At 46.0% G+C, this 461,373-nt stretch carries 345 protein-coding genes, 9 tRNA genes, 24 pseudogenes and 1 riboswitch (1 of these 379 cut by a window edge); of the genes and pseudogenes, 128 read left to right on the top strand and 250 right to left on the bottom strand.

The features are described from left to right. The 4 genes from IPJ02_05115 to IPJ02_05130 all read left to right on the top strand — a co-directional run. Positions 1 to 275, top strand: the 3' portion of a protein-coding gene (locus IPJ02_05115; GenBank protein MBK7374949.1) for an ABC transporter permease. The gene continues 940 nt to the left of window position 1, outside the view; only the last 275 of its 1,215 coding nucleotides appear in the window; its start codon lies off the left edge, out of view; the stop codon is at positions 273 to 275. A 10-nt stretch (positions 276 to 285) separates the two neighbouring features. After that, positions 286 to 1,008, top strand: coding sequence for an ABC transporter ATP-binding protein (locus IPJ02_05120; protein ID MBK7374950.1), 723 nt, complete (start codon positions 286 to 288; stop codon positions 1,006 to 1,008). Continuing rightward, complete coding sequence (locus IPJ02_05125) at positions 1,005 to 2,159, top strand: hypothetical protein (GenBank protein MBK7374951.1); 1,155 nt, start codon at positions 1,005 to 1,007, stop codon at positions 2,157 to 2,159. Before IPJ02_05120 ends, IPJ02_05125 begins: the two co-directional genes overlap by 4 nt. A 187-nt stretch (positions 2,160 to 2,346) precedes the next feature. Further along, positions 2,347 to 3,378: an LLM class flavin-dependent oxidoreductase gene (locus IPJ02_05130; protein MBK7374952.1), complete on the top strand. Its 1,032-nt coding sequence runs from the start codon at positions 2,347 to 2,349 to the stop codon at positions 3,376 to 3,378. A 48-nt stretch (positions 3,379 to 3,426) separates the two neighbouring features. Here IPJ02_05130 and IPJ02_05135 read toward each other — a convergent pair whose 3' ends face one another. The 3 genes from IPJ02_05135 to IPJ02_05145 form a co-directional block, all read right to left on the bottom strand. Continuing rightward, on the bottom strand, positions 3,427 to 4,647 hold the full coding sequence (locus IPJ02_05135) for a hypothetical protein (protein MBK7374953.1): 1,221 nt from the start codon (positions 4,645 to 4,647) through the stop codon (positions 3,427 to 3,429). A 75-nt stretch (positions 4,648 to 4,722) separates the two neighbouring features. Next, positions 4,723 to 6,045: a hypothetical protein gene (locus IPJ02_05140; protein MBK7374954.1), complete on the bottom strand. Its 1,323-nt coding sequence runs from the start codon at positions 6,043 to 6,045 to the stop codon at positions 4,723 to 4,725. Between the two features lie 166 nt (positions 6,046 to 6,211). After that, complete coding sequence (locus IPJ02_05145) at positions 6,212 to 7,378, bottom strand: hypothetical protein (GenBank protein ID MBK7374955.1); 1,167 nt, start codon at positions 7,376 to 7,378, stop codon at positions 6,212 to 6,214. A 284-nt stretch (positions 7,379 to 7,662) separates the two neighbouring features. On the opposite strand from IPJ02_05145, the gene IPJ02_05150 reads away from it, so the two are divergent. Together IPJ02_05150 and IPJ02_05155 are read left to right on the top strand one after the other, a co-directional pair. Further along, positions 7,663 to 8,112: a GNAT family N-acetyltransferase gene (locus IPJ02_05150; protein ID MBK7374956.1), complete on the top strand. Its 450-nt coding sequence runs from the start codon at positions 7,663 to 7,665 to the stop codon at positions 8,110 to 8,112. A 99-nt stretch (positions 8,113 to 8,211) separates the two neighbouring features. Further along, a complete protein-coding gene (locus IPJ02_05155) occupies positions 8,212 to 9,186 on the top strand; it encodes a hypothetical protein (GenBank protein MBK7374957.1) in 975 nt (324 codons plus the stop codon). A 94-nt stretch (positions 9,187 to 9,280) separates the two neighbouring features. On the opposite strand, the gene IPJ02_05160 is transcribed toward IPJ02_05155, so the two are convergent. After that, complete coding sequence (locus IPJ02_05160; protein ID MBK7374958.1) at positions 9,281 to 10,345, bottom strand: branched-chain amino acid aminotransferase; 1,065 nt, start codon at positions 10,343 to 10,345, stop codon at positions 9,281 to 9,283. Positions 10,346 to 10,355: 10 nt separating this feature from the next. Next, a complete protein-coding gene (locus IPJ02_05165) occupies positions 10,356 to 10,883 on the bottom strand; it encodes a GNAT family N-acetyltransferase (protein MBK7374959.1) in 528 nt (175 codons plus the stop codon). Between the two features lie 199 nt (positions 10,884 to 11,082). Here IPJ02_05165 and IPJ02_05170 point away from each other — a divergent pair, with 199 nt between their 5' ends. Then, on the top strand, positions 11,083 to 12,519 hold the full coding sequence (locus IPJ02_05170; protein MBK7374960.1) for a PLP-dependent aminotransferase family protein: 1,437 nt from the start codon (positions 11,083 to 11,085) through the stop codon (positions 12,517 to 12,519). 222 nt (positions 12,520 to 12,741) lie between these two features. On the opposite strand, the gene IPJ02_05175 is transcribed toward IPJ02_05170, so the two are convergent. From IPJ02_05175 to IPJ02_05280, 22 genes are all read right to left on the bottom strand, one after another. Next, complete coding sequence (locus tag IPJ02_05175; protein ID MBK7374961.1) at positions 12,742 to 14,100, bottom strand: MFS transporter; 1,359 nt, start codon at positions 14,098 to 14,100, stop codon at positions 12,742 to 12,744. A 16-nt stretch (positions 14,101 to 14,116) separates the two neighbouring features. Further along, positions 14,117 to 14,779, bottom strand: coding sequence for a bifunctional 4-hydroxy-2-oxoglutarate aldolase/2-dehydro-3-deoxy-phosphogluconate aldolase (locus IPJ02_05180; protein MBK7374962.1), 663 nt, complete (start codon positions 14,777 to 14,779; stop codon positions 14,117 to 14,119). Between the two features lie 41 nt (positions 14,780 to 14,820). Further along, the gene (locus tag IPJ02_05185; protein MBK7374963.1) at positions 14,821 to 15,273 is read right to left on the bottom strand and encodes a YhcH/YjgK/YiaL family protein; all 453 of its coding nucleotides are present in this window, start codon (positions 15,271 to 15,273) and stop codon (positions 14,821 to 14,823) included. Positions 15,274 to 15,284: 11 nt separating this feature from the next. Next, positions 15,285 to 16,310 carry a sugar kinase gene (locus tag IPJ02_05190; protein ID MBK7374964.1) on the bottom strand — a complete coding sequence of 342 codons (1,026 nt, stop codon included), beginning with the start codon at positions 16,308 to 16,310 and terminating at the stop codon, positions 15,285 to 15,287. Between the two features lie 21 nt (positions 16,311 to 16,331). Continuing rightward, positions 16,332 to 17,732 carry a glucuronate isomerase gene (gene uxaC / locus IPJ02_05195; GenBank protein MBK7374965.1) on the bottom strand — a complete coding sequence of 467 codons (1,401 nt, stop codon included), beginning with the start codon at positions 17,730 to 17,732 and terminating at the stop codon, positions 16,332 to 16,334. A 104-nt stretch (positions 17,733 to 17,836) separates the two neighbouring features. Then, on the bottom strand, positions 17,837 to 19,483 hold the full coding sequence (locus IPJ02_05200; GenBank protein MBK7374966.1) for an altronate dehydratase: 1,647 nt from the start codon (positions 19,481 to 19,483) through the stop codon (positions 17,837 to 17,839). A 3-nt stretch (positions 19,484 to 19,486) separates the two neighbouring features. Next, positions 19,487 to 21,004, bottom strand: a complete 1,518-nt coding sequence (locus IPJ02_05205; protein ID MBK7374967.1) for a tagaturonate reductase — start codon at positions 21,002 to 21,004, stop codon at positions 19,487 to 19,489. 19 nt (positions 21,005 to 21,023) lie between these two features. Further along, positions 21,024 to 23,057, bottom strand: coding sequence for a pectate lyase (gene pelA / locus IPJ02_05210; GenBank protein ID MBK7374968.1), 2,034 nt, complete (start codon positions 23,055 to 23,057; stop codon positions 21,024 to 21,026). Further along, complete coding sequence (locus IPJ02_05215) at positions 23,057 to 24,964, bottom strand: glycoside hydrolase family 88 protein (GenBank protein ID MBK7374969.1); 1,908 nt, start codon at positions 24,962 to 24,964, stop codon at positions 23,057 to 23,059. The genes pelA and IPJ02_05215 overlap by 1 nt, the downstream gene beginning before the upstream one ends. Positions 24,965 to 25,093: 129 nt before the next feature. Continuing rightward, positions 25,094 to 27,490, bottom strand: a complete 2,397-nt coding sequence (locus IPJ02_05220) for a right-handed parallel beta-helix repeat-containing protein (GenBank protein MBK7374970.1) — start codon at positions 27,488 to 27,490, stop codon at positions 25,094 to 25,096. A 185-nt stretch (positions 27,491 to 27,675) separates the two neighbouring features. Continuing rightward, the gene (gene kduI, locus IPJ02_05225; protein MBK7374971.1) at positions 27,676 to 28,506 is read right to left on the bottom strand and encodes a 5-dehydro-4-deoxy-D-glucuronate isomerase; all 831 of its coding nucleotides are present in this window, start codon (positions 28,504 to 28,506) and stop codon (positions 27,676 to 27,678) included. Positions 28,507 to 28,721: 215 nt separating this feature from the next. Beyond that, complete coding sequence (locus IPJ02_05230) at positions 28,722 to 29,486, bottom strand: SDR family oxidoreductase (protein MBK7374972.1); 765 nt, start codon at positions 29,484 to 29,486, stop codon at positions 28,722 to 28,724. Between the two features lie 138 nt (positions 29,487 to 29,624). Beyond that, complete coding sequence (locus IPJ02_05235; GenBank protein MBK7374973.1) at positions 29,625 to 30,056, bottom strand: nuclear transport factor 2 family protein; 432 nt, start codon at positions 30,054 to 30,056, stop codon at positions 29,625 to 29,627. 10 nt (positions 30,057 to 30,066) lie between these two features. Beyond that, positions 30,067 to 31,461 (bottom strand): Gfo/Idh/MocA family oxidoreductase, encoded by a 1,395-nt coding sequence (locus IPJ02_05240; GenBank protein MBK7374974.1) that lies wholly within the window; start codon positions 31,459 to 31,461, stop codon positions 30,067 to 30,069. A 192-nt stretch (positions 31,462 to 31,653) separates the two neighbouring features. Further along, positions 31,654 to 33,273, bottom strand: coding sequence for a glycoside hydrolase 43 family protein (locus IPJ02_05245; protein ID MBK7374975.1), 1,620 nt, complete (start codon positions 33,271 to 33,273; stop codon positions 31,654 to 31,656). Beyond that, a complete protein-coding gene (locus IPJ02_05250; GenBank protein MBK7374976.1) occupies positions 33,273 to 34,316 on the bottom strand; it encodes a Gfo/Idh/MocA family oxidoreductase in 1,044 nt (347 codons plus the stop codon). The genes IPJ02_05245 and IPJ02_05250 overlap by 1 nt, the downstream gene beginning before the upstream one ends. After that, positions 34,309 to 35,307, bottom strand: a complete 999-nt coding sequence (locus tag IPJ02_05255; protein MBK7374977.1) for a pectin esterase — start codon at positions 35,305 to 35,307, stop codon at positions 34,309 to 34,311. The genes IPJ02_05250 and IPJ02_05255 overlap by 8 nt, the downstream gene beginning before the upstream one ends. A 7-nt stretch (positions 35,308 to 35,314) precedes the next feature. Further along, complete coding sequence (locus IPJ02_05260; protein ID MBK7374978.1) at positions 35,315 to 36,295, bottom strand: alpha/beta hydrolase; 981 nt, start codon at positions 36,293 to 36,295, stop codon at positions 35,315 to 35,317. After that, entirely contained in the window at positions 36,292 to 37,056 is a 765-nt protein-coding gene (locus IPJ02_05265; protein MBK7374979.1) for a rhamnogalacturonan acetylesterase, read from the bottom strand. The genes IPJ02_05260 and IPJ02_05265 overlap by 4 nt, the downstream gene beginning before the upstream one ends. Positions 37,057 to 37,066: 10 nt before the next feature. Then, a complete protein-coding gene (locus IPJ02_05270) occupies positions 37,067 to 38,446 on the bottom strand; it encodes a pectate lyase (protein MBK7374980.1) in 1,380 nt (459 codons plus the stop codon). Positions 38,447 to 38,574: 128 nt separating this feature from the next. Further along, positions 38,575 to 40,392, bottom strand: a complete 1,818-nt coding sequence (locus tag IPJ02_05275; GenBank protein MBK7374981.1) for a RagB/SusD family nutrient uptake outer membrane protein — start codon at positions 40,390 to 40,392, stop codon at positions 38,575 to 38,577. 19 nt (positions 40,393 to 40,411) lie between these two features. Then, on the bottom strand, positions 40,412 to 43,606 hold the full coding sequence (locus IPJ02_05280; protein ID MBK7374982.1) for a TonB-dependent receptor: 3,195 nt from the start codon (positions 43,604 to 43,606) through the stop codon (positions 40,412 to 40,414). Between the two features lie 272 nt (positions 43,607 to 43,878). Between IPJ02_05280 and IPJ02_05285 the strand changes: the two genes are divergently transcribed. Beyond that, positions 43,879 to 44,946 carry a LacI family DNA-binding transcriptional regulator gene (locus IPJ02_05285; protein MBK7374983.1) on the top strand — a complete coding sequence of 356 codons (1,068 nt, stop codon included), beginning with the start codon at positions 43,879 to 43,881 and terminating at the stop codon, positions 44,944 to 44,946. Between the two features lie 14 nt (positions 44,947 to 44,960). Here IPJ02_05285 and IPJ02_05290 read toward each other — a convergent pair whose 3' ends face one another. The 28 genes and pseudogenes from IPJ02_05290 to IPJ02_05425 form a co-directional block, all read right to left on the bottom strand. Beyond that, positions 44,961 to 46,445, bottom strand: a complete 1,485-nt coding sequence (locus IPJ02_05290) for an MBOAT family protein (GenBank protein MBK7374984.1) — start codon at positions 46,443 to 46,445, stop codon at positions 44,961 to 44,963. A 30-nt stretch (positions 46,446 to 46,475) separates the two neighbouring features. Continuing rightward, the gene (locus tag IPJ02_05295; protein MBK7374985.1) at positions 46,476 to 47,519 is read right to left on the bottom strand and encodes a hypothetical protein; all 1,044 of its coding nucleotides are present in this window, start codon (positions 47,517 to 47,519) and stop codon (positions 46,476 to 46,478) included. A 199-nt stretch (positions 47,520 to 47,718) separates the two neighbouring features. Next, a pseudogene (locus IPJ02_05300) lies at positions 47,719 to 49,966 on the bottom strand (glycoside hydrolase family 3 C-terminal domain-containing protein). Between the two features lie 101 nt (positions 49,967 to 50,067). Then, positions 50,068 to 52,371 (bottom strand): beta-glucosidase BglX, encoded by a 2,304-nt coding sequence (gene bglX, locus IPJ02_05305; GenBank protein ID MBK7374986.1) that lies wholly within the window; start codon positions 52,369 to 52,371, stop codon positions 50,068 to 50,070. A 12-nt stretch (positions 52,372 to 52,383) separates the two neighbouring features. Beyond that, a complete protein-coding gene (locus IPJ02_05310) occupies positions 52,384 to 53,043 on the bottom strand; it encodes a G-D-S-L family lipolytic protein (protein ID MBK7374987.1) in 660 nt (219 codons plus the stop codon). Beyond that, the gene (locus IPJ02_05315; GenBank protein MBK7374988.1) at positions 53,044 to 54,786 is read right to left on the bottom strand and encodes a family 43 glycosylhydrolase; all 1,743 of its coding nucleotides are present in this window, start codon (positions 54,784 to 54,786) and stop codon (positions 53,044 to 53,046) included. After that, positions 54,783 to 55,625 (bottom strand): endonuclease/exonuclease/phosphatase family protein, encoded by an 843-nt coding sequence (locus IPJ02_05320; GenBank protein ID MBK7374989.1) that lies wholly within the window; start codon positions 55,623 to 55,625, stop codon positions 54,783 to 54,785. Before IPJ02_05320 ends, IPJ02_05315 begins: the two co-directional genes overlap by 4 nt. 2 nt (positions 55,626 to 55,627) lie before the next feature. Further along, positions 55,628 to 57,001 (bottom strand): beta-glucosidase, encoded by a 1,374-nt coding sequence (locus IPJ02_05325; GenBank protein ID MBK7374990.1) that lies wholly within the window; start codon positions 56,999 to 57,001, stop codon positions 55,628 to 55,630. A 13-nt stretch (positions 57,002 to 57,014) separates the two neighbouring features. Further along, positions 57,015 to 58,697: an Ig-like domain-containing protein gene (locus IPJ02_05330; protein MBK7374991.1), complete on the bottom strand. Its 1,683-nt coding sequence runs from the start codon at positions 58,695 to 58,697 to the stop codon at positions 57,015 to 57,017. 14 nt (positions 58,698 to 58,711) lie between these two features. After that, a complete protein-coding gene (locus IPJ02_05335) occupies positions 58,712 to 60,169 on the bottom strand; it encodes a glycoside hydrolase family 30 protein (protein MBK7374992.1) in 1,458 nt (485 codons plus the stop codon). Positions 60,170 to 60,179: 10 nt separating this feature from the next. After that, on the bottom strand, positions 60,180 to 61,604 hold the full coding sequence (locus IPJ02_05340) for a glucosylceramidase (protein ID MBK7374993.1): 1,425 nt from the start codon (positions 61,602 to 61,604) through the stop codon (positions 60,180 to 60,182). Between the two features lie 27 nt (positions 61,605 to 61,631). Continuing rightward, positions 61,632 to 62,954 (bottom strand): vanadium-dependent haloperoxidase, encoded by a 1,323-nt coding sequence (locus IPJ02_05345; GenBank protein ID MBK7374994.1) that lies wholly within the window; start codon positions 62,952 to 62,954, stop codon positions 61,632 to 61,634. 50 nt (positions 62,955 to 63,004) lie between these two features. Further along, positions 63,005 to 66,307 (bottom strand): VCBS repeat-containing protein, encoded by a 3,303-nt coding sequence (locus tag IPJ02_05350; GenBank protein MBK7374995.1) that lies wholly within the window; start codon positions 66,305 to 66,307, stop codon positions 63,005 to 63,007. 98 nt (positions 66,308 to 66,405) lie between these two features. Continuing rightward, complete coding sequence (locus tag IPJ02_05355) at positions 66,406 to 67,236, bottom strand: LamG domain-containing protein (protein ID MBK7374996.1); 831 nt, start codon at positions 67,234 to 67,236, stop codon at positions 66,406 to 66,408. 29 nt (positions 67,237 to 67,265) lie between these two features. Then, positions 67,266 to 68,783 (bottom strand): RagB/SusD family nutrient uptake outer membrane protein, encoded by a 1,518-nt coding sequence (locus IPJ02_05360; protein MBK7374997.1) that lies wholly within the window; start codon positions 68,781 to 68,783, stop codon positions 67,266 to 67,268. A gap of 24 nt (positions 68,784 to 68,807) precedes the next feature. Continuing rightward, positions 68,808 to 72,170 (bottom strand): TonB-dependent receptor, encoded by a 3,363-nt coding sequence (locus IPJ02_05365; GenBank protein ID MBK7374998.1) that lies wholly within the window; start codon positions 72,168 to 72,170, stop codon positions 68,808 to 68,810. 167 nt (positions 72,171 to 72,337) lie between these two features. Then, a complete protein-coding gene (locus IPJ02_05370) occupies positions 72,338 to 73,477 on the bottom strand; it encodes a FecR family protein (protein MBK7374999.1) in 1,140 nt (379 codons plus the stop codon). A gap of 65 nt (positions 73,478 to 73,542) precedes the next feature. Next, entirely contained in the window at positions 73,543 to 74,055 is a 513-nt protein-coding gene (locus IPJ02_05375; GenBank protein MBK7375000.1) for a sigma-70 family RNA polymerase sigma factor, read from the bottom strand. 192 nt (positions 74,056 to 74,247) lie between these two features. Continuing rightward, the gene (locus IPJ02_05380) at positions 74,248 to 75,678 is read right to left on the bottom strand and encodes a TolC family protein (GenBank protein MBK7375001.1); all 1,431 of its coding nucleotides are present in this window, start codon (positions 75,676 to 75,678) and stop codon (positions 74,248 to 74,250) included. A 21-nt stretch (positions 75,679 to 75,699) separates the two neighbouring features. Further along, positions 75,700 to 76,365, bottom strand: a complete 666-nt coding sequence (locus tag IPJ02_05385) for an ABC transporter ATP-binding protein (protein ID MBK7375002.1) — start codon at positions 76,363 to 76,365, stop codon at positions 75,700 to 75,702. A gap of 7 nt (positions 76,366 to 76,372) precedes the next feature. Further along, a complete protein-coding gene (locus IPJ02_05390) occupies positions 76,373 to 78,793 on the bottom strand; it encodes an ABC transporter permease (GenBank protein ID MBK7375003.1) in 2,421 nt (806 codons plus the stop codon). Positions 78,794 to 78,804: 11 nt separating this feature from the next. Next, complete coding sequence (locus IPJ02_05395) at positions 78,805 to 81,216, bottom strand: ABC transporter permease (protein MBK7375004.1); 2,412 nt, start codon at positions 81,214 to 81,216, stop codon at positions 78,805 to 78,807. Between the two features lie 10 nt (positions 81,217 to 81,226). Next, on the bottom strand, positions 81,227 to 83,683 hold the full coding sequence (locus tag IPJ02_05400) for an ABC transporter permease (protein ID MBK7375005.1): 2,457 nt from the start codon (positions 83,681 to 83,683) through the stop codon (positions 81,227 to 81,229). A gap of 10 nt (positions 83,684 to 83,693) precedes the next feature. Further along, positions 83,694 to 86,133, bottom strand: a pseudogene (locus tag IPJ02_05405) (ABC transporter permease). Between the two features lie 48 nt (positions 86,134 to 86,181). Continuing rightward, on the bottom strand, positions 86,182 to 86,859 hold the full coding sequence (locus IPJ02_05410; GenBank protein MBK7375006.1) for an ABC transporter ATP-binding protein: 678 nt from the start codon (positions 86,857 to 86,859) through the stop codon (positions 86,182 to 86,184). Between the two features lie 32 nt (positions 86,860 to 86,891). Next, entirely contained in the window at positions 86,892 to 87,101 is a 210-nt protein-coding gene (locus tag IPJ02_05415) for a hypothetical protein (GenBank protein MBK7375007.1), read from the bottom strand. A gap of 27 nt (positions 87,102 to 87,128) precedes the next feature. Further along, positions 87,129 to 88,385 (bottom strand): efflux RND transporter periplasmic adaptor subunit, encoded by a 1,257-nt coding sequence (locus IPJ02_05420; protein ID MBK7375008.1) that lies wholly within the window; start codon positions 88,383 to 88,385, stop codon positions 87,129 to 87,131. A 185-nt stretch (positions 88,386 to 88,570) separates the two neighbouring features. Continuing rightward, positions 88,571 to 88,756, bottom strand: coding sequence for a hypothetical protein (locus IPJ02_05425; GenBank protein MBK7375009.1), 186 nt, complete (start codon positions 88,754 to 88,756; stop codon positions 88,571 to 88,573). A gap of 241 nt (positions 88,757 to 88,997) precedes the next feature. Between IPJ02_05425 and IPJ02_05430 the strand changes: the two genes are divergently transcribed. Together IPJ02_05430 and IPJ02_05435 are read left to right on the top strand one after the other, a co-directional pair. Next, a complete protein-coding gene (locus IPJ02_05430; GenBank protein ID MBK7375010.1) occupies positions 88,998 to 90,353 on the top strand; it encodes a sigma-54-dependent Fis family transcriptional regulator in 1,356 nt (451 codons plus the stop codon). Positions 90,354 to 90,455: 102 nt separating this feature from the next. After that, positions 90,456 to 91,799 carry an ATP-binding protein gene (locus tag IPJ02_05435; protein ID MBK7375011.1) on the top strand — a complete coding sequence of 448 codons (1,344 nt, stop codon included), beginning with the start codon at positions 90,456 to 90,458 and terminating at the stop codon, positions 91,797 to 91,799. Positions 91,800 to 91,864: 65 nt separating this feature from the next. On the opposite strand, the gene IPJ02_05440 is transcribed toward IPJ02_05435, so the two are convergent. From IPJ02_05440 to IPJ02_05525, 18 genes and pseudogenes are all read right to left on the bottom strand, one after another. Then, the gene (locus tag IPJ02_05440; GenBank protein ID MBK7375012.1) at positions 91,865 to 92,374 is read right to left on the bottom strand and encodes a nuclear transport factor 2 family protein; all 510 of its coding nucleotides are present in this window, start codon (positions 92,372 to 92,374) and stop codon (positions 91,865 to 91,867) included. Further along, complete coding sequence (locus tag IPJ02_05445; protein ID MBK7375013.1) at positions 92,364 to 93,050, bottom strand: hypothetical protein; 687 nt, start codon at positions 93,048 to 93,050, stop codon at positions 92,364 to 92,366. Before IPJ02_05445 ends, IPJ02_05440 begins: the two co-directional genes overlap by 11 nt. Positions 93,051 to 93,371: 321 nt before the next feature. After that, positions 93,372 to 93,686, bottom strand: coding sequence for a tyrosine-type recombinase/integrase (locus IPJ02_05450; protein MBK7375014.1), 315 nt, complete (start codon positions 93,684 to 93,686; stop codon positions 93,372 to 93,374). Positions 93,687 to 93,772: 86 nt separating this feature from the next. Continuing rightward, positions 93,773 to 93,970 carry a hypothetical protein gene (locus IPJ02_05455; protein ID MBK7375015.1) on the bottom strand — a complete coding sequence of 66 codons (198 nt, stop codon included), beginning with the start codon at positions 93,968 to 93,970 and terminating at the stop codon, positions 93,773 to 93,775. Positions 93,971 to 94,009: 39 nt separating this feature from the next. Then, positions 94,010 to 96,595, bottom strand: a complete 2,586-nt coding sequence (locus IPJ02_05460; GenBank protein MBK7375016.1) for a family 20 glycosylhydrolase — start codon at positions 96,593 to 96,595, stop codon at positions 94,010 to 94,012. A 21-nt stretch (positions 96,596 to 96,616) separates the two neighbouring features. Beyond that, positions 96,617 to 98,638 (bottom strand): beta-galactosidase, encoded by a 2,022-nt coding sequence (locus tag IPJ02_05465; GenBank protein MBK7375017.1) that lies wholly within the window; start codon positions 98,636 to 98,638, stop codon positions 96,617 to 96,619. A gap of 13 nt (positions 98,639 to 98,651) precedes the next feature. Continuing rightward, entirely contained in the window at positions 98,652 to 100,943 is a 2,292-nt protein-coding gene (locus IPJ02_05470) for a family 20 glycosylhydrolase (GenBank protein MBK7375018.1), read from the bottom strand. Between the two features lie 53 nt (positions 100,944 to 100,996). Further along, the gene (gene nagB, locus IPJ02_05475) at positions 100,997 to 102,919 is read right to left on the bottom strand and encodes a glucosamine-6-phosphate deaminase (protein ID MBK7375019.1); all 1,923 of its coding nucleotides are present in this window, start codon (positions 102,917 to 102,919) and stop codon (positions 100,997 to 100,999) included. Positions 102,920 to 103,028: 109 nt separating this feature from the next. Further along, positions 103,029 to 104,570: a sialate O-acetylesterase gene (locus IPJ02_05480; GenBank protein ID MBK7375020.1), complete on the bottom strand. Its 1,542-nt coding sequence runs from the start codon at positions 104,568 to 104,570 to the stop codon at positions 103,029 to 103,031. Between the two features lie 2 nt (positions 104,571 to 104,572). Beyond that, positions 104,573 to 106,023 (bottom strand): annotated as a pseudogene (locus tag IPJ02_05485) (arylsulfatase). 22 nt (positions 106,024 to 106,045) lie between these two features. After that, complete coding sequence (locus tag IPJ02_05490) at positions 106,046 to 107,227, bottom strand: AGE family epimerase/isomerase (protein ID MBK7375021.1); 1,182 nt, start codon at positions 107,225 to 107,227, stop codon at positions 106,046 to 106,048. Positions 107,228 to 107,251: 24 nt separating this feature from the next. Then, complete coding sequence (locus IPJ02_05495) at positions 107,252 to 108,427, bottom strand: exo-alpha-sialidase (protein MBK7375022.1); 1,176 nt, start codon at positions 108,425 to 108,427, stop codon at positions 107,252 to 107,254. Positions 108,428 to 108,543: 116 nt separating this feature from the next. After that, positions 108,544 to 109,959, bottom strand: a complete 1,416-nt coding sequence (locus IPJ02_05500; GenBank protein MBK7375023.1) for an exo-alpha-sialidase — start codon at positions 109,957 to 109,959, stop codon at positions 108,544 to 108,546. 71 nt (positions 109,960 to 110,030) lie between these two features. Next, positions 110,031 to 111,259 (bottom strand): annotated as a pseudogene (locus tag IPJ02_05505) (MFS transporter). Then, positions 111,256 to 112,206, bottom strand: a complete 951-nt coding sequence (locus IPJ02_05510; GenBank protein ID MBK7375024.1) for a galactose oxidase — start codon at positions 112,204 to 112,206, stop codon at positions 111,256 to 111,258. Before IPJ02_05510 ends, IPJ02_05505 begins: the two are co-directional and overlap by 4 nt. Before the next feature lie 224 nt (positions 112,207 to 112,430). Continuing rightward, positions 112,431 to 113,369, bottom strand: coding sequence for a dihydrodipicolinate synthase family protein (locus IPJ02_05515; protein MBK7375025.1), 939 nt, complete (start codon positions 113,367 to 113,369; stop codon positions 112,431 to 112,433). Between the two features lie 139 nt (positions 113,370 to 113,508). After that, the gene (gene nanU / locus IPJ02_05520) at positions 113,509 to 115,047 is read right to left on the bottom strand and encodes a SusD family outer membrane lipoprotein NanU (protein MBK7375026.1); all 1,539 of its coding nucleotides are present in this window, start codon (positions 115,045 to 115,047) and stop codon (positions 113,509 to 113,511) included. 18 nt (positions 115,048 to 115,065) lie between these two features. Then, a complete protein-coding gene (locus IPJ02_05525) occupies positions 115,066 to 118,365 on the bottom strand; it encodes a SusC/RagA family TonB-linked outer membrane protein (GenBank protein MBK7375027.1) in 3,300 nt (1,099 codons plus the stop codon). Positions 118,366 to 118,553: 188 nt separating this feature from the next. On the opposite strand from IPJ02_05525, the gene IPJ02_05530 reads away from it, so the two are divergent. Next, positions 118,554 to 119,255, top strand: coding sequence for a FadR family transcriptional regulator (locus IPJ02_05530; GenBank protein ID MBK7375028.1), 702 nt, complete (start codon positions 118,554 to 118,556; stop codon positions 119,253 to 119,255). A 1,256-nt stretch (positions 119,256 to 120,511) separates the two neighbouring features. Here IPJ02_05530 and IPJ02_05535 read toward each other — a convergent pair. From IPJ02_05535 to IPJ02_05555, 5 genes are all read right to left on the bottom strand, one after another. Beyond that, positions 120,512 to 120,585, bottom strand: a tRNA-Met gene (locus IPJ02_05535). A gap of 507 nt (positions 120,586 to 121,092) precedes the next feature. Continuing rightward, the gene (locus IPJ02_05540; GenBank protein ID MBK7375029.1) at positions 121,093 to 123,171 is read right to left on the bottom strand and encodes a tungsten formylmethanofuran dehydrogenase; all 2,079 of its coding nucleotides are present in this window, start codon (positions 123,169 to 123,171) and stop codon (positions 121,093 to 121,095) included. 129 nt (positions 123,172 to 123,300) lie between these two features. After that, positions 123,301 to 123,912: a fumarylacetoacetate hydrolase family protein gene (locus tag IPJ02_05545; GenBank protein ID MBK7375030.1), complete on the bottom strand. Its 612-nt coding sequence runs from the start codon at positions 123,910 to 123,912 to the stop codon at positions 123,301 to 123,303. A 96-nt stretch (positions 123,913 to 124,008) separates the two neighbouring features. Further along, positions 124,009 to 124,587: an aminoacyl-tRNA hydrolase gene (locus IPJ02_05550; GenBank protein ID MBK7375031.1), complete on the bottom strand. Its 579-nt coding sequence runs from the start codon at positions 124,585 to 124,587 to the stop codon at positions 124,009 to 124,011. A 120-nt stretch (positions 124,588 to 124,707) separates the two neighbouring features. After that, the gene (locus IPJ02_05555) at positions 124,708 to 127,185 is read right to left on the bottom strand and encodes a DNA translocase FtsK (protein MBK7375032.1); all 2,478 of its coding nucleotides are present in this window, start codon (positions 127,183 to 127,185) and stop codon (positions 124,708 to 124,710) included. A gap of 109 nt (positions 127,186 to 127,294) precedes the next feature. Here IPJ02_05555 and IPJ02_05560 point away from each other — a divergent pair, with 109 nt between their 5' ends. Continuing rightward, a complete protein-coding gene (locus IPJ02_05560; GenBank protein ID MBK7375033.1) occupies positions 127,295 to 129,178 on the top strand; it encodes a hypothetical protein in 1,884 nt (627 codons plus the stop codon). Here IPJ02_05560 and IPJ02_05565 read toward each other — a convergent pair. From IPJ02_05565 to IPJ02_05575, 3 genes are all read right to left on the bottom strand, one after another. Then, positions 129,175 to 129,561 (bottom strand): DUF423 domain-containing protein, encoded by a 387-nt coding sequence (locus tag IPJ02_05565; protein ID MBK7375034.1) that lies wholly within the window; start codon positions 129,559 to 129,561, stop codon positions 129,175 to 129,177. The two genes, IPJ02_05560 and IPJ02_05565, sit on opposite strands and share 4 nt — an antisense overlap. 27 nt (positions 129,562 to 129,588) lie before the next feature. Beyond that, positions 129,589 to 130,125, bottom strand: a complete 537-nt coding sequence (locus tag IPJ02_05570; GenBank protein MBK7375035.1) for a shikimate kinase — start codon at positions 130,123 to 130,125, stop codon at positions 129,589 to 129,591. A gap of 178 nt (positions 130,126 to 130,303) precedes the next feature. Continuing rightward, complete coding sequence (locus IPJ02_05575) at positions 130,304 to 130,945, bottom strand: carboxypeptidase-like regulatory domain-containing protein (GenBank protein MBK7375036.1); 642 nt, start codon at positions 130,943 to 130,945, stop codon at positions 130,304 to 130,306. Between the two features lie 131 nt (positions 130,946 to 131,076). Between IPJ02_05575 and IPJ02_05580 the strand changes: the two genes are divergently transcribed. The 8 genes and pseudogenes from IPJ02_05580 (at position 131,077) to IPJ02_05615 (ending at position 145,172) form a co-directional block, all read left to right on the top strand. Further along, positions 131,077 to 132,171, top strand: a complete 1,095-nt coding sequence (locus IPJ02_05580; protein MBK7375037.1) for an Mrp/NBP35 family ATP-binding protein — start codon at positions 131,077 to 131,079, stop codon at positions 132,169 to 132,171. Between the two features lie 42 nt (positions 132,172 to 132,213). Further along, positions 132,214 to 133,419, top strand: a complete 1,206-nt coding sequence (lysA, locus tag IPJ02_05585) for a diaminopimelate decarboxylase (protein MBK7375038.1) — start codon at positions 132,214 to 132,216, stop codon at positions 133,417 to 133,419. A 105-nt stretch (positions 133,420 to 133,524) separates the two neighbouring features. Next, positions 133,525 to 133,917: a hypothetical protein gene (locus tag IPJ02_05590; GenBank protein MBK7375039.1), complete on the top strand. Its 393-nt coding sequence runs from the start codon at positions 133,525 to 133,527 to the stop codon at positions 133,915 to 133,917. 169 nt (positions 133,918 to 134,086) lie between these two features. After that, positions 134,087 to 139,684 (top strand): hypothetical protein, encoded by a 5,598-nt coding sequence (locus IPJ02_05595; protein MBK7375040.1) that lies wholly within the window; start codon positions 134,087 to 134,089, stop codon positions 139,682 to 139,684. A gap of 191 nt (positions 139,685 to 139,875) precedes the next feature. Beyond that, a pseudogene (gene pbpC, locus IPJ02_05600) lies at positions 139,876 to 142,201 on the top strand (penicillin-binding protein 1C). A gap of 189 nt (positions 142,202 to 142,390) precedes the next feature. Continuing rightward, a complete protein-coding gene (locus tag IPJ02_05605) occupies positions 142,391 to 144,019 on the top strand; it encodes a peptidase C1A papain (GenBank protein ID MBK7375041.1) in 1,629 nt (542 codons plus the stop codon). A 143-nt stretch (positions 144,020 to 144,162) separates the two neighbouring features. Beyond that, the gene (locus IPJ02_05610) at positions 144,163 to 144,654 is read left to right on the top strand and encodes a thioredoxin family protein (GenBank protein ID MBK7375042.1); all 492 of its coding nucleotides are present in this window, start codon (positions 144,163 to 144,165) and stop codon (positions 144,652 to 144,654) included. A 23-nt stretch (positions 144,655 to 144,677) separates the two neighbouring features. Then, a complete protein-coding gene (locus tag IPJ02_05615) occupies positions 144,678 to 145,172 on the top strand; it encodes a DUF4442 domain-containing protein (protein ID MBK7375043.1) in 495 nt (164 codons plus the stop codon). A gap of 73 nt (positions 145,173 to 145,245) precedes the next feature. Here the strand turns inward: IPJ02_05615 and IPJ02_05620 are convergent, their stop codons facing one another. After that, positions 145,246 to 148,347, bottom strand: coding sequence for a tail fiber domain-containing protein (locus tag IPJ02_05620; protein ID MBK7375044.1), 3,102 nt, complete (start codon positions 148,345 to 148,347; stop codon positions 145,246 to 145,248). Between the two features lie 69 nt (positions 148,348 to 148,416). After that, complete coding sequence (locus tag IPJ02_05625) at positions 148,417 to 148,764, bottom strand: hypothetical protein (GenBank protein MBK7375045.1); 348 nt, start codon at positions 148,762 to 148,764, stop codon at positions 148,417 to 148,419. A gap of 205 nt (positions 148,765 to 148,969) precedes the next feature. Here IPJ02_05625 and IPJ02_05630 point away from each other — a divergent pair, with 205 nt between their 5' ends. From IPJ02_05630 to IPJ02_05690, 13 genes and pseudogenes are all read left to right on the top strand, one after another. Then, on the top strand, positions 148,970 to 149,656 hold the full coding sequence (locus tag IPJ02_05630; GenBank protein MBK7375046.1) for a hypothetical protein: 687 nt from the start codon (positions 148,970 to 148,972) through the stop codon (positions 149,654 to 149,656). After that, on the top strand, positions 149,613 to 152,081 hold the full coding sequence (locus IPJ02_05635) for a histidine kinase (protein ID MBK7375047.1): 2,469 nt from the start codon (positions 149,613 to 149,615) through the stop codon (positions 152,079 to 152,081). Before IPJ02_05630 ends, IPJ02_05635 begins: the two co-directional genes overlap by 44 nt. Continuing rightward, complete coding sequence (locus IPJ02_05640) at positions 152,078 to 152,845, top strand: response regulator transcription factor (GenBank protein MBK7375048.1); 768 nt, start codon at positions 152,078 to 152,080, stop codon at positions 152,843 to 152,845. The genes IPJ02_05635 and IPJ02_05640 overlap by 4 nt, the downstream gene beginning before the upstream one ends. A 215-nt stretch (positions 152,846 to 153,060) precedes the next feature. Then, entirely contained in the window at positions 153,061 to 155,409 is a 2,349-nt protein-coding gene (locus IPJ02_05645) for an NADP-dependent malic enzyme (protein ID MBK7375049.1), read from the top strand. A gap of 123 nt (positions 155,410 to 155,532) precedes the next feature. Next, positions 155,533 to 156,276, top strand: a complete 744-nt coding sequence (locus tag IPJ02_05650; GenBank protein MBK7375050.1) for an ABC transporter permease — start codon at positions 155,533 to 155,535, stop codon at positions 156,274 to 156,276. Positions 156,277 to 156,569: 293 nt separating this feature from the next. Then, on the top strand, positions 156,570 to 157,310 hold the full coding sequence (locus IPJ02_05655) for an ATP-binding cassette domain-containing protein (protein ID MBK7375051.1): 741 nt from the start codon (positions 156,570 to 156,572) through the stop codon (positions 157,308 to 157,310). 122 nt (positions 157,311 to 157,432) lie between these two features. Beyond that, positions 157,433 to 158,308 (top strand): succinate--CoA ligase subunit alpha, encoded by an 876-nt coding sequence (gene sucD, locus IPJ02_05660; GenBank protein ID MBK7375052.1) that lies wholly within the window; start codon positions 157,433 to 157,435, stop codon positions 158,306 to 158,308. 337 nt (positions 158,309 to 158,645) lie between these two features. Beyond that, positions 158,646 to 160,715, top strand: a pseudogene (locus IPJ02_05665) (alpha-2-macroglobulin). A gap of 1,707 nt (positions 160,716 to 162,422) precedes the next feature. Then, positions 162,423 to 164,967: pseudogene (locus IPJ02_05670) on the top strand (hypothetical protein). A gap of 165 nt (positions 164,968 to 165,132) precedes the next feature. Continuing rightward, complete coding sequence (locus tag IPJ02_05675; GenBank protein ID MBK7375053.1) at positions 165,133 to 165,486, top strand: hypothetical protein; 354 nt, start codon at positions 165,133 to 165,135, stop codon at positions 165,484 to 165,486. A gap of 41 nt (positions 165,487 to 165,527) precedes the next feature. Further along, on the top strand, positions 165,528 to 167,354 hold the full coding sequence (aspS, locus tag IPJ02_05680) for an aspartate--tRNA ligase (protein MBK7375054.1): 1,827 nt from the start codon (positions 165,528 to 165,530) through the stop codon (positions 167,352 to 167,354). A gap of 9 nt (positions 167,355 to 167,363) precedes the next feature. Then, positions 167,364 to 167,879: a hypothetical protein gene (locus IPJ02_05685; protein MBK7375055.1), complete on the top strand. Its 516-nt coding sequence runs from the start codon at positions 167,364 to 167,366 to the stop codon at positions 167,877 to 167,879. Positions 167,880 to 167,934: 55 nt separating this feature from the next. Continuing rightward, positions 167,935 to 169,200: a replication-associated recombination protein A gene (locus tag IPJ02_05690; GenBank protein MBK7375056.1), complete on the top strand. Its 1,266-nt coding sequence runs from the start codon at positions 167,935 to 167,937 to the stop codon at positions 169,198 to 169,200. A gap of 138 nt (positions 169,201 to 169,338) precedes the next feature. Here IPJ02_05690 and IPJ02_05695 read toward each other — a convergent pair whose 3' ends face one another. The 3 genes from IPJ02_05695 to IPJ02_05705 are packed head-to-tail and all read right to left on the bottom strand — an operon-like array spanning position 169,339 to position 171,077. Next, positions 169,339 to 169,671: a hypothetical protein gene (locus tag IPJ02_05695; protein MBK7375057.1), complete on the bottom strand. Its 333-nt coding sequence runs from the start codon at positions 169,669 to 169,671 to the stop codon at positions 169,339 to 169,341. 13 nt (positions 169,672 to 169,684) lie between these two features. Further along, positions 169,685 to 170,182: a hypothetical protein gene (locus IPJ02_05700; protein ID MBK7375058.1), complete on the bottom strand. Its 498-nt coding sequence runs from the start codon at positions 170,180 to 170,182 to the stop codon at positions 169,685 to 169,687. A gap of 22 nt (positions 170,183 to 170,204) precedes the next feature. Then, positions 170,205 to 171,077 carry a glycosyltransferase family 4 protein gene (locus IPJ02_05705; protein ID MBK7375059.1) on the bottom strand — a complete coding sequence of 291 codons (873 nt, stop codon included), beginning with the start codon at positions 171,075 to 171,077 and terminating at the stop codon, positions 170,205 to 170,207. Positions 171,078 to 171,489: 412 nt separating this feature from the next. On the opposite strand from IPJ02_05705, the gene IPJ02_05710 reads away from it, so the two are divergent. From IPJ02_05710 to IPJ02_05735, 6 genes are all read left to right on the top strand, one after another. After that, positions 171,490 to 172,551 carry a glycosyltransferase family 4 protein gene (locus IPJ02_05710; protein ID MBK7375060.1) on the top strand — a complete coding sequence of 354 codons (1,062 nt, stop codon included), beginning with the start codon at positions 171,490 to 171,492 and terminating at the stop codon, positions 172,549 to 172,551. 14 nt (positions 172,552 to 172,565) lie between these two features. Beyond that, on the top strand, positions 172,566 to 174,416 hold the full coding sequence (locus tag IPJ02_05715; protein MBK7375061.1) for an ABC transporter ATP-binding protein: 1,851 nt from the start codon (positions 172,566 to 172,568) through the stop codon (positions 174,414 to 174,416). A 76-nt stretch (positions 174,417 to 174,492) separates the two neighbouring features. Then, positions 174,493 to 175,368 (top strand): alpha/beta hydrolase, encoded by an 876-nt coding sequence (locus IPJ02_05720; GenBank protein MBK7375062.1) that lies wholly within the window; start codon positions 174,493 to 174,495, stop codon positions 175,366 to 175,368. Between the two features lie 71 nt (positions 175,369 to 175,439). After that, the gene (locus IPJ02_05725; GenBank protein ID MBK7375063.1) at positions 175,440 to 176,708 is read left to right on the top strand and encodes a hypothetical protein; all 1,269 of its coding nucleotides are present in this window, start codon (positions 175,440 to 175,442) and stop codon (positions 176,706 to 176,708) included. A gap of 8 nt (positions 176,709 to 176,716) precedes the next feature. After that, positions 176,717 to 177,166, top strand: a complete 450-nt coding sequence (locus IPJ02_05730; GenBank protein MBK7375064.1) for a GNAT family N-acetyltransferase — start codon at positions 176,717 to 176,719, stop codon at positions 177,164 to 177,166. A 147-nt stretch (positions 177,167 to 177,313) separates the two neighbouring features. Next, a complete protein-coding gene (locus IPJ02_05735; protein ID MBK7375065.1) occupies positions 177,314 to 178,309 on the top strand; it encodes a hypothetical protein in 996 nt (331 codons plus the stop codon). 287 nt (positions 178,310 to 178,596) lie between these two features. On the opposite strand, the gene uvrA (IPJ02_05740) is transcribed toward IPJ02_05735, so the two are convergent. Then, positions 178,597 to 181,464: an excinuclease ABC subunit UvrA gene (gene uvrA, locus IPJ02_05740; protein MBK7375066.1), complete on the bottom strand. Its 2,868-nt coding sequence runs from the start codon at positions 181,462 to 181,464 to the stop codon at positions 178,597 to 178,599. 91 nt (positions 181,465 to 181,555) lie between these two features. On the opposite strand from uvrA (IPJ02_05740), the gene IPJ02_05745 reads away from it, so the two are divergent. The 4 genes from IPJ02_05745 (at position 181,556) to IPJ02_05760 (ending at position 185,852) form a co-directional block, all read left to right on the top strand. Then, positions 181,556 to 182,104 (top strand): hypothetical protein, encoded by a 549-nt coding sequence (locus IPJ02_05745; protein ID MBK7375067.1) that lies wholly within the window; start codon positions 181,556 to 181,558, stop codon positions 182,102 to 182,104. A gap of 138 nt (positions 182,105 to 182,242) precedes the next feature. After that, positions 182,243 to 182,364, top strand: a riboswitch (SAM riboswitch). A 194-nt stretch (positions 182,365 to 182,558) separates the two neighbouring features. Next, positions 182,559 to 183,740, top strand: coding sequence for a PLP-dependent transferase (locus IPJ02_05750; GenBank protein MBK7375068.1), 1,182 nt, complete (start codon positions 182,559 to 182,561; stop codon positions 183,738 to 183,740). 120 nt (positions 183,741 to 183,860) lie between these two features. Continuing rightward, positions 183,861 to 185,120 carry a homoserine dehydrogenase gene (locus IPJ02_05755; GenBank protein ID MBK7375069.1) on the top strand — a complete coding sequence of 420 codons (1,260 nt, stop codon included), beginning with the start codon at positions 183,861 to 183,863 and terminating at the stop codon, positions 185,118 to 185,120. A 126-nt stretch (positions 185,121 to 185,246) separates the two neighbouring features. Next, positions 185,247 to 185,852, top strand: a complete 606-nt coding sequence (locus tag IPJ02_05760; GenBank protein MBK7375070.1) for a trimeric intracellular cation channel family protein — start codon at positions 185,247 to 185,249, stop codon at positions 185,850 to 185,852. A gap of 14 nt (positions 185,853 to 185,866) precedes the next feature. Here the strand turns inward: IPJ02_05760 and IPJ02_05765 are convergent, their stop codons facing one another. From IPJ02_05765 to IPJ02_05865, 21 genes and pseudogenes are all read right to left on the bottom strand, one after another. Next, entirely contained in the window at positions 185,867 to 186,292 is a 426-nt protein-coding gene (locus IPJ02_05765; GenBank protein ID MBK7375071.1) for a CBS domain-containing protein, read from the bottom strand. A gap of 165 nt (positions 186,293 to 186,457) precedes the next feature. Further along, positions 186,458 to 188,005 (bottom strand): phosphatase PAP2 family protein, encoded by a 1,548-nt coding sequence (locus tag IPJ02_05770; GenBank protein MBK7375072.1) that lies wholly within the window; start codon positions 188,003 to 188,005, stop codon positions 186,458 to 186,460. A 5-nt stretch (positions 188,006 to 188,010) separates the two neighbouring features. Beyond that, entirely contained in the window at positions 188,011 to 188,961 is a 951-nt protein-coding gene (locus IPJ02_05775) for a hypothetical protein (protein ID MBK7375073.1), read from the bottom strand. A 156-nt stretch (positions 188,962 to 189,117) separates the two neighbouring features. Further along, entirely contained in the window at positions 189,118 to 190,386 is a 1,269-nt protein-coding gene (preA, locus tag IPJ02_05780) for an NAD-dependent dihydropyrimidine dehydrogenase subunit PreA (protein MBK7375074.1), read from the bottom strand. A gap of 34 nt (positions 190,387 to 190,420) precedes the next feature. Beyond that, the gene (locus IPJ02_05785; protein ID MBK7375075.1) at positions 190,421 to 190,780 is read right to left on the bottom strand and encodes a four helix bundle protein; all 360 of its coding nucleotides are present in this window, start codon (positions 190,778 to 190,780) and stop codon (positions 190,421 to 190,423) included. A gap of 21 nt (positions 190,781 to 190,801) precedes the next feature. Further along, positions 190,802 to 192,175, bottom strand: coding sequence for an NAD(P)-dependent oxidoreductase (locus IPJ02_05790; protein MBK7375076.1), 1,374 nt, complete (start codon positions 192,173 to 192,175; stop codon positions 190,802 to 190,804). A gap of 69 nt (positions 192,176 to 192,244) precedes the next feature. Further along, positions 192,245 to 193,111, bottom strand: coding sequence for an acyltransferase (locus tag IPJ02_05795; protein MBK7375077.1), 867 nt, complete (start codon positions 193,109 to 193,111; stop codon positions 192,245 to 192,247). 110 nt (positions 193,112 to 193,221) lie between these two features. Continuing rightward, entirely contained in the window at positions 193,222 to 194,604 is a 1,383-nt protein-coding gene (gene hydA, locus IPJ02_05800) for a dihydropyrimidinase (protein MBK7375078.1), read from the bottom strand. A gap of 2 nt (positions 194,605 to 194,606) precedes the next feature. Continuing rightward, positions 194,607 to 196,127 (bottom strand): NCS1 family nucleobase:cation symporter-1, encoded by a 1,521-nt coding sequence (locus IPJ02_05805; GenBank protein MBK7375079.1) that lies wholly within the window; start codon positions 196,125 to 196,127, stop codon positions 194,607 to 194,609. Positions 196,128 to 196,154: 27 nt separating this feature from the next. Further along, positions 196,155 to 197,524: pseudogene (locus IPJ02_05810) on the bottom strand (aminotransferase class III-fold pyridoxal phosphate-dependent enzyme). Positions 197,525 to 197,613: 89 nt separating this feature from the next. Then, positions 197,614 to 199,067, bottom strand: a pseudogene (locus tag IPJ02_05815) (CoA-acylating methylmalonate-semialdehyde dehydrogenase). 128 nt (positions 199,068 to 199,195) lie between these two features. Continuing rightward, a tRNA-Pro gene (locus IPJ02_05820) sits at positions 199,196 to 199,270 on the bottom strand. 42 nt (positions 199,271 to 199,312) lie between these two features. Continuing rightward, a tRNA-Ser gene (locus IPJ02_05825) sits at positions 199,313 to 199,389 on the bottom strand. A gap of 41 nt (positions 199,390 to 199,430) precedes the next feature. Then, positions 199,431 to 199,507 (bottom strand) — tRNA-Ser (locus IPJ02_05830). A gap of 42 nt (positions 199,508 to 199,549) precedes the next feature. After that, positions 199,550 to 199,626: transfer RNA gene (locus tag IPJ02_05835), tRNA-Ser, on the bottom strand. Between the two features lie 42 nt (positions 199,627 to 199,668). Continuing rightward, a tRNA-Ser gene (locus tag IPJ02_05840) sits at positions 199,669 to 199,745 on the bottom strand. Between the two features lie 43 nt (positions 199,746 to 199,788). After that, positions 199,789 to 199,865, bottom strand: a tRNA-Ser gene (locus IPJ02_05845). A gap of 688 nt (positions 199,866 to 200,553) precedes the next feature. Further along, positions 200,554 to 200,642 (bottom strand) — tRNA-Ser (locus IPJ02_05850). Between the two features lie 231 nt (positions 200,643 to 200,873). Beyond that, entirely contained in the window at positions 200,874 to 202,307 is a 1,434-nt protein-coding gene (dnaA, locus tag IPJ02_05855; GenBank protein ID MBK7375080.1) for a chromosomal replication initiator protein DnaA, read from the bottom strand. A gap of 141 nt (positions 202,308 to 202,448) precedes the next feature. Beyond that, positions 202,449 to 203,382, bottom strand: a pseudogene (locus tag IPJ02_05860) (metallophosphatase). Then, positions 203,372 to 203,986 carry a 5'-nucleotidase C-terminal domain-containing protein gene (locus tag IPJ02_05865; protein ID MBK7375081.1) on the bottom strand — a complete coding sequence of 205 codons (615 nt, stop codon included), beginning with the start codon at positions 203,984 to 203,986 and terminating at the stop codon, positions 203,372 to 203,374. Before IPJ02_05865 ends, IPJ02_05860 begins: the two are co-directional and overlap by 11 nt. Positions 203,987 to 204,240: 254 nt before the next feature. Between IPJ02_05865 and IPJ02_05870 the strand changes: the two genes are divergently transcribed. The 4 genes from IPJ02_05870 to IPJ02_05885 all read left to right on the top strand — a co-directional run bounded on the left by IPJ02_05870 (position 204,241) and on the right by IPJ02_05885 (position 208,623). Continuing rightward, positions 204,241 to 204,627, top strand: coding sequence for a DUF3127 domain-containing protein (locus IPJ02_05870; protein MBK7375082.1), 387 nt, complete (start codon positions 204,241 to 204,243; stop codon positions 204,625 to 204,627). 95 nt (positions 204,628 to 204,722) lie between these two features. After that, on the top strand, positions 204,723 to 206,381 hold the full coding sequence (locus IPJ02_05875; GenBank protein ID MBK7375083.1) for an NAD(P)/FAD-dependent oxidoreductase: 1,659 nt from the start codon (positions 204,723 to 204,725) through the stop codon (positions 206,379 to 206,381). 12 nt (positions 206,382 to 206,393) lie between these two features. Then, on the top strand, positions 206,394 to 207,326 hold the full coding sequence (locus IPJ02_05880; GenBank protein ID MBK7375084.1) for an ATP-binding cassette domain-containing protein: 933 nt from the start codon (positions 206,394 to 206,396) through the stop codon (positions 207,324 to 207,326). A gap of 22 nt (positions 207,327 to 207,348) precedes the next feature. Then, positions 207,349 to 208,623 (top strand): ABC transporter permease, encoded by a 1,275-nt coding sequence (locus tag IPJ02_05885; GenBank protein ID MBK7375085.1) that lies wholly within the window; start codon positions 207,349 to 207,351, stop codon positions 208,621 to 208,623. Positions 208,624 to 208,673: 50 nt separating this feature from the next. Here IPJ02_05885 and IPJ02_05890 read toward each other — a convergent pair whose 3' ends face one another. From IPJ02_05890 to IPJ02_05905, 4 genes and pseudogenes are all read right to left on the bottom strand, one after another. Further along, positions 208,674 to 209,726, bottom strand: coding sequence for a hypothetical protein (locus IPJ02_05890; GenBank protein ID MBK7375086.1), 1,053 nt, complete (start codon positions 209,724 to 209,726; stop codon positions 208,674 to 208,676). Positions 209,727 to 209,752: 26 nt separating this feature from the next. Continuing rightward, positions 209,753 to 212,173, bottom strand: a complete 2,421-nt coding sequence (locus tag IPJ02_05895) for an SLBB domain-containing protein (protein ID MBK7375087.1) — start codon at positions 212,171 to 212,173, stop codon at positions 209,753 to 209,755. Positions 212,174 to 212,227: 54 nt separating this feature from the next. Continuing rightward, positions 212,228 to 213,166 carry a nitronate monooxygenase gene (locus tag IPJ02_05900; protein ID MBK7375088.1) on the bottom strand — a complete coding sequence of 313 codons (939 nt, stop codon included), beginning with the start codon at positions 213,164 to 213,166 and terminating at the stop codon, positions 212,228 to 212,230. 150 nt (positions 213,167 to 213,316) lie between these two features. Continuing rightward, positions 213,317 to 214,322, bottom strand: a pseudogene (locus tag IPJ02_05905) (NTP transferase domain-containing protein). Between the two features lie 174 nt (positions 214,323 to 214,496). Between IPJ02_05905 and IPJ02_05910 the strand changes: the two are divergent. From IPJ02_05910 to IPJ02_05955, 10 genes are all read left to right on the top strand, one after another. Further along, entirely contained in the window at positions 214,497 to 215,774 is a 1,278-nt protein-coding gene (locus IPJ02_05910; GenBank protein ID MBK7375089.1) for a serine hydroxymethyltransferase, read from the top strand. 309 nt (positions 215,775 to 216,083) lie between these two features. Beyond that, positions 216,084 to 219,737, top strand: a complete 3,654-nt coding sequence (locus tag IPJ02_05915) for a hypothetical protein (GenBank protein MBK7375090.1) — start codon at positions 216,084 to 216,086, stop codon at positions 219,735 to 219,737. Continuing rightward, positions 219,722 to 220,021: a tail fiber domain-containing protein gene (locus tag IPJ02_05920; GenBank protein ID MBK7375091.1), complete on the top strand. Its 300-nt coding sequence runs from the start codon at positions 219,722 to 219,724 to the stop codon at positions 220,019 to 220,021. Before IPJ02_05915 ends, IPJ02_05920 begins: the two co-directional genes overlap by 16 nt. A 31-nt stretch (positions 220,022 to 220,052) precedes the next feature. Beyond that, positions 220,053 to 221,591, top strand: a complete 1,539-nt coding sequence (locus IPJ02_05925) for a T9SS type A sorting domain-containing protein (protein ID MBK7375092.1) — start codon at positions 220,053 to 220,055, stop codon at positions 221,589 to 221,591. A gap of 29 nt (positions 221,592 to 221,620) precedes the next feature. Then, positions 221,621 to 221,986, top strand: a complete 366-nt coding sequence (locus tag IPJ02_05930) for a hypothetical protein (protein MBK7375093.1) — start codon at positions 221,621 to 221,623, stop codon at positions 221,984 to 221,986. A 107-nt stretch (positions 221,987 to 222,093) separates the two neighbouring features. Then, positions 222,094 to 223,179: a hypothetical protein gene (locus tag IPJ02_05935; GenBank protein ID MBK7375094.1), complete on the top strand. Its 1,086-nt coding sequence runs from the start codon at positions 222,094 to 222,096 to the stop codon at positions 223,177 to 223,179. 107 nt (positions 223,180 to 223,286) lie between these two features. Continuing rightward, entirely contained in the window at positions 223,287 to 223,577 is a 291-nt protein-coding gene (locus IPJ02_05940) for a hypothetical protein (protein MBK7375095.1), read from the top strand. Continuing rightward, entirely contained in the window at positions 223,577 to 225,604 is a 2,028-nt protein-coding gene (locus IPJ02_05945; protein MBK7375096.1) for a tail fiber domain-containing protein, read from the top strand. The genes IPJ02_05940 and IPJ02_05945 overlap by 1 nt, the downstream gene beginning before the upstream one ends. A gap of 28 nt (positions 225,605 to 225,632) precedes the next feature. Next, on the top strand, positions 225,633 to 225,977 hold the full coding sequence (locus IPJ02_05950; GenBank protein ID MBK7375097.1) for a hypothetical protein: 345 nt from the start codon (positions 225,633 to 225,635) through the stop codon (positions 225,975 to 225,977). 114 nt (positions 225,978 to 226,091) lie between these two features. Beyond that, on the top strand, positions 226,092 to 226,502 hold the full coding sequence (locus IPJ02_05955; protein MBK7375098.1) for a DUF4293 family protein: 411 nt from the start codon (positions 226,092 to 226,094) through the stop codon (positions 226,500 to 226,502). A 79-nt stretch (positions 226,503 to 226,581) separates the two neighbouring features. On the opposite strand, the gene IPJ02_05960 is transcribed toward IPJ02_05955, so the two are convergent. Next, the gene (locus tag IPJ02_05960) at positions 226,582 to 231,972 is read right to left on the bottom strand and encodes an autotransporter-associated beta strand repeat-containing protein (GenBank protein ID MBK7375099.1); all 5,391 of its coding nucleotides are present in this window, start codon (positions 231,970 to 231,972) and stop codon (positions 226,582 to 226,584) included. Positions 231,973 to 232,255: 283 nt separating this feature from the next. Further along, a pseudogene (gene uvrA / locus IPJ02_05965) lies at positions 232,256 to 235,077 on the bottom strand (excinuclease ABC subunit UvrA). Between the two features lie 287 nt (positions 235,078 to 235,364). Here uvrA (IPJ02_05965) and IPJ02_05970 point away from each other — a divergent pair. Next, a complete protein-coding gene (locus tag IPJ02_05970) occupies positions 235,365 to 235,946 on the top strand; it encodes a sigma-70 family RNA polymerase sigma factor (protein ID MBK7375100.1) in 582 nt (193 codons plus the stop codon). A gap of 48 nt (positions 235,947 to 235,994) precedes the next feature. On the opposite strand, the gene IPJ02_05975 is transcribed toward IPJ02_05970, so the two are convergent. From IPJ02_05975 to IPJ02_05995, 5 genes are all read right to left on the bottom strand, one after another. Next, positions 235,995 to 237,944, bottom strand: a complete 1,950-nt coding sequence (locus tag IPJ02_05975; protein ID MBK7375101.1) for a thioredoxin family protein — start codon at positions 237,942 to 237,944, stop codon at positions 235,995 to 235,997. Between the two features lie 59 nt (positions 237,945 to 238,003). Beyond that, complete coding sequence (locus IPJ02_05980; GenBank protein MBK7375102.1) at positions 238,004 to 238,459, bottom strand: hypothetical protein; 456 nt, start codon at positions 238,457 to 238,459, stop codon at positions 238,004 to 238,006. An 80-nt stretch (positions 238,460 to 238,539) separates the two neighbouring features. Further along, positions 238,540 to 239,226, bottom strand: coding sequence for a phosphoribosylformylglycinamidine synthase subunit PurQ (purQ, locus tag IPJ02_05985; GenBank protein MBK7375103.1), 687 nt, complete (start codon positions 239,224 to 239,226; stop codon positions 238,540 to 238,542). A gap of 62 nt (positions 239,227 to 239,288) precedes the next feature. Beyond that, a complete protein-coding gene (locus tag IPJ02_05990) occupies positions 239,289 to 240,266 on the bottom strand; it encodes a hypothetical protein (GenBank protein ID MBK7375104.1) in 978 nt (325 codons plus the stop codon). Between the two features lie 102 nt (positions 240,267 to 240,368). Then, positions 240,369 to 241,874, bottom strand: a complete 1,506-nt coding sequence (locus tag IPJ02_05995) for a hypothetical protein (GenBank protein MBK7375105.1) — start codon at positions 241,872 to 241,874, stop codon at positions 240,369 to 240,371. A gap of 113 nt (positions 241,875 to 241,987) precedes the next feature. Here IPJ02_05995 and IPJ02_06000 point away from each other — a divergent pair, with 113 nt between their 5' ends. Then, positions 241,988 to 242,944: a TIGR01777 family protein gene (locus tag IPJ02_06000; GenBank protein MBK7375106.1), complete on the top strand. Its 957-nt coding sequence runs from the start codon at positions 241,988 to 241,990 to the stop codon at positions 242,942 to 242,944. On the opposite strand, the gene IPJ02_06005 is transcribed toward IPJ02_06000, so the two are convergent. The 5 genes from IPJ02_06005 to IPJ02_06025 form a co-directional block, all read right to left on the bottom strand. Further along, the gene (locus IPJ02_06005; GenBank protein ID MBK7375107.1) at positions 242,914 to 243,720 is read right to left on the bottom strand and encodes an ABC transporter permease; all 807 of its coding nucleotides are present in this window, start codon (positions 243,718 to 243,720) and stop codon (positions 242,914 to 242,916) included. The two genes, IPJ02_06000 and IPJ02_06005, sit on opposite strands and share 31 nt — an antisense overlap. Before the next feature lie 20 nt (positions 243,721 to 243,740). After that, positions 243,741 to 244,661, bottom strand: coding sequence for an ABC transporter ATP-binding protein (locus IPJ02_06010; GenBank protein ID MBK7375108.1), 921 nt, complete (start codon positions 244,659 to 244,661; stop codon positions 243,741 to 243,743). A 41-nt stretch (positions 244,662 to 244,702) separates the two neighbouring features. Next, positions 244,703 to 245,380, bottom strand: coding sequence for a peptidase M10 (locus IPJ02_06015; protein MBK7375109.1), 678 nt, complete (start codon positions 245,378 to 245,380; stop codon positions 244,703 to 244,705). A 15-nt stretch (positions 245,381 to 245,395) separates the two neighbouring features. Beyond that, entirely contained in the window at positions 245,396 to 247,828 is a 2,433-nt protein-coding gene (locus IPJ02_06020; GenBank protein MBK7375110.1) for a 3-hydroxyacyl-CoA dehydrogenase/enoyl-CoA hydratase family protein, read from the bottom strand. Positions 247,829 to 248,029: 201 nt separating this feature from the next. Further along, the gene (locus IPJ02_06025; GenBank protein MBK7375111.1) at positions 248,030 to 248,791 is read right to left on the bottom strand and encodes a hypothetical protein; all 762 of its coding nucleotides are present in this window, start codon (positions 248,789 to 248,791) and stop codon (positions 248,030 to 248,032) included. 51 nt (positions 248,792 to 248,842) lie between these two features. Between IPJ02_06025 and IPJ02_06030 the strand changes: the two genes are divergently transcribed. The 3 genes from IPJ02_06030 to IPJ02_06040 all read left to right on the top strand — a co-directional run bounded on the left by IPJ02_06030 (position 248,843) and on the right by IPJ02_06040 (position 250,776). Continuing rightward, positions 248,843 to 249,733, top strand: a complete 891-nt coding sequence (locus IPJ02_06030; protein MBK7375112.1) for a hypothetical protein — start codon at positions 248,843 to 248,845, stop codon at positions 249,731 to 249,733. Positions 249,734 to 249,814: 81 nt separating this feature from the next. Next, positions 249,815 to 250,384 (top strand): sulfatase-like hydrolase/transferase, encoded by a 570-nt coding sequence (locus IPJ02_06035; protein MBK7375113.1) that lies wholly within the window; start codon positions 249,815 to 249,817, stop codon positions 250,382 to 250,384. Then, on the top strand, positions 250,324 to 250,776 hold the full coding sequence (locus IPJ02_06040; GenBank protein MBK7375114.1) for a hypothetical protein: 453 nt from the start codon (positions 250,324 to 250,326) through the stop codon (positions 250,774 to 250,776). The genes IPJ02_06035 and IPJ02_06040 overlap by 61 nt, the downstream gene beginning before the upstream one ends. Before the next feature lie 9 nt (positions 250,777 to 250,785). Here IPJ02_06040 and IPJ02_06045 read toward each other — a convergent pair whose 3' ends face one another. The 4 genes and pseudogenes from IPJ02_06045 to ppsA all read right to left on the bottom strand — a co-directional run bounded on the left by IPJ02_06045 (position 250,786) and on the right by ppsA (position 257,021). Beyond that, positions 250,786 to 251,856, bottom strand: coding sequence for a WG repeat-containing protein (locus IPJ02_06045; protein ID MBK7375115.1), 1,071 nt, complete (start codon positions 251,854 to 251,856; stop codon positions 250,786 to 250,788). Between the two features lie 40 nt (positions 251,857 to 251,896). After that, positions 251,897 to 252,545 (bottom strand): annotated as a pseudogene (metG, locus tag IPJ02_06050) (methionine--tRNA ligase subunit beta). 489 nt (positions 252,546 to 253,034) lie between these two features. Then, a pseudogene (gene metG, locus IPJ02_06055) lies at positions 253,035 to 254,462 on the bottom strand (methionine--tRNA ligase). Between the two features lie 134 nt (positions 254,463 to 254,596). Next, a pseudogene (gene ppsA, locus IPJ02_06060) lies at positions 254,597 to 257,021 on the bottom strand (phosphoenolpyruvate synthase). Positions 257,022 to 257,269: 248 nt separating this feature from the next. Here ppsA and IPJ02_06065 point away from each other — a divergent pair. Beyond that, the gene (locus tag IPJ02_06065) at positions 257,270 to 258,289 is read left to right on the top strand and encodes an LD-carboxypeptidase (GenBank protein MBK7375116.1); all 1,020 of its coding nucleotides are present in this window, start codon (positions 257,270 to 257,272) and stop codon (positions 258,287 to 258,289) included. A gap of 123 nt (positions 258,290 to 258,412) precedes the next feature. On the opposite strand, the gene IPJ02_06070 is transcribed toward IPJ02_06065, so the two are convergent. Beyond that, on the bottom strand, positions 258,413 to 260,782 hold the full coding sequence (locus IPJ02_06070; GenBank protein ID MBK7375117.1) for a gliding motility-associated C-terminal domain-containing protein: 2,370 nt from the start codon (positions 260,780 to 260,782) through the stop codon (positions 258,413 to 258,415). A gap of 844 nt (positions 260,783 to 261,626) precedes the next feature. Between IPJ02_06070 and IPJ02_06075 the strand changes: the two genes are divergently transcribed. Beyond that, positions 261,627 to 262,529: an LD-carboxypeptidase gene (locus IPJ02_06075; protein MBK7375118.1), complete on the top strand. Its 903-nt coding sequence runs from the start codon at positions 261,627 to 261,629 to the stop codon at positions 262,527 to 262,529. A gap of 165 nt (positions 262,530 to 262,694) precedes the next feature. Here IPJ02_06075 and IPJ02_06080 read toward each other — a convergent pair whose 3' ends face one another. Continuing rightward, entirely contained in the window at positions 262,695 to 262,850 is a 156-nt protein-coding gene (locus IPJ02_06080) for a hypothetical protein (GenBank protein MBK7375119.1), read from the bottom strand. 11 nt (positions 262,851 to 262,861) lie between these two features. Then, positions 262,862 to 264,375, bottom strand: a pseudogene (locus IPJ02_06085) (catalase). An 89-nt stretch (positions 264,376 to 264,464) separates the two neighbouring features. Here IPJ02_06085 and IPJ02_06090 point away from each other — a divergent pair. Beyond that, positions 264,465 to 265,400, top strand: a complete 936-nt coding sequence (locus IPJ02_06090) for a LysR family transcriptional regulator (GenBank protein ID MBK7375120.1) — start codon at positions 264,465 to 264,467, stop codon at positions 265,398 to 265,400. 2 nt (positions 265,401 to 265,402) lie between these two features. On the opposite strand, the gene IPJ02_06095 is transcribed toward IPJ02_06090, so the two are convergent. Then, positions 265,403 to 266,206 carry an alpha/beta fold hydrolase gene (locus IPJ02_06095; protein MBK7375121.1) on the bottom strand — a complete coding sequence of 268 codons (804 nt, stop codon included), beginning with the start codon at positions 266,204 to 266,206 and terminating at the stop codon, positions 265,403 to 265,405. A 167-nt stretch (positions 266,207 to 266,373) separates the two neighbouring features. Between IPJ02_06095 and IPJ02_06100 the strand changes: the two genes are divergently transcribed. Further along, positions 266,374 to 266,757 carry a four helix bundle protein gene (locus IPJ02_06100; protein ID MBK7375122.1) on the top strand — a complete coding sequence of 128 codons (384 nt, stop codon included), beginning with the start codon at positions 266,374 to 266,376 and terminating at the stop codon, positions 266,755 to 266,757. A 78-nt stretch (positions 266,758 to 266,835) separates the two neighbouring features. On the opposite strand, the gene IPJ02_06105 is transcribed toward IPJ02_06100, so the two are convergent. From IPJ02_06105 to IPJ02_06150, 10 genes are all read right to left on the bottom strand, one after another. After that, positions 266,836 to 267,624, bottom strand: a complete 789-nt coding sequence (locus tag IPJ02_06105) for an alpha/beta fold hydrolase (protein MBK7375123.1) — start codon at positions 267,622 to 267,624, stop codon at positions 266,836 to 266,838. 103 nt (positions 267,625 to 267,727) lie between these two features. Then, a complete protein-coding gene (locus IPJ02_06110) occupies positions 267,728 to 268,030 on the bottom strand; it encodes a rhodanese-like domain-containing protein (GenBank protein ID MBK7375124.1) in 303 nt (100 codons plus the stop codon). Between the two features lie 23 nt (positions 268,031 to 268,053). Further along, positions 268,054 to 270,015 (bottom strand): KUP/HAK/KT family potassium transporter, encoded by a 1,962-nt coding sequence (locus IPJ02_06115; GenBank protein ID MBK7375125.1) that lies wholly within the window; start codon positions 270,013 to 270,015, stop codon positions 268,054 to 268,056. Positions 270,016 to 270,175: 160 nt separating this feature from the next. Continuing rightward, complete coding sequence (locus IPJ02_06120) at positions 270,176 to 272,182, bottom strand: glycoside hydrolase family 127 protein (GenBank protein MBK7375126.1); 2,007 nt, start codon at positions 272,180 to 272,182, stop codon at positions 270,176 to 270,178. Positions 272,183 to 272,268: 86 nt separating this feature from the next. Then, entirely contained in the window at positions 272,269 to 272,430 is a 162-nt protein-coding gene (locus tag IPJ02_06125; GenBank protein MBK7375127.1) for a GIY-YIG nuclease family protein, read from the bottom strand. A 16-nt stretch (positions 272,431 to 272,446) separates the two neighbouring features. Then, positions 272,447 to 272,520 (bottom strand) — tRNA-Ala (locus IPJ02_06130). A gap of 442 nt (positions 272,521 to 272,962) precedes the next feature. Further along, complete coding sequence (locus IPJ02_06135; GenBank protein MBK7375128.1) at positions 272,963 to 273,724, bottom strand: hypothetical protein; 762 nt, start codon at positions 273,722 to 273,724, stop codon at positions 272,963 to 272,965. 78 nt (positions 273,725 to 273,802) lie between these two features. Then, complete coding sequence (locus IPJ02_06140; GenBank protein ID MBK7375129.1) at positions 273,803 to 275,128, bottom strand: citrate (Si)-synthase, eukaryotic; 1,326 nt, start codon at positions 275,126 to 275,128, stop codon at positions 273,803 to 273,805. 188 nt (positions 275,129 to 275,316) lie between these two features. Then, a complete protein-coding gene (locus tag IPJ02_06145; protein MBK7375130.1) occupies positions 275,317 to 276,411 on the bottom strand; it encodes an LptF/LptG family permease in 1,095 nt (364 codons plus the stop codon). A gap of 136 nt (positions 276,412 to 276,547) precedes the next feature. Further along, positions 276,548 to 277,798 (bottom strand): NAD(P)/FAD-dependent oxidoreductase, encoded by a 1,251-nt coding sequence (locus tag IPJ02_06150; GenBank protein MBK7375131.1) that lies wholly within the window; start codon positions 277,796 to 277,798, stop codon positions 276,548 to 276,550. 49 nt (positions 277,799 to 277,847) lie between these two features. Between IPJ02_06150 and IPJ02_06155 the strand changes: the two genes are divergently transcribed. Then, positions 277,848 to 278,438 carry a hypothetical protein gene (locus IPJ02_06155; GenBank protein MBK7375132.1) on the top strand — a complete coding sequence of 197 codons (591 nt, stop codon included), beginning with the start codon at positions 277,848 to 277,850 and terminating at the stop codon, positions 278,436 to 278,438. On the opposite strand, the gene map is transcribed toward IPJ02_06155, so the two are convergent. The 24 genes and pseudogenes from map to IPJ02_06275 form a co-directional block, all read right to left on the bottom strand. After that, the gene (gene map / locus IPJ02_06160) at positions 278,418 to 279,239 is read right to left on the bottom strand and encodes a type I methionyl aminopeptidase (GenBank protein ID MBK7375133.1); all 822 of its coding nucleotides are present in this window, start codon (positions 279,237 to 279,239) and stop codon (positions 278,418 to 278,420) included. The genes IPJ02_06155 and map overlap by 21 nt on opposite strands. Before the next feature lie 127 nt (positions 279,240 to 279,366). Then, positions 279,367 to 280,697 (bottom strand): annotated as a pseudogene (gene secY, locus IPJ02_06165) (preprotein translocase subunit SecY). Positions 280,698 to 280,775: 78 nt separating this feature from the next. After that, the gene (gene rplO, locus IPJ02_06170) at positions 280,776 to 281,225 is read right to left on the bottom strand and encodes a 50S ribosomal protein L15 (GenBank protein ID MBK7375134.1); all 450 of its coding nucleotides are present in this window, start codon (positions 281,223 to 281,225) and stop codon (positions 280,776 to 280,778) included. Positions 281,226 to 281,338: 113 nt separating this feature from the next. After that, the gene (rpmD, locus tag IPJ02_06175) at positions 281,339 to 281,521 is read right to left on the bottom strand and encodes a 50S ribosomal protein L30 (GenBank protein MBK7375135.1); all 183 of its coding nucleotides are present in this window, start codon (positions 281,519 to 281,521) and stop codon (positions 281,339 to 281,341) included. Between the two features lie 86 nt (positions 281,522 to 281,607). Next, the gene (gene rpsE / locus IPJ02_06180; protein ID MBK7375136.1) at positions 281,608 to 282,126 is read right to left on the bottom strand and encodes a 30S ribosomal protein S5; all 519 of its coding nucleotides are present in this window, start codon (positions 282,124 to 282,126) and stop codon (positions 281,608 to 281,610) included. Between the two features lie 29 nt (positions 282,127 to 282,155). After that, entirely contained in the window at positions 282,156 to 282,509 is a 354-nt protein-coding gene (gene rplR, locus IPJ02_06185) for a 50S ribosomal protein L18 (GenBank protein ID MBK7375137.1), read from the bottom strand. 115 nt (positions 282,510 to 282,624) lie between these two features. Continuing rightward, positions 282,625 to 283,179 carry a 50S ribosomal protein L6 gene (rplF, locus tag IPJ02_06190; GenBank protein ID MBK7375138.1) on the bottom strand — a complete coding sequence of 185 codons (555 nt, stop codon included), beginning with the start codon at positions 283,177 to 283,179 and terminating at the stop codon, positions 282,625 to 282,627. A gap of 79 nt (positions 283,180 to 283,258) precedes the next feature. Further along, positions 283,259 to 283,657 (bottom strand): 30S ribosomal protein S8, encoded by a 399-nt coding sequence (rpsH, locus tag IPJ02_06195; GenBank protein MBK7375139.1) that lies wholly within the window; start codon positions 283,655 to 283,657, stop codon positions 283,259 to 283,261. 99 nt (positions 283,658 to 283,756) lie between these two features. Beyond that, positions 283,757 to 284,026, bottom strand: a complete 270-nt coding sequence (rpsN, locus tag IPJ02_06200; protein ID MBK7375140.1) for a 30S ribosomal protein S14 — start codon at positions 284,024 to 284,026, stop codon at positions 283,757 to 283,759. Between the two features lie 70 nt (positions 284,027 to 284,096). Then, the gene (gene rplE, locus IPJ02_06205) at positions 284,097 to 284,663 is read right to left on the bottom strand and encodes a 50S ribosomal protein L5 (GenBank protein MBK7375141.1); all 567 of its coding nucleotides are present in this window, start codon (positions 284,661 to 284,663) and stop codon (positions 284,097 to 284,099) included. Further along, complete coding sequence (rplX, locus tag IPJ02_06210; protein MBK7375142.1) at positions 284,663 to 285,001, bottom strand: 50S ribosomal protein L24; 339 nt, start codon at positions 284,999 to 285,001, stop codon at positions 284,663 to 284,665. Before rplX ends, rplE begins: the two co-directional genes overlap by 1 nt. A 46-nt stretch (positions 285,002 to 285,047) precedes the next feature. Further along, positions 285,048 to 285,416 carry a 50S ribosomal protein L14 gene (gene rplN / locus IPJ02_06215; protein ID MBK7375143.1) on the bottom strand — a complete coding sequence of 123 codons (369 nt, stop codon included), beginning with the start codon at positions 285,414 to 285,416 and terminating at the stop codon, positions 285,048 to 285,050. 87 nt (positions 285,417 to 285,503) lie between these two features. After that, on the bottom strand, positions 285,504 to 285,758 hold the full coding sequence (rpsQ, locus tag IPJ02_06220) for a 30S ribosomal protein S17 (protein MBK7375144.1): 255 nt from the start codon (positions 285,756 to 285,758) through the stop codon (positions 285,504 to 285,506). A 24-nt stretch (positions 285,759 to 285,782) separates the two neighbouring features. Next, positions 285,783 to 285,992, bottom strand: a complete 210-nt coding sequence (gene rpmC, locus IPJ02_06225; GenBank protein ID MBK7375145.1) for a 50S ribosomal protein L29 — start codon at positions 285,990 to 285,992, stop codon at positions 285,783 to 285,785. Between the two features lie 87 nt (positions 285,993 to 286,079). Then, positions 286,080 to 286,469 carry a 50S ribosomal protein L16 gene (gene rplP, locus IPJ02_06230; GenBank protein ID MBK7375146.1) on the bottom strand — a complete coding sequence of 130 codons (390 nt, stop codon included), beginning with the start codon at positions 286,467 to 286,469 and terminating at the stop codon, positions 286,080 to 286,082. A 45-nt stretch (positions 286,470 to 286,514) separates the two neighbouring features. Beyond that, positions 286,515 to 287,291, bottom strand: a complete 777-nt coding sequence (gene rpsC / locus IPJ02_06235; protein MBK7375147.1) for a 30S ribosomal protein S3 — start codon at positions 287,289 to 287,291, stop codon at positions 286,515 to 286,517. 24 nt (positions 287,292 to 287,315) lie between these two features. Then, complete coding sequence (gene rplV / locus IPJ02_06240) at positions 287,316 to 287,663, bottom strand: 50S ribosomal protein L22 (protein MBK7375148.1); 348 nt, start codon at positions 287,661 to 287,663, stop codon at positions 287,316 to 287,318. A gap of 79 nt (positions 287,664 to 287,742) precedes the next feature. Then, complete coding sequence (gene rpsS, locus IPJ02_06245; GenBank protein ID MBK7375149.1) at positions 287,743 to 288,015, bottom strand: 30S ribosomal protein S19; 273 nt, start codon at positions 288,013 to 288,015, stop codon at positions 287,743 to 287,745. 60 nt (positions 288,016 to 288,075) lie between these two features. Next, positions 288,076 to 288,918, bottom strand: coding sequence for a 50S ribosomal protein L2 (rplB, locus tag IPJ02_06250; GenBank protein MBK7375150.1), 843 nt, complete (start codon positions 288,916 to 288,918; stop codon positions 288,076 to 288,078). Between the two features lie 161 nt (positions 288,919 to 289,079). Further along, the gene (rplW, locus tag IPJ02_06255) at positions 289,080 to 289,382 is read right to left on the bottom strand and encodes a 50S ribosomal protein L23 (protein MBK7375151.1); all 303 of its coding nucleotides are present in this window, start codon (positions 289,380 to 289,382) and stop codon (positions 289,080 to 289,082) included. A gap of 33 nt (positions 289,383 to 289,415) precedes the next feature. Beyond that, positions 289,416 to 290,048 carry a 50S ribosomal protein L4 gene (gene rplD, locus IPJ02_06260; protein MBK7375152.1) on the bottom strand — a complete coding sequence of 211 codons (633 nt, stop codon included), beginning with the start codon at positions 290,046 to 290,048 and terminating at the stop codon, positions 289,416 to 289,418. Between the two features lie 38 nt (positions 290,049 to 290,086). After that, positions 290,087 to 290,703, bottom strand: a pseudogene (gene rplC, locus IPJ02_06265) (50S ribosomal protein L3). Positions 290,704 to 290,826: 123 nt separating this feature from the next. Next, positions 290,827 to 291,132 carry a 30S ribosomal protein S10 gene (rpsJ, locus tag IPJ02_06270; GenBank protein MBK7375153.1) on the bottom strand — a complete coding sequence of 102 codons (306 nt, stop codon included), beginning with the start codon at positions 291,130 to 291,132 and terminating at the stop codon, positions 290,827 to 290,829. A 159-nt stretch (positions 291,133 to 291,291) separates the two neighbouring features. Continuing rightward, a complete protein-coding gene (locus IPJ02_06275; protein MBK7375154.1) occupies positions 291,292 to 291,993 on the bottom strand; it encodes a DUF2807 domain-containing protein in 702 nt (233 codons plus the stop codon). 96 nt (positions 291,994 to 292,089) lie between these two features. On the opposite strand from IPJ02_06275, the gene guaA reads away from it, so the two are divergent. Both guaA and IPJ02_06285 read left to right on the top strand, forming a co-directional pair. Then, positions 292,090 to 293,625 (top strand): glutamine-hydrolyzing GMP synthase, encoded by a 1,536-nt coding sequence (gene guaA, locus IPJ02_06280; protein MBK7375155.1) that lies wholly within the window; start codon positions 292,090 to 292,092, stop codon positions 293,623 to 293,625. A gap of 47 nt (positions 293,626 to 293,672) precedes the next feature. Continuing rightward, positions 293,673 to 294,866: an ABC transporter substrate-binding protein gene (locus tag IPJ02_06285; protein ID MBK7375156.1), complete on the top strand. Its 1,194-nt coding sequence runs from the start codon at positions 293,673 to 293,675 to the stop codon at positions 294,864 to 294,866. Positions 294,867 to 294,901: 35 nt separating this feature from the next. Here the strand turns inward: IPJ02_06285 and IPJ02_06290 are convergent, their stop codons facing one another. The 3 genes from IPJ02_06290 to IPJ02_06300 all read right to left on the bottom strand — a co-directional run bounded on the left by IPJ02_06290 (position 294,902) and on the right by IPJ02_06300 (position 299,247). Continuing rightward, positions 294,902 to 295,399, bottom strand: coding sequence for a hypothetical protein (locus IPJ02_06290; protein MBK7375157.1), 498 nt, complete (start codon positions 295,397 to 295,399; stop codon positions 294,902 to 294,904). Between the two features lie 79 nt (positions 295,400 to 295,478). Further along, on the bottom strand, positions 295,479 to 297,956 hold the full coding sequence (locus tag IPJ02_06295) for a carbohydrate binding family 9 domain-containing protein (GenBank protein MBK7375158.1): 2,478 nt from the start codon (positions 297,954 to 297,956) through the stop codon (positions 295,479 to 295,481). A gap of 61 nt (positions 297,957 to 298,017) precedes the next feature. Next, on the bottom strand, positions 298,018 to 299,247 hold the full coding sequence (locus IPJ02_06300) for a proline dehydrogenase family protein (protein ID MBK7375159.1): 1,230 nt from the start codon (positions 299,245 to 299,247) through the stop codon (positions 298,018 to 298,020). A 207-nt stretch (positions 299,248 to 299,454) separates the two neighbouring features. Between IPJ02_06300 and IPJ02_06305 the strand changes: the two genes are divergently transcribed. Beyond that, positions 299,455 to 299,967 carry an acyl-CoA thioesterase gene (locus IPJ02_06305; GenBank protein MBK7375160.1) on the top strand — a complete coding sequence of 171 codons (513 nt, stop codon included), beginning with the start codon at positions 299,455 to 299,457 and terminating at the stop codon, positions 299,965 to 299,967. A gap of 14 nt (positions 299,968 to 299,981) precedes the next feature. Here the strand turns inward: IPJ02_06305 and IPJ02_06310 are convergent, their stop codons facing one another. Beyond that, positions 299,982 to 300,734 (bottom strand): 1-acyl-sn-glycerol-3-phosphate acyltransferase, encoded by a 753-nt coding sequence (locus IPJ02_06310; protein MBK7375161.1) that lies wholly within the window; start codon positions 300,732 to 300,734, stop codon positions 299,982 to 299,984. Positions 300,735 to 300,865: 131 nt separating this feature from the next. On the opposite strand from IPJ02_06310, the gene hxpB reads away from it, so the two are divergent. The 6 genes from hxpB to rpsA all read left to right on the top strand — a co-directional run bounded on the left by hxpB (position 300,866) and on the right by rpsA (position 310,321). Further along, positions 300,866 to 301,528, top strand: coding sequence for a hexitol phosphatase HxpB (gene hxpB / locus IPJ02_06315; protein MBK7375162.1), 663 nt, complete (start codon positions 300,866 to 300,868; stop codon positions 301,526 to 301,528). Between the two features lie 171 nt (positions 301,529 to 301,699). Further along, entirely contained in the window at positions 301,700 to 301,975 is a 276-nt protein-coding gene (locus tag IPJ02_06320) for a hypothetical protein (GenBank protein MBK7375163.1), read from the top strand. Between the two features lie 330 nt (positions 301,976 to 302,305). After that, complete coding sequence (locus IPJ02_06325; GenBank protein ID MBK7375164.1) at positions 302,306 to 304,696, top strand: choice-of-anchor J domain-containing protein; 2,391 nt, start codon at positions 302,306 to 302,308, stop codon at positions 304,694 to 304,696. Continuing rightward, positions 304,603 to 307,506 (top strand): proprotein convertase P-domain-containing protein, encoded by a 2,904-nt coding sequence (locus IPJ02_06330; GenBank protein MBK7375165.1) that lies wholly within the window; start codon positions 304,603 to 304,605, stop codon positions 307,504 to 307,506. Before IPJ02_06325 ends, IPJ02_06330 begins: the two co-directional genes overlap by 94 nt. 80 nt (positions 307,507 to 307,586) lie before the next feature. Further along, positions 307,587 to 308,273: an alpha/beta fold hydrolase gene (locus tag IPJ02_06335; GenBank protein MBK7375166.1), complete on the top strand. Its 687-nt coding sequence runs from the start codon at positions 307,587 to 307,589 to the stop codon at positions 308,271 to 308,273. 125 nt (positions 308,274 to 308,398) lie between these two features. Further along, positions 308,399 to 310,321 carry a 30S ribosomal protein S1 gene (gene rpsA / locus IPJ02_06340; GenBank protein MBK7375167.1) on the top strand — a complete coding sequence of 641 codons (1,923 nt, stop codon included), beginning with the start codon at positions 308,399 to 308,401 and terminating at the stop codon, positions 310,319 to 310,321. Between the two features lie 77 nt (positions 310,322 to 310,398). Here the strand turns inward: rpsA and IPJ02_06345 are convergent, their stop codons facing one another. Together IPJ02_06345 and tgt are read right to left on the bottom strand one after the other, a co-directional pair. Beyond that, complete coding sequence (locus IPJ02_06345; protein ID MBK7375168.1) at positions 310,399 to 311,109, bottom strand: OmpA family protein; 711 nt, start codon at positions 311,107 to 311,109, stop codon at positions 310,399 to 310,401. Positions 311,110 to 311,217: 108 nt separating this feature from the next. Further along, entirely contained in the window at positions 311,218 to 312,357 is a 1,140-nt protein-coding gene (gene tgt / locus IPJ02_06350; protein MBK7375169.1) for a tRNA guanosine(34) transglycosylase Tgt, read from the bottom strand. A 112-nt stretch (positions 312,358 to 312,469) separates the two neighbouring features. Here tgt and IPJ02_06355 point away from each other — a divergent pair, with 112 nt between their 5' ends. The 3 genes from IPJ02_06355 to IPJ02_06365 are packed head-to-tail and all read left to right on the top strand — an operon-like array spanning position 312,470 to position 314,924. Beyond that, the gene (locus IPJ02_06355) at positions 312,470 to 313,591 is read left to right on the top strand and encodes a glycosyltransferase (GenBank protein MBK7375170.1); all 1,122 of its coding nucleotides are present in this window, start codon (positions 312,470 to 312,472) and stop codon (positions 313,589 to 313,591) included. Next, positions 313,582 to 314,217 carry a 16S rRNA (guanine(527)-N(7))-methyltransferase RsmG gene (gene rsmG, locus IPJ02_06360; protein MBK7375171.1) on the top strand — a complete coding sequence of 212 codons (636 nt, stop codon included), beginning with the start codon at positions 313,582 to 313,584 and terminating at the stop codon, positions 314,215 to 314,217. Before IPJ02_06355 ends, rsmG begins: the two co-directional genes overlap by 10 nt. A 59-nt stretch (positions 314,218 to 314,276) precedes the next feature. Beyond that, positions 314,277 to 314,924, top strand: a complete 648-nt coding sequence (locus IPJ02_06365; protein MBK7375172.1) for a response regulator transcription factor — start codon at positions 314,277 to 314,279, stop codon at positions 314,922 to 314,924. Positions 314,925 to 314,981: 57 nt separating this feature from the next. On the opposite strand, the gene IPJ02_06370 is transcribed toward IPJ02_06365, so the two are convergent. Next, positions 314,982 to 315,503, bottom strand: a complete 522-nt coding sequence (locus IPJ02_06370; GenBank protein MBK7375173.1) for a GNAT family N-acetyltransferase — start codon at positions 315,501 to 315,503, stop codon at positions 314,982 to 314,984. Positions 315,504 to 315,512: 9 nt separating this feature from the next. Continuing rightward, positions 315,513 to 317,348: a M1 family metallopeptidase gene (locus tag IPJ02_06375; protein MBK7375174.1), complete on the bottom strand. Its 1,836-nt coding sequence runs from the start codon at positions 317,346 to 317,348 to the stop codon at positions 315,513 to 315,515. A 135-nt stretch (positions 317,349 to 317,483) separates the two neighbouring features. Between IPJ02_06375 and IPJ02_06380 the strand changes: the two genes are divergently transcribed. Continuing rightward, complete coding sequence (locus tag IPJ02_06380; GenBank protein ID MBK7375175.1) at positions 317,484 to 318,170, top strand: nitroreductase family protein; 687 nt, start codon at positions 317,484 to 317,486, stop codon at positions 318,168 to 318,170. On the opposite strand, the gene rsmI is transcribed toward IPJ02_06380, so the two are convergent. The 4 genes and pseudogenes from rsmI to IPJ02_06400 all read right to left on the bottom strand — a co-directional run bounded on the left by rsmI (position 318,171) and on the right by IPJ02_06400 (position 321,328). After that, a complete protein-coding gene (gene rsmI / locus IPJ02_06385) occupies positions 318,171 to 318,836 on the bottom strand; it encodes a 16S rRNA (cytidine(1402)-2'-O)-methyltransferase (GenBank protein MBK7375176.1) in 666 nt (221 codons plus the stop codon). A gap of 122 nt (positions 318,837 to 318,958) precedes the next feature. Continuing rightward, complete coding sequence (gene purS / locus IPJ02_06390; GenBank protein MBK7375177.1) at positions 318,959 to 319,204, bottom strand: phosphoribosylformylglycinamidine synthase subunit PurS; 246 nt, start codon at positions 319,202 to 319,204, stop codon at positions 318,959 to 318,961. Beyond that, the gene (locus IPJ02_06395; protein ID MBK7375178.1) at positions 319,201 to 319,965 is read right to left on the bottom strand and encodes a CDP-alcohol phosphatidyltransferase family protein; all 765 of its coding nucleotides are present in this window, start codon (positions 319,963 to 319,965) and stop codon (positions 319,201 to 319,203) included. Before IPJ02_06395 ends, purS begins: the two co-directional genes overlap by 4 nt. Positions 319,966 to 320,039: 74 nt before the next feature. Continuing rightward, positions 320,040 to 321,328, bottom strand: a pseudogene (locus IPJ02_06400) (aminopeptidase P N-terminal domain-containing protein). A gap of 346 nt (positions 321,329 to 321,674) precedes the next feature. Here IPJ02_06400 and pckA point away from each other — a divergent pair. Beyond that, the gene (gene pckA, locus IPJ02_06405) at positions 321,675 to 323,279 is read left to right on the top strand and encodes a phosphoenolpyruvate carboxykinase (ATP) (protein ID MBK7375179.1); all 1,605 of its coding nucleotides are present in this window, start codon (positions 321,675 to 321,677) and stop codon (positions 323,277 to 323,279) included. Between the two features lie 79 nt (positions 323,280 to 323,358). On the opposite strand, the gene IPJ02_06410 is transcribed toward pckA, so the two are convergent. From IPJ02_06410 to IPJ02_06445, 8 genes are all read right to left on the bottom strand, one after another. Then, a complete protein-coding gene (locus tag IPJ02_06410; protein MBK7375180.1) occupies positions 323,359 to 324,012 on the bottom strand; it encodes a CoA transferase subunit B in 654 nt (217 codons plus the stop codon). 83 nt (positions 324,013 to 324,095) lie between these two features. Further along, on the bottom strand, positions 324,096 to 324,794 hold the full coding sequence (locus tag IPJ02_06415) for a CoA transferase subunit A (GenBank protein ID MBK7375181.1): 699 nt from the start codon (positions 324,792 to 324,794) through the stop codon (positions 324,096 to 324,098). Between the two features lies 1 nt (position 324,795). After that, positions 324,796 to 325,158 (bottom strand): DUF4296 domain-containing protein, encoded by a 363-nt coding sequence (locus IPJ02_06420; GenBank protein MBK7375182.1) that lies wholly within the window; start codon positions 325,156 to 325,158, stop codon positions 324,796 to 324,798. Continuing rightward, positions 325,155 to 326,075, bottom strand: coding sequence for a DUF4835 family protein (locus IPJ02_06425; protein MBK7375183.1), 921 nt, complete (start codon positions 326,073 to 326,075; stop codon positions 325,155 to 325,157). The genes IPJ02_06420 and IPJ02_06425 overlap by 4 nt, the downstream gene beginning before the upstream one ends. Continuing rightward, the gene (gene coaBC, locus IPJ02_06430) at positions 326,062 to 327,261 is read right to left on the bottom strand and encodes a bifunctional phosphopantothenoylcysteine decarboxylase/phosphopantothenate--cysteine ligase CoaBC (protein ID MBK7375184.1); all 1,200 of its coding nucleotides are present in this window, start codon (positions 327,259 to 327,261) and stop codon (positions 326,062 to 326,064) included. The genes IPJ02_06425 and coaBC overlap by 14 nt, the downstream gene beginning before the upstream one ends. A gap of 80 nt (positions 327,262 to 327,341) precedes the next feature. Then, entirely contained in the window at positions 327,342 to 327,683 is a 342-nt protein-coding gene (locus IPJ02_06435; GenBank protein MBK7375185.1) for a DNA-directed RNA polymerase subunit omega, read from the bottom strand. Continuing rightward, positions 327,652 to 328,482, bottom strand: coding sequence for an outer membrane protein assembly factor BamD (bamD, locus tag IPJ02_06440; GenBank protein MBK7375186.1), 831 nt, complete (start codon positions 328,480 to 328,482; stop codon positions 327,652 to 327,654). Before bamD ends, IPJ02_06435 begins: the two co-directional genes overlap by 32 nt. A gap of 162 nt (positions 328,483 to 328,644) precedes the next feature. Continuing rightward, complete coding sequence (locus IPJ02_06445; GenBank protein MBK7375187.1) at positions 328,645 to 330,270, bottom strand: hypothetical protein; 1,626 nt, start codon at positions 330,268 to 330,270, stop codon at positions 328,645 to 328,647. Positions 330,271 to 330,554: 284 nt separating this feature from the next. Here IPJ02_06445 and IPJ02_06450 point away from each other — a divergent pair, with 284 nt between their 5' ends. The 4 genes from IPJ02_06450 (at position 330,555) to IPJ02_06465 (ending at position 334,142) form a co-directional block, all read left to right on the top strand. Continuing rightward, the gene (locus IPJ02_06450; GenBank protein ID MBK7375188.1) at positions 330,555 to 331,517 is read left to right on the top strand and encodes a polyprenyl synthetase family protein; all 963 of its coding nucleotides are present in this window, start codon (positions 330,555 to 330,557) and stop codon (positions 331,515 to 331,517) included. A 3-nt stretch (positions 331,518 to 331,520) separates the two neighbouring features. Next, on the top strand, positions 331,521 to 333,218 hold the full coding sequence (recJ, locus tag IPJ02_06455; GenBank protein MBK7375189.1) for a single-stranded-DNA-specific exonuclease RecJ: 1,698 nt from the start codon (positions 331,521 to 331,523) through the stop codon (positions 333,216 to 333,218). After that, positions 333,218 to 333,931 carry a class I SAM-dependent methyltransferase gene (locus tag IPJ02_06460; GenBank protein MBK7375190.1) on the top strand — a complete coding sequence of 238 codons (714 nt, stop codon included), beginning with the start codon at positions 333,218 to 333,220 and terminating at the stop codon, positions 333,929 to 333,931. The genes recJ and IPJ02_06460 overlap by 1 nt, the downstream gene beginning before the upstream one ends. A 73-nt stretch (positions 333,932 to 334,004) precedes the next feature. Continuing rightward, positions 334,005 to 334,142 carry a hypothetical protein gene (locus IPJ02_06465; GenBank protein ID MBK7375191.1) on the top strand — a complete coding sequence of 46 codons (138 nt, stop codon included), beginning with the start codon at positions 334,005 to 334,007 and terminating at the stop codon, positions 334,140 to 334,142. Positions 334,143 to 334,232: 90 nt separating this feature from the next. On the opposite strand, the pseudogene htpG reads toward IPJ02_06465, so the two are convergent. From htpG to IPJ02_06485, 4 genes and pseudogenes are all read right to left on the bottom strand, one after another. Continuing rightward, positions 334,233 to 336,091: pseudogene (htpG, locus tag IPJ02_06470) on the bottom strand (molecular chaperone HtpG). A 146-nt stretch (positions 336,092 to 336,237) separates the two neighbouring features. Further along, positions 336,238 to 338,979: a lamin tail domain-containing protein gene (locus IPJ02_06475; protein ID MBK7375192.1), complete on the bottom strand. Its 2,742-nt coding sequence runs from the start codon at positions 338,977 to 338,979 to the stop codon at positions 336,238 to 336,240. 92 nt (positions 338,980 to 339,071) lie between these two features. Next, the gene (locus tag IPJ02_06480; protein ID MBK7375193.1) at positions 339,072 to 340,427 is read right to left on the bottom strand and encodes a choice-of-anchor J domain-containing protein; all 1,356 of its coding nucleotides are present in this window, start codon (positions 340,425 to 340,427) and stop codon (positions 339,072 to 339,074) included. A 44-nt stretch (positions 340,428 to 340,471) separates the two neighbouring features. Beyond that, positions 340,472 to 343,054 (bottom strand): TonB-dependent receptor, encoded by a 2,583-nt coding sequence (locus tag IPJ02_06485; GenBank protein MBK7375194.1) that lies wholly within the window; start codon positions 343,052 to 343,054, stop codon positions 340,472 to 340,474. Between the two features lie 142 nt (positions 343,055 to 343,196). Here IPJ02_06485 and IPJ02_06490 point away from each other — a divergent pair, with 142 nt between their 5' ends. Then, entirely contained in the window at positions 343,197 to 344,252 is a 1,056-nt protein-coding gene (locus IPJ02_06490; protein ID MBK7375195.1) for an endonuclease/exonuclease/phosphatase, read from the top strand. A 6-nt stretch (positions 344,253 to 344,258) separates the two neighbouring features. On the opposite strand, the gene IPJ02_06495 is transcribed toward IPJ02_06490, so the two are convergent. The 5 genes from IPJ02_06495 to IPJ02_06515 form a co-directional block, all read right to left on the bottom strand. Beyond that, a complete protein-coding gene (locus IPJ02_06495; GenBank protein MBK7375196.1) occupies positions 344,259 to 344,999 on the bottom strand; it encodes a ribonuclease H-like domain-containing protein in 741 nt (246 codons plus the stop codon). 123 nt (positions 345,000 to 345,122) lie between these two features. Beyond that, positions 345,123 to 347,270, bottom strand: coding sequence for an elongation factor G (gene fusA, locus IPJ02_06500; GenBank protein MBK7375197.1), 2,148 nt, complete (start codon positions 347,268 to 347,270; stop codon positions 345,123 to 345,125). A 346-nt stretch (positions 347,271 to 347,616) separates the two neighbouring features. Further along, positions 347,617 to 348,084, bottom strand: coding sequence for a 30S ribosomal protein S7 (rpsG, locus tag IPJ02_06505; GenBank protein ID MBK7375198.1), 468 nt, complete (start codon positions 348,082 to 348,084; stop codon positions 347,617 to 347,619). 59 nt (positions 348,085 to 348,143) lie between these two features. Beyond that, entirely contained in the window at positions 348,144 to 348,524 is a 381-nt protein-coding gene (locus IPJ02_06510; protein MBK7375199.1) for a 30S ribosomal protein S12, read from the bottom strand. 148 nt (positions 348,525 to 348,672) lie between these two features. After that, positions 348,673 to 349,737: a branched-chain amino acid aminotransferase gene (locus IPJ02_06515; protein MBK7375200.1), complete on the bottom strand. Its 1,065-nt coding sequence runs from the start codon at positions 349,735 to 349,737 to the stop codon at positions 348,673 to 348,675. Positions 349,738 to 349,791: 54 nt separating this feature from the next. Between IPJ02_06515 and IPJ02_06520 the strand changes: the two genes are divergently transcribed. The 3 genes from IPJ02_06520 to IPJ02_06530 are packed head-to-tail and all read left to right on the top strand — an operon-like array spanning position 349,792 to position 351,327. Then, complete coding sequence (locus IPJ02_06520) at positions 349,792 to 350,295, top strand: hypothetical protein (GenBank protein MBK7375201.1); 504 nt, start codon at positions 349,792 to 349,794, stop codon at positions 350,293 to 350,295. 10 nt (positions 350,296 to 350,305) lie between these two features. Further along, a complete protein-coding gene (rdgB, locus tag IPJ02_06525; GenBank protein MBK7375202.1) occupies positions 350,306 to 350,881 on the top strand; it encodes an RdgB/HAM1 family non-canonical purine NTP pyrophosphatase in 576 nt (191 codons plus the stop codon). Positions 350,882 to 350,898: 17 nt separating this feature from the next. After that, a complete protein-coding gene (locus IPJ02_06530) occupies positions 350,899 to 351,327 on the top strand; it encodes a thioesterase family protein (GenBank protein MBK7375203.1) in 429 nt (142 codons plus the stop codon). 4 nt (positions 351,328 to 351,331) lie between these two features. On the opposite strand, the gene aroE is transcribed toward IPJ02_06530, so the two are convergent. The 3 genes from aroE to IPJ02_06545 form a co-directional block, all read right to left on the bottom strand. After that, entirely contained in the window at positions 351,332 to 352,069 is a 738-nt protein-coding gene (aroE, locus tag IPJ02_06535; GenBank protein MBK7375204.1) for a shikimate dehydrogenase, read from the bottom strand. Further along, positions 352,069 to 352,839, bottom strand: a complete 771-nt coding sequence (locus IPJ02_06540; GenBank protein ID MBK7375205.1) for a phosphosulfolactate synthase — start codon at positions 352,837 to 352,839, stop codon at positions 352,069 to 352,071. Before IPJ02_06540 ends, aroE begins: the two co-directional genes overlap by 1 nt. A 75-nt stretch (positions 352,840 to 352,914) precedes the next feature. Beyond that, complete coding sequence (locus tag IPJ02_06545) at positions 352,915 to 354,336, bottom strand: tetratricopeptide repeat protein (protein MBK7375206.1); 1,422 nt, start codon at positions 354,334 to 354,336, stop codon at positions 352,915 to 352,917. Between the two features lie 177 nt (positions 354,337 to 354,513). On the opposite strand from IPJ02_06545, the gene IPJ02_06550 reads away from it, so the two are divergent. Further along, positions 354,514 to 354,846, top strand: a complete 333-nt coding sequence (locus IPJ02_06550; protein ID MBK7375207.1) for a hypothetical protein — start codon at positions 354,514 to 354,516, stop codon at positions 354,844 to 354,846. A gap of 33 nt (positions 354,847 to 354,879) precedes the next feature. Here IPJ02_06550 and IPJ02_06555 read toward each other — a convergent pair whose 3' ends face one another. The 4 genes and pseudogenes from IPJ02_06555 to IPJ02_06570 form a co-directional block, all read right to left on the bottom strand. Next, a complete protein-coding gene (locus IPJ02_06555) occupies positions 354,880 to 355,404 on the bottom strand; it encodes a DUF4412 domain-containing protein (protein MBK7375208.1) in 525 nt (174 codons plus the stop codon). A 247-nt stretch (positions 355,405 to 355,651) separates the two neighbouring features. Next, on the bottom strand, positions 355,652 to 357,511 hold the full coding sequence (gene yidC / locus IPJ02_06560; protein ID MBK7375209.1) for a membrane protein insertase YidC: 1,860 nt from the start codon (positions 357,509 to 357,511) through the stop codon (positions 355,652 to 355,654). Between the two features lie 114 nt (positions 357,512 to 357,625). Further along, positions 357,626 to 358,249 carry a 50S ribosomal protein L25 gene (locus tag IPJ02_06565; protein MBK7375210.1) on the bottom strand — a complete coding sequence of 208 codons (624 nt, stop codon included), beginning with the start codon at positions 358,247 to 358,249 and terminating at the stop codon, positions 357,626 to 357,628. Between the two features lie 118 nt (positions 358,250 to 358,367). Next, positions 358,368 to 359,320, bottom strand: a pseudogene (locus IPJ02_06570) (ribose-phosphate pyrophosphokinase). A 77-nt stretch (positions 359,321 to 359,397) separates the two neighbouring features. Here IPJ02_06570 and radC point away from each other — a divergent pair. Then, positions 359,398 to 360,099: a DNA repair protein RadC gene (gene radC / locus IPJ02_06575; GenBank protein MBK7375211.1), complete on the top strand. Its 702-nt coding sequence runs from the start codon at positions 359,398 to 359,400 to the stop codon at positions 360,097 to 360,099. Positions 360,100 to 360,360: 261 nt separating this feature from the next. Then, positions 360,361 to 360,672 carry a four helix bundle protein gene (locus IPJ02_06580; GenBank protein MBK7375212.1) on the top strand — a complete coding sequence of 104 codons (312 nt, stop codon included), beginning with the start codon at positions 360,361 to 360,363 and terminating at the stop codon, positions 360,670 to 360,672. 30 nt (positions 360,673 to 360,702) lie between these two features. On the opposite strand, the gene IPJ02_06585 is transcribed toward IPJ02_06580, so the two are convergent. The 7 genes from IPJ02_06585 to IPJ02_06615 form a co-directional block, all read right to left on the bottom strand. Continuing rightward, the gene (locus IPJ02_06585; protein ID MBK7375213.1) at positions 360,703 to 361,017 is read right to left on the bottom strand and encodes a DUF3467 domain-containing protein; all 315 of its coding nucleotides are present in this window, start codon (positions 361,015 to 361,017) and stop codon (positions 360,703 to 360,705) included. A 77-nt stretch (positions 361,018 to 361,094) separates the two neighbouring features. Then, entirely contained in the window at positions 361,095 to 362,135 is a 1,041-nt protein-coding gene (locus IPJ02_06590; protein MBK7375214.1) for a hypothetical protein, read from the bottom strand. Positions 362,136 to 362,214: 79 nt separating this feature from the next. Further along, a complete protein-coding gene (locus IPJ02_06595) occupies positions 362,215 to 363,756 on the bottom strand; it encodes a SusD/RagB family nutrient-binding outer membrane lipoprotein (protein MBK7375215.1) in 1,542 nt (513 codons plus the stop codon). A gap of 27 nt (positions 363,757 to 363,783) precedes the next feature. Then, a complete protein-coding gene (locus tag IPJ02_06600) occupies positions 363,784 to 367,011 on the bottom strand; it encodes a SusC/RagA family TonB-linked outer membrane protein (GenBank protein ID MBK7375216.1) in 3,228 nt (1,075 codons plus the stop codon). A gap of 734 nt (positions 367,012 to 367,745) precedes the next feature. Further along, positions 367,746 to 368,495, bottom strand: coding sequence for a hypothetical protein (locus tag IPJ02_06605; protein MBK7375217.1), 750 nt, complete (start codon positions 368,493 to 368,495; stop codon positions 367,746 to 367,748). Between the two features lie 14 nt (positions 368,496 to 368,509). Then, positions 368,510 to 369,106, bottom strand: a complete 597-nt coding sequence (locus IPJ02_06610; GenBank protein ID MBK7375218.1) for a helix-hairpin-helix domain-containing protein — start codon at positions 369,104 to 369,106, stop codon at positions 368,510 to 368,512. After that, positions 369,103 to 369,927, bottom strand: coding sequence for a hypothetical protein (locus IPJ02_06615; protein MBK7375219.1), 825 nt, complete (start codon positions 369,925 to 369,927; stop codon positions 369,103 to 369,105). Before IPJ02_06615 ends, IPJ02_06610 begins: the two co-directional genes overlap by 4 nt. Before the next feature lie 94 nt (positions 369,928 to 370,021). Here IPJ02_06615 and IPJ02_06620 point away from each other — a divergent pair. From IPJ02_06620 to dprA, 4 genes and pseudogenes are all read left to right on the top strand, one after another. Next, positions 370,022 to 370,899: pseudogene (locus IPJ02_06620) on the top strand (bifunctional 5,10-methylene-tetrahydrofolate dehydrogenase/5,10-methylene-tetrahydrofolate cyclohydrolase). A 72-nt stretch (positions 370,900 to 370,971) separates the two neighbouring features. After that, positions 370,972 to 371,553 carry a radical SAM protein gene (locus IPJ02_06625; protein ID MBK7375220.1) on the top strand — a complete coding sequence of 194 codons (582 nt, stop codon included), beginning with the start codon at positions 370,972 to 370,974 and terminating at the stop codon, positions 371,551 to 371,553. A gap of 77 nt (positions 371,554 to 371,630) precedes the next feature. After that, entirely contained in the window at positions 371,631 to 373,565 is a 1,935-nt protein-coding gene (locus tag IPJ02_06630) for an OmpA family protein (GenBank protein ID MBK7375221.1), read from the top strand. 44 nt (positions 373,566 to 373,609) lie between these two features. After that, a complete protein-coding gene (gene dprA, locus IPJ02_06635; protein MBK7375222.1) occupies positions 373,610 to 374,713 on the top strand; it encodes a DNA-protecting protein DprA in 1,104 nt (367 codons plus the stop codon). 5 nt (positions 374,714 to 374,718) lie between these two features. Here the strand turns inward: dprA and IPJ02_06640 are convergent, their stop codons facing one another. Next, a complete protein-coding gene (locus IPJ02_06640; protein ID MBK7375223.1) occupies positions 374,719 to 375,831 on the bottom strand; it encodes a hypothetical protein in 1,113 nt (370 codons plus the stop codon). Positions 375,832 to 375,945: 114 nt separating this feature from the next. Here IPJ02_06640 and guaB point away from each other — a divergent pair, with 114 nt between their 5' ends. The 10 genes from guaB to IPJ02_06690 all read left to right on the top strand — a co-directional run bounded on the left by guaB (position 375,946) and on the right by IPJ02_06690 (position 387,502). Further along, on the top strand, positions 375,946 to 377,439 hold the full coding sequence (guaB, locus tag IPJ02_06645) for an IMP dehydrogenase (protein MBK7375224.1): 1,494 nt from the start codon (positions 375,946 to 375,948) through the stop codon (positions 377,437 to 377,439). 78 nt (positions 377,440 to 377,517) lie between these two features. After that, on the top strand, positions 377,518 to 377,661 hold the full coding sequence (locus tag IPJ02_06650) for a hypothetical protein (protein ID MBK7375225.1): 144 nt from the start codon (positions 377,518 to 377,520) through the stop codon (positions 377,659 to 377,661). Positions 377,662 to 377,772: 111 nt separating this feature from the next. After that, entirely contained in the window at positions 377,773 to 379,035 is a 1,263-nt protein-coding gene (locus IPJ02_06655) for a DUF4105 domain-containing protein (GenBank protein ID MBK7375226.1), read from the top strand. A 129-nt stretch (positions 379,036 to 379,164) separates the two neighbouring features. Then, entirely contained in the window at positions 379,165 to 379,542 is a 378-nt protein-coding gene (locus IPJ02_06660) for an alpha/beta fold hydrolase (GenBank protein ID MBK7375227.1), read from the top strand. A gap of 46 nt (positions 379,543 to 379,588) precedes the next feature. Further along, entirely contained in the window at positions 379,589 to 379,810 is a 222-nt protein-coding gene (locus IPJ02_06665; protein ID MBK7375228.1) for an alpha/beta hydrolase, read from the top strand. A gap of 143 nt (positions 379,811 to 379,953) precedes the next feature. Further along, positions 379,954 to 380,637, top strand: coding sequence for a hypothetical protein (locus IPJ02_06670; protein MBK7375229.1), 684 nt, complete (start codon positions 379,954 to 379,956; stop codon positions 380,635 to 380,637). Then, a complete protein-coding gene (locus IPJ02_06675; protein MBK7375230.1) occupies positions 380,612 to 382,489 on the top strand; it encodes a PKD domain-containing protein in 1,878 nt (625 codons plus the stop codon). Before IPJ02_06670 ends, IPJ02_06675 begins: the two co-directional genes overlap by 26 nt. 103 nt (positions 382,490 to 382,592) lie before the next feature. Further along, the gene (locus tag IPJ02_06680; protein MBK7375231.1) at positions 382,593 to 385,907 is read left to right on the top strand and encodes a PKD domain-containing protein; all 3,315 of its coding nucleotides are present in this window, start codon (positions 382,593 to 382,595) and stop codon (positions 385,905 to 385,907) included. A gap of 216 nt (positions 385,908 to 386,123) precedes the next feature. Further along, a complete protein-coding gene (locus tag IPJ02_06685) occupies positions 386,124 to 386,885 on the top strand; it encodes an SDR family NAD(P)-dependent oxidoreductase (GenBank protein ID MBK7375232.1) in 762 nt (253 codons plus the stop codon). 143 nt (positions 386,886 to 387,028) lie between these two features. Next, complete coding sequence (locus tag IPJ02_06690; protein MBK7375233.1) at positions 387,029 to 387,502, top strand: hypothetical protein; 474 nt, start codon at positions 387,029 to 387,031, stop codon at positions 387,500 to 387,502. Positions 387,503 to 387,803: 301 nt separating this feature from the next. Here IPJ02_06690 and sprA read toward each other — a convergent pair whose 3' ends face one another. Both sprA and ruvA read right to left on the bottom strand, forming a co-directional pair. Then, positions 387,804 to 395,126 carry a cell surface protein SprA gene (sprA, locus tag IPJ02_06695; protein ID MBK7375234.1) on the bottom strand — a complete coding sequence of 2,441 codons (7,323 nt, stop codon included), beginning with the start codon at positions 395,124 to 395,126 and terminating at the stop codon, positions 387,804 to 387,806. Positions 395,127 to 395,154: 28 nt separating this feature from the next. Further along, on the bottom strand, positions 395,155 to 395,739 hold the full coding sequence (gene ruvA, locus IPJ02_06700; protein MBK7375235.1) for a Holliday junction branch migration protein RuvA: 585 nt from the start codon (positions 395,737 to 395,739) through the stop codon (positions 395,155 to 395,157). Positions 395,740 to 395,871: 132 nt separating this feature from the next. Here ruvA and IPJ02_06705 point away from each other — a divergent pair, with 132 nt between their 5' ends. The 3 genes from IPJ02_06705 to IPJ02_06715 all read left to right on the top strand — a co-directional run bounded on the left by IPJ02_06705 (position 395,872) and on the right by IPJ02_06715 (position 399,394). Continuing rightward, positions 395,872 to 396,867: a ketoacyl-ACP synthase III gene (locus tag IPJ02_06705; GenBank protein ID MBK7375236.1), complete on the top strand. Its 996-nt coding sequence runs from the start codon at positions 395,872 to 395,874 to the stop codon at positions 396,865 to 396,867. 113 nt (positions 396,868 to 396,980) lie between these two features. Then, positions 396,981 to 398,810, top strand: coding sequence for a S8 family serine peptidase (locus IPJ02_06710; GenBank protein MBK7375237.1), 1,830 nt, complete (start codon positions 396,981 to 396,983; stop codon positions 398,808 to 398,810). 77 nt (positions 398,811 to 398,887) lie between these two features. Next, a complete protein-coding gene (locus IPJ02_06715) occupies positions 398,888 to 399,394 on the top strand; it encodes a T9SS type A sorting domain-containing protein (GenBank protein ID MBK7375238.1) in 507 nt (168 codons plus the stop codon). A 6-nt stretch (positions 399,395 to 399,400) separates the two neighbouring features. Here IPJ02_06715 and IPJ02_06720 read toward each other — a convergent pair whose 3' ends face one another. The 3 genes from IPJ02_06720 to IPJ02_06730 all read right to left on the bottom strand — a co-directional run bounded on the left by IPJ02_06720 (position 399,401) and on the right by IPJ02_06730 (position 402,927). Further along, positions 399,401 to 400,570, bottom strand: a complete 1,170-nt coding sequence (locus IPJ02_06720; protein MBK7375239.1) for an Fmu (Sun) domain-containing protein — start codon at positions 400,568 to 400,570, stop codon at positions 399,401 to 399,403. A gap of 60 nt (positions 400,571 to 400,630) precedes the next feature. After that, entirely contained in the window at positions 400,631 to 401,893 is a 1,263-nt protein-coding gene (odhB, locus tag IPJ02_06725) for a 2-oxoglutarate dehydrogenase complex dihydrolipoyllysine-residue succinyltransferase (protein MBK7375240.1), read from the bottom strand. A 164-nt stretch (positions 401,894 to 402,057) separates the two neighbouring features. After that, positions 402,058 to 402,927, bottom strand: a complete 870-nt coding sequence (locus tag IPJ02_06730; protein ID MBK7375241.1) for an RNA polymerase sigma factor RpoD/SigA — start codon at positions 402,925 to 402,927, stop codon at positions 402,058 to 402,060. Positions 402,928 to 403,196: 269 nt separating this feature from the next. Here IPJ02_06730 and IPJ02_06735 point away from each other — a divergent pair, with 269 nt between their 5' ends. Continuing rightward, a complete protein-coding gene (locus IPJ02_06735; protein MBK7375242.1) occupies positions 403,197 to 403,577 on the top strand; it encodes an ATPase in 381 nt (126 codons plus the stop codon). Here the strand turns inward: IPJ02_06735 and IPJ02_06740 are convergent. Continuing rightward, complete coding sequence (locus IPJ02_06740; protein MBK7375243.1) at positions 403,559 to 404,182, bottom strand: hypothetical protein; 624 nt, start codon at positions 404,180 to 404,182, stop codon at positions 403,559 to 403,561. The two genes, IPJ02_06735 and IPJ02_06740, sit on opposite strands and share 19 nt — an antisense overlap. 50 nt (positions 404,183 to 404,232) lie before the next feature. Here IPJ02_06740 and IPJ02_06745 point away from each other — a divergent pair, with 50 nt between their 5' ends. From IPJ02_06745 to IPJ02_06755, 3 genes are all read left to right on the top strand, one after another. Then, positions 404,233 to 405,672 carry an LptF/LptG family permease gene (locus IPJ02_06745; protein MBK7375244.1) on the top strand — a complete coding sequence of 480 codons (1,440 nt, stop codon included), beginning with the start codon at positions 404,233 to 404,235 and terminating at the stop codon, positions 405,670 to 405,672. A 10-nt stretch (positions 405,673 to 405,682) separates the two neighbouring features. Beyond that, entirely contained in the window at positions 405,683 to 406,444 is a 762-nt protein-coding gene (locus IPJ02_06750) for a superoxide dismutase (protein ID MBK7375245.1), read from the top strand. A gap of 97 nt (positions 406,445 to 406,541) precedes the next feature. Next, entirely contained in the window at positions 406,542 to 407,075 is a 534-nt protein-coding gene (locus IPJ02_06755; GenBank protein MBK7375246.1) for a hypothetical protein, read from the top strand. A gap of 186 nt (positions 407,076 to 407,261) precedes the next feature. Here the strand turns inward: IPJ02_06755 and IPJ02_06760 are convergent, their stop codons facing one another. Further along, positions 407,262 to 407,471, bottom strand: coding sequence for a hypothetical protein (locus IPJ02_06760; protein MBK7375247.1), 210 nt, complete (start codon positions 407,469 to 407,471; stop codon positions 407,262 to 407,264). A 169-nt stretch (positions 407,472 to 407,640) separates the two neighbouring features. On the opposite strand from IPJ02_06760, the gene IPJ02_06765 reads away from it, so the two are divergent. From IPJ02_06765 to IPJ02_06785, 5 genes are all read left to right on the top strand, one after another. Beyond that, complete coding sequence (locus IPJ02_06765) at positions 407,641 to 409,011, top strand: dipeptidase (GenBank protein MBK7375248.1); 1,371 nt, start codon at positions 407,641 to 407,643, stop codon at positions 409,009 to 409,011. A gap of 69 nt (positions 409,012 to 409,080) precedes the next feature. Beyond that, on the top strand, positions 409,081 to 409,704 hold the full coding sequence (locus IPJ02_06770; protein ID MBK7375249.1) for a hypothetical protein: 624 nt from the start codon (positions 409,081 to 409,083) through the stop codon (positions 409,702 to 409,704). 15 nt (positions 409,705 to 409,719) lie between these two features. Beyond that, positions 409,720 to 410,466 (top strand): DNA alkylation repair protein, encoded by a 747-nt coding sequence (locus IPJ02_06775; GenBank protein ID MBK7375250.1) that lies wholly within the window; start codon positions 409,720 to 409,722, stop codon positions 410,464 to 410,466. Positions 410,467 to 410,544: 78 nt separating this feature from the next. Continuing rightward, positions 410,545 to 411,144 (top strand): hypothetical protein, encoded by a 600-nt coding sequence (locus IPJ02_06780; protein ID MBK7375251.1) that lies wholly within the window; start codon positions 410,545 to 410,547, stop codon positions 411,142 to 411,144. Positions 411,145 to 411,786: 642 nt separating this feature from the next. Next, positions 411,787 to 412,092, top strand: a complete 306-nt coding sequence (locus IPJ02_06785) for a hypothetical protein (GenBank protein ID MBK7375252.1) — start codon at positions 411,787 to 411,789, stop codon at positions 412,090 to 412,092. Between the two features lie 162 nt (positions 412,093 to 412,254). Here IPJ02_06785 and ftsZ read toward each other — a convergent pair whose 3' ends face one another. The 14 genes and pseudogenes from ftsZ to IPJ02_06855 all read right to left on the bottom strand — a co-directional run bounded on the left by ftsZ (position 412,255) and on the right by IPJ02_06855 (position 431,304). Beyond that, positions 412,255 to 414,165: a cell division protein FtsZ gene (gene ftsZ, locus IPJ02_06790; GenBank protein MBK7375253.1), complete on the bottom strand. Its 1,911-nt coding sequence runs from the start codon at positions 414,163 to 414,165 to the stop codon at positions 412,255 to 412,257. Between the two features lie 256 nt (positions 414,166 to 414,421). Next, positions 414,422 to 415,792, bottom strand: a complete 1,371-nt coding sequence (gene ftsA, locus IPJ02_06795) for a cell division protein FtsA (GenBank protein MBK7375254.1) — start codon at positions 415,790 to 415,792, stop codon at positions 414,422 to 414,424. A gap of 133 nt (positions 415,793 to 415,925) precedes the next feature. Next, positions 415,926 to 417,071 carry a hypothetical protein gene (locus tag IPJ02_06800; protein ID MBK7375255.1) on the bottom strand — a complete coding sequence of 382 codons (1,146 nt, stop codon included), beginning with the start codon at positions 417,069 to 417,071 and terminating at the stop codon, positions 415,926 to 415,928. Beyond that, positions 417,061 to 418,470, bottom strand: coding sequence for a UDP-N-acetylmuramate--L-alanine ligase (locus IPJ02_06805; GenBank protein ID MBK7375256.1), 1,410 nt, complete (start codon positions 418,468 to 418,470; stop codon positions 417,061 to 417,063). Before IPJ02_06805 ends, IPJ02_06800 begins: the two co-directional genes overlap by 11 nt. Positions 418,471 to 418,473: 3 nt before the next feature. Further along, positions 418,474 to 419,613: an undecaprenyldiphospho-muramoylpentapeptide beta-N-acetylglucosaminyltransferase gene (gene murG / locus IPJ02_06810; GenBank protein ID MBK7375257.1), complete on the bottom strand. Its 1,140-nt coding sequence runs from the start codon at positions 419,611 to 419,613 to the stop codon at positions 418,474 to 418,476. Between the two features lie 63 nt (positions 419,614 to 419,676). After that, positions 419,677 to 420,882, bottom strand: coding sequence for an FtsW/RodA/SpoVE family cell cycle protein (locus IPJ02_06815; GenBank protein ID MBK7375258.1), 1,206 nt, complete (start codon positions 420,880 to 420,882; stop codon positions 419,677 to 419,679). Between the two features lie 169 nt (positions 420,883 to 421,051). Then, positions 421,052 to 422,391: pseudogene (gene murD / locus IPJ02_06820) on the bottom strand (UDP-N-acetylmuramoyl-L-alanine--D-glutamate ligase). A gap of 172 nt (positions 422,392 to 422,563) precedes the next feature. Beyond that, positions 422,564 to 423,880, bottom strand: a complete 1,317-nt coding sequence (locus IPJ02_06825; GenBank protein ID MBK7375259.1) for a phospho-N-acetylmuramoyl-pentapeptide-transferase — start codon at positions 423,878 to 423,880, stop codon at positions 422,564 to 422,566. 49 nt (positions 423,881 to 423,929) lie between these two features. Next, a complete protein-coding gene (locus IPJ02_06830; GenBank protein ID MBK7375260.1) occupies positions 423,930 to 425,393 on the bottom strand; it encodes a UDP-N-acetylmuramoyl-L-alanyl-D-glutamate--2,6-diaminopimelate ligase in 1,464 nt (487 codons plus the stop codon). Positions 425,394 to 425,400: 7 nt separating this feature from the next. After that, a complete protein-coding gene (locus IPJ02_06835; protein ID MBK7375261.1) occupies positions 425,401 to 427,521 on the bottom strand; it encodes a transpeptidase family protein in 2,121 nt (706 codons plus the stop codon). Positions 427,522 to 427,559: 38 nt separating this feature from the next. Continuing rightward, entirely contained in the window at positions 427,560 to 427,895 is a 336-nt protein-coding gene (locus IPJ02_06840; GenBank protein MBK7375262.1) for a hypothetical protein, read from the bottom strand. 42 nt (positions 427,896 to 427,937) lie between these two features. After that, complete coding sequence (rsmH, locus tag IPJ02_06845; protein MBK7375263.1) at positions 427,938 to 428,888, bottom strand: 16S rRNA (cytosine(1402)-N(4))-methyltransferase RsmH; 951 nt, start codon at positions 428,886 to 428,888, stop codon at positions 427,938 to 427,940. 5 nt (positions 428,889 to 428,893) lie between these two features. Next, positions 428,894 to 429,361 (bottom strand): division/cell wall cluster transcriptional repressor MraZ, encoded by a 468-nt coding sequence (mraZ, locus tag IPJ02_06850; GenBank protein MBK7375264.1) that lies wholly within the window; start codon positions 429,359 to 429,361, stop codon positions 428,894 to 428,896. Positions 429,362 to 429,984: 623 nt separating this feature from the next. Beyond that, positions 429,985 to 431,304, bottom strand: a complete 1,320-nt coding sequence (locus IPJ02_06855; GenBank protein ID MBK7375265.1) for a HAMP domain-containing histidine kinase — start codon at positions 431,302 to 431,304, stop codon at positions 429,985 to 429,987. 141 nt (positions 431,305 to 431,445) lie between these two features. Here IPJ02_06855 and IPJ02_06860 point away from each other — a divergent pair, with 141 nt between their 5' ends. Both IPJ02_06860 and IPJ02_06865 read left to right on the top strand, forming a co-directional pair. After that, on the top strand, positions 431,446 to 431,997 hold the full coding sequence (locus tag IPJ02_06860; GenBank protein MBK7375266.1) for a YqgE/AlgH family protein: 552 nt from the start codon (positions 431,446 to 431,448) through the stop codon (positions 431,995 to 431,997). Positions 431,998 to 432,050: 53 nt separating this feature from the next. Further along, a complete protein-coding gene (locus tag IPJ02_06865; protein MBK7375267.1) occupies positions 432,051 to 433,013 on the top strand; it encodes a 1-acyl-sn-glycerol-3-phosphate acyltransferase in 963 nt (320 codons plus the stop codon). A gap of 63 nt (positions 433,014 to 433,076) precedes the next feature. On the opposite strand, the gene atpC is transcribed toward IPJ02_06865, so the two are convergent. The 3 genes from atpC to IPJ02_06880 form a co-directional block, all read right to left on the bottom strand. Continuing rightward, entirely contained in the window at positions 433,077 to 433,328 is a 252-nt protein-coding gene (gene atpC, locus IPJ02_06870) for an ATP synthase F1 subunit epsilon (GenBank protein ID MBK7375268.1), read from the bottom strand. Positions 433,329 to 433,365: 37 nt separating this feature from the next. Then, complete coding sequence (locus tag IPJ02_06875) at positions 433,366 to 433,722, bottom strand: four helix bundle protein (protein MBK7375269.1); 357 nt, start codon at positions 433,720 to 433,722, stop codon at positions 433,366 to 433,368. Between the two features lie 112 nt (positions 433,723 to 433,834). After that, entirely contained in the window at positions 433,835 to 435,340 is a 1,506-nt protein-coding gene (locus IPJ02_06880) for a F0F1 ATP synthase subunit beta (protein ID MBK7375270.1), read from the bottom strand. Between the two features lie 195 nt (positions 435,341 to 435,535). Here IPJ02_06880 and IPJ02_06885 point away from each other — a divergent pair, with 195 nt between their 5' ends. Next, entirely contained in the window at positions 435,536 to 436,672 is a 1,137-nt protein-coding gene (locus tag IPJ02_06885) for an endonuclease/exonuclease/phosphatase family protein (GenBank protein MBK7375271.1), read from the top strand. Here IPJ02_06885 and IPJ02_06890 read toward each other — a convergent pair. The 3 genes from IPJ02_06890 to IPJ02_06900 form a co-directional block, all read right to left on the bottom strand. Continuing rightward, on the bottom strand, positions 436,669 to 437,376 hold the full coding sequence (locus IPJ02_06890) for an aquaporin family protein (protein ID MBK7375272.1): 708 nt from the start codon (positions 437,374 to 437,376) through the stop codon (positions 436,669 to 436,671). The two genes, IPJ02_06885 and IPJ02_06890, sit on opposite strands and share 4 nt — an antisense overlap. A 58-nt stretch (positions 437,377 to 437,434) precedes the next feature. Further along, a complete protein-coding gene (gene glpK, locus IPJ02_06895; protein ID MBK7375273.1) occupies positions 437,435 to 438,931 on the bottom strand; it encodes a glycerol kinase GlpK in 1,497 nt (498 codons plus the stop codon). Between the two features lie 121 nt (positions 438,932 to 439,052). Continuing rightward, positions 439,053 to 439,922: a hypothetical protein gene (locus IPJ02_06900; GenBank protein MBK7375274.1), complete on the bottom strand. Its 870-nt coding sequence runs from the start codon at positions 439,920 to 439,922 to the stop codon at positions 439,053 to 439,055. A 235-nt stretch (positions 439,923 to 440,157) separates the two neighbouring features. Between IPJ02_06900 and IPJ02_06905 the strand changes: the two genes are divergently transcribed. Together IPJ02_06905 and IPJ02_06910 are read left to right on the top strand one after the other, a co-directional pair. After that, entirely contained in the window at positions 440,158 to 440,451 is a 294-nt protein-coding gene (locus tag IPJ02_06905; GenBank protein ID MBK7375275.1) for a hypothetical protein, read from the top strand. Between the two features lie 87 nt (positions 440,452 to 440,538). Next, positions 440,539 to 442,977 carry a TonB-dependent receptor gene (locus IPJ02_06910; GenBank protein ID MBK7375276.1) on the top strand — a complete coding sequence of 813 codons (2,439 nt, stop codon included), beginning with the start codon at positions 440,539 to 440,541 and terminating at the stop codon, positions 442,975 to 442,977. A gap of 50 nt (positions 442,978 to 443,027) precedes the next feature. Here IPJ02_06910 and IPJ02_06915 read toward each other — a convergent pair whose 3' ends face one another. After that, entirely contained in the window at positions 443,028 to 444,101 is a 1,074-nt protein-coding gene (locus tag IPJ02_06915; protein ID MBK7375277.1) for a PepSY domain-containing protein, read from the bottom strand. A 60-nt stretch (positions 444,102 to 444,161) separates the two neighbouring features. On the opposite strand from IPJ02_06915, the gene IPJ02_06920 reads away from it, so the two are divergent. From IPJ02_06920 to IPJ02_06930, 3 genes are read left to right on the top strand one after another with little or no spacing between them, the layout of a single operon-like run. After that, entirely contained in the window at positions 444,162 to 444,788 is a 627-nt protein-coding gene (locus IPJ02_06920; protein ID MBK7375278.1) for a phosphatase PAP2 family protein, read from the top strand. After that, positions 444,785 to 445,636 carry a phosphatase PAP2 family protein gene (locus IPJ02_06925; GenBank protein ID MBK7375279.1) on the top strand — a complete coding sequence of 284 codons (852 nt, stop codon included), beginning with the start codon at positions 444,785 to 444,787 and terminating at the stop codon, positions 445,634 to 445,636. The genes IPJ02_06920 and IPJ02_06925 overlap by 4 nt, the downstream gene beginning before the upstream one ends. 33 nt (positions 445,637 to 445,669) lie before the next feature. Then, on the top strand, positions 445,670 to 446,113 hold the full coding sequence (locus IPJ02_06930; GenBank protein MBK7375280.1) for a DUF2721 domain-containing protein: 444 nt from the start codon (positions 445,670 to 445,672) through the stop codon (positions 446,111 to 446,113). On the opposite strand, the gene IPJ02_06935 is transcribed toward IPJ02_06930, so the two are convergent. The 8 genes and pseudogenes from IPJ02_06935 to IPJ02_06970 all read right to left on the bottom strand — a co-directional run bounded on the left by IPJ02_06935 (position 446,110) and on the right by IPJ02_06970 (position 454,503). Further along, on the bottom strand, positions 446,110 to 446,541 hold the full coding sequence (locus IPJ02_06935) for a DUF983 domain-containing protein (protein ID MBK7375281.1): 432 nt from the start codon (positions 446,539 to 446,541) through the stop codon (positions 446,110 to 446,112). The genes IPJ02_06930 and IPJ02_06935 overlap by 4 nt on opposite strands. A 50-nt stretch (positions 446,542 to 446,591) precedes the next feature. After that, the gene (locus tag IPJ02_06940) at positions 446,592 to 446,846 is read right to left on the bottom strand and encodes a SemiSWEET transporter (GenBank protein MBK7375282.1); all 255 of its coding nucleotides are present in this window, start codon (positions 446,844 to 446,846) and stop codon (positions 446,592 to 446,594) included. A 4-nt stretch (positions 446,847 to 446,850) separates the two neighbouring features. Next, complete coding sequence (locus tag IPJ02_06945; protein ID MBK7375283.1) at positions 446,851 to 448,653, bottom strand: ABC transporter ATP-binding protein; 1,803 nt, start codon at positions 448,651 to 448,653, stop codon at positions 446,851 to 446,853. A gap of 199 nt (positions 448,654 to 448,852) precedes the next feature. Then, on the bottom strand, positions 448,853 to 449,404 hold the full coding sequence (locus IPJ02_06950; protein ID MBK7375284.1) for an ORF6N domain-containing protein: 552 nt from the start codon (positions 449,402 to 449,404) through the stop codon (positions 448,853 to 448,855). 70 nt (positions 449,405 to 449,474) lie between these two features. Further along, complete coding sequence (locus IPJ02_06955) at positions 449,475 to 451,019, bottom strand: YifB family Mg chelatase-like AAA ATPase (GenBank protein MBK7375285.1); 1,545 nt, start codon at positions 451,017 to 451,019, stop codon at positions 449,475 to 449,477. Positions 451,020 to 451,329: 310 nt separating this feature from the next. After that, on the bottom strand, positions 451,330 to 451,641 hold the full coding sequence (locus IPJ02_06960) for a GIY-YIG nuclease family protein (GenBank protein ID MBK7375286.1): 312 nt from the start codon (positions 451,639 to 451,641) through the stop codon (positions 451,330 to 451,332). A gap of 197 nt (positions 451,642 to 451,838) precedes the next feature. Further along, a pseudogene (locus tag IPJ02_06965) lies at positions 451,839 to 453,154 on the bottom strand (DNA mismatch repair protein MutS). 8 nt (positions 453,155 to 453,162) lie between these two features. Next, positions 453,163 to 454,503 (bottom strand): dihydroorotase, encoded by a 1,341-nt coding sequence (locus IPJ02_06970; GenBank protein ID MBK7375287.1) that lies wholly within the window; start codon positions 454,501 to 454,503, stop codon positions 453,163 to 453,165. A gap of 39 nt (positions 454,504 to 454,542) precedes the next feature. Here IPJ02_06970 and IPJ02_06975 point away from each other — a divergent pair, with 39 nt between their 5' ends. Then, the gene (locus tag IPJ02_06975) at positions 454,543 to 456,264 is read left to right on the top strand and encodes a hypothetical protein (protein MBK7375288.1); all 1,722 of its coding nucleotides are present in this window, start codon (positions 454,543 to 454,545) and stop codon (positions 456,262 to 456,264) included. A 13-nt stretch (positions 456,265 to 456,277) separates the two neighbouring features. Here IPJ02_06975 and IPJ02_06980 read toward each other — a convergent pair whose 3' ends face one another. Next, complete coding sequence (locus IPJ02_06980) at positions 456,278 to 457,009, bottom strand: PorT family protein (protein MBK7375289.1); 732 nt, start codon at positions 457,007 to 457,009, stop codon at positions 456,278 to 456,280. Beyond that, entirely contained in the window at positions 456,982 to 457,725 is a 744-nt protein-coding gene (ubiE, locus tag IPJ02_06985) for a bifunctional demethylmenaquinone methyltransferase/2-methoxy-6-polyprenyl-1,4-benzoquinol methylase UbiE (protein MBK7375290.1), read from the bottom strand. Before ubiE ends, IPJ02_06980 begins: the two co-directional genes overlap by 28 nt. A gap of 212 nt (positions 457,726 to 457,937) precedes the next feature. Between ubiE and IPJ02_06990 the strand changes: the two genes are divergently transcribed. Then, positions 457,938 to 458,606: a YihA family ribosome biogenesis GTP-binding protein gene (locus IPJ02_06990; GenBank protein MBK7375291.1), complete on the top strand. Its 669-nt coding sequence runs from the start codon at positions 457,938 to 457,940 to the stop codon at positions 458,604 to 458,606. Positions 458,607 to 458,688: 82 nt separating this feature from the next. Here IPJ02_06990 and IPJ02_06995 read toward each other — a convergent pair whose 3' ends face one another. Both IPJ02_06995 and IPJ02_07000 read right to left on the bottom strand, forming a co-directional pair. Further along, entirely contained in the window at positions 458,689 to 459,162 is a 474-nt protein-coding gene (locus IPJ02_06995; GenBank protein ID MBK7375292.1) for a ribonuclease H-like YkuK family protein, read from the bottom strand. Positions 459,163 to 459,761: 599 nt separating this feature from the next. After that, on the bottom strand, positions 459,762 to 461,345 hold the full coding sequence (locus IPJ02_07000) for a T9SS type A sorting domain-containing protein (GenBank protein MBK7375293.1): 1,584 nt from the start codon (positions 461,343 to 461,345) through the stop codon (positions 459,762 to 459,764). Positions 461,346 to 461,373: the final 28 nt, after the last annotated feature.

Here is a 461,373-nt window from a genome sequence, read left to right on the forward strand (position 1 = left end):
TGGAAACATTTTTTCTGACGCTGGCAGGAACCCCGCTGGGGATCTTAGCCGGATGGCTGGCATGCGGTTATTTCAATACGCATGGACTCGACCTGTCGGGCATGGGACGTGAAATGATGAGCAGCTTTGGTTTTGGCACCGTGATCTACCCGGAGTTCCCGGCAGATAAACTGGTCGGCGTGATGCTGATCGTAGCAGGCACAGCGCTTGTTTCCTGTATTTTCCCGGCCATAAAAGCACTGAAACTGCAGCCGGTGGAAGCTTTAAAAAGATAAAACCTGATCTATGCACACAGTCATTGACGCACATAATGTAAGCAGGGTTTACAATCCAAAAACGATCCCGGTGTATGCGGTCAACAACGTACACCTGCACCTGGAGAAAGGTGAATTCACTGCACTGGTAGGTCCATCCGGCTCCGGCAAGACCACCCTGCTGAACATGATCGGCGGGCTGGACAAACCGGATGAAGGGAACATCTTCATCAATGGACTTGACATCACGAAACTTTCTGCCAATGAGCTGATCGATTTCCGGCTGAAGAACATCGGCTTTGTATTTCAATCTTTCAACCTGATCCCGGTCTTAACGGCAAAAGAAAATGTGGAGTTCATCATGCAGTTACAGAAGACCGCTAAAACTGAACGGGATAAAAGGGTGAAAGCGCTGTTCACGCAGATCGGCCTGGAAGATAAATTCAATGAACGGCCTTCAAAACTTTCCGGCGGCCAGCAACAACGGATTGCCGTGGCCAGGGCGCTGGCATCCAAGCCGCAATTCGTGCTGGCGGATGAGCCTACTGCCAACCTTGATTCCAGGTCGGCATCCAACCTGCTCGACATCATGGACAAGCTCAACCGGGAAGAGAACATCACGTTCCTTTTTTCCACCCACGACCAACGCGTCATCGACCGGGCAAGAAGGGTGATCACCCTGGTGGATGGAAGAATTGTGAATGATACGGCATCCGTTTCCACCAAACACGAAGATACCGGTACAGTAAAATGAAAAAGCTGCTGCTGATATTTTTTATTTCACCGGTTGCATTTGCTGCCCGGGCGCAGGACAGCACCGCTTTACCAAAAAAGCTGACCATCAGCGGATATATCAAGGACCTGCAGACGCTTTCGTTTGATAAGAATTTTAAAGAACTCGTTTCCGTCAACCTTGTTCACAACCGCATCAACCTGAAATGGAAGCCTTCGCCGGTGTTCACTGCCGTGGCAGAATTCCGTAACCGCCTGTACTGGGGCGAACAGGTTAAACGCACGCCCGGCTTTGCATCCCTGCTGAGAAATAACAATGAATTACTGGACATGCAGAAAGCATGGATAAAAAACAGGTCCCTGGTATTTCATACCAATACGGAACGGTTATATGTTGATTACCGGGATGATGCATTCAATGTTCGTGTCGGCCGCCAGCGTATCAACTGGGGAATTGCCACTACCTGGAACCCCAACGACATTTTCAATACCTATAACTTCCTCGACTTTGACTATGAAGAAAGGCCCGGCGTGGATGGCGCTGAAGCCCGGTATATCTTTAAAAATGCTGCTACTGCAGAACTGGCATATATCAATACCGGTAAAAAGAAAGGGAATGTTGCTGCAGCAAAGTATGCATTCAACAAATGGAATTATGACCTGCAATTCATAACCGGCTGGTATCATGATCATCTCACATTGGGAACCGGTTGGGCGGGATCGATCAAAGACGCCGGCTTTAAGGGAGAGGTCCAGTACTTCTTCCGTAACAACGACTCGGCCGGTCACCTGAACATAACGCTCGAAACGGATTACATGTTTAAGCAAGGCTGGTATGTGAATGCCGGGGTATTATTCAACAGTTACGGTTTATACAAGCCTGTACAGAACTGGGATACCATCAACCTGAAACTTTCACCGGAAAACCTGATGCCTACCAAATGGAATTTGCTGGTAACTACCGCCAAAGAGATCACCCCGTTACTATCAGCCAACATAAGTGTGTTATATGCGCCAGGCACCAGGCTGCTCATCCTGTTTCCCTCACTTCAATATAATATGGCCACCAATCTCGACCTGAACCTGGTATGGCAATCCTTCTTTGCTGAACTGAATGATCATTTCGGGGCAGTAAGCAATAATTGTTACCTGCGGATAAAATGGAGCTTTTAGGCAGTGCCCTGTTTTGAATGATTGTCATGCTGAGGAACAGCCTGTCCCGATTCATCGGGAAGGTTACCTGAGATGCTTCGTTCCTCAGCATGACAGGTCACAAAATATTCAAAACAGGGCACTACCTCCTGTGGCAGCAGCGAAGATCGCTGAAAGCGTACCCGTATCTTTGCAGAAAAAATATTTTATGGAGTTAGGCATAAGCATGTTTGGCGATATGCACATCAATGAAAAGGGGGAGGCACAACCGGCACAACAAAGGCTGCAGGAACTTATTGAAGAAATAAAACTGATGGATGAACTGGGACTTGATTTTTTCGGCATCGGCGAACATCACCGGCCGGATTATGCCGTATCAACACCCGAGATCATCCTGGCAGCAGCGGCAACCGTTACAAAAAATATCAGGCTTGGCAGCGCCGTCTCAGTATTAAGTTCGGCAGACCCGGTTAAACTGTACCAAAGCTTTGCCACCATTGATTTGATCTCCAATGGCAGGGCAGAGTTAATGGCAGGCCGCGGCAGTTTTACAGAATCGTTTCCTTTGTTTGGTTACAACCTGGCTGATTATGATGACCTGTTTGAAGAGAAATTAAACCTGCTGCTGAAGATCAATAATGAACAAAGGATCACCTGGAAAGGCAGGTTCAGGCCGGCATTGGCCAACCAGGAAATACTGCCCCGTGCAGTAAACGATCATCTCAATATCTGGATCGCTGTAGGCGGCACCCCGGAATCAGTTCAGAGAGCAGGCAAGGCAGGGCTGCCGGTAATATTCGCCATTATCGGCGGTAACCCCGTACAATTCAAACCACTGTTCGATTATTACAGGGAAGTGTACCGGAGCTTTGATCACGATATGAATGCCTTACAGGTAGGCGTGCACATGCATGCTTTTTTTGGGGATAAGAGTCAGCAAACTGCTGATGCATATTACCCGCTGTATGCTGCACAGATGAACCGGGTGGGCCGGTCACGTGGCTGGCCGCCTTACCAGCGTCAGCAATTTGACCTTGGCAGGACTCCACAGGGCGCTTTGATCATTGGAGATGCCAATGAAGCGATCGACCGGATATTACAATTACAGGAACTGTTTGGGCTGAACCGTTTCTCTGCACACATGGATGTAGGCGGGCCTTCGCATGGGTCGCTGATGAGATCAATAGAGATATTCGGAACCCGGATCGCTCCCAAAGTGAGAGAAGCTTTGAAGAAATGATCTTCATCCCCTGGCCGGTGAGACACCGGCCGGAACGATCAACCAACCTTACTCATACATCGACGCCATGAGTTTGATCACCGGGTTGAACGGGTCAAGCATTTTTGCTGTTTCATAACTGCTTTTTGCATCTTTTGTAAAACCCATGGCTTTCTGTACAGAGGCCTTCTGCAGGTAAAGCCTTGCTGCCAGTTCCGGTTCGGGCCCCATGGCAAGGCCAATGGTAATATTTTCCATCGACATAGTATACAGCTTCTCTGCTTCAAAAATTGCTGCCCGCATCAGGTAAGCTTCGGGCAGGATGGGTTTGTATTTAATGGCGCTGTCGAGACAGTCATACTGCCCCTGCAGGTCCTTTGCCGACTGGTAATACTTAGCCCTGTTCAGCCATATCCATCCCACGTAAGGCGCCTGGTCTACAGCAATTTTTGTATACAGGTTTGCCATGCCGGTATTGTTGAGTGTGAGGTAAAGCACACCCAGTTCACTATTGATGCCTGCATGCTTCGGGTAAAGCTGCTGTGCTTTTTTGAGCAGTTCCAGTTTCTTTTCATGATTGGTTTGTACCTGTGCTTCATAAAAAACACGTTCAGCCATTTGCCCGTCGTCGGCCTCATTGAAGACCAGGTTGGCATAGCCGCTTTTGTTTGATGCTTCATTCCAGCCACGTTCTATGGCCAGGTAACGCTGTGGCCTTTTTGGATGCGTGGGCGGTCCCTGGTTCTCATCCAGAAAACTGAACATGGCTTTTGCTTCTTCCCGGGTGGCGCCCAGCTTTTGTAAAATGAACCCGGCGAAAGCATCGGCTTCCAGCTCTTTATCGGGCCGGCTGCCATAGCCGCTCAACGTATGCCCGTTAAGATGATGGCCCAGTTCATGCGCCACCACTCCCACCACAAACCATTTGTTGGTGGTTTTTTCATATTCCTGCAGGAAGAACCGGTCAAACACAATATAGCGGTCACTGCCCACTTCATTGTCGAGGCAAACAGCGCTGCAGTTATTGGAGCCGGGAAAGGAATAGAGTTTGATCTTGTTCTGCAGGCCAACAATGCCCAGTATCTTCTTTACCATGTCATTCATCCATTTCATCTCGGTCTCTTTACTCACATTGCTGGCCGAAGGCGGAACATAATCGCCCGTAGTGGTGAAAAAATTACAGGCAAAACTGCGGGGAGCATGGTAGGCAAAGTCTTTTTTGAATTTTAGCTGGGCTTTGCTGTTGGTCAGGCAAAGACAAAGCAATGCAACGATAAAAATATTTTTCATACAGTTCCGTTTGGGAACGGAAAGTACAAATTATAGATGATGTGGTGAAAGAATGACACGCATTTGTTTTCATTCCTAATCCTTTTTCACAAACGATGCCCGGTATTGTATCTTACCCTGCCGGATGAGGAAATTATACATACCGTTTGGCAAATGGCCGATGCTGAGCAGGCCAACGCCATCCACCTGTTTATGCACCAGCATCAGTCTTCCGTCGGTTGTATATATGTTGATCTCAAAAGGCTGTGTATCGTCCCCGGCAAAACTAAAACGCAGGTTGCCGTCACGCACAGGGTTGGGCGCAATCTGCAGTTGACCGGTACTGCTGCCCATCAGCACGGCAATGATATGGCTGTAATAAGATCGGCCGGCATTCATTTCTTTTACCCGGTAATACCGGTTGCCCCGTTGCAGGCCCGGGTCGTTGTATGTGTAGGTGGATGTATGGAGACCTGTTCCGTTCACGGTGCCAATAGCGCTGAAATGGATACCGTCTGAACTTCGTTCCACTACATATTGTGTATTGATTTTTTCCCCGGCTACTTTCCAGGTAAGCATTACCGCATTGCTTTGTTTTGCTGCATGAAAGGAAAGCCATTTAACTGCCACCACGCCCCCCACAAATAACGGGGTTTCCCATACGCCCCGGCCATAGGTGGCAACCCTTAATTTACTGGCGCTGTATTGTATCTCCAGTTCATTCACTGCCACCACTGGCAGGTTGCCTGTATAGTTTTGCCAGGCGCTCATGGTATCGTTCCTGTAATACACGCCTGTGTTCATTCCTACATAGATCCCCTGTACGGCATTGTTCTCGATCACCACCGACCGTGCAGCTACGGCAGGCAAACCGGTTGAGATGGAAGTGAAACTTGCCCCGGCATTGGTGGATACCTGTACATTAGCGGATGAACTGGTGGTGCTGATATATATCTTATCGGGAATGCTGCGGTGTACACAGATATCGCTGATGGTACCCGGTGCTGTACGGGTAGCCCAACTGGCTCCCCCATCGGTGGATACATACAACGTGGAGCCCCTTGCTGCATACAAATAATTGGGATTGGAAGGGGCTACGGCAATATCATTCAATGCGGCGGTAATGGTGGCGCCTGAAAGCAGCGTCCAGGCAGTTCCGCTGTTGGTGGAACGGTAAAATCCTGTCCAGCCCCCGTAAATGGTTGTTTCTGTTGTGGGGTGACCCGCCAATGGTGTTATCCAGTTACCGGCAGAGGGTTTGGATAAACCGGAATAACTGTTACCGCCGTTGGTTGACCGGTACAGGGATCCGTTTTGCGAAGTGCCCCAAAGATTATTTGCATTGGTTGGACTTGCCAGTCCCTCCATACCATCGGCGCCCAACCAATCAACCCAGTTGCCTGCGGGTTTGCGTGCCACACTGCCATTATCCTGCGCACCCCGGTAATTATATTGGCATCAACCGGTGAACAGGCAATGCGGTAAAACTGCCGGATGCCCAGGCCGGTTGAGATATTCGTCCAGTTATCGGCACGGTCAGTACTCTTAAAGATGCCGCCGTCGCTGTTGCTGTAAAGGGCTTTGTTTATCCAGCGTAATCCATGCACGTCGGCATGGTTATACCCTGTACCATTGGGATAACTCCATACGGTTTGTGCAACAAAACTACTACCCCGTTCGTTGACCGCCATACAATGATGCCGGCAATATATACTTCGCTGGCATCGGTTGGTGATGCACAAAGGGCCATATCATAACTTGCCTGTCCGCCTGCATCTGTACCGGCCGGGGAATAACCAAAATAGGTGGTGCCCGAAGCCGGACTGCCTACTACGGTTGTAATAAAACTTAATCCGGCATCGGTTGACCGGTACAGCCTGCCAAACTCACTGCCGTTTGCCTGTACGATATAAACATAATTGGGATCAGCAGTAGTAACCGTCACCAGGCTGCGGCCGGTATTGGTAATGCCCTGCGCCACACCAACCACGGTCCAGTTAACGCCGTTATTGGTTGACCGGATAACCGAACTGCTTCCGGAAGCATACATGATATTAACATCATCGGGTTTGAATTCTATATCTTCTGTCTGTGTTGCATAAACCTGTGTCCAGTTTGTGCCGCCGTTGATGGAACGGTGAATGCCCGAGGATGAACAAACAAATACAATATTCGGATCAGCGGGATGGACCAGTATCTTTCTCACGGTGCCGCTGGGCCCGGAACCCAGGTTTGTCCATGAAAATCCTGCATTGGTACTCTTCATCAGGTTACCCGAAGCATTGCCGGCATAAACCGTATTGATGTTGGAAGGATCAATGGTAACGGAATACATGTTCATCCAGGTTGCATTAAAATCCTGCAGGGGAACCCAGCTGTTACCGCTGTTCGTACTTTTCCATATTCCGCCGCCGGGCGAAGTGACATAAATAATGGTGGTATCGGAAGGATCGATCGCCACATCGGTAAGCCGGCCGGTGCCGGGGTTCCAGCCGGATGTATAGGTCCAGCCCCAGGGACCCAGTTCTGTCCATATCACTTCGGTTATTGCATTTTCAGGAGTGGTTTGCTTCCATGTTTCCCATTCGGTTCCGGGGTCAACATAATACCCGTTTGCATCCATGTGAAAACGCCGTTCGTATAACCAGCGCTGGAAATGATTGTACCCGGTGCTTCGGTCTGTTCCGGCCGTATCAAAATAACGCCGGGCAATTTCGGCGGCTTCTTCCACCTTCAGGTCGTTCCGCTCCATTAATTTGAAAATAAAATCCTGCGCACTGCTTTGAGACAGGTAAGGATCAATATCGTTACAGCGATCTTTCTCATCGGGATCATACGGGAAACCGCTTTATTACAGGTTTAAAAATAGTTTTTTTTATGCACCCATCCTATAGTAAGAATACGCCCACAACTGGTTTGGTTTTAATTTTTCCAGGGCGTGACCAGGAGTTTTGAAAATGTCGAGGAAATATTCAGTTAAATGGGTGCTTGCCAATAACAAACAAAACACGCAACTTTGTTACACATAATAATACGATGACCGAATTAATAAGAACTGATTCCGATAACCCGGACTTTATTGAACTGGTAAAACAGCTTGATACCGATCTTGCCGAACGGGATGGTGATGAACACGCATTCTATGCCCGGTTTAACAAAATAGCCAAGATAAAGCATGCAGTGGTTGCTTATGAGGATGGTAAGCCTGCCGGCTGCGGCGCCATCAAAGAATTCGGCCCCGGCACCATGGAAGTAAAGCGCATGTACACCCTGCCCGGAAGCCGGGGAAAAGGAATGGCCGGCAAAGTGCTGGGGGAACTGGAAAGATGGGCAAAGGAACTGGGCTGCAGTAAATGTGTGTTGGAAACCGGATTGCGCCAGCCGGAAGCCATTGCATTATACAATAAGAGCGGGTATTCTGTCATACCAAACTACGGGCAATATGCCGGCAAGTACAACAGTTTGTGTTTTGAAAAATCAGTTTAACAGACCCGGAGACCGTTGGGGAAGAAATTGTTAATTCCACAATAACGCCTTGCAAATGACGGTTGCATCTGATATTAATTAGGTAAATTTAATATCGCTATGCCAGGTACTAAACGATATCTTATTATCCTGTTCCTATCCCTGCAGGCATTGCATGCGCAATCCCAGGATATTACGGGTACATGGGAAGGGAAACTAGGAAATGACCAGTTCCTGCAACTCAATATTATCCAGAATGGTGACAAGATCTGCGGTTATACCTGGGACTTTGTAAAGGCAGATCAGCGAAGTTATTGCAAAGCCTATTTTGAAGGACGTTATGATAAAAGGCAGGATAAGTGGCTTATTGAAGGGAGCTCATTCATAGAGAACAGCGGGACCCATACATTGATGAAGCTTAGTTTAACCAGCCGTTTCTTTAAGCGGGGTGCTGTACTGGAAGGGCTGTGTATTAACCCGCCCTCCGTATTTTCATTTTTCTTCCGGGATGAGAATACTCCCTTTTTTCAAAAAAATGATGACGATACCGTTTACCTGAGAAAAGTTGCTGCCCGGCCGGCCCAGGTGCTGCCGGGTATGAATGACTGCTACCTGAAAAAGTACCAGACATTCAATAACAGCAAACAGCCGGACACGACGGCTACGGGGAAGAAAGATACGATTGCAGTGATCCCTCCCCCCGTTGTTATTCCCAAAGACACGGTAACAAAAACACCCAACCCCTTCAGCAAAAGAAAAAATACCGAGCAGAGCCATATTGAAGTGAATGTGAAGAGCATCACCCTGAATGTATACGACAATGCCATTGTGGATGGCGATACGGTAAGTATCTTTTACAACGGAAAACTGCTGCTAAGCCACCAGCGTCTTTCAGAAAAACCCATTGTGATAAACCTGGAACTGGACGAACGGCAGACAAGGCATGAGATCATCCTCTTTGCTGAGAACCTGGGCGGCATACCCCCCAACACGGCGCTGATCGTTGTGCTTGCCGGCGACAAACGATATGAATTATTCTCCAGCGCCAGCCTGGAAGAGAATGCGGTGCTGGTGTTCGACTATGTACCTAAATAAAGATCTGTGTTCCCATGTGGCAAAATGGTCTGAACCACCTGGAAACACAGATACCTTGTTCTCACACGGAGTACCTGCTATTTAAGAACCAACTTTATAACATATAATTCCATCCATGCACATCCGTACTTACACCGAGACGGATATTTTCCAAACCTGCTTTTAATTTAAACTGCAGTTTGTTTGCATCGTATTGCGGAAGGCTGTAATCGATCCCATTGATGTGAATGGTTTTGATGGGTGCCACAACTGCTGCGGTACCTGCACCAAAAGCCTCGGTAATGGTTCCTTTTTTAAACGCATCTTCCAGTTCGGCAACGGCTACAGGCCGCTCTTCCGTTTTAAAGCCCAGATCCTGTGCAAGCGTAAGCAAAGAATCTCTTGTTACACCATCCAATATAGAATCGGATAAGGGTGCTGTTACCAGTTTACCATCAATGACAAACATCACGTTCATCATGCCTGATTCCTCGATGTATTTATGTTCAATACCATCCGTCCATAACACCTGGTCATATCCTTCAAGCCTTGCCTGTTGGGTGGGCAGGAAAGCAGCACCGTAATTACCACCGCATTTTGCAAAACCTGTTCCGCCCTTTGCAGCCCGGATGTATTGTGTTTCCACTTTCACCTTTATCGGATCGGCATATAAAGAAGGTACCGGGCCGGTGAATATCACGAAGCGGTATTCATCAGATACTTTTACGCCAAACCTTGCCTCGCTGGCAAACACAAATGGGCGCAGGTAAAGGGCATGGCCGGGTTTTGACGGAACCCAGTCCTTGTCCAATTCAACCAGCCGTCTCAACCCTTCCACAAAAATATCTTTAGGTACCACTGCCATGCACATCCGTTGCAACGATCTTACAAAGCGGTCGTAATGCTTGTCCATCCGGAATATATTGATGCTTCCATCGTGCATGCGGAAGGCCTTCATGCCTTCAAAAACGGTTTGCCCATAATGCAGGGCCAATGCCGAAGGGCTCATGGAGAGGTTGGCATAGGGAACGATCTGCGGATCTTTCCATTCGCCGTGGGCATAATCACAAACCAGCATGTGGTCGGATATGTATTTACCAAATTCCAGGTTGTCAAAATCCACTTCCTTAAGGCGGGAGTTGGTTGTTTTACGAATCATAATGTCTGCTGTTGTTTCCATATAGAAAGGTTTAAATGGTTGAAATGGTTGAAATGGTTGAAGGGTTGATGGGTTGAAGGGTCGATCCTGCTGTTCCGGAAATTTCGATCTTCATTTTTACATCGGATCGTTTGTATTCAGTATCCCCAACCGGAACATGCCTGAACCCGATCTTTTCATATAGCCTGATCGCCCCGGTAAGAATGCTGTTTGAATAAAGGATCACCGTTTCTGCTCCCAGCTCCTTTGCTTTTCTAAAACTGGCAAGGCTCAATGCTTCGGCAATTCCCCTGCGCCGGAATCTTTCATCCACCGCCATCTTGGTGAATTCAAACGTACGGTCATCCACTTTACGTAGTGCAACCGTTCCGGCGATCTCGCCATCCCAGCTTGCCATTAAAACAGCACCGCCGGGTTCAAGCAGTGCCTCACCGGGGTTTGTCAGCACAAACGCATCCACCGGTTCCATCACAAAGTATTTTTCTATCCAGTGCCGGTTTAACCTTTCAAAACAGGGCTGATGCTCCGGCCGGTAGTCAATTATTTTTATACCATTCATCTTTCACGTGTTAAAACTAATACCTGTACAAAAAACATAAGGTCGCAAACCCTATAAACCAATTAACCAATTAACCAATTAACTATTTAACCAATTAACCAATCGCGGGTTTTTAAATTGACCCAACAAAATTTGCTCATTTTTTTTATTTAAAACAGATTCAGATTTTGTATTTTTGACTATATCAGATTTTAAAGCAATGAAAACAACCTTCAATTCAGATGACCATTTGTACATACAGGTGGCCGATGGCCTGGAAAAAATGATCTCCGAAGAAGTACTAAAGATCGGCGACAAACTCCCTTCGGTGCGGCTGCTGAGCGATAAGTACGGGATCAGCATGGGCACGGCATTCCAGGCCTATTACCACCTGGAAGGAAGGGGATTGATCGAGTCGAGACCCAAGTCGGGTTACTATGTACGGTTCAACCATAACCGGTTCCCGGATCTGCCCAACCTGGTAACACCCGATGCCGTATCGCATGATGTGAGTGTGAAGGAAATGATCGCCTCTATCTATACCGATATTGCAGCTACCGGCATCACCAATTTTGCACTGGCGGTTCCCGATGCTTCTTTGTTGCCCGGCGCCAAACTGAATAAGTCGGTGATGTATGCCTTGCGCAACACAAAGGACCACTGCATGGATTATGAACATACCCAGGGCAATGTGGAGCTGCGCAAACAGATCACCAAACTTGCCTTTAACTGGGGAGGCAATGTAAAACCCGACGAGGTAATTGTCACTTCAGGTTGTTTAGAAGCGATCAGTTTATGTTTAAAAGCAGTAACATCCCCCGGTGATACTGTTGCCATCGAAAGTCCAACGTACTTTGGTATTTACCAGGCCATTGAAAGCCTGGGATTAAAAGTGGTGGAGATATCAACCGATCCCATCAACGGGGTTGACCTGGATCATCTTCAGAAAGCAATTAAGAAATTCCCGATCAAAGCCTGCGTATTCATTCCCAACTTCAATAACCCGCTGGGCAGTTGCATGCCGGATGAGAACAAGAAGAAACTGGTGGAACTCATCACCAAACACAATATCCCGCTGATCGAAGATGATATTTATGGGGAACTGTATTTCGGAAAGACAAGGCCGAAGAACTGCAAGTATTACGATACAAAAGGTTTGGTGATGTATTGTTCCTCCCTTTCCAAATCACTCAGCCCGGGCTACCGCATTGGCTGGGTGATACCCGGTAAATTCTTTGAACAGGTAAAACAACTGAAGCGGATACAGAACATCAGCGGCCCTACCCTTACCCAGGCTGCCATTGCACATTATTTAAAGAACGGCCGTTACGAATTTCATTTAAAGAACCTCCGCCGGGCCCTGCACATACAAAGCCTGCGGTATGTACAGGCCATCATCAAATATTTTCCACCCGCTACAAAGGTTTCGAGGCCGCATGGGGGATTCATCCTATGGCTGGAGCTGAATAAGAAAGTGAATGCATTTAAGTTGCGGACCGAAGCCATGAAGCATCATATCTCCATTGTACCGGGTAAGATATTCTCTTCGGGCAACAACTATGGCCACTGCATCCGCATCTGTTTTGGAAAACCCTGGAACGATGATATGGATTATGGGCTGATGATGCTGGGAAAGCTCATCAAAAAAATGATCTGAGAAAATTACAGGTCTGTAAAGGGTTCGCCGTGGCGTGGTCTATTACCAGCCACCAAAGAAAGTACGGTCGCTTACGTCTCTTGCCCAGGTTCCAGTTAAGGCTTAGCGGTAAAAAAAGATAGTTTTGGGATGTTGACCCGTTATTCAGGTAATTAGAATGTCTTACCGGTTCCGGCTGGTCAAAGACCACGCCGGGGCGTCCAAAAAAATGATCTGATAAAATTACAGGTCCGTAATGGGTTTGTATTTAGGCACCAGGCTTTTCATCACCACCCAGGCAATCAAATAAGCCACGGCGCAAACCGCAAACATAATAGTGTACCCTGTCTGGATATGTCCCAGTGCTTTGTAATGATCGAACAAGGCTCCGCCGGATTTTGAGATGAGTACGCCGCCCAGTCCGCCTGCCATGCCACCAATGCCCACCACAGAACCCACGGCTTTTTTGGGAAACATATCGGATACAGTGGTAAAGATATTCGCACTCCATGCCTGGTGTGCCGATGCCCCGATACCGATGAGTATTACAGGGATCCAGAAACTGATGTATCCAAGGGGTTGTGCGGCCAATACGACCAATGGGAATAGTGCAATGAGCAGCATGGCTTTCATGCGGCCATCATAAGCCGTATATCCTTTGCGTATAAAATAAGTAGGGAACCATCCCCCGCCAATACTGCCGAACATGGTCATACTATACAGTACAGCCAGGGGCAGCATGATCTCTGTTTTCACCATTCCATATTGTGCTTCCAGGTATTTAGGCAACCAGAATAAAAAGAACCACCAAACGCCATCCGTCATGAACTTACCAAACACAAAGGCCCAGGTTTGTTTATACCCCAGCAGTTTGAACCAGTTCACTTTTTCCTTTTGTTCGGTAACGGCAACGGCCTCATCTGCATCTGAATGAATGTAGTCGAATTCCGCTTTGGATAACCGCTTTTGTTTTTCAGGCTTATCATAAAATATCCACCAGAAGATCACCCATATAAAACCGATCGCGCCGATCAATATGAAGGCTGTCTGCCATCCCCAGTTCACTGCTATCCAGGGAACAGTAAGCGGCGCAAGTATGGCACCAACATTGGCGCCGGAGTTAAAGATCCCCGTGGCAAATGACCTTTCCTTTTTTGGAAAATACTCGGCTGTTGCTTTGATGGCAGCCGGAAAGTTGCCCGCTTCGCCAAATGCCAGTACTGCCCGGGAGATCATGAAACCTAAAATGGATACTGGTATCACCAGGCCGATGGATGCAAACAGGCCAGAGAAAACGCTGCCGATCTCAATGGCATACGCATGCATCACCGCCGCCAGCGACCAGATGATGATGGCCCAGGTAAAGCCTTTTTTTGTTCCAAGCTTATCAATGAACCGCCCGGCAAACAACATGGATATGGCATAGGCAAACTGGAATACGGATGTGATATTGGCATAGTCGGTATTACTCCAGTCAAATTCTTTTGAAAGATCGGGCGCCAGTAAACTCAATACCTGCCGGTCGAGGTAGTTGACCGTGGTTGCAAAAAATAAAAGGGCGCAGATCGTCCAGCGGTATTTCCCGGTTTTTTCCATATTCATATAGCCTGTTTAAGATTTATTTCCTGCAATCGCTGATGATGGCCATCACCTTCTTTGTTTCTTCTATGAGAAGATCATATTGTTTATTGGCCATTACTTCCTTACTTACTAATTTGCTGCCCATCCCTACCGCACAAACACCCGCCTTGAACCAACCGGCTATATTTTCCCTGGTGGTATCCACGCCGCCTGTGGGCATAAACAGCAGTTTTGGAAAGATATCTTTTATCCCGCTTAAAAAAGACGGGCCCAGCATATTGCCCGGGAAGAGTTTAATGAACTTCAACCCGGCATTTTCAGCAGCTATAATTTCTGAGGGGGTCATACAGCCGGGTGCATAGAAAATATCATTCGCTACAGCATAGTCTGCCACTTCCTTTACAAACCCCGGACTAACCAGGAAGTCTGCACCCGCATTTACATAACCGGTTGCATGCTCCATATTCTTGATGGTGCCAACACCGAGTAACATGCCCGGCATTTCAGCATTCCGTACCGTAACCATTTTTTTGAAATTGTTCAGCGCTGCATCGCCGCGGTTGGTATACTCCACTGCCAGGATGCCTGCGCTGTGCAGGGCCCTGAGTGTTTCAATACTCACCGTTTCGTCGGCATTGAAATATAAAGGAAGAATTCCCTGCTTTATGATCGCATCTGTTATTTGCTGTGTTTTGCTCATGTCATTTATTTAAACCCCGGCATGGATGCAGGGGCAAGTCATTAAATCTTTACTTTGATCACCAGTTTTTTTATTTCTGCATCACCGATCATCGGTGCATGCACATCTTCGGGAAAGAAAATGGCGAATTGTCCATCTGTTAATTGAAAATACATGTCGGGACTTTCGGTATATAACTGTACATCCTTTTCGGGGTTATATCCTCCATTCTCCCTGCTGCATTTTTCGCGGGGCTTCCAGCCGATCTGTTCAACGCCATGGATGCAAAGCTGTATGTCGATGTGATTATTATGACATTCGAATTTTGCCACAGACGCTTCAGCTGTCATTCCCACCTTAGCAGAGAAAATTGCTTTCAGGTCATCGCCATCAATTTCGTATTTACCCATCTCAATACTATCCAGGTCAGCAGACCGGATATATTCAAATGCCTTAGCGAATAATGGATGGGTGCTGTAATATTTAGATGCGTTCTGTATAGTGTCTATGATCATGGTCTTTTATTTTAACGTTGAACCCTTCCACTGCCATCCCCTTTCACCAGGTCTTTTACATCACTTAATGTAGCGTGATTTAAATCACCGGGAATGGTATGTTTTAAAGCACTTGCCGCCACGCCAAATTCAGCAGCCTCGGGCATGGGCATGCCGGTTACAAGGCCGTAAATAAAGCCGCTTGCAAAGGAATCACCGCTTCCCACCCGGTCAACGATCCTCACTTCATATTTTTTGGTATGATAGAATTCCTTCCCGTCATATACCAGTGCACTCCAGCCATTGTCACTTGCGCTGTGGCTTTCACGCAGCGAAGAAGCGATGTATTTAAATCCGAATTTGTCTTTCATTTGTTTAAAAACGTCTTTGAAACCATCCAGGTTCAATTCCCCCTTGGTTACATCCGTATCTTTTGCTTTAAAGCCAAGGGTTGTATCCGCATCTTCTTCGTTGCCGATACAAACATCCACATACTGGCAGAGCCTGCTCATCACTTCTCTTGCCTTTTCCTTACTCCAGAGTTTTTTCCGGTAGTTGAGATCAATGCTGGTAGTGATGCCTTTTGCTTTAGCCGCTTTCAGCGCCGCTTCGGTCAATGCAGCGGCTTTATCACTCAATGCAGGTGTAATACCCGTGGTATGAAACCAGGCAGCGCCTTCCAGAATTTTGTCAAAATCAAATTCAGCAATATCCACATCTGCAATGGAAGCGCCCGCCCGGTCATACACCACCTGCGAGGCACGCATGGATGCACCTGTTTCTAAGAAATAGATGCCGAGCCTGTCACCGCCCCGGGCAATGAATTGGGTATCCACGCCGTACCGCCTCAAATGATTGATGGCTGACTGCCCAATGGGATTATTCGGGACCTTTGTTACAAAAGTTCCATGGAGCCCATAGTTACATAAAGCAGCGGCTACATTGGCCTCTCCGCCACCGTAGGTTATATCAAATGTATCGGCCTGTACAAAACGTTTAAAATCGGGCGTTGACAAACGCAACATGATCTCCCCGAGGGTTACAACTTTCTTGCTCATTTATTACTTGATTTTTATTGTTTAAAATTTAAAGTAGTTATTCGCATTGTGATAACAGATGTCTTCAATTATTTTTCCCACCTGTGCAATATCATCCGGCAATTCACCACTCTCCATTTCTTCTCCAAACAGGTTGCAAAGTATGCGCCTGAAATATTCGTGGCGTGGATAACTCATAAAACTCCGGCTGTCGGTAAGCATGCCAACAAATTTACTCAGCAGCCCCATGTTGGATAAGGCATTGATCTGTTTGATCATCCCGTCCTTCTGGTCGAGGAACCACCAGGCAGAACCAAACTGTATCTTGCCGGCCACCGAACCATCATTAAAGTTACCGATCATGGTAGCCATTAATTCATTATCGGCCGGGTTCAGGTTATACAGGATCGTCTTGGCCAGCTGGTCGGTCTCATCCAGTTTGTTTAAAAATTTTGACAGCGCCTTTGCCTGGCTGAAATCCCCGATGGAATCCCATCCCGTATCAGCGCCCAGTTGTTTCAGCATACGGGCATTGTTGTTTCGCAATGCACCCAAATGATATTGTTGCACCCATCCCTTCTCATGGTCCCATTTAGCAAATTCAACCAGCATCGCTGATCTGAATCTGAGGTTCTCAGAATACGTTATTTCTTTACCGCCCCTTAGTTTATCAAAGATGTTCTTTATTTCTGCATCGGTATAATCCTCTGCATATACCTGTTCCAGCCCGTGATCGGAAACAGAACAGCCATTGGCAGCAAAAAAGTCATGACGTTTCTTTAAAGCATCCAGGTAATCAGCATAAGAAGAAACAGAAACACCGGATACCTGCTGTACTTTATCTACATATGCATTGAACACTGCAACATCATCCACGTTCATGGCTTTATCGGGGCGATAGGCCGGCAATATCTTTATCTCAAATGCATCAGCCTTTATCTTTTGATGATGCTCCAATGAATCGGTCGGGTCGTCGGTTGTACAGAGCACTTTCACATTCATTTTACGCAGCAGGTTACGGACCGAATATCCGGCTGTTTGTAATTTAGCCGATGCTTCATCGTAAATGGCTTTGGCACTGCCGGCATTCAATATCGTATCTATTCCAAAATAGCGCTGCAGCTCCAGGTGTGTCCAGTGATAAAGGGGGTTGCGCATCGTATAGGGAACGGTAGCCGCCCATTTTTCAAACTTCTCGTAATCCGTTGCATTACCTGTACAATACTTTTCATTGATCCCGTTGGTACGCATGGCCCGCCACTTATAATGATCCCCGTACAGCCATATTTTTGTCAGGTTCTCAAAACTGACGTCATTGGCGATCTGGTCAGGAGGCAAATGATTGTGATAATCAATGATGGGCTGCAGCCTGGCAAAATCATTATATAATTGCTGAGCCGTTTTATTCTGAAGCAGGAAATTTTCGTCTAAGAATTTTTTCATCTTCTGTTTTTTTACCGCCAAGACGCTAAGTTTTGTAAAGCACCTGTATTTACTTTGCGTCTCCGTGTCTTAGCGGTTAATCTTTAGTTCTGTTTGGTCAATAATTACAAAGAAACCCCTCTCTTCCATGGAATAAAATCGTCTTGATTTAATAACACCGCTTTGGGTATCACTTCCCCGCTGGCGGCTTTGATGCAATATTCCAGGATATCTTCTCCCATCTGCTCGATCGTTTTGTCTCCTTCTATCACGGGCCCGCAATCAATATCGATGATGTCATTCATTCGTTTGGTAAGGTTACTGTTTGTGGAAACCTTGATCGTTGGGCAAACCGGGTTGCCGGTTGGTGTGCCCAGCCCGGTGGTGAATAAGATCAACGTGGCGCCACTGGCTGCTTTGCCGGTTGTTGCTTCCACATCATTACCCGGTGTACAAACCAGGTTCAAGCCAGGTTTAGTAGCAGGCTCTGTATAATCCAGCACATCCACTACCGGCGATGTACCCCCTTTTTTTGCTGCACCTGCACTTTTTATCGCATCGGTTATCAACCCATCTTTAATATTGCCCGGGGAAGGGTTCATGTGAAAACCCGATCCCACTTTCAACGCAGATTCATTATAACTGGTCATCAGGCTGATGAATTTCCTGGCAGCTGCTTCCTCTTTTGTACGGTCAATCAAGTTCTGCTCCACGCCACACAGTTCAGGAAATTCTGCCAGCAATATCCTCCCACCCAGGGCAACCACCAGGTCGCTGCAATAACCAACGGCCGGGTTTGCCGAGATACCGCTGAACCCATCGCTGCCGCCGCATTTTACCCCGATGCATAATTTGCTGAGTGGCGCCGGTCTTCTTTCCTGTTTATTTATTTCGATCAGGCCGCTGAAGGTTTTCTGAATGGCTTCGGCGATCAGTTGTTCTTCGCTTTGGGATTGCTGCTGTTCAAAAATATATAATGGCTTTTCGAAGTTTGGATTTAATTGCTTCAGGTCATTTACAAGATCCTGTACCTGCAGGTTCTGGCATCCCAGGCTCAATACGGTAACGCCCCCCACATTGGGATGATTGGCATATGCAGCCAGCAGTTTTCCCAGCACAGCAGCATCCTGCCGTATACCGCCACACCCTCCCTGGTGATTTAAAAATTTGATGCCATCCACATTTTTAAAATACCTCACCCCGGCCCTCTCCAAAGGAGAGGGAGGAGCCAGGTTCACAGATGAAATATCCTGTCCATTATTATAAGCCTCCAGTAATTTTTTTGTGTATTGCTTGTATTTATCTGTAACGGCATATCCCAATTCATTCTGCAAGGCTTCCCTTATCACATCCAGGTTGCGGTTCTCACAGAACACGGTGGGGATGAAGAGCCAGTAATTAGCCGTGCCCACTTCGCCGTTATTCCGGTGATAACCATTAAAGGTCCGGCCGGCAAATTTTGAAACATCCGGGGCCGTCCACTCATAATTCACTTTCCGGTAAGCAAAAGGTTCTGCTGCATGTTTCAGGTTACTGGTGGAAATGATGCCGCCTTTGGGAATATCCATTTGTGCTTTACCCACCAGTACGCCATACATGATCACAGAATCGCCTTTGGCAAGATCCGTGGTAACAAATTTATGTTTGGCAGGAATGTCGTTCTGCAGGATGAATTCTTCTGCATTAAAATTCAGGTTCTCCCCCTTCGACAGGTTTGTCAAAGCCACCAGTACATTATCCCCGGGGTGAACCTTTATTAATCTCTGCTTCATCGGTTATGCTATATTTTTTTTTGATTGCAGCGTATCCATTACCGCTGCCATACCCAGTTCTTCAATCGCATTTAATTTTTCCTGCACGGCTTCTGCGAACCCGGGCAGGGAAGACAGGTCCTGTCCCCAGAGAGCAGTATCCCGTAAAACGGAAACAGCCATCGATCTGGGTTTGGCGCTTTGCCATTTTTTGAAAAAGTAAAATGCCTTATCGTCCTGTATGGGATAGAAATTACCCCGGAGCCTGCCGTAATAATTTCCACCCTCTTCCTTTACCGCTTTCATAAAGTAAATATAAGCCGCAAATCCCGTTGCCATATTCCAGGGCACCGCATTGAACAATGAATAATAATTCAGCAATACCGGAACAACCCTCATCCGCATCTTGGATGAATACTGCATGGTTATGTTCAGCCACGGGTGGTTGATATACGGGTTACGGAACCGGTCGAGGCAATTGACAGAAAATTCATTTGTCTGCCCGGAAGTGGCCGGATACGGTATGGCCGGAGCAATCTCAGCCTGCATCAATGTGCTGATGAAATGCTGCACCTGCAGGTCATCCATGGCATTTTTGACCGTATCAATACCGGAAAGGAATGCCACGCCGCTGCTTAGCGTGTGTGTACCATTCAGCAGGCGTAATTTCAGTTCCCGGAACAGGTTGATGTCTTTGGCGATCACCACGCCCTTATCCGCCTGGGCAAAGGAAAGAACATCGGCTACTTCCTCGTCGCCTTCAATGGCCCAGAGCCGGTATACTTCACTCATGATAAGCAGTTCATCTGAATAGCCGAGCTTATTCTCAATTGCTTTCTTAAGATCTGCTTCCGGTTTCCCGGGAACGATCCGGTCAACGAGTGAATTACAAAACCGGTTCGCCTTCTCCAGCCAGTCAATAAAACTTCCGTCAAGGCCATTGAGATGTGCAAGTTCTATTACGATCGATTCCAGTTTCTTACCATTGTCAATGATCAGTTCGGTTGGCACGATCAACATGCCCGACTGCCTGCTTCCCTGGAAGGCTTTGTAGCGTTCGTATAAAAAAGCCAGCAACTTGCCGGGATAAGAGACCGGCGGGTGCCGGCGAATATCATCCTGTACCAGTTGTATGCCTACCTCGGTCGTATTGGAAATGATGATCTTCAATTGCGGGTTATGGGCACATTCCAATACTTTGTTCCATTCTGATCTTGCAGAAAGTACCCGGCTGATGGAAGCATTAATGATATCCTCCTCATATTTTTTTCCGTTTTCCACTCCACGCATACATACCGTATACAAGCCATCCTGTTTTTCAAACGCACTTGCATCCCCGCCATCGGTTGATTTGACCACCACGATCCTGCCATTGAATATCCCCTGCTTGTTAGCCTTGTCGATAAAATAATCGGGCAATCCGCGAAGCAACACCCCTGTTCCGAACTGCAGTACCTTCTCCGGCAGGTCAAACAGCGCTGCATCGGGAACCGGAGCATCCGTTGCACTTATATTCTTCAGGTTATATTTTGAGAGTAACATAATTAATATCGATCTCCTTTTAGTTCTTATTCAGTTTCCGCAGCCAGGCGGGGTATTCCGTTGCCAGCAACTTTGCCGCCCATGCTCCATACCAGGCATAACCTGTGCGCCGCTCATTCTCTACCTCGGTAATGGATCTTTTCCGTTCACTGTCACGCCCCGTGAAAAAAGGTTCATTCGTATTCATGTCGTAAAACCTGGCCCACAACAGGCCGGCGCTATCCGGTTGCAAAACCCTGTCGCGGCCGCTTTTTTCATTGGGTGCTTCTACATCCACATACTTATAACCGGTGATCTTCACTTTATTGAACCATTCCACCGCAGCATTTACCGCCTCAACAATGGCCGGTGATGGTTTTTCGATACGCATCAGGAAACGGACAATGCCAACGGATTCCATGCCACTAAGCGAAACCAGTTCAAATTTCCTTGCCATTTCCGGTTCCAATGTTTTGGCATTATACTGGGCACACCAGGCAGTCAGTTTCCCGTTTTGCTTCCATTGTGTTTTTAAGATACACTGAACGCCTTTTACAATGGCATCAACGCATTTATCAGCATACGCTGCATCAACAACGTCCATGTCGTTTACCTTATAAACAATATCGTATAATACATTCAGTACATTCATCATCGCATTATCGTTATACGTGACCTGGCTTCTATAACCGCTGAGATCCGGGTAGAACTGCGGCCAGCCACCATTGGCATATTGTGCCTTTAATAAATAATCAACGCCCCGTTGTGCAGCTTCCAGGAACCGTTTATCGCCTGTATTTTTAAACGCTTTGGCCAGGTACCTGATCTCTTTTGTGGTGGCGCCGTTGTCAATGCTGGCGTCAATGCCTTCACTATATCCTGCCTTCAACTCCTTCAGTTCATCCGTTGCCAACGTTCTTTTGTAATTAACCGCGGCCGCTTTGAATTGTTTTGGCCAGCCGCCGTTGCTGCGCTGGTAAAGCAGCATATTCTCCGCAACCGAATCCCGGATGATCCTTTCCCCAACAGCTTCATCCGTAATCCGTGGATCCATTTTAATTTCTTCCCCGGTTGGATCCCATTTATGATCATATACCCAGGGCACATTAAAATCATTGATGCCAAAACCGGCAGGCAGGTTATTTTTGTGCCAGGCATAATCGCCTCCTTCTTTCTTACAATTATAATAATACACTCTCCTGCCCCAAAGAATGGTATTATTGGTTGGCACCAGGTAAATATCGGCGTCTGCCATATTTTTTGCAAAACTGCAGTTGAGCAGGTAAAACTGTGCATCCCGGTGGTAACGTCCCAGTTTAAAATCATCATCACCCATGAATTTACAATTGACCAGGACAGTTTTTGATCTTTCATACCTGCTTCCGTCGTGCCAGATGGCAGCGTTCTTATCCCGGCAGATGAATGTGCAATTTTCGGCCAGCGCCCAACCCCGTGGACAATAAAAGTCAACCCCACCCTCCATGATACAGTCTTTGAAATAGAACATGCCGTTATCGGTGTTCCAGGGACTTACGGTATCGCCGCCATAGGCACGGAAGATGCAGTTCTTAACGATCAGCCTGGTCGTATTGAACGAACGTAAAGCCATCTGGTGCCCGTATGGCCTTATGGTCTTTGTTTTCCCGCTGTCGCTGGCACAGGCAATTGACCTTTCTTTCGTATTATCTTTTCCATAACTGTTGATGAAAGATAAATTCTCCAGGGAAATGTCACTCCCTTTCAGATTGAGGGTGGCTGTTCCATAATCGTCTTTATTATCGCAACGCCATTCATCCCTGGCCTGGGCAATGGTTACGATCGTTTTTTCAGGATCCTCCCCTTTCAACGTGATGAAGTCCTTATCAATGAATATTTTTTCCTTGTAGATTCCGTTCTTTATCAGAATAACACGCTGCTCTTTTGCAGCTGCCGGCAAACTGTTGATGGCTTCCTGTATAGACCTGAAATCCCCTGATCCATCCGGTGCAACGGTAATTTGTTTTTGAGCAAATACGGTTGTACCGGCAAAAAGAATTGCGGCGGCTACAAATAATATTTTTCCGTTGATCTTCATTATTTTTTTGCCTGGGTTAATAACCATTTCACCAGTTCATTGGCTGCCGGAAAATTCTGGTATTCAGCAGGTATCTTCCTTCCATCCAGGTATTCGTTGTACAGCCATGGATCACCCACCGCAAACACGGTTCCCTTACCGAACCGGGCCGTAGCCATGATCACATCTCCCTCCTGGCTTATTAATGCCTGTGCCGGTCTTTTAACCGCCAGGGTGCTTAATTCTTTCAGGTACATTTTTTTTGTCTTGCTGAAAACAGGATTTGCTGTTCTGTTATAAACGGCCCCCGTTTCAAACTCGCTGCCCTGAACCATATTACGGCTCTTATTGGTAAAGCGGATGCCGAATTTTTCCGGCAGCATATTAAAATGTTCCAGGTCGCAGTTGGAAGTATCATTGGCCATGATCAGTAAAACGCCCCCTTGTTTTACCCAATTGGCTATTTCCGTAGCCGATCTTTCATTCATATAGTTCGGGGTCTTCGTATCCTTTATTCCATCGGGGTCAACCAGGATGTAAACAGAAGCTCCTTTTAAATCAGCAACGGTTGGTGCAACATCCAATTCGCCTAATGTTGCTCCATAGGTTTGCCAGATATTTCCAAACAGGCTGAAGCCTCCATTCTCCGTATCATCCCAGGTATAATGTCTTCGGACATTTACACCATACCCGTTCTTCCTCCATTCATTGTTGAAATAATTATCCATCACCACTTTTTTCCCCATGCCGGGTTTTGGCATTGCAGCCATTTCCATCTCCACACTGCATAAAATAAAAGCGCCCATTCCTTTTGGATCATTCACTACAACCGGTTCACGCATGTAATATTCAAAACTGCCGTCACGATACGGTTTGCCACCCAGGCCGGAAACACTCACAGTCCCTTTTAAATTGGTTTGCCCATTGGCGTCCACTTCAATGAATTCTTTCAGGATGCCGGCATATCCTCTTTTCGCATTCTTAGAATAGGATGCCGGGATATATCCTTTGCGCACTGCTTTAGCAATGGTATACACCAGCATACAGGAGGCAGATGCTTCTTTATAATTCTTTTCCCGGTTGGGCAGATCAAGGATGTCGTACCATAAACCCGATCCTGCATCCTGTACGTTGGCTACGGCGGTCACAAAACGGTTCAGTATTTTAATGATCGAATCCCTGCCCGGGTGATTGGCCGGAAAATGATCCAGCACATCCACCATGGCCATGCCATACCAGCCCATGGCCCTGCCCCAGAAATGCGGAGAGCAGCCTGTTTCCTTATTGGCCCATTGCTGTTCTTTGCTTTCATCCCATCCATGATACAGCAAACCTGTCTTTGCATCACGGGTATGCCGCTCAATATTGATGAACTGCCGGGCAATATCATCAAACACCGTATCCTGCTTTGCCCATTTGGCGTACTCAGCATAAAAAGGCTGGCCCATGTACAACCCATCCAGCCATACCTGCCAGGGGTATATTTTCTTATGCCAGAACCCGCCTTCCTTTGTCCGCGGATGATCATTGAACTGGCTGCGGATATGATCGATCGCTTTTTTATATTTCTCCTTACCGGTGATATTGTATAACATCATCACCAGTTTGCCATTGTTGGTATGATCGATATTGAACTCATCCCGCCTATAATCTTTTATAGTTCCGTCCTCCCGTACATAATAATCCATGCTGTGCTGGATGTACCTGAAGTATGCCGCATCCCCATACAATTTCCAGATACCCCCGATCCCTTTCAGGATCACACCCTGGTCGTAGCTCCACCGGGCAGGATTGCCCGGTTTCACGGCAAACGAATCGGGCCAGGTACGCATGGCGGTCTGTGCCATTTGCTGTGAGTATGGTATTTGCTGCGCATTGGTTGCTGCAGCAACGATCAGTAACACACTTATGAAATACAGTTTTTTCATTTTCTTTTTTACCGGCATTTTATCTTTACTCAGTTTCACAGGCGTCGCACTCTTGTACATTTGTTCTTTATTCATCTTTTTTACTTCACCCTCCTTCTCCCTCTCCTTTGGAGAGGGGCTGGGGTGAGGTTAATTTTTCTTTGCTTTTGTTTTTTTCTTCTTTTCTTCAACAACCGGTTGTTGCATCCAGTTTACTACCGCATCTGCAGAACCAAAACCGGCTATCAATTTCTGCTTTGCCTTTGCTGCATCGGTATTGATGATACTGATGTTCTTTGTCCGGTCGCCCTGCACCATGGCCAGTACATCAGCGCTGTCTTTGAATTTCAACCCATCCATGGTAATGCTGTCGCTGTTCAATACATACGCCACCGGGTTCGTATTCCTGCTGATCATGGTTATGTTCTTCAGGTTGATGTTGTTGGCCTCCTGTATATCTATCCCTTCATTGGCCTGCAATACGGCATTCTCGATCCAGATATTTTTAATGTGCATCTCCGGGATACCACGCACAAAGATCCCTTTGGCAGCTCCATTGCAGGTGATGTGGCGGAAAAAGAAATTACGGAACTGCGGTGTCGTTTCATCCACCGGCTTGAATTCAACCTTCGGGGGTTCTCTTTTCTCGCCGGCAAGTACCACCGGGTCCTTTGCCATATAGTACATATCAAACAGGATGGCTTCGGCAGGAATATCCTTCATGTTCACATTGTTCACATAAACATTTTCCACCACACCGCCTCTTCCCCGGGTGGTTTTAAACCGCAAGCCGATGTCGCTTCCAATAAATGTGCAGTTGCTCACAAAAAGGTTCTTTGCCCCCCCACTCATTTCACTGCCCACCACAAAGCCGCCATGTGAATGATATACCGTGCAGTTATTAACGATGATATCCTGGGTGGGCATTCCTCTTTTTCTTCCTTCGGCATCACGGCCGCTTTTGATACAGATGCCATCATCGCCGGTATCGAAGCTGCAGTCTTCCACCAGGGCATTCTTACAACTCTCCAGGTCAAGGGCATCGGTATTGGTGCCATACCAGGGATTCTTGACTTTCAGGTTCTTTATTGTGATGTGCTCACTCATCATCAGGTGGGTGGTCCAGGCGGGAGAGTTCTCAAAAGTCACCCCTTCGATCAGTATGTTCCTGCATTGATAGATACGGATCATGTTCGGCCGCAGGTAATCTTTCACTTCTTCAAAATCTTTCAACGTTTTTCCATCGGTAAGTTTACCGATGTTGTTTGTCAAAGAACCTTTCAATGCTTTTTCGGAAGAATACCACATTTTTTTATCGGCGGTGAGCACCCCGCCGAACTCTTTCAGGTGTTTCTTCCATTCACTTTCTGTTAATTTATCTTTTTTAACAGGCCGCCAGTAATACCCATTACCATTCATAATGCCCTTTCCGGTGATGGCAATGTTCTCTAAATTTTCGGCAACAAGCGGCGACTGGCACCTGGCCGCATCTACTCCTTCAAAAGAAGAAACAACTAATGGATATTGGTTAAAGTCGGGACTGAATATCACCAGGGCACCCTTGGCGAGGTGCAGGTTGATATTGCTTTTCATAATGACCGGACCGGTAACAAAGGAACCTCTTGGGATCAGAACGGTGCCTCCGCCCTGTTTGGCGCATTCTTCAATTGTTTTGTTGATGGCGGCAGAATTCAGTGTCATTCCATCTGCAATGGCGCCATAACGGAGGATATTGAATGTGTCTTTCTTAAAGTGCGGTGTATAGATCTTAGGCAGTTCGAAGGCAAACTTTTCTTTAAAGTCGGATGGCTTTAAATATTCTGCCAGCGGCAGGTTTTGTTCTTTGATGCCCTGGCAAACCAATGAAGCCACCGAAGCAGCGCCGTATTCACTGAAATGGGTATTATCTTCTGCTTTGCCCCTGTAATTCTTAAAGTGCCCGGGAGGAATGGTAAGAAAGAAACGTCTTGATCCCTCCACGCCTTCCTTCACGATCAGTGCTTCGCTGCTTTTATGCAGGTCGATCAAAGGCACATTCATCCGGGCAGCTACTTCCTTCACCACCACGGGATATTCGCCATGCTGGTCAATGAATTTACCCGTTGCATCAAACTTTCTCCGCATCACCGGGGTGATCAGTACCGGATTTGCTCCTTTACTCCTTACATCATTCACAAAACGGATCAGGTTTTGTTTATACAACGTGTGTGCCGGTGCAGAACGGTTACTGTCTTCCGCTTTCTGATCGTTGTGCCCGAACTGGATCATCACATAATCACCCGCCTTCAACCGGCTCATCACCGTATCCCAGCGGTGTTCATTGATGAAACTTTTGGTGCTCCTTCCGTTCACCGCGTGGTTCTGTACCTCGATCTCATCGGTCATGTATTTTGGAAAGAACTGCCCCCAGCCCCTTTCCGGGTTATCATCCAGCGGTTTATTGGCCATGGTGCTGTCGCCAATTAAAAAAACCGTTACTTTTCTTTCGGGTAAGAAAAAAGAAAAGCCGCTGATGACAAGAGATACTATGATTATGTATTTTTTCATTTGACCTCACCCTCATTCCCTCTCCCTTTGGAGAGGGAGGCCAGGCTTTATTTTATTAATTAAACATTTGTTTTTACTTTTCATCATTGTTAACTTCTTCATCACTAATTCTAACAACCATTCTTTTTCAGCGATTTATTCTTCGTACTGATCTCCTCCATTTCCCCTTCAGGGGATAGGGGCTTTTATTTTAATTTATTTATATCAACCATGTCCATATCCGCATAATCCTGGTTCTCACCGGCCATGCCCCAGATAAATCCGTAATTGCTGGTACCGCATCCGCTGTGGATGCTCCAGGGCGGCGATATGATGGCCTCGTCATTGCTTACCACCAGGTGTTTTGTCCGGGTTGGCTCTCCCATCAGGTGGATCACTTTCTGGTCTTTCGGTATGTCGAAATAGAAATAGGCTTCCATCCGGCGGTCATGTACATGCGTGGGCATCGTATTCCACACGCTCCCTTCCTTTAAAATGGTCAGGCCCATCACCAATTGGCAGCTTTTAATTCCTGCAGCATGGATGTATTTATAAATGGTGCGCTGGTTGGCGGTTGCTATGGCTCCCATTTCCACGGGCATTGCTTTTTCCTTTTTCATCAGCCTTGTTGCATAAACGTGATGGGCAGGAGCAGATAATAAATAGAATTTTGCGGGACTGTCCTTCTTTTTGCTTTTGAAAGAAATTTTTTCACTGCCCCTTCCAACATACAGGCAATCGAGTTTGTTTATGTCGTAGACTTTCCCGTTCACTTTTATTTCTCCGTCGCCACCCACATTGATGATGCCGAGTTCCCTTCTTTCCAGAAAATATTTTGCTTTCAGCGCCTCGTAGGTCGGCAATGCAACAGTTCTGCTGACCGGCATCACACCCCCGATGATCATCCGGTCGTAGTGAGAATAGACCAGTGTCAATACATCTTCCTGCATCAATGATGTGATCAGGAAATTACTCCGTAATTCTTCAGTCGTCATCGTACTTACTTCCTTAGCGCTGTTGTGAAATCTTATTTGCATTTTTTACCTCACCCTCATTCCCTCTCCAGAGGAGAGGGAGGCCGGGCTTCATTTTATTAGTTAAACATTTGTTTTTTACTTTTCATCATCATTGCCTTATTCATCATTAACCCTATCAACAATTCCATTTTGCCATTACCCTTCGCATTAATCTCCGCCTTTATCTTCGGGTTCCCTCTCCCCCAGGAGAGGGGTTGGGGTGAGGTATTTGAATTCTACCTCCCCATCCATCCGCCATCCACCGTAATAATGGTCCCGTTCATATAATCGCTGGCGGCGCTGGCCAAAAAAACGGTCACGCCTTTAAAGTCATCCGGCTGGCCCCAACGGCTGGCAGGTATCCTGCTTAAAATAGATTGGCTTCTGTCCGGGTCATTCCGCAATGCTTCGGTATTATCCGTGGCTATATAACCCGGTGCGATCCCATTCACATTGATCCCTTTGGAAGCCCATTCATTGGCAAAGGCCTTTATCAGGCTGGCGATGGCACCTTTGCTTGCTGCATACCCGGGCACATTTATACCGCCCTGGAAACTCAACAATGAAGCAGTAAAAATGATCTTGCCGCTTCCCTGTTGTATCATTTTTTTACCGACCTCCCTTGTAAGTATGAATTGAGCATCGAGGTTCACGGCAATCACTTTATCCCAGAACTCATCACTGTGTTCTGCTGCCGGGCCACGGAGGATCATCCCCGCGTTATTCACCAGGATGTCAATGCGCTCATTTTCTGCAGTAACTTTCTGAATAAAATCCCTGAGCGATGCCCGGTCGCTGAAATCACATTGATAAGGCCTGAATGATCTTCCGAGTGAAGTAATGTCTTTTTCAATGTCACTGCCGGAGAGGGGCATATTTGCAGAAACGCCAATAACATCAGCCCCTGCCTCTGCGAGGCCAATGGCCATGGCTTTGCCGATGCCTTTGTTACAGCCGGTAACTAAAGCGGTCTTGTCAGTAAGGGTAAAAAGGTCAAATATTTTCATTACAACCAATCGTTATAGCATATCAATTTTACCAAAATAATCTCAGGTTAAAGAGCAATAAAACAGGTTTATTTACGCAATCGTTCCCGATAACGATACCGGTTTTCCGGAGGGGTTTTTTACCCCCCTTTCCTATTGGATCTTCACTGCCTGGCGGGCCAGCAGGATCCAATGTCCATGCTGCTTTTGCCATACCTGCAATACGGACAAATGTACTTCACCGGGCTTCCCGTTGTCATTGGTAACCGCATTGAATCTATGCCGTACAATGGCCGTATTCTTACTCACCGAAATGGTCTGTTCCGGGAGTTCCAGTGTTACAAAATCACTCTTGCCGGAAATGATCTTCCGGATGAATACTCCCTTGTCATCTATATGCCCGCTGGAATGACCGTAACTCAGTTTTTCCGAACTGAGTTTATCCCGCATGGCTGAATCTGCATCCACCCTTGCCTTGCGCATCTGTTCAACAGCATCTGCAACCGCAATTTCCTGTTTGCTTTGTGCTTTTGCAGTGCTTAAGATGGTAACTGATATAAAGAGGATCGTGATGATCTTTTTCATTGATATGATTTTAGTACCTGTTTGCCATCGGCACCAGGTCGGTTAATTCAGAAATCTTTACCGGTCGTTTCTGCCGGATGCTTTCCCGGGCAGCAATACCGATCAATACCGACATCGCCCCATCCCTGGTCCCGGCCATTACATGATGCGGATCATCGGTTGGGTCAACAAATATCCTCCGCTGCATCCGCTGGTCTCCACCACCATGCCCGCCCTTGATCTTTGGCGTGGTGAATATTTCATAGTTCTTTTCAAAATTGTCCATCACCATGATCTCCCTGAACTCACCGGCAATGGCATCATCGGCATTACTCATCTCCATGGCATGGCGGCTGGCCTGGTCATCGGGCAATTTTTGCAGGTAAGGAATATCCTCCCATGTTTCGATCCTGCCTTTCATGCCATTGAATGCGATCTGCCAGCCTTCATACGGCGAATAGGTAGTGAGTGAATAATTAGCGGTAACGCCGTTTGCATAAATGATCTGCGCCGACATCTTATCGTAGATATCTATTTCATTGCTCCATACACAACCGTCTCTTATATAGCCATCGTGCTGTTCGTTCTTTACATAAAGATCCACGAGCCGCTGGTCTTTGCTGATGTCCCAATAAAATTTACAATTGCCCTTGTGCTCGCATCCCCGGCATTTCGTTCCCCTGAATGAATTATTCTTTCCATAATGCTCCAGGCTTCCGTATGCCGATACTTCCACCGGTTCCGAATTCAGCCACCAGTTCAGCAGGTCGAAATGGTGGGTGGCTTTATGCACCCACAAGGAACCGCTTTTTGCCATGCGGCCATGCCACCTGCGGAAATAATCCGACCCATGGTATACATTCAGGTACCAGTTAAAATCAACCGATGTGATCCTGCCAACCCGTTCCTTTGCCAGCAATTCCTTCAATTGCATGTTGTGCACGCTGTGGCGGTAGTTGAATGCAACCGTTACCCGCTTCCCTGATCTTTTTTCTGCATCCAGTATCCGTTTACACTTCAACTCGTCGGTCGTCATTGGTTTTTCAGTGATCACATGAAAGCCTTTGTCAAGCGCTTTTACAATAAATTCATCGTGGGTGGCGTCCACCGTGGTTACAATGATATAATCCGCTTTCACCTTTTCCAGCATTTCGTCAAAACTGGTGAACGTGGGACAGTTTATTTTATAGACCTCTTTTGCATAAGCCACTCTTCCGGGGTTGATATCGCATAAGCCGGTGAACTCAACCACCGATCCAAAATTCTTCAGCAATTCCCTTCCCCAAAAACCCGAACCCCTGTGACCTGTACCAACCTGCGCCAGTTTTATCTTACCAGCAGCCGGCAATGCAAAACTTTCAAAAGGATGAAGCATCAGTGCTGCTCCCGTGGCGGCTGTATAACCAAGAAATTTTCTGCGTTCCATAATAACGAGTTTAGGTTTATACTGTTTAAAAAGTCTGATCCGCTAAGACGTTACAATCGTTTAAGACGTTACATTCGTTTAAGACGTTTCATTCGTTTAAAACGTTGCAATCGTTTAAGACGTTGCAATCGTTTGGGTCGTTACATGGTTAAACAGTGTTTGACGATGCAACGAATGCAAGGTCTTAAACGACTAAAGCGATTCAACCCTGAACCAATCCACATCCACGTATCCTGAATCATTTGTTTTGGCTGTACGGGTACAGAACAAGCCCAGTTTAGCGCCCACCCACCTGCCGGGCTTAGCTACCAGTTTCTCAATAAATGACGTATATGTTTTCCCGTCCTCGCTGAAACTGAATTCATACTCCCCCCCTTTTCTTACTTCCACCCGTATATAGATCTCATCCCCTTTCATCTTTTCTCCATCAATAAGAATTTCAGGTTTCCCTTTATCCGCATCATTGCACATGCTGAACGAGATATAATTCCCATCTGCTTTTTTTACTGCCGACAGGTAAGCATAATCAACACCAAAGATGATCATGCCGGCCTTCTCTCCTTCCAGTCTGGGTTTAAAAGAAAGCTTTGCGGTGGCTTTGAATTCTTCTGCCGGGAATTTCTGCATCAGCAGGTTGGGAACATTCCAGTAATTTTTACTGCTGTCGGCAACCTGTACGGAGAACAAGCGGAGCACTCCGTTAGCCGGAAAAGCCCAGGTTGGTTTTGGATTGGCCTGCCACTGCCATTGAAGGCCGATCTTTTTTTCGCTGAACTCATCCGAATCTGCAGGAGTTTGCACCGGATAGGTTTCCCCCACATTGGGTTTCTTATGAACCAACACCGGCTCACCGGTACCATCACCGTCCTTATCCATACCGATCACCGGCCAGTCGTTGATCCACTTCATGGGTTGCAGGTGAACAACCCGTCCATAGGCTTCCTTATCCTGGAAATGCAGGAACCAATCCTCCCCGGTTTGTGTGGCAACCCATGCGCCCTGGTGTGGGCCGTTCACCGTAGTGGTACCCTGGTCCATCACAACCCTTCTTTCGTAGGGGCCATAAATATTTTTTGAGCGGAGTATGGTCTGCCAGCCTGTACTTACCCCTCCCGCAGGGGCGAATATGTAATAGTATCCATTCCGCTTATAAAATTTAGGGCCTTCAATGGTGGGATCTTTATCATGCCCGTCATAAACGATCACGCCGTTATCGATCGTTCTTGTTGCTTCGGCATTCAGTTGCTTTACCACGATGATGCTTTTGATCCCTGCACGGCTTCCGGCATACGCATGAACGAGGTAAACGTTACCATCATCATCCCATAACGGGCAGGGATCGATCAATCCCTTTCCTCCTTCCACCAGGACCGGGTCGGTCCAGGGGCCAAGGATATTCTTTGACCGGGTGAGCCAGATACCGAAATCGGGATCGGGATAATAGATATAGAACTCATCTTTGTGATAACGGATGGAAGGCGCCCAAACCCCATTGCCATGCTGTACGTTGCTGAAATGTTCAAAAGGGAGTTGACGTTTTAATACATGCCCGATAAGGGACCAGTTCACGAGGTCTCTGGAATGAAATACCGGTAACCCTGGCACATGATTGAAACTGGATGAGATCATGTAATAATCATCCCCCACCCGTATTGCATCAGGATCGCTGTAGTCTGCATGAATGACCGGGTTCCTGTATGTACCGTTCCCGTTATCTGCAACCCAAACCCTGGAAACATTATTCTGTTGTGCACTTACAGCGGCGGTAATACAGCACATAAGAAGGATCGTTATTTTTTTCTTGTAAATCATCACAGGTCAATTATTTTTTTCTGCTGAGCGCTTTCAAAACATTTTTCAATGATACCGATCACGTTGCGGCCGTCTTCTGCGGTTACGGGAAGCGGCGCCCCGTTCCGCAATGCTTCATAAAGCAGTTTGTAATATTCGCCATAATTGCCCCGCTCCGTTGGTATCCTTTTCCGGATCGTTTCACCATTGATGATTGTATGCAGCAAACCCTGCTCTGTCTCCGGCTCCAAACCCCAACCGGGTATGGCAGGTGATGTATACTGCTTCAACAGGTTCTCCTGTACATCGGCCCGTGATTTGAGAAAAGAACCTTTGGTACCGTGTACCACATAGGAAGGTATGGGTTCTTTGACCAGGTAACCCGACTTCAGCCGTACCCGAAGCCGGTTGTACATTAACAGGATCTCCATATAATCATCCACTTTGCTGATGGGCCGCATGATCGCTATATCAGCAAATACAGCCGTTGGCATTCCGAACAATTGCAGGGCCTGGTCGATCAAATGCGGACCGAGGTCATAAAATATCCCTGCACCGGGACCGGGTGTTTCCTTATGAAGCTTGTAGCTGAGGTTCTCATCGTATCGGTCAAAATGAATTTCTGCTTCCACAATATCTCCCAGCAGCTTTTCTTCCACTACTTTCCGTACCGTTTTAAAATCGCTGTCCCAGCGGCGGTTCTGATAAACCGAGATCATCTTATTTCTTTCTTTTGCCAATGCCATCAGTTCATCACATTCAGTCACCGTATTGCAAAAGGGTTTCTCCACCACGATGTGCTTGCCGGCAAGCAGCGCTCTTTTGGCATAATCAAAATGGGTATAGTTGGGTGTATTAATGATCATCAGTTCGATGTTACCATCCGCCATCAGTTCATCAATGGTTGAATAGCTGGTCACTCCCGGATACCTTTCAGCTATTTCCTTATTGCTCCGTTCACAGGCGGCAACCAATTCATATCCCGGGTGCTGGTGAATGAAGGGAGCATGAAATAATTTACCCGACATACCGTAGGAACATATCCCTGTTTTTATCTTACTCATCATCGTTCTGTTTAGGTAAGGTAAAGTTGCTTAAAAATTTCAGCACATCATATTCCTTCATTTCCTCATCCGTCAACTGCCTTGCCCAGCTTACCCTTTTTGCAGCATCAGCCGAAGGGCCGTAGTTCTTGTACTCAGCATACCGGGTCGTTTTGTAATTGTCTGTATTATTCCAGTTGCTCCAGCCTTCGGGTTTTATATGGGGTCCGATATAACAGCGGATGTAAACCACTGCCGCATACGGCCTCCAGGGGCGGCCCAGGGAGACATTGTGCAGGGAAGTATCACCGGTGAGCACACAATCATTGAATACATAGCCCATTTTTTTTTCCGGCGGTGTGGAGGCAGCGGTAACATGCGAATTCTTTTTGCTGTGTATATGGCATTGCTCGAACCATACGGTGGCCGAACCAAAAATAAAATCCGTGGTACCCTCTATGTAACAATGCTGGTAATACTGCCTGCTTGTTGAGCTATTCGTGAACAGCACATCCTGGTTGCCGATGAAACGGCAGTTATTGAACATGGCCTTATCCCCGTTGCATTCAACCGCAACAGCCTGCCCGGCAGAAAACCCGGCGTCGTTCTGAAAGCTGATGTTGCTGGCAGTAAAATTATCCGCCAGTATCTTAAAACTCCACGATGTTCTTGTATTGATGGTATCGCCTTTGGGAGAAAGTTTGCCCGTATGATCATCATAGGTAAGAATGGTATTGAATTTATTCTCCCCGGTCAGCATAACAAAATTCTTTGTTGAATCCAGTAAAAGTTTCTCTTTATAAACACCTGCTTTGACAAAGATCGTTATTGGTTTCCTGTTATTGGCGGGAATGGCATCGAATGCAGCCTGCACGGTCCTGTAATCGCCGCTGCCATCCTTTGCCACGGTAAAAAAATATTTATACTGCTGCGGGTTTGCTGTTTGGGCAAAGGAATCCCATACTGCAACAGACAGGAACAGGACAGGAAAAAGAAATTTTATTAACCGCATCATGCATTTATTTATTGAAAACTTTCTTCAAAAAATCATCGATGTATTTTAACGTGGGCCCGAACCAGGGTTCGAACAAACAAAAGTGATGGGGGGAATTCTCAAAACTTCTCACTTCGGTATACGTGTTATACCCGTTCAGAACTTTTATATAATCTTCCCGGCCCGCATGCATCCGTTCCACGGAACTGTTAATGAATAATGTTGGCGGAGTTGTTTTACCTGCATGGGTCAATGGCGAAGCCTGTCTCCATAGTTCAGGGTTATCTTTCCGGGAAGCGCCAAACCAATTGGTGGCAGCGGATATTCGTTTGCTGTCATCCCCTTCGCCGCTTTCGGGGTGAACGAAAGACAGTGTGCCGTCAATATCCACAACGGCCTGCACATTGCTGCCGGAACCTGCGTTGCAGCCTGGTCCTTCAAAATCTGCATTCCCATTTGTTGTTCCCGTGAAAGCAGCCAGTTCGCCGCCCGCAGAAAAACCAAGCACGGCTATTTTATTTGTATCAATATCATATTTCTTCGCATTTTCTTTCACCCACCTTATTGCTGCTTTAATATCATGAACAGCCGCCGGGTACAAGGCTTCGGTAGACAGCCGGTATTCGGGGGTAAAGCAAACATAACCGAGATTGGCCAGGTACCGGGCTAATGGGTAATGCTGCGTGCGGCTACCGCTTCTCCATCCGCCACCATGAATAATGATGATGGTCGTTCGTTTCGCTCCTGCATTTCTCTCCGGGTAAAATGCATCCAGCACTAATTTTCTTCTACCTGTTTCGCAGTAGGTAATATCTCTTTTTTCTTTGACCGAAGGAGAATAAGATTCCTCAACTAATTTAGCATCCGGCCGGGTTTTAATAACCGAACGATACGCAGCATTTGTATTATAAGAAGTATCCGGCTTGCCGGTGAGGCCGGGCCATGACTGGGCAGCTGCATTGGTAAATGCAAAACAAACCACTGCTATGATGACAAGCTGTTTCATTTATTTTTTACAGGAGGAACAATGATCCTTTCCGCCAGTTCGAGTTTTAATTTCCGTATCTCTGCCAATACCAGTTCTGCCATCCGCCGGGCGCCGTATTCATTGAAATGGGTGTTGTCCTTTTGCCCGGCCGGGTAGTTGGGATGCTGCAGGGAATCCAGTTGCATGAAGAACATTTTTGAAAACTCCGGTCCAAAATGCTGCAACAGGTCACGGCTTCTTGCATCCAGGTCAATCACCCGTGCATTATACGCATTCCCAACTTCCCAGACTGCAGCCGAGTATTCTTTATGTGTTTCCTGTATCTTCCCTTCTTTATCAAACCGCATTCTCGTAACCGGGGTTATTAAAACCGGTATTGCCTTTTTTGCCCTTGTTTCTGTTATGAACCGGATGAGGTTATTCCTGTAATCCGGTACCGGCGTATAGCGGTCTTTATACTTTTCCTCTTTTGCTTCATCATTGTGGCCAAACTGGATCAGCACATAATCGCCTTCCCGCAAGCTGTCGGCAATGGGCTTCCAGTGGTTCTCTCCGATGAATGTCCGGGTGCTTCTTCCTCCCCTGGCCCGGTTGTCAACCTCTACCGAAGAATCAAAAAAATACCGGAATGGCATTCCCCAGCCGGTCAGCGGCGCCCTGTTCGTTTCATACGTACACATGGTTGAGTCACCGATGAGGTAAACCTTTATCTTCTTCTTACCGGGAAAGGTAAAAGCTGCCAGGAATAATAATGTCATGCCAGGTAACTTCAGCCGCATTTTCAAAAGATCATTTTTTAATGCTGTTTATATACACTTCAATGTTTGAATAATTCCCATCCAGTTTAAAGGCAGTTGCATCGCCGGCATCATCGGGGTTTAACCCATTCTTTTTTTCCCAGTCATCCGGCATGCCATCTTTATCGGTATCAGCAGGCGCAGGCAATGATCTCAATGCAGGCCAGGCATTCACAGTAAGTTCATAGGCGGTTCCATGGGAAAAGCCGCCCTGCACATCAATAAAGCCACCGGTCCCGTTCTTCACATCATTGATGATCCTTTCATCCAGCGTATCTCTGCCAGGTAATACAGCCCCCGCATTTTTCAAAACAAGTTGATACGCTTCTGCTGCTGATTCATTTTTTATTTCAACAGCCGGGAAAGCTTTATTCGATCTTGCTGTTGCTGCATCCGTTTCATTGCCGTTGTTCATAGCTACCCCAAGCCAGTTGTTCGCCGTTACTTCGGGTGACCCTGCCAGGTAATTACCATCAACATAAAATTTCCCAAAGGGAATAGAAGGAAGTTTATGATACGGGTTCACAATCCTTGTTTTTGCATTCCGGCTGGTGGATGGCCCTGGTTTATAATAATTGTTTACAATGTTATAATTGCCGCCTTCGCCTGCATACACATTATTTCCGCCCCAGTTGTAGATCACATTATTGCGGTAATCGCAATTCTCTTCCGTTGTGTTACGGATACCGTCGAATCGTGGCGTACGGTTATTGCAATGGGCAAACAGGTTGTGATGTGCCGATAAATGTTTTCCTCCCCATATGCCGCCAAAACCATGACGCTCATAATCGGTATCGCCGGTCTCAAAATGATAGGAGTAATTAAGTGGTTCGGAGATCAGGTTCCATTGCAGGGTAGTGCTGTCACCGGCATAAATTGAAAAGACCTCATCGGTACTCCAGCTTAAAGAGCAATGATCGATGATGATATTTTTTCTTCTTACGCCACCAAATGCATCATCCCCGCCGTTGCCATCCACCATCCCTCCCTGTTGATATTTATCACCCAACCGGAAGCGGAGGTATCTCACTATAATATTATCACCGCCTAAATTCACCGAGTTATCTGCTATACAAATTCCATCACCCGGAGCAGTCTGCCCGGCAATGGTCGCATCCCCTTTGATCGCAAGTTTTGTCTCCAGGCGAATGGTACCCGATACGGAAAAAACAATGATCCGTTTTTCCTTCGCTTCTGCGGCTTCCCGGAAACTGCCCGGGCCCTTATCGTTTAGATTGGTAACGATAAAAACCTTGCCGCCCCTGCCGCCGGTAGTGTATTTGCCAAACCCTTCTGCCCCGGGGAAAGCAATGGGCCTTTCAGCTGAGACCCGGGATGCGGTTGACCGGTTCTGCCCGCCACAGGAGGCCAGCAAAATGGCAGCACAGCATTTCCATATCAACAGCGGATATTTCATTCGTATTCTTAAATCATGGCTGAAATAAAATAAGGCTGCAATGAAGCAGCCATATTTTAAAAACAAAAACTAACATGAGAAAATCAATAATTCGGATTCTGCTTCAGTTGTCCCTGGTAAGAAGAAATGGTTGCCGCGTCAAACGGATACAATTCACTTTTACCCGGAACAAAGAAAGATGCAAAGCCCTGCCACAATGGTTTGCCGTCAATGGCGTTTGCTGTCAGATGTTGTGCCCAGTCAACCCTTGTCCAGCCGGTGGTTGGTGAAGGCACTTGTGTGGGCCTCCAGAAAGGTTGCGCTGTAAGCGCCGTATTTGTTCCTGCAAAAAACTGGATCTCTTCGCCTGCATTGCGCCAGTATATGTATTGCGGTACATTATTATAAGGAGCAACCCGGTCGCGTATCTGCTGGATCTTTGTCCTGGCTTCTGCAATTTTTGTTGCCAGCAGGTTCCAGCGCAGCAGGTCATAACGGCGGATGCCTTCGTGTCCGAATTCAAGGTATCGTTCATTTACAATGGCGTCAAAGAATCCGGCCTTGGTGGTTGGTGTTACACCGATCAGGCCTGTATTATTGCGATAGGCCCTTCTTCTCACTTCTTCAAATGCGGCAATGGCCTGGGCTGTAGGACCGCCGCTGATCTCATTCACTGCTTCTGCATACATCAGCAACACATCCGAGAAACGGATCATGGCCCAGTTGTATCCCACATTCAGTACCGTGCCCGGCAGCAGGGGTACACGCCAGTCGCGGCGGTATTTGCCGGTATTCAATTCGCCCAAACGGCGCTGTGTTTTTATGTTGGTTGAATTGGGTACCTGGTAATGCGTAACGGTCACATCACGCCTTGTATCCACCGAATCAAATGAATAGAAATAATTGGGCAATATGACAATACCTCCACCACCGGCTCCATAACGTGAAGCATTGCTGAGGTTGGGGCCGTCGTAATTGCCCATGCGGCTGTCGCTGTTGCCGTTACCGCCGCCGGCACCCACTTCAAATATGATCTCTCCGAACGGATCGTAGGTAAACGAGGTAACTTTTCTCCAGATATCCTCATAATTCGGATTGAGGGTATGCTGGTCTCTTCTTGCCATCATTTCTTCGCATTCCTGCTTGGCGATCTGGTAATAGTTAAGATAGTCAGACCTTCTTTCCATTACCCCGCTCTGCCTTAATGAATAACCGCCACGGAATAAGGACATCCGTGCCCTCAATGCCATGATCACCCCTTTTGTGATACGTTCATTCCGCGGGCCGGCGTCTGTTCTCCAGGGCACCAGGTCTTTCGCAACAGCGAGGTCTGCGATCAGTTTATCATAAACAGTATCCCTGTCTGATTTAGGGATGAATAAATTTTCCTGTTTGTAGGACGGGATCATCGGGGCAGGTACGTCGCCCCAGTTCAGCATCAGTTGAAATAAGAACTGTGCACGCAGGGTCAATGCCTCACCGTAAAGTCTCTTTAGTGTAGCCTGTTCCGTGGTTGTTCCGCTTGTATACTGCTTCATCAACGGGATCTGTTCAATGCACAGGTTCGCTTTTTCGAGCCCCCGGTACATCTGGCGGAAAGGATTTGCCAGCTCAGCATTTGTAAGTAATAACTGGTAGCGGCCCACCCCTCTTCTTCCGTTATCAATATTACCGCTCACTATACCTTCATCGGAATCGTATGGGTAATACATACTGATACGGATACCATACCCGTTGTCGCCCTGCAGTTCATCATACACCCCTACCACAGCAGTAAATGCATTGGACACATCCGAAAAAGCCTGCGGAATACTGTATTGAGATACAGGCTCCACCTCGGTGTATTTTTTACAACCGGCAGTAAACAATAATGCTATGAACATTATTGCAACGGTCAGGGATTGATAAATTTTATTTTTCATATTGAATCGTTTTTGTTTTTTAGAAAGTAACGTTTACACCAATCAGCCATGTTTTAGCCCGGGGATACGCCGCAAAGTCAACACCCGGGGTCAGCGGATCGCTTCTCCTGGCGGTCACATCCGGATCATACCCGGAATAATTGGTAATGGTAGCCAGGTTATTTACCGTTCCATAAACCCTGATATTGGAGATCTTGATCTTTGCCAGCAGGTTCTTAGGTATGGAATAACCAAGGGTGATGTTGTTGAACCGCAGGTAAGATCCATCTTCCACAGCCCATGAATGCAGCCACCAGCGCTGTACCCTTACCGGGCTCCATATTTTCGCATTGGCATTCAGGGCTGCCAGTTCTGCCGGATCTGTCACCACCTGTCCTGCTGCATTGATATTTGTCCACCGGTCCTTCATTGTATTCAGCATGTTCAGGTTGGCAAAAGCGCCGTCGGTCCATTCAATTTTGTTGGCATTGTAAATGTCATTGCCTACCACAAAGTTTACAAAAACAGAGAGGTCGAAATTCTTATAGCTTACCTGGTTTGTCCAGCCACCGGTAAATTTGGGGTTGGCATTCCCGATGACCTGCCTGTCCTTATCTGCCGTAATATTCCCGTCTCCATCCAGGTCTTTCCATTTAAGCATACCCGGTTGCGGGGTACCATAAACACCATTGAAAGCAATTCCCGGTTTAATGGTATAGGTCTTTGTTGTTGCATTGTAGTTAAAATCCTCCACGCCATAAAAACCTTCTGTCACAAATCCATACATCAGGCCAACCGGCTCGCCCACTTTCACTAAATAATCATCCACACCATCCGAGCCCTGCCATCCTGAATTTCTTGTCTGCTCCTGCAAGCCGCCCAGGCTTTCCACCCGGTTCCTGTTAAAGGCAATGTTGAAGTTCGAGTTCCAGGTGAGGTCTCTCTTTTGTACCGGTGTTGTGTTCAACTGGATCTCAACACCCCTGTTTGAAGTGGCGCCGATATTCTTAAGCTGGGAAGTATAACCGGTTGTAGGCGGGATGGCAACTGCAAGCAGCAGGTCCTTCGCTGAATTCTTATAATAATCTACGGTCAGTTGTACCCTGTTATTAAGCAGGGTCAGGTCAATACCATAGTTCTGTGTGGTATTCTTCTCCCATCTTAATTCGGGGTTAGATAAGGCAATGGGTGAAAAGCCGGGTAAGATCGAGTGATTGAATGCATACTGGCCGGTCACACCATACAACTGCTGGTAGAGCAGGTTGTCGATACGGTTATTACCTACCGATCCAAAGCCAATTCTTAATTTACCATCAATTAACCATTTCACATTTTCCATGAACTTTTCCCTGCTGAACCTCCAGGCCACCGAACCAGAAGGAAATACCAGTGTACCATTCTCGGAACTGAATTTGGAAGAACGGTCAGACCTTAAATTGAAGTTGGCAAGGTATTTATCATCATATGCATAACTGATCCTTCCAAAGAAGGAAGCGATCCGTGCAGGTGGTTGTTCAAATGAAGTGGGAAGCGGCTGGGCCGATCCGGTTGGTGCCGAACCAAGTCCCATGTTTGCCAATGCTTTCTCCGGGCTGATGTCTGCCGGGAAATAACGGGTCTCCATTGAATTCTGTTTGGAACGTGCATCCACCACTTCCTGGCCAACCAGCACCGTGATATCATGGTGCTTTTTAAAATTGGTAAGGGTATACTGCAGCGTGTTGGAATTACTGATGGTATAATTTTCCTGCTGGCCAATGGAAGCTACCGGCAGGGACGCAAAATTCCTTGCCGTGCCGGTAATTTTGCTGTAAAAAAGGTTGGACCGTATGTTGGCATTGTCGTACCCGATGGTTGTGCGGAAAGTAAGATTTTTCAGGATGTTATAGCTGGCATAACCGGTCAGGTATAATGCCTTGCTGTATTGCCTCCTGTATTCTGCATAGGTAAGGATCACGGGGTTGGTGGCACCGGAAGATGCCAGGTAATAGGCTTCATCAAAATCATCTATTCCAAAACCGGGTTTTTCCAGTTCAAATGGCCGGTAATTGATCGTATGCCGGAGACGGTTGGTTGCCCTTGTTCCACTATTGGTTGTTCCTATACCCTGGATCTCCTGGTCGAGGTAACGGGCCGTAAACCCTATCCGGAGCCTGTCGGTGGCCCGGTGATCGATCTTAAAGTTCACCAGTTTCCGTTTGAAACCGGATTCGATCTGTACCCCTTCTTCCTGGTTGGAAGTAAGGCTCAGGTTAAAGGTGGTTGACTGGTTTCCACCGCTTACACCAATATTATGTTGTGAAAATTTTGCTTTACGGCCAAATACCTTATCCTGCCAGTTCACAAAATTTACATTCTTATAATTCTGCAGTGTATCCCAGGTGGTTCCGTAGGTCTGTGCAAAACTTGCACTGTCGGTGGCATTGCCCCTGCTTCTTTCATATTGCCAAAGAACAAAATCATAAGGCTGCAACACATCCTGGAAATCGGATAACTGCCTGAACCCGTATGAGCCGTTATAGGTTACCTGTGTCTTACCGCTCCGGCCACCCTTGGTGGTTATGATCACAACACCATTGGCGCCCCGGGCACCATAAATGGCCGTGGTAGATGCATCTTTCAATACGTCCACGCTTTGAATATCCTGGGGAGAAAGCACAGAAAGCGCATTCTCAACCTGTACCCCATCCACAATATATAAAGGAGCGTTATCCTGTGTAATAGATCCACCGCCCCTTACCCGTACAATGATGTCTGCACCCGGTGCACCCTCTGATGAAACCAGTTGAACACCAGCCAGTTTCCCCTGTAAAGCCTCGGCAGCCGATGAAAGCGGGAAATCCTTTAACTCCTTTGATCCTACCGAGGAAACGGAACCCGTGAGGTCTTTTCTTTTAATGGATGAATAACCGATCACCACCACATCTTCCTGGGTGATCACTGCTTTCGTTAATTGTACCGTACCGGCATCCTCGCCGCTGACCGTAACGATCCTGGTCTCGAAACCAACAGAAGAAAGGACCAGGCTGGCAGTGCCGGTACCACCCATCACGATGGAGAAATTGCCATCCTTATCGGTCTGAACACCTTTACTGGCCCCTTTACCCGTTACGTTCACGCCGGTCACCGGGTTCCCCGATTCATCCACCACTTTGCCCCGGATGGTACGGTTCTGCGCCAGTAAGGTAAACGGGATAAAAAATGATACAATTAATAAAACGAGTAGTTTATTCATATAGCAGTATTTATAATTTCTTAAAAGTGAAAATCCAGCAATCTTTTTTGTTTCCGGTAGGGAACTTATTCGTATTTTCAGGGAGTACTGATGTCAATTCTACACAGATTATTTAATAATTTCCTGATTGGGAATTGATTTTTTTACGCAATCGTTGCCGGTAACGATTGCAGCAGGATGCCGGTCATTTAAAAAAATCTGCCTGGGGCTTTTTCGGGTTGGACCGGCTGCATAATTTTACCGGGCAAAGCCGGAGAAACAATAACAGAAAAATGTACGAACCCATCACCATTAAAGACATTGCCAAAGCACTTGGGTTATCTACGTCCACTGTATCCCGTGCCTTGCGTGGCAGCTACGAAATAAGTCCTGAGACAAAGAAGCTGGTGATCGAATATGCCGAACAATACAACTACCGGCCCAATCCCATTGCCCTCAGTTTAAAAGAAAGAAGAAGCCGTCCCATCGGCGTGGTGGTTTGCGAGATCGCCAACAACTTTTTCTCACAGGCCATCAATGGCATTGAATCCATTGCGTATAACCGTGGATACCATGTTATCATATCACAGAGCCATGAATCATACGACCGGGAAGTGGTGAACGTGGAGCACCTGGCATCCCGTTCCGTGGATGGTCTGCTGGTCTCCCTTTCTTCCGAAACAGAGCATATCGAACATTTTAAGAACCTGCATGAAAAAGGGTTCCCCATCGTGTTCTTTGACCGCATCACCGAAGAGATCGAGACCTTTAAAGTGGTGGTGGATAATTATAAAGGCGCTTATGATGCCACACAGCACCTGGTTGATTCAGGCTACACGAAGATCGCTCATGTAACAAGTTCCCAGCATTTATCCATTTCCAAGGAAAGACTGGATGGTTATAAAGCAGCGTTGGCTGATAACGGCATTTCCCTGAATGAATCGTATATCCGGTATTGCAATCACGGCGGCATGATCTATGCCGAACTGGAAGATGCGGTGAAGAGCCTGGTTCAGTTAAAAGACAGGCCCGATGCCATCTTCAGCGCCGGCGACCGGCTTACCATCAGCTGCCTGAATGCATTAAGATCGATCGGGTTAAAGATCCCGGATGATATTGCACTGGTGGGGTTTTCAAACTCCCCGTTGGCAGAACTGCTGAACCCCGCCCTATCTGTAGTAAAGCAACCGGCCTTTGAAATGGGACAGGTGGCCACCGAATTGCTCATCAAACTCATTGAAAGCAAACGGCCCGTGACCGAATTTGAAAAAGTGGTTTTACAGACAGAGATCTTTACCCGCGAATCATCGGCAGGCAAGGTCACTGAAAAGAAATCCAAAACAAAAAAAGCAGTATCCTGAATACAAACTCCCCGTTAAAACTGGAAATAAATGAACGAGCTGCTGCTCTCCTGGCTCCATATTAATAATATCAGCAGAACCGACCAGATAATGCCCAGCAACCACCAGGGCATTTTTTCAGCCACGGTCAGCACCCGGGTATTACGCATCATCCAGTGAAAGGCAACGATGCAGGCTACTATTCCAAGCACTTTTATTATGCTGAGCGTGGTCAGGTAAGCCTCTGCCTTGGGTACACTAGAGAACATGGACATCAGCAACTGCCAGGCCGAAGTAAAATCAGGCGCCCGGAAAAAGACCCAGGTCACATTGATGAAAAAGAACGTGATCATCGCATATATGAAATTGCGGAATGTCTTAGCCTTGAATTCTTTCGGGATCGTACCCAGTACACCTACTTCTGCAGATGGTACACCATGAATGGGAACCATTACCGGCTTTTTCCGGAAGTCCTGTATGATCTTTTCGCCCCACAAATACGCCCCATGCAATGCCCCCCATACCACAAAGGTCCAGTTGGCGCCATGCCATAACCCTCCCAGCAGCATGGTGATCATTAAGTTTATGTAGGTCCTGAATTTTCCATTACGGTTTCCGCCAAGCGGTATGTATAAATAATCCCGTAGCCATGCCGATAAGGTGATATGCCATCTTCTCCAGAAATCTGAAAAGCCGATGGCCGCATACGGGTATAAGAAATTATGGGGCAAAACGAAACCCAGGCATAACGCCACGCCGATGGCACAGGTGGAGTACCCGGCAAAGTCGCAGAATATCTGCCCCGAAAAAGCAAGCACGCCTGTCCAGGCATCCAGTGTTTTTAATGGAGCCCCGGGGCCAAAGATATCATTGGCAGTAGGTGCCAGCATGCTGTCGGCCAAAACCACTTTCATGAACAAACCAAGACTGATCAATAATAAACCCTGCATCAATTGATGCCTTGTTGCTTTACGTTCTGTTTCAAATTGCGGCACCAGTTGCGGCGGACGAACAATGGGCCCGGCAACCAGGTGCGGAAAGAAGGTAACGAACAATGAAAAGTCAAGCAGGGATTTAACCGGTTCGCTTTTCCTTTTATACATGTCAATGGTATAACACAGCGTGGTGAACGTATAGAAGGAGATACCTGCGGGCAGAATGATATTGGGCTTGGCCGGGTGATAATCCATCCCGAACAGGTTAACCAGGTGTGTAAAATTGTCTAATAAAAATGTTCCGTACTTGAAGAAGCAAAGCATGCCCAGGTTACCGATCAGGCTGAGCACAAGCAGTATTTTCCGTTTGTGTTTATTCTCCTGTGTGTACAATGCACGCCCCACAAAATAATCAACCACGGTAGAAAGCCAGAGCAACAGTATGAATGGCGGGTTCCATGCCGCATAAAAAACATAACTGGCCAGCAACAGGTTTATCTTTTTCACTTTCCACGAAAAGGGAAGGTTATGCAAAATGAGCATAACAATGAAAAAGGCAATAAAGGTATATGAGTTGAAAACCATGAGGCAGTTTGTTAATGGTTGAGAATTGGATTACAGTTGAACCGGTTTGGAAAACTTCCACCCCTTTTCTGCACTTAATATCTTGATAAAATGCTTTGTGAACACGATCGCATCAGGCTGGCTTAAATGCGATGCTTCGGGGCAAATGAAATGTGCAATGGCCGGGTAATCGGCAAAATGGATCCCGGGACAATTGGTCGTTGAAAGTATGCGTTCCCAGTATTTTTCCCGGGGGAAACCCCTGTTCTCTCCCGCCAGGAAAGCCCCGCTTGAAGGCGTTCTTACAAACAATACCTGTCCGCCCCTTGCCTTTATTTTATCAACAGAGACCTTCACCATATTCAATATCGAATCCAGCTTTGCACCACTTGCCGGAGGCTCTTTACTCATCTTAATGAAAGTAACCCAAATGGCTTTTACTTTATTTTGAAGAACGGTATCAGCAGAGAACTTATCCGTCATGTATTCCTGCCGGTTGAACTTTACCCGGCCAAAGTCAGGCGGGAACCCGTGAAAATTATATACCCCCGGCCGCTCCGGCAAATGCAGGTTATTTAACTGGGCACCCAGGGAAAGCCATTCCTTGTTCAAAAAGGCAAACTGCGATTCCAGCAAATGATTAATATGGAAACCAGCCTTTTGGGCAGGTGTTTCCTCCTTATAATATTTCATATTCTCTACCGGCCTTTTACTATTCCCCGGAGCGGTGGAGAAAAACAGGCCCTCGGTCACATCCACCACCAGTTTCCCTTTGAATTTTTCATCATTGGCAAGGTTCTCCAGAACCGGGATGGGGTTACTGCCCACACAGGCCAGTTGCACAGCGTGGTCACCGGTGATGCTCTCCCAGGTATCAATGTCCAGGTCGAATTTGATACGGGAAGAGCCAATGAAGACGGTCGCCTTATCGGCAGGCTCGTATATCTCCTTTCTTTTGTCTGACCAAAGTGCCGGGTCATCATCATAGGAAGTATCGAAGCCCTGGCTGCGTACATAAAGTTCCCAGCTGATCACAGCCGCGGCTACCAGCACAAGGGTCAATATGCCGGCTTTTACTAAACGGGTAGTATCCATTTATACAGGTATTAATGAATGATCAGATAATAATTAATAGGGAATGGAAAGCGTGTTAGTTGGTTGGTTTCCTTACGCTGCTGTCAGTAAAATCGTTTCTGTTTCAACCGGGTCTAAAGATATAAGATAGAATCTGTAATTCATAGCTTTAGGTAAAATAAATGGCCGGGGAAGGGTCCCGGCTTCAGGGTTTTGTCGTTCACCGGGTCAATTCAAAACTGTCTTTCAGCCGGATATCCCTGGATGAGGCGCCGATCATCAGGTCAAATTCCCCGGGCTCGGCTACCCATTGCAGTTGCTGGTTGTAAAAGGAAAGCTTCTCTTTATTGATGATGAACTGTATGGTCCTGCTTTCGCCGGGCCTTAATTTTATTTTACTGAAGTCTTTAAGTTCCTTAACAGGACGTACCACGGAACCAACCCGGTCCCTTAAATAAAGCTGTACAATTTCTTCCCCATCGTATTTGCCCGTATTGCGGATGGTTACAGAAACGGCTACCTGTTCATTTGCTTTCATTTTCTTTTTACTCAGCTGCAGGTTGCTGTATTGAAAGCGGGTGTAACTTAAACCAAAACCAAATTCATACTTCGGGAACAAAGACAGGTCATTATACGATGACCTGTAATTCCGGTCGCTGTCATCTTTTGCCGGGCGGCCGGTATTGAAATGGCTGTAATAAACCGGGATCTGTCCCACACTCAGTGGAAAACTGATGGGCAGTTTTGCAGAAGGATTATAGTCCCCAAACAATACATCCGCTATTGCATTGCCGGCTTCACTGCCCAGCCACCAGGTATACAAAATGGCGGGCGCATTATCTGCCGCATAATTAAATACCAGGGGCCGGCCGGCATTTATCAATACCACGACCGGTTTGCCGGTTGCCAGTAATTCCCTGAGCAGGTCTTCCTGCACGCCGGGTATATTGATATTGCTGCGGCTCTTGGCTTCGCCGCTCATATCTCTTCTTTCACCAATGCTGAGGATGACGACATCCGATCGTTTTGCCACATCCACCGCTTCGGCAAACCCGCTTTTATCATTGCCTTCCATATCGCATCCCCGGGCATAAAGCAGTGTTGTATTATTACCCACTTTGTTCTGCAGCCCCTCCCACTGCGATACTATAAAATTTGAATCCACGCCGGGCACTTCCACATCCCAGAAACCCTTATTTTGTTTTAGTTCTTTTACGAGCGGGCCGATGAATGCAATGGTCTTTGTATCTTTTGACAAGGGCAGCAGGTCATCCTGGTTCTTAAGCAGTACAATACTTTTGGCTGCTACCTCCCTGGCAATTTTTGCATGCGCCGGATCATTCAGTGCAGCCCGCTCCCGTTCGGCATTACAAAACCGGTATGGATCATCAAATAATCCCAGTTCAAATTTCTTTTGCAATATCCTTCTTACCGCATCATCGATCCATGCAACCGGCACCTTTTTATCTTTTACCAATTGCGCCAGGTTGTTCTTATAGCACCGGCTTTCCATATCCATATCGCAGCCGGCCGTGATAGCAGACAAAGCCGCTTCGTATTCATTCTTCACATTGCCGTGGTTTATCATTTCGCCAACAGAGCCCCAGTCACTCACCACAAATCCCCTGAAATCCCATTTGCCCTTCAGTATATCCCTTTGTAAATATCTATTCCCGGTGGCAGGCACCCCATTCAGGTCATTGAATGAATTCATGAATGTGGCAGCGCCGGCATCTACCGCTGCCTTGAAAGGCGGTAGATAAACTTCCCACAACATGCGGTCGCTCATGTCAACCGAATTATAATCCCGCCCGCCAATCGCTGCACCGTATGCTGCAAAGTGCTTGGCGCAGGCCATCAGCGAATTCACATCGCCCAAATTATTTCCCTGGAAACCCCTTTTACCCTTGCATAAGCGATCTTTGAGCCCAGGTACGGATCTTCGCCGGCACCTTCCATCACCCTCCCCCAGCGTGGGTCGCGGGCAATGTCCACCATGGGTGCAAAGGTCCAGTGGATGCCGGCAGCGCTTGCTTCGGTGGCTGCCGTTCTTGCAGATAAACGGATGGCATCCATATCCCAGCTGCATGCTTCGGCCAATGGAATGGGGAATGTTGTTTTATATCCGTGAATGACATCCTGGCCAAACAGCAGGGGAATTTTTAGACGTGACTGCATGGCGATGTTCTGCCAGGCCCTTGTTCGCTGTGTTCCCACACAATTCAGCAACGACCCGACCTGCCCGTTGCGTACCTGTTCCTTTTTTGTACTGTCTAATGTAACCGGCCCGGTGGCGGTCCAGTCGTCGTTGTATTGATTCAACTGGCCGATCTTTTCTTCCAGGTCATCAACTTCAACACAGAATCCACCCGCCGTTCAATTGCTTTTTGAGCCCCCCAAAACAAAAATGTTAACTTACCCCGCCCCCCCGGCCCCGGGGGTTCGGCTGGTGTGTTCGGTTGGGACATTAATGAGAGCCGGGCGGGGGATCCGGCAAGGAGTGCAAGTAATATGCTGATCGTATTCATGTCATTGTTAGATCACCGGGTTATCAGATCCGTCAATATTCTTATTTTATCCAGCTGACCATGCCGGTTCTCACATCCGCGGAATTTCCTCCGATCATTATGGCAAATTCGCCGGCCTCCCAATCAAATTTCAGATCTGAATTATAAAATTTCAGGTCACTGGTCGTGATGCTGAAAGAAACGGTCCTGCTTTCCCCTGCCTTCAAAGATATCTTCTGAAAACCTTTCAATTCCTTTACCGGCCTGGTGATGCTGCCCACCATATCCCGTATGTAAAGCTGTACCGTTTCTTTACCATCTGCCTTACCGGTATTGGTAACCGTAACTGTGGCTGTCAGCTGTTGATTGCCTTTCAGTGAAGTGCTGCTGAGTTTAATATCGCTGTAACCAAAAGAAGTGTAGCTCAATCCAAACCCAAAGGGGTATAACGGATCATTGGATACATCTAAATAATTGGAACGGAATTTTTCAAACCACTTGCCTTTTGCCAGCGGGCGGCCGGTATTTTTATGGGCATAGAAAATTGGTACCTGCCCAATATTCTGCGGGAATGAAGTGGTGAGTTTGCCCGAAGGGTTCACATCGCCAAACAACACATCGGCAATGGCATTGCCAGCTTCGCTTCCGCCAAACCATACATTCAAAATGGCCGGAACATTCTTTTGCTCCCAGGAAAGTGCCAATGGCCTGCCGGTGAATAATACCAGCACGACCGGCTTACCGGTCTTCAACAATGCAGCCAGCAGGTCTTTTTGAACCTGTGGGATTTCAATGTTTGTACGACTGGAACTTTCGCCACTCATTTCGGAAGCTTCGCCCAGGGTGGCAACGATCACATCCGACTGGCTGGCCACCTGCAGCGCTTCGTTTAATAATTCTGCCGGGGTACGGTCATCTTTTTTCAGCTCCCTGCCAAACATGGTCCCCCGCTTTTCCAGTTCAGGGTCTGCTTCAAAGGGCGAACCCTTTGCATAAAGTATTTTGGCATTGCCCCCAACTGCTTTCTCCAATCCCTCTTTCACGGCAATGGCTTTTGAGAGGTCAGTAGCCACACTCCAGGTACCGGGCATATTCTCTTTCGTATCTGCCAGGGGCCCGATCAGTGCAATGGTACCTGATCTTTTCAAAGGCAGTATATCGTTTTGATTTTTCAGCAGCACAAAACTTTCCGCAGCCACTTCCCTTGCCTTTTTAATATTTGCAGCCGTATAAATATCTGTTTTGCTTCTTTGAACATTGCAATACCGGTACGGGTCATCAAACAAACCGAGTTTATATTTTGCTTCCAGTATCAGCCGGCAGGCATCGTCAATTTCCTTTTGGGTGACCTTTCCTTCCTGCAATGACTTTTTCAACGTAAGTAAAAAACCTTCTCCCACCATATCCATATGGATCCCCGCCTTCAATGCAAGCGCTGAAACCTGCTGCAGGTTGCCCATGCCATGATCGATCATTTCATTGATACCGGTATAGTCTGTTACCACGAACCCTTTAAAGCCCCATTGTTTACGCAGCACATCCGTCATCAAAAACCTATTGCCTGTTGCAGGAATACCATCCACTTCATTAAAGGAAGCCATCACGCTTCCGGCGCCTGCATCAACAGCCGCTTTGTAGGGTGGCAAATATTCATTGAACATCCGCAGGCGGCTCATGTCGGTCGTATTATAATCCCTTCCGGCTTCTGCTGCTCCGTACATGGCATAGTGTTTTACACAGGCCATGATGGTATTTTCTTTTTTCAGGTCATTGCCCTGGTAACCTCTTACCATGGCCTTAGCCACTTCCGAACCCAGGTAAGCGTCTTCCCCGCTTCCTTCCGAGATCCTTCCCCAACGGGGGTCACGGGATATGTCAACCATGGGACTGAATGTCCAGCAGATGCCATCGGCGCTTGCTTCGGCAGCAGCGATCCTTGCTGTTTGTTCGATCACCTGCATATTCCAGGTGCAGGAAAGTCCAAGTGGTATAGGGAAGGTGGTCTGGTAACCATGTATCACATCCATTCCAAAAAGCATCGGTATTTTCAATCGGGTCTCTTCCACCGCCACCCGTTGCACATCCCGTATCTTTTCCACTCCTTTGATGTTGAACAGTCCGCCTACTTTCCCTTCCTTTATTTTTTTTGCTATATCCGAATTGGACGCCTGGCCGGTGACAATATCCCCTGAACCAGGCAGGTTGAGCTGCCCGATCTTTTCATCCAGGGTCATCTTCTTCATCAGTGCATCGATGAAGGTCTTCATCCGGTAGCTATCGGACCGGGGGTCTTGTGTGCTTTGGGCCGACACATTCCATGCTGCTGTCATTAAGATCACGATGCTCAATCGTTGTACTGCTTTCATACCTGTGCTTTATTATTTGAGTAAATGAGGTTCGATCAGTTGCTGCCAGATGGCATAGCCTTTCGCATTCATGTGCAGGTTATCCCCCAGGAAAATATCCGTCATGGGAGTGCCGTCTTCCTTCAGCATGGCGTGGTATACATCTATGAATGCCGTCCGTCTTTTTTTCGCCAGGAATTCCTTTATCATCACATTGGCTGCGTCAAATTTTTCCATAAGGTGTTTTCTTGACGGGCTGGGTTTCATGGAAACATACGCAATGGGCACTTTCCTGTACCTGTCGCGTATTATTTTAAACAGGTCAATAAAACGCTGCGCCAGTTGAGCCGGGTTCAGACTGTCGTTGGCAGCAAAGTCATTCTCCCCACAGTAAATGAGTACCTGTTTTGGTTTGTACGGAAGGATGATATCATTTGCATACCGGGTCACATCCAGCAGCGTAGAACCACCGAAGCCACGGTTTATGATAACATGACCGGGAAAATGATCCTGCACATCTTTCCACATCCTGAAAGAGGAACTGCCCACAAACAGGACCGCATTTGGGGGAGGAAATGAGACCGAATCCTGTTTTTTGAATTCCGCGATCTCCCCGGCAAAGGGCTGGGCATCTAAAAACAATGCCGCAAACAAAAAAAGGCATACAAAAAATATCTTTCTTCTCACTGTCATTTACTCCACTTTTATCGTTTTATATTTTCCGGAGACCCCGTTCCCGTTAATGGCCTCGATGCTGAAATAATAGGTCTTCTGACTATCCATCGTTTTGAGCCAATATTCATTGAAGTCGTAGATCATGATGCAGCTGTACAGTTTATCCGGGGCTGTTCCATAGTAAAGGTTATAGGCGAAGGCATTGTCAACGGGCTGCCATTTGATGTAGGCGCTGCGTTTGTCTTTTTCTGTTCTTAATACGATGAGATTACCGACGGCACCGGGTTTTGCGCCATTCCCGTTTCCAAATACCCGCAACCCGCTGATGGCAAATTTTCCGGTGGGCATGTGAATGTTCTCCAGCCTGATATATCTTGCCTGCACCGGTGCAGCCAGCTCCACATAATCATGCGGCACATCTGTTTTGTTATTGCTTTTATCGATGAGTACATCCCATTTCCTTCCATCCAAAGAAGAATATACTTTGTACTGGTGATAGGTGGTTGTTTGCTTGCCTAAGAATTCCACATCCTGGTCGGCATAATTTATTTGTACCGCATTCACGGTGGAGATAGCTCCCAGGTCAGTTTGTATCCACTCCCCTTTGCCGGCTGTGGCTGCACTCCAGTACGTTTTTATGCTTTCGTCCACCGCGTTGTTGGCAAAATAGCTGCCCAGTGTGGACGAAACAGTGACCGGCTTCTTATAATTCAGTAAATACCACCCGGCAAATGCGCCGTGTTCTTTACCGGCAACGCCCGGCAGGTAATGCGGGTAATCCCCAAACACGGTGTTGCACCACATCACATCATCCCTGTCGAAGCCGGCAGGCCAGATCCCCATTCTCCGCTCCCAGGTATTCTTTACGCAGATGATACTGGTGGATGTATGCCAGTAATTACCAGTATTATCCTGGAAGGTGGCGCCATGCCCGGCCCCTCTTGAAAAACCGCCGGCTTTAAAGCTCAAGGGGTCTGATTGAGGCGTGACGGGTATACCATCGAACAAGGGTTTGGTTCCCACCACCACACCGTCTGCATAGCCGCTCATTTCCGTTCCCGGCGCTCCGTATTGAAAATAATATTTACCATTATGCTTGGTCATCCACGCACCTTCAATGAACGGGTCAAGGAACGTATTGTCCATGTTCTCGCCAAACCTTTGCCAGCCATAGCGCCAGCTTTGCAGCAGGTACATGGGCGTTCTTGTGCCAATGGGCTTAAATGTTTTCCTGTTCAGTTCCACTCCATATACCGGGTAATTATTACTGCTTCCGTTATACATGTACAACCGGCCGTCGTCATCGGTAAAAAAAGCAGGGTCCCAGCCACCGATCTCAAAAGAATCAACCAGGGGTTTCCAATCGTTTGCTTTGGGATCGGTACTCATCCACAACGTAAACTTACTGGTATAGGTGGACCCAAATACCAGCATCGTATCGCCAATGATACCAACCGCCGGTGCACATAATTCATCCCTTGTATCATTCCATGGACGTAAAAACTTACGGGAAACGAAATTCCACTTACTCATGTCATTGCTCCACCAGTAACCCCACTGGTTGGTACTGAACAGGTAAAAATCGCCCTTATAGTTTACGATAACGGGATCGGCAGTGGCCCGGTGCCTGCCCCATTCAACGAAACTGGGAAAAGGGGTGTACCCATAATCCACATTGATGGGGTTGCAATATGTTTTTTGCTGTGCGCCCAGGTCCATACTGAACAAGAGACAGCATAAGAGGATGTACTTCATTTTCATTTATCGATCATTATGGTTGCCAATATGGGGAAATGGTCCGACGGGTATTTCATATCGTACGAATCGGTGATCGTGGCAAATTTTGAGACGCTTACCCGCTTATCATCCGAAACAAAAATATAATCAATGCAGCCATCGGGCTTTTCATTGAATTTAAATCCATTCCATGTATCCGCCGCTCCATAAACCAGTCTGCTGATGCTGCGGCTGTTCCGCATATTCGCCATCATGTATTGCGCCGGTTCATCACCGGGCCTTGAATTGAAATCGCCGGATACGATCACCGGGTAGTGCTGCGTATTGAGCTCACGGATCTTTTTAATGATGAGTTTAGCAGATTCCAGCCGGGCCACTTTACCCATATGGTCGAAATGTGTATTGAGCACCCAGATCAATTGCTTTGTCTTATTGTTCTTAAATAATCCATAGCTACAGACCCTGTTCAATGCAGCGTCCCATCCTTTGGAGGGAATATCCGGGGTTGGCGACAGCCAGAAGGTGGATTGCTGCACAACCGTGTATTTATCTTTTTTATAAAAGATGCAGGAGTATTCTCCCGCCTCCCTGCCATCATCCCTGCCCACGCCGAGATAATCATACCCGTTTAGATTATCCTTTAAATAAGTTAACTGGTGATGCAATACTTCCTGGGCCCCGATAAAATCCGCTTCGTAATAATTCATCAGTCCGGCCACTTTATCCTTTCTTTTCTCCCACCAGTTCTCGCCATCGCTTTTTACATCCAGCCGGATGTTAAAGCTCATCACTTTTACTTCTGTTTGTGCATTGGCAAACAGGGCGATCAGCATGCATGCCGTTAAGATCCGTAACTGCTTCATATTTATTTTAAATAAGGGCTTTCAAAACCTAATTTCTTTAATCCTGTTCTTATTTCCGGGCAACTCATGAATAATTTCCATAGCAAACCGCTGCGGTAATTCTCCATCATCACCACGATGGGCCCCTGGTCGATGGCTAAATAATGCGGCACGTACCAGTTGTGTTGTTCACTGAAGGCATCATAAAAACCATAAGGCCCCCACAATTTATCCTTCATATCATTATACCAGTGCTTCATGGCTGCCATGGACTGATCCGGGGTATAGGGAAAAGATGATAATGCAGCAGTAGGAGAAATTACGCCAATGTCTCTTTTTGTAGTGGGCGCATGACCGTCGTAGCCCTTCACCGAATAGCTGGAAGTAAGTCCCCAGTTGTTGGGACCGTATCCCTTGAACTTATTTGGATTGTCAACACACCACTGGAAATTGATGAGCGCCTGGTTCTTATTTTCTTCCCAGTAATCTGCATACTTATCTTTCAGGCCCCTGGGGTCCAAACCAAGGTAAGAGTAATGCGCCCAGAATAATGGCCCTCCATTCCAGGCATCGCCCTGGTGTTTCATCTGCAATTTGTATTTATAGTTGGCAGCAATGCCATCAGGTTTATTCACCTCTTTTATCTTTCCATTGTCTGCCCAGCCCTCGTGGTATACTTCGGCAGGCACGCCATGTGTGGGAGAAGAGGCAGCAAGCACATACATGATCAGGCATTCATTATACCCACGAACGGCAAAATTCATCTCCCATCCATACGTTGGGCTCCAGTGCCAGTACAATACATTCTTCCCGTTGCGGTACCAGTCGAATTCCACTTCCCTCCATAATTTATCGGCCCGGGCTGCCAATGCTTTTTCTTCTGCACTGCCATTTTGAAAATATTGACGTACACAAAGAAGGCCCTGCACCATAAAAGATGTTTCCACCAGGTCGCCGCCATTGTCTTTTCTTCCGAAAGGAACTACTTTACCCGTCTCTCCATTCCACCAATGCGGCCATGCGCCATGAAAACGGTCAGCTGTTTCTAAAAATCGTACGATCTTTTCCAGGTGTTTTCTTCCTTCTTCCCTGGCAACAAAACCTCTTTCTATTCCAACCAATATGGCCATTACCCCAAAGCCGGCGCCGCCGCTTGTAACCACGTTCTTATCGTTGTATGGATACTTATCATCTGCATGAAAACGTTCTCTTCCTAAACCGCTCACCGGTTCTGCTCCGTCCCAGAAATACCGGAAGGTTTGCTGCTGCACCAGCCGGAACAAAGCGGTATCTGCCGGTACAAGCGCTGTATTTTTTTGTGCGGTCACTTTTTCCCCGGAATTGCAGGCGCAAACCAGCAGTATCACAAATAAGAAAACAGGGAATCGTTTAGTCATGGCTTGCGGACATTTATAAATAAGGCGCTGTAAATCCTAATACATTCTTCATCCCGTTCTTCACTTCGGGGCAACTGGTCAATAAATTCCATACCAGCCCGCTGCGGTAGTTTTCGATCATCACAATTATTGGCCCCTGGTCAATGGCCAGGAATGAATCGGCATACCAGAGGTCCTTTAAAGAGAAGGCATCCACAAATCCATACTGCTTCCATATCTTATCCCCCAGTTTGTAATAAAAGAACCGCAACGCATTCATGCTTTCCGTTGGCGTGTATGGAAAAGAGGAAAGCGCGGCTGTTGGCGAGATCACTCCAATATCATTGTTCGGCTCATTGGCATTGTACCCTCCGGGCACATCACTGGCTGTCAATCCCCAGCAAAGATTGCTGTATCCAAAATAACTTCTTGGGTTTGCCTTGCAATACTCGTAATTGATCTTTGTATGATTGGTGACCTGCGACTGGTAATTGGCATATACATCATTCAAGCCATTTGGGTTAATACCCAGGAATGAATAATGTGCCCAGAAAAGCGGGCCCCCGTTCGCCGGTCCGAGTGGCAATGGATAACCATAGTATGTGTTACCGTTCTGCATAGCCCCGTTCCTTGCAAAACCTTCTTTATATACTACCTGCGGAATGCTGAACGTGGTGGATGAAGCAGCAAGGATGTAGGTAACCAGGCATTCATTCCATCCTTCGATCTTATGATTCATCTGCCAGGCATAGTTGGGGCTCCAGTGCCAGTACAGAACATTTTGTGATCCCTGCCTGAACCAGTTCCATTCCACGGCATTCCATAAAAGGTTTATATCCGAACGCAGGGCAGTCTCCCCTGCATCAACCCCACTGAAATATTGCCGGGCAGTTAATAATCCGGCCATTAAATAAGATGTCTCCACCAGGTCGGCCCCGTCGTCCTTTGTGCTGAAGGGAATAACAACTCCCGTACTTCCATTGAGCCAATGTGGAAAAGCACCGTGAAATCTCTGGGCGGTATTTTTCAGGAAACCTACAATGGTCTGCATCCTTGCTAAACCCTGCGCCCTGCTGATGAAGTTCCGGTTGATGGCAACCGGGATGGACATAATGCCGAAACCAGAACCGCCCGATGTTACCGTTTCGGGGCCCGCATTGCTGCGCTCTCTTGCCAGGCCGCTTACCGGGTGGCCATAATCCCAGAAATATTTAAAGGTTTGCTGCTGCACCAGGTCAAGCAATGCATTGTCGCTGATGAGCGGGAATTTATCTGTTGAATCGATCTGGGTAATGAATGTAATGGTTGTATTGGATGACAGGGCACCACCTTTCACTGACTTCAATGCAGTAGTAGCGTCAATGGTATAACGGGTCAATGCCTTTAATACAGCGCCCGGATTGATCACCACCGTGCTGTCGCTGTTCTCATAGGCATACCCGGTTCCTATTACGGCTCCGTTCTCTTTAATGGATATGGCTGAAGCAACCGTTGCACGGTCAACCGCATTGTTAAAAGAAAGGCGGACGACCGGGCTGAGTTTTATATTATAATTGGTGACCGCGGTCAAGGCAGTGCTGTTGTCGATCTTCGCAGCAACCAATGCAATGGGCACGGGTGGTAATGGAGTTGGTGTGGTACCACCGCCGCTGTCTCCTTTACTGCACCCCAGTAAAAAGAATACCGATGCTGTTACTGCTGTTGCTGTTCTTATCATCAGATCATAACCTTTTAAAAAATGAGTGTTGAAATAGAATGAGGCAGCGCCATGCAATCCGCAGCCTTTCCGTTTATCCATAAATTGAATGGCGTTTTGATGCTGCCCTGGTTCATTACGATCACAACCACTTTACCATCGGGATTTAAAAAAGCGGTGGTCAGCAACTGGCTCCGGCTGCTGCTGCTGATGATCCTTTTGGCACCCGGCTTAATGAATTTCGAAAAATGCCCGATATAATAATAAGCATTGGTATAAATAAGCTGGCCGGTCCTTGTATCACCATGCACAGGAGCGAAACAGAAGTTCTGCACGTGATTGGGGCCGCCTTTTTCATCCAGCAAAATATTCCAGTCGGTGAAGCCTACCATGCCATTATTGAAATCATTGATCATGCTGCGGCCATACTCTTCGCCCAATACCCAGGCATTGTACCTTGTTGAATCAAAACTTTCCGCACAACCTTCGGTGAAGAAGATATTCTTATCCGGGTATGATTCATACACCCTTCTCAGGTTGTCATACATGGGCGTGCCCCCGCTCCAGTCTTCGTACCAGTGAAAACCGATACCCCAGATATATTTAGCGGCTTCGGGATCATTGAAATAGGTTTGCGCCCGCTGGTAGACCAGGTCCCGGTTATGATCCCATACAATGATCTTTTTATCTTTCAGCCCTTCTTTCTCCATGGTGGGGCCTAAATGTTTTTTCAGGAAATCCCTTTCTTCTTCCCCGGTGTAGATACAGCTCTCCCAGCGTTGCTTTGCCATGGGTTCATTCTGGATGCTGATGCCCCATAACGGCGCTCCTTCTTTTTCATACTCCTTGATGAACTTTGTGTAATACATGGCCCAGCTGTTGTAGTATTCTGCTTTGAGTTTGCCGCCATGCAGCATGTCGTTGTTATCCTTCATCCAGGCCGGCGGGCTCCAGGGACTGGCAAAAAGATTCAGTTTATTACCGGAAGCCTTCATCGCTTCCTTTATAAAAGGCAGCTTGAACTTTTTATCATGTTCAATACTGAACGATTTTAATTCCGTATCCCCGTCCTGCACATAGGTGTACATATCGCTGCTGAAATCGCAACTGTTGATGTTGGTCCTTGCCACGGTATAACCGATCCCTTTCCCGGCATCAAAATAAGCCGTTAATAATTCCTGCTGCTTTTCTTTGGGCAGTTTATAAAAAGTTTCGGCCGAAGCATCTGTTAAGGCAGCGCCAATGCCAAAATAGGCCTGGAAGGTTTTTGAGGGATCCACAAAAATGCTGACCTCGTTCTCAAAGGGCTGGCCTTTTTCTTTAAATTCCAGTATGCCGGTCTCAGACAGCCGGTAGTTACTGCTGTCGGCAGTTGTATAAACGGTAATTTTTTTCCCTTCCGTGGAAAATGGGACTGCTGTATCTTTCTTCTCCCTGTTCCCAGAACAGGAGAATAAAATGACTGCAGCCAGGATGAGATTTATTTTCTTCATACGTTGATTTTTACCATGTATAGGTGGCCGCAGCACCTGCAGCCAGGGACGTGAAAACATATTTTCCTTTATAACTGATATTGAAACCCTGGGCGGATGAACTTTCATTCAGTACGATCAGTACTTTTTTTCCAGAAGGCGTTCTGAAAGCAACATTAGGCAGGTTAACGGATAACCCGCTGGCTATACGTACCGAACCAGCCGGAACAAATTTGCTTGCCTGTGCAATGATATAATAGCCCACATTTCTTACCACCAGCGTGCCGTTGATGGTCAAAGCTCCTTTACATTCTGTACATCCACCCGGGGTATGGGGCCCGTAGGTGGCATCGCTGGCCAGGTTCCATTCCAGGGCCACTTTACTCCAGTTGCGCATGGAGCCAATGACCACATTTTTTACATGCCACTTAAAATCGCCTTCAAAGGTTCCGTTGGCGCCTGTCCATTGTTCGGTGAAATAAAGGTTCTTGTCGGGATGTGCAGTTTTAACGGTTGACAAAGCGCTGATGTCTCCCGCATACAAATGAAAAGCAGAACCATCAATATATTGCTTTGCCGCCGCATCGTTTAAAATGGAAATGGGGTAGTTCGGGTTATCGCAGTTATGGTCCCAGATAATGATCTTTGCGGCAATGCCTGCAGACTGGAATTCCGGCCCCAGGTTATTCTTCACAAACTCTGCCTGTTGGGTGGATGACATGACCATACTGGGATTGTTGCCTCCATGCTGAGGTTCATTCTGTATGGTGACTGCATCGATCCGTATCCCTTTTGCCTGCATGGCCTGTATATACTTCACAAAATATTTTGCATAAACACCGTAATACTGTGGCAACAGGCTGCCGCCTATGGAACTGCCATTGTCCTTCATCCACACCGGCGGGCTCCAGGGTGATCCCATGATCTTAATACCAGGATTTATCGTCAGTATCTGTTTCAGTACAGGAATAAGATCAACCGTATCAAGTGAAAGATTAAAATTGGCCAGGGTGGGGTCGGTTTGACCGGCGGGCATATCATCATAACTGAAAACGGATGCACTGAGATCGGATGCACCAATGCTGACCCGCAAATAGCTTATCCCGGCCGAATTGGTACCGGAACCAAACAGTTCATTCAATAATGCTGAACGGGAGTTGGCATCCATGTGATTGATGTGGTAGGCACTTCCACCGGTCAATGTATAACCAAACCCATCAATGGCCTGGTAAGAAGTTGCAGAATCCACATCAATGACCGGGAAACCAGCCGTTGGCTGAGCAACAAATGAAAGCGTTACTGCCTGCTTCTGCAACAGTACAGACTGGTCTGATTTTGTCAGCCACATATCCATATCGTTGGTGGGTGTTACAGGAACCGGGGCCGGGTTATTGCTGCCTCCCCCTTTAGAACAGTCTCCAAATACAAAAAGCAAGAATACAGGTATCAGCCACATACGGTTTTGTTGTTGCATATTGAACAATTATTTCTTCATTTTTAAGCGCTCATTGATGAGTTCCGCCACTTTCCTGCCGTACTCGGTACTCACCAGGCAGGAGTTATGGTAATGGATCCCCCCATAGAACCGGGCCCAGTTATTTTCAACCGCCGCCTGCCGGAAGGAAGTGAATGAACGGTTCTTTATTCCAAACTCCAGTTCGGAAGTATCTGTGTAATTGAAATGATCGCCGAACATATTGGTCAGCGCCTCTGCAGCCGAAGAAGATACGGTGCTGTGCCCGCAGGTATATTCCGGGAAGGGAGGTGTTTGCAGGTATGGCCGCCATTCATCGTCCATGTATTTATTGATGGCTGTTTCCGGACGTATCACATTGCTCCGGAATTTCTCATCCCAGCACTGAATGAATGCATCGAATATGGCAATGCCGGTTTTGGCATACGCACAAACGGTGGTTGAAAAGTCGGCGCCTGCTTTCTGTGCTGCGATGCCCACAATGTTCATCCAGTGGCCGGGTGGGGAGAATTTTTTAGTTACAAACTCCACATGCCCTTTCACATTCATCCGTGTACCCAGGTCATCCCAGAATTCGGCAATGTGTTTTTGTTCATCCGTTAAGCTGTCGCCTGCATTCTTAACTGCCATCACTTCTTTATAGAATTTACTTTCCTTATTCTTCATATCAAAAGCCGGTGGCCGGGGTGGCATGAACTGGCTGGCGCTGTCCATCACCATGGTCCGGATCTCCCTCCAGTGAGGCTCCAGGGCCTGTGCATAAGCCGGCGGGGTTGGCACCCACCTTCCCGCTTCATCTGTAACATTGTATTTTTCGGCAGTACGGGTTTGGGCATAATTATCTTTCTTGCTCCAGCGGAGGATATGAGCTGCAACAGAATCGGCCAGCAGCCTGCTTGACTTTTGCACCGCAGCCGGCATACCGGATCCTTCAGCCATGGAATCCAGCCTGCTTACATATTCCTTCATACTGCCCTCCGGAAATGTAACGGCCTGTCCCACTTTACAAAAAGCCAGCAGTGCGGCGTATTGGAAATTTACCCCAACCGTATCCTGGTGCGGAAGCGGGGGCAAATGTTTTATCTGCCCGGCCAGTGATTGAAAACGATCATCGCCCAATACAATTGTTTCATAAGCGGCTATGCAGGCATAGGCATAATTACGGCTGGCAATAATGGGTGGAAAATTATTCTGCATCACCACGTTGTTCAGTTCCTTGACGGTCCTGGAAAAAAGCAACGGGTCGTTGAAATCATTTTTATACTCCTTCTCCCTGCAGCCCGGCAGAAAGAAAAGTGCAGACAAAAATATGGCTGTGATATTCCGTTTCATACGATCAAGCTTTAATTCAGCAGAGCAATTTCCTGTTCGCTCTCAAAAAATCATTCTGCCGGTTTTAAAAAAACCAGTTCTTTATTATTTTGCGCAATCACCAATACCTGTTTTCCAGCGGCATACCTGATCCACTTTGCATCCCGCACTTCACCTTCCGCCATTTGTATATTACCCCTGGATTGAAAACCGTTTGCCGGTTTGCTGAATGAAAACACCGAAGGCAACAAGGCATCATACCTGCCTTCGTAAGGAACCACTCCGTAAAAATTTCCTGCAGCCAGGTAAGCGCCTTTATCATTTGCCGGTAACGGACAGAAAGAGAAGACAGGCGCCAGCTGTACTTCATCCGGCAGGTCTTTCTTCATGAAATTCCCCTTCCCGTCATTGATAAAACAACAGGAGCCCAGTGTTTCCGCCTTCAGTTCCAGGTAATCCTTGAACAGGTCGTAAAACATATAGTCCACGGTTTTACCGGCCACTTCACTGTACGTGAGGTATGCTTTCTTCAGCACCGGCAGCGGCCGTTCCAGTTCGTCCTTTGCCAGGAATGTATATTCCTTGTTATTGATGGTATACGCCATCACCTGCTCTACCGATCCATTGCCATCGAAATCCTTCACATATAATTTCAGCGGCCCGTTCTTGCCTGCATACAGTTTGCTGTTGTGCCCCCAGTTGCCGGCAAGTATGTCCATGAACCCGTCGCCGTTCACATCGGTCGTATACACCGTTTGCCACAAACCGGTAGAGGAAGGAATATCGGCAGCGGTGAATTTCCCGTTCCTGTTCATGAACAGCTTCACCGCCATCCATTCACCGGCAACAACCAGGTCATTCCACCCGTCGTTATTCAGATCGGCAAATGAAGAACCGGTCACGATGCCGATATTGTCAAGTTTAATGACCGATGCATCTGCCTGCCTGAAATTTCCTTTGCCATCATTCAGCAATACATAGGATGATTGCGGGATACCGAAACGTTTTGCATCTGCCAGGCCGCCCACAAACAGGTCCATATCCCCGTCTTTGTCAATATCCGAAGCGCTCACGCATGATTTATTTTTGAGTATGACCGGTATGGCGGATGCTGCCGTTGCAAAATGCCCCTTCCCGTCATTGAGGTAAAGGTGATCGGCCAGGTCGGTATTGCCATCGTCCAGCTGGTTTCCGCCACTCACCACATACAGGTCCGGGTAGCCGTCATTATTGGCATCAAAGAACAGCGCATCCACTTCTTCGCATTGCTTTGCCCTGCTGAATAGGGAAGTATCGGAGGAAGTGAATTTACCGGCAGCAGTCTGTATCATCAACTGGCCTGGTTGTCCGGATGCACCACAAACGAAGAGATCATCCAGCCCGTCTTTGTTCACATCTGCCACGGCCAGTTTTGGTCCACGGGTGGATTGTTTGTGTGGGGTGAGGTATTGTTTATTGAAATCAAGAAAATCATTTTCCCGGTGCACCCAGCTGCATGCAACCTGGCTGCTCATATCGTCAAACAGTTGCTTTGATGGCGGGAAGAATTTATTGTGATCGAACTGCCCGCCCGCTTCGGCCTGGTTCACGGTTATCCTGCCTGCTACAGGAACCGTTTTCATTATCTGGAATTTCTGGTTGGGCCATACAATGAGTATGCTGTCTATATTCCGCAGGCTGTCCAGTCCAAAATGCAGTTTGGCATCGCAGGAAGACTGGAAGCCCCGGGTGGTCATCAATTGCTGGTATTGCATCCTGCCCCCGGTAAATACCCAGGCCTTTGCTCCTATACCGTTCCTGTTCTTATCGTTCCCGTTGAATACAATATCCAGTGTATTTTTCTTAGGCAATTTATTTTTCAGAATCACGGATGCTGCATTCAGGCAGTTGATGACAACATCCAGGTTCCCGTCATTATCAAGATCGGCATAGGAAGCGCCGTTGAAGTAACCCTTCATTCCGGCGGTACCCCAGCTTTCGCTCATATCCGTGAAATTCATCTTTCCATCGCCCTTATAAAAATAGGGATGCGAACTTCCATCCGGCATGTTCTCAATGGCCTGGTTGTCGAACTCATTGGTCTTGTCAATATCCATTTTCATCACCAGGTCTGATACGAAGCGTACATAATCCAGGTCTACCGGCCTTTTTACGATGCCGCTGGAAATAAAAAGGTCTTTATTCCCGTCGTTATCAAAATCGGCAAACAGCGGCGCCCAGCTCCAGTCGGTGGCGGCCACGCCGCTTTGCAATGCCGTCTCGCTGAAACTGGTTCCGTTGCCATTATTCCGCTGCAGGGCATTTTTCGAATACTGGTTCTGGTACCCATGCCCCATCAGTTTATATTTGTAGGTATCGGGGTTCTCATCGCTGCCGTATGTCTTCAAAACTTTCTCGTCGGGTGGCAGCATGTCAACGGTCACAATATCAAGTTGCCCGTCGTTGTTATAGTCCGCTGCATCATTCCCCATGCTGAAGCGGCTGTAATGCCTGAAACGGGCAGCGCCCGATTCGGTAAATGTTCCGTTGCCGTTATTGATGTAGTAATAATCGTTCTCATGAAAATCATTCCCCACATAAATATCATCCCAGCCATCGTTATTGAAATCGCCGGTGGCAATGCCGAGGCCATAACCCAGGTTACTTTGAAAGATGCCTGCCTGCGCAGATACATCGGTGAACTTCCCGGTTGAGTCCAGGTCATTGCGGTAAAGCCGGTCGCCGGAGAAAGCATCCGGCTTGCGGCGGTTGCTGGTATCGCGGATGTTTGAATTGGGTTTTTGAGAATGGTTGAGCAGGTAACAATCCAGGTCGCCGTCATGATCGTAATCAAAGAAAGCGGCCTGCGTGCCAAAGCCGGAGAAGTTCAGTCCGTATTTTTCGGAGCTCTCTGTAAAGCTGTTGTTCTTATTATTGATAAAAAGTTCGTTGTGGCCGTTCAGTCCGTGATGCTGGCTGCTGGCCATGACATAAATATCCAGGAAGCCATCCCCGTTCACATCGGCCATGGTTACACCGGAACACCAGTCGGCAGAGCCGGCTACGCCTGCCTGTGCAGTAATGTCTTCAAAAATAAAATTCCCTTTGTTGAGGTAAAGCTTATTGTTGCCTTTGCTGTTTGCGGTAAAATAAATATCCGGAAGGCCGTCATTATTTATGTCGCCGGTGGCAACGCCCCCGCCATTGTAATAATACAGGTAGTAAAGGATATTGAACATATCCTTATTCTCCAGTTTATTTACGAACCCGATATTGGTTTCAGACGCAGAAAGACTTTCGAACATGGTCTCTTTTTTCTTCGTACAGGAAGAAAAAAGTGCAGCAGCAAAAACTGCCAGGACAAAACAAAGTGATATTGATCTTCTGACTTGCATTTGCGGATCCTTGTTTTAAGAAAAAAAGGGCCAAACAAGATTGTTCAGCCCTTTGTGATTGCGCATGAAGCTTGAATTATGAAACTACTATCTACTCCTTATTGTTTGTTTGCAAATAGTGCCTGTGCCTCCGTGGCTGATAACGCTTTGTTGTATAACCTGAACTGGTCTACTGCGCCTGTATAGGTCTTGATCCAGTCATCCGTAGGACCCTGGGCTCCCCCGTGCTTATTCCAGCCACCCAGTATCAGTTTTTTAGCAGAAGTAAGATCAACAGGGCCCCTTGGGCTGCCGCCATTCTTAACATCGGTTTGCGTTGCTGTCATACCGGTAACCGCCGCACCATCAAAATAATAGGTCATCTTTGATGTTGTCTGGTCATACGAATAAATGATGTGATGCCAGTTGCCATCGAACAGCGGCTTGCTGAATGTACCTTCCAGCCACTGGTCCATCAATCCCAGTTTCATGGTTGTCTGGGTTGGTGTTTGGTTCTCCACCAGCAGGAAGATGGCGCTGTGATGCCAGCCGTATTTATCATCTACCAGTGAGAATACAAATTCGGTACGTCCAACCGCTGCGTTGTTCTTCATCCATAATGCAATGCTGAAGCTGGTGGCTTTAGCAATATCGTTGGCTGAAGGAAAAACAATGGATTTGCCATCGGCCCCTTTCATCGCTTTTCCACTGATCCCGTCAACAGAGGTCATACTGTTGGAAGAAGGGAAATTGGCTTTGATGCTGTCCACTGCATTCCTGAGCTGATCGGCGCCGGTTCCGTCCATGGCAGCATAAAAACGCAACGGGCTGTTGGGAGGGTTCGAGTCCTGGATCAAATTGCCGAGTTCCGGCCGTTCCATCTTTTGACAACCGGCAGCAATCAACATCAGTGCAATTGCTGTCAGGTAACCTTGGATTTTCTTTTGCATGATTATTTATTTTTTAAAAAATTTAAGAATTATGGCCATTCAGGATTCTGTACCAGATTAGGATTTGCATTTAAAGCGGAACTGGGTATCGGGTAATACCGGTGCTTGTGCTGGTACCCGTTGCCCCCCAGTACGTTAACGGCATCACCATACCTGACCAGGTCAAAGAACCGTTCATACTCCATACCGAATTCCACCCTTCTCTCCTGCTTAATGACAGTTCTCATCTGTGCCTGGCTTACATACGCAATATTGCCCAGGCCTGCCCTGTTCCGGATCCTGTTAACCCAGGTAACCGCATCCGGGTTACCGGCGCCGGTTTCATTGGCAGCTTCTGCACCCAACAGCAGTATATCTGCCAAACGCAACACCCGGTGATTAACCCATGTGTTCTGTGCTTCGTTGTTTGGCGTACCCTGGCCGGCTGCCAGGTAATCGCTGTATTGGTTATAAACTTTTTTATTCCAGTAAAGCGCATTGGTAAGATTGGGGACCACCAGGCCGTATCCGCCTGTATTGGTTCCGCCGTCGGACTGGTTTGAATAAAGAATGGTAGCATCTTTCCGTACGTCACCGGCTTCATAAGCACCCACCAGGCTTGGTGAAGGTGTATTCCATCCCCAGCCAAGATCCCATGTGCCTGATCCCCTTACACCCTGGCATTGTCCAAGCCTGCTCCAGTAGGTATTACCATCACCGGCAGTTTTTGAAGCCTGGATCTCAAAGATCGATTCGCTGCATAATTCACCTTCTCTTTTAAATATTTTCCAGTAAGGAGTATATAACTGGTATGGGCCGTTATTGATGATATCACTGCAGATCGGCAGGGCTTCTGCATACCTGCGTTGTTGCATAAGCGCCTTTGCATGCAGGGCCTTGGCTGACCATGAAGTAAGCCTGCCTGAAAATTTAGGGCCCCATACCGTTGGCAGGTTCTGCTCTGCAAAGGTAAGGTCTGCATGAATCATGCTGTAGATGACCGCTGTGTCCGACTTTGCAACATTGCCATCTGTAGGCGTGTTTATCTTAAAGTCGATCTTTGGAACCGATCCGTAAGTCCTTACCAGGTCAAAATAAGCATAGGCCCTGAAGAACCTTGCTTCGGCAATATTGATGATGGATCCCGGGTCGGTATAATTACCCTTGATCGCTTCATCCAGGGCGTCGTTGCAAAGCCCGATGAATACAAAGTGCTTGTCCCAATACAACCCGGCACCCCAGTCATCCTTGGTGTACTGGAAGTTATCGTAGGTCTGGTGCCAGGCGGATGCGCCGGGGTCAGCTACCAGTTCCGCATCATCAGAGCGGAAACCATTCATGGCTACCCAGGGAATGTTCTCAAATCCATCGCCGCAATAGGGTTGTGCAGCGGAGTTACGGATGGCGCCATAAAGACCCAGGGCCTTACCTTCCAGGGCGCCTACATTAATGTCGTCCTGGGTTATGCTTAATGGCTGCCTGTCGAGGAATTTCTTACAACCCCCGAAAAGAGCGATAACCGAGAATGCGATCAGTAACCCGGCAATTTGTTTATTATATGCTTTCATTTTCAAAAAATTTATTTTTAAAAATTAAAAATTAACGTTTAATCCAAGGGTCATCACACGTGGAAGTGCGCTTCCTGCCCCGCCAAAATCCATACCATATCCAAGTGCATCTCCGGCATACTCGGGAGAATATCCAAGGTTGCGCTTCCAGGTCTTCAGGTTTTGAACAGTAAAGGTTACCCGCAGGTTTTTAATACCGGTTATTTTCGGAAGTTTGGCCAGTGTATAACCCAGGGTCAGGTTCCGTATCCTGAAAAAGCTTCCATCCTCAATACCATAGGTAGAAGGCGCCCGGTTAACCAGGTGGTTCTGGTTTACGATGGGAACCCAGTTTGAAGAACCTGCAGCAGTCCATCCTTCTGTATAATACTGCGGATAGTTATATACTGAGTTCTTTTGTTCGGAAGTACCCCATACCCGGTAGATCTCATTTCCATAGCTTCCGGCAAAATCAATACCCAGGTCAAATGCCTTGTATTTCAATGCCAGGTTGATACCATAGGTGAAGTCAGGTGTTGGATTCCCGATCAGGGTCCTGTCATTTTCATTGATCACGCCATCGCCGTTCAGGTCCTTGTATTTCAGGTCGCCTGGTTTAACACCCCCACCGTTTATTGTATTTACGGGAGAAGCAAGAATATCAGCATAAGACTGGTAGATGCCATCTGCCACCAGGCCATAGAAATACCCGATAGGATACCCTGTCTGGGCCTGGTTGGGTGTTTGTTCACTGGAAGAGATCCTTGACCTGGAAGGGTATTCAAGGTGTAATACCTTATTCTTAAAGGTGGTTAAATTACCTCCAATCACTAAATCCAGGTCCTTTATTAATTTCTGGGTCCAGCTGGCTGTAAATTCAAAACCATTATTTTGAATGGAACCATTATTTGTTAAGCTGGGTAATATTCCCGGAGGTTCAAGGAGAACGATCAGGTCTTTTGTTTTCTTATTATAATAAGCCGCTTCAAAGTGCAGCCTGTTGTTCAACAGATCGGCTTCTAAACCCACTTCTGTTGAATTAACTGTTTCCCAATGCAGGTTCGGATCAAAAAGATAATCCGGAACATAAACCGGTATCAGGTTGTCGCCAAACACGGCAGATGAAGTACTGGAGATACCCGGGTAGGCAGGATAAGCCTTACCCTGCGTGGTAAAGTTTCCTAACAAACCGGTAGAAGCTTTGAGCTTAAGATAATTTACAAACTTCACATTGCTCATGAATGATTCTCTTGATATCTCCCATGCAGCACCAACAGCCCAGAAGCTCTGGAATTTCTTGGAATATTCACGATTGATCTGGCTGGCACCGTCCCTGCGGAAACTTCCGGTAAGGAAATATTTGCCGCGGTAATTGTAAAGCAGCCTTGCCAGTCCGGATACCGTGGAGTATTCACTTTGATTGGTAGGGATGATACTCTTCAGATCGCCAAAACCGGTATTCAGGTACCAGAACCTTTTGTTGTTCGGTATCATATTCACACCCGGCGTCTTCTGGCTCACTGTTCCGCTTACCTGTTCGAAAGAGTTGTAATAGGTAGTGAAGCCCCCGGTAAGTGTGAGCGAGTGTTCGCTGAATCTCTTTTTGTATGTGGCAATATAGTCCTGCTGGAATGCCCGGGTGTTGATCAGGTCCTGCCGGACTGCTGTCAGGCTGTTCCGGTTGATCACCTGGTTTCCGCTGACCGTAGGATCATACAGGTCATACAGCGGGGTGTATTCCCGGTTGTTGCGCCAGCTCATATCGGCGTACCAGGTACTGCGGAAGTTAAGGTCCTTGGTGATGTTGATATCCACGTATACATTTCCCACCAGCCTGTACCGGTCATCAATTTTCTTGTCGTAGTTATTCTCGAGTGTGGCCAGCGGATTTGTTTCTGAATTCTGTATGATCGGCGTGGCTGAATAGAGGTTATAAAAACCTGAATCCACTCCGTACGGGTTCTTTGTATAGAACTGCTTGGTGGCGGATGGTACGATCGGCAATGACCTTCTTGCATTCTCCAGGGCACCGCTGTTGTAAGGAAGTTTTTCTTTTGATCCGATCAGACCGAATCCCAATTTCCACTTCCTGCTTACTTTGAATTCATCATTGATGTTCATGGTCATCCGGTCATAGCGTACATGCTTTACAAGCCCCTCGTCGTAGGTATAACCCAGACCAAAGTGGAACCTGTTCTTTTCGGTACTGGCATCCAGGCTCAGGTTGGTGGTACTGAATTTTGCAGCACGGGTAACGGCATCGATCCAGTCGGTATTACCGGGGAAGGCAGACATGCCCGGCCCGCCAACGTTATTTACAAAACTCAGTAACGAGGTTGCAGAGGGATCGTCAGCCACCCGGTTATTTGCTTCAAAGGTCAGCAGGTTACGGAACTCATCCCCATTGGCAAGTTTGATCTTGTCAACCAGTTTTTTGCTGCCGTACGTGGTGTTGAAGTTGATATTTATCTGGCCTGCTTTTGCTTTTTTGGTAGTTACCAGGATAGCGCCTGCAGCACCCTTGATCCCGAATATGGCAAGTGAAGAAGGGTCTTTCAACACTTCGATGCTTTCGATCTCACTGGGGTTTACAAAATCAATATTATCGTTAAAAATACCATCCACGATGTAAACAGGGCGGATAGAACCAATGCTGATCGTACCCCGTATCCGTACATCCGGTGTGGAGCCTGGCACGGCTGAATTCACGATGGAAAGACCGGCCACTTTATTTTGTAAGGAAGATATGGGGTTGCTGTTTGGCTGGGCTGCGATCTCATCGCCTTTTACTTTCGTGATGCTGCCGGTCAGGTCTCTCCTGCTGGCGGTACCATAACCGATCACCACCACTTCTTCCGATTTTTTAACCGATGGTACCAGGCGGATATCAATGACCGAACGGTTGTTGACCTTCACTTCCTGTGTTTCAAAACCGATGCTGCTTATAATGAGCGTGGCATCATTGTCAACCGTTAACGTATATACACCATTATTATCAGCAAAGGTGCCGGTACCGGTCCCTTTCTGTAATACCGATGCACCGGCAATGGCTTCCCCGTTCTCGCCGGTGATCCTGCCCGTTACTTTTATCTTATCATTCTCCTCTTCATTGGTAGAGAAAACCACCACCACATTATTCTCAAGCAGTTTGAACGTAAGGTTGCTGCCGGAAAATAATTTGCCCAGTGATTCTGTAACAGAAAGATTCTGTGCCGAAAAATCCGTCCGGGTCTTCAGCGCCTTTAGTTTTGAATTATACAGAAAACGATAATAACCATCGTCTTCTATCATCCTCAAAACCTTTCTGATCTCTGTTTGTTTCAGGTTCAGGTTAACCTTTTGACCCATGGCCGGGTATGCGTTAACCTGCAAAGTTGTAGCGAATAGGATAATAATGGCAAGCTTCATAACAAGCAGTGTTTTTAGAAGCGCCCCTGGCCCATTTTTTTGGCCCCGAAGTACACTTTTTTGCATAATTTTGGTTTTGTCGTTAAAAAATACAAGCAAGCCCTGCCCTGAATATCGGGGACTTGTTTGTTATAATTTTCCGGGAAATGCTGCAACATTTCCCGTTTTTATTTTCTCATAATTTTTACTTCGTTGTTTTTAATCGTATAATTGAACGGGATCAGGAACTGCAATTCCTTCAATGCCTCTTCCGGCGTTTCATTTACGAATGAGCCGCTTACCTTATGATCCTTTAATTTATCGCTCCCGATCAGGATCTTCAGGTTGTACCATTTTTCCATTTTGCCTGCCAGGTCCTCAAACCGTTCATCTTCAAATGAAAGTTTATTATACACCCAGGCCGTTTCAATAATATTGCTGTCGGGGATATCCTTACTCAAGGGCTTGATGCTAATGGAATAGGCATCCGGTTCTGCCGGTTTTATATCGGCCCGCTGGTCTCTTGAGTCTGAAACAGGGTACTTGCTATAGACCAGTTTCTCATGCGGTTTAAGCATGATCTTGGGGGTACCGGGCCTGTTCTTATTGATCACTTCAATGGAGCCATGTATCAGGGTTGCTTCAATGGTTGATTCTGACTTATAGGCTTTCACGTTAAAAGCGGTACCCAGCACTTTTATGTCAATGCCGGACGTATGAACAATAAAAGGATGTTCGGGATCTTTCACCACATCAAAATAGGCTTCGCCGTTCAGTTGCACTTCCCGGGTATTGGATTTATAAAAATTCTCATACGTGAGGGTGCTGCCCGAATTGATCCAGACCTGGGAGCCATCCGGTAGCTGGATCCTTGTCCTGGACCCATGACCAACAGTAATTTCATTGGCCGGTTTTTCAGACGCCAGGGGCAGGTTTTGCTGGCTGCTGCCCGAAAGCCAGTAAAGCAATGTGATGGCAGCAATAAACGAAGCGGCAACAGCGTAGGTGGCCAGGCGCTTATAAAGGGGCTTCTTAACCGTTATAACAGTGGGGTTTAACTCTATTGTGGTATCGGTGTTTGTGGTATCAAAGTCGATCCCCTTTTCTTTCAGCCTGTTTACATGAGACAGGTAAGCATCTTTGCTTTTCTGGCCATTCCCGGTGCTGGTATTCACCGCCATGGAATTCCAGAATTCCTGGAGGGTTTCCGCATTGGCCTGCCATTCAACGTTGCCGTTGAGTAATTCCTCTAATTGCAGCAGTTCCTCGGCCGTTGCTTCACCGGTAATCTTTTTAGACAATAACAACCAGTATTTTTCCTCTTTCATTAAATAAATTGATGATTACAGTTACTAAGGACAACGAAACAGGTGCGATACCCCTAAAGGATGCCCTATTTTTTTTTGGTAAGCAGGGAATGGAGTTCGGGGAACTGGTTTTTGAACTCACTATGGGTCTTTATCCTGCGCAGGGCGATGGCCATCTGGGCCTCAACGGTCTTTACGGAGATGTCGAGCAGTTTTGCCACTTCTGCATACCTGAGCCCCTCTTCTTTTACCAGCTTGAAGATGGTTTTGCACCGGGCCGGCAGTTCATTTACAGCCGCCATGATCTTTTTAACCACTTCGGTGGAGAGTAACAGTTCCTCGGGATTGAAGAACACACTTGTAAGGCTGGTTTCCCATTCCATGTCATTGGGCAGTTTATTCCTCCCGTTTGCGGTAAGCTTATTCAGGGACGTGTTCCTGACAGCAACAAAAAAATACAACCGGGGATTTTCAATGGAACGCAGGGAAGCCCGGCGCAGCCAGATGGATATGAAGAAATCGGAAACGACCTCTTCGGCATCTTCGGATGACTTTACGATGGAAAAGGCAAAAGCAGTGAGGCTTTCATGCATTTCCATGAAAAGTTTCTTGTATGCTTTCTCACAGTTGTGTAAAGCAATTTCGTTCAGCAGGTCTTGTATTTGGCTGTTAGTTATCACAATCGTTTCGCCAATGAAGGTAGGATTTTTTGATAAGTTTTAAAAAATCCCTGCACCGTTGCCTGCATACGAATGATAAAGTTCAGCGATGCCTCATGAAGTACTATTCACTTACTTTGATCTGCCCTGGTAAAAATCCAGTACTCTGGTCCTCAATAAATAATCGTAGCGGGCGGAAGTGAAATTGATCGTGGCCCGGTCGAAGTTATTTTTTACGATCAGGTATTCTACGCTGTTCATTGCGCCCAGGTTGAACCGTATCTCTGCAGCCCGGAAGGATTCTTCAAAAGCAGTTACCTGCTCCCCCAGCACTTTATACCTGTTCCAGGCTGTTGTCATGTTCAGGTGCGCCTGTTCGATTGCCTGGCGGAGTTGTATCCTTGTATTTTCAGCAACATAACCGGTCCTTTTTTCTTCCAGCCTTGCCTGCTTCACTTTTGTTCTTGACTGGAAAGAAGAGAATACCGGTACCTGCAGGCTTACTCCAAAAAAAGTACCCAGGTTATTATTGTACTGTTTAAAAAAATCGATCTTCCGGCTGTTGTAATTGGTCTGTTTGCTGATGACCGGGCTGTTTGCTCCGTTCACCACCACATAGTCACCGGTAACAACATCTGTTGTACCAATGGCAGAGGAGGTTCTTGCCGCGCTTGAAAAATTCGTGCCCAACTGGCCAAATAATGAAAGCGTCGGATACAGGTCGGCTGCCGCAACCCGGATGGCTTTACTGGCGGCCCTGGTACGCAGGTCAGCCGCTTTCACAAACGCAAGATTTTGCAGGGCTGCAGCATAGATATTATCTGCCGTTGTTTCATACAGTTCCATTTTCAAATCAAAACCTTCCCGGTCTGCCTGTATATTTTTATCGTAGGGCACGTTCATGTACTGGGCCAGGGTAAGTTTAGACATTTCCAGTGCACGCCCGGCATTGATAACTGCCAACTGATCGGAAGCATACTGCCCCTTCATGTCATATAGTACAGCCGGGGCTATAGCACCTTCCCTGTTCAGCAGTTCCAGGCGTTCTGCCTGCTTTTCGGTTACCGCCGTTTGTTTTTTGGTGAGTGCCAGCACATCTTCATCATTCATCACCTGTAAAAAAGCCAGGATCGCATTCAACGTAAGGTTGTCCTTTTCCTGCTGTAGTTCCATCTTTGACGCCTGGTAATTGTACGATGCCTGCTGTATGCTGTTCTGCATCTGAAATCCTTTGAACACAGGAACGGAAGCCGTGAGGGTTGAATTGGAAGAAGACAACTGCTGGTTGATGTAACTGTTGGTATAGGGGTCAATGCTGCGCCCGTTGTTGATACCATAGTTCAAACTTGCCGATACATTCGGAAGCCGGTTCATCCTCGACTGGTTCAGGTTGAGCCGGGCATTTTGTTCAAGCAGTTCACTTTGCTTTACCGGTATGTTATTGGCAAGGGCAATATCCAGGCAGGCTTTCAGGGTTAACCGCGAAGGGATATCCTGGGCATGAAGGGTACTGAAACCGGTTACGGCCGATATGCACATCATCAATAGAACTTTTGCTTTCATCATTATTCGTTTAAGTTATTTTTATTGTTCAATGCGGCCATCCAGCAGGTTGATCACCCGTGAACCGTACGATGCATTCTTTTCTGAATGCGTGACCTGTATGATGGTCACACCCTCTTTGTTCAGTTCGCTGAATAAATTCATGATCTCTTCGCCCTGTTTTGAATTAAGGTTTCCGGTTGGCTCATCCGCCAGCAGCAGTTTGGGCCTAGCGATCAGTGCCCTTGCAATACCCACCAGTTGCTGTTGCCCGCCGGAAAGCTGTGTGGGGAACAGGTCCTTCTTGCCTACGATATTAAAGCGGTCGAGCATATCCGCCACCATGGCTTTGCGCTCCGGTGCTTTTACATCCTGGTAGATCAGGGGCGTTTCAATATTCTCATACACGGTCAGTTCATCAATAAGATGATAGGCCTGGAACACAAAGCCGATATATCTTTTGTACAGGCCGGTGCGTTGTTTCTCTTTCAGTTTATGCACCGGTTCATACAGGAATTCGTATTCCCCTTCATCAAATCCATCCAGCATGCCGATCACATTCAGCAGCGTTGATTTGCCCGAACCCGATGGCCCCATGATGGAAATGAATTCCCCTTCTTTTACGGTAAGGTTGATATCCTTTAAAAGAAAGATGCGGTTGTTACCGTTGCTGACCCATTTGAAAATTTTCCTTAGTTCTAACATGATCTGTTTTTTATTCTGTTCTTAATGATTTTACAGGGTTGGCCACCGCCGCCCTTATTGACTGATACAAAACAGTTATCACCGCAATCGAAATTATCATCAGAATTGGCAACAGGAAAAACCAGATATCTATGGAAATCCGAAACGCATATTTATTCAGCCAGTTTTGCAGCAGCCAGTATGCAACAGGAACAGCAATTACACAGGCAACTATTACCAGCTTCAGGTAATCTTTGGTTACCATCCGGGTAATCTGTCCGATTGTTGCCCCCAGCACTTTGCGGATGCCGATTTCTTTCATGCGTTTTGATACGGTGTACAGTGATAAACCAAATAAACCTAAACAGGCAACGATGATAGCTATGATCGTAAACAACCAAAGCACAGTAGAAAATAATTTATCGCCTTTGTACTGGTTATTAAACTGCTCATCCAAAAAAGAAAACTGGTATGGGCTTTCGGGGAAATGCGAATTCCATTTGCTTTTTACAAAATCCATCAGCGCCGGGAGATTGCCGGTATTGAGTTTTAAAGAAAAGTACCCTAAGTTTCTTTCTTCATCAGGATAAAAAACAATAGGGTCAAAACTGTGCTGCAGCGATTCCTGGTGATAATCTTTTACCACTCCTATTACTTTGCAGTTAAAACCAGCTCCACTTAATTCCTTCCCCATCATTTCAACAGGATTTGTAAATCCAAACACTTTTGCCGCAGTCTCATTTACTATTATGTTTATGACATAATTGGTATCCACCGCCGGTCTGTCTTCAGCAAAATTTCTTCCGGCAACCAGTTTCAACTCATAAGCAGGAATAAATTTTTTGTCAACACCAAACACCCTGCATCGCTTACCAAGCGCTGAACCTTTTAAATTAAAATCCGAAGAACCACCAACCTCACCACCCGGCACTGAAGTAGAAGCGGTAACAGATTTTATGCCAGGGTTTGCTTCCAGTTCATTTATAAAAGCATTATAAGAAGGAATGGCAGCGCTGTCGAGATTGGCGTATTGCGTAAGCACCAGGGTCTGATTAATGTTAATACCCAACTCCCGTTCTTTCATAAACTGTAGTTGCCGGTAAAAACCGAGTGCCCCCGCAATTAATATAATAGCTGCGGTGAACTGTATCACCACGAGAGATTTTCTCAGCAGGTTTTTCCCGCTGCTTAATCCTGATGAGCCTTTTGATGTTTTAAGAGTGTGAATGGGCTGAAAAGAGGATAATAAAAACGCAGGATAAAAAGCGGCAGCCATAGTGCCGGTTAAAAAAACAGCAATAACAAAAACCCAAAACTTAATGCTGCTGATTCTTAAATAGCTGATATCTTTTTCAACCAACTCCGAAAACCAGTTAAGGCTTAAAAGAAATATCCCAATCCCCAGCAAGATTCCTGCAATATTCACCAGCAATGATTCAGAAAGAAACTGGCCCATCAGTTGAAACTTTCCTGCTCCCAACACTTTTCTTACGCCCACTTCCTTTGAGCGGTCGAGCGAACGGGCTGTGGAGAGATTGATATAATTTATCCAGGCGATAAATAAAATAAACAATGCGGCAATGCCGAGATACTTTAAATAACCCAGATTGCCATTACCCGCCAGCTCATAATCGTAATCAGAACGCAGGTGAATATCTTTCACGGGTTGTATATCAAAAGACTGCAGGTACCCTCTTTCTTTCATATCATCACCCATATACCGCTGTGCAAAGGCTGGCATTTTTGCCTGCAATGCTTTTACATCTGCACCGGGTTTCAGTAAAATATAAGTGTAGAAATCAGACCAGCCCCAGCTTGTTTCCGCCCTTCCATCAGTAAGCTGGATATACTTTTTATAGTTAAGTAAAATATTAAACTGCAGATGTGAAGTGGCCGGTAAATCTTCCAGCACAGCTTTTACTATATAATTTTCGTTACCAAAAAGTAACGGTTTACCAATGGGCTCTTCGCTGCCGAAATATTTTTTTGCAGCAGATGCAGTAATTACAGCATCATTCAATTCTTTAAAAGCAGTTTGAGCATTGCCCTGTTTGAAAGGGAAAGAAAATATTTTAAAAATTTCCGGGTCGGTAAAAAAAATGCTTCCATTCTCTACCAACTTAACGTCTTTGTATTTTACTATCCCGCCCCGGCTGCGAAAACGTACTGCTTCTTCCACTTCAGGAAAATCTTTTTTCATGGCAGGCGCCAGTGCCGGATAAGTGAAAGCAAAGGTCTGCACTTTTCCATCTTTCTCTACCATCTTCATTGGCATACGAAATATTCTTTCTTTATTCAGCAGCGCCTCATCATAACTATATTCAAACCGGATATAGTTTACAATTAACAAAAAAGCGGCCACGCCAATGGCCAACCCAAAAATATTGATGGCTGAAAATGTTTTATTCTTTAAAATATTACGCCAGGCAGTTTTGAAATAATTTTTTATCATGGTTATACTTTTTATTCTGACCTTAAACTTTTAACCGGATTTGCAATGGCTGCCTTAAAGGCTTTGAAACTAATGGTGATCAATGCAACAGCAATAGCTATCAAACCTGCCAATGCAATTACCCACCAGGAGATATTCACCCGGTAAACAAAATCCTGCAACCAGTCGTGCATAAAATAATACGCCAACGGTGCAGCAATAAGGAATGCGATACCGATCAGCAGTAAGAATTCCTTTGAAAAAAGAAATACAATGTTCTGCACCGATGCACCAAGTACTTTGCGGATGCCCACTTCCTTGATCTTCTGCACGGCCATGAAGGATGCAAGTCCGTAGAGGCCAAGGCAACTCAGGAATATAGCCAGTGCAGCAAATATTTTATACAGGTTGGAAAGTTTGCGCTCCTGCGTATAAAAATTCTCAATTTTTGTATCCAGGAATTTTTGTTCATACACAAAATCCGGATAAACCTCCCCCCATACCGCTTCCACTTTTTTTAGGGTGGAGGGTACATCTTTTGCCTGCAGTTTGATACCGGCCGTTCCATAAAAATCCTTTACGGTGGTTATCAGTACCGGCACAATGGCTTTGCGCAACGACATGGCATTGAAATCCTTTATCACGCCTACAATGGAAAATTTCATCTCTCCCCACAGGTCAATTTCCTTATTGATCGCCTGCTGCGGATCGGTGATACCAAGCCGCTTCAGCAGGGTCTCATTTACCAAAAATTCTTTTGCGGTATCGGAAGGATTCAGGTTGCGGCCGGCCACCAATGATATTCCGTATGTCTTTAAATAATCTGCATCGGCCCATTTGAGGTTGGCATGCCAATCGACCTCCTTTTCAGCATGATCAAAACGGAAATTGGAGGTCCAGTTGCCGTCGTCTGCCGGGCTGGCAAAACTGAAGCTCACCGAACGGATGCCGTCAATGGCTGTCAGCCTGTTCTTCAAATAATCCAGTTTTGATTTGCCAAGGCTGTCCTGCGGAAAAGCCACATTCACAATAGCGTCCTTATCAAACCCCATGGAATGGCTTCTGAAATAATCCATCTGCTGCACAATGATCAATGTACCGATGATGAGCGCCTGTGCGATCACGAACTGGATCACCACCAATCCCCTGCGTAATGAGATCCCTTTTCCGCTCACCGCAGCTGCCTTGCTTTTTAAAGCAGTAACGGGATTAAAACGGGATAAGATGACCGCCGGATAAAAACCTGCAAGTAATACGACCAGGATGCCGGTGGCCAGCAGGAATAAGAGGATGCCCGGATCTTTAGAAAAGCGCAGGCTCAGGGGCAGGTCCACAACAGTTCCAAGATAAGGAAGCGCTGCATAGGTTATCCCAACAGCAAGCAATATGGCCATGAATGTGATCAGGCCCGTTTCGCTGTAAAACTGCAGTTTCAGCTGGCGCCTGTTACTGCCCAGTACTTTTCTTACCGCCACTTCTTTTGCCCGGGTAAATGCCTGGGCTGTAGACAGGTTAATGAAATTTACACAGGCGATCAGTAAAATGAATGCGGCGATCAGCCACATGGTATTGATCATGCTTTTTGAAACCGTGCGGTCAATGAAATTACCAGCCTCTGCATCATAATGTACTTCCGCTAAGGATTGCAACCGGATGTTACTTTGCCGGGCATCGCGGTCATCTCCTTTCCTGTATTTTTTGTAAAAGGCAGCGATCTGCCTGTTCATGGCTTCAGGACCGGTACCCTCCGGCAACAGGAAATAACAGCCGTGGTTTGAAGCAGTGCTTATCCAGTCGGTGTTACCGGTAAAATCTTTTAGTGTAACATAAGAGGCAACAATTTTCAGCTGCAGGTCTGTATTGGAAGGGGGGTCGGCAAGTACACCGGTTATCTTAAAAAGGTCTTTGTTGTTCCGCTTGATGGTTTTTCCAATGGCCAGCCGCCAGTCGCCGAAATAACGTTCTGCTGTGGCTTTGGTCAGTACGGCCGTATTCGGTTCCTTCAATGAATGATACGCACCGGCTATAAGCGGGAAATCGAATATTTTAAAAAAAGAAGGCTCCACAAAAAACATCCCGCTCTCTTCCTTGAATTTTTTTACTGTGCCCTTGTTTGATTCGTCCGGTATAACGATCTGGTCGCCCCGGTCGGAATAAACAGCCGTGGAAACCAGCGAAGGAAAATCATTGTGCAGGGTGGTGGGTAACGGATAGGGAACACCTGCACTGCGTTTCACCCCATCTTCATTCTCGTTTACGGAAACGAACCTGTAAATACTGCTTTTCTTTTCATGAAATTCATCAAAGCTCAGTTCAAACTTTATGATGAGGAAGATGACGAGGCAAACGGCGATGCCAACAGCAAGCCCCGCCACATTGATGAATGTGAAATTCCTGTTCCGCCACAAATTCCTGAATGCTGTTTTAAAATAGTTCTTTATCATGGTTATACTTTTATTCTGTACGTAAACTTTTTACCGGGTTGGCATTCGCCGCCTTTATGGCCTGGAAACTGATGGTGACAAAGGCAATGGCAGCCGCAATGATGCCGGCCAGTAAGAATACCCACCAGTTTATATCAACGCGGTAGGCAAAATCCTGCAGCCAGCGGTGCATGACATACCAGGCCAGCGGCGATGCAATTACAATGGCAATTAAAACCAGTTTTAAAAAATCTTTTGATAACAGCGTTACAATGCCTGTGACACTTGCCCCCAGCACCTTGCGTACACCGATCTCCTTGATCCGCTGTTCTGCACTGAACGTGGCCAGCCCGAACAAACCGAGGCAACAGATGAGAATGGCGATCAGGGTAAAATAACCTACAATGGATGACAGGCGGGTCTCTGCATCATAATTCTTCTGGAAATCATCATCCAGGAAACTGTACTCGAACGGTTCATTGGGATTTAATTTATGCCAGCTTGCTTCAACCGACTTCAGCAGGCTATTCATATCACCCTGCCTGGCATGCACCATCATGTAATTGAAATTATTGCTGGTACTATTCAGCTGGTAGGCATAGGGTGCAATGGGAAGGTGCATGTCCTCAAAATGAAAATCCTTCACCACGCCTATTATCTCAAATCCATACTGCGTACCGCGGTAGTCAAAATAAACTTTTTTGTTCACGGCTTCCTGCTGGGTACCCAGGCCTATTTCTTTTACCGCCGTTTCATTCACGATCACCCGGAAATTGGTATCGGCAGGGAATTCCTGGGAAAATAAACGGCCTGCAACCGGCTTCAGGTCCAGGGTTTTCAGGTAGCCTGCATCCACAAAATTGATCCGGGTACGCCTGGCATCATTCATGGTTTGCCCTTCTTTATAATACAGGTTATCCGAAGGGTTACCAATGCCGGGGTAATAGGCCGATGCACCTACGCCCAATACCTGTGGCTGCTTAGCCAGTTCGTTCCTGAATGAAGTATAGATATTCTTTGCTGTTCCGCTGCGCAGGGGAATGATCACCTGCCTTTCCTTTTCAAAACCCAGGTCGGCCGAACGCAGGTAATTCATCTGGCTGGAAATGACCACGGATGCAATGATGAGTACCACGGAGATGATGAACTGAAATACAACGAGTCCTTTTCTCAGGGATACGGCTGCCAGCGAATTGGTGAACCGTCCCTTCAATACCTTAATGGGCCTGAATGAGGACAGGTAGAATGCCGGGTATGTTCCGGCAAAAAGCCCGGTAACCAGGGAAAGTAAAAAGAAGGCCGCAATGATCAGCATGTTATCCGTAAAAGAAAGGCTAAGGTTCTTCCCGGAAACGGAATTAAAAGCTGGCAATAACAGTTCCGTGATCGTGAATGCAAAGGCAAATGCGATCAGGCTCATGAAAACCGATTCGCCCAGGAACTGCCGGACCAGTGATCCCCTTTCGGCTCCCAGTACTTTACGGATACCTACTTCTGCACTGCGCTTGGAGGAACGGGCAGTGGACAGGTTCATAAAATTGATGCAGGCGATCAATAACGTAAATAAGGCAATGGAAGCAAGGATGTACAGGTAGGTCATGCTGCCCGGCGGGGTTACATTACCATCCATTCCGGAACGCAGGTGAATATCTTTTAACGGGGTCAGGAATTGTTTCTTACCAAAGCCCATTGCTTTCAGGTCTTTGCCGGCATACTTATCAATGAAGGCCGGGAATTTTGCCGTTAATTGTTTTGGATCGCTGCCCGCTTTTAACTGCAGGTAACTGTAGAACATATTATTGGTGGCAAAACTGGTCCCGTTCTCCCGTATGTACCCTTCAATGTCCCCTCCTTTCATTGACATAAAGAACCGTGCGTCGATATGCGATGGCTTGTCGTTTGGCCTGAATACACCGGTCACCACGAAGTCATGATCGCCATTTGAGCTGCTGCTGATACGTACCAGTTTATTCAGTGCGGGCTGGTCACCAAAGAATTTTTTTGCGATCTCTTCAGAAAGCACAACGGCCTTCGGTTCATTGAGCGCTGTTGCCGGATTGCCTTCGGTGAATTTGTAGGTAAACACCCGGAAGAAGGTGGAATCGGCGAGAAAGCCCCTGGTTTCGTAAAATGACCTGGGTTCCCCGTTCTTTTCCCTGAACTGGATCAGGGTCTTGTCTTCTGCAAACAACGGCATCAGCCGGGTGCTTTGCTCCACTTCCGGGAAATCCATCTGCATGGCCTGTACCATCGGCGCAGGGGTATTGGGCATTTTGTGCTCCTGTCCCTGCTGGATAAAAATGGTACCCAGCTGGTAGATAGTATCGCCGTTCCTGTGGTAGCGGTCGTAGCTGATCTCATTCAGGATGTACAGTGTTATCAGCATACAACTGGCAAGTCCTACCGACAAACCAAAGATATTGATGAAGGAAAAGACCTTGTTCTTCTTCAGGTTGTTCCAGGCGATCTTAAAATACGTTTTGATCATGGCTATACTTTTATTCTGTTCGTAATGACTTAACGGGATTTGCGATGGCGGCCTTAATGGCCTGGAAACTTACGGTCATCAGTGCGATCAGTAATGCGGCCAACCCTGCTGCCACAAATACCCAGGCGCTGATATTGATCCGGTATGCAAAATCCTGCAACCACCTGTTCATGGCCCACCAGGCAACCGGGAATGCAAGTACAGAAGCGATGGTGACCAGCACCAAAAAATCCTTCGACAACATGCTGACCACATTGCTCACCGATGCGCCAAGCACTTTCCGGATACCGATCTCCCTGGTACGTTGTTCGGCCATATAGGTAGCAAGGCCAAATAAGCCAAGGCAGGCAATGAGGATGGCCAGTACGGCAAATACAACGGCAATGATGCCTGCACGCTGTTCACTGCGGTACATCTCATCAAAGGAGTCGCTCATGAACCGGTAGCTGAAAGGCATTCCGGGGGCCAGTGATTTCCATTTTTTCTCTACCTGCGGGATCAGGCTCCCGGCACTGGCTGCTGTTATCTTAAAAGAAGCAAGGCCTGTACTTTTGCCAAGCCGCATACAAAGGGCCTAATTTCTGCCGCAGGGATTCAAAATGAAAATCCTTTATTACACCGATCACCTGCAACGGGATAAGTGTTTTATCGCCGTGTATATTTGTGGGGGCATAGATCATTTTACCCAAGGGCTCATCATAACCCAACAGTTTTGCCGTGGTCTCCGTGATCAGAATGGCCGCTGAATCGGCGCCATAATCCTTTGAGAAATTTCTTCCTTTCACCATTTCCATGCCCATGGTCCGGATGTAATCATAATCCACGGTCCAGGTCTGCATATCGATCCCGCTTTTGGTATCCATCACAGCCTCTTTGGAGTACGAATTATCGGTGCGTGCAGAATTGGTAACGGGCAGGAAAGAACTGAGGGTACCGCTGCTCACACCCTGCATGGCCAATACCTCATTTTTGAATGCCTGCACATTGTTGCCGAGTACATACGCGCCGTCGATCACCAATACCTGGTCCTTATTGAATCCCAGTTTTGTTGTCTGGATATATTTAAGCTGCTTGTACACAATGATGGTGCCGATGATGAGCATAATGGAAGTGGCAAACTGGAACACGACCAACCCGTTGCGGAGCCTGCTTTTTTTAAATCCTGTATTCATGTTCCCTTTCAGCACAACGATGGGCCTGAACTTTGACAGGAACAAAGCCGGGTAACTTCCTGCCAGCAAGCCCACCACCAAAGGAAGCAGGAGGATAAAGGGCAGGATGTTCATGCCCAGCAGGTCATTCACGGAAAGTGATTTGGCAGCAATGTCATTGAACAGGGGCAATACGAAATACGCGATCAGCACAGCAAGGATGAGTGAAATGGCAGCGGTGATGGTTGATTCAACCAGGAACTGGGAGATCAGGGTCCTGCGCCCGGTTCCCAGTACTTTCCGGATACCCACTTCCCTGGCCCTTTTGGCACTCCGTGCCGTACTCAGGTTCATGAAATTGATGCAGGCAAGGAGGAGAATAAAAAAGGCAACCGCTGAAAAAATGTACACATACTGCATATTCCCCACCGGCATGATCTCATAATTAAAATCGCTGTGCAAATGGATCTTTGTTAGTGGTATCAGCGAGTATTCAAGTTTATTCCCGGACTTCCTGAACTCATCCATACTGCTGATCTTAATGAACTGCTGGGCATAGGGCAGCACATACTTCTCGTTGTACAGCTCAAAGTTCTTTTCAAAGGCCTTGTAATCGGTTCCGGGTCTTAACAACAGGTAGGTATGAAAATTATGGCTGGTAAGCGTGCCCCACTGGTATTCCACACTCTTCATGGAGAAGATAAATTCAAAATTAAAATGGGTCTCTTTGGGAATGTCGTTTATGACCGCTGTTATTTTGAATGGGGTGATGGTCTCGCCGTTCCTGACTTCCACATTCTTTCCCAGTACGTTCACATCGCCGAAATATTTCTTTGCTGTTGATTCCGTGATCACTACGGTATTCGGCTCATTCAGCGCCGTTTTAGTATCCCCGGCTATGGCCGGCAATGTGAACACCGTAAAGAAAGTGGAATCGGCATGCACTGCCCTGGCTTCGGTAATGAACTCGTTGCCTTTTTTCACAAGCTTTGCCCCGTCGTTGGTATATATACGGGTATATTCTTCCACCTGCGGGTAATCTTTTTTCAGCAGCGGACCCATCATATCGGATGTCTGGGTCATGTGCAGGTCGCTGCCGCCAAACCGTATATCTGAATTGATGCGGTAAATGTGGCTGGCATTCCGGAAGTGCCGGTCGTAACTCAGTTCATCGGTCACATACAGGGTAATGAGCAGGCAGGTGGCAAGCCCCACCGCAAGGCCAAAGATATTGATGGCACTGTACCCTTTATTTTTCCAAAGGTTCCGGAACGCTACTTTAAAATAATTTTTGATCATGGCTATACTTTAAGTTGGTGATTGTCTCCGGGTAAAATCTTTATTCGTCTACAGCATGATATTCTCAATGACGGCCTGTCCATCCAGCATACGGATGATGCGGTGGCTGTACCGGGCATCGTGTTCCGAGTGCGTGACCATTATCACGGTTGTTCCTTTTTCGTTCAGGTCTGTCAGCATCTGCATCACTTCATTGCCGTTGGAAGAGTCCAGGTTACCGGTAGGTTCGTCGGCAAGAATAAGTTTGGGATTATTCACTACGGCTCTGGCCACGGCCACCCGTTGCTGCTGGCCACCGGAAAGCTGCTGGGGATAGTGATTACGGCGATGCATGATCTGCATCTTGTCTAAAACCTCTTCCACCCTTTTCTTCCTGTCGGCCGCTTTAACGCCGGTATAGATCAGGGGCAGTTCCACGTTTTCAAAAACGGTCAGTTCGTCAATAAGATTGAAGCTCTGGAAAACGAAACCAATGTTCCGCTTTCTCAGGTCGGCCCTTTTGCGTTCATTGAAATGCGCCACTTCTGGCCCGTTAAAAACAAAACTGCCGGCATCGGGGTCGTCAAGCAAACCAAGTATATTCAGCAAGGTGGATTTACCACAGCCCGATGGGCCCATGATGGCAACAAACTCTCCTTCCTTTACTTCGATGGAAAGCTTGTTCAGTGCAACCGTTTCCACTTCTTCGGTACGATAGATCTTTTCTAAGTCGGTAATCTTTATCATTGTTGTTATTTAAATTTTAGAGAATATTCCGTTCATAATTGTGTAAAGGGATTCATTAAAAGATCCATGGCGACATCTGCATCCTCCACGTAGCCCTGCTGCCCCTTCAGCACGCTGCATTTGTTCACCGTTGAACCGGTTGCGGTGCCGGTACCGCAGGCTTTTAAACCATTCTCTTTGCGGGACGTGATCAATACGCCCGATAAGATCATCAACGCCAGTACAAAAAATTGTTTTTTCATGACTTTGTTTTTTATGGATGGATGCTGTTACTCTTTTTTCAGAACCAGTTCCTGCATGGTGCCGTAATTCTCATAGCTGGAGGTTATTACCTTATCCCCGGGCTTCAGGCCCTGCAGGATCTCATAATAATCCGGGTTTTGCCGGCCCAGCTGGATATCGATCTTGTATGCCACATTCCCATTCTCCGAAACCTTGAATATCCAGTTGCCACCCGTCTGCTGGTAGAAGCCTCCCTTCGGTAAAAGCAATGCCTGTGTTTCATCACTCAATGCCAGTCTTATCTGCAGCGTCTGACCGCGGCGTATTCCCTGCGGAATAGAATCATTGAATTCCATGTCTACCTGGAAACGTCCGTTGGTTACCTGTGTAAATACTTTCTTAATGCTGAGTTTGTAGATCTTTCCGGCAATGGAACATTCGCCTGCCAGGCCATTGAATATCCGGGAGATATAATGTTCGTCAATGTCAACCCGTACCTTAAAGCCGCTCATCACATCGATCTGTCCAAGCCGCTCCCCCTTATTTTTCGATTGGCCGATCTCTGCATCCAGCGAGGTCAGCTGCCCGTCAATGGGTGCCCGTACGATCAGGTCGCCCACTTTTTTACGCATCACCTGCAGGGCATTCTGGGTACGGTCAAATGATTGCTTCGCCTGATCCTGCTCCTGGCGGGTTGAAACGGAATCCTTTTTCAATACCTCGTCTGCCAGTTTTTTCTTCTGCAACTGGTAATTATAATTATTTTCCGACTGTTTGAATTCCTGCGAACCGATCACTTTCTGTTCATGGAGTTTCTTATTCAGTTTATAGGTACGTTCCGCTTCCTTCAGCAGGTTATCAACATCGGTAAGCTGGTTCAGTTTGCCAATGGTGTTCTGCTGCGCTGCATTCCGGGATATCTGCATCTGTGTAAGCAGGTTGAATACAGAGGTCTCCTGGTTAACCAGGCTCAATTCAAGATCGGTATTGCTCAGGCGCAGGATGGGCTGGCCTTTTATCATAACGGCCCCGTCTTCCACAAACTTTTCTTCTACCCGTCCCCCTTCCAGCGCATCCAGGTAAATGGTGGTCATGGGAAGTATCACGCCATTTACCGGGATGAATTCCTGGAAGGCGCCTTTCCTGATCTCACTGATGGTGATACGGTCTGTATTTACATTCAGCCTTGATTTACCTGACGTGAAATACCAGCTGGCAAAGATGAGCCCGGCCAAACCAATGATGCCTGCGGTAAGCATGATCTTCTTTTTTCCAAAACCCTTTTTTTCAATTACTCTGTCCATTGTTATCTTTTTATTTTTCTGGTAACTTCCCGGGCGAACCATATATATTATATACCCGGAGATGATCTTAAGCACTCAACGCTGTGCCAGAAGCTATCTGGTTGATTTTCAAAAACTTAACTTTTGTCCTAATCAAAACCTGTACGGTATCGATACAGCAGGTGTCCGTTTTTGATACAGTTCAGTCAGATGAATCTCCGCAGTATCCTTGCCTTGCGCTGGCGCTGGATATTCCACAGGTCGGCTGCACTTAAAATGCGGCCCTGGGATTTCTTGTACCCGTGTGCCAACACTTCTTTTACTTCTGCGGTGAGGTTTATCATACCCGCTTCGCTGAGGGGAGATAATAAACGGTTTGATTGTCTTTTCATGGCTATACTTTTAATTTTTTTTACTGAATAATGCTGTTCAGGAGGTATACAATGCCGTGCCAGAATCTAACGACCTGTTTTTCAACCGCATTCCTTTTTTTCAGGCAACAACAGTGTCCGGTTTTGATACAACCGGTATCCGCTTTTGATACAATCCGGTGAGCAGTGATTTTTTTTCAATTCTTTCTGTGATAAATGTTCTTAAATATGGTATAATTGCGGAAGAATATAAACGGGGAACATGCTCCTGAAAAATGCAAGCATATTGGTCATTGATGATGATACGGATGTACTCACAGCCGTAAAACTGCTGTTGAAGACAGAAGCGAAAGAAGTGATGACGGAAAAGAATCCGGAGCTCATTCATTCGTTGCTGGCATCATCCCGTTTCGATATTGTATTGCTTGACATGAACTTCAAAAGCAGCATCAATACCGGCAATGAAGGCATTTACTGGTTAAAGAAAGTGAAAGAACTGGATCCGGAGATCTCTGTGATAATGATAACTGCCTATGGCGATATTGACCTTGCGGTACGGTCTTTAAAAGAAGGCGCATCCGATTTCATTGTAAAGCCCTGGCACAATGAAAAACTCCTGGAGGCCATCAAGGGCATTCTGAAAGCGAAGGGGAAAAGTACTGCGGGGTCCACTGCACCGGTTCCCTCTGCCATCGGCCGGGATATGATCGGCGAATCGGAAGTGATGAAAGATATTTTTTTCAAGATCGAGAAAGTAGCACCCACCGATGCCAATATTTTCATACTCGGGGAAAATGGTACCGGCAAAGACCTGATCGCAAAAGCCATCCATGAACATTCGCTCCGGAAAGACAAGCCTTTTGTAAAAGTGGATGTGGGGGCCCTGACCGAAACCCTTTTTGAAAGCGAACTGTTCGGGCATAAGAAGGGTTCTTTCACCGGCGCCGGCGAAGAAAGGGCCGGAAGATTTGAAGCAGCCAACGGCGGCACCTTGTTCCTGGATGAGATCGGGAATATATCGATGCACCAGCAGGCAAAACTGCTGAGTGTTTTGCAGAACAGGCAGGTTTCCCGGGTCGGGAGCAATGACCTGATCAATATTGATATACGGCTGATATGCGCCACCAACCTGCCGCTTGCTGAACTGGCCAATGAGAACCGTTTCCGGAAAGACCTCATTTACCGGATAAATACAGTGGAGATCGTTGTACCACCCTTGCGAAAGCGGAATGGAGACATCCTGTTGCTGGCAAATCATTTTGCACAAACCTATGCAGCCAAATATTTAAAACCGGTACCAGCACTGGATGCAAAAGCCATTGAAAAATTAATGCAGTACAACTTCCCGGGTAATGTACGGGAGCTTCAATATACCATGGAACGGGCGGTTATCATGTCGGAGGGAGAAACACTCTCTGCCAATGACCTTATTTTTTCTCCCATCGAATCTGCCGTGCAGGAGAACAGTGAGCAAAAGGACATGAACCTGGGGGTGGTGGAAAAAAATACGATCCTGCGGGTCATTGAAAAACATCATGGCAATATTTCGAAAGCAGCAAAGGAACTGGGCATTACCCGTACGGCGCTGTACCGGAGACTTAGTAAGTATGAGATATGACCCGTTGATGAGTAGTTCAATTTGTAAAATCACCATACAAAAGGCCTGGCCCCTTCCCGCCTGTGTTTGTCGAAGGGTGGAGAAGTGCCGGGGGATGAGGTTATGAACTTTAAAAATTACGACTGGAGTTTAATTGTGCGGATCGCATTGCTGTTCCTGACCATGAGCGGCGCTGCATTCTTATTGTCCAATGGCCTGTACCTGGTCATGGCTTCGGTACTGGTATTGATCGCCTTCCAGGTGACAGACCTCTACCGTTTTACCAATAAAAGCAAGGAAGAACTGGAGCAGTTCGTGGAATCCGTTCATTACCGTGACTTCTCCCGCCACTTCGATGAAAAAAATGCGCCGGTTGCCGTACAACCCATGCGTAAGGGATTCAACGAGATCAACAGCACATTCAAGATCATCAGCAAGGAAAGGGAAACCCAATACCAATACCTGCAAAAGATCCTGGAACTGGTTGACACCGGGATCATTTCATACGACAACAAGGACGGGGAAGTGATGTGGATGAATGAATCCTTTAAAAACCTGCTCAGCATCCCCTACCTTAAGACCATTCATTCACTGGAAAAAAGAGATGAAGCATTGTACCGGGAGATCACTTCACTGAAACCCGGGGAAAGTAAAGTATCGTCCATTACAACAGATAAGAATACATTAAAAGTGCTGCTTTCCGCCACGGCTTTTCAAACAGAAGGGAAAATCTATAAACTGATCGCCTTTCAAAACATCAATGAAGCACTGGATGAAACAGAATCAAAAGCATGGCAGAAATTACTGAGTGTGATGACCCATGAGATCATGAATTCAGTAGCCCCCATCTCTTCCCTGGCCGAAACACTTAAGAACAGGCTGCAGGCCTCCCTGAAAGAGCTGAATAATAATTCCGGTTCGCTCGACGACCTGGAACTGGGCATTGATACCATCAAACGGAGAAGTGAAGGCCTGCTGAAATTTGCAGAGACCTACCGCAACCTGAACAAGATCACCAACCCCAACCTGAAAAAGATCTATGTAAGGGATATGTTCGAGAACCTGCACCGCCTGATGCAACCGACCTTTGAACAGAAAAATATTGAGCTGGAGATCATCTTAAAAGATCCTGAACTTACCCTGGAAGCCGATACCGGCCTTATTGAGCAGGTATTGATCAACCTCATCTTAAACGCCGCCGAAGCAGTGAAAGAAGTGGCCAATCCACGGATACTGCTCTCCGCCTACATTACCAGCAACAACAAAGTGGTCATCAAAGTGGCCGATAACGGCATCGGTATCTCGCCCGATCTGATGGAAAAGATATTCATCCCCTTCTTCAGCACCCGCAAGACCGGCAGTGGCATCGGGCTTAGCCTGTGCAAACAGATCATGATGCTGCACAAGGGAAATATTAAAGTGCAGAGTATGCCGGGGGAGGGAACGGCATTTTTGCTCTTCTTCTAAAACACAGGTGTTAGTTGATTCAGCCGGCCCAAACAGGCAAACTGTTTACAGCCGGGAACCAGCATTTACATCACCGGCTTTACCAGTTCCGGTTCATTGGTAGAAACATTACAAACGATCTTCCATTCCCCATCTGCCTGTTTCTTAAAAATGGATACCCAGGCAAAATGCGTGGTCTCTTCCACAGGCTTGTCCGCTTCGTCCTTATAGGTGAGCACCACCAGCTTATCCACTACTATATAAGCCATCGAAGCATCTGCTGAAAACTCAATGACAGGCGGTTTTACGTCTTCCCACTTTTTGAATTCCACATTACCAAAATAATCCCTGATCCGCTTCCATGCTGAATCTGTTGATGTGGCTGAAATCTTTCCCCGGTTGACCGACAGCATATTCCCGGCGAACTGGCCCACAAATTGTTTTGCATCCTTGTTCAGGTGTGCATCTTGTTGCTCCTTATGCAGGGCCAGCAATTTTTTTGTTTCGGCCTCCAGATCAGGTTTGGAGCCGCAGCTTACAAGTTGTACAATAGCAAACAGCAGCAGGGAATAATATTTCATCAGGTTACTGTTCATTGTTCATAGATCTTTGCTGAAAGCCAGGGCTATTAAAACTGATCTTTATAAACTCAAAAGTAAATATTTTTTCACCCTGTCTGATCTCTACATGATAAGGCATTTGCAATTCCTGTACTTTTCTCCAGTTTGAAAAGCTGGTCTTAATGATTTCATTTACATCAGCAGGATTTTGAATATGAATAGCAGACAACAGTCCTGTCTCCAGATCAAAGAATAATAAACACGCATTGTTCAATTCATCCTTTGCTTTTACCCGGTAAGCCTTCACTCCACCCGTGTCGATCCTTTCCGGTTCTTCAAAATGGTGAAAACGTTTGTCAACTTCAAGAACTATATTCTGAAACGCATGGCCCCGAATCGAATATATCGATTCCCTGCTGAGCCGTTTTACCGGATCACCAGCCTGCATACCGGTGGCTTTATCTTTGATAACGGCTTCAAATGGCTCCGGGCCATAGCTATAGGTTTGTTTAAAATAAGCGTACCCTCCCCTGGCCGTATGCATCTCCGTTGTATATCTGCCTTTTGGCGACAGGCAGTTGGCCAATGAAATGATATTATTTATGTTGTCCCTGACCGCCTTGGTTCCAATAGCCTGCAAAGAAGCGGCTATAATATTTTCAGGGGTTTTCGGTTTCTGCCGCAGTTCACCTGTACAACTAATAAACAGCATACAGGCTGTCAATAAGAGTGATAATTTGCTGCATGTGCAGTTGTTGGGCAAAGCAACCATAATGGGTAACTTTTGTTAGTTATTTTGCTAGCTGTGAATAATTACCACAACCAAGATAGACATAAAAAAGCCCAAATCTTTACTGCAAAAGATTTAGGCTTGGTATCGGGAAAAACAATTATATCTAACCAGATTATACAGGATTTTATGGATTTTGCCAGTGTTTTTTAGAAACTGATCCCATTTTGCGGCACACTTTCGCAACTGCGGTCCCGGTCTCAGCCTGTGAAGCCATTTAAACAATAAAGCAATGGGAAAAAATCAACACTGTTCAGAACGCCTGCTGTAATTCTCCATACTGTCCTGTCCTTCAAAAAGCCAGGTTTGGGGTTTGTACAGTGAATAATATTCCCGCAAAATGGGTAAAAGGATTTCACTCAATGTAATCACCCTGTCTTTTTTGCCCTTGGCATGATTAACTGATATCTGCATTCTGTCGCTGTCAATATCGGTGATCTTTAAACGTATCACTTCGCTCACCTTTAAACCGGCACTGCAAGCAAGCAATAAAAGCGTACGGTGTTTCAGGTTTTCAACAGCAAGGATCCCGCTAACTATTTTTTCATCACTGATCACCTTGGGTAACTTTAATGCTTTTTTGAGCCTGGGAATCTCAAAATAAAATTTCTCCCTGTGTCCGGGTGGGGACGCTTTACATCCTTCTAGAGAATGGTAAAACATTCTTCAACCTGAGCTTTTAGCTGAAAAGGCGCTGTTGTTACCATAAAAGCTTTTGAATCCTTATCCAACCCAAAAGCCAGTTTTACATAAGTAATGAGCGGCACTTTTAGCCAGGTAACAAAACCAAATACAAAAAATAAAATACCGATAATAATAATGGCACCCCTAGTGCTTTTCAAATCATAATATTTGTTTAATAAAATTATTTCATTTACATTCTACTTACGGCTTTCATCATTCATAACAAACGTAAACATCCACTTTACTGGATTATTCCATTCACTTTTAAAAGTTCCTACCGGCGCCTTTATTAAAATAGTGTTCCACCCCTTTTGTAAATAAATATTTGCAGGCTCTCTGTTTTCATACCCTTCATTGGTTAAGGGTATTTCTAAATCTCCTTTTTGGCCAGCCCGTTTCCAATTGGGTGGAGAAATTAATTTTCCATTTATCCAAACTCTGCTGCTCTTATAATCCCACTCTCCAGCAGGTGGTGAATCAGTTGCATTAGCACGACCAATATTATTAAAACCAATCCAGAATTTCTTCATCCCTCCTTCGCTGCTCCATACTTTTCTTATTGCATAATAAGTAGAACTGTCCTGTTGATTATTAAGATGAGAGCCAATCATTGGATGCCAGAAATGCCGCAACCAGATAGTGCCTCCAAATACTGAAGGGTAATTTTTTAATTGTACTGTGTCGGCAAAAGAAGTTGCTTCGGGATAAAATACCGATTCTGTTTTTCCTTTATTATCAAATGGGCCAATCAGTTTCCATTCTATATCACTTTGCCGTACATAAGGAAAGGAACGGTTTTTAAAATAAAGCGCCCCATGCTCCAACAAACGGTTTTCAAACTCTACAAATGCGCTATACCGTTCATTGCCCGGTGAACTCATATCTGATAAATAGTTTTTCCATCCACCGCCCAGCCAGCATCTTTCAGAAAAGGTGAGCATAACCGGGTAAACTGCATTCATACTTATTAAATCATCTTCTTTACTTACCCTTCTGTCTGGCCAATTGCACAATATAGCGCCCAATTTATTTTCATCACCCCTTGCTACATCACAAACCTGGTGATTGAATGTGGCCACCACACCATCCAGCGGGTCGAAATGATTCAGGTATAAATGCCGTGAATCAATAGAAGTGTAATTACTCTTTGGAATCGTATTGCCAGTCCACATTTGCAGGGCAGTTCCCTCCGGCAGATTGCCGCCCGGGTCCCATGCCATCACTTTTTTATTAAGCGACTTCAATAGTTTTGCTATTTCAGGTAAATATTGTTTGTTAGTAATTTTCACTTCATCACCACCGATATGAACTATTTCAATATCTAATTCAGTGCTTAATTCCTTTATAATGTTTTTACAAATTATCAATCCGGAGTCGCTTTGCATATCCACCTTCATAGCCCTTGTGAAAGCGGCACTATGCCCAGGCATATCAATTTCCGGAATCAGTGTAATATACTTTTCCTTACAATAGGCTATCAGCTCCCTTATTTCATCCAGTGAATAATACTCACCGGGGTTACGCTGCATATATTTTGCATCTGTAAGTTGCGGATACATTTTACTTTGCAAACGCCATGCAATATCTTCTGTGAGATGAAAATGAAAGATGTTTAATTTATAAGCAGCCATTACATCTATCTGTTGCTTTAATTGGCTGATGGATTGAAAATTCCTTCCTACATCTATCATAAATCCACGCCAGGAAAATGCAGGCCAGTCAGTAATTTCACAGGCATCAATAAAACTACCGTCACGAAGCAGTTGTTTTAAAGTTTGAATACCATTAAATATTCCATGTGCAGTGTTGCCGGTAATAAGGATTGAACTATCCGTCGCCTCAAGTTTATATGCTTCTTTATTTTCCGGAGCCGCTTCAATTTTTGCTACCCGCAGCTCTATGTATTTTTCTAAGTCGGGCACTTTATCCTTTATATCTACATCCCAGCCTAAAGAATTTACAATTGCTTTCAATTGCCCCGATTCGTTTTCCAGCCCCTTTTGTGTTGCAATAATGGAGCTGCATTGATGAATCGGGAAAAAGCCTTTCTTCCATTTCAATTGTCGTGGTGCAGGTATGATGGACGGTTTTTCCTGTACACCATATACCTGTGGATAAATCAAATACTTCCACAACAAATATCCTGCCCCGGTAAGGTGCAGGCCATCGTTGCTGTACTTTTTTCCCAGTTTGCCCTCACTATTGCAGAAAAATGGATAGAGGTCAATAAAACTGTAATGATGTAATGGTGATTCCTTTAATAATCTTTCATTCACCTGTTTTATTTGTTCTGCTTTACTTGTATGACCGCCAAATTTTCCGAAAACGTTATTAACCGGCAGAATGCTTTGTACATATAATTTTGTAGCAGGGGTTACCTGCTTCAGATAATCAGCTACTGTTATAATGTTCTTTATTATACTATCCGGTGATATACCTCTTGCTAAATCATTTGTTCCAATCATCAGGAAAACTTTTGCCGGTTTGCGTTTTGCCACTTCGTCAATTCTTTTTATCACACCTGCAGAAATATCACCACTGATACCACGGTTCTTTATTTTTACATCATTAAACAATTCACCCCAATGCCCACCTTCGGTGATACTGTTGCCGATAAAAATTATATCTCCTTTTGTTTGGGGAAGTAATTGAAACAATGTCCACCGCTGGTGATAATAGGTATTGAACAAGGAATCATGCAAAACAGGCAGATTTACCTGTCCCATTACTGTAAGAGGCAGCATGATTAAGAACATCATACTATGTTTAGTAAATAACTTCATTCAGTTAATTTTTTATAAAAATCAATAAAATGATTTTTGTGACGCCACAAATCCGGTTGGCCTGATAATGGTAATAAATACATTCCCGTTACTAAGTTCATCCACTTCAAAGTCAATTCGCTGACCCGGTTTTATATCCGGCAGTTCATAAGCATTGCCAGAAGTATAATTATCCGCCTTATCCGATACATATAATTTATATCCTTTTACAACATGCTGGGGCAAGCCGATACTGCCAAAAATCAAAATATTCAACTTCCCTTTTTTCCAATTTCTTACACCCTGCACTTCTACCGGAGTTGAAAGCTCCCTCAAAACTTTCATAGAAGGTTTCGGTGTTCCATACATATCATACACACCATGGATCCTTCTTCTGAATTTATTTTTTTCTGAAGTGCCGGGATAATGGGTGCGGTAATCGGTCAAATCAAAATAGATTGCTCCTTCCACATACGGCTTACTTTCATAAATCCCCATGTGATAAATGAGGTCTTCCACTCTTCGTTCATCACCTCCTTTAAAGTTTGGTTCACACAAACCAAACTCCGAAATAAAGAATGGTTTGCCTGGATAACTCATGTGTACACTGTCGAGATAATGATTAATCTTTCCTGTTGGTATATCCCACCAGCTACCGCCGTATTCGTTCATCATTAAATAATCGCCATCGTTAGCAGCATCGGATACAAATTTTGGATTATTATAAAAGCCCTGTGTAAGCGTATTGCTTACATAAGCTGTATGGCGTGATGGGTCAAGCTCTCTTGACTTGCGCAACAAGTCTGCAATCATTGGCTTCATGTCATTATCCCTTGCTCTTAACTCATTGCCTACGCCCCATGAAAAAATGCTGGGATGATTATAAAGTGTTTTCACCATCACTTCCAATTGCTTCATGGCAATATTGCGAATGGTGTCATTGGCCGGGGTTTCAGGGCCCCACAATGGCAGTTCCTGTTGTACCAAAATTCCGTTACGGTCGCAAAAGTCGTAGAAAACATCACCCTGCTGAAAATGTTGGCGGCTGAAAATACAATTAACATCCTTCATCAATTTTCCCATGGCTATTATAACAGAATCAGTTTCTGCAAAACCATAATTTGGATTAGAACCGGCTGTCCATTCTACACCCATTAGCTTTATGTGTTCACCATTTAAAAATGTTTGTCCGTTTGTAAACTTCAATTCATGGAAACCCGTATTGGTTGAAATTTTATCAACTGCTTTATTCCCTATCATTACCGTTACATCAATGCGATACAAGTTTGGAAAATCAAAATGCCAGGGATGAATATTTGATAAAGTAAAACCTATTACTGCTTCGCCATTTTGCCATACAGGGGTTACTGATTTGTGCAACACAATATTTTTTGTTGGCTGGTTCTCTTCAGTGATTACAACATTAAATTGAATATTTTTTACTTCATCAAGGCCGAGTTTAATGTTTAATTTCCCTTCGTGGGTTGCAACATTCAAGCTTGGCGTGGCATGAATATAATTTACAGAAGGTTTATCACTTACTATCAATTGAGCTTTACGAATAATGCCTCCATCATTTGGCCAGTCGAATGAATTGCCAAAAGGCACTTTATTTTTTCCGTAATCATTGTTACAGGCAACCGTTATAACATTTTCCTTTCCATAATCCAGTTTGCCATTCAGGTTAATGATAAACTTATTGAAACCATCTCCAATATTTTCTGCCATTTTCTTTCCATTGATATAAACAAAGGAACTGTGATTGATGGCGCCAAATTCCAGCATTACATTTTTATTTTTCCAGTTGGCAGGGAGAGCCATTTTCTTCTGATACCAGCCCCATCCATAATGGTTCTGGTTTTCTTCTTCGATGTTCCAGGTATGCGGCAGATTAACAGAACGACTACCGGGCAATGATTTTGCAAACCAATTTTCAGCATTGCCTATTGCTTTTTTATCTATTGTAAATTGCCAATCTGTATTTACAGCAATAGTATCCCTTTGTGCGATAGAAGCAAAATGAGTGAAGATTAATATTAAAGAAAAGAAACTTTTCAGGAACATGATTTTTATTTAATTATTCAACAATTATTTCATCAGCGAAAATCCAACCCGGCTTTCCTTCACCATTGTGGCCGGGCGGGCAAAAGTTGTTCTTTGCAGTAATCCGTATAAATCTTGCAGTTTGTGCCGGAAATGATGTTTTAAAATCAACCTGTGCATTTTTTTCATTGATGCTGTTTAGGTTGTTCACAATTTGTATTTCTTCAAAATCAATTCCGTTAACCGATGTTTCAAACTTTACTGATTGCGGCAGAAATATCCAGTCGTTATAATTTTGCAAACAACCGAGTGAAATACTTTGAATGGTTTTCGCTTCTACTAAATCAATTGTTGCAAGTAAATCTTTCCCGCTGAAGCCGTGCCAGAATTTGCCAATTGCATTTGTTCCTCTTACTCCATCAGTGAGGGAATTGGGTCCATCAGCCATGTAGCTACGGCTTACGGGGTTAATGTAGGTTACATTTTTACCAATGCCCTTATGCATCGCAAAACTTTGCCGGGCCGCCTGCACACCCATGATGCGGCCATTCAGTACTGTTGATGCTTTTAGCAAGACAGATGAATTGATTTCGAAGGGAGCAGTATATTTATTAATGTTTAATGTGGGTTCTGTTCCATCAGTACTGTAAACAATCTCACTGTTCATGATTTCGGATGAAAGCGCCACAAAGAGTTTACCGTTTTGTGCAGCTGGCCTGATGCTTATGGTAAAATTTCCGGGGCAATAATGCAAGCCTTTTTGTCCATAAGCCCTAAGATGGTTTAGCAGTCGCTTATTAAAGCTGTTCCAGTTTCGGTTTTCCTTTGATGACCAAACCACTTCCGCAAGGGCGGGCATACGGGGCAATATCATGTATTCTACATGTTCTGCAGTAGTTATAAATTCGGTCCATACATTTGCCTGTGCCCCTAAAACATATTTTGCTTCTTCTGTATCCAATTCTTTGGGCACTGGTTCGTAATCATACACATTTTTCAATGTGTTCATTCCACCAATGGCTATCGGTTCGCCTTCCGGCCCAGCCTGGTAATGGTCAAAGTAGACCGGCTTGCCGGGTGTCATAATCACATCATGTTTCATTTTAGCTGCTTCAATACCACCGGCTTCGCCACGCCAGCTCATAACTGTTGCAGTTGGCGCTAAACCTCCTTCCAGAATTTCATCCCAGCCAATTATTTTTCTATGCTTACTGTTTACAAATATTTCTATGCGTTTGATAAAATAGCTCTGCAATTCCTCTTCATTTTTCAACCCTTCTTTTTTTATTCTAGCCTGGCACCTGTTACATTTTTTCCAGGGAGTTTTATCCACTTCATCGCCACCGATGTGAATGTATTGCGATGGAAACAAATCAATAACCTCAGTTAATACATTTTCTAAAAAATGAAACACCGAATCATTGCCTGCACAATAGTTGGATGACATGCCTGTATAATTGCCTCCTGTTAAAGGTAGCTGCGATTGCTGTGTGCAGCTCAAATGCGGATACGATGCAATGGCGCTGGCCACATGCCCCGGCAATTCTATTTCGGGAATGATGGCTACGTTTCGTTGCGCAGCATAAGTAATAATTTCTTTGATTTGCTCCTGCGTGTAATAGCCGCCATAGGTTGGCTTCTCATCCGGTTTTGCCTGCGGTCGGCTGCCCCAATTCTTATCGGTTTGGTCGACCCGCCATGCACCTGTTGCAGTAAGATCTGGATATTTCTTAATTTCAATCCGCCATCCCTGGTCATCCACCAGGTGCCAGTGAAATACATTCATCTTGTACGATGCAATTAAATCAATATATTCTTTTATCAACTCTGGCCCGAAGAAATGCCGGCTTACATCAAGGTGCATGCCCCGGTATTTAAACCTGGGATAATCGGTAATATTCATGCAGGGTATTTCAAGTTTTGCGTTGGTACGTATGGGGGGCAATGTTTGTAATAAAGATTGTATGCCATAAATAATACCTGCTGTGGTATTGGCTTTAATGGTAACACCTTTTGAAGTGATCTCCATCCTGTAACCTTCATCCCCAATCGTTGCCAGCTTTTCTATAGTCAACTGAATTGTTGTGGGCCGGGATATGTTGACAGACAAAACAAAACCTGCAATTTTTCTTATTTGCAGATTAAAAAAATCTACTACTTTTTTTAAATCCTTTTGCTGTGGGTTGTACTGAATGGTAGTATTACCGGTTAAAATAAAAATTCCGAGTTGTTGCTGTATGGATACCGGCTGCGGAATAATATTTATAGGTTGTTGTGCAATACCTGAAAAGGGAAGGCCCAAAAAAAGAAAAATGATTTTTTTCATTATAATTTTTTATGAATCATTAAAACGCTATTTCAAAAACTATATAGTGGGGTTTAAAAATGCCATCGTACAAATGCTTCCATCGCCTCATATTCAGCTAAGCCCAGCTTATTATACAACATTGCGGTTGCCCTGTTTCTGTCTTCCGCCCTTTGCCAAAACTCACGGTTATCGCTACCCTGAAATACCACACCATCTTTTTGAGACTGATGTTTAAATATGCCATATCGCTTTCTCAATACCTGATCCGGGCTCATTGGTACAGCCATTTCAATTGCGTCAATATCCCATTCGGCCCAGGCTCCTTTATAAAGCCATACCCAACAATCTTTCATAAAATCCAGGTTCTTTATTTTTTCAATGGCTGCAAAAATTCCATCCAGGCAAACTTTATGGGTGCCGTGTGGGTCTGCAAGGTCACCGGCTGCAAATATTTGATGGGGCTTTACTTGTTGTATTAATGATGCAATGATATTTACATCTTCTTCTCCTATAGGTTTCTTTTCAATTTTGCCTGTTTCATAAAAGGGCAGGTTTAAGAAATGCATATTGCTTTCCGGTAAGCCTACAAACCTGCAGGTGTTTTTGGCTTCCCCTTTTCTTATTAAGCCTTTTACAAAACGTAGCTCCAGCTCATCTATTTCACCACTTTTTTTCTCACTTAAAAATGAAAGTGAGTCCCTATATATATTAGTAGTTTCTGGTGAGCTAATCTGAAATTGCTCATTAAAATCTTTCATAAATTCAACAAAGCGAAAAGCTTCATCATCTGCTACTGCAATGTTTCCGCTTGTCTGATAAGCCACATGTACATCGTGGCCCTGGTCTGTTAACCGTTGAAATGTACCCCCCATCGAAATAATATCATCATCCGGGTGTGGGCTGAAAATCAGTACCCGTTTCTTTGAGGGTTTTGAACGTTCAGGGCGATGTTCATCATCTGCACCTGGTTTCCCGCCCGGCCAGCCAGTGATAGTATGCTGCAGCCCATTAAAAATATTAATGTTAATGTCATACGCATTACCATGCAAAGCCAATAAACTGCTCAATCCATTTTCATTGTAATCATTATTTGTCAGCTTCAATATTGGTTTGTCGCAGGTTAATCCAAGATGTATGACAGCTTTTTTAATTAGTTGTGGCGTCCAGTCAACCTCTTCAGTCAACCAGGGTGTTTTCCGTCTTGTAAGCAATGCTGCGGCAGCTTCGTCCAGAAAAATTGAAGTATTTTGATGTATCTGTAAATATGAGGCAGGAATAAATTCACTTACAGTACCTTCTACAGCCAGCTTTACCATGTCAGCTTTTTTTTCTCCCCATGCTATCAGCACTATTCTTTTTGCATTAAGGATTGTGCTTACACCCATTGTAATGGCTTTGCGGGGCACATTGGCCATTCCCGAAAATTCTGCTGCCGCATCAGAACGGGTAACCCTGTCGAGGGTAATTAAACGGGTTACAGAACTTATATGAGAACCTGGTTCATTAAAACCAATATGGCCGTTTCGGCCTACACCCAGTAATTGAAAATCAATGCCGCCTGCATCTTTTATTTTTTGCTCGTATTGCTCGCAATGATGTTTTATATCATCCAAACTTATATTGCCATCAGGTATGTAACAATTCTTCGGTTCAATATCAATGCAATCAAACAAATTCCCCTTCATAAAATGCCGGTAGCTCTGCAATGATGATGGAGACATGGGATAATATTCATCAAGGTTAAAACAAATTACATTTATAAAACTGAGGCCTTCCTGCCTGTGCATACGTATCAGCTCTTTATATATCTTCTTAGGAGTGGAGCCGGTGGCTAATCCCAACACAGCCATAGTGCCTTCCTGTTGTTTTGTACGAATGAGTTCAGCTATATCAACCGTAACAGTTTTACAAGCTCCATCGGCTTCATTGAATATTGTTACCGGAATTTTTTCAAAAGAGGCAATCTGTTCTGCTATTTGATAATTCGCTATCATGTTTTATTACATTATTTATCATTAATTATTATAAACTAAAATCCAGGCTTTACCAGGCAAGGATTCACTCCTGTTCTCTTTGAAGTTGTTGTGTAAATAAAATTATAGTTCATTGTACTTTTATTTTAAATGTTGATGCAGGAAGGTTCTCAGTATTTACAAGGTTGCCATTACTGAATGGTGTCCATCCATAGTACACATATTCTGGTTTTTGGTTTGTTGAAATCTTAACAGCCTTGTTTTCAAAAACTGCTTCCACTTCATTCTTTCCATCAAAAGAAAATCCCTTTAAAGGTTTTCCATCTGTTGTTCTTAATCCATTTGCCTCGTATAGAAAAGAAACAATCACTTTTCCTTTACGGTATTTTACTACTAATGGCAATGGGCCGGATGGAACAATTTTTTTATGATACGTTTTATTTAATGCCCATCTTGCCAATCGTTCACCAACCGTTTTTTTATTAGTAGGATGCACATCATTTTTTGCTCCAATATCGCTACAAACAGCCATGCCACTATGGGGAATCAGTTGAAGCATTTTCCTTTGTTCATCTCTGAACTGCGGCCAAAGATGTCCTTTGTATTTTACTGTATCAATAGATGAAAGCTGAACATAATAGAAAGGCAAGTCTGGATTTTTAAGTTTTTTCCGGTAATCATCAACCATCATTTTTGATAATGCTCCATATTCATTTACTCTTTCAATCTCCTGTGCATTGCTTTCGCCCTGGTAACAAACAATTCCTTTGATTGGCAGATTCAGTATTGGTACAATACCGGCTTCAAAAGCAAAACCCGGTTTAAAGGCATGATTGTTTCCATACACATTGTTCGGTACATTTTTTAAACTCCCAACATTTTGCTTCCCTCTTTCTCTTACCCAAACCGGCAGTGCATCATTCTCCAGCCAGTCTCCATGCACTTTATAAGAAAACTGTTTATTGCTTCCCAAAACATCAGTGCCGATGAATGTTTCAAGCGGTGCTCCCCCAATGGAAAAATTAATAAGGCCTACAGGTATTCCAGTTTCGTTCAAGATTTCTTTTCCGAAATAATAGGCAACGGCGCTCATTGTTTTAAAGGAACTGCTATCGCAGGTTTGCCAATGGCCGCTGTAAAATTTTTCAGCGGTAAGACGTCTTGCGATGGAATCAGAAAACAAAACATTGAAAGTATTTTTTCCCGCATAAACAGGGTTATACAGCCTTAGCAGTGGCTGATTGCTGTAATTCATTTCCTCCTTAAAATGCTTTTCCTTAAACATCGGCCACTCCATATTCGATTGCCCGATACAAAGCCATAGATCTCCCATCAGGATATTACTAATTTCAATTTTTTCCTCCCTGGTTCTTATTAAGGCTGATTGTGGATATATGCTGGCCTGTTGTGCTTTGAATGTTAGAGTCCAGCCCGAATCATGTTGAACAACAGTGGATTTTCTATCATTTGCAAATACCACTATCACTGTATCTCCTGGTTTGGCTTTACCCCATATGTTAACAGGCTCATTGCGTTGCAAAACCATATTATCAGAAAATATTTTTGCCAGCTGTAATTGTGAAAAACAAGGAACAGGAAAAAATGCAAGAATAAACAGCCAAATGAAATGCCATTTATTTTGTGAAGAGATATTTAAAAAAAGCATATTCATTCTTACTTACCGGCGGAAATTTTGTTATCAATAAACTCCCACTCCTTTACAAGCGAAGGCTGATGTTCTTTTTTCACTATCGCATCAAATTGTTTTAGCAGTTCCGGATATAGTGCCGCCACATTTGTTGTTTCATTTATGTCTGTTTCAAGGTTATACAGTTCCCACATGGCAAAAGGATTTTTTTTCAGATTTATCTTTACCGCTTTCCAATCTCCCATACGGATGGCCAATTGACCTCCTTTTTCGGGGTACTCAAAATATAGATACGTATGTTTTTTTTGCTTTTTGGTTTTCCCTGACAATTCCGGCAAAAAAGAAATGCCGTCGGTATTATCAACGTGTTGTTTTGTAATATCAGCCACTGTTGCAAAAAAATCATATTGTGTGCTTACCAAGCGGGATGTAGTTCCTGCTTTGATGCGTCCCGGCCACCTTACAATAAAAGGCATTCTTATGCCCCCTTCGTATAAATCCATTTTTAAACCTCTGAGCCCATCTACACTATTAAAATATTTTGCATTTACCCCTCCATTAAAAGTAGCGCCGTTATCGCTGCTGAACAGAATAAGGGTATTTTCATCAAGGCCCAATTGTTTTATTTTGGTCATTATTATACCTACCTGTGCATCCAGATAAGTGATCATAGCAGCGTAAGCAGATAGTGGGTATTTAGCTGAAGCATACCCTTGCTGGCCATAGTACGGCTTTTCATCAAATTGACCGACATATTTATTTATCCATTCATCAGGTGCCTGCAGCGATACATGGGGAAGAGTATATGGCAGATACAAAAAAAAAGGGTTGTTTTTATTTTTATCTATAAAATGCAAAGCTTTACCGGTCATTAATGCCGGTGCATAATCTTTGCCTTTAAAATAATCAAAATCTTTATCGGTAACATTTGCAGAATCTGATTTTTGTGCACATTTATAAAAGACTGATTCAATGTATCCCATTTATCATTTTCCCATAAATGAGTTGGGTAAAAATTATGGGCCTGTTTCTGGTCTAAATAACCATAGTAATAATCAAAACCATGTTTTAAGGGAGAACCTTCCGTGTTTCCCATTCCCAGTCCCCACTTACCTACAAGGGCTGTTTTGTAACCTTTTTGTTTTAGTAAATCAGCCACTGTAAATGCTTCGGATGGCAAGGGCATTTGTCCTCTCTCGGCGCTGTCAGCAAAGCCGCCCAGTTCATAATTGCCACGGATATAAGAATGCCCGGCATGTTTACCTGTCATAAGCATGGCCCTTGATGGTGCACAAACCGGCGCACTGCTGTAATGCTGCAAAAACCTGATTCCTTCTGCCGCCATTCTGTCGAGATTGGGTGTTTTAATTTTTTGCTGACCATAACACCATCTGTATTTGCAAATAATACTTGTGAAAAGGCCTTTTTTTTTTTTGGGAAAAAATCCTGCTAATATCACAAATAAAGTAATTTTCATTTTCCTTCTTTTGTATTTTAATTTATTTTAAATATTGTTCCAGTATTTGCATACAATACCATTCCTGCCGTGGTAAATGAAAAGGCCCTTTATACAAATTTCCTTTTGCCGGTTGCGCTAATGTACCATCCCGGTGCAGGTAACCAAACCATTCCCCGTTTTCTTTATCATGGAAATGTGAGTATGAATAATCATGTACCATCTTATGCCACTCAGCATATTTTTCATTGCCGGTCATTATATAAGCCAGCATTGTTGCAATGATTACTTCATTATGCGGCCACCACATTTTCATATCCTGCCAGTATTCCTGCACAGGTTTGTTATATACATCACGGAAATATAAAATGCCGCCATGTTCTTTATCCCATCCTCTTTCCCACATATAGTCCAGCATCCGGCAGCCCAAATCAATTAATCGCTTATCATTATTACGGTGCTTTGCCTCATGCAAAATAAACCAGGCACCTTCCATAGCATGTCCGGGATTTAAAGTTCTTCCATCAATATGGTCAATGATGCTTCCATCTGGAGCTACCTGCTCCATTACACATTTTATATCGTCTTTTACAAAATCTCTTTCTATTTCAGCCATCCATTTCTCTATCCATTCATCGCAGCGGGGGTCGCCAATTGTTTCTCTTAATTGTTGCGCCGTATTTATCATTATCATTGGCACACCAATACCTTTTGATGGTCTTGTACCAGTGAATTTTGATTGCAGCAGGCCGGGAGTAGTTGCATACTCAATACATTTTCCAAATACAAATCTTGCTTTTTTGGCTGCTTCTTCACTGCCACTGGCTTTTGCATAAGCCGCTGCTGCAATTACATAAAATGTTTCAGAGAAAAAATATCTTCTTTTGCGAATAGGTCTTCCATCTCTTGTTACATGAAAAAACATCTGCCCATCGGTATCAAAACAATGCTTGTTTAAAAAATCATACCCAAGCTTTGCTCCATCAAGCCATTCCTGTTTTTTTTCTACCGTATTGTATAGAGTGGACAGCATCCATGTTGCCCTGCCTTGTATCCATACGGCTTTATCATCATCAATCAATGAACCATCTGCATCTCTCATTAACAGAAACCCGCCGCATTCTTTATCAAAACAGCGGGGGAACCAAAACGGAACGGTGTCGCTCAGCAACTGGTTAGTATAAAATTCTTTTAGCGTTTCTAAGTCTTGTTTTTGATAACTCATTACTTCAGTTTGTTTTTATAATAATCATTTCAACTTTACGCTGATAAAAACTATTTGCCTGTAATTTTCTTTCTCATACAATACACCCACTTTGTTTTTATCCAACTCTACTATATCGGAATAGGCAGCAAAGTCCATTCTTTTATCCTTGTAAGGTTTTTCATTTTTAGCCAGCAGGATGTTTTTCTTCCAGGTTTTCCCTTCATCAAAACTTATGCGTAACGTAAGTTTGTCCCTGCTTGAGGTATCAGCCGCATTGCAAAAGACAAGAATGTTTTTCCCTTTTTTTGTACCTGTATTCAACAAACTTCCCTGGCAAACAGGGTCAGGAAGATTTTTATCAAAATAACTGGTGTCCCAGGTAGCGCCACCGTCGCTGCTGATGGAAACAATTCTTTGCCGGATATGCCCCCGCTGATTACGGCTGTTCATCATCAACCTGTCATTACTTAATTCGGCTGCGGTAGATTCATTACTTCCGGGAACATTTAAAGAAGTACCAAGATGAAATGTTTTGCCATGGTCATCCGTATAAAACCCATGAGCATCATAATCCATTGCCTGTTTTTGCGGCCCGCCTGCTGAATGATTTGCCGCCACAAAAATTCTTCCTTTGTACTTTCCCTTTTGAAATTGCATGGCATGGCCGGGTGTGTTGGCATAAGTCCGCCAGTCTTCCGGGAAATTATAAGCGGCGTTTAGCAGTATTTGTTTGGGGCGATGAACCTGCGTTGTTATATCAACTGCATTGCTCCATGTATGGCCGCCATCAACTGATGTTTTATACCATACCTGCTTATATCCTTTACCTTTTCTCACTTCTCCTTCATGATTATTGCCGGTATTATAAAACAAAAAAATCCGGCCATTGGGGTATGCAGGGTCTGTTAAATCAACCACAGGTGCAGGATTACCGGCTTGTAAAGTATCAAACTCAGCTACATGTTGCAAAGCACTCCATGTATTGCCGCCATCACCACTGCGTTTCAATACAATATTAATATCTCCAAAGTCTCCAGCATTATTAACACGACCTTCAGCAAATGCCAGCAACTCACCATTGGGCAGGGAAACGATGGCAGGGATGCGATATGATTTATGGCCTTCAGTACCCGATATAAAAACAGGGACAGTTTTGTATTGAGCAGTGCTACTAACCAAACTGAAAATCGCAATGATGAATAATGATGCAGCCTTCATTTATGATTGTGTTTAATCCTTGATTTATTTTATTATTTCACTAACCGGCACTTTTACATAATACAAATCCTTTGTACCCTCGTATAACAATCCAATAGTATTATCATCAATCTTTGTTAAACAGGAATAGCCGAAACACTTCTTTCATCAATCAGCAACTGATTTACCGGCAACCATGTTTGTCCTAAATCCAAACTTGCCTTGATGGTAATTTTTTCTCTGGGCGCAGCAGAAGTATTGGGGTTGCTGAAAAACAAAACATCTTTCAACGTTCCGTTTACATTCACTTTTGCTTTAATAAAGCTCCCCATACATACAGGGTCGGGCAATGTGTTGTAAGAAATGGAATGTTCTGTCCAGCTTGCGCCCATATTTGTAGTGGTAGCTACACTTCTAAAACTTCCCCGGTTGTCCCGCATGTTCAACATCAATGTACCGGGTGTTGTTTCCACCACCTGTGCTTCGGTGGTGTTTGATTTTGGGCCAAGGATTTTCCCTTTCCATGTACTGCCGTTATTATCGCTGTAAATAATAGTGGAGTAGGGAACATTGCCAGCCGTCCAGTATTGCGCTGCAAAAACCAATTTGCCATCCTGCATGGCAATACCATTGCCGGGGCCATTGAAAAATATTTTCCATGCCGGTTCTTTTATTTGCGGGGTTATGGTATATGGCGCAGACCAGGTAGCCCCATCATCTGTACTGCTTACTAATACAAACTGCCCGGTAGAATCCGGAGAAATGCCGCCTATAGAACCGGCAATAGAACGATTGCCTTTGCTCCATAATGCTGCAACAAATATTTTTTTTGTAACGGGGTCAAATAAAACAGCCGGGTCGCCAATGCCGTTGTTTTCATGAGGGGCGCCCATGTCCATAATTATTTTCATCGGCTGCCATGTTCTTCCACTGTCGGTGCTGCGGCTCATGCCCACATCAATATTGCCTGGTAAATCGCCACTACCGGTATAGCGTATATCATACACCGCAATTAATGTTCCCCTGTCTGTTTGCACTATACCGGGAATGCGGTAGGTGTTTACGCCATCATCACCTGCTTTTCTTACTGCCACACCGGCCCGTTTTGAATAAACAGAATTGTCCTGAGTAATTATAATTTCTTTTCCTTCTTCCGTAGTCAGCCTAGTGCAACGTAATTCAATTTTATTATCAATGCCTGCATTGTTTTTTAAAACAATGCTGGCCCAGATAAAACGGGTGCCGGGCTGCAAATTTAGTGTTACAGGTATACCCATTGCCGCAGCAGGAGAAACGGATGCAATGGATGGAATGGTAAAAACCGGGTCGGCCCCGGATGCATAAATGTTTATTTTATCCACCCCAGCAATGGCCTGCGTATTCAGTGTACACTGTAGCTTTCTTATTTTTTGTTCTGCATTGCCCGCAGGTATAGTAATAGCTACCCGTACAATGGGATTTTCTGCCAACCCACGCAACACAGGGATATCAGGCGAGTAAGAACTTGCCTGTACATTGCCGGCGGCGGTGGCGGAGAAGATTTTTTTGAACACTCAAAACTGCACATTGCAAGCAATAAAATACAGGCCCACATTTTAAACCGAACTGTTCCCATAAATTCTTTTTATACTTCAGTGAATTCTTTATTCTTTGGCCGCAGGAACAATAACTGGATAATTAAAGCCACTGCCACAATTCCTGCAAGCATGGCAAAATCTTTTCCCAACTTTCCGGCATCTGTTGATTTACCAAGCAGGTCGGTTATAAATGCTCCGGCAAATACACCAACCATATTCATCAATCCATAAGCAGTGGCCCTGTATTTTTTTGAAACAAACTGGCAAAGTATCGGCATGTTGTTGGCATCGAACATACCAAAGCCAAAACCAAAACAAAATGCCGAACCAATAACTGCAAATAAGGAATGACCAAAACCGATAAACAGTAATGCGGGAATGGTTAATCCCAAACCAATAGCACTTGTATAAATTCTGCCACGGATATTTTTCTGCACCCAACGGTCAGATAAAATTCCGCCGAAGATGACTCCCAAAAAAGATGATGCGGCAATAGTGATGGTGGATAATGGACCGGCTTTCGACATATCAATATTTAAGTTTTCGGCAAACAGTGTGGGCAGCCAGTTTTTTACTCCCCAACCGGGTAGGCTGGGTATGGCAAAATAGAAAAGTATTATCCAGAAGGAAATGTTTACAAACAAAACGCCAAGCCCTTTAAAAACTGATGATTTCTCTTTTACAATATCATCCGCTGTTTCAGTATATCTTTTTCCTTTAAAAATAAAATCAGCACGGCTGAATAAACGATACCGATGATGCCGAATGACTGAAATGTTTGCTGCCAGGAAAACTCTGCAGCTATGGTTGCACCAAAGCCGCCGAGGGCCTGGCCCATATACAAACCCGTCATGTGAATACCAACGGCCAGTGACCTTGTTTTATCAGAATGATAATCGGCAATGAGTGATAGCCCGGCAGGAATATATAACGCCTCACTTACACCCATTGCAGCACGCAGCCAATACAATTGGTCAAATGTTTTTGCATATCCCATTGCAAACGTAACAGCACTCCAAACAAACAAACTTCCTACGATTAACCATTTTCTGTTTATTCTGTCAGCAATGATGCCTGATACAGGACTCATAAATCCGTATATCCAGAGGAAGATTGCCATCAGATACCCGAAGTTGGTGGCTGATTGCAGTTCTGAAATATCCACCATCATGGTAGGCTTCATGGTGCTGAGCATTTGCCTGTCCATATAATTAAGCAATGCTACCACCCAAAGCAGCGCCACTACTATCCAGGGATATTTTTTTGATTGTATCATTTTGTTTGTTGCAAGATTTTTACTGATAAAATATTGGGTGTACGAACACCTGCTTTTATTTCACCGCTGGGTATCATCGCAATATTATCCCACCAGAAAGCAGTAGTGGTTACAGGTACAGGAAAGGGTATCGTTCCTGCAGTTTTGCATTTTCCTGTATTGATATTGTAAAGAAGAACTTCCTTACTGAATCCGGGATGTGCTTCGAGTAATTGAATTTTCTGTTGCGTTAACTGTTTTTTTTCTGCTTCGGTTTTGGCCTTACTGATATCTGCGTTAAAATTTTCCACTTTGCTAAAAGTGGTGCCTCTGTCGCCTCCAAACAACACGATACCAGCAGAACCGGCAGCTACCCCGGTTCCGGCTGATAATGTGTACAGTAAAGGTTCTAATTCATTCCATTGGTTTTTCAATGCGTTGTATTCATACACAGAATTATATAATTCGCTGATGCCCACAGGGGTTTTTCGCCGTCCCCCAAAAAGGTAAAGTTTCAAAATCCCATTTACTCGAGGTGCAACAAGCACAGCATGGGAAACCGGTTTAGGAACTGAGGCTAATTCTTTCCATCCTTCACCTGTATTGTTCAGGTCAATAGACCAACATTTATCTGAAACGCTATCGGTTGTTTCACCTCCTGCCACATAAACAATATTTTTATCGGAAACAGCAGATGCATTTGTAATAGCAACAGGAAGCTTGGGCAAACTTTTTACTACGGCAGATTTAATTTCATTATCCCATTGCATTAAAAACACTTTATCAGAAATACCTGCTTCATTTTCTCCGCCGGCATAAACAAGCCCTTTGGGTGTGGAGCAATTAGCGCTATAGGCTATATTTTCCGGTAATTTTAATTCAATGGCCAGTCGTGTAAACCGGGTACCATTTTTTTTATAAACATATATGTCACCGTAATACTTTTTTTTCCCTCCCTGCCAGGGCATACTGTCGGGGAAATTTGCCCCCCCGGCAACAAACATTTTGTTACCGCTTACACCGGTAACCGGGCCTGCAAAACCCAATGAAACTTGTTGTCCGCTATCCGCAGGCAGTTCAGCAGCTATTTCCCATTTCATAGAAATGCCAGTAGTTTTTTGTGCCATAACAGGTGCAGTTAAAAACATGAGTTTTGTAATTATAAATGGCAAGTATTGGTTCATTTATTATATCATATTTGAGCAACAGGTGTTTTAGAACAGAAATTACTGAACATAAGTTGTCCAACTTCTTTTTTGAATAACTCAAAATTATCAGCATCCATATTCTTTACAGGTAAACGAAATTCACCACAGTCTAACCCGATTAATTTCATATATGCTTTGCCAGTTGCAATGCCCCCATATTTGCCCAGCAACCGTATCATATCAATTGATTGCTGTTGCAATAATTGTGCTTTTTGCAAATCACCATCATTAAAAGCATCTATAAGATTATAGTACAAAGGCGCTGCATAGTTAAAGGTGCTGCCTACTGCTGCCTTTGCCCCTAATGATAAAGCAGGTAACATATTTTCATCCCTGCCCCACAGCATATCATACTTACCATTTTGAAAATGGATACAAGAAAGAAAATCCATAAAATCTTCATGAGTATATTTTATTCCGGCAAAATTTGGCACTTTACCATCAATGGCTTTTAATAAATCAAACATTGGAAAACCAACACCAGTTAATACAGGAATGTGGTAATAATAGAAAGGCATATCCGGTACTGCTGAAGCGACTTCATAACAGCATTGTGCCAGCATTTCTACATTGGCTGGTTTAAAGTAAAAAGGCGATGTAAAAGAAACCGCATTCAATCCAATTTCCCTGGCATGTAAGGCCAGTTCTTTGCAATCTGTCAGGCAGGTGCCGCCTAATAATGGCATTACAATAAAATCGGCATCGCCTTTTGTACAGGCAGCCCATGCTTCAGCCACTGCTTTTTTTTCATCCACCGACATGGAAACCCCCTCGCCGGTGGAGCCGCAAATAAAAGCCCCTATAACCCCATTTGCTTTAAGCATTTTGTAGTATGAAGGAATAAGGGATAGATTTAGTGAGCCATCCTTATACATCGGTGTAAATGGCGCTGCTATTAAGCCTTGTAATTGTGGAAATGCCATATTGTTATTTTGATATAGTAAGATAATAATTGAAGATAGAGTAATAAAAAACCGGGAGCAAGAATACTCCCGGTGATTGCTTGCTAACTGCTTATGCTATATGAAAATCATTATTATAACTTCCGTCATCAGGCTATTATCAAAACGCCGGATAACCTGGCGTTTGTGTCAATGCCCTGTTGTTTGTTAAAGAAGCCCTATCAATTGGCCAAAGCACTTTATAAGCTTCCGACGATAATACACTGGTGTGCTGGAATACATAACTATTGCCGAAACGGCGCAGGTCATGCCACCTTTTACCCTCAAAAATGAATTCAAACAAACGTTCCTGCAGAATAGCCTGCTTGGCATCCGCATCAATAACCTGATTAGGGAACCCAATAGTACCTGCAACATAATTGGCCCCAAATGCTCTTGCCCTTACTAAATTTATTTCTGTTGCCGGATTTTGGCCTGAAAGAACTTTTGCCTCAGCAATCAATAATAATAAGTCTGCATATCTGTAAATTGGATAATCATTACTGTATACCCTTATGCCGGCTACCTGCTCACCCTCAAATTTCTTAACAAAGCAACCTGCAATAACATACACTCCGGGGCTGGGCCTTGTGAAGGCCGATTGAATGGAGAACCATTTACGGGCATCGCTATTATTAAACTTTCTGAAAGTGGCCACCCTTACCGGGGCCCTTAACAAGCCGCCCCAGTTGTCTAAAGTAGGGCTGTTCATCTGCCTTGCATTTAATGAGTCATGAAAATTTGCAATCAATGAAGTTTGCGGATAAAATGTTCCGGAAAACGGTAGTGAGTTTTCAGCGTTCAGGTTACGAACAGCAAAGATAATTTCACTATTACCACGGCTGGTAACAGCAAATACATTTGCAAAATTTGCTTGCAAAGCAAGAGCAGGAATATTTGTTTGAATATCAGTTAAGGAATTAAGTGCCGTAGTGGCATCAGCGGCACCACCGCCATTTTGAGATGTCCATAAATACACTTCCGCCTTTAACATGAGTGTAGCAGCCTTGCTCCAGTAAGATTTTGTGTTGCGGAATGAATAGTCAGTGGCATAGCTGGAGACTGATTTATCAATGTCAGATTTTATTAAAACTATAACATCGGCCGCAGGTGAAGCAGGTTTCGCCAGATTTGCAAGATCCACATCTGTAAACAAACCTGTCCAAATTACAACATTACCCCAGGCACGGGTTAATTGAAAGTAATAGTATGCCCTCATACCATATGCAAGCCCGAGATAATAGTTTTTGTTGGCCGTACTTACTACAGCCGTTGAACTTAATTTATCAATCAGCAAATTTAATTGTGCTATGTTGCTATAAAAACCTCCAAAGCTACCTACTCCCGGGGCATCTAATGTTAGGTTTTGTTGCCAAAAACGCTCCAGTCCCTGTGTAGCTTCGCCGGTAAATGTACTTGCACTGCCGGGTTCTGTTCCGTAAATATCGGACCTTAATTCGCCCAATGCCTGAATAGATGATACATGGCTTCTGAACCGGGCATGAATACCCGACACAAATGCATCAAACTGATCTGCTGTTTTCCAATAACTGGCATCGCTGATACTGCTGATGGGCTCCAAATTCAGTTGCTTTTTACATGAAGTAAAAAAACCTGCTGTAGTAATGGTTATAGTGAGATAACATATTATTCGTTTCATAAATAAAATTTTTAAAGATTAAAAGGATACCTGTACCCCGAACACATATGATTTTGGCGTTGGATAGTTTCCTGCAAAAATTCCGTTTGATTTTGGCTCAGGTGAATTACCACTAAATTTGGTAATGTAAAACAGGTTATTAATGTTCATAAACAACCTTGCCTGCGACAGCACTCTTGTTTTTGACAAAAGTTTTTTTCCAAAATCATAAGACAGCGTAATTTCTCTGCAGGCTAAGTAATCACCTTTTTCATAAAATCTTGAATTGTTGCTTTGCAGAACCTGATTTGCATTATTGCCACGGGTATAGTTTTTCTTACCGGCAGGAGCGCCTACCTGGTCAGCAAAATAAACTTTTGGAATATCGTTCATAGAGTTATCGCCAGAAAAACCTTTCTTCTGCCAGTCAATATAATTGAAGGTACCCTGATAATTACCGAGTGTTCTTGTAACTAAATCATTGTACAGAATATGACCAACCGCAAAATCCCAGCGGGTATACAGGCTAAAGCCCTTAAACGAAAGTGTGGTAGAAAAACCTCCTGTAAACTTAGGGTTAATGTTTCCTACGTATACCTGGTCTCTAGAATCAATTGTGTCATTTTTATCTACGTCCATCCAGTTAACATCACCGGGGGTGATTTTACCTAAACCAGATGTAAGCCCGGGGCCGGAGATAAGTGCTACAGCATCGTACCTGGTATTAGCAACTGTAGCTATTTCAGCTGCATTTTGAAAAATAGATATTTGTTTATAGGCATATACAGCTCCAAGGGGCTGGCCTTCCTGTAATCCACTTACCCAAATAACTTTACCAGCCTTGGGGTCAAAAATTTGAAAACCTCCCTGCCGGTTATTTTCGTTACCATTGAAAGGCAGTTTAGTTATTTTGTTTTTTACAAATGCGATGTTGCCACTTACGTCTAAGTTAATTCCGCTTTTAGTTTTTAAGATATTTGCGTTAACCGTAAATTCGTAACCTTTATTTTCCAGTTCACCATTATTTGTAGTAATACCACCAAAGCCGGTATAAGCGGGAAGCACCAGGCTTTGTAAAATATCGCTGTTAAGCCTTTTGAAGTAATCAAAAATTATTGTAACCTTATTTTTCAATATACCAATGTCCAGTCCTATATCTGTTGTGGTGCTTTTTTCCCAGGTTAATTTTGGATTAACCGGCAGTGTATTTAGAAATCCCAAGCCACCGTTATAATTGCCTTGTGAGCCGTAACCACCTTGCACATCATAATTACCAATGCCGGAAGCATTTCCATTTACACCATAGCTTATACGTGGCTTAATGGAAGAAACTACGTTTGCAACAGCTGACCCTTTATAAAATTTTTCATTGTGCAAGTTCCAACCCACTGAAATGCCCGGAAAAAATCCCCATCTCACTTTTTCTGCCAGGCTGGATATACCGTCTGCTCTGTGGACAAAAGTGAGTAAATAACGGTTGTCATAGTTGTAATTTATCCTGCTGAAGTTGGAGATAATCCTGAATTGAGATTTACTGCTGAAGTTACTGCCAGGTGCAAAAACAGTAGAAGCATTGACGGTTGTAATATCATCTGTTGGGGCGCCGGTACCGGAAACCTGTGTACTTAAAGATTTCTGACCAAATGATTCAGCGCCAATCATTGCTTCAATATTATGTTTCCTTCCAATGGATTTTGTATAATTGATAATGCCATTAAATGTTTTTTGTACGGTTCTTCCAAATGAAGCAAATGCAGGCCTTGTAGTATTAAACCCTTGCGGATTGGTATAGAGTTGTCCGTAAGTCTGTGTTGCTTTTGTAAAGCCGTCATTCACATTTTCAAACAGGTAAATATTACCAGAGAGTTTTACAAAAAGGTTTTTCATAATGTCGTACTTCACAAAGGCATTACCAGTAATCCTATTAACTTCATTGTTTCTTATGTTTTTATTCAACCAATATAATGGGTTGCCGTCTGTAATACCATTTCCAGGATTAGGAATAGTTTTTGCAGAATCAAGCCAGGGGTTCATCGTTGGCCAAAGTCCAATATTTCTGTAAAGTGTATTAATTTCTCCTCCTATTACCCCAAATTGAGAAGAAGTGGAGAATGTGGCCCCTGAGCCAACTTCCAGGTTTGGCTTAACCTTGTAAGAGCCATTAATGTTTCCTGAAAACCGCTTATAGTCCGAGCCTACTATTATTCCTGTTTCTTTATAATAATCAAAGCTGGCAAAATATTTTCCCCTGTCGTTACCCCCTGTTACATTTACATAGTGGTCATCTGTATTACTATTCCTGAATACCAGGTCAGCAACTTCACCACCATGGTCCTTAAAAATGATTGTACCGCCATAAGGGTCACCAACGGTATCCCATCCACTATTGAGAAGGTAAGCATTGGAGGCATCATACTTTCTGATGTCGAACAAGTTAAAATCTGCAATACCTGTGCCGGAGGGTACCCCCGGCCCTGTTGGTAAACCATATCCTCTTGATTGATTAACTGCTGTAAGTGATCTTTGGCTATTGAAATTTCCCAACCGGTTATAATAGATATAATCTTTTGCACTCAGGTAGTTATAATCTTCTCTGTTTCTATTTAAACCTTTTACATATTTATATGATACTTGTGCCGTTCCAGATTTTCCCTGTTTTGTGGTAATAAGTATCACACCATTTGTAGCCCTTGTCCCATAAATTGCTGTTGAAGCCGCATCTTTCAATAATTCAATAGATGCGATATCGTCACTTGGTATATCATTGAGTGAACGTATTATTCCATCAACTACTACTAATGGCGAGACATCACTGCTGATGGTAGAATAGCCCCTCAAAAGAATTGAAGGAGCCCCCCCGGGTGTTCCTGAATTATTCACTACTCTTATACCGGCTATGGAACCTTGCAGAGCCGTAGCAACATTTGACCTTGGGGCATTTTTAAGCACAGCATTATCAAGCTTGCTAATCGAGCTTGTAAGATTTCGTCTTGATTGTGTACCATACCCGACAACAACAACCTCACCGAGATTGGATGCTTCCGTTTTCATAGAAAGTGAAACATTGGATGAAGTACCGACAGTAACTTCTTGAGAAGTAAATCCTGTAAATGAAAAAACTAATACATCCCCCTGCGATGCGTCAATGGAAAATTCACCATTGCTGTTTGTTTGTGTACCAGTATTTTTTCCTTTTACAATAATGTTCACGCCCGATAATGGCTTATTATCCTCATCAGAGGTAATCTTACCGGAAATTTTTTGAGTTTGCGACCAAACAGTCGCTGATAGGAGAATGCAGGCTATCGAAAGCGAGACTCTCATAATTGCAGATTTCATAACAGCAGTTTTTATCGTTAATTGTATTATGTATGACATAATAAAGATAATGGTATATCCTGACCTTAGCCAAATATTTCATAAAAAAGTTATTAACATTATGAAAATCAAATATTAGAAAGAGGCTTTACTAAAAATAAAAAATCATATCTTTAGTATTAAGTAATACATATTTTATGACAACTGAGATGCTTACAGAAACATTTAAGTCCATAGAAAATACCAGTCTTGTTGACAGAGTGGAGTCGAACCTGGTGCAGCTCTTACAACAGCAAAAGTTGAAAATCGGGGATTCTATACCAACTGAACTGGAACTTGCCGAAAGGCTTGGCGTAAGCCGTACTGTAATAAGAGAAGCCTTGCTCCGGCTTAGGATGATGGGGCTGATTGAATCAAAAAAGAAAAAAGGCGCTGTTATTACCAGCCCTGATTTATTTGGTAATATGAGCAAGAGCATGAATCCTCATATTCTTACGCCTGAAACATTGAGGGAAGTATTTGAAATACGGTTAGTGCTGGAAATAGGAATGGCTGATTTGCTTTTTCATCGCATTACAAAAGAGGATATTAAAGCCCTGCATGAAATTGTGGACGACGAACCCCCGGCAACTCAATATCATCTATTTAATATTGAGCATGAAATTGCCTTTCACGGTAAACTGTATGAGATAACTGGTAATGAAACCATGAAAAAATTCCAGAAAATGTTATTGCCCGTTTTTGATTATGTACATAACAGCGGATTATTAAAAAAACAGCCTTTGTTAAAAATGTTTGTTTCCCATAAAGAGCTAGTGGATATTCTGGAGGATGGGACTCCCGAGCAATTTAGAAATGGTATGAGAGACCATCTTGAGAACCATTTTGCCAGGATATTCGATTTACCATAGTTTGTGCCACGGCGCTGCTTTACCAGTTGCTAACCATATAAATATAAAATTGCTGACAAAATAATACTGATACTTACAATACCTTATTTTCGCTTCTTTCTCTGCATGTGATTTGATGTTTTTTCTGTTGCAGTTGATGTACATTCATCTGCTGAAAAAACATTAAATCAGATGCAGATGCCCCGGCCCCATTGGCTACGACCATTATGGCCCAAGGGTAAGGGATGGGAATTTTATAAGCAAAAACAAAGAATCATAATAAATGAAACCGGGAAGTTATTAAAAGAGGCCCTGGCAAAGGAAGCTATCCGGGCTTTTCAGTGATGTACAAATAATATCAAAATTGGCTGCCAGTGGATTCAATATCGAATCAAAAAAGGTAAGTGCCCTGTGGCGGAATCCATTTTACTGTGACATCAATACTAACAAACTGGCAGAAGAGCCTGTAAAAGGCAACAGGGAGCCAATTGTATCCATTGATGACTTTATGAGGGTACAACAAATCTTACAAAAAAATCCATCAGGGTACCAGCATAAAAAAGAAGTTGATGACAGACCACTGACCCGCTTGCTCCGCTGTGATATTTGTGACTGCTTTATGGTAGTTTATAAAAACAATCAAAAGAACCTGCATTATTACAGGTGTTTAAAATGCAACGGGGTTAGCCTCTGTGCCAAAACTTCCCCAACTTCAAAAAAGAAAAGTGCTGAACAGCTATTCCTGGAGTTACTTAATCAATTTGAAGCACCTGGTAAAATAGCCTCCTTGATTGAAATACAACTAACAAAACTATTTGCCAATTATAACGCTGAAAATTTTAATACTTCGAAACAACTTGAAACCCAATTAGCAACTACTCAAAGCCAGATAAAACAGTTAAAAATCAGATTTGGACTGGGACAAATTGATAAAGAAACGCATGAACTTACCAAACAGCACCTTACTGAACAACTACTTGAAATCACCAAAGCATTGAATAACAGGAAAGTGACAATATCTAACCTGGAAAACCTGCTTTCAAATTCTCTGAAAAAACTTGAAAACATCAGTAAAATATGGACTTCCAGCAATCTTGAGGAAAAACGTAGATCACATAAAACATTGTTTCCGGATGGTATTTTTTATGATGCCAAAAATCATCAATATCTAACCAGAAATGTTAACAAATTTCTTGAATTAGTGTCCTCAATTTCAGCTATTTGTGAGCAAAAAAATAACGGGAACTTTCAAAATTTTATTGAAAATTCCCGTCCTGTATCGGGGAGCAGACTTGAACTGCCGACCTTCGGGTTATGAATCCGATGCTCTAACCAGCTGAGCTACCCCGACAAATACTTATAAGTTTTATTTCTCAGCAGACTTCAACTGCTGTCCGCCAATTGGCGGATATGAACCCGATGCTCTAACCATCCGACAACCGGCGGATACCCCGACAAATACTTATAAGTTTTATTTCTCAGCAGACTTCAACTGCTGTCCGCCAATTGGCGGATATGAACCCGATGCTCTAACCATCCGACAACCGGCGGATACCCCGACAAACATTTTTAAGTTTTATTTCTCAGCAGACTTCAACTGCTGTCCGCCAATTGGCGGATATGAATCCGATGCTCTAACCATCCGATAACCGGCGGATACCCCGACAAATACTTATAAGTTTTATTTCTCAGCAGACTTCAACTGCTGTCCGCCAATTGGCGGATATGAATCCGATGCTCTAACCATCCGATAACCGGCGGATACCCCGACAAATACTTATAAGTTTTATTTCTCAGCAGACTTCAACTGCTGTCAAACGGGGTGCAAATATAGTCCATTTCAACAAAATTCCGGCTCTTAAGCACTCAGAAGTTGTTCGATCCGCTTAGACAGTTTTTCAGCACCGGGCAACATGGCCTGCTCCAGTATCGTATTCATGGGCACGGCCGGTAAATTCATGGCGCCCAGCACCTCCACCGGGGCATCCAGCCATTGAAAACAGGTTTTTGAGATCCGGCCTGCCAGCGCTTCTGAAAAAGAATTGTCCTGTTGTTCCTCGGTAAGTACCAGGCATTTTCCATGCTTTTTCACGGTTGCAAAAACAAGTTCCTCGTCTAATGGGAACAACGTGCGCAGGTCAATGATCTCAACCCGGCCGGGGAAATTCTTAGCGGCTGCTTTTGCCCAGTAAACTCCCATTCCGTATGTGATCACGCAACAGCTTTCACCGTCTTCCACGCAATCATCATCTGCGGGTAATACAATATTTCCTTTACCTAATGGAATGATATAATCCCGGGAGGGTTCAATGGTCTTTGCGTCTTCTGTGCCAGGCACTTTGCTCCAGTAAAGTCCTTTGTGCTCCAGCATCACCACCGGGTTGGGATCGAGGAACGCCGCTTTTAAAAGTCCCTTCATATCGGCCGCATTGCTGGGGTAAACGATCTTGATGCCTTTGATGGAAAGCAAGGTGGTTTCCACGCAACCGCTGTGATAAGGACCGCCGCCGCCATAAGCGCCTACCGGTACCCGTATCAATGTCTGTACCGGGAATTTCCCGCAACTGAGATAACAGCTTTTTGAGATCTCTGTTACCAGCTGATTCAGGCCTGGGTAAATATAATCTCCAAACTGAACTTCCACGATAGGTTTCAGGCCGGTTGCACACATGCCAACCGTAGACCCGATGATATATGCTTCCTGTATGGCGGTATTAAAAACCCGGTGGTCGCCAAACTGTTCGGCAAGGGTAGCTGCTTCCCGGAAAACGCCGCCCAGCCTTCTGCCTACATCCTGCCCGTACAAAAGCGCTTCGGGAAAATCCTCCATGATCTCGCGTATGGCAAATAATGCCGCATCCACCATCAAAACTTTTTCTTTACCGGTCCCGATAGCTATCGGGATTCTCTCTCCCTGTTCATCGGTGATACCCGTAGGCACAAAAACATGGTTACCGACCGTTGCGGGATCAGGTTCGGGTGCGGCAACAGCTCCCTGGAAATGATGCGCCACTTCTTTTGCCGCTTCTTCTTCTATATGAACAAGGTGTTCCTCATCAATACCCATCTCCTGTAATTTTTTGCGGAGTTTTGGGCCGGGATCATCTGCCGAATGTTTGGCCAGGTCTTCATCCGTTCGGTAAAATTCTTTCCGTACGCCGCTGGTGTGATGCCCAAGCAAAGGAACCCTTGCATGCACCAAAAACGGATGCCGTTCCCTCCTCACTTCCTCTACCACATTTTTCATCACATCATAACTCTGTAAAAAATCACTGCCGTCAATACTGATGCGTTTTATACCCTTGAAACCCTTTACCATTTCATTGGCATTGGTGGTCCTTGCTTCCTCCGACGTAACACTGATGCCCCAGCCATTATCCTGCACCAGGTAAATAACAGGCAACTGGTGCAATGCGGCAAACTGGAATGCTTCACTCACTTCCCCCTCCGTAACCGATGCATCGCCCAGTGAACAGATGACAACCGGTGGTTCCCCGTTGGCACCCCTTTTCAGTTTATCCGACTGTATTTTTTCCAGGAATTTCACTCCCTGCGCAATCCCGGTGGTGGGGATGGCCTGCATTCCGGTGGCGCTGCTCTGGTGGATGATGGTGGGCTTATCTTCTCCCCGGTAATTGGGATGAGAATAATATTCCCGGCCACCGGTAAATATATCATTGCCTTTGGCAAGCAACTGCAGCATCAGTTCATAAGGAGAAAACCCAAGCCCGAGCAATAAACTTTCATCCCGGTAATAAGGACTTACAAAATCACAGGGCAGCAACTGAAAGGCGGTGGCCAGTTGAATGGCTTCATGTCCACGACTGGTGGAATGCACATACCTGCAAATGGGCCTGTTATCTTCATAGGTGGTGGCCATGGCCTTTGCCTGGCACATCAACCGGTAAGCCCTTAATAAAATATCCTTGTCGGTCATTTAATACAGCAGCATCGAAGATGAAAAAATAGACCTGCTTGACGGCAGGCAGGTTCGGTCAAAGGTATAAAATAAAAAATCGCTGATGCGTGAACAGCGATATAGGAAGCATTTAAATTCCGTAAAGCCCTATTTTACTTCTATGTTCAGCATGCACTGGTTATCGATAAATCCTTCCAGTACGTCTCCCACCACGGCTTCGCCAACACCTGCCGGGGTACCGGTAAAGATGAGGTCGCCGATATTCAGAGAAAAATAATTGGAGATGTTCTCAATGATCTTTTCAAAGCTGAAGATCATTTGCGAAGAATTGGCTTTCTGCACCAGTTCCTTGTTCTTTAATAACGAAAAATTAATGCTTTTCCGGTTGAAATCGGGTGTCAGTTCAATGAATTTTCCCAGCACGGCGGAGTTATCGAATGCTTTTGCCTTTTCCCAGGGAAGGCCTTTCTTTTTCAGCTCATCCTGGATGTCACGGGCGGTAAAATCAATGCCAACCGTTACGGCATCGTAATAATTGGGCGCATGCTTTTCCTGTATGTATTTACCGTTCTTGCAAACCCTCAATACGATCTCACATTCATAATGCAGTTCATTGGTAAATTCAGGATAATAAAATGGGGTATGGCTTTGAAGAAGCGCACTCTTGGGTTTCATGAACAAAACCGGCTCATCCGGAATATCATTACCGAGTTCTTTTGCGTGATCAGCATAATTTCGGCCTACACAAATAATCTTCATTGCACGTTTTTTTTAAGGTATTGCGGTTCAGGCACGAATATAGACAAATAGCATAAAAAAAACAATTATGTGGAAGAAAGCCATCCACAGTCCTTTTTAAAGTTTTACGGATATATTATTATATAATGTCATTGACTGTTCGATGCCAACGGCTACAAAACTTTCGATGATCTCGATGCATTTTTCTATTTTCAGCCTTACCATGGGCTCTTCTTCCTTAAGCCATTTACCCAGCACAAATTCTGCCTGCATACCCCTCGGGTACTGGTCCCCGATGCCAAACCTGAGTTTGGGGTATTTATCCGTACCCAGGATATTCTGTATATCCTTGAGCCCATTATGGCCGGCGTCTGAGCCACCGGGCCGGAGCCTGATCTTATCCAAAGGCAGGGCAATATCATCCACAATGGTCAGGGTGTTTTCCAGCGGCAGTTTTGTCTTATCCAGCCAGTACTTAAAAGCCCGTCCGCTCAGGTTCATGTAGGTGGTGGGACAAATGCATACCAGGTTCTTCCCCTTGAACTTTACCTCCGCCTTATAGGCCAGGCGGTCAACCTCAAAACTGCCTTTGTGTTTCATCACAAATGCATTCACTACATCAAAACCAATATTATGACGGGTATTTGCATACTCGGACCCGATATTGCCCAGGCCAACAATGAGAAATTTAGACATATAAACGTGCGTAGTGAGACGTGAGCAGTGAGTAGCGAAGCGTAAGACCCGAGGCATGAGGGTAGAACAATTCTAAACTCAAGACTCACGATTCACGACTGACGACTCCCGACTCACGGTTTAATTTAATGTATCCAGCATCTGCTGCAGGTCTGCTTCTGTTTTTACCAATACATCCCTTGCCTTGCTTCCCTGGTTGCCTCCTACTATTCCTGCCGCTTCCAGTTGATCCATCAACCGGCCGGCCCGGTTATAGCCCAGTTTCATGCGGCGTTGCAGTAAGGAAGTACTTCCTACCTGGCTGGCAACGATCAGCCGGGCGGCATCTTCAAACAAGGGGTCTTTATCGCCCAGGTCAAAATCCTTCCCCTCCATCTCTTTCTCATCAATATACTCCGGCAATAAGAATGCCTGCGGATAACCGCGTTGCTGACCAATGAAGTCAACGATCTTATCCACTTCGGGGGTATCCACAAAGGCACATTGTAACCGGACGATGTCGCCATTATAGCTGATGAGCATATCGCCCTTGCCGATCAATTGTTCAGCGCCGCCGGTATCCAGGATGGTACGGCTGTCGATCTTACTGCTCACTTTAAAAGCAATACGGGCGGGGAAGTTTGCCTTAATGGTACCGGTAATGATATTTACCGAAGGCCGTTGCGTGGCAATGATCAGGTGAATCCCCACTGCCCTCGCCAGCTGTGCCAGGCGGGCTATCGGCATTTCAATTTCCTTACCGGCGGTCATGATCAGGTCGGCAAATTCATCCACCACCAAAACAATAAAAGGCAGGTACTGGTGCCCTTTTTCAGGATTCAGTTTCCGGGCTACAAATTTTTCATTGTACTCCCGGATATTGCGGCAACCGGCTTCTTTCAACAGGTCATACCGGTTGTCCATCTCAATGCAGAGTGCATTGAGGGTATGCACCACTTTTTTTGTATCGGTGATGATGGCATCTTCCTCGCCGGGCAGTTTTGCCAAAAAGTGATTTTCGATCGTCTTGTAAATACTCAGCTCCACTTTCTTCGGATCCACCAGGACAAATTTCAGTTGCGAAGGATGTTTTTTATACAACAGCGAAACCAGGATGGCATTCAATCCAACCGATTTTCCCTGGCCGGTGGCGCCTGCCATCAGCAGGTGCGGCATGGTAGTGAGATCAACAATAAAATTCTCATTATCGATCTTTTTACCGATGGCAATGGGAAGAGAGAAATTATTTTTCTGGAATTTCTCGGAGGACAGCAGGGTTTTCATGCTCACCACTGTCTTCTTGGCATTCGGCACTTCAATACCGATGGTGCCTTTACCGGGTATGGGCGCAATGATGCGGATGCCCAATGCCGCCAGGCTCAGTGCAATATCATCTTCCAGGTTCTTGATCCGGGAGATTCGTACGCCGGCCGCCGGAATGATCTCATACAAGGTAACCGTTGGCCCAACGGTGGCATAGATCTTCTGTATCTGGATGTCGTAGTTCTTCAGTGTGTTGATGATCTGGTTCTTGTTATTCTCCAGTTCATTGGCATCCTGCACGATCTTATCACTGCCATGATTTTCCAGGAGGTCAAGCACCGGGTATTTATAATCCCGCAGGTCCAGCACAGGATCATAGGGCTTGGAGGACGGGAGTTTTGCAGCTGCCGGCGCTGCTGCCTCTTCTGCATGCTTTTCCGGCACTGTTTTGATCTCCAGCGGAAGGTCGCTTACAACAGGCACCGCTTTAACAGGGATCACCGGTTCTTTTATGACAGGCTCTTCCGGCACTACCGGTCTTATTTCCGGTTCTTCTTTTTCAACCACATTCAGATCGTGCTGTGGCCCTTTGTCGCCCGACTGCAGGATATCCAGCATGGCACCATTGCCCTTTAATGAATTGCCGGATGAAGGAACGGGTTCTTCTGTTCCCTTCCACTCTACTTTTTCTGAAATGATCTCCGCAACTGGTTCCGTATTTTCTTCCGGGGCAAGGGCTGCTTTTTTCGATGGCAGTTTAAATACCGGGTTGAACCGCCAGATAATATATGACAGTACAGCCACGGATAAGATGGCGATGGTACCGATCTTGCCAACGGTCACATACATCCAGTCCCGCATCATGTCACCGGCTGCGCCCCCATACGGGAATGCCTTGCCCTGGAAGATAACCGCGGCCGCCACGCTGATAACGGGTAAACCAAGTATGAGGTATTTGATATTCTTGCCAATGGAAAAGACCTTCTTCCCGAAGAACAGGTTAATGCCGATCACAAAGAATGTACTGCAGATGAGATAAGAAGCGATGCCGAAACCATGACGGACGAATATTTCCGAGATGAAAGCGCCGAAAGTGCCCAGCAGGTTCTGCACTTTGATGTCGTTGGCAAGCAGCATGCGGTAGCTGAACTTGTCCTGGTCGTCCCCCCAGGTAAATAAATACGATGTAAAAGCTATGAAAAAAAGAAAAGCAAAAAGCAGCAAAATACTGCCGGCAATCTTATGCGTACGTTCGTCCTTAAGTAATTGTTTTACCTCTACGGTCTCTTCTTTTTCCTGTTTCATCTGCTCAGGATCTGCAGGTTTTGTCCTGGAGGATTTAAGTTTATTCGCCATCGGCAACAAAGATATAGAAAACCCCCTGCTTGAAATACAGGCAAAAAAGCATAGCCCGGGAATAAACGTTATCATTGAATTTATGTAGGTTTGATAAAACATCCAACCGGTGAAACGTTTACCTGCCCTGTTGCTTTTTGGTTTCGCAGCCGTATGCTGTAAGGCACAGGCACTGAAAGATTCCGTTCCTGTTGAGATCACCTCAGTTCCGGGAGACAGCAGCCTGCTTGCCGGTACCTGGTTGTTCATCGACAGCAGCGCTTCCCTTTCCGCATCCGAAGTACTGCAAAAGGATTTTTTTCCGCTGCGTGAATTCAGGGGAAGAAGAAAAATACCGGCAGGAATGGTCCCTTATCATTTTTTCCTGAAGGTATTGGTCAGTAATGGCAGCGGAACGGAAAGATCGGCTTACATATACCCCGGTTCTTATTTTGCTGAGATAGAACTTTATAAAACAAACCGGCAGCCATTAACACCGGAAGAAGGCGGGAACATTACCGGCTATAAAAAACTCACCCTTTCCCCCGGGGAGCAATGCTATATACTGCTGCGCCTGAAAATGCTGAAAAATGATTTCAATGGAATCAACCCCCGGCTGGTAAGCATGCATTTTGTTGATGACTTCAGGGCCTATTCCCTGGCATACAGGAGTGATATCCAGATATTGGGTATGGTAATGAGTGGCGTGGTGCTGATGATGATACTGTTCATGCTGACCAATTTCGTGATCAGCCCCCGGCCGGAATTCCTTTACAATGCACTGTATTCGCTGTGCATGTTCTTTCTCATGTTCTTCAATTCCTTTCTTGCCAGGAAGACCAGCCTGTTTGCAAATTTCTATTACAGCTACTTCGATTTCTTTCTGCTGGTGACCGGTGTCATATTTTATATCAGTTTCACCCGTAAATTCATCAACACCAAACAGAACTATACGCTTCTTGATAAGATCTTACGGTACGGAGAGTATTTTGTACTCTTCCTGCTGGGCATTTATACCTATTTCAATTTCTTTACCGGCACATACCTGCCCCAGTTCTACCTGGAGAACATCATGAAATTCCTGATACTGGCCATCGGGGTTGCCTTTATTTATTTTGCTGCAAAACAAAAAGACCGCCTGCTTAATTACCTGGCAGCAGGCAATGCCATGCTGGTGATCTTCTCTGCCATTTCCCTGGGGATACTGATTCTCAATGTCCGGCACAATTCCGTTTTCTCCAATTCATTATCCTATTACTATACAGGCATTGTTCTTGAACTGGTATTTTTTCTGCTGGGCCTCACGTATAAGAACCGGAATGAGCTCATCCAGGGGATCAAAGAACAGGAAAACCTGAAACGGGAAGCAGAGAAAAAAGAATTTGAAAGCCGCCTGGCAGTGATCAATGCACAGCAGGAAGAAAGGAACCGGATAAGCGCCGACATGCACGACGACCTGGGTGCCGGGATGACAACGATCCGGTTGTACAGCGAACTGGCTAAAAGCAAACTGAGCGATAATCCCATTCCCGAGATCGAAAAGATATCTTCTTCGGCGAACGAATTGCTGAACAAGATGAATGCCATCATCTGGAGCATGAGCAGCAGCAATGATTCGCTGGGCAACATGATCGCTTACATCCGCAGTTACGCCCTCGAATATTTTGAGGACTCCGGTGTGAACTGCCGGATCAATATCCCGGAAAACCTTCCGAACATCGAAGTGATCGGCGAGATCAGGCGGAATGTTTTCCTGGTTGTGAAAGAGGCGCTGAATAATATCCTGAAACATTCAAAAGCCACGGAAGTGGAGATCACATTGGAACGCAACGGGGATGAACTTTCCCTGTATATCCAGGATAACGGCATTGGCATAAACCTCAACTCCCTCCGCCAGTTCGGGAACGGGCTGAAGAACATGAAAAAAAGAATGAATGATGTGAGCATAGAATTCAGCATCGAGAACCGGAACGGTACCCTGGTGACCCTGCGCAGAAAAGTGCTGCAGTTTTAATCCCGTTTCACGACCGCTGCAAACATCATGACCCAGCCTGCTATAAAGGCAACACCGCCAAAAGGTGTGACAGCACCGATCCAGGCAAGGGGCAATGCGGCATGTTTTACATAACAAAGCAGGTACAGCGAACCGCTGAAAAGCACGATGCCGGCCATAAATAAATAACCCGCCCACCGCAGCCGCTTACCCGGGAACTCTTTATACAAAATACCTGCCGCCAGCAAGGCAAACACATGATAGAACTGGTAGCGCACTGCCGTTTCAAAAACCTGCAAAAGATCCGCATCCAGTATCTTCTTCAATCCATGGGCGCCAAAAGCTCCGAGGGCTACTGATATGGCACCGAGCAGGGCCGCTGTTCTTAAAAATCCTTTATGCATGTGATGATCGTTTAAGGGTTGCAGGGTTTAAAGATTTAAAGGTTGTAAACTTTCCATATTCAATTCCTCTGCTGGTAAAATCATTTTTGCCTGGTTATAGAAAACTTCCCGCTCTTTCAATTTCTGTTCAATAAATAAAAGTAATCCCGGCCGGTCTGTATCTTTCAAAAGGGGGCGCTTGTCTTTTTCCTGCAGCACCCGTTGGTAAATAGTTTGCGGCAATGCAGACAGGTAAACGGTTGTTCCGTTCGCATTCATCCATTGCATATTATCATTAAAGCAGGCCGTGCCGCCGCCACAGGCAAGTATAAAGCCGGTTTTGCCGGAAAATGTTCTCAGTATACCTGATTCAAGCTGCCTGAAATACGCCTCCCCATGCTCTTCAAAGATCCCGGCAATGGTTTTTTCCTGGCCGGCCTCGATCAGCTCATCCAGGTCAAAAAAATCAAGGTTTAACTGCTGCGCCCATTTCCTGCCCCAGTAGGTCTTGCCGCTGCCCATAAATCCGATCAGGAAGATATTGCCCACTGGCCCCCTAAAGGGGGAATTGTCAAAAGAGTTCATAATTATCCTGGAATACTTTCATGCAAAGAAAACCAATTATAGTAAGACAAAAGATGAACCAGGAAGGAATTTAAATTCTCCTTTAGGGGTTAGGGGCTCTGCCGCGGTTGGTGTCTCCACCAGCCGCAAATCAGTAAACGAAATTTTCATTTCCGGAAAACCTCTGAAAAATAAAGATCTAATTCTTCCTTTTGAAATCTCCCCGCTTCCATGCTTTGATGAATTCAGCCCAGGCAAAGGGATTAAAGATATTCTGCGGGGGAGCCTGCCCGGTATAATAAGCTTTATTGGCGCTTTGACGCAGGTACTGGCTGGATGATTCCCTTCCGTCTGTAGGCAGTGTGGCAACCAATAACCGCCGGGTGGCTTCATTGGTATTCTTCCGTGCAATGGTTATGTAGTCGTCCGGTATTTCGGCATTCACGAAGTCCCGTTCAAATTGTGCCCGGGTGGGTCTTGCTTTAATGATAGTGGCTGCCAGGTAAACCGTGTCGGTAACCATCAGCTGGATAACACTGTGCTGGTTTCCGGTGAGGTTTGCAGGTATGGTAGTGACCTTGGGTTTATAACCAATGCTGGTAAATTCGATCACGTCACCTTTTAAGACCACGATGCTGAAAACACCTTTATTATTGGTGATGGTACCCCGGTTCTGGCCCTTTACCACCACACTCACCGATTCAAGCCCTTTCAGGCTGTCGGCCGTCATTACGATGCCATATAACTGAACAACGGAATCTTTGAAAGTCTCGAACTGGGCCCTGGCACCAACCGGAAGAAAGACAGCAGCAATAAAAAAGTATGGTAAAAATTTCTTCATCAATATTTATGGTCTGCCGGAATATCCGGCTCCCCTCTCAAAAATAACAACATTCCTTAATTAATAAACAAAGTAAGCCCTTATGTGGTTAAATTTGCAGCCACACAAGGTTTTTAACAAATAATTGAACGATGACAAACGAGGATATTTTAAAGGCATTAAGCAATGTGCAGGAACCCGACCTGGGCAAAGACCTGGTTACATTGAACATGGTCAAAGACATTGCCATTGATGGTAACCATGTTTCATTTACCGTGGTACTGACCACCCCTGCCTGTCCGCTGAAAGACTTGATCATGAATGCATGCATCAATGCCATAAAATTACTGGTGAATAAAGAGGCGGTCGTTAAAGTGAACTTCACCAGCAACACCAGCAGCAACCGCCAGGACGGAAAAACAATCTTAAAAGGCGTTAAAAATATCATTGCCGTGGTGAGTGGAAAGGGAGGCGTTGGTAAAAGTACAATATCATCAAACCTTGCCCTGGCGCTTGCACAGGGCGGCGCCAACGTGGGGCTGATGGATGCAGATATCTATGGTCCCAGTCAGCACATCATGTTCGGGGTACGCGGGGAAAGGCCCATGATGAAGGATGATGGCGACAAAGGGCTGATCGTACCCATCGAAAAATTCGGTATCAAGATGATGAGTATCGGCTTGCTCATTGATGAAAAGCAGGCCGTGGTATGGCGTGGCCCGATGGTGAGTACCGCCATCCGCCAGTTTGTGAGCGATGTGGATTGGGGCGACCTGGATTACCTGGTAATTGATATGCCGCCCGGCACCGGCGACATTCACCTGACCATTGTACAAACTGTGCCGGTAACCGGCGTGATCGTTGTAACCACCCCCCAGACCGTGGCCCTTGCTGATGCCAAAAAAGGGATCGCCATGTTTGGACAGGCCCAACTGAAAGTGCCCGTGATCGGTTTGGTGGAGAACATGAGTTATTTCACCCCGGCAGAATTACCGGATAATAAATACTACCTCTTCGGAAAAGACGGCGGCAAAAACCTGGCGGAGGAATTTGATATCCCATTCCTGGGACAGATACCCATTGTACAAAGCATACGGGAAGGAGGTGATATGGGTGTGCCGGCCATGGCAGGTGATGATGCCCTCACCCAAAAAGCATTCATGGATTTTGCAGCCAATGCCGTACGGGGCATCGCCATGCGGAATGCAAACCTGGCGCCAACACAGATACTGGAAGTTGTTGCGTAAACACGATCATTATAACCGGCAACCCATTTCTTATTTAATAAAATGCCTTCACTTTCACAACAGGAATTAGTTTCCATTGCCAATGAGTTCGGTACGCCGGTCTATGTTTATCATGCTGAGCATATAACGGCCCAATACAAAAAACTCACCGATGCCTTTGCGCAAACTGATACCCGGTTCTTTTATGCCTGCAAGGCACTGACCAATATCCAGGTATTAAGACATATTAAAAGCATTGGCTGCAATATTGACTGCAGTTCCATCAATGAAGTAAAACTTGCCTTGCATGCCGGTTTTGAACCAGGCAATATCCTGTACACCAGCAACGGCATTCATTTCTCTGAAATAGAAGAAGCACAGGGCCTGGGCGTACATATCAATATTGACAGCCTGAGCAACCTGGAAAAGTTCGGTAAGAAATTCGGGCACGGTTACCCGGTGGGTATCCGGCTGCGGCCAAATATCATGGGCGGGGGCAACCTGAAAATCTCTACGGGACACGACAAGAGTAAGTTTGGTATACCCATTGACCAGCTTGATAAAATTCTTGCGCTTGTTTCAACATACAACCTGTACATCCGGAACCTGCACATACATACCGGTAGCGATATAAAGGACGTTGATGTTTTCATCAAAGGAATAGAAGTACTGTTCGATATCATCCCTTCTTTCAACGAACTGGATTCCATTGACCTGGGCGGAGGCTTTAAAGTGCCTTACAAACCCGGTGATCCGGAAACAGACATTCCCCTGCTGGCAAGGAAAGTAAAGGAAGCATTCGATGATCATCCCAACCCCAACGGCAGGCATTTACAGGTCTGGTTTGAACCGGGCAAATTCCTGGTAAGTGAAGCGGGTTACCTGATCACAACCGTAAATGTCATCAAAGAAACATCGGCAACAACCTTTGCCGGTGTCAACAGCGGTTTCAATCACCTGATACGCCCCATGTTCTATGAAGCCTATCATAAAATTGAAAATATCAGCAATCCCCGCGGCCCCGAAAAAAAATATTCCGTAGTTGGTAATATCTGCGAAACAGACACATTTGCCTGGGACCGTAAACTGAATGAAGTACGTGAAGGCGACCACCTCGTTTTTAAAAATGCCGGCGCCTATGGTTTTGAGATGAGCAGCAACTTCAACTCCAGGTTCAAACCTGCCGAGGTACTGGTGAAGGACGGGAAGGCACAGTTGATCCGCCGCAGGGATGAATTTGAAGACCTGTTAAAGAACCAGGTGATCTGAAATTAAAGACAAATTCTCAATACACAATGACCAATGTTCAATATATAATGAGATCCTGGTTTGAGAATTGAGCGTTGAAAATTGAACATTGAATATTCTATTTCTATGCTGAAAATCTTTTTGCATATTCTTTTTAGCTTTCTCAGTATTACAGCTTTCAGCCAGGCGCCCGACTGTTCCAGATTCCGGGAAGGAAAATTCAGGGTGGCCGACACAGAGGCCGGGGTAATAACCATCGCCGAAAGAAAGGGAATGTACCAGACCGAATCCAGCGAATCATTGAAAGCGGTGGTCCGGTTCCGCATCACCTGGCAAAACAACTGCTCTTTCACGCTAAAGCTGGATAAGGTTTTACGGAATGAGAACAGGATCGACTTCCCCCCCAACATGGAAGTACGGGTAAGGATCCTTGAAACATCGGCTGACTCCTATATACAGGAAATATCATCCTCCCTTGCCAACAGTCCGTATAAAGTAAAGGTTACCAAGGTCAACTGACCGGAATTTTTGATTTATATATCTTTTAACTAAAACTGATTTCCCCACCTATTGTGGAAATCAAATTTTCTTTCAACATTTACACAGCAAATAAAAATGCCGTCCCAATGGCTATCGGGATGGTGATTCCGCCATTGTCAACCCAACTTCAACAAATAATCTCAAATTTATGGAACACGACCGTGAACCCCTGAACAAAAAGTTCGGTGTAACTTTTTTGCAGGCCTTCCTGTGCCTGGCAGCCAGTCTTTACCTGCTTTCCTGCAACAAAAAAGACAAATGGATCGAGGTAGATCCGGCTTTCAGCAGCTACATTGATGCCTATACCACGGGCACCATTTCCAAAACATCTGCTGTACGTATCAAACTGGCGGCCGATGCCAACACTACCCATGCCGTTGGTGAAGAAGTGAAAGAACCGCTCTTCAGCTTCTCTCCTTCGGTTAAAGGAAAAGCATTCTGGCTGGATGCCAGGACCATTGAGTTCAAACCCGACAGCTGGTTAAAGCCCGATGAGATGTATGAAGTACGTTTCAACCTGGGCAAAGTGACCAGGGTCCCTTCCAAATTTGCTGAATTCCGTTTCAGCATGAAAACGGTAAAACCATCATTCCGGATCTCGGATGAAGGGCTGCGGAGTTCCGGTGTAAAAAATAAAATGAGTTACAGCGGCGACCTGGAAACGGCCGACGTGGAAGACGGCAAACAGGTTGAAAAGCTGCTCACCGCATCCCAAAACAATAGTCCATTAAAAATAAGCTGGCAGCACAACGATGCTGCCAAATCACATCGTTATACCATTGAAAATGTAGACCGCCTGAGATCGGTAAGCAATATTGACCTGCGCTGGGATGGGAAACCCATGCGCATGGACGTGAAAGGCGAAAGGCAGGTGGCCGTGCCTGCACTGGGTGATTTTAAAGTGCTGGATGTGGTGTCCATGAACGAGGCACAGCAGTACGCATCGGTACAGTTCAGCGACATGATCGCTGTAGGCCAGGAACTGGAGGGCCTGATAACCATCAGCGGACAACCGGATATCTCCTACACCATCAGCGGCAGCGAAGTAAAGGTTTTTGGCAATGGAAAGTTAGACGGCAACTATACCGTCAACATCAATGCCGGTATAAAAAATACATGGGGTGATGTACTGGATAAAGGTTTTGCCGCCAACATAAATTTCGAGAACCGGATGCCTTCCGTAAAGATCCATGGCAAAGGGAACATACTGCCCAACAGTGGCCGGTTGGTTCTTCCCTTTGAAGCCATCAATCTGAATGCAGTGGATATCAGCATCATCAAAATATTTGAAAGCAATGTGCCTCAGTTCTTACAGGAGAACAGTTTGGGAGGCAACAGCGAATTAAGGCGGGTGGGAAAACCCATCGTTCAAAAAACGCTGAGGCTTGATGATGACAAGACCCTGGACCTGCATAAGAAGCAGCATTTCTCCCTGGACATTGATAAATTCCTGAAAACGGAGCAGGGTGCCATCTACCGGGTTACCATTGGCTTCCGGCCTGAGTATTCCCTGTATCTTTCGTCAGACACAACAAATAAGGCTGGTTCGGCTGACGATGAGGAAGAAGGTGATTATTACAGCAGCGCTGAAAGAAATCCGGTGGATGAAGACGAGGCATTCTGGGACCGGTACGATACCTACTACCCCTTTGGCTACAATTGGCAAAGAAGGGATGACCCCGGCAGCAGATCGTATTACAACAAAGACCGCTGGGCAACCCGCAACATCATCGCAAGCAATATCGGACTTACAGCCAAGCGTGCAAACAACAACAGCATGGTGGTTGCCGTAAGTAATATCCTTACCACCGAGCCAATGAGCGGCGTGGAACTGGAAGTAAGGGATTACCAGCAAACCATCATCAGCACGATGAAAAGCGGCACCGATGGTTTTGCAACCATCGACCTGAAAAGAAAACCATTCCTCCTGGTCGCCCGCAAAGGAAATGAAAGGGGCTATTTAAAACTAGATGATGGAAGTTCATTGCCACTCAGCCGTTTTGACGTGGGTGGTGAAGAAGTGAAGAACGGCATCAAGGGTTTCCTCTTCGGTGAACGGGGTGTATGGCGCCCCGGCGATACCATGTACCTCAATTTTATTGTGGAAGACAGGGAAGGAAAACTGCCAAAGGATCACCCGGTTGAATTCAGCCTGTTCACGCCGCAGGGACAATTATTCAAACACGCTGTTCAGAATGATGCGGAAGACGGATTCTATCTATTTAAAACAAATACAGATGCTTCCTCACCCACCGGCAACTGGATGGCAAAAATAAAAGTGGGCGGCGCCAGCTTTGAAAAGACGATCAAGGTAGAAACGGTTATGCCCAACCGGCTGAAGATCAATCTTGACTTTGGTAAAGATCCCTTGCTGGGAAAAGGGAATACTGCTGCGGGTACCATCAATGCCAAATGGCTCTTTGGTGCCGCAGGCAAAAACCTGAAAGCAAAGATCGATGCGTCGCTCTATTCAAGGGGCACCCGTTTTCCGAAGTTTACCGGCTTTGATTTTGATAACCCCACTTCCGGTTATTCAACCCAAAGCAAGACCATTTACGACGGTACACTGGATGCGGAAGGCAATGCAGCGCTTAAAACAGATTTTGCCATTGATGAATCAGCCCCGGGTATGCTGAGTGCAAATATGGTGGTCAAGGTCTTTGAACCGGGAGGAAGTTTCAGTATTGACAATGTAAGCATCCCGTACAGTCCGTATGCAAGTTATGTGGGCATGAAATTACCCGATGGCGAAAAGCCATTCGACTTTTTACGTGCGGGAAAAAATCACAGCATGCAGATCGTGAATGTAGACAGTCGGGGTAATTTAATAACAGGCAGCGATGAAGTGGAAGTACAGTTTTACCGCATCCAGTGGCGCTGGTGGTGGGATGATAATGGCGACAACCTCAGCAACTTCACGCAGGATGAATACAACAAACTTTTAAAAACAGAAAAGGTTAAACTGGCCAATGGCCGTGGCAACTGGACATTCGGCACGTCGGAAGATGACTGGGGCCGTTACCTGGTCCTGGTAAAGGACCTGAAAAGCGGGCATATAACCGGTTCGGCATTCTACGTTGATACGCCTTACTGGCAAAGCCGTGAAGGCAATGATGACCAGACGGCGGCTTCCATGCTTTCCTTTACTTCCGGTAAAGAGAAATACAATGTGGGAGATGAAATCACATTGACCATCCCCAGCAGCAAAGGCGGAAGGGTTTTGGTCAGCCTGGAGAACGGAAGCAAGGTCTTACGGTCTTTCTGGCAGGAAACAAAACCGGGACAAACACAGGTGAAGTTCAAAGCAGAGGCAAACATGGCGCCTAATATTTATGCCACGGTTAGTTTGCTGCAGCCACATTCACAAACCATCAACGACCTGCCCATCCGCATGTATGGTTCCATTCCCGTTTTTGTAGAAGATAAGAATACACTGCTAAAACCCGTACTCAATATTGCCGGCAGCATAAGGCCGGAACAGAATGTTTCGTTCAGTGTGAGCGAACAGAATGGAAAAGAAATGACCTATGTAGTTGCCATCGTTGATGAAGGACTTCTGGATCTTACGAGATTTAAAACGCCAAACCCACACGATGCGTTTTATGCAAGGGAAGCGCTGGGTGTAAAAAGTTTCGACCTGTTTGACCAGGTGATCGGTGCATGGGGCGGCGACCTGGAAAGGATATTGACCATTGGAGGTGATAACGAAGCCGGCGCCGGTAAGCAAAAAACCGCCAACCGCTTTAAACCGGTGGTGAAATTCCTCGGGCCATTCCACCTGAATAAAAACCAAACACAGAAACAATCGTTCACCCTACCATCTTATATCGGTTCGGTAAGAACAATGGTGATCGCAGCGCACAAAGGAAGTTATGGGGCTACGGAAAAAGCCGTGGCGGTCAAAAAACCATTGATGATGCTGGCAACGATGCCACGGGTGCTGGGTCCGGGTGAAAGCATAAAACTACCGGTCACTGTTTTTGCTATGGAAAATAATATCAGGAAGGTGAATATTTCACTGCAATCAAATCCGTTCCTGGAAGTGGCTGGAGGCAATGCACAGTCGGTAAACTTCTCCCAGGTTGGCGAACAGATGGTTTATTTTGACGTGAAGGTGAAACCAAATGTGGGCGTTGGAAAAGTAAAATTGCTGGCAAGTTCGGGTAGTGAGAAAGCAGACTACGAAGTGGAACTGGATATCCGCAATCCCAACCCGCCGGTTACCAGTGTAAGTGAAATTACCCTGGCACCCGGGCAGCAATGGAAAACAACTGCCTCTCCTATTGGTGTGGCGGCAACCAGCACGGCTGTGGTAGAGATCTCCAGTGTGCCACCCATGAACCTGCAAAAACGCCTGGGTTATTTAATAGAATACCCGCACGGCTGCATTGAGCAAACAACTTCCGCAATATTTCCGCAGCTGGTATTGAACCAGCTGACCGACCTGGATGATCATAAAAAAGCACAGGTGAATAAAAACGTAAAGGCAGGTATTTCCAAACTGCAGAATTTTCAGCGGCCGGATGGTGGCTTCAGTTACTGGCCCGGGGCAAATGAAAGCGATGAATGGGGAAGCAGCTATGCCGGGCATTTCCTGGTGGAAGCACAAAACAATGGTTACCTGGTAAGTGACTACATGCTGCAGCAGTGGAAGAATTACCAGCGTGGCAAGGCAAACAGCTGGGCTCCGTCAACCACCAATTTTTATGGTGGCGACCTTACACAGGCATACCGCCTTTATACACTGGCTTTGGCAAAAGCGCCTGAGCTGGGTGCGATGAACCGTTTGAAGGAATTCAACTATTTATCACCGGAAGCAAAATGGCGGCTGGCTGCGGCTTATTCATTGGCCGGACAGGAGAATACCGCATTGGACCTGGTCAGTGGATTGGCAACCTCATTTCCGCAAAGAACGAGTTGGGGTTATACCTACGGTTCGGATACAAGAGATGAAGCGATGGTATTGGAGACGCTGACCTTGCTTAAAAGAAAGGCACAGGCCGAAGCATTGCTGAGAACCCTTTGTGCCAGGCTGTCGCAGGATCAATGGTACAGTACCCAAACAACGGCTTACAGTTTAATTGCCATTGCAAAGTTTTGTGGTAAAAACCCAGGCGGAGCAAAGATCATTGCCAATGGAAATGTGGATGGAAAAGCGGTTGACATCAACTCCTCTTCTTACATCAGGCAGTTGCCCATCCTGTTTAAAAATGGCGGCAGCAATGTGGTCATCACCAACAAAGGAAATAATACATTGTACGTCCGGCTGATCACACAGGGCCAGCCATTGAGCGGCGACAGCCTGAAAGTGAATAACAATCCGGCTGTGCTGAACATGAGTGTGAGTTATATTTCGCAGGATGGAAAAGCGATCGACATCAACAGGTTAACACAGGGCAGTGATTTTGTTGCCAAAGTGATGATCACAAATCCCGGTAAACGTGGCTATTATTCAGAGATGGCATTGTCGCAGATATTCCCCAGCGGCTGGGAGATACTGAATGCACGGATGTTTGGCGGCGAAGGCGCTTTCAGATCTTCTGCATCCAGCTACCAGGATATCCGTGACGACCGGGTATATACCTATTTCAACATCCGGGCAAATGAAACGGTCACGTATTATGTGCAGCTGAATGCCTCTTACCTTGGCCGGTTCTTTTTACCCGGCACATTCTGTGAGGCGATGTATGATAACAGTATTACGGCAGGGGTGAATGGCAAGTGGGTGGAAATAGTGAACCAATAAATAATAGAACGCTGATGACACGGATGGAGCGGATAAAAACGGATCAAATCAGTGGCGATCCGTTTAATCCGTGTCATCAGCGTTCTATACCAACATGATCAATTCTTTTCAACATATCCCAAGCAGGTTAAAAATCCTCAGCAGGAAAGCGCAACACGACTTAACCCTGAAGTGGTGTCGGTAATGTATTAATACGGTTCTGGTTTCTCTTCCCCATAAAATTATTCAAGCGCCCACTCCTATGTCATAGAAGACAAGGATGGCAACCTGTTAAACGCCGGCATTGCTGCCGACGGGCAATGGCGATTCCCGTACAACAAAAATGTTCCGCAGAAATTCATTGACTGCATCACTACGTTTGAAGACAAACGTTTTTTCAAACATCCCGGTGTTGATCCGGCTGCTATTGCAAGAGCGATCACCAAGAACATAAAGAACAAAGGCGTTGTGCAGGGTGGCAGCACCATCAGCATGCAGGTGATCAGGCTTTCAAAAAAGAATGATAAGCGCAACATCTGGAATAAACTGAAAGAAAGCATTCTTGCTGTCCGGCTCGAAATGTCCTTTTCCAAAAAAGAGATACTGGCTTTGTATGCAGGCAATGCACCGTTCGGAAGTAACATTGTAGGGCTGGACGCTGCAGCATGGCGGTATTACGGCAGGAGCGCTGATAAACTGAGCTGGGGTGAAATGGCTGCACTCGCCGTTCTGCCCAATGCGCCGGCACTTGTTCATCCCGGGAAGAACAGGGAGGTGCTTCTGAAAAAAAGAAACGGGCTGCTTGCTGATTTAATGCGGTCCGGGATAATTGATAAGGCCAATGCTGAACTTGCCAGGCTGGAACCCCTGCCCGATGAACCATTGCGTCTCCCGCAGAATGCACCGCATCTTTTACAACGTTTTATAAAAGACAATAAAACATGGAAACAGGAAACAAAGATCAAAACAACGCTTGATGGTACCCTGCAGAAAAATGTATCCCGGATCATTCAACAGCATCAGGCAGTATTAAAAGGCAATGGCATCAACAATGCCTGTGCATTGGTGCTGGATGTGGAGACCGGAAATGTACTATCCTATGTTGGCAATATTGCCGATCCAAAGAACAAGGACATGGAAGCGGATGTGGATGTGATCGCAGCGCCCCGCAGTCCGGGCAGCGCCTTAAAACCGGTCCTCTATGCTTCCCTGTTAAGTGACGGATTGATATTACCCAACTCCATCATCCCGGATATTCCCACACAGATCGGAAGTTATTCACCAAAGAATTTTGACCTGGGGTACGACGGCGCTGTTCCTGCCGGCAGGGCTTTGTCCAGGAGCCTGAATGTGCCCGCAGTGAAAATGCTGCAGCAATACAAATACCAGCGCTTTTATGAAACACTGCAACAATGCGGCATCACTACCTTGAACCGGAGTGCTGATACCTATGGACTGAGCCTGGTACTCGGTGGTTGTGAAGTAACCATGTGGGACATTGCAAGTGTATATGCGAGCATGGCAAGAGCATTAAATCATCAAAATAAGAATCATGGCAAGATGGATATGAATGATTTTCATCTGCCACAATATAAAACCACGGATGATCCGGGATCCGGGATCCGGGATCCAGGATCAGGAATTCCTCTCGATGCAACTTCCATCTACTTCACCTTCCAGGCCATGCAGGAAGTGATGCGGCCCGGTGAAGAAGGCTTATGGCAACTCTTCTCCTCCTCCCGGAAGATTGCGTGGAAGACAGGTACCAGTTTTGGTTTCCGCGACGGATGGGCCATTGGTGCAACACCTGAAAATGTGGTGGCGGTGTGGGTAGGCAATACCGACGGCGAAGGAAGGCCGGGCCTGACCGGCGTGCAGACTGCCGCACCGATCCTGTTTGACATCTTCCGCTTATTACCAAACGGCAAATGGTTTGAAAAACCCAGGTACAATTATGCCTTTGTACCGGTGTGCCGGCAAAGCGGCTACAGGGCAAATATCGATTGCCCGGACGTGGATACGTTGTTCATGCCGCCCAATGGAACCAGGGTTGCACTTTGCACGTACCATAAAATGATCCACCTCGATGCGACCGGGAATTTCCGTGTTACGGAAGCATGCGAATTACCCGCCAACATGCAGCACCAAAGCTGGTTCACCCTCACTCCTGCCATGGAATTTTATTACCGGCAACGCAACATTGATTATAAACCCCTCCCGCCCTATAAGCAAGGTTGTGTCCCGAATTCTTTCGGGGCCGGGACAGGAAAATTAATGGAGATCATTTACCCGCAACCCGATGCAAAGATCTACGTGCCGCTGGAAATAAACGGCGAAAGAGGTAAAACCGTTTTTACCGCTGCTCACCGCAGGGCTGCTGCAAAAATTTTCTGGAGCCTCGATGATGAATTCATCGGCACAACACAGGATTTTCATCAAATGGGATTGAATCCTTCTCCCGGTAAACACATCATTACATTGGTGGATGAGAATGGCGTGAGTGTGAGCAGGCAGTTTGTGATACTGGAAAAGCAATAAAAGGTTTTTATTTTTAATACCTGAATATCTGAACCATATAGACACATAGATAACAATAGAAAACACATAGACCATCTGTCCTATGTTCCTGTGTGGTTCAAACCAATCTGCTTTCAGTTCTGCACATAGCTTCTCAGGAAACGAATTTCTTCTTACATTTAAACATATTATTCAATAAAATCTTTTGTTATGCCCATACGTATGGAAGACGATCCGCAGGATCAACAGGACTTTGATGAAAGTAAGACCTCCGGGGGCGGTGGTGGAAGAGGCGGGGGCGGTGGCGGACTGATGAACCTCCTGCCCATGCTTTTAATGTTATTCCGGGGCGGTGGCGGCGGTAAAAAAATATTGCTGCTGCTGGTTGCAGGCGTTGCTGCCTATTTCTTCTTTTTCCGGAATGCAGGTGGCGGTGGCGGTGGCGTGACGGATGTGGTCAGGAATCTCTTTTCTCAAAGCGGGTATAATTTTAATGCCGATACATTTAAAAAAGCCAGCGTGTATGAAGGCCTGGCCGATGACGATACAAAGAATCCCCTGCCTGAAAGTATTTCGCTCTTACGTTTTGCCCCCGACCGGCAGAACCAGGGCCAGCAGGGATCCTGTGTGGCATGGAGCAGTGTTTATGCAGCCCGTACCATTGTGGAAGCTGCGTCCACCGGGCAAAGCGGGAACAATACTGCATACAGCCCGGCTTTTGTTTACAACCAGATCGGCCTGGAAGGATGCCAGGGTGCATATATCCAGAACGCCATGGAGTTCATGACCAGTAAAGGGGTGGTGGCATACGGCTCTTTTCCTTATGATGATAAAGATTGCAGCCGGCAACCCAACAATGCATTGATGAATGAAGCTTCACAAAACAACATGCTCGGCTTCACCCGGTTAACAGACGGGGAAAGCACACAGGGAATAAGTATCCGTGCAATAAAAGAACACCTGGCAAAAGATGCACCCGTGGTGATCGGCATGATGGTGGGTGGAAGTTTTATGCAGGAGATGAAAGGCAAAGAGCTCTGGACACCAACGGATGAAGACCGCAGCCAGATGGGTTTTGGCGGACATGCCATGTGTGTGATCGGTTACGACGACCGGAGAGTAGCCAAATATGCCAATGGAGAAACATACGCGGGAGCATTCCAGATCATGAACAGTTGGGGAGATGACTGGGGCGTTAATGGTGTTGCCTGGGTTGGTTATGCCGACTTCAAAGAATTTGTAAGGGAAGCCTATGGCATTGACCCCATGCCCAAGCGTGGCGCTGCAGTGAATGCTGTTTTTGAATGTGCGATCGGCCTGGTAAAGAATGATGACAGGCAATACATCCCATTGCGGTTAAGGTCGGGAAATGTTTTTGAAACAGTGAATACGGTTGCACCCGGCACCCGGTTCAAAATGGAGATAAAGAATTCAGTGGAGTGTTATACCTATATTTTTGGACAAGAAACAGACGGAAGCAGTTATACCCTCTTTCCTTATCCCAGTAAAGAAGATCCCACCAAAACTTCCTTCTCTCCCTATTGCGGCATTACCGGTTACCGGTTATTTCCGCGGGGCAAAAGCCTGGTGCCGGATAACGTAGGCAATAAAGATGTGTTTGCCATTGTGGTCACCAAGCAGGCCATTGACTGGTATGCTGTAAACAATGCAATAACAAAAAGTACCGGGAGCAGCTATGCCGATAAACTGTCTGATGCACTCAGGGAAAACGGGATGAGCAATATCCGTTTTGCAACAGGCCCGGGTGGCACCATTAATTTCCGGGTGAATGATGCACAGCAAAATGCCGTGATCTGCGTAGTGGAGGTAAATAAATAAATATTACAGCATATCAGTTTGAACCACATAGAACATAGTACACAATAGAAAACCATAGCCATGTGAATTGCTATGTTTCTATGCTCCTATGTGGTTCAAAAAACAAAAAAGGAAAATAACCTATTACAGAATTTTCAATACACATGAAAAAACTGCTCATTGCATCCCTTAGCCTTCTTACCGCACTAAGCTATGCACAAACACCGGATAATAAATTATACCACCCGGAAGCAGACGCAGAAAAAGACATTGCAGCTGCCCTGAAACAAGCAAAGGCCGAACATAAATACGTGTTGTTGCTTGGTGGTGGTAACTGGTGCAGCTGGTGCATCATTTTTGAAAAGTTCTGCAATGATGATCCAAAGATCGATTCTGTTATTAAGTCAGCTTTTGTTCCTTATCATTTGAACTACAGCAAGGAGAACGAGAATAAAAAAATATTTGCAAAATACGGCTATGCCCAGCGTTTCGGGTTTCCCGTGTTCATCATCTTAAACGAAAAAGGTGAGCGCATCCATACCCAGAACAGCGAATACCTGGAGGACGGAAAGAAAAGTTATGACAGGGGAAGGGTGCAGGCGTTCTTTGAAATGTGGAGCCCGCGTGCGCTGAATCCGGAAATGTACGGAGGGTAGAACGAACCAATGACCAATGACCAATAACTAATCTACAGTCCAACGCCGCACAATTCCTTAAACTTATAAACAGCCCCCTCAAATTCCGGCTGTTCCTTCTTTCCAAACTACCCAGCGCTTTTTTTTGCGGTGTACGGGTACGTTATGCCGATGAAAAGAAATGCGTGGTTACGGTTCCTTACAAATGGCTGAGCCAGAACCCCTTCAAGAGCACGTATTTTGCCTGCCTGGGCATGGCGGCTGAAATGAGTACCGGTGTGCTGGCCATGGCACATATATATAAACGCAGGCCTGCCGTGAGCATGCTGGTATTGAAAGTGGAAGGCAGTTTTCTTAAAAAGGCCGTTGGCCGTACAACCTTTACCTGTGAAGAAGGTCTCATCCTGGAACAAGCCATCGAAGACGCCATTTCCGGTGACGAAGGAAAAACGATCACCGCAAGGTCTTATGGCAGAAATGCGGAAGGCGAAGTGGTGGCTGAATTTTCGATCACCTGGGGTTTTAAAGCAAAGAAGTAAAACACTCCGCTGAACATTAAAGGAAATACCGCCCGGGCCTGGAGTAATCAGAAATTCGCATTATTGCATCAATTCATTCTTCTTTACTTAATTGCAGTAACCGTTTGTTCTGCGCTTCCAGTAACGCCAGTCTTTTTTGCATATCATCGATCATTTGCTGCTGCTCCTGTATCCCTTTTACCAGTAATGGCACAAACCCGCCGTAATTTACACTTAATAAACCTGCTGCATCTTTTTTAACCAATTGCGGAAAAACGGTCTCTACTTCCTGAGCCAGCAGTCCTATCTGCTGGTCCCTGTCCCTGTTTTCATCTTTCCAGTAATAGTTGTAGGCATTTACCTTTTTCAGATCATGAATGGTACTGTTTATTGGCGTTATATCCTCCTTTAACCTGACATCACTTAATTGGGTAAGTATGCCGGTTAAGGTAGCATTACCGGTACCAAAAATGTTTAACAAAGCAGTATTACCTGCAACAAAACTGTGAACATTTCCTGCAGCAGGAACCTGGTAACGTAATGTTCCGCTATTAATTCCAAAACCATAAAAATCAATATCCGTATTGGCATTTTCCCACATTACTATTTTCCTGTTGGCAAGTAAATTTCCAAATTGCAAGGGGGCATGCGGCGTAGTAGTACCAATACCTACATTGGTGCTGGCGGTTGCCCCGTTAACACCATTAATGCTTCCCAATACCATGCTGTTACTGGCGTCAACCCTTGCAAAAGCGCCAATGGCGGTTGCATTGTCGAGGTTTCCGGCAATTACATTTGCCAGGTACCCGATCGCTGTATTATAATGCCCTGTTGTATTTAAATACAAGCTGTAATACCCGATGCCGGTATTGTAGTTTCCCGTTATGTTTTCAAATAATGCACTGGTCCCGCTGGCGGTATTGTTAATACCCGTTGTATTGCGGTGTAATGTCTGCAAACCTGTGCCTGTATTGGAAGTTCCTGTGGTGTTGTAAAATAAAGCCTGTCCACCAAAAGCCGAATTAAAACTGCCGGTTGTATTGGAATATAATGAATTGGTCCCCACAGCGGAATTGGAATTCCCTGTTGCATTGATAAACATGGATCTGTCTCCGATGGCCGTATTATTATTACCGGCTGTATTGTTAAAAAGTGATTGCACTCCGGAAGCTACATTAAAAAACCCACTTGTGTTATTATACATAGCCTGGTATCCATCAACTACATTGTTGTAACCGGTTGTATTAAATAATAATGAGTTGGTTCCGGTTGCTGTGTTATTATTGCCGGTTGTATTAAGAAATAATGCTGCCTGCCCCGTTGCTGTATTATTGATACCGGTTGTATTGTTGTTAAGTGCATTGTACCCGCTGGCTGTATTATTCGAGCCCGTGGTGTTTTTATTCAGTGCCGACCTGCCCATGGCAGAATTACCACCCCCGGTTGTATTAAAAGCAAGTGCATTGCTTCCATGAGCGGTATTGCCATCGCCCGTGGTATTGTTGATGAGTGCAGCCCGGCCGGTTGCAGTATTATCGCCCCCGGTGCTGTTGAATTGTAATGCGGCTAAACCAATTGCCGTGTTTCCGGTACCTGTAGTATTGGAGAATAGAGCCTGGTATCCATTTGCTGTATTGAAAATGCCTGTTGTGTTTGCATAAAGTGTTTGTACACCGGTTGCAGTATTGTTCCACCCGGAGGTATTGGAAAACAGAGACTGAAATCCTATTGCTGTATTATTCATGCCATTGGTATTTGTATATAAAGCTTTTGAGCCAACAGCCGTATTGCTTGTTCCGGTATTATTACTGTACAGGGCCGAATCACCGATGGCGATAAGGTTACTGATGGTTGTATTGGTTCTTAATGCTTCCCGGCCAATGGCAATATTGCTGTACCCGGTCGTATTGGAGTAAAGGCTCCGGTAACCAACAGCCGCATTATTATTTCCACCCAGGTTAGACTCCAGTGCTTCAAAACCAAGCGCTGCATTGTAACTGCCTGTATTATTCTCGAACAGGGCATGAAAGCCGTTTGCTGTATTATTGATGCCTGTTGAATTCCAATACAGGGCGCTGGAGCCTACCGCTGTGTTGGCGCTTGCAATGGTATTGTTTCTTAATGCCCAGGTACCAAAAGCGGCATTCCCCGACCCGGTTGTATTGGATGCAAGTGCAGTATGCCCTGCTGCAGCATTGTTATTTCCTCCGATATTTGCCTGCATGGAATTAAAACCAAATGCAGCATTGCCGTAACCGGTGGTATTTGCAAACAACGATTTTGAACCTACAGCTGTATTCTCGATCGCCTGTGCTGCAGAGGCCCCTGTTCCATTATTATATAAAGCTGAATCGCCGATGGCTACCAGGTTACTTTTTGTTGTATTCCAGTTTAACGCTCTTATTCCTACCGCAACATTTGAAAAGCCTGTAGTATTATTAAATAAAGCAAATGCCCCATTGGCCACATTCGTTGCACCCGTTGTAGTAAAGCCCAGCGCATAGTGGCCTGTAGCAGTATTTCCCTCTGCGGTATTTAAAGTTAGGGCAAGGGTTCCAACGGCAGTATTAAAATTCGAATTGGTGACATTCATCAAACTCCGGTATCCTACCGCCGTATTCCAGCTGCCAAAGAGGTTTTCCTTTAAAGCATACTGGCCAATGGCCGTGATCCCATTTCCAAAAAGGCTTTTTGCCAGGCTGCTGTCACCGATGGCTATATTGCCCGAAGTGGTCATATTCTGCCCGGCACCCGTCCCGATAAAATAATTACCCGTTATGGCATTCCATCTACCCATCCATTGACCATTCTGCCGGAAACTTACCGGTTGATTGTCTGTGGTGCCAATAAAATGTGTACCAGGATTGGTTCCTGCATTCCCGTTTCTTTTCCATGCCAGGCTATCGGCATTGCCATTAAGGGCCGCCACCCAGCTCCATTTACTGCCATCATAATAATAAAAGCCGGCGCTATCGGGTGCATTTTGAAAAACAAGTAACCCGGTAGCCGGTGCCGGTATCCCATTACGTTCTGTTTTAGACATCCGGGGAATCAATAAACCCCTGGTCGTGCTTTTCACATCCAGCAAAGCGCTTGCATTTGCCGTACTGCCATCTGTATTGATGGCAAAAGACTGGGCAGAACCCATGTTTGAAACAACCATGGCTGACAACAGAAGTGGAAGGATCTTATTCATCGCTTTACTATTTTAAAAATTACCTGTTCAAAACTGTATTGCATAAAATGCAGGTCTCACCCTGATTGGTTAGCGCCTGATGGCTTCTGCAACCTTATCCACATTCAAAGCACCATAGTTGAATGTATGTTTTGAATCATCGGTTAACGTAACGATCGCTTTCTTATCCAGGAATGTCTTCTCCACCTGCACATCTTTGATATCTGCTTTATTGATCTCAAGGTATCCCTCCCTGCCCCATTTCGTAAATAAGGCTTCGGGTAACAGCCCCCTGCCAGAACCATCAAACCGGGCATCGTACAAAAGCCGCTTATTGGTGATCGTCAGCTTTCCTGTATACTTTCCTCCATTGGGGGGAATATATAATATGGCCCAGGTGTCAATTTTTATTTCACCGGGATGAAGTTCTATTTTCATTTAATTTAATTTCTTTTCATTCTGGCAGTCCTCTATCTTACAGCCTGGAACTGATCTTCTTTAAAACTATTAAATGGGAAAGGCATCTGAAAGCATGGTTTCACCAACGGCGGCATTGATTGTTTTTACGGTCTTCCTTTTTCTGAATTATAGATTTACTTTAGTGCCACCTAAGTTTAATACTTCTATACCGGAACTGATTTATATGCAAAAGGCACTTCTCTCTTTATTGGCTGTTTTCTTCCTGCTCCCCGTAAGGGCTCAGTATGAAGAAAAAGACTTTATCCGGTATACGGTAAAGGAAGGTTTAAGTGACAACTATATTACCTGCCTGCAACAGGATGACCGCGGATATATGTGGATCGGAACGGACATCGGCCTGAACCGTTTTGACGGACATACGTTCAAAAGATTTTTCCAGGGAACCAGGACCTTGCCGCTGCTTTCGAGCACCATCGGAAAACTCAAATCAATGGGGCCCCGGCAAATGGGCATTGTAAGCCGGGGTGGTTTCCAGCTGCTGAATACAAATGACCTGTCGGTTAAAAATTATACCATTCCCGATACAACTGCTTTTACGGTCTACAGGAATGCAGCATGGGATGCATTGGAATTACCCGGCAAATCGTATGCAGTTACTACTGCTTCGGGATTTTATGTATTTGATGCTTCCGGTAAACTGAACTTCCGGCACGATGCGTATGTACTGAAAGATATTGGCCAAAAAAGGATCCTTTACGGCCGCAACATGTTCCGGTTTAATGATAATGAATACCTGGCCTATATTGAAGAGAACGGCCTGGCTTATTACGATGCTGAAAAAAAATTACTTCGTGAAATATCAAAAGATGAAAAAAAAATGGGCCCATTTTTTTCCCGTAACCCCGGATAAAGGTGCCGGCTTCATGAGCCGTTATCAATTTAATGAGAATGAGTTTATTTTTATTCATTACGCCGGGAATAGAATACTATATTATAACAAAGCCCTGGATAAAGTGTTTCCCAGCACACTGGGCCTTCCAAGAGTGGAGTTCAGCTGGGAAAGCAAGATCACCCCGCTGAACGACAGCAGTTTTTTGCTGAACGCCGGTTATTCCGGTTTTTACCTTTTCCACATCAACAGAACAAACGGGAAGATCACTGCGAACCCAAAAAAATTCCTGGATGGCCACAAGATCCAGTTTATGTACCTGGATAAGGACAAGCGGCTTTGGGTGGGTACATCAAAAGGTTTACTAAAGCAAAAACTGGCAACCCCTGTTTTACGTTCCTACTCATACCTGCCATCACCATCCGATTCACTTACCGGCGGACTGAGTTGTGCCTACCGGTACAAGGATAAACTGTACATCGGAAGGTTTTCACTTAATAAAGGATTGGTAATAGCTGATACCGCAACCAAAAAAACAACCAGTCAAATTGAATTTTATGGAAAAAACACGCAATGGAATGAGATCCGTTCCATACAACTGTATCACCCGGACACGTTGTGGGTAGGCACCAATGCCGGATTACTGTGGTTCGACACAAAGACACATCACTATGGTAAAGTAGTGGATGAAAATAAGAATGTGCCGGACCTCTACGAATTGAACATCCTGGCCCCGGCCCGCAAAGACGGATATGCCTGGATGCTCAGTCACCTGGAGGCTGTGGTGGCCCGCTATCATATTGCTTCCCGGTCATTTACATTCTATACTTCAAAAACCAAACCCGCCCTACCCTTTGATAAAGTAAAAAGTATTGCTTACGATGCGTATGGCGATGTTTGGATCGGCGGACATTCGCTTACCCGCTGGAACACACAAAAGCAGTCATTCGACACACTCATCTCCGTATACAGCGGCCCGAATAAATTTGAAGACGACATCGTGGCACTGGTTGCGGATAACAGGGGCTCACTCTGGTTACACAATGCGGCCAACGGGCTGCTTGAATACCGGATCAAAGAAAAAAACTTTGTGAACTATACAAGGAAAGATGGATTACCATCGGATGTGTTTTATGGCTTTAGCCCAGTAATAAATGACCGGCTCTGGATCGCAGGTCATGACCAGTTAACCGGGTTCAATACGCAGACAAAAAAAATGATCATATATGATTACCAGGACGGGCTGCCCGATGATAAACCCAGTGGCCGCTACCTCTATTATGATCCCCCAGGCGGGTTGCTGTACCTTTTTAACCAGCATGTCCTTTCAACATTGTCGGTAAATGAATTTAAACAAACTGATTCCAGCAGTAACCTGATCATTGAGGAATTGTCGGTAAACAATACCCGGCATATTTTTTATCCAACGGATGGCCTGCGTTTAAAACCGGTTGAAAATAATCTTTCGCTGCATTTCAGCATCATTGATTTTGAATCGGGTAATAATTACCAGTTTGCTTATACATTAAACGAAACAGGGAACTGGACGGACCTGGGCGGGCAACGAACTATTAACTTAAGCGGATTATCTCCCGGCAACTATACGATCAGGCTGAAGGGTACCGGCAAGTCGGGCCAGCAGACAATTCAGCAATTTTCCTTTCTTATAACCCCGCCCTACTGGAAAAAGACCTGGTTCCTGTCTGGCCTCATTTTTTTGGTCGCCGCCTTCCTGTATTATGTTTACCGGCGGAGGATAAAGCAGGTGAGGGAAAGAGCCAGCATTGATAAACAGCTTTCGCAGGCTGAGATGAAAGCCCTGCATGCACAGATGAACCCGCATTTTATTTTCAACAGCCTCAACAGTATCCGGGAGATGATCCTTACCAATGAAAACAAAGAAGCTTCGCATTTCCTGAGTAAGTTCGCTCACCTGATACGGATGACACTGGACCAGTCGGGACAATCCTTTATTTCGCTGCGTAATACCATGGAATACCTCACCCGTTACATCGAGATGGAACAGATCCGCAACAGTCATTTCACGTGCCGGATACTGGCTGATGACGAACTGGACCCGGATGAAACCGTTTTGCCTCCGATGCTGATACAGCCCTTTGTTGAAAATGCCATCTGGCATGGAACTACCGGGAAACAAAAAAACATTAATATTAACATTGATTTTAAAAAAGAGGGTAACCAGCTGGTCTGTATCATTGAAGACAATGGCATTGGCATCAGCCGGTCATTGGAAAATAAAAAGAACGGCACGGCCATACATCAGTCGGTCGGAATTGAAAATGTCAATAACCGTATCCGGTTGCTGAATGAAAAGTATAATATTCAAAGCAGTGTGCGCATTGAGGATAAAAATGTTCTGCCGGGCCATACGGAAACAGGTACCGTGGTCACCTTACGGATGCCGCTTAATATAAAAGAAGAATGAAACACATCAAAACCATATTGGTAGATGATGAGCCAAGGGGACTGGCCTCACTTCAAAAACTATTGCAGCTGAACTGTCCTGAAGTAGATGTGGTTGCCTGTTGCAACAATGCCGAGGAGTCTAAAGATGCGATAACCCGGTTGCATCCCCAGCTGGTCTTTCTTGATATTGCCATGCCGGGAAAAACCGGGTTTGACCTGTTAAGAGACCTGGAAGAAATAGATTTTGAGATCATCTTTGTGACTGCCCATAATAATTACATGATACAGGCCTTTCATTTCAGCGCCGTGGATTATTTACTGAAACCTGTTGAAGATGACCTGTTGATGGAAGCTGTGAAAAGGGCCTGGGTAAGAATAAACAACAAAACAGGTGACGGGCACATTGAAACACTGCTGTATAACCTGATGCAAAGGAACGGTACCCAGAAAATGAAATTATGCATCCCTTCCCTCAAAGGTTTCCAGGTGGTGGAAATACAGGATATTATTTATTGTGAAGCCAGCAGCAATTACACCAATTTCCATTTTTCCAACCGGCCCGTCCTTTGCGCTTCTAAACCAATTCATGAATATGAAGAACTGCTGGGAGACTGCAATTTTATCCGCATACACAAATCGTTTATGGTAAACCTGGAACATGTTAAAGAATACATCCGGGGAGAGGGTGGTTCGGTCGTCCTTTCCAATAATCACGAAGTGGAAGTATCCAGGAGAAAAAAGGATATGCTGATGACCCGGATGAAAGATTATTATAAGTTCTGATAAACCAATGCTTTCCCCGCATTCATGAACCCGGCAGAATACAGGCCGGCACCCCTGGGTTTTAACGTTAAATTGAATATGCCCTGGTATAACCATACTCTCCTTCTATTTATGTAAATTGCATTCCCTTTATCATTGAGATGTTCAATTATCATCGGAAGGGCAATTCTTAAATTAAAACCCATTCCCTGGTTCCCGGCAGGGACAAACAGATTATGTTAAAAGACTCACGCAAACAACAGGCCCTCGAATATCACTCAAAAGGAAGGCCTGGAAAGATAGAAGTAATACCCACCAAGGAAGCCAAAACACAAAGAGACCTTTCCCTTGCCTATTCGCCCGGTGTGGCAGAACCCTGCCTGGAGATCGCTGCAAACCCCGAAGACGTTTATAAATACACGGCCAAAGGAAACCTGGTGGGTGTGATCAGCAATGGTACCGCCGTACTTGGCCTGGGTAACATCGGCCCCGAAGCCGGTAAACCGGTGATGGAAGGGAAAGGGGTATTGTTCAAGATCTTTGCCGACATCGATGTGTTCGACATTGAGATCAATGAAACAGACCCGGAAAAATTTGTTCAGATCGTGCAGGCCCTGGAGCCAACTTTCGGCGGCATCAACCTGGAAGACATCAAGTCGCCGGAATGTTTTTACATAGAACAGGAACTGAAGAAGCGCTGCAAGATACCCATCATGCACGACGACCAGCATGGCACAGCCATCATCAGCGCTGCCGGCTTGCTGAATGCACTGGAAATACAGAAAAAGAAGATCGAAAAAGTGCGGTTCGTGGTGAGTGGCGCAGGCGCTGCCGCCATGGCATGCATACAGCTATACGAATCACTGGGCGCCAAACACAGCAACTTCATGGTATTTGACCGTAAAGGTATCCTGTATAAAGGCCGGCCCGATGTGGAAGAACTGAAAGTGAAATTCTGTGTGGATGAAAGATACAAGGACTATGATCTAACCCGGGCCATGAAAGATGCGGATGTTTTTATTGGTTTAAGTACCGGGGATGTGGTAACACCTGAGATGGTAAAAGGCATGGCAAAGAACCCCATCGTTTTTGCCATGGCCAATCCCACGCCCGAGATCAGTTATGAACTGGCTGTGGAAACCCGTAAAGACATCATCATGGCCACCGGCCGCAGTGATTATCCCAACCAGGTGAATAATGTACTGGGGTTCCCCTATATCTTCCGGGGTGCCCTGGATGTAAGGGCCACCCAGATCAATGAAGAAATGAAACTGGCTGCAGTAAAAGCGCTGGCAGAACTTACCAAAGCGCCTGTACCGGATATTGTGAATCTTGCCTATAATGAAAAAACGATCAGCTTCGGTCCCAATTATATCATTCCAAAACCATTAGACCCCCGCCTGTTATCCACCGTAGCGCCGGCCGTTGCAAAAGCTGCCATGGAAAGCGGTGTGGCCAAATACCCGATCACCGATTGGGAGAAATATGAACAGGAACTGAATAGCCGCCTGGGACTGGATAACCAGCTAAGCCGTGTCATTGGCACCAAGGCAAGAAAGGACCCGAAACGGGTGGTGTTTGCCGATGCAGAGAATGTAAAGATCCTTAAAGTGGCACAGTTGGTCATGGAAGAGGGAGTTGCGTATCCCATCCTGCTTGGTAAGGAAGAAAAGATAAGGAAGATGGCAGAAGACAACGGCATCGACCTGGAAGGGATGCCCATCATCAACCCGAAAGATGACAGGAATGAAGAACAACGGAAAAAATTCGGCGACATCTTCTTTGATAAAAGGCATCGCAAAGGCGTGAACCGCTATGAGGCTTCCAAGGCGATGAAGGACCGTAATCATTTTGGCTGCATGTTACTCGAACACGGCGAAGCCGATTGCATGATCAGCGGGCTGAGCAGGAATTATCCCGATACCATCCGCCCCGCATTGCAGATCATCGGCACCGAACCGGGTGTTAAGAAAATTGCCGGCATGTACATCATGTTCACCAAGCGCGGGCCTTTGTTCCTGGCCGATACCACCGTGAACTTCAACCCTACTGCCGAAGAACTGGCGGAGATAACCTTGCTGGTTGCCAAAGAGGTGAAGATGTTCAACATCAAACCACGTATTGCCATGCTTTCCTATTCCAACTTCGGCAGCAGCAATTCACCGGAAGCAAATCTTGTGCGGCATGCCCGGGAACTGGTAAAGGCCAAAGACCCTTCGCTGATCTGCGACGGCGAGGTACAGGGCATACTGGCCTTCAATAAAGAAATACTGAAAGAGAATTATCCTTTCACCGAATTGCTGAATGGCGAAGTGAACACCCTCATCTTCCCCAACCTGGCGGCAGGAAATATTGCCTACAATCTTTTGCAGGAAGTGGGCGGAACCGATTCCATCGGCCCCGTACTGCTTGGATTGAACAAACCGGTGCATGTGCTTCAGCTGGGCAGTTCCATCCGTTCCATTTTCAACATGGTCCTGATCGCCGTGGTGGATGCACAATCCAAATCCAGGACAGATACACAGGAAGAAGTGAAGAAAAGCAAATGGTGGAAGCGCCGTAAGTCGGAAACACACGATACCTGACCGGATTGCCATTTACTATTTACCATTTTTGACAGGCTTTAACCAGCAGCGTTTTACATAATAGTAAATGGTAAATAATAAACAGTTTATATAGTAACTTGTACCCGTAAACCGAATCAACAGATGCTTTTCTTCAATCATTTTGGCCGTTACCTGCTGATGCTGAGAGGCATGCTCACCAGGCCGGAGAACTGGCGCATGTACTGGAAAGAACTCATGCACCAGTGTGTGGAGATCGGGATCGGTTCATTGGGCATTGTTGTCATCATCTCTGTTTTTATGGGTGCGGTGAGTGCCGTGCAAACTTCTTACCAGCTGGTAAGCCCGCTCATACCGGCTTCCACCATTGCACAGATCGTACGGGATACCGTGATCCTTGAATTTGCACCCACCGTGGTATGCATCGTACTGGCCGGTGTGGTAGGCAGCAAGATCGCCAGCGAACTGGGTAACATGCGGGTTAGTGAACAGATAGATGCACTGGAGATCATGGGCATCAACACAAAATCCTATCTCATCATGCCCAAAATACTGGCCAGCCTCATCACCATTCCGTTGCTGGTCATCCTTTCTATGGGACTTGGGATCATGGGTGGGCGGTTAGCCGGAACTGCAACAGGTATCCTTTCAACAGATACCTATGATGCAGGGCTGCTGCTGAACTTTGTACCATACAATGTTTTCTTTGCCCTGGTAAAAGCATATACATTCTCGTTCATCATCAGCACCATCCCTTCTTACTATGGCTATTTTGTAAAAGGCGGTGCACTGGAGATCGGAAGGAGCAGTACGAAAAGCGTGGTGGTGAGTTGTGTGATGATATTGTTTGCAGATTATGTGCTGGCAGCGCTGCTGCTGAACGAATAAGCTGCCCCTATCCCCTAAAGGGGGAAATGGAGAAGATTGAATTTTATTTTTATAACATTCTGGAGAACTTCATTATTCATTGCAGCACTAAAAACTCCGCCAAGAAAGACGGATTTAGGCGGGGGGACAAAAAAGGAGGGGGGAGGGGGGGGAGAAAAAAGCAATGAAGTATTTTTAAAAAGTTGAAAAAAAAAAAACAGAGGACAAAGGGCCCCGGCCCCCCCCCCCTCGAATTCAAAAAAATACAGAAAAGTTTCGATGGTAAAGTAGTGCTGGATAATATCAGTCATGTGATGGAAACGGGCAAGGCCAATCTCATCATCGGGCAAAGCGGCAGCGGCAAGACCGTTTTGCAGAAATGCCTGGTGGGTTTATTTGAACCCGATGAAGGAGAGATCATTTACGACGGCGCAAGTTTCAGTGCCATGAATGTGGATGAGCGGAAATTGTTACGCCAGCAGATCGGCATGCTCTTCCAGGGTTCGGCCCTTTTCGACAGCATGACCGTGGAGCAGAATATCATGTTCCCGCTGGACATGTTCACTTCAAAAAGTTTTTCGGACAAACTTAAGCGGGTGAATGAAGTGCTGGCCAGGGTTAACCTCGAAGGCGTGAATAAAAAATACCCGGCCGAACTCAGCGGTGGCATGAAAAAAAGGGTGGGCATTGCCCGTGCCATCGTACTCAACCCGAAGTACCTGTTTTGCGATGAGCCCAACTCGGGCCTCGATCCCCAGACCTCGATGGTGATCGACCGGCTTGTGCTAGACATCACCCGGGAGTTTAACATGACCACGGTGATCAATACCCACGACATGAACAGCGTAATGGAAATGGGTGAGAACATCATCTACCTCTACGACGGAAAAAAAGAATGGAGCGGCAATAAAAAAGACATCATCTTTTCCAAGAACGAACGCCTGAATAACTTCATTTTTGCCAGCGAATTCTTACAGGATGCCAAAGACATGCGCATGCTGGAAGCCAAGGGAAAGATCGCGGATAACAGGGATATGGATGAGATGCTGAAGTGATACCCGGATATCCAAAATATCCTTTTCTACAATACCCCTTCTGCCCTATCTTTGCGCCAATCCTGCCTGCCGGCAGGCAGGTCTTAATTTTTCATTCTTAATTTTTAATTCTTAATTGATCCATGTCAGTTCTCGTTAACAAAGATTCCAGGATACTCGTACAGGGCTTTACCGGTACCGAGGGCACGTTTCATGCCACACAGATGATCGAATACGGTACCAAAGTAGTGGGCGGCGTTACACCCGGCAAGGGTGGCAGCACCCACCTGGATAAACCCGTTTTTAATACGGTGGCCGATGCAGTTAAAGCAACCGGGGCGGATGTGAGCATCATCTTTGTACCTCCGGCTTTTGCAGCAGACGCCATCATGGAAGCAACCGATGCCGGTATCGCACTGGTGGTTTGCATCACCGAAGGCATCCCCGTGCAGGACATGGTGAAAGTGAAGAATTACCTGAAAAGTAAAAAGACCAGGCTGGTGGGGCCCAACTGCCCCGGCGTTATAACTGCCGAAGAATGTAAAGTGGGCATCATGCCCGGGTTTATTTTCAAAAAAGGAAGGGTGGGTATTGTTTCCAAATCAGGAACCCTGACCTACGAGGCGGCCGACCAGGTGGCCAAAGCAGGGCTGGGCATTTCAACGGCGATCGGTATCGGCGGCGATCCCATCATTGGCACAACCACCAAGGAAGCGGTGGAACTTTTTATGAACGATACAGAGACTGATGCTATCGTAATGATCGGTGAGATCGGCGGTGGCATGGAAGCCGAAGCTGCACACTATATTAAAGCAACCGGGAACAAAAAGCCGGTGGTTGGTTTCATTGCCGGACAAACAGCGCCCCCCGGCCGCCGTATGGGCCATGCAGGAGCCATCGTTGGTGGGGCAGACGATACCGCCGCTGCCAAAATGAAGATCATGGCCGAGTGCGGCATTCATGTGGTGGCCAGCCCGGCCGATATTGGTAAGACAATGGCAGAAGTGATGAAGAAATAAAAACGTAAAATTTCTTTTGCATAAGCCCGGACATGTTCCGGGTTTTTAAATTTATGTACGCCCCATTCTCGATCCCCCTCTCCCTTGGAGAGGGGGATAAGGGGTGAGGTAAAAAAAACCGGGGCTTTCACCCCGGCCTAAAGTATAGCCATAAAACAACGTTTAGCCTGCATAGGATTATGCTCTAAAACTGTTCTCCTCTATATAACCAATACACATGCCATGGGGTTCATTTCTGCCGCAAAGGAAATGTTAAAGAAAATTACAAACATTACTTGTGCAAATCATACATAACACACATCTCATTGCTGACGTATATTTAACCGCCATTGTAAACATGCTCGGTCACAAATTGTATCTTGTAAATAAAATATCCCGTATGTCTCTAAAGAAAATCCTCCTGGTTATTTTTTTGTTAACCGGCATTTCCCCGGTCACAATGTCACAATCAAAAAACGACTATCCAAAAAGCTGGAAGAAGGTGGAAGAACTGGAGAAAAAGGGGCTCACCCGGTCTGCCCTGAAGGAAGTGCTGAACATTTACAACCTGGCCGTAAAAGACGGCAACGATGCCCAGCAGATAAAGACCTGCATGTACCAGGTGAAGTACCGCAATATGCTGGATGAGGACAGCCAGGAGAATAATATCTTTTTTGTGGATACCCTTATTGCCAGGGCCAAATCACCTGCAAAGAACATTTTACAGAGTATGCAGGCCGAAATGTTCTGGCAATACCTGCAGAATAACCGCTGGAAATTCTATGACCGCACCAAACTGGCCGAAGAAAAAAGCAGGGACATCAGTACCTGGAGCATTGACAAACTCTACACAACCATTACAAAACTGTACCGAGCCTCTTTACTGAACGACAATATTTTAAAGAACACAAAACTGGAAGGACTGGATGCCATCATCATCCGGGGAGAAAATACCCGGCAACTACGCCCCACCCTCTTTGATTTCCTGGCCCACCGGGCGCTGGAATTCTTTATGAATGACGAGGATGGAGTTACCAAACCGGCTTACCAGTTTAAGATCGACGAGCCCCATGCTTTTGCCAAGGCAGATGATTTCATAAAAGCATCCTTCAAAACCAAGGATACGGCATCGCTGCAGCAGAAGGCCATCCTTCTCCTGCAGGATATACTTAAATTCCACATTTCAGATGCCAATCATGAAGCATTGATCGATGCCGACCTGTTACGGCTCGACTTTGTGAATAACAATGGCGTGATGGACGGAAAGGAAAAATTGTATGAAGAAGCACTCAGGAATGTCGAACAGAAATACCCGGATAACCCGGCTGCTGCACAGGCCACTTACTTACGTGGACAGATCTACCTGCAACGTGGCCGCGGCTATGAGCCATTTACCAAAACCGATTACCAGTATGAAATAAAAAGGGCGAAGGAATTGTTTGAAGCACTGTATGCCCGTTTTCCAAAATCAGAAGGCGGCATCAATGCCAGGAACAGCCTGATGGAAATAGAACAGCCTTCTTTAAGTCTTGAAACAGAAAAAGTGAATGTGCCGCTGCAACCCTTCCGAACCCTGGTAAAGTATAAGAACATCAAAACGGTTTACCTGCGGGTAATAAGAACCAGCCGGGAAGAGATCAGGAAACTCGACCGGGGGGATTATGAGAAACTCTGGAAGGCGTATACTGACATGAAGCCTGAAAAAAACTGGAGCATCAACCTCCCCGACCTGCAGGATCACCAGCAACACAGCGCCGAAATAAGAACAGATGGCCTGGCAAACGGCACCTACTTCATACTGGCCAGTATTGATCCAGGCTTTTCGCTTACCAAGAACATCATTGCCCGCCAGCTTACTTATGTCAGCAACATCAGTTACATAAATACCAATTCCAACGATTACTATGTGCTGCACCGGGATAATGGCCAGCCGCTGGCAAAAGCCCGGGTACAGGTATGGGAATCAAGATACAATCAAAAAATAAGTGCGTACGAAGAAATAAAAGCAGAAAAGTACCTGACGGATGAATCCGGTTTTTTCAGGTTAAAAGAAATAAAGGAATACCGGAATTTCAGGCTGCAGATCGATCACGACGGTGATGAACTCTTCATGGACGATGGTAATAGTTATTACTACAGCAGCTACAACGGCTATGCTCCCACAATAAAACCGCAGACATTCTTATTCACCGACCGCAGCATTTACCGTCCGGGGCAAACCGTTTATTTCAAAGGCATCGTGGTAAAAAAAGATGCAAATGCCGCAAAAAGCTCCGTGGTCCCGGGTTTTAAAACGAAAGTCATGCTGCGGGATGCCAATGGGCAAAAGTCCGCAGAACTTGCGCTGGTCACCAATGAATTCGGGAGTTACAATGGTTCATTCCGTTTGCCGGAAGGGGTAATGAACGGTTCTTTCAGCCTGGTGGACTCGCTGACCAATGCGTACCATAGTTTCAGCGTGGAAGAATACAAGCGTCCCAAATTCTCCACCGAGATACAAAAGCCCAAAGGGACCTATCGCATCAACGACAGCATAATAGTATCAGGCACGGCAAAAGCCTATGCAGGTAATAATATCGATGGCGCCAAAGTAAGCTACCGGGTAGTGCGTAAGGTACGCTACCCCATCTGGTGGGGATGGTATTCCTATAAACCCCTTTATGGCAGCACGGAAGAAGTGGAGATCAGCAACGGTACAACAACCACCGATGCAAAAGGTGAATTCAAAATAAATTTCAAAGCCATACCCGATGCATCCGTTGATAAAAAAGACCAGCCCACATTTTATTACGATGTGAGTGCCGATGTTACCGACATCAATGGCGAAACAAGAAGCGGTAATACATCTGTGGCGGTGGCCTACCAATCGCTTCAACTGAATATTGATATGCCGGAGAAAATGCCGGGCGACAGCCTGCATGCATTAAATATCCGCAGCACCAACCTGAACGAAATTTTTGAAAAGGCCAATGTGCATGTAACATTCACCCGGGTAAGATCCCCGGGTAAGATCTTCCGGGAGCGTTACTGGGAAATGCCCGACCAGTTCGTGATGAGCCGGAATGAATACGAAGCCTGGTTCCCGTATGATGTTTACAAGGATGAGGACAAGATGCAGAACTGGCCCCTCGCAGAGAAGTTCATTGATAAGGCAGATTCAACAAATGAGGATGGAAATTGGGAACTGGGAGTGAAAGGCTGGCAACCCGGCTGGTATAAGATCGTGGCCACTACAAAGGATAAATACGGTGAAGAGGTGAAAGCGGAGAAGTTCATCAGGGTCCTGAGCGGAGTCGAAGGACAGGCAGGCAAGGGTCTGAGCGAAGTCGAAGACCCGGTCACATTCATAGCTTCAAAGCAGGTAGCTGAACCCGGGGATAATATCACATACAGCATCCGCTCGGGCTTTCCCAATGGTTGGCTCATACAGGTGATACAGCGGATGAGCAATTCAGGCAAGCCTGCAAGCCAGAATATCTCTTCGGTGATGCCCATTCAATCAACCATACCGGTTACTGAGAATGACCGGGGCGGCATCGCCATCAGTTATGCATTTGTAAAACACAACCGGGTGTATAGCGGCACTGAAAGTTTTGCTGTGCCCTGGAGTAACAAAGACCTTAATATCAGTTACGAAACCTTCCGGGATAAACTATTACCCGGTAGCCAGGAAAAATGGAAAGTAAAGATCAGCGGTAACAAAGGAGAGAAAGTAGCAGCTGAAATGCTGGCTGGCATGTACGATGCAAGTCTTGACCAGTTTAAACCACATAGCTGGAATAAAATAAATATCTGGCCCGGCATGTATAATATAACCAGGTGGGAGAAAAATGGATTTGAAAAAACAGAATCAGATGAATATAATAAGAGGGAATATGTGCAGCTAAGTGGAGCAACTAAATCGTATGACAGGCTTACAAGTGATTTCTTGGAATCCCGTTACACCAGGCAGGTTAAATATATGTATAATGTTGCTGCACCTTTAGCCGATAGCTCTTTAGCCGGCAAAGTAGCAGGGGCAAAGGTTCGTAGCCAGGCTGAAGCTAAACTGGGTGCTGAAACGACGATTCGCTTACGTGGGTCCAATAGTCTTGGCGTAGGTGCCGGTGCTTTATATATTGTTGATGGAGTTGTCATGGAAAGCGGAACTGATATTAACCCTGACGATATAACTGATTACACAATTATGCAAGGTCCCGAAGCTACCGCTATTTACGGGTCAAGAGCAGCCAATGGTGCAATTATAGTAACCACCAAATCCGGCAAAGGTTCAAAACCTAAATTAGATGAGATAAAGGCAAGAAAAAATTTCAACGAAACCGCCTTCTTCTTCCCCGAACTGAGAACAGATGCAGGAGGCAACGTGGAATTTTCCTTTACCATGCCCGAGGCTTTGACGAAGTGGAAGCTGATGACATTGGCGCATACCAAAGACCTGGCAAGTGGTTATACATCGAAAACGGTAGTCACCCAAAAACCCCTGATGGTACAACCCAATGCTCCTCGCTTTATGAGGGAGGGTGACAATATGGAATTCAGCGCCAAGATCGTGAACCTGGGCGATAGTGAAGTGACCGGCATTGCACAACTGGAATTACTGGATGCCGCCAGCAACAAACCGGTTGACGGCTGGTTCAAGAACGTGTTCCCCAACCAGTACTTCACCGTGGCAGCCGGGCAAAGCGCAGCCGTGAAGTTCCCGATGGAGATACCGTTCAACTTTAATTCGGCCATGACCTACCGCATTATTGCCAGGGCAGGCAATTATTCCGACGGGGAAGAAATGGCTATTCCGGTTTTAACCAACCGCATGCTGGTTACAGAAAGCCTGCCCATCAATATGCGTAATAAAACAACAAAGAATTTTAAGTTTGACAAACTATTCAACAGCGGCAGCAGCACAACGCTTACCCATCATGCATTAACCGTTGAATATACCGGCAACCCCGCCTGGTATGCCGTACAGGCCCTGCCCTACCTGATGGAATATCCATATGAATGCGCAGAACAAACTTTTAACCGTTATTATGCAAACACACTGGCTTCCTTCATCAGCAAGTCGGTACCAAAAATAAAGACAGTATTTGAAAGCTGGAAGAATCTTGACACCGCAGCATTATTGAGTAATCTCCAAAAAAATGAGGAACTGAAATCGGCCCTCTTGCAGGAAACACCCTGGGTACTGGATGCACAGAACGAGAACCAGCAAAAGAAGAATATCGCCCTGCTGTTCGATATGGTACGCATGAGCAGGGAGCAGGAAAGCGCTTTCAACAAACTGAAAGAGATGCAGGGTCTCAACGGTGGCTTCACCTGGTTCAAGGGCGGCATCGATGACCGGTATATGACCCAGTACATTGCCACCGGCATCGGCCACTTACGCAAACTGAATGCACTGGCCGGGGATAATTATCAAACCATAAAAACCATCGTGGATAAAGCGATCCCCTATCTCGATAAGAAAATAAAAAGAGGATTACGAGAATCTCATCCGCTACAAGGTGAAACTAACAAACAATAACTTTAGCTATATTCAGATCCAATACCTGTACATGCGGAGTTTCTTTCCGGAATACAAGATGGCTGCTGCCTCACAAACAGCTTATAACTATTATACCGGCCAGGCTAAAAAATTCTGGCTCAGCAACAGCAAGTACATGCAGGCCATGATCGCACTGGCATTGCACCGCAGCAATGATGCGGTAACGCCAAAAGCCATTATAAGATCATTGAAAGAAAATTCCATCAGCAAGGAAGAGATGGGCATGTACTGGAAAGAATGGACAACCGGCGGATATTACTGGCACCAGGCACCCATAGAAAGCCAGGCCATGATGATCGAAGCATTTACTGATATTGATAAAGATGTAACCACCATCGATGACCTGAAGACCTGGCTGCTGAAACAAAAGCAAACCCGGAACTGGAAGACCACCAAAGCAACGGCCGAAGCCTGCTATGCATTGTTACTAGGCGGCAGCAACTGGTTTAGTGAAGAGAAAGAAGTAATCATAAAAATTGGAAACGAAATATTTTCTACAGCGTCACCCTCTCCTTTAGGAGAGGGACGGGGTGAGGTTGAAGCAGGAACCGGTTATTTCAAAAAAAGAATTGAAGCAGATAAAGTAAAACCAGAAATGGGCAATATTTCCGTCTCCGTAAAATCAGCAGACTCTAAGGTTCCTTCTTCAGGGGGCAGTTGGGGGGCTGTTTACTGGCAATACTTTGAAGACCTGGATAAGATAACTCCCGCTGAAACACCCTTAAAGCTGGTGAAGAAATTATTTGTTGAAAAGAATTCTGACAAAGGACCTGTACTGGTAGCCTTAGAAGACGGTGCCGGGCTGAAAGTGGGCGACAAGATAAAAGTACGTATCGAATTAAAGGTTGACCGGGACATGGAATACGTGCACATGAAAGACATGCGGGCAGCCTGCATGGAACCAACCAATGTCATCAGCCAATATAAATACCAGGGCGGACTGGGATATTATGAAAGTACCAAAGATGCCAGCACCAATTTCTTCTTTGGCTGGCTGGCCCGGGGCAGTTATGTTTTTGAATACCCGATGTTCGTGACCCATGCCGGTAATTTCAGCAATGGCATTACTACGATACAATGTATGTATGCTCCTGAATTTACCAGTCACAGTGAAGGGATACGGGTGAGCGTAGAATGATGAGTCATAAGGAATAAGTCATAAGTTCTAAGTAATAAGTAATAAGTCCAAGTTTCTAATTTAATGTTTTTGTACTTTTAATCCAACACTTATTACTTAGAACTTATAACTTTTACCAGCATGTCAAACGAACACGCCTATTCCATACCCATCCGTTACCGCCGGATGGAAAACCTGCACATTGTTTTCTGGTTATTCAAAGACATCAGCTGGTGCATGATATGGAAACCGCTAGGTATTGCCATGATCTTCCCTACCCTCATCATTGCCATTGTTATTTCTTTCCGAACCCGGCAATTCATGAGTGAGGTCTGTCATAATGTGGCCATCGTTTTCTGGATCACCGCCAATGCCTACTGGATGGTCAGCGAATTCTTAGGTTTTGATACCAGGATCCTCTTCGGTGAATATACCTTTAAACACCTGGCCATCATCCCCTTTGTTATCGGCATCCTGTTGCTGGGGTACTATTACATAATATGGAAGCCCATGCACAAAAATTCCGTGGAAACGATGTAAGCCATTTAAATTATCTTTGCCGCTCAATTTGAGATACCTATATGTACAGAACTCATACCTGCGGTGAATTAAGATTAACTGATAAGACCAAAGAAGTAACCCTGGCCGGATGGGTACAAACCGTCCGTAAATTCGGCAGCATCACGTTCATTGACCTGCGTGACCGCTACGGCATCACCCAGTTATTGTTTGCAGAAAGTTTAAACGCAGACCTGGATGCCAACCCGCTGGGAAGGGAATTTGTGCTGCAGGTAAAGGGCACCGTCAATGAACGTACCAGCAAAAATGCCAACATCCCAACGGGCGATATTGAGATCATAGTTGCTGAATTTAAGATACTAAACAAATCAGCCGTACCCCCCTTCACCATACAGGATGATACCGATGGCGGTGATGACCTGCGGATGAAATACCGTTTCCTCGACCTGCGGAGAAATGCCGTTAAGAAGAACCTGGAACTGCGCTATGCGGTTGGCAGAAGCACACGGAACTACCTTCATGAAAATGATTTCATGGATATTGAAACGCCTTTCCTGATCAAAAGTACACCGGAGGGCGCCCGGGATTTTGTGGTCCCGTCCAGGATGAACCCCGGACAGTTCTATGCACTGCCCCAGAGTCCGCAAACATTTAAGCAGTTGCTGATGGTGAGCGGGTACGACCGCTACTACCAGATCGTGAAATGTTTCCGGGATGAGGACCTGCGTGCCGACCGGCAGCCTGAGTTCACCCAGATAGACTGCGAAATGTGTTTTGTAGAGCAGGAAGATATTTTAACCATGTTTGAAGGGCTGGTAAAAAGGATATTCAAAGATGTGAAGAATGTTGACTACACAGAAAAAGTGGAACGCATGACCTGGGAGGAAGCCATGTGGAATTACGGGAACGACAAGCCCGATATCCGTTTCAACATGAAACTCTGCAACCTGAAATACCCGGCACATACTTTTCCGGGGAAAGAAAATATCTCATCCCTGATCGCCGGTGAGTTTGCGGTATTCAATGATGCCGAGAGTGTGATCGCCATTACAGCGCCGGGTTGCAGCGAGTACAGCCGTAAACAAACAGATGAACTGACCGAGTGGGTGAAGCGCCCGCAGATCGGCATGAAAGGCCTGGTGTTCATTAAATGCAATGCCGACGGAACATTCAAAAGCAGTGTCGATAAATTTTACAGCGAAGACAAACTGAAAGCGATCGCTGCTGCTGCCAATGCCAAAGCCGGCGACCTGGTTTTAATTCTTGCCGGGGCAGAAGAAAGGACAAGAAAAGCCACCAGTGAACTTCGCCTGGAAATGGCCACCCGGCTGGGTTTACGCAGGCCTGATGAATTCAGGTTATTATGGGTGCTCGACTTCCCGCTGTTTGAATACGATGAAGAAGGCAACCGCTGGGTGGCAAGGCATCATCCGTTCACATCACCCAAGCCAGCACAGATCGAAACAATGATCAATAACAACCCGGCCATTGAAAATGCAACCGAGTATTTAAAACATCCTTATGCCAATATCAAGGCCAATGCCTACGATATGGTACTGAACGGGAATGAGATCGGCGGCGGTTCCATACGCATTTACCAGCGGGAACTGCAGGAAAAAATGTTTGCCGCCCTGGGCATGGATGCAGCAGAACAGCAACATAAATTCGGATTCTTACTCGGCGCTTTTGAATACGGCGCTCCTCCGCATGGTGGTATTGCCTTCGGGTTCGACCGGCTTTGTTCCATACTGGGCGGCAGTGAAAGCATCCGTGACTTTATCGCCTTCCCCAAGAACAATGCAGGCAGGGATGTGATGCTGGATGCACCGGCAAGTATTGATGAGAAGCAGTTCGTGGAATTGCAGATAAAACTGGATTTGAAAAGCTAAATAGTTTTTTTGAAAAAATGGTGGCTACATACAATTGCCTGTGTTGGTAATGCTGTTGCTGCGACCGCAATTCTGGTCTTATTTTTTTACGACATATTTTCAACTCCTTTCGATTTTCATTCAGGTGATATTCTTTTACTTTTGGTAATCTTGGCTGGTTATGGAATTTATATTATTTCGGATATCTGGGGAATAACACTCTACTATCGGCATAAAAATATCGGTGAAATTTCTTTTACAGATAAGGGAAAGACCCAGGTTCTTATCGTTTTCCTCATGTTGATCCAATCATTTTCTGGATACATCTCTTTTGCGGTAATAAGAAGGCTAATGATATACTTCCCCTCCCTATATGAATTTGGCGACCTTATGGATATTATAGGAATATTGTTTGTTGTAACCTTCTTCACCTCGGTTATTGTAATTATCGGTTATATTTTATTATTCAGAGCTATTAAAAAAAATAAAACCATTATCAGCAAAGAAATTGACAGTATAGGAAGCAATAGTTTTACCGAAAAGTAAATCTGCCTGATACTGTGTATCACCAGGAACCTTAATTTTGAATTCTTAATTTTTAATTTTGACTTCACTCCCTCCCCTCGCCGAACGCCTTCGCCCTTCCACTTTAGATGACCTGGTGGGCCAGCAGCACCTTACCGGCAAGGGAAGCATATTGCGCAAGGCCATTGAGCAGGGAAAGGTTCCCAGCATGATCCTGTGGGGGCCGCCGGGCGTGGGTAAAACCACCATTGCCAACATCATTGCCAATACGTTGAATGTTCCTTTCTATACACTCAGTGCCATTTCCTCCGGGGTAAAAGAAGTACGGGAAGTGATCGACCTTGCAAAAAAACAAAGCAATGTCATACTGTTCATTGATGAGATACACCGCTTCAACAAAGGCCAGCAGGATGCATTGCTCGGGGCTGTGGAAAAAGGCATCATCACATTGATCGGCGCTACTACCGAAAACCCTTCCTTTGAAGTGAACAGCGCCTTGCTGAGCAGGACCCAGGTGTATATACTGAAGGCGCTCGATGAAAAAGACCTCATCAACCTGTTGCAACATGCTATACAGAATGATGAAGCGTTGAAAACAAAAAAGATAGAACTAAAGGAGACCGAAGCGCTGATCAATATTTCCGGCGGTGATGCAAGGAAATTACTGAACCTGCTGGAACTGGTGACGGATTCTCTGGGCAGCAATGCGGTGATCACCGATGATATTGTGATGGAAATTGCCCAGCAGCGCATTGCCCTATATGATAAAAAAGGCGAACAGCATTACGACATCATCTCTGCCTTCATCAAATCCATCCGTGGCAGCGACCCCAATGCAGCCGTGTACTGGCTGGCACGCATGATCGAAGGCGGCGAAGACGTGAAGTTCATTGCCCGCCGGATGCTGATACTGGCCAGTGAAGACATCGGGAATGCCAACCCCAATGCGCTGTTACTTGCCAATGCAACTTTTGATGCAGTCAACAAAATAGGTTACCCCGAATCGCAACTGATCTTATCCCAGTGTGCCATTTACCTGGCCAGCAGCGCTAAAAGCAATAGCGCCACAACAGCCATCGGCGCTGCCCTGGGTGCGGTAAGGGAACATGGTGATCTTTCGGTTCCCTTACACATACGCAACGCCCCCACCAAACTGATGAAGCGGGAAGGCTATGGAAAAGGCTATGAGTATTCGCACAATTACGACAATAATTTCTCGCCGCAGGAATACCTGCCCGGTGAAATCAGCGGCACTTCTTTTTACCAACCAGGTAGAAATTTACGGGAAGAAGAACTGCGGAAATTCTTAAAGATGTTGTGGAAGGATAAGTACAAATATTAAAAACCAATAAGAAACAGTCATCCTTTTTCTGAATGTGGCCGGTGGAACACCGGCCACGGCAGCCTCCCGCGGTTGGTGTCCCCACCAACCGCAAAATGGAAACGGAATTTTCATTCCTGGCAAATTCTAAGCAGCAAATCACTTTTTCTTCTGAATGATCAGTCCGATCGAAGTAACCACGTATTTATCTACCTGCAATTTCAGGTGTATCTTCTGTTGGTGCGGCTCTGTATCCACTGCATAATCCTCCGGTAAGCCTCCCACAGAAAAATCCAGTTCCTCCACGAAATGGCCTTCCTTCTGCAGTTCATTCACAATATGTTCAATGTCCCGCTGGCGGTAGATCACCGTGCTGTTATTCTCCTGCGTTTCATCATTGGAGGATACATTGTACTCGGTGGTATGTACAGACCATCCACCCGGCTTCAGCGTTTTTAACTGGTTCTTTAAGAACCGGAAACCCTTATCCAATGTTCCCAGATGCTCAAAAAGAACAACTGCTCCAGTTGAAATCAAAATCAACCAGGTCATCGGGTATATCATTCATATCCACTGGCCGGTAGCCAACCAGTTTATTAAAATCAGCCTCATCACAAAGTTGCCGGGTATTCAATGACTCCAGGCCAAAACAAAGCTGGTTGCCGTTTTCCCATCCCATCTCAATTCCCTTTTCCGGAAAAATATCGGTTGCCAGGATGCTGCAGCCAAAGCTGGCAAACATGGCCGGCAACGGCTCGGTGCCAACTGCAAATACCAATCCACGCTTTCCTGTTGCAATGCATCCCCTTTCAAACAAAGCCTGCATCACAAAAACAAATTCCCATTGCTTGCGGTGAAAATTTGGCTTCTCACCCAACTGGTCGCACCAGTATTTGAACCAACCGGCATGATAATCCTTTGCCTTGCACAACTCCGATCTTCTTTTACCAAAGTCATAGACCAGCGAAGAATTCCATTGCCTGCATGCTGATTTTGTTTTCATGCGAACATTTTATAGATTCATACTACAGCAACGACCTGTAAACGTTCAGGTAATCCATTGCCTTCTCCTGCCAACTGAATTGATTGCCCCTGGCAACGATCCGTTTTGCCAGCCCGTTGCGTTGGTATTCAACCATTCCGTCATCAAAGACCTGCTGCATATGATCCGGTTCAAAACTGCTGAAATAAAATGAAACATCTCCGCCGATCTCAGGCAAAGAAGTGAGATTGGACAAGAAGATCGGCTTCCCGAATTTCATGGCTTCCACCACCGGCGCTCCAAAGCCCTCCGCAAGCGAAGGCAGTATGAATGCCTGGCAGTTTTTAAAATACCATGCTTTGTCTTCTTCCGAAACCGGTCCAAGCACATGCAGCCTTTCAGAAACACCCAGTTTCCGGGCCAGGATGCGCATGCGGTTTACATAATCTGCGTCATCCAGCTTACCGGCCACCACCATTTCAAATTCCGTGTTCTTTAAAAGCGGCACCAGCGTATGAAAATTCTTTTTCCGGTTCACATAGCCCATGGTAAATATAAAAGGCCCGGAGGGCTTATAACCAGCCGGTGTTGCAGGGGGAATTGTTACATTGTGTGTGCCATTATGGATCACATGCACCGGCTTGTTATGTACATCCATATGTGCAAGCACATCCGATTTGCAGTGATGAGAGATGCAAACTATGGCATCGCTCCGGTCGATCAGGCGTTGGGTTTTATTCAGGCTGTCCCGCTGTTCTTTTGGTGTTCGGCCCTCATGCAGGCAATTGAGATCATGAATGGTAAGCAATACTTTTATCCTTTTATTCTTCTGGGGTACAATGACCCTTCCCGACTGAAAAGGCGCATGCCAGATATTACAATCCCCCAAAAAGGTTTGAAGAATTTCAGGTGCCATTTTTTTTCTATGATGCAACTGGCTTCATCCCCAAATGATCCTTTCTCGGTGGGTGGAACATAAAATTCAATACGGCCTTCCTGCTCTTTATCCAATGCCTCTTTGACATACCTGCCTAAATTGAGGCAATAGTGATACAGACCGGAGTCCCGGTAACGCATCAGGTCGCAGTCCAGCGTGATCTTATACATAGGAGGCCTTTTAGTTTGTGATAATCCCGGTTCAGCCAGGTTTTATGCCTGTTCAGCCACTCTCTTAGCTGCTGTAAAATTATTGAATGTAATTTGATATAGGCTGGATCTTTAAACCAGTACCGGTTTCAAAACATGCAGCACCGTATTTGATGCAAATATTTTAACTTTCAATTACCAAACCATTGCCTATCTTAAAACAGGTATTCTGAACATCTACCATGAAAAGGATCATTTTTGACTGCGAAAGAATGAAGTACCCCGATACCGGTTTGTTTCATTACTGCCTGAACCTGGGCAATCACCTGGCAACGTATAATACCCCCGGCGAAGAAGAGATCACTTTTTACAGTCCGAACCCGGCCGCAAAGTTTTTTGATCCCGGTAGCAAACTTATCAACCAGTATGAACTTCATAAGCTCCGGATGCCATCATTAAAAAGATACGGGATCTGGCATGCCACATACCAGGACAGTTATTACCTGCCGTTCAGGAATAAACAGATCAAAGTTGTACTGAGCATACACGACCTGAATTTTATGTACGACGATTCAAAGCCGGAAGGAAAAAAGCAAAAATATCTCCGGCGCCTGCAGATGCTCATCAACCGTGCCGATGTGATCATCTGCGTGAGTGAATACAGCAAAAAAGATGTGAGCTTTTACTGCGACACCAACAACAAGCCGGTACATGTGATACACAACGGAACCAATACGCTTACTGAACCCAGGTTGGGTACTTGCTCTTACCAGCCTCTCAAACCCTTTATCTTTTCATTGGGCACCATGAATCACAAAAAGAATTTTCATACCCTGTTGCCGCTGGTACAGCAGCACAAGGATATGGAACTGGTTATTGCAGGCAGGAGGGACGACAACAATTATCACAACTTCATCCTGGATACGGCCGAAAAAATGGGGATCCACGATAACCTGCGCCTGGTGGGATCCATATCAGAAGCTGAGAAATCCTGGTATTTCAATAACTGCTGTGCTTTTGCATTTCCGTCCAATGCCGAGGGTTTCGGGCTACCTGTTACCGAAGCAATGTCGGTGGGCAAGCCGATATTCCTGTCGCAACGCACGGCCTTGCCCGAGATCGGCGGCGATGTGGCCTTTTACTTCCAGAATTTTTCGGCTGCACATATGAAAGAGACCTTTGTTGCCGGCATGAAGCGATACAAAAGGTTTAACATGAAAGAGGACATCATAAAAAAAGGGAAAGAGTATTGCTGGGACCATGCCGCACAGGAATACTGGAAAATATACCGTTCACTTTACTGAATCAACTGCAACCAATGAAGACCTACCGCCGACTGATGAGATTTGCAAAGCCGTACCGGTACTTTGTTGTTCCCTTTTTTGTTTTCACGTTGATAGCTGCTTTTTTCAGCGTATTCCAGTTCACGTTACTCATTCCGTTGCTGAATTTCCTGTTTGATCATCATACGGCAGAAAGCATGAAGCAGTATGCCACAGCGCCTGCATTCTCTTTCTCGGCTTCCTATTTTAAAGACCTTTTCTACTACCAGGTATATCATTTAAAAACAATGAACCCGGTATATGCACTGTATTTCATGTCGGCACTGATCGTGCTGGCAGTGATACTCACCAACCTGTTCCGGTACCTGGCCCAGCGCAGTATGATCAATTCCCGGACGCTTTTAGTGAAGCGGATACGGGAAGCCATTTTTGAGAAGATGAACCACCTGCACATGGGCTATTTTACCAAAGAGCATAAAGGGGACCTCATTTCCCGGATGAACTCGGATGTTTTTGAGATCGAAGCGGTGGCGGCCAACTCACTGGAAGTATTGTTCAAGGAACCGTACATGATGATCGCGTACTTCATTGCTTTGTTTACCATTTCAGTAAAGCTCACTTTATTCACCCTGCTCATCATCCCCATATCAGCTGTTGGCATTGCCATGGTCACAAAAAAATTGCGCAAGGAAGCCGCGGATATGCAATCCTCCATCGGCCGCCTGCTCACCATCATCGACGAGAGCCTGATGGGGATGCGCATCATCCGGTCATTCAATGCCACCGGCTTCATCTTAAAAAGGTTCAGCCGGGAAAATGATTTTTACCGTAAGGCAAGTTTACAGGGCTTTAAAAAAAGAGAACTGGCACCGGCATTTTCAGAAGTATCGGGTGTGATCGTGGTGGCAGGCATACTGATCTATGGCGGCTCGATGATCCTGGAGAACCAGGGTGTTAATTCCCCCGGCGCCCTCCAGGCAAGTGAATTCATTGCTTTCATTGCCATCTTTTCGCAGGTGATCAGGCCGGCGAAAGCCATGGTGGTTGCGCTGGCCAATATCCAGCGTGGCGAAGCATCGGGCAAAAGGATCCTGGAAGTACTGGATACCAGAATTGAAGTGGCCGATCATCCGGATGCGGTAACACTAAGGTCGTTCAACAATGAAATTGAGTTTAATAACGTCTGCTTTGGGTATTCAGACAAACCGGTTTTGCAGGATATATCTTTCACCCTTGAAAAAGGCAGAACGCTTGCCCTGGTAGGTCCCTCCGGCGTGGGTAAATCAACCATTGCCGACCTGTTGCCCCGTTTTTATGACGTTACAACCGGCAGCATTACCATCGACGGAAAAGACATCCGCAACTATACCATGGAATCATTGAGGAGCCAGATGAGTTTTGTTACCCAGGATATCATCCTGTTCAATGACAGCATCTTCAATAATATTGCGCTGGGCAAACCCGATGCCAGCGAAGAAGATGTGATGCGGGCAGCTAAAATTGCCAATGCCCATGACTTCATAATGGAAACTGAAAATGGGTATCAAACCAATATCGGCGACAGGGGTGTACGCCTGTCGGGCGGCCAGCGCCAGCGCATCAGTATTGCCCGTGCTGTTTTTAAGAACCCGGCGATATTGATCCTGGATGAAGCCACTTCGGCCCTCGATACCGAATCGGAAAGATCGGTGCAGGATGCATTGAATAACCTGATGCAGGGAAGGACCACCCTGGTGATCGCACACCGGCTGAGTACCATCCAGGAAGCCGATGAGATATTGATCCTGCAGGATGGGCAGATAATGGAACGAGGCAATCATTTTGAACTGATCGGGATCGAAGAAAGTATTTACAGGCGGCTTACCCTGATGCAGAAGATCGCCTGATCTTTCTGTTAATCTTTTGTCATACCGGCATTTTTCAAAAAATATTATCCGTATTTTCCCGTTTCAAAAAACGGCTATGAAACTGAAAATACAGGCATTGCTCCCCCTTGCACTCTTATTTTTCGTTGCGTCCTGTTCAAAAGACGATACGAATACGGGTGGAGGCCCCGCCAGCATTGCTGCCAAAACCACTTTAAATGTTTCTTACGGGGTAGACCCGCTGCAGAAAATGGATATCTACCTGCCTGCCAACCGCACCGTTACCGGTACCAAAGTGATCATCCTGATCCATGGCGGCGGCTGGACACAGGGAGATAAAAATGATTTTAATGTTGCGATCGATACCTTGAAGAAGCGGCTGCCCGATTATGCCATTTTCAACATCAATTACCGGCTTGCCACGGTTGGAGCAAATCTCTTCCCCACCCAGGAAATGGATGTAAAAGCGGCTGTTGAATTCATTTACGGCAACCGCAGCACGTACCTGGTGAGTGATAAATTTGTTTTGATGGGCGCCAGCGCCGGCGGGCACCTGTCGCTGCTGCAGGGATATAAATATACCAGCCCGGTGAAGATAAAAGCGGTTGTTGATTTCTTCGGCCCAACCGACATGGCAGATCTGTATAATAATCCAGGCAGTTACCCTGCCGCTGCCATTTTTCTTTTGATGGGTGGAACAACTCCCGCAACCAACCCAACCCTGTACCAGCAATCAAGCCCGCTAACCTATGCCACTGCCACCAGTTGCCCGACAATTATTTTGCAGGGGGGCCTGGATCCGCTGGTGAATGCAACCACCCAATCGCTGGCATTGAAGAATAAATTGACCACGGCCGGAGCCGTTAATGAATATGTATTCTATCCAACAGGCGGCCATGGCGACTGGGATGTTGCCACATACACGGATGCCTACAATAAGATACAGGTATTCCTGGCTGCAAACGTTCAGTAAACCCATTACACTATTTTTGAAAAGGCATTCTGTCTGCGGCGGGATGCCTTTTTTTATTTTACTTTGTACCAATGAAAAACACCGTTTACCTTTCCCTGCTGAGTTTGATTTTCATCTGTTCCCAGGCCTTTGCACAAAAAGACACAACCCTGTATGCAAAGAACGCCCTCAAAGCTACCCGTACAAAAGAATACCATAACCTGGTTAATAACAGCATTACCAAAAATTTATCACTCCCCTTAAACAATACAACCGAAGAGAACTGGATCGATGCCTTTATGGCAATGGAACTCACCACGTACCGGTCTGGCTGGGTGGATAATAAGATCAGGCATGCATTTGACTCGATTGAAAAAAGAAGTACCGAGTTTCAGCGGGCACTGCTGGAACTGGCTTATTCGAATTATAAGGGGAAGTTCATTGATGCGGCAGAACGGTTAATGCGGGGAACCAGATCGCCGAAGATCTTTGCCATGGCTGCCGAACATTACCTGGCTGCCGGCACAGATCCCAATGCATGGAATAAAGTGGTTCAGTACTTTTCAAAAAGAACTGATAAGGATGATAATGTAGCTGCTTATTACGGGCTTCTTACAAAACTCATCACCGGTTATTCAGAAAAAAAAGACCTCGCCTGGCTTATCAGCAATTTAAAGAATGCGATCCCCGGGCAAACACTCTTATTTAGTTTCCAGCGTAAAAACAGGAACCATCCCGGCATTGCTGTGTTGCGGGAAAAGAACGGGAATTTCATTACCAATGAGAACGGTGCCGTTTTTTCTGTTCCTCAATTGGCAAGAAGCCTCAGCAACCTGCCATTTTACCTTACCAACGGCAATACCCCGCAGGGCATTTTCCGTATCACCGGTTTTGATATAAGCAAAAGCATGGCCATCGGTCCCACCACCAATATCCAGTTATTGATGCCGTATGAGACCAGTCCGCAGAATTTTTTAAATGATGCGGCCATTGCAGATACCTCCTGGTCAGAAGACCTGTACAAAAAACTGATACCCGAGGCTTTGAAGGAATACCTGCCGCTATACGAATCATTCTTTGCCAGCAAGGCCGGGCGGACAGAAATAATCGCACATGGCACTACGGTAAACCCCGGCTATTATATCAGCCAGCCTTACTACCCTCTCACCCCTACACAAGGCTGCTTGTGCACCAAAGAAATATGGAGTGATGTTGATGGAAAAAGAATGGAAAGCGATCAGCAGAAATTGGTGGATGCACTGAAAAAAGCAGGTGGGGCAAATGGCTATTGTATTGTTATTGAGATCGACGACCAGCAAAAGCCGGTTTCGGTCAGTGAAGTATTACCCTATTTAAAATAAAAGAACCAATGCAGCTGAACTGGGTTTTCAGGAAATTTGATGAGTTGTCGGCAGCCGAATTGTATGCCATTATCCGGCTACGAAACGAGGTCTTCGTGGTAGAGCAGAACTGTGTATACCAGGATGCGGATGGCAAGGACCCCAGGTGCTGGCATTTGGCCGGCTGGGACCAGGAGAACCTGGTAGCTTATACCCGTATCATACCCCCCGGCTTAAGTTATAATGAAGCCAGTATTGGCAGGGTGGTTACTTCTCCCCGGTACCGGGGAACAGGTGCCGGCCGGGAGCTCATGAAGCAAAGCATCAGCAAGGCCTTCAGCCAGTTCGGCTGCACCGGAATAAGGATCGGGGCACAACTTTATCTGACCGGGTTTTACCAGTCGCTGGGTTTTATACAAACCGGTGATGAATACCTGGAGGATGGCATACCTCATATTGAGATGGTCCTCAGCAAATAATTTATTCCCGCGAGGCAATAACAGACCCTGTTTGCCGTTTACCTTAGTGTGGTTTTAGATTTTATCCTGTTAAGTTCATACCGGGGTATCATTTTTTGACCCAGCAAAATATCCAATTACCTGTCGAAAGACTAAATCTGATTTCTGATGAAACCAAATTTACACAAGCTTGTGGGAAAGAGCATGATCGTTCTGCTTATCTGCCTCTTTGTTCACTCCACGTCATATTCACAAGCCTTACTCTTCGGCGAAAAAGTTAAATGGGAAGTGGGTTTCAATTTTGGCCCCAGCTTCTTCCTTGGCGACCTCGGTGGTAACTCCGGCAAGGGAACCAATAACTTAAAGGATATGAACTTTGAATTCACCAAATTCATGAAAGGCGCTTTCATAACCATGTACCCAAAGAACTGGATCGGGTTGCGCCTGGCGGCCAATTATACGTACCTGGAAGGCGATGACGCGATCATTAATACAACCGGCATTGACGAACTCTGGCGCAAGCAGCGAAACCTTGATTTTAAAACTACGGTCATAGAGGGTTACCTGGCACTTGAAGTTTTTCCGACCATGCTTTTTAACCGTAATTCAGAATACGAGCCAAGACTTAGGCCTTACCTGCTTGGCGGTGTAGGTGTTTTCCACTTTAATCCACAGGGATCATTAACAGATGCTTCCGGAAATAAGACATGGTACTATCTCCATCCGCTTCGCCTGGAAGGACAGGGCATGCCGGAATACCCGTACAGCAAACCGTATAAACTCACGCAGATGAATATTCCGTTTGGAGCCGGGGTGAAATATTTTGCTTCAGACAGGATAAATGTAAGTATGGAACTTTTATACCGTAAAACCTTTACCGATTATATTGATGATGTAAGCCAGCGGTACATTGATCCGGCGTACTACAGCAAATACCTTTCTTCACAGGAAGCAACATTGGCTTATAAGTTATCGGACAAAGCAAAAGGCATTATTTACCCCGGCATGACAAGATACCCTGCCGGTACCCAAAGAGGCGACCTGAAAGATTATGATACGTATTTTTCCATCGTATTAAAAGCCGGTGTAAGACTGGGTCCGATATATGAAAGTGCGTTTGCAAGAAGTGCGGCACGGCAGACAAGATGCCCGGCAATATATTAAACAGGAAAACCAACATCCATGAGCAATAATTTTGAAATGAATCCACGTACATACAAGGCAGCGGTGATCTTCACCACCTGTGTGCTACTGGCCGTACAAATATTCAAGTAGAGATGAACGCTGTAAGTGTACAATGATACAACTGAAGTTGAACCCCCAAGGATAGCTATGGATATTTTAATATCCGCAGATTACCCCTGAAACCACAATTTTAGATTTCGTTGACATCATTTGCACTTCTTTTAAGACCCAAAAATAAAAATCCATGGTTATGAGACATGGATTTTTCATTTCAGCTCAACCTGTAAGAACTTACCAGTAAAACTCTCCTGTACCTGTACCAGGTCTTCCGGCACCCCTTCAAATAATACCCTTCCGCCACCATCTCCTCCTTCCGGGCCAATATCAATGATGTGGTCTGCCACTTTTATCACATCCATATTATGCTCGATCACCAATACGGTATTGCCCCTGTCAACCAGTTTGCTGATCACTTCCAGCAGGTGTTGTATATCCTGGAAATGAAGGCCGGTAGTGGGCTCATCAAGAATATAGAATGTTTTGCCTGTATCCTTCTTACCCAGTTCGGTTGAGAGTTTTACCCGTTGCGCCTCCCCCCCGCTAAGCGTCACCGCACTTTGTCCCAGGGTAATATACCCGAGGCCAACATCCTGCAGTACTTTTATTTTACGGAATATGTAGGGCACCGCCTGGAAGAATTCGACCGCTTCATCCACCGTCATATCCAGCACATCGCTGATGGATTTTCCCTTGTAGCGTATCTCCAGCGTTTCCCGGTTATACCTTCTGCCATTGCATTTTTCACAATGCACATATACATCGGGCAGGAAATTCATTTCGATCACCCGCATGCCTCCCCCTTCGCATACATCACAGCGGCCGCTTTTAACATTGAATGAAAAACGGCCGGCATTATATCCCCTGATCTTTGCTTCAGGTACGGATGCGAACAAGGTCCGGATGTCCGTAAAAAATCCGCAATAGGTGGCCGGGTTACTCCTGGGTGTGCGTCCGATCGGGCTTTGGTCAATCTCGATCACTTTATCAATAAGCTCCAGCCCCTTTATGGTCTTATAGGGAAGCGGATTTGCCTTTGAATGGTAACAGTACTTGCTCAGCAAGGGATAAAGCGTTTCATTTACAAGGGTCGATTTGCCGCTTCCGCTCACCCCGGTAACCAATATCAGTTTACCCAATGGAAATCTCACATCCACCTCTCTCATGTTATTTCCCTTCACGCCATTCAGTTCAATGAATTTTCCATTTCCCTTACGCCTTTCTTTTGGCACGGCTATTCTTTTTGTTCCCAGGAGATATTGCGCTGTTTCAGAAGCCGAATCCAGTATCGCCTGCGGGGTTCCCTTTGCCACGATCTCCCCTCCATGCTTACCGGCCCCCGGGCCAATATCAACCAGGTAATCAGAAGCCAGCATGATATCCTTATCATGCTCCACCACCAGCACACTGTTGCCGATATCCCGCAGGTTCTGCAAAGCGCTTATCAATCGTTGATTATCCCGTTGATGCAGGCCGATACTCGGCTCATCCAGGATATAGGTGATGCCCTGTAATTGCGATCCGATCTGTGTTGCCAGTCTTATCCGCTGCGATTCACCCCCGCTCAGGCTTTTGGAAGGACGGTTCAAAGACAGGTAGGTCAGCCCCACATCGAGCAGGAACTGCAGTCGCTCCCGTATCTCTTTCAACACATCTTTTGCGATCGTATTTTGTTTGTTGTCCAGCCTCAACTCAATTCCATCAAACCATGCAGCCAGGTTGTCCAGGTTCATCCCGCTCAGTTCTGCAATATTCCTGTTATCCACTTTAAACCAACGGCTTTCCTTTTTCAGCCTTGTCCCGCCGCAGGAACTGCAAAGTGCCAGCTGCATGTATTTTTCCACCCACTCCCGCAGCACATCGGTGCTTTGAGATGAGGAGAACCAACGTTTGAGCATGGGAATGATGCCCTCGTAACTTCCGGTATAAACCTGCGGGATGGTATCATCGCTCATATCAAGCTCCAATGCCGGGCTGATATCCTGGTCGCCATAAAGCAGCAGATTAAGTTGATCTGCCGGCAGGTCCTTTACAGGCTTATCCAGGTTTATCTTATATTTTTTTGAAAAGGCAACCACCTGCTGAAAAACACTTGCTTCCCTTTCTTCACCCAGGGGCGCTATCCCCCCCTCCCGAACAGATATTGACCGGTCCGGCAGCACCGAATCCATATCGATGGTATAAACATTACCCAGCCCCTTACAAACAGGGCAGGCACCATACGGGGAGTTAAAGGAAAAAGCATTGGGAGAAGGTTCTTCATAACTGATACCCGTATCCTCGCACATCAGTTGCTTGCTGTACTGAATAACCTTATCCTCCTCGTTGATCAAAAGAAACATCAGGTCCTTGCCCAACTGCAGTGTTTTCTGAACACTCTGGCTAAGCCGGGTCTTCATATCGTCTGTCAAAGCCAGCCTGTCAACCACCAGTTCTATATCATGTATCTTATACCGGTCAACCTGCATACGGGGTTTCAGGTCCATCACTTCTCCATCCACCCTTGCTTTTAAATAACCCTTCTTGCGTATGTCTTCAAACAATTCCCTGTAATGGCCCTTTCTTCCCCGCACGATGGGAGCCAAAAGGCTGATCTTTTTCCCTTCAAACCGTTCAAAAATATTATTCACAATTTCTTCTTCGCTGAACTTCACCATCTTTTTGCCGGTATGGTAACTGTAGGCCTCCCCGATCCGGGCATACAGCAAACGAAGGAAATCATATATCTCGGTGACCGTGCCAACGGTACTTCTTGGATTCTTATTGGTGGTTTTTTGCTCAATGGAAATTACCGGGGAAAGCCCGGTGATCTTATCTACATCCGGCCGTTCCATATCACCAACAAACTGGCGGGCATAGGCGCTGAAACTCTCCATGTAGCGGCGCTGCCCTTCGTTGTAGATGGTATCAAATGCCAGGGAGGATTTTCCGCTTCCGCTCACACCGGTGAATACCACCAGTTTATTCTTCGGCACCTTAATGTCTATATTCTTAAGGTTGTGTTCCCTTGCACCGAATACTTCAATAAAATCGTTGGAGACAACTTCCCCTGGTGAGGCCTTCTTTACTTTCGCCATGTGTACTTACTTAGCCTAAAGATACAAACAAATTGATTGCTGATTTGCTGAGGGAACCTTTGTTGCGTAAGTTTGCATCTCAATTTCACCTATGCTTTTTAATTTATTCGGCAAGAAGGATGATGCAGCAGACAGCCATGTTTTTGCAGACAGGGCCTATGTAAGCACGGCTGCAAAAATGAATGCCTGTGCAGAACTGGCACGGAAAGAGCCGGGCCACCTGTTCCTCTGCTGGTTCCCCGAAACAGCAGTACGGTTCAGGGAATTTTTCAGGCAGCAGGGGCTGGATGAAGACCTTGTACTGGAAACAAGGCATGTACATACCTCAAAACTGCAGGATAAGAAACCCGTCTTTGTAGAGCACTACCCGTTGTATGCAAAAGAAACCGAACTCATCAAAAACTGGGATAAAGAAAATATCCTTGTTTTCAGCGCCCTGGACGAGCCATTATTCAAACATTTCGGCAGCGATAAGCTGATACCAATGATCAAACTGCTGGGCATGAAGGAAGATGAAGCCATTGAACACAGCATGGTCACCAGGTCCATCATCAAGGGCCAGGAAAAAATTGCTGAGCTGGTAAACCTGGAACAACCGGCCAACTCCCAGGCGGAATGGATGAAAAAAAACATAAAATAATTTTTCTGATAAAACCCTTTACAGCAAAGGATTTTATGCAACAGTGGGAATTTTATTCTGTTTTTTATTTGGAACTTTGAAATTTCCCCCTTTATCTTTGCAACAGCCTGCCTGCCGGTAGGCAAGTTCTTTAATTATCACTTATCAAGAAAGGCAGAGGGTAATGGCCCGATGAAGCCTTGACAACCTACCGTGGTTTGTATCGCACAAAACACGGAAAGGTGCCAATTCCATCACGCCCATGGCGTGACAGATAAGTCAGATCCAAAGCTTAAAGTAATACTTCAACATATTCAAAGCTCATCTGATTTATCGGATGAGCTTTTTTTATTCTGAGCGGAGTCGAAGAACTCCGTATTGTTCGAGCGAAGTCGAGAACTACAGAATTGAATCCCATCCGGTAATTCCCTCCCTCTCCTGGTAAGATTTTTCATAAACTAAAAACATTCTTACCATGAGCAATGCAACACAACTCATCCACAGCATCCCCGTTGACCCTTTAACCGGCGCCCTGAGTGTACCCATTTATCAAACCAGTACCTATGTGCAGGAAGCACCTGGGGTAAACAAAGGATATGATTATGCCCGGAGCAATAATCCAACAAGAGGAACATTGGAGGATATCATTGCCCGTCTCGAAAAAGGCTCCGTAGGTATTGCCTTTGGCAGCGGGCTGGCCGCCATTGATGCGGTTGTCAAATTACTCAAAGCCGGTGATGAGATCCTGGCCGTGGACGATATTTATGGCGGTGCATTCCGTCTCTTCACGCATATCTATGAAAAATTCGGCATCAAAGTGAATTATGTGGATACCACCCATGCGGAGAATGTTTTCAATGCCATTACACCCGGCACCAGGCTTATCTGGCTGGAAACGCCCACCAACCCCACCCTTAAAGTAAGCGATATCGGGGCCATTGCACGGGTCGCAAAGGCCCATTCCTGTCTACTTTGCGTGGATAATACTTTTGCATCACCCGCCTTACAACAACCTCTCACGCTGGGAGCTGATATTGTAGTGCACAGCGCCACCAAGTATTTAGGCGGACACAGTGACCTCATCGCGGGGCTTGTGGTTACCAGGGAAAAAGAACTGGGCGATAAAATAAAATTCATCCAGAATGCCAGCGGCGCCATCCTTGCTCCCTTCGACAGCTGGCTGGTGATCCGAGGCATCGAAACCCTCCACCTGCGTGTGCATCAGCATGGCCGCAATGCCCAGGCTGTGGCGGAATTCCTTGAAACACATCCTGCCGTTGACAACGTTTATTATCCCGGGTTGAAAACACATCGCAACCACGATATTGCACGAAAACAAAGCAAAGGTTTTGGCGGCATTGTTTCATTCAGTTTGAAAAACGACACGGAAGAAGCAGCAACTGCTTTTGTTACCAATACCAGTTATTTTAAACTGGCCGAAAGCTTAGGGGGTGTGAAAAGTTTGCTCTGCCATCCTGCACAAATGACGCATAAAAGCATCCCTCCTGAAAAAAGGCGGGCAGCGGGTGTTGCCGACAGCCTTATCCGCCTGAGCGTTGGGCTGGAAGAAGTGGAAGACCTGGTAGCTGACCTGGAACAGGCCTTTACCAGGCTTAACGAAACAAAGAAAGAGTTGGTTACCGGCATCGGTGCATAGCCCAACTTTATTGACCCCGATAGCTACCGGAACACGCTTGTACAAAAACAAATTATTGAGCACTTAAATTAAAAGCACTTGTCAACAGATAAACCAATTAACGGATCAACCGATCAACCGATCAACCAATTAACAGATAAACTGACCATCGGCCTCTTCGGTTTCGGCGTGGTAGGTAAAGGCCTTTATGATGTATTGCATACCACTCCTACTCTAAAAGCTTCCATCAAAAAGATCTGTATAAAGAATGCAGGTAAGAAGAGAAGCATTGACGCCGGTAATTTCACAACCGATGCCGCCGTACTGCTGGGAGACGAAAGCATCAATGTGATCGTTGAACTGATCGATGATGCAGATGCCGCATTTGAAATCGTAAAAACGGCTTTACAGAACGGCAAGGCGGTAGTAAGCGCCAACAAAAAAATGATCGCTGAACATTTTGAAGAATTGCTGGATCTTCAGCAAAAACACAGAACGGCGTTTCTGTATGAAGCCGCCTGTTGCGCCAGCATGCCCATTGTACGCAACCTGGAAGAATATTATGACAACGACCTGTTGAAATCCATCCGGGGCATCATCAACGGTTCCACCAACTTCATTCTTACAAGGATTTTTGAAGAGCAACTGGAATTCAAAGAGGCGCTGGCCCTGGCACAACAGGCAGGTTTTGCCGAAAGCGATCCCAAACTGGATATTGGTGGTTTTGATGCAGCGAATAAACTCAGCATCCTGCTGGCCCATTCCTTTGGAGTGATCTCAAAACCAGCTGAGTTCATCTTTAACGGCATTGAAAATATCTCCCTGCCCGATGCAGTAGTTGCCGGGGAAAAGAAATACGGCATCAAACTGGTGGCCAATGCCAAGAAGCTGGGATCGGGAAAACTGGCAGCATTTGTACTGCCGCAATTCATAACTCCGGGCGATGACCTCTTCCATGTGCAAAATGAATTCAATGCAGTAACTACCGAAAGCACATTTGCTGACAAACATTTTTTTAAAGGCAAGGGCGCCGGTGCCTTCCCTACTGCTTCAGCTGTTTTAAGTGATATATCAGCCCTCCGGTACAATTATAAATACGAATACAAAAAGATATTTCACCAGACCGATACCCGGTTAAGCAATGAATATTACTTAAAGGTATTCATCAGCACAGACGATATCAGTAAGGTAAAAAAAGATGACTTTGAATGGATAGAAGAATGGCACAATGGATTTCAATACAGCTGGCTGCTGGCAGTGATCCATGCTGAAAAACTATACAATACCGGTTGGTGGAAACAGGAAGGGGTGTCTCTCATACTATGCCCCGAGCCCATTATTGAGAACATAGATTATAAAAAGATAAGCAGGCGCAGCCTGGAACTGGCAGGCGTGGTCTGACACCCCTGTGACCAGGGATCTTTAAAAACTACCTGTCATAGCAAGTACTGATCTTTTAGTTCTGACATCAGTATTGCCTCTACCCAGGCGGGCCATTGTTTAGTACCTTCCATAAAATTTATTCGTATGATCAGCTATTATTTCAACCTGTTTGGGGTGCTAATGTTTGCCATGTCTGGAGCGCTGGCAGCATTGGATAAGAACATGTATAAAGACCTGTTTGGTATCAGTTTCACTGGCTTTGCAACGGCCGTAGGAGGCGGTACGCTCAGGGATATCCTGGGCGCTCACCCCATTGCATGGGTAGCAGATAACAATTACCTCATTGCCATTACAGCAGGCATTATCCTGATGATCATCTTCAGAAAACAATTGCACAGGATACCAAAGATCCTGCTGGTATTCGACTCCATCGGCATTGCGATCTATACCATCATTGGCATGGAAAAAGCGCTTGCACTGGATGTGGCTCCCCTGGCAGCCGTGGTAATGGGATTGTTTACCGCCGTAATGGGCGGGGTGATAAGAGATACACTCATCAATGAGATACCCCAGATATTCCGGAAGGAAATTTATGCCACCGCCTGTATTGCCGGCGCCCTGGTTTATCTATTATTGAAATACAGTTCACTGCCGGAGATATGGAGTGCAGTGATCAGTATCGTTACGATCATAGCGATCCGCCTGGCTGCAGTAAAATTCAGATGGTCGCTGCCGAAACTGGATATATGATCTATGGCAGTTTTTTACTGTGCAATATAACTCTGCAGGTGGGCTATCGTTTCCTTTTGTGACTCAATGATACTGTTCACCACATCACCAATGGATATCATTCCCAGCACCCTGCTGTCTTCTACAACAGGCAGGTGACGGATATGTTTATCGGTCATGATGGCCATGCATTTTTCAATGGTATCACCCGGGGTCACAGTTAATACCTGTTCTGTCATGATATCCTTTACCGGTGTTTCCCGGGACGATTTTCCTTTTAGTACCACTTTCCGGGCATAATCCCTTTCAGAGAGAATGCCGGTAAGTTTATCACCTTCCATGATCAGCAATGCACCGATGTTCTTTTCGCCCATTACCTTGATGGCATCATATACACTTACCTCCCCGGTAACGGAATAAATGTTGCTGACCTTGCCCTTTAAAATGTCGGAAACTTTCATAAGCAGGTTTTTCGTTAAAAATGAAAACGCATATAGCCTTATGAAGGTAATATATTTTTTTCAGGGTTAATAACACATTAAAGCGATGCATCATGTTGCAGCATAAATAAAGAACCGTCCTGCCTGCGGCGGGACGGTTCCGGGATCAATTATAAGAAGCTGCTATTACTCCGCACCATCTGTATGTCCCCTGTTCACTGCATAGGTACCCACTTTATTCCCTGTGGTAATACCTACTTCACAATCACTGCGGTAATGGATGGCCCCGTACATACGGGATACAGAAGCCTCCAATGCCCAGTTGGTATACTGTTGGGCCTTTGAAGGAATAATATATCCCAACACCGTTGCAGCAGCGCCGCTGAAGGTGCTGTGCCCGGAAATATAGGATGGAAAGTTAGGCAGCCCGATCGGCGTTTTTATACGGCTGTCCATTTGCGACGGGCGTGGGTTGAAATAAGTGAACTTAGCATCCCAGCATACCACTGCCGCATCCATCATCGACATATTCAGCAAAGCCATATTACGTGCCCACCGGGGTTCGCTGAAATGCTCACTGGCAAAATCACCGGCAGCAATATAATTCCAGTGCCCGGGTGGCGTATAGGTTCGTAAACCATCGGCCCAGAATATTGATATCCGCAACTGTTCTCTCGTCAGGTCCTTACTGAACCTATAGACCTCTTCCAGTTCATTTTTAAATTGCTGCGACCCCGTGGAAGGTGGCGGGCCCGGGCGTATACTTGTAACCATGGTCAGCGAATCAAATAAAAATGTTCTTACTGCCCCAAAAGCCGGCAACATGGGCGGACGTTCAGGTGATTCCTGGCTTATCCAGGGTATTTCGCCGCGGGCAATACAATCATTCTTCAGTTTTGCCCAAAGTATTGCATTACCACCGGCAACACCGGCCCTGTCACCCCTTGCACGAGCTACGAACTTTGCCGCTACCAGTTTACCCAACGCTTCACCGGCATCAAGGTCGCTTCTTACATTAGCACCGGCAATCAATCTTGCCCTCCGGTGCTCCTCAGCACGCTGGTTGATATAGTCCTGGTCGCCGGGGAATAACAGTTTCAGCATTTCTACGGATACACCCAATACCACTGCATCTTCACTTGGGTAAGATGGCAAAGTGGATTTGGGCAACAAGGTCTGGATGTTTGCATCCACATTAAATGGCGCCGTACGGTTATACAGTTGCTTGTAATAATAAGCAGCAACCAACGCATCGTATTGAGAAGCGCTCAGGTAAGCATAAGCCCTCGCCGCATAGGGCGGATTGGCAAAAGGGAAAGTCGGGTATGCCAGTGGATTATTGGGGCTTGGTGCCGGGTAGGTCCCATCCGGATTCTGGTATGGCGGCAGGTTATGCAACGCCACCAGTTCCCGCATGATCTCGTTCCAGCGCAATACGGCCCCGGCTCCCCAGTATTCAACAAGATTCCTTTCCTCCCGGGTGATCTCGTTCTGGAAACTTTTGATCTCATTTAACTGGATCACATAATCCGGTGATGTGGTTGCAATAGGCGCCGGGCAGGCAAACTCATTGGCGGAAGTTAACAGGATCGGTTTCCAGGTACCCGCATTGCCATCCGGCCGGGTTGGATTGATCATCGGGTATTGCATATTCTGTTCGTCAATGCTCTTTGAACAGGAATTGAACAGCATTAAGCCCGTTGCTATGACCAGGAGTGATACTAATTTTTTCATGGTAATTATTTTTTAGGCTGACTGTCTTTCTTGTTGTCTGTTTTCTTTTTCCGGCTGAGATCAAAAATATAGAAGATCCCTGCATTGAAACCGGTACTCTGTCCTACATTTCTTCCGGCCAGTGTGGTGCTCCCATTGGCAACGATGGAAAGGCCGTTCAACGGCGTTTCATATTTCGCATTGATGCCGATGGAAGTGGCATTCATTTTATTACTTACAAATGGCATCCCGTTCCTGGGAATATCAAAACCACCAAGGGTTGTCCATTTATTGAATACCAGTTCTGCTATCAGCACTTCGCTCCGGTATCCCGCCCTGAAATTCCATTGAGAAGCATCCGGCATCCGTACTTCATTGCTGTAATGCATTTCGGTTGTGTAGTACGTGTACCGGTCCAGCTTAACATTATTTCGTGCAACATAGGAATAAGATGCGGTACCAAACCAATGGCCCCGCTGGTAATCGGCCATCAGGCGTATGGTAGCAGCCCTGCTGTGCAGGCCGATGGACAAAGGCAGAATATCCGGCGAATAATTACTGACCGGTGCTGAATAACCACCGATGATGATCGCCTGCAGATCACCTTTGGCAATATGCTTCTCGTATCCCACCCATTTTATCCAAATGGACAGGTCCTGCAATCCCTTCTGCCCGGCCATTTGCCCGGCGCTGGCCTTTGTTTTAATATAGGGTAACCCGAAAAGCACATTGAGCCTGTTGGTAATTCCATAGTTCCCCATGATCATAAAATTGGTGGCGGATACCCGGCCCATGTTCAGGTTATCCCGCTTCAGTGTCCCTTCCCAGTAATTTTTAAAACTGCTGTACCCGGCCGTGGGGCCAACGCAGAAAAAATTCTTCTGCATCATCAAACCATCCATATCGGTTTGTGCAAATGATCGTTGGAGGAAGGTTCCGGAAATAAATAATAGCAGCAGGAGTAATTTTCTGCTCATACGCTTGTGTTTTAGTTTCTGTATGCAATATTACTATTGCCCTGTTTAATCAAAGATAGAATTTTATGCCCGTTCCCTGAACAATTTTATGCATAAGTCCTTACCCGCAATGTTCTCAAGGGATTATACCAGATGCGATTTATTTAATACAGGAGATCAATGATCATTGAGTGGCAATCCCTTTTTCTGGAATTCTACCCAGTTCAGATACTCGGGGGCAACCCGGTGTTCTTCCATGGTAATGCAGTCATTTACGGGGCATACCAGTTTGCAAAGGTTACAACCCACGCATTCTTCATCCTTCACCGTATAGGTATTGTATGGTTTTCCATACGCAAGATTGATGGACTGGTGCGATGCATCTTCGCAGGCTATATAGCAAAGACCGCAGTGGATGCATTTATCCTGGTTTATTTTAGCGATGTGGTGATAGTTGATATCAAGGTCTTCCCAATGCGTGATCTTTTCAACCGATTTACCGATGAAGTCATTTAACGTCTTGAATCCTTTTTCATCCATCCAGTTATTCATTCCTTCGATCATGTCTTCCACGATCCGGAATCCGTGGTTCATGGCAGCCGTACAAACCTGCACATTACTTGCCCCCAGCAACATGAACTCCACGGCGTCTTTCCAGGTACTAACGCCGCCAATACCTGAGATGGGAACTTTGCTGGTCACTTCATCCTGGGCAATGGTGGTAAGCATTTTTAATGCAATGGGTTTTACTGCAGGTCCGCAATAACCTCCAAACACCGACTTACCTGCTACATAGGGGTTGGGAACAAAGGTATCCAGGTCGATGCCGGTCACGGATTGAATGGTATTTATCAGGGACAACCCGTTCGTTCCTGCCTTAACCACCGAACGGCCTGTAGGAACAACGGAATGAACATTGGGCGTTAATTTGGTGATCACCGGGATGGTTGCCGCTTCCATCACCCACTCCACCACCATGCAGGCGATCTCAGGGTCTTGTCCTACGGCAGCGCCCATGCCCCTTTCGGTCATGCCATGCGGGCAACCGAAATTCAGCTCCAGTCCATGTGCCCCGGTGTCTTCCACTTTTTTGATCAGTTCGTGCCAGCTTTTTTTATCATTGTCTGCCATCAGTGAAACCACCATGGCCCGGTCGGGAAAAAGCCTGAGACATTCTTTTATTTCTTTTAAATTCAGGTCAAGCGGGCGGTCGCTGATCAGTTCAATATTATTCAGTCCCATCATCCTTTTACTGCCGAAATTCACCGCGGAATACCTGGATGAAACATTCTTTACCTGGCTGCCCAGTGTTTTCCAGACCACGCCGCCCCATCCGGCCTCAAAAGCACGGAGCACATTTATTTTCTTATCAGTAGGTGGCGCACTCGCTAACCAGAACGGGTTGGGAGATCTTATGCCGAGGAAGTTTGATTCAAGAGAGGCCATTTTTTATGTTGAATTTTGAATGTTAAATGTTGAATTATTTAGGAGCCAAAGACTCCTGGGATGTTTTTACTATTTTGGTCAGGATATTAATAATATGTTCAATGTTTTTTAAGTAAACTTCATACTCATATTTCATGATTTGACTTTTATCCAACAGCCTTAACCAATATTTTGTTTCTCTTGCCTCCTTGGAAGCAATAGACATCTTCATAATGAAATCTCTTTTTGTTTGAGCGGCATTCGCTTCCTCTACATTTGCACCAATACTTGTTGATGATCTTAAAAGCTGTTTTGATATAACATATTCATTTTGCTGAATGAGGGTCTTATATAGAGATATGACCTGAAGGGAAAAATCAAAAGTTAATTCCAGTATTTTGTTTTCTGTCTTCATTCAGCATACAACATTTAACATTCAACATAGCTTAAGGTATTTCAAAATAGAGGCTGCCCCGTCCTTCCCGGCCTGCACGGCATCTACCACTTCTTTACCACCATTCACCGCATCGCCGCCGGCAAATACGCCTTTGATATTCGTGGCACAATGGTTATCAATAACCAGTTTCCCGTTCTTGTTCTCCAGTTTATATTTCTTTACTATTCCTTCATAAGGGACTTGCCCTGTCGCCTTGATCACCATATCAACATCCAGCGAAAAGGTTTCGCCGGTGTCAACAGGGGAACGGCGGCCTGAAGCATCCGGTTCACCCAATTTGATCACACTGCAAACAAGTTGTTTTACTTTTCCTTCTGAACCTTTTATCTTTTTTGGTGCAGCCAGCCAGACGATCCTGCATCCATCCAGCCTGGCAATATCCAATTCAACAACCGTACAGGGCTTTTCAGCTTCTGTTCTTCTGTAAACCAATGTCACTTCCTTAGCGCCTAATCTTTTTGCCTGTGTGGCTGCATCAATAGCGGTCATCCCCATTCCAATAACTGCTACCCGTTCGCCAACTGCCGCTTCTTCATAACCCTTGTCACGGATATCATAAATGAATTTTATGGCATCCACAACACCCTGCAGTTTTTCCCCGGGTATATCCAGTTTTCTTGCAACCCCAACGCCCATTCCCAGGTAAACGGCATCGTATTCCTTTTTTAGTTGTGCCAGTGAAAAATCCTTACCCAGTTCCTGGTTGTATCTTATCTCAATACCACCAATACCCAGGATATAATTCACTTCGTCTTCACAGAATTTCGGCGTTACCTTATAGGCTGCAATGCCATAAGTCATCAGGCCACCACCCTTGCTTTCTTTTTCAAAAATGGTAACATCGATCCCTTCCCGTGATAATACATGTGCACAGCTCAGCCCGGCAGGGCCGGCACCAACAACCGCCACTTTTTTACCCCCATCCCCTAAAGGGGAGTTATTTGAAGTCTCTATTTTTTTCCGTTGGAATAACTGCCAGTTATTTTTCATTGCTATTTCCGTAGAATAGCGCTGCAGCCTTGCAATGGAAATGGGCTCTTCTTCCATGAGGTTATACACGCAGGCGCCCTCGCAAAGTTTTTCCACCGGGCAAACCTTGCTGCAACCTGCCCCCATGATATTACTGCTGAAAATAGTATGCGCCGAGCCTTTGATATTTTCTGTAGCGATCTGCTTTATGAACTTAGGGACATCAATACCGGTAGGACAACTTTTCATGCAGGGCGCATCATAGCAGAACAAACAGCGGTTGGCTTCCACCAGGGCCGCATCGGCTGTTTCATATGGCGGATGTATGTCGCTGAAGTTTTCAGCGTATTGCTCTTGGGATAACCTGTTGTTTTTGATCATTATGTTGTATGTTGAATGTTGTATGTTGAATGACTTCATTTGACATTTGGCATTCAACATTTAGCATATGTATTACAGCTCAACAAGCTTTCCGTAGGTCTCCGGCCGCCTGTCCCTGAAGAACTGCCACACATTTCTTACCTGGTCGATCATATCCAGGTCAAATTCGGCGATCAGCAATTCATCTTTGTCTTCACTTGCCTGTGCAAAGATCTGTCCACGGGGGTCAACAAAATAACTGCTGCCATAAAACTTGCCCAGGTTCCAGGGCTTTTCTTCACCCACCCTGTTTATACAACCCATGAAATATCCATTGGCTGCGGCATGCGCCGGCTGTTCCAGTTTCCACAAATACTGAGACAGGCCTGCCACGGTTGCAGAAGGATTATAAACGATCTCGGCGCCGTTCAGTCCCAAACATCTTGCCCCGTCAGGAAAGTGGCGGTCGTAACAGATGTACACACCCACTTTCGCATACTTTGTCTGGAACACCGGGTAGCCCAGGTTCCCGGGCTTAAAGAAGAACTTCTCCCAGAAACCACTGGTATGCGGGATATGATTCTTGCGGTACTTGCCCAGGTAGGTTCCATCCGCATCAATTACAGCAGCGGTATTGTATAGAACACCGGCCTGTTCTTTTTCATAAATGGGAACAATGATGACCATGTTGTATTTCTTCGCATACTGTGCCATCAGTTCGGTTGTGGGTCCCGGAACCGTTTCTGCGCTTGCATACCACTTTGGATCCTGCCCGGGGCAGAAATAAGGTGTATTGAAAATTTCCTGCAGGCAAAGGATCTGTACCCCTTTCTTCCCGGCCTCTTCAATATAAGGAATATGTTTCTGCACCATGGCGTCCACAATTTCTTTGATCGTTCCTTCCCCTTCCGTTTTTGGCAAACTCATTTGAATCAATCCGGATTTAATTATCCTTGGCATAAGTGTTTTTTTTAAACTTTTTATTTTCTTCACCGCATGGAACACGAGTCAAAGAGGTTTCGCAGAGATACTCTGCGTTGACTCTGCCCCTCATTTTCTCTGCGGTAAAACTATATTAATTTAGATACTTTATTTCTCTTTATATATTTGCCATTCCCTTTTTCCACCAGGCATTTTCCATCATCAATAACAACCTGGCCTCTTAACAGGACAGTTTTACATTTCCCGGTCAGTTCCCATCCTTCATAGGCAGAATAGTCGGTATTCATATGATGCGTTGATACACGGATGGTATGTTCTTTATCAGGATCGAATAAAACGATGTCAGCGTCAGAACCCGGTGCTATGCAACCCTTCCTGGGAAACATGCCGAATATCTTTGCCGGGTTGGTGGATAAGACCTCCACAAACTTATTCAGGGTGATCCTTCTCTTTCTTACTCCTTCACTGTACAATAACTCTACCCGGTGCTCAATAGCCGGATGCCCGTTCGGTATTTTAGAAAAATCATCCTTGCCCATTAATTTTTGTTCCCATTTGAACGGACAATGGTCTGTTGCCACCACCTGTACCAATCCCTGGTTGATACCGGCCCACAAAGCTTCCTGGTCTTTCTTCTCCCGCAGCGGCGGGCTCATCACCCATTTGGCACCATCGAAATCTTGTTCGTATAAAGAAGCATCCAGTAATAAATACTGGATACAGGTCTCTGCAAATACTTTTTGATTTTCCCGGTTATTGTTACGCACTGCATTCAATGCGCCTTCGCAGGTCATGTGTACAATATAGCCCGGGCAGCCCGTGTAACCTGCTATGGAAGCAAAACGTTCCGAGGCTTCCGCTTCCGTGATCTCCGGCTGGGATAAATAATGATACAGCGGCGCCCTGTTTCCTTCGGCCCTGTTCTTAGCAATTAAAAAGTCGATCATGTCGCCATTGGTTGCATGCACCGTGACCATCCCGCCCCGTGTCTTTACTTCATTCATCAGTCCCACCATCTGTTTATCATCGATCATCAGGGCGCCTTTATAAGCCATGAAAATTTTGAATGAGGTGATGCCTTCTTTTTCAATAAGGCCAACGATCTCTTTACAGGTGTTCTCATTGAAATCGGTTACAGCCATGTGGAAGCTGTAATCGCCGACTGCATTTCCATTGGCCCTTCCGCTCCATTCGTTGAATGCATCGTATAAAGAATTACCCTGTTTTTGAAGAATGAAATCAATCACGGTAGTAGTACCGCCATAGAGTGCTGCCCGGGTACCTGTTTCGTAATCATCACTGCTGAAGGTTCCCATGAAGGGCATTTCCAGGTGTACGTGCGGGTCAATGCACCCGGGAAAAGCAAGCAGTCCCGTTGCATCAATTTCCCGGTCGGCTTTAGCATCAAGATTTTTTCCGACAGCGACAATGCTTTCTCCCTGGATAAAAATATCGCCGGTGTAATCATCAGCAGCGCCAATAATGTGGGCATTTTTTATAAGCAAGGACATGGTCAATCGTTTTCTATGTTATCCAAATTTACACTACCTGTTTTATAATTCCGCATCAATACAATATACACCACTCCGCTTACAAAGAAGCCGACAAACCAGGCATAATGATAGAGATTTGATACCCATTCAGGAAATGCGGTTGATGAGATCAGTTTCACCTGCAACAAAAATCCGGGCATGTTGGGCAGGATGCCGGCAAACAAAGCAAGGATGGCTGCACCATTGAAACCGTTCTTAAATCCATATTGCCCTTTATGCCGGTATAGTTCTGCCACATCCAATTGCTGTTTACGTACAAAATAATAATCAGCGATCAGGATGCCTCCTACCGGGCCAAGCAGGCTGGAATAAGCAATGAGCCAGGTGAAGATATACCCGTTGGGATCGGCAATCAATTTCCATGGAAAGATCAGGATACCAATGACACCGGTGATGTATCCGCCCGTCCTGAAATTGATCTTCCCGGGGGCCAGATTTGAAAAGTCGTTGGCAGGACTTACAATATTGGCTGCAATATTCGTTGCCAATGTAGATATGGCCACTGCGATCATGGCAAAACTCACCAACAGTTTATTTTCAAACTTTCCGGCCAATACCACCGGGTCCCAGATGGTTTCTCCGTAAATGATAAAGGTGGCCGATGTTACCACCACGCCAATAAAAGCAAACAGCGTCATGGATGGAGGCAGGCCAATGATCTGTCCATTGATCTGTGCCTTCTGGTTCTTTGCATACCGGGTGAAGTCGGGAATGTTCAATGAGAGTGTTGCCCAAAAACCAACCATCCCCGTGAGCGCCGGAAAGAAATAGGTCCAGAATGCCGGACCTGTCAGTTTTGCCGGTTGTGCAAGTATGGGGCCCAGGCCATGCCCGGCATTGATCGCCCAAAACAATAATGCCAGCGCCGCCAGTGGTAAAAAGAATGCTTTGAACAGCAGTAATTTCCTGATGCTTTCCACACCCAGGTAAACGACCCACATATTGAGCAGCCAGAAAAGAAAAAAACAAATGGCCGGGCCGGTCTGCAACCCAAATGATTCAGGAAAAATTTGTGGCAAGGTTGCCAGTGCAGGGATCCAGAGTTTAAGCATCTGGTAGGTGGCAAAGCCCCCGATCCATGTCTGGATACCAAACCACCCGCAGGCAACAATGGCTCTTAGTATGGCCGGAATATTTGCACCCGATGTACCGAAACTTGCTCTTGCAAAAACGGGAAAAGGTATTCCGTATTTGGCCCCGGCATGTCCGTTCAGTATCATCGGCACCAGTACAATGGTATTTCCCAAAAAGATGGTGAGAATGGATTGCCACCAGTTCATGCCCCCTTCGATCAATGAACTCGCCAGCATGTAGGTAGGGATACATAAACTCATGCTTATCCATAACGCTGCATAGTTCCATGTACCCCAGCTGCGTTTGCTTTGGGGAATGGGGGCAAGGTCTTCGTTGTAGAGGGACGCCTCACTGCCCTCCAAAGGAGGGTTCCTGAACTCTGAATTTTCGGGGTTTCTGCTATGCATCTTGGCAGTTAAAATTTAGGGATCTTCTTAGGCCGCTCCTTTGGAGGGGTTTGGGGAGGCTTCTTCGTCAGCTATTTTGATCGCCTCACTGATTATCGCCAGCCCTTCATCGATCTGTTCTTTGGTAACACAAAGCGGCGGTGCAATGAATATATAGCTCCAGCGCACGAATGTGTACATGCCCAGGTCTTTGATCTTTGCTGCCACTTTATTCATTACGGTCATCTCATCCGGCTTTGCATTGAAGGGTGCCATCGGTTCTTTGGTGGTTCTGTTCTTTACCAGTTCAATACAACCCAGTAAACCGGTTGTGCGGAAGTTTCCTATGGAAGGATGTTTCTGTTTTAACTGCTCCAGTTTTTCTTCCACATACTTACCCATGGCTGCAGCATTTTCTATCAGGTTGTCGTCTTCGTATATTTTTATCGTTTCCAATGCGGCCGCACAACTCACCGGGTGGGCAGAATAGGTGAGCCCCAATGACAAAACAGTATCATCATACTTTGCTGCGATCTTATCGGATACCATCAGGCAACCAAAAGGAAGATAACCGCAGGTAAGCCCCTTGGCCATGCAGATCATATCGGGGATGATGCCATGGTTCTCAAAACCAAACCATTTACCGGTACGGCCAAAGCCGCTCATCACTTCATCCATGATCAGGAGTATGCCATGTTTATTACAGATCTCCGCACTGCCTTCAAATATCCCTTTGGATATTGTAAACAACCGGAGGAACCGGATTCCCCTTCCAGTAAAATGGCTGCGATATTTCCCGGGGCTTCATAAGCGATCATTCTTTCCAACTGGGCAACCGATTCTTTCAATAAATTCTCCTCGCCGTATTCCCAGCGGTATAAATAAGGAAGATCGAAGTGGACAAAGTTGGGCGCCTGCTGTGAATCAACCGGGATCCTTCTCGGATCGCCGCTCACGCTGATGGCACCGATGGAAGCGCCGTGGTAAGATTGATAGCGGCTTAATATCTTATGCCTGCCTGTATAAAGCCGGGCAAGTTTAATTGCGTTCTCTATGGAAGTAGCACCGCATAAAGTAAAGAATGCCTTGTTCAGGTCGCCCGGGCATATCGCTGCCAGTTTCTTCCCCAACTCACCACGCACTTTGGTGACACAACTCGGCGTTACATAACTGACTTCCTGCATCTGCTTTACCACCGCCTCAGTAATGCGTTGATCACCGTGACCGATGTTGACATTCATCAGTCCGGATGAAAAATCAATATAACGCCTGTCCTCATAGTCGTACAGGTAAACCCCTTCAGCATGTTTTACCGCAATGGGTGCAATGCCTTTTTGCTTGCTCCAGGAAAACAATGTGTAATCCAGGTTGTTTTGAATTATTTCTGTTGATCCGGAGATTGTTTTTGTTTGTGACACTTTTATTTATTTTGAATGTTGAATGCTGAATTTTAAATGAATGACATTTGCTTCATTCAACATTTAAAATTCAACATTTAAAATAATTATCAGCTCATCCAGTTCACTCCTGCTTCCGGGTTCCACTTGGTGGTACTCTTCTTCAGTTTGGTCCAGAATTCAATGGAACTCTTCCCGGTAATATCCCCTACGCCGAATTTACTTTCATTCCATCCGCCAAAAGGAAAAAGGTTCACGTGGTACCGGCACCCACGTTCACACCAATCATGCCGGCGCTGGCCCGGTCGATGATATAACGGGCCATGCCGCCGTTCTGTGTGAACACACTGGCTGCATTGCAATAGGGATTGGCATTTTCAATAGCCAACGCCTCATCTACCGTATTGGTACGCATGATGGAGATGACCGGCCCGAAGATCTCTTCTTTGGCAACACTCATCTCCGGTTTTACAAAATCAATCACTGTGGGACCCACATAAGTGCCATTCTCCTTTCCCTTCACTTTTGCCCCACGGCCGTCTACTAAAATTTTAGCACCGTCCCTTTCTGCCTCACCAATATATCTTTCGATCCTTTCCTGTGATGCTTTATTGATCACCGCCCCTAAATTCTCCCCCGGAATGATCTTTCTTGCTTCTTCGCAGATCTTATCAATGATCGCATCTACATTTCCCACCCCGATCATGGCGCTGGCAGCCATACAGCGCTGGCCGGCACATCCGCTCATGCTGGCTGCTACATTCTGTGCGGTCATTTCCGGTTTGGCATCGGGCAATACCATCAAATGGTTCTTTGCCCCTCCCAATGCCAGGCATCGTTTGTAATTTGATGTTGCACGCTGGTAAACGATCTTCGCAACCCTGGTTGAGCCTACAAATGAAACGGCTTCAATACCCGGATGATCGCAGATGGCTTCCACAATCTCCACATCGCCATGAACGATATTGAAAACCCCATCTGGCAAACCGGCTTCTTTCAGTAATTCAGCCAGTCTTCCGCAACTCAACGGAACTTTCTCCGATGGTTTAATGATCATGCAGTTTCCTAAAGCGATCGCATTGGGTAATGTCCAGTTGGGAACCATGGCCGGGAAATTAAACGGCACGATGGATGCAACTACCCCCAGTGGCACGTGCTCGGTGCGGCATTCCACACCTTTGCTTACTTCCAGGATCTCTCCCGTCACCAATTCGGGCAATGAAGTGGCAAACTCGGTAAGTTCAATACATTTTTCTATTTCAGCTACCGATTCCCCGTAGGTCTTCCCATTTTCTTCGCTGCACAATTCTGACAGTTCCTTTAAATGCTTCTCCAAAAGCATTTTATAGCGGAAGAAAACCTGCACCCTTTCCTTTATGGGAGTCCGGCTCCATGCAGGAAAAGCTGCTTTTGCTGCCTTAACAGCTGCATCAAGTTCTTTTACCGAAGACATGGGTACCGTAGATAGCAGGTTACCGTCAATGGGAGAGATCACTTCCATTGTTCGGGAAGAAGTCTCAACAAATTTTCCATTGATATAATTTTTAACCGGAGCGTATTTCATATACAAGTTTATTAAACCATAAATTAATGAAAATATACGAGACCAGATAAGTTACTGGCTGGAATTTTGAATGGAGTATAAAAAACAAAAAGCCCCTCGAAAAAAATCGAAGGGCTGGAGTTGTTGTGTCGGGATGGCAAGATTCGAACTTGCGACCTCCTGGTCCCAAACCAGGCGCGATAACCGGGCTACGCTACATCCCGAACTTGGTTACCGTCTTTACTATTTTTTTGACTTCCTTTGCGTCGGATGGCAAGATTTTAACTTGCAACCTTCCCGATCTCAATCGGGACGCAATATAACCGGGCTACGCTACATCCCGAACCTGGTTACCGTCTTTACTATTTTTTGACCTCCTTTGCGTTGGATGGCAAGATTTTAACTTGCAACCTTCCCGATCTCAATCGGGACGCAATATAACCGGGCTACGCTACATCCCGAACCTGGTTACCGTCTTTACTATTTTTTTGACTTCCTTTGCGTCGGATGGCAAGATTTTAACTTGCAACCTTCCCGATCTCAATCGGGACGCAATATAACCGGGCTACGCTACATCCCGAACTTGGTTACCGTCTTTACTATTTTTTTGACTTCCTTTGCGTCGGATGGCAAGATTTTAACTTGCAACCTTCCCGATCTCAATCGGGACGCAATATAACCGGGCTACGCTACATCCCGAACCTGGTTACCGGTCTTTACTATTTTTTTGACCTCCTTTGCGTCGGATGGCAAGATTTTAACTTGCAACCTTCCCGATCTCAATCGGGACGCAATATAACCGGGCTAAGCTACATCCCGAACCTGGTTACCGGTCTTTAAGAACTTTTTTTAAGGGAGGGTGGGATTCGATCCGCCAACCGGCGGAACAGTTTAACCCAAGATCTCCTTTTATCAAAAACCTTGCGGAGAGGGTGGGATTCGATCCGCCAACCGGCGGAACAGTTTAACCCAAGATCTCCTTTTATCAAAACCTTGCGGAGGGGGGATGCGATCGCCAACCGGCGGAACAGTTTAACCAAGATCTCCTTTTCAAAAACCTTGCGGAGAGGGTGGGATTGAAACTGCGGAGAGGGTGGGATCGATGCCAACCGGCGGACAGATCTCCTTTTATCAAAAACCTTGCGGAGAGGGTGGGATTCGATCCGCCAACCGGCGGAACAGTTTAACCCCAAGATCTCCTTTTATCAAAAACCTTGCGGAGAGGTGGGATTCGATCGCCAACCGGCGGAACAGTTTAACCCAAGATCTCCTTTTATCAAAAACCTTGCGGAGAGGGTGGGATTCGATCCGCCAACCGGCGGAACAGTTTAACCCAAGATCTCCTTTTATCAAAAACCTTGCGGAGAGGGTGGGATTCGATCCGCCAACCGGCGGAACAGTTTAACCCAAGATCTCCTTTTATCAAAAACCTTGCGGAGAGGGTGGGATTCGATCCGCCAACCGGCGGAACAGTTTAACCCAAGATCTCCTTTTATCAAAAACCTTGCGGAGAGGGTGGGATTCGAACCCACGGTACAGTTTAACCCGTACGACGATTTAGCAAACCGTTCCTTTCGGCCTCTCAGGCACCTCTCCGAAATACCTAAAATAATTATCCCCTCTTTCCTTTCGTCCGCCAGCTGGCGGAACCTCCCTGTTGTAACCTGCCCTTATTTGCTAAGGGGTGGCAAAAATACAATTCAATAAGGTATCACCCAAAACTAAATAGAAAAACAGGCACAATTTATCGGGGAACCGTTATTGCATAAAAAATCCGGGGTCATGGAAGAACCCGGATCACTATTAGTGCTTGGTATCAGGTTTCTTTTACATGGCAGCCAGGTGAACCTTCTGCTGCAGTTCCATCACACTCTCTTTAAAGAGGCTGTCGGTATCCATCAGGTCTTTTACTGTCTGGCAACTGTGAATTACCGTGGTATGATCTCTTCCGCCAAAGTGCTCGCCGATGGTCTTGAGTGAGTTCTTTGTAAATGCCTTTGCCAGGAACATGGTGATCTGCCGGGCCTGTACTATTTCACGTTTACGTGTTTTTTGCAGCAGTTTATCGTATGGCACGTCAAAGTATTCGCATACCATTTTCTGGATGGTATCGATGGTGATCTCCTTACTGGAAGACTTTACAAAATTGCGAAGTACTTTTTTAGCCAATTCAAGGTCAATTTCCCTCTTGTTAAGCGAAGATTGTGCCAATAATGATATCAAAGCGCCTTCCAGTTCACGCACATTGCTGTTAATGTTATAGGCAATATATTTCACCACTTCTCGGGGCATATCCAGCCCGTCATTCTTCATCTTTTTCTCCAGTATCTCGATCTTGGTATCGTAATCCGGAACCTGCAGATCGGCGCTCAAACCCCAGCGGAAACGGCTCAACAATCTTTCCTGAACCCCCTCCAGGTCCTTGGGCGGCTTGTCGCTGGTCAATATCAGCTGTTTACCACTCTGGTGCAGGTGATTGAATATGGAGAAAAAAGCATCCTGTGATTTTTCGGCCCGGTTAAAGAACTGCACGTCGTCAATGATCAATACATCGATCAGCTGGTAAAAATGGATAAAATCGTTGATGGCGCCGTTGCGGCCATGGTCGATGAACTGGTTGATGAATTTTTCAGAACTTACATACAGCACTATCTTATTGGCATGAAGCCTTTTTACCTCGTTGCCAATGGCCTGGGCAAGGTGGGTTTTACCCAGTCCAACCCCGCCGTATATCACGAGGGGGTTAAAAGAGGTGGTGCCCGGCTTTTCTGCCACCGTTTTACCGGCCCGGCGGGCCACCCGGTTGCAATCGCCTTCAATAAATGCTTCGAATGTATATGCCGGGTTCAGCTGCGGATCGATCTGCATCTTTTTCAGCCCCGGTATTACGAACGGATTTTTAACGGGATTATTTATTACTAAAGGAAAATCCATTTCGTTATTTGCAAATGATTTATATCCCTGGCCGGGAACATCTATTGTTTGTGGTTTGTTCTTGCTGTTGCCACTGTCTACCATGATGCGGTATTCAAGGCGTGCTTCTTTTCCCAATTCCCGCTTTAATGTTTTTGCAAGAAGCGAAACATAATGTTCTTCCAGGTACTCGTAAAAGAACTGACTTGGGACCTGGATGGTTAAAACTTTTTCTTTCAATGCGACCGGTTTAATGGGTTCAAACCAGGTCTTGAAATGCTGCCATTCAACAATGTCTTTGATTATCTCCAAACAATTAGCCCATACTTTTTCAAAAACTTTGTCCATTAGTCCTTAAGCAATTTATATGTCGAGTTAAGAATAGTTTCTTCTGTGGTTTTGCCGGGTAAAATTTCTTTTCAGTTTTCAACGAAAAAAAATCTTTGGCAGGACAGCGAATATCGAATAAAATGTTGAAAAAAAAATTTTTTATTCCATTGTTTTTTTTCCTACCACAACAGTATGCGATTTCGCCAGATTTTTTCGTTTATAACCGGCAAATTCAAAGTCGAGCCTGCCAAGCTGAATGCCTGCCCACCCCACCTGGTTTACCACTACATCACTGCCGGTTTTGTTCTTGTAAACGGCCGGTTGATCCATAAAGGTATGGGTATGCCCGCCAATTATCAGATCTATATTTTCCGACTCCCGGGCAAATACCTCATCGCTCACTTTATTATCCCGGTATTTATATCCCAGATGGCTCAGGCAAATGATCATATCACAACCGTCTTCATTCTTCAGCATGGCTGCTGTTTCATTTGCTTTCCGGATGGGGTCAAGGTATTTTGTATTACCAAATAAACTGTCCGGCACCAACCCGGTCATTTCAATACCAACCCCGGTAACCCCGATCTTCAATCCGCCTTTTTTAAAAACTTTGTAGGGTTGGTATTTAAATTCCATCGGTGTATTTGTAAAATCATAATTGCAGATCACCAACGGGAAATTGCCATGCTTCAACTGGGTGGCAAAATTCTCAAGGCCGGCATCAAAATCATGGTTGCCCATCGTAGCAGCATCATAACCCATGGCGGCCATGGCTTTCATTTCCGGTTCGCCCTTATATATTAAAAAAGGGAGTGCCCTGGAAAATATCACCGGCATCAAGCAACAGTATATTTTGTTCTTCGTTCCTTATCTGCTTTATCAGCCCGGCCCGGGCTGCCACGCCTCCAAGCCCCTGGTTCCTGCCCCCGTCCATCGGGAAGGGCTCCAACCGGCTGTGTACATCATTGGTATGCAGTATCGTGAGCTTCTTAACTCCCTCCTCCCCACCCAAACCGGCCAGGGCCGTTCTTGAAGTGAGAAGTGCTGCCGTGGCCAGCGTTGCCTGGCCAATGAATTTTCTCCTATTCTGCATTACGTACCCTGTTTTCTGTTTTTGCTGATATTTTTTTGCCCTGGCGCTTAAGATCTGCCAGGTACTCAAAGATTGCATCCCGGAATATATAGCCATTGCTTACCTGCGGAACGGGCTTTAGCATCGTACAATCATCACCGCCATTGGCCACATAGTCGTTATTGGCGATGGTATAAACCGCTGATTCGTTCAAAGGCGCCCCTCCCACAGTTATATCAATGGCTTTTTTATCTTTTATCTGCATCGTGATGCCCGAGCAGGGCCATCCCCCCCTGCCGGCAATATGATCTAAAAATTCGTGCAACACTTTCCCGTTCACCTTTTGTATGATCAGCAGGTTATCGAAGGGTGACAACTCAAATATCTTTGCCCGCGTTATATTTCCGGCAGGCATGGATGGCAACCGGATGCCTCCATAATTTATAAAGGCAGCATCCACATGGATCCCATAGTTTTTTTCAGCCATGGCCAGCATCGCATCCGCCAGGAAATTACCCAATGAACCTTCGGGTTGTTTCTTTTCAAGGGCCATTTCGGAAACGGCCACTACCTCGTACATGCTTTTTGATAAACTGTCTGAATACGGTTTCAGTAAAACCAGCATGCTGCTGTCCTGTTTGGCTCCTGCCGCAATGCGGTAGTCATTGTATTGAACTTTTTGCGCCTGGTACGAAGTGTGCAGGAAAAAATAAGGCTGGTCATTAGGAACCCAGCGAAAAAAAACTTGCTGATTTTGCTCATGTCCTGAAAGAAGAATTAAACAAAAGGAAGGTAGTTATTTTTATCTACAACCAAGAAAAGAATGAATAAAAAATTTTATAAGAAAATAGGTTTACTTTTGGATATTAAAATATTGTTATGAGTTATGAATTAGCCGGTAAACTGGTTGCCAAATACGATACGGTTCAACGTACCGAAACTTTTAAAACCAGGGAGTTTGTGGTTGAAAAAACCGATGACATCAACGGACGTACCATTACCAATTATGTGAAGTTCCAGTGCGTACAGGACAAAACAACCATCATTGACCGGGTGAATGTGGGTGAGGAGATAAAAGTATATTTCAACATCAAAGGCAGCAAGTGGGAAAAAGACGGCAAGGTGAATTACATTACCAATTTAGATGCCTGGCGTATTGAACAGATATTGCAACCCGGTTCCGTTAAAACAGATAATGATTACCTGGAGCCATTGGATACTTTTTCAGAAACGCCACCAGATGCGGTGGATGACCTGCCATTCTGAACGCAGATCGTTTAAGTCGTTGAAAGGTTTAAGTCGTTTCAGGGTTTCAAGGTTCATGATTTCTTTCATTGTTCTTAGCATAACCACCTAACACCATGCAACAAAAAATTTCTCTCAAACTTCTGCCATCAGAGGCTGCAGATGATATCTCCATAAAAAGATCCATTGCCGGTCATACAGGCAAAAAACCTGCTGAGGTTTCGGGTTATCATATATTAAAGCAGTCCATTGATGCAAGAGCAAAGACCATCTGGATCAACCTCACCGTAAATGCCTTCCTGGATGAGCCGTTCATAAAACGTACCATCCTTCCGTTTGCATTCAAAGATGTGAGTAAGGCAATGAAGAAGGTTGTGATCATCGGGGCCGGTCCCGCAGGACTTTTTGCAGCCTTTCAATTACTGGAGCAGGGCATAAAACCCGTCATTTTAGAAAGGGGAAAGGATGTGAGGGAAAGACGAAGGGACCTGGCCCGGTTAAATAAGGAAGGCATTGTGAACCCCGAAAGCAATTATTGTTTCGGTGAAGGCGGCGCCGGCACGTACAGCGATGGCAAATTATATACCCGGAGCACCAAACGGGGCGATAGAGACCGGGGTCTCAACCTCTTTGTAAGATTTGGCGCATCCGAAGAGATATTATACCAGGCCCATCCGCATATCGGCACCAATAAACTGCCGCATATCATTACGGCGATGCGGGAACAACTGACCGGATGCGGGGCAGAAGTTCATTTTGAGAAAAAAGTGGTGGACCTCATCATTGCCAACGATTCAATAAAGTCGGTTAAAACAGCCGATGGAGATCTGTTCGAAGCCGATGCCTTCATCCTGGCAACCGGCCATAGTGCCCGGGATATCTTTGAACTGCTGCACCGGAAGCAGATCTTGATTGAAGCCAAACCCTTTGCCCTGGGTGTACGGATCGAGCATCCGCAGCAACTGATAGACAGCATTCAATATCACTGCCCGGCCAGGGACGAAAATTTACCTCCCTCCTCTTACAGCCTGGTACAGCAGGTGAATAACCGGGGGGTATTTTCCTTTTGCATGTGCCCGGGCGGCATCATTGCGCCAGCATCCACATCACCCGGCGAATTGGTGGTGAATGGCTGGAGCCCCTCTAAGCGGAATAATCCATTTGCCAACAGCGGCATGGTGGTCCAGGTGGAACTGGAGGATTTAATTAAGAATGAAAAATTAAAAACCTGCCTGCCGGCAGGCAAGGTTAAAAATGATGCGTTGTCGATGATGCATTTTCAGCAAATGGTGGAACAGAAATGTTTTGAAACGGGCGGAGGCAATTTAGTGGCGCCAGCACAAAGAATGGTTGATTTCAGTAATGGAAAAACATCCTCTTCCTTACCCGGATGTTCCTACCACCCGGGATTAAATGCGGTCAACCTTAAAGATGTCTTGCCTGGTTTCATTTACCAGTCACTTGCCAAAGGCTTTATTGAATTTGGTAAAAAAATGAAAGGCTATTTTACCAATGATGCCGTGGTGGTGGCCACTGAAAGCCGCACATCATCACCCGTTCGGATCCCCCGCTGCAATGAAACACTGGCACACCCGCAGTTAAGCAATTTTTACCCCTGCGGCGAGGGTGCCGGCTATGCCGGTGGCATCGTAAGCGCTGCCATGGATGGGGAAAGGGTGGCAAAACAACTTGTAAAAACGATTGTGCTCATCGCTTTACCGTTTGTAAAATCGCTACCCGCCATTATTTATTCGTCCTTACATTTGACCTGCTAAAAAAAGCTACACATGAAAATCCTGGAAGTTCAAAACCTTAAAAAATACTTTGCCACGCAAAAAGCGGTTGACGGCATCAGCCTGCAGATCGAGCAGGGCAGCATTTTTGGGTTGCTGGGCCCCAACGGCGCCGGTAAGACCACGTTAATAAGAATGATCACGGGTATCTTCTACCCGGATTCGGGCGAGATCTTCCTGAAAGGGAAAAAATTCGACCCCGAGAACGATGCAAAGTACATTGGCTATATGCCGGAGGAAAGAGGACTGTATAAAAAAATGAAGATCGGTGAGCAGGCCCTTTATCTTGCCCAACTGAAAGGATTAAGCCGCCACGATGCCATGCACAAGATCAAAGACTGGTTCAAACGGTTTGAAATGGACAGCTGGTGGAACAAGAAAGTGGAAGACCTGAGCAAGGGCATGGGGCAAAAATTACAGTTCGTGATCACCGTGCTGCATGAACCCGACCTGATCATACTGGATGAGCCCTTCAGCGGCCTTGACCCGGTGAATGCCAACCTGATCAAAGACGAGATATACCGGCTGTCACAAAACGGCACCACCATCATCTTCAGTACCCACCGCATGGAACAGGTGGAAGAGATATGCAAACACATTGTGCTGGTAAATAAGGGGAAGAAGATACTGGACGGAACGGTGAATGATGTAAAACACGAATTCAAGGAAAACCTGTTTGGCATTCAGCTTGAAGCCATCCCGGATACCATTGACAGCCCGGCGCTTGAAATGATCAACGCCACCGGCAAAGAACTCCTTGTACGGATACGGGAGGGGTACAAGCCGAATGATGTGTTGAGTTATTTCATTGACCGGGGAAGCAGCGTGGTTTCCTTCAGGGAAATGCTGCCTTCGCTGAATGATATTTTTATTAAACTGGTGGAAGGGACACCGACTGCCAGGCAATTTGAAAAAATAACCGCCTGATCAACCGGCAAAATTTAAAGAAATGAAAAAGATCTTATTAATTATACAACGTGAATTCCTTACCCGGGTACGGAAGAAGACCTTCATCATCGGCACCATTCTTTTTCCGCTGCTTTACCTGGGGCTGATATTCGGCACCGGCTATATTGCAGAGAAATCCAGGGATGACCTGAAAATAGCGGTCATTGACCGATCGGGACTTTTTACCGAGAACCTGGTAGCAACGGTCAACCGGGAAGATTCAAGCAATGCCATAAAACTGATCACGTCAAATTCTGAAAGGTTTAAGACGGCCTTCGACTCACTCGGCTACGACGGGTATATTGAGATACCGGAAAGTTTCAGTTGGCAGCATGGCACCGACAGCCTGGTGATAAACACAAAAAAATCTTTTGGCATCGGCGCTGCCAACCCGGTTGAAAGAAAAATAAACCAGGTATGGAACCGGATCAAGCACGACAGCCTCGGAATTGATTCTGCCAAGGATAAGATACTGAACAAAACACTTGCGTTACGGTTTCATAATGAAAAGAACAAGAATGCCAATGAAAAGACCGCAACGGTCATCGGGTATGTGTGTGGTCTTTTAATGTACCTGATCCTGCTGCTGTATGGCTCACAGGTGATGATGGGGGTAACAGAAGAAAAGACCAGCCGCATCGCCGAAGTGGTGGTATCTTCCGTAAAACCATTTCAGCTGATGATCGGGAAGATCGTGGGGATCGGTATGGTGGCCCTTACCCAGTTCCTGATCTGGGTGGCCTGTATCTTTATCATTTACAATGTGAGCAAGACCACCGGGAATGCCGGAGGCAATGTTTCAGGAATGGTGGGTGCGATACAGGAAGTGTTTACCAGTGTTAATATGCCCCTGGTGGTTGGCTGTTTTATTTTCTACCTGCTGGCAGGTTTCTTTTTCTACTCTTCGCTGTATGCGGCCATTGGCAGCGCCATTAATGAAGATATGAGAGAAGCGCAGTCGCTTAGTTTCCCCATCACCATGCTGGTCATCTTTTCCATAGCGCTGATGACACCGGCCATTTCAAATCCCGGCAGTTCACTGGCGGTGTGGGCAAGCATCATCCCCTTCAGTTCTCCCATTGTGATGATGGCCCGTATCCCGTTTGGAGTGCCTGTTACCGTGCCCTGGTGGCAATTGGGCCTTTCCATGGTTTTATTGATCGCCGGATTCATGTTCACCACCTGGTTTGCTGCAAGGATATACCGAACCGGTATATTGATGTACGGTAAAAAGCCAAGCTGGAAAGAGATGATGAAATGGGCATTCAGAAAATGATACCAATAAAAAAAATGTCCCGCCAGAGAAGCGGGACATTTTTTTTATTCTTATTTCAGTGGTTCTGACTGGGGCTTCATAAGCGGCTCTTTCGGTTTAGATGCTTTTTCAATGGCCCGGTTCAGTTCATCACCCAGGTACTGGTTGATGATCTTCCAGCTTACAGCCAGCATACCAAGGATGCTTCCAAGTATCAGGCCGATCAGTGTATAAATGAATTTTGATTTTTTAACCGGTTCATAGGGAGGCTCGGGTTTGTCAAGCGCTTCAATGATGGGCGTTTCTTTTTGCAGGCGGTATGCAGCCGATTCCCGGTTATTCACTGCAAAATAATACTGCGACTGAACGGTTGCCTTATCCTGTGCCAGGTTCACTTTGGGAATGCTGTAGCGCTGCAATCCATCATTGGTAAAGAACGTGCTTTCGTCCAGGGCAATGGCCCTTTTGTCAAGTGCGTTCAGCACATTCAGCAGGGAGTCGGCCTTTTTAATGGAGAATTCATAATCGATCTGTGCCTTTTTCTTTTTCAGTTCAATGTAAAAAAGCGAAAGCTTATCAATATAGATATAACTGATCTCCCGCACCAGTTTCTGATTGCTGTTCGTAAAAAAAAGTTCCAGGATGCCGTTCTTGTTGATCTTGGCCGAGAATGAGATCTTCAGCAGGTTGCTGGCCACGTTCACCTGTGCCAGGCTGTCGAGGGGGGTATCGATCTTTTCATTCTGCATGAACCCGGTGTACCTGTTATTCTCTTCGATCAGCAATTCCGAAATGGTCTTATTTTTCATCGAAGGGATCCTTTCCATGGCTACGGCTTCCCGGGTACGGCGGCTGTTTGCCAGTTCAACAATATTGATGGATGCATCTTCGGTGAAGGATTTGGGCGCATCGGTAAGCCCCAGCAGGTTACTGATGGCTGATCCGGTGCTGCTGGTATTGGAAGCGCTCAACGGGAATACGGTTGCCTTGGATGACCATTGCACAACGCTCTGTCTTGCCATGTAAAAAAACAACCCGCCAAAAAGCAAAGCGATCACAGCGATCAGCCAGCTGAATTTTTTCAGTCTTTTTACCAGTTGCTTTAAAAGTTCAATATTGTTCATTAAGAAGCTTTATTTTATCTAATAATTTACTGGATCAGTTTAACAATCAAAGCGGCTGTTACTATGGGAATACTGGATATGATCACCTGCGTGACAATGTCGGTTACCTGTGCACCTTCGGGCCGCAACGGCACCGTTACAGTGGAACCTTCTTTTACCCTGGGATAAAAATGCATAAAGAAAATACTGGTCGTCCGCTTGCTCTTGCCATTGGCGTAGGTGACAAAGATCCGCTTCTTCCAGGGCCGTATGCCATAGCCGCCGGCTTTGTCAATATAATAGCCCACGTTGGTATGTTCTTTATCGTACGTTAATTTAAGTGGCGACTGTACAATGCCCTTCACGTTTACAAAAGGGTTTATCTCCGGGATAAAGATCACGTCCCCTTCCTGCAGAATGATGTCGTACTTTGAATTCTTGTATTTCATGGCCCGGTACAAATCTATGCTCACCGGTTCCTTCGCCACTTCACCAAGGCTCTTCATGGATGAATCCAGCGTAATGCTTCCTATGGAATCGGTCAGGGAGGCCACTTTGTTGGTCACATTATCCCGGTAGTACTGTGTTTTCTTCCTGTACAGGATCGCACCGCTCAGGTCGGCATTCTCTTTTATCCCTCCTGCCCGTTCAATATAGGAGGAAAGCCTTTCGTATTTGCTCAGCCTTGGATAGGGACCCGAATACTGAACCAACCCGTTTATCTGCACCAGTTGCTGCAATTCAAATGTCGGGTTCTTCCGTACATATATCTGGTCGTATGGGCGCAATAATATTTCCCTGGACACACTGTCCAGTTCAAGATTGGGTGATACTTTAATCGTTTTGAGCACGGTACGGGTTGGCTGTTGCATTCCTTTTGCTGAGTCCAGGTCAACCACACTGGATATCTCAATACGCCCATATTCAGCAGATTGTTTCAAACCACCGCAGAGATAAAGCAGGTCCTGCAGTGTCATGCCGCCGTATTTGTTTACCCTGCCCTCTTTTCTTACTTCGCCGAAGATCTCCACGTATTGTTTATCCGCAAACTGGTTGGAGTTAAAAAGAAGCACCTGGTCGTTGGCAAATAATTCTACGTTATAAATACTGGCCGTATCATTGGTGGTGATATCCGTTAAGTTCACTTCCACCTTACTGGCTTTGATATTGGTACTGTCGCCGCCGCCCCGGAAAATATAGGCACGGGGAAGGAACGTATTCCGGGTAATGCCGCCAGCCCTGTTGATCAGGTCAAACAATTTATCGCCCTTACGTATCTCGTACTGGCCCGGATATGAGACCTCTCCTTTCATTTCCACCTTGTTTATCAATCCCGGATTAATGGAAACCACTTTTACGATATCCCCGTCATTAAGCGGGAAGTCCTGGTCCTTAAGAAGTGCACTGCTGGTCGGGTTTACGATGGCTGTTACATTCACATCCTTTATGATCTGCTTTTCCAGTTCGGTCCGGTAAACCTTCGCCCCGCTCGAAAAGGCATCGTTCTGCAGGCCGCCTGAATATTTAAGCAGGGATTTCAGACCTTCGTCTTTTTTAAGCTGGTAGAACATCGGACGCTTGAACCGGCCCTCGGCCTTCACCCGCTTTTCCAGCGTTTGCATGATCACAAAATCATTATTCTCAAGATAGATGTGTTTCCCAAAATCGCCGGTGGTCAGGTACTTATATACATCCAGTACATCAATGACCCTTCCGTTCCGCTTGATCTGTATCTCACGAAGATTGGCCAGGTCTGTGGGCCCGCCGGCCAGCGAGATCACATTAAATGCATTGGTAAATGCAGAAACAGTGACAGGCCCCTGGTTCCTTACCTCACCCGCAACATTTATGGATATAGTACGTGGCTGCCCGAGTGATATGGAAATATTTGTTGACGGTGGAACAAACGATCTGAACCGTTGTGTGAGCAGGGAACGTACATTTTCAAATGTAAGACCCTGCAGGTAGATCTTTCCGATGCTGGCGGGGAAAATGGAACCATCCCGGGCAACCGTATAATCCAGCGTGGCCTCCGCTCCATTCCACAAGGAAACAATGATCTGGTCATACACACCGATGGGATAATCCAGGGGCGGTGTTGACAATTCGGTAATGGAGGCAACCACACCGGAACGGAACAGGTTCATCCCATACGTATCCTCGGTAGGATTCATCGATTGGGGCGTACTTTCTTTTACCAGGCTGTCCTTCTCAATTTTATCCTTAAGGGCTTTGTTCATTTCCTCTCCCGTCCTCTTGCTGCCGTCGGGGTTCTTATCTTTCAAAATATCATATAGCTGGGCAGGCGGCATCTGTGTTGGATTCGGCAATACCGGAACATCAGGATTATTGGGATCTTTGATCGGGTTTTGTGCCGATACCATTTTTACTGAACAAAAGAGAATCACAATAAAAACTGCGGCCGCTTTTTTAAAACCAAAATAAGTTTGCCCTGAGGTTAATAACATTTTTTGGGGGGTTGAGATTACAAATTTTTAAATAATGCGCAAATATAATATTCTTTATTTAAGCGGCTGCTTCAGCGATGCTTCAAACTCATTCCATATCTCTTTCACGATCTCTGCTGCCGGTTTGATCTTTCTGATGAGGGCACTTACCTGTCCTATTTCCAGTTCTCCTTCATTCATATCGCCTTCAAACATCCCTTTTTTTGCCCGGCCCCTGCCCAACAGTTTTTTCAGTTCATCCGGTGAAGCACATCGTTGTTCCGCTTCCTGCACCTGCGAATAAAAATCATTCTTCAGGAGCCTTACCGGCGTTAATTGTTTTAATGTTAATTGGGTATCGCCTTCCGAAGAAGTAATGATCCTGTTCTTGAAATTGTCGTGCGATGATGCTTCGGGACTTGCCACAAAACGGCTGCCCACCTGCACCCCTGCTGCACCCAATACCATGGCGGCCAGCATTTGTTTACCCGTGGCGATCCCGCCTGCAGCAATAACAGGTATATCCACCGCTGCACAAACAGCTGGTACCAGCACCATGGTGGTTGTTTCTTCCCTCCCGTTATGCCCGCCGGCCTCAAAGCCTTCTGCCACCACTGCATCGCAACCGGCTTCCTGTGATTTTAATGCGAATCTGCTGCTGCTCACCACATGCACCACTTTTATCCCTTCCTGCTTTAAAACGGGTGTCCAGGTCTTTGGGTTACCCGCCGATGTAAAGACGATGGGTACTTTTTCTTCCAGGATCACCTGTATGTGCTTCTCAATATCGGGGTATAATAAAGGAACATTTACCCCAAACGGTTTTTGGGTGGCCGCTTTACACTTCTGAACATGTTCACGCAAAACCTCCGGGTACATACTGCCGCTTCCGATCAGCCCAAGCCCTCCTGCATTGCTTACCGCACTGGCCAGCTTCCACCCGCTTGCCCAGATCATGCCGGCCTGAACAATGGGATACTCAATTTCAAAAAGACGGGTTACCCTGTTTTGCATCTCGGTCAGATAGTTTTTTCAAATATCGTTAAAAAAGTAGTTCAGAAACTAAAAGTACTTTGAAACGCAAAGTAAGTGAAATTATTTTACAACCCGGTGCCTTTTTTCCAAAATTGCCCTGTAAAAGAGGTGTTGCTGAAGACTGAATGCCTATGATTTTCCGCCGCCGCTCAGGTCGATGGCTGTATTATCGCCAATATTGAGGCTTCGGTTCACGCCTTTTACCTCCGCATCGCTGCCAATGAGTGAGTTGCTCAGCACGATCTCAAAGAGGTTGGAATAGGCGCCGATTATGGAATCCTTGATGATCGCATGGTTGAGGGAAGCGTGTTCGCCAATGGCAACATTGGGGCCTATGACTGAATTCCGTATATCGCAGCCCTCGCCTATATTCACCGGGGGGATGATGATGGTATTCTCGTAGGGGTTGTCTTCCGTGGTGTTTCCGCCAAATTTCTTAAGCAAGGTGGCATTTGATTCCAGCAGGGTTTCCTTGCGGCCGCAATCGAACCAGTTATTCACTTTGAAAGACTGAAATTTTGCACCACTCTGTATCATGCACTCGGGCATCGGTAAGGTTAAACTCTCCATAGCTTTTTGCTCCCGCCGCCACGATCTTATCCAGGCAGGAGAAAAGAAAATCCGTTTCCCTGATCTTGTACACGCCCACCAGTGCCATATTGCTTTTTGGAATGGCCGGTTTTTCAACCACCCGGCTTATGCTGCCGTCCTCTTCGATTTCTGCCACACCAAAATTACGGGGGTCGTCCACTTTTTTTACTCCCAGCATGGAGTGCGGGCTGCTGATCACTTCCTTCACATCATACTCCGCAATGGTATCGCCCAGAACGATCAGTACTTCGTCACGGCCAACGATCTCCCGGGTAAGGTTGATGGCATGGCCGATCCCAAAACGTTCGCTCTGCTGAACAAAATGACAGTTGAGACCGGGGTATTTGCTCTTTACATAATCCTGGATCTTTTCGCCCAGGTAACCAATGATGAAGATGAAGTCCTTTATGCCTGCTTCACGCAACTGGTCTACAATGATACTGAGGATCGTCTTTCCTGCAAGGGGGATCAACGCTTTGGGTTGTGTATATGTATGCGGGCGTAGCTTTGTGCCTGCGCCGGCTACCGGTATGATTGCCTTCATTGTTAAAACCTGGTCTGCCTGCGGCAGCATGTTTAGTTTACAATTGAGTTCTTCTTAGCTTGAAACGGCTGTGAAAGTAGTGAATTTTGTGTAAAAACAACACGAAGAAACGGGTTTATAATCAATTGAGTAAAATAGCCGCTGCTGCTTATATTTGTGCCTCAATATTTTTTTATGCAAAAAGACAGCCTGGTTTTTGATCTGATAAAGAAAGAACTGGAGCGCCAGCGTAACGGCATTGAACTCATCGCTTCTGAGAACTTCACCAGCCTGCAGGTGATGCAGGCCATGGGAACAGTACCCACCAATAAATATGCAGAAGGTTATCCCGGTAAAAGATATTACGGCGGTTGTGAAGTGGTGGATGAAATAGAACAACTGGCCATCGACCGCCTGAAAAAGGTTTTCAATTGTTCCTGGGCCAATGTGCAGCCACACAGCGGCGCTTCTGCCAATGCAGCCGTTTTCCTGGCCGTAATGAAACCCGGTGAAAAATTCCTGGGCCTTGACCTGAGCATGGGGGGGCACCTTACCCACGGCAGCCCGGCCAACTTCAGCGGTAAAACCTACCATGCCATCCATTATGGCGTTACCAGGGAAGGCATTGTTGATTATGAACAGCTGGAAGCCAAAGCAAGGACAGAAAAACCAAAGATGATCATCTGCGGCGCTTCTGCATACAGCCGCGACTGGGATTATAAACGCATCCGTGCCATTGCCGATGAAGTAGGTGCGGTTGTATTTGCAGACATTGCACACCCGGCCGGATTAATTGCCAGTGGCTTATTGAACGACCCCTTTGATCATTGCCATATCGTTTCATCCACTACCCATAAAACTCTGCGTGGGCCAAGAGGCGGCATCATCATGCTGCGGCATGATTTTGAAAACCCATGGGGAATAAAAGATCCCAAGGGAAACCTCCGCACGATGAGTTCGCTGCTTGACCTGGCGGTATTCCCCGGCTCACAGGGCGGACCGTTGGAACATGTGATCGCTGCGAAAGCAGTTTCTTTCGGAGAAATTTTATCTGAAGATTTTAAAGCGTACGGACAACAGGTCATCAGCAATGCACAGGCCATGGCCGGGGCATTTGTTAAAAAGGATTACCAGCTTATCAGTGGCGGTACCGACAATCATTTAATGCTGATCGATCTCCGCAATAAGAACCTCACCGGCAAAAAAGCACAGGAAACCCTGGACAGGGCACACATCACGTTAAACAAGAATGCTGTTCCCTTTGATGACAAGAGCCCCTTTGTTACTTCCGGTATCCGGGTAGGCGTTCCGGCAGTAACCACCCGGGGAATGAATGAAGAACAGATGCAGACAATAGTAGGTCTCATTGATAAGGTGCTGATGAACGCCGATGATGAAAAAATAATTTCATCCGTAAAGGAAGAAGTGAAGACCTTCATGCGTCAGTTCCCGTTATATCCTGAACTGGGCTGATTCCATTTAATCAAGCTGCCCCCTTTTACTGCTTACCAGTTTGTGGTATTTGCCGGCAATTATCTTCCGGTTACTTTTGCGCATTGCATAATGGGAAGATCGCATAACAGGAATGACAGACGGTTTTAAAAGGACCTTATCCCTGCTTTGAAGTATGGTTGATAAATAGTTTTCCACCTTTCCGGTCTGTCTAAAAAAATAATATTAATATTACGGCAGAATTACCCCGATCACTCCCTGGATAAAGCAAGAAAGACTCCAATTCCTCCGGAAGCCGCTTGACCTAACTACTTAATTAATTTTCATTCCATGAACCAATTTTACCGTTTGGTGTTTGCAACTATTATTGCATGCACACTGCACCTTACTGCAACCTCCCAATCACTAAGTATCAATACCGATGGCAGCACGGCCGACCCCAGCGCTTTACTGGATGTAAAAAGCATCAGCAAGGGCATACTGGTACCCCGTATGAACAAGACAGAAAGAAATGCGATCGCCACACCTGCCACCGGCCTCATGGTCTTTCAGAATGCCCCGGACAGCGTTGGCTTTTATTATTATAACGGAACATCCTGGTTATGGCTGGCCACTGCCAGTTCAACGGCCGGCTGGTTAACTACCGGGAATGCCGGCATTGACCCGGCCAATAATTTCCTGGGTACCACCGACGCCAATTCAGTACGGCTGCGGTACAACAATATCTTTTCCGGACAATTAAATGATACCACGACCTATTTTGGTTACAAAGCAGGACTTACAAACCCGGCCCTTGCTCACAATATCGGCATTGGCCCAGGTGCTTTGCAAAACAATACCACTACCTATAATATAGCCATTGGCGACAGCGCTCTGTACAGCAACACGGCAGGTGGGGTGATCGGTATCGGTTACCGTACCCTGCAGGTGAATGCCGGTTACGACAATATAGCCATCGGCTACAATGCACTGGACAGCAACGGGGCCGGCGCCCGGAATGTTGCGATAGGAAATCATGCACTTCGCAGCAATAAAACCGGTAATTACAATACGGCGGTGGGGTATGTTTCCCTTGCCAACAACACGGGTTCTTTTAATACGGCTGTGGGTGATTACAGCCTGGGTTTAAATACCACCGGTACAGCCAATACATCCATAGGGTCAAATATACTTGTGTATAATACCACCGGCGCTGCAAATACGGCGCTGGGTGCCAACAGTATGTTCTATAATGTGGCAGGATCCAATAATACGGCTGTAGGATACCAGAGCCTTCTTACGAACGACAGTGCCAGTGGTAATACAGCCATTGGCCGGCACAGCATGTATTCGCATAAACGAAATGCGAATAATACAGCGATCGGGTTTGAATCAATGCAACTCGATTCTGCCGGCGCAAACAATACGGCTGCAGGCTGGAGGGCTTTAAGGAATAATAAGACGGGGGTAGAAAATGTGGCACTGGGTGTAGGTGCCCTGGAAGCAACCAGCGCCGGGTCTTATAATGTAGCAGTAGGCAGAAGCGCTGCCTTTTTTACCGATACGGTTGACTTCACCACTTCTGTCGGCCACGCCGCTGCAGCCTATAACCTGCGTGAAAGGATCACCGCCGTTGGTGCCTATGCGGGGTACACGAATGCATACAGTTCCACCGACATCACCCAGGGAGCAGAAAATACTGCCATTGGGTATGCAGCGCTTACCGGGAATGCGTTTGGAAGCAAGAACGTGGCGATCGGGTATAAAGCGGGTGCCATTTTTGAACCGGGTTCATATTCCGGAACTGCCCCGTCGAGAAATGTTGCCATTGGCGATTCGGCCTACCAGCAGGGCCGGGGTAATGATGTAGTGGCTATCGGTTACCGTGCATTGAGCAAAAGCACCACCAATCATCACCAAAGCGTGGCTGTGGGAAGCCGTGCATTGATGAATGCGACCGCCACGTATCCAAATACTGCAGTGGGTTACTCCAGCCAGGACAGCGCTATTACGGGGGGTGCCAATACCTCTTTAGGGAGCTATTCCCTGATGAGTAATAAAACAGGGGGAAATAATACCGCCATCGGCAATGCCGCCATGATGGAGGCATATAATCCTGCAGGATTGAATTACCCGTTCGATAATACGGCCGTTGGCAATGATGCATTACGGTTTACCCGTTATTACGGACACGTAGCCATGGGTGCAGGCGCCTTGCGTAATGATACATCGGGGGTTTATAACACCGCCGTTGGCTATCTGTCCATGTACAACAACCTCAGCGGCACGGTAAACACAGCACTGGGAACAAGCGCACTCCGCAGTAATATTACCGGTGGAGGAAATACTGCTTTAGGTACCAATGCCATGTACTATCACAAGATCAATAACTACAATACAGCCATTGGTTACGAATCCATGATCATGGATTCGGCAGGCACCTTGAACACCGCCATGGGCTGGAGGTCGCTGCGCTATAATATCCAGGGCTCAGAAAATACGGCATTGGGTGTTGGGGCGCTGGAATTTACCGACAGCGCTTACGGCAATACTGCAGTAGGCCGCGGTGCCATGCTCGGCACGTTCAACAACACCACCAACCTGGCATACAACACCGTAATGGGATTTTATGCCGGAGCTCAAATGGACAGTGTGTACGAAGTAACCGCAATCGGTACGCAGGCTGGCTATAACAACCGGGGATATCAAAATACGTTCATCGGCGCTAATTCCGGCGTCGGCTTCAGCGGATCCAACCTGACCGGTATTGAAAATACCGGGCTGGGCGCCTATACATTAAGCTATAACAATACCGGCAAGAGCAATACAGGAGTTGGTTTAGGTGCTCTTTACGGCAACCGCACCGGGAACGGAAGCGTGGCCGTGGGTACCCGGGCATTGGCCAATGGAAACAGTTACAGTTATAATATTGCCATCGGCGACAGCGCCATGTATGGGAACAATGCAAGCAATAACCTGGCAATAGGAACTTTTGCCATGCGGTTCAATAATACCGGTACCCCTAATACTGCCGTGGGTAATTATGCCATGGAAAACAACCTCACGGGAAATTTGAATACCGCCCTGGGATACCAGGCACTGAATGCCAATACCGCCGCCCATGAAGTTTCTGCAGTGGGTTACAGGGCATTGGCAAATTATACCTCCACCGGATCAACCTGGAACACGGCATTGGGAAGTTTAGCCGGTGAAAATTTTACTACGGGAACACAAAATGTAATGATCGGTACCTGGGCCATGAGAAACCATCTAACGGGAATCAGGAACACCGCTGTTGGTAATGTAGCGCTGCATAATGGAGCAACCGGGGATGGCAACACGGCTATAGGAGATAATTCCCTGCTGAACACCAGTGGAAATAATAATGTGGGCCTCGGAAGGGATGCAGGAAATAATATCAGTTCAGGTTCAAACAATACACTGATGGGATATGTCTCTGATGTTTCCGTTGGTACCCTTATCAACGCAACGGCTGTTGGTGCAAATGCGCTTGTATCACAAAATAACAGCATGGTCTTGGGAAGTATCAATGGTTTGAACAGCGCAACAGCCACGGTAAATGTAGGTATTGGCGAAACATCTCCCAATGCACGCCTGCACATTACCCGCAATGGGGCAAGCGGGGGTACTTATCATGTCAGTTCTTCTTTGATCATTGAAGACAATACCAGTTCATACATACAACTCACTAATCCCAATGCAAACGAAACGGGCATCCTTTCGGGCAACGCTTCAAATTTTATCAGGAGTGCCTTCATTTTTGCCTCCGACAGCACGCTTCGTTTAAGGGCAGGCGGAAATATAAACAGGATGATAGTTGATAACAATGGAAATGTTGGTATTGGTACAATGACCCCTGCTTACCAGTTGGAATTATCTACCAACTCGGCGGGTAAACCACTTAGCAATGCCTGGACTATCAGTTCTGATGAACGCCTGAAAACAATTGATGGAAATTATACGAAAGGGTGGCAGATATTTTAAAACTCAATACGATCAAATATCATTATGCTCCCGGTAATGCAAGGAACCTGCCTACAGAAGAACAGGGCTATGGTTTCTCTGCCCAGGAAGTGCAAAAGGTTTTTCCGGAAGCGGTAAAAACAGGAAAGGATGGTTACCTGAACTTTGACATTCACCCGATTCTTGTTTCATACATCAATGCCTTCAAAGAACAGCAGCAACAGATCGAAGACCTGAAAAAGAAGAATGAAAAGCTGGAAAAAGATATGCAATTGATCCGGGCAAAACTGGGTATTAATAATTAAAATTGTTATTTTCACATCAAACCATAACAGCATGCTAACGAGAATAACCAGGTTTTTCAGTTTGCTTTTTCTTTCCGGCAATATCTACAGCCAGCAACTGGCCCGTGCCACCGATGTGCAGATGGTGACTGAAGCCGGTACCAAAATAGTAATGACCGGCGGGATCACGTTCAAAGGCACCAGCAACTGGGTGAACAACGGGGAGACCCATATATACAAGACCACGGTCTCTTCTCCCGAAGGCTGGCTTGATTCCACCTCCGCCCCCAATGGGGTATTGAGTGCCACCAGTACCGGTAATGTTTTTTTCCGCGGCAACCAGCGCCAGAGTTTCTATGGCAAGACAAGATTTTATGACCTGACCATCCGCAATACCGCAGGCGATACATTGCTGTCTTCCTGTGAAGTAAGAAATATCCTGAATCTGGATACAGGTTTTGTGTTCACAAGAACCGGTTATGGTAACGACAGCCTCTGGGTCTCCAACCCGGCCATCAACGCCATCGCTTCCACCAGCAACTTTACCGAGAGTTGGGTGAACGGCAGGCTGAGCAGGTCGGGTAATGTGATCGGCAGCTTACCTACTTTTTATTTATTCCCGGTTGGAAAAACAGATAGTTTATATGCACCCGTGCGGCTGGAGAAAGGAACTGCCAATTTAGCCGTGTGGACGGTTGAATATTTTCCCGATACCCCGTTCAACCACCTGAATGTACTCAGTCCCCCGATCGATCATATCAGCCGGGTGGAATACTGGGAGATGACCGGCAATGCAGTTTCGGATGCCAGTGCAAGGGTAAGTTTATCGTGGAGGGGATACAGCCGGGTAAGCAATGATCCTGCTGTAAGAGATAGTTTGATCGTTACACAGTATATCTTACAGCCCCCCTTCATGTGGGGTTTGCCCGGTGGCTGGGTCACCGGCATGACTACGGGTGCAGACAGCCTTGCAGGATATGTAAGGTCAAATGCGTTCAATGGTTTCAGCTATGATGAAAGAAGGTTCACCCTGGGTACCAACAGCAAATACAATGGTCTGCCGGTGAAACTCATTTATTTCAACGCCATTGCCGATGGCAATAAAGTAAGGCTCGACTGGGAAGCTGCCAATGAACAGGATACCCGGACCTATGAAATTGAAAGATCACTCAATGCCATCAACTTCACACAACTGGCAACGGTCAGTTCAAGGCAACTTGCTCTTTCTGCATACACCGGTTACGATCTCAATCCTGTTATGGGATGGAACTATTACCGGTTGAAGATCATCGACAGGTCGGGCAGTTATTTCTATTCACCCGTTCGCCCGGTCAGGTTTGATAAGGGACTTGAGCAGGTCAGGCTGTTCCCCAACCCGGCCAGCGATGTGCTGAACATCCAGTTACCCTCTTCGTATGTGAATGAAAGCATCATCAATATCTACGGTGTGGATGGTAAATTTATGGTCAGCCGGAAACCATCGGCCAATATCGTTGTGCTGAATGTGCTGCCGCTGCCTTCGGGAACATATATCATCCAGATAACAAAGACCAACGGAACCAAAGAGACTTACCGTTTTGTAAAACAATAAAAACGAAAGAAGTAAACACATCATCAACCATGAAAAGATCATTCCTATACATACTGGTAACCAGCGGCCTGGTTTTGGCAGGCGCTGGCGCCCTTGCTCAAAATGCAGCGCCGGAAACCAAACCGCTGAAGAGTACGCTTAAGCCGGAATCAACGCCCCCTGCTGCTCCTGTAGCACCCACTTTGCAGAAAAGCGATGAACAGCAAATTGCAAAACCGATCGTGCCGGGTGGTGAATTCAAGCCCAGGGATACCCGAGTGCCGCAGCCGGCCAATGAAAAAGACCGTGTAATACCAAGACCCATACAGCCGCCTGCACCACAGGCAAACCTGCAAACACCCGCTCCTGCAAAAAAAACAGATAAGGAACCTGTCCCTGTTGTTCAGCAGCACTGAAACGGATGACCCCATAAGTAATTTACCCATACCCTGTACCAAGCAAGAGAACTTCCAATTCCCGCGGAAAATCATTTGGCTTAATTAAACGTAAATTATTTTTTACCATGACCAGATTTTCCCGTTTAGTGGCTGCTACTTGCATTGCATTCACTATTCATTTTGCTGCCGGTGCCCAATCATTAAGTATAAATACAGATGGCAGCACGGCCCATACCAGTGCCCTGCTGGATGTAAAAAGCACCACTAAAGGTGTGCTGGTGCCCCGCATGAGCAAGACAGAGAAAAATGCCATTGCATCACCGGCCACCGGTTTGATGGTATTTCAGAATGCGCCGGACAGTGTTGGATTCTATTATTATGATGGCAGCAGCTGGTTATGGATGGCCACTGCAAATGCAACTGTTGGCTGGCTAACAACGGGAAATTCCGGAACAGACTCTGCAGTAAACTTCTTAGGAACCCTGGATGACAAGCCGCTGATGCTGCGCCAGAATAATTTATGGATGGGACAATTGAACACAAAAACGCACAATTATTTTATCGGTGCAGGATCGGGTTTCAACAATACGTCACAAAACAACACCGCATTAGGCGACAGTGCATTGTTTACAAATATTACCGGCAATACGAATGTTGCGATCGGGGCAAACGCCCTCACCCGGTATACAGGCAGCAATACCGTAGCCATCGGGTATAAGGCGCTCGATTCACTCACAACAGGCATCGTGAATACGGCCGTGGGATACCGGGCCATGGCGCAGACCACAACCGGTCAACGGAATACAGCCCTGGGCTATCGTTCGCTTGACAGTAATAAAACCGGAAATTATAATACCGCTGCTGGCTATGCTTCCATGTATAGAAATACGTCTTCATTCGGGACCGGCATCGGGGATTTTGCACTCGGAAGCAATACCACCGGCGAAGCCAATACGGTAGTAGGTTCAAATAGCTTTCCCGTCAGCACAACAGGAGAATGGAATACGGTAATGGGTACGAATACCATGTTCTACAATACAACCGGCTCATACAATACTGCACTTGGCTTCCAGTCTCTTTACAACAATAGATCCGGGCAACTCAATACAGCAGTGGGTTTACGGGCATTATACCGGAATGACAGCGGTCATCATAATATTGCCGTTGGATACAACAGTTTATATAACCACCGGGAACGGTTCGAGTTATAATGTAGCATGGGTAATTTTTCACTGGAATCGGATACCAGCGGGTATTATAATGTGGTATCGGAACCAGTGCCCTTCGCAGCAACATCAACAGTGCCGGTAATACTGCCGTGGGTACCAATGCCCTGTATAATCATAAATACAATGACCTCAATACAGCCGTTGGCTATGAATCGATGATCGCCGATACGGCTGGTTTTTATAATACGGCCATGGGTTGGCGTTCGTTACGTTATAACCTGACGGGAAACCAGAATACAGCAATAGGCGTTGGTGCACTGGAATCTACCGACAGCGCAACCGGTAATACGGCCATCGGGCGTGGTGCCATGATCGGAAGCATCGGCAATACAACCAACCTGGGCTATAATACCGTTGTGGGTTTTATGCCGGTGCATTGATGGACAGCGTATCAAATTCCACGGCCATCGGTACCCAGGCGGGTTATAATAACCGGGGAAATGAAAACACATTCCTGGGTCTGAATTCGGGTTTCGGGGCCAGTGGTACCAACCTCACTGGTATTGAAAATACAGGCCTGGGCACAGCCACCCTTGCCTATACCAATACGGGCCGTGCCAACACCGCCGTTGGATTAGGAGCCCTGTATGCCAACAGAACAGGAAGCAACAATACCGCTATTGGAGTACGTGCAATGGTGAATTCGCAGGCCGCCAGCAGAAATGTGGCCATTGGCGACAGTACTCTTTATTCAAATACAGTCAATGAACTTGTGGCCATCGGGCATTTTGCCATGCGTGACAATATCTCGGGTGTTGACAATGTGGCCGTAGGCGCCTTTGCAATGGAAGCAAATACCACCGGTGATGAAAATACTGCTGTAGGTGCAAATGCACTGCAATTGAATACAACAGGTGGGTTCAATACTGCCATTGGCGCCAATACCCTGTATTACCAAACAGCTGCCACCGGCAATACTGCCATTGGCTCCAATACACTTCCCAGTGTTACAACAGGCGGTTATAATACCGCCCTGGGTATTAATGTACTCTTTTACGATACAACCGGGACACAGAATGTTGGTATCGGTCACTTTGCATTATTTGAGAACAGGAATGGTAATGGTAATATAGCAATCGGAGGTTCCAGGGCAATGAAAGAAAACCGTAGTGGGAATTACAATATTGCCATAGGTCGCACGGCCCTGAATTATAATCTGGATGGCGACTACAACATCGCCATCGGCGACAGTGCACTTGCCAATACGACCAATACCGCCACCGGGGGTAACCTGGCGATCGGGCGGGAAGCTGGCAATACCAATATCGCCGGAACTTTCAACTCCCTTATTGGCTATGGCTCCGATGTGGTATCGGCAGCACTTACCAATGCCACGGCCCTCGGATACCTTGCACAGGCGGGTCAAAGCAACAGCATCACGCTCGGAAGCATCAACGGAGTGAACGGCGCACTCACAACAGTGAATGCAGGTATCGGTACCAATACACCTAATGCAAGATTACACGTTCAACGCAATGGTGCAGGCGGAGGTTTGTATCATGGCAGTTCTGCCATGATCATTGAGGACAATGCAAATTCCTATGTGCAGTTCTCCCATCCCAATGCCAATGAAACAGGATTCTTATCCGGTAACACATCCAATTTTATCCGAAGCGCCTTTATTTTCCGGGCCGACAGTTCGCTTCAATTCAGGTCTGGAGGAAATACCACCCGCATGACCGTTGATAACAACGGTAACATTGGTATCGGCACCATTACCCCGCTTACCAAGACACATATTCATGAAACAACCAACGCAAATGCAGACCTGCGCATATCCAGTGTGAATAGCACTTATGAGCCCGGTGTGGAACTTGTCAAAACAGGCGCCGGGGGCAGTGACTGGAAGTTACGGGTTACCTCCGCAGGAGTTCTCGTATATTCAAGAAGTGTAGATGATTTTGTAACGCCAACAGACCAATATGAAATGGGTGTACTTAACTTTATGCCTGCTGCAGATAATACAAAATCATTGGGGGGGATCACCAACAGATGGACCACTGTTTATGCAACGAATGGTACCATAAATACATCCGATGCCAGGGATAAAGAGAACATCAGCGACCTGAATTATGGCCTGAAAGAGATCATGCAATTACGCCCGGTTAGTTTTAACTGGAAAGAGAAACCGCAGTGGGGCAAAAAAATAGGCTTCGTTGCACAGGAAGTGAAACCAATTCTTCGTGAAGTTGTACAGGAAGGCGATCTTAAAGGCAAAACAGAAGAAAAAGATGATCATGGGAATGCCATCAAATCCACCAGTGATAAACTGGGCATCTATTATTCTGATATCATCCCCGTTACGGTCAAAGCCATCCAGGAGCAACAACAACTCATCCTTAAACAGCAAAAAACAATTGATGAACTGGTGGAAAGGATAAAGAAATTAGAGAACAAACAGGATTAATTCCAATAAAAAATCAAACGGTCAACCAATGAAAAAGTCAATCACATTAATCTGCTGCACGGGCTGCATCCTTTTCGCTGCATTTACGGCAAGTGCCCAGAAACCTGAGAATAAACCAACGCCCGCAGCAGGCACAAAAGCAATGAGCCCGGCAGCCCCCGCTGTGCAACCGGATGATAACGTGCTGAAGCCGGTAACGGTACCGGAAAAGGGCCATCTGTTGCCAAAAGCAGTTTCCACAATTGACAATACGATACCCGGTCCGCCGCTGCCGAAGCCGATCATGTCGAATATGTCGCCTGCTGCAACTGCTGCAGTCCCTGCAGAAATCAAAAAACCGGTCATCCTGCAGGAACAGCCAAAACAGCATTAATGCATTTTTTCAATGCGGGTAAATAAACAGCAGGCAACGGATCCCATAAAAAAACTTCCTTCACAGGAAGTTTTTTTATGTTCAATTAAATTAATTTCGTCAAATTACGATCCGATGATACAGCGTATACAATCCCTTTGGCTGTTGCTTGCTTCGGCAGCTGCATTTGCCAGTTATAAATTTCCCTATTACAGCGGCACCAGTCAGAAAGGCATTGCCGATTACCAGCTCAATGCCACGGAGAATTTCCTGCTGATCGTTGTTACCGGTATCATCGCCGTGCTGGCCCTGTTCCTCATCTTCCTGTTTAAAAAAAGGACCCTGCAGCTGCGCCTTTGCCTGCTGGGCATTGTGCTGGAAGCGCTGCTGATCTTTCTTTATTACCGGGAACTGCGGACCTTTTCAACCGGCACCTTATCCCTGACCAGCATCCTGCAGAGTATCATCATCATTGCATTTTTTTTGGCCGCCCGGGCCATTAACAAAGATGAAAAAATGATAAAGGAAAGCGACCGGTTAAGATAAAAGCAACATTCCCCGATCCAATGAATAAAAAAAAGCGCCCTTATCCGGGGCGCTTTTTAACTTTAGATTGATGTGTATTTTACTGTTTGATGAATTTAACTGCATTTGTCTGGCCATCGCTGAATTCCCCTTTGATCATGTAGATACCGGAAGGCAGGTTGGAGATGTCGGCATTCAGCACAGTTGAACCGGGCTGAAGCTGTACACTGTTCCGGTATACAACCTTACCATCTGTTGAAACGATCAGCAGGTCCACCACTTCTTTTTTGGTTGTATTCAACTTAACCTGTGCAATATTCATTACCGGGTTTGGTGTGATGCCTGTCAGTTCAATGCCCTTGATCTGGTTGCTGAGTTTTACAATGGCTGAATACGTAGCCCTGCCATCCACATCAATGATCCGGATGCGGTAGAAAACGGTGCCGGCGGGGGCCGTATTATCGCTGTAGCTGAACGGTGAAGCACAACGTGCCTGCGTGGCCGTGATGCTGCTGATGCGGGTGAAGTTCACCCCGTCAACCGAACGCTCCAGTTCAAAGATGGCCTGGGCCGATGAGCAGGAAGCCTGCCAGTTCAATGTATTGAAACCATTGCCTTTGGAAGCATTGAAATACGTGATCTTAATACCGAGTATATTGTAGTCGATGCTGCCTACCCCGAATGGTGAGAACAGTACAACAGCAGTGCGGGTGGATGTATTGGCCGAATTATCGCCTGTTCCGGCCGGAACGCCCCAGTTCGGGCCATCCCAATGGGCGATGCCGATGGAAGCATTGCTGTACCCGGCGAAATTCACTCCTTCCAAAGCAGCCGGCCAACCCACGGTAATAGTGGTGGATGCCGCATTGGGCGTACCCGGACCATTGTAATTTATGGTCCACACGGCATCCACGCAATTATTCTTCTGGGGAGTAGTGAACGGCGTTCCGTTCGGCTCTCCGTCTGTGGTGATGCCCTGGAACACACAGATATTAAAGCTGTTGTTTGCAGGAACATCGGTTGGTGTAAGTGTTACCGGCAGGTAATTACTGCCATCGCCTGCAGGCAATGAATACGCCGCAGAAGTTGCCAGGTTATTTACCCGCACAAATCCTTTGGCACCGTTGCCTGTATTTACCTGGGTTACGATGCTCTTTGAAGCACTGAAACCGCTGCCACCAACAGCATTACCATTTTCAATGGTAAGGATGTTACCGGTTGGTACCACCAGGTTGCCGTTGGTAAGTGTTACCGCAGCATTTACGGTTGTGTTAATGGCCAAAGAAACTCCACTTGAATTATCAACTGTTAAATTATTGAACGTTGTCGAAGCGCTGCCACCGATACTTTGTGCTGCACTGCCGTTGAAGATGACCGTTGAAGCACCACTTGCCGTATGCGTACCACCATTGTTCAGCCAATTGCCGAGTACAGTGGTATTCTGAGTGGTTGCATCATAGGTACCTGCCGTGATCTCAAAATCACCGCCTAAGGTCCAGGCCGTAGTTGTTTTTTGCAATATACCCAAGCCGCTCTTGGTTAATTTGAATGCACCGCTTGCAGTACCTGCCATGACAAGGTCTGCGGTACCGGCACTTAAAACCGGGGCGCCTGTCATGGTGAAATTACCAAACTGAACGGCAGATACACCACTCGTTGAACTGTCGCCCCTGATAATTACTAATGTATTCGCACCCATGCTTAATGTACCCAGCACGTGTGTAATACCGGCGCCGGCTGTAGCCCTGTTCGACATAATCGTTACATCACCACCTACTGTTGTATTATAAGCATTTATCGTTGTGTTCGTTGAGAGATCCAGGGTACCTCCGTTAAGTTGGAGAGGAACAGCAGCGGTTCCAAGGGCACTGGCATTGCCCAGCCTCATTACACCATCCTGCAGGGTAGCGGTTCCACCTGTACGTGCGGAAGCAGTATTCAGGGTAAGTTGGCCACCCCCGGCTTTATTGAAGGCAAAATTGCCGCTCAATGCACCTAATATAACATTCATTCCACCGTTTGAAACATCAAATACCGGCGTGGCTGCAGTAAAAGTTGTTGCACCAAAAGTTAAACCGCCCAATCCATCGTCTACATTGAGGCCCAGGTATGAGAATAAAGTACTGTTTCCGATCGACAATGTACCCAGGGTATGAACAATACCCGGTCCGGAAGTGGCACGGTCAGAGAAAATAGATACGCTGCCACCGATCGTGGTATTGTAAGCATTAACCGATGCATCCGTTGCCAATACGAGGGCGCCTCCGTTAAAGGCCAGCGCCTGTCCGGCAACACCAAAGCCTGCAGTATTGGTAAGCCGGATAACACCTGCATCGAACGTGGTACCTCCTGTATAGGAGTTGGCAACATTCATCACCAGGGTACCATCATTTATTTTCCGAACCAGGGTTGTTCCGGTAGTATTGGTTATGGCGTTGGTGCTTTTTGTGACCATTCCTACGTTATCAAAAGTTACCGTCTTATTTCCGGCAAGTCCCCCGTTTATGGCTCCGGTTATATTGAGCGTGTTTGAACCGGTGGTAGTAACCTGTACTACAGAGAATGGTCTGCTGAACGTGATCGTTCCGCTGAAGGTTGAATTATTATCGGTATTACCACCAATGCGGTAGGTTCCGGTTGTAGCCTGGTTGGCCACGGTAACCGTACGGGCCACGATAAACGCACCGCCCGTAAGCAAAGATGGGCTGGAGTTATTAATAGTGGTTGCGGCATTGCCAAGAACAATGGCAGAAGCGGCATTTCCAAAAGGACTGTTGGTGCTCACCGCAACATTAGCTCCCGCGATCAATGCACCGGCACTGATCGTTGTTGTACCGGTGTATGCACTGGAACCCGACAGGGTCAGTGATCCGTCCCCGCTTTTGACCAGATTACCGGTTGTGGCTGTACTTGCACCGGTTATGGTGAGAGTGGAAGCGTTATCAGAAATATTGATCGTTGAAGTAGTGGCATTTGTTAAAATAAAGTTCCGGTCTGTAGAAGCTGTTGCCCCTGTATATTCCAGGGTACCGCCGCCCAACACCAGGTTGGCCGCTGCATTGGTGGAAGCACCGAGGTTTCCGGCAACCCCACCATTGGTAATGCTGGCAACGCTTAAGATACCTGCATTTATTGAGGTCACGCCTGTATAAATATTAACACCTGAAAAACTAAGTTTTCCGTTACCAGCTTTGGTAACACCAAATGTTGCTCCGCTCACTATGGCAGAAACATTCAACCCATCTGCTGCATTGGTAACCGTGAATGTTCGGGTAGCACCCAGGGCCAGGTTACCGCTGACGGATGCATTGGCAGCTCCACCGGTGGAAGACACGTTACCACCTAAAGTAAGTGTGCCGGCACCGGTTGTAACCGTTCCTCCGGTAACACCGCTGTTTACAGTAAGGGCTCCTATCGCATCAGAAAAACCATTCAGGTCATATGTTGCTCCGTCATTTACAGTTACAGCACCATTTGCCAATGCATTATTTGCACCATATTGCAAAACACCCTGGTTAACCGTTGTGGTACCGGTGTGTAAATTGGCACCGGATATGATCAATGTACCGGCACCGTCCTTATTAAATCCATTGCCGGTAGCTGTACTGGCGCCCGACATGGTAAGCACGGTGGCCACATTGGTTATATCAATTACATTCGTTCCGGCATTCAACGTGAAATTCCGGTTGGTGGAAGCCGTGGCACCTGTATATTCCAGCGTACCACCGGCAAATACCAGGTTGGCCGCTGCGCTGCTGGCAGCCCCCAGGTTACCGGCCACACCACCGTTTCCAATGGTACTCACACTTAATGTACCCGCATCTATGGTTGTAACACCGGTATAGGTATTAACACCCGACATTGTAACTGTTGCGTTCGTGGTCTTCGTCAATGCACCGGCTCCCGCCAGTATAGCACTGCAGGTTCCGCTCTGCATGGCATAAGAAGAACCGGTTAATACACCTGTAGAACCCATGATGGTACCGCTTGTTAAGGTAACCGTACCCACGGCATCATTGAACGTCTTTATATCCAGTGTACCGCCGTTCACGGTCACTGCACCGTTTGAAATTGCATTATTTACCCCGTATTCCAGTATGCCGCCATTCACATTCGTTGTACCCGTATAAGTATTGGCAGCACCCAATACCCAGGTGCCGGCGCCATTTTTGGTAAGTGTTCCGGAACCGCCGGCAATGGCTACGGTCTGAAAAATACCTGTGCCCGTTCCAATAAGATTAATATTATTATTACCAGATGCAGTTACACCACCTGTTAAAGTCAATGTCCCAACTCCTGATGCGTCAATAGTAGGACCATCGGCTGTTGTATTGATCACCCGGTTGGAACTATGTCCCGATCCCGTATACCGCAGTGTGCCGTTTGCTCCCATGGCGATCGTTCCATTGGCCACCGTTGTTGGTGCACCCAATGAACTGGAACCACCACCCACATTTCCCAATGTAGTTATGCTTAATGTTCCTGCATTGATCGTTGTGGTACCATTGTATGTATTTAAACCCAATAAGGTAAGTGTACCATTGCCGTTCTTGATAAGCGAAAGAGAAGTTGCTGTTCCTGTGCTTATGATACCATTATAAGATGTGCTGGTATTTCCCGTAATGGTCAGGGTTCTTGCCCCTGCTGCGCCAGAAAAATGTGTTATATCGCTTGAGCCGGCCAGGGCTGCCACACTCACATTAAAATTTGCCAGGTCAAGTACACCCGTGGTCATAGTGAGTGTTCCGGTACTGGTTAAAGCCGCTGTTAAAGTAACCCCGGCAGCATTATTAATGGTAATATCGCAGGTGGTTGGAGTTCCGTTACCGGTAACCTGTGCAGCGGAACCATTATACACCACTTCCCCACCGGCCGTGTAGGTACGTGTACCCGTAACCCTTATGTTACCGGTACCGGCCGTAGTGGAAATACCCTGGGTGGAAGCCACATTCAATATGCCTGTCGCACTCAATGTAAAATTTGTGTTGTTCCCACCACCCCCATCAGCAATAATACCTGTACCTGAAATGCTCAGGGTACCGCTGTTGGTAAATGATCCATTTGTTGCGGTACTATAAACATTCAGTGTTCCGTCAACCGTAGCAACACAGGTGGAACTTAATGTCATATTTAAACGACTGACCCCATTGGTGCCCAACGACATGGTATTGCCGGATGACAGCGAAAACGTTCCGGTAATTGTTATGGTATTACCAGATGCCGAAGCCACCAGGTTACAATTTCCTGAAACAGTCAGGCTGACCAAACTGATGGATGGCACAGCCGTTATAGCAGCCGATTGGTTACTGTTGATGATCACATCATCACCAGCCGCCGGCACACCATTGCTCCAGTTGCCTGCCGTTGTCCATAAACCGCCCGTTGTGGGAGTCCATGTAGTCGTTTTGGCAAAGGCTGCATTCGCCAAAAGCAAATTCGAAATGATCAGTGCAATGACCAATGATTTCGACCTGAGTAAAAACCTTTTCATGTAGTTCATTTTAATATAAAATTTATTAGAGATAAGCATAGCTTTTTTACTACCTGGAAATGTACAGGGGCTTTACGCGGGAATTGGGTCGGATTATTAATGCACGATATGCCTTGGCAACGCTGCATTAATGAACAATAAACTAAGGTTGAAAACTTGTGGTAATCAAACTGATTTCAGATGGGGGAGGTTGGAATTCGTACAAACAGGTAAGGGTTATCTGCACAATTCAAGTGTAAACATAAAATGAAATTCTGAAAAAACAAACAAATGGGGCTACTTTTTATAAAAAAACTGCCGTCTGACTTGATTTTGCCTTCCTGAACGCCGAGGGATCACCGGCATAAACCAGGTTTCCCCCATCACTACCGGCTTCAGGCCCAAGGTCTATGATCCAGTCGGCGCTCCGTATCACGTCCATATTATGTTCAATTACTATGATAGAATGACCTTGCTCTATCAGGGCGTTAAAGGAAGCGAGCAGTTTTTTAATATCATGAAAATGAAGGCCGGTGGTAGGTTCATCAAATATGAAAAGAATATTCCCCTGCCCTTTTCCTTTTCCCAGGAAAGAAGCCAGTTTCACCCGCTGGGCCTCCCCGCCCGACAACGTATCGGAGGACTGGCCCAGTTTTACATATCCCAACCCCACATCACTCAGCGGCTGTAATTTTTTTGCAACATCGGCGCCATCATTATTCCTTGTACCAGGCTCGGGGAAGAGAAGAATTCAATAGCCTCATCCACGCTCATATCAAGCACATCATAAATGCTTTTCTCTTTGAACCTTACTTCAAGTACCTCCTCCTTAAAACGTTTCCCGCCACATACGTCACACACCAGGTGCACATCTGCCAGGAACTGCATTTCGATGGTCTGTTCACCCTCCCCTTTGCAGGCATCACACCTTCCCCCATCCACATTAAATGAAAAATGTTTGGGCTGAAAACCTCTCATTTTACCCAGGGGTTGCTTACTGAACAGGTCCCTGATCTCATCGTATGCTTTAATATAAGTGACCGGGTTGCTCCGGGAAGATTTCCCGATCGGGTTCTGATCAACCATTTCTACCTGGGATATATGTCCGGTATCGCCCGAAAGTGCTTTATGCAATCCTGCTTTTTCTGTGAACTCCCCCTTTAACTTTTGTAAGGCGGGATAAAGGACCTGTTTGACCAACGTGGTTTTTCCGCTGCCGCTTACCCCACTCACAATACATAGTGTGTTTAAAGGAAATTCAACCGTTATGTTCTTTAAATTGTTTTGCCTGGCCCCTTCCAGTTTTATGGACCGGTTCCATTTCCGGTATTGCTTAGGCGGTTCTATTTTCAATTTACCGGAAAGGTATTTGCCCGTTAAACTGGCAGGGTTACTAATGATCTCATCGTAGTCGCCTTCCGCCACCACTTCACCGCCCAGGTGGCTGGCCAAAGGGCCCATATCAATAATATGGTCTGCCTCCCGCATCATCATTTCATCATGTTCAACCACCACTACGGTATTTCCAAGGTCTCTCAGTTCTTTTAATACGTTTATCAACCGTTGCGTATCCCGGCTGTGCAGGCCAATGGAAGGCTCATCCAGTATATATAGTGAGTTGGTAAGATTGCTTCCCAGGCTACGGGTCAGCTGGATACGCTGGCTTTCTCCCCCGCTTAATGAATTGGCCAGCCTGTTCAACGTAAGATATCCGAGCCCGACATCAAGCAGAGTTTTTATGCGGTGATCAATTTCGGTAAGGATCCTTTTAGCAACCTGCTGATCATAACTGCCCAGTTTAAGAGACTGGAACCAGCCCTGCAGGTCTTTTACAGGCATCTCACACAATTCGCCGATGTGTTTACCACCTACTTTTACATACAATGCTTCTTTTCTCAAACGGTAACCTTTGCAATCGGTACACAAGGTGCGGCCGCGGTACCTGCTTAATAAAACACGGTACTGAACCTTGTACAGGTTCTGTTCCACCTCTTTAAAAAATTCGTTGATGCCGTTGACAAATTCATTTCCCTCCCACAGGTCTTTTAACTGTTTTTCCGTGAGATCAATGATCGGTTTGTGAATGGGGAAGTTGATCTTTTTTGCCGCTTTGATGAAACGCTCCTTCCACAATCCCATCTTCTCCCCCTTCCAGGGCGCCACGGCACCTTCATACACACTTAAATTCTTATCGGGAATGATCAGGTCAGGGTCAATACCCAGTATCTGTGAGAACCCTTCACAGGTAGGACAGGCACCAAACGGGTTATTGAAAGAAAACAGGTTAGGCACGGGTTCTTCAAACTGGATGCCATCCGCTTCAAACTTATTGGAGAAATGAACAAGCCTGTTCCCATCTGTTTCCAGGTACATTTCCCCTTCTCCTTCGTAAAAGGCAGTATTCACAGAATCAGAAATACGGTGCTTTTCATCTTCATCAAACTCTTTTACTACCAGCCGGTCTATTAATATATATGGTTTGGCTTTATCCGCATTGAACTTCCCTGATTCCAGCAGGTCTTCGATCCGCAAAGTTTCTTTATCTGCATACAATCTTGAAAAACCCTTCTGCAGTAAAATATTCAGCTCCTCATTCATTTTTCTTTTTGCATGCTGTTTGAACGGTACCAGTAAAAGCACTTTACTGCCTGCCGGCAAGTTCTCAATTGCATGCACCACATCGGCCACATCATCTTTTTTAACTTCCCTGCCACTGACCGGCGAGATGGTCTTGCCGGCCCGGGCAAAAAGCAGTCGCAGGTAATCATATATCTCTGTCATACTGCCAACCGTACTCCGGGGAGTACGGGTAATTACTTTTTGTTCTATGGCAATGGCCGGGCAAAGTCCCTTGATATAATCCACATCGGGCTTGTTCATCCGTTGCATGAATTGCCGGGCATATGCACTGAGACTTTCGGCATACCGGCGCTGGCCTTCTGCAAATAAGGTATCAATGGTAAGGGATGATTTGCCTGAACCGGAAACACCGGTAACAACGATCAGCTTATTACGGGGTATGGTAACATCCACATTTTTCAGGTTATGGACCCGGGCACCTTTAATATATATACCTGCCTGCCGGGTGCTGATCCCGTTCTCCACCTTCTTTTTTACCGTTGTCATAGCCAAAAATAGTACATTAATTCTGCTGTGTCATATATGTGAAATATTTCCTAAAGACCGTAGCATTACTTTTATCTAAAACCCCATTTAGTATTTTTACCATGTTATCGGGGATGAAAAATTGAGGGTTTTTACTCTTACCTATTCAAAAAACATCTTCTATTTTTACTGTCCAATATCCAGAAAAATGAAAAACCGCTAGAGCCTATCTAAAAGACTTCTACGATTTTTTTCACCTTTTTTGGACCTGTTACTAAAATCCTAACAATCTAAAACTGTAGAAGTTTATGAAATGCCTTAACAACCTTACCGATCAGCAGCTTATCCATTTGTACATGGAAGGAGATGCCAATGCCCTTGCCACCATCATCATGCGTTACAAGGACAAAATTTACACCTCCATTTACTTACTGGTAAAGGACAAGTACCTTTCCGAAGACATTTTCCAGGACGTTTTCATCCGCATCATTGATACCTTAAAAGGCGGCCGTTATACGGATGAAGGAAAATTCCTTCCCTGGGCCATGCGCATTGCACACAATATGTGTGTTGACCATTTCCGCAAAGTGAAACGCACCCCAACCATCAAAACAAGCGATGACCGTGACATTTTTGAGGTACTGAATTTCTCTGAAGCCGGCGCCGATCAGAAAATGATGAACGGACAAAGCCACGACCGGGTAAGGAAAATGGTTGATCTGCTTCCGGAAGACCAACGGGAAGTGATCATCTTACGCCATTACGCCGACCTCAGTTTCAAAGAGATCGCTGAACTTACCCAATGCAGTATTAACACTGCCCTGGGCCGTATGCGTTATGGTTTGATAAACCTGCGCAAAATGATGACTGAAAAACAGATCGCTTTATAAATTTTGTGACCCCCATTGCAATGTAAAGCCCTCCCCGCGGAGGGTTTTTTATTTCTTCATGGCATTTATACCACATATAAGCCAGTCGGCAAATTCACCGGGGTCGGGTGTATAGAATTTTGTTTTGGTGAGTGCCTTTTCATCCGGGCTGATGATGGCATACTGGGGTTGTGATGTGGCGCCGAAATTCTCTGTTTGAAAAGTTGCCCATTTATCGCCTACCGTAATGATCTGCTTGTAACTGCCGGAACCTGTTTTGAAAACGGTTTGTTCAACAGCCGGCAATTTTGTGCGTTCATCCACGTATAGGGAAACCACGATAAATTCATTACGCATCAGGCTGTCCACCTCCCTGTTGGTCCACACTTTTTCTTCCATGCGCCTGCAATTCACACAGGCCCACCCGGTAAAATCGATCAATAAAGGTTTGTTTTCAGCCCGGGCCTTTGCCAACGCCCCTTCGTAATCGTTGTGTATGGGTTCAATTCCCCTGGTCAACAGTACATGATGTTTGTATAAACTGTACGAAATGGGCGGGGGAAATCCGCTCAGCATCCGGAGATTGGCCCATTTGGTATTGGTAAGGCCCGGAACCAGGTAAATGGTAGTGGCTGTAAAAAATAAAATAAAGAATACCCGGATAACCGATCTTTTGGAGGCCCCGCTGCCATGCCCGATCTTTAGCCAGCCCATTAAATAAAGAACGATGGCTGCCGATATAAGTACCCAGGCGCCTATGAAGACCTCTCTTTTAAGAATGCCCCATTGTTCCACATTATCTGCATTGGCCAGGAATTTTACAGCCAGGGCCAGCTCAATAAATCCAAGTACCACTTTTACTTCCGTCATCCAGCCTCCCGATCTGGGCAACGAGTGCAGCCAATTGGGGAACATGGCAAACAAAGCAAACGGCAACCCCAGGGCCAAACCAAAACCAGCGGCTCCCGCGGTAAGCGGCCAGGGTCCTTCGTTGGCTACATTTGCCAGCAAGGTACCCAGTATGGGCCCTGTGCAGGAGAAAGAAACGATGGCCAATGTGCCTGCCATGAAGAAAATACCGAAAATATTCCCAAGCCCTGATTTTGAATCGGCTTTATTTGCCAGCGAAGCAGGCAGGCCGATCTCGAAGAGGCCAAAAAAAGACAAGGCAAATAAAATGAATACGGCAAAGAACAGCAGGTTGAGCCAGACATTGGTGGAAATATTATTAAATATTTCGGGACTGATGGTTTGACTGGCAATATGAAAAGGGATGGTGATGGCTACATAAATGAGAAAAATGAACAGCCCGTAAAAAACCGCATTGGCGATCCCTTTTTTCCTGTCCTGTGATTTTTTGGTGAAAAAGGTCACGGTAACCGGTATCATCGGGAAAACGCAGGGAGTGATCAATGCGATCAGGCCGCCTAAAAATCCAAGCAGGAATATCCCGGCCAGGCTTTTATTCTGCGTGCCATCGTCACCACAATCCGCTGCGGGTTTTTTAATGTCGATGGATGCTATTTTTATTTCCCCGCCTGAAGCCACGCCCCCTTCCAGCGGTACGCTGAAAGCGAAAGGAGGGTCTGACATAAACGCATCGCCCCGGTTATAGAAAAATACAAGATTGCCCAACAACAGGGCAGGCACGGTATTCTTAAATACTACAACGGTTTTCCATTCTGCAGCGCCCTTGATCAACTGAACTTTCCCGCTTGTAAAAATGGCGGAAGGTACAGACTGTACGGGGGAAGTGGTGGAAATGCTTTCAGCTACAAGTGACGAATCGGAAAAATTTATTTCAGAAGACCTTACCCCGTCAAGGTCCTGCCCCGGGGCATATAAACTGCAATCAGCAACCGCCGGCGCCGTGAATACCAGTTCGTATTTTTTGTCTGCTAATTTTTTGCTGCTGACCTTCCATTTGAAAACAGGTGCGGATGGATCCGGTTGTGAATAGGATAACAGCCCGGATGTTATGAACGACAAAAGAAATACAAAGCGTAATGATCTCATCATATCAGGAATCATAAAAAACGAGTCCGAAAAGAACCCGTCGTAAAAAAATTACAGCACTTCTACTTCAATGCCAGGTTGAATGTTATCTTTTTCGGCGGCAGGCATTTTTTGTCGTCGCAGGTCTGGTATTCTACGGAACCGCTGATATTTGTTTTAGCAGCAGCTTTCAATTTTACTTTTTGTACAAACGCCACCTGGTTCGAATACTGGTTGGCTGCAATGCCCAGCCTTTTGTCTGCGTATACTTCCAGTTTCCCGGTCTCTTTCACTTTCCCGTCGAGTTTTACCAGCGGGTTATTGTTAAAGACCACTTCCGTTGGATTGACGATGGCATTTTTTGGCTGGGCCTGGGAATAGAGGTGCCAGCCGTTCTGTATACTGGCATTTATATATATCTCGTAGGTCTTTGTGTCGATCTTCTTTGAGGTAAATGTCCATTTTACCGGGTCGGCGATCTGTGCAGCTGATACCGCTGTTATTCCGGTCAGGAACAGCCCGAGAAATATCTTTTTCATGTAGATCTTATTCATGCCCAAAATTACGAAAATGGTTGCTGAACGGTGTCGGGTTAACGACCTTTTAACCCGGTGTAATGTTAATTTATTCCAAATAAGTGGTTGAATACGTTCAGGCCGTCTTCATTGCCCAATATCCTGCTGCAGGCCCTTTCCGGGTGCGGCATCATACCAAAAACATTTCTTTCCTTATTGCAGATACCCGCAATATTATGAATGGCCCCATTCGGGTTTGCGGAAGCACTGATATTCCCTTTCTCATCACAATACCGGTAAATGACCTGGCGATGCATCTCCAGTCCTTCCAGGGTGGCATCATTGGCAAAATATCTTCCCTCGCCATGGGCCACCGGTATCCTGAGCGGAGCCGAAGGACGGTTAGCATCGCCCTCCGAGGAAGCCTCTTTCATGTAAATATTCTTACACACAAACTGTTGCTGGCTGTTGCGTAAAAGCACCCCGGGTAATAAGCCGCTTTCGCAAAGGATCTGGAATCCATTGCAAACACCCAGTACCTTTCCCCCGTTGTTGGCAAACCCGATAACACTTTGCATCATGGGGCTGAACCGGGCAATGGCGCCACAGCGGAGGTAATCGCCATAACTGAATCCGCCGGGCAGCACGATACAATCTTCTGTTGTGAAACTGCTGATGTCCTTATCCTTGTGCCAGAGTTCGATCACTTCCTGCTGCAGGTCATTCCGGAGAGCTTCCATCATATCCCGGTCGCAGTTACTGCCGGGGAAGACCACTACGCCAAATTTCATTTCGGTATTGATTGTAAGATGAAAAAAGCAAAGGGCAAAGGTAATGATTGTGACTTCTTTTATCAAACGAAGTAACTCACAATTATGACGAAGGCAACCATCAGCCAGTGAAGCAGCCAGGGGAACCAGTTCCTGGCCGGGTAAAGAAAAGCCGCACCCAGGAAAGCCGAAAGCGGCACGGCACAAAGTATCCAATAGTCGAACGTATGGGTTGCATTGATAAAAGGCACGAACAGGGCTAACAGCAAATACAGGAAAATAAGGTTCCAGCTTTTCCGGGCCTGTATCAGTTGCCTCCTGAAATTCTGCTGGATGAAGAAAATGCCGATGACCGAGGCAAAGAGAACGATCACGATGGCTGCATAGGCCCAGTGGGTCTGGTTAAACACGGGTAAGGTTACTGCAAAACCCGGGAAACGATAACCCTGCCATTTATCGGTTAAAAAAACAATGGCCAGCAAAAAATAATAGGGCGTGATGATTCCCAAAAGGGCGATGATCCATTCGGCCAGTTTAAATGGCCGGGTCAGTGCCAGCCCGAAAATGATCAATGCTGCAAAGGCCAGCGAAGGAAAATAAAAGAAGGTAGATATCCCGATCGCAATGCCGATATTAAAAAGGGCCGTCTTGGGTTTCGGGCTGTTGTACAGGCCACTCATTTTTGCCCATACCCATATCAGTAACGTATTGATGATAAGCGGTGATGAAAGCACATTCCATTCCACAAACATGGACGTGATAAGCAGGTAGCTCATTCCGGTGAGGTAATTGGGCCGCTGCATGATGCGGTGGTCATTCACCAGTTTATTGAATGTTACGGCCTGTGTGTACAGTAAAACAAAAGCGATGAACGGGTAGATAACAGGCAGGCCGGCCCCTATTGGCTGCAGCCATTTTAATAAGGCTTTGTAGAGGAATCCGTCGATCTGCTGCGGCGCCGGTACCTGGGGATGCAGGAAGATGGAAAGTTTAAGCAAAAACCCATAGATCAGCAGTAAAAAATTGTTGTACGAGTTATTTGCTTTGAAGATACCGGTCACAAAAGAGATAATTGGTAATGAGGAATAAGTTGGTACGCAAAAATGAGTATTTATTATTACTTGGTGAAAACTGTTTGTGCAGGCAGGTGGTAAAAAATTGTTCTAAAAATCAATTTTGGCAAAACAAAGGCTGCCCCGGTAAGAGCAGGGGATGATGAGCTGGTTGGCCCCCACCTGTTTACTAAGGCCGGGCATGAATTCGTACCCTTTTTCCTGGCTTTTTAACGTGGGGTTTCGTTTTAAAGTACCATTGGGAGTTATACTCTGGTCGGTGATGATCTGGTTCCTGCGGTCATTATTGAACAGGAAATGGATCTCCCCCTCCATGGTCATGGTTGAAAAAGAAAGGAAGCTGTCTGTAATATCATCAAACTGGTCTTTTTGGATGATCTTGTTCCATTCCACCTTACCGGACCTACTTACGCTAAGCACCAGTATATTCTCATAATAATATCGTGTACTCTGGTTACTGAAACTACCCAGCGGCCTGTAATAACCGGAGTAGGGGTTGTAATAATAGTAACCGGAAGAGGGGTAGTAAGGACTATACAGGTAATCGTACCGGTTCCAGTTGGTGCCTCCCCTTGTTTCGCTGGTATAATCTTCCGCCGTAAGTATAAAACCCCCGTCTTTTTTTACAATGATCTGCCTGATAAAAAAATTATCGAATGCGAACCGCAACTGGCCGCTGCGTTTTGCCTCGTCCCGCAGCACATCATCAAATCCGGTGAACTGGGAGGCAAATGGCCTTGCATTTTCCTTATCCCATATGCACACGAAAAGTCCTTCAATGCTGCCCCTGTTCTTTTTGTAGTAGAATGTGTTGATGATATACCGTTTGTTCAGGTTGTCGATCTTGATCTTCACATTATCCACATACCGCTCCTCCAGGTTTATCGGCTGGTCAGTAAACTGATCCTGGCCGGGGGCCTTGATCATCAGTGCCAGCCCGCTGCTGTTGTCCCGGAAAGCCGATTTCCGTTCGTGCGTAAATACCAGGGTGCCGTCATTTGCCAGCGAAAAATTATCATAACTTTCCCGCCGCTCATTATAATCCGCCACATTCCGGCTTTTATCCAGCAGTTTGAAATCCTTGTCAAACAGGAAGGTCACCATATCAAATTTCTGGTACCGGGTCTGGATCTTAAACAACAGGATCCGTTGCCTGTCCTCACTGTTCAAAAGGGAGTAGATCTTATTGTCCGTCATCACCGGTATGCGGGTAGTATCAATTTCAACAGGTTCGGTCATCCTTTCCACGTTCTCATTCATTTTTACTGCCAGGCAATGGATGATATTGTTTTTCTGGTATTGGTAGATCATGTAAAAAAAATCCGGGTAGGCAACAAAGTCAATATTATGGGTACGGGAGGGTATGAAATCAAGGTCAACCTTTTTGATGGTCTTCATCCCGTTGTCGTAAATACTGATGGAGTGGTTCGACCGGAGGTTCCTGTATACCAGTATGCGGTTGTTCACTTTTCCAATGATGTCGAAATTCACATCGTCCACATTTCCCCTGTCCACATCGGAGAAACGGATGGTTTGTGCAGCTACCCCCCCGGCCATGATCAACCCGGAAAAAATAAAGAGAATGAACCTTTTCATACGGTGAAAACTTTGATCTTAAAATTACGATATATATCGCAACAAGAGTACATTACACTGAACAAGATGTGTGCAGTTTTGTTTTTACACAATAGCTTTAACATTTTTATACAATGACCACCATTTTAATTACAGGCGGCACGGGTTTGGTTGGAAGATCCCTCACAAAAGCACTGGTGCAGAAGGGCTATAAAGTGATTATCCTTACCCGGAATGCAGGCGGGAAGGAACCCGGCGAAAATTTAAGCTATGCGGCCTGGGATGTGAAAAAACAGCAACTGGATATAAATGCCCTGCAGCAGGCCGATTTTATCATTCACCTGGCTGGTGCCGGCGTTGTTGACAAAAAATGGACGGAAAAATACAAGAAGGAAATAGCCGAAAGCCGGACAGAGAGCAGCCGCCTGGTAATAGATTCCTTAAAGAATAATACCAATGCTGTCAAAGCAGTGATCAGCGCCAGCGCTATCGGCTGGTATGGCCCGGATAAGGATCCCGTAAAACCTTTTATTGAACCGGATGCCGCGGATGAAAGTTTCCTGGGGCAGACCTGTAAACTATGGGAGGAAAGCATTGAACCGGTCATTACTCTTGGAAAGAGGCTGGTAAAGCTACGGATCGGGATCGTACTCAGTAATGAGGGCGGCGCCCTGGCTGAATTTAAAAAACCGCTGCGTTTTGGCGCAGCTGCCATCCTGGGCAATGGAAAACAAATGGTAAGCTGGGTGCATATCGACGATCTCTGCCGCCTGTTCATCTATGCAATAGAAAATGAAGGGCTACAGGGAACTTACAATGCGGTGGCACCAAAACCTGTATCCAACAAGACACTTACGATCACTTTAGCCAAAGCAATGAACGGAAGATTCTATATACCCATTCATGTACCTGTATTTATTTTAAAGATCATGCTGGGACAACGAAGCACGGAAGTATTAAAAAGCGCCACGGTCAGCTGCAAAAAAATTGCAGACACAGGTTTTTCTTTTGTCCATGATAATATTGAACCCGCACTGGCAAACCTGGTGAAAAATAATGGTCAGGTTTTCAGGTCTGTTTTACGGAAATAACGAACGATGATGTATGCATACGCAACGATATAGGCTGCCGCTGCGATCACCAATGTATAATCGGCTACTGTCCTTCTTTCCAGCATCTTGGGCTTGAACGGATTTGGCACCAGTGAATCCACTGCCTCCAATGGCATGTAATAACCCACCTGGCTTTCCTTTAAGGTAAATACCAGCCAGAGAACATTATCAACGATGCATACAATGGCGAAATAAATGATGATGGACAGGCCGGTTCGCTTTATCAGTATGGCAATCAAAAAAGCCAGCATCAGGTAAAGCGTAGCCATCAAGGCAAAATACCCTACATACTTTACCCCGTCGAACATTTTTGCGGTGGAGGGAGAGAAAACAACACCCACAACCAGGCCCATGATAAAGATCAGCAGGGTGCTCACGGCCACAAAAAAGATAAGCAGTGAGAATTTTGCTTTCAGAAAATCCAGGCGGCTCCAGCCGTCAATGATATTCTGGCGGTGGGTGCGGTACTGCACTTCGTTGGTGATGAGCAATATGAACAACATACCGATCAGTACAAAGAACAGGCCTCCCATCCAGGCGGATGCCAGCCATGCTTTTGGGAATACGAACGGGGAATCCAGCAGCATCTTCAGTAAATTCTCTTCCATGGATTTGGTATTTGTCACCCGTTCCATGTATTTATAGGCTGACAAATAAAAAGCAACCGGGAAGAAGACGAGAAAGCCCGCGAACAGGATCCAGAAAGTGCGGTAGCTCCTGATCTTAAGCCATTCTATTTTAAAAAGCTGAAGCATGTTTTATTGCAGATTTTGATTTAACGGTCGCTTTGTTTGCCGGTTATTTCCAGGAACCGGGTCTCCAGCGATTTTCTTTTTACATTCAGTTTACCAAGTACGACCCCATTATCAAAGCAGAATTTATTCACCTGCTCCGCCGTGATGTTTTCGGGACAAACCACTTCAATGCCATTTTCTGTGCCGGTAATACTCTCAAGCCCCGGCATCTGTTGCAGCACATTTTTCAGCTGATCATTGTTGGCAGCGCTTAATTCAATTAAAATGGCTGCACTACTATTGGCACCGGAGGTGTTCAATACTTCACTAACCGAACCCACGGTTTTTAAAACGCCTTTCTGGATGATGGCAACATGGGTGCATACCTTTTCCACTTCATCCAGTATATGGCTTGCCATGATGATGGTCTTGCCCTGGCGGTTCAATTCTTTTATCAGTTCTCTTATTTCGGCAATACCGGCGGGGTCAAGCCCGTTGGTAGGTTCATCAAAAACGAGGATGTCGGGGTTGCCCAATAATGTAGAAGCAATGGCCAGCCGTTGCTTCATCCCTAAGGAGTATGTGTTGAATTTTGATCTCCTGCGTTCATACAGGTTAACCATCTGCAACACTTTCGGGATATCCTCTTCCCCCCTTCCTTTTATTTTTGCTGCAATCCTGAGATTGGTCTCCCCGCTCAGGTAGTGGTAAAAATTAGGCGTTTCCAGAAGCGTTCCTATCTTCCTGCGCAGTTCATTGGGTATATCATCACCGGCCCATTTGTAACTTCCGCTGCTCACCTTCAGAATGTCCATCACAATACCGAGCAATGTTGTTTTACCGCTTCCATTGGGGCCCAGTATGCCAAAAACGGTTTTAGGAGGAACAGCAAAACTTACATTGTTCAGCGCTTTTACCGGCCCGTAGTTCTTTGTGAGATTTTCAATACTGAGTACTGCCATGTTTGAAGAAATAAATTGGGCATGAAGATAGCTGAAATTTTTCAGGCAGGATCCGGCAAGTGTTTTTCATGCCAGATGGATGTAAAATCACCGAGCACGGCAAGGCCATTTTTATTGAAATCAAGTTTATGCAGGTTAAGGTCATCAATATCTGTTTGCAAGACCCTTCTTGTAAAAGGATTCAGGGTTCCTCCCTTCTCCCCCGGGGCAACATCGGGATAATATTGAAATTGAGGATCCACCAGGGTGCCCCTCGGGTACATGATGCCCGGTGTTCCTTTTCCCCTGATATCAAGATCCTGGGGATGATCCAATCCAAGGGTATGGCCAAATTCATGTGCAGCGGTGGTTGAGTTGTTGAGCAGGTTCTCCAGTTTAAAATAACCGGTGTTTGAATTGATGCCATCCACAAATGAGATATTGCCGATAGCAAACTCTTCAATGCGGAAATAGTTATTTCGGGGATTGCTGTTTTCAAATACCATATCGGGAGTAAGTGACCTGTCGTGCCTCCCCTTAATATTGAAGCGTACGTGGTAGTCTCTTTTAAAAAACCAGTTTTGGCTTATTTGTATTTTTCCCCGGGGTTCATTCCAGTGGTCCTCTACATCCCTGGCGACCTGGGAACTTAATTCTTCATTGGCAGCATCGCCGTAAAAGATCAGTTCAGCGTGAATGATCAACAGGTTCCGGTTTGGTTGCAGTTCGGCTTCGCCCATGTTATTCGAATATTGTCAGACCGGGTGACCATGGGCGGGGCCCCAAACCGGGGGGGGGGCGGCGGGGGGGGGGGGGGGGGGGGGGGCGGGCTCCTGGGGGGGGGGGGGGGGGGCCCCCCCCCCCCCCGCCCGGCGGCCGGGGCGGCCGCCGGGAGGGGGGGGGGGAGGAAGGTAATTCCTCAACGGTTTTCCGCTCTTCAAAATGGACTGAATTCTTTCGAGTGTCTTTTTCTCACCGGTCAGACTTAAAAAAGCTTCTCTTTCCAGGTCAAGTAAATACTGTTCAGATACTAATGTTGGTTCACTCAGGTCGCCACCACACATCACATAAGCCAGTTTTTTGGCAACGGTCACATCATGGTCGGTTGCATAATTGCCCCGCCACATGCCGTTGATGCCGGCATGCATGGCGCCCAGCATGGAGCGGCCCAGCACTTTGATATCGCTCCGCTGCACCGGCATCACATACCCATCGTCAAACATTTCGATCACGGCCTGTTTTGCTTCAGCAATTCTCCGGCCCTGATTGATGCTTACTACATCAGTTCCCTTGCGGTAAATACCCAGTTCATATGCTTCATAAGCAGAAGTGGCAACTTTTGCCGTTGCAATGGTCAAGAACCTGTTCTGCAATGGTATCGTATCCGGTTCCCCACTATGCACTTCATCGGCGGCCCGTAAAACAAATTCTTTGGTCCCGCCACCCCCGGGGATAACGCCGATGCCAACTTCCACCAGCCCTGTATATGTTTCCGCAGCCGGAATGACCTTATCGGCATGCAGGCTCATTTCGCAACCACCACCCAATGCCAGGCCATGCGGCGCCAGCACAACCGGTATGCCCGAATACCTCACCCGCATCATCGTATTCTGGAACTGCCGGATGGCCATATCGATCTCGTCATAGTCCTGCTCGATCGCCATCATAAATATCATACCTACATTGGCGCCGGCGCTGAAGTTGGCTCCTTCGTTGGCGATCACCAGGCCCTTGTATTTATCTTCGGCCAATGCAATGGACCTTTGTATCCCTTCCAGCACTTCGCCACCGATACTTCCCATCTTGGTATACCATTCAAGCCCCAGTACATCATCTCCCAAATGATACGTACGGCAAGCCGAATTCTTCCAGATGGTCTCATTCTCAAAATTCCGCATTACAATGAAAGCATCGGCCCCCGGCATTATTTTATACGATCTGCTGCTGACATCATAGCAAAGCCGTTTGCCATTCTCCACTTTATAAAAGGAAGTGGCACCACCTGCGATCATCTCATCAACCCATGGGGCAACTTTATGACCTGCTGCCTTCATGGCTTCCACGGTTTTTGCCAGGCCCAATACATCCCAGCTCTCAAAAGCACCGATCTCCCAGCCAAAGCCCGCCATCATGCCGTCATCCACACGGTATAATTCATCACTGATCTCAGGGATCCGGTGAGACGTTTCTATTGTGGCAAACTTTGGTTTTTGTCTTGCACCATATTCCAGGGTTTGCAAATTCAAAGTGAGAATTTCCTTTTCACCTCCCGCTCCTTTTGTTTTCTTAAAAAAACCCTGCCCCGTTTTATCACCCAGCCAGTTGTTCTCCACCATTTTATTCAGCCAGGCCGGAATAGTAAACACTTCTTTGGCTTCATCATTGGGACAATTGTCTGCAACACCTTTTGCCACTTTCACCAGGGTATCAATGCCCACCACATCGGCCGTACGGAATGTGGCAGACTTTGGACGGCCAACGATGGGGCCGGTAAGTGAATCGATCTCATCAACGGTCAACTGCAATTTTTCCATGGCATTCATGATCGCCATCATGCCAAACACACCAACCCGGTTGGCGATAAAGGCCGGTGTATCCTTGCACAGAACGGTTGTTTTACCCAGTGTAAGGTCTCCGTAATGCATCAGGAAATCCACCACTTCCGGATCGGTATGCGGCGTTGGAATGATCTCCAGCAACCGCAAATACCTTGGCGGGTTAAAAAAGTGGGTACCGCAGAAATGTTTTTTGAAATCATCGCTCCTTCCCTCTGTCATCATGTGAATGGGAATGCCTGATGTATTGGAAGTAATTAATGTTCCAGGCTTACGGTATTTCTCCACTTCGGTAAATACAGATTGTTTGATATCCAGCCTTTCCACCACCACTTCGATCACCCAGTCGTAACCGGCAATCTCTTTCATGTTATCGGTGAAATTCCCGGTCCGGATCCTTTTCGTTACATCCTTTGTATATACGGGTGACGGATTTGATTTGATGGCAGCAGCCAATGCATCATTCACTATTTTGTTCCGCTGCGATGGTTCTCCCCCTTCGGGGGAGTTAGAGGGGGCCGCAATATCCAATAACAACACTTCAAGTCCTACCCCCGCAAAATGACAGGCAATACGGCTGCCCATTACCCCACTACCTAAAACGGCTACCTTTTTTATGATTCTTTTCGACATGGTTAAAATTAGTTAGTTAAACAACTATTTGCAAAACCGAAATTAAGACATTCTGCATTAAGCCGAAAATAAATCAATTTTATGCCGGTATCCTTTTGAACCACATAGGACATAGAGAACATAGAAGTACACATAGCCTATGTGGTTCAAATAGAAATTAATGACCGCCTGTATTTTAAGCAAGAGTATTGTTCCAGATGTTCAGGGATACAGAACAATGAATACCCCGCTGGAAGCAGCCACTTTCTTTTTAAAGAGCCAGTTCACCAGGCTGAACCGGTCATCGGCTGCCCATATCAGGATGGGAAATTCAGGGAAATATTGCTGGAGGAACGGGTATTGGAAATAATAACCGGACAGGGCATCTATCCTGGAAAGATGAATAACTGCCGAAAGACTGTCAACCCATTGCTTAAGCTCCTCCCTGCTGATCAGATAGGGATTGAACATGGGTGTATAGTAAGAGGTATAAAAACCGCTGTCGCTGAAAGCACTGAGTAAGACCGCTTCTGATGACTCTACCAGCAGTTTATCCCGAAGGCCGAATTTATCCCGGATCCGGATCAGTCCGGCGAGTGAAGGCTGCAGGTTTTCCTTGTTGAGGTTTTTAAGATCCAGCCAGAGCGATGCCGTTAGTTTTTTTTCTGCGTACAACTGCAGCAAGGTTTCCAGGCCCAGCCCGGTTGACTTATCCGGGTCGTGATGAACTTCAAATATCTTTTTCTGTTCGTTGAAGTAAACATCGCATTCCAGCCCGGTGGTTTTTTCTGAAAGCTGGTCCATCCGTTCGGTTGTATTGACGGCCTGTGTCCATTCCTTACCGGTATTAACAAGCCTGTTCTTTTTTACAGGCTGGGCGGGAACTGATGCATGAGCAGGAAATGTCTTCGGCAGCAAAACACGGGTAAGCCCCTTGTGCTGCCAGGCGTCTGCAAGCAGGTACAGGCCCATGATAGAGACCATTAGCTTATATTTGTTTCGTGCAACCCACTTCAGCATGCTTATTGGTATTTTATGAAATTCAGTTTATCGGCCACTACTGTTAGATCTGCCTGGCAAAACAATAAGCCATTTATTGCATTCCTGTTCTGCCTTTTGCTTATCCATTCCGTTTTAAAAATAATATTTTATAACTACAACCATCACTTATTGTTTGCCGGGGCGGAAGAAACAGCCTCCCTTGCCGCCAGATTAAAACTCGTAAAATGGTCGCTCGCGTACGACCTGCTGAGTTTATTGTTCATCAATACTGCCCTGTTACTTATGTTGCAGGCCGGCAGGTTGCTACCGGTAAGATTTTCCTCCTGGATAACCCTGCCCTTCTTCATGCTCCTGAACACAGGAGCTATCCTGCTGAATGTGCTGGACATTTTTTACTTCCCGTTCCGTTTTCAACGGGCCAATGCCGACCTGCTTTATGTAGCAAGCCACTCATTCAAACAGGTATTTCATTTTAATACGGGTATCCTTCTTTTGTTTGCCATAGCAATAGTTGTTGTAGCCTGGCTGGTATGGTTCTTACACCGGAAACTATACGTGGCATTTATCAATAAAAAGTATGCTCACCTGGTTACCCTCCTGCTGATCACGGGTATGGCGGCAGCATTCCTGTTCAGGAAGGATTTTTCGAAGTTCCTCTTGCCGGCTTACCCGCTGCTGGAAATAAAAAGCAATGCATTACCCATCGTGGAAAATTCCTTTCATACATTCTCCTATTCAGTTTTTCGGGGTGGAGATGATATCCCGAAACACAGTTATTTTCCCGATGCGGTCTGCGATTCTGTTTTTCCTGTACAGCGATCACTGGCGGTTAATACCCGGCCGGCAGGCAAAAAGAATATCGTCCTTTTCATCATGGAAAGTGTGGCATATGATTTTTTGACAGCACAAGTTCATTCAAGGTAAGAATGCCCTTTTTGATTCCTCGTACAAAAAAGCAGGTTCTATAAAAATGCATTTTGCTATTCGCATGAATCCAACAAAGGCATCACAGCCATCCTGGCAGGTATACCCACACTGACCGATATACCGTTCTATCATTCGCAATATGTGAACATGCCGGTAACAGCAATCGGGAAAGCCGTGGAAAAAAACGGCTACCGGTCCCTCTTCTGCATTGGCGATGCCTACGACAATTTCGGGTTTGCCAAATGCATGAACTGGCTGGGGATCGGCAGGTACTACAGTGAAGAAGCAATTCCGGGTTACAAAGAACTACCCTCCCATTCCATGGGCCTGCAGGATGAAAACGTACTGCCTTTCTTTTACCGGAAGATCAATGAGACAGAGAAACCTTTTCTTGGCATCCACTATAATATCTCCACACATTATCCGTATGACCTTTCTCCGACCTATAAAGAAAAGTTCCCGGACAATTACACCCCGCCCATGAGATCCATGCAGTATTACGATCATTACCTCCAGCGGTTTTTTCTGATGCTGCCAAACAACCCTGGTTCAGGGAGACCGTTTTTATTTTCTGTTCCGACCACTGGATGTTCCCTGAAGGCATTGAAGGAACTTATAATGCGGTCTCCGGCTACCGGGTACCCCTGATCATCTTTGATCCCGCCACAAACAAAAGAGAACTACGGAACGAAGTAGTAAGCCAGTTTGATATACTGGGTACCATCCTCGCTGCTGCCGGTTACAAAGGCCGTATCATCAGCTACGGCGGCAATTTGCTCGACAGCGCTTCACTCAAGGGCCTTGCATTCTCAAAAGCAGGCAGTTCGCTGTACCAGGTAACCGACAGTTCTTATGTGCTGGGATTCAATGTAAACAACAACCGGGTCGAATACCTCTATAATTACAGGTCCGATGGCCAACTTAAAGAAAATCTTGTGACAAACAAAAATGCATCCAGGGTGCTGGATGCATTAACCGTACAAATAAAGTCGTTCATTCAAAAAGCCGGTTTGCATTACAGCGGCAAGCCCTTCAAATGATCTCCGCCGTTAATCTTCAAAGAAGTTTATCCCGGTACTGCTTACAACAGATCGTTTACCATCGGCCGACCGCAGCATGGCATACTGGCCGCCTTTCATCAGTTTCACTTCGGTATATTTTGCGTCTACCTTCTGGCCATTGAGAAAGTGGACAGCTTTCAGGTTGTCTTCCCCGGTAACAATGAACCCGCCGTTCTTATCGTAAGAGATCTCCTTGTATTCTGCAGGGATCACTTCCATATAGTTTGAATTCTTGACACCGGTCTTACCGTCTTTGGTGATGATGAAATAATCCATCCCGTTCCTGCCTTTTTCATGAACTATATTGCTGTTGTCCACTGCCACATAGGATGACCCGTTCCCAAAAAGGATCCCTTTCATTTTATTCTTCTCAACAAAGAGGTAGGCCAGCCCCCCGATATTGGTACTGGTTATCCTATCATATTCAAAGGGAACAATGACCTCAAACTTATTGTTGAACACACCATAGCTGGTATCCTTCATGGCGATATAATAATTATCCTCCCGGCCCAGCATTTTATAATCACTTATGATCTTGTCGAAGATGTCGTTCTGCTTAACGGTACTGTACCTCGTTTCGGTAATTGTAACCGGGGCCTTATTGAGATCGGATGCACTGTTCTCGGGAATGGCCGGGCAGCCCTGCATGGCTTCGCCCTTTGTATTGATGCATATCTCGTATCCATCGGCACGCAGGGAAGCTGGAGCAAACAAAACAGACCGCTGGTTATCATCGATGTCATCTGCTGTTACGATCTTTGTTCCCTTCGCAAGATACCCGACCCGGAATGGCTTTGCTACAGTGTATTTATATGGTATCACCAACTTACCCGCCTTATTGATATACCCATACTTCCCGCCCTTTTTTACAGCGGCAAATCCCTCAGAAAAAAAGTCTGCTTCCGCATAAGAAGGAGTGATGATGATCTTTTTATCCGCATCCGCATATCCCCACAGGTCGCCTTTGCGGTAGGGTATCAGCGACATATCTGCATCCTGTGCCGTTGCCGGCATACCAAATGCAAGAAATAATATTGCTGCCAAAATCTTTCTTTTCATAAAACAGTTTTAATTGTTAAACAATCAGCATCGCTGCATATTAAGTCACCTGGCTACCGGCATCAATGATGCTGTCCGGGCTTACAAAATGCAGCTTGCCGCTTTTATCTTCTGCCATCAGGATCATCCCGTTACTTTCAATACCACGCATTTTACGGGGAGCCAGGTTAGCCACCACCACCACCTGTTTGCCGATGATGGCCTCCGGCTGGTAATGCAGGGCGATGCCGCTCACCACGGTCCTTGTCTCAAAACCCAGGTCCACCTGCAGTTTCAGTAATTTATCGGCCTTCTCTACTTTTTCTGCAGCAACGATCGTTCCCACTTTCAGGTCGATCTTTGCAAAGTCATCGTATATAATTTCAGGTTTGCCCCCCAACCCCTAAAGGGGAGCTAGCCGACGTGTCTGTTTTTTTCGCTTCTTCCATTTTAGTTTCAGTTGATTTTACTAAACCTGATCTTAACTTATTAACCTGTGCAGTTATCTCTTCATCTTCTATTTTCCTGAACAGCAATTGTGGTTCTCTTAAACTGTAGCCCACACTCAGCAATTTTATTGACCCGGCATTTTCCCAATCCAGCATCTTATCCACCACTTTCATCATGCCCAGCATTTTCTTTGCCGTGGCTGGAAGGAAAGGATTGATGAGGATGGCCAGGTTCGCTGTTAACTGTAAACAGAGATGCATACAATTGTCAATCTGCTTTTGAGCCTCCCTGCCCTCCAAAGGAGGGTTTTTGGACCCTGATTGCTTATGTCTCTTTTCAGTAAGCTTTGAGAGGATCGTATTTAAGACATTATCTGTATAATTAATTACTTCATCATTCGTAAATCGTATCACTTCAAACCCAAATTTATTGAGTTCAGTTGTTCTTTCAGCATCACTTAATTTATTTTCAGGTATTTCATGAACCAGTCCATCAACTTCAACAATCAGCTTTTGAGAAAGGCAAACAAAGTCTGCAATATAAGTACCAATAATGTGCTGCCTTCTGAATTTAAAGCTATCCAGTTTCTTTCCCCGAACTATCTGCCATAAAAGGGCTTCTGCTTCAGTAGGGTTTGACCTGTGTTCTTCCACAAATTTTCTAAGCAACCCATAAACAACCGTATCTGCTGTTTGATATTCATATGGGCCGCCTGATTTCTCAGTGTCCGAAGCCCCTCCTTCGGAGGGGTTTGGGGAGGCCAACTGTTTCGCCACGATCCACGGCTCTTTCTCCTGCATGTATTTATTTCCTGTACGACTCAGATCTATCACCTCAAACAGGGCGTCCCTGAACTTATACTCTTCTAAACAATTCTGAATTTTGAGTTTTGAATTCTGAATGGCTTCTATCAAAGCCTTATCTTTTTCATCCAGTATATCTTCATGCAGCTTCGGCACTTTGCCTCCGCAGAGCTTATGCATCAATACCCAGGTACGGTTCACAAAATTACCAAAGATGCTTACCAGTTCACTGTTATTCCTGTCCTGGAAGTCCTTCCAGGTAAAATCATTGTCCTTTGTTTCGGGGGCATTGGCACAAAGCACATAGCGCAGCACATCTTCACAGCCCGGGAAATCTTTTATATACTCATGCACCCATACGGCCCAGTTGCGGCTGGTGCTTACCTTATCTCCTTCAATATTCAGGAATTCATTGGCAGGCACATTATCCGGCAATACAAATCCTCCATGGGCTTTTAACATGGATGGGAAAATGATGCAGTGGAATACGATATTATCCTTACCGATAAAATGCACCAGTTTGGTATCCTCCTTGCACCAGTAATCGGCCCATTGACCGGTCAGTTCCTTTGTGGCGCTGATATAACCGATCGGGGCATCAAACCATACATACAAAACCTTTCCTTCCGCATCCGGCAACGGTACTTTTATGCCCCAGTTGCTGTCCCTGGTCATGGCCCGGCTTTGCAGGCCACTGTCGAGCCAGCTTTTGCACTGGCCATACACGTTGTTCTTCCATTCCTTATGTCCTTCAATGATCCATTCTTTTAACCAGGGCTCATAATTCTGCAAAGGAAAGTACCAGTGTTTTGTTTTCTTCTTCACCGGTACGGCATCGCTCAATGCACTGCGTGGGTTGATGAGTTGCTCCGGCGATAAGGAACTGCCGCACTTCTCACACTGGTCGCCATAGGCATTGGGATTGGCACAAACAGGACAGATACCGGTTATATAACGGTCGGCCAGGAATGTATTGGTCTTCTCATCATAATACTGTTCTGTTTCTTTTTCCTCGAATAACCCGTCATCATACATCTTTTTAAAGAACGCAGAGGCGGTATCGTGGTGCACTTTATTGGAAGTACGGGAATAGATATCGAAGGAGATGCCCATCTGCTCCATGCTTTCTTTTATGATGGCGTGGTACCGGTCCACCACCTGCTGCGGGGTGATCCCTTCTTTCATGGCACGGATGGTGATGGGAACACCGTGTTCATCGCTGCCACCTATGAACTTCACATCTCTTTTCTGCGCCCTTAAATAACGTACGTAAATATCAGCAGGCAAATAACAGCCGGCCAGGTGACCGATGTGCACGGGTCCATTGGCATAAGGTAAGGCGGCTGTGACCAGGTATCGTTTAGGATTGTTCATGGTCTGCAAAAATACCGCAAACCACCCCACCACCCAAAAACATAAACTATCAGGATAGGAACCTCCGTCAGGGTTTTTTAACCTCCGTCAGGGTTTTTAACCGCTGACGGGGTTTTTAACCGCTGACGGGGCTTTTAACCGATCTTCTTCTCCACCTCAGCGATCGCCTTCACCGTTTTCATCACCGAGTCGGGGGTTACTGAAATACTGTCTATCCCAAGTTCCACCAGGAACTGGGCAAAGTCGGGGAAATCGGATGGTCCCTGCCCGCAGATGCCCACTTTCACCTTCATCCGTTTGGCCGTACTGATGAGCATACGCAGCAATTCTTTTACCGCCGGGTTACGTTCATCATAGAGATGCGCCACCAGCGATGAATCCCTGTCGAGCCCCAGCGTTAATTGGGTAAGGTCGTTGGAACCGATGGAGAACCCATCAATATGCTTTGCAAATTCCTCTGCCATGATGATGTTGGAAGGGATCTCTGCCATGAGGAAAAGTTCCAGCCCCTGTTTGCCCTCTCTCCAGCCCGTATTCTTTCATTACATCATGTACTTTATGCAGCTCCTCCACCGTGCGGCAGAAGGGGATCATCACCACCACATTGCTCAAACCCATTTCTTCCCTTACTCTTTTAATGGCTTTGCATTCCAGGCCAAAGGCCTCTTTGTATTTTTCCGAATAATACCTGCTGGCGCCCCGCCACCCGATCATCGGGTTCTCTTCATGGGGTTCAAAATATTTTCCCCCGAGCAGGTTGTAATATTCATTGCTTTTAAAATCACTGAAGCGCACGATGACCTTATTGGGATAGAATGCCGATGCGATCTTTGCAATGCCGTAACTCAGGCTTTGAATGAAAAAATCTTCCTCGCTGTCAAAACCAAGTATCATTTTACCAATGGCCTTGCTCAGTTCCGCATCATTCATTTCTTTATGCTTCAGCAGTGCCAGCGGATGTACCTGGATATAGTTATTGATGATGAATTCCTCCCTGGCCAGTCCCACCCCGGCATTGGGCAAATGAGAAAAGCGGAAAGCCATATTGGGTGAAGCCACATTCAGCATGATGGGCGTCTTCACTTTGGGCAGGTCATTCAGGTCGGTCTCCAGTTTTTGAAACGGAACCCTACCTTCATATACAATACCTTCGCCGCCTTCACTGCAGGAGGCCGTAACCAGTTGCCCGGTACTTAATATATCGGTGGCGTTGCCGCAACCCACAATGGCCGGCACACCCAGTTCCCTTGCCACGATCGCAGCATGACAGGTCCTTCCGCCTTTATTGGTGATGATGGCCGAAGCTTTTTTCATGATGGGCTCCCAGTCCGGGTCGGTCATGTCAGTCACCAGCACATCACCGGGTTCAAATTCATGCCCGTCGGTAACCCGTTTATCCAGGGAGAACAGGATGGAAACTTTTCCTGCACCGATCTTATCACCAACGGCAATTCCTTTCACCAGGGTTTTCTTTTCAACAGTTTCATCCATCACGTATTCAATGATCTTTGAAAAATCCTTTTGCGAATGGATGGTCTCCGGCCTTGCCTGCACAATGAACAGCTGTTTCGACAAACCATCCACCGCCCATTCCACATCCATGGGACACCAGTATCCTTTCAGTTTACTGTAATATTCTTCGATCTGCGTAACCCATTTCGCCAGTTGCAGGATACGTTCATCTGTTAAACAATAGCGCTGCTGCAACGGTCGCTCCACCGGGATGATCTGCACCCGCTCATCGGGGTTATCGCCATACACCATCATCTTATCCTTGGTGCCCAGTTTCTTTTCAATGATGCTGTTGAACCCTTTTTGCAGGGTTGGTTTAAAAACGATGTACTCATCCGGCGATACAGCGCCCTGTACGATCATCTCTCCCAGGCCAAAAGAAGCGTTGATGACCACCACATCTTTAAAACCGCTTTCGGTATCCAGGGAAAATGCAACACCGGAAGCGCCCAGGTCACTACGCACCATTTTCTGGATACATACGGAAAGGCCGATGCTGAAATGATCGTACCCGAAACTCTGGCGGTAGCTGATGGCACGGTCGGTAAAGATGGAAGCAAAACAATTCCGTACGGCATTCATCAACGGGGCCGGGCCACGCACATTCAGGTAGGTTTCCTGCTGGCCTGCAAAGGAGGCATCGGGCAGGTCTTCGGCAGTGGCGGATGAACGAACGGCCACATCGGTGATATCCTGGTCATATCCCCGGCTCAGTTCATAATATTTTTCAATGATGGCATCGCTCAGTTCACGGGGGAATTTTGCATTCTTTAAAAGCTGCCTGGCCAGCAGACCACCCCGGCGCAACGATTCGATGTCATCCAGTTTAATGTCGTTGATGATCTTCTTTATCTGTTCATCCAGGTTATTGTAGCGGATGAACTCACGGTAGGCCGCCACCGTTACCACGAAACCACCAGGGATCTGTATACCCAGCTGGGTCAGGTTCTGGAGCATTTCACCCAAGGATGCATTCTTTCCTCCCACCTGGTCAATATCTTTCATGCCCACTTTATGCAGGTCGGTAATGTACAGGGATGTAGTCATAAATGAAGGGATTAAGCAGTTATACAATCGTTCAGCTAATGTACTCATTAAAATATGTAAAATGAAATGCACGTGATAATTTCATGCACATTTAATACAAGGGAGGATAAAGCAGCAGTTTGAACCACATAGGCACATAGGAAACATAGTCACAAGCACATAGGAAAAATAGTTGTTTGGCTGTAGCCTTATTTGTATTTCTATGTCCCCTATGTGCCTATGTGGTTCATTTAGATTAAATTTATTTCATGAAACGCAAAGACTTTCTTTCGTCCGTTATTCCGCTGGCTGCTTCCTTTACGTCTGTGACCGGCAGCACAAAAATCCCTGAACCGGAAAAAAATATTGTCATCCCGCCCTATTTAAAAAAAGGAGATACCATCGGCATCTGTTGCCCCGGAGGTTATATAAGCATAGAGGACATCCAGTCTTCTGTACTGAAAATAAATGAATGGGGGTTCCATGTAAAGGTTGGCAGCAGCATCGGTAAAAGGGATTTTACATTTGGAGGAACGGATGAAGAACGGGCAACCGACCTTCAGCAGATGCTGGAAGATAAGACCGTAAAAGCCATTCTCTGTGCACGGGGCGGTTACGGCGCCGTTCGTATCGTAGACAAACTCGACCTCAAAAAACTGAAACAGCATCCCAAATGGGTCATCGGCTTCAGCGATGTGACGGTGCTTCATTCACACATCCATACCAACCACCGCATAGCAACCATCCATTCAAAGATGTGCAACAGTTTTCCCAAAGACTGGGCCCTGGCTGAACCCATACAAATAGATACCATCGAATCTATCCGGAAATGCCTCGTGGGTGAGAAGATGAGATACCTTATTACCCCCAACGAAAAGAACAGGACCGGCCTTGCCGTGGGCGAACTGGTGGGCGGCAATTTAAAAACACTGGAATCGCTGGCCGGCACCCGGTCGGATATTGATACCAGGGACAAACTGTTATTTGTGGAAGACACCGGCGAATATCTTTACAGCCTCGACCGCATGTTCTGGAATCTAAAACGCAGCGGAAAATTGACCAACCTGAAAGGACTGATCATCGGCGGCTTCAAAATAAAACCCGATGACCCCGGCGAAGAGTTTGGAAGAACGCTGGAAGATATTGTACTGGAAAAAGTGGCCGGATACAAATACCCGGTCTGCTTCGATTTCCCCGTAGGGCACCAGAAAAATAATTTTGCACTTAAGTGCGGCGTGTTGCATACACTGGGCGTGCACCTGAATGAGTGCAGGCTGAGTGAGGTGTAAATTGTTAATTCGTTAAATAGTTAATTGGTTAACTGGTTAATTGGTTAATTGGTTAACTAATTAGTCTCTACGAATTAACTATTTAACGAATTAACTATTTAACAAATTAACCAGTTAACAAACTCACCGTATCAATATACTCGTTCCTTTTTCTTTTACGTCTTTGCCGCTCCACGGATCAATATAGCTCAGTGTCCACACATAGGCTCCATTATCGGCAGGGTTCCCTTTAAAGACCCCATCCCATCCATCCAGAGGGTTGGTTGTTGTAAATACCAGTTGTCCCATCCGGTTGTATACTTTGAAAGAGAAGTTCTTTGCCAGGTCGGCATTCACTGCCTTCAACTGGTCATTCAAACCATCGCCATTGGGTGTGAAAGCACCGGGCACTTTGATCAGGCAGGCCGGCAATATCTTCACATGCATGGCATCATATCCCCTGCAACCATGGTTATCGGCAGTAAGATCATAGTTCCTGGTAAATACATCGGTGTATATCTGCGAGGTGGTTGCCCCGGTATTCCACATATAGGTATAATTGGGAGTTGGGGCAACGCCGATCAGCATCCTGTCTGACTGGCAAAGCACCGTATCGGGACCGAGATTTACTTTGGGTACTGCATAAACCGGAACCGTTTTGCTGATGCTTGCCGGGCCACAGTACCTGTCAATTCCCGATAAGGTAATGGTATATACTCCTTCATTGGGATACGAGAAGGTTACATCCACTTCATTGGTGAAGGTTTGCCCGTCACCATTATCCCATACATAAGAAAGGACATTCCTGGATATTACCCGCTGCAGCGATACGATGTTCCCGGTGCAGTACTGCGGCTTCAGCCCGGTGAAATCGATCAGGGCGGAAGCATCCACATGCATCAGCCTGCTGGCCGTATCCCGGCAACCATGATTATCGGTAACGATCAGTTGTACATTATAGATATTGGCAACCGGGTAAATATGCGTAGGCGGATTCTGTCCATTGAACTGGGTAAAGTCGCCAAAATCCCACAGGTAATTGCTGATGGTACCGGCGGATGCATCCGTAAAATTTATCGGGGTATTGATGCAGATGGTATCACCCGGACTGCTGCTGAATGCCGCATTGAAAACATTACCGAGTGTGAATGTTTGCGTAGTGGTATCACTGCACGAACTATTGCTTACGATCAGCCTCACCGTAACCGTTGGTGTGGCCACCGGGAAACTCATGGAAACATTTTGCCCCGTAGCGGTACGGCCGTCACTGAAACTCCAGTTCCAGGAATTGGCGCCGTTGCCGCCGGGATGGGAAAGCACGATGGTATCTTCCACACAGCCCCAGTTCACCTGGCCGGTGAATACGGCAGAAGGTTTGCCCAATACATTCACAGCGATCGTTTCATTCACATTTTGCCGGGCATTGCAGGTATCGATAATGCCATTGCCGTCGGACCCAATGCCGTTGTGCAGCACATAGTTACCTGCCGGGTTGATGGGGGCCGCCAGTTGCAGCCGTACCCACCTGATATATCCCACCGTGCCACAGGTAACGTCCGTTGTGGCGCCCGTGATGTTAACCGCCGAAGGCCCGGTAATGCTGAAGTCGGAACCATTGGCACTGATGCTGCTGCACAGGATCGGGTGACTGTAAAAGACCCTTACATAATTGGCGTTGCAATTATCAAACTGCACCGAATCAAAAACGGGCGCCGGCGCCTGGGTGGTAACGAATGCTTTTGTATAACCAACCGGCATAAAAGCAAAACAGGTGTCGGCCAATGTATTTCCATCGGTTCCGGTGCCAACCACCACATTGAAGTTGCCGGCCGGCAGCGGATTTGCCAGGTTCATGGTGATCTGCGAAGTATAGGTACCGGCGGTACAGTTATAGGTTATTGAATTAAGCGGCCATACCCCCGGGCTTACCGATAATTCACTTCCTGCCGCTGTAATGGTATTGCAGGCAACAGGTTTATCAAAATTCAGCACCAGTTTATCGGGATGACATTCATCAAAAACAACGGTCTGGATCACCGGCGGCGTGGTAAGCTGGGTGATGGTAAAGGGGAAATTATATCCGACAGGAATTGAATTATTACAGGTGTCGATCAGCGTATTGCCATCCGCCCCGTTATTAACCACCAGTTGGTAGTTGCCGTTGGCAAGCGGGTTTTGCAGAACGATCTGCAGCTGGTCAATATAAGTGGGGCCGGTACCGCAGGTGGATTGCACGGATAAAATGGCCGGGTTGCCGGGTAAAATGGAGAACTCACTGCCCGATGGGGTAACACTTGTACACCATACCGGTTTGGTAAGCGCAACATTTAATACGGTGGGCGCACAACCGGTGTAGTTCACCGAACTGACTGCTGCAGGAGGTATGGCTGGAACAGTAAAATTTACTGCTGTTCCAACCGGCATGGCCGTTTGACATACATCCAGCAACGTGTTGCCATCAGTTCCATTACCTACCGTAATCTGGTAATTACCTGGAGGTATAGGATTCTGCAAATTAAGTGTGAGTTCTGTAAAAGCATTTGAACCTGTTGTACAACCAGAAGTAATACCCGTAATGACATGCGTTCCACCTGTTATAGTGAATTCAGTTCCAAGATTTGTCAAACTGCTGCATAAAATATCTTCTGAAAAAACAAGTTTTAGCATAGAAGTATTGCAACCAACTATACTTGCGCTGATCAGATTCGGAAGTTGATTATCGGTAAGTACGGCTGTACCACCTGTAAAATCAATTGTATACCCAGTTCCTGAATTAGAAAAGTTAGTTACCATAAGCAGGTAATCGTGACCTGCGATCAAATCGGGCATTCGGTTGAACTGGGAACCAGGAGGCCCCCCTTCACAATTTACATTCAATGTACCCGCTGGGGTACAACCAGTAGGACCAACGACACCACTAATATTTAATGAAATCATCAAATCTACTATGTAAACATCTCCTGGAGGACGGCCGGTATAATCCATCAATTCCCAATCATAGTCGTCGCCTGGAGCACCGGGAGTAATTAAAAACCCCAGTGTGCCTGCCTGGTAACAGTGAAATTTGTACCAGGCAGAATGACTACTTGTGACCCCTATGGGACATGCGGTTTGCGGCAGATTCGGTCCGGTACAATCGGGTAAAAGTATTTCCGTGAAAGTAAGTGTACCACAAATTGCAGTCGCTGTCTGAGCTGTTCTTCCCGGTTGCCCGGCGCATGGAGGCTGAGCTTCAACAATAAAAGCCACAGACAGCAATAAAAAGGATAGTAATAATGATCTCATTGATTAATTTTGGATTCGTAAATTTAATCAAAAAGCAGGCCCTTTTTATAACAAATCAGCATAATCTTCCCACATGGTAAAAATTCCCCCTTATTTAAAAAAAGGCGACTGCATCGGTATTACCTGCCCGGCCGGTTATATGGCCGCCCAAAAAGCACAGGCCTGCATCCATACCCTCCAGGGCTGGGGCTTTGAAGTGATGGTGGGCAAGACCCTGGGCAGCCGGTCGAAGAACTATTTCAGCGCCCCCGATGAACAGCGGCGGGATGAACTGCAGGCCATGCTGGACGATGCTGACATAAAAGCCATCCTCTGCGGCCGCGGCGGCTACGGGGTGGGCCGCATCATTGACCAGCTGGACTTTACCCGCTTCAAAAAGAACCCCAAGTGGATCATTGGGTTCAGCGATGTTACCGTGCTGCATGCCCACCTGTTCTCCAAACTGGGCATTGCATCCCTGCATGCGCCCATGGCCTCGGCCTTTAACGAGGGGGAGAATGAATTCATCCGGGCTTTTAAAAATGCGCTCACGGGTAAAAAAGCTAAGTACACCTGTAAAACACATCCGTTCAACAGGCCCGGAACGGCAAGGGCCGAACTGGTGGGCGGCAACCTTTCCCTGCTGGCGCATGTAACGGGCACGCCTTCCGATATCAAAACAAAGAACAGGATCCTGTTCCTTGAAGACATCGGCGAACACATCTATAATATCGACCGCATGATGTACCAGCTGAAACGGAGCGGAAAATTAGACGGCCTGGCCGGGCTTGTGGTGGGCGGCTTTACCGACATGGCAGACACCGAAAGGCCTTTTGGAAAAACGGTGTACCAGTTGATCAAAGAGATCACGGCTGAATACCCTTATCCTGTTTGCTTCAGCTTCCCGGTAAGCCATGGAAAGAAGAATTATGCGCTGAAAGTGGGTGTGGAGTATAAACTGTCGGTCAATAGGAAAGGAGTATCACTGACTGAATAAAGCGGGGAAAAATTTGAACCACAACTTGTCCCGACTTGGTCGTGGATAGGCACATAGAACACATAGATAAACACATAGCCTGTGTTTCCTATGTTCTATGTGGTTCAAAACATCAAATTTTAAATACAAAAAAGATCCCGGCAATAAACTTACCGGGATCTTTTTTTAACTGATCAAAGGCGTACTGAGCTTCTGATCAATTTTTACCAGCAACGCTTCCACTCTTGCCAGTTGTTCGGCAAGCTGTTCGTTGGTCACTGTTTCTTTTCTTACCACACTCAATGGTTTTTCAATTTCTTTTGTTGCAATTTCGTTTGCCATGATCTTTATTTTTAAACGGTTACTGATTCGTGTTTGGCAGGCATCATCTGCTGCAGTGATTCCATATCGATGCCAAGCCCTTTGGCGATACCCATTCCCAGGCCAATGTCGGCCCGGAAGAAATGACAAAGCTGGCGGTTGATGATCTCGTTCTTCTTAGGCCCGCTGATACCACTCATAGCGCCCACCACATTGTTCACCAGGTTTATCTTATCCTGCTGCGACAGAACTTCCCGGAAAAAAATGCCCGGCTGTGTATAATGGTCGTTCTCCCCGTCGGCATTCCGGTTATACCAGTCTGCCAGTACGGTATCCAGTTCCCAGGCCGGCTGCTTATAATTTTCGCTGGCTTCAATATCATCAAAACTGTTGGGGAAATAATTGGGGTTGCTGCCGCCGTTATCATCCACCCGCATCTGCACGTCACGCTCGTAATTGTTTACGGCAAAGGGGCAACGGTTCACCGGGATCTGTTCGTAATTGCCTCCCAGCCGGTACCGGTGTGCATCGGGATAAGAAAGCAAACGGCCCTGCAGCATTTTATCGGGCGAATAGCTGATGCCGTCCACCACGTGGGCCGGGGCAAATGCCGATTGCTCAATGCTGGCAAAATAGTTCTTCGGGTTCTCATTCAGCTCCATCACCCCCACATCGATCAAGGGAAAATCTTTGTGGCTCCACACTTTGGTAAGGTCAAAGGGGTTCCATTTGTATGTCTTTGCCTGGGCTTCCGTCATCACCTGTATCTTCAGGTTCCAGCTTGGGAATTCTCCCCGGTCAATGGCTTCCACCAGGTCACGCTGGGCAAAATCCATATCCACGGCCTTCATCTGCGCTGCTTCATTGTTGGTAAAATTCTTTATTCCCTGTGCTGATTTGAAATGAAACTTCACCCAGGCCCGCTCATTGTTTGCATTGACCATGCTGAAGGTATGACTGCCATACCCATTCATGTACCGGTATCCATAGGGAGTGCCGCGGTCGCTCATTAAGAACATCACCTGGTGCAGGCTCTCCGGGTTCAGGCTCCAGTAGTCCCACATCATCGTCGGGCTTTTACAATTTGTGTACGGATCTCTTTTTGTGTATGAATAAAATCGCTGAACTTCTTCGGGTCCTTGATGAAGAAGATGGGTGTGTTGTTACCCACCAGGTCCCAGTTGCCGTCTTCGGTATAAAACTTAACTGCAAAGCCGCGGGGGTCACGTTCCGTATCGGCACTTCCTTTTTCTCCACCCACGGTAGAAAAACGTACCAGCACTTTTGTACGTTTGCCAACGGCGCTGAACAGTTTGGCCTTTGTGTATTTTGAGATATCGTTGGTGACCGTAAAAGTGCCGAATGCACCGGAACCTTTTGCATGAACAACCCTTTCCGGGATGCGTTCCCGGTTAAAGTGCGCCATTTTCTCATGCAGGATGAAGTCCTGCAGCAACAAAGGACCCCGGGCACCCACACTCTGGGTGTCTTCATTATAGTAATAAGGTATCCCGGAAGCGGTGGTTAATTTTTTCTTCTTGCTCATGTTTACTGTTTTAGGGGTTAAAGTTGCTCTTATTTAACTGATAATTTTTATCGATATTTTAAATAACTTCATAGATAAAATCTATTAGCATGACATTTACCCAACTGGCCTATATCGTGGCCATTGACAACTCCCGGCATTTTGCCAAAGCGGCCAGTCAGTGTTTCATCACCCAGCCCACCCTGAGCATGCAGGTACAGAAACTGGAGGAGGAACTGGGGCTTAAAATATTCGACCGCACCAAACAGCCGGTTGTACCCACCGAAGCCGGCGCCGCCATCCTTGAGCAGGCAAGAAAGATCCTGGGCGAAAAAAGTATGATCGAAGAAATTGTGCAGCAGAAAAAAGGGGTCATCACCGGGTTGCTCAAAGTGGGTATCATCCCCACCCTGGCCCCGTACCTGTTGCCCTTGTTCATCCAGAAATTCATCCGGAAATATCCCCTCGTAAAGCTGTCGGTCACGGAACTCACAACGGAACTCATCATCACCAAACTGAAGGAAGGAAAAATAGACGTGGGCATACTGGTAACACCGCTTGATGAACAAGGCATAAAAGAACAGCCGCTATTTTATGAAGAGATGGTTGCCTATGTTTCAAAAAAGGACAAGGCCTTTCAAAAGACCTATATGCTGGCACAGGATATCGATCCCAATCATTTGTGGCTGCTGGAGGAAGGGCATTGTTTCCGGTCGCAGATCATCAACCTCTGCGAACTGCGGAAGGCCAGCGCCGAAGGCGGTCATTTTGATTATGAAGCGGGCAGCATTGAAACCCTCCGTCGCCTGGTGGAACAGAATGACGGCATCACCATACTGCCCGAACTGGCCACGCTGGACCTTACCGGTAAGCAGATGCAACTGATCCGCCACTTCAAACAACCGGCACCGGTGAGGGAAGTGAGCATGGTGATACACCGTGATTTTGTGAAGAAAAGACTGGTTGAACTGCTGAAACAATCCATCCTGGATTCATTGCCGGAAAAGATAAAAAAGAATAAGCCGAGAAATATCATTGAGATATGATCTCAGCGAAACAGGCTGTCGAGTTTCTGCCGGAACAACGGAAAATCATTCAGGTCCTGGTGGGTTCCTTTTTCAATGGTTATGAACTCATCTGTTGGTTTAATGGCGTGTTTGAGTTTTTCTGCACTTCGGTAAGGGATCACGCCGTCATTGGTGCCGTGAAAAATGCTTACCGGGCAATGCACGTCTTCTAAAAATCTGAACGTGCGGATCTTGTAGGTCGACATGTATGCTGACGGATAAATGGGCGCATAACAACTGAACAGCGCCGGGATGCTGTAATAGGGGGTTTCCAGTATCAGTCTCTTACAGTTTGTTTCTGAAGCAACATAAGCAGCAATGCCGGTGCCGAATGATTTCCCGTAAAGGATGATGCTATCCCTGCCATAGCGGCCCGCCGCCATTTTCTGAATCTGCAGTGCCTGTTCATACAATTTCTTTTCGGTGCGCTTGCCGGTGCTCTTGCCAAAACCGGGGTAATCTTCCATCCATACTTCATAACCGTGCCTGGTGAAGTTGGCGGCAAATTTTGCGTAGCGTTCTATGTTCTGTTTGTTGCCATGAAAGTAAAGCACCACTCCCCTTCTTACGGAATCTGTTGGAAAGAATTTTATCATGTTGATGGTATCCGTTTCACTGAAGGGGATATTGATCTCTTCAAAGGGGCCATCAAACCGGTACACATATGCATTGGACAATTTCTCGGGGTGAAACAGGAATTTTTCCTGCAGGTAATAGAGTACAATGCCAATGCTGCAGTAGATGATGATGAGGATCTTTAGCCAGCGGAAGAATGTTCGTTTCATGGGGATGCAAGATACGGGATTCAGGATTCAGGATTCAGGATGCAGGATGCAGGATGCGGGATTCGGGATACCGGATGCGGGATACAGGAAAAATACAGGATTTTGTGAGGTAAAGGTACCGGGGTTGACTTATAGATAGTATAGTTTAGGTTTATAAATCAACGACCATGAGTTACAAAAACCTTGAAGTCTGGAAATTATCCAGGGAAGTGGTTATAGAAATACATGTAATGTCCTTAACGCTCCCCAGGTTTGAGCAGTTTGAAGAAGGACAACAAATACGACGTTCTGTAAAATCAGTTAAAAGCAATATTGTGGAAGGCTATGGGCGGCGAAAATACAAACAGGATTTTATCCGGTTTCCCGTTATTGCAATTGCATCCCTTGATGAAACCATTGACCATCTCGAAACCCTTATAGAAACCAGGTCCCTTACTGACAAGGTCGTATTTGAAAATTTGAACACTAAACTGATATTCCTGAGCAAGAAGCTCATCAATTTCCTAAAGGCAGTAGAAGAAAAACATAACGAGCCACAATGCAAGTCCTGAATCCTGCATCTTGAATCCTGAATCCTGCATCCTGCATCCTGTATCCTGATTCCTGAATCCTGCATCCCGTATCTTGTATCAATATTGCAGTATATCCCGTATAAAATTATGATACTCCGGAAAAGATGGCAGGTTGTTATGCCGGCCGCCCTGTATGCGGATGAGGGTGATCATGCGTGGATTCAGCGCCTGTAGTTTTTCGCTGTTGCTGATGGGTATCAGCCAGTCACGGGTGCCGTGCAGGATGTAGGTATGGCAGTTTACTCGCTTTATCCATTTATCGGTACGCAGGTGATAACGAAGTACATATTTAACAGGCAGGATGGGCAGGAAACGTTCAATGGTCTTTTTAAAGCTGAAGTAAGGGGCGTCTAAGATCAGGTAGCGTGGCTTGTTATCGCTGGCAAGCTTGCAGGCAAACCCGCTGCCCAGGCTTCTGCCGTAAACGATGAGGTGATGCTCCGGGAATTTTGTGAGCAGGTTATTGTAAACAAACTGCATATCGGTGATCATATCTTTCTCATTCCGCTTGCCGGTGCTTTTGCCGAAACCCCGGTAATCCACCAGCACCACGTCATAATTATAGCGGTAAAAATCCCGGGCATATTTTGCCCAGCCCTTTATGCTGCGGCTGTTGCCGTGAAAATAAAGGATGAGCCCCAGCGGGTCCTTCACTTTAAAATGCAGCCCGTTGATACGAACCCCCGGTTCCACATCAAAGAACAATTCTTCAAACGGTGCATCGTATTTGTAAACAAAATCCTGTTTCAGTTTCTCCGGCTTGAAGATCAGCTTCTCCTGCAGAAAGTATGCAAGCAGGGAAAGCACCACGATGCCGCCGATGATATAGATAGCGAATTGAAGCAAGTGTTAGTTTATGGTTTGTAGTTTATAGTTTGTAGTTATTCGCACTCTGTTAAATTAAGTATTCTCCTCTTAACTACAAACTACAAACCATAAACTACAAATCTCAAACCCCAAACTCCTTCCTCCATGCTTCTGTTCCGCCGATAAGGTTTATAAGATTCGTGAAATGAAATTTCTCCTGCAGCCGCTGGATGGCGATCTGGCTGCGGATGCCTTTGCGGCAGTAAAGGATGACCGGCTTATCGGTGATTATTCTATCTGCAAGCCGGGTGATGTCGCCCAGGGGGATCAGCTCGCCCCCGATATTGAACGCAGCATGTTCATCGGGTTCCCGCACATCGATCAGTTGAATATCTTCCCCGCTGTTGAGTTTTTGTTTCAGTGCGGATGCTGTGATGGACTGCATACGGTCAGGTTTTGGAGCATGGATCAGTCTTCTTCATCCCGGTATATCCTCTGCAGTTTTAAATTACTTACCGGTGAAATGATCAGTGGAAATTTTTCTACCTGCACCACGCTTTGTTCCAGGCCAAACCCTTTTTCCTCACTAAGGGAGATCTCCTTCAGCCAGAAATAGAGTTTCATGACGATGCGTTCAAAGAATGGCAGTTCGTTATCCTGGCTCAGGAATTTTTCCATTACGATGAATTTAAAATCACCTACCACGTTATTTCGTTGCTGGCTTTCATAACGGCTGGTAACATTCACTTCCCGGTTTGCCACCAGGTCTTCCACCACCTTCTTGAACATCAGGTTAATGCGGGGCTGCATCCGGAAGCCCAGCCTGAATTCAACCCGGATGATGTCGTTGGGAATAATATGTTCTACGGTATACTCGCAGGTATATGGGTCATCCATCGTATCCACGTGAATGAACCAATAAATATCGGCACGTTTCGGTTTGCCTTTGAGGATGGAATAGATGATCTTGTGTTCGATCTCCTTTGGATTATTGGCGCTGGTGAGATACACCAGGTGGGTAGCATACTTAGGCACCGACGTATCATTGCTCAGTTCTTCCAGCTTAGGCACATATTCTTCCAGGCGCACAAATTCAACATAGCGGTTCTTGATCTTTCGTGCCCGGTACCATATATACATCACAACAAACAATCCACCTCCTACGATCAACGTAACATAACCACCATGCGGGAATTTATCGAGGTTTGCTATTAAAAAACTTAGTTCAATGGCTAAAAATGTTGCCAGGAAAAGATATATAAGCCATGATTTTACCCGGTGCAGAACCATGAAATTAGCAACCAGAATGGTGGTAGCCAGCATACACAACGTAATGGCAAGGCCATATGCGGCACCCATGGCTCCTGAAGTTTTAAAATACAGTACAATACCGCAGCAGCCTACAAATAAAAGGGTGTTTATCCCCGGAACAAATAACTGGCCCCGGGCCTCTGTAGGATAATTGATCTTCATTTTAGGCCACAGGTTCAGGCGTATGGCTTCACTGATGAGTGTGAATGAACCACTGATCAACGCCTGGCTGGCAATAATGGCCGCGGCCGTTGCTATGATGATGCCGGGTATCTGAAACCAGGCAGGCATCAGTGCATAGAATGTTTTGCCGGTAAATACCTGTCCCATCTGATTCTGAAGAAGCCATGAACCCTGGCCTATATATGTTATCAGTAAACAGGATTTTACCATGATCCATGATATGCGGATATTGCCACGCCCACAGTGCCCAAGGTCGCTGTAAAGTGCTTCGGCACCTGTGGTACAAAGAAAAACAGCTCCCAAAAGCCAGAATCCCCCCGGGTATTGACTCAGAAATTTGCCCGCATAATAAGGATTGAATGCTTTAAAAACACCCCAGTTATCGGTTATGTGTAACAACCCCAGTATGGCCAACATCATGAACCAGATGAACATGATGGGTCCGAATAGTTTGCCAATAGAATTGGTACCAAACTGCTGCATGAAGAATAAGATGGCAAGAATACCGAGCACTATATAAACAATAGTTGATTCTTCAATATGGCTGAACGCACTTGTAATACGCAAACCCTCAATGGCTGAAGTGACAGAGATCGGCGGTGTTATCATTCCATCGGCGAGCAGGGCGGCTCCCCCGATCATAGCAGGTAATACCAGCCATTTGCGCCTACGCCTCACCAGGGTGTACAAAGAAAAAATTCCCCCTTCACCCCGGTTATCGGCTTTTAATGTAAGGATAACGTACTTAATGGTTGTTTGCAGGGTAAGCGTCCAGATAATGCAGCTTAATGAACCCACTACCAACAATTCGTCTATCACCCTGCCGTGAATAATCTCATCAAAAACATAGAGCGGGGAGGTACCGATATCGCCGTAAATAATTCCCAAAGCAACCAGTAAGCCGGCTGCTGTTACCTTGTTAACATGTTTCGACACAGAAAATATTTAAGTGTTCACCAGGGCATTTTTAAAAATGCAATCACAAATGTAGAGGTAAAACGAATAAATACAGGGAAATATTTTGGGAGGACATTACCCCCTGGTTCATGGAACCGGCCGGCACCGGTAACCCCGTATCCTCAACCGCATCAGCCCATCACCTGCTTAATAACTCCACATCCTTAACCCAGGCGGGGAACCAAACTGTCATTTCTCCTTTGCCGCGGTTGGCCCAGCTGTAGTAAGGGACCAGGGTTATGGATCTCCTTTCCGTGGTGACCGATTCATCATTATTGACCGTTACAACAGGCGCTTCGGTTCTTAACGTCATCACGCCATTTAATAAGCCCGGTTTAAACCCGGCAATAAAGCCGGAAGCGGAAGGAAGGATGATATTTGACGTCTTTCCATTGTTATCTGCCCATTCAGCACAATACATGATGGGACCCCGCTGCAATGCCACTTTACCAATATCATTTTTTATTTTTTCATTCGCTGTTACCCTTTTCACTTCCATCGGCAACCGTACTTCCATCACATCATTCTTTTTCCAGGTTCTGCTTATTACGGCATAGCCGTTTTCCAGTTCATAGGCCACAGCTTCTCCATTTACTTTTATTCCGGGTTTTGCGTTGCTGCCGGATTCAAACCGGTACAGGTCAGACGGAACAGCACTGTTCATTACCCAGCCGGGAATACGAATGCGTATCTTAAATGTACTGGCCTTTGCTGTATTGATCTTAAAATGCAGGTCCCCGTCCCACGGATAATTATTCTGCTGGATTACCTGCACCGGTATTTTATTCATCACAATATCTGCAGTGCTGCTGATGAAAAGGTTTACAAAAAGATCATCCCCCTTTTGTGCATACATATAACCGGGTATTGCAGGTATAAAGCGGCAGATATTGGTAGGACAGCAACTGCATTCAAACCAGCCCGAACGTTCCCTTTCAATATCCGGGTGTGAAAAACTGTTACGTATCTCCATGGCATTTGTATAGAAAAAAGACTTTCCATCCAGTCCCACTCCCGAGATCAGCCCGTTGTAGAGGGTTTTCTCCAGCACATCCATGTATTTAGCATCTCCATGCAGCAGGAACATGCGGTAGTTCCAGTAAACATTGGCAATGGATGCACAGGTCTCATTGTACGCTGTGTTATTCGGCAATTCATAATTGGCGCCAAAGCGTTCTCCGTCACCAACGGCTCCGATACCACCCTGCACGTATAATTTTTTTGATACCACATTCTCCCATATCCGGTCAATGGCTTTCGTGAGGCTGTCGTTACCGGTGAGTGCTGCCACATCGGCCACCGCAGCATATAGATACCCCGCCCTTACCGCGTGGCCAACAGCTTCCGATTGCATCAGCACCGGTTTGTCGTCCTGCCAATAGGAACCATTCTTCCAGACGTCTGTGCTTTTCGGATCATACCCTTTGTATTGTCCTCTTGCATCAATGAAAAATTTAGCGGTGGCCAGGTACTCCTGCCTGCCGGTAATGCGGAATAACTTTACCAGGCCCATTTCCACCACTTCATGCCCGGGGGCAACCGTTCTTTTACCGGGACCAAAAACAGAACAAACAAGGTCGGCATTCTTTAACGCGATATCAAGCAGGTTCCTTTTTTTGGTGGCCAGGTAATGCGCCGCCGCCGCTTCGTACAAATGGCCTGCATTGTATAATTCATGGCTCAGTTCCCGTTCTTTCTCCCAGCGTTCTTTGCCTACCCAGTTGCCCACATTCACCGGATCAATGGTTCGGGCAGTGTATAAATAGCCGTCTGCTTCCTGTGCATTTTTAATGATAACGATCAAAGAATCAACATAGGCGTCCAGTTTTTTATCGGGATGCGTAGCCAGGGAAAAGGCAGCGCCTTCAATGGTTTTGTAGATATCGGTATCGTCGAACGGATAGCGGGTACAGAATTTTCCCTTCTTTGCCGCCGCCATGACGAAATTCTTTACCCGTCCTGTATTCTCACATCGTTCAAAGGATGCCGGGATGGTAACCGTGCGGTTGATCTCGATCCGGGGCAGCCAGAAATTGTCGGAAAGGTGCACCTGCGTAAAATCAACTTCCTTCAATGCATAATCTTTTTGCTGTGCATAAACGGATGCTGTGACAATCATGCTGATAAGCAAAATATTTTTTTTCATGAGGAAGTTATTTATCATTTACAGAATACTGCCTGGCGGGCTGTCTCACGAATCACCGGTAATACAAGGTAATTTAAATGGAAATTTTAAAAAATCATAGAAAGCGCCTGTTTTGTCGCTTTTGACCCTGCGTTATTATGCCGGAAAATCCTGTCCTCCAGGCTCTGTGTATGCCCAATATAAAATTGGTCAAGTGAAGGCGAATAAATGATATAGACATAAAAGGGCATAAAATACAAAAGGCTCACTATTGGTGAGCCTTTGTGGAGAGTATCGGGGTCGAACCGACGACCTCTTGCATGCCATGCAAGCGCTCTAGCCAACTGAGCTAACCCCCCTTATTTTTTTAAGAACAAATTCTTCTTCGAACCGACTAACTTCCCGCACTCCTGCGGGACGCTCTAGCCTCCCAACTCGGGAGAGCTAACCCCCCTTATTTTTTTAAGAACAAATTCTTCTTCGAACCGACTAACTTCCCGCACTCCTGCGGGACGCTCTAGCCTCCCGATAACTATCGGGAGAGCTAACCCCCCTTATTTTTTTAAGAACAAATTCTTCTTCGAACCGACTAACTTCCCGCACTCCTGCGGGACGCTCTAGCCTCCCGATAACTATCGGGAGAGCTAACCCCCCTTATTGTTTAAGAACAAATTCATTTCCCAACCGACAACCTTCCCGCTTTCAGGCGGGACGCTCTAGCCTCCCGATAACTATCGGGAGAGCTAACCCCCAAACGGATTGCAAATATACTGGCAGGGGCCTTTGGTTCAAAATGAATTTTTAATCCTGCTTATTGGCCGGAGATGCGGGCACTGTATTATTGCCGCCATTCACTTTATTGGCACCGGCTTCTATGCTTTTAATTGCCTCCAGGTTCTGTCGGGCCAGTAAAAAACTGCTGTCCAAAGCCAGGGCTTTTTCAAAGTATTGTTTCGCCTCTGCTTTTTTATCCAGATCATAAAGGGCCAACGCATGAATATTGTAGATACCGGCCTGCAGGTAGGTACGGCCTACCTGCTCGCCCACGTTATAGGTCATGGTGTATTCTGGTTTAAACGTCTGCCTTTCCACACTCACTGCCGTAGAAACACATTCTGCCAGTCTTTTAATACCATACTGCAATTCCATCAGTTTGTAGGCATGGTATGGGCTTTGTGTCTTGCCATATAGCTGTTCAAAGATGTTGATGGCCTCTTTGGGCTGCTGCAGTTTATCCAGGCAAATACCTTTCATCTCCAGCAAACCGTTATCCGCTGGTTTTACTTTCAACCTTTTGTCGGCCCAGTAATAACATTGCACATAAGAGCCCTGCTGCATATACAGCATAGCCAGCGTGTCTTCATAAACACCGTTGGCACCCTGGTCGGCCACGTAATAACCAAGCGCAGTTATCGCAGTATTCAGATCCCCGCTAATAACTGACTGGTTGAATACTTTTAAGTGGGGGTTGTTTTTAGCAGCAGGAACATTGGATCTACCCGCCTGGGCAAAGGCTGAAACACAAAAAAACAGGTACAGGACCGCAAGATTTACTTTTTTCATCATCATCAATTTTTGGGGGCTCAAAGTAACAAAAAAACCGGAAACGGGTCCGGTTTGCAAATCAATTATATTCCAGGTTTATCCTTCCCATATCTCTTCCTTTCCAGCCAGCCATTCCTTTACCAGGTTTGTGGTAACCGATTTTGGCCTTTCCAGCGGAAAGCCCAGGGCCCTGTCCCAGCAAAGGCTTGCCAGCACACCCAATGCCCTGGACACACCAAACAGGACCGTATAGAATTCATACTCAATAAAACCATAATGTACCAGCAGTGCGCCGCTGTGGGCATCCACATTGGGCCATGGATTCTTTATTTTGGCAATAGAACCCAGGATCGGTGGAACGGATTCATAAATATTCCAGACCGTCTGTACCAGTGGATCATCGGGCATGTGTTTTTTACCAAATTCCACCTGGGCGGTAAAGCGGGGGTCTGTTTTACGCAACACAGCATGGCCATAACCGGGCACTACTTTTCCTTCGCTCAGGGTCTTCTTAACGTATTCTTCGATCTGCTGTTTGGATGGTATCTCTGCACCGATCTCCTCCCGCAGTTCATAGATCCACTTGATCACTTCCTGGTTTGCCAGTCCGTGCAAGGGGCCGGCCAGCCCGTTCATCCCGGCCGCAAAACTTAAGTAAGGATCACTTAAGGCAGAACCCACCAGGTGCGTGGTATGTGCAGATACATTCCCTCCTTCATGGTCGGCATGAATGGTCATGTACAACCGCATCAGTTCATGAAAACCCTCGTCTTCATAACCCATCATGTGGGCAAAATTTCCCGACCAGTCAAGCAGTCCGTTGGGCTGGATGTGCTCCCCGTTCTTGTATTTACGGCGATAGATATAAGCAGCAATACGGGGCAGGCGGGCAATGAGGTCCATCGAGTCATCAAACAGGGCATCCCAGTAATCTTTTTTATTCATGCCCTTTGCATAACGCTTGGCAAACTGGCTTTCGGTCTGCAGGCTCATGATGGCCACCACAAACTGCGTCATGGGATGCGTGCTTACGGGCAGTGCTTCTATGGTTGCAAAAACATGGTTGGGCACATGGCTGCGGCGCTGCCACACACTGCTTAAATGCTGTACATCGTCTTCGCTGGGCAATGCCCCTACCAGCATCAGGTAAAACAATCCTTCCGGAAGCGGTTCTGTTCCACCGGGGATCTTGGGAAGTTTTTCTCTTAGTTCCGGAATGGAATAACCCCGGAAACGGATGCCGTCCTGTGCATCAAGCAAGGAAGTTTCCGATACCAGGCCTGTCATGCCCCGCATGCCCTGGTATATCTGGCTGAGCGTTACTTCACCAATCACTTTATTGCCGTGTTCTTTCAGTAAGTCCTTGATTTCTATGGCTACTGTATCTGCTTTCTCTTTGAACCTGTCTTTAATGATACCCATGATCTCTTTATTATAAATGAATGAAAATTATTTGTTGCGGTACTGGTTCTCGCCTTTGTGGGATTGCTTTCCGGTTTTGAAATAAATGCTGCAGCAACCAGACTTTGAAGGCGCTTAAAATTACGACGCAACCAACTCTTAAACAAAAGTTTTGAAGGAAAGTTTGCCTGTAAAAGGCTTTTGAAATCTTATTTTGGCGCCCGCCTGTAAAGATAAAATGCCAGCAGCCCGAAAATGATATTGGGGGCCCATGCGGCCAGTAACGGGGTGAAGTTTCCCTTGGTGGCGAACACAATTGAAAAACGGCTGAAGAGTATATACATTACGCTGATGATAACCCCCACAGCCAGGTGAAAGCCGCTCCCTCCCCTGATCTTACGGGAAGCCAGTACTGCGCCGATGATGGTAAGGATGAGTACCGATACGGGAATGGCATCCCGGTTATATCTTTCAACCAACAGGGTATTCAGCATTTCAGATCCCCGTAACCTTTCCAGTTTTATGAACTCATTCAGTTCGGGGGTTGGCAGCTGGTCTTTAAAGTATTCATCTTTCCGAAGATCACGGGGCTTAAAATTATAATTAACCAGCTTCACCGGCATTTTCTTTATGCGCTCAGAAATGCTGTCCAATGTTCGCTCTACCGGATCAAGCAACCGCCATTTCCTGCTGGTGGAATCCCAGTTGAACTGTTCTGCCCGCAGGTTGTACACCAGTTTATTACCCGAAAACTGCTGGACAAAGAGTCCATTGCCCGATCTCAAAACAGTATCATAGCCACGTATCCCCACATAGGTGTTTGAATCCAGTTTAAAATACAGGTTTTGTTTATACGTTGAATTATTGCTTACCACCGTAGCCGGACCGTCGATATACCTGGCTTCAAAATTTCCCCATATCTGGTTTGCCCTTGGCACCACGTACTGGTAGCCTGCCCACAACAAAGCGGATAAAAAAATACCCCCGATAACATACGGAAGTAAAAACCTCCGGAAACTGACCCCGCTGCTGAGTATGGCAATAACTTCTGAGCGCCCCGCCATTTTGGAGGTAAAGAATATGACCGAGATGAAAACAAAAAGAGGGAAAAGCATGGCATCAATACGGGGAATGAACCCGATGTAATAATCCATGATGATCTGGTAAACAGATAAACCCGATTTTACAAAATTATCCGTCTTTTCGCTGATGTCGACCACCACCACGATGGCAGTAAACAGCAACAGGCAAAAGAAAAAAGTAGTAAGGTATTTTACCAGTATGTAGCGGTCGATTTTTTTCATGAGAAATGTGAAGACAAAAGTAAACGAAAACCCGTTGAAATCGTTGAAATCGTTGCAGGGTTTAAAGGTTTAAGGGTTCGTTCACAACCTCTTCAACGACTTAAACGACTTCAACGGATTAAACGATTGAAACGTCCTAAACGTCAAAACGTGCAATTGCATTCGCCGCAATCCATCCCGTCGTCCATGCATTTTGAAAATTAAACCCGCCGGTAATGCCGTCAACGTTGATGATCTCTCCTGCAAAGAACAACCCCGGGAATTTTTTGCTCTGCATGGTATTGAAATCTATTTCATTCAATTCAATACCTCCTGCCGTTACAAACTCCTCTTTATAGGTTGTTTTTCCTTTCACTTCATATTCACTGGCACAAAGATTTTTGATGAGCCTGTTTTGGGCGGCGGCAGGCAGGTCGGCCCAGCGCAGGTCTTCTTTTACACCCGATCCAAGTAAAATGAATTCCCATAACCTGTTCGGTAAGGCAAATGGATTCCTGTTTACGATCTTTTGTGATGCCAGTTCAAAGCGGAATTTTTGAATCCTTTCCCGCAGGCTGTTCTCATTAAGATCCGGTACCCAGTTCACCAGTATGCTGAAATGCCAGTTGCATTTTGCCAGTTCTCTTGCTTCCCACGCAGAAAGCCTCAGTATGGCCGGACCACTCATGCCCCAGTGCGTGATCAGCAAGGGCCCTTCTTCACTGTGTTTTGACCCGCTTATCTTAACCCGTGCTTTTTCAACGGATATACCCATCAAAGAAGTGATGGCATTACCGGGCATACCTGCCTGTCCGGTAGACAGGTTGAATGTGAAAAGTGAAGGAACGGGTTCTTCAATACCATGACCTTGCTGTGTAAGCCAGTTGTACTGCAGGGGTTTTGGATAGCCGCCGCTTGCCACACAAACATAATCGGCCTCTATCACCTCGCCCTCATTCATGACCAAGGACCAATGACCATTGTCTGTTGCCAACTGCTTTACCTCCCTGTTCATCCGGATCTCCACGCCATATTTATTTGCCTCTTTCACCAGGCAATCAATGATCGTTTGCGAAGAGTCGGTTACAGGGAACATACGTCCGTCTGCTTCGGTCTTCAGTTCCACACCTCTTTCTTTGAACCAGGCAATGGCATCGTTAGTAAAAAATGATGAAATGCTTTTAAGGAAAGAGCCGCCCCTCGGATATTTCCTTACCATTTCGGCAATACTGAAACAGGCATGGGTCACGTTGCAACGGCCACCGCCGCTGATCCTTACTTTGCTTAGGAGTTTATTTGACTTTTCCAGGATGATCACATCCAGCAACGGGTTCAGCCTGGCTGCATTCACCGCACAGAAAAAACCTGCTGCACCCCCACCGATAACGATCAATCTTTTTTTCTTCATCCTGTTATTTGTAACTTCAAACTTAAGAATAACATTCAACCCCAGATCAATGGCAGGTAAAATCACCAAAAAAGAATTGCGGGAGATGCCGGTGGTCCGTTATGAAAAAATAAGGGATCACCTGAGGACGGGGCATATCTTTTTTGCCAGCGGCAGTTATGCATTTTCGGGCATCATACAAAACCTCACCAAAAGCACCTGGAGCCATGTGGCGGTGATCTATAAAGATGAAGAACTGGGCAGGGTGCTGGTACTGGAAGCAGAGCCCAGCATAGGTATCCGCCTGATCCCCCTGTCCAATTACCTGAAGAATTACAAAGGGACCAGGCGGCCCTATAAAGGACAGATCGCCATTGCCCAGCTTAATTTCCCGCTGGAAAAACAAAACCTGAACAAGGGGATCAGCTTTGGCCTGGATGAACTGACAAGGCCTTATGATAATTTCGAAATATTCCGCATCATGATCCGTATCCTCCTCCGCATGAGTAAACGGGAAAGGAACAAAGCCTATATCTGCAGCGAACTGGTGAGGGATATATTTGCCAGGTCGGGCGTGGTCATCCATTACAAAGACACGTATATAAGCCCCGACAATATCTGGACAGATGAGCGGATTGAATTAAAGTACCGGGTGCTGTAAGGAATAATCCGAGCAAAGGTTTGCATTTGCTTTTTCAGCCGCTTCGATCTTTACAAAAGAAGATAACACATCGGCCTTACCCCGCTGGATGGCAACATCGTGTTCGTAATGTGCGGCAGGTTTACCATCGGCAGTACGAATGGTCCAGCCGTCCTTATCGTGGTAAACATCCCTGGTACCCAGGTTTATCATGGGTTCAATAGCGATCACCATCCCTTCTTTTAATTTGGCGCCTGTTCCCCGTTTGCCGAAATTCGGCACCTGTGGCTCTTCGTGCAGGTGCCTGCCGAGGCCATGTCCTACCAGGTCCCTTACCACACCATAGCCGTGCTGCTTCTCTGTATATTCCTGTATGGCGTATGCAATATCACCGGTCCGGTTACCATGTATGGCTTTTTCAATTCCCTTGTACAGCGATTCTTTGGTAACCCGCATCAGTCTTTTTAGTTCATCGTTTATTTCGCCAACTCCAAATGTATAAGCACTGTCGCCATGAAACCCGTTTTTAAAAACACCTACGTCAACCGAAACAATATCGCCTTCTTTCAGTTCATCCGCATTGGGAAAGCCATGAACCACCGCATCATTTACCGATATGCAGCAGGTATAGGGGAAGCCGTTGTATCCTTTAAAGGATGCCGTTGCACCATGATCCCTGATGAATTCTTCGGCGATCTTATCCAGTTGTAACGTAGTGATGCCGGGTTTGATAAAGGATGCCACCAAAGCAAGTGCATCACTTACCAGCAGGCTGCTTTCCCGCATCAGTTCTATTTCTGCCTTGCTTTTGTAATGGATCATACCCCTATCTCCGCCAGTTGGCGGAGGATTATTTATGTTTTATTAATAGATTTTAAAACAAACCCCGACTTATTCAGTCGGGGCTTAATTAATTATTTTAAGTCCCCGTGAAGGGGTAAGATATATTTTACACACTTCCTGCAGTAACCTGCTGCCTTCCCTGTATCCGCCCGCTGCTCATCAGGCCATCGTACTGGCGCATCAGCAACTGCGTTTCTATCTGCTGCAGTGTATCCAGGATAACCGCCACATTGATCAGCAGGGATGTACCGCCAAAGAATGTAGAGAAGTCCTGCTGCATTCCAAACAGTACTTCTATGATACCCGGCAGTATACCGACAAAGGCCAGTAGAACAGCGCCCGGTAAAGTTATCCTGTCCATGATGGTACCAATATAATCGGCAGTAGGCTGGCCGGGTTTTACACCGGGAATGAACCCATTGTTCCGTTTCAGTTCATCGGCCATTTGTTTCGGGTTAAATATCAGTGCCGTGTACAGGAAGGTAAAGGCAATAACACAAACAGAATACACGATCATGTATCCGCCGTGGGTATGATCGGTAAAGTATTTGGTCCAGCTGGCCGTGCCACCATAAGAAAATAAGGTAGGCAGGAACAGGATGGCCTGGGCAAAGATGATGGGCATAACACCGGAAGCATTCACTTTCAGTGGCAGGAAATTCCTGGCTCCACCAAACTGGCGGTTGCCTACGATCTGTTTGGCATAATTAACCGGGACCTTCCGGGTACCTGGACAAGCAATATCACACCGAGTATCACGGCAATAAGCAATACCACTTCGATCAGCATAATCAGGATACCGCCGGCTCCCCGGGTGATCCTTGATTCCCATTCGTGAACAAATGATTGCGGCAGGCGGGCCAGGATACCTACCATGATGATGATGGAAGTACCATTACCCAGGCCCTTATCGGTTATCTTTTCACCCAGCCACATTACAAACAAAGTACCTACCGTAAGAATGATGACCGTGGAAACCCAGAAATAATTGACAAAAGACGGAACGATGGCTTCACCCAGGCTTTTTAAATAGCCGATATAGGCAGCTGCCTGGAAGGCGGTTACCAATACGGTAAGGTAACGTGTCCACTGATTGATCTTTTTACGGCCGCTCTCTCCTTCCTTCTGGATCTTTGCCATCTGCGGAACCAGGATGGTCATCAGCTGCATGAAGATAGAAGCAGAGATATAAGGCATGATACCCAATGCAAAAATAGATGCCTTCGAGAAAGCGCCACCTACAAAAGTATCCAGCAATCCCAGCATGCCCGACTGGGCACTGGTAGAGAGCGCTGCTAATTTATTAGGATCGATACCGGGAAGTACGATATAAGAACCCACGCGGTAGATAAAGATCAGCAGTAACGTGAACGTTATCTTATTGCGCAGCTCCTCAATGCTCCAGATATTCTTTAGTGTTTGAATGAACTTCTTCACAGAATGTAAACGATTTAAATGTTTTGCGCTGAATTAAAAATGACCCCGCAAAGCGTGGGCCGGGCAAATATCGTGAAATTATTTAACTATCTCGATGGTACCACCGGACGCTTCAATAGCCGCTTTGGCCTTTTCGCTGGCAGCATTCACTTTGAAACTGTATTTACCTTTCAATTCGCCGTTGCCTAAGATCTTAACACTGTCAAACTGGCTTATCAGCCCGTTGATGTACAGGTTCTGCAGGCTGAATTCGGTAAGGCTGTATTTTTCAGCAAGCTGGTCGATTTGTCCCAGGTTCAGTACTTTAAATTCAATACGGTTATTGTTCCTGAATCCACGTTTTGGAATACGGCGCTGGATCGGCATCTGGCCACCTTCGTGGGCCATTTTGCTTTTGTAACCAGCACGGCTTTGTCCGCCTTTATTACCTTTTGTGGATGTTCCTCCCTTACCGCTTGCTTCGCCGCGGCCGATTCTTTTTTCCTTGTGTGTAGAACCTTTTGCAGGTTTTAGTGTGTGTAGTTTCATTTTATCCTGATTTTGTACTTACGGGGTATCACCCCTCGCTTTGTTTGTTAATTCGTTAAAATGTTAATTGGCTAATCCGTATCAAGGTTTAAACGGATCAACGGATTAATTTTTTATGCCAGTTCTTCCACCTTTACCAGGTGATTCACTTTGTTCACCATACCCAGTATCTGGGGAGTGGCTTCCACTTCCACAGAGGCATTCATCTTTTTTAATCCCAGCGCAGCCATTGTTCTTTTCTGGCGCTCAGAGCGGTCTATCGTGCTTTTAACCTGTGTTACTTTTATCTTTTTCATACCCCTATCCCCTAAAGGGGGATTTGATTTTAATTATTAAAAATATGCCTCCCATTTCTCTCCGCGAGCTGGCGGAGATGGGGGCTTTATCCGTTAAATACTTTCTTCAAGGAGATTCCTCTTGTTTTTGCAACTGAGATCGGCTCACGCAAAGTTGCCAATGCCTTAAATGTTGCTTTAACCACGTTATGCGGATTGGCAGAACCGAGGTTCTTGGCCAACACGTCTGTGATACCGGCAGCTTCCAGGACAGCCCGCATACTACCTCCGGCGATCACACCGGTACCATGTGCGGCAGGCTTGATATACACTTTGGCTGCACCATCCTTGGTTAACTGGTCGTGCGGAATAGTACCATGCATGATCGGAACTTTGATCAGGTTCTTCTTTGCATCTTCAATTCCTTTGGTAATGGCTTCCTGTACTTCTTTGGCCTTTCCCAAACCATGACCAACCACGCCTGCTTCGTTACCTACCACCACCAGGGCAGAGAAACTAAAGGCACGGCCGCCTTTGGTTGTTTTAACAACACGGTTAATCGCAACCACTTTGTCTTTCAGTTCCAGGTCGCCCGCTTTTACTTTATTTCCAATTGTATTTGACATCTATTTTTCTGATTAGAAAGTTTAAAATTTTAAAACACCAGGCCACCTTCCCTTGCACCTTCTGCCACAGCCTTCACACGACCATGATAGATATAACCGCCCCGGTCAAAAACAACGGTTGATATACCCAGTTCTTTTGCCTTGGTGGCAATGGCAGCTCCAACCATTTTACTTTTTTCAATTTTCGGCGCCTTCTGAGCCTGGATATCTTTTTGCCTGGAGGATGCAGCAGCCAGCGTTACGCCATTGCTGTCATCAATTAACTGGGCATAGATGTCGCTGTTACTCCTGAAAACGCTTAACCTTGGTTTTGCAGTAACGCCGCTTACTTTTTTGCGGATGCGGTACCTGATCTTTTTCCTTGCCGTTGACTTGTTGTTCATAATCTTTATTTTTTCTTCCCGATACTGCCGGGAAATTTTGTTAATCCGTTTATTGGTTAATCCGTTTATTGGTTAATCCGTTTAAACGTGTTAACGGATCAACAGATTAACGTTATTACTTGCCAGCCGCTTTACCAGCCTTCCTTCTTAATACTTCGCCGGCAAACTTAACACCCTTACCCTTGTATGGTTCCGGTTTACGCAGGCTCCTGATCTTGGCACAAACCTGGCCGATCAGCTGCTTGTCGATGCTTTCGAAATTGATCATCGGGTTTTGACCTTTTTCCTGTGAAGTGGAAACCTTCAGTTCTTTCGGGATCTCGAAAATGATGTTGTGCGAATAACCCAATGAAAGATCCAGCAGGTTCCCCTGGTTAGATGCTTTGTAACCCACCCCCACCAGTTCCAGTTTTTTGCTGTATCCTTCCGTTACGCCCTTTACCATGTTGCTGACCAGTGAACGGTATAAACCATGCATAGCACGGTGGCGGATCTGGTCGGTCGGCCGAACGATGTTAACAACACCGTCTTTCGCTTCTACCCTGATATCCCTGTCGATGGTCTCTTTTAATTCACCTTTTGGGCCCTTTACAGTAACAATATTATCTGCACCAACTGTAACGGTTACACCAGCAGGGATCGAGATCGGTTGCTTACCTATACGTGACATAAATTTTATTTTATTTTTTCTTCTGACCGGTCAGCCTGCTACAGGATCCGGCTTAATGTATCAGAAAAACTTTCAGTTATTAATAAATATTACACAATACTTCACCACCTACATTCTGTGCCTTCGCTTCTTTGTCGGTCATCACTCCTTTTGAAGTGGAAACGATGGAAACACCCAATCCGTTCTTTACCCGCTTGAATTCAGCAGGCTTTACATATGTACGCAAACCCGGGCGGCTTATCCTTTCCAGGCTCTGTATGGCCGGCAGTTTTGTGGCCGGGTCGTATTTAAGGGCGATCTTGATCACACCTTGCTTGCTGTCATCTTCAAATTTGTATTTCAAGATGTAGCCCTTTTCGTATAAAATCTCGGTGATTCGCTTTTTCAGGTTGCTGGCTGGTATTTCCACGATGCGGTGGTTAGCCATCTGTGCGTTCCGGATTCTAGTCAAATAATCTGCTATCGGATCAGTAACCATTGTTATTTCTGTTAAATGATTTAATAATTTTTTTACAATGCGATATCCTTTTTTCGGGATTCAAGATCCGGGATACTGGATCCGGGATCGGCATTTCGCTTACCAGCTTGCCTTTGTTACTCCGGGTATCTTACCCTGCAAAGCCATATCCCGGAACATGTTCCTGGAAATACCAAAGTGACGGATATAACCCCTTGGACGGCCCGTAAGCTGGCAACGGTTCTTTAAACGAACCGGTGACGCATTCTTCGGGATCAGGTCCAATGCTGCATAGTCGCCGGCTGCTTTTAAGGCGGCCCTTTTCTCGGCATACTTTGCAACCATTACTTCCCGCTTTCTTTGCCTGGCTTCAACTGATTTTTTTGCCATTATTTTTTTTGTTTACTGGTTACTTGGTTAATCCGTTGATACGTGTTAACCAATTAACGGATTAACGTTTTTACTTTTTAATATTCTTGAACGGCATGCCCAATTCCTTCAGCAGTTCAAATGCTTCTTCATTGGTGTTGGCCGTTGTTACAAATGTGATATCCAGGCCGGTTATCTTATTTACCTTGTCAATATCAATTTCAGGGAAAATGATCTGCTCGGTAACACCCAGTGTGTAGTTCCCACGGCCATCAAATGATTTATCATTGATGCCCTTGAAGTCACGTACACGTGGCAGGGATACAGAGACCAGCCTGTCCAGGAATTCATACATCTTCACCCCACGCAACGTAACCCGTGCACCGATCGGCATGCTCTTACGCAGTTTGAAGTTTGAGATATCCTTCTTGGAGATGGTGGCCACTGCCTTCTGACCGGTTATGTTTGATAACTCGTCGATGGCGATGTCGATCAGTTTTTTATCTGTTACCGCGCCGTTCACACCACGATTCAAACAGATCTTGGTAAGCCTGGGCGCCTGCATTACAGTTTTATAACTGAATTTTTTCATTAAAGCAGGTACAACTTCTGATTTGTACTTATCTGCTAATCTTGGAGTGTTTGTTTGTGTGCTCATTATTTTATTACCCCTCCTGATTTTTTTGAGATTCTTACTAGTTTACCGTTTTCCCTGGTACGCTTCACCTTGGTTGGTGCACCTGCCTTGGCATCCCACAACATTACATTGCTGATGGCGATCGGCGCCTCTTTTTTCACAATACCTCCTTTGGTGTTTTGTGAAGTGGGCTTGGTGTGCTTGGTAACGATGTTTACCCCTTCCACCAAAATGCGCTCTTTATCCAGTATTATTTCCAACACTTTGCGGGGCTTCTTCAGGTCTTTGTCCTCGCCGGTAATCACCACTACTGAATCGCCTTTTTTAATGTTGAACTTGGGTTTAAATCTTGTACTCATTGTATTAATTCGCTTTACAGCTTTTTTTCAATTTTTTTACTACTTCTTACAATACTTCGGGAGCCAATGAAATGATCTTCATGTATCCCTTGTCCCGCAACTCCCTTGCCACGGGCCCGAAAATACGGGTACCCCTTGGTTCGTCAGAAGCATTCAGCAGTACCACCGCATTGTCGTCAAAGCGGATGTATGAACCATCTTTACGACGAAGTTTGTTGGTGGTCCGTACGATCACTGCCTTGCTGACCGTTCCTTTTTTGATACCACCAGCCGGCATGGCATCTTTTACCGTTACCACTATCTTATCACCGATCTTTGCATAATCCTGGCCGCTGTTACCCAGTACACGGATACACAGGACTTCCTTTGCACCACTGTTGTCGGCTACATTTAGTCTGCTTTCTTGCTGTATCATTATCTTAATATTTGTTGTTTGTTGTTTGTAGTTTGGTATTGCAAGGATTCACAACTGCCAACCACAAACCGGAAACTATAAACTTTCTTATTTTACTTTTTCAACCACTTCCACCAGTCTCCAGCGTTTTGTTTTGCTCATTGGCCGGGTCTCCATGATCTTAACGGTATCGCCAATGCTGCACTCATTTTTTTCATCATGCGCATGAAACTTGGTAGACTTCTTTACGAACTTTCCATAAAGCGGATGCTTTACTTTACGTTCTACGCTTACGGTAATAGTCTTATCCATTTTGTTGCTGGATACCACTCCTAATTTTGTTTTTCTTAAATTTCTTTCCACGTTCTTTTTTATTTTATGGATTCATTAAAACCCTAACTGAACTTTTTTTAATGCGGTCTTCAAACGGGCCAGGTCCCTTCTTAAAGAGCGGACGCTCTGCGGATTCTCCAGCGGAGAAATGGCATGTGAAAATGAAAGCTTCTTCAGGCGCAGTTCATCTTCCGCGATCTTTGCTTTCAGGTCTGATTCATTCAAACCTTTCAGGCTGTTTAAAAAATCAACTTTCTTTGACATCTTTATTCTATTTGATAATTTGATGAATCAATAATGCTGCGTTAGTCACGATTTCAAACCTCAAACTCTGTTATTTTAATTTTTAGCTCACCACAGGATCGGCAGTTTTTGTGCGGCCAATTCAAACGCTTCTTTTGCTACCTGTTCGGATACACCGTCGCACTCAAACAGGATCCTGCCGGGTTGTACAATGGCAGCCCATCCTTCGGGGTTACCTTTACCTTTACCCATCCTTACCTCAGCTGGTTTTGCTGTAACCGGCTTATCGGGGAATATCCTGATCCACACATTTCCTTCCCGTTTCATGTGGCGGGTCAATGCCTGGCGGGCACTTTCTATCTGGCGGCTGGTCATCCAAACACTATCCAGGGCCTTTAAGCCAAAGGTTCCGAAAGCCAGGGTTGCGCCCCGCTTGGTATCTCCCTTCATTCTTCCTTTCTGCGTCTTTCTGTGTTTTGTTCTTTTCGGTTGTAACATCTTTAAAAAATTTCTAGTTACTTATTCAAATTTTTTTTTACAAAATTATCTTCTTCCGCCGCCGCCTCTTCTGTCGCCACCACCCCTGCGGTCACCACCACCCCTGCGGTCATCCCTCCTGTCAAATCCACCCTGTCTTTCACCCACTTCTTTTCCACCACCGGCTACCACATTCGGGTTGAGGTCACGCTTTCCCAAAACCTCTCCTTTACATATCCAAACCTTTATTCCGATCTTACCATATACCGTTAACGCAAACACATTGGCATAATCAATATCCATACGTAATGTATGTAACGGGGTACGGCCCTGTTTGATCTCTTCACTACGGGCAATTTCAGCACCACCCAAACGGCCACCTACCTTTACCTTAATACCTTCTGCACCCATCCGTAAAGCCGATGCGATCGACATCTTGATCGCCCGCTTGTAGTTGATACGGTTTTCCAGCTGGCGGGCAATGGTATCTGCCACAATGTTCGCATCCAGTTCCGGACGGCGTATCTCCAGTATGTTTATCTGCACATCATCTTTACCACATAATTTTTTCAGCTCTTCTTTAATCCGGTCAACCTCTCCGCCGCCCTTACCAATGATGATACCGGGCTTGGACGTGTGGATGGTAACGATCAGTTTGTTAAGCGTACGCTCAATAACTATTTTAGAGATACCACCCTTGTTGATACGGGCATTCAGGTAATTCCTGATCTTGTTGTCTTCGATCAGTTTCTTTGGATATTCCGTTTTGCTTGCAAACCAGTTGCTGTCCCATCCACGGATGATCCCTAACCTGGCGCCTATCGGATTTGTTTTTTGACCCATATTATTGGTTAATGCTTTTTATTATTAATTTTTAATTGCTTTAGAATCCACGACGATGGTAACATGGTTGCTGCGCTTGCGAACCCGGTAGCCACGTCCCTGTGGTGCAGGGCGCATACGCTTGATGACCCTTGCGCCGTCAACCATCACGGTCTTTACAACCAGCCCGCTTTCATCACCGCCTTCATTTTTCTGTTTCCAGTTGTTGATGGCAGATAATACCAGCTTACGTAAAGGAACAGCCGGATGCTTTGGATTGTGTTCCAGAACGGCCAATGCCTTTTCCACATCCAGTCCACGGATCAGGTCAACCAGCAAACGCATTTTACGCGGCGAGGTTGGATAGTTGTTCAATTTTGCTACTGCTTCCATTTTTATTTAGTTTCTTGATCCCGGATACCGGATACCAGATCAAAGTTTTCTATCCGGTATCTTGTATCCTGTATCAGGTTTATGCTATTTTTTTACTTGAGTGTCCTTTAAAATTCCTGGTAGGTGCAAACTCACCTAATTTATGTCCCACCATGAATTCCGTTACATAGACCGGGATGAATTTGTTTCCGTTATGCACTGCAAACGTTTGCCCTACAAAATCCGGGGTAATGGTGCTTCGGCGACTCCAGGTCTTGATAACACCCTTTTTTGCTTTTCCTTCGATCATTGCAGAAACTTTCGCATTCAGCTTGGATTCTACATAAGGTCCTTTTTTTAACGAACGAGCCATGTTTTATTTTTTTGTTGTTGATTTGTCCGCCGGCAGGCGAGCCATTTTAACAATGATTGATTACTTATTACTTAATTTCTTTCCGTTTTTCCGCTGGATGATCATCTTATCAGATCCTTTTCCTCTTGTACGGGTGATCTGTCCTTTTGCATATTTACCTTTGCGGCTGCGTGGGTGACCACCGGAAGCCCTTCCTTCACCACCACCCATCGGGTGATCCACCGGGTTCATGGCTACCGCCCTGGTACGTGGACGAATGCCTTTCCAGCGATTACGACCGGCCTTACCCATGCTTTCCAGGTTATGGTCGCTGTTACTTACCACACCTACTGTTGCATAACAGTTGATCAATACCTTTCTTAATTCACCGCTTGGCATTTTTAAGATGGCATACTTTTCTTCCTTGTTACTTAACTGGGCAGAGGTACCGGCGCTTCTTACCAGGATACCGCCATGACTGGGCTGCATTTCAATATTATGAACATTGGTACCCAATGGCATGTGCTTCAGCTGTAATGCATTTCCTAATTCAGGGGCCACATCATCACCGCTTATTACGGTCTGGCCCACCTGCAATCCCTGGGGAGCAATTATATAACGCTTCTCTCCGTCTACATAAGCCAACAGGGCTATAAAAGCAGTACGGTTTGGATCATACTCGATCGTTTTCACTACAGCCGGAATATTCTTCTTATCCCTTTTGAAATCCATGATACGGTACATGGTCTTGTTCCCGCTGCCCATGTAACGCATAGAACGCCTGCCCTGGGCGTTACGACCTGCAGTGCTCTTTTGCTTTTCAAGCAATGATTTCTCCGGCGTGCTGCTGGTAACTTCTGCGTATGCATTACCGATCCTCCACCGGGTGCCTGCTGTTGTTGGTTTGTATTTCCTTAGTGCCATTTTGATTCTTTTTCCTGCCCCTATCTCCGCCAGCCGGCGGATAAAAGGAGAAGATCATGTTTTACTAATCTCTGCATTTTGCGGTAGCAGATTTACCATTCATTAATTACTATTTTGGTGTTGCCTTACTCTCCGCCAGCCGGCGGATTGGGGGCGGTGTTTTAGATACTGTTGCCGTACAGGTCAATGGTTTCACCCTTGGCAACGGTTACGATCGCTTTCTTCTTAGAAGGCTTGCGGCCAACGATGAACCCCGCCTTGGTATACCTGGCTTTGGCCTTCGAAGGCACCACAATGGTATTCACCTCATCCACCTGAACGCCATAAAAACTTTCTACTGCCTTCTTGATCTCCAGCTTGTTGGCTTTTTTGTCCACGACAAAAGAGTAACGGTTCATTTTCTCAGCCTGTTTATTGGCTTTTTCAGATAAGATCGGCTTTATTAACACATCAGACAGTTTCATGTCTCTTAATTTTAATTTTAGTTTTTAATTCCCTTATGCTTCCACGCTTTCTTCTGTAAAGATCTTTGCAGCACCTTCCGTCAATATCAGCACGTTTGCATTGAGTATATCGTATGTATTCAGATCGCTTAACAGGGTACCGTTTGCCGTGGGCACATTGCGCAGGCTCAGGTACAGGTTATCGTTGTATTCTGCCAGCACAACCAATGTCTTTTTACCGGCGATGTTCAGGTTTTTCAGAATACCGGTGAAAGCAGCTGTTTTAGGTGCATCCATTTTCACATCTTCCAGTACCACGATCGCATTGTCCTTTGCTTTGTGAGCGAGGGCGCTCATCTTAGCCAGGTCCTTCACCTTGCGGTTCAGTTTGATATCGTAGCTGTGCGGCTTGGGCCCGAAGATGGTACCACCGCCTTTATACAACGGGTTACGCAGGTTACCTTTACGGGCACCACCGGTACCTTTCTGCTTGTGCAGTTTCTTGGAAGAGCCATGCACTTCCATACGGGTCTTCACCTTGTGCGTTCCCTGGCGCTGTGCTCCCTGGTATTGTTTAACAGCCAGGTAAATAGCATGGTCATTGGGTTCGATACCAAATATCTCTTCTGGTAATTCAACCGTTCTGCCGGTCTTTTTTCCTTCTGTATTTAAAACATCTACTTGCATTGTACTTATTTTTTGCCACCCTGAGCGGAGCCGAAGGGTTATTTTTGAATTAAAACAATAGAACCGTTGTGGCCCGGTACGGAGCCGCTGATCAATATGTAATTTTTCTCCGGGAAGATCTTCACCACTTTCAGGCCTTTCATGGTAACCCTGTCCTGCCCCATACGGCCGGCCATACGCATACCCTTGAATACACGGCTGGCATCGGATGAGTTACCGATAGAACCGGGGCCCTTTGACGGTCGTGCTGTCCGTGAGACTGCTCACCCACACCGCTGAATCCATGACGACGTACAACACCCTGGAATCCTTTTCCTTTGGTGGTTCCAACCACTTCAACCTGATCACCTTCGGTGAAAATGTCTACCGTGATGGTCTCGCCAACATTTTTGTCTGTTTCGCTATTGCGTATTTCTTTTACGAATCTTTTAGGAGAGGTTTGCGCTTTGGCAAAGTGATTGGTCTCAGATTTTGTGGAGTGTTTTTCCTTCTTATCACCAAATGCTATCTGGAGAGCATTGTAGCCGTCGGTCTCAACGGTCTTCTTTTGTGTAACCACGCATGGGCCGGCCTCAATAATAGTAACAGCGGTCTGCTTGCCACTTACATCGAAGATACTCGTCATGCCGATTTTCTTTCCAATAATACTTTTCATTGTATCTTATTTATATCCAGCGCTCTCGCCTGGGGCGAGAGATAGATGTTCATTATTTTTTTCTTTTTAAGAACTTGCTATCTGCTTTTCTCCGTCCCGGTAGTTACCGGGAGAGAAAGTTCATCAAGCTTTGATCTCAACATCCACACCACTTGGTAAGTCTAACTTACTCAATGCATCCACCGTACGGCTGCTGCTGGTGTAAATGTCTAATAAACGCTTATGCGTACACAGTTGGAACTGCTCACGGGCTTTCTTGTTAACGTGAGGCGAACGCAATACCGTAAAGATTTTCTTATGCGTTGGCAACGGAATGGGTCCTGTTACAACGGCGCCGGTGCTGCGTACAGTTTTAACGATCTTTTCGGCTGATTTATCAACCAGGTTGTGGTCGTAAGACTGTAATTTGATTCTGATTCTCTGTGACATATAAAAAGAACTTTTAAAATACCTTTTTTTAATTTGGAGTGCAAAGGTAGGGGTTGACAGGTAAACAGCAAAAGAAAGGGGAAAGTTTTTTTAAATAAACCACGGTCCCGGGGAGATCTGGGGCATTAAGGAAGGAAATTTGCCGGGCAGTAGCTATGTTTAGTCCCTTTTGCTCACATTGCCGCCACTGCTTTCGGACTTAGTGACAGAAGCGGCCCCGTGATAATTGACCGTTCCGCCACTGCTGGCATGGGCATCCAGTGTTACACTGGCATGCACCCGGGCCCCGGCCCCGCTGCTGACCTTTACTACGGTAATTTCACTTAAAAGGTCATACGACCTGATACTTGCTCCACTGGAAGCCTGGGCATGATAGGTACGGGTTTTACCATCCAGGTTAATCGTAGATCCGCTGCTGGCATCCGCCTCTATCTCGGGCGAATCCACGTCGGCATCAATGGTTCCTGAACTGGAGGCATTAAATGTCAACCTTTCGCTTGATTTAATCACATCCTGCACTTTAACCCGGGCAGATGCGGAAGTGCTGATCTTCGTTAAAGAGGGGGTGGTTATATATACCTTCATGTGAACATCATGGTAGTTATGAAGGTCCCTGGTCCTGATCTTCAGCGTATTTCCGGAAACAACTGTCTCTATATACCTCATGATATTATCATCGGCTTCCAGTTTTACTTCCGTGGCAGGCCCGATCCTCACTTCCACATCAAAGTCGCCCCCCACCGAAATGCCGGTAAAATCCCTCACCGAACGGTTTTCGGTAATGATATCCCCGCTCCCGGTGGTATAACTGCAGGAAGCCAGGCTGAAAACAACAATAAAAAGAAACAGGATCTGCTTCATGGCGTAAAAATTTATGTAAATATAATCATTCCGCAAAACCACCCTATCAATACAACAACAAAATCATCCCCGTAATTATTTACCTTCGCAGCCTATATGACTGAAAAGATTCTCATCCTTGATTTTGGTTCCCAATACACGCAACTCATTGCCCGTACGGTAAGAGAGCTGAATGTTTTTTGTGAGATCATCCCCTACAGCAAAGATATCCTGTACGAACCCGGGTTAAAGGGCATCATCCTCGGCGGCTCCCCTTTCTCTGTAAATGAAGAAAATGCCCCGGTGGTCGATGTAAGGTCCATGACTGAAAAAGTTCCGGTATTGGGCATTTGCTACGGGGCCCAGCTTACTGCAAAACTGTATGGCGGCCGGGTTGAGAAAAGCGATAAACGTGAATACGGCCGTGCCATTTTCAGTAAAGTAAAAGAAGATACCCTGCTGCAGAATATTTCCCCTGCTTCACAGGTTTGGATGAGCCACAGCGATACCATTAAAGTATTACCGGAAGGATGTGAAATGCTGGGCACTACAGAAAGCATTCCCGTGGCCGCATTCCGCCAAAAAAATAACGGGACCTTCCCGCTCTATGGCCTGCAGTTCCATCCCGAAGTATACCATTCCACGGAAGGCAAGACCATCCTGAAGAATTTTCTGGTGAACGTCTGCCAGTGCAGCCAGGACTGGACACCGGCACATTTTATAACGGAGACGGTAGAAAAATTAAAGGCGCAGATCGGGTATAAAAAAGTGATCATGGGGCTTAGTGGCGGGGTAGACAGTACCGTTGCCGCCACCCTGATCCAGAAAGCCATTGGCGACAACCTGTACGGCATTTTTGTGGACAACGGCGTTTTACGCAAAAACGAGTTTGAAGATGTATTGAACATTTACAATAAACTGGGTCTGCATGTTATCGGCGTGGATGCAAAAAAGCATTTTTACAAAAAGCTGGAAGGCAAAACAGACCCGGAAGAAAAACGCAAAGCAATCGGCGGGGCGTTCATAGAGATATTCGACCAGGAAGCACACAAAATTGAAGGGGTTGAACTTTTAGGCCAGGGCACCATTTACCCGGATGTGATCGAATCCCTGTCTGTACACGGACCATCGGCAACCATTAAATCGCATCACAATGTTGGCGGATTGCCCGACAGCATGAAACTGGGATTGGTGGAACCCCTTCGTTCCCTGTTCAAGGATGAGGTAAGAAAAGTGGGGCTGGAACTGGGGATACCACATGAAATGCTCTTCCGTCATCCTTTCCCGGGACCGGGCCTTGGCATACGGATATTGGGAGAAATTACAGAAGAAAGGGTACGGTTATTGCAGGAAGCAGATGCTATTTACATCAATGGCCTGAAGAAACATGATTTATATGCATCGGTCTGGCAGGCAGGCACCATTTTACTGCCTGTTAAAAGTGTTGGGGTGATGGGTGACGAGCGGACCTATGAATTCACGGTTGCATTAAGGGCCGTAACATCGGTAGATGGCATGACAGCAGACTGGGCACATTTGCCCTATGATTTCTTAGCCGGCATATCCAATGAAATAATAAACAACGTAAAGGGAATAAACCGGGTAGTGTATGACATCAGCAGCAAGCCCCCTGCAACAATTGAGTGGGAGTAGATAATGAAGCACCTGCCGGCAGGCAGGTTAAAAATGAAGCATTAAAAATGAAGAAGAGATTCTTAACAGCTGGGTTATTTTTCATCGCGTTTTTTGATTTTACCAGCGCCCGTGCACAGGTTGATTCCCTGAAAAAATCGACTTTGAAGATCGGCATCTTTGCCCCGCTTTATCTTGACTCTGTATTCAGCAACAATACATTCCGGTATAAACAAAACTTACCCAGGTTCATCATGCCCGCCGTGGATTTTGTAAGAGGTGCACAACTGGCGCTGGATAGCCTGCAGGCAGGCGATGATTATATGGAGGCGAGCATTTACGATACAAAATCATACACGCAACCCGTTTCCTGGCTTATCCAGAATAAAAAACTGGACAGCCTGCAGCTTATCATAGGCAGCGTGAAGGACGCCGAATATTTTCAACTGGCCGGGTTTGCACTTCAAAAGAACATCCCGTTCATCTCGGCCACCTATCCCAATGATGCAGGGATAACCCGGAACCCCTTCCTGGTCATCGTGAACTCCACCCTGCGGTCGCATTGTGAAGCCATCTTCAGTTATATCCTGCAGAAACATGGTACCGACAGGATATACCTCTGCCGCCGGAAAGGGGTACAGGAAGACATGGTGGCATCTTATTTCAAACAAATAAATGAACAGGATGGTAAACCGTTGCTGCCCATCGAAACGCTTTATTTTGAAAATAACCCGACTGCTGCTTTCCTTAAATCAAAACTCGACAGCAACCAGAACAGTATCCTGATCGGCGCCAGCCTGGATGAGACATTTGCGGGAAATATATCAAAGGCCTGCTTTGAACTTCATAGAACCTATCCCCTGACACTCATTGGTATGCCAACCTGGGATGGCTTTGCCGCACTGGGCAGGAAGAATGAGCTGGTTGACTTCCCGGTCTATTACACGACCCCTTATTTCAATAATAAAACAGACGACTACAGCAAATGGGTCACGGAAAGCTACCGGAAAAAATATAAGACCTACCCCGGAGACATGGTGTTCAAAGGATTTGAAACGGTATATTTATTTACAAGGTTGCTGGCAAAGCACGGAGACAACTTTATGAATAATGTCAACGATAAGAATTTTAAAGTGATAAGCGATTATAACTTCCGGCCGGTGATGCTGAAAAAAGAAAATACGGTGCCCGATTATTTTGAGAACAAGCACCTCTACATCATTAAACTGGTGAACGGGGCCGCTACCAAAGCCTGGCAATAAAAAAAACCGGAACAATGTTCCGGTTTTTTATTCATTTATTTTACAAGATGTTTCCGTTGTATTGTATACAGTATGATAAACAGTACAGGAAAGATCATGAAGTAGGCAAAAATGGTTTTAAAGAACACCGGCAGGAAGATAATGGTACCTATCCAGGGAAGTATTTCACCAATGAGCCACAGTGTATAGCCCTCCTTTTTCAGTTTACGCATTTGTAAAGCACCGTACACACATAGCAAGACACCCACCAGGCCAAATATGAAAAGGGGTATTTTGTTATCAAGGGCCTTTACCATCATATCATGAACATCGGGACCTGCAAGCTTTTTGGCCCAGGCGGGAGCCTCAGCAAGTTTTTCCTGGTTCTTTTCAAATTCATCCAGGGCCTTTCTCCCGGAAATGAAATTTGATACGGTATTGTATAACTCCCAGGCAGATCCTATAAACGTTAAAATGGTCAGTACATTTAAACCGGATGGCAGTTTTTTGGGTTCTTCAGCAATCAGAACATCGGTAGTGTTTTCCTGGTTCATAGTTTTTTTCTTTACAAGATAATATGTTTGTTTCTTAAATCAAAACAGCCCATGTTAAGCATGTGAACATCCGTCAAAATTATGCCCGCCGCTTCCGCAGTTTCAGGTAGTCGATAAAGTAAACGATCTTTACCGTGATCTCGTTGCTGTGCGGATTATCGATCACCTTGCCAAAGTTCTTTATGTAGGTGCTGTTGGCATAGGCATCGATCATCACATTGCTGCCCAACGCATTTTTCCAGGCAATGGTGAGGCGGCTCCCCGGTAAAAAATCCCAGGTGTAGAACATATCCACATTGAACGTGTTGAAGTTCAGGTTCTGGTTTGGTATGAAGGCAACTTCATCCCAGTAACCATCCGGTTTCAGGTTGTAAAAATTGGTGTTGCTGAGTAAGGACCAGTAGTGACGCATGCGGATGTTCACGTTCATTCTTGAAGTGAAATTATACTGGCCGCTTAAAACAGCCGTATTGGTCTTTACATTACGCCTGGCGATCACGGGCGACCCGTCGGGATTGGTGATGAATGACCAGCCCCAGTTGCCCCTGTCCCGCAGGATATTCATACTGGCGCTGAACTGCAGCTTGTCGCTGAGGCGGTACCTCAAACCCAGGTTGCTTGCCCAATAAGGATCCTTCGGCAACGGAGATTCTGCCCCGCCGATCTCCCAGCTGAAAAAAAGTTTTTTCCGGCTGTCCGAACTTCCGGCAATACCAAGATAATAATAAGGCGTCCGCCTGAGAAAATACCCGGTGTAAACATTCGAATGAACAAAATAATCCTTGTTCCAGGCCGGGCTGCTTTGAAAAGAAAAGGACAGGTCCCAGAAATTCCTGAACAGGAAAAAAGCCCTTGCATTCACCTGGAAACTTGCCCATTCAAAAGGTTTATACAGGTACACATTATTGAAACTAACCCGGTAGGAATGATTGAGAAAATACCGGGTGGGCCTGATGATGTTGTAACTTATATTTCCGTTGTACTCAAATGAATTGTTGTTTTGAATGAACCCCAGGTCGTTGGGATCGTATTGGTCACTTTCCACGGCCACATTGGCCCGGTACTGGATCACACCGCTTACTTTTCCAAACCCGGCCACCGAGGTGAACCCGTTCTTATTGCCTTGCTTTCCCCATATGGTACTGTACCTGTTTGTAAGGGAGAAATTATAGTTGTTATGCCTGTCAAACAATGAAATATCCAGGCTGCTTACATTGGCATTGCGGCTGTTGCCCCTGCGCAACACATTGGTATTGGTGAAACTTACCGATGACCGGTGCTTCAGGGCCTGGTCAAACACGATTATATTATAGTTGGTAAGCGGTTCGGTTAAAATACTTGAATCCTTCCCGGTATTCACGTTCTGTATCTTCGCATACATGGGTGCAGATACGGCATTGAATATTCCGATACCCAGGTTCCTTTTTGTACGGCCGGAAATTTTGGTGGCATTGTACAATCTTGTTATACCCGGGTTTTTAACGATGCGGTAATCGGGATTATCCCCGTATTCACTTAAAACGTATGATGCAAGCCCGGGTGCATTCCCGATCCGGCGTGAATAGAAGAGCCCGGCTTTATTAAAAAGCTCTGTTCCTTCCGTAAAGAAAGGCCGGTAATCATCAAACTTTACCTGGAAGGGAGAAAGGTTGAGAAATACATTATCACTTTGTACCTGGGCAAAATCCGGTATCAGGGTCATGTCGAGAGTAAACCCTTCATTGATGCCGTATTTAACATCCATTCCCCCGCTTTTGAGGAACTCGGTCACATCCCCCTTGCCGGTGGGTGATACCCGGAATCCCCCGGACAGGTAAGGCAGGAAGGATAAACGGACCGGTGGCTTTATATTACTTAAGCCCTTCCAGATGCCCCACTGGTTCAGTTCACCGCTGATGTTGGGATTGATAGGGCTCCAGATGCTGTTCTCATTCTCTGAACGGGTGAAACGGCCGAAATTCAGTCCCCAATCCTGGATCTCTTTATTTGAAAATCGGATAGCGCTTAATGGTATCCGGATCTCTGCCACCCACCCATCCGCTTTTATATTTATCTTACTTTCCCAGACAGCATCCCAGCTGGCGTCGGTAACCACTCCCCCGTTATTACTACCACTTTGAGATTGTTTGGCATCGCCCTGGACATTTGCGGCCGTTACCCGGAAGATAAATGCATTCTGATGATCAAGATAGGTATCGAAACCAACGGCAAAAATGTCTACGTCCTGCCGGTCGATCACATCCCGGGCAGTAAGCTGTTTACGAATGGTTGCCGGGTCCTGGTACATATATGCACAAACATAAATGGCCGTGTTGTCGTAAGCGATCCTTACATCGGTCTTATGGGTGGAAGGCCTGCCGAAGACGGGCTGGGAAGTGATGAAGTCACCGGTCTTTTCCATGGACCGCCATGCATCGTCATCCAGGTACCCGTCAATTTTAACCGGCTTGCTTATCTTGATGGCGGGAATACTCCTTACCTGGCCATGCGTGACAGAGACGAATAGATAAAGTCCGGCAGTTAAAATGAGGCGTATAACCATTTGAATATCCGTCAAAGATAATTTAATCCATATTAAGAGGCCAGTTATGGATTGTTTGCAGACAGATTACTACTTGCTATAGACGCCGGCGTTTCATTTCTTTTTTTATCAGGCTCAATTCCCGGCCGGTTTGTCCCGAAACGGAACTGTTTTCCTGGGCACGCCGCATCAGGTATGGTATCACGTCCTTGATGGGACCAAAAGGCAGGTACTTGCTTACCGAGCAACCGGACCTGGCCAGGTTGAAAGTGATGTTATCACTCATCCCATAAAGCTGGGAGAAATGAACATGCCGGTGGTTGTGGGGCAATCCTTTTTTATCGAGCAGTTGGGTGGTATATAAATTACTCTGTTCATTATGGGAAGCAACGATGAGTGCAATTTTGTCAAGATGCTCCACACAATACTCCACGGCAGCATTGTAATCCCGGTCGCAGGCTTCTTTATCCGGTTGTATGGGCGACTGGTAATTCATAGCTGCTGCCCGGGCCCTTTCTTTTTCCATATAGGCACCTCGTACCAGCTTGGCTCCCAGGACAAAATCCCTTTCTACCGCCGCTGCATGGCTATCCCGTAAGAACTGAAGCCTGTCGTGCCGGTATAATTGAAGCGTGTTATAAACCACCGCTTTTTCCCTGTTGAATATATCCATCATCAAAATGGTGAGGGCGTCCACGGGATCCTGTATCCAGGTTTCTTCTGCATCAATCAAAACACCCACATTTTTCTTATTCCCCTCTTCACATACCTGCTGCGTACGCAGCCTTACCCGGTGCCATTCATCTCTTTCCTCCGGGGATAAAGCGCTTACCGCGTTGAGGTACCTTTTTATCAGGCTGCCGGGAAGGCTGCTCATGATGCCGTGCAGTTTTTCCAACAGTGCAAACCGTGCAAAGCCCGTTACCTTAACGCTCATAAAAGGAATATTGGGCTGCGTGGAAGCATACGCGATCACCTTTTTAAACTCATCCCGTGCGTGTTCAAAATTCGCTTCCCCTTCTTTACCTTCCACACCATAATCCAATATTACCTCCACCTTGTATTTTTCCAGTTTATTTACAACCCGGGCTGTTTCTTCCAGGGTTTCTCCGCCAACAAATTGCTGGAAGATCGTTTTCCGTATCACCGTTTTTGTAAGCGGTATTTGCCATTTAATGGCAACGGGCGTGATCTTCAGCCCTGCTTTTACCAGCCAGGGCTTACCCATCATCCCAAAAAGAAAGTGGGCTTTTTTTAATTCACCGTCTGATTTTGCGGCAAAGGCACATTCTGTATTATCGAAAAAAACCGGAGCTGGATCATTCATATATAGCAATTCAATGACCGAAATTCGAAAAACGAAGACGAACTGCCAAATAATTAAGCATAATTGATATCATATTTTTTGCTGCCGGAAATTGGTAAAGAGCAAAACATCCAATGACCGCCATCCCGGGTGATCGCAAAGCCATCCTTTCGTTCGGGTTCCGTCACCGGAAATAAATCCGCTTATCTTTGCAAAAAAAAATCTGCCATGGATAAAAAAGCAGTTGAATCGCTGGTGGTGATGACCGAGCTGGTGTTGCCGAATGATACAAATACTTTTGGGAACCTGATGGGCGGACGGCTCATGTACTGGATGGATATTGCTGCTGCCCTGGCGGCCATGAAGCACTGCGGCGCTCCCGTAGTTACGGCTTCGGTGGATAACATTTCTTTTGAAAGCCCTATAAAACTCGGGAACGTTGTACACATAGAAGCAAAGCTGACCCGTGCTTTCAACAGCAGCATGGAAGTGCATTTAAATGTGTGGGGCGAGGATGCGATACAACAATACCGCTACAAAAGCAACCAGGCCTATTACACATTTGTTTCGCTTGACCCCAACGGGAAACCGAGAAAGGTGAACCAGGTGGTACCCGAAACAGAGGAGGAAAAGAAATTATTTGATGGTGCATTACGAAGAAGACAGTTGCGCCTGATACTTGGCGGAAAGATGAAACCGCAGGAAGCCGCCGAACTGAAAGCGTTGTTTGTAAAAGACTGATCAGCTCCGGTCACTTAGTCCGGTTGTTCTTTTCCGGGCATGAACTTTTTACTTTGTTCAATGGCATCCATGATGTCTTCCAGTATCTTTTCCGTTGAATCCTCAAAATCGATCTGCAAGGGATCCTTAAATGTTACAGAAAGCCTGGTTCCTTTCTTAATGAGCTTCAGCCCTTTTTTATCGAATGCAGTACTGAATCCGTCAATGACCACAGGAACTACGACCGGTCTTTGATGTTTGATGATAAAGGCTGTTCCCTTGCGGCCCGGCACAAACGGCGTGGTGGTGCCCTGCGGGAAAGTGATGACCCAGTTCTTATCCAGTGCCCGGGAGATCTTCCGGGTATCGCTGGGGTCAAGGCCCTTGCGCACTTCCTTTGCATCGGTGACCCAGACACGTTTTACCATAATGGATCCGGCCAATGCAAACAGTTTGCTGAGCAGGTTCTTCTTCATGGTTTCTTCTGCCGACACAAACTGGATACGGGTATATGGCCAGAGTAAGTAATAGGGAATGCCCAGTTTTCTTTTTTTACCCCAGCTTACGGCGCAAAAAATGTGTAAGAAACAGATCACTTCCGCAAAATAGGTTTGATGGTTGCTTACAAAAAGCACATTCTTTTTAGGAAGCTGCTGCAGTTTCTCCATCCCGTTCACCTGGAGTTTGTTCAGCACATTCAGTCCCGGGTAAGAAAGACTGCCGACAACCGTATAGATGATTTTTTTTACAAAAGCCGATTCTTTGATCCTGGTAAGCCACGTACTCATTGCATTTCTTTTCTTAAGCAAATTAGTTCATGCAATTTATATAATCTGCATTGCACATCATAATCAATTTAAAGAACGGTTAACATTTTTATGCTGCAAAGGTTGGGCACGGGTTAGGTATATTTGCAGCCATGAAACAGGATACGGTTATTTTCGACATGGATGGTTTGCTTATTGACTCTGAACCACTGTGGAAAGAAGCAGCTGAAGAGTTGTTTGCAACCTATGGCATTGAATTATCGGATAAACAATATGCAACGACCACCGGTTTACGCACCAGGGAGTTTTTAAATTTCTGGTTCCGCCATTTTAAACTTCCTGCCAAACAAACGGAGGACGCCGAAAAGATCGTTGTAAGCCGGGTTACCGAACTGGTAAAGCAAAAAGGGCAACCCATGCCGGGCGTACCGTACATTTTTGAGTTCTTCAAAGAGCGGGGCTTTACGATCGGCCTGGCCACTTCATCATCCCCGGTTCTTATTGAAGTGGTAACCGGGATACTGGGCATTGATGCTGACCTGGGAGCGGTATCATCTGCCGATGAGCTTTCATACGGAAAGCCCCACCCCGAGGTTTACCTGAATTGTGCCAAAAAACTTTCGGCCCTGCCCTGGCAGTGCATCTGCTTTGAGGATTCATTCAACGGGATGATCGCCGCAAAAGCGGCCGGGATGAAATGTGTGGTTATTCCCGCTCCACCGGAAAATGACAGGCCGGTATGGGCCGCAGCAGATCTTAAACTGATGTCGCTCAATGATTTCACTGAATCATCATTAATGGATCTCGGCCATTGAATTCAACTGTACAGGCTCTAAAAGACAACCCGTTGCCGGGAAAACAATCCCGATCCATTAAAACCGGGTGGCTATATAAAAAAAGTATATTTGGCTGAGTTATTTTTAAACAGAAAACCATACATTTGACTTCCGTTCTAAAATTATTTAAAACTTAATAAACCAAACACGATGAAAAAATTACTACTTGCGTCCATTATCATGATTGGATTCGGCACCGTTGCCAGCGCACAATCTTCTGAAGCAATGCAGGCAAAAAAGGCGGCTGCAAAAAAAGAGGCCAACCAGCCGGTTATAAGCAATGCAGACGGCGAAGTGGCAAAGGTAAAAGCTACTGAAACTCCAAAAACAGACGCAGAACTTTCTGCAAAAGAACCAGAAGTGAAAAAAGTTGCTGCCCCTCAAAAAGCAGCCAAACCTGCAGCTAAAAAAACAAAGCAAAACTGATAGTTTACATTGGTCCTTGCAGGATCCTTATCTAAAAATTTAAGCACATGAAAAATGCCCCGTATCGGGGCATTTTTCTTTGAATAGCAATTGATGCCTGCAATGTTCTTCCTTCTCTAATTTCCAGGTCAATCCCTTATTGGATGAATATTCCAGGTCAAAAAAGTGCTCCGGGCCACCCGGGGAATCATGACTTAAAAAAAAGGGGGGGAAATTAGCTAATTTAAAGTTAAAGTTATTACCTTTAAGCATCTTTCAACTAGCTGCAGTTACCGGTATACCTGTCCGGTATATGTGGCTAGTCATTTTCACCAAACTAAAACATTTATTATGCACAAAAAAACTACTTTAAGAGACCTTAAAGTGTTGTTGCTCAAAACAGTCCTTCCGGTTCTTGTTTTGATCACTTCATTTTATGTCACGAGTGCACAGGATGTTGTACCTCCGGCCAAGAAAGATGGCAGGAAAGCACAATCTACTGTTGTCACGCCAACTCCCAGGCTGGCCAAACATCTGGCCGGCGCCACGGGAAGCCAGTTGCAGGCTGTTGAAGCAACGCCAACGGATGTGCCTGCCCTCAACAGGCAGTATGCCGAAAAAATTGCTGCCGTTAAGCAAATTCAGGGCGAAGGCATCCTGAACACACCTCCTACCGTACCTACATCAAACATCGTGAACGATGTTTGTGTGTTCACAGGTGCACTGGTGGCAGGCGACCCACAGATGAATAACGGCCGTCCATTCCGGAGCGGTGTTGCATCTACCTGTGCTGCGCCAACAGCCTGCGGTACTCCTTTTGCAGGTTCGGGCTTCTTCTACGACACCTACACCATGCAGAACCTTACCTGTGCACCCCAGTGTGTAACGGTAGTTTATGGTGTAGCTGCAGGACAGACCGGTGACGTTTTTGTAAGCGCCTATCTTGGCAGCTTCAGTCCCACAGCGCTTTGCACCAACCGCATCGCTGATGGCGGATCAAGTTCGGTAACTGCAGGAACTACCGTAACATTTTCTTTCAACCTTGCTCCCAATGCAACGGTGATCCTTGTTGCAAATATTGCTTTTGCAGCTCCCTGTACCGGTTATACCATGACCGTTACCGGGCTTACCTGTACGCCTCCGCCGGCTTGCGTTCCTATCGGGCCATCTGTGCTGAGCCAGGTTCTCGGACCCTCTGTTCCATCACAGGTATTTAACCAGACATTTAATACCGTAGTTCCTTTGCCTGCTGGCTGGGCTTCTCAAAATCTCAGCCTTCCGGTTGGACCAACAGGTTGGTTCCAGGGTAATACCGGTGTATTCCCAGGCAACACACCTCCCGGTTACATCGCAGCAAACTTCAACAACACTTCTGCTTTAGCTACAATCAGTAACTGGTTGTTTGCACCAGCTGTTACATTGAAGAACGGTGATACCCTTTCATTCTATACCCGTACCACAAACGGTACATTCCCCGACAGGTTACAGGTAAGAATGAATACAACGAACCAGGGTGTTAACGTGGGTGCAAACAATACCAGTGTTGGAGATTATACCACATTGTTATTGGATATCAACCCAACATACACTTCTACCGGGTATCCAACTTCCTGGACAAAATTCACGATTCCTTTATCAGGTTTACCTGCAGGAGGCGTGGCCGGTCGTATTGCCTTCCGCTATTTTGTTGAAGGCGGTGGCCCTCCAGGAGCAAACTCGGATTATATCGGTATTGATGACGTTGTTTATACAACCACTTTACCGGGTGCTCCTCCAACAACCTGTACAGGTTCCACTACCAACTTAACAGTTGATATACAGGGCGGCATTCCGGGTGATACCTATAACCTGGTGCTCAATGCAGCCCCGGGTGGTAACTTAAACGTGAACAACTATACCAGTGGTAATTACATACCGGTTACACCGTTAGTGAATACCACATACACATTGGTTTCCGTAACCAGCGCATCTAACCCTTGCTGCGTAGGTACAGGTAACAGTGGTACAGTTAACATCACCGTTTTACCAGCCACGATCACACCGATAGCAATTACGGCCAGCCCGAGTGGTCCGCTTTGCGCCGGTGATCCTACTTTGTTAACAGTAACGGGTGCTTCCGGAGCGCAAACATTCAGCAACCTTGCACCGATCCTGGTGCCTGGAACCGGAACAAGCGGTCCTGGTGCTCCATATCCTGCAACTATTGCAGTATCTGGTCTGCCCGTAGCCGGTGTAACGGTTTCTTCGGTTAAGCTGAATAACATGAACCACACCTGGACATCTGACCTTGACATTGTATTACAATCTCCATCAGGTCAGAATGTGATCCTGTTATCAGATCATGGTGGCAGCAATAACCTGTCTAATACCACCATTACTTTCAGTAATGCAGCGGCAACTACGGTTCCGAATGTACTGAATATACCAAGTGGTACTTACAGGCCTACTAACACAGCTGGCCCTGATACATGGCCGGCCCCAGGTCCTGGACCGATCACACAGATAAACCCGAACCTGGCTACCTTTACAGGAGACATGAATGGTACATGGAGATTATTCACCAACGATCAGGTTGGCGGTGATCTTGGAAATATCAATGGTGGTTATGAAATAAACTTCCAGATACCTCCATCACCTCCACCAGTTGGATGGACCTTCTTATGGGCTCCTGCTGCAGGGTTGAGTTCAACAACAACAAACCCGGTTGCTGCTTCTCCATCATCTACAGGACTTATACCGTAATTGGTACTGCTCCGGGTGGTTGCCAGACTTCAGCAGCGATCACCATCCAGGTTTACCAATTACCTGCGGTTACTAGCCAGCCAAGCAATGTTACCGCTTGTGCCGGAACCAGTGTAACATTCACAGTTGGTGGTACTGGCCAGGGTATAACATACCAGTGGCAGGTAAGCACAAACGGTGGTGGTACTTATACCAACCTTGCTAATGGTACTCCTTATTCAGGTGTTAATACTGCAACGCTTACAGTTAACCCTGTATCAGCTGCAATGACCGGTTACCGCTACCGTTGCGTGATCAGTGGTACCTGTCCTCCTGCTGCTAATTCGGTAGGTGCAATACTTACTGTAAATGCACTGCCGGTTGTTACCATTGCACAAACTACTCCAACTTGTGGTGGTGTTGCCGGTATCAACGGTACAGCATTAACTGCAAGTGGTGCCACTACATATGTGTGGACACCGAATGGAACAGGTTCGGGTTTATATACCAATACCACTGCGACAACGGTTTACACAGGTACCAACCTGGCAACCGTTTATGCAGCTCCAACCACCAACACCATCTACACCGTTACCGGTACGGATGGAACAACGGGTTGCTCTAATACAGCAACAGTAGGAGTGGTATTTACACCGCCTCCACCGATCATCACACCGGCCTCTGTTACGATGTGCCTGGGTGATCCTGCCGTTAAACTGAAGAGCTCCTCACAGGTTGCTTCTTCCGTGCAGTTCTGTTCAGGTGCGATCAGTGTTCCGATTCCGGAAGGCAATTTCCCGAACCCGCCTGCTGGTGCAGCCACTTCAAACATCACTGCTTCCGGTATTCCGGCCAATGCTGTGATCACTGCCATTGGCGCAACCATCAACATCGACCACCCTTATGTTGGTGACGTGATCATCGTGTTAAGATCTCCAAACGGACAGATCTATAACCTGGATGCATTATTAAATGCAACCAATAATGCTGGTGCTAATTTTACGAACACCAAGATAATGTCTAACGGTGTGACCAGGCTTAACAACGGTACTGCTCCATGGACAGGTACTTTCAGGGCCGACGCCGTGGGCGCAACCTTTGTTGCCTTTGGTTTCACCCTTCAGGGTGGTCCTACCGGTTATGCACCTACTACACAAACCATTGGTCCTTTGGCTCCGACAGGCGCTGCGGCTAATGGTCAGTGGACAATCGCCATGTATGATGCTGGTGCTCCTGACTTGGGAACACTCACTTCATGGTGCCTGAACATTGAATATTATGTTGGTGCAGTGGTTAACCCAACCATCTGGACCCCAGCAGCCGGTTTATTCTCGGATGCAAATGCAACCGTACCTTACGTAGCTGGTACGCCGGTGGATTCTGTTTGGGTAAGGCCAACACCTTCTGGTGTTTACAATTACCAGGCAACTGTAAGTAGTTCTGGTTTCGATGCATTCCAGACATTCAGTAACCCGGCTCCGATCACCATACCTTCTTCAGGTACCGGTACTCCTTACCCATCCAACATTGTGGTAAGCGGTTTACCAGGATCCGGAGTCAGTGTTGAGAGTGTTGTTTTAAGAGGATTAAGCCATACCTGGAGCAATGACATAGATGTATTGCTGCAATCACCAACCGGACAAAATGTAATATTAATGTCAGACGTTGGTGGTACCGGAGGAATCAATAATGCTACGTATACTTTCCGTGATAATGGAGCAGCGATGGCAACAGGTGCAGCAAACGGCACAGGTACCTATCGTCCAACCAACTTTGCTGATGGTAGTGGTGGCGACACCTGGCCAACTCCTGGTCCGGGTGCATTCACACAAGCCAACCCGGCCCTGGCATTGTTTGGTAACACAGCCAACGCAAACGGTACCTGGAGATTAATGGTAGTTGATGACGTAGGCGGTGACCAGGGTCAGATAGCCAATGGATGGAGTATCGAGTTCAAATACCCGACTCCGGGTTGTACATCTGCTCCAAGAAATGTTACCGTAACGGTTAACCAGCCAACCACTATCACTACACAGCCGGTTAGTCAAACCGTTTGTACCGATAAGGTGGCAACCTTTACCGTTGCGGCTGGAGGTTCCGGTCCATTTGCCTACAGGTGGCAGGTAAGCACCGATGTGGGTAATACATGGACTAACATTTCCAATGGAGGTGTTTATGCCGGTGCTACTTCAGCATCCCTTGTTATCACGGCTCCGCCGGTGAGCATGAGCGGTTATTTCTACCGTTGTGTTGTAACCGGTGCTGCACCTTGTGCAAGTGTTACATCCTTCCAGGTTATCTTAACGGTTAATCCGTTGCCAACGATCGTGATCTCGGCAGCGCCTTATACCCGGTTATTCCCTGGATTGACAACAACCCTTACTTCTACAGTTTCTCCGGTTGCTGCACAGACATATACATGGCTGCGCAATGGTGTAGCCGTTGCCGGTGCCAATACCGGTATACTGAACGTAGATGTTGACGGTCAGGGTCTTTACACATTAAGGGTTATGGATGTGAACGGATGTACCAACACTTCTAATTCAGTTGCTATACTGGATTCTGCAAGCGGAAAGTGCTTCATCTATCCGAATCCAACAAGTGGTCAGTTCCAGGTCAGGTACTACAGCGTTGCAAACAACGTATTACCAAGGTCTGTTACGGTTTACAATGCGAATGGCGACAGGGTACTTACCCAGTTCTATACCATTGGAAGGCCATACGACAGAATGGATGTTGACCTGAGAAAGAGTGGAAAAGGACTTTACTGGGTTGAAGTGGGTGACATGAATGGCAACCGCTTGACCATGTGTAGAGTAGTAGTTCAATAAAACTAACTAACACTTAGTTATACAGTCCCCCGGAGTATTCCGGGGGACTTTTTTTATATTGCCTTATAATATTATAATACATGCAACAACTGCTGTTACTGCACGGGGCCATTGGATCGATGGATCAATTTCATGATCTCCGTGAAGAACTGAAAGAACAGTACACCGTACACAGCATGAATTTTTGCGGGCACGGTGGAAGGGCTTTACCCGACGAAAATTTTTCTATCCGCATGTTTGCCGACGAGGTGCTTGATCATCTGGTTAAAAAGAATATCGATACCATAAATATTTTCGGCTACAGTATGGGAGGTTATGTCGGTATGTACCTTGCAAAATATCATCCCAGCAGAATAAATAAACTGATAACCCTTGCCACAAAATTTCATTGGGACGAAGCGACTGCAGAAAGGGAAACCAAAATGCTTGACCCGGAAAAGATTAAGGAAAAACTGCCCTCCTTTGCTGAAACATTGAAAACAAGACACCAGCCCCAGGATTGGAAACAGCTATTAAATAAAACGGCTCAACTGCTTACTGAAATGGGACTAAACAACCCATTGAAACTTTCCGGCTATGGTTCCATTGAGACCCCTGTTAAGCTCATGCTTGGCGACCGGGATAAGATGGTTAGCCCCGAAGAAACAAGGCAGGTTTTTAATACCCTGCCCAATGCCCAATTATGCATAATTCCGGGTACTCCACACCCAATTGAATTGGTTAATACTTCCAGGTTGGTTTGGGAGATCAGGGATTTTGTGAATTAACCGCTTAATATTGAAAGAATTGGGTTTTTCGCTTTGCCAGGCCTCAAAAAGAGCCGGTTTTATCCCTGAAATCAGGCATTTTTTGCCTACCTTCGCCCTCCCGTTTTAAAAACCACGGGTTTTTTATGTCATTCAATATTATTAAACAATTAAACGCAGATGCACAGGAAGGTTCTGTTGGTGAAGCCACAGAAACTGCTGCGAAAACAAATTTGCCTGTAGAAACTCTTGCCACGGCCCACGATGATTTTGACTGGAGCGTTGACAAAAGAAATGTGACCAGCTATACTGCCGATGAAAAAGCAAAGTATGACAATGTTTACGACAACACATTCAAACAGATCAATGATGGCGAAATGATCATGGCTACCATTGAATCCCTGACCAAAACGGATGCGGTTGTTAACATCGGATTTAAAAGCGATGGTCTTATCTCTCTGAACGAGTTCAGGGATATTCCCGGCGGTATCAAAGTAGGCGATGTAGTGGAAGTGATGGTTGTGGAAAAAGAAGACAGGGATGGTAATCTTAATTTAAGCCGTAAGTCGGCCCGTACCACCCGTGCCTGGGAGAGGATCGTGGAAGTGCATAAGACAGGTGAAATTGTTACCGGCCTGGTTACCAGCAAAACAAAAGGTGGTCTGATCGTGGATGTATTTGGCATGGAAACCTTCCTGCCGGGTTCCCAGATCGACGTTAAACCGGTTACGGATTATGACCAGTTTGTTGGCAAAACAATGGAATTTAAAGTGGTGAAGATCAATGAAGCCATTAAGAATGCGGTAGTATCTCACAAAGCACTTATTGAAAGTGATATTGAAGCTCAACGGGCAGAGATCATGGGTAAACTGGAAAAAGGCCAGGTATTGGAAGGAACGATCAAAAACATTACAGACTTTGGTGCATTCCTTGACCTGGGCGGATTAGACGGTTTACTGTACATCACCGATATTTCATGGGGACGTATCAACCACCCAAGCGAAGTACTGAAGATGGACCAGAAGCTGAACGTGGTGGTACTGGATTTTGATGATGATAAAAAACGTATCAGCCTTGGCCTGAAACAATTGACCCCGCATCCGTGGGATACCCTTACAGAAAACCTGAAAGAAGGTGAGATCGTGAAAGGTAAAGTAGTAAACATTGAAGACTACGGTGCATTCCTTGAGATCATGCCGGGCGTTGAAGGACTGGTTCACGTAAGTGAGATCACCTGGGCCAACACCCCGATCAACGCAAAGGAATTCTTTAAGCTGGGCGATGAATACGAAGCCAAAGTTGTTACCCTTGATAAGGAAACCCGGAAGATGAGCCTTTCCATCAAACAAATGACACAGGATCCCTGGAGCAATATTGAAGTTTCTTTCCCGGAAGGAAGCAAACATACAGGTGTTGTTAAGAATATTACCCCCTACGGCGTATTCGTTGAATTAACCACCGGCATTGGCGGTATGATCCACATCAGCGACCTGAGCTGGCTGAAACGTTTCAACAATCCCAACGAGTACACAAAAGTGGGCAACCAGATAGAAGTGGTGATCATGAACATTGATAAAGATAACCGCAAACTGCAGCTGGGCCACAAGCAGATCGAAGAAGACCCCTGGAATACCCTGGAGTCAACTTTCCCGGTAGGAAGTATCCATGAGGGTACGGTTATCCGGAAAGACGATAAAGGCGCCATTGTTCAATTGCCTTACGGACTGGAAGGTTTTGCCCCTGCCCGCCACCTGATGAAGGAAGACGGTAAGACCATTGTTGCCGATGAAATTGCAAAATTCATGGTCATTGAATTTGACCGCAACGACAAGCGCATCGTTTTAAGCCACACCCGTTTGTGGGAACAGGTAATTGAAGAAGAAAAACAGGCGGTGATGAAAGAAAAGAAAGCGGAAGCCGAGGTAACAAAGAAAGCGGTTAAGACCCTGCAAAGCAAAGTGGAGAAATCAACTTTAGGCGACCTGGGTGTTTTAGCTGATCTTAAAGCCAAAATGGACAGTGATGCAGCCAGCGCTGCTTCCTCTGAAGAAGCCCCAAAAGCCGAATAAGAGATCACCCGTTCTTAAAATAAAAAACATCCGCCGGTTGGCGGATGTTTTTTTTGCGACCTGTTTTATCCCGGTCATTATTCCAGTATCTTGACTTCTGTTCTCCGGTTCTGCGCCCGGCCTTCGGCTGTTTTGTTATCGGCTACAGGCACAGTAAAACCATATCCTTTGGCCGTTAACCTGTTTGGATCGATCCCTTTGGCGATAAGATAGTTTCGCACCGTGTTGGCCCTTGCTTCAGACAATACCTGGTTACTTTTTGCCGTGCCTACATTGTCGGTGTGGCCCTGTATCTCGATCCGCTCATCTTCTTTTCTCACCAGGTACGAAACCAGTTCATCCAGCACCGGAAATGCTTCAGGTAAAAGATCGGCTTTGCCGGTCTCAAAATTACAATCCTCCAGCACAAAGCTCTTTGCCGGCAGGAACTGGATATCTATTTTAAAAGGATTCTTATAATAGGCATTTCCTGTTAAGGCTGGAATATCCAGCACATTATAACTGGTAGAGTCTTTGAACCCGAGAATGAACAGCTCGTACTTATCTCCTGCCGGAAGCCGCACAGAGAATCTCCCGGTTGAATCCGTTAATCCCTGGTATTCCCTTCCGTTCGCAAAACTTCTGAAAATAACGATCTCGTGGGGAAGGATGTTATTCCTGAAGTCCGTCATCTTCACATCTACCGGGGCATCTTTGGGTATGTTGGCATTTTGAACATTTCCGTTCTGGCAAAAAGCCATGAACGGCATCAGTAATGATACCAGAGCGTAAAATAATTTTTGCTTCATTGCACAAAGAATTTTAGTTGATTTAAAGATAATTATTAAAAATAACTTTATGGTTTTTTTAATTATTGTGCCGCTCTCCGTTTTTTTTGTTAACCGGTGGTGAAGGGGTTAAAGCCGCTGCTGCAGCCTTAGAACCATTTCGCTCTTCCAGGCGGAAAAATCACCCGAAAGGATATGCTTTCTTGCCTCATGCACGAGCCAGCAGTAAAAGGCCAGGTTATGTACACTGGCAATGGTAAGCCCCAGTATCTCCTTCGCCTTTATCAAGTGACGCAGGTACGCTTTGCTGTAAAAATTACTTACTTCACAATCAATGCCGTCGTCAAGCACAGAAAAATCCCTTTCCCATTTTTTATTATCGATATTGATCACCCCGTTGCTGGTGAACAGCATCGCATTGCGGCCATTACGGGTGGGCATCACACAGTCAAACATATCCACCCCCAGCGCAATGGATTCCAGGATATTCCAGGGTGTTCCTACGCCCATCAGGTAACGGGGTTTTTGTGCCGGAAGCATATCGCAGCATAGCTCCGTGAACTCATACATCATTTCCACAGGCTCCCCCACGCTCAATCCACCGATGGCATTACCGGTTGCATTCTTTGAAGCAACAAATTCTGCCGATGCGCTGCGCAGGTCTTTATACGTACTTCCCTGTACGATCGGAAACAGGTTTTGTGTGTATCCATATTTATCGGGTGTTTCGCTGAATCGGTTGATACACCTGTCCAGCCAGCGGTGTGTAAGCTCCATGCTTTTTTTTGCATACGCATAATCGCTGGGATAGGGCGGGCATTCATCAAAGGCCATGATGATGTCACCGCCGATCACCCGTTGTATATCCACTACACGCTCGGGGGTAAACAGGTGTTTGCTTCCATCGATATGGCTCTGAAACAGGGCCCCTTCTTCATTAAGTTTGCGGTTGTTCGCCAATGAAAAGACCTGGTATCCGCCGCTGTCGGTAAGTATGGGTTTATTCCATCCATTGAATTTATGAAGACCCCCGGCGGCTTCCAGGGTCTCCAGCCCCGGGCGCAGGTAAAGATGATAGGTATTTCCCAGGATTATCTGTGCTTTCACATCCGTATGCAACTGTTGCTGCGTAACAGCCTTCACACTGCCCACCGTTCCCACCGGCATAAAAACGGGAGTTGATATCTCACCATGATCGGTTGTTATTCTTCCCACTCTTGCCCTGGTTTGAGCATCGGTATGTTGCAGATCAAATTGTAGTGCCGCCATAGATCCGTTTGAAGTTTGGTGTTTAGGGTTTGATGTTGATTGCTGTATGTGCCCGGTTTATCCTGAAAATTTTGATCATAGTTTCCTTCTTTCCATTCCTTATTTTTGCCCAATGAATTTTACCCCATACTGGCAAACACTGTTTTATGTTTTTTGTTTCATCACCCTGGTCCAGGTTTTCTACTACCTGTACTTTTTCCTCCGGCTGGCAATGTATAAACCTAAACCTAAGACCATTTCCCAAACCCACCCGGTATCGGTAATTGTTTGTGCACGGGATGAAGCAGCAAATTTAGTGAAAAATCTACCGGGGGTGCTTATCCAGCAATACCGCACTACGCATGAAGTGATCGTGGTAGACGACAATTCCTTTGATGACACCAAATACCTGCTGGAAGAATTTCAGAAGAGCTATAAACAACTCCATGCCGTGCAGCTAAAGCAGGAGGCCAAATTCATTCCAGGTAAAAAATTTCCGCTGAGCGTAGGTATAAAAACAGCCAAATACGAAATTGTGCTGCTTACAGACGCCGATTGTGTTCCTGCCAGCGAATTCTGGATCGAAAAAATGCAGGAGACCTATGGTGCCGATACGGAGATCGTGCTCGGATACGGTGCTTTTCATAAAAGAAAAGGACTTCTGAACAAGCTGATCCGGTGGGAGACCTTTCATACAGCCCTGCAATATCTTTCCTACGCACTGGCCGGAACGCCGTACATGGGTGTTGGACGTAACCTGAGTTATAAAAAATCGGTCTTCTTCCGTAATAAAGGGTTCACATCTCACAACCATATACCCAGCGGGGATGATGATCTTTTCATTAATAAATCCGCTACCAGGTACAATACCCGGATCAATATTGATAAAGATGCATTCACCTTAAGTTCCCCGGCAAAAACCTGGGGGCAATGGATAAAGCAGAAGAACCGGCATTACAGTACCGGTAAATATTACAAGACATCACATAAGTTTTTGCTGGGCCTTTATTCCATTACCCATTTTCTTTTTTATCCCCTGCTGGTGCTCGGTCTTATATTTTACAACTGGCAATATGCATTGATCGTTTTCGGTGTGCGGTTTCTTATACAGGCAATTGTCTTATACCCCGGCATGAAAAAACTGAATGAAAAAGACCTTTACCCCTGGTTCTTATTTATTGATATCTGGATGTTCTTTTACTATCTCATCTTTGTGCCATCCATTTTTAAAAAACCAAAAAAACAATGGAAATAATAACCCGTTATTTTTCTGACTTTTCGGAAGAACAGTTAAAACAACTGGGTGCATTAAAAGATCTTTACCAGGACTGGAATGCCAGGATAAATGTCATCTCCCGGAAAGACATGGACAATTTTTACGAACACCATGTGCTGCATTCGCTTGCTATTGCCACCACATTCCGGTTTACAAAAAACATGGAAGTGATGGACCTTGGATGCGGTGGCGGGTTCCCCGGTATCCCGCTTGCCATTTTTTTCCCGGAAACGGATTTTCACCTGGTTGACAGCATCAATAAAAAACTGAACGTGGTAACGGAGATTTCACAGGCCATCGGGCTTAAGAACATTACCACACAACACAGCCGTGCCGAAGATATCAGGGGCAGGAAGTTTGATGCCGTTGTTTCCCGTGCTGTGGCCCCTCTTAAAGACCTTTGGGCCTGGAGCAAGCCCCTTATCCGTAAGAACACGGGGCAAAAAGAAACGGATGTACCCAATGGCCTGGTATGCCTGAAGGGTGGCGACCTGGCCCGGGAGATCTTTGAAAGTGGTTGTAAACCAATGGTTTGGGAAATAGAAAAGTTATTTTCCGAAGAATTCTTTAGAGAAAAGTATATGTTATACGTGCCGTTGAAGTAACTTTCACCTACCACTTTGTGGTATTGTTTATCCTGCCATAAAAAGCCACTTTTGCATCTATGAACAGATCGGTAGCAATAGTAGAAGACAACAGCGACATACGGCTTGCCCTGGAGCAGATCATTGAGGGTTCGGCTGAATATACACTGGCCGGGTCCTGTGTAAACGGGGAAGAAGCCCTTGTAAAACTACCCATCTTAAATCCAAAGGTTGTTTTGATGGATATAGGACTGGGTGGCATAAGTGGCATTGAGGTGGTGAGGGAATTAAAAGCATCACATCCGGAAATACTTTTCATGATGTGTACCATTTACGATGAGGATGAAAAGATATTTGAAGCGCTGAGCGCCGGTGCAAGCGGGTACATCTTAAAAAAGACATCTCCTTCAAAATTACTGGAAGGAATTACAGAACTGATCGAAGGCGGGGCGCCCATGAGCAGCCAGATAGCCAGGAAGGTCGTAGCCGCTTTTCAAAGCAAGCCGGCGGTTGTTACTTCCGCTACGGCAATTGGATCTGCACTGGATGTATTATCAAAAAGAGAGAACGAGATACTGGAAATGCTTTCCACCGGGTTATTGTATAAAGAGATCTCTGATAAACTTAGCATCAGTTCTGAAACGGTCCGCAAGCATGTGTATCACATTTACGAGAAACTGCACGTAAGCAACCGCATTGAAGCGGTGAATAAATATTTTGGGCGCTGAGCCTCTATTCCAAACAAGCACATAAGATCAAACCCCGGAAAATACCGGGGTTTGATCTTATAAGAACTTCCAGAACCAGTTATCCGTTTGGGGGGTATCGCCGATCGGGAAATAGTGCGTATGGCCGGAATTCTCAAACCCGTATTTCTGATAAAATTTCTGGGCCCGCAGGTTATGTTCCCAAACCCCAAGCCATACAACCTCGTAGCGGTTTTCCAGAGCATAATTCAATGTGAATTCCATTAATTCCCGGGCAATGCCTTTCCCGTGAAACTCCCGGATCACATAAATCCGTTTCAATTCCAGCGCCTTCCATTTTTTCATTAACGGAAACCCGCTGTAATCTTCCATGAACTGGAGATAGCCAACCGGTATTCCATCTGCTTCCGCAAAAAAATAATGGTTCCCCGGGGTGCTTACCTCATCGGCCAGTTTGTTCTCATTGAAATACTGTTCAAGAAAACCCTGCATATCCGCTTCGGTACATGTGCCCGTAAATGTGTCGTAAAAGGTTTGTTTTGCCATCGCTGATAATACAACGGCATCCTCAATAACCAATTTCCTGATCTTTATTTCCATATATACGGGTTACCAGTTCAGCTCCAGCAAATTGTTTTTCCGGTCAACATCAGCCATTCTTTTCGAAGGATCGATCTCAACTGCTTTTATATCCATAAGCCTTTTCTTCATTTCAACAATATAGGTTGGATGTGTCCACCTCCATTCGTCCGCTATTTCCCTTTTCTGCGATCCATTCTCATTAGGTTTTACCCCGAACATCAGGTTCAATGGCACATATACCATTTCGGTACTGCCGTCTTTAAAGGTCAGCTGCAGGTCGATGGGCATGGGCATTTGTCCAACCCGGCGCAGCCTGATCCGGGAAACGCCGCTTTCTTCCCAGAGGCTGTCGATCTTGTAATCAATTGTTTTGGTGGTATTCACCCAGTATTCTTTGTACCAGTCCAATTGAATACCACTCACCTGTTCAGCTACGCGGATAAGATCATTTGAATTGGGATGTTTGAAACGCCATTGTTTATAATATTCCAGCAGGATCCTGTTCCTTACGTCGGCACCTACTATATATCCCAACTGCTCCATGAACACTTCTCCCTTGGAATAGGCTGCAACACCATATCCATAATTTGAATTGTAGTGATCGCTGTGTGTGGTCATTGGTTCTTCAAAACCGCTTTTGGCCAGCGAAAAATAACCGGCATACGCACTGCCGTGATCTTCGGGAGAGATATCCACCAGGTCTTTCAGGTTTTTATTGTTCGGATTCCTTTGCAAAGCCTCCCGGAACCCCTGGAGGGATGATTTTTTATTGTAGAATTTAGTAACCAGGTCTTCTGCGTAACTGGTAAATCCTTCATCCATCCAGGCATACAAACTTTCGTTGGTACCCAGCATCATCTGGTACCAGCTGTGCAGCCACTCATGAAAAACGGTACCAAGGCCCGGACCGATCAACAGGGTCGCCATGGGATATTCCATTCCGCCGTCACCACCCTGGATAAAAGAATACTGTGGATACGGATACTTCCCAAAATTAGATTCAATGAACGGCAATGCCGTTACTGCGGCCGACAGCACTTTTTCCCAGGCTGAATCGTTTTTGGCATTATCGGCTTTGTAATTGTAAAGCACGTGCAGGGTGGGACCATCAGGTATTTTCCGGGCCAGGTGTTTATAATCGGGATCTGCTGCCCAAACAAAATCATGGATATTCGTACCTATAAAATGCCAGGTCCTTTTCTCCTTTGCCGTTGGCTTTAATTCAGAGCCGGGTGTATCATACCCCCAGCCAATTTCATTTGCATTTACCAACACTCCCGTGCCGCCCAACTTGTAGTTTTTATCAATGTTGATGGTTACATCAAAGTCGCCCCAAACGCCATAAAATTCTCTTGCGATATAAGGTGTGGGGTGCCAGCCTTCATAATCATACTCACACATTTTTGGATACCACTGGCTCATGCTGTAACGGACACCTGTGGTCGGGTTATCCCTTCCGCTCCGGCGTATCTGCAAAGGGACCTGAGCCTCAAACTCCATTTCAAAGATCACTTTACCCTTTGCAGCGATCGGTTTTGTAAGGTTCACTTCAAGTATGGTCTCATGGTACCTGAAAGGCTGGGCAACACCATTCATCTTCAGTGAAACGACCTTCTGGTAACCGATCTCCTCTTCTTTCAGTTTTGATATCCTGTCCCTTACCCTCCCATCCCAGTCGGGCCGGCCACCCACCATAACCTTTCCCAGTTCCTGGCTTCTTATATCCATGCTGCTACCCGGCTGAAAGGCATTGAAGTAAAGGTGATAAAACACTTTTTTTAAAACATCCGGGGAATTATTTGTGTATTCCAACCTCTGTTTTCCCCTGAACCGGTTGGTATTTACATCCATGTCAATATTCATGTTGTATTTAACCGCCTGTTGCCAGCGGCCGGGTTGAGCAAAGGAGAAGATCCCTGTTTAACAGGATAACCGCCAGGAGAAAAATTTCTTCATTTAAAATAATTTATTAGGGGTAAATTTCGGCAAAATAATGGTATGAAAAACATAAAACTGATAAATGGCTATCCCTTTACAAGATACAGCAGGGACCTCTACAGCACGGATGAAATGACCGGCCGGTCTGCATCCTTTGCAGCCTGGATGGATAAGCGGAGAACATGCCGGGATTTTTCTGACAGGCCCGTACCCAGGGAAGTAATTGAAAACATCATATGGGCTGCATCCACCGCTCCGAGTGGTGCCCATAAACAACCCTGGACCTTTTGCGTGGTAAGCGACCCCGGAATAAAATCTCAAATAAGGATGGCTGCTGAAAAAGAAGAAAAAGAAAGCTATGAAGGAAGAATGAGTCCGGAATGGCTGAAAGACCTTGCTCCCATCGGCACCGGCTGGGAAAAACCTTTTTTAGAGACTGCCCCGTATTTACTGATTGTTTTTAAACGCAGCTATGAATTTGAGAACAATGGCTTTAAGCACCAGAATTATTATGTGACTGAAAGTGTCGGGTTAGCCTGCGGGTTTTTACTGGCCGCTGTTCACCATGCGGGCCTGGTGGCACTTACGCATACCCCTTCGCCCATGAATTTTTTAAGCAGGATACTCAACAGGCCCGAAAATGAAAAACCCTTTCTATTGATCCCGGTAGGTTTTCCGGCAGATGAATGCTGGGTGCCTGACCTGAAAAGAAAGGAGTTGAATGCGGTGGCCGAATTCTATGAATAGTCATTCTTTCCCTTCCACAACGATCACGATCTCTCCCTTTACAGGTTTTGTATTGAAATGATCATGTACCTCCTGCAAAGTTCCCCGCCTGTTCTCCTCAAATTTTTTGGTAAGCTCCCGGCTTACACAGCACTGCCTCCCCGGGCCGAAGTACCCGATAAACTCATGGAGGGTCTTTATCAGCCGCATGGGGCTTTCATAAAAGATCATTGTCCGCTCTTCTTCAGCCAGTTTTTTCAACATCGTTTGTCTTCCTTTTTTCAAAGGAAGAAATCCTTCAAAACAAAAGCTGTTCATGGGAAGGCCGCTGTTTACCAATGCCGGAACAAACGCCGTGGCGCCGGGCAGGCATTCCACCCTGATATCATTCTTTATGCATTCCCTGACAAGCAAAAAAGCCGGGTCGCTGATACCGGGTGTGCCTGCATCGGTGACCAGGGCCATTGTTTTACCTCCAGCAAGCTGTTCTGTCAAATGGGCAAGTATCTTATGCTCATTATGCTGGTGATAAGGAGTTATTGGTTTCTGTACCTGGTAATGATTCAATAAAACAGTAGAGGTACGGGTATCTTCCGCAAGAATGAGATCAACAGATCTTAAAACATCAATGGCCCTGAATGTGATGTCGGCAAGATTACCTATGGGGGAAGGAACGATGTATAGCATGTTGAGGGGTTAAACTGATGCGGGATGCAGGATACAAGATACCGATGGGTTCAACCGGTGAAAAGCCCCGCCCTGATTCAGACTGGTTCCGGTAACCAGTTTCCTGTATCCAGGATCTGCTTTTACTTTATGGCTACTTCAAACACTTCCATCACAGGATTGGCCAGTAGCTTTTTTGCAGCTTCTTCACCTGCTTCCATTGCCGCTTCCCTGCTGGCTGCATCCACCTGCAGATCGATGTGCTTACCGATCCGTACATCGGAAATGGTATTCAATCCTAAATTCTGCAGGCCACCCATTACCGCTTTACCCTGCGGATCGAGAAGGTCTTTCAGGGGCATCACTTTTATCTGAACTGTAAATATCATGAGGAGGTTTGTTTAAAAAACAAAGATAAAATAATGTAAACGATAAATACGACCGGCACGGCCAGCCAATGGAAAATAAATGCTGACAGGATGGCTACAACCAGTAAGATGATCTTGGGAAGATTCGTTTTGATCCCATAATCCTTAAACTTCAGCGCCATGATGGGCAGGTTACTCACCATAAGCCAGCTTAATACAATGATCACGACATACAGGATCCATTTATTAAAGAGTATATCTACCACCGGTTGTGTATGATCATTCCAGTAAATAAGCGGCAAGGAAGCAACTACCAGCCCTACTGCCGGAGTGGGTACCCCTTTAAAGCCGTAAGACTGTGAATCATCGATGTTGAATTTTGCCAGTCGCCACGCACCGGCAGCTGCCAGTATGAATGCCGGAACCAGCCAGATGACGGAAGCATTCAATCCATCCTCTTCACGTGCCATACTCATCCGCAGGAACTGGTACAGGATCAGGGAAGGAGCCACACAGAAACTAACTACATCAGCCAGTGAGTCCAGCTGCTTTCCCATTTCCGAGGCTGCTTTGAACAGGCGGGCAACAAATCCGTCCAGGAAATCCACCACCGCGGCAAGCCCGATGAACAAGGATGCCATCCATATTTTTTCGGGTATGTCGATCAACTGGCTTCCATCTTCTGCATATTGTATAACGATCCCGTTCTGCAGGATCGCTACAATGGCAAGGCAGCCGAATACGAGGTTAAGTAAAGTAAATAAGTTTGGGATTTGCTTCATTAACTATCTTTTGAAAATTCGAAAATGGGTAATCTGAAGATTGGTCAACACTTTCAAATTGATTCATTTTCAAATTATTTTTTCTTCAACGCTTCGATCTCCTCAACGGTGATGGGAATATTCTTCATCAGGTCCCTGTTGCCATTCCTGGTCACCCAGAAATTATTCTCGATCCGTACACCCATCTGCTCCTCTTCAATATAAATACCCGGTTCAATGGTAAATACCATTCCGCCCTGATGGGTTCCGTTCTTGTGCCCAGGTCATGTACATCAATACCGAGATGATGCGAAATGCCGTGGTAAAGATATTTCCGGTAAGCCCTGTTCTCCGGGTCTTCATTTTTAATATCCGATCTTTTAAGCAACCCGATCTTTTGAAATACAACTGTTGCCTCATCGCCTATCTTCTCGGTGTAATCCACAATGCTGATGCCGGGTTTCAAAATGCTGGCAGCATAATGATGCAGGTGCAGACAGGCATTGTATACTGTTTTTTGCCTGCGGCCGAATTTTCCATTCACAGGAACGGTCCGGGTAAGGTCAGCATTATAACAACCATATTCGGCACCAAAATCCATCAGTACCAATTCGCCGTTCTTGCATTCCTGGTTATTCTCAACGTAATGCAATGTCCTTGCCCGGTCGCCGCTGGCAATGATGGAGCCATAGCCCGGCCCGGTTGCCCGCTGCGATAAGAATGAATGAAAAATTTCCGCCTCGATCTCATATTCCATCACACCCGGTTTAATGAACTTAAGCAATCGCCTGAACGTATTATCCGTGATATCAATTGCTTTTTGCAATACTTCAATTTCGAGTGCTGTTTTGATACCTCTCAGGTCTTTTAATATTCGTGCACTGCGTTTATAATGGTGCAAGGGATAGCGCTGTTTCATCAGTTCGGAATACCGGTAATCCCTCACCGGGACCCAGTTTGCCTTCCGGTCGTTCTCGTTGGTATTTAAGTAGATGGTATCTGCCAGGTGGATCCAGGGTTGCAGCATGCCTTCCAGCGCATCCAGCCATACTATTGTTTTGATGCCTGAGACGGCTGTTGCTTCTGCAGCCCGTAACCGGTGACCATCCCATTTTTCTTTTAATTCATTCGGTCTTACCAGCACCAGCACTTCCCTGTATTTTGGATCCGGGTTGTCCGGGAATAAAACCAGCATGCTGTCTTCCTGTTCAATTCCTGTTAACCAGAACAGGTCGGAGTTTTGCTTGAACTTGTACAACTGGTCCCCATTGGTGGGCAGTTCATCATTGCTGTTGAAAATGGCAATGGAATTCTTTTCCATTCTTTCAATAAAACGCTTCCGGTTCTGGATAAAAATTTCAGGATTGAGGGGAAGATATTTCATATGCGTAGTTTAAACTGCAATATACAGTTTAATGGCCTTTTACACCGGGGCATTTCCATTGCCGGGCTCACTCCCCGGCCTTTTGATAATGCTACCATTTTTACAGGAAAAGCAACATTTTAAATTCGTAAATGAAGAGTTGGCGTAGAAAAAATTAAATCTATTCAACATTTAACGGGTAATATTTAATCTTTTTTAAAAAATCCTGCTTGTTTTGAATGATTGCAAACAATTACCCGAAATAGGCTTATCCTCTTTAAATATATAACCGCCGGTTATCCCCCCTTCAGATTCAGTTAATATAACTTTGCGGCAACGATTGCGTAAACCTAAATCTCTACTTGCTATGTCAGTTTCAACGATGCTTGCTGCACCCTTAAGTGCACTCAAAACCCTTGGATTATCTACTACCAAAAATGTTCATTACCAGCTAAGCCCGGCTAAATTAACCGAGCAAACCGTTCAGCGTGGCGAAGGGATATTGAACGATACCGGGGCCCTGCTCATAAACACGGGAAAATATACCGGCCGCAGCCCGAAGGACAAATTCACAGTTAAAGACGCCCTTACCGAGAACAGCGTTCACTGGAACGACTTTAATATCCCCTTTGAAGAAAAGAACTTCTTCCGGTTAAAGGAAAAAATGCTGGCCTACCTGGCCGACAAAGAAGTTTGGGTTCGTGACTGCTATGCCTGTGCCGATGAAGCATACAGGCTGAAACTAAGGGTAATTAATGAAAATCCCTGGAGCAATCTGTTTTGCTACAATATGTTCATTCGTCCTGAAGAGCAGGACTTAGAAGATTTTACAGCACACTGGCATATCATACAGGCTCCCGGTTTTAAGGCAAACCCGGCCGAAGATGGTACCCGTGCAGAGAACTTTGCTGTTATGAGCTTCACCCATAAGACCATTTTGATTGGAGGTACGGGTTACACCGGTGAAATGAAGAAAGGCATATTCACCATGTTGAATTTTGTATTGCCTACAAAGGCGAATGTATTAAGCATGCATTGCAGTGCCAATATGGGGGAGGCCGGGGATACCGCTATCTTCTTTGGATTGAGCGGTACCGGTAAAACAACACTGAGTGCCGACCCTGGCCGTAAATTGATCGGTGATGATGAACACGGGTGGACCAAAGACGGTGTATTTAATTTTGAAGGTGGATGCTATGCAAAATGCATTGACCTGAGTGAGGATAAAGAACCTGAAATATACCGTGCCATCAGGCCGGGCGCATTGGTAGAGAACGTAACTTTTATTGACGGCACCAATAAGATCGATTTCAGCAGTAAAAAGATCACGGAGAACACCCGGGTAAGTTATCCTTTGTCTTTTATCAGCAATGCGCTGGAGCCATCTATTGGCAAAACACCTAAAAATATTTTCTTTCTTACCTGCGATGCGTACGGTGTACTGCCCCCCATCAGCAAGTTATCAGCCGGACAGGCCATGTACCAGTTCATCAGTGGGTATACGGCAAAGGTAGCCGGTACAGAAGCGGGTGTTACAGAACCCAAATCCACTTTCAGCGCCTGTTTTGGAGCCCCGTTCCTTCCTTTGCACCCTGCACAATATGCCGAAATGCTGGGTAAGAAGATCCACGAAAGCCATGCGAATGTCTGGATGGTGAATACAGGCTGGACCGGAGGTCCTTATGGTGTTGGAAGCCGGATGAAACTGGCTTATACACGTGCCATGATCACCGCCGCGTTGAAGGGAGATCTGAACGATGTGGGTTTTGAAGACCACCCGGTTTTTGGTATGATCATGCCTACCAGTTGTCCGGGTGTACCGGATGAGATATTGAATCCAAGGAATACCTGGGCCGATAAAGAGGCCTATGATGCACAGGCAAAGAACCTGGCCCTGCAATTCATTAAGAATTTTGAGAAATATGCCAGCGGAGCTAATGAAGAGATATTAGCCGCTGCGCCAAGAATTTAATACCAAACAAGCCTAACTGCTCATTAAAAAATCCCCCGGGCAACCAGGGGATTTTTATTTATACAAAGTCTTATATGGCTCAGAATTGCATTTCGGTATCTCCTCCCACATTCAGTTTACCGGCTGTTTTGGAAACGATCTCCTCCACGGATACTCCCGGTGCCCTTTCCAGCAATGTAAAACCCCCAGGGGTAATATCCAGCACACCCAGTTCTGTAACAACTTTCCTGATACATTTTGTGCCTGTAAGCGGCAAGGTACACTGAGGTAATAATTTGCTTTCCCCCTTGGGATTTGTGTGCATCATGGCCACGATTATGTTTTTGGCACTTGCCACGAGGTCCATGGCGCCCCCCATTCCTTTCACCATCTTTCCGGGGATCTTCCAATTGGCAATATCTCCTTGTTCACTTACTTCCATAGCCCCCAAAACGGTCAGGTCAACTTTGCCGGCACGTATCATTCCAAAACTCATGGCGCTGTCAAAAAAAGAGGAGCCGGGTACGGTAGTTATGGTCTGTTTGCCGGCGTTTATCAGGTCTGCATCCTCTTCTCCTTCAAAAGGGAAAGGCCCCATGCCCAGTAAACCATTTTCACTTTGCAGAACCACGTTCACTCCCGTGGGAATATAGTTGGCCACCAGGGTCGGAATTCCTATGCCCAGGTTAACATAGTAACCGTCTTTCAATTCCCTTGCTATCCGTTGTGCTATTTGTTCTTTTGATAATGCCATAGTTAAAACGTTTAAGTCGTTTAAGGATTTAAATCGTTTAAGGGTTTAGCATTTAACCTTGGAACCCTTAAACCTTGAAACCTTTAAACGTTTTTCCTTACTGTCCTTTGTTCAATTCGCTTTTCATAATTCATTCCCTGGAATATCCGGTGCACATATATGCCCGGAGTATGTATCTGGTTGGGATCCAGTTCACCCGCTTCCACAAGTTCTTCCACCTCAGCAATGGTTATCTTACCGGCCATTGCCATCAACGGACTGAAGTTACGGGCAGTTGCTTTGAAGATAAGATTGCCATGCGTATCACCTTTCCATGCTTTTACAATTGCATACTCCGCATCAAAAGCATATTCAAGCAAATATTCTTTATTATTGAATATCCTGATTTCTTTTCCTGCTGCCACTTCTGTACCTACCCCGGCGGGTGTAAAGATAGCAGGCATACCATATCCTGCAGCCATACAGCGTGTGGCGAGTGTTCCCTGGGGGATCAGTTCCACCTCCAGTTCACCACTCAGCAGTTGTCTTTCAAACTCTGCATTTTCCCCTACATAAGAGGATATCATCTTCTTCACCTGCTTTTGTTTCAGCATCAGGCCGATGCCGAAATCATCCACCCCCGCATTATTGGATATGCAGGTAAGGTTCTTCGGCCCCTTTTTAACAAGTGCAGCAATACAATTTTCGGGGATACCGCATAAGCCAAATCCCCCCAACATCAGCACAGCGCCGTCATTAATATCGGCCACGGCCTCTTCTGCATTTTTATAGACTTTATTCATATCATTGCTCCTTAACCGGACTTATTTTTAAACTGCGGTCTCTTTCAGCCTGGCTGATCATACTGTCCATGATCGCTTTCATCTGCCTGCTGTTCTTTTTATAATAATCGTAGCTCCTGTAAAAATCTTCCTTTGATATACGGTGAATCGAAAATATCTCCTGCTGCAGTTTCAGGTTCTCTTCCACCGCGTTCCTGGATGAATCCCTTGCAATGAACTCGGTTGTAAATGCATCTGCCCGGATAAAATCCCACAACACCGCCTGCATCTGGGCTGGTTTCAGGATTCCTGCCGGTTCCTTTTCCCTGCTTCCGCATGAAAGCAGGGTAAATAAAAAAGAGATCCAGGTAATGGTCCTTATCATTTCAACTCGTCTTTATACTTGGCAGCATTGGTAATGTCAAGCCGTTGCAGCATCTCGGAAGCCCTGGCTTTATCCTGCTGTGGTGCTTTTGAGAATATCTTTACCAGTTCGGTTGCTTTGCCCTGGAAAAAGAACTGGCTGATCATTTTATTCGGGTTGTCGGTTATGAAATTATTCAGCAGGTTCAACACGTTCAGTAATTCGGCCCGGGCAGCATTTTCATCTTCGTACAGCTTATCCATGCAAAGCCGGTAATAATTATAATATACGTCATGCATGATGGTGTAGCGGCTATTGAGCATGTTCTCTGCCAGCCAATAACGGTTTCTTTGGCCGTCAAAAGCCTTCCACCCGGAAATACCCCTCCCATCGGGTGCATTATTTACAATATTCTGTGCTTTCTGAAAATAGGGGTCACCGCCGCGAAGTGAATAAGAATCATAATCGAAAGCCAGTACCATATACGCATAATATGCAATGACAGCCGTAAGGTTGGAAACAAGCGCATCCGAACCCGATATCCTGTTCTCATTAAACTCAAGCACCTGGAATTCCACGTATTTGAAGATGATGTTATCGTCTTTGAAATTGATTAGGGGGGAAAGATACGTGGTATTATAAACCGGCCTTGCAGCCTGCACGGTCAGGGATGCGTTATATACATTCAGATCATTGGTTGGCTGAAGGTTCAATAAAAAATTACATTCGATCCTTTCCGCAGGGGCAAAATTATCCGGCGTCCATTTACGCGTGTTGAGAAAATTATTCAGGGCTGTTTGAAGTGTGCGGAAGACATTCTGGTTAACATTATTACCCACCTGGCTGCTTACCACGGTGATATTTGCCTTCAGTTCCTGGGCAACCGAAATCTTACAGGCAATGAAAAGGAAAAATAGTAGGAATTTAATTTTTTGCATGCAATTGCTTAATAATTGAATTTACAATATCAACGGCTACTTCCTGCTTTGTTTTCGTATCAAAAGAGGATACATTACCTGTCTTATCAAAAATAGTGATTTTATTAGTGTCGTGTCCAAACCCGGCACCCGCATCGTTCAACGAATTCAACACGATCATATCTGCGTTCTTTGATTGCAGTTTTTTTATTGCATTTTCATTTTCATTTGTGGTTTCCAGTGCAAACCCTACCAGGAACTGACCTTCCTTTTTGTTAAGCCCCAGGTGCTTTAAAATGTCTTTGGTCTTTGTCAGTTCCACAGCAAAATCATTTTCTGTCTTCTTGATCTTCTCCCTGGCCGTTTTAACCGGGGTATAATCCGCAACAGCAGCACTCATCACTGCTATGTCTGTTTCGGGAAATATTTTTTCACAGGCAGAAAACATTTCTGCTGCAGACCTCACTTTTATTACTTTGATACCACCAGCCACAATAACGGATGAGGGACCCAGTACAACGGTTACTTCTGCACCCCTGTTTTTCATTTCCGCTGCTATGGCTGCTCCCATTTTACCGGAAGAATGATTGCCGATGAAGCGGACCGGGTCAATGGGTTCGTAGGTTGGGCCTGCCGTGATCAAAACCTTCTTGCCTTTCAGTTCAAGTTTGTTCAAAAAAAAACCGTTGAGCCAGGATACCATGGATTCCGGTTCAGCCATCCTCCCATCTCCTACCAGGCCACTGGCAAGTTCCCCGTTCTCCACCGGTATCACGTAATTCCCAAAGCCGGTTATTTTCTGAAGATTTTGTTTTGTAGTTGCATGGTGCCACATATCCTCATCCATTGCCGGGGCCACCACCACAGGACAGGTGGCCGAAAGGTAAACCGCCATCAGCAAATTATCACAAAGTCCATTCGCCATTTTAGACAACGTATTGCAGCTTAAGGGGGCAATGAGCATAACATCGGCCCACCTGCCAAGCATTACATGATTTGACCATGAATCGTTTTCAGCAAGATCTGCAAGAACCGGATTTTTTGAAAGGGTAGATAAAGAAAGGGGCGTTACAAAATCCTTTGCTGCCGGGGTCATAACGATCCTGACCTCGGCTCCTGCCTTTATGAGCAGGCGGGTAAGCAACGTAGCTTTATATGCGGCAATACTTCCGCTCACCCCCAATAAAATCTTTTTTCCCTGTAACATAAAAAACCTGTACCACGTCAAATGATACAGGTTAAAATTATGATTTCTTAACTAAATAAGAAGCTAAAATATTGATTTCGTCAACTAAACAGATCTTCGTCATTTTTCCGGAAGTACACTTTGTCTTCCAGGAATTCGGTTGTTGCCAGCAAAGCAGGGTTTGGCATGCGCTCGTAAGCTTTGGATATCTCTATCTGTTCTTTATTCTCATGGATCTCTTCCAGGCTGTCGGTATGGCTGGCAAATTCTTCCAGTTTATTATGCAACTCTTCTTTAAGAGTGATATTGATCTGGTTTGCCCTTTTTGCAACAATGGCAATGGATTCATAAAGATTACCTGTCTTATCCTTCAGGTCTGATAATTTTTTTGGCTCCACCACACTGCTGGTGTTAGCGCTTAGCTGACGTCTGAGTTTGCTCATTTTTTATGTCTTTAATATGGTTTTTACTTAAGTTGCTGTAAGTTTCTGCGTCCTTCAAAAGCTTGCTTTCAGGATAACGGTCAACAAAATCCTCGTACTCATCGATCACTTTTTCGTAACGCTCAATTTGCTTATCAGGAATGCTTAATTTGGCAAACCTGTAATAAGATTTTACTGTCTTTAACTTATACTCTTCTCCTTTCGCTGATTCCGGGTAATTGTTGATCAGATTGCTAAACGCAATCGCTGAGGCTCGGTACTGGGCCATGTCATAGTATAATACGGCCGCCCGGTATTCTTTTTGCTCCAGCTTAGCCCTGCACTTATCAATGATTTCGGATGCTTCTTTATTACGCGGAGAACCGGGATGCGTATTGATATAGGTTTGCATCATCCCCATTGCCCTGGTTGTATTCACCTGTTCAAGCTCCAGTTTGGGAGATTGTTTGTAAAAACAATAGGAGCGCATGTAATCAACTTCTTCTGCCTTGCTGCTGTTGGGAAACACTTCTAAAAAACCCTTGAACAGGTTTTCTGCATCGGCATACATTTTCATGTAATAAAAGCAGTAGGCATCCTTGTAATATAACTCTTCGAACTTTATCGTTCCTTTAAAAACCGGGAATAATTCCTCGTAAAGCTGCTGGGCTATCTTGTACTTTTTTTTACTGAAAAATGTATCGGCCATACTGAGTTTATACTCATAATCCTTACTCTTCGCTATCTTATTGTATTTATTACAGGAAGATACCAGGACGAGTAAAAAAAGGGAGGCTGATAAGAGTTTCAAGAATTTCATAAAAGAACGCAAAGTTAATGTAATTAGGCCAAAATGCCAGTATGAAAGCAAATAACCAAAAATGGAGCGTTAAGGATTTTGTAAAGAAATTTTCCTGGGTTTATAGATAAGAAAAGCCCCCCGGGATGCCGGGGGGCTTTAATGTATTATAATAATTATCTATTAGTTACACTTAACATCTATGGTGTTCTTATCTCCGCCACCAACTTCGCAGTTAGTAGTGATCCTGTCGGCACTAATTCCTTCTTTTTCAACCAGGTAGATCTTAATTGCATCCAACCTCTTCTGGCAGTTAGCCTGGGAAGCTTTAGAAGCCTCAGGATAGCCATTGATATTAATATTGCAATTCGGGTTGGCTTTCATTTTAGAAGCCACGGTTGCCAGCATCGCTTTATTATCTGCACTGAGTGTTAAAGCATTGCCTTTGAAAGAAAGACTTGGATAATCGCATGGGCAGTTTGCCTTCGGATCAACCACAACATTATTCTTGCAGCACTCAGGTTCGGGGCATTTACCAACACCGTCGGCATTTACCGGCTGGCATTCTGTAGGCGTAATAAGTTGTTTATCCTTACAATCAGGAACACCATCACCATCCGTATCTTTTGTTACACCATGTGTATCAACCGGGCAGCCGGCAGGCGTATTTGGTTCCCTGTCAAGGTGGTCGCAAACTCCATCTCCGTCGGCATCATTACAATCATTCTTAGGTATCTTAACGTTGCGGTGATTCCGGAGTTCATCATAAGCATAATCCAGCGGGTTGATCCACCACAATGGCTGAACAGACTTAGCACCCAGGTTCACATTTAAACCAATGGAAGCATAGTTATACGAATCAAAATCCCTCGTTAAAGCAGCATCTCCCCAGGCATGTTCCTGCCAACGCTGTCCATCTAATAGGTCTGTTTTTACAAACGTCCACCTATCTTCAATAGCCAGGTTTATCCTGTTACTTAATTTAAATGCAATACCCATCAATACGGTGCCCGAAGGTTTAAGTACATTATTGCCCAGTTTAGGACGACGGCCAATTTCATTATCAGCAACAGTCTCATAGGATTTGTCCATTCCTGCTTTCAGGGTCTTAAGTATCGACTTTCTATCACTGTAGGTAGAGCTGGTAATTGAATTAAACAGGGTTGTATACGGATTTCCGCTCTCGTCCAGTGCATTCACCTTGGTCTGGAACCAGGAAACACCTATACCACCACCACCATAGATCACCAAACCGGTTTTCTGCTTGTGGAAACGGATGTTGTTAAGGGTAACGATTCCCTGCAGACCAAGATCCTGCATATGAACCTTGTAATTATAAAAAACCTTATCCAGGGGCCTTGTTCCTGTATTATCAAGCGTACCGACCGTTCTGTCAGGAGAACCGGGAATCCGAACGGGTGCATTATACCTTGACCATGCAGGGTTCTTTCCAAAATTCTGGCTAAAAGTCCAGTTCAAACCTTTACCGGTTGCATTCAAATACTGCAATCTCAGTGAGAAAACGTATCCGAAGGCTTTTCGCACATGGGCAGCAAAACCAAAAGTGGGTAATTTGGCCGTTACGTCACCACTTACAGTGAACATGCCGCCCGATACACCAATCTCCCACATATTGCGGGGCTTAGCTGGAAAATTATATGTGCTATTCCAGAATTCATTTTGCTGGGCCATTCTTTTAGCAGGTATTACAGAAGAGTCATATACACTCCCCTTCCCGCCAACCTGGGCAAAAACCCCTGTTGAGAGAAATAATATCCCTATTAAGAATTTGTACTTTTTGCTTACCATATTTTAATAATTAAGGTTTTTTTTTAATTTGTACGGGTTAATTTAGAGCAAAAATATCAATTGCTGCCTAATAATCAAATTTTTTAATTATTTATTTAGACTAAGCAAAGAACATTCTGGCTTATTCTATTTTGGTTGAAAGACACAGACTTCCGCAGTTTCGTTGCACGAAGATAATCATTCGGGTATAAAAACGCGATTTTCGGGGAAATATGTATCCAAGACCGAAGAAATAAATTTACTTTGGCATCATTTCACACCTGTATCCTGCCAAGAGATTAAAAATGGACTTTATAAACAACAACATAGGAGAAGAACTTAAAATTTTTGAAAAAAAGTTTGCGGAGGCTGTTAAAAGCGAAACCCTTTTGCTGGATACCATCATGAAATATATCATCAAGCGAAAAGGAAAGCAACTGAGGCCCATGTTCGTTTTATTAAGCGCAAAACTGCATGGCACCATAAACGAAAGCACCTACCGGGCTGCTGCGCTGGTTGAATTGCTGCACACGGCAACCCTGGTACATGATGATGTGGTGGACGATTCCCCGCAAAGAAGGGGTTTCTTTTCGATCAATGCTTTGTGGAATAAAAAGATTGCCGTGCTTGTTGGCGACTACCTGCTTTCCAAAGGCCTCTTACTTGCCACAGGCAGTAATGAATTCAGGCATTTGCACATTCTTTCGGATGCTGTTAAACAAATGAGCGAAGGGGAACTGCTGCAGATACAGAAAACAAGAAAACTAAATTTCAGCGAAGACATTTATTTTGAGATCATACGGGGTAAAACAGCATCCCTTCTTTCATCTGCCTGTGCTGCAGGAGCATACAGCACCAGCAACAACGAAGCAATAACCGCCCAAATGAAATTGTTCGGTGAAAAAGTAGGCATTGCCTTTCAGATCAAAGATGACCTTTTTGATTATGGTAAGGATAATATTGGTAAGCCGACCGGTAATGATATCAAAGAAAAGAAACTTACCCTCCCATTGATCTACACCATGAATACTGTTTCAGCAAAGACGCGGAGAGAATTGGTATACATCATTAAAAATGAGAATAAGGACCCGAAAAGAATAAAATTCGTCATTGATGCGGTGACTGAAGCAGGCGGCATTCGTTACGCCAACGAAAAAATGAACCGCTACCGGGATGAGGCCCTGGCCATTTTGCATACCTACACCGACGGGCCAGTCAGAAATGCGCTGGAAGAACTTGTACGCTTTACCACCGACCGGAAATATTGATGCATGGAGAAAAGATGGAAAATAGCAAAGCCCGATGAAGATAAGGTGGATGCATTACAGCAATCCCTGAAAATCAACCCAGCCATTTGCAGGATCCTCGTACAGCGGGGTATTGATTCGTACGATAAAGCCAAACATTATTTCCGGCCGCAGTTGAACGACCTGCATGACCCCTGGCTGATGAAGGATATGGACAAAGCGGTGAAGCGCATCCTCGCTGCATTTGAAAGAAAAGAAAAAATACTGGTATTCGGCGACTATGATGTGGATGGCACCACTTCCGTTGCCTGCATGTACCGTTTCCTTCACAAGATCTACGAACCGGCCCTTTTGGATTTTTATATTCCCCACCGCTACCGGGAAGGATATGGCGTAAGCAGGATGGGAATTGATTTTGCCAAAGAGAATGGTTTTACGTTGATCATCTCGCTTGACTGCGGCATAAAATCCATTGACCTGGTATCGTATGCTAAAGGCTTACGCATTGATTTCATCGTATGCGATCACCATTTACCGGATGAAGAACTACCGGATGCTGCAGCCATACTGAATCCCAAACAAAAGGATTGCAACTATCCTTACAAAGAACTTTGTGGATGCGGTGTTGGATTTAAACTGATCACTGCATTGGCCGGGCATCTGAACATTGATGAGGAACATTATCTTTGTTATATTGACCTGGTAGCCGTAGCCATTGCGGCCGATATTGTACCCATGACCGGGGAAAACCGCATACTGGCTTTTCATGGCCTGGAAAAGATCAACAGCAATCCCAATGCAGGAATTAAGGCACTCATCTTTTTAGGGAATATCCAAAAGAAATTATCCATAAACAATGTTGTTTTTGTGATAGCCCCCCGCGTGAACGCCGCAGGCAGGATGGATGATGCCCGGAAAGCAGTACAGATGTTCATTGAGGATGATTACAGCAAAGCACTGGAATATGCCGAAATGCTGCACAGTGATAATACCGACCGGAAAGAAGCTGACAAAAGCATTACAGCCGAAGCATTGGAGATCATCCAGGGGGATAAGGTTTTACAAAACAGGAAAACAACCGTTGTATTTAAAGATCACTGGCACAAAGGCGTGGTGGGCATTGTTGCCAGCCGGCTGATAGAAACCTGGTACCGTCCTACCGTAGTTCTCACAAAAAGCGGTGATATCGCTGCTGGAAGTGCCCGAAGTGTGCCGGGCTTCAATTTATACGAGGCCATCCATGCCTGCAGGGAACATTTGCTTGGGTATGGCGGTCATTTTGCAGCAGCAGGACTTTCTTTATTACCTGAGAACATCGAAGCCTTCTCTGCAAAATTTGAAGAAGTAGTTTCTGCAACCATCCCGGAACATCTTTTGATCCCGGAGATAAACATTGACACCGATATCTCTTTTAAAGACATTACCCAGAACTTCTATAGCATCATTTGCCAGATGGAGCCGTTCGGCCCGGAAAATATGCGGCCTGTATTTATTGCTAAAAAGGTGCTGGATACCGGCTACTCAAAGGTCGTTAAGGAAGAACACCTGCGTTTTGTGGTGAAACAGGACAACCAGACATTCACGGGCATCGGTTTTAACCTTGCTGAAAAATTCCCGTTGATGAAAAGACCCGTTGACCTTGTTTTTACCCTTGATGAGAATGAATGGAACGGGACCACCAGCCTGCAGTTGAAAATAATTGACCTCCGCCCCTGTGAATAATGAAATTCCTCTCCTACATACGATACTTTTTTTACCTGGCCCTTAACTGGAATATCCCCATTGCATGGCATATCATCCGGCAGGAAATAAAAGGCGAAAGAAAATACGGCATAAACACAACCGGTGCCGATGAACTGAAAAAGCTGCAAAACCTGGGAGTCGATATTTCTCACGCTACCATCTACATGCCTGTAAGTTACGAGTTGCTCGAAGACATCTTTGAACAATTGAGCAACCTCAAACCACAAACCACAAACCACAAACTTCAAACCTCAAACGGCAAACCCTTTAACCATTTCCTCGACATAGGCTGCGGCAAAGGCAGGGCACTCTGCGTGGCTGCACATCATGGTTTTAAGAAATTAACCGGCATTGACTTTTCTAAGGAACTTTGCGAAGCTGCAAAGGCAAACCTGGAGGTCACAAAACAAAGGATTCCCGGCATGGATTTCTCGGTCATCCACAACGATGCCTTTTATTTTGAGATACCTGCCGATGCGGATTGCATCTTTTTCTTCAACCCCTTTGACGAAACGATCATGAGTGGCGTAGTGGAAAACATCCTGGAAAGTCTTCAAAATCATCCCCGCCGGCTCAGCATCATTTATGTAAATCCACTCCACAAAGAATATTTTATTCAGGCAGGATTTACTGAAACATGGTACTCCAAAAAAATGAAATACCTTGAAGCTTCTGTATTGACCAATCAATAAAACACCCGCCCTTGCCAGGTTCCGGAACGTTAAAATCAATTCATCATTTAGTTTTCCATACCCTGCCGGTGGCATGGGCCAATGGCTAAACTCAAGCACCCAGAAGTACTACAATGGACGGGGCTCTTTTGAAACAACCGGGGGCATCACCTGGATGCAGATCCGTTTCGATCCGGCAGGAACGCCAACCAGTTTCAGGGCAGTGAACTAAAAATAAATCCCGTACACTACGAAAGCAATTGGGGCATGCTTTGCATGCCCCAACCTTTAAACGTCTTATACGACTTAAACCTTTAAACGACTAGTTCATCAACTCTACCGTTCTGTTTATAAAACTTGTTAAGCTGTTACCCTTTAATAATCCCTGCGACAGCAAAGCAAGATCTGCTAAATTATGCACCACTTTTTCCTGTTTCTCTTTTTCTGCTTCGGCCAATACTGTTTTGTAAATAGCATGGTTGCCGTTCACGGTAAGGGTGACTTCATCCGGCATATTTGCATAGAAAGCTCCCATACCACCACCGCCCTGCATAGCAGCCATGTCTTTCATGCGTCGCATGAACTCGGGCCGGGTGGCAACAACCGGCGGTGCTTCCGCACTCAATCCTTTCACTTCCACAGACACATTCAGGTCGGGAACCTGTAAGGAGAAAAGGTCTTTCAGTTTTGCCTCATCATCCTTGCTCAGCACACTATCGCCTCCCTCCTGCTTATCAATGATGTTGTCGATGATGTCACTGTCTACCCGGGTGAACTGCACATTCTCCCATTTCATTTCCATCTGGTTGATGAATCCATTGTCAATGATGGTTTCCAGCTTAACCACGATGTATCCTTTACCAACGGCCTGTTGTATATACGCATCCTGCTGCACGGGATCGGTGGTATACAGGATCACCAGTTTCCCGTCTTTATTTTTCTGCAATGCTTCTGTTGCCAGCTTGTATTCCTCAATCGTATAGAATTTCAAGTCCCTCCTTTGCGGATTCAGGGGGTTTGCATGATGTGGAACTTATTTGCCTTATCCAGGAATTTATCATCCGTCATCATACCATACTTCACAAACAGGCCCAGGCTCTCCCACTTTTCTTCAAACTGCTTGCGGTCTGTTTTAAATATCTCCTCCAGTTTATCGGCTACTTTTTTGGTGATGTGTGCATTGATCTTTTTTACATTGGGATCCCCCTGCAGGTAACTGCGGCTAACATTCAGGGGGATATCCGGGCTGTCGATCACCCCATGCATCAGCATTAAGAATTCCGGCACAATGTCTTTCACTTCATCCGTTACAAAAACCTGGTTGCAGTACAATTGTATCTTGTCTTTCTGTATCTCGTAACTCTGCTTTATTTTGGGGAAGTATAAGATACCGGTAAGGTTGAAGGGATAATCCACGTTCAAATGGATCCAGAACAGCGGGGCTTCGCTGAAGGGATATAACTCTTTGTAAAAATCCTGGTAGTCTTCGGTCGTTAATTCGGATGGTTTCTTTGTCCAGGCGGGTGCGGGATTGTTTACCTGTTTATCATTGAAGAAGATCGGGATCGGCAGGAACCGGCAGAATTTTTCCAATACAGACTGTATCCTGGATTCTTCCAGGAATTCCTCACTTTCTGCATTCAGGTGAAGCACAATATCGGTTCCCCTGCCCTGCCTGCCGGCAGGCAGGTTTTCTTTTTCCACTTCTTCCAACGTGAATTCCGGGCTGCCGTCGCATTCCCATCTTACAGCCTGGCTGCCTTCCCGGAAGCTTCTTGAAAAAACTTCCACTTTATCACTTACCATGAAGGAACTGTAAAAGCCCAGGCCGAAATGGCCGATGATGTTAGCCTCGTTCTGGCCCTTGTATTTTTCCAGGAATTCCTCTGCCCCGCTAAAAGCCACCTGGTTCAGGTATTTGTCGATCTCATCCGCTGTCATGCCCAGGCCGGTATCCGAAATGGTAAGGGTCTTTTTATCCTTATCGATCCGGATCTCGATCTTCAGGTCGCCCAGTTCGCCCTTTGCCTCGCCGATGGAAGAGAGTGTCTTCAGTTTCTGGTTGGCATCCACTGCATTGCTGACAAGTTCCCGTAAAAAAATGTCATGCTCGCTGTACAGGAATTTCTTGATGATGGGGAAAATATTCTCTGTTTGTACCCGGATATTTCCTTTTTGCATAGCTTATTTGTTTTATTGGATGATTGCAAACATAGTACCAAGGCCGGTTTGCTGCCAGCTTGGCATTTTATTAATTGCACGGGTTAACCAAATGAACAGAGGCTTCCAAATTGGAAGCCTCTGTTTGTATGATTCGGTTGATCCCCTTACCAGATCATAAAGCGCTTCTTATCCCTGAAATCGGGGCTTACAATATGAATACTGTAAGAACCTGTTCCCAGCCGGGCCGGTATGGTAAAAGTATCGTCAATGAAATTCACCGGGGTGATGATATCCCGCTGGAAGACCAATTGGCCAACACTATTGAATACCTGTATTCCATAATGGCCGGGTTTGATGCCCTTATACGTATAATGTAAGCTGCCACCACGTTTTACCGGTACCGAGTAAAGCACAAAACCGTCGGGTATGCTCTTCATGGTAAATGACCTTTCTGTACCATACGCAATGCCGCCGTTATTAACCGCATACGCTTTGTAATAGTACGTGGCGCCCTGTACCAATCCATTCAAGGTAGTTGAGAAATTCCCTCCGGCTAAATTAGACGAAACCGATTTTGTACCCAACCCGTTCGCCAGGCCGCTGATGCCGCTGTATTCAATGCCGTAATCTGTTACGGGGCTGCAGCCGATGCTGGAAACACTTCCATCCAATGTTACAGCGTTGGCCGAAAGCACATTGGCATTTCCGGTAACCGGGGTAGCAACCGTATTGACACCGCTTCCGCTGGCAGCCACATTGATGGTTGCCGCTCCGCCGCCGCTCACAGGGATATTACCATTGTACGACTGAACAGCAACCGGGCTGAACCGTACATAAATGGTTTGTGAATAAGGTCCGGCAGGATGTGTTAAGCTTAATGAAGCCGTATAAGTTCCTGCTGCAGTAGTTGAAAAAGCATACCCGTTCAGCGGACCTACATTGATGTTGGGTGCAAGTACTGCATTGCTGTTTATCGTGAATGAATTGGGCCCTGCTGTAGTATTGATACAGTTAGCGCCAAAAGCAGTCAATGGCGTTGCCGTTAATACCGGTGCCGACGTGGTGAATGAAAGTTGCACACCATAGCTTGTACCTCCCGCATTGGTTGCATAAGCATGATAATAATAAATAGTACCTGGTGTTAAGCCGGTGAGCGCCGATGAGAAATTAACCCCTGCTAAATTAGACGACGCAACGGGTGTTCCGGTTCCATTGGGGAAACCATTGGTGGTGCTGTACTCAATACCGTAAGCAGTTACCGGGGAACAGCCAACAGAAGGGATCGTTGCTGCAACCGTGGCAGTTGTTTGCGTAATGGCGCTTGCTGCACCGCTGGTAACTGAAGGAGCAGTATTAACGCCTGAACCTGCAGTAGCCACGCTGGTAGCGGGAGCACCGCCGCCATTTACCGGTATATTTCCGTTATAAGACTGAACAGCAACCGGGCTGAAGTTCACAAAGATCTGTTGCGTATAATTTCCTCCCGGCTGGATTAAATCCAAGGAAGCCGTATAGGTTCCGCCCGATGTGGTAGAAAAGCTGAATCCCGTTAATGGGCCCACCGCAATATTGACATTGGTAAGATTGGTTCCGTTGATGGTAAATGAATTAGGTCCGCCTGTTGTATTGATACACACATTGCCGAAAGAAGCAAGTGATGTAACTGTGATAACAGGTGTTAATGCGATCGTGGTGAATGATTGCTGTGCTCCATAAGCCGTACCGCCTCCATTGGTGGCATAAGCATGATAGTAATAGGTCAGTCCCGGGGTAAGTCCGGCAACATTGGATGAAAAGTTTCCTCCGGCCAGGTTGGTTGAAGGAACGGGTGTACCTGTTCCGTTGGGGAAGCCATTGGTCAAACTGTATTCCACACCATAAGCAGTTACTGCCGAGCATCCGTTGGCAGTAATACTTCCTGCAAGGGTTGCCGTGGTTTGGGTAATGGCACTTGCTGCACCGGTAGTAACGGATGCAAGTGTATTGATGCCTGCACCCGAAGCCGCCACATTAATAGCAGTGGCGCCGCCGCCGCCAACAGCGATATTGCCATTGTATGATTGAACGGCTGTGGGTGTGAACCGCACAAATATCTGTTGAGAATATGCGCCACCCGGCTGGGCCAGGCTTAAAGAAGCTGTGTATGTTCCACCGGAAGTGGTGGAATAGGTGAACCCGGCCAACGGGCCTACCGTAACGTTTGCTGCAGTAAGGTTTGAACCGGTTATTGTAAATGAATTAGGGCCGGCTACTATATTGATACACACATTACCAAATGCGGTAAGCGCTGTAGCGATCAACGTAGGAGTTCCACCGCCACCACAAGGATTTAACGGGGTAGCCGTATTACGCGGAGCAGGTGCCCCTGTGGCAAAATCGGCAGCATTTTGATTGTTGTCTGTACAACCATTTGCAGCTCTTGCAACCGCTAATGTATTGCTGGGTGCCGGGGTAGGCCCGGTGCCTTCAAAACAGTTGGCAGTGGCCCCATATCCCACAAGATCGATCAACCCCGCCGGGCAGCCGGCGAGGGCAGTAGTATTATTAACCAATGCTACTTTTCCCGCTGTACCACTCATGGCAATGGTACCTATTGCATCCGGGGTTGGTAAAGGAGTTGTTCCACCTGTTCCCTGTGCTTCCTGAACAAGATAATACTGGCCAGGCTGCAAGGTTACATTGGTAAGATTGGTGACCTGCCAGGTACCGGTACCGGTTGCACTGTTGTACTGAACAGACCATCCGTTCAGGCTTACCGGTGCTGCACCCCGGTTGAACAATTCGATAAAATCATTTGTATATGTTGCCCCGGTATTTCCACCTCCTCCATATACCTGGCTTATCACAACCTGTGCATCGGCATGAAAGGCTGTAAAGGCAAGTATAAATGCAAAAATTTTTTTCATAAAGAAAATTTGTCGTTGTATTAAAATACCCGTTTTGTTTCAAAGTAAGTAAGGGCCCTGATCTTTCATCAGGAACCTTACTTTATATTTTTTTACTGTCTTGTCACCCGTACATCATCCACTTCAAAATTGGTGGTTCTTCCCAGCGATACACTTCCTGTGTATTTAAAAGCGATATACACTGTCTGGCCGGCATAGGCAGCCAGGCTGATATTACCCGTATTGGCAAATGAGCTGTATGTGCTTGAATTGTTGGTTGCCGTGTTACCCGGGATCTGTGCATTGTTACTCACCTGTGTCCATGTTGCCGTATTCGGTGTATTGCCTCCGTTGTAATTGGTAGATACAAAAGCATGAATGGTGGTAGGGCCGGTTGCAAACTGGTAAGCCGTACTGAACTGCAGTTGAGGCGTGGTAGCGGCAGGTAATGCAATGGGTGGGGTGATGAGCCATGCAGTATCCGCATTCAAGCCGGTTCCGAAGGCAGTAACCTTCACACATTTTCCGGATGTTCCGAATACGGCATTCTTATATAATGCGGTTGCATTGGGTGCAATATTCTTCCACCCCGGGAACGTAAAATCAAGGTTGTTGTCTGAACTCGTAAGTGAACTGAAATATTCTTCAAACAGGTTGCAACGACCCCCGGCGAACTGCACGTCTTCGGCATTACGCAGGATCAATTGTCTTGTGGAACCGAATGTGGTGTAAATAGCCACTACGCTTCCGTTTCCTCCCGGCACTTTCTTTCCGGCAAAATTTGCATAGGCGCTTGTGCGGATAATGATCGTTTGGCCGGCACAGTTCTTAATATCAAGATTCACCGTGCTTTTATATACAGATGTATCGGAAAAGGTCACGGTGGTGTCACCGAACTCATAGCCATCCAGTTGTATCAATGAACCCAGGTACTGGTCCTGCATACCGGTTCCCAGCTGGTTTTGAGTAACCACGATCGGGGTAACCGGGTTGTTAATAGAACCGCCCACAACATATTTGCTGATCAGGTTCCCGGGGATCCCTTCGAGGGAGGGTAAACCGGCAACCGTTGCCTTAACACCCAGTTCCATCGTTCCGTTATAGTCGCTGATGCAAAGGTCTTTACATTTGATGAAGATGCGGCGGCCTACCGGGTATGTTCCGTAAAGATTGGTTGCGTCAAGCAGTATCTGTAAACCACCGGTTGCATCCTGAATATATAGTTGCTTATACAGGTTACCACTCTTATCATCGGCGACCACCACCCCTGAAATCACCAGGTCGGACGTGATCACATCATACGCACCGGAAGAGGTATGTAAGGCTTTAAGCGCTTTGATGGAAGTATTGGCCACGATGGCAGGGTCTGCTGCGCCGGGCGGGTTATCAAAACTTTTCTTACATGCACTCAACAGGCTGATTGAAGCAACCAGGATTACTGCCGTCAGTGTTTTTAAGATCTTATTCATAATTTATTTTTTAAAGATTTTTTATTCAGCGTTTGTTATATCAATTAAAAACGGATGCCCATGCTGGCAAAATAGTTAATACCGTATGCATAGAACCTCCTTTCCGGGAACTTGTTTACGTTCTTTCCTGCAAAGTCAAAACGCAGTTGCTCAAAACCGCCCGATACCACATCCCGATTGTTGAGGATATTATTTACCCCTACGTTAAATACCAGGAAGGTCCTTTTCTTCAGGTTGTGGAATTTCCGGTTCATCAGCCAGGAGTAACCGGCAAATGCATCCAGGGTATATTGGGATTTCAGTTTGGTCTGGTCCACGATCTGGTGCCACAATTCAGAACCTTCTGCCACGCCGCTTACTGCACTTTCTGTCCGGCGGATGGGATTAATGTTCAGGAACATCTTATCAAAATAATTGAAGTTGACATTGATGAACCAGAACCGGGGTGAACGGTAATCCAGCCCGATGGTATATGCCTGCTGTGGAGTAGGTACATAAAAGTTTTTGGAATACACCACGTCATTCCTTGATAAGACCTCCGAACTGTTATCGATGGTTACGGTAGCCCGCTGGCGGGTATTGTAATAATATTTTCCAACGGCAGCAGCAGCCGTAAGGCTTAATCCCTTATAGATCTTTGCTTCTGCGCCGAATTCAAACCCGGTATGTACCCTTCCGATATTGTTTATGGCGTAGTTCACAAAATTCCTGTACTCGTCGTGATAAAAGGTGATCACATCAAGCTGGTTCTTGAACTGGCTGTAGTAACCGGTGGCCCGTATCTTCAGTTTGGGCGCATTCATCACATAACCGCCTTCCACGGTCAGCATCTCTTCCGATTTCAGGTTATCCTGTACAAAATCCCTGGTACGGGGTGCAATGAATGCATTCTCGAAGAAAGGTGCACGGGAACCATAGGACCCGTTTGCAAACAGGTAATTACGCCCGTCTATTTTATAGGTTATGCCTCCCTTGATGCCTGAATTGTAAAAGTTATAGGTGGCTGATTTTCCATACGAGTTATTGGGGAACAACCCGCTTTTTACATTCCCATAACGGAAGAAACTGGTATAAGAATGTTCGGTGGCAACAAAAACATCGATCCTGCGGAACTTGAAAACACCCTGCAGCCATACGGAACCTTTCTTGATATTGATGTCGTAATTGTATCCGAATTTATCGCCTTCGCCTACAATACGGTTAGGTATGTTCAGGTTATTTTGCCCCGCATTGGGGTTTGTGGGGAAATCCCTTTCTCCAAACTGGTTCACATCCACATAAAAATCACCCCCCAAAAGGTCTTCTACCCTTTTAAAATAATTATTCCGCTGCGATTGATACGTGATACCGGCAGATAAAGAAGCGTTTTCAGAAATGGTGCTGTTGAGGGTACTGTTGAAAATATATTTCAAGGTGTTCACCACGCGTTCTTCCAGGATATAACGTGATCTTTTACCTGCCACGTCATTGCCGGTGATGCCAAAGGCATTGCGCACGATATCGTACGAGTTATAGTTTGTGTTATACAGCACGTCCCAGTTAATCTGGCGTTTGTTCACATCGTTCATCATCTCCTGCCTTACCTGTTCTGCAAAATTCGGATCAAGCTGGTAACTGGGCAGGTAGCGGTAGTAATCGGGCCTTGGGTCTGCGGCGTTGTACCAGTCAAGCCCCGTCACGCTCCTGTTGCCGTACGTAACCGAACCTGCGGTCACCAAGGTTGTTTTATCAGATATTTTCCAGTCGTGGGTCAGTATGCCGATGGGTTGGAAAGACCTGGCCACACTGGCATTTCTCTTTTTGCCGTTTTGATAACCCCAGTAGGGATTATAAAAATTATCGCCGGCAATATTTATCATTTCAGCAACAGATGCACCTTGCCGGCCATTTTCCGTTGGTGTGGCAAAAGCAACAAAGGAAAGCAGGTGCCTGTCGTTAAACCGTTTATCTATGCCGCCAAAAAAAGACCAGCCATCATAATAGGTACCATCGCTGTATCCTTCATCGGCCCAGCGGTGGGAACCCGAAACAGTGAAGGCCCAGCCTTTATTATTCAAACCGGTTGAATGGGTTATCATGATGCGGTTTGAATAATTGCGGTTTGATGAAGCATAGTTGATGCTGGTTTGTTTACGCTGGTGTGAGGCACGGGTGTCAAAGGAATTCAGCCCGCCCATATCACCGTATGCAAAGGTTGTTGCCATCAGTCCCAGGGTTGATTCCCGGTTACGCAGCACATCATTCAACCCGCCCCATTGTCCGTAGGGTGTAAAACCATTATCCAGGTTTTCCATGGGGATCCCGTTGATATAGGTACCAAACTGGTCTGCATCATATCCCCTGATCCGGAAACGTACGGCGCTGAATTTAAAGGTAGCGGCATTTAAAAAAGGGTCACGGCCGGCACTTAACTGGGATGAAATGTTCTGGGCACTCCCGTCCTGTGCGTCGTTCTCATCCAGGGAAATCAACGGGATATTGTCCTGCATATTATCCTTCAGTATTTCAATGATGGTATCGCGGGCCGGAATGGTATCTTTTTGCTTTGTTACCTGGGAAAATGCAGGGGGGAGAAACAGCCCCGCAAGCATCACCATAAGCAGGCAATTTTTGGTTTTTGGCATCATAAATTAGTCAGTTAAAAAAGAGAGCAAATGTAGCAATTAAACAGGGTTTTTGGGCGCAAAGTTTCGAACATAACATATTATTCATTTTAAAATACCATAAATCAGTCCGGGATGAATAACTTTGCTGGCTATTGATTTATATATGAATAAATTGCTCGTAACGGTTGCCCTTTTCTGCCTGCCGGCTTCCGGCATTTATGCCCAAAAAATTTCTTACCACCCGGCCCTTATCGGGTTTTATAACCTGGAGAATTTTTACGACACAGTCAATAACCCCCTGGTGGATGATGAGGAATTTTTACCCGGCAGCGAAAGGCATTACAACACCCGTGTTTTCCTGGATAAGGTGAACAGGCTTGCATCGGTTGTATCTCAAATGGGCACCGATATCAATCCCGATGGCCTTGCCATATTGGGTGTAGCTGAGATTGAAAATGATACCGTTCTGAACATACTCGTTAATCATAAAGACCTGAAAGCACGGGGAATGAAAATTGTGCATTACAACAGCCCCGACGTTCGGGGGGTGGATGTTGGCCTGCTTTATAATCCCAAATACTTTAACCCGGTTTACAGTGCCCCCCTATTTGTAAAGCTACCTGGCGGTTCAAAAGATTCTTATTTTACCCGTGATATACTGTATGTGAAAGGAGTTATGGACGGCGATACCATTCATGTGATGGTAAACCACTGGCCTTCCCGTTCGGGTGGCGAAGAAAGGTCGATACCTGCCCGGGCTGCTGCTGCATCGGTTGCCAGGCGTATCGTTGATTCGCTCATGGCAATTGATACCACTTCAAAGATTGTTATCATGGGTGATCTGAATGATGATCCGGTAAGCCCCAGTCTTACCAAAATACTCGGCACAAAAGGAAGACCAGCAGATGTAAAAGTAAGGGGCCTTTTTAACCCCTGGGTTGACTTTTATAAAAAAGGGATCGGCACGTTGGCATACCAGGATGCCTGGGGCCTGTTTGACCAGGTGGTATTTTCACAGCCATGGCTTGATAAAGAACAAAAAGGCTATTTCTTTTACAGGGCGAATATCTTTAACAAGGAGTTCCTGGTGCAGCAAACGGGTAAATACAAAGGCTATCCAAAAAGAACATGGGATGGCACCACCTATAATTACGGGTACAGCGATCACTTCCCGGTATTTGTTACCATGCTCAAGAAAGTAAATACGCCTGCCCGATGATCCCTTTTACGTTACAATAACCACCTGTTCCGCGGTAAGCAGGGGTAAATTCCTGAACCGAAGGACTATGTTCCCGGTGGTAACCACATCTTTCTGGCAATAGGTTACAATGCGCTGCAGTTGCTTTTCTTTACCGCCGGTGGACTGCGACCAGTAAACTTCCCCCACCATGCTTCCGTCTATATCATCTTTGGAAGAAGGAACTTTTAAAGCGGCTGCCAGCAGTTTTAAAGAAGTAAAGTTCTTGTAATCTCCAAATCGCCAGTATTGAAAGGTGTCGACCATATTTGTTTCCCATGGTTTCATGTTCTGGAAATCGAGAAAAGGAGGAATGCTGAGGCCATTGATGAGAATACGCCTGCATATAAAAGGTATGTCAAACTCTTTAATGTTATGCCCGGTGAAACTCCATTTGTTGCTGTTGGCTTCCAATTGCTGAAGGGTGGCCAGAAAATCCTGCAGCAGTTTTTTCTCATCATCCCCGTAAAAGGATTTCACCCTTAACAGGTGGGAGTTCCCCTCTTTTTTGAAATACCCGATGCTGATGCAGATGACCTTTGCAAACTCAGCCATTACCCCCGCCCGCTGGGGATAGAATTCTGCTGCACTGGTCCCTTCGGGCAGACTTCGCTGCACTTTTTCCTGCCAGAGTATTTTCCATTCCTCACTCAATGTGTCAAATGATGCCTGTTCCGATACGGTCTCAATATCGATCAGCAACAGGTTCTCTAAACGGATGTTTTGCATATTGCCTGATTATACCGGTAAATTACAATTCCGCTTTTATAAAACCAACGTTTAATTCCCCAAAGAAAAACCCCATCTGCACATGGGCGGATGGGGTTTTATTTTTATACCTGGTTACAGGATTTAATCTTCTACCTTCATTTTACCTTTTGACTTAGCGATCACTTCTTCTGCAATGTTATTGGGTGCAGGAGAGTAATGGCTGAACTCCATGGTTGAGGTGGCACGGCCTGAGGATAATGAGCGCAACTGGGTTACATACCCGAACATTTCGCTCAACGGCACTTTGGCCTTGATCACCTGTACCCCGTGCTTGCTGTCCATACCTTCCAGCATACCGCGACGGCGGTTCAGGTCACCGGTAACATCACCCATGTATTGGTCAGGAGTAAGTACTTCCACTTTCATGATCGGTTCCAGCAAAACGGGTTTTGCTTTACGGCCTGCTTCACGATAACCCTGCTTGGCACAAAGTTCAAAAGACATTGCATCCGAGTCAACCTGGTGGAAAGATCCGTCCTTTACAACCACTTTCATACTTTCCATTGGGTAAGCTGCCAGTACACCTGTAGTCATCGCCGATTCAAAACCCTTTTGTATGGCCGGTACAAATTCTTTTGGAATGCTGCCACCAAACAAACTGTTTACGAACTGGAAACGTCCTTTGTCTTCTTTCAGGAACTCTTCATCTGCGGGTCCTATTGAAAAAATGATGTCGGCGAATTTACCACGGCCACCGGTTTGCTTTTTCAGTATCTCACGGTGTTCAATGGTATTCTGGAATGCTTCTTTATAAGCCACCTGCGGGGCACCCTGGTTGATCTCTACTTTAAATTCACGTTTCATCCTGTCCACAATGATCTCCAGGTGCAATTCACCCATACCGCTCAGAATGGTCTGGCCGGTCTCTTCGTCGGTCCTGACACGCAAGGTAGGATCTTCTTCCACCAGCTTGGCAATTGCCATACCCATCTTATCAACGTCGGCCTGTGTTTTTGGTTCCACAGCTATGGAGATCACCGGCTCCGGGAATGTCATCGCTTCCAGAACGATCGGGTTATCTTCATTACATAAGGTATCGCCGGTTTTGATGTCTTTAAAACCAACACCTGCTCCGATATCACCTGCTTCGATGAAATCGATCGGGTTTTGTTTGTTGGCATGCATCTGCATGATACGGCTGATACGTTCTTTCTTACCTGTACGGGTATTCAGAACATAACTGCCTGCATCCAGGCGTCCGCTGTATGCACGGAAGAAGGCCAGCCGGCCCACAAACGGGTCGGTCATGATCTTGAATGCAAGGGCAGAAAATGGTTCTTTCGGATCCGCATGACGAATCAATTCCTCCCCATTATCCGGGTCTGTTCCTTTAACTGCCTCAATATCCAGTGGACCAGGCAGGTAACGGCATATCGCATCCAATGCAGTCTGAACACCTTTGTTTTTGAAAGAGGAACCACACATCATCGGAATGATGGAAATATCAATTACCGCTTTGCGGATGGCTTCATGCATCTCATTTTCGGTGATGCTGTTGGGATCATCGAAGAATTTCTCCAGCAGTTTATCATCATATTCTGCAACGGCTTCCACCAGGTGCTGCCTCCACTCATCCACGTCAGCCTTCATATCCTCGGGAATTGGTACTTCTTTATAGGTCATCCCCTGTGTCGTATCATCCCAGATGATCCCTTTCATGGTGATCAGGTCAACCACTCCTTTAAAATTATCTTCTGCTCCGATCGGCAATTGCAACGGAACGGCCTTGGCACCCAGCATTTCTTTAACCTGCTTTACTACATTCAGGAAGTCTGCACCGCTGCGGTCCATTTTGTTTACAAAACCGATACGTGGCACTTTGTAACGGTTGGCCTGGCGCCAAACGGTTTCCGATTGCGGTTCTACCCCGGACACGGCGCAGAACAAAGCCAGTAAACCATCCAGTACACGTAAAGAACGCTCCACTTCCACGGTAAAATCCACGTGGCCGGGCGTATCAATGATGTTGAATTTGAATTGTTTTGTTTCCGGTATTTTCGCACCCTGAACCGTTGGAAAGTTCCAAAAGCAGGTAGTAGCAGCCGAAGTGATAGTGATCCCCCTTTCCTGCTCCTGTGCCATCCAGTCCATGGTAGCGGCACCTTCGTGTACCTCACCTATTTTATGATTTACACCGGTGTAATATAAAATACGTTCAGTAGTCGTTGTTTTACCGGCATCAATATGAGCGGCAATTCCAAAGTTTCGTTGATAACGTAAATCTGCCATTTTGTTTTATTTAGTATTTATGATTTTTAAGTGAAATTTTATGTGATTGACCTTTGTTCCTTGTTCCTTCCCGTTGTCCCGATCGCTGGCAGTACTTATTTGTACTTCTGGATCCACGCTGAGCATTTCTTCCCCGTAGCTGAACAGGTCCTTGCGGCTGTCCGGGGGTCCGATATGATGATTTATGCTCTCATTAAATGCTAAATAGTTCAGTGCCTTCCAAACAAATACTGAAGCTTTTAGCGGCGCAAATGTACGTTCATTTTTTTGAATATCAAAGGCCCAACCATTAAAAAAGCCATCTGCCGGTTGGCGGATGGCTTTACTATTTAAAAGCAGTTAAAACTTAGATACGGAAGTGTGCAAAAGCCTTGTTGGCCTCTGCCATACGGTGGGTATCCTCTTTCTTTTTATAAGCAGCTCCCTCACCCTTGCTTGCAGCTACGATCTCGTTGGCTAATTTGTCTGCCATACTGCGTCCGTTACGTTCCCGGCTGTATTTGATCATCCATTTGATACTCAGGGATACTTTCCTGTCGGCACGAACCTCGGAAGGTATCTGGAAGGTTGCACCACCAATACGGCGGCTGCGAACCTCAACGCCCGGCGTAATATTCGACAGGGCTTTTTTCCAAACCTCATAACCATCATCACCGGTCTGCTTGGCAACTTTATCCAATGCATCGTAAAAAATAATATAGGCGCCGCTTTTTTTACCGGCCCACATCAGGTTATTCACAAAACGGGTAACCAGTTTGTCGTTGAACTTCGGATCTGGCGCTAATGGTATCTTTTTGGGTTGTGTCTTCCTCATTGTTATTTATTTTGCCCCTCCGCCCCTAAAGGGGAACTGATTGCGGAGAAGATTATGTTTTACTTTTTAGCTTTTTCTTTTTTGGTTCCGTACTTACTGCGGCTTTGTTTGCGGTCTTTTACGCCGGCGGTATCAAGGCTGCCACGCACAATATGATAACGTACACCCGGAAGGTCTTTTACCCTGCCACCACGTATCAGCACAATGGAGTGTTCCTGCAGGTTGTGCCCTTCACCCGGTATATAGGCGATCACCTCGATCTTGTTTGTCAGGCGGACCTTGGCCACTTTACGCAAAGCCGAATTTGGCTTTTTAGGAGTGGTTGTGTACACCCTTGTACAAACACCACGGCGCTGCGGACAGCTGTCCAGGGCCCTGGACTTGCTTTTTGCTTTAATAACTTCTCTTCCTTTTCTTACTAATTGTTGTATTGTAGGCATTCTGTACCTTTTATTTTTAGGACGGCAAAGGTAGGGTTTATGATTTGATTTTTGAAAATTAAAGTCAAAAAAAGTCAATTTTTATTCACATTAAACAAAGAAAACCGCCCCTGGGGAGCGGTTTAAGCATATTTCCTTTTCAGTAAGATCAGATTTTGAACATCCAGCCGTGGTTATCAGCCATTTGACCATAACGGATGGCATTCAGCTGGCGCTTTAGTTCGGGGGCCGTTTTCCATTTTTCCACATCAAAGGTCATGGTATAATCCTTATAGCGCAGTTCCTTTATCGGGGATATCGTGGCCGCCGTTCCCGTGCCAAACACCTCGTACAGGATCCCAGCCCTGTGGGCATCAATGATATCATCAATACTCAGGCGCCCTTCTTCCACGTCAAAACCCATTTCCTTAAGCAAGGTAACCGCACTGTCCCTGGTAACTCCCGCCAGGATGGTCCCTGATTCCAATCCCGGCGTTATCGCCTTATTGCCAATGATGAAGAACACATTCATGGTTCCGCATTCCTGCACATATTTGTGCTCCATTGCATCCATCCACAATACCTGGTCGTAGCCTTTCAGTTTGGCCTGTGCAGTGGCATACATGGCAGCACCATAATTACCGGCAGCTTTTGCAAAACCAACGCCACCCGGTACAGCCCTTACATATTGCTCTTCTACATAAATACGCATAGGTGCACTGTAATACGGACCCGTAGGACTTAGAATGATCAAAAATTTATACTTATCGCTGGGCCTTACGCCGATCATTTCATCCGAACTGAACATGAAAGGGCGTATATAAAGCGAATGATCCGCCTGCTGGGGTATCCAGTTCTTGTCCAGTTCCACCAGCATACGCATGCCCTCCATAAAGATCTCTTCCGGAACCTGTGGCATCTGCATTCTTTCGGCAGATGCGTTGAACCTTTTATAATTGTCCAGGGGACGAAAAATGGAAACGTCCCCACTTTCATTTTTGTATGCCTTTATCCCTTCAAAAATCGCCTGGCCGTAGTGAAGCGCTGCCAGGGATGGTTCCAGTAACAGGGGCTGGTATGGTTTGATCTCTGCATTTTTCCATTCGCCATCCTCATAATCCACTTCCAGCATATGATCGGTGAAGTATTTACCAAAGGGAATATTAACGAGATTTATATCTTTTAACTTGCTCCGTTCAACTTTCGTGATATTAATATTTTCAGCTGCAATCATAATCGTTAATTTTACAGCAAAGAAACGAAAAAAACAAGATTTAACGGCGTTTTAATGAGTTTAGATAATATTCAACTTACTCCATTTGTACTTGAAAATCTGTTCAGCAAATCATTGTATGATCTGAAGCCGGCTAACCAGGATAAGGACAATACCGGACCCGGTAGTATTTTGTTTTTAGGCGACAATCAAAAAAGGATCGCCGTTCTTGTCAGTTCCCCGGAAACCATTTACTTACCCGAAGAAGAACTGAATTTCCTGCTGGGAATATTATCTGCCTGCAAACTGAGTATGGCGGATATTGCACTTATCAATATTTCAAAAAGTCCCCTGCAGTCTTATGCTGAAATTGCAGGACAGCTAAAGGCTGAAAAGGTATTCCTGTTTGGCGTTGAACCGGAGGCGTTGGGCATGCCGCTGCAGTTCCCACACTACCAGTTACAGCATTTCAATAACCAGGTTTACCTTTCTTCAGTGGCTTTGGCCCAACTGCAGGCAGATAAAAAAGAAAAGCTGAATCTCTGGAACAGCTTAAAAAAGGTTTTTTCAACAGAATAACGGCAACCAGATGGAGCATATCATATTTGCAACCAATAACCAGAATAAGGTAAATGAGGTAAGGGCTGTACTTGGAAAAAAATTCAATATCATAACCCTGGAAGAAGCAGGCATTGATATTGACATTCCGGAACCGCATGCTACGCTGGAAGAAAATGCTTCCGAAAAATCGAAAACGATATACAAGCTAACCGGCAAGAATTGTTTTAGTGAAGATACCGGGCTGGAGGTAGTGGCGCTGAACGGGGCACCCGGGGTAAAAAGTGCCCGGTATGCCGGCGAAGGCAGGAGTTTTGATGCCAATATCGAAAAGCTGCTGGATAACCTGAAACACCCAGGCAATAAAGCTGCCCGTTTCAGAACCATCATCTCGCTGATCACAGATGGTAAAGAGTATTTTTTTGAAGGGATCTGCACCGGGAAGATCATTTCAGAAAAAAGGGGGACCAATGGCTTTGGTTACGATCCTGTATTTGTTCCTGACGGCAGTGACCGGACCTTTGCAGAAATGGACCTGGAAGAAAAAAATAAGTTCAGTCACCGGAAAAAAGCGATGGAAAAACTGATCGTTTTTTTAAACAAGTAAAAGCCTTTTTAAAAAATATGGCAAGAATAAAAATTGAAGTGCCTGAAAAGATCATTGCATCCTTTTATATCCCGGTACGGATCACGGACATCAATTACGGCAACCACCTGGGCAATGATGCTTTTGTCAGCATCATCCATGAAGCAAGGGTACAATGGCTGCATCAATACGGTTACACGGAATTACGTATCGAAGAAACCGGCCTGATCATGAGCGACCTGGCCGTGGAATTCAAAAACGAATCATTTTATGGAGATGTGGTGGAAGTGAAAATAGGGGCAGGAGAAATATCCCGTGCCGGTTTTGAATTATACTATCAATTGTATGCCAAACGGGACCATGATAACGTACTGCTGGCGAAAGCAAGAACCGGCATGATCTGCTATGATTATGCCGCAAAAAAAGTGGCTGCCATTCCCGAACAATTAAAAAACATACTGATCTGACGGATCAGTCCTCGTTCCATAGCTTCCAGCTTTCCTCTGCCTGTATGACCAGCATTTCAAAGCCGTTTTTTATTGTTGCGCCCTGCTCCGCCCCCTTTTGCAGGAATAAAGTTGTAGCGGGATTATAAACCAGGTCATACAAGAGATGTTTTGAATGCAAAAATTGATATGGAATATCCGGGCAGCTATTGGTACGGGGGAAAGTGCCTAACGGGGTTGTATTGATGACCAGGCTGTGTTCGGTGATGATCTTTTCATCCAGGTCTGCATACGTTAGTGTTGACCCGTTATGTAAGTTCCTGCTTACAACCTGGTAACCGATGTTCAATCTTTGTAATACAAATTTCACCGCTTCCGCAGCGCCGCCATTACCCAGGATCAATGCATGCTTATGTTGCTCTTTAAGCAGTGGCAAAATAGAATTTTCAAAACCGGCAATATCCGTATTATACCCCAAGGCTTTCCCACCTTTGATTTTAATGCAATTACAAGCCTTTAAACCCGGCGGGATCCCCGTTGCAGTATGGAGATATTGAAATACGGATTGCTTATGTGGTATCGTAACATTCAGTCCTACCAGGTCCGGGTTATTTCTCAGCAGGTGAGGAAATTCAGTGATGGAGTGAATTGGAAAAGTCTTGTAGACACAATCAGTAATACCCTCTTTAATGAACTTTTCGGTAAAGTAATGCCCGGAAAAGGAGTGCGTTAACGGGAAACCGATGATGCCATACGTTCTCATTACCCGGCATCTTTGTTCAGATATAAATGGAATGTATCGCCCCGTAACCCGATACGCATTGCTTCCAGGGGGATCACTTCATTGGGGGGTATGTTGCCCAGGTTCACATTACAGCCGATCAGTTCCAGAAAATACAGTTGCTGGGCTTTTTGCGGAGCTTCCCAGATTATTTTTTCCTCCGGGATCTGTGTAAGGATTTCCTGCACCAGGCCTTCCCTCACCTCACCCGTACCACGGTAAATACCCACATTGCCAGCTTCTCTTGCTTCTGCAATTACATAGGTTGATCCGGCTTCCAGTTCGGCCCGCATCAGTTCGATCCATTTGTAGGGCGGAATAATATGAGCGGCATCTTTACTGCCCACTTCGCTTAAAACCACTCCCAGTTTAGCCAGTTTTTCAATGTAACCGCATTTTTCAGCATGCGGTATATTGATGGACCCGTCACTTACTTCCATGTAACTTACCCCGAACTCTTTACATACGCTGATGTAATCCTCAAACTGGTTCCTGATAAGAAATGCTTCAAACAGGGTGCCGCCAAAGTAGATGGGCATATCAAAAGACCGGTATACTTCCAGTTTTTCTTTCAGGTTGGGCGTAACATACGAGGTTCCAAATCCGAGCTTTACCACATCCACATGTGGATGGGTTACACTCATAAAATTCCTCACTTCTTCTACACTGAGTCCTTTATCCATCACCATGGTAATACCGTGGTTACGTGGTTTCTTATTCCGCTCGGGAATCTGAGTAAGTTTAAAATTCATGATCCGTTGTTTAGGAACTGCAAAGATAAGCCCGGAAAGGCATATTTGGCAAAAGGAGTAAGCAGGTAAACGTACCTAAATGGATTTTCGTTTTTTATACCGGGCAATGATATCCACCACCTGCTGTACCTGCAGTAAGGATGGATTGATCTCAATGAGTTTCTTAACCAGCCTGGGATTCCTGTCCATACCGGATTCCAGCTGCAACAACGCTTCTTTGGATTTACCCAACATGAACAGGAAGACGGTTTTATAAAACAGGAATATGGGTTTCCCATCCGTTTGTTCATAAGCGAACCCTGCATATTCCAGTGCTTCTTCATACATTTCGGCCTTGTATAAACATTTTAGAAGTTCAACCCATCCATTTATGTTTTTAGGCCGGGTTCTCACAACATTGCCAAAACAGGTGATGGCATCTTCCAGTCTGTTCAACTGCATATAACATTGTCCCATAGCTAGGTTATACTCCGGTTGCATGCGATGGGTACGTAAAGCCGTCTCAATGTTTTTGATGGCACTCTCCCAATGTCCCTCATTCATGTACGTGCAGGCAATTTTATAATTCAACTGGCTGTCGTCGCTGTTTAAATGACTTGCCTTTCTGTAATTAAAACGGGCCTGGGCGTAATCACCCATTTTATCATAGCAGTGGCCGATGGCTTCGTAAATAACATCTTCCGGCCTTGCCAGCTCCAAAACTTTTTCCAGCACTTCAACCGCCTCTTTATACCTGCGCAGGCGTATATAAGCATCCCCCATATTACGAAGGGCGTAATCAAATTTTTCATCAATGGCTACTGCATACTGGTAAGCATCAATGGCTTTTTCATACAGCTTTAGTCCCTGGTACGCTGCCGCCAGGTTAAACCAGGCAAGTTCATTAAAGGGAGATTCCTCAATTATTTTCTGATGCAGCCTGATGCCTTCTTCATTCCGGCCGGTAAAATCTGTCCAAAAGCAAATTTTGTATAAAGCCTCTTCATTAGTTGGTTCCTGCTCCAGGATCATCCTGAGACAATCAAAAACCTTATCAAAATTCTCATAGTCATCATACACGTCGGCCAGTTCAAACAGCAGGTCAACCTTCTCCTCTCCTTCAAAATCCTCAATGGCCGCCTCCAGGACAGATGCAGCTTTTTGCTGAAGGTCAAGAGCCAGGTACGCATCCGTCTTTAAAATATACAGATTGGCATCCTTGCTGTCCATTGTTTCTGCCTGGTCAAGGATAAATAAAGCCTCTTTATAACGTTTTAACGCTATCAACAGATCGGCTTTTTTCAATAACAATAAGGAGGAATAGGGATATTGCTGTATGCCGTATTCAGCTGCCTCCAGGGCCTGTGGCAACTGCTCTTTTTCATCAAAATAATCAATAATACGTTCAAAGGATTCTTCTTCAAGGAAAGAGTTGGTTTTGCCGGTTTTGAGGTTGTCAAATTGCTGGAGAAGAGCCTTTATTTCATCACGGTTTTGGCGATAAGGATATTTACTCATGATTTATAGGTTGTTGTAAATTAGGAACTTTTGAAGAAAATGGCAAGTTTTAGTAACCTTTTTTACACATAAACGTTAAAAGAATGTCAAAAGAATTGATGAACGGTATGGTTTTAGAGAGTATTTTTCTATATATTTGTCTTAACAAAGTCAGAGCCAATGATTAAAAATGCCAAAATGATACTAGGAATTGTTATACTCAGCGGTATAACATTCAGTGCTTTGGCCGACAGGGGGATAGGAAAGAAGAGCAAAGCAAATGTTTCCCTGAATATAGCTTCATCCGGAAATCTTAGAAATTCCGTTTCACTTAATTTAAAATCAGGCTTAAAATATACCGGAAGTTTATTGGCTAACCAGCAAAAGGATGGCAAGGCAATGTTAAGCAATACGTTACTTACCTATAAGAAAGGGAATACCATTTATATCATACCACACAAACAGGTAATTGCCGTTCCGGAAATGAGCCAGGGTTATACCGGCATGAAACTGATCATAAAGCCACACTAGTAATTATTTCCTGGTTTTACCTTACCGTGCTTTTTATTTACCTTTTTTCAACTGTTGATTTTCCTCGTAGGTCATTATTCTGTATCCCGAGGTTGGGAAGTCAAATTGTGAGACCAGAACAGGTTCGTAGGCTATTTTAGATAATGTATACCTGAATTTTGTCTTGCCGGATTCTATTTCATATTGAACCGGCAAACCCGGCAGATTGGTGAAGGTTGCATCATAATCCCGGTTGGCAGGTAATATATCGGGTGTATAATAAATCATGAACGTTTTTCCATCGGCGGTATTTGCAACTGCCTTCCTGGTATTATATCCCCCGATTGTTTTGGTCTCGCCGGTAAGTTCAAATTTAACACTGCTGTTCATTTTATTTTTAGACCTCCAGTTCTCCTTGCTCAGTGTGATCATCAGCTTTTGCCCGCTGAATTCCTTAAGGATAACGGCACTCTCTGATTTAGAGTTAAAAATGGTTATTTCCTTACCCAATGCACTTACCATGTCAGTACGGCTGTTGTTCCCCTTTAAGTAAACGGTATTGGTGGCTGTATTCAGGATCCCCCACCTTGCTGCACATTACCGGATTGAATGGCAACATCGTATACCAGTGTACCCTCTGATATCATCTTTTGGGAAAATGATACCCTGGTACAGGTAACTAAAAAAACCAGCAGCACGAATGGCTTCAAATTATTCATCGTTTCCTTATTTTATTAAAGATAATAAAATCCCGTGCCAAACAGGCATACAAAAAACCTGCATACCCGGTGAGAACATGCAGGTCAACAAATTTTAACTAAGTATTCTATCTTTTACCATTTTTCTTCCTGGTCTCCTGCAGTTTCTTATTACTTTCCTGCATCGCCATTAACCGTTCCTGGAATTTGTTTTGCTTGACAGGCCGTTTGCGGTTCACTTCGATCTGTGCAAGGATCTTTTCGTGGTTGATTATGTACTTCTGGATCACGATCTGCAAAATAAGTGTGATGGTGTTTGAAACGGTATAATACCAGGTCAAAGCCGCCGGCAGGTTATTAAATACACCCAGCAGCAATACAGGAAATATGTACGGCATGTATTTCATTACAGGATTTGTATTATCCTGCATACTGCTCATGCTGTAGATCGATATTACCAGGCTAGTCAGTGTGGCAGTTATGGTAAATAAACTTACATGATCGCCATAAAAAGGTATTGAAAACGGAAGGGTTGCCACAGAATCGTACGCTGCCAGGTCTTTAGCCCATAGAAAGTTCTGGCCCCTTAACGAGATATTGGACTGGAAGAAATAATACAGCGACATAAATATCGGTATCTGCAGCAAGGCAGGCAAACAGCCACCTAAAGGACTCACCCCGGCAGATTTCCACAATTTCATTTGCTCCATACCAAAGGCCTGCTGGTCCAATTTACCGGATCTGTCTGTGAATTTTGCTTTCAGGAGATCGATCTCGGGCTTTAAGGCCTTCATCTTGGCCCCGCTCAGATAGCTCTTATACAAAATGGGTGATGTGATCAACCGTATAACCAGCGTCAGGATCAGGATCACGATACCCATGCTGGCAATATTGTTCCTGAGAAAATCGAAGATCGGTAATAAAAAATGACGGTTAATGTATTTCACAAAAGCAAACACGCCGCTTCCGTAAGGCACAATATCCTGCATCTGATTGTTGTTTTTACCAAGCACATTGTAATCGCTGGGGCCATAATACAACTGCAACGGGATCTCCGCTTTTGAACCACTGGCCAGGGCAAGCCTGCAACTGGCCGATGTTTGCGACACGATCTTTAATGAATCCGCCGGCAGGGTCCATTTAACGATGGCACTCTGCATTTTGTTTTTCGCAATGAATGCCGATACAAAGAACTGTTGCTTGACCGCCAGCCAGTCAACCGTGTTCTCAAACTTTTTATCATCCCCCGATCCCAGGTATTCAAAATCATAACTGCCGTTTTTAAGGTAACAGATATGGGTTTGTTCCCGCTCATATTTCAAATCATTTTCAGCCTGTGCCGCTTCGGTCTGCCACAGGAAATTAATGCTGTTCTGTGAGAATAATTTATCAGCCCCGTTAACCGATATATTCAGATCCAGCATGTAGCTGTTTTGCGGCAGCGTGTAACGGTGTATGATCTCCTTCCCGGCCGAATCTCTCAAAACAAATGAAATGCTTTGTGACCTATCTGCTGCGGTGGTCTTTCCGCTGCTCACGAACGGAACGTTGGCTGTTTCCGTCGTTTGGTTCACTCCCGTGTTGATCGTGTAAGAGATCTTGTTGTATGAACCTTTGCCCAGAACGACCGGTTTACCATCATATTTCCTGAACTCCTTCAATGCAACATCTGCAGGTTGCCCCCCCTTATTGGTGAACACAATTCTCAGTACATCATTTTCCAGTGTATCAAAACGCTCCTTCCCGGTTGAGTCTGTGATAAAGACCGCCGGTAATTGCTCTTTCTTTTTGATTGCCGAATCTGACCTCAGGGAATCCAGCTTTACCAATGCCATATCTGGTTTCGGCTTTGAAGCAGTTATTGAATCTTCTATCCTTTTCTTTTCCTTAAGATAAGTCTGGTTGCTCTGGCTGTTAATTATAAACATTGCTATCAATAAAGCACCAATCAACACAAAACCAATTATCGTATTTCTGTCCATTCCCATGTTTTCCTGTTTTAGGTTGGCAAAGGTAATTAAAGTTTCATGGCTATGCCGTACCAGCCAAAAAAAGCCCCTCCATAACGGAAGGGCTGTGTTTCAGTCAGTTTAGCTGATGAATTATTTCTTTTCAGCTGCGGGCGCAGCAGCCGGAGCTGCAGTTGCTTCTGCTTTCGGAGCGGTTGCTTCCTCCTGCTTCAATTGCCTTGTCATGGTAACAGAAGCGATAGGAATACGGGGAGAGTTCAGTATTTCCATATTATCTGTCATTACATCCTCCACCCTTATATTTTCATTCAGTTCCAGCTTATCAATATTCACTTCAATGCTTTCCTTAAGGTATTTAGGGAATGCCTTTACCTTTAATGTCTTCATTTTAGTAACCAATTTACCTCCGGCCTTAACGCCGGCAGGTGCTCCAACAAATTTAAGCGGCAGGGTAGCGATCACTTTTTTATCGTCAACCAGTTCTAAAAAGTCAACATGCAGTAACGCATCACTTACCTTATGAAACTGCAGGTCTTTTAAAATGCAGCGATAGGATTTGCCTTCCACGGTTACTTCTGCCACCATAAATTCCGGTGTGTACACGATGTCTTTAAAAGCAGTTGCCGGAGCATAGAAATTAATTTCCTGTGAACCACCATAAATTACACCTGGCACCATTTTCTGAGAGCGAAGTTGGCGGGTGGCTTTTTTTCCGCTTTCGGTCCTCAGTTGTCCTTCGATCGTAATTGATTTCATTTTTTGTAGAATTTTTTATGAGGCGCAAAGGTAGCGAAAATGCAACAACAGGCAATGGACGATCAGCAATAAAAGTGGATTAAATATCTAAAGGGCATTTTTGCCCTTTGTTGATTGCTTATTTCTTATTTGCCATCCTGCTACGCATAAATAGACTGTTAATGCTCTTATTTTCAAAGGCATTACGTATTGTAACAGCAAATAATTCATCCGTTGAGATCACTTTTATCTTACTGCATTCGCCCCGGAGTGGAATGGTATCACAAACCACCAGTTCATCCAGCACACTACTCTCAATATTCTTGTAAGCGTTGCCACTCAGTACCGGGTGTGTACACATGGCCCGTACACTCCTGGCTCCATTCTCTATCATCAATGCAGCGCTTTTGGCCAGCGTTCCTCCTGTGTCGCATATATCATCGATCAAAACCACATCTCTTCCTGTAACGTCTCCTATTACTACCATGCTTGCAATTTCATTGGCTCTTTTCCGGTGTTTATCACAGATCACCATTTCACATTCGAAGTAGGTTGCAATTTCCCGGATACGGTTGGCGCTGCCAACATCGGGTGCCGCAAAAGTGAGGTTTGGCAACTTCAGGCTCTCAATGTAGGGTATGAAAATAGCAGATGAGTCCAGGTGATCCACGGGTATGTCGAAATATCCCTGGATCTGTGGAGCATGCAGGTCCATTGTAATTACCCTGTCTGCACCGGCAGCTGTAAGCATATTGGCCACCAGTTTTGATCCAATGGCCACCCGGGGCCTGTCTTTCCTGTCCTGCCTTGCCAATCCGTAATAAGGAATAACAGCAATTACTTTATAGGCAGAAGCCCTTTTCGCTGCATCGATCATTAACAGCAACTCCATCAGGTTATCAGAGGGCGCATACGTACTTTGAATAAGAAAAACAAAACGGCCACGTATGCTTTCCTTGAACTCAACATAGATTTCGCCATCACTGAACCGCTGAATATTTACTTTCCCGAGTGGTTCCCCGAATTTTTTGCGATTTTTTCGGCTAAATACTGCGATCCTGTGCCGGAAAAGATCTTTGCATTTGATTCCATATTTATTAAATTGATTGCAGGTAAGTGAGATTATGCTGCGAAAGTATCATTTATTTGGATGATTTAATTTCGAAATAATGGAAAATGTCAACAAGCCTTCCACATCCATAAAAAACTGGGCTGCCGATGACCGGCCCAGGGAAAAATTACTCAGCAAAGGCCCTGCTGCCCTGAGTAATTCTGAATTGATCGCCATCCTGATCAATAATGGCAGTAAAACAAAAAGCGCTGTTGAACTGGCCAAAGAAATTCTTACCCTGGGGCACAACAACCTGAATGAACTGGGAAAGCTTTCTCTGAAAGACCTTAAGCGGGTAAAAGGGATCGGGGAGGCGAAATCAATAACCATCGCAGCTGCCCTTGAACTGGGGCGCAGGAGGCAGGCTACGGCCAGCCTTGAAAAACCGGTGGTAAGGTCAAGCAAAGAAATTGCCGGGTATCTGAAAGCACTTATCAAGGACTACCACTACGAAGTATTTGCTGTCATTTTTCTGAACAGGGCCAACAAGATCAATCATTTTGAGGTCATTAGCCGGGGAGGCATCACCGGAACCGTAGCCGACCCCCGGGTAATCCTGAAGAAAGCCCTTGAGGAAGATGCAACATCCATCGTACTTTGTCATAATCATCCTTCCGGCAATTTACAGCCAAGCCTGGCAGATGAGGAACTTACAAAGAAAATCAAAGAAGCCGCCTCCTATATGGATATTAAGGTGATCGATCACATTATTGTGAGTGAAGATGGGTATTACAGTTTTGCTGACGAAGGAATTCTTTAGGAGTCAGGAGCAGTTGGTCAGGAGTCAGGAAATGGCATGTTAAAAGGTTAATGGCTTAAAACTATAGAGTTATGGGATTTTAGGTAGTGTCCTATTTTGAATATTTTGTTACCTGTCATGCTGAGGAACGAAGCATCTCAGGTTAAACAAACGATCCTGATCAGGAGATCCTTCGTTCCTCAGGATGACAATCATTCAAAATAGGACACTACCGGATTTTATAAGGATTTGTTGGCATTTAAAAAAGGCTATGAATTGGCCATGGAAATTTTTATCATCTCTAAAAAAATCTCTCCCGAAGAAAAACATTCCTTAACTGATCAAATAAGAAGATCATCAAGATCTGTTTGTACAAATTTAGTGGAAGCATATAGAAGGAGACGCTATATTAAATACTTCACCAGTAAATTAAACGACTGTGAAACAGAGAATACGGAAACACAGGTGTGGCTTGATTTTTCACATGATTGCAAATACATAACATCAGAAGAATACAATTATCTATCAGCAATAAATGATGAAATTGGAAAATTGATCTGGTATATGATTAATAATCCAGATAAATTCCGTTGAACTCCCGACTCAATACTCCCGACTTAATGACTATGCCTGTGCCGCCGGCCCGCCGAAATTAAACGGGATCTCCACCGCCTCCATATCCTGTATGTTCCCGTTGGCAGCCTCAAATTTCTTTACATTATCGATCATTGCTTTCATAAACCGTTTGGCATGAAAGGGGGTAAGGATGATACGGCTTTTTACCTTGCTTTTGGGCGTACCGGGCATTACGTTCACAAAATCGATCACAAACTCTGCATGACTGTGGGTTATGATGGCCAGGTTGGCATATACCCCTTCTGATACTTCTTCCGAGATCTCAATATTGATCTGGCCGGGTTGCTCTGGTTGGTTGCTCATTTGCTTTTTTTACAAAGGTAAAAACAAAGAGCCTCATATAGAGGCTCTTTGCAAATAAGAAGTTATTTCCTTCTAAATTATCTTGGACCCTGGTACATCCAGGTTTCGTCAAAATAAGCACGTGGACCTACAGGCACAGCAGAAGGATGCACCAACCAATGTTTGATCTTGATATCCTTATTGCCCTGAACAGCATTGATACCGGAAGGGTCTAAAACAGCCCTACGGGTATTGCTTGCTGCGTACAATGGCGGGCCAGTACCAGCAGCAGGGTTACCTCCAGCCGTAGCGGGCTGTGTAGGATCACCATAATAATTCCACAGGTCCGAAATTGCATTTGTAGCAGGGTTGAATGTTATGATCAGGCCATAAGAGCCATAATATGTTCCTGCACCAGCATTATCAAATATGTAACCGGGGATACCACCATTCAGGTCATCGTTACGTACCACACACCTTGAAGCGCCGATGGTAATAAGAGAATATTGCTGGTCACCAATGTATGTGAACGCAGGGTTAGTAATGTCGAGGAATGTTCCGGTCATTATGTAAACACCATCCCAGTCGTTCTTGGCACCGATCTCAACCACCACTGATTTTTGAGTGGAAATCTTTCCGCCTGCATCAGCAGTCATGATCGTAAACCCTAATCCGTATAAAGAACTTGGGTTGAATAAGGTTGCATTCGGAATGGTTATGTATATCTCTTTAGAGAACTCACCTGGTTTGAAAGTGAAGGTTAATGTACCGCCCTGGCCACCAGTCTTAACTCCATCCATCACCAAAGAGTACCAGGCAGTTGGCATTTGAATATAGGCAGGGTTTGCAGCCCTTACAGCAGCTGTATCGTCCTTTACCGTAACGATCATGGTCTTATTAAGTTCAGACTCATTTGGTATATCACGGCGCAATTCAACTGCCAGAATTGTATTTGGAGTCGGAACGAAATCCACTGGCTTTTTCGAAACTGAAGCAGGCGTTCCGCCATTGATGATCTTTACCAGGGTTTGCCCGGCATCACCCATGGGAGTGGATAATTTTGTTTTTTTACAGGCACTGAAAGCTAAAGCTCCTATGGCGAGGATCGCTATATGCCTTGATAATTTTAAATATTTCATATTGAGTGATTTTGTGTGTTGTTTACAAAATTTATGTAATAAACCATCCCGCCAAAACGGGATGGTTTAATAAAAATCATTAAGGCTTATCCCACCATACACGGCCATCCTGTGTATCTCCCCCGGTGATCCTTGCGGCGGCGGCTTTTGTTTGTGCATTGTTAAGACTGTAGTCGTTAACACCATAAACATAACGGCGTACGATCTGCTTTCCTGCATTGGTGGCAAAACGGGTTCCTTTTAAGTTTGGTACACCTGTTCTCCTCCACTCTGCCCAGCCTTCATTACCATTAGGATAAGCGGCAACCCAGCGCTGTAAAGCGATCCTGGCCAGTTTAGATGTTGTAGCTGCGTCCTGTACATTATTATCAGCAGCCCTGAACTGGTCATAAGGTGCAGTGCCAGCCCCGATATTACCCGGAACGCCACCACCTGTATTATAGTTGGCCGGGCCGGAAAGATAACCACCAGGCATAGCAACACCCCATTGGTCAAAAGAAGCAGCTATAGCGGCATTGTAATCAGCTTCAGCAGCTGCAGTACCCCCAGGGATCCAACCTCTTTCATAACCTTCTGCCCTTGTTAAAAGAACGGTAGCAGCAGGTATAATAAATGTAGGAGAATTGTCGGCTCTTTTGCTGGCTGCCAATACCCTTGACTGCCCGTTACCTACACTGTTTGAGAAAGATACAGCCAGGTCCCTGGTCAAACCATAAGGGAAAGTAACGGCGTTTGTTCCATAAACAGACTGGCGGGTATCGCCTAATCCATTTAACACATCACCCAGGGTTTTGCTCTCTGCATAGTCATCACGTGCCTCATAAGTAGCAAACCATGGATTTTTAAATGCCCCACCCGGGAAATTTAAAGTAAAATTATCTGCATTGGAAGTGATAAGACCACCAGGTGCATTGGCTGCTTCAGCAAATGCAACGGCTGCTTTTCCGCCGGCTGCAGGATATACCTTGGTAAGGCGCATAGCCATCATCAGGCGCATACTGTTAGCCACTTTTTTCCACTTGTCGGTATTGCCATTATAAATGATGTCGCCTTTGATAGGAGCACCAATGTCAAACCCGGCAGCAGCTTCCTTCAGTTCTTTCATCATATCAAAATAGATGTCTTCCTGCAGGTCGTATTTAGGAGTAAAGTTTCCGGCACCTTTCAGCGCTTCGCTGTAAGGAACATCTCCCCAACGGTCGGTATTATACCAATGAATAAATGCCTTCAGGATCCTTGCAATACCGATCTGGTTGTTATTAGAACCATAAGCAGCAGCAGTTCCGGGATTAGCGATATTGAAATCAATGATCGTCTGGCAATCCTGTAAAGGACCAGAATAGTTGCCACCCATTTCCAACTGAGGCAATGAATACAGAGATACGTCGGTGTATTGGTTCTCTGAAACATATTGTGCATAGGTTGTTGTACGTGTACTTGTACCAAAACCACCCAATTGCGAAAGCACGTTTGTGAGCAATGCGGAAGGGATCGGGTTTGTGATACCGTTGGGATTCTGGTTGATATCCCCAAACTCGCTGATTTTAGCACAGCCCGTTCCCACAACCGCCAGGGCGAAGAGGGAAACTGAAGCTAATGTTTTAAATGATTTATTTTTCATTTTATAGAAGTTTTAAGGTGATTAAAATTAGAAACCAAGTTTTAAGTTAACACCGAATGACCTGGTTCCGGGCAGCTGGCCATCCTCACCATAAGGGTTGCTGATCTCAGATGGATCGAAGCCCCTGGTTTTGGAATAGATCAGCCATGGGTTACGTGATACCACGGAGAAAACAGCTGTTTTAACATATCTGCCAACTCCCAGTTTATCAACCGGTACTTTGTAACCAATACTTAATTCCCTTAACTTAACAAAAGTCAAATCATAAACACTGTTCTCAGAAATGCTGTTAGACCTGAACTGCTGGAAATAAGTCTGAGCAGGTACATAATAATCAACAGGCTTTCCGGTAGCGTCTACACCAAATACGTGAACACCACCACCATCAGCAACCGGGTCACGAACAGGGATACCCTTATCGTTCAATTCGGCTGTACGGGCTGTCAGGCCTGAGAAAGTACCCCAGAAATCAGACAGGGAGAAGAATTTACCACCGTAAGAGTAGTCAATATTAACATTGATGGTGAAATGCTTGAACAGGTTAATGGTATTCTGAACACCACCAGTGTATTGCGGCAACACAGAACCAAATTTGGTGTCGGCTTCACGAATGAACAAACCAGTTGAAGTTAACTGGGGAGTTCCGTTTATCTTTTTGATACCACCACCAAACATCTGGCCCCATGGCTGTCCTACTTCATTCACTGCATAAGCAGAAGAAGTTCCGGAGAATGCACCGGTAGATATTGCCAGCCTGTTGATGCCAGGATAGATACTTACCACCTGGTTCTTGGTTATATATCCCCATGCACCGGTAATTTCCCACTCAAGATTTTTTGAAACGATCGGCTTAACAAATGCGGTAACATCCCAGCCTTTTTTAGCAACCTCACCGGCATTAACTGAAACTGAACCAAAGCCAGTTTGCTGAGCCACCCCTACGTTAACAGGGAAATTTTTGTTTGTCCTGTCCCAGTAAGTTACGTTGAAACCTACACGGTTCTTCAGGAAACGCATTTCAATACCCAATTCTTTTTCTACGTTGGTAGCTCCCTGCAATGCCGGGTCAACCAGGTTATTAGGCACTGTGGTCAGGAAGTTTCCAATCCACTGGTTAACACCAATTGTATAAGTAGAGTTTAACTGGTAAATTCCCAAAGTATTAAGACTTTGACCGATCGAACCCCTGATCTTACCATAGCTTATGAATGGTATGAAATTCTTGGTCAGGTCACTGAATACAAATGAAAGACCACCGGATTTAGAATCAATGTATCCTCCGGCAGGCTCAGTTGAAGTATAGTCCCTGCGGTAAGAACCTTCAATGAAGAGGTAGTTACGGAACCCGATATCAGCCCGGATGAACAAGCCCCTGCGGGTGAATTTCTGGCGGGTATTTCCGTAGTTGATCGGTGATCTTGAGTTGCTCAATGCATATAAACCAGGAGCATTCAGACCGTCCATCGTATTTGCATTTATACCCCTGAAATTTGTTTTCAAGACATCAAAACCGGCATTGGCATTGATCTGGAAACTCTTGATCTTTTTAGAATAAGAGATCAAACCTTCATAGTTCTGACGGTCACTGAAGGTGTTGGTAGTTCCATAAGCGGCCCTGGCATTACCCTGGTAAGGGTTAAAAGACATCTGGTTTGCACTTGATTCAAGTTCACTCCTGTAAATTGTCTCACTATTAGTGGTCAATTGCTGCTTACGATAAGTAGCTTTCACTTTCAGGTCATTGGTGAGCTTGTATGTTAATGACACATCACCAAAAAGCCTGTCTCTCCTCTGGTCATTCTGGATATAATCAAAATACTGGTAGAAGTTGTACCAATAGTTACCACCGTAGAATTTAACAGGTGCAGCAGCGCTGTAACCGTCGGGGTTTCCGTGGTTCCAGCTTGACAGGATACCCTCAGGGCTCTTCAAACCTCTTAATTCTTTCATCTTGCCCATATCTATATTACGATGGAACCATGAACCGAATGAGCCGGTGGTCTGGTTAGAATAACCATCATCGCTCTCTGTATTCCTGTTCTCTGCAATGTAATTGAAGTTTACACCAACAGTCCAGCGTGAACTTAATTCTGCAGTCATATTTGCATTTAAAGTATGACGCTTCAGGTATTCAGTTGGGGTAATACCTTTAATATCCAGGTTAGTGTAAGAAACCCTGAAACTAAGATTATCCATAGCCTTAGAGAAACTTACGTTATTTGTTTTGGTAACACCTGTTTCCCAGAAATCACGAATGTTTGTAGGTTGAGGTGTAAGTTTAGCTGTTTTGAAAGCATATTCACTTCCGGCATACCATGCATACCATGGAATATATTCCTGTCCGGCGATACGTGGACCCCAGCTGGCGTCATCCGTATAATCATGATAGTATTTGCCATCAAGTGCTTTCCAGCCTTCTGGCTGACCAGCTTTGTACTTGTATTGGAGAAAGTCGCCAGAAGCACCACCAGCATATGAATTCTGATAGTCTGGTACAATGTATACTTTATCAAATTGTACGCCTGTGTTAACTTCCAGGCCTATTCCTTTAGCACCTTTTTTAGCTTTTTTCAGTGTTATTACAACTGCACCGTTAGATCCGTCAGGACCAAACAGGGCTGCAGCAGCCGGGCCTTGTAATATTGAGTAATCCTCAACATCGTCCGGGTTGATGTCTGCGCCGCTTGGCATGATCGTACCATCTACAACGTATAAGGCACCTCCACCTACACCAAGACCGTTTTCACCACGAAGACGAACGGTAGTTTCAGCACCCAATTTAGCTGCAGACTGGCTGCGCACCTGGGCACCGGCCACTTTACCGGCCAACGCGTTGTTAACGTTTGTCTGGCGGATGGTGTTCACCTGGTCGCCACTTAAGTTCTGAACGTTAGATGAAGTACTTCTTGCTGTACGCCTGATACCGAAGGCACTTGTTACAACCACTTCTTTCAATTCTGAAGTAGCGCCTTTTTCCAAAACGGTGTTTAATACGTTTTGGGTTCCAACAGGAACTTCGGCATCTTTATAACTGGCTCCGGAAATAACCAGAATTGCACCCGGGTTAACTCGGATAGAGTAAGCTCCGTTTGCATCAGCAGAAAGACCAGATTGAGTTCCTTTTATCTTAATTGTTGCAAAAGAAACCGGGTTACCGTCTATATCAGTAACCTTACCGGTCACCACCCGGCTTTGGGCAAATGCCAATACTCCACAGAGCATGAGCATTGTAAACAGTGTTAAAAATCTTCTCATGTGCATTTAGATTGAGTTTAATGATGTGTAAAAATAAGGATAATTTCTTAACGTCAAAATAATGTTAAATTAATTTCCTTTCTATTTCTATCTCTTTATTGGACAGCCTACGGTGCCAAATAGCTGCATTAATCGTGAAAATTGTTAAAATTTATACAAGAGCTGCAGTTTCAGTTCGCTTTTCAGGTTGCCCTTGATTTCATCAAGACCGCTCCCAATAAGACTTTTATCACTAAAAACTGTTTGTGCCCACCGGGCCCAGGCAGACAGCCTTTTCCCGAAATCATAATTAATATTTATATAATACCTGTAGCCTTTATCATAAAAAACAGGGATGGAATAACTATATAACACATCGTTTTCATAGGCATAGAGCCGGCTGTTGTAACCACCTGTTTCAAAATACAGCAGCCTGAGCGTTCCGGAGTATGGTTTTAAGGCCGGTTTATACAGAAAATCGAAGAAGATCAGTACTCCCTGTTCGGCCGCCGGACCATCCCGGTCAAACCATACTACTTCAGTCCTGTTCCGCAGGGTTACTGCACGGCTGACCCGGTAACTGATCTGTGTTCGCCAGTTCTGCCTGGCCTGCTGCAGTACAGGAGAAAGGGGAAGGTTACCAGGATTTTCGTTTACCGGCTTTGATTCTGCATGGTAACGGGTATAGATCTCCAGATGCCTGTGGGGCCTGTACGTGACCTGTAGCAGGTAATCTGAACCAATTGAAGGTGCATCTACCCGGTATTTAAGCCGGGAAATTCATAAAGGTCAGCATAAGCATCTACCTGCCATGAATTACCCGGCCTGAGGGTAAGGCCGGCATAAAAGCCATTTTCATTCACTGGCTGCGTGCTTTCTGTAAATGCGGCTGTATAAAGCGATTGATACGACCTTGAGATGTTGCGGTATAATAAGCTCAGGTCTGCCACAGAAGACACCGAGATGATCAGGCCATTCACAAATGCTTTGCTAAAAGAAGAGCTGAAGGCTGCTTCCCCGAAAAAGTGAAAATTCTTAAACGTATAACTGTAATCAAGACTGTAATTGCCAAAACTGCTGCCTGAAAGGGAATATCTGTTATACGGTTCGCCAGACCGGATAAGCGGCAACCTGAATTTATAGTGAATGCCGTTTACGCCGATATGAATTCTTTTATACCGGTAAGAAAAATTACCTCCCCATGCAAACTGGCGCTGGATCCCCTTATCACCGGATTCACTTTTTGTGCGGTGATAACCGGATGTTTGCAACGATGATATATGATCAAACCGGTTCAGGGAAGTATCAGCAACAAAATTTGCATCCAGTTTCCGGTAAGAAATAAACGCTGTTAGCTGCCATTTACTCCTGGCAAGTGTTATGCCGGCGCCCCGGTGAAAATTGATCTCCCCGGCCGAACTGTATGGCCGTAAGACCTCTGATTCCCGCTTGATACGGATCACCTCCGTACTTTTTTTAAAAGCAAGGCTTTGCCATTGTGTCAACCCCTGTCCCAGGTTTACGACTGTTCGCCGGCATCTTTCTCTGCAACGATCCCGTACTGCAGTAAATCCTTACAGGCGTATTTATACCTGAGCAATATCTTTTGCGGTGAGCCGGGATAAAAATTTGTTGCAGAAGATGAGTCAGCCAGATAACCTGCTGACCTTTCCAGCACCTGCGATGCCCTGATCAAAATACCATGTTCGCCTTTTTTCAACCGGCTGCTGAATGCATTCAGCATTTCAAACTCCGAACCAACGGTTACGTATGGCCTGAGTTTCTGAATGGTTTGCAGGTCCCAGCCAGGTATGGCCTGCAGTTCGTGAACATCAATGAATCTGCCAACTAGGTTCCTGTACAGGATAAAATGCTGAACCTGGATAGGGGTAAGTATCCCCAGTTCTTTCAGCGCAGGTTCATCGGCCAGGTTCAGGTTAACAGGGTTCTTTAAAAACTGCTGCAGTTGCTGCAGGTAAGAATCATCTTCGGTTTCAACGTCTTCATTATTTGCTGTACTGTTTTCCAGTTGCTGCTCCGTGGTTGTTTCCTGCACCTGTGCACGGATATGCACAAACAGAAAAAGAAAGATGATCATGAAAAAGGTTTTTCTCATTCTTCCTTTTTGTTGAAATGGACGATCAGTAAAATGCCCGGGGAAAGACCCAGTTGCGGATGATAGCCGGAAGAAATATCCAGGCGGAAATTTTTCCATCCCACCCCGGCACCTGCATAAGCCGAGGTGGCCGCACTTGTAAAACCCGCCCTTGCAAAAAACTTTTTTGCAAAATGGTATTGCAGCCCTGCAATAACCGTAACGGGTTTATCTTCTTCCTTACTGATCTCAGCAGCAATAAAAAAATCATCCGAAGCATCATAGCCCAGCCCTGCTTTAAAAGCCGAAGCCAGTTTTTCTTCCTTATCCTTACCTAAGTTTCCACCAACAGGATTATACACATGAATGCCGGCATTCAGCTTACCTGTCAAATGCAGCATCGCCCCGATCTCAAAATTCAGGGCCGAAGCATTGCCATAAGCCGGAACCCGGTAACCATAATAATTGAATTGAACGCCCAGGTCAACCAAATTTCCCAATTGCCGGGCATAAGCCAGCCCGATCTTGTTTTCATTGAAATTCCTAAAACCTGCATACCTAAGTTGTACCCCAAAATTCCCAAGCCGGGTTGGGTATGCTGCAGCAAGCGTATAAGCGCTTGTTTCTTTAAGCATGAACCTTCGTTCAGCAAACACACCTGCGCCAGGCTGTTTTTCCTGTGCAAGAGCGGCCTGGTTTGCGGTGAATGACAGGGCATCGGTTTGTTGCCGGCTGTAAGCCGACAAGTTTATATAGGGCTGTGCAATTGAATACCGGAGCGATTGAGCAATTACCGGCAAAAGACCAGGTACACAGAAGAGGAATGATAAAGCGATCTTCATATTTATTGAAGCAGGGTAACGTGCCCGGCAAAATAAAATACATCTCCTCCAACCGGCAGGGGAAAATCAACCAATAGTTGTGTATTTTTGCCCCATGCAAATTTTAGATGGCAGGATCGTTTCCCAATCCGTTAAAGACAGGGTGAAAGAAAAAGTAATTCTCTTTAAAAAGGCGGGTAAAAAACGCCGCACCTGGCAGCTGTTTTAGTAGGCACCAACGGCGCCAGCGAAACCTATGTGGCCAGCAAAGTAAAGAATTGCGAAGAAGTCGGGTTTAAAAGCAGCCTCATCCGTTTTGATGAGAACATCTCAGAATCAGCGTTGATCGCATCGATCGAAGAACTGAACAATGATGATGACGTGGATGGTATTTTAGTGCAGCTTCCCCTGCCCAAACAGATCAACGAAGAAAAAATCATCAACATCATTCACCCCGGTAAGGATGTGGATGGGTTTCACCCCATGAGCGTGGGTAAAATGGTACAGGGATCACCCACATTCATTCCTGCAACCCCTTACGGGATCCTGCTGATGTTGGAACATTATAAAATTGAAACCAGCGGTAAACATGCGGTGGTGATCGGCCGCAGCAATATTGTTGGCAGGCCCATCAGCATCCTGTTAAGCCGGAATACGTATCCGGGCAACTGCACCGTAACCGTTTGTCACAGCCGTACCGCCAACCTGAAAGAGATCTGTTTACAGGCAGACATCATTGTGGCCGCACTGGGTATTCCGGAATTCTTAAAAGCAGATATGGTGAAAGAGAATGCCGTGGTGATCGATGTGGGCATCACCCGTGTACCGGATGCAACAAAAAGATCGGGCTTTGCCATCAAAGGTGATGTTGATTTTGCCAATGTATCTCCCAAATGCAGTTACATCACCCCGGTACCCGGCGGCGTGGGTTTAATGACCATTGCCGCATTGCTGATGAATACATTTACCGCGTGTGAAAACAAATATCAATAAGGGTATAACATTTTTATCCCCCGCAATCAAATGACCCGATCAGAAAAATCCGGCACTGTTCCTCTTCCCGTAATGGAACACTTCTATACGTTGCAGGGAGAGGGGTATCACCAGGGCAAAGCCGCTTATTTCATCCGCCTCGGCGGCTGTGATGTGGGCTGCGTCTGGTGCGATGTGAAAGAAAGCTGGGATGCGGAGAAGCATCCTTTATTGAAGATTGAAGATCTGCTGTTTAATATTGAACAGACGCGGGCAAAGCTGGTTGTGGTTACAGGCGGAGAACCATTGATGCATAATTTAGATGTACTTACTGCTGCATTACAGGCAAAAGGCTTTGAAACAAATATTGAAACATCCGGCGCCCATCCATTGAGTGGTAGCTGGAACTGGATCTGCTTATCGCCCAAGAAATTCAAAGCACCCTTGCCTGAAATTTTGCCGCTGGCAAACGAATTAAAAGTGGTGGTGTTCAACAAATCTGATCTTGAATGGGCCGAACAATATGCGGCATTGGTATCGCCGGGTTGCAGGCTGTACCTGCAGCCGGAATGGGATAAAGCATCCGTTGTAACCCCCCTGGTCATTGATTACATCAAGCAGCACCCGCAATGGGAACTGTCGCTTCAGATACACAAGTACATCCATGTACCTTGAAGGAAATGTTATAATTCATGCACAAAGAATAAAACGGCATTGTTTTCGTTTTACCTTCACTCACCGAATTCATACAGATGCAAAACAAGAAGTCTTATATCTTCCGCATAATTTTTTCATTCTTCATTTTTAATTTTTCATTCTTAACAGCCACCGCCCAATGGTACGACCCCGACAAAGTGAATCAAAAGGCCGGAGAACTTTATGGCAGGGCCTATGAAGAAGCCACCGAAAGAAAATACACCGACGCCCTGAAACACCTCAACGAAGCGCTGGCCATTGAACCAAAGTTTGTGGACGTATTCTTATCCCGGGCAGGTATCTATGCCGACATGAAGAATTATGCAGCCTCTGTTGCCGATTTTGAGACCGCCCTGCAAATGGACCCGGTCTATTCAAAAACCTATTTACTCCCCTACTCCATTTCGCTGGCGGGCATTGGGAAATTTCAGCCCGCACTGGATGCAGTGAATGAATTCTTATCCAATCCAACCCTCAACCCGCAAAGTATAAAAGCGGGCAATTACCGCAGATCTACCTATGTCTTTGCGGTGGAATATGAAAAAAAACACCCGGTAAAGGATTATGTTTTTGCCCCGCAGAATTCAGGCGACAGCATCAACTCACCTGCATTGGAATATTTTCCTTCCCTTACCATTGACGGAAGCAAAATGATCTTTACACGACGGGTGAATAATGATGAAGATTTTTATGAAAGTAATTTCATCAATGGAAAATGGAGCAATGCAAAACCATTGGAAGGAAAAGTAAATACCACGCTGAATGAAGCTGCGCTGAATATTTCGCAGGATGGACAACTGCTTGTTTTTACAGGATGTAATTATCCCGAAGGCGAAGGAAGCTGTGATCTTTATTTTTCGGTACGCACAAACAAGGGCTGGAGTGAGCCACAGAACCTGGGACCAGTGGTGAACACTGATCTCTGGGAATCTTCTCCTTCTTTATCGCCCGATAAAAGAGACCTGTACTTTTCCAGCAGCCGTGCCGGTGGTTTTGGCGGAACGGATATCTGGGTAACACATCGCCTGGCATCAGGCAAATGGAGTGTTCCAGAAAATTTAGGAGAGGCCGTAAATACAAGTGGCAATGAAGGTTGTCCCTTTATGCATGCCGATAATCAGACACTTTACTTCAACAGCAATGGCCACACCGGTTACGGAATGTCTGATTTTTTCTTCAGCAAAAAAATAAACGACAGCAGTTGGATGATGGCCGAAAATTTAGGTTACCCCATCAATACCATCGATGACGAAGGCTCCCTGATCGTGGTGGCAGATGCACGGACAGCTTACTATGCCAGCGACAAGGGCGACAGTAAAGGCGGGATTGACATTTTTTCTTTCCAGTTAAGAGAAGACATCAGGCCCTTAAAAACATTGTGGGTTAAAGGAAAAGTGTTTGATAAAAAAACAAAGGCAGGTCTGCCCTCGGCGGTTGAACTTACCGATGTAAAGACCAGGAACCTGGTCAGCAGGATACAAACCGATGAAGAGGGGAATTACCTGGCAACATTACCGGTTGGAAAAGAGTATGCATTCAACGTGAACCGCAAAGGATATTTATTTTATTCCGATAATTTTTCTGTACTTGAAAATAAAATGGATTCTGTTTTTACCGTTGATATTCCATTGCAACCGATCGAAGCCGGTGCAACCATTGTGCTCCGGAACATCTTCTTTGATACAAAGAAATTTGACCTGAAACCCGAATCAACCGGCGAACTGGATAAACTGGTGATGCTGCTGAACGAGAACCCAAAACTAAAGATCCAGATCGACGGGCATACCGATAATGTGGGCCAGGATAAAGACAACCTGTTGCTATCCAACAACCGGGCAAAGGCCGTGGTTGGTTATTTACTGAACAAAGGAATCAATCCTCAACGATTAAGCTATAAAGGATTTGGAGCCGGTAAGCCTATGGCAGATAATGCTACCGAAAAAGGGAAATCCCTCAACCGCCGGACAGAACTTTCCGTTGTGAGCAACTGATTTTTCTATTATCATTGCTGCTCTTCCCAATGAACCAATGACTAATGTCCAGTGACCTCCTCTACCAGATCGCCCTCACCCTTGTACCCAACATCGGCGATGTGCATGCCAAAGCACTGATCAATATTTATGGCGACGCCCATGCTGTTTTCAAAGCGAAGAAAAAAGAGCTGGAGCATATCGAAGGCATCGGGATCATCCGGGCAAGATCCATAAAGGACTTTGCCGGTCTCCACATCGCGGAAGAAGAAATAAAGTTCATAGAGAAATATAAGATCACACCGCTTTTTATAAGTGATGAAAATTATCCAAAGCGCTTATTGAATTGTTTTGATTGCCCCGTCCTGCTTTATTACCGGGGCAATGCGGATCTGAATACCTCCAGGATCATTTCCATTGTAGGCACCCGGAATAATTCTGCCTACGGCAAAATGGTTTGCGAAAACTTCATTAGGGATCTGAAAGAAGAGAATGTCCTGGTCCTGAGCGGGCTTGCATTCGGCATTGACAGCATTGCACATAAAGCAGCACTGAAAAACGGGTTGCAAACGGTTGCCGTGCTGGCACATGGGCTCGACCGGATCTACCCGGAGCAGAACAGGTCCCTGGCCAAACAACTGGCAGAACAAGGAGGGCTGCTCACCGAATTTATCAGCAATACCAATCCCGACAAGCAGAACTTTCCAAAACGGAACCGCATTGTTGCCGGCATGTGCGATGCCGTGGTTGTTATGGAAAGCGGCAAAAAAGGGGGATCGCTCATCACCGCCGAACTGGGCAATGGCTATAACAAAGACGTGTTTGCCATTCCCGGCAGGGTGAACGACCCGAAAAGCGAAGGATGCAATTACCTCATTAAAAACAATAAGGCTGCACTCATCAATTCGGCAGAAGATTTTTTAGAATTCATGAACTGGTCCACCCGGCTCCGCCCAGGGCCTGCAAAAAAACAACGGGAATTATTCATTGAACTTACACCGGATGAAAAGGTCGTTGTAGAGATCCTGCAACAACAGGATCGGTTGCACATTGATGAGCTTTATTTGAGGAGCGGCCTCAGCAGCAGTGCAATGGCAACGGCTTTATTAATGCTGGAAATGCAGAATGTGGTTACCGCTTTACCGGGGAAGATCTATACCCTGTGCTGATGGGTTTACGGGATCTTATCTTTATTCATCCATGCTACCCATGTTTTGTATGCTTCCCGTTGCCTGCCAAGTTCATCTTTAAGGCCGGTATCCTCCCACAAGCCAAAGAGGTCCTGGTATAATCCCAGTGTTCGTAATGTGTTGTTCCCGGCATCATAATCCTTGTGACAAAACCAGATAAAAAGTTTCGCTTTTTTATCATTGCATAATTTCAGTACCATCTCCAGGTAATTTTTTTGCCATTCTTCATTACCCTGTTTATTCAAACTATAAGATGGGATAACCAGGTTCTCTGCGATATAACCCGTTTCGGCAAAAGCAAGAGGCTTGCCCGGCGAAAGGTTGATAAACTTATCAAAATAACCGGTTGGGAAAAGCGCAGGGTTCGTGTTACCGCCGGCCGATGAACTTACTGTAACATAGGGATAAGCGCTGAGCCCGAGAAGATCAGTATACGCTGTGAGCTGACCGGCATAGTTAAATCCTTCATTGCTTTCATCAACAATAAAGCTGATGAAAAAAGGAATGGAAGCATATTTCACTTTCAGTTGCTGGTAAACCGCTGCAATAAAATTTTTATACTGTACAAATTGGGTCGCGTTCCAGCCGGCAGCATTGCTCTCCACACCAAAGTTCACATAAACGGGCTGAAATTGCCCGATCAGCCAGCTGATATAGTTCATGTAGGCAGTCACCACTTTGTTATCATCAAAAGCAAGTTGCCGCCAGTAATTCTTTATGCTGTCTGAAACCGGAACATTCTGGTAATACTCCGCTTTGATGACCCTTGTCAATGACAATGCCGAAACACTTAAAAATATTTTTTTACCGGCTTCCGTTTTGGTTTTCCTTGTCTGAACATCCTGTTGCAGACCGGCAGGCATGGGCATGTTGTAATATGCTTCCTCGTAGGGAATGCCATCATCAAAATGATGGGAAACGATATCGCAGTGCTCATTAATGAACCGGTAGGCACTGTCCACTTCATTTACCGTAAAATCGGCAGGCCAGGGTGTAACTCCCATATAGAATGCCCTTGTTTCAGGGGTACCTGCGCTTTTCTTACAAGCGGGTGCAAGCAAGAAAATTGTACAGCAGGTAAACAGTAAACGGATCATGGCTATTTACATTGAGGTTATGTAAGTTACAAAACGTATGGCTTACAAAAGCAGTATGCCGGACCTGTTGAATTTTTAATTTTTAATTTTTAATTCCCCGCCCTACCTTTGCCTATGGCAACAATAAATAACTCCCCCACTACAGGCAGATCCAGGAAATTTTACGGCGAAGGCTTAACATTTGACGACGTTTTACTCATGCCTGCCTACTCACAGGTTCTCCCCCGTGATGTGAACATCAGTACACAACTCACCAAAACGATCACGCTGCATGTGCCCATGCTGAGCGCCGCCATGGATACGGTTACCGAAGCAGCCCTGGCCATTGCATTGGCCCGGGAAGGTGGCCTCGGTATCCTGCACAAGAACATGAGCATTGACCAGCAGGCCGACCAGGTACGTAAAGTAAAAAGAAGTGAAAGCGGGTTGATCCTTGACCCGGTTACCCTGCACCCGGATGCAACCATCGGCGAAGCACTGCGGCTGATGAGGGAAAACAAGATTGGCGGTATTCCTATTGTGGACAATGCCCATAAACTCGTGGGCATACTCACCAACCGCGACCTGCGCTTTGAAACCCATTACAAAGACAAAGTGAGTACCGTGATGACCAGGGACAACCTCATCACCGCACCGGAAGGCACCGACCTTAAAAAAGCAGAACTCATTTTCAAAAAGAACAAGATCGAAAAACTACCCGTTGTGGACCGGTCGGGAAAACTGATCGGGCTGGTAACGTTCAGCGATATCTTAAAATTGAAATCACACCCGCATGCTGTGAAGGATGCATTTGGCAGGTTATTGGTTGGTGCCGGCGTTGGCATCACCGGCGATATCATGCAACGGGTGGATGCGTTGCATAAAGTGGGCGTGGATATTGTCTGCCTCGATAGTGCCCACGGCCACACGAAGGGTGTTATCGGCGCTTTGAAGAACATAAAGAAGGCCTATAAAGGTTTACAGGTGATAGCAGGTAATGTAGGCACGGCCGCAGGCGCCAAAGCGCTGGCCGAAGCAGGTGCCGATGCGGTGAAAGTGGGTATTGGTCCCGGTTCGATCTGCACCACCCGGATCGTTGCAGGAACCGGCGTTCCGCAGATAACGGCCGTGATGGAAACGGCTGCAGCATTAAAGAATAAAAAGATCGGCATCATCAGCGACGGAGGCATACGGTACACCGGTGATATGGTAAAGGCATTGGCCGCAGGCGCCAGTTGCGTGATGATGGGTAATGTTTTTGCCGGCACGGAAGAAAGTCCGGGTGAGACCATCATTTACGAAGGAAGAAAATTCAAGCAATACCGCGGCATGGGCTCGCTGGGTGCCATGGCACAGGGCAGCAGTGACCGTTATTTCCAGGATGTGGAAGACGATATCAAAAAATTCGTTCCCGAAGGCATTGAAGGCCGGGTGGCGTTTAAAGGGTATTTACGGGAAGTGGTGCACCAGTTCACCGGCGGGCTACGGGCAGGTATGGGTTACTGCGGCGCAAAAGATATCAGCGAATTACAGAACGCAACCTTTGTAAAGATCACGAACGCCGGCATGAAGGAAAGCCATGCACATGATATCGACATCACGAAGGAAGCGCCGAATTACAGCAGGTAACCCCACCCCTATCCCCTGAAGGGGAACTGATTATGTAGAAGATTGTAGCGAAGATGCCCCTATCACCTTAAGGGGAAAATGGAGAAGATCGTAGCGAAGATGCCCCTATCACCAAAGGATAACACCAAGGGGAAAATGGAGAAGATCGTAGCGAAGATGCCCCTATACCCTGAAGGGGAAAATGGAGAAGATCGTAGCGAAGATTACTATTATGAAATGTAAGTTCAATACAAAACGGAATCAACCCCCCTCTCCTTTGGAGAGGGCTGGGGTGAGGTTTTTCTTACCAATTGAAAATTGTTTATTGCTTATTTTTATCCAACAAAGAAACCCATGCTAAAACTCCGGATACTCATTTCATTTTTCATTCTTAATTTTTCATTTTTAATTTTTAATTCTGCCCGTGCACAGCCTGCCTCGCCGGCAGACAGGGACAGCTCCCGCCTCCGCATCTCCCTGCTCACCTGCACCCCCGGCGAAGAACTCTATTCCACCTTCGGGCACAGCGCCTTCCGGGTGATCGACAGCAATGCGGTAACCGACATCGTTTACAACTACGGCACGTTCAATTTTGACGATGATGGTTTCTATTTAAAGTTTGTGAGGGGCAAACTGCTGTACTATATCTCCACAGAATATTTTTCCAGCTTCAGGGATTTCTATCAGTCCGAGAACAGGGGAATGACCGAGCAGGTACTGAACCTGTCGGCTTCCGAAAAAATAAACATCCGCCGTTTTTTGAACAAGAACAGTAAAGAAGAAAATAAATACTATAAGTACGATTTCTTTTTCGACAACTGCACCACCCGGCTCCGTGACATCCTGAAAAAGAACCACGATTCCGCTTTCACTTTCAGGCCCGTGATGCCCGCCGGTACCACGTTCCGGGATGCGATCTATGAATACCTGGATAAGAACAATAAACACTGGAGTAAACTGGGCATCGACATTTTACTGGGCCTGCCCTGCGACGGGGTGATGACCGCAGAACAGATGCAGTTCCTGCCCGATAACCTGATGAAAAGCCTGGACAGCGCCACTCACCCGCTGGTTCTTTCGCACCAGGAGCTTTACAGCATACAGGAAGAAAAAAATAATACTTCGTTTTTCACACCGCTCACCGTTTTCAGTTTGCTGTTTGGGTTCATCTTTTTAATTGGCTTTGTAAAGAATAAATTCATCCAGGGATTGCTGCAGGGATTCGACGGGCTCTTCTTCTTCCTCACCGGCGCCCTGGGCATTGTTCTCATCTTCATGTGGACCGCCACCGACCACCAGATGTGTAAGAATAATCTCAACCTGTTATGGGCCTGGCCCACACATGCTTTCGTGTCATTTTTAGTGAACAGCCAAAAAGCCTGGGTGAAAAAATATTTCCGGTTCACGGCCATTGCACTGACCCTTGTGCTGATCAGCTGGTTCTTTTTACCTCAACAGATGAATACGGGGTTGATCCCTATTGTGCTGCTGCTGATCTACCGGAGTGCTGTAAAGGCATTTGCCACGAATGACACGAACCTGCCTGGTGGTAGACAGGTTAAAACGAATTTAATCTTCCGTAAATTCGTGTCAATTCGTGCAATCAAAGAACATTAAATATTCAGACTCAACAATTTTCTACCGCATCACCGGCAAGGGCAAACCCGTTGTATTGATCCATGGCTTTGGCGAAGACGGGAATATCTGGGATAAACAGGTAGATTTTTACAGAATCAGTTTCAACTCATTGTTCCAGACCTGCCGGGAAGTGGTAAGTCAGGGGTTATCAGTTCGCAGTCGGCAGTTGGCATGGAAGAGTATGCTGAAATTATAAAAGCGATCCTGGTTGAAGAAAAGATTGAAAAAAGTACAATGCTTGGACACAGCCTGGGTGGTTACATCACATTGGCTTTTGCAGAAAAATATCCGGGCATGCTTAACTCCTTCGGCCTGGTCCATTCCACCGCTTTTGCTGACAGTGAAGAGAAAAAAGCCGCCCGGTTAAAATCCATTGAGTTTATCAAAAAGTACGGTGCATACGATTTCTTAAGAACCACCATCCCCGGCCTGTCAGGCCGATGCAATGGTCATGAGGATCGTGACCAGAAATTGAAAACTCGTTGAAAGAAAAAATTTCAGCAGTGAAGCCCTGATCCAGTATTACCAGGCCATGATCAACCGCCCCGACCGTACGGCTGTTTTGAAAAACTTCAGCAAACCCATCCTTTTCATCATCGGCGAACAGGATAATGCCGTTCCCTTTGCCCAGAGCATGCAGCAGTGTTACCTGCCCGTTCAGTCGCACATACACATACTGCGTAACAGCGCCCATATGGGCATGCTGGAGGAAACAGCAGCCACAAATAACTTTTTGTTAGGTTTTTTGCAATAAAATTCCTCCTCCCAAACAGCGAATTGACCTATTTTTAGGTCTGATTATTGCATTAATAGCCGCTATGAAGAAAGTTTTATTAAACTTCTCTCCTTGTTTTACTGTTTTCCAACACGTTTGCTTCCCACATATCCGGGGGGGAAATGATCTACCAGTACCTGGGTCCCGGAAGTTCTCCCAATACAAAAAGTTACCGGATCACCCTTAAGCTTTTCCGGGATAACACCTGCTTCAGTTGTGCAGATATGCCGCTTGTTGTCCGGATCGGGATATTTAACAATGACAATAATTCACATATTTCATTATCTCCGTTTGATATTGACCTGCTTTCTGAAGTAAGCGTTCCTGCTGTTCCCCCGCCAATATGTATGACAAATCCACCGCCCTTGAATTACAGCATGGGTACTTACCAGATCACCATTGACCTGCCCAATAATGCAAATGGCTATACCGCAGTTTATCAAACCTGCTGCCGGATCACCCCGATGGAAAATGTGGCTACGGTACCACCCCCCGGGCAGGGAGAAGGATCTACGTATGTCTGTTTTATTCCCGGTTCAAACCAACTGGCAGCCGGAAATAACAGCAGTCCTCAATTCAAAACACTATTGGCCCCGGTCTGTTACCGTGCCCCTTTTACTTTTGATTTTGGCGCCATTGATCCCGATGGAGATTCTTTAGTGTATTCTTTTGCAGTGCTTATAACCGCGGCGCTGCACCAAATGCTCCCCGATAACCCCTCAGCCCCACCATACCAATCGGTGACATATATAAACCCCGGATATTCAGGCACCAGCCCTTTTGGCTCCAGGGGCGGTTTTAAATAACCGGACCGGGATCATTTCCGGAACAGCCCCTCAGAATGCAGGCAGGTATGTGGTATGTGTTTGTATCAATGAATACCGGAATGGCGTACTGATCGGCCGGCACCGGAAAGATTTCATCATTACCGTTGATAACTGCTCCATTCCAACATCTACATTAAATCCAAACTATACCAGTTGCGATGGATTTACCCTGAGCTTTGCAAACCTTGCTCCGCCGGATAATATTCAAAGCTATTTCTGGGATTTTGGCGATGGCAATACATCTACCCTGGACGCTCCCACTCATACTTATGCCGACACAGGCGTTTATATCTTAAAACTGGTGGTTAACCGTGGACTTCAATGTGCCGATTCCACCACAGCCATTGTCCGGGTCTTCCCCGGTTTCCGTCCCGACTTTACCATTGCCGGCCAGTGCAAGAATACACCCATTCAATTTACGGATATCACTTCCGCCGATTATGGCGTGATCAATAAATGGAACTGGGACTTTGGCGATATCGGTTCACCCACCAATACCTCCACCCTGCAAAACCCAACGCATGTTTATGCCAATACCGGCACGTACAATGTGACCTTTGTGGTGGAAAGCAGTAAAGGATGTATTGATACCGTATTGAAAAGCTTTAATGTGGTGGACAAGCCGGCTTTAACTGTAAGCAATGATACCCTGATCTGCATTCTTGATACGCTGCAGTTGCACGCGGTTGGTACGGGCAATTTTGTGTGGACACCCAATTACATGATCAGCAATGTGAACAGTCCTGACCCGTTTGTAAGTCCGGATGTACCTACCACATACACCGTAACGCTAACGGATGCTTTTGGCTGCAGCGCCACCAGTTCGGTGCGGGTGGATGTAAAAGCTTTTGTTACACTTTTTGCTCCGCCCGATACCACTATTTGCCGGACCGACCCGGTGGTACTCCGGATCAGCAGCGATGCATTGAATTACCTGTGGACAGAGATACCGGCAGGCAATACATTGAATGATCCCACATTAAAGAATCCAACTGCCACACCGCTGGTAACTACCACCTATCATGTGCTGGCAAGCATTGGAAAGTGTATTGCTCAGGAAGATATAACCATCACACCGATCCCTTACCCGGCTGCCAATGCAGGTCCCGACCAGCACATTTGTGCTGGTAACTCTGCACAGCTGAATGCAGGCGGTGGCAGTATTTATTCGTGGACGCCATCGGCATTCTTAACCGCCACCAATATTCCCAACCCGGTTTCTGTAAGGCCAACCGATAATGTACGCTATGTGGTTACGGTAAGAGATGTGCTGGGTTGCCCCAAGCCGGCAAGGGATACCATGATCCTTTACGTGGATAAGATCAATGCAAATGCCGGCCCCAGGGATACCTCGGTGGTGCTTGGCCAGCCCCTGCAGCTGAATGCAAGCGGCAGCATCAACTATTCGTGGACACCCACCACCTGGCTGAATAACCCGGGCATTGCTGATCCCATTTCACTGCCGCAGAATAATATTGAATACGTGGTAAGGGTAAGCAATAATATAGGCTGCTTTGATACCGATACCATATTGGTAAAAGTATACAGGGTAAGCCCCGGTCTTTTCATCCCCAATGCCTTTACGCCCAATGGCGATGGCAACAACGATATCTTCCGGCCGGTAGCCATCGGGATGAAGTCGGTGGATGCTTTCCGGGTATACAACCGCTGGGGACAGATGATCTATTCCGGCACGGGCAATGGCGCCGGCTGGGACGGCACGTTCGGCGGCAGGCCCCAGGAAGCAGCCACCTATGTATGGTATGCCGAGGGAGTTGATTACCTGAATAATAAGATAAAACAAAAGGGAACGGTGATACTGATAAGATAGCACACTCTATATATTGTCAATAAGTTTATACAACCGCCGGCTTTGCAAAGCCGGCGGTTTTTGTGTAGCTTTAATGCTATCCTTATCTACCATCATGCCGATTATGAAAAAAATCCTTTTTTCCTGCCTGCTGATCTTTTTATTTCCTGATGCGTTTGCAACCCACATTATCGGTGGAGAAATGCGGTATGAGTATATTGGTCCGGGGGCTGCACCCAATTCAAAACAATACCGGGTACGATTATTAATGCTAAAAGGACCAACAGGTGCCCTACTTTCTACTCAATACATTGTTGGGATATTTAATAATGATAACGGTTTAAAAGTTTTAGGTACGGCTGCCAACAGTAACTGGGCCGCTGTAGAGGATTTTACAGGCACGTTGGCTGTACCTATCATCATTTCCCCCTGCATACAGCCACCTCCTCTTCTGGACTATGTTTATAAGACCTATTCCTTTATTATTGAATTACCCGATAACAATACAGGATACACGGTTGCTTTTCAAACATTCAGCCGGCAAAATTCAAATAATGTTGACCCAAACCAGGGAGCAACATATAGTTGTGTGATTCCCGGTCTCAGTGTACTTCCAAATCCACAAACTGATAATTGTCCTGCTTATAAATTACCCATCTCTGCCATCTGCGAAAGTTCACCCTTTACGTTAGATTTTAGTGCAACCGATCCGGACGGTGATTCACTCGTTTATAGTTTTTGTGATGCATACAACGGAGGGGCTGCAACTTTTGCAGACTGGACCGACCCGGCAGGCCCTCCTTATGGATCGGTAATTTATACTGCTCCTTACAATTCTGCTTTTCCGATGGGACCATCGGTTACAATTGATCCAAATACGGGAATCATATCAGGTACTGCTCCTGCAAGCGGACGATATGTTTTATGTGTTTGTGCTTCGGTTTATAGAAATGGGGTGTTACTTACTGTTCACAGAAAGGACCTGATCGTTGAAGTTTCAAATTGCATTCCCCTTACTGCAAATCCAAACTTTACTCCTATTACCTGTGATGGTTTCACCGTGAATTTCTTTGATAACAGTGCCGGTAACCCAACCGGCTGGCTATGGGATTTTGGAGACCCTGCCAGTGGAGCTGCTAATACTTCCACTTTACAAAATCCAACCCATACATTTACAGATACCGGTGTGTTTAATGTGAAACTCGTTGTTTCCATTGCCGGAGTATGCACCGATTCCATAATCAGACCTATCAGTGTTTACCCCGGCTTCTTACCCGGCTTCCTTAATACAGCGCCTTGCGTAAATACGCCTGTTCAATTCACCGATACAACCTATACCGCTTATGGTGTTGTAAATTCATGGCGCTGGGATTTTGGAGACCCCTCCACCCTGGCAGATACCAGTCACCTGCAAAACCCGGCTTATACCTATGCCACCGCAGGTACCTATACGGTTGAACTTCGGGTAACGAACAGCAAAGGTTGTGATAAGACCTATACAAAAGCCATTACCATATTCGCCAATCCCCTGCTCTCCGTCTTCCCCGCCGATTCGGTCTACTGCGGATTGGATACCCTGCAGCTTACTGGTGTGGGTACGGGAACATTCAACTGGACACCCCCGCTGAATATCATCGGCGCCAGCACGGCAACGCCATTGGTATTTCCGCCGGCAACCACCAAATACTATTCAGAACTTACGGATGTAAATGGCTGCAAATCGAGAGACTCCCTTTCGGTGATACCGAAATTCGATCTTACCAATGCCATCACCGGACCCATTGCCATCTGCGAAGAAGATACGGTAACACTCAACGGCAGCAGCAATTACAGCAACAACATCACCTGGCAATGGACCCCGGCTGCCACGGTTGAATCGCCAGGCAACGATACCACCCGGGTTTATCCAACCGTTACAACAACATACAGCTTGCTTACACGCTGGGGAAATAACTGCATCGCCAGCAAGGAACATACCATCAATGTAACGCCATTGGCTGTTCCCAATGCCGGGCCCGATGCCTTTGTATGCAGCGGCGGCGGACAGGCATCCACCCAGCTGAATGCCAGTGGCGGCACCAGTTATTCATGGACACCCGTTACCGGTTTAAACAATCCCAACATACCAAACCCCATTGCTTCGCCAACAACGCCTACCTATTACGTAGTGGCCGTTGGGGTGGCCGGTTGCCCCAAATTACGGACCGATACTGTTTTTGTGGACGTAGGCACCGTGCCGCTGATCCGTACACTGAACGATACGCTCATCTGCACCATCGACACGCTGCAACTCACCACAACCGGCGCCGGAAGTTTTGCATGGACACCCAATTACATGATCAGCAATACCACCGTTGCCAGTCCGCTGGTAAGCCCCGATGTGCCTACCTGGTATCATGTTACCCTCACCGATGCCGTGGGATGTAAGAACAATGATTCCGTCTTTGTGGATGTGAAAGCCAGCGTTTCGTTGTATGCCGGGGCCGATACAACCATCTGCCAGACCGATGGATTTACCCTTAACACCGTGAGTGATGGATTGTATTACCAATGGACACCGGCCACCTGGCTGAATAACAGCACCATTAAAAATCCATTCGCCACACCGCTCACAAGCACCACCTATCGTGTACGGGCAAGTATCGGCAAATGTTTCAGCGAGGATGATATTCACATCAACGTGGTTCCATACCCGGCTGCCAATGCGGGGCCAGATGCCTATATCTGTACAGGCTTCTCTGCACAACTGAATGCAACAGGCGGCAGCAGCTATGCCTGGAGCCCGGCAACTTTCTTAAATAACAGGCTCATCCCTGATCCTGTTTCAGTAAATCCAACGGCCAGCATTCAATACATCGTAACTGTTCGGGATAACCTGGGTTGTCCTAAACCGGTAAAAGATACCGTTTGGGTAAGGGTTTACCCGGCCGTGGTTGCCGATGCCGGCCCGAGAGATACCACCGTGGTGCTTGGACAGCCTTTATTCCTGAATGCAACGGGTGCCGACAATTATGTATGGTCGCCATCCACCTGGCTCAATGATCCCAATATTCACAACCCGGTTGCTTTGCCGCAGGATGATATTGAATACATAGTTACGGCCACCACTGCCCTGGGCTGTATTGGCAGGGACAGCATCCTGGTAAGATTGTTCAAAATGGATGAAGACATTTATGTTCCAAACGCCTTTACACCCAATGGAGATGGCAATAATGATGTATTGCGGCCCATCCTGCTGGGCATGAAAGACCTTACCTACTTCCGGGTGTATAACCGCTGGGGAGTGCTGATGTTCTCCACTTCGGAGAAAGGAAAGGGATGGGACGGACGGTACAACGGCAAGGCCCAGGATCCCGCTGCTTTTGTGTGGGAAGCCGAAGCGGTTACCTACAAGGGACAAATAAAAAAGAAGAAAGGCTCGGCGGTTTTGATACGGTAATGGAATATTGTTCAGGCTGTCATGCCGAGCCTGCGGACCGGCAGGGAACGAAGCATCTCTTCATCACCTGTAAAAGATTCTTCTCCGCCAACTGGCGGATCAGAATGACGGTCCATAAAACAAAGAAGCACAAAGTGAATTCACTTTGTGCTTCTTTGTGTAAAACCTTTGGGATGCTTTGTGGTATAATTTAATTCCCTTCCATTATTTTGCAGCATGAATAAGATCGTACTCATCACAGGGGCCACATCCGGTATCGGAAAAGCCTGCGCCGAAAAATTTGCAGCAGACAAAGATAACCTCATCATCACCGGCAGGAGAAAGGACCGGCTGGCTGAACTGAAAGCAGAACTGGAAAAAAGATCCGGTATTTCTGTGCTGGCCTTATGCTTTGATGTACAGGATAAGCATGCAGTGGATGGAGCGTTCAAAGATCTTCCGGAACAATGGCAGCAGATCGACATCCTTATCAACAATGCCGGTCTTGCCCTGGGCAGGGATAGTTTTGAGGACGCCGACATGGATGATTGGGAAACCATGCTTAACACCAATGTGCAGGGATTGCTTTATGTAACCAAAGCCATATTGCCTTTTATGCTCAGGCAAAAGAAAGGCCACATCATCAATATGGGTTCGGTTGCCGGCAAGGAAGTGTACGAAAAAGGAAATGTGTACTGTGCCAGCAAGTTTGCCGTGGATGCCATCACCAAGGCCATGCGGATCGACCTGCTGAAAAACAATATCAAGGTCACCGGCATTCATCCAGGCGCTGTGGAGACGGAATTCTCGCTGGTCCGTTTTAAGGGCGACGACAAAACAGCGAGGTCGGCCTATACCGGCTTTACCCCCCTGACAGCAGGAGATATTGCCGATACGATCTACTACTGTACCAGCCTTCCGGATCATGTTTGCATCAACGACCTGGTAATTACCTGTACCCGGCAGGCAGGCACCTACTATTTCCATAAGGATCAATAGTTTAATCTCCTCGGAAGGGCAATACGGCCCGCTTCATTTCCGTTATAAACCAGAGAAAACCCGGTCTTTGGCAGAATTTTACTTGCATGGGCAGGTAAAAAGCAGTAAAATTGTACTGTTATCCAGAACCTAAGAAAAAACAAATGAAGAACCGTATCATTTTATTCAGCATCATAGCGATGACCCTTTTCGGTCATTCCTCCTCTGCACAAAAAGCTATTAAGCAAGGTCCCTGCTCATCTCCTTCTATTTTGGCACAGGCCGACAGCATTAAAAAAATACTGGCCACACAGGGTTTTGAAGTGGTGAAAGAAGCTTCCATGCAGATGGAAAGTGAATATGAAATGCCCGTGATCGTTCCCCTTACGCAAGGCAGCTGGTACCAGTTTGTGTTCATCGGCGATATGAGTTCCCGGTTGTATGAAGTACGCATGTACGACTGGAATGAAAAGCAGGTGGTTTACCAGAAAAAATACTGGGGCGACGTGGAGGGAAATGTGATCAGCTATTCTTACATTCCCCAGTTCTCCGAATACCACATGATAAAACCCGTACAGGTGAACAAGAAGAAAAAAGAACTGTGCGGGTATGTGATGTTATTGAAGAAAACAGAATAATTCTATTAATAAAACCGACCGGTATTTAAGGAGGTCCCTGTTCTGCAGGGACTTTTTTATTTTCCTTATGTTAAGAAACCCGGTCTGACGACCCCGTCTGACCGTGGCTTTCCCTGGCATATTTTTATTTCAGCAAATAAATATTACCATTGAAGCAAATAGTAACGGGCGGTCAGACGGGGACGTCAGACCGGGTACCCGAATGGGCGGTCAGACGGGGACGTCAGACCGGGTGCCCGAATGGGCGGTCAGACGGGGGCGTCAGACCGGGCACAATGAACGGGCGGTCAGGCCCGGTGCATTATTGGGTCAACGAGATCCTTATCTGCACACCGGCCCTTGTATTTACGATCGGTGCACTGGATGAGATATACGGATTAACCCGGCGCTGGTCGAAATAGAGTTTTATGTTCACCCGGTTGTTGAGGAAATAATCGATCGAAGGTGAAATGGTAATATCCCTGCTTCCGCCGGTTGCAAAATTATTATCCTGGTCCAGGCGGCTGTTGGCTGTTACGTTATCCCGTATCTTGAAGTCGAGTCTGAAATTGATCTCGTTCTCCAGCTTATTCCCGGTACTTCCTTTAGGCGTTAAGAACTTAGGCCATTTCACATTCAGGAAGCTCAATGGATTCTTCAGCCCTCTTTTACGATATCCTGCACCAATCGAGAACTCGGTACTGCGTACTTCACTCAGCTGGAAATCGACCAGGCTTAAACTGAGCTGTCTTGTCTTGGCATATTCAACCCGTGCCTGCAATTGGTTGGTGAACATCATATCCACCCCGATAAGCGGCGAGAACTGTTCGCCGATGCTGAGGTTTGGTACCAGGAAGTAAGGAATAAAATTCTTGGACACCGTATCGTAAAAAGACGGATACCCGAACCGTGACACATCCTGGTAAAGCAATGCAGAGGTAAAACCGTTCATGCTCAGGTTTCCTGTGTACCCATGTGATAAGGTGAAATTGGTTATATACTTATCCAGTCCTTTTATCTTGCTCAACCCGCTGTAATCAAGTTTCCAGTTAATTTTCGGAATGATGCCACGGAAAGGATTTGATTTGATGTTCGGGTTGCTCTGCCTGATGAGCGAAACCGATTTCGGATCCTGCCCGGTATAGGCGGCAATAAAGGAAGGGATCAGTACATCAATGGCGTATTTGCCATAGCCATAGTAATACCCATCGGCTCCAACCTGGTTATTGCTGTAAGGATTTGCCTTTCCCAGCCGTTCAGACATGATCACCCGGTAATCCTGGAATTTCTTAAAGGTCTCCGATACCCGGTTCGGATCAAACTTTCCAAACAATGTTTTAAAGGCAATATAAGATACATCGAAACCACCACCGGTATACGGATTCAGGTGATTGAATGAATGATTGGTGCCGCCGCTGGTATCCAGGAAACGGTAGGTCTCAGAATAGTTCTTATTGAATGTCTTGCTCAGGTTAAGGGTGATGTTCAGGTCACGTATCGGTTCAAGCTGGGCACTCAATGTCAAACGCTGATCAAAAGACTGCGTGAACACCGAATTGAACGTGGTATCCCGGGTAATGAGGCCTTTTGCCGATGCCCGGTTAAGCCAGGCGGTATCCGGTTGTCGCCCCAGGATAAAATCTACTCCCGGCGCCATGCTCTTCCAGTTCTGGCCAACATATTTTGTGCTGTCGGTATACCCGGGCAGCCTGGTATGTGCATTTTCCGACAAGGAAACATTTACCTGTTTTACACTGGTGATCAGTTTGCCAAATACCTTCTGTACCCCACCCACATACGGCATGGCTGTTTTATCAACGATCTTCCTGGTCTTAACCACTTTCTTTCCGTTCTTTTTGATGACCGTGTCTTTTACTTTGGTGATGCGGTTACGCCATTTTGCCCTGTCATCAATATTCGATGGCTGGTCTAACTGCCGCAGCCATTTTGATTTCTGGTACAGCCGGTTAAAATCCAGTTGCAATGTTCCTTCTTTCTGCTGGCCATTTTCAATGATATTACCCAGTTCAACTGCCAGGCGTGATGCACCCACCCAGGTGTAAGAAGCCTGGTAACGAAGGTTCATGGTTGTCCAGTCGAGCAACGGCAGTTTACTGGTGGGAACGGTATAGGTGAAATTGGCCGTATGGTTATACAAGGTATTCCGTCCGCCCTTCAGCAGGTTCCTCCACACCGTATCTTTCTTTTCTTTGGTATCAATGCGTCCTGCCGGTTCATCGATCCTTGAATTATTGGTTGCGGTAAAATCAAAGTTCAGTGAACGGGTCAGGTTCCAGCGTAAAATATAATCCCGCTGGAAAGTATAGTACTTATCGTAGGTTTCCGGTATTGAATATTTGGATGCGCCCACGCTGCGTGGACGTATGGCACCAAACTGCCGGTTCACATCTGCCCGGAACGTTAACTGCGAAGGGACCAGGTTAAAATTAAACTCCTTCACCAGGTCGAACCAATGCGTTTTTGTTTTCCTGAAAAGCCGTTTGAAGGGTTCTATATACCTTGGCTTGGGTGAAAAGTTGTATCCAAGTCCGTACCGGTGCTTCACCACTTCATTGCTCTCTATCAGGGGTGTATGGCTCTTTGTTTTGAGATAAGAATAACTTATATCAAAATTGGAGATATCGTAGATCCGGGGAGCTTTTGTACTGGTCTTATTCTTGCGTACATTGGTCAAGTTCACCGCGGTGGTCGAATTGAACTCGATGGCGTTATTCCGTATGGAGTCTTTTACTGATCCGGAAACATTTTTCAGTTTGTCCTTCAGCTTTACGTCCATGTCGTACGGATCGTATTCCGGCGTACTTACATTCTGGGAATAACTGGCAAATACAGGAATGGACAGGGCTGCTGATTTCGGCAACAGTTTACCCAGTTCCAGGTTGGCCGATACGTCAAACTGGTAGAAATTATCCCGGAAGCGGTCATTGGCCCTTTGCTCCAGCGTTCCAAAACCCTGGGTATGTGTATTACCCGAAATAGATAGTGTACCCAGGTCGGCCAGGTTAACATCCAGTCTTCCCAATGCTGCCCATCCGCCGGTTTCATCAATAGAAGAAAGCCTCAGTTCATTCACCCATACTTCGGCACAGGCCGGGTTCAGTGAATTGGTATTTTCGATCCCTATCAGCACACCCCGTATCTCTGCCAGGTTGGGGTTACCCATTACCGAATAGGTCTGGCCACTGCCCTGGGGCTGCCGGTAGATGACCGAAGGCGATGCCGTAACGTCTTCATTGCGGTTTTGTTTAAGCCGCACCAGGGTTTGCAGGTCGATATTCAGCGAGTTGCCCGGGATCCAGAGCGTATCATTATATGCATTGGAATTGGGGTCAAAAAGAGTGGCTGCATTCAGCGGTGTTAAATTCAGCGGTATCCGGATCTCGTAATAGTTGTTCACAAAATCGGTACCCATCCGTATCACAGCTGTAAGGTCCTTATCCTTTAAATTAGGACTCACTTTCTGTGACTCTTCTGCGTGTATGTACATTTCCAGCTTCCGGAACTGGCGCAGGTCACGGTTGGCAAAGGTCTGCTGTACACCCCGGGCATCTCCTTTAGCCAGGTTGCACAGCTGCAGGCTCATGGCCTGTTCGTTAAGCAGCAGGTTCACGCCGTTGTTGCTGAGTGTCTGCACCCGTTGTATCTCTGTAGGCGTACGGTATGGCAATGGGGTACGCTTGTCATTTTCTTCAATATTAACCGCACCCTGGTTGAACGTGGTAGGCCCCGGGGGTAACTGGGTATAAATTCCGTTGGTATCGATCCGGTACTGGAACTTGCGCCATACATTGCGGGTAAGCTGAAGTTCTCCAAAACGCAGTACAACACTGTCGGTAAAATCAGTGAGGAACATACGCATGAAACGGATGGATTTAAAATCGGGGATGTTACCGATCTTACGGTCGTATTGCCCGATGGGGATACGGAACTGGTACCAGGTCTCCGTCCGCTGCGATCCATCCACCAGGTTTACCGTAACCGGTTTTTTATCAACTATAAAATTGGTACCGATGCTCATTTCAGGGGCATTCACCGGCTTCAGGTCAACGATGTACTGAAAATACTCTTCGGTCTGGTTCAGTGTATTGTCCCGGTTCAGGTCTTCCGCATCCGGGTATAATGTGGCCGCCGATGAATAGGATGTACCGGTTGTAGCAACAGGCGAATTGCCTTCGGGACTATTGAATTTTTTATACCTGCCTAAGATACCCAGGTTCTGCTGGTCGAAATCATCGCCCCGGTAATAATGGTAATTATCTGTAGAAGCATCCAGCAAGGCGTCCTGGTAAGCTTTTGAACCGGTACCGAAATTTGCCTGCAGTTGGGCCAGGTAAGCATTCCGTTTATTCGCTTCAGCCGTGTCATCCAGTCCGTCAAAACCAAGGTCCTGGTATTTACGGTCGTTGGGGTCGTTGCTGAATGCATTGGTAACCTGCACCGGGTTCAGGGGCACCCTGCCCCAGTTTGAGTTCTCCACCGGCGAAGGCGCATTGGGAGTTGGTAATCCGTTCTCATAAAAACGTTTCCCATCCTTTAATACATCTTCCGAAATATTACCCAGGTTAAAATATAGTTTACCGCCTGTGGAATTTGCTATGGTTGGATTTTTAGGCGAGTTGATAAAGGGGTCCTGCAGCCAGAATTCAATGAACTCAATATTGGCTGTTTCAAAATCGGGCTGATCGATGGAACGCATGAGCCCTCCCCAGCGTTGGGTGGGGTTCAGTAATTTGCCGCTTGCGTTGATGGTGGTTGCATCATAATTGTACGGGCCTTTATCGGTCGGGTAATACGCCAGGTCAAATGTCACCAGTTGGCTTTCACCAAAGCCGGTGGTACGCTGCGGAAAGATCTCCCGCTGGTAAACCTGCCGTACCCGGGGATCGCTCAATTCCACGCGGTCGCCGATGGGATTGTTGGAAGCCCGGTACTGCTGCAGTATAGGTTCGATCTGGTACCAGGCAACCTTTGCCCTGTTCCTTCCCGCATTGATATCGTCATTCAACGAAGCTTCCGGGAACAGTAATGTATTGGTTCCTTTTGCAGTAGCTCCCAGCGGTACGGATGACAATGCCCAGCTGATCGGCGGGAATCTCAGGTCGAGCCCGGATTGTGTGCCGTCGAAATCATCTATGTTGATGATGCCTTTTGAACCCCTGCCGATCTGTGGTGCATGACCGGGTTTAAGGAAAGCGCCTTCGGCAAAAAAGTTAACGGAAGAAGGGGCAGTGGTCTGGTAAAAAGGAAGTTTATCCAGCAACTTGGTTATCCGGGGTGCATCGGTTTTATAGTTCACATCCAGCCCGTACATGGTATTGCGGATAGGCTCATTGGTGCCGCCGGCATTGTTGTTATCGTAACTTACCTTACTGAAGAAAGGCCTTTCGCTCAGCCGCACAATGGTACCGCCGATCGACAATTGTTTTTTGGCAGTATTCTTCGCCATATAATCCCAGCGCAGGGCCATGTAGCTCCGTTGCTGCAGACCAAACGTGGCATTGTTCTCATAGTTCACCTGCACAGGTATGCCCGAGTTAATGATGGCGGAGTTCGTTATTTTAATGGTACCCAGGTCGTAGTTAATGTCATAATCTATTCCTTCGATCAATTGGCGCCCGCCCGCCGATACCGTAACCGAACCACGGGGAATGTTATAGCCAATGCTGATATCGGAAGATCCGGAGATCTTTGCCGAACCCTTCAGTACAAAGCGGTTCAGGTTGGGATATTGCTGCGCCACTGCTTTTATGGAATCATACAGGGCATAGTACAAACTGTCTTTTATAAATGGCTGGTTGGGGTTTGTATAGATCCCTTTGGCAAGGTCACGGCCAAAAGGTTCCAGCACCGGGAACATCACCCGGCTGTATTGCGAATAAACAGTAAACCCTTCCACATAATCAAACACGCCATCGGGTTGTGGATCGAGCTGGTTGTTCAACCGGTCGAGGTTGATGAGTGAGATGATCGGGAAGCCCTGGTTCTTATCCCCGAAAGGAACATAACGCTTCCAGCCAAGTCCCGGCTCCTGGTAAAGGACATCCAGTTTAAAATCGGTGGGGGTCAACGTACCATATCCAATTGCATACACATTTTTCATCATCAGGCTCCAGATGGGCAATGTTGGGCGCTGTGATGTTGCCTTCAATAATTTCAGGAACAATATTTTTTGTGTGGCCTGTGCACTATCCGGCGGCAGGTCCTGCGAGAACTCACCTACCTGGTAGATCTTTCCATTATAGGAATACTGGTAGGCAACGGCAAGCACTTCATCTGTCTGGAGGGGCTGGCTAAGGGAGAGGAAACCTGCCTGCCGGTTATAGATATATTGAGTGGAATCAAGTTTGCGGGCAAATGTTTTTTCAAAATCCTGTACAGGCTGCAAGCCCAGTCCAACCAGGTTATTGAACACCAGCGAAGAACTGCGGTTTGCCGGGTTTGAAATGATGTTAGCATACAAAGGGTTTGTTCCGTTGGTAGGGATTTGTGAATTAGGCCCACCGCTTTCACCCAACCCGGCCAAACCAACCACATCCCTTGTCTCGGTGGTGGTGCCATTGCGGTTGGTAACCCATACTTCCAACCGCAGTATCTGCACGGGGGCAGTAATGGCCGGCAGTCTTTCCATCACCTTATTGTAGTTCTCTTTGAAATACTGTGCCAGTAAAAAGTGCCTGTTCTCCTCATACTCATCTGCTTTCAGTTCAAATAGCTGCGATGCGGTACCTCCCTGCAGGTTGGCAGACTGGCGCTGTGATTTCTGATTGGCCACTACACCGGTAACAAACAGTTTTCCAAACTGCACCGTGGTCTTGATACCGAATAATTGCTGCGCACCGGGGATCAGGGTACTCCGGGAAGGAAAGGAAATGTTTCCCAGTTCCAGCCGTTTGATGATCTCGTCATCCAGGCCGGTATAGTCCAGTTTAAGCTGGTTGTCCTGGCCAAAGTTTGCCAGGGTATTGTAGCTGATCGGGAATTTCAGTTTGCCGCCTATGTCTGCATTCACATTCACCTGGGCATTCATGTCAAAATCAAAACCACCATTCTTCCGGGCCCTTTCAGGAAGGGTCGGGTTCTTGATATTCTGTCCCTGGTAGCCGGCAGTAAGGTCCACATTGCCCTGGGGGGTGATGGATATCTTGCCGTTACCAAACAGGCGGTTGAATAAATTATCGTACAAAGACAGTTTGGGTTTCACCCGGCCCCTGTTGAGTACATTCATCAGGTTGGCCCTTTTCTGAAAATATTCGGTCTCGGACTGTTTGCCCCGTATTTTCCAGTATTCTTCAAAGCTGTAGCTGGTGGTGGTTCGGTAGTACCTGTTGCCTATTTTTTCATACACGATGTAGCGGCGTGTCTTGGGGTCGTACACCACCGAATCCCGGATATTAGAGGGATCTTTAAGGTTGAATGTAGTACGCTGCTCGCTGGAAAGGACATCCCCTCTCCGGTCGCGGATGGGATAGGGCAGATTGCCGGTAGGTACGGTATCAACTTTATTGGGTAAAACGGTTGGGTAGTGAGGTTTGGCCGAAGCAGAAGCCGGCTGAAGCAGGCATAGGGTTGCCACCAATACGACAAAGCCAATCAGTTTTGATCTTTTTATTCTAATAAGCAACATCCGGTAAATCAATTAAAGTCGAATTCTTTCAAATGGCTTTAAGCGCTTTTTTAATTAAATCTTCTAATTTCAATACAGATGGTTCGGCAAGGATGACTTTTTGGATGGATTGTTCTGCCTGTGATCTCGGGATCCCGAGGGCAGTCAAAGCATTTAACGCATCCTGTTCCAAACTATTGCCCACATGTACGGAAAGGTTTGTATCCAGGGACTGTTTCCCCATTTTATCTCTCAGCTCCAGAACGAGTCTTTCGGCTGTTTTCTTTCCAATTCCTTTGACGCTCTCCAGCAGTTTTACGTTGCCTTGAATGATGGCCCTGCTCAGTTCCTCCGGTTTCAGGGACGACAGCATCATCCGGGCGGTAGCCGCCCCCACACCCGAAATACCGATCAAAAGCAGGAACATGTCTTTTTCTCCCCTGTCAAAAAAACCATACAACACATGGCCGTCTTCTTTCACCTGCAGGTGGGTGAACAGCTTACCTTCCTCCAGGTTTTGAATATGGGAAAAGCTGTTAAAACTGATATGAACTTCAAACCCGATCCCATTCACATCTACATAAACCAGGGCCGGGCTTTTATACGTAAACTTTCCGTGCAGGTATGCGTACATAATTAATATACAGTCAATAGCGAAAATAAGGATAATTTGCCAGCAATAACCGTTAAAATAAGGGTAAGGTTTTTTCTGTATTTTTACTTTTCCTTAATGCATTAAAACATACTTAGTTAAACACCGGGTTTCATGCAAAAAATAAACGCTGCTGTAACAGCCGTAGGTGGGTACGTTCCCGAATACAGGCTTACCAATCTCGAACTGGAAAAAATGGTTGACACAAACGACGAATGGATAAGAAGCCGGACAGGAATTGAAGAAAGACGGATCCTGAAAGAAGAGGGAAAAGGCAGCAGCGACCTGGCAGCCCCGGCTGTCCTGGAAGTATGCCGCAAGCGGGGCATCAGCCCGGAAGAGATCGATTGCCTGATCTGTGCCACGGTTACCCCCGACCTGGTTTTTCCCGCTACCGCCAACATAATCTGCGATAAGACCGGCGCCAAAAATGCTTTTAGTTTTGACGTGGGTGCAGCCTGTTCAGGCTTTTTGTATGCGTTAACCACCGGCGCTGCATTCATCGAGAGCGGCCGCTATAAAAAAGTGGTGGTGGTAGGGGTAGACAAGATGAGCAGCATCATTGACTACAGCGACCGTACCACCTGTATCATTTTTGGTGACGGGGCCGGTGCTGTTCTGCTGGAAGAGAACAAGGAAGGCAATGGCATACTGGACAGTATCTTAAGAACAGACGGAGCCGGAAGGCAGTTCCTTCATATGAAGGCAGGTGGTTCAGTAAAACCATCCACGGTGGAAACCGTTCTTGCCAAAGAACATTATGTGTACCAGGAAGGCCAGGCTGTTTTTAAATTTGCAGTTAAAGGAATGGCCGATGTCAGCTATGAACTGATGCAGCGGAATAACCTGAGCGCTGATGATATTGCCTGGCTGGTGCCGCACCAGGCCAACCTGCGTATCATTGATGCCACGGCCAGCCGCATGGGATTGCCCAAAGAAAAAGTAATGATCAACATTCAGAAATACGGCAATACTACTGCCGGTACTTTGCCGTTATGCTTGTGGGAGTGGGAAAAGCAATTGAAAAAAGGCGACAACCTGATACTGGCTGCTTTTGGGGGAGGTTTTACCTGGGGCGCCACCTGGCTTAAGTGGGCTTACAACAGTTGAACATAACCGGTAAACAGGTTTTGTTGGCCAGTTGACCAACAAAGGTTCAGGAGCAGGCAACCTGAAGCGGGACCAGGGAATCTTTATCGTATATCTATGAATAAATTCATTGTATGAAAAAAACTATACTCTTTCTCTTTATTGTTTTGCTGGCAGGTATCACAGAAAGCCATGCCCAGTTCTCCCGTTATATCGTACGCCTGAAAGACAAGGGAACAAACCCGTTTTCACTTTCCAATCCATCGCAATACCTTACGGCAAGGGCGATACAACGCAGGACCCGTTACAATATAGCCATTGATTCTTCGGACCTGCCGGTCACACCAAGATATATTGACAGCATTCGCTTAGCAGGTGCAGTAACCATTATCAATACATCAAAATGGCTGAACCAGGTTGCCATTCAAACCACCGATGCAGCAGCGCTGGCTAAAATAAACAGTTTCCCTTTTGTGATAGGATCCGCACCCATAGGCAGCAGGCCCGGGCAAAGCAACAGGCCGGTAAATAAGAAATTTGATGTGGAGCTGAATGAAATACCACAAGGGCCAACTTCTTCCATAATCACAGCCGATTACTATAGCTATGGCCAAAGCTATGGACAGGTGCATCTTCACAATGGCGAATTTTTACACAACCGTGGTTTCAGGGGGCAGGGAATGCATATGGCTGTTTTGGATGCCGGCTTTTTAAATTACCTGACCTTACCCACTTTCGACAGCATCCGGAATAATAACCAGATCCTGGGCACCTGGGATTTTGTGGCAGGTCATGCAAGCGTTAATGAAGATCATCCACATGGCATGAACTGCCTGAGTACCATTGCGGCAAATATGCCCGGGGTATTTATGGGTACTGCACCAAAGACCTCTTTTTATTTATACCGTACCGAAAATGCGGCCACGGAATACCCGATCGAAGAACAGAACTGGATCGCCGGTATGGAAAGGGCCGACAGCTTAGGCGTAGATGTGACATCCACTTCGCTGGGCTATTTTAATTTTGATAATGCCATCTTCAATTACACGTATGTGAACATGGATGGCAATACCACCATGAGCGCTAAAGGGGCCGACCTTGCCGCAAAGAAAGGAATGCTGCTGTTGCTGGCGGCCGGCAATGAAGGCAACTCTGCCTGGCATTATATCATCACCCCATCAGATGCCGACAGTGTAATGGCAGTAGGCGCCGTTTCCGTAGCAGGGAATGTTGGTAGTTTCAGCAGTTATGGCCCCAGCAGCGACGGGCAGATCAAACCTTCCGTTGCAGCAGTAGGAGTAAGTGCAGTAATTGCCAATTCATCAACAGGCCAGCCCACATTTGGTAGCGGAACCTCATTTGCCTGCCCGAACATGGCGGGTCTTGCCACCTGTTTATGGCAGGCTTTCCCCGAAATAAACAACATGGGCATCATTAATACCATGCAGCAGGCGGCAACAAAAGCAACCAGCCCCGACAACCGGGTCGGTTACGGAATACCCGATATGAAAAAAGCTTTTGTGATGCTGGTAAAACAATTATTCACACAACAAACACCCCAGGTTTCCAATTGCAGCGTTACCTTACAATGGAACGTAAAAACAGATTCGGTGATCAGTGTGGTGGTAGAAAGAAAATTACCCGCCGATCTCAATTATACGACCGTGAACACACAAAATTCAACCGGCGCTTTTGCTGCAAGAAATTTTTCATTCACCGATGACCTGAGGAGTTTCCCTGCAAGCGGAATAAAATACCGTTTAAAAATGAATATTGCTGCCGACACCAGTTTTTACCTTGATTCCGTGACCGTGAATTTCATACCCCGACCAAACCTGGGGGCCGATAAGAATGCAAGCGTTTGCAGTGGCAACAGTTTTGACCTTACCACCCAATTCGTTACAACCGGGCTTGCATCCAACTGGACGATCGGGGAAACCCGGTCAATACGCCAACTGCCGTAACAGCCGCGGGTATTTACCAGCTTATCGGTATTAATACTTCCGGCTGCGCCGATACTGCCCTGGTCAATCTCAGTCTTTTGCCTAAGCCTGCGTTGGGGAATGACCTAGCGATCACAAAATGCACCGACAGCATTGTGAACCTTACTACATTATACACAACCACCGGTTTAACGGCTACATGGACGACCGGAGGCAACCCGGTTGCAACGCCGGCTGCTGTTACAACAGCAGGTGTGTACCGGGTAATTGCAATTAACAATTCCTCCTGCAGCGATACTGCATTTGTTACGATAACAAATAACCAGCAGTTGTGTGCGGCGCCATTGGTTGATAAGATCGTTATCAGTCCGAACCCGGTAAGTGATAAACTCACGGTACAGGTGGTAAGAATTGCTGCTGCTGTTAAAACAGAGATCGTTATTACGAATGCTGCCGGGCAAATAATATACACGTTGAGTAACCAGCAGCCGGCAGGTTCACAATCGTACATCATACCCATGAAGAAAATGGCAGGAGGCATCTACTTTGTAACGGTGAGGCTGAATGATAAGAAAGAAGTGGTGAAGAAAATAGTGAAGCAGTAAAAACAGTTATTCCTTTACAAAGGCGGCTGTAAACATAGTGTCTGCCTTTTTATCATACCCTTTTAATAATTCCATCCGCAATAACCGCAGGTGGAATTTTTCTTTTATGAAATGTACGACCTCTTCATTCTCTTTTTTAAAGACAGAGCAGGTGATGTAGATGAAGAGGCCGTTTTTTTCAAGATGCGGAATAACATTGGTAACGATTTGCTTTTGCCTCTCTGCATATTCCCCGATCATTTCCTCCGTAAAGAAATACAACTGTTCGGGTGTACGGCTCCAGGTTCCGCTGCCGGTGCAGGGGGCATCGCAGATGATGAGTTGCCCTTCGGCTGCGCTCAGGATAAGTTTTAGGTTTGGGGTTTGCAGGTCGGCAATAAAGGAAATGTAGTTTTTTATGCCGGCGGCGGAGAATCTTTTTTTAAGGTTTGCTAAACTGCTTTCCCGTATGTCTGAAACGGTCAATGCAATCTTCCCTTCCAGGATATCGTATGCCAGTAAGGATTTTCCTCCGCTGGCAGCGCAGCAGTCCCAGGCAGATACTGGATACTGGATACCGGATGCAGGATCTTTAAGAACATTCAAAACCTGCTGTGAGTTATAGTCTTGTACCACTGCCTCTTTATCAAATTCAATGATCTCATCCAGTTTTGTATTGTTGGGCAAAGCGATGCAGTCATTCCCCGGCATGTCAAATGCCAATTGTGCCTCCTGCAGTTTTTTCACTACTGCATTTTTTTTGCCGGGTCTTACCCGGAGAAAAAGATCGGGTTGTGTAAAGAAAGATAAAGAGAATGATACCGGTTCCATGCCATCGCTTAATTCATTTTTCCAGGGAAATAATTCATTGATATCAATACCGGCCAAAGCAATTTTCTCTGAAACAGGACTTTCAATAGCGGCATTCCATCCGGGTTTATGAAAGTGCAGGAATTCATTGGGAGAATGTTCGCATAAAAATGTTCCGGTAAAAATCCGCTCTTCGACAGAAGCACCTGGGATTGCTCTGCCAAGCCGGTAAAAATTATAACAAAGCGCTGCGATCTGCTTCCGGTCCTTTGAGCCGTATTTTTTATTGGCTGCAAAATATTTTTTCAGGAAAACGGACAATGGTTCCCCCCCATCATACACTTCGATGATCTTTTTCGCTGAATTCAAATAAGAGTGCTGCCGCATACCGGCAAAAATAAAGCCTGCAATTAACATGGCAGGCTTTTAAATTATTTACAGACCGGTTTATAATTCCAGCAAACTTTTCACCGGGTCTTTTCCAAACAATAATAATTCCGGATTTTCGAGCAGTTCTTTCACCCGTACCAAAAATCCAACCGATTCCCGGCCGTCGATGATGCGGTGATCGTAACTCAAGGCCACGTACATCATGGGTTTTATAACAACCTGGCCATTTACCGCCACGGGCCTTTCCACGATATTGTGCATACCTAAAATGGCAGACTGCGGAATATTGATGATGGGTGTGCTCATCATGGAACCGAAGATCCCCCCGTTGGTGATGGTGAAGGTCCCACCGGTCATTTCTTCAATGGTGAGTTTGTTGTCTTTTGCCTTAGTGGCCAGTTCCACCACCTTTGCTTCAATGCCCGCCATACTTAAACTTTCTGCATTGCGTATTACGGGCACCACTAAACCTTTTGGCGCACTCACTGCAATGGAGATATCACAGTAGTCGTGGTAAATGATGCTTTCCCCGTCAATGTAGGCATTCACTGCCGGCCATTCCATCAATGCATAGGTGCATGCCTTGGTAAAGAAACTCATGAATCCCAGGTTAACGCCATGCAGTTCTTTGAATTTATCCTTGTACTTTTTCCGGATATCCATCACCGCACTCATATCCACTTCATTGAACGTAGTGAGCATGGCTGTCGTATTCTTTGCCTCCACCAGGCGCCTGCTCACGGTCTTGCGCAGGTTGCTCATCTTTTCAATGCGATCGTTCCGTTCAAACAGAACGGTGCCCGGCCTTCTTCCGGGATTGTTCAATGCATCCATCACATCCTGCTTCACGATCCTTCCGTTGCTGCCTGATGGCGTTACTACTTTTACATCCACTTTCTTATCGGCAATGATGGCTGCGGCAACAGGAGTTGCTTTCAGGTCGGTTTGGGGTTTTATGCCTGCCTGTCCGGTAGGCAGGCCTGCCTGTCCGGTAGGCAGCTTTGAGGTTTGAGGTTGAGGAGCAGGTTCCTTTTCTTTTACAGCAATGGGTTGTTCCGCCTTTTCTGCTTCTGCCGGCCTGGCAGCATCGGTATCAATTGAACAAACCACATCTCCTATGTTGAGGGTATCTCCTTCTTTGGCGATGATCTTTATGGCGCCGGCTTGTTCCGCATTCAGTTCAAACGTGGCTTTTTCACTTTCCAGCTCGGCGATCACTTCGTCCCTGTTCACCCAGTCCCCGTCTTTCTTATGCCATTTCACCAGCGTTACTTCATTGATACTCTCCCCTACCGTTGGAACTTTTATCTCGATTGACATCTACAGTAATTTATGTGGGGCAAATTTCGGGGAAAATTAAGGATTATTAAAATTGATTTACCGATATTGAATCCCGGGCGGAACAGCAGGCCGGTAAAGCAAAACCGGCAATGGATATCCAGGGCCGGTTCTGATATAAAAAAGCGTATTGACGAGGGTGGAATTCAGGTACCCAGGTAGGTCTTTAAAAGTTTGCACCGGGATGCCGTGCGTAGTTTGGTAATGGCTTTATCCTTGATCTGCCGTACCCGCTCCCGGGTAAGGTTAAAGTGTTCACCGATATCTTCGAGGCTCAGGGCATGGTCAACGCCAATGCCAAAGAAAAACCGGATAACATCCTTCTGCCTTTCGGTCAGTGTGCTTAACGACCGGTCTATTTCTGTTTTCAGAGATGCTTTAAATGCCAGTTCATCATCGGTATTGGCAGCATTATGATTTACAAGAACATCGATCAATGTACTCTCTTCCCCGTCGGCCAATGGCTGGTCCATGCTTACATGGCGGGCAGCCACACCCAGTGTGGCAGCAATTTCCTCTGCATCCATGTCCAGTAAAAAAGCGAGTTCTTCCGGGGTGGGTTCCCTTTCAAATTCCTGCTCCAGCTGTGAAAATGCTTTGCTGATACGGTTTGTTAAACCAACTTTATTCAACGGCAACCGAACGATCCTTGATTGTTCAGCCAGTGCCTGCAGAATGCTCTGGCGTATCCACCAAACGGCATAGGATATGAACTTGAAACCCCGCGTCTCATCAAAACGCTGTGCTGCCTTTATCAGGCCCAGGTTCCCTTCATTGATCAGGTCGGGTAATGTCAATCCCTGGTTTTGATATTGCTTTGCCACTGATACCACAAAACGAAGATTTGCTTTGGTAAGTTTTTCCAAAGCCTTCTGGTCTCCCTGCTTGATACGTATGGCTAATTTAACTTCTTCTTCCGGAGTTATTAATTCTACTTTACCGATCTCCTGCAGATACTTCTCTAAACTCTGGCTTTCACGGTTTGTGATAGACTTAGTGATTTTTAGCTGACGCATACTCATAAGCCTGTTGGTTTAAAGGTTAAGTTCGAAATGGATATGGGTTAATAACTTGTTAAATTTTTACAAATCTATTAACGTAATTTATATTATTTATGATATGCAGCCAAAAAAAAAAATCTAAAACACTGGGTTTCAGAAGTTTGAAATTGTTTTTGTTTAACATTTATATATTATAAGTAAAACAAAAAAAGTCAAATAAATAATTTGATAAGCAGATTATTTTGTTATTATTGCAACATTGCAACGATATCTAAACCAAAAGGATGAGTAAGAAAGTTTTATATACATTAGAATACCCTGTAAGATGCTCTCCAAGTATTTTATATGAATTTTTGATTTCCCCTGCGGGTCTGCAGGAATGGTTTGCAGATAAAGTGGATGAAAAAGACGGGGTTTACAGTTTTTCCTGGAACGGTACGCAGGATAAAGCCCAGTTGCTGGAAACAGAAGAAGATAAGTTTGTACGTTTTCGCTGGGACCATATGGCAAAGGATGAATACTTTGAGTGGCGTATTGAAAAATCGGAAGTGACCAACCAGACCATTTTATTGATCAGCGATTTTGCCGATAAGAAAGATATCAAGGACCAGAGCCAGCTATGGGAATACCAGGTGAAGGAATTGTTTCACCGCCTGGGAAGCTGATCGTTCAGTAACTGCATCATTTCACGAAAATGCGCTTCAAGCATTTTGGGTATTTCATTCCAGGCATCCAGCGGGAATCGTACGGCCAGTTTTACAAATTGTTCCTGGGTGATCCTCTTTTCAAATTCCTCCCTGGTAAGATCCCCAACGGAGCAGTAATTATTTTCTTCAAAGTGATGTTGCCATGGATCATCATTGACGCACACATAAAAATCATTCCGCTGCATCCTGTCAAAGCCCGAACACAGGTCTTTCTCAAACATTGTTTTGTACGTTCCGGATAACTGGAGTGTGAGGCTGAAAAAATTACCCCACCAGAACATGGTACGGACGGCAAAGATATTTTCTCCTTCAAAGCACCGGGGATAATCCAGCATCACGTACGGCAGCTGGCGGTAGTTTTCCCCTTTCGATATTTTTGCTGAAGCCCGGGCAACAGGCACGGGCAATGAAACCTGTTCAACAACTGCCCGATAGTTTTCCGAAAGCTGGCCAAACATCCCGTACAGTTTCCCTATAACAGCATGTTTCGTTAAAATCCAGCCGGTATTGTTTACCAGTTGCAGTTCCTCAGCAGAAAGAGTTAATTTTGACCGATGCTTCATATGAAACGTCAAATTACTACAATTACCGTTCACCAGACCTCCAGCGGGGCATGATAAAAAAATTAGACAAGCTTATTCTCAAGGCATTCATCGGTCCGTTCATCATAACGTTCTTCATCGCTTTTTTTGTGCTGATGATGCAGGGCCTGTGGAAATACCTGGACGACCTGGTGGGCAAAGGGCTCGACTTCATCACGATCGGAAAATTCCTCTGGTATGTGAGTGCTTCCATGCTCACGCTGGCCATGCCCATCGCCATACTTATCTCTTCCATCATGACCTTTGGCAACCTGGGAGAAAGTTTTGAACTGGTGGCCATCAAATCATCCGGCATTTCGCTGCTGCGTTTCATGCGGCCCCTGGTCTGGGTATCGATCTTATTCTGCGGCATCACGTTTGTTTTTGCCAATTACGTCATCCCCTATGCCAACCTGAAATTTGTGGCCCTGTACAATGATATTTATTACAAGAAACCGGCCTTTGACCTGAAAGAGGGTGTCTTCTTCACTCATATACCCAAGTACGCCATCAAAGCAGGGAAAAAAGATGCCGATGGAAAAACCATTCACAATGTGCTGATCTATGAACAGACCAATCCCATCCAGAACAACAGCATCATTGCTGAAAAAGGCGTGATGCGTATCTCCGATGATAAAAAATTCCTCGAATTCAACCTGCAGAACGGGTACCGCTACCAGGAGAATGGAAATACCGGCGACACAGCCACCGAATTCATAAGGCTTGGTTTCAGTTCCTTTAAAAAATTATTCGACCTGAGTGCGTTGCAGAAGCAAAATACGAACGACAGCATTTACCGCAACAACTTTAAGATGTTAAGCGCCGGGCAGATAAACAGGTTCCTGGATTCGCTGACCCGGATGAATGACAGTTTGAACGTTCGGACTGCCCGTTCCTTTGATATGTATTTGCACTATACCATGGTTGCTGACAGTACCTGGAAAAAGATCCCAAAAGCCTTTTCAAAATACAACAGCTTCGATTCGCTTTTACCTGACTCGGCCCGCTTGCAGGTAAAAGATGCTGCCAAAAACATAGCCGGTAACCTAAAGATCAATGTAGAGAATGCTGCCAGCGAAACCGAGAACCGGAAAACAGAGATCCGCTATCACAAAATAGAATGGCACCGTAAGTTTTCCTTATCCATGGCCTGTTTTGTCCTGTTCTTCCTCGGCGCCCCGCTGGGTTCCATCATCCGCAAAGGGGGCTTTGGAATGCCGCTGGTAGTAGCCATCGTGTTCTTCCTGATCTTTCACCTGCTGAATATGTTCGGCGAAAAGTTCGTGAAGGAGAGCATCACTTCCCCGTTCATAGGAATGTGGCTGGCCGTACTGGTGCTGACACCCGTTGGTGTCTTTCTTACCTACAAAGCCATGCACGACTCACAACTTTTCAATAAAGAATATTATTACCGTTTCTTTAAGAGGGTACGCAACCTTTTCGGCCCATCAAAAAGAAGTTCAACCACCTAAAACCAAGATCATGGCAACAAAGAAAGCAACCAACCGCAGGGAATTCATTTCCACTTCGCTGAAAGGAGGTTTGGCCATTACCGTCGGGCTTGGCGCTGCCTCTCCACTCCTGCAGTCTTTTTCAACCCAACCCAATATAGCATCCCCCGGATCTAACACCGGCTTCGACCAGCAACCACTGCCTTATAAATACGATGCACTGGAAAATGTGATCGACAGCATGACGATGGAGATCCATTACAGCAAACATGCAGCGGCTTATTCAAAAAATGTAAAAGAGGCAGCACTCGCTGAAAAAGTGGATACCCATAAACCCCTGGAAGAGGTACTGGCAAAAATATCTTCCTACTCGGCCAAAATGCGGAACAACGGCGGCGGGCATTACAACCACGAAATGTTCTGGCAATGCATGCAACCCAAAAAAGAAGGCAATGCACCAACAGGCAATTTGCAACTGGCAATTGGCAAGACTTTCGGCTCACTCGATGCGTTTAAAAAACAATTCTCCGATGCAGGCAAGAACCGCTTTGGCAGCGGCTGGGCATGGTTGTATATGGATAAGGACAAAACCCTGCGGATCGGCTCCACACCCAACCAGGATAATCCCCTCATGGATATCAGCGACATCAAAGGATTTCCATTACTGGCCCTGGATGTTTGGGAGCATGCCTATTATTTAAAATACCAAAACAAAAGAGCGGATTATATAGACAACTGGTGGAACGTGGTGAACTGGAATTATGTGCAGGAGCGGTTTGATAAAATGAGTTAAAGAACTATAAGCTAAGAGGGCGAAGGAGGAAAAGAGAAAGTGCAGTCTCCTCTATCGGCTCCTTTCCTCCTTTGTCCACTTAGCTAAAATAATAACCATGAAAAAGCTGCTGCTCCCCATTTTCTTCATTGGTACCATTGCCATGATGATCGTGATGGCTAAGACCGGCGCCAGCTTAAAAACACCTGCCACGCCGCTGGGCATCCTCGACCTGGAGTTTGCTTATAATACGGCAAAAACAGCTGTTGTGATGAATGCATGGACGTCAACGGCTGGCATGGATAATATTGCCGCAGCAAGATCAAATACCTGGTTCGACTTCCTGTTCCTATTCTTTTACTCCATCTTCTTATTTCTTGCCTGCAAAAAAATTGCTCAAAATATCCAGGGGCCGGTATCCCGGGCAGGTAACATGATTGCACTTGCAGCTTTGCTTGCAGGCTTTTTAGATGTGCTTGAAAATCTCGGGATGCTGGTCTCACTCAGTGGTCATGTTTCCGGCACCATTGCTTTTCTCACTGTATTTTTTTCGGTGATAAAATGGGCGCTGGCATTGATCGCTGTGCTGTATGTGCTGACCGGGCTGCTGGCTCTGGGCTGGCAAAGGTTCAGAAATCAACCAACCCCTTAAATGGGCTCAGCCTTTGCATTAGGCAGAACCCCTGGGAGGTCCAACTAAAGCAAAGGCTGATAAACCTGCCAGCCGGCAGGCGGGTTGGCAAACAATCTGGAGCAAAGATATAGGCGTAAATCTGATCTGCTTCCGGCAGTGCATAATTTTATTCATAAAAAATTGTTACAAAATTGCTACCTGTATTTATCCTCTCATTTTGCGGATCCCGGAAAGAACCATCCATAGGCCGATAATACCGAATACAGAGGCGGTGGTGGTTTTGCCAAACGTTTTCAGCAACCAGTTCAAATGCTGTACCCTCGTGGATCCCGAATCCGGGTAAATGGTATGGGCTATATAATATACAAACAAACCGGCGCCGATAACCACCAGGTCTGTGATGATCAAAGCCATCCCATTGAATTTATCAGATTTCACCGGTTTTTTTTATTTTTAGAATTTGTACAACAAAAGCCTTAAAAATAGTTGTAAATCTACTCCACCCGGCCTTTGAACCAATACCGGGCAATGGGTATTTTAAAGTTGAAAACAACTTATCTTCGTTTCCCTAAAATAAAATACTATGTCACAGGTTTGGAAAGATTACCAGGAAAAAAATAAAGACCGTTTTTTAAGTGAAATGATGGACCTGCTTCGCATTCCATCCGTAAGCGCCAAGAGTGAACACGGACCGGATATGCTGAAATGTGCCGAAGCCGTTAAGAAAAGTTTACTGGATGCCGGCTGCAGCAAGGCCGAAGTGATGGCTACCGACGGCCACCCGGCTGTGTATGGCGAAAAGATCATTGACCCGTCCAAACCAACCGTACTGGTATATGGCCACTACGATGTGCAGCCACCGGAACCGCTGGAATTATGGAAGAACCCCCCGTTTGAACCAACGATCATTGACGGGAAAATATTTGCCCGTGGCAGTGCCGATGACAAGGGCCAGTTTTATATGCATGTGAAGGCACTGGAGATACTCAGCAAGACAGATTCCATGACGACCAATATTAAATTCCTGATCGAAGGAGAAGAAGAGGTAGGCTCACCCAACCTGGGAAAATTTGTAGCTGCCCACAAAGACCTCCTGAAAGCAGATGTGATCCTGATCAGCGACAGCTCCATGCTGAGCATGGAAAATCCTTCATTGGATACAGGCGTACGGGGACTGAGTTATATCCAGGTGGAAGTGACCGGCGCCAACCGTGACCTGCACAGCGGAACTTATGGCGGCGCTGTGGCCAACCCCATCACCATCCTTTCAAAAATGATCGCCAGTTGCCACGATGAAAATAACCACATTACCATCCCCGGATTTTATGATGACGTGGTGGTGGCCGGGCCGGAAGAAAGGGCCCTGATAAACAAAGCCCCTTATGATGAAAAGGAATACATGGATGATTTGGGTGTGAAAGAACTCTGGGGCGAAAAAGGATACAGCACCTATGAAAGGACCGGCATACGCCCTACCATTGAAGTGAACGGTATCTGGGGCGGCTATACCGGCGAAGGAGCAAAAACAGTGCTTCCTTCAAAAGCCTATGCAAAGATCTCAGCCAGGCTGGTGCCCAACCAGTCTTCTGATAAGATGACTGAAAAACTGTTGACCTATTTTAAATCCATTGCTCCCAAATCGGTGGATGTAAAAGCGGAACTGCACCACGGCGGCGAACCATACATGACACCGATCGACAGCAAGGGATACAAGGCTGCAGCCAAAGCAGTGGAAACCACGTTTGGTAAAGCGCCCATCCCGGTTCGTGGTGGCGGAAGCATTCCCATCTGCTCTATTTTAGAAAGAGAACTGGGCATCAAGATCATCTTCATGGGCTTTGGACTGGATAATGATAACCTGCACAGCCCGAATGAAAAGTATAATATCGAGAATTATTACAAGGGCATTGAGACCATTCCTTATTTCCATAAGTATTTTGCGGAGATGAACTAATTGAACAGATCAAAAATAAAAAACCCCGGCAAGCCAGTGCCGGGGTTTTTTATTTTCTTAATTTACTTTATGAAAAAGATCTTCTCTCTTTTATTTTTTATCATAAACGTACATGCCATGTCTCAAACAACCATACAGGGTGAATATTATTTCCGGAGGACCGAAATGGCTTCCGGTTTTAATTTTTCAGCAGAAGGAAAGTTCCGGTTCTTCTTTTCTTATGGAGCGGTGGACCGTAGCGCCAGTGGAAGTTTTACAGTGGAAGGAGAAATGCTAAAACTCAAAAGCGACAAAGAACCCGGGAAGGATTTCAGTATCACCGGGCAGCGTAAGCAGGCAAAAGGATATACCCTGGTATTCAGCCACCCCAATAACTATTTACTGAAAAATATCCGCTGTATTTTCACTACCGGTGGCAACAGGCAGGAAGTATGTACCAATGATAACGGAGAAGTTCATATTGACCTTCCGCATTGCGATACCATTTATGTGCAGCATATGCTTTACCCTGACATTGCCACGTTGGTAAAGGACAAAGCAAATGATAACAACCATTTTTCCCTTTCCCTTAACCCTTCGCTTGAACAGGTAAGTTTTAAGGGAATTGATCTTACAATTGTAAGTGACAAGGTCCTGACCTGTCTCCCCAATTATTTCCTCAGCATGCCGGATATCAGGTTTGTTAAACAGTAAATCAATCCGCAAACAATGGCAAAAGCTATTAAACCAAAGACCCCGCTTACTGCAAAAAATTTCATGGAACGCCTGAAAGCGCTGCAATCGGATGCGGAATTGAAAAAGATACAGCGCTACTTTAAATCGGGTGAGGGAGAATACGGCGCCGGTGATATATTCATGGGCGTGAAGATGGGAAGCCTGTTTGCACTGGCCAAGGAGTTTGCCGGCATGCCGGTGAAAGAACTGGAGAAATTGATGGAGAGTCCGATCCACGAAGCGAGGGCCGGCGCCATCAGCATCATGGACAAGGAATCGAGGAATAAGAAAATTGCTGCCGGGCGCCTGGAAGAAATGTACAAACTGTATTTGCGCCGCCACGACCGGGTGAATAACTGGGACCTGGTTGACCTGGGTTGTTTACACATGACGGGATCTTTTCTCTTTGACAGATCCCACGCTGTTCTGTACAAACTTACCCGTTCAAAAAATATATGGGAACGCCGTACAGCTATTCTCAGCACCTGCTACTTTATCCGGCAGGGCGAAACAGGCGATACATTTAAAATTGCAGAGATCCTCGTCAACGATGAAGAGGACCTGGTCCATAAAGCCACCGGCTGGATGCTCCGTTTTGCCGGTGATAAGGATAAACAGGAACTGAAAGGTTTTTTGGACAAATATACTGCTACCATGCCCCGTACCCTGCTGCGCTATTCTATAGAAAAACTGGATAAGAAACAGCGGGAGCATTACATGAACCTCAAAAAGGCGGGATGAGGATATAAATCCCTGCTTTTTCAACTCATTGTATTTCCATGAATCTGGCGTATTTTGCAGGTTCGTAAATTGAAAATCATGAAAGTTACATTATACACAGCCGTAATTATCTTCAGTTCAGTACTTGCTTCCTGCGGGGGCAGTAATAAAGAAGATGCCGTTGATAAGGAATTGATGAAGGCTGCCACGGAAGGAAAACCTGCACAAAATTCCGATACCCTGCCCGTAACCCAGCCCGTGATCACTCAGCCTGCAGCACCTGTTGTAAATGGCCCAGCCCCGGTAACAACGCAACCCGTTACACCGGGTAACAATATAACCATACCTGCCACGCAACCCGTAACCATCAATACACAACCCAGTGCGCAAACATCTGCTGCCGGCATGAACCCGGCCCATGGTCAACCCGGCCACCGTTGTGATATTCCCGTTGGTTCGCCGCTCAACAGCAAACCACAACCAACAAACCCTGCTGCAAACATCAGCACAACACCTGCTGCAGCACCTACTATAACACCTACAGCACAGGCAACGGCCCCCGGTATGAACCCACCACACGGACAACCCGGTCACCGTTGCGATATACCGGTTGGTTCACCGCTTAACAGCAAGCCACCCCAGGCAACCATTACACCAGGAACTACAACTCCTAAAGCAGACACTGCAAAGAACAGGTAAGTCGCCTTTTTAAAATAACCTGTATTAAAATAAAGGAAGTGGCCATGTGGAAACCTTCCCCGGCCTGCCATGAAAAATATCATTGCCGTTTATGAATACGAAGGAAAAGACCGGGATGACCAGTTGCTGATGGTGACCACCGATAAAAAATAAAGCTGGCAGATATCCCCCTTACCTCATATATGTTCATGTTGAATGAAGAGAGAAGGGGTAAAAATATTACCGATTCAAAGAAGGAATGATCACCTGGGGTATGTTAAATAAAAATAGATTATTACTAACTAAGCATTTACAACAGGGGAAAATCTTAATGTGAATAAATATCCCGGCCTGTGGTAGCTATTATAAGCAGCGAATCATAGCTTTACATCGTCTTACACTCAAGTTCCCATTCCGTACCTATCCTCTGAACGATCATTTTGTATTCATTGTTTTATCTCAAAAGCTGTTTTGTTTAATATCCTTTGAATTGCACGGTATGTTACCGGGTCATCAATTCAACATCACCCGGCAACTAATATCCACTTCCTTTAAACCTCCGGGTTAAAAACCACTCTTTATTGAAAAGCGTATATCATCCTGTGGGTGTATATACCGGTAAAACAGAAACGAGAAAACAACTACACCTCTAAAACAAGAATTATGAAACATGTATACACTGTACACACAAAACTGATAGAAGGCAAAACCTACTATTTCGTTAAAAAGATCATGACCATTCCTGAACTTGGTGAAGCAGCCAACCTGGTAACCGGTTATGGTATGCATACCGATTTTGAAAAAGCCTGTAACATAGCCAGCATAGATGACCCGGCAGCCAGGAAGCAGCTTTGGGCTGAACTGGAACTGCAGCACAAACCTAAAGAACCGGCAAAAAAACCATCCATAGTGATTACCGATTCGGTAAATAAATGGCTGGCAGAAGTTGGAGTGGCTGTACTAAACTGATCGCCCTCTTAAAGCACAGGGGTACCTCCCCATCAAAGCCCATAAACCAGCAAAGTTTTTTAAAAATCAGCCCCGCTCTTTCAAGCGGGGCATTTTACTTAGAATACAAACACAAACGTCTTTTGGTTCCGCCAGGATCTGATCCTGGGCGGAATCATAATATCAATCGGGTTTCTTCCCGTCTAAAAAACTGTTGATGGTGCTGATCTCTGCCTGGTTATTATCGTCTGACTTAACGGTGTAATTACTGTAAAAACTTTCTACATCTGCAATGGAATTATGGAGTTCCATATTGCGGCGAAGGTAAGCAGGCACCGTTTCAAACTCATTGTTAGGGTCGGCTGCGTTAATGTTGAACGACAAGTTACGCAGTTTTGCAATCCGCTCCATGGCCCGGCGCCTAAGGTCTTCTGCTTCGTCCTGCATGGCAGGCTCCTCAACATCAGACATCCTGATGGGCTGAGTTTGTTGTACATGTTGCTCCTCCTCCGCCGCTTGATGGGATTTAACCACCAGCTGCATTTCGATCACAGGTTCGTCTTCCTGTTCTCTCGTTTGCACCTGCGGTAGCTCCTCAGACGGATTGGATTCTGGTTTTGGCTGCTCCTCCACATAGATCTGTGCAGGTTTAGCCAGGTATCCTCCTGACGAGGGAGAATTGCTAGCGTCTTTATTAACTACGGGAATGTTCTTCTGGATTTTTGCTTCAGCAGTTGGCTTTTCGGGGGGTGCTGGACTCGGGATATCAAATTCTATTACAGGAACCTGATCGGATGCCGAAGATATTTCAAAAAACTCCGGAGCTGCATCCATTTTGTCCACAGTATTTTTACGCGGTAGTTCCACGTTCAGCACGATCACTTCGTCCGTTTCTTTTAAGGTGGGCATCATGTCTGCTACATCATCCTTCATGGCAGGCAACTCCGTGATCTCGGCAATTGCTTTTTCCTCTTCTTTCTCATCAAACTGAAGCGTAGGCTGTTCCAGTACCTTGGCCGCTTTCTCTGCAGGTGCTGCACTTCCTTTGGCCGGCATCTCCAGTGTCATTACGATCTTCTCGTCCTTATTTTCTTCCTTTTTTGATTCTGGTTTTTTCTCAAAGGGGTCCTTATGTTCAAAACCGGTTGCGATCAGGGTAATGCCGATCTTTTCTCCCAGGCTGTTATCATAGCCCATGCCCAGTATCACATCGGTATCATCTCCCGCCTGGCTCAGCAAATAATTCTGTATCACTTCCACTTCATCCATGGTAAACTCGTGTTCGCCCTCGGCAGAATTGATATTGATCAGTATCCATTTGGCACCACGGATGTCGTTGTCATTCAGCAGTGGTGAATTGATGGCCTGCTCAATGGCTGATTGCGCCCTGTCATCCCCGCCCGCAGCAGCACTTCCCAGGATGGCCACACCTCCATTGCTCATAACGGTGCACACATCGGCAAAGTCAACGTTGATCTGGCCCGTGCTGTTGATCACATCGGTAATGCATTTTGCTGCGGTAGCCAGTACATTATCGGCCTTGGCAAATGCTTCCTTCATTTTTAGATTACCGAACTGGTGACGCAGTTTATCATTGCTTATCACCAGCAACGTATCCACATGGTTCTTCAGCAGCATTACTCCTTCTTCTGCCTGGGCGATCCGCTTCTTCCCTTCATAAGCAAATGGGGTAGTGACTATTCCCACCGTAAGTATACCCAGGTCCTTACAGATCTTTGCAAGGATGGGAGCTCCGCCGGTACCTGTACCGCCCCCCATACCAGCGGTGATAAAAGCCATCTTGGTATTCACTTCCAGGATGCGTTTTATTTCTTCGAGGCTTTCTTCCGTTGCCTGGCGACCGATCGCCGGGTTGGCACCTGCCCCCAATCCCTGGGTAAGGTGTGGCCCTAATTGTATCTTATTGGGCACTTTACTCAGCGCTATGGCCTGGGCATCGGTATTGCATATAATAAAATTTACGCCTTCAATTTGTTGCGAAAACATGTAGTTGACCGCATTGCTTCCGCCGCCGCCAACACCAATGACCTTGATGATGGAGGATTGTTCTTTAGGCAAATCAAAATGTATCATAGTTGTTTGTTTGGCCCCCTAAATCCCCCAAGGGGGAATTTTAAAGAGCAGTTAAAATTTACACAGTACCTGTTTCTGATAGGGAGAATAGGTACTGTACTTTGTTAATGGGTTAATATTTTTTTGTTTTAACATTAAATCTTCCACATCATCCCTGCGTCCTTATTCATCAATAATGCAAGACACAATCTTCGCTTCAATCTTCATTCCCGTCTTCCGGTTCCCTCTCCTTTGGAGAGGGGTTGGGGTGAGGCTGTTAAAGTTTTGCATCCTCCTCTTCCTTAAAAAGATCGATCAGCCCGTTCTTGAAACCATCCATAAATGTTTTCAGCGATTTACGCTGCTTCACTTTTACCGGGCCTGCTGCATTCTCCACATCCAGTGTTTCATCAACAGGCTGCTGCTGCAGTGAGCCGGGCACATCGATCTTCCTGAACTGCTCTTCAAACTGCTTGTTCTTGTTTTCATAATCGTTGTATCCTTTCAGTATAAGACCGATGCAGGTACTGTACATGGGCTTGGCCAGTTCCTCAATATGCCCGCCGGCCAGGTGTTCATTGGGATAACCGATCCGTGCATTCAAACCGGTAACATATTCGGTCAGCTGAATCAGGTGTTTCAGTTGAGAACCGCCACCGGTGAGTATCACACCGCCATTCAGCAAACGGGTATCCAGTCCCACCTGCTTTAAGTGATAGGTAACAAAATCCATGATCTCACTCATGCGTGCCTGTATGATGCCTGCCAGGTTCTTCACCGATATTTCCTTTGCCGGCATGCCACGCAAACCGGGTATGGTGATAAAGGCATTTGATTTTGCTTCATCACTCAATGCACTGCCAAACTGGATCTTCATCTGCTCCGCCTGTGTTTTTAAAACCCCCAGGCCCGTTTTTATATCATTGGTGATGTTCTCGCCCCCAAAAGGGATCACCGCTGTATGTTTTAATATGCCTTCATAAAAAACGGCCAGGTCGGTTGTTCCGCCACCGATATCCACGATGGCAACACCGGCTTCCAGGTCCTGGTCGCACATTACTGCCGCAGCAGAGGCCAGTGGCTGGAGCACCAGGTCTTTGGTACGCAGGCCTGCTTTTTCCACGCTTCGGTTGATATTGCGTATGGCATTCTTATCCCCGGTGATGATGTGGAAATTGGCACCCACTTTTACACCACTGTATCCAATGGGATTCGGAATGTTCTGAAAATTATCTACCGTGAACTCCTGCGGGATCACATCAATGATCTGGTCCCCGGCCGGAATATATGTACGGTACTGGTCTGCAACCAGCCGGTCAATCTCTTCCTGCCGGATCTCTTCTTCAATGGACTGACGCACGATATCCCCCCTCGTCTGCAAACTTTTTATATGGTGCCCTGCTATGCCAACATATACTTCACTGATCTCCAGGTTGGGGTTGGAGTCGTAACAGTTCTTCAGCGCCATTTCGATGGCTTTAATGGTTTGATCAATATTCAGCACCATACCGTGCTGAACACCATTACTGTTGGCACGGCCAAAGCCAAGTATCTCCAGCTTGCCATATTCATTTTTACGTCCGGCAATGGCGGCTATCTTGGTGGTGCCTATATCCAGACCTACGATGATGGGGTTTTCCTGATTCATAATTGTATGTTTTGTGTTTGTATTTGTGTTGTTAATGGTTCATAGTTGATAGTTCATAGTAGCTGCTAAATGGCTGAGGGTTCTGCTATGAACTATGAGCCATTTGCCATGACCTATTTACTATGAACTGTTATTAATACTCATTGTTTTTTTGCATTACGGCTTTTGGTTCCCGTTTAACTGGTTTTGGCGTCGCCGGCCCTGAGGCAGGTTTCGCATTTTGTTTTACCGGGGTCTTCGCTGTAGATACAGCACCTGTATTTGAAACAGGCGGTTTGACCGGGTCATCTTGTGGTTTCGGTTCTTCAAAAGTATTGGATGGTTGTGCAGACTCTTCCCGCTCTATGGATTGCTGAACCATACTGCTGTCAACGGTATTGCGTTCATTGTCCTGCTGTATAATTTGTAAAGAATCATTTGCCTGTTGTTTTGCCCGCTCTGCGATCGACTGCATGATCTGCAGGGTCCGCAGCGAATCTGCTGCTATATCTTCCGCCCCTCTTTTCTTTGCCACTACCTGGTTCTTATATTGTACATTGATCACACTGTAGTTATTCCAGCCGGCCTTTACCATTACTTCTTTATATAATAACTGCAGCTTGCTGAGTTTTTCTTCTGCGTCGCTGCCATTCCCAAAAACAATGAGCTGGTTTCCGATCTTCGGTATCATTTCAAATTCCCTGGCGGGGGTTATATCCACCTGGTCGATCAATGCCATGCGGAAAGAATCCTTTTGTATGGCAAGGCTGATATCCTTTATGGCGGCCAACAGGCTGCTATCGGCTTTTGACAACACTTTTGTATCAGAAGGAAAATTGGTGAACACCGGTAACCGGGCTGAAAATTTTTCACTCAGCGGCAGCATCGCCAGTTCATGATCAATATAAAAGGTATTGCCGCCAACTGTGAATACCCTTGCTACCGGTTCCCGCTCCTGTACATTCACCCGGAGTACCTCGTTGTTATCAAAGAACAATTCAGCCGCCTTCACCCAGATATTCTTTTCCAGTTCGGATTCCAGTTTTTTCAGGTTGAAAGAACCAATGGATTTCCCAACCGGGTCTCCCTGCTCAATGTTTTTTATGGAATGCAGGATATCAGCCTCATCCACAAAAAGGTTATTGTCTGCACCCGTTATGCTTATCTCTATTGCCCTGCAATGAGCCGAATCCTTTTTCTGCATTGCTGCCACCAGCAGCACAACAGAGCCGGTACCCAGCAATATCCATGCGGTTGCGATCAGGATGCCTTTAATACTGTATCGTTTTCTATTTTCCAATACGGCTTTCTATTATTTTTTTTAATGGTTCAACCAGTGTGTCGATGTCGCCTGCACCGGCTGTTATCAATAATGCTGTTTTATTATTCTTTAACCACGCTGCCAGTTCATTCTTTTGCAATACCCGTTTATTACCGGTCTTCATCCTGTTCAATATCATTTCGCTGTTAACCCCTTCCACCGGTAATTCCCTTGCCGGGTAAATGGGCAGCAGGATCACTTCGTCTGCCAGGTCAAGACTTTCAGCAAACCCATCAGCCAGGTCCCGGGTGCGGCTGTAGAGATGTGGCTGAAAAACCACCGTGCACTTCTTACCCGGGAATAATTTCTTTGCACCGCTTATCAATGCCCTCAATTCTTCCGGGTGGTGTGCATAGTCATCCACCATCACCTGTTCTTCATGCTTCACGATATATTCAAACCGCCGCTTCACTCCCCTGAAATCTGCCACTGCGGCTTTTATCCTGTCTTCCCCGATCTTTAAATGATCAGCAACGGCAATGGCTGCCGTCACATTCTCCACATTGTGCATGCCTCCCATATTCAAAACCACCTCTTTTATTCTTCTATCCTTTATCACTACATCAAACCGGTAGCTTCCGTTGTGCATTGTTATAGCCGCTGCATGCACATCGGCATTTTCATCCTGCAGGTGATAGGTCAGGTGGACACCTGCTTGCAGGTCCGCATTTCTTTTCAATCCATACTTGCTCAGCAACAAGCCACCTGGTTTTATTCTGGCCGAGAAGTCAATGAATGCCTGCTCCATCTGCGCTGCAGTGCCGTAAATGTCCAGGTGGTCAGGATCCATGGAACTGATGATGGCCACGTCCGGGCTCAACTTCAGAAAACTCCGGTCGTATTCATCAGCTTCCACCACGCAAACATTTTTTTCATCGGCCCAGAAGTTACTGTTATAGTTCACCGCAATTCCTCCCAGGAAAGCATTACACCCATAACCACTATGCCGCAATATGTGTGCAACCATGGTGCTGGTGGTGGTTTTACCATGTGTACCCGCCACGCAGATATTAAAAGAACCGTTGGTGATGATGCCCAGCACATCGCTGCGTTTCACCACGCTGTAATCATTCTGTAAGAAATAATTCAGCTCTTTATGGTCCTTCGGGATCGCCGGTGTGTACACCACCAGGTCTGCTTCCTTGTCAATGAACGCAATGTCATCTTTAAAATGAACCCGTATCCCTTCTTTCACCAGCTGCTTCGTCAATTCCGTTTCCGTTTTATCATATCCGCTTACCAAAACACCCTTCGAATTAAAGTACCTGGCCAATGCACTCATCCCGATGCCCCCGATCCCCAGAAAATATATTTGCTTTACCCCCTCCGCCCCCTCAAGGGGGAACGTTGGCTCTTTTATATTTTTTCCCTCTTCCATATATTAAATCCGTTTCAAAATTTCTGCAGCAATTATCTCATCGGCATTGGTGATACCCAGTTTTCCTATATTGCTCTTCAATTCCTGCTGTTCACGTTCATCCATCGCTAAAGCGGTTACCGCCGGAACCAACCGTTCTAACGCCTCACTGTCTTTTATCATTATGCCGGCATTTTTATTAACTAAACTTTGTGCATTCACGGTCTGGTGATCTTCTGCTGCGTATGGAAACGGAACGAATATCACGGCCTTTCTCATCACACATAATTCAGCAATGGCCATGGCGCCACTCCGGCTTATCACCAGGTCGGCAGCAGCATAGGCATATTCCATCTGGTTGATGAAATCACCGGCCCAGATATTCTTCCTGCCGGCTGCCCTTTCTCTGGCCTTTGCCGCATAAGGTTTACCTGTTTGCCATATCAACTGCAGGCCGTTCTTTTCAAATGCGTCCAGGTCCTTATCCAATGCTTCATTGATGCTTTTTGCACCCAGGCTCCCGCCGATCGAAAGCACTGTTTTTTTCACCGGGTCAAGCCCGAAAAATCTTATCCCCTCTTCCCGGGTCACTGCCGCCTTTGAAATAGCCGATCTTACCGGGTTACCGGTAACCTGGATCTTGTTTGCCGGGAAAAATCTTTCCATCCCATCGCTGGCCACAAAAACCCGGGTTGCTTTTTTACCCAGCATGATATTGCTTTTGCCGGCAAAAGAATTACTCTCGTGAATGAATGAGGCAATTCCCTGCGCCTGTGCAAACCGCAGCACCGGGAAACTGGAATACCCGCCAACACCAATTACGGCTGTTGGCCGGAATTTTTTAAATATGCGTCTTACCTGTATAAAACTTTTGACCAGTTTAAACGGTAAACCGATATTCTTTATCAAAGAACTCCTGTTAAAACCGGCTATATCCAATCCTTCAATCTTAAAACCTGCCTGTGGTACTTTTTCCATTTCCATTTTCCCCTTGGCACCTGCAAATAATATTTCCGTTTTCGGTTCCTGTTTTAAAATGGCATTTGCAATGGCAATTGCCGGGAAAATGTGTCCACCCGTTCCGCCTCCTGCTATGATTATCTTGCCCCCTCCGCCCCCTAAAGGGGGAACTTTTGCAACTTTTTGGTTTTTATCATCATTCATTTTCTATAACAGTTCAAATTCATTTTTTAATTCTTCGCAACAATCTTCCCCGTAGTTCCCCCTTTAGGGGGCGGAGGTGGCTTCTTTTCCCTCTAACTGCTCCACGTTTCTTGCCACACTTAAAATGATACCGATGGATAAACAGGTGAATAAAAAACTGCTTCCTCCCATACTTATCAGCGGCAACGTAACACCCGTATTCGGAAAAATATTCACGTTAACACCCATGTTGGCTATTGCCTGTATCACCAGCATAAAACTCAGCGCCAGCGCCAGGAAAGCGCCGAATGCATAGGGGCACTTACGGTAAAGCCTGATACAACGGTACAGGAACAACAGGTAAATAAACACAATGAATGTGCCTCCCAGGAAACCATACTCTTCCAGTATGATGGCAAAAATGAAATCGCTGTACGAATGCGGTAAAAAATTGCGGGCTTTGCTGTTACCGGGTCCTACCCCATTCCAGCTTCCGGTAGCTATGGCGATCTTTGCCTGGTTTATCTGGTATTGCTTTTCATTCACGTCTTCCTTCTTGCTGTACATAAAAGTCTGGATACGGCCGATCCATGTTGGTACACGGCCTACTGTGAAAACAGCCGGAAGGTCTTTAGCCCGTTGTTCTTTTTTATCGTAGGTACTTACCGCAACCGAGAATAAAATAACAACGGGTATCAGTGTAATACCGATCGTTACCAAAAGGTGTTTTGTACGCACCCTGCCAATGAACATCAGCATGATACTGGTACCGGCGATCAGCAGGGATGTTGAAAGATTGGAGGGGGCGATCAGCAGGCAAATGATGCCTACCGGTATGATGATGGGCAGAAACCCCTTTTTAAAATCCTTGATCACATTCTGTTTTCGGCTCAACTGCCTGCTCAGGTACATGAACAGGGCAAGTTTTGCCATATCAGATGTCTGGAAGGTCATATTGATCACCGGGAGTTTGATCCACCGGGTTCCTTCATTCAGTTTTACACCGAAGAAATATGTATAGATCAGTAAGAATACGGAAGCCACGAACAGTACAGATGCGACCCGTGAGTAGATGGTATAATTCACCCGGTGTGCAAAATAAATAATGAGTACGCCCAGAATGATAAAGCCAAACTGCTTGAACAGGTAGCTTTCGGTACTCTTACTGTATTTATAGGCCAATGAACCGGTACTGCTGTACACGACCAGGAGACTCACCAGTGTGAGGATGATCACAATACCCCATATAACACGGTCTCCTTTGGTCTTGTTAACCAAATTGCCACCCATATTACTGATGTTGGGTGTAAAGAAAGACCGTATGTTCACTTGTTCTGCCATTCCCCTATCCCCTAAGGGAGATTATCTATGTTTATTTTTTTAGAATCTTACATTCAGTTTATAATTTCTATTCCTCTTCGCTTCCATCTTCGCTCCTTCCCCCTTTAGGGGATAGGGGCTATAACTCCTTAACTGCTTTTTTAAACTGGTTACCCCTGTCCTCGTAATTTTTGAAAAGATCAAAACTGGCACAGGCCGGGCTTAACAACACCACATCCCCTTTGCTGGCAAAATGAAATGCCGACTGTACCGCATCTTTTGCATTATCCGTATTCACGATCAGGGGAACGACATCTGAAAATGCCTCGTGGATCTTGCGGTTATCGGTTCCCATACAAACGATCGCCCTGACTTTTTCTTTGACCAGTTCTTTAAGCAATGCATAATCATTTCCCTTATCCACACCGCCCAATATCAATACCACGGGTTTCTCCATACTCTCCAGAGCATACCAGGTGCTGTTCACATTCGTGGCCTTGCTGTCGTTGATGAATTCAACATTCTTAATGGTGGCAACCGTTTCCATCCTGTGCTCCAGGGTTTCAAAGGTCTGGAGGGCCTCCCGTATCTTTTCCTTGCGGATATCAACAGCGGTGGCGGCCAGGCTGGCGGCCATACTGTTATAGTGATTGTGCTTTCCTTTCAGGGCAAAGTCTTCTATACTCATCTGCATCTCTTCGTTTTTCCATTTCAGGTGCATTTTTGCATTGAGCAGGTAAGCACCTTGTGGCAGTTGTTTACTCATGGTAATTGGGGCTAGTGTTGATTTAATGGAATAGTTGCTGATCGTTTTCGCGGTTACCTCATCATCGAGGTTATAAATAAATATGTCTTCCGGTTGCTGGTTCAATGCGATGCGGTACTTGCTGCTTATATAATTCTCAATTTTGTACTCATAGCGGTCGAGGTGGTCTTCGGTGATGTTGGTAAGCACGGCCACATCGGGCCGGAATGTCTTGATATCATCCAGCTGAAATGAACTGATCTCTGCCACGTAAAGCGGCTTGGGATCCTCTGCCACCTGTTTTGCAAACGAATAACCCACGTTACCCACCAGGGCACAGTCGGCGCCGCCCGTTTTACATATGTGGTAGGTCAATGCCGTAGTGGTTGTTTTACCATTGCTGCCGGTAATGGCAATGATCCTGCTGTTCCCTTTATAGCGGTATGCAAATTCAATTTCGCTGATGATGGGGATGCCCTGGCCCGGATCTGTTTCACCAGTTCATTCTTTTCCGGGATGCCGGGGCTCTTCATCACTTCATCGGCATTGAATATCTTTTCAGCAGTATGCTGCCGTTCTTCAAAATCAATATGGCCTGCTTTTAATTCCATCTTGTAATTGTCTTTTATCTCCCCGCCGTCACTTACAAACACGTCATACCCCTTTTGCATCGCCAGCAATGCTGCGCCAACGCCGCTTTCACCTGCACCGAGTATGACAAATCTTTTTTTCATTTTCAGAACCCGTCACTTTTAAAATGACGGATTAATTGGTTTTTCAATGGATAGAACTTAACGGGTTGTTGCCGGTCGGGTACATCAGGTTTTCCTGTTTTTGGATACTGGTCAATTTGAAAAACTTGAAATTTGGTCTTTTCAGATCTCCGTTGGTTTTTCAATAAACTCTTTATCTCAGCTTCAGCGTCACAATGGCCATCAGCACACTTAATATGGTTACGATCCAGAACCGCACTGCTATCTTGCTCTCGTGGTATCCCAGTTTCTGGTAATGGTGATGCAGCGGGCTCATTAAGAACACCCGCCTGCCCTCGCCGTACTTTCGCTTCGTGTATTTGAAATAGCCAACCTGTATCATCACACTTAAATTCTCCACCAGGAACACGAAGCAGAAAAAAGGTATCAGCAATTCCTTGCGTACGATAATTGCCAGTGCGGCGATGATGCCGCCCAATGCCAGGCTTCCGGTATCCCCCATGAACACCTGTGCCGGGTAAGCATTATACCATAAGAAGCCAATACATGCCCCCACAAATGCGGCAATGAAGATGGACAGTTCACCGAGGTTGGGGATATACATGATGTTGAGGTACTCGGCAAATTTTATATTGCCGCTAACATAGGCAAAGATGCCCAGGGCAATGCCTACCACGGCACTCACCCCTGTGGCAAGCCCATCGAGTCCATCGGTGATATTGGCGCCGTTACTTACCGCCGTTACAATAAAAATCACAATGATGATGTAAAGGATATAAGCATATTTTTCCCAGCTTTTGGGCAAAAGCTTTGTATAATTGAATTCATGATTTTTTACAAACGGAATGGTGGTGATCGGCGTTTTTACAATGGCAAAAATGTGCTCCCTGCCATCGATGTTGATAATATGGAATGAATCACTCATCAACTGTTCGCCGCGGCGTAACACAGAATCCTTTACATACTGAACATTGGGATTGTAGATCTCTCTTTCCACCACAACGCTTGGTGTGAAATAAAGCGTAGCCCCTACGATTATCCCAAGCATCACCTGGCCGAATATCTTGAACCGTCCTGCCAGTCCATCGCTGTCACTCTTTTTGTATGGGATCCCTTTTGCCTGTGCGATCCGTTTGGCACGTATTTTCAGGTAGTCATCAATGAAACCAATGGTACCCAACCAGACGGTACATAATATCATCAGCCGGATATACACTTTATCAAGATTTGCCAGCAGGATGGTTGGGATCAGGATCGCCAGCAGGATGATTATACCACCCATGGTCGGCGTTCCTTTCTTCTGCTGTTCACCTGCCAGGCCAAGGTCTCTTACGGATTCGCCCAGCTGTTTTCTTTGCAGGTACCGGATCAGCTTTTTACCATACACGGTTGTGATCACGAGACTTAATATCATGGCCAGCATCACCCGGATACTAAGGAACCGGTAGAGTTCACTTCCAATGAAGCGGTACCCTTCGGATTTCAGCCAGTCAAATAAGTGATACAACATAAATTCAGTTTGTAGTTTGAAGTTTATAGTTTACCAACTTCAAACTGTTTTACTTCTCTAACAGTTCAAACATTTCATTCAGCACCTTCTTGTCGTCAAAATCGTACTTCACTCCTTTTATATCCTGGTACTTCTCATGTCCTTTTCCCGCCACCAGAACAATATCTTCTTTACCGGCCAGGTTTACCGCAGTTTTGATAGCCTCCCTGCGGTCGGCTATTGAAATGGCTTTTTTTTTTGTAACTGCATTCAGTCCTGTTTCCATGTCCTTCAGGATCTCCAGGGGATCTTCGCTTCGTGGATTATCGGATGTGAAGATCACTTTGTCGCTGTACTCACAGGCCACTTCAGCCATTACCGGCCGTTTTGTTTTATCCCGGTCGCCGCCACATCCAACTACCGTAATGATCTTTTCATTTCCCCGGCGGAGTTTTTTTATGGTTGCCAGTACGTTCAGCAATGCATCGGGGGTATGGGCATAGTCAACAATGCCGGTGACCTTCTCATTCCTGCTGATGCGGTAATCGAATCTCCCTTCTGCCCCATCCAGGCTGCTTAGGGTCTGCAAGACGTTATCCCTATCTTCCCCCAGGCAAACCGCTGCACCATAAACCGCCAGCAGGTTATATGCATTGAATTCCCCAATGAGCCGGAAGTACACTTCTTTATCATTTACCGTCATGTGCAGCCCTTCCAGGCTGTTGTCGAGGATCTTTCCTTTGAAATCAGCCATCGTTTTGAGGCTGTAGAAATATTTCTTCGCATCCGTATTCTGCAGCATCACAGCCCCTCTTTTATCATCGGCATTGCTGATGGCAAAAGCAGATGAAGGCAGTTTATCGAACCATGATTTCTTTACCCGGATATACTCATCAAATGTTTTATGATAATCCAGGTGGTCGTGGGTGATATTGGTGAACAGGGCGCCTGCAAACTGCAAACCGGTAATGCGGTCCTGGTGAATGGCATGACTGCTGCATTCCATGAACACAAAGGCACAGCCTGCATCTGCCATTTGCCTGAGCAATGCATTAATGCTGACCGCATCGGGAGTTGTATGTGTTGCACTGATCACTTTATCACCAACCTGGTTCTGCACGGTGCTTACCAGGCCACACTTATACCCCAGTGCAGTAAACAGTTTCCACAACAAGGTGGCAATGGTTGTTTTTCCATTGGTACCTGTTACCCCGATCAATTTTAATTTTAGGGAAGGCTCTCCGTAAAAATTATGACTCATATAACCGGCAGCCTCTGCAGCATTCTCTACCTGTATGTAGGTTATCCCTTCTGCCGTTTTCCCGGGAAGTGATTCACAAACGATCGCCACTGCTCCCTTTTCAAGGGCGGCATCTATATAAACCTGCCCGTCTGTCTTTGTTCCTTTTAATGCGATGAAGCAACAACCGGTGGAAGCAATGCGTGAATCAATGACAAGACTGTTCACCTCTACAGCCGTATCACCTGTTGCAGAGCGGATTGAAACCTTATATAGTATGTCTTGCAGTATCAATTCAGTATCAATTCAGTATCAATGAAATGGTTTGCGCTTTATTCGTAATTGTTCCGGCAGCCAATGACTGGTCGATCACTTTTCCCCGGCCGGTGGCTGTAACTTTCAGTCCCATATTCTCCAACAGGTACACAGCATCTTTCAGCCCCATACCAACTACATCCGGAATGGAGGAGCCGGTTACCCCGGAACCGGGTTTTGTATTCAAGATGCCGGTATTGCTGCGTAGCTTTAAAACCCTCCAGTAACCTGTATTTGCAGAGTCGGTGAATGGCATGTTCAGGTAACCAAAGAGGGAACCGAATTCATTTTTTGCCCCGTAATAATTGTATTGCGTACTGTCGGTTCCGGAAACAGCAGTATATCTTTTTGTACTGAGGTAACTTCCGTAAATGCGGTCGCTTATCTCCTTAAATACGGTTCCGGAAACATCGGCGCCATAAACCATTCTTGATTCCCGGCTGTTCTGAATCACTACGGCAATGGTATATTTTGGCTGCCCGGCAGGAAAATATCCAATGAATGATGCCTGGTAGATCTTATTCCCTTTGTTGTATCCCTTGTTGTTCATCGCAGTTACGGCAGTACCGGTCTTGCCGGCAATAAGATAACTGCTGTCTTTTATTTTTCTCGCCGTCCCGTGTTCCCCGTACACCACGGCCAGTAAACATTCTTTCACCTGGTTCAGTGTCTGGTCGCTGCATATTTTTTCCACCAATACCTGTGGCTGAATTGTTTTTACTTCCACCCCGTACTCCCTGACCGAACTCACCAGGTATGGCTTCATCATTTTTCCCTTGTCTGCAACTGCGTTATACAGCATCAGCATATGAAGTGGTGTTACCAGTTCCTCGTAGCCATGGGCCATAAAAGGGATCGTGGTCTTGCTCCAGCTCTTACTGCCTGCCTTTTTAATGAGGGGTTTGCCGGATGAAGCGGTTATATCCACCCCGGTCATCTGGTCTAACCTGAATTTGTGCAGGTGATCTATGAACCTGGATGGCTGTTCGTGATAGTACTGATCTGCCAGTTTTGCAAATGCCACATTGCTGCTTCGTTCAAATGCATCTTTTACCGTGATGACACCTGAACCCAGGTGAGAATCCCTGATCGGCAATCCATAAAAATTCTTCTGCCCGCCTTCGCAATCAACAATGGAATGTATATCTACATATTTATCCTCCAGCAGGCTCATCAGTGTTGCCAGTTTAAAGATGGAACCCGGTTCGGTTGCTTTGCCAATTCCATAATTCAGGTCTTCGGCATACGTACCATCATTCTGTTTTCCCAGGTTGGCGATCGCCTTTATCTTACCGGTAGCGGTTTCCATAACAATGGCAGTTCCATGCAGTGAATTGTTGCCCACCATCATCCGCATCAGGGCACTTTCGGTAACATCCTGGATGTAGGTATCCAGCGTAGAGATGATGTCTTTCCCGTTTTCGGGTTCCAGTTCGCCTCCATCCACCGGCATGTAAGCCCCGGCCATATATCTTACCAGTTGCTGGCCGGTCTTGCCTTTTAACAAACTGTCGTAACTCTGCTCCAGCCCTACATTGGAGGCATTGTTCCTGGAAAGTCCAATGGTCCTGTTGGCAAGGAGTACATAGGGATTAATGCGTTTATCCTTTGCCTCAATGATGAAGCCGCTTTTGTTCTTTCCCAGTTTTACCAAAGGAAAATCCCTGAGTTCCTTGTATTCAGAGAATGATAGTTTTTTCTTAAGACCATAGTACCGTTCCTTGTTTTTAAAGCCCAGCTGTAATAGTTTTTTGTACGCTGCAGGAGTTTTGTCTTTAAAGAGTCCGGCCAGGCAACTACTCAGTGAGTCTAAATTATCCCGGAACCGGATGCCGTTCTTTTCCCGTAAACCTTCTGCTCCAAAATCAATATAAACATCAAATACCGGAACCGATGTACTCAGCATGTTCCCATCCTCGCTGTAAATGGTGCCACGTTCGGCATCAATGGGCAGGTATTTTAAGTGCAGGTTGTTACCCAGATTTCTCCAGTACTCCCCTTCCACCTGCTGGATATAGAAAGACCTGCCCACCACTACTGCGCCCAGTAATACCATCCCTAAAAAACAGAGGTAAACTCTCCAGAGTATGTCTTTTTTTATATCCAAATGAACAAGCGCCTGACAGCGCATTTAAAATTGTTATCCTATTGCTGCCCCAATAAAAACGGGGGAGTTATTAATTCTTTTAAACCCAACGGCTCCACTGCCTTTATCAATTCGCTTGCCTTGCTTCTGAAAATAACCTCACTCTTGATCGTCTTATACTCATACTGCAGTTCCTTGATGTGCTTTTCTGTCACACTTATTTTTCTTGTCAGTTTATCAGCATAATGGCCATTGTAGATGTATAACACGGCCAGCATGGCCAGGAACAGGAAGAAAGGGATATTTTTCACCACCCACCTGTGGCTTAAAAATTTCTTCCAGTCAGTTTTTGACGTGGTTACCGGTACTTCCTTTGGCTGAATATCTTCTGGCATTGAGTAACTGTTCTGCTTGATTTAATATTCCGTCTGAAACTTTTACTTTTTTTCGGCCACCCGCAGCTTTGCGCTGCGTGAACGGCTGTTTTGCTTTAATTCTGCATCCGATGCGGTGACCGGTTTTTTGGTAATGATCTTAAGGGGGTTTTCGGCCCGCCGGCCAAATACATCATCGGTGCCTGTTTCATCAAATGTTCCCTGCCGGAAGAAATTCTTCACGATCCGGTCTTCCAGTGAATGAAATGTAATGACCACAATGCGGCCCCCGCTGTGCAATACAGAAACCGACTGCTGCAGCATTTCTTTCAATGCTCCCAGTTCATCATTCACTTCAATACGCAACGCCTGGAATACCTGGGCAAAGTATTTCTGTGGATTCCCTTTTACAATTGATTTCACCGCCGTCTTGAATTCACTGATGGTCCTGACGGGGGAAACCGACCGCTGTTCCACAATCGTTCTGGCAAGTGTTTTTGAATTGGTCACCTCGCCGTATTGCTCAAACATTTTATGCAGTTGCTGTTCGGAATAATCCCGGATAACATCTGCGGCTGTTTTTGGCTGGCGTTGATCCATCCGCATATCCAGTGCAGCATCAAAGCGGATCGAAAACCCACGTGCTGCTTCATCAAACTGGTGGCTGGAAACGCCCAGGTCGGCCAATATACCATCCACTGCCGTTATTTTATTCAGGCGCAGGAAGCGCTGAATATGCCTGAAGTTTTGGGGAATGAACAATACCCGGCTGTCTTTAGGGAGGTTTCCGGATGCATCCTTATCCTGGTCAAAGGCAATGAGTTTCCCGGTTGCATCCAGCTTTTGCAAAATAGCCTGGCTGTGCCCGCCACCGCCAAATGTGCAATCCACATAAATACCACCCGGTTTAATGTTCAATCCCTCCATGCATTCATTCAACAGGACAGGAACGTGATATTTGGCAGATTGATCCGTCAAGTAGTCAACAGATGGTATTTTGTCAGCATTACCCATACGTATCAACTATTCAACTTATCATTCCTCCTGTTCATCACTTCATTAGCAAGGTCGCTGAATGATTGTGGTGTAAAAGTTTCAAAGAACTGTTTATACTTACTTTTATCCCAGATCTCAATTTTGTTAACTGCCGAAACCAGTACGATGTCTTTTTCCAGCCCGGCATGTTCGGCAAGGTTCTTCGGCAGCAGTAACCTGCCGGCAGAATCCAGTTCCAGTTGCGTTGCCCCGTTTAAAAAGTACCGTCTGAATTCCCTTACCTTAGGGTCAAAATCATTCAGATTGCTGATCTCGGAAAAAATAGGTTCCCAGCTTTGTTGTGGATACAGGGTCAGGCACTTTTCAAAGCCCCTGTTTATGATGAAATGGGAGGATGCCTCTTCCGGTAGCTGCTTTTTAAAGCCCGCCGGTAAAAGGAAGCGCCCTTTGGCGTCTAAAGTTGCCTCATATTCACCTAGAAAACCTATCATTTTCAATTAATTAGCCCGTTATTTAACAGATATTTCCACAAAATAACACTTTTTCCCACTTCACGAACAAATTTGGTATAAAGTTTTTTTTCCACATGGTACTTTACTGTGGGGGCGTGGATTTGGGGCTATTAATCCAAATGAAGGTGTGAATTGGATGTGGAAAACTGTGGATTACTGTTAATTAACTGAGTTAAGCCCATAATTATGTCGCCACCAGGCTATTCAGGAAAGACCTTTGATCAGTAAACCAGGCATATAACCGGGAATGAAAGTAATTGTACTCATTGCACCAGGCAAGTACGCTGAATTATTGCAAACAGGCAGTACCGATCAATTTGTTTCAGCGAATGAGACGCCTGATCTCATTTCCTCTTTTCGCAAAAGACAATTCCGCTTTTAAATAAGCGATGAAGACGATTCTGAAAATCTGTAAACGGAATCCGGCAGTCATTACCTGGATTTCGTGGTACAAAAGAGTTTGGGATTGGTCACGGATCTGAGGGAAGAGGTTATGCGGCAGTTTGCAGTAAAGAATAATTTAGAGGATATAAAACAGTGCGCTGTAAGCAATGAATGGAGTGGTTTTAAACGGGTAGTGCCGGTCTCAAAAAGATGAATGGTCATTTGGCAAGCGGGATCGTAATCGTGAAACTGCTGCCTTTGCCCAGCACACTTTCTGCCTTGATCGTTCCGTGGTGTGCATCCACCATTTTTTTAACATAGCTCAATCCGAGGCCAAAGCCTTTTACATTATGCACATTGCCTGTGTGCGCCCGGTAAAATTTCTCAAATATCCGGTTCACTGTTTCTTTGGTCATTCCGATCCCGTTATCCTCGATCCTTATCTTTATGGAATTTCCTGCATTCTTTGTGCTGAGCCTGATGCAGAGATTCTCTTTTGAATACTTTACGGCATTGTCCAGCAGGTTGTTTATCAGGTTCGTAAAATGCACCTCATCGGCCAGTATGATGTCTTTTTCAGCTTCCATATTCACTTCCAGCCTGCCATTTTTTTCTTCCACCTGTAACTGGATGTTGTTTAAAGCACTGGCGATCAGATCATGGGCATCCATTCTTTTCAGTTTCAGCTGCACTTCCTGTTTATCCAGTAAAGCGGCCTGCAGTATGGTCTCCACCTGCTTGTTCATCCGCTTATTCTCTTCTTTGATGATGCCCGTAAAATACCTGGTCTTTTCCGGGTTGCCTGATACTTTCTCGTTTTTCAGGGCATCTACCGCAAGGGATATGGTGGCCAGCGGTGTCTTGAACTCATGCGTCATGTTATTGATAAAATCAGATTTTATCTCGCTGAGTTTTTTCTGCTTTAACAATGTCCGAATGGTGATGAAGAAAGCGGTTGTGATGATGATGGTGAAAAGTACCGCACCCAGGATGAACCAGATCATCTCTTTCCAGATAAGTGATTGCTGGTGGGGTACGATCACCGAAAGCAGTTCTTCGCTTACCAGGTTCTCAAAATTGCTTCCGCTCGGTGGCTCCAGTGCAAATACATGGCGCAGGTTGTTTGTATCGGCATAATATTTAAAGAAATCGTTGCTGTAAACCATATCACCGTTAATGGCATTCACCCGCACATTATATTCGAAGGGGTAGTGCTGGAGGTGATATTTATTAAATGCCATCCGGATGATATCAGCGATCTCATCCTTTGAAAACCGTTTAATGACCGAGGGTTTGAAATACTGCATCTGGAGTTTATCGCCGGGAAAAAGGAGATCGCTTTTTTTGATGGCAGGCATCAGGCTGCTCTTTTCCTGAGTGAGTATGCCTGATGCATAGGCGATCGCCTGAACGATATTGTCTTCCACCTGTTTATCCTTGATATCCTTAGCACTTTGTATCCATAATATCTGGAAAAAGATAAGTCCCAGCAACGAAAGCAGGATCAGCACCGTTATAATAGGAAAAATCTTCTTCATCTGCCTGTAAAGGTAAATCAGTATAAACCGGTAAAATACAGAAAACTATTTAAACACTAAATTTAACTAAGGTTTAGAATATTATTGAATGAACCCGCCACCCTGTACTGTTTTTTGCCGATTAAATATTACTTTAGAAATATGATTGAGCCAGGACCCGGCATATTACTGATAGCAGAACCTTTCTTAAAGGACCCGAATTTCATACGGACGGTCGTATTATTGTGTGAACACCGGGAAGAAGGCAGTTTCGGGCTTGTCTTAAATAAACAAATTGAACAAACCCTGGATGAATTAATAACAGACCTGGAAGGGTTCAGTTTCCCGGTGTATTATGGAGGGCCTGTACAGATGAATACCCTGCATTTTTTACACCAATATCCCGACCTCATCCCGGACGCAGTTAAGATAGGGAACAATATTTACTGGGGCGGGAATTTTGAATCGCTTACCGCCCTCATTAAAAGCAACAGCATAGATGCTTCGAGGATCAAGTTCTTTGTAGGCTATAGTGGCTGGGGCGATGGCCAGCTGTCTGGGGAACTGAATGAGAAAAGCTGGCTTACTGTTTCTGCCACCAAGAACCTGGTCTTTGATATTCAGCATGACGAAATATGGAAAATGAGCCTTCAGCAACTGGGCGGGGATTACGGGGCCATGATCAATTACCCGATCGACCCACAGTTAAACTAACGGACCGGATGCCAGATATATATTTTACTCCCTTTTCAAAAACTAACTGACTGTTGCTTTATTCATTTGTAAAAATCATTGCAAGACTGGCCTTACCCATTTACTGCAGGGATATTGCCATTAACCGCAAAGAATATTTAAACCACAAAGGGCCTTTGCTGCTTGCCGTCAATCATCCCAACTCCTTCCTGGATGCCATCATACTCTGCACCCTGTTTGATAAACCGGTTTACTCCCTTGCCCGGGGAGATGCATTCAAAAAGAAGATCTTTGCCCGGATACTGTACCTGTTCAAAATGTTCCCTGTTTACCGGGTGAGTGAAGGCGTGGAAAACCTGGAAGAAAATTATAAGACCTTCGAGCAGTGTAAAAATATCTTTAAGCAAAATGGCATTGTTCTCATATTCAGTGAAGGGAGGTGCATCAATGAATGGCATTTAAGGCCGCTTAAAAAAGGTACGGCCCGGCTGGCCATCAGCAGCTGGATGGAGGGCATTGAACTGGAAGTGTTGCCGGTTGCCATCAATTACAGTTCTTTTAAGCGGTTTGGGAAAAATGTAAAATTGTTCTTTGGCGATATGATCACAAAAGACCAGGTTGACTATACGAACAGCGACGGCATTGCCATCCGGCAGTTCAATGACATCTTACAATCCCAACTCCGGAAGCATGTTTATGAAATAAAGCCACATGATCCGGCGACGCTCAGGCAGAAACTTTACATTCACCAGCCTTTTTGGAAGAAGGCCATCCTGCTGATCCCTGCTGTTGCGGGGTACTTTGTTCACGTTCCATTGTATGCAATGGTTAAATGGCTGGCCAATAAAATGAATAAAGAGCCGGGGCATTTTGATTCGAAAATTGTGGGGTTGCTTTTTATTATCTACCCGGTATTTTTATTGCTGCTGAGCTTTATTGTTTTTTTGTATACCGGGAACTGGTTATCCCTGCTGCTGTTGCTGCTCCTTCCTTTAACTGCATGGGCGTATGTTCAGTTAAAAAAGCAGCTGGATTAACCCAACTAAAAATGCCCATCCGCCAGCTGGCGGATGGGCATTCCTTGAAACTGTTTTTTACGGTTACTCTTCCACTGCTCCTTCTACCAGCACCGTAGTTTTGTTATTCAGCACTTCCACAAATCCACTCTTGATGGAGAAAGAAGCTGTTTGTGTTTTATCCTTCAGGATCTTCAGCCGGCCTTCCTTTAACGCACTAACCATGGGAGCATGCCTGTCCAGCACTTCAAATAAGCCAGCAATGCCGGGCAACTGTACACCGTACACATCGCCGCTGAATATCTTTTGTTCGGGAGTTAATATTTCTAAAGTCATAATAGTATTCAGTATTTAGTATATAGAATTTAGATTTTTATTCACTTTTTAAAGAGTTGTAAAAAACTAAAATCATTTTATAAATCTGCAAAATTTCATCATTCAACTTATCCAATATCTCTTTCGTAATAAAATTAAATCTGAATGATAGTTCTAGTTGTGTCTGTAATTCATTGCAAGAACCCATTGAAATCTCCAGAAAATATTTAAACTGTTTATTTGTTGCTCTGCCAGCTCCTTCCGAAATATTGCTGGGAACCGAGACAGCACATCTGCGCAATTGCGAAATCAAGCCATATTTTTCTTCAGCGGGAAATACACTGGTTGTTTTGTAAATCATTTCAGCTAAATCAACTGACCTCTGCCAGATTCTTAATTCTCTGAAATTATGCAATCCCATGTTGAGAGTATTTTAGTACTCAGTACTCAATATTTAGAAAATTACTGGCGAGGCTTTGTCAGTGCTTAGTCTATATACTCAATACTTAGTACCAAATACACTGCCTTTACGCTTTCGCCGCTTCCATCAGTTTCTTACCTTTTTCAATTGCATCTTCCAGCGTTCCTACCAGGTTGAATGCGGCTTCCGGATATTCATCCACTTCCCCATCCATAATGGCATTGAAACCACGGATGGTATCTTCGATCGGAACCAATACCCCTTTCAAACCGGTAAATTGCTCAGCCACAAAGAAAGGCTGACTTAAGAAACGCTGCACTTTGCGGGCCCTTGATACCACCAGTTTATCTTCGTCGCTCAATTCATCCAGGCCAAGGATGGCGATGATATCCTGCAATTCTTTATAACGTTGTAAGATCAGTTTAACACGGTTGGCGCAATTGTAATGTTCATCACCAACGATCAGCGGGGTCAATATCCTTGAAGTAGAATCCAGTGGATCCACCGCAGGATAGATGCCCAGGTCAGCGATCTTACGGCTCAATACCGTGGTAGCATCCAGGTGAGCAAAAGTTGTTGCAGGAGCCGGATCGGTCAGGTCATCCGCAGGTACATAAACAGCCTGTACGGAAGTGATTGAACCGTTTTTAGTAGACGTGATCCTTTCCTGCATCAATCCCATCTCGGTTGCCAGTGTTGGCTGGTAGCCCACCGCCGAAGGCATACGGCCAAGCAGCGCCGATACCTCAGAACCTGCCTGCGTGAAACGGAAGATATTATCTACGAAAAACAAAATGTCTTTTCCTTGTCCGGTCCCGTCTCCATCACGAAAATATTCTGCAATGGTCAAACCGCTTAAAGCCACACGGGCCCTTGCCCCGGGCGGTTCGTTCATCTGCCCGAAAACGAAGGTTGCTTTGGATTCTTTCAGCTCTTCCATATTTACTGCACTCAGGTCCCATCCGCCTTCTTCCATGCTGTGTTTGAACTTATCTCCGTAATTCATGATACCCGCCTCGATCATCTCCCGCATCAGGTCATTACCTTCCCTGGTACGCTCTCCCACACCTGCAAATACCGAAACCCCGCTATATGCTTTCGCAATATTGTTGATCAACTCCTGGATCAATACGGTTTTGCCCACACCGGCACCACCAAACAAACCGATCTTACCACCTTTTGCATAAGGTTCTATCAGGTCAATTACTTTGATACCGGTATATAATATCTCGTTCGCTGTACTGAGGTTCTCAAACATCGGTGGTTTGGCGTGAATGGGACGGCCATTAACCTTACTTACCTGTGGCAGACCATCAATAGCATCGCCGGTTACATTAAAGAGACGGCCTTTGATGGCATCGCCGGTTGGCATGGCAATGGGCTTCCCCGTATCAACCACAACAGTACCACGTACCAAACCCTCCGTTCCATCCATCGCAATGGTACGAACACTGTCTTCACCCAGGTGCTGCTGCACTTCAAGCACCAATGTATCCCCGTTTTCACGTTTCAATTCAAGGGCGTTCAAAATTTCGGGCAGTTTACTGTCACTGTCAAATTGTACGTCAACAACCGCACCGATTACTGATTTTATTTTACCTGTATTGGCCATAAATAATACTTTATTATAATGAAGTCTGATTTTGAGCGGCAAAGGTAAGGGATAGAGTTTGAAATTTGAAATTTCAAATCACCGGTTTTTAAGCTTTCCGAAGAGGCAGAATTATCGTGAAATATTAGTCATATACAATATATCGGCCTGCATTCGTTAATACAGAAAATGCTTAGTTTCATTTAAAATTCACGTATGGTCCCCCGGCTTAAGAAATTCTTCCGGATCGCTTTCATCAGTGCCAATGTAGTTGCCATAGTGCTCTACCTGCTGGCGTGCCTGGTACCGTTTGTAAATTCCGGGAAGTCGTGGTTCATAGCCATGCTGGGACTCCTGTTCCCATTGCTGTTCATTGCAATAGCGGGGTTCCTGTTATACTGGATATTCCGCAGGTCAAAATGGGCATTTGCATGCGTGGCTGCTTTGTTGATCGGCTGGAAACAGGTTTCCGTAATGTTCAGTTTCCACCTTCCGGAAAAATTCAATGAGGTTAAATCACCGGGATCTATACGGGTACTTACATGGAATTTATCGGGTTGGGGGCAGTCAAATGCATCCGATAAAATAAAATCAAATAATAAGGACCAGATGCTGGACCTGGTAAAGAGGTCAAATGCCGATATCCTATGCTTTGAGGAATACATATACTTCCAGGATAAGAAATTACAGGATTCCATTATTCCGGCATTAAGAGAAAGTGGTTACCAATACAGTTATTTTGTGGGAACCCGGTTTTATGAACGGATATATAGGTCAACCAGGCTGATCACTACCATCATCATTTCCAAATACCCGATCACAGATACGTCCCATTTTTTTTATACTGATGAGCAACTGGTTGAACCACTGATCCAGGCTGATATAAAGATCAGGGATCAAACCGTAAGGGTTTTTACCACCCACCTTGAATCGGTACGCTTTGAGCGCACGGATTTCCAGGCTTTGTATAATCTGAAAAAACCGGTTGAAGCAAGCCTGGGTTCATCAAAACTCATTGCCTACAAACTAAGGAATGCGTACATATCCCGGGCTTCGCAGGCGGAGGTGCTGAATAAGAAGATCAAAGAAAGCCCCCACCCGGTGATTGTTTGCGGCGACTTCAACGATGTACCCAATTCCTATACCTATTTCACCGTTAAAGGAGACTTACAGGATGCCTTTTTAGAAAAAGGTTCGGGATTTGGCCGGACACTCCGCATGCTTTCGCCTACCCTCAGAATTGATTATATACTGGCTGATCAGAGATTTAAGGTGACCCAATATCACAAGATCGAAGTGCCATACTCAGATCATTACCCCATTCTTGCCGACCTTGAATTTGCCAAAGACTAAGGGATGTTCTTAAAAACCAGTGCAGCCAGTAACCCCCCGATCAACGGGCCCGCAACAGGAACCCAGCTGTATGACCAATCACTGTTTCTTTTATCTTTTATTGGTAAAATGAAGTGCATGATACGTGGGCCCAGGTCCCTCGCCGGGTTGATGGCATAACCCGTCGGTCCTCCCAAACTGAGGCCGATACCCAAAACCAATAAAGCAACCGGCAATGCATCCAGTGAACCCAATTTAACATCCGCCCCGGTTATAAAAAAGATCCCGAATACCAGGGCAAATGTGCCGATGATCTCCGTGACCAGGTTAAACGCTGTATTCCTGATCGCCGGGCCGGTGCAGAAAACGGCCAGTTTGGCATCGGCATCGGTTGTTTCATCAAAATGTTTTTTGTAGGCAAGCCAAACCAAAAGGGCGCCTGTCATGGCACCGGCAAACTGGCCGGCCATGAACAACGGAACGTGGGCCCAGTCGAATTTTCCTGCAGCCGCAAGGGCAATGGATACAGCAGGGTTCAAATGAGCACCGCTTTGTGCGGCCGATACATAAACGCCTACAAACACAGCCATGGACCATCCGAACGTGATGACGATCCATCCGCCGTTATTGCCCTTGGTTTTATTCAATACCACATTCGCCACCACGCCATCGCCTAATAAAATCAAAAAGGCAGTTCCAATAAGTTCGAAAAGGAAATTATTCATACGCAGTAATTTACTCAGGAAAAATAGTGTTTTTAATAAATCGTTTTTCTATTACCGGTCATTTATCATCCGCCCAGGCAATAGCCGACCTGACAGCCCGGTGCCATCCCTTGTGAAGGGTTGTTCTTGCTTCTTCCTGCATGTTGGGTTCAAAACAGATAGCAGGCTTCCATTGCTTCTCTATCTGATCAATATTGTCCCAAAAACCCACCGCAAGCCCGGCAAGGTATGCAGCGCCCAAAGCGGTTGTTTCCGTTATTTCGGGGCGAACAACTTTTGTATTTAATATATCTGCCTGGAACTGCATCAGCAGATCATTTGCTGTAGCGCCGCCGTCCACCCTCAGTTCTTTGATGGATATGCCGGAGTCGGCTTCCATGGCTTTTAATACATCCATTGTCTGGTAGGCAATGCTTTCTAAAGATGCCCGGGCAATATGCGCTGCCGATGTACCCCTTGTTATGCCAACCATGGTTCCCTTTGCATACTGGTTCCAGTGTGGCGCTCCCAAACCGGCAAAGGCAGGCACCATATAAACGCCGTCAGCGGATCCTACCGAAGCAGCCAATGCTTCTACATCCTTTGAATTTTTGATAATACCTAATCCGTCCCGCAACCATTGCACAACGGCCCCGGCTATAAAGACACTGCCTTCCAAAGCATAGTGGGTCATACCATTTACTTTCCAGGCCACGGTTGTGAGCAGGTTATTATTGGATACAACCGGTTTTCCGCCGGTGTTCATCAGCATAAAGCAACCGGTGCCATACGTGTTTTTAACCATGCCCTGCTGCGTACACATTTGCCCAAACAATGCTGCCTGCTGATCGCCGGCTATGCCGGCAATGGGAATATTGTGTGCAGTAAGAATGTTTTGTGTGGTACCATACACTTCGCTGCTGCTTCTTATCAGGGGCAGCATGTTACCGGGTATATCAAATATCTTTTCCAGTTCCCCATCCCATTGCAGCGTATGAATATTACACAGCATGGTACGGGATGCATTGGAAACATCGGTTACATGGATCTGTCCCCTGGTCAGATTCCAGATCAGCCAGCTGTCTATCGTCCCGAAACACAATTCACCTTTCTGCGCTTTTTCCCTAGCGCCTTTCACATTGTCCAGTATCCATTTTATTTTGGTGGCAGAAAAATATGCATCCACGATCAACCCTGTTTTTTCCCGGATGACCTTGTCCAGGCCCTTTGCTTTCAGTTCATCACAAAATGATGCGGTTCTCCTGTCCTGCCATACGATGGCATTATAAATGGGCTTACCCGTTGTCCTTTCCCAAACCACGGTTGTTTCCCGCTGATTCGTGATACCGATCGCTGCAATATTTTCAGGTTGCAGCCCTGCCTTGGTAATGGCTTCTGCTGCCACTCCCAATTGTGTACTCCATATTTCATTGGCATCATGCTCCACCCATCCGGGTTTTGGGAACAGCTGTGTGAACTCTTTTTGGGCAATGGAAATAATGGAACCCTGCTTATCAAAGATGATGGCCCTGCTGCTTGTTGTACCCTGGTCAAGAGAAAGGATGTATTGATCCATGTTGAAGTTATTTGTTTCAAGATAATTGAAATTTAGTAAAGGCAGGATTTCCACCGCACCGGAATGACAATAAAAAAGCTGCAGGTAAGAACCTGCAGCCTGTCTATAATAAAACTAAAGATCATCCTCTTTTGCCTTTTCCCCTTTTAATGGCTTTCCCGGCCGGGCGGCCACCCCTTGGGCCTGTTATTACAGTACGTTTTGTACGGGTAACCCGGTAATTGTTACGGGCAACCGTGGTCCTTGTTCTTACGGTAACCGAGGTAACACGGTGCGGGGAATAAACCCGGTGTGCCACAACAACCCGGTGCGTACGTACCACGGCACAATGCCGGTGATAGTGCATACGCAACGGATGGTACACATGCCACCTGAGCGGACGCCATGGTCTCCACCAACCCGGGTAATGACGCCACCTCCATGGAGAAACCCAGGGAACATAAGCAGGACGGTAAACAAACCGAACGCTGGGCCAGAAGAATACATTCACCACAATGCGATAGGGCTCATGCATGTAAAAAGCAGCGGGACCATTTCCCCGACCACCGGCATCCTCCTCCACTTCATCTCCTTCATCAGATGCTTCCACAATTACCTGCTCTCCATAAATATCCTCATCGCCGATTATTTGCAGAACGGCTGTAGTATCACCTGTTTTTTCCAGTTCTATGACTGCGATATCCTGGTTCTCGGTTTCGGAAACAGCTACCTGTAAAATAAAGGCATGCACATCCTTATCAGCCTTGTCAATGACCCGGATGTAGTCCACTTCCCCATCCCCGTTGAGGTCAAGGTTGTTTACATTTTTGTCCTTTGCATTAATGAGTTTTTCAAATTCTTCCGGGGATGAAGCCTGTCTGAACATTTCCAAAGCCCCCTGGAGGCTGAAGTGATCGCCGGGCAACCCGGTTGAATCCTGTTGTGCCCCAGCGCTGAAAGATGCAGCCGTTAAACACATGATACTTAAAAGCAGCTGTTTTAATTTTTTCATATAAATGATTTTTTGTCGGGTTTTGACTGCACTGATTATGCAAGGTTTAGTCCCCCCGTTTTTTTTCCGCATTTACAGCACAAATCCATTAAAGCCCTGTAAAACAATCAGCCGGATCAAATTTATACTTTAAAATAGTTTGATTTGCTGGTTGATAACCGTATATTTGCAACATTGTAGCAAAAATTAAATTTTGTCCAAACAGCCCGTTATAAGAAAAATTGTTGCCGCCCTAATGCTGCTGGTCTTTTCATTCAGCATTACCCCAACCATTCTTTTGCACAACTGGTTTACCAATCATACGGACTCGGTAAAAAAACCGGATGATAAGAACCAGGAGCAGGTAGCTGCCAAACGATTCTATTGCCATTGCGATAATATTGTAGCTGAATCACCCTTTACCCGGGCCGACAGCCATGTTGTACCGGTACCTGAAAAAACATTTCCCGGTAAGCAGGTCAACCGCGTTGTTCATCCTGCCGCTGTCCCACGGCTATATTTCTCTTTGCGTGCTCCTCCTGCAGCTTAATTATTATTCAGAAACCGGCTATTTTCTTTCATGCAGAACATGAAATACCCTGTAGCCTGATTATCGGACAATCATTAAACTCAGATTATGCGGATCAGCAAAATAACATTATTGACATTCTTCCTGATTTTAAACAGCAGCACAAAAACAGCTGCACAGGGTAATTCAGTCACCTACCTGGTTTTAAAGTTCTCTGTAGTAAATGGTAATTTTTCGGGAAAAGTAACCGATGCTAAAACCGGTAACCCGGTGGTTGCTGCATCTGTTTACATCAGTGATATCAAATCCGGTTCTTCCACAGATGAAAATGGCCGCTTCCTCATTAAGAACATTCCGCAGGGCAGGCACTTTGTCGAAGTATCACATATCGGCTATACGAGCATTGTTGAAAACATAGATTTCACCGGCGATGTTATAAAGGATTTTGCACTGAGCGAATCGATCATTGAAAATAACGCTGTGATCGTAACCGGTGTCAGCGGTGCAACCTCACAGAAAAAAGTACCGTTTGCTGTTTCGGTAATGAGAAGACAGGATTTTTTCCAGAACAGTTCAAGCAATATCGTGGAGTCACTTACAAAGATCGGGGGGGTATCCACCCTGGCTACAGGCCCGGCCATTTCAAAACCGGTTATTCGCGGACTGAGTTACAACCGGGTACTTACCATCAATGATGGTGTAAGACAGGAAGGCCAGCAATGGGGAGATGAACATGGCATTGAAGTGGATGAGGCCAGCGTTAATAAAATTGAACTGCTGAAAGGTCCGGCTTCCATCATTTATGGCAGCGATGCCATGGCCGGCGTGGTGAACATCATCAGTTACGTGCCGGTTCCGGTAAATACCATCAAAGCGAATATTTCCGGGAATTACCAAAGCAATAACCGGCTTACCGGTTTTAATGCAAATATCGGCGGCAATAAGAACGGCTTCAACTGGAACCTCTACACATCAAACAAGGCTGCTGCCGATTATAAGAATAAATACGACGGCCCTGTGTTCAATTCCAAATTCAATGAGCATAATACCGGCGGCTATGCCGGGTACAACGGGAGCTGGGGATTCAGCCACCTGCTGGTAAGCAGTTTCAATTTAAAGGCAGGTCTGGTGGAAGGCGAAAGGGATACGGATGGTCATTTTACAAAGAACATCGCAGGAGGGATAACAGAAAGGGCGACCAACAATGATTTCAAAAGCACGGGTCCGCTCATACCTTACCAGCACATCCGTCATTTTAAAATTGCGACCGACAACAATATCAAGCTGGGCAGGAACCACCTTACCTTTAATATCGGTTACCAGCAAAACCGGCGGGAAGAGTTTGGAAACCCGGATGATAAACAGGAGCGGTCATTGTTTTTTGACCTAAGGACCATAACCTACACCGCACAGTTTCATGTGGTGGAAAACAAAGGATGGAAAACATCTGTGGGCATAAACGGTATGCTGCAAAGCAATGCAAACAAAGGAATTGAACAACTGGTACCGGATTACCGTCTTTTTGACTTCGGCATTTATGCGTATTTGCAAAAAACGATCAACCGGGTTACCCTGAGCGGTGGTGTACGGTTTGATAACAGGAACATATCTGCCGGGAATTTACTGGATGGGGCAATGATCAAAGGCAATGGATTTAAAAGATCCTTTTCAAATGGTTCCGGCAGTGTGGGCCTGGCAGCACAGCTGACCGATAACCTGAATCTGAAATTCAATATTGCCCGGGGTTTCCGGGCACCCAGCATTCCCGAACTGGCTTCCAACGGTGCACACGAAGGAACCACCCGCTATGAATACGGGAACACGGCATTAAAAAGCGAAACAAGCATTCAACTGGATGCCGGAATGGATTACAATGCCGAACACATTTCCATCGGGCTATCTGCCTTTTACAACAGCTTCAATAATTTTATATTTTACAGGAAGTTAGAAGCCGCAGGAGGTGGCGACAGCCTGGTTAATGTGAACGGGGATCTTCTCACTGCATTTAAGTTTGACCAGACCAAAGCCTCGTTGGCAGGTTTTGAGGCGACCGTTGATATTCACCCCCACCCGCTTGACTGGCTGCACATCCTGAATACATTTTCCCTGGTAAGCGGCCAGCTGAAAGATCCCATCGAAGGAAATAAATACCTGCCATTCATCCCGGCTTCGAAACTGGTTACAGAGTTCAAAGGGACCTTCAGCAAACTTTCAACGAACATCCGCAATGTTTACCTGAAGTTTGAACTGGATAATACCTTTTCCAAAAAGAATGTATTTGCTGCCTATAACACCGAAACAAGGACAAGCGGCTATACTTTACTGAATGCCGGTGTTGGCGCCGACTTTGTAAATAAAAAGAATCAAACCCTGTTCAGCCTTGGTTTCAGCGCTATCAACATGGGCGATGTGGCTTACCAGAATCACCTGAGCCGTTTAAAATATGCCGAAGAGAACCTGGCCACCGGGAGAACGGGTGTTTATAATATGGGAAGGAATTTCAGCATCAAACTGAATATACCCCTGAGTTTAAGTCTGAAAAAGTAACTTTTTTCCGGGAAGACGTTTTGAATTCATTGGATATACGGATCCGGCTTTTATGGCTTACCGGCAGATCTTTTTCGCCTGGTCCAAAGCAAAAACCCGGTGATGCTGAGTAAACCCCCGGTCAATCCTAACAGGAAATAAATTATTTTAACGGCCATGCCACCATATTTACCCATGTGTACCTGGGAATTGATGATGTCGTAGCGGTCACCGGCACTTATTTCATTCACAAACCGGGTATTGGCAACGGCACCCGTACTGTCCAGGAAAACCGCATCGGCAAATTTCCTGGAATGAATAAAAGAGTTCGTGCTGCGGCTTCCGTAAACGGCCGTCTTCCCTTTATTGCTTTGTGCGAAATAGATCACGCTTGCTGTAAAAGCTGGATATTCTTTTTGCAGGGCCTTGTATGCGGAATCAAAAGAAAAAGACAAAGGCGGTGATGGCTTTAAAACAGGCGTATAGCTGTACGAGGAATAAAAATCCTTTTTAAAAACATAGCGCTGCATCCAGAAACCGGTAACGGCGATCACCAGGTTAAAGATCAATGCATACACCCCGATCAACTGGTGAAGGTTATTCCTTTTGTACACTTCCCTTCTGAAGAATAAAACAGCCAGGATATTCTTCCTGAAAAGGATCAGCCCGGTAAGGATGCTCAACAAAAACAGCAATGCAAAGGAACCAAGCAGCCATTCCCCTGTTTTATCCAGGTGAAAGGAATTGTGAAAACGGGATAACCAGCTCATGAAATTATTCCGCATGTCATCGCTGCCGCCTCTTGTTCGTAAAACCACTCCGGAATGAGGATGCAGGAACAGCTCCATTGCCCTGGCCCCGTTTTTATACGATGGATCGCTGATAATAAAGGAAAAAGGCTGCTGCCTGTTTCCAGGCAGGGTACAATTGCTGATCTGTGCATGGGGGTATTTTTTCTGGATGGCATGGTAACAACTGTCAACCGTTATAACTCCACCAGGGCCAGGCGAAACAGCCGGGATCTGAAAACCGTCCAGTTCCTCATGAAAAACAAGGAATGCCCCGGATAATGACATCAGCAGGATGAATATACCCGACAGGAGACCGGCCATGTTGTGTATATAAAAAATAAAACTTTTCTTCATTAAGTTTCAGTTTGACCTGCCTAAAAATTATATTGCAATATTAATCATTCATCAACGCAAATGAACAATAGGGCAACGCAATTGCTGTTCCTCTTTTTTACGCTTCTGCAACTGGCGGGCTCCTCACAGAATATAGATATTGATCTTCTTAGGAATATAAACAAAACCGAAACAGAATTTAAGAACAGGTATGCTGCACTGAATACAGACCAGGTGACATTAATCAGTATTGCTGCCCCGGCAGGCATTGCCCTCGCCGGTTTTATTAAAAAAGATAAAAAATTAAAACTAGACGCCTTGTATATGAGTGCTGCTTTCCTGATAAACACAGGCGTAACACAACTAACAAAACATACCGTAAACCGGAAACGTCCTTTTGCAGATTATCCCTTCATTAAACGAAGAGTAAGCGAAGACCTGTGGCTGTCTTTTCCATCGGGGCATACGTCTACTGCATTCTGCACCGCCACATCCCTTTCATTAAGGTACCGCAAATGGTATGTGATCGTTCCTGCTTACCTGTATGCAACAAGTGTTGGCTGGGGAAGGATGTACCAGGGTGTACACTATCCAAGCGATGTGCTGGCAGGGGCATTGGTTGGTGCAGGCAGTGCATGGATATCCTACAAAATGCAGAAATGGATCGATAAGAAACAGAAAAAGAAAGGGAGCAGTACTTCTTTATGAGATCATACTTTACCATAATCCTGGTATTTTTTTATGGAGGCCTGTATCCTCAAAAACTTTCAGACTTCCTATACAAAAAGCCCAAGACCTTTTCATTCATTACAGATATCCCCCGGGATGTAAGCCGGTTCACCAAACAGTCATTCCGGAAAAAAAATCTTACCAACCTGGCTGTCATTACAGGCTCTACTGCAATATTAATTTTCGCTGACCAGTCGGTCACCAACAGTCTCCAGCATAATTTCCGGAATGCCGGCATCCAGGGAACAGAAGATTATTCACCGATCATCCAGGTCAATATCTTTGGCAAAAGCACCAACATCGGGAAGATCCCCCATAATGTAAATACGGCATTTTATAATTTAGGCCAGGGTTCATCAACCATATGGCTGGCAGCGGGTTTTTACATACTGGGAAAAATAAAAAGAGATAACCGGGCTTTGCAAACAGCCAGCCAGCTTACAGAATCCTTTATTGTAATGGGCATCAGCACCCAGCTTATGAAATATTCAACGGGAAGAGAAAACCCTTCGGACGCAACGGCCCGGGGAGGCCGGTGGAGGCCTTTCCCTTCCCTGAACGATTTTCAGAAAAACAAGCCCCGTTATGATGCATTCCCATCCGGCCACCTGGCAACTTTTGTAAGTACCGTTACCATCATTGGTGAAAATTATCCCGAAATAAAATGGATCAAACCGGTGGGATACAGCATTTCGGCGCTGATCGCTTTATCCATGATAAACAATGGGGTACACTGGATCAGTGATTATCCGCTGGCAATTGCCCTGGGGTATGGGTTTGGAAAACTCATTTCAAAAAAAACAAAAATGAAGATTGTTGTATATTGAGTGAGCTGCAGTCACTAATTTTATCTCCTTAATATGCTTGACATAGATATCAATACACCGGCGTTGCTCTTCCCTGCCATCACATTACTGATGCTTGCCTATACCAACCGTTTTTTATCACTGGCATCGCTGGTACGGAAACTGCATGATGAATACCACCGGGGTGAAAAAGAGAAGAACATACTGAGCCAGATAAAGAACATCCGCTCCCGCCTGAACCTGATCCGCTATATGCAGGGTTTGGGTGTGGTAAGTTTTTTATGTTGCGTGCTGTGTATGTATGCCATCTTTCGTAACTGGATGGAGCTGGCACACTGGATCTTTGCAGCAAGCCTTCTTTTTTTACTGCTGTCCATTATTTTATCCCTGCTGGAGATCAATAAAAGTACCAAAGCGATCGAACTGGTCTTAAGCGACATTGAAGAACTGGATAAGGAAAATATTTTTACCGATATCTTCAAAAAGGGTGATGGTTAATGCAACTCCACCGGTTTTGTCTTCTCGTAGTCCGCATCGTACTTCACAAAAAAGCGGATATAAATCACCCGGCTAAGCCGCATCAGCCAGGGCTGCGTAATGATCAGGACAGCCGTATTTATCCCCAGCCACCAGAAGATCCGGTTATCATCCACCGATATGCCGATCAATACCAGCCAGGCCACAAAGGTGGTTGCTGAAACCGCAACTGCCAGCGCATAACTTACGTACCCGGTGCCATACCAAAACCCCTGTTCCAGGTCGTACTTCTGGTTGCAGACCGGGCAGTTATCATGCATATTGAAAATATGGGAGAGTTTAAGGCTTTTAAAAGGATTACTTTCTTTGAACATGGGCCCGCGCCTGCAACGGGGACATTTCATGGATAACATGCTCCAGTAATAATTGGGCTTGGGTTTACTGCTCATGCCTGCAAAGGTACTAAAGCAGTCATATTTTTCTGTAACAAAAGTTACCGCTACTTGTATTTTATCTTAAAATAAAACATCACCAGGCTCATGGCAAGTACCATCACATTGGTATAAATGATGGCGGCATCCTTCATCAGCAGTCCATAAGTAAGCCAGCATACCGTTCCGGCGATCAGTAAAAGCATCATCAGCATGGACATATCCTTTACCGATTTTGTTTTCCATATCCGTATTACCTGCGGCAAAAAAGTGATGGAGGTGATGGTGCCTGCTGCCAGCCCTAAGAGCTCTGCTAACTTCATGTGTTTAGTTTAATACCGGTGATGATGCCTGTCTTTTTCTTTCGCCGATCTGCTGGCGCCACATGGCAAAGTACAATCCTTTTTCTTCCAGCAGCTTTTCATGTGTACCCGTTTCAGCCACTTCTCCCCTTTCCAACACATATATCCGGTCGGCATGCATGATGGTACTTAACCGGTGTGCAATTAAAATAGTGATCTGCCCCTTTTGTGAAGAGATATCCCGGATGGTATTGGTAATTTCTTCCTCTGTAAGTGAATCCAGCGCCGAAGTGGCCTCATCAAAGATCAGCAAATGCGGTTTGCGCAGTAAGGCACGTGCAATGGAAATACGTTGCTTTTCTCCCCCGGATAATTTCAGGCCGCCCTCACCGATCATGGTGTCCAGCCCTTTTTCAGCCCTTGACAGTAAGCCGGTGCAACTGGCCTTTGTCAATACATCATCCAGGTCTGATTCCTTTGCAGATGGATTTACGAACATCAGGTTTTCTCTTATGGTACCGCTGAACAGGTTGGTATCCTGGGTCACAAAACCGATCTGCTTCCGCAGGTCATCAAAACGTATCTCCGTTTCGTCCAGGTTATTGTACAGGATCTTTCCTTCCAGCGGACGATATAAGCCTACCAGCAATTTCATCAAGGTAGATTTGCCCGAACCCGAAGGACCGACAAAAGCGATCGTTTCACCGATATTCACATCAAAGCTTATGTTGTTGATGGCTTTATGGGCTGCTGTCTGGTGTTTGAAAGATACCCCGTTGAATGAAAGCGTTTCAATATTATTTAATGGCCTGGGTGTTGCAGGTTCCAGTTCGGGAGTCTTCTTCATCAGGTTATGAAAATTATTCAGGGAGGCCTCTGCCTCCCGGTAAGAAAGCAGAATGTTACCGATCTCCTGCAAGGGACCGAATACAAAGAAGGAAAAGATCTGCATGGTCACCAGCTGCCCGGCATTCATCTGGTCTTTAAAGATCAGGTACATTAAAATGAACAGGATCACCTGGCGGAGCGTATTTACAAATGTTCCCTGGATAAAGCTGATGCTTCGTATCCTCTTTACCTTTTTCAATTCCAGTCCCAGTATCTTATAGGTGTTCTTGTTTAACCGCACTACTTCCTGCTCGGTAAGGCCAAGGCTCTTTACCAGTTCAATATTTCGAAGTGACTCTGTTGTTGAGCCCGCCAGCGCCGTTGTTTCGCCAACTATGTTCTTTTGTATGATCTTTATCTTCTTGCTCAGGAAATTGGTGATGACCGTAAGCAGGAAAATACCCACGATATAGGCCACCGGTATGCTCCAGTGGATATAGACCGCTGCATACACAAAAACAAAGACCACCCCGATAATGACGCCGAAGAGGATGTTGATGAAATTATTCATGAACCGTTCCACATCCGACCTTACCTTGGTAAGAATGGACAGGGTCTCGCCACTGCGCTGGTCCTCAAACTCCTGGTAAGGAAGTTTCATGGCATGCTGCAGGCCATCGGTAAAGACCTTGGCGCCGAATTTCTGTATCACCACATTTAAAAAATAATCCTGGAAGGCTTTTGCAATACGGCTTACCATGGCCACGGATATGGAAGCGATCACAATGAACCATACACCCGGTTTTTCCCATGAAAAGGCATAAAAGAAACGGTCACTGTCAAAAGGGACAGCACTGCTCTGGTGGTCGTTGGCCAGGTTGATCAGTTTGCCAAGCAGGATGGGGTCGATCAAAGAGAAGCCGATATTGATGGCGGCCATCGTTAAGGTGAGGGCTACCAGCCACTTATATGGCTGCAGGTAGCGAAGTAATACTTTCATTCAGATAGTTTATGTCTATTAATACCCCGAAAGGCACCAAGCTGTCAAATATCATACAAGTTCGCAAAAAATGACAAGATTACATGAAAGAAGAAATGTAGGTATGAACCACATAGGACATAGGAAACATAGAAAACAGGACAAAACTGTATACCAGCAAGGGCTTCCAAAGTTATAGGCTTCTCAGGCATTCTCTTTTCTAATCATCTTCGCCATTTCGCCTGAATCCTATCCGCCTTCTTGGCTCCCGTGGTGGATTTAGTAATTGTTTTAGCGCCCCAAAGATCCTTTGTATGTTTTCATCATGGCTGGTTACTTTCTTTTCCAATTGCTCCAGTTTTAATAAAATGTCCTTATGGGTAATGATCATTTCCCTAAGTTTAGCAAAAATCCTTATGATCTGAATATTGATAGTGATGGCCCTTTTGCTGTTTAAAATACAGGACAACATTGTTACTCCCTGTTCGGTGAAGCAAAAGGGAGGGTATCGTAACCCCTTTTTATCCCCTTCATTGGAGGTCACAAATTGTGACCTCCAATTTTCGAATTCCTCTTTGTTCATTTCAAACATAAAGTCTTCCGGAAATCTTTTCATATTTCTTCTCACTGCCTGTTTCAACACTTTCGTTTCAACTCCATAAAGTTCCGCAAGATCACGGTCGAGCATTATCTTTTGTCCTCTTACAAAATATATCCTGTTTATGATCACTTCATCTGCAATACCAATTATCTTTTTGATTGTTTTAGCCATATTACTCCTTTTAATCGATTCTTAGGTGGTCGCAAATTTCGGCCACTTTTTTATCTAACTCCTGTATAGATCAAGCGCCCCATCCCTCCCTGTCCAGGCTCCGGTATTGAATGGCTTCTGCCAGGTGTTCCGGCTTTATGTCATCACTGGCAGCCAGGTCGGCAATGGTGCGACTGACCTTTAAAATGCGGTCGTAGGCCCGGGCGCTGAGGTTTAATTTTTCCATCGCTGTTTTCAATAAGCTTTGCCCGGCAGAGGTAATGACACAGATCTCTTTCAGTTGCTTACTACTCATCTGTGCATTGGCATAAATGCCATCGGTATTTTTATATCGCTGGTATTGTATTTCCCTTGCCTTCATCACCCGCTGCCGGATATTGCTGCTTTTCTCAAACTGCTGGGCGGATGATAATTCATTGAAAGCAACAGGGGTAACTTCCACGTGCAAGTCAATTCTGTCCAATAAAGGGCCCGAGATCTTGTTGAGGTATTTCTGAACAGCACCCGGCGGGCAGGTACATTCTTTTTCGGGGTGATTGAAGAATCCACAGGGGCAGGGATTCATAGAAGCGATCAACATGAATGAGGCCGGAAAATCCAGCGACACTTTTGCACGGGAAATGGTAACCCTTCTTTCTTCCATCGGTTGGCGCATTACTTCCAGCACCTGCCGTTTGAATTCGGGCAATTCATCCAAAAACAAAACACCGTTGTGTGCCAAAGAAATTTCGCCGGGCTGCGGATTACCACCTCCACCAACCAACGCAACATCGCTGATGGTATGGTGTGGGCTGCGGAACGGCCGTTTCGATACCAGGGTTGAATTCTCAGGAAGTTTGCCGGCAACAGAATGGATCTTGGTTGTTTCCAGTGCTTCCTGCAGGCTTAATGGCGGAAGAATGGTGGGCAGCCGTTTTGCCAGCATCGTTTTACCGGCTCCGGGCGGACCAATTAAAATCGCGTTGTGCCCGCCTGCTGCTGCGATCTCCAGGGCCCGTTTGATATTTTCCTGGCCCTTCACATCACTGAAATCAATATCAAAATCACTTTGGGCATTGGCAAATTCTTCCTTTGTATTAACAATGGTTGGCTGCAGTGAATGCTCATTTTTGAAGAACCCGATGACCTCCCTGATATGTCCCACGGCATAAACATTCAGTTCATTCACCATCGCCGCTTCCCGTGCGTTTTGCCTGGGAAGGATCAATCCTTTGAATCCTTCCTTTCGTGCCTGTATGGCAATAGGCAATGCGCCAACGATTGGCCGTATCTCCCCATCCAGGCTCAGCTCACCCATGATCACATACTCCGCTAATTTTTCCGGGTTTTCAATTTGCTCGGTGGCTCCCAGTGTTCCGATGGCAATGGGCAGGTCGAATGCCGTGCCTGACTTTTTAATGTTGGCCGGTGCCAGGTTCACCACCAGTTTGGTACGGGGCATGTAATAATGATTGCTCTTGACGGAGCTTTCCACCCGCTGCAGGCTCTCTTTTACGGCGCTGTCGGGCAATCCAACAATAAAATAATCCTTTCCCTGGTTGTTAACACTGACCTCTACCGTGATGGTAATAGCTTCCACTCCATAAACAGCGCTGCCATATGTCTTTACTAACATGTAGATGAATTGATCTCTAAAATGGGTAAATGAGATCAATCGTCCCTGTTTATTTTCTGAGGTTTTGGTGAGGTTTTCACCTGGCCCAAAAGGATCAACAGCCTGGTAATAAGCAACAGCGTTCTTTTCATTAAAGTCGTTAAAAAAAACGATCCGTAATACATTGTTCAATGACATTGAAGATGCTGATAACTCTGTTATGGCCCCGAAGAAGGCTGTCATCCCGACGAAGGAGGGATCTGCTGAGCAGTAGAGCATTTCCAGGCAGATCCCTCCTTCGTCGGGATGACAGCTACATGGAGCTTCAGCACTATAACTCCTCATTCAGAAATCTCCATTCAGGATTAAACGAATTGATCAGTGCTTCTTTCTTGCTTCTCCTCCACTTCTTTATTTCTTTCTCACGCGCTATGGCAGCATCTATATGCTGGAAATGTTCATAGTACAACAAGAAATATGCATTGTATCTCCCGGCAAAAGAAGGATGCCGGAAAGGTATGGAGTTCTCTTTGTGTTGTTCAATTCTTCTATACAGGTCATTGGTTACACCTGTATACAAAACAGTCTTGTTCTTATTAGTTACTATGTAAACATAATAATTATGTCCGCCTGGGATTTTCATACTCTGGTTGATTATCGACCTAATGCCTGATAACCGCACAAATGCCGATGGTTGCTGTCATCCCGAGGCACGAGGGATCTGTTGGGCTTCAGTTCTATAATCAGCAGATCCTCCGCTATCGCTCAGGATGACAGCTAAATTGAACTTTTGATCCGCATCTCAACAGCAGATCACCACAAATTAGTAGGATTTTTTTTTCAGAGTTTCTCGAGCATATCCACCACCCCTTCCCGCTTCAATATCAGGTACCCCAGCCGGTCGTTGCTGATGCCGTCCTTTAACTGGTAACTGAATTTCAGTTGTTCTTCGGTAACGGTGGTCTCAAAGTACTTGAAGCTGATGTTGGGATATTTTTTGAGCCCCTCGCCTATCTCGTATAAATGGGTAGACAGTATGAACAGGGAGTTCTTAATCTTCAGCAATCCCTCAATGACCGCACTGCTGCACTTCATGGCGTCCTGCACATTGGTACCCTTGAACAGTTCATCGATCAGGATCAGCCATTTTTTACCATCGCTTATCTTGTTGAGGGTGGCCTTGATGCGCTGCACTTCGTTGTAAAATAACTTTCGCCCCGGGCGATATTATCCACCACGTTGATGTTACTGAGCATGCCATCAAAGAAGGTAAGCTTCATCTGCTGTGCCGGCACACCCATGCCCACATGCGCCAAAAAAACCGAAGTGCCCACCGATTTGATGAAAGTGCTTTTTCCCGCCATGTTGGCCCCGGTAAGAAAAAGAAAATTGGTTTCCTTATCCAGCATCACATCATAGGCCACCGGCTCCTGCACGAGCAGATGATAAAGTCCTGTTGCTTCCACCACCGGCCCGGCATGCTGAACAAATTCCGGGAACACCAACCCGTATTTCTGCACCGCCTTTGCCATGCCATACCAGGCATCCACCTGGGCATACAGCACCACCAGGTCGAGCATGTTGTGTTTGTAATTGTACTTAATGAAATGGGCAAAATGCAGCAATTGTGCTCTTGTCAGTGCTTCCGAATTTTTATACCGGGAAACAATATCAAATTGTGGCTTACGGATGGCCTGCTGCACGTTGTCCAGCAGCTTCTTCAGTGGCGCCGGCTGCTCTGCACCGGAAAATAATTGCAGCAACTGCTGAAATCCTTTTATGAAATCAAAGCAATGTTTGGCAGAATAACTGACCAGTGCAAAGTCGGGGCCGTGTAATAATTTATAGGTATATGCCTCCAGCGCCGAAGGATTAGAAGGGATAAGGCTGATATTTGAATCGAAGAATTTTTCCACCACCATCACCGTTCCGTTGCTGATCTCCCTGGGCCATTGCTGCTGGTGCTGCAGGATGAGTTTAAGTGTTTGCTGCACAGCGATCACTTCTTCGGGTGTCTTTAATGCCGTGCTGAAATTGATACGCAGTTGTTCGCTGCCATGGGTGGTGCTGCAGAGGTCAAGCTTGTCCAGTACAGATGCTTCCTCTCCATGGCGGAATACCGAAAGATCGTCAAGCGTTGTTTTGTCTATATCCATGCCGGCAGTTATCTGTTAAATGTTAATCGTTGTCCTTTTACTGATTCATCATGCCTGCCGTTCTCATACACCAGGTTCCCGTTCACAAACGTGCTTACTATAGATGCAGGAAACGTAAAATTCTCCAGGGGGCTCCACCCGCATTTGTAAAAAATATTTTCTTTGGTAACGGTTGACGGCGAATCCGTATCAACCACCACCAGGTCGGCAAAACAGCCTTCCCGTATGTAACCGCGGTTCTCCACCTGGAAACAATCAGCTACGGCATGGCTCATTTTCTCTGCAATTCTTTCCAGGCTGATCCGGCCCTGTTTATGATAATGCAGCATCAGCAACAAAGGGTGCTGTACCAGCGGCAACCCGGCATGGGCATGTTCATAGGGTCCTTCCTTTTCTGATAAAAGATGAGGTGCATGGTCGGTGGCAATAATATCCAGCCGGTCATCCAGCAAAGCCTTCCACAATGCTTCTTTGTTGTTTGGCGCTTTAATGGCGGGGTTGCATTTTATTTTGTAGCCCAGCCGTTCATAATCATCTGCCGTAAAATGCAGGTGATGCACACAAACTTCTGCCGTGATCCTTTTTTCCTTCAGGGGCATCATGTTGCCGAATAACTGCAGCTCTTTTTCGGTGCTGATATGGAGTATATGCAGGCGGCTGTTGTATTTCTGGGCAAATTTTATGGCGATCAGCGATGATTCAAAACAGGCTTCTTCATTCCGTATCAACGGGTGATCGGCTGCACTCAATTCTGCCTTCCCGTTTTTAATGCGTTCATAATTTGCCCTGATGATCCGTTCATCTTCACAATGCGTAGCGATCAGCATTTCGCTTTCCCGGAACACTTTATCCAGTGCGGCATGACTATCCACCAGCATATTGCCGGTACTGGCGCCCATGAATATCTTTACCCCGCACACATCTTTTTTGCGGTCGTTCATTTTAAGCACTTCTTCTGCATTGCTGTTGCTGGTTCCCATGAAGAAGGAATAATTTGCCAACGAGGTTTGCGATGCGATCCTGTATTTATCTTCCAGCAGTCCGGGTGTAAGTGCATTGGGAATGGTATTGGGCATTTCCATAAAACTGGTAACACCACCCGCCACTGCTGCCCTGCTCTCTGTATAGATATTTGCCTTATGCGTAAGGCCCGGTTCCCTGAAATGAACCTGGTCATCGATCACACCCGGAAAAAGATGTTTTCCTTCTCCGTTGATCTCTGCGACCCGGTATTTTGTTTCAATGGAACCGGCAACTTTCCCGATCTGCCCACCATTGGTGAGTACATCCAGCGATTGGATTTTTCCTTCATTGACCACCCGTATGTTCTTAAAAAGGTATTTTTGCATATCTTGAATTCAGATGCCTGTTAAAACTAAAATTATCCAATGCAAATTATTAAAAGCTTAACCAAACTGCTCATTTTTATTTGCCCTGCTTTTGCCACTGCACAATCCACCTACTTAACACAGGGATCCAAAGACAACCATTTTGTGGAGCGGATGGAGATCAAGCAGCAGAAAAACACCCACCTCAATTTCTCCACCGTTAAGCCTTTTAACCGGAAATACATTGTGGAACAGGCCGAATTCATTGACAGTGCAAGGCTGGGATATGTTGACACGCTGACCGGCCGTGATAAATACCCCGAATGGATGGACCAGGCGCTTACATCCATTGATGAATACAACCTGCAGCGCTTTTTAATGAACAATACCGAATGGGTGACGGGCAAAACAGATGAATTCAAAAGCAGGAGGCCGGTACTGAAGACCTTTTATACAACCAAGCCGAATTTCCTGGAAGTAAAGACGAATAATTTTTTCCTGGCGCTTAACCCGGTGCTTCAGTTCAGTGCCGGGGTGGAAACCGGGTACAGCAAATCCATATATTTAAACAGCCGGGGTGTTATGGCCCGGGGAATGATCGGCCGCAAGGTCGGATTTTCCACCTACCTGACGGATAACCAGGAACGGGGGCCGCAATTCTTTCAGCAGAACGTAAATACCTTCCGGGCAGTGCCCGGCGTTGGTTTTTACAAACCGTTTAAAACATCAGGTACCGATTATTTTGATGCCCGTGGTTACATCACATTCAATGCGGCCAAAGCGATCGATATCCAGTTCGGGTACGACAAGAATTTCATAGGCAATGGTTACCGCAGTCTGTTCCTGAGCGACTGGGGCAACAGCCATCTGTTTCTGAAACTGAACACCAGGATATGGAAGATAAATTACCAGAACATTTTTATGGAACTGATGCCGCAGTTTAAAAAAGTTGGCGACACCTTGCTGGACAGGAAATATGCGGCCATGCACCACCTGAGCATGAACGTGACCAAATGGCTTAACATCGGATTTTTTGAAGGCGTGATCTTTGGAAGAAAGAACCGCTTTGATTTTCAATACCTTAATCCCATCATTTTTTACCGGCATATTGAAGGCACGGTGGGCAGCCCTGATAATGCCATCGCCGGGTTCGACTTCAAGGCGAACATAGCACACCGGGCACAGTTATACGGGCAGTTGCTGCTGGACGAATTCATCTTATCGGAGATCAGGAACAAACCAACCAGCTGGGTAAACAAATGGGGCATCCAACTTGGGGTAAAATACTTAGATGCCTTTGGTGTAAAGAACCTGGACATTCAGCTTGAAACAAACAGGGTAAGGCCGTTCACGTATTCTCACAACGATACCATCTCCAATTATACGCATTACAACCAGCCACTGGCGCATCCCCTGGGGGCGAATTTCCAGGAGTTCATGGGCATCATCCGTTACCAGCCTGCACCAAAATGGTATGTGTATCTGCAAACCATCTATTATTACCAGGGCCTGGACAGCGCCGGTAAAAATTTCGGCGGCAATATCTTTCGGGATTATACAACCCGCTCCATGAATGATGGTTTTAAGATCGGCAGCGGAAATAAAGCTACCTGCTTCAACAACTTCCTGCAGGTATCCTATGAACTGAAGGAGAACCTGTTCTTAGAACTGTCCGGGCAATACCGCCAATATAAAACACAGAACAATGCTGTTTCTTCCAGCACCACCCTGATCATGGGAGGCATCCGGCTCAACATGTTCAGCCGGAGATATGATTTCTGATGAAGGGGTGAATTTATTCCACGGTCAATGAAAAGGAGATCATCCGTGAGTTGATCTTGTCTATGGCCCGGGAGAATTTCAGGTTGGTGTCCCTGCTGTGCAGGTTGCCTATACCCCATCCCATTTTAATTTCCGGCGTTAGTACAAACATGGGGAAATAAAAATGAAATCCCAGACCTGCTTCTGCGCCATAGTCAAACCGGTTCAGCTTGATGAGGTTTTCTGCTTTTCTTGCACCTGCATTGGAAGCCAGGTCATACTCACCCTTTACCCCGGTCATCATATACACTTTGAAATTATTGATCCGGTCGCTGGTGAATTTTATCTGGATGGGAATGGTCAACGTAATGGACTGCACTTTCTTGGTCGTTTTAAAATCCTCCCCGTCGGGCCGGTCGGGTGTTGGCAGACTGTATTCAAATGCTTTTTCACTGAACGTGAGGTTCACCGGAAAGGTACGCAGGTCGAAATGATTGCTTAACCGCACATTGACAAGCCAGGCCAGGTTGATGCCGGTACTGTTGATACTTTCCACAACCATGATACTGTCCTGACCCAAAAAGGTCGGGTGGTGTGTAAAACTGAAATGCGAACGGTTCATACCCAGGTTGATGCCAAAACGGATAAATTTTTCGTCATGGTCGGGCAGGTTGATCTTTTCCCTTAATTGAGAGACCCCGGCAAGGGGTAAAAAGAAAATAGCAAAACCCAATATCTTTATTTTTCTCCGCAATAGATGCTGCATATACCTAAGCTCAGTGGTTTAGAATAAGTGTTCCTGTATCCCAGGTTGTCCAGGATAGCTGTAAAATTCTTTCCTTCCGGAAATTTTTTAATTGATTCGTCGAGATATTGGTATGCGTTGCGGTTTTTCGAGAATAATTTGCCCACTCCCGGGCAGATGACCTTCATGTACAGGTTGTACATGCTTTTTACAAGCGGCATTTTTGGTTTGCTGAATTCAAGAACAACCAGTTTTCCCCCGGGTTTCAGCACCCGCCTGATCTCACTCAATCCTTTTTCCAGGTTCTCGAAATTACGTACCCCGAATGCCACGGTTACCGCCTCAAACGAATCATTTTCAAAATTTATTGTCTCGCTGTCGCCATTTAACAGTTCGATGGCTTTTTGCAGTCCAAGCTGCTGTATTTTCTTCCTGCCTATATCCAGCATGCCATCGCTGATGTCGATCCCGGTTATCTTTTCCGGCCTCAGTATACCAGATGCCATGATGGCCATATCCGCTGTACCGGTTGCCACATCAAGCAGGTTTTTGGGTTGGATGGCTGCCAGTTGCTTAATGGCCTTCTTCCTCCAGGATATGTCGATCCCTGCACTCAGGAAGCGGTTTAGAAAATCATACCGGAAAGCAATGTCATTGAACATGCCGGCCACCTGCTGTTTCTTACCCAGCCCCGAATCCTTATAGGGTACTACCGTATCGTGTGCATAATCTGACATTGGGGGCAAAGATAAGGAGAGATACCCGATGCAGGATGCCAGATACAGGATTAATGCCCGGCACCAGATCTTTTAACTATTTGAATATTGTCCAAAATCCTCCACCTTGCTTCCTGCATCCTGTATCCTGCATCTGGCATCCTGCATCCTGCATCTTGTATCTTGTATCCTGCATCTGGCATCCTGTATCGGGTTTCGGTTATCTTTGCCTCATGCAGATCAAATCAGCCAGGTACATCATCAGCAGTCCCGGATATGAAAAATGCCCCGTGCCTGACAAAGCGGAATATGCTTTCATCGGCCGGAGTAATGTGGGCAAATCCTCGCTGATCAATATGCTTTGCAATAATGAAAAACTGGCCAAGACCTCTTCGGCCCCGGGAAAAACACAATTGATAAACCATTTTGAGATAACCTCATCGCCATCCCTTCCCGCTCCTTCAACAGGCCCGGGAAAGAAGGGTGAAGTGAAGACCGATGCGAAGCAGAATAAATGGTACCTGGTTGACCTGCCCGGGTATGGTTTTGCCAAAGTAAGTATAAGGAGCCGGAGACGTTGGGAACAGATGATAGAGAATTACCTGCGGAAAAGAGAGAACCTTTCCATGGTCTTTGTTTTGATAGATGCCCGCCATTCCCCGCAAAAAATAGATCTTGAATTTTTAGAGCAGTTAAAAAAATGGCAGGTGCCCCTTTCGCTGGTGTTTACCAAATCGGATAAAGTGAACCAGCGTACAGTAAGCAAGAACGTAAAGGATTTCCTGGAAGCGATGAAAAAGACCTGGCAGTTCCTGCCACAGCATTTTGTCAGCAGTGCCCTTAAAAAAACCGGGAAGGATAAGATACTTGCACTTATTGAAGAGATGAACAGCGGTTCCTGATTGAAAAATTCACCGGATGAGGGAGCAGGGGGTGAGGCCTGTGTTCTGAACACATGCGTTGGAAAAATAATTCTCAGCAAACTTAATTCACCACTTTATTGGCACAACTGCTGCTGGCAAAGGCTTCCGGCTTGGCTTTAAAGGCAAAGCCCATTCCCAGGATATAGCCCATGGCTTCCCGCAATGCCTCATTGCTTTTAAAGTGTGGGTTGGTGTTGATGTCGGCATGCACTTCCATATCCACATTATACACCGTGAACAGGTCGCAGAGTTCGTATGCGATCTCAATGCTCTTGGCCACTTCCACCAGCATTCTTTCCTTGATGCTGTACTGCTGCAATGTCTTTTCATTGTGGATGAACATAAAACCGCCATGGCCTTCCCGCAGGAAAACGATCACCGTGGCAAACTCCGTTTCCTTGCCCTTTACCTGGCTGTCGGTTCCGATACAAACTTTTAAATGATAGCCATCATCTGATTCCCGTTTGATGGCCTGTTCTACAGCATCCTTGATGTGCAACTGGATAGGATCTCCGTTAAATTTTCTCCATAGCATAAAAATGGGTTTTCTAAAGTTACGGATAAATTACCCCTAAATCCCCTAAAGGGGACTTGACGGAGTAAAATTATTTACAGAGTTATTAAAAAACTTACAGTTAAATATCATGTAATCACTTAAGTTATTGATCTCTTTACAAATCCCCTTTAGGGGATTTAGGGGCACAAAAAAGGGGATAGCCCCTAACGCTACCCCCTAACTTACACATGAATCTACCTTACTGTCTTATGACTCGTTCTGTCTGTTTTTCTCTGTTGCTTAAAAGCCGGGGATATACCATATCAACCGGGTTCTGTAAAATATATTGCGTTCAAAATTTTATACCCTGTACCGGAAATCCAGTGCCACATGAACGGTAATTTCAGTTTGTACCAGTGTAAAAACGTAAAACCGCCTGTCAATATTGCCCGATCCATTCGGGTAAACTGTATTGAAATAAGCCCTTTGGTCAGGTACCTGTTTCAGAACAATTGATCATATCCCGGAAACTGCTGAACGGCATCTGTGAAACAGCAGACCGGGTAAAGGCCTTCACCCGGAACGGACAAAAGAAAAGGTGACAGCCCCCGCTGTCCTCCTTTTTCAGAAAATCTGCCTTACTGCTTTATGATTCTTTCGGTTTGTTTTTCATCATTATTGAATAGCTGAATGATATACATACCAGCCGGCTGGTCAGGGATATTTAACCGGTTGATGCCTTTTAATGCTGTTCCAGCCAGCAATACCCTTCCGTTCACATCCAGTAACCGGTACCCGCAATTCCGGGAAGCATTGATAACGATCTCATTTTGCACCAGGGTGGAAGCGCTGAAAAGTTTTACCGGATTGCCCGTTCCCTTCAGTGCAATGGTATTGGAATAAACCGACTGGTCAAGCACCGATGTCACTTTCAGCCGGTAATAAACGGTATTGGTCTTATAAGGCTGCCAGGCAAAGTTTGCCACGGATGGCGCCAATGATGTTAACGTGTTGAACCGGGTACCGTCATCCGATGCTTCAAGCAGGATCGTTTTTACCGGCTCATCGGCAATGATGCGCCAGCGAAGGTCATGCTTGTCCTTATTAATGGTTCCGCTGAGATCCACTGCATGAATCGGTAAAGCACCTGAAGTTCCGGCTATGCTGTAAGCACCGAGGCTTCCGTATTCCCCGGTATTTGAATTACCGGTACCATCTATTTTCAGGTAATACGTTCCGGCATTTAAGATCGTATCAATCGTCACACGCATGGTGGCAGCCGGATCATAGGTCCTTACCAATGTTGCGGATGAATTGTATAACTCGATCTTGATGTCCAGGTTGGCGCCGATATAATTGTTCGCTACATTAAAAGGGGTGGCGGTAAGATGCAGGTTTGCATTTTGCAGCAGGGTGAATTTAAAAGCATCCTGATCCGAATTGGTCCCTATCAGCCCGTTTACGCTGAACCCTGCAGGAGCAAGTGTATACGTACTGCTGTTCAATGTTTCGGGGTAATCATCCGGACGGTACGTAAACCCATTTTGAGTGGCGATGATGGAAAGGTTATCCTGTACAGAAGTACATCCGTAAGGGGTAGGTCCATTGTTCCAGTTGCTCATGTTGCGGTAATAGCTGTTTCCCATTATCGGCGACCAGCTTGTTTCGCCGCTTCCGGCGCCACTGTTGTATTGTTCTACCGGTGTACTGCAATTGGAGCCATACCTGGACTGGTGGGAAAGGCCAAGTGTATGGCCGCTTTCGTGCGAACAGCATTCGCCAACCATTTTAGGACTATAGGGACCTAACACATCACTGAATACAAAAGCAGGCGTATCATCGCCCCAGGCAAAAGAACCCACATAGGCAATTCCGCCCACACCGGGGCTCCATGAACTTGTGGTGGTGATGATGACCCGTATCCGTTTATTCAGTGGTGCAGATAAGAAAACAGTTGAGTCGGTTGTGATGTTGATATCAAAAGGACGGTAATCCTCTGCCACCCGGTTAAAAGCCTCTGTCACCTGGGGATCGGTCATACCGGATGGATTGCAATAAAAAGAAGTTCCTCCATTCCAGACAGAGCTTTGCACATAGTGCCCGTCAAAGTCCAGGAAAATGGTTGCCGCAGCGGATGGGTAACTGTTTAATTTAGGTACAGCAAAACTTTTAATCGAAAAAGTTATGGCGGCGATCAGTAGTAAGGTAAAGGTTTTTCTCATGTTGGTGCATTGGGGGTTATGCAGGTTT

This window comes from Chitinophagaceae bacterium (assembly GCA_016710165.1).
Classification (GTDB): domain Bacteria; phylum Bacteroidota; class Bacteroidia; order Chitinophagales; family Chitinophagaceae; genus Ferruginibacter.

Excerpts from the sequence above, each read along its gene's own strand:
- IPJ02_05120 (MBK7374950.1), top strand. The coding sequence starts at position 286 with ATGCACACAGTCATTGACGCACATAATGTAAGCAGGGTTTACAATCCA.
- IPJ02_05125 (MBK7374951.1), top strand. The coding sequence starts at position 1,005 with ATGAAAAAGCTGCTGCTGATATTTTTTATTTCACCGGTTGCATTTGCT.
- IPJ02_05130 (MBK7374952.1), top strand. The coding sequence starts at position 2,347 with ATGGAGTTAGGCATAAGCATGTTTGGCGATATGCACATCAATGAAAAG.
- IPJ02_05135 (MBK7374953.1), bottom strand. The coding sequence starts at position 4,647 with ATGAAAAATATTTTTATCGTTGCATTGCTTTGTCTTTGCCTGACCAAC.
- IPJ02_05145 (MBK7374955.1), bottom strand. The coding sequence starts at position 7,378 with ATGGAGCGGAACGACCTGAAGGTGGAAGAAGCCGCCGAAATTGCCCGG.
- IPJ02_05150 (MBK7374956.1), top strand. The coding sequence starts at position 7,663 with ATGACCGAATTAATAAGAACTGATTCCGATAACCCGGACTTTATTGAA.
- IPJ02_05155 (MBK7374957.1), top strand. The coding sequence starts at position 8,212 with ATGCCAGGTACTAAACGATATCTTATTATCCTGTTCCTATCCCTGCAG.
- IPJ02_05160 (MBK7374958.1), bottom strand. The coding sequence starts at position 10,345 with ATGGAAACAACAGCAGACATTATGATTCGTAAAACAACCAACTCCCGC.
- IPJ02_05165 (MBK7374959.1), bottom strand. The coding sequence starts at position 10,883 with ATGAATGGTATAAAAATAATTGACTACCGGCCGGAGCATCAGCCCTGT.
- IPJ02_05170 (MBK7374960.1), top strand. The coding sequence starts at position 11,083 with ATGAAAACAACCTTCAATTCAGATGACCATTTGTACATACAGGTGGCC.
- IPJ02_05175 (MBK7374961.1), bottom strand. The coding sequence starts at position 14,100 with ATGAATATGGAAAAAACCGGGAAATACCGCTGGACGATCTGCGCCCTT.
- IPJ02_05180 (MBK7374962.1), bottom strand. The coding sequence starts at position 14,779 with ATGAGCAAAACACAGCAAATAACAGATGCGATCATAAAGCAGGGAATT.
- IPJ02_05185 (MBK7374963.1), bottom strand. The coding sequence starts at position 15,273 with ATGATCATAGACACTATACAGAACGCATCTAAATATTACAGCACCCAT.
- IPJ02_05190 (MBK7374964.1), bottom strand. The coding sequence starts at position 16,310 with ATGAGCAAGAAAGTTGTAACCCTCGGGGAGATCATGTTGCGTTTGTCA.
- uxaC (MBK7374965.1), bottom strand. The coding sequence starts at position 17,732 with ATGAAAAAATTCTTAGACGAAAATTTCCTGCTTCAGAATAAAACGGCT.
- IPJ02_05200 (MBK7374966.1), bottom strand. The coding sequence starts at position 19,483 with ATGAAGCAGAGATTAATAAAGGTTCACCCCGGGGATAATGTACTGGTG.
- IPJ02_05205 (MBK7374967.1), bottom strand. The coding sequence starts at position 21,004 with ATGTTACTCTCAAAATATAACCTGAAGAATATAAGTGCAACGGATGCT.
- pelA (MBK7374968.1), bottom strand. The coding sequence starts at position 23,057 with ATGAAGATCAACGGAAAAATATTATTTGTAGCCGCCGCAATTCTTTTT.
- IPJ02_05215 (MBK7374969.1), bottom strand. The coding sequence starts at position 24,964 with ATGAAAAAACTGTATTTCATAAGTGTGTTACTGATCGTTGCTGCAGCA.
- IPJ02_05220 (MBK7374970.1), bottom strand. The coding sequence starts at position 27,490 with ATGAAAAAATACATAATCATAGTATCTCTTGTCATCAGCGGCTTTTCT.
- kduI (MBK7374971.1), bottom strand. The coding sequence starts at position 28,506 with ATGCAAATAAGATTTCACAACAGCGCTAAGGAAGTAAGTACGATGACG.
- IPJ02_05235 (MBK7374973.1), bottom strand. The coding sequence starts at position 30,056 with ATGAAAAAGATCATCACGATCCTCTTTATATCAGTTACCATCTTAAGC.
- IPJ02_05240 (MBK7374974.1), bottom strand. The coding sequence starts at position 31,461 with ATGGAACGCAGAAAATTTCTTGGTTATACAGCCGCCACGGGAGCAGCA.
- IPJ02_05245 (MBK7374975.1), bottom strand. The coding sequence starts at position 33,273 with ATGATTTACAAGAAAAAAATAACGATCCTTCTTATGTGCTGTATTACC.
- IPJ02_05250 (MBK7374976.1), bottom strand. The coding sequence starts at position 34,316 with ATGAGTAAGATAAAAACAGGGATATGTTCCTACGGTATGTCGGGTAAA.
- IPJ02_05255 (MBK7374977.1), bottom strand. The coding sequence starts at position 35,307 with ATGCGGTTAATAAAATTTCTTTTTCCTGTCCTGTTCCTGTCTGTTGCA.
- IPJ02_05260 (MBK7374978.1), bottom strand. The coding sequence starts at position 36,295 with ATGAAACAGCTTGTCATCATAGCAGTGGTTTGTTTTGCATTTACCAAT.
- IPJ02_05265 (MBK7374979.1), bottom strand. The coding sequence starts at position 37,056 with ATGCGGCTGAAGTTACCTGGCATGACATTATTATTCCTGGCAGCTTTT.
- IPJ02_05275 (MBK7374981.1), bottom strand. The coding sequence starts at position 40,392 with ATGAAAAATAAAATTTATCAATCCCTGACCGTTGCAATAATGTTCATA.
- IPJ02_05280 (MBK7374982.1), bottom strand. The coding sequence starts at position 43,606 with ATGAATAAACTACTCGTTTTATTAATTGTATCATTTTTTATCCCGTTT.
- IPJ02_05285 (MBK7374983.1), top strand. The coding sequence starts at position 43,879 with ATGTACGAACCCATCACCATTAAAGACATTGCCAAAGCACTTGGGTTA.
- IPJ02_05290 (MBK7374984.1), bottom strand. The coding sequence starts at position 46,445 with ATGGTTTTCAACTCATATACCTTTATTGCCTTTTTCATTGTTATGCTC.
- IPJ02_05295 (MBK7374985.1), bottom strand. The coding sequence starts at position 47,519 with ATGGATACTACCCGTTTAGTAAAAGCCGGCATATTGACCCTTGTGCTG.
- bglX (MBK7374986.1), bottom strand. The coding sequence starts at position 52,371 with ATGAAAGCAGTACAACGATTGAGCATCGTGATCTTAATGACAGCAGCA.
- IPJ02_05310 (MBK7374987.1), bottom strand. The coding sequence starts at position 53,043 with ATGACAGTGAGAAGAAAGATATTTTTTGTATGCCTTTTTTTGTTTGCG.
- IPJ02_05315 (MBK7374988.1), bottom strand. The coding sequence starts at position 54,786 with ATGAAAATGAAGTACATCCTCTTATGCTGTCTCTTGTTCAGTATGGAC.
- IPJ02_05320 (MBK7374989.1), bottom strand. The coding sequence starts at position 55,625 with ATGAAGCAGTTACGGATCTTAACGGCATGCATGCTGATCGCCCTGTTT.
- IPJ02_05325 (MBK7374990.1), bottom strand. The coding sequence starts at position 57,001 with ATGACTAAACGATTCCCTGTTTTCTTATTTGTGATACTGCTGGTTTGC.
- IPJ02_05330 (MBK7374991.1), bottom strand. The coding sequence starts at position 58,697 with ATGATAAGAACAGCAACAGCAGTAACAGCATCGGTATTCTTTTTACTG.
- IPJ02_05335 (MBK7374992.1), bottom strand. The coding sequence starts at position 60,169 with ATGAAGAAAATAAATCTCATCCTGGCTGCAGTCATTTTATTCTCCTGT.
- IPJ02_05340 (MBK7374993.1), bottom strand. The coding sequence starts at position 61,604 with ATGTGGCTGATACCTGTATTCTTGCTTTTTGTATTTGGAGACTGTTCT.
- IPJ02_05345 (MBK7374994.1), bottom strand. The coding sequence starts at position 62,954 with ATGAAACGGAATATCACAGCCATATTTTTGTCTGCACTTTTCTTTCTG.
- IPJ02_05350 (MBK7374995.1), bottom strand. The coding sequence starts at position 66,307 with ATGCAAGTCAGAAGATCAATATCACTTTGTTTTGTCCTGGCAGTTTTT.
- IPJ02_05355 (MBK7374996.1), bottom strand. The coding sequence starts at position 67,236 with ATGCAAAAGAAAATCCAAGGTTACCTGACAGCAATTGCACTGATGTTG.
- IPJ02_05360 (MBK7374997.1), bottom strand. The coding sequence starts at position 68,783 with ATGAAAGCATATAATAAACAAATTGCCGGGTTACTGATCGCATTCTCG.
- IPJ02_05365 (MBK7374998.1), bottom strand. The coding sequence starts at position 72,170 with ATGAAGCTTGCCATTATTATCCTATTCGCTACAACTTTGCAGGTTAAC.
- IPJ02_05370 (MBK7374999.1), bottom strand. The coding sequence starts at position 73,477 with ATGAAAGAGGAAAAATACTGGTTGTTATTGTCTAAAAAGATTACCGGT.
- IPJ02_05375 (MBK7375000.1), bottom strand. The coding sequence starts at position 74,055 with ATGGAAATGCATGAAAGCCTCACTGCTTTTGCCTTTTCCATCGTAAAG.
- IPJ02_05380 (MBK7375001.1), bottom strand. The coding sequence starts at position 75,678 with ATGAAAGCAAAAGTTCTATTGATGATGTGCATATCGGCCGTAACCGGT.
- IPJ02_05390 (MBK7375003.1), bottom strand. The coding sequence starts at position 78,793 with ATGATAAAAAATTATTTCAAAACTGCCTGGCGTAATATTTTAAAGAAT.
- IPJ02_05395 (MBK7375004.1), bottom strand. The coding sequence starts at position 81,216 with ATGATAAAGAACTATTTTAAAACAGCATTCAGGAATTTGTGGCGGAAC.
- IPJ02_05400 (MBK7375005.1), bottom strand. The coding sequence starts at position 83,683 with ATGATCAAAACGTATTTTAAGATCGCCTGGAACAACCTGAAGAAGAAC.
- IPJ02_05410 (MBK7375006.1), bottom strand. The coding sequence starts at position 86,859 with ATGATAAAGATTACCGACTTAGAAAAGATCTATCGTACCGAAGAAGTG.
- IPJ02_05415 (MBK7375007.1), bottom strand. The coding sequence starts at position 87,101 with ATGAAAAAACAATTTTTTGTACTGGCGTTGATGATCTTATCGGGCGTA.
- IPJ02_05420 (MBK7375008.1), bottom strand. The coding sequence starts at position 88,385 with ATGGACAGAGTAATTGAAAAAAAGGGTTTTGGAAAAAAGAAGATCATG.
- IPJ02_05425 (MBK7375009.1), bottom strand. The coding sequence starts at position 88,756 with ATGAAAAGACAATCAAACCGTTTATTATCTCCCCTCAGCGAAGCGGGT.
- IPJ02_05430 (MBK7375010.1), top strand. The coding sequence starts at position 88,998 with ATGCTCCTGAAAAATGCAAGCATATTGGTCATTGATGATGATACGGAT.
- IPJ02_05435 (MBK7375011.1), top strand. The coding sequence starts at position 90,456 with ATGAACTTTAAAAATTACGACTGGAGTTTAATTGTGCGGATCGCATTG.
- IPJ02_05440 (MBK7375012.1), bottom strand. The coding sequence starts at position 92,374 with ATGAACAGTAACCTGATGAAATATTATTCCCTGCTGCTGTTTGCTATT.
- IPJ02_05445 (MBK7375013.1), bottom strand. The coding sequence starts at position 93,050 with ATGCTGTTTATTAGTTGTACAGGTGAACTGCGGCAGAAACCGAAAACC.
- IPJ02_05460 (MBK7375016.1), bottom strand. The coding sequence starts at position 96,595 with ATGAAGTTATTTACTAAACATAGTATGATGTTCTTAATCATGCTGCCT.
- IPJ02_05465 (MBK7375017.1), bottom strand. The coding sequence starts at position 98,638 with ATGTTCCTGAAAAGTTTCTTTTCTTTAATATTAATCTTCACTCATTTT.
- IPJ02_05470 (MBK7375018.1), bottom strand. The coding sequence starts at position 100,943 with ATGAAAAAAATCATTTTTCTTTTTTTGGGCCTTCCCTTTTCAGGTATT.
- nagB (MBK7375019.1), bottom strand. The coding sequence starts at position 102,919 with ATGATAGCGAATTATCAAATAGCAGAACAGATTGCCTCTTTTGAAAAA.
- IPJ02_05480 (MBK7375020.1), bottom strand. The coding sequence starts at position 104,570 with ATGAATATGCTTTTTTTAAATATCTCTTCACAAAATAAATGGCATTTC.
- IPJ02_05490 (MBK7375021.1), bottom strand. The coding sequence starts at position 107,227 with ATGAGTTATCAAAAACAAGACTTAGAAACGCTAAAAGAATTTTATACT.
- IPJ02_05495 (MBK7375022.1), bottom strand. The coding sequence starts at position 108,427 with ATGAAGGCTGCATCATTATTCATCATTGCGATTTTCAGTTTGGTTAGT.
- IPJ02_05510 (MBK7375024.1), bottom strand. The coding sequence starts at position 112,206 with ATGCCCTGGCAGGGAGGGAAAAAAAAGTATTACGGTGACATATATGTT.
- IPJ02_05515 (MBK7375025.1), bottom strand. The coding sequence starts at position 113,369 with ATGGCATTTCCACAATTACAAGGCTTAATAGCAGCGCCATTTACACCG.
- nanU (MBK7375026.1), bottom strand. The coding sequence starts at position 115,047 with ATGAAACGAATAATATGTTATCTCACTATAACCATTACTACAGCAGGT.
- IPJ02_05525 (MBK7375027.1), bottom strand. The coding sequence starts at position 118,365 with ATGAAATCTGCAATTATGAGAGTCTCGCTTTCGATAGCCTGCATTCTC.
- IPJ02_05530 (MBK7375028.1), top strand. The coding sequence starts at position 118,554 with ATGCTTACAGAAACATTTAAGTCCATAGAAAATACCAGTCTTGTTGAC.
- IPJ02_05540 (MBK7375029.1), bottom strand. The coding sequence starts at position 123,171 with ATGACCGACAAGGATATTTTATTAAGGGCTTACCGGTTGATGTGCCAG.
- IPJ02_05545 (MBK7375030.1), bottom strand. The coding sequence starts at position 123,912 with ATGAAGATTATTTGTGTAGGCCGAAATTATGCTGATCACGCAAAAGAA.
- IPJ02_05550 (MBK7375031.1), bottom strand. The coding sequence starts at position 124,587 with ATGTCTAAATTTCTCATTGTTGGCCTGGGCAATATCGGGTCCGAGTAT.
- IPJ02_05555 (MBK7375032.1), bottom strand. The coding sequence starts at position 127,185 with ATGGCGAATAAACTTAAATCCTCCAGGACAAAACCTGCAGATCCTGAG.
- IPJ02_05565 (MBK7375034.1), bottom strand. The coding sequence starts at position 129,561 with ATGCATAAAGGATTTTTAAGAACAGCGGCCCTGCTCGGTGCCATATCA.
- IPJ02_05570 (MBK7375035.1), bottom strand. The coding sequence starts at position 130,125 with ATGAACTCTTTTGACAATTCCCCCTTTAGGGGGCCAGTGGGCAATATC.
- IPJ02_05575 (MBK7375036.1), bottom strand. The coding sequence starts at position 130,945 with ATGAAGAAATTTTTACCATACTTTTTTATTGCTGCTGTCTTTCTTCCG.
- IPJ02_05580 (MBK7375037.1), top strand. The coding sequence starts at position 131,077 with ATGACAAACGAGGATATTTTAAAGGCATTAAGCAATGTGCAGGAACCC.
- lysA (MBK7375038.1), top strand. The coding sequence starts at position 132,214 with ATGCCTTCACTTTCACAACAGGAATTAGTTTCCATTGCCAATGAGTTC.
- IPJ02_05590 (MBK7375039.1), top strand. The coding sequence starts at position 133,525 with ATGCTGAAAATCTTTTTGCATATTCTTTTTAGCTTTCTCAGTATTACA.
- IPJ02_05595 (MBK7375040.1), top strand. The coding sequence starts at position 134,087 with ATGGAACACGACCGTGAACCCCTGAACAAAAAGTTCGGTGTAACTTTT.
- IPJ02_05605 (MBK7375041.1), top strand. The coding sequence starts at position 142,391 with ATGCCCATACGTATGGAAGACGATCCGCAGGATCAACAGGACTTTGAT.
- IPJ02_05610 (MBK7375042.1), top strand. The coding sequence starts at position 144,163 with ATGAAAAAACTGCTCATTGCATCCCTTAGCCTTCTTACCGCACTAAGC.
- IPJ02_05620 (MBK7375044.1), bottom strand. The coding sequence starts at position 148,347 with ATGAATAAGATCCTTCCACTTCTGTTGTCAGCCATGGTTGTTTCAAAC.
- IPJ02_05625 (MBK7375045.1), bottom strand. The coding sequence starts at position 148,764 with ATGAAAATAGAACTTCATCCCGGTGAAATAAAAATTGACACCTGGGCC.
- IPJ02_05630 (MBK7375046.1), top strand. The coding sequence starts at position 148,970 with ATGCAAAAGGCACTTCTCTCTTTATTGGCTGTTTTCTTCCTGCTCCCC.
- IPJ02_05635 (MBK7375047.1), top strand. The coding sequence starts at position 149,613 with ATGAAAAAAAAATGGGCCCATTTTTTTCCCGTAACCCCGGATAAAGGT.
- IPJ02_05640 (MBK7375048.1), top strand. The coding sequence starts at position 152,078 with ATGAAACACATCAAAACCATATTGGTAGATGATGAGCCAAGGGGACTG.
- IPJ02_05645 (MBK7375049.1), top strand. The coding sequence starts at position 153,061 with ATGTTAAAAGACTCACGCAAACAACAGGCCCTCGAATATCACTCAAAA.
- IPJ02_05650 (MBK7375050.1), top strand. The coding sequence starts at position 155,533 with ATGCTTTTCTTCAATCATTTTGGCCGTTACCTGCTGATGCTGAGAGGC.
- IPJ02_05655 (MBK7375051.1), top strand. The coding sequence starts at position 156,570 with ATGGAAACGGGCAAGGCCAATCTCATCATCGGGCAAAGCGGCAGCGGC.
- sucD (MBK7375052.1), top strand. The coding sequence starts at position 157,433 with ATGTCAGTTCTCGTTAACAAAGATTCCAGGATACTCGTACAGGGCTTT.
- IPJ02_05675 (MBK7375053.1), top strand. The coding sequence starts at position 165,133 with ATGGAAAACCTGCACATTGTTTTCTGGTTATTCAAAGACATCAGCTGG.
- aspS (MBK7375054.1), top strand. The coding sequence starts at position 165,528 with ATGTACAGAACTCATACCTGCGGTGAATTAAGATTAACTGATAAGACC.
- IPJ02_05700 (MBK7375058.1), bottom strand. The coding sequence starts at position 170,182 with ATGAAAACAAAATCAGCATGCAGGCAATGGAATTCTTCGCTGGTCTAT.
- IPJ02_05705 (MBK7375059.1), bottom strand. The coding sequence starts at position 171,077 with ATGGCACCTGAAATTCTTCAAACCTTTTTGGGGGATTGTAATATCTGG.
- IPJ02_05710 (MBK7375060.1), top strand. The coding sequence starts at position 171,490 with ATGAAAAGGATCATTTTTGACTGCGAAAGAATGAAGTACCCCGATACC.
- IPJ02_05715 (MBK7375061.1), top strand. The coding sequence starts at position 172,566 with ATGAAGACCTACCGCCGACTGATGAGATTTGCAAAGCCGTACCGGTAC.
- IPJ02_05720 (MBK7375062.1), top strand. The coding sequence starts at position 174,493 with ATGAAACTGAAAATACAGGCATTGCTCCCCCTTGCACTCTTATTTTTC.
- IPJ02_05725 (MBK7375063.1), top strand. The coding sequence starts at position 175,440 with ATGAAAAACACCGTTTACCTTTCCCTGCTGAGTTTGATTTTCATCTGT.
- IPJ02_05730 (MBK7375064.1), top strand. The coding sequence starts at position 176,717 with ATGCAGCTGAACTGGGTTTTCAGGAAATTTGATGAGTTGTCGGCAGCC.
- IPJ02_05735 (MBK7375065.1), top strand. The coding sequence starts at position 177,314 with ATGAAACCAAATTTACACAAGCTTGTGGGAAAGAGCATGATCGTTCTG.
- uvrA (MBK7375066.1), bottom strand. The coding sequence starts at position 181,464 with ATGGCGAAAGTAAAGAAGGCCTCACCAGGGGAAGTTGTCTCCAACGAT.
- IPJ02_05745 (MBK7375067.1), top strand. The coding sequence starts at position 181,556 with ATGCTTTTTAATTTATTCGGCAAGAAGGATGATGCAGCAGACAGCCAT.
- IPJ02_05750 (MBK7375068.1), top strand. The coding sequence starts at position 182,559 with ATGAGCAATGCAACACAACTCATCCACAGCATCCCCGTTGACCCTTTA.
- IPJ02_05760 (MBK7375070.1), top strand. The coding sequence starts at position 185,247 with ATGATCAGCTATTATTTCAACCTGTTTGGGGTGCTAATGTTTGCCATG.
- IPJ02_05765 (MBK7375071.1), bottom strand. The coding sequence starts at position 186,292 with ATGAAAGTTTCCGACATTTTAAAGGGCAAGGTCAGCAACATTTATTCC.
- IPJ02_05770 (MBK7375072.1), bottom strand. The coding sequence starts at position 188,005 with ATGAAAAAATTAGTATCACTCCTGGTCATAGCAACGGGCTTAATGCTG.
- IPJ02_05775 (MBK7375073.1), bottom strand. The coding sequence starts at position 188,961 with ATGAGCAGAAAATTACTCCTGCTGCTATTATTTATTTCCGGAACCTTC.
- preA (MBK7375074.1), bottom strand. The coding sequence starts at position 190,386 with ATGGCCTCTCTTGAATCAAACTTCCTCGGCATAAGATCTCCCAACCCG.
- IPJ02_05785 (MBK7375075.1), bottom strand. The coding sequence starts at position 190,780 with ATGAAGACAGAAAACAAAATACTGGAATTAACTTTTGATTTTTCCCTT.
- IPJ02_05795 (MBK7375077.1), bottom strand. The coding sequence starts at position 193,111 with ATGCCAAGGATAATTAAATCCGGATTGATTCAAATGAGTTTGCCAAAA.
- hydA (MBK7375078.1), bottom strand. The coding sequence starts at position 194,604 with ATGTCCTTGCTTATAAAAAATGCCCACATTATTGGCGCTGCTGATGAT.
- IPJ02_05805 (MBK7375079.1), bottom strand. The coding sequence starts at position 196,127 with ATGCATAGCAGAAACCCCGAAAATTCAGAGTTCAGGAACCCTCCTTTG.
- dnaA (MBK7375080.1), bottom strand. The coding sequence starts at position 202,307 with ATGGACAAAGTTTTTGAAAAAGTATGGGCTAATTGTTTGGAGATAATC.
- IPJ02_05865 (MBK7375081.1), bottom strand. The coding sequence starts at position 203,986 with ATGCTGGTTTTACTGAAACCGTATTCAGACAGTTTATCAAAAAGCATG.
- IPJ02_05870 (MBK7375082.1), top strand. The coding sequence starts at position 204,241 with ATGAGTTATGAATTAGCCGGTAAACTGGTTGCCAAATACGATACGGTT.
- IPJ02_05875 (MBK7375083.1), top strand. The coding sequence starts at position 204,723 with ATGCAACAAAAAATTTCTCTCAAACTTCTGCCATCAGAGGCTGCAGAT.
- IPJ02_05880 (MBK7375084.1), top strand. The coding sequence starts at position 206,394 with ATGAAAATCCTGGAAGTTCAAAACCTTAAAAAATACTTTGCCACGCAA.
- IPJ02_05885 (MBK7375085.1), top strand. The coding sequence starts at position 207,349 with ATGAAAAAGATCTTATTAATTATACAACGTGAATTCCTTACCCGGGTA.
- IPJ02_05890 (MBK7375086.1), bottom strand. The coding sequence starts at position 209,726 with ATGAACAATATTGAACTTTTAAAGCAACTGGTAAAAAGACTGAAAAAA.
- IPJ02_05895 (MBK7375087.1), bottom strand. The coding sequence starts at position 212,173 with ATGTTATTAACCTCAGGGCAAACTTATTTTGGTTTTAAAAAAGCGGCC.
- IPJ02_05900 (MBK7375088.1), bottom strand. The coding sequence starts at position 213,166 with ATGCAAAACAGGGTAACCCGTCTTTTTGAAATTGAGTATCCCATTGTT.
- IPJ02_05910 (MBK7375089.1), top strand. The coding sequence starts at position 214,497 with ATGCAAAAAGACAGCCTGGTTTTTGATCTGATAAAGAAAGAACTGGAG.
- IPJ02_05915 (MBK7375090.1), top strand. The coding sequence starts at position 216,084 with ATGAACCAATTTTACCGTTTGGTGTTTGCAACTATTATTGCATGCACA.
- IPJ02_05925 (MBK7375092.1), top strand. The coding sequence starts at position 220,053 with ATGCTAACGAGAATAACCAGGTTTTTCAGTTTGCTTTTTCTTTCCGGC.
- IPJ02_05930 (MBK7375093.1), top strand. The coding sequence starts at position 221,621 with ATGAAAAGATCATTCCTATACATACTGGTAACCAGCGGCCTGGTTTTG.
- IPJ02_05935 (MBK7375094.1), top strand. The coding sequence starts at position 222,094 with ATGACCAGATTTTCCCGTTTAGTGGCTGCTACTTGCATTGCATTCACT.
- IPJ02_05945 (MBK7375096.1), top strand. The coding sequence starts at position 223,577 with ATGGACAGCGTATCAAATTCCACGGCCATCGGTACCCAGGCGGGTTAT.
- IPJ02_05950 (MBK7375097.1), top strand. The coding sequence starts at position 225,633 with ATGAAAAAGTCAATCACATTAATCTGCTGCACGGGCTGCATCCTTTTC.
- IPJ02_05955 (MBK7375098.1), top strand. The coding sequence starts at position 226,092 with ATGATACAGCGTATACAATCCCTTTGGCTGTTGCTTGCTTCGGCAGCT.
- IPJ02_05960 (MBK7375099.1), bottom strand. The coding sequence starts at position 231,972 with ATGAAAAGGTTTTTACTCAGGTCGAAATCATTGGTCATTGCACTGATC.
- IPJ02_05970 (MBK7375100.1), top strand. The coding sequence starts at position 235,365 with ATGAAATGCCTTAACAACCTTACCGATCAGCAGCTTATCCATTTGTAC.
- IPJ02_05975 (MBK7375101.1), bottom strand. The coding sequence starts at position 237,944 with ATGATGAGATCATTACGCTTTGTATTTCTTTTGTCGTTCATAACATCC.
- IPJ02_05980 (MBK7375102.1), bottom strand. The coding sequence starts at position 238,459 with ATGAAAAAGATATTTCTCGGGCTGTTCCTGACCGGAATAACAGCGGTA.
- purQ (MBK7375103.1), bottom strand. The coding sequence starts at position 239,226 with ATGAAATTTGGCGTAGTGGTCTTCCCCGGCAGTAACTGCGACCGGGAT.
- IPJ02_05995 (MBK7375105.1), bottom strand. The coding sequence starts at position 241,874 with ATGAAAAGGTTCATTCTCTTTATTTTTTCCGGGTTGATCATGGCCGGG.
- IPJ02_06000 (MBK7375106.1), top strand. The coding sequence starts at position 241,988 with ATGACCACCATTTTAATTACAGGCGGCACGGGTTTGGTTGGAAGATCC.
- IPJ02_06005 (MBK7375107.1), bottom strand. The coding sequence starts at position 243,720 with ATGCTTCAGCTTTTTAAAATAGAATGGCTTAAGATCAGGAGCTACCGC.
- IPJ02_06010 (MBK7375108.1), bottom strand. The coding sequence starts at position 244,661 with ATGGCAGTACTCAGTATTGAAAATCTCACAAAGAACTACGGGCCGGTA.
- IPJ02_06015 (MBK7375109.1), bottom strand. The coding sequence starts at position 245,380 with ATGGGCGAAGCCGAACTGCAACCAAACCGGAACCTGTTGATCATTCAC.
- IPJ02_06020 (MBK7375110.1), bottom strand. The coding sequence starts at position 247,828 with ATGTCGAAAAGAATCATAAAAAAGGTAGCCGTTTTAGGTAGTGGGGTA.
- IPJ02_06025 (MBK7375111.1), bottom strand. The coding sequence starts at position 248,791 with ATGGTCTCTATCATGGGCCTGTACCTGCTTGCAGACGCCTGGCAGCAC.
- IPJ02_06030 (MBK7375112.1), top strand. The coding sequence starts at position 248,843 with ATGAAATTCAGTTTATCGGCCACTACTGTTAGATCTGCCTGGCAAAAC.
- IPJ02_06040 (MBK7375114.1), top strand. The coding sequence starts at position 250,324 with ATGTTCCCTGAAGGCATTGAAGGAACTTATAATGCGGTCTCCGGCTAC.
- IPJ02_06045 (MBK7375115.1), bottom strand. The coding sequence starts at position 251,856 with ATGAAAAGAAAGATTTTGGCAGCAATATTATTTCTTGCATTTGGTATG.
- IPJ02_06065 (MBK7375116.1), top strand. The coding sequence starts at position 257,270 with ATGAAACGCAAAGACTTTCTTTCGTCCGTTATTCCGCTGGCTGCTTCC.
- IPJ02_06075 (MBK7375118.1), top strand. The coding sequence starts at position 261,627 with ATGGTAAAAATTCCCCCTTATTTAAAAAAAGGCGACTGCATCGGTATT.
- IPJ02_06080 (MBK7375119.1), bottom strand. The coding sequence starts at position 262,850 with ATGGCAAACGAAATTGCAACAAAAGAAATTGAAAAACCATTGAGTGTG.
- IPJ02_06090 (MBK7375120.1), top strand. The coding sequence starts at position 264,465 with ATGACATTTACCCAACTGGCCTATATCGTGGCCATTGACAACTCCCGG.
- IPJ02_06095 (MBK7375121.1), bottom strand. The coding sequence starts at position 266,206 with ATGAAACGAACATTCTTCCGCTGGCTAAAGATCCTCATCATCATCTAC.
- IPJ02_06100 (MBK7375122.1), top strand. The coding sequence starts at position 266,374 with ATGAGTTACAAAAACCTTGAAGTCTGGAAATTATCCAGGGAAGTGGTT.
- IPJ02_06110 (MBK7375124.1), bottom strand. The coding sequence starts at position 268,030 with ATGCAGTCCATCACAGCATCCGCACTGAAACAAAAACTCAACAGCGGG.
- IPJ02_06120 (MBK7375126.1), bottom strand. The coding sequence starts at position 272,182 with ATGAAAAAAAATATTTTGCTTATCAGCATGATTGTCACAGCATCCGTT.
- IPJ02_06135 (MBK7375128.1), bottom strand. The coding sequence starts at position 273,724 with ATGAAAAAAGTAAATCTTGCGGTCCTGTACCTGTTTTTTTGTGTTTCA.
- IPJ02_06140 (MBK7375129.1), bottom strand. The coding sequence starts at position 275,128 with ATGGGTATCATTAAAGACAGGTTCAAAGAGAAAGCAGATACAGTAGCC.
- IPJ02_06145 (MBK7375130.1), bottom strand. The coding sequence starts at position 276,411 with ATGAAAAAAATCGACCGCTACATACTGGTAAAATACCTTACTACTTTT.
- IPJ02_06150 (MBK7375131.1), bottom strand. The coding sequence starts at position 277,798 with ATGAAGAAAAAAAGATTGATCGTTATCGGTGGGGGTGCAGCAGGTTTT.
- IPJ02_06155 (MBK7375132.1), top strand. The coding sequence starts at position 277,848 with ATGGCAGGTAAAATCACCAAAAAAGAATTGCGGGAGATGCCGGTGGTC.
- map (MBK7375133.1), bottom strand. The coding sequence starts at position 279,239 with ATGATCCATTACAAAAGCAAGGCAGAAATAGAACTGATGCGGGAAAGC.
- rplO (MBK7375134.1), bottom strand. The coding sequence starts at position 281,225 with ATGAAACTACACACACTAAAACCTGCAAAAGGTTCTACACACAAGGAA.
- rpmD (MBK7375135.1), bottom strand. The coding sequence starts at position 281,521 with ATGAAAAAGATAAAAGTAACACAGGTTAAAAGCACGATAGACCGCTCT.
- rpsE (MBK7375136.1), bottom strand. The coding sequence starts at position 282,126 with ATGTCAAATACAATTGGAAATAAAGTAAAAGCGGGCGACCTGGAACTG.
- rplR (MBK7375137.1), bottom strand. The coding sequence starts at position 282,509 with ATGAACAACAAGTCAACGGCAAGGAAAAAGATCAGGTACCGCATCCGC.
- rplF (MBK7375138.1), bottom strand. The coding sequence starts at position 283,179 with ATGTCACGTATAGGTAAGCAACCGATCTCGATCCCTGCTGGTGTAACC.
- rpsH (MBK7375139.1), bottom strand. The coding sequence starts at position 283,657 with ATGGTTACTGATCCGATAGCAGATTATTTGACTAGAATCCGGAACGCA.
- rpsN (MBK7375140.1), bottom strand. The coding sequence starts at position 284,026 with ATGGCAAAAAAATCAGTTGAAGCCAGGCAAAGAAAGCGGGAAGTAATG.
- rplE (MBK7375141.1), bottom strand. The coding sequence starts at position 284,663 with ATGAGCACACAAACAAACACTCCAAGATTAGCAGATAAGTACAAATCA.
- rplX (MBK7375142.1), bottom strand. The coding sequence starts at position 285,001 with ATGAGTACAAGATTTAAACCCAAGTTCAACATTAAAAAAGGCGATTCA.
- rplN (MBK7375143.1), bottom strand. The coding sequence starts at position 285,416 with ATGATACAGCAAGAAAGCAGACTAAATGTAGCCGACAACAGTGGTGCA.
- rpmC (MBK7375145.1), bottom strand. The coding sequence starts at position 285,992 with ATGTCAAAGAAAGTTGATTTTTTAAACAGCCTGAAAGGTTTGAATGAA.
- rplP (MBK7375146.1), bottom strand. The coding sequence starts at position 286,469 with ATGTTACAACCGAAAAGAACAAAACACAGAAAGACGCAGAAAGGAAGA.
- rpsC (MBK7375147.1), bottom strand. The coding sequence starts at position 287,291 with ATGGGTCAAAAAACAAATCCGATAGGCGCCAGGTTAGGGATCATCCGT.
- rplV (MBK7375148.1), bottom strand. The coding sequence starts at position 287,663 with ATGGAAGCAGTAGCAAAATTGAACAACTATCCAACCTCGCCGCGTAAA.
- rpsS (MBK7375149.1), bottom strand. The coding sequence starts at position 288,015 with ATGGCTCGTTCGTTAAAAAAAGGACCTTATGTAGAATCCAAGCTGAAT.
- rplB (MBK7375150.1), bottom strand. The coding sequence starts at position 288,918 with ATGGCACTAAGGAAATACAAACCAACAACAGCAGGCACCCGGTGGAGG.
- rplW (MBK7375151.1), bottom strand. The coding sequence starts at position 289,382 with ATGAAACTGTCTGATGTGTTAATAAAGCCGATCTTATCTGAAAAAGCC.
- rplD (MBK7375152.1), bottom strand. The coding sequence starts at position 290,048 with ATGCAAGTAGATGTTTTAAATACAGAAGGAAAAAAGACCGGCAGAACG.
- rpsJ (MBK7375153.1), bottom strand. The coding sequence starts at position 291,132 with ATGTCACAGAGAATCAGAATCAAATTACAGTCTTACGACCACAACCTG.
- IPJ02_06275 (MBK7375154.1), bottom strand. The coding sequence starts at position 291,993 with ATGAAGCAGATCCTGTTTCTTTTTATTGTTGTTTTCAGCCTGGCTTCC.
- guaA (MBK7375155.1), top strand. The coding sequence starts at position 292,090 with ATGACTGAAAAGATTCTCATCCTTGATTTTGGTTCCCAATACACGCAA.
- IPJ02_06285 (MBK7375156.1), top strand. The coding sequence starts at position 293,673 with ATGAAGAAGAGATTCTTAACAGCTGGGTTATTTTTCATCGCGTTTTTT.
- IPJ02_06290 (MBK7375157.1), bottom strand. The coding sequence starts at position 295,399 with ATGAACCAGGAAAACACTACCGATGTTCTGATTGCTGAAGAACCCAAA.
- IPJ02_06300 (MBK7375159.1), bottom strand. The coding sequence starts at position 299,247 with ATGAATGATCCAGCTCCGGTTTTTTTCGATAATACAGAATGTGCCTTT.
- IPJ02_06305 (MBK7375160.1), top strand. The coding sequence starts at position 299,455 with ATGGATAAAAAAGCAGTTGAATCGCTGGTGGTGATGACCGAGCTGGTG.
- IPJ02_06310 (MBK7375161.1), bottom strand. The coding sequence starts at position 300,734 with ATGAGTACGTGGCTTACCAGGATCAAAGAATCGGCTTTTGTAAAAAAA.
- hxpB (MBK7375162.1), top strand. The coding sequence starts at position 300,866 with ATGAAACAGGATACGGTTATTTTCGACATGGATGGTTTGCTTATTGAC.
- IPJ02_06320 (MBK7375163.1), top strand. The coding sequence starts at position 301,700 with ATGAAAAAATTACTACTTGCGTCCATTATCATGATTGGATTCGGCACC.
- IPJ02_06325 (MBK7375164.1), top strand. The coding sequence starts at position 302,306 with ATGCACAAAAAAACTACTTTAAGAGACCTTAAAGTGTTGTTGCTCAAA.
- IPJ02_06330 (MBK7375165.1), top strand. The coding sequence starts at position 304,603 with ATGGACCTTCTTATGGGCTCCTGCTGCAGGGTTGAGTTCAACAACAAC.
- IPJ02_06335 (MBK7375166.1), top strand. The coding sequence starts at position 307,587 with ATGCAACAACTGCTGTTACTGCACGGGGCCATTGGATCGATGGATCAA.
- rpsA (MBK7375167.1), top strand. The coding sequence starts at position 308,399 with ATGTCATTCAATATTATTAAACAATTAAACGCAGATGCACAGGAAGGT.
- IPJ02_06345 (MBK7375168.1), bottom strand. The coding sequence starts at position 311,109 with ATGAAGCAAAAATTATTTTACGCTCTGGTATCATTACTGATGCCGTTC.
- tgt (MBK7375169.1), bottom strand. The coding sequence starts at position 312,357 with ATGGCGGCACTACAATTTGATCTGCAACATACCGATGCTCAAACCAGG.
- IPJ02_06355 (MBK7375170.1), top strand. The coding sequence starts at position 312,470 with ATGAATTTTACCCCATACTGGCAAACACTGTTTTATGTTTTTTGTTTC.
- rsmG (MBK7375171.1), top strand. The coding sequence starts at position 313,582 with ATGGAAATAATAACCCGTTATTTTTCTGACTTTTCGGAAGAACAGTTA.
- IPJ02_06365 (MBK7375172.1), top strand. The coding sequence starts at position 314,277 with ATGAACAGATCGGTAGCAATAGTAGAAGACAACAGCGACATACGGCTT.
- IPJ02_06370 (MBK7375173.1), bottom strand. The coding sequence starts at position 315,503 with ATGGAAATAAAGATCAGGAAATTGGTTATTGAGGATGCCGTTGTATTA.
- IPJ02_06375 (MBK7375174.1), bottom strand. The coding sequence starts at position 317,348 with ATGAATATTGACATGGATGTAAATACCAACCGGTTCAGGGGAAAACAG.
- IPJ02_06380 (MBK7375175.1), top strand. The coding sequence starts at position 317,484 with ATGAAAAACATAAAACTGATAAATGGCTATCCCTTTACAAGATACAGC.
- rsmI (MBK7375176.1), bottom strand. The coding sequence starts at position 318,836 with ATGCTATACATCGTTCCTTCCCCCATAGGTAATCTTGCCGACATCACA.
- purS (MBK7375177.1), bottom strand. The coding sequence starts at position 319,204 with ATGATATTTACAGTTCAGATAAAAGTGATGCCCCTGAAAGACCTTCTC.
- IPJ02_06395 (MBK7375178.1), bottom strand. The coding sequence starts at position 319,965 with ATGAAGCAAATCCCAAACTTATTTACTTTACTTAACCTCGTATTCGGC.
- pckA (MBK7375179.1), top strand. The coding sequence starts at position 321,675 with ATGTCAGTTTCAACGATGCTTGCTGCACCCTTAAGTGCACTCAAAACC.
- IPJ02_06410 (MBK7375180.1), bottom strand. The coding sequence starts at position 324,012 with ATGGCATTATCAAAAGAACAAATAGCACAACGGATAGCAAGGGAATTG.
- IPJ02_06415 (MBK7375181.1), bottom strand. The coding sequence starts at position 324,794 with ATGAATAAAGTCTATAAAAATGCAGAAGAGGCCGTGGCCGATATTAAT.
- IPJ02_06420 (MBK7375182.1), bottom strand. The coding sequence starts at position 325,158 with ATGATAAGGACCATTACCTGGATCTCTTTTTTATTTACCCTGCTTTCA.
- IPJ02_06425 (MBK7375183.1), bottom strand. The coding sequence starts at position 326,075 with ATGCAAAAAATTAAATTCCTACTATTTTTCCTTTTCATTGCCTGTAAG.
- coaBC (MBK7375184.1), bottom strand. The coding sequence starts at position 327,261 with ATGTTACAGGGAAAAAAGATTTTATTGGGGGTGAGCGGAAGTATTGCC.
- IPJ02_06435 (MBK7375185.1), bottom strand. The coding sequence starts at position 327,683 with ATGAGCAAACTCAGACGTCAGCTAAGCGCTAACACCAGCAGTGTGGTG.
- bamD (MBK7375186.1), bottom strand. The coding sequence starts at position 328,482 with ATGAAATTCTTGAAACTCTTATCAGCCTCCCTTTTTTTACTCGTCCTG.
- IPJ02_06445 (MBK7375187.1), bottom strand. The coding sequence starts at position 330,270 with ATGGTAAGCAAAAAGTACAAATTCTTAATAGGGATATTATTTCTCTCA.
- IPJ02_06450 (MBK7375188.1), top strand. The coding sequence starts at position 330,555 with ATGGACTTTATAAACAACAACATAGGAGAAGAACTTAAAATTTTTGAA.
- recJ (MBK7375189.1), top strand. The coding sequence starts at position 331,521 with ATGGAGAAAAGATGGAAAATAGCAAAGCCCGATGAAGATAAGGTGGAT.
- IPJ02_06460 (MBK7375190.1), top strand. The coding sequence starts at position 333,218 with ATGAAATTCCTCTCCTACATACGATACTTTTTTTACCTGGCCCTTAAC.
- IPJ02_06465 (MBK7375191.1), top strand. The coding sequence starts at position 334,005 with ATGGGCCAATGGCTAAACTCAAGCACCCAGAAGTACTACAATGGACGG.
- IPJ02_06475 (MBK7375192.1), bottom strand. The coding sequence starts at position 338,979 with ATGAAAAAAATTTTTGCATTTATACTTGCCTTTACAGCCTTTCATGCC.
- IPJ02_06480 (MBK7375193.1), bottom strand. The coding sequence starts at position 340,427 with ATGAATAAGATCTTAAAAACACTGACGGCAGTAATCCTGGTTGCTTCA.
- IPJ02_06485 (MBK7375194.1), bottom strand. The coding sequence starts at position 343,054 with ATGATGCCAAAAACCAAAAATTGCCTGCTTATGGTGATGCTTGCGGGG.
- IPJ02_06490 (MBK7375195.1), top strand. The coding sequence starts at position 343,197 with ATGAATAAATTGCTCGTAACGGTTGCCCTTTTCTGCCTGCCGGCTTCC.
- IPJ02_06495 (MBK7375196.1), bottom strand. The coding sequence starts at position 344,999 with ATGCAAAACATCCGTTTAGAGAACCTGTTGCTGATCGATATTGAGACC.
- fusA (MBK7375197.1), bottom strand. The coding sequence starts at position 347,270 with ATGGCAGATTTACGTTATCAACGAAACTTTGGAATTGCCGCTCATATT.
- rpsG (MBK7375198.1), bottom strand. The coding sequence starts at position 348,084 with ATGAGGAAGACACAACCCAAAAAGATACCATTAGCGCCAGATCCGAAG.
- IPJ02_06510 (MBK7375199.1), bottom strand. The coding sequence starts at position 348,524 with ATGCCTACAATACAACAATTAGTAAGAAAAGGAAGAGAAGTTATTAAA.
- IPJ02_06515 (MBK7375200.1), bottom strand. The coding sequence starts at position 349,737 with ATGATTGCAGCTGAAAATATTAATATCACGAAAGTTGAACGGAGCAAG.
- IPJ02_06520 (MBK7375201.1), top strand. The coding sequence starts at position 349,792 with ATGAGTTTAGATAATATTCAACTTACTCCATTTGTACTTGAAAATCTG.
- rdgB (MBK7375202.1), top strand. The coding sequence starts at position 350,306 with ATGGAGCATATCATATTTGCAACCAATAACCAGAATAAGGTAAATGAG.
- IPJ02_06530 (MBK7375203.1), top strand. The coding sequence starts at position 350,899 with ATGGCAAGAATAAAAATTGAAGTGCCTGAAAAGATCATTGCATCCTTT.
- aroE (MBK7375204.1), bottom strand. The coding sequence starts at position 352,069 with ATGAGAACGTATGGCATCATCGGTTTCCCGTTAACGCACTCCTTTTCC.
- IPJ02_06540 (MBK7375205.1), bottom strand. The coding sequence starts at position 352,839 with ATGAATTTTAAACTTACTCAGATTCCCGAGCGGAATAAGAAACCACGT.
- IPJ02_06545 (MBK7375206.1), bottom strand. The coding sequence starts at position 354,336 with ATGAGTAAATATCCTTATCGCCAAAACCGTGATGAAATAAAGGCTCTT.
- IPJ02_06550 (MBK7375207.1), top strand. The coding sequence starts at position 354,514 with ATGATACTAGGAATTGTTATACTCAGCGGTATAACATTCAGTGCTTTG.
- yidC (MBK7375209.1), bottom strand. The coding sequence starts at position 357,511 with ATGGGAATGGACAGAAATACGATAATTGGTTTTGTGTTGATTGGTGCT.
- IPJ02_06565 (MBK7375210.1), bottom strand. The coding sequence starts at position 358,249 with ATGAAATCAATTACGATCGAAGGACAACTGAGGACCGAAAGCGGAAAA.
- radC (MBK7375211.1), top strand. The coding sequence starts at position 359,398 with ATGGAAAATGTCAACAAGCCTTCCACATCCATAAAAAACTGGGCTGCC.
- IPJ02_06580 (MBK7375212.1), top strand. The coding sequence starts at position 360,361 with ATGGAAATTTTTATCATCTCTAAAAAAATCTCTCCCGAAGAAAAACAT.
- IPJ02_06585 (MBK7375213.1), bottom strand. The coding sequence starts at position 361,017 with ATGAGCAACCAACCAGAGCAACCCGGCCAGATCAATATTGAGATCTCG.
- IPJ02_06590 (MBK7375214.1), bottom strand. The coding sequence starts at position 362,135 with ATGAAATATTTAAAATTATCAAGGCATATAGCGATCCTCGCCATAGGA.
- IPJ02_06595 (MBK7375215.1), bottom strand. The coding sequence starts at position 363,756 with ATGAAAAATAAATCATTTAAAACATTAGCTTCAGTTTCCCTCTTCGCC.
- IPJ02_06600 (MBK7375216.1), bottom strand. The coding sequence starts at position 367,011 with ATGAGAAGATTTTTAACACTGTTTACAATGCTCATGCTCTGTGGAGTA.
- IPJ02_06610 (MBK7375218.1), bottom strand. The coding sequence starts at position 369,106 with ATGAGAAAAACCTTTTTCATGATCATCTTTCTTTTTCTGTTTGTGCAT.
- IPJ02_06615 (MBK7375219.1), bottom strand. The coding sequence starts at position 369,927 with ATGAAGATCGCTTTATCATTCCTCTTCTGTGTACCTGGTCTTTTGCCG.
- IPJ02_06625 (MBK7375220.1), top strand. The coding sequence starts at position 370,972 with ATGGAACACTTCTATACGTTGCAGGGAGAGGGGTATCACCAGGGCAAA.
- IPJ02_06630 (MBK7375221.1), top strand. The coding sequence starts at position 371,631 with ATGCAAAACAAGAAGTCTTATATCTTCCGCATAATTTTTTCATTCTTC.
- dprA (MBK7375222.1), top strand. The coding sequence starts at position 373,610 with ATGTCCAGTGACCTCCTCTACCAGATCGCCCTCACCCTTGTACCCAAC.
- IPJ02_06640 (MBK7375223.1), bottom strand. The coding sequence starts at position 375,831 with ATGATCCGTTTACTGTTTACCTGCTGTACAATTTTCTTGCTTGCACCC.
- guaB (MBK7375224.1), top strand. The coding sequence starts at position 375,946 with ATGGCAACAATAAATAACTCCCCCACTACAGGCAGATCCAGGAAATTT.
- IPJ02_06650 (MBK7375225.1), top strand. The coding sequence starts at position 377,518 with ATGGAGAAGATCGTAGCGAAGATGCCCCTATCACCAAAGGATAACACC.
- IPJ02_06655 (MBK7375226.1), top strand. The coding sequence starts at position 377,773 with ATGCTAAAACTCCGGATACTCATTTCATTTTTCATTCTTAATTTTTCA.
- IPJ02_06665 (MBK7375228.1), top strand. The coding sequence starts at position 379,589 with ATGATCAACCGCCCCGACCGTACGGCTGTTTTGAAAAACTTCAGCAAA.
- IPJ02_06670 (MBK7375229.1), top strand. The coding sequence starts at position 379,954 with ATGATCTACCAGTACCTGGGTCCCGGAAGTTCTCCCAATACAAAAAGT.
- IPJ02_06680 (MBK7375231.1), top strand. The coding sequence starts at position 382,593 with ATGAAAAAAATCCTTTTTTCCTGCCTGCTGATCTTTTTATTTCCTGAT.
- IPJ02_06685 (MBK7375232.1), top strand. The coding sequence starts at position 386,124 with ATGAATAAGATCGTACTCATCACAGGGGCCACATCCGGTATCGGAAAA.
- IPJ02_06690 (MBK7375233.1), top strand. The coding sequence starts at position 387,029 with ATGAAGAACCGTATCATTTTATTCAGCATCATAGCGATGACCCTTTTC.
- sprA (MBK7375234.1), bottom strand. The coding sequence starts at position 395,126 with ATGTTGCTTATTAGAATAAAAAGATCAAAACTGATTGGCTTTGTCGTA.
- ruvA (MBK7375235.1), bottom strand. The coding sequence starts at position 395,739 with ATGTACGCATACCTGCACGGAAAGTTTACGTATAAAAGCCCGGCCCTG.
- IPJ02_06705 (MBK7375236.1), top strand. The coding sequence starts at position 395,872 with ATGCAAAAAATAAACGCTGCTGTAACAGCCGTAGGTGGGTACGTTCCC.
- IPJ02_06710 (MBK7375237.1), top strand. The coding sequence starts at position 396,981 with ATGAAAAAAACTATACTCTTTCTCTTTATTGTTTTGCTGGCAGGTATC.
- IPJ02_06720 (MBK7375239.1), bottom strand. The coding sequence starts at position 400,570 with ATGCGGCAGCACTCTTATTTGAATTCAGCGAAAAAGATCATCGAAGTG.
- odhB (MBK7375240.1), bottom strand. The coding sequence starts at position 401,893 with ATGTCAATCGAGATAAAAGTTCCAACGGTAGGGGAGAGTATCAATGAA.
- IPJ02_06730 (MBK7375241.1), bottom strand. The coding sequence starts at position 402,927 with ATGCGTCAGCTAAAAATCACTAAGTCTATCACAAACCGTGAAAGCCAG.
- IPJ02_06735 (MBK7375242.1), top strand. The coding sequence starts at position 403,197 with ATGAGTAAGAAAGTTTTATATACATTAGAATACCCTGTAAGATGCTCT.
- IPJ02_06740 (MBK7375243.1), bottom strand. The coding sequence starts at position 404,182 with ATGAAGCATCGGTCAAAATTAACTCTTTCTGCTGAGGAACTGCAACTG.
- IPJ02_06745 (MBK7375244.1), top strand. The coding sequence starts at position 404,233 with ATGATAAAAAAATTAGACAAGCTTATTCTCAAGGCATTCATCGGTCCG.
- IPJ02_06750 (MBK7375245.1), top strand. The coding sequence starts at position 405,683 with ATGGCAACAAAGAAAGCAACCAACCGCAGGGAATTCATTTCCACTTCG.
- IPJ02_06755 (MBK7375246.1), top strand. The coding sequence starts at position 406,542 with ATGAAAAAGCTGCTGCTCCCCATTTTCTTCATTGGTACCATTGCCATG.
- IPJ02_06760 (MBK7375247.1), bottom strand. The coding sequence starts at position 407,471 with ATGGCTTTGATCATCACAGACCTGGTGGTTATCGGCGCCGGTTTGTTT.
- IPJ02_06765 (MBK7375248.1), top strand. The coding sequence starts at position 407,641 with ATGTCACAGGTTTGGAAAGATTACCAGGAAAAAAATAAAGACCGTTTT.
- IPJ02_06770 (MBK7375249.1), top strand. The coding sequence starts at position 409,081 with ATGAAAAAGATCTTCTCTCTTTTATTTTTTATCATAAACGTACATGCC.
- IPJ02_06775 (MBK7375250.1), top strand. The coding sequence starts at position 409,720 with ATGGCAAAAGCTATTAAACCAAAGACCCCGCTTACTGCAAAAAATTTC.
- IPJ02_06780 (MBK7375251.1), top strand. The coding sequence starts at position 410,545 with ATGAAAGTTACATTATACACAGCCGTAATTATCTTCAGTTCAGTACTT.
- IPJ02_06785 (MBK7375252.1), top strand. The coding sequence starts at position 411,787 with ATGAAACATGTATACACTGTACACACAAAACTGATAGAAGGCAAAACC.
- ftsZ (MBK7375253.1), bottom strand. The coding sequence starts at position 414,165 with ATGATACATTTTGATTTGCCTAAAGAACAATCCTCCATCATCAAGGTC.
- ftsA (MBK7375254.1), bottom strand. The coding sequence starts at position 415,792 with ATGAATCAGGAAAACCCCATCATCGTAGGTCTGGATATAGGCACCACC.
- IPJ02_06805 (MBK7375256.1), bottom strand. The coding sequence starts at position 418,470 with ATGGAAGAGGGAAAAAATATAAAAGAGCCAACGTTCCCCCTTGAGGGG.
- murG (MBK7375257.1), bottom strand. The coding sequence starts at position 419,613 with ATGAATGATGATAAAAACCAAAAAGTTGCAAAAGTTCCCCCTTTAGGG.
- IPJ02_06815 (MBK7375258.1), bottom strand. The coding sequence starts at position 420,882 with ATGGGTGGCAATTTGGTTAACAAGACCAAAGGAGACCGTGTTATATGG.
- IPJ02_06825 (MBK7375259.1), bottom strand. The coding sequence starts at position 423,880 with ATGTTGTATCACTTATTTGACTGGCTGAAATCCGAAGGGTACCGCTTC.
- IPJ02_06840 (MBK7375262.1), bottom strand. The coding sequence starts at position 427,895 with ATGCCAGAAGATATTCAGCCAAAGGAAGTACCGGTAACCACGTCAAAA.
- rsmH (MBK7375263.1), bottom strand. The coding sequence starts at position 428,888 with ATGGGTAATGCTGACAAAATACCATCTGTTGACTACTTGACGGATCAA.
- mraZ (MBK7375264.1), bottom strand. The coding sequence starts at position 429,361 with ATGATAGGTTTTCTAGGTGAATATGAGGCAACTTTAGACGCCAAAGGG.
- IPJ02_06855 (MBK7375265.1), bottom strand. The coding sequence starts at position 431,304 with ATGAAGAAGATTTTTCCTATTATAACGGTGCTGATCCTGCTTTCGTTG.
- IPJ02_06860 (MBK7375266.1), top strand. The coding sequence starts at position 431,446 with ATGATTGAGCCAGGACCCGGCATATTACTGATAGCAGAACCTTTCTTA.
- atpC (MBK7375268.1), bottom strand. The coding sequence starts at position 433,328 with ATGACTTTAGAAATATTAACTCCCGAACAAAAGATATTCAGCGGCGAT.
- IPJ02_06880 (MBK7375270.1), bottom strand. The coding sequence starts at position 435,340 with ATGGCCAATACAGGTAAAATAAAATCAGTAATCGGTGCGGTTGTTGAC.
- IPJ02_06885 (MBK7375271.1), top strand. The coding sequence starts at position 435,536 with ATGGTCCCCCGGCTTAAGAAATTCTTCCGGATCGCTTTCATCAGTGCC.
- IPJ02_06890 (MBK7375272.1), bottom strand. The coding sequence starts at position 437,376 with ATGAATAATTTCCTTTTCGAACTTATTGGAACTGCCTTTTTGATTTTA.
- glpK (MBK7375273.1), bottom strand. The coding sequence starts at position 438,931 with ATGGATCAATACATCCTTTCTCTTGACCAGGGTACAACAAGCAGCAGG.
- IPJ02_06900 (MBK7375274.1), bottom strand. The coding sequence starts at position 439,922 with ATGAAAAAATTAAAACAGCTGCTTTTAAGTATCATGTGTTTAACGGCT.
- IPJ02_06905 (MBK7375275.1), top strand. The coding sequence starts at position 440,158 with ATGCTGCTGGTCTTTTCATTCAGCATTACCCCAACCATTCTTTTGCAC.
- IPJ02_06910 (MBK7375276.1), top strand. The coding sequence starts at position 440,539 with ATGCGGATCAGCAAAATAACATTATTGACATTCTTCCTGATTTTAAAC.
- IPJ02_06915 (MBK7375277.1), bottom strand. The coding sequence starts at position 444,101 with ATGAAGAAAAGTTTTATTTTTTATATACACAACATGGCCGGTCTCCTG.
- IPJ02_06920 (MBK7375278.1), top strand. The coding sequence starts at position 444,162 with ATGAACAATAGGGCAACGCAATTGCTGTTCCTCTTTTTTACGCTTCTG.
- IPJ02_06925 (MBK7375279.1), top strand. The coding sequence starts at position 444,785 with ATGAGATCATACTTTACCATAATCCTGGTATTTTTTTATGGAGGCCTG.
- IPJ02_06930 (MBK7375280.1), top strand. The coding sequence starts at position 445,670 with ATGCTTGACATAGATATCAATACACCGGCGTTGCTCTTCCCTGCCATC.
- IPJ02_06935 (MBK7375281.1), bottom strand. The coding sequence starts at position 446,541 with ATGAGCAGTAAACCCAAGCCCAATTATTACTGGAGCATGTTATCCATG.
- IPJ02_06940 (MBK7375282.1), bottom strand. The coding sequence starts at position 446,846 with ATGAAGTTAGCAGAGCTCTTAGGGCTGGCAGCAGGCACCATCACCTCC.
- IPJ02_06945 (MBK7375283.1), bottom strand. The coding sequence starts at position 448,653 with ATGAAAGTATTACTTCGCTACCTGCAGCCATATAAGTGGCTGGTAGCC.
- IPJ02_06950 (MBK7375284.1), bottom strand. The coding sequence starts at position 449,404 with ATGGCTAAAACAATCAAAAAGATAATTGGTATTGCAGATGAAGTGATC.
- IPJ02_06955 (MBK7375285.1), bottom strand. The coding sequence starts at position 451,019 with ATGTTAGTAAAGACATATGGCAGCGCTGTTTATGGAGTGGAAGCTATT.
- IPJ02_06960 (MBK7375286.1), bottom strand. The coding sequence starts at position 451,641 with ATGAAAATCCCAGGCGGACATAATTATTATGTTTACATAGTAACTAAT.
- IPJ02_06970 (MBK7375287.1), bottom strand. The coding sequence starts at position 454,503 with ATGCAAAAATACCTTTTTAAGAACATACGGGTGGTCAATGAAGGAAAA.
- IPJ02_06975 (MBK7375288.1), top strand. The coding sequence starts at position 454,543 with ATGCAAATTATTAAAAGCTTAACCAAACTGCTCATTTTTATTTGCCCT.
- IPJ02_06980 (MBK7375289.1), bottom strand. The coding sequence starts at position 457,009 with ATGCAGCATCTATTGCGGAGAAAAATAAAGATATTGGGTTTTGCTATT.
- ubiE (MBK7375290.1), bottom strand. The coding sequence starts at position 457,725 with ATGTCAGATTATGCACACGATACGGTAGTACCCTATAAGGATTCGGGG.
- IPJ02_06990 (MBK7375291.1), top strand. The coding sequence starts at position 457,938 with ATGCAGATCAAATCAGCCAGGTACATCATCAGCAGTCCCGGATATGAA.
- IPJ02_06995 (MBK7375292.1), bottom strand. The coding sequence starts at position 459,162 with ATGCTATGGAGAAAATTTAACGGAGATCCTATCCAGTTGCACATCAAG.
- IPJ02_07000 (MBK7375293.1), bottom strand. The coding sequence starts at position 461,345 with ATGAGAAAAACCTTTACCTTACTACTGATCGCCGCCATAACTTTTTCG.